The 449,313-nt window shown below is 65.9% G+C and carries 424 protein-coding genes, 4 tRNA genes, 6 pseudogenes, 1 riboswitch and 1 other annotated feature (2 of these 436 only partly in view); of the genes and pseudogenes, 206 read left to right on the top strand and 228 right to left on the bottom strand.

The window, feature by feature from the left end:
• Both ACTDI4_RS07210 and ACTDI4_RS07205 read right to left on the bottom strand, forming a co-directional pair.
• On the bottom strand, window positions 1-992 hold the 5' portion of the coding sequence (locus ACTDI4_RS07210) for a carbohydrate ABC transporter permease (protein WP_442840498.1). 22 nt of this gene lie to the left of the window's left edge; 992 of the gene's 1,014 nt are visible here — the first part of the coding sequence; its start codon is at window positions 990-992; its stop codon lies beyond the left edge, outside the window.
• A 114-nt stretch (window positions 993-1,106) separates the two neighbouring features.
• Window positions 1,107-2,462, bottom strand: coding sequence for an ABC transporter substrate-binding protein (locus ACTDI4_RS07205; RefSeq protein WP_442840497.1), 1,356 nt, complete (start codon window positions 2,460-2,462; stop codon window positions 1,107-1,109).
• A 414-nt stretch (window positions 2,463-2,876) separates the two neighbouring features.
• On the opposite strand from ACTDI4_RS07205, the gene ACTDI4_RS07200 reads away from it, so the two are divergent.
• The 7 genes from ACTDI4_RS07200 (at window position 2,877) to ACTDI4_RS07170 (ending at window position 9,795) form a co-directional block, all read left to right on the top strand.
• Complete coding sequence (locus tag ACTDI4_RS07200; RefSeq protein WP_442840496.1) at window positions 2,877-3,896, top strand: substrate-binding domain-containing protein; 1,020 nt, start codon at window positions 2,877-2,879, stop codon at window positions 3,894-3,896.
• A gap of 235 nt (window positions 3,897-4,131) precedes the next feature.
• The gene (locus tag ACTDI4_RS07195; protein ID WP_442843287.1) at window positions 4,132-5,286 is read left to right on the top strand and encodes a PA0069 family radical SAM protein; all 1,155 of its coding nucleotides are present in this window, start codon (window positions 4,132-4,134) and stop codon (window positions 5,284-5,286) included.
• A gap of 248 nt (window positions 5,287-5,534) precedes the next feature.
• Complete coding sequence (locus tag ACTDI4_RS07190) at window positions 5,535-6,209, top strand: ribonuclease HII (protein WP_442840495.1); 675 nt, start codon at window positions 5,535-5,537, stop codon at window positions 6,207-6,209.
• Window positions 6,210-6,287: 78 nt separating this feature from the next.
• The gene (locus ACTDI4_RS07185; protein ID WP_442840494.1) at window positions 6,288-6,548 is read left to right on the top strand and encodes a hypothetical protein; all 261 of its coding nucleotides are present in this window, start codon (window positions 6,288-6,290) and stop codon (window positions 6,546-6,548) included.
• Between the two features lie 32 nt (window positions 6,549-6,580).
• Window positions 6,581-7,327, top strand: a complete 747-nt coding sequence (locus tag ACTDI4_RS07180; protein ID WP_442843286.1) for a 16S rRNA (uracil(1498)-N(3))-methyltransferase — start codon at window positions 6,581-6,583, stop codon at window positions 7,325-7,327.
• A 201-nt stretch (window positions 7,328-7,528) separates the two neighbouring features.
• Window positions 7,529-8,902, top strand: coding sequence for a glutamate--cysteine ligase (locus ACTDI4_RS07175; RefSeq protein WP_442840493.1), 1,374 nt, complete (start codon window positions 7,529-7,531; stop codon window positions 8,900-8,902).
• Between the two features lie 89 nt (window positions 8,903-8,991).
• Window positions 8,992-9,795, top strand: coding sequence for a DUF937 domain-containing protein (locus tag ACTDI4_RS07170; RefSeq protein ID WP_442840492.1), 804 nt, complete (start codon window positions 8,992-8,994; stop codon window positions 9,793-9,795).
• 298 nt (window positions 9,796-10,093) lie between these two features.
• On the opposite strand, the gene ACTDI4_RS07165 is transcribed toward ACTDI4_RS07170, so the two are convergent.
• Window positions 10,094-10,381, bottom strand: a complete 288-nt coding sequence (locus ACTDI4_RS07165; protein ID WP_442840491.1) for a DUF1127 domain-containing protein — start codon at window positions 10,379-10,381, stop codon at window positions 10,094-10,096.
• A gap of 179 nt (window positions 10,382-10,560) precedes the next feature.
• Between ACTDI4_RS07165 and ACTDI4_RS07160 the strand changes: the two genes are divergently transcribed.
• Window positions 10,561-11,517, top strand: coding sequence for a LysR substrate-binding domain-containing protein (locus tag ACTDI4_RS07160; RefSeq protein ID WP_442840490.1), 957 nt, complete (start codon window positions 10,561-10,563; stop codon window positions 11,515-11,517).
• Here the strand turns inward: ACTDI4_RS07160 and ACTDI4_RS07155 are convergent.
• Window positions 11,466-12,473 (bottom strand): DMT family transporter, encoded by a 1,008-nt coding sequence (locus ACTDI4_RS07155; protein WP_442840489.1) that lies wholly within the window; start codon window positions 12,471-12,473, stop codon window positions 11,466-11,468. The two genes, ACTDI4_RS07160 and ACTDI4_RS07155, sit on opposite strands and share 52 nt — an antisense overlap.
• Before the next feature lie 150 nt (window positions 12,474-12,623).
• Between ACTDI4_RS07155 and xseA the strand changes: the two genes are divergently transcribed.
• Entirely contained in the window at window positions 12,624-14,273 is a 1,650-nt protein-coding gene (gene xseA, locus ACTDI4_RS07150) for an exodeoxyribonuclease VII large subunit (protein WP_442840488.1), read from the top strand.
• Window positions 14,274-14,402: 129 nt separating this feature from the next.
• On the opposite strand, the gene ACTDI4_RS07145 is transcribed toward xseA, so the two are convergent.
• The 3 genes from ACTDI4_RS07145 to ACTDI4_RS07135 form a co-directional block, all read right to left on the bottom strand.
• Window positions 14,403-14,675 carry a hypothetical protein gene (locus tag ACTDI4_RS07145; RefSeq protein ID WP_442840487.1) on the bottom strand — a complete coding sequence of 91 codons (273 nt, stop codon included), beginning with the start codon at window positions 14,673-14,675 and terminating at the stop codon, window positions 14,403-14,405.
• A 194-nt stretch (window positions 14,676-14,869) separates the two neighbouring features.
• A tRNA-His gene (locus ACTDI4_RS07140) sits at window positions 14,870-14,946 on the bottom strand.
• A 379-nt stretch (window positions 14,947-15,325) separates the two neighbouring features.
• Window positions 15,326-15,784, bottom strand: coding sequence for a phasin (locus ACTDI4_RS07135; protein ID WP_442840486.1), 459 nt, complete (start codon window positions 15,782-15,784; stop codon window positions 15,326-15,328).
• Window positions 15,785-16,041: 257 nt separating this feature from the next.
• Here ACTDI4_RS07135 and ACTDI4_RS07130 point away from each other — a divergent pair, with 257 nt between their 5' ends.
• A complete protein-coding gene (locus ACTDI4_RS07130; RefSeq protein ID WP_442840485.1) occupies window positions 16,042-19,437 on the top strand; it encodes a histidine kinase dimerization/phospho-acceptor domain-containing protein in 3,396 nt (1,131 codons plus the stop codon).
• 263 nt (window positions 19,438-19,700) lie between these two features.
• Here ACTDI4_RS07130 and ACTDI4_RS07125 read toward each other — a convergent pair whose 3' ends face one another.
• Window positions 19,701-21,659 (bottom strand): acetoacetate--CoA ligase, encoded by a 1,959-nt coding sequence (locus ACTDI4_RS07125; protein WP_442840484.1) that lies wholly within the window; start codon window positions 21,657-21,659, stop codon window positions 19,701-19,703.
• 191 nt (window positions 21,660-21,850) lie between these two features.
• Here ACTDI4_RS07125 and ACTDI4_RS07120 point away from each other — a divergent pair, with 191 nt between their 5' ends.
• Entirely contained in the window at window positions 21,851-23,758 is a 1,908-nt protein-coding gene (locus ACTDI4_RS07120; protein WP_442840483.1) for an AsmA family protein, read from the top strand.
• A 108-nt stretch (window positions 23,759-23,866) separates the two neighbouring features.
• On the opposite strand, the gene ACTDI4_RS07115 is transcribed toward ACTDI4_RS07120, so the two are convergent.
• The 5 genes from ACTDI4_RS07115 to ACTDI4_RS07095 all read right to left on the bottom strand — a co-directional run bounded on the left by ACTDI4_RS07115 (window position 23,867) and on the right by ACTDI4_RS07095 (window position 29,246).
• On the bottom strand, window positions 23,867-24,685 hold the full coding sequence (locus ACTDI4_RS07115) for an ABC transporter permease (protein ID WP_442840482.1): 819 nt from the start codon (window positions 24,683-24,685) through the stop codon (window positions 23,867-23,869).
• Window positions 24,686-24,695: 10 nt separating this feature from the next.
• The gene (locus ACTDI4_RS07110; protein WP_442840481.1) at window positions 24,696-25,664 is read right to left on the bottom strand and encodes an ABC transporter permease subunit; all 969 of its coding nucleotides are present in this window, start codon (window positions 25,662-25,664) and stop codon (window positions 24,696-24,698) included.
• Between the two features lie 8 nt (window positions 25,665-25,672).
• The gene (locus tag ACTDI4_RS07105; RefSeq protein WP_442840480.1) at window positions 25,673-26,812 is read right to left on the bottom strand and encodes an ABC transporter ATP-binding protein; all 1,140 of its coding nucleotides are present in this window, start codon (window positions 26,810-26,812) and stop codon (window positions 25,673-25,675) included.
• A 74-nt stretch (window positions 26,813-26,886) separates the two neighbouring features.
• Window positions 26,887-27,984: a polyamine ABC transporter substrate-binding protein gene (locus ACTDI4_RS07100; protein ID WP_442840479.1), complete on the bottom strand. Its 1,098-nt coding sequence runs from the start codon at window positions 27,982-27,984 to the stop codon at window positions 26,887-26,889.
• A 305-nt stretch (window positions 27,985-28,289) separates the two neighbouring features.
• Window positions 28,290-29,246: a DMT family transporter gene (locus ACTDI4_RS07095; RefSeq protein ID WP_442840478.1), complete on the bottom strand. Its 957-nt coding sequence runs from the start codon at window positions 29,244-29,246 to the stop codon at window positions 28,290-28,292.
• 235 nt (window positions 29,247-29,481) lie between these two features.
• Between ACTDI4_RS07095 and ACTDI4_RS07090 the strand changes: the two genes are divergently transcribed.
• The gene (locus tag ACTDI4_RS07090) at window positions 29,482-30,420 is read left to right on the top strand and encodes a fatty acid desaturase family protein (protein WP_442840477.1); all 939 of its coding nucleotides are present in this window, start codon (window positions 29,482-29,484) and stop codon (window positions 30,418-30,420) included.
• On the opposite strand, the gene ACTDI4_RS07085 is transcribed toward ACTDI4_RS07090, so the two are convergent.
• Window positions 30,414-31,850 (bottom strand): helix-turn-helix domain-containing protein, encoded by a 1,437-nt coding sequence (locus ACTDI4_RS07085; RefSeq protein ID WP_442840476.1) that lies wholly within the window; start codon window positions 31,848-31,850, stop codon window positions 30,414-30,416. The two genes, ACTDI4_RS07090 and ACTDI4_RS07085, sit on opposite strands and share 7 nt — an antisense overlap.
• Before the next feature lie 238 nt (window positions 31,851-32,088).
• On the opposite strand from ACTDI4_RS07085, the gene aceA reads away from it, so the two are divergent.
• From aceA to ACTDI4_RS07070, 3 genes are all read left to right on the top strand, one after another.
• Window positions 32,089-33,396 (top strand): isocitrate lyase, encoded by a 1,308-nt coding sequence (gene aceA / locus ACTDI4_RS07080; protein ID WP_442840475.1) that lies wholly within the window; start codon window positions 32,089-32,091, stop codon window positions 33,394-33,396.
• A gap of 39 nt (window positions 33,397-33,435) precedes the next feature.
• Entirely contained in the window at window positions 33,436-33,678 is a 243-nt protein-coding gene (locus ACTDI4_RS07075; RefSeq protein WP_442840474.1) for an SMc00767 family acetate metabolism repressor, read from the top strand.
• 330 nt (window positions 33,679-34,008) lie between these two features.
• Entirely contained in the window at window positions 34,009-34,407 is a 399-nt protein-coding gene (locus ACTDI4_RS07070; protein WP_442840473.1) for a response regulator, read from the top strand.
• Window positions 34,408-34,428: 21 nt separating this feature from the next.
• Here ACTDI4_RS07070 and ACTDI4_RS07065 read toward each other — a convergent pair whose 3' ends face one another.
• Window positions 34,429-35,133 carry an HAD family hydrolase gene (locus ACTDI4_RS07065; protein WP_442840472.1) on the bottom strand — a complete coding sequence of 235 codons (705 nt, stop codon included), beginning with the start codon at window positions 35,131-35,133 and terminating at the stop codon, window positions 34,429-34,431.
• A gap of 134 nt (window positions 35,134-35,267) precedes the next feature.
• Here ACTDI4_RS07065 and ACTDI4_RS07060 point away from each other — a divergent pair, with 134 nt between their 5' ends.
• From ACTDI4_RS07060 to ACTDI4_RS07050, 3 genes are all read left to right on the top strand, one after another.
• The gene (locus ACTDI4_RS07060) at window positions 35,268-36,689 is read left to right on the top strand and encodes a glutamine synthetase family protein (protein WP_442840471.1); all 1,422 of its coding nucleotides are present in this window, start codon (window positions 35,268-35,270) and stop codon (window positions 36,687-36,689) included.
• Window positions 36,690-36,832: 143 nt separating this feature from the next.
• Window positions 36,833-38,119 (top strand): NAD(P)/FAD-dependent oxidoreductase, encoded by a 1,287-nt coding sequence (locus tag ACTDI4_RS07055; RefSeq protein WP_442840470.1) that lies wholly within the window; start codon window positions 36,833-36,835, stop codon window positions 38,117-38,119.
• A gap of 222 nt (window positions 38,120-38,341) precedes the next feature.
• Window positions 38,342-39,145 (top strand): SH3 domain-containing protein, encoded by an 804-nt coding sequence (locus ACTDI4_RS07050; RefSeq protein ID WP_442840469.1) that lies wholly within the window; start codon window positions 38,342-38,344, stop codon window positions 39,143-39,145.
• A gap of 67 nt (window positions 39,146-39,212) precedes the next feature.
• On the opposite strand, the gene ACTDI4_RS07045 is transcribed toward ACTDI4_RS07050, so the two are convergent.
• From ACTDI4_RS07045 to ACTDI4_RS07030, 4 genes are read right to left on the bottom strand one after another with little or no spacing between them, the layout of a single operon-like run.
• Window positions 39,213-39,962: an SDR family oxidoreductase gene (locus ACTDI4_RS07045; protein ID WP_442840468.1), complete on the bottom strand. Its 750-nt coding sequence runs from the start codon at window positions 39,960-39,962 to the stop codon at window positions 39,213-39,215.
• Window positions 39,950-40,285 (bottom strand): HepT-like ribonuclease domain-containing protein, encoded by a 336-nt coding sequence (locus ACTDI4_RS07040; RefSeq protein ID WP_442840467.1) that lies wholly within the window; start codon window positions 40,283-40,285, stop codon window positions 39,950-39,952. The genes ACTDI4_RS07045 and ACTDI4_RS07040 overlap by 13 nt, the downstream gene beginning before the upstream one ends.
• A 16-nt stretch (window positions 40,286-40,301) precedes the next feature.
• Window positions 40,302-40,598: a nucleotidyltransferase family protein gene (locus tag ACTDI4_RS07035; RefSeq protein WP_442843285.1), complete on the bottom strand. Its 297-nt coding sequence runs from the start codon at window positions 40,596-40,598 to the stop codon at window positions 40,302-40,304.
• A gap of 56 nt (window positions 40,599-40,654) precedes the next feature.
• Entirely contained in the window at window positions 40,655-42,130 is a 1,476-nt protein-coding gene (locus tag ACTDI4_RS07030) for an aldehyde dehydrogenase family protein (RefSeq protein ID WP_442840466.1), read from the bottom strand.
• A 217-nt stretch (window positions 42,131-42,347) separates the two neighbouring features.
• Between ACTDI4_RS07030 and zwf the strand changes: the two genes are divergently transcribed.
• The 3 genes from zwf to edd all read left to right on the top strand — a co-directional run bounded on the left by zwf (window position 42,348) and on the right by edd (window position 46,427).
• On the top strand, window positions 42,348-43,820 hold the full coding sequence (zwf, locus tag ACTDI4_RS07025; RefSeq protein ID WP_442840465.1) for a glucose-6-phosphate dehydrogenase: 1,473 nt from the start codon (window positions 42,348-42,350) through the stop codon (window positions 43,818-43,820).
• 2 nt (window positions 43,821-43,822) lie between these two features.
• Window positions 43,823-44,536: a 6-phosphogluconolactonase gene (gene pgl / locus ACTDI4_RS07020; protein WP_442840464.1), complete on the top strand. Its 714-nt coding sequence runs from the start codon at window positions 43,823-43,825 to the stop codon at window positions 44,534-44,536.
• A gap of 70 nt (window positions 44,537-44,606) precedes the next feature.
• On the top strand, window positions 44,607-46,427 hold the full coding sequence (edd, locus tag ACTDI4_RS07015; protein WP_442840463.1) for a phosphogluconate dehydratase: 1,821 nt from the start codon (window positions 44,607-44,609) through the stop codon (window positions 46,425-46,427).
• Window positions 46,428-46,602: 175 nt separating this feature from the next.
• On the opposite strand, the gene ACTDI4_RS07010 is transcribed toward edd, so the two are convergent.
• From ACTDI4_RS07010 to ACTDI4_RS06965, 10 genes are all read right to left on the bottom strand, one after another.
• On the bottom strand, window positions 46,603-47,094 hold the full coding sequence (locus ACTDI4_RS07010) for a F0F1 ATP synthase subunit B (RefSeq protein WP_442840462.1): 492 nt from the start codon (window positions 47,092-47,094) through the stop codon (window positions 46,603-46,605).
• A gap of 10 nt (window positions 47,095-47,104) precedes the next feature.
• Window positions 47,105-47,695, bottom strand: a complete 591-nt coding sequence (locus ACTDI4_RS07005; protein ID WP_442840461.1) for a F0F1 ATP synthase subunit B — start codon at window positions 47,693-47,695, stop codon at window positions 47,105-47,107.
• A gap of 58 nt (window positions 47,696-47,753) precedes the next feature.
• Entirely contained in the window at window positions 47,754-47,978 is a 225-nt protein-coding gene (locus ACTDI4_RS07000) for a F0F1 ATP synthase subunit C (protein ID WP_442840460.1), read from the bottom strand.
• A 64-nt stretch (window positions 47,979-48,042) separates the two neighbouring features.
• Window positions 48,043-48,801: a F0F1 ATP synthase subunit A gene (locus ACTDI4_RS06995; protein ID WP_442840459.1), complete on the bottom strand. Its 759-nt coding sequence runs from the start codon at window positions 48,799-48,801 to the stop codon at window positions 48,043-48,045.
• A 66-nt stretch (window positions 48,802-48,867) separates the two neighbouring features.
• Window positions 48,868-49,269: an AtpZ/AtpI family protein gene (locus tag ACTDI4_RS06990; RefSeq protein WP_442840458.1), complete on the bottom strand. Its 402-nt coding sequence runs from the start codon at window positions 49,267-49,269 to the stop codon at window positions 48,868-48,870.
• A 244-nt stretch (window positions 49,270-49,513) separates the two neighbouring features.
• Window positions 49,514-50,701, bottom strand: coding sequence for a cell wall hydrolase (locus tag ACTDI4_RS06985; RefSeq protein WP_442840457.1), 1,188 nt, complete (start codon window positions 50,699-50,701; stop codon window positions 49,514-49,516).
• A 176-nt stretch (window positions 50,702-50,877) separates the two neighbouring features.
• Window positions 50,878-52,314 (bottom strand): ribosome biogenesis GTPase Der, encoded by a 1,437-nt coding sequence (gene der, locus ACTDI4_RS06980; RefSeq protein ID WP_442840456.1) that lies wholly within the window; start codon window positions 52,312-52,314, stop codon window positions 50,878-50,880.
• Window positions 52,315-52,320: 6 nt separating this feature from the next.
• Window positions 52,321-53,001 carry a tetratricopeptide repeat protein gene (locus ACTDI4_RS06975; RefSeq protein ID WP_442840455.1) on the bottom strand — a complete coding sequence of 227 codons (681 nt, stop codon included), beginning with the start codon at window positions 52,999-53,001 and terminating at the stop codon, window positions 52,321-52,323.
• Between the two features lie 133 nt (window positions 53,002-53,134).
• Window positions 53,135-54,388: a peptide antibiotic transporter SbmA gene (gene sbmA, locus ACTDI4_RS06970; protein WP_442840454.1), complete on the bottom strand. Its 1,254-nt coding sequence runs from the start codon at window positions 54,386-54,388 to the stop codon at window positions 53,135-53,137.
• 155 nt (window positions 54,389-54,543) lie between these two features.
• Window positions 54,544-55,713 (bottom strand): YbfB/YjiJ family MFS transporter, encoded by a 1,170-nt coding sequence (locus ACTDI4_RS06965; protein ID WP_442840453.1) that lies wholly within the window; start codon window positions 55,711-55,713, stop codon window positions 54,544-54,546.
• Here ACTDI4_RS06965 and ACTDI4_RS06960 point away from each other — a divergent pair.
• From ACTDI4_RS06960 to ACTDI4_RS06950, 3 genes are read left to right on the top strand one after another with little or no spacing between them, the layout of a single operon-like run.
• Complete coding sequence (locus tag ACTDI4_RS06960; RefSeq protein WP_442843440.1) at window positions 55,640-55,894, top strand: hypothetical protein; 255 nt, start codon at window positions 55,640-55,642, stop codon at window positions 55,892-55,894. The two genes, ACTDI4_RS06965 and ACTDI4_RS06960, sit on opposite strands and share 74 nt — an antisense overlap.
• A complete protein-coding gene (locus tag ACTDI4_RS06955) occupies window positions 55,891-57,147 on the top strand; it encodes an aminopeptidase (protein ID WP_442840452.1) in 1,257 nt (418 codons plus the stop codon). The genes ACTDI4_RS06960 and ACTDI4_RS06955 overlap by 4 nt, the downstream gene beginning before the upstream one ends.
• A gap of 37 nt (window positions 57,148-57,184) precedes the next feature.
• Window positions 57,185-57,541 carry a DUF488 domain-containing protein gene (locus ACTDI4_RS06950; RefSeq protein WP_442840451.1) on the top strand — a complete coding sequence of 119 codons (357 nt, stop codon included), beginning with the start codon at window positions 57,185-57,187 and terminating at the stop codon, window positions 57,539-57,541.
• Between the two features lie 61 nt (window positions 57,542-57,602).
• Here the strand turns inward: ACTDI4_RS06950 and ACTDI4_RS06945 are convergent, their stop codons facing one another.
• Entirely contained in the window at window positions 57,603-57,956 is a 354-nt protein-coding gene (locus ACTDI4_RS06945) for an ArsC family reductase (protein ID WP_442840450.1), read from the bottom strand.
• 56 nt (window positions 57,957-58,012) lie between these two features.
• Window positions 58,013-58,645, bottom strand: a complete 633-nt coding sequence (locus ACTDI4_RS06940; protein ID WP_442840449.1) for a DNA-3-methyladenine glycosylase I — start codon at window positions 58,643-58,645, stop codon at window positions 58,013-58,015.
• 217 nt (window positions 58,646-58,862) lie between these two features.
• Between ACTDI4_RS06940 and ACTDI4_RS06935 the strand changes: the two genes are divergently transcribed.
• Window positions 58,863-59,618 (top strand): L,D-transpeptidase, encoded by a 756-nt coding sequence (locus tag ACTDI4_RS06935; protein WP_442840448.1) that lies wholly within the window; start codon window positions 58,863-58,865, stop codon window positions 59,616-59,618.
• A 92-nt stretch (window positions 59,619-59,710) separates the two neighbouring features.
• On the opposite strand, the gene glcF is transcribed toward ACTDI4_RS06935, so the two are convergent.
• The 6 genes from glcF to ACTDI4_RS06905 form a co-directional block, all read right to left on the bottom strand.
• The gene (glcF, locus tag ACTDI4_RS06930; RefSeq protein ID WP_442840447.1) at window positions 59,711-61,015 is read right to left on the bottom strand and encodes a glycolate oxidase subunit GlcF; all 1,305 of its coding nucleotides are present in this window, start codon (window positions 61,013-61,015) and stop codon (window positions 59,711-59,713) included.
• 9 nt (window positions 61,016-61,024) lie between these two features.
• Window positions 61,025-61,411, bottom strand: coding sequence for a DUF4870 family protein (locus tag ACTDI4_RS06925; protein ID WP_442840446.1), 387 nt, complete (start codon window positions 61,409-61,411; stop codon window positions 61,025-61,027).
• Entirely contained in the window at window positions 61,408-62,667 is a 1,260-nt protein-coding gene (glcE, locus tag ACTDI4_RS06920) for a glycolate oxidase subunit GlcE (protein WP_442840445.1), read from the bottom strand. Before glcE ends, ACTDI4_RS06925 begins: the two co-directional genes overlap by 4 nt.
• Window positions 62,668-62,845: 178 nt before the next feature.
• On the bottom strand, window positions 62,846-63,277 hold the full coding sequence (locus ACTDI4_RS06915; RefSeq protein ID WP_442840444.1) for an endonuclease domain-containing protein: 432 nt from the start codon (window positions 63,275-63,277) through the stop codon (window positions 62,846-62,848).
• Window positions 63,278-63,426: 149 nt separating this feature from the next.
• On the bottom strand, window positions 63,427-64,923 hold the full coding sequence (locus ACTDI4_RS06910) for an FAD-linked oxidase C-terminal domain-containing protein (RefSeq protein ID WP_442840443.1): 1,497 nt from the start codon (window positions 64,921-64,923) through the stop codon (window positions 63,427-63,429).
• Between the two features lie 129 nt (window positions 64,924-65,052).
• The gene (locus ACTDI4_RS06905; RefSeq protein WP_442840442.1) at window positions 65,053-66,378 is read right to left on the bottom strand and encodes a DUF3422 family protein; all 1,326 of its coding nucleotides are present in this window, start codon (window positions 66,376-66,378) and stop codon (window positions 65,053-65,055) included.
• 211 nt (window positions 66,379-66,589) lie between these two features.
• Between ACTDI4_RS06905 and ACTDI4_RS06900 the strand changes: the two genes are divergently transcribed.
• The gene (locus tag ACTDI4_RS06900) at window positions 66,590-67,393 is read left to right on the top strand and encodes a FadR/GntR family transcriptional regulator (RefSeq protein ID WP_442840441.1); all 804 of its coding nucleotides are present in this window, start codon (window positions 66,590-66,592) and stop codon (window positions 67,391-67,393) included.
• A 38-nt stretch (window positions 67,394-67,431) separates the two neighbouring features.
• Entirely contained in the window at window positions 67,432-68,589 is a 1,158-nt protein-coding gene (locus ACTDI4_RS06895) for an alpha-hydroxy acid oxidase (RefSeq protein WP_442840440.1), read from the top strand.
• Window positions 68,590-68,632: 43 nt separating this feature from the next.
• On the opposite strand, the gene ACTDI4_RS06890 is transcribed toward ACTDI4_RS06895, so the two are convergent.
• Window positions 68,633-68,764: a hypothetical protein gene (locus ACTDI4_RS06890; RefSeq protein ID WP_442843439.1), complete on the bottom strand. Its 132-nt coding sequence runs from the start codon at window positions 68,762-68,764 to the stop codon at window positions 68,633-68,635.
• Between the two features lie 285 nt (window positions 68,765-69,049).
• Window positions 69,050-69,748: a type 1 glutamine amidotransferase gene (locus tag ACTDI4_RS06885; protein WP_442840439.1), complete on the bottom strand. Its 699-nt coding sequence runs from the start codon at window positions 69,746-69,748 to the stop codon at window positions 69,050-69,052.
• Window positions 69,749-69,840: 92 nt separating this feature from the next.
• On the opposite strand from ACTDI4_RS06885, the gene ACTDI4_RS06880 reads away from it, so the two are divergent.
• Entirely contained in the window at window positions 69,841-70,488 is a 648-nt protein-coding gene (locus tag ACTDI4_RS06880) for a hypothetical protein (RefSeq protein ID WP_442840438.1), read from the top strand.
• A gap of 31 nt (window positions 70,489-70,519) precedes the next feature.
• On the opposite strand, the gene ACTDI4_RS06875 is transcribed toward ACTDI4_RS06880, so the two are convergent.
• Window positions 70,520-71,482: a GlxA family transcriptional regulator gene (locus tag ACTDI4_RS06875; protein WP_442840437.1), complete on the bottom strand. Its 963-nt coding sequence runs from the start codon at window positions 71,480-71,482 to the stop codon at window positions 70,520-70,522.
• Between the two features lie 65 nt (window positions 71,483-71,547).
• The gene (gene folD, locus ACTDI4_RS06870; RefSeq protein WP_442840436.1) at window positions 71,548-72,447 is read right to left on the bottom strand and encodes a bifunctional methylenetetrahydrofolate dehydrogenase/methenyltetrahydrofolate cyclohydrolase FolD; all 900 of its coding nucleotides are present in this window, start codon (window positions 72,445-72,447) and stop codon (window positions 71,548-71,550) included.
• 299 nt (window positions 72,448-72,746) lie between these two features.
• On the opposite strand from folD, the gene ACTDI4_RS06865 reads away from it, so the two are divergent.
• From ACTDI4_RS06865 to ACTDI4_RS06850, 4 genes are all read left to right on the top strand, one after another.
• The gene (locus ACTDI4_RS06865; protein ID WP_442840435.1) at window positions 72,747-73,037 is read left to right on the top strand and encodes a hypothetical protein; all 291 of its coding nucleotides are present in this window, start codon (window positions 72,747-72,749) and stop codon (window positions 73,035-73,037) included.
• A 192-nt stretch (window positions 73,038-73,229) separates the two neighbouring features.
• Window positions 73,230-74,045 carry a pyrroline-5-carboxylate reductase gene (proC, locus tag ACTDI4_RS06860; protein ID WP_442840434.1) on the top strand — a complete coding sequence of 272 codons (816 nt, stop codon included), beginning with the start codon at window positions 73,230-73,232 and terminating at the stop codon, window positions 74,043-74,045.
• Window positions 74,046-74,351: 306 nt separating this feature from the next.
• Complete coding sequence (nspC, locus tag ACTDI4_RS06855; RefSeq protein ID WP_442840433.1) at window positions 74,352-75,449, top strand: carboxynorspermidine decarboxylase; 1,098 nt, start codon at window positions 74,352-74,354, stop codon at window positions 75,447-75,449.
• Between the two features lie 48 nt (window positions 75,450-75,497).
• On the top strand, window positions 75,498-76,781 hold the full coding sequence (locus tag ACTDI4_RS06850) for a saccharopine dehydrogenase family protein (RefSeq protein WP_442840432.1): 1,284 nt from the start codon (window positions 75,498-75,500) through the stop codon (window positions 76,779-76,781).
• 59 nt (window positions 76,782-76,840) lie between these two features.
• Here the strand turns inward: ACTDI4_RS06850 and ACTDI4_RS06845 are convergent, their stop codons facing one another.
• Entirely contained in the window at window positions 76,841-77,338 is a 498-nt protein-coding gene (locus tag ACTDI4_RS06845) for an NUDIX hydrolase (RefSeq protein ID WP_442840431.1), read from the bottom strand.
• A 510-nt stretch (window positions 77,339-77,848) separates the two neighbouring features.
• Between ACTDI4_RS06845 and ACTDI4_RS06840 the strand changes: the two genes are divergently transcribed.
• Window positions 77,849-78,298 (top strand): universal stress protein, encoded by a 450-nt coding sequence (locus tag ACTDI4_RS06840; protein ID WP_442840430.1) that lies wholly within the window; start codon window positions 77,849-77,851, stop codon window positions 78,296-78,298.
• Window positions 78,299-78,340: 42 nt separating this feature from the next.
• Here the strand turns inward: ACTDI4_RS06840 and ACTDI4_RS06835 are convergent, their stop codons facing one another.
• Both ACTDI4_RS06835 and ACTDI4_RS06830 read right to left on the bottom strand, forming a co-directional pair.
• A complete protein-coding gene (locus ACTDI4_RS06835; RefSeq protein ID WP_442840429.1) occupies window positions 78,341-78,478 on the bottom strand; it encodes a hypothetical protein in 138 nt (45 codons plus the stop codon).
• Between the two features lie 38 nt (window positions 78,479-78,516).
• The gene (locus ACTDI4_RS06830; RefSeq protein WP_442840428.1) at window positions 78,517-78,852 is read right to left on the bottom strand and encodes a metal-sulfur cluster assembly factor; all 336 of its coding nucleotides are present in this window, start codon (window positions 78,850-78,852) and stop codon (window positions 78,517-78,519) included.
• 211 nt (window positions 78,853-79,063) lie between these two features.
• On the opposite strand from ACTDI4_RS06830, the gene ACTDI4_RS06825 reads away from it, so the two are divergent.
• Window positions 79,064-79,492: an Rrf2 family transcriptional regulator gene (locus ACTDI4_RS06825; protein ID WP_442840427.1), complete on the top strand. Its 429-nt coding sequence runs from the start codon at window positions 79,064-79,066 to the stop codon at window positions 79,490-79,492.
• 2 nt (window positions 79,493-79,494) lie between these two features.
• Here the strand turns inward: ACTDI4_RS06825 and ACTDI4_RS06820 are convergent, their stop codons facing one another.
• Entirely contained in the window at window positions 79,495-80,907 is a 1,413-nt protein-coding gene (locus ACTDI4_RS06820; RefSeq protein ID WP_442840426.1) for a helix-turn-helix domain-containing protein, read from the bottom strand.
• A gap of 177 nt (window positions 80,908-81,084) precedes the next feature.
• On the opposite strand from ACTDI4_RS06820, the gene ACTDI4_RS06815 reads away from it, so the two are divergent.
• The 6 genes from ACTDI4_RS06815 (at window position 81,085) to ACTDI4_RS06790 (ending at window position 91,074) form a co-directional block, all read left to right on the top strand.
• A complete protein-coding gene (locus ACTDI4_RS06815) occupies window positions 81,085-82,617 on the top strand; it encodes an acyl-CoA carboxylase subunit beta (protein WP_442840425.1) in 1,533 nt (510 codons plus the stop codon).
• Between the two features lie 137 nt (window positions 82,618-82,754).
• The gene (locus ACTDI4_RS06810) at window positions 82,755-84,758 is read left to right on the top strand and encodes an acetyl-CoA carboxylase biotin carboxylase subunit (RefSeq protein ID WP_442840424.1); all 2,004 of its coding nucleotides are present in this window, start codon (window positions 82,755-82,757) and stop codon (window positions 84,756-84,758) included.
• Between the two features lie 197 nt (window positions 84,759-84,955).
• Window positions 84,956-87,094, top strand: coding sequence for a methylmalonyl-CoA mutase (gene scpA, locus ACTDI4_RS06805; protein WP_442840423.1), 2,139 nt, complete (start codon window positions 84,956-84,958; stop codon window positions 87,092-87,094).
• 230 nt (window positions 87,095-87,324) lie between these two features.
• A complete protein-coding gene (locus ACTDI4_RS06800; RefSeq protein WP_442840422.1) occupies window positions 87,325-88,659 on the top strand; it encodes a glutamine synthetase family protein in 1,335 nt (444 codons plus the stop codon).
• Window positions 88,660-88,784: 125 nt separating this feature from the next.
• Entirely contained in the window at window positions 88,785-90,008 is a 1,224-nt protein-coding gene (locus ACTDI4_RS06795) for a carboxylate--amine ligase (RefSeq protein ID WP_442840421.1), read from the top strand.
• Between the two features lie 16 nt (window positions 90,009-90,024).
• Entirely contained in the window at window positions 90,025-91,074 is a 1,050-nt protein-coding gene (locus tag ACTDI4_RS06790; RefSeq protein WP_442840420.1) for a polysaccharide deacetylase family protein, read from the top strand.
• A gap of 62 nt (window positions 91,075-91,136) precedes the next feature.
• Here ACTDI4_RS06790 and ACTDI4_RS06785 read toward each other — a convergent pair whose 3' ends face one another.
• The 7 genes from ACTDI4_RS06785 to ACTDI4_RS06755 all read right to left on the bottom strand — a co-directional run bounded on the left by ACTDI4_RS06785 (window position 91,137) and on the right by ACTDI4_RS06755 (window position 97,982).
• Window positions 91,137-91,424, bottom strand: a complete 288-nt coding sequence (locus ACTDI4_RS06785; RefSeq protein WP_442840419.1) for a DUF1330 domain-containing protein — start codon at window positions 91,422-91,424, stop codon at window positions 91,137-91,139.
• A gap of 33 nt (window positions 91,425-91,457) precedes the next feature.
• Window positions 91,458-92,204, bottom strand: a complete 747-nt coding sequence (gene pyrF, locus ACTDI4_RS06780) for an orotidine-5'-phosphate decarboxylase (protein ID WP_442840418.1) — start codon at window positions 92,202-92,204, stop codon at window positions 91,458-91,460.
• A complete protein-coding gene (locus tag ACTDI4_RS06775; RefSeq protein WP_442840417.1) occupies window positions 92,150-92,746 on the bottom strand; it encodes an NADPH-dependent FMN reductase in 597 nt (198 codons plus the stop codon). The genes pyrF and ACTDI4_RS06775 overlap by 55 nt, the downstream gene beginning before the upstream one ends.
• 60 nt (window positions 92,747-92,806) lie before the next feature.
• The gene (gene pmtA, locus ACTDI4_RS06770) at window positions 92,807-93,415 is read right to left on the bottom strand and encodes a phospholipid N-methyltransferase PmtA (protein ID WP_442840416.1); all 609 of its coding nucleotides are present in this window, start codon (window positions 93,413-93,415) and stop codon (window positions 92,807-92,809) included.
• Window positions 93,416-93,519: 104 nt separating this feature from the next.
• Window positions 93,520-94,653, bottom strand: a complete 1,134-nt coding sequence (dnaJ, locus tag ACTDI4_RS06765; protein WP_442840415.1) for a molecular chaperone DnaJ — start codon at window positions 94,651-94,653, stop codon at window positions 93,520-93,522.
• 214 nt (window positions 94,654-94,867) lie between these two features.
• Window positions 94,868-96,784: a molecular chaperone DnaK gene (gene dnaK, locus ACTDI4_RS06760; RefSeq protein WP_442840414.1), complete on the bottom strand. Its 1,917-nt coding sequence runs from the start codon at window positions 96,782-96,784 to the stop codon at window positions 94,868-94,870.
• A gap of 211 nt (window positions 96,785-96,995) precedes the next feature.
• The gene (locus ACTDI4_RS06755; RefSeq protein ID WP_442840413.1) at window positions 96,996-97,982 is read right to left on the bottom strand and encodes a Gfo/Idh/MocA family protein; all 987 of its coding nucleotides are present in this window, start codon (window positions 97,980-97,982) and stop codon (window positions 96,996-96,998) included.
• A gap of 137 nt (window positions 97,983-98,119) precedes the next feature.
• On the opposite strand from ACTDI4_RS06755, the gene ACTDI4_RS06750 reads away from it, so the two are divergent.
• A complete protein-coding gene (locus ACTDI4_RS06750; RefSeq protein WP_442840412.1) occupies window positions 98,120-99,115 on the top strand; it encodes an aldo/keto reductase in 996 nt (331 codons plus the stop codon).
• A gap of 13 nt (window positions 99,116-99,128) precedes the next feature.
• Here the strand turns inward: ACTDI4_RS06750 and pheT are convergent, their stop codons facing one another.
• The 9 genes from pheT to infC form a co-directional block, all read right to left on the bottom strand.
• Window positions 99,129-101,534, bottom strand: coding sequence for a phenylalanine--tRNA ligase subunit beta (gene pheT / locus ACTDI4_RS06745; RefSeq protein WP_442840411.1), 2,406 nt, complete (start codon window positions 101,532-101,534; stop codon window positions 99,129-99,131).
• Window positions 101,531-101,962 carry a GFA family protein gene (locus ACTDI4_RS06740; protein WP_442840410.1) on the bottom strand — a complete coding sequence of 144 codons (432 nt, stop codon included), beginning with the start codon at window positions 101,960-101,962 and terminating at the stop codon, window positions 101,531-101,533. Before ACTDI4_RS06740 ends, pheT begins: the two co-directional genes overlap by 4 nt.
• Before the next feature lie 34 nt (window positions 101,963-101,996).
• Window positions 101,997-102,275: a DUF2442 domain-containing protein gene (locus tag ACTDI4_RS06735; RefSeq protein WP_442840409.1), complete on the bottom strand. Its 279-nt coding sequence runs from the start codon at window positions 102,273-102,275 to the stop codon at window positions 101,997-101,999.
• Window positions 102,276-102,329: 54 nt separating this feature from the next.
• The gene (locus ACTDI4_RS06730; protein WP_442840408.1) at window positions 102,330-102,491 is read right to left on the bottom strand and encodes a DUF4160 domain-containing protein; all 162 of its coding nucleotides are present in this window, start codon (window positions 102,489-102,491) and stop codon (window positions 102,330-102,332) included.
• Between the two features lie 14 nt (window positions 102,492-102,505).
• Window positions 102,506-103,603 (bottom strand): phenylalanine--tRNA ligase subunit alpha, encoded by a 1,098-nt coding sequence (gene pheS, locus ACTDI4_RS06725; protein ID WP_442840407.1) that lies wholly within the window; start codon window positions 103,601-103,603, stop codon window positions 102,506-102,508.
• A 148-nt stretch (window positions 103,604-103,751) separates the two neighbouring features.
• A complete protein-coding gene (gene rplT, locus ACTDI4_RS06720) occupies window positions 103,752-104,150 on the bottom strand; it encodes a 50S ribosomal protein L20 (RefSeq protein ID WP_442840406.1) in 399 nt (132 codons plus the stop codon).
• 32 nt (window positions 104,151-104,182) lie between these two features.
• Window positions 104,183-104,392, bottom strand: a complete 210-nt coding sequence (gene rpmI, locus ACTDI4_RS06715) for a 50S ribosomal protein L35 (RefSeq protein ID WP_442840405.1) — start codon at window positions 104,390-104,392, stop codon at window positions 104,183-104,185.
• A 161-nt stretch (window positions 104,393-104,553) separates the two neighbouring features.
• Entirely contained in the window at window positions 104,554-105,195 is a 642-nt protein-coding gene (locus ACTDI4_RS06710; protein ID WP_442840404.1) for a methyltransferase family protein, read from the bottom strand.
• Window positions 105,196-105,378: 183 nt separating this feature from the next.
• Window positions 105,379-105,915, bottom strand: coding sequence for a translation initiation factor IF-3 (gene infC, locus ACTDI4_RS06705; RefSeq protein ID WP_442843284.1), 537 nt, complete (start codon window positions 105,913-105,915; stop codon window positions 105,379-105,381).
• A 241-nt stretch (window positions 105,916-106,156) separates the two neighbouring features.
• Between infC and ACTDI4_RS06700 the strand changes: the two genes are divergently transcribed.
• The 4 genes from ACTDI4_RS06700 to ACTDI4_RS06685 all read left to right on the top strand — a co-directional run bounded on the left by ACTDI4_RS06700 (window position 106,157) and on the right by ACTDI4_RS06685 (window position 109,489).
• Window positions 106,157-106,927 carry an alpha/beta hydrolase gene (locus ACTDI4_RS06700; protein WP_442840403.1) on the top strand — a complete coding sequence of 257 codons (771 nt, stop codon included), beginning with the start codon at window positions 106,157-106,159 and terminating at the stop codon, window positions 106,925-106,927.
• A 6-nt stretch (window positions 106,928-106,933) separates the two neighbouring features.
• Window positions 106,934-108,076 (top strand): benzoate/H(+) symporter BenE family transporter, encoded by a 1,143-nt coding sequence (locus tag ACTDI4_RS06695; RefSeq protein WP_442840402.1) that lies wholly within the window; start codon window positions 106,934-106,936, stop codon window positions 108,074-108,076.
• A 117-nt stretch (window positions 108,077-108,193) separates the two neighbouring features.
• Window positions 108,194-108,634 (top strand): DUF2852 domain-containing protein, encoded by a 441-nt coding sequence (locus tag ACTDI4_RS06690; protein WP_442840401.1) that lies wholly within the window; start codon window positions 108,194-108,196, stop codon window positions 108,632-108,634.
• Window positions 108,635-108,730: 96 nt separating this feature from the next.
• Window positions 108,731-109,489: a M48 family metallopeptidase gene (locus ACTDI4_RS06685; RefSeq protein WP_442840400.1), complete on the top strand. Its 759-nt coding sequence runs from the start codon at window positions 108,731-108,733 to the stop codon at window positions 109,487-109,489.
• Window positions 109,490-109,537: 48 nt separating this feature from the next.
• Here the strand turns inward: ACTDI4_RS06685 and ACTDI4_RS06680 are convergent, their stop codons facing one another.
• Complete coding sequence (locus tag ACTDI4_RS06680; RefSeq protein ID WP_442840399.1) at window positions 109,538-109,756, bottom strand: hypothetical protein; 219 nt, start codon at window positions 109,754-109,756, stop codon at window positions 109,538-109,540.
• A 117-nt stretch (window positions 109,757-109,873) separates the two neighbouring features.
• Here ACTDI4_RS06680 and ACTDI4_RS06675 point away from each other — a divergent pair, with 117 nt between their 5' ends.
• The 5 genes from ACTDI4_RS06675 to ACTDI4_RS06655 are packed head-to-tail and all read left to right on the top strand — an operon-like array spanning window position 109,874 to window position 114,961.
• The gene (locus ACTDI4_RS06675; RefSeq protein ID WP_442840398.1) at window positions 109,874-110,536 is read left to right on the top strand and encodes a phosphoribosylanthranilate isomerase; all 663 of its coding nucleotides are present in this window, start codon (window positions 109,874-109,876) and stop codon (window positions 110,534-110,536) included.
• A gap of 31 nt (window positions 110,537-110,567) precedes the next feature.
• Window positions 110,568-111,788: a tryptophan synthase subunit beta gene (gene trpB, locus ACTDI4_RS06670; RefSeq protein ID WP_442840397.1), complete on the top strand. Its 1,221-nt coding sequence runs from the start codon at window positions 110,568-110,570 to the stop codon at window positions 111,786-111,788.
• Window position 111,789: 1 nt separating this feature from the next.
• Window positions 111,790-112,632: a tryptophan synthase subunit alpha gene (gene trpA, locus ACTDI4_RS06665; RefSeq protein WP_442840396.1), complete on the top strand. Its 843-nt coding sequence runs from the start codon at window positions 111,790-111,792 to the stop codon at window positions 112,630-112,632.
• Window positions 112,633-112,668: 36 nt separating this feature from the next.
• The gene (accD, locus tag ACTDI4_RS06660; RefSeq protein ID WP_442840395.1) at window positions 112,669-113,592 is read left to right on the top strand and encodes an acetyl-CoA carboxylase, carboxyltransferase subunit beta; all 924 of its coding nucleotides are present in this window, start codon (window positions 112,669-112,671) and stop codon (window positions 113,590-113,592) included.
• A 37-nt stretch (window positions 113,593-113,629) separates the two neighbouring features.
• Window positions 113,630-114,961: a bifunctional folylpolyglutamate synthase/dihydrofolate synthase gene (locus ACTDI4_RS06655; protein ID WP_442840394.1), complete on the top strand. Its 1,332-nt coding sequence runs from the start codon at window positions 113,630-113,632 to the stop codon at window positions 114,959-114,961.
• A 3-nt stretch (window positions 114,962-114,964) separates the two neighbouring features.
• On the opposite strand, the gene ACTDI4_RS06650 is transcribed toward ACTDI4_RS06655, so the two are convergent.
• The 14 genes from ACTDI4_RS06650 to ACTDI4_RS06585 all read right to left on the bottom strand — a co-directional run bounded on the left by ACTDI4_RS06650 (window position 114,965) and on the right by ACTDI4_RS06585 (window position 133,801).
• Window positions 114,965-115,723, bottom strand: coding sequence for a TSUP family transporter (locus ACTDI4_RS06650; RefSeq protein WP_442840393.1), 759 nt, complete (start codon window positions 115,721-115,723; stop codon window positions 114,965-114,967).
• A 91-nt stretch (window positions 115,724-115,814) separates the two neighbouring features.
• Window positions 115,815-116,096 (bottom strand): cupin domain-containing protein, encoded by a 282-nt coding sequence (locus ACTDI4_RS06645; protein ID WP_442840392.1) that lies wholly within the window; start codon window positions 116,094-116,096, stop codon window positions 115,815-115,817.
• Window positions 116,097-116,267: 171 nt separating this feature from the next.
• The gene (gene trxA, locus ACTDI4_RS06640; protein WP_442840391.1) at window positions 116,268-116,591 is read right to left on the bottom strand and encodes a thioredoxin; all 324 of its coding nucleotides are present in this window, start codon (window positions 116,589-116,591) and stop codon (window positions 116,268-116,270) included.
• 77 nt (window positions 116,592-116,668) lie between these two features.
• Window positions 116,669-120,184, bottom strand: a complete 3,516-nt coding sequence (gene addA, locus ACTDI4_RS06635; protein ID WP_442840390.1) for a double-strand break repair helicase AddA — start codon at window positions 120,182-120,184, stop codon at window positions 116,669-116,671.
• Window positions 120,181-123,312, bottom strand: a complete 3,132-nt coding sequence (gene addB, locus ACTDI4_RS06630) for a double-strand break repair protein AddB (protein WP_442840389.1) — start codon at window positions 123,310-123,312, stop codon at window positions 120,181-120,183. The genes addA and addB overlap by 4 nt, the downstream gene beginning before the upstream one ends.
• A complete protein-coding gene (locus ACTDI4_RS06625) occupies window positions 123,309-124,013 on the bottom strand; it encodes a nucleotidyltransferase family protein (RefSeq protein WP_442843283.1) in 705 nt (234 codons plus the stop codon). The genes addB and ACTDI4_RS06625 overlap by 4 nt, the downstream gene beginning before the upstream one ends.
• Window positions 124,014-124,045: 32 nt before the next feature.
• Complete coding sequence (tsaE, locus tag ACTDI4_RS06620; RefSeq protein ID WP_442840388.1) at window positions 124,046-125,554, bottom strand: tRNA (adenosine(37)-N6)-threonylcarbamoyltransferase complex ATPase subunit type 1 TsaE; 1,509 nt, start codon at window positions 125,552-125,554, stop codon at window positions 124,046-124,048.
• 6 nt (window positions 125,555-125,560) lie between these two features.
• Window positions 125,561-128,083: an ATP-binding protein gene (locus tag ACTDI4_RS06615; protein WP_442840387.1), complete on the bottom strand. Its 2,523-nt coding sequence runs from the start codon at window positions 128,081-128,083 to the stop codon at window positions 125,561-125,563.
• Window positions 128,084-128,369: 286 nt separating this feature from the next.
• Complete coding sequence (ahcY, locus tag ACTDI4_RS06610; RefSeq protein ID WP_442840386.1) at window positions 128,370-129,770, bottom strand: adenosylhomocysteinase; 1,401 nt, start codon at window positions 129,768-129,770, stop codon at window positions 128,370-128,372.
• A gap of 171 nt (window positions 129,771-129,941) precedes the next feature.
• A complete protein-coding gene (locus ACTDI4_RS06605; RefSeq protein WP_442840385.1) occupies window positions 129,942-130,238 on the bottom strand; it encodes an HPr family phosphocarrier protein in 297 nt (98 codons plus the stop codon).
• Window positions 130,235-130,636 (bottom strand): PTS sugar transporter subunit IIA, encoded by a 402-nt coding sequence (locus ACTDI4_RS06600; protein WP_442840384.1) that lies wholly within the window; start codon window positions 130,634-130,636, stop codon window positions 130,235-130,237. Before ACTDI4_RS06600 ends, ACTDI4_RS06605 begins: the two co-directional genes overlap by 4 nt.
• Window positions 130,637-130,803: 167 nt before the next feature.
• Window positions 130,804-131,265, bottom strand: coding sequence for an HPr kinase/phosphorylase (locus ACTDI4_RS06595; protein WP_442840383.1), 462 nt, complete (start codon window positions 131,263-131,265; stop codon window positions 130,804-130,806).
• Window positions 131,265-133,049, bottom strand: a complete 1,785-nt coding sequence (locus ACTDI4_RS06590) for a stimulus-sensing domain-containing protein (protein WP_442840382.1) — start codon at window positions 133,047-133,049, stop codon at window positions 131,265-131,267. Before ACTDI4_RS06590 ends, ACTDI4_RS06595 begins: the two co-directional genes overlap by 1 nt.
• Before the next feature lie 50 nt (window positions 133,050-133,099).
• Complete coding sequence (locus tag ACTDI4_RS06585; RefSeq protein WP_442840381.1) at window positions 133,100-133,801, bottom strand: response regulator transcription factor; 702 nt, start codon at window positions 133,799-133,801, stop codon at window positions 133,100-133,102.
• 346 nt (window positions 133,802-134,147) lie between these two features.
• On the opposite strand from ACTDI4_RS06585, the gene ACTDI4_RS06580 reads away from it, so the two are divergent.
• From ACTDI4_RS06580 to ACTDI4_RS06555, 6 genes are all read left to right on the top strand, one after another.
• Window positions 134,148-135,758, top strand: a complete 1,611-nt coding sequence (locus tag ACTDI4_RS06580; protein WP_442840380.1) for a phosphoenolpyruvate carboxykinase — start codon at window positions 134,148-134,150, stop codon at window positions 135,756-135,758.
• A gap of 84 nt (window positions 135,759-135,842) precedes the next feature.
• Window positions 135,843-136,280 (top strand): alternative ribosome rescue aminoacyl-tRNA hydrolase ArfB, encoded by a 438-nt coding sequence (gene arfB, locus ACTDI4_RS06575; RefSeq protein ID WP_442840379.1) that lies wholly within the window; start codon window positions 135,843-135,845, stop codon window positions 136,278-136,280.
• A 67-nt stretch (window positions 136,281-136,347) separates the two neighbouring features.
• Window positions 136,348-136,809, top strand: a complete 462-nt coding sequence (gene lysM / locus ACTDI4_RS06570; RefSeq protein WP_442840378.1) for a peptidoglycan-binding protein LysM — start codon at window positions 136,348-136,350, stop codon at window positions 136,807-136,809.
• A 115-nt stretch (window positions 136,810-136,924) separates the two neighbouring features.
• On the top strand, window positions 136,925-137,551 hold the full coding sequence (locus tag ACTDI4_RS06565) for an alpha-ketoglutarate-dependent dioxygenase AlkB family protein (RefSeq protein ID WP_442840377.1): 627 nt from the start codon (window positions 136,925-136,927) through the stop codon (window positions 137,549-137,551).
• A gap of 65 nt (window positions 137,552-137,616) precedes the next feature.
• On the top strand, window positions 137,617-138,729 hold the full coding sequence (locus tag ACTDI4_RS06560) for a phosphatase PAP2 family protein (protein WP_442840376.1): 1,113 nt from the start codon (window positions 137,617-137,619) through the stop codon (window positions 138,727-138,729).
• Between the two features lie 19 nt (window positions 138,730-138,748).
• On the top strand, window positions 138,749-139,201 hold the full coding sequence (locus tag ACTDI4_RS06555; protein WP_442840375.1) for an RbsD/FucU family protein: 453 nt from the start codon (window positions 138,749-138,751) through the stop codon (window positions 139,199-139,201).
• A gap of 43 nt (window positions 139,202-139,244) precedes the next feature.
• Here the strand turns inward: ACTDI4_RS06555 and galE are convergent, their stop codons facing one another.
• Both galE and ACTDI4_RS06545 read right to left on the bottom strand, forming a co-directional pair.
• A complete protein-coding gene (gene galE / locus ACTDI4_RS06550) occupies window positions 139,245-140,243 on the bottom strand; it encodes a UDP-glucose 4-epimerase GalE (protein WP_442840374.1) in 999 nt (332 codons plus the stop codon).
• Between the two features lie 78 nt (window positions 140,244-140,321).
• Window positions 140,322-140,960, bottom strand: a complete 639-nt coding sequence (locus tag ACTDI4_RS06545) for an isochorismatase family protein (protein WP_442840373.1) — start codon at window positions 140,958-140,960, stop codon at window positions 140,322-140,324.
• Between the two features lie 275 nt (window positions 140,961-141,235).
• On the opposite strand from ACTDI4_RS06545, the gene hemA reads away from it, so the two are divergent.
• Window positions 141,236-142,513: a 5-aminolevulinate synthase gene (gene hemA, locus ACTDI4_RS06540; RefSeq protein ID WP_442843282.1), complete on the top strand. Its 1,278-nt coding sequence runs from the start codon at window positions 141,236-141,238 to the stop codon at window positions 142,511-142,513.
• Window positions 142,514-142,537: 24 nt separating this feature from the next.
• Here hemA and ACTDI4_RS06535 read toward each other — a convergent pair whose 3' ends face one another.
• Window positions 142,538-143,704 (bottom strand): pyridoxal phosphate-dependent aminotransferase, encoded by a 1,167-nt coding sequence (locus tag ACTDI4_RS06535; RefSeq protein ID WP_442840372.1) that lies wholly within the window; start codon window positions 143,702-143,704, stop codon window positions 142,538-142,540.
• 101 nt (window positions 143,705-143,805) lie between these two features.
• Window positions 143,806-144,228, bottom strand: a complete 423-nt coding sequence (gene mscL / locus ACTDI4_RS06530) for a large conductance mechanosensitive channel protein MscL (RefSeq protein ID WP_442840371.1) — start codon at window positions 144,226-144,228, stop codon at window positions 143,806-143,808.
• A gap of 224 nt (window positions 144,229-144,452) precedes the next feature.
• Here mscL and ACTDI4_RS06525 point away from each other — a divergent pair, with 224 nt between their 5' ends.
• Window positions 144,453-148,016, top strand: a complete 3,564-nt coding sequence (locus ACTDI4_RS06525) for a PAS-domain containing protein (RefSeq protein ID WP_442840370.1) — start codon at window positions 144,453-144,455, stop codon at window positions 148,014-148,016.
• 17 nt (window positions 148,017-148,033) lie between these two features.
• Here ACTDI4_RS06525 and ACTDI4_RS06520 read toward each other — a convergent pair whose 3' ends face one another.
• Window positions 148,034-148,693: a response regulator transcription factor gene (locus ACTDI4_RS06520; RefSeq protein ID WP_442840369.1), complete on the bottom strand. Its 660-nt coding sequence runs from the start codon at window positions 148,691-148,693 to the stop codon at window positions 148,034-148,036.
• A 130-nt stretch (window positions 148,694-148,823) separates the two neighbouring features.
• A complete protein-coding gene (locus ACTDI4_RS06515; protein WP_442840368.1) occupies window positions 148,824-149,264 on the bottom strand; it encodes a hypothetical protein in 441 nt (146 codons plus the stop codon).
• Window positions 149,265-149,373: 109 nt separating this feature from the next.
• Here ACTDI4_RS06515 and ACTDI4_RS06510 point away from each other — a divergent pair, with 109 nt between their 5' ends.
• Window positions 149,374-149,724 carry a DUF952 domain-containing protein gene (locus ACTDI4_RS06510; RefSeq protein WP_442840367.1) on the top strand — a complete coding sequence of 117 codons (351 nt, stop codon included), beginning with the start codon at window positions 149,374-149,376 and terminating at the stop codon, window positions 149,722-149,724.
• Window positions 149,721-150,797: a quinone-dependent dihydroorotate dehydrogenase gene (locus ACTDI4_RS06505; RefSeq protein WP_442840366.1), complete on the top strand. Its 1,077-nt coding sequence runs from the start codon at window positions 149,721-149,723 to the stop codon at window positions 150,795-150,797. Before ACTDI4_RS06510 ends, ACTDI4_RS06505 begins: the two co-directional genes overlap by 4 nt.
• Before the next feature lie 95 nt (window positions 150,798-150,892).
• On the opposite strand, the gene ACTDI4_RS06500 is transcribed toward ACTDI4_RS06505, so the two are convergent.
• Genes ACTDI4_RS06500 through tsaD form a run of 5 tightly spaced genes read right to left on the bottom strand, consistent with a single transcriptional unit; the run spans window position 150,893 to window position 154,403 of the window.
• Window positions 150,893-151,543 carry a class I SAM-dependent methyltransferase gene (locus ACTDI4_RS06500; RefSeq protein ID WP_442840365.1) on the bottom strand — a complete coding sequence of 217 codons (651 nt, stop codon included), beginning with the start codon at window positions 151,541-151,543 and terminating at the stop codon, window positions 150,893-150,895.
• On the bottom strand, window positions 151,540-151,965 hold the full coding sequence (locus ACTDI4_RS06495) for an EVE domain-containing protein (RefSeq protein WP_442840364.1): 426 nt from the start codon (window positions 151,963-151,965) through the stop codon (window positions 151,540-151,542). Before ACTDI4_RS06495 ends, ACTDI4_RS06500 begins: the two co-directional genes overlap by 4 nt.
• Before the next feature lie 17 nt (window positions 151,966-151,982).
• Window positions 151,983-152,279, bottom strand: a complete 297-nt coding sequence (locus tag ACTDI4_RS06490; protein WP_442840363.1) for a YciI-like protein — start codon at window positions 152,277-152,279, stop codon at window positions 151,983-151,985.
• 10 nt (window positions 152,280-152,289) lie between these two features.
• Window positions 152,290-153,318: an NAD(P)H-dependent glycerol-3-phosphate dehydrogenase gene (locus ACTDI4_RS06485; RefSeq protein ID WP_442840362.1), complete on the bottom strand. Its 1,029-nt coding sequence runs from the start codon at window positions 153,316-153,318 to the stop codon at window positions 152,290-152,292.
• Window positions 153,315-154,403: a tRNA (adenosine(37)-N6)-threonylcarbamoyltransferase complex transferase subunit TsaD gene (gene tsaD, locus ACTDI4_RS06480; protein ID WP_442840361.1), complete on the bottom strand. Its 1,089-nt coding sequence runs from the start codon at window positions 154,401-154,403 to the stop codon at window positions 153,315-153,317. The genes ACTDI4_RS06485 and tsaD overlap by 4 nt, the downstream gene beginning before the upstream one ends.
• A gap of 92 nt (window positions 154,404-154,495) precedes the next feature.
• On the opposite strand from tsaD, the gene hemC reads away from it, so the two are divergent.
• The 6 genes from hemC to ACTDI4_RS06450 all read left to right on the top strand — a co-directional run bounded on the left by hemC (window position 154,496) and on the right by ACTDI4_RS06450 (window position 160,502).
• The gene (gene hemC, locus ACTDI4_RS06475; protein ID WP_442840360.1) at window positions 154,496-155,422 is read left to right on the top strand and encodes a hydroxymethylbilane synthase; all 927 of its coding nucleotides are present in this window, start codon (window positions 154,496-154,498) and stop codon (window positions 155,420-155,422) included.
• Window positions 155,423-156,136, top strand: coding sequence for a uroporphyrinogen-III synthase (locus ACTDI4_RS06470; RefSeq protein WP_442840359.1), 714 nt, complete (start codon window positions 155,423-155,425; stop codon window positions 156,134-156,136).
• Window positions 156,137-156,247: 111 nt separating this feature from the next.
• Entirely contained in the window at window positions 156,248-157,630 is a 1,383-nt protein-coding gene (locus ACTDI4_RS06465; protein WP_442840358.1) for a COG4223 family protein, read from the top strand.
• A gap of 6 nt (window positions 157,631-157,636) precedes the next feature.
• Window positions 157,637-159,235, top strand: coding sequence for a heme biosynthesis protein HemY (locus tag ACTDI4_RS06460; protein ID WP_442840357.1), 1,599 nt, complete (start codon window positions 157,637-157,639; stop codon window positions 159,233-159,235).
• Window positions 159,236-159,274: 39 nt separating this feature from the next.
• Complete coding sequence (locus ACTDI4_RS06455) at window positions 159,275-159,766, top strand: TerB family tellurite resistance protein (RefSeq protein WP_442840356.1); 492 nt, start codon at window positions 159,275-159,277, stop codon at window positions 159,764-159,766.
• A 25-nt stretch (window positions 159,767-159,791) separates the two neighbouring features.
• Window positions 159,792-160,502 (top strand): glutamine amidotransferase, encoded by a 711-nt coding sequence (locus ACTDI4_RS06450; protein WP_442840355.1) that lies wholly within the window; start codon window positions 159,792-159,794, stop codon window positions 160,500-160,502.
• Between the two features lie 176 nt (window positions 160,503-160,678).
• Here ACTDI4_RS06450 and ACTDI4_RS06445 read toward each other — a convergent pair whose 3' ends face one another.
• Window positions 160,679-162,166: an ATP-binding protein gene (locus ACTDI4_RS06445; RefSeq protein ID WP_442840354.1), complete on the bottom strand. Its 1,488-nt coding sequence runs from the start codon at window positions 162,164-162,166 to the stop codon at window positions 160,679-160,681.
• 269 nt (window positions 162,167-162,435) lie between these two features.
• Here ACTDI4_RS06445 and rpmH point away from each other — a divergent pair, with 269 nt between their 5' ends.
• From rpmH to yihA, 5 genes are all read left to right on the top strand, one after another.
• Window positions 162,436-162,570, top strand: coding sequence for a 50S ribosomal protein L34 (gene rpmH, locus ACTDI4_RS06440; protein WP_274630349.1), 135 nt, complete (start codon window positions 162,436-162,438; stop codon window positions 162,568-162,570).
• Between the two features lie 26 nt (window positions 162,571-162,596).
• The gene (rnpA, locus tag ACTDI4_RS06435; protein WP_442840353.1) at window positions 162,597-162,935 is read left to right on the top strand and encodes a ribonuclease P protein component; all 339 of its coding nucleotides are present in this window, start codon (window positions 162,597-162,599) and stop codon (window positions 162,933-162,935) included.
• Window positions 162,936-162,956: 21 nt separating this feature from the next.
• Complete coding sequence (gene yidC / locus ACTDI4_RS06430; RefSeq protein ID WP_442840352.1) at window positions 162,957-164,762, top strand: membrane protein insertase YidC; 1,806 nt, start codon at window positions 162,957-162,959, stop codon at window positions 164,760-164,762.
• Window positions 164,763-164,828: 66 nt separating this feature from the next.
• Window positions 164,829-165,281 (top strand): nuclear transport factor 2 family protein, encoded by a 453-nt coding sequence (locus tag ACTDI4_RS06425; RefSeq protein ID WP_442840351.1) that lies wholly within the window; start codon window positions 164,829-164,831, stop codon window positions 165,279-165,281.
• Between the two features lie 85 nt (window positions 165,282-165,366).
• Window positions 165,367-166,011 carry a ribosome biogenesis GTP-binding protein YihA/YsxC gene (gene yihA / locus ACTDI4_RS06420; RefSeq protein WP_442840350.1) on the top strand — a complete coding sequence of 215 codons (645 nt, stop codon included), beginning with the start codon at window positions 165,367-165,369 and terminating at the stop codon, window positions 166,009-166,011.
• Window positions 166,012-166,056: 45 nt separating this feature from the next.
• Here yihA and msrB read toward each other — a convergent pair whose 3' ends face one another.
• Window positions 166,057-166,557, bottom strand: coding sequence for a peptide-methionine (R)-S-oxide reductase MsrB (gene msrB / locus ACTDI4_RS06415; protein ID WP_442840349.1), 501 nt, complete (start codon window positions 166,555-166,557; stop codon window positions 166,057-166,059).
• A 159-nt stretch (window positions 166,558-166,716) separates the two neighbouring features.
• Between msrB and argB the strand changes: the two genes are divergently transcribed.
• The gene (argB, locus tag ACTDI4_RS06410) at window positions 166,717-167,610 is read left to right on the top strand and encodes an acetylglutamate kinase (protein ID WP_442840348.1); all 894 of its coding nucleotides are present in this window, start codon (window positions 166,717-166,719) and stop codon (window positions 167,608-167,610) included.
• 8 nt (window positions 167,611-167,618) lie between these two features.
• On the opposite strand, the gene ACTDI4_RS06405 is transcribed toward argB, so the two are convergent.
• A complete protein-coding gene (locus ACTDI4_RS06405) occupies window positions 167,619-168,095 on the bottom strand; it encodes an Lrp/AsnC family transcriptional regulator (protein ID WP_442840347.1) in 477 nt (158 codons plus the stop codon).
• A gap of 134 nt (window positions 168,096-168,229) precedes the next feature.
• Here ACTDI4_RS06405 and phhA point away from each other — a divergent pair, with 134 nt between their 5' ends.
• Complete coding sequence (phhA, locus tag ACTDI4_RS06400) at window positions 168,230-169,063, top strand: phenylalanine 4-monooxygenase (protein ID WP_442840346.1); 834 nt, start codon at window positions 168,230-168,232, stop codon at window positions 169,061-169,063.
• 9 nt (window positions 169,064-169,072) lie between these two features.
• Here phhA and ACTDI4_RS06395 read toward each other — a convergent pair whose 3' ends face one another.
• The 3 genes from ACTDI4_RS06395 to ACTDI4_RS06385 form a co-directional block, all read right to left on the bottom strand.
• Window positions 169,073-169,918: an aldo/keto reductase gene (locus ACTDI4_RS06395; protein WP_442840345.1), complete on the bottom strand. Its 846-nt coding sequence runs from the start codon at window positions 169,916-169,918 to the stop codon at window positions 169,073-169,075.
• 185 nt (window positions 169,919-170,103) lie between these two features.
• Window positions 170,104-170,496, bottom strand: a complete 393-nt coding sequence (locus ACTDI4_RS06390; RefSeq protein WP_442840344.1) for a DUF305 domain-containing protein — start codon at window positions 170,494-170,496, stop codon at window positions 170,104-170,106.
• Window positions 170,497-170,540: 44 nt separating this feature from the next.
• Window positions 170,541-173,057 carry a heavy metal translocating P-type ATPase gene (locus ACTDI4_RS06385; RefSeq protein WP_442840343.1) on the bottom strand — a complete coding sequence of 839 codons (2,517 nt, stop codon included), beginning with the start codon at window positions 173,055-173,057 and terminating at the stop codon, window positions 170,541-170,543.
• Between the two features lie 153 nt (window positions 173,058-173,210).
• On the opposite strand from ACTDI4_RS06385, the gene ACTDI4_RS06380 reads away from it, so the two are divergent.
• Window positions 173,211-176,009, top strand: coding sequence for a [protein-PII] uridylyltransferase (locus tag ACTDI4_RS06380; protein WP_442840342.1), 2,799 nt, complete (start codon window positions 173,211-173,213; stop codon window positions 176,007-176,009).
• A gap of 88 nt (window positions 176,010-176,097) precedes the next feature.
• Window positions 176,098-177,693 carry a murein biosynthesis integral membrane protein MurJ gene (gene murJ, locus ACTDI4_RS06375; RefSeq protein ID WP_442840341.1) on the top strand — a complete coding sequence of 532 codons (1,596 nt, stop codon included), beginning with the start codon at window positions 176,098-176,100 and terminating at the stop codon, window positions 177,691-177,693.
• Here the strand turns inward: murJ and ACTDI4_RS06370 are convergent.
• Both ACTDI4_RS06370 and ACTDI4_RS06365 read right to left on the bottom strand, forming a co-directional pair.
• Window positions 177,668-178,072: a type II toxin-antitoxin system VapC family toxin gene (locus tag ACTDI4_RS06370; protein WP_442840340.1), complete on the bottom strand. Its 405-nt coding sequence runs from the start codon at window positions 178,070-178,072 to the stop codon at window positions 177,668-177,670. The two genes, murJ and ACTDI4_RS06370, sit on opposite strands and share 26 nt — an antisense overlap.
• Window positions 178,072-178,317: a type II toxin-antitoxin system VapB family antitoxin gene (locus tag ACTDI4_RS06365; RefSeq protein ID WP_442840339.1), complete on the bottom strand. Its 246-nt coding sequence runs from the start codon at window positions 178,315-178,317 to the stop codon at window positions 178,072-178,074. The genes ACTDI4_RS06370 and ACTDI4_RS06365 overlap by 1 nt, the downstream gene beginning before the upstream one ends.
• A 161-nt stretch (window positions 178,318-178,478) precedes the next feature.
• Between ACTDI4_RS06365 and trpS the strand changes: the two genes are divergently transcribed.
• From trpS to ACTDI4_RS06350, 3 genes are all read left to right on the top strand, one after another.
• A complete protein-coding gene (gene trpS / locus ACTDI4_RS06360) occupies window positions 178,479-179,546 on the top strand; it encodes a tryptophan--tRNA ligase (RefSeq protein ID WP_442840338.1) in 1,068 nt (355 codons plus the stop codon).
• Window positions 179,547-179,642: 96 nt separating this feature from the next.
• The gene (locus ACTDI4_RS06355) at window positions 179,643-180,134 is read left to right on the top strand and encodes a universal stress protein (protein ID WP_442840337.1); all 492 of its coding nucleotides are present in this window, start codon (window positions 179,643-179,645) and stop codon (window positions 180,132-180,134) included.
• A 129-nt stretch (window positions 180,135-180,263) separates the two neighbouring features.
• Window positions 180,264-180,833: a NifU family protein gene (locus ACTDI4_RS06350; protein ID WP_442840336.1), complete on the top strand. Its 570-nt coding sequence runs from the start codon at window positions 180,264-180,266 to the stop codon at window positions 180,831-180,833.
• Window positions 180,834-180,943: 110 nt separating this feature from the next.
• Here the strand turns inward: ACTDI4_RS06350 and ACTDI4_RS06345 are convergent, their stop codons facing one another.
• Complete coding sequence (locus ACTDI4_RS06345) at window positions 180,944-181,558, bottom strand: L,D-transpeptidase (protein ID WP_442840335.1); 615 nt, start codon at window positions 181,556-181,558, stop codon at window positions 180,944-180,946.
• A gap of 221 nt (window positions 181,559-181,779) precedes the next feature.
• On the opposite strand from ACTDI4_RS06345, the gene cueR reads away from it, so the two are divergent.
• A complete protein-coding gene (cueR, locus tag ACTDI4_RS06340; protein WP_442840334.1) occupies window positions 181,780-182,178 on the top strand; it encodes a Cu(I)-responsive transcriptional regulator in 399 nt (132 codons plus the stop codon).
• Window positions 182,179-182,192: 14 nt separating this feature from the next.
• Here cueR and ACTDI4_RS06335 read toward each other — a convergent pair whose 3' ends face one another.
• The 5 genes from ACTDI4_RS06335 to hslV all read right to left on the bottom strand — a co-directional run bounded on the left by ACTDI4_RS06335 (window position 182,193) and on the right by hslV (window position 186,118).
• Window positions 182,193-182,414: a DUF3329 domain-containing protein gene (locus tag ACTDI4_RS06335; RefSeq protein WP_442840333.1), complete on the bottom strand. Its 222-nt coding sequence runs from the start codon at window positions 182,412-182,414 to the stop codon at window positions 182,193-182,195.
• A 115-nt stretch (window positions 182,415-182,529) separates the two neighbouring features.
• Complete coding sequence (locus tag ACTDI4_RS06330; protein ID WP_442840332.1) at window positions 182,530-183,489, bottom strand: DUF1402 family protein; 960 nt, start codon at window positions 183,487-183,489, stop codon at window positions 182,530-182,532.
• A 162-nt stretch (window positions 183,490-183,651) separates the two neighbouring features.
• Entirely contained in the window at window positions 183,652-184,962 is a 1,311-nt protein-coding gene (gene hslU / locus ACTDI4_RS06325; RefSeq protein ID WP_442840331.1) for an ATP-dependent protease ATPase subunit HslU, read from the bottom strand.
• Window positions 184,963-184,977: 15 nt separating this feature from the next.
• Window positions 184,978-185,577, bottom strand: coding sequence for a DUF2585 domain-containing protein (locus ACTDI4_RS06320; RefSeq protein WP_442840330.1), 600 nt, complete (start codon window positions 185,575-185,577; stop codon window positions 184,978-184,980).
• Entirely contained in the window at window positions 185,567-186,118 is a 552-nt protein-coding gene (gene hslV, locus ACTDI4_RS06315; RefSeq protein ID WP_442840329.1) for an ATP-dependent protease subunit HslV, read from the bottom strand. The genes ACTDI4_RS06320 and hslV overlap by 11 nt, the downstream gene beginning before the upstream one ends.
• Window positions 186,119-186,299: 181 nt before the next feature.
• Between hslV and hisB the strand changes: the two genes are divergently transcribed.
• The 9 genes from hisB to coaA are packed head-to-tail and all read left to right on the top strand — an operon-like array spanning window position 186,300 to window position 191,805.
• On the top strand, window positions 186,300-186,899 hold the full coding sequence (gene hisB, locus ACTDI4_RS06310; RefSeq protein WP_442840328.1) for an imidazoleglycerol-phosphate dehydratase HisB: 600 nt from the start codon (window positions 186,300-186,302) through the stop codon (window positions 186,897-186,899).
• A 2-nt stretch (window positions 186,900-186,901) separates the two neighbouring features.
• Complete coding sequence (locus ACTDI4_RS06305) at window positions 186,902-187,378, top strand: DUF2628 domain-containing protein (protein WP_442840327.1); 477 nt, start codon at window positions 186,902-186,904, stop codon at window positions 187,376-187,378.
• Between the two features lies 1 nt (window position 187,379).
• Entirely contained in the window at window positions 187,380-188,030 is a 651-nt protein-coding gene (hisH, locus tag ACTDI4_RS06300; RefSeq protein ID WP_442840326.1) for an imidazole glycerol phosphate synthase subunit HisH, read from the top strand.
• Window position 188,031: 1 nt separating this feature from the next.
• Window positions 188,032-188,328, top strand: coding sequence for a DUF1330 domain-containing protein (locus tag ACTDI4_RS06295; RefSeq protein ID WP_442840325.1), 297 nt, complete (start codon window positions 188,032-188,034; stop codon window positions 188,326-188,328).
• Between the two features lie 4 nt (window positions 188,329-188,332).
• A complete protein-coding gene (gene hisA, locus ACTDI4_RS06290) occupies window positions 188,333-189,088 on the top strand; it encodes a 1-(5-phosphoribosyl)-5-[(5-phosphoribosylamino)methylideneamino]imidazole-4-carboxamide isomerase (RefSeq protein ID WP_442840324.1) in 756 nt (251 codons plus the stop codon).
• Between the two features lie 4 nt (window positions 189,089-189,092).
• The gene (locus ACTDI4_RS06285; RefSeq protein WP_442840323.1) at window positions 189,093-189,656 is read left to right on the top strand and encodes a Uma2 family endonuclease; all 564 of its coding nucleotides are present in this window, start codon (window positions 189,093-189,095) and stop codon (window positions 189,654-189,656) included.
• 34 nt (window positions 189,657-189,690) lie between these two features.
• Window positions 189,691-190,485, top strand: a complete 795-nt coding sequence (gene hisF, locus ACTDI4_RS06280) for an imidazole glycerol phosphate synthase subunit HisF (RefSeq protein WP_442840322.1) — start codon at window positions 189,691-189,693, stop codon at window positions 190,483-190,485.
• A gap of 9 nt (window positions 190,486-190,494) precedes the next feature.
• Window positions 190,495-190,821, top strand: coding sequence for a phosphoribosyl-ATP diphosphatase (locus tag ACTDI4_RS06275; protein WP_442840321.1), 327 nt, complete (start codon window positions 190,495-190,497; stop codon window positions 190,819-190,821).
• A 24-nt stretch (window positions 190,822-190,845) separates the two neighbouring features.
• Window positions 190,846-191,805: a type I pantothenate kinase gene (coaA, locus tag ACTDI4_RS06270; protein WP_442840320.1), complete on the top strand. Its 960-nt coding sequence runs from the start codon at window positions 190,846-190,848 to the stop codon at window positions 191,803-191,805.
• A 21-nt stretch (window positions 191,806-191,826) separates the two neighbouring features.
• Here the strand turns inward: coaA and ACTDI4_RS06265 are convergent, their stop codons facing one another.
• From ACTDI4_RS06265 to ACTDI4_RS06155, 23 genes are all read right to left on the bottom strand, one after another.
• Complete coding sequence (locus ACTDI4_RS06265) at window positions 191,827-192,606, bottom strand: SDR family oxidoreductase (protein WP_442840319.1); 780 nt, start codon at window positions 192,604-192,606, stop codon at window positions 191,827-191,829.
• Complete coding sequence (locus ACTDI4_RS06260; protein ID WP_442840318.1) at window positions 192,599-193,480, bottom strand: SMP-30/gluconolactonase/LRE family protein; 882 nt, start codon at window positions 193,478-193,480, stop codon at window positions 192,599-192,601. The genes ACTDI4_RS06265 and ACTDI4_RS06260 overlap by 8 nt, the downstream gene beginning before the upstream one ends.
• Window positions 193,477-194,694 (bottom strand): aminotransferase class V-fold PLP-dependent enzyme, encoded by a 1,218-nt coding sequence (locus ACTDI4_RS06255; RefSeq protein WP_442840317.1) that lies wholly within the window; start codon window positions 194,692-194,694, stop codon window positions 193,477-193,479. The genes ACTDI4_RS06260 and ACTDI4_RS06255 overlap by 4 nt, the downstream gene beginning before the upstream one ends.
• Window positions 194,695-194,724: 30 nt before the next feature.
• Window positions 194,725-195,489, bottom strand: coding sequence for an SDR family NAD(P)-dependent oxidoreductase (locus ACTDI4_RS06250; RefSeq protein WP_442840316.1), 765 nt, complete (start codon window positions 195,487-195,489; stop codon window positions 194,725-194,727).
• Window positions 195,489-196,484, bottom strand: a complete 996-nt coding sequence (locus ACTDI4_RS06245; RefSeq protein WP_442840315.1) for an ABC transporter permease — start codon at window positions 196,482-196,484, stop codon at window positions 195,489-195,491. Before ACTDI4_RS06245 ends, ACTDI4_RS06250 begins: the two co-directional genes overlap by 1 nt.
• 100 nt (window positions 196,485-196,584) lie before the next feature.
• Window positions 196,585-197,574, bottom strand: coding sequence for a sugar ABC transporter substrate-binding protein (locus ACTDI4_RS06240; RefSeq protein ID WP_442840314.1), 990 nt, complete (start codon window positions 197,572-197,574; stop codon window positions 196,585-196,587).
• A gap of 83 nt (window positions 197,575-197,657) precedes the next feature.
• The gene (locus ACTDI4_RS06235; protein ID WP_442840313.1) at window positions 197,658-198,440 is read right to left on the bottom strand and encodes an ATP-binding cassette domain-containing protein; all 783 of its coding nucleotides are present in this window, start codon (window positions 198,438-198,440) and stop codon (window positions 197,658-197,660) included.
• On the bottom strand, window positions 198,437-199,621 hold the full coding sequence (locus tag ACTDI4_RS06230; protein WP_442840312.1) for an ROK family transcriptional regulator: 1,185 nt from the start codon (window positions 199,619-199,621) through the stop codon (window positions 198,437-198,439). Before ACTDI4_RS06230 ends, ACTDI4_RS06235 begins: the two co-directional genes overlap by 4 nt.
• A gap of 307 nt (window positions 199,622-199,928) precedes the next feature.
• On the bottom strand, window positions 199,929-201,866 hold the full coding sequence (gene ftsH, locus ACTDI4_RS06225) for an ATP-dependent zinc metalloprotease FtsH (protein ID WP_442840311.1): 1,938 nt from the start codon (window positions 201,864-201,866) through the stop codon (window positions 199,929-199,931).
• 107 nt (window positions 201,867-201,973) lie between these two features.
• Window positions 201,974-203,344 (bottom strand): tRNA lysidine(34) synthetase TilS, encoded by a 1,371-nt coding sequence (gene tilS / locus ACTDI4_RS06220; RefSeq protein ID WP_442840310.1) that lies wholly within the window; start codon window positions 203,342-203,344, stop codon window positions 201,974-201,976.
• Window positions 203,338-204,384, bottom strand: coding sequence for a tol-pal system protein YbgF (gene ybgF, locus ACTDI4_RS06215; protein WP_442840309.1), 1,047 nt, complete (start codon window positions 204,382-204,384; stop codon window positions 203,338-203,340). Before ybgF ends, tilS begins: the two co-directional genes overlap by 7 nt.
• Before the next feature lie 230 nt (window positions 204,385-204,614).
• Window positions 204,615-205,124, bottom strand: a complete 510-nt coding sequence (pal, locus tag ACTDI4_RS06210; protein WP_442840308.1) for a peptidoglycan-associated lipoprotein Pal — start codon at window positions 205,122-205,124, stop codon at window positions 204,615-204,617.
• 237 nt (window positions 205,125-205,361) lie between these two features.
• Entirely contained in the window at window positions 205,362-206,654 is a 1,293-nt protein-coding gene (gene tolB / locus ACTDI4_RS06205; RefSeq protein WP_442843281.1) for a Tol-Pal system beta propeller repeat protein TolB, read from the bottom strand.
• A gap of 52 nt (window positions 206,655-206,706) precedes the next feature.
• Window positions 206,707-207,864 (bottom strand): hypothetical protein, encoded by a 1,158-nt coding sequence (locus ACTDI4_RS06200; RefSeq protein ID WP_442840307.1) that lies wholly within the window; start codon window positions 207,862-207,864, stop codon window positions 206,707-206,709.
• Window positions 207,865-207,866: 2 nt separating this feature from the next.
• Window positions 207,867-208,325, bottom strand: a complete 459-nt coding sequence (gene tolR / locus ACTDI4_RS06195; RefSeq protein WP_442840306.1) for a protein TolR — start codon at window positions 208,323-208,325, stop codon at window positions 207,867-207,869.
• Window positions 208,326-208,334: 9 nt separating this feature from the next.
• Entirely contained in the window at window positions 208,335-209,048 is a 714-nt protein-coding gene (gene tolQ / locus ACTDI4_RS06190) for a protein TolQ (protein WP_442840305.1), read from the bottom strand.
• Window positions 209,049-209,345: 297 nt separating this feature from the next.
• Complete coding sequence (locus ACTDI4_RS06185; protein WP_442843280.1) at window positions 209,346-209,978, bottom strand: YceH family protein; 633 nt, start codon at window positions 209,976-209,978, stop codon at window positions 209,346-209,348.
• Window positions 209,979-210,037: 59 nt separating this feature from the next.
• Complete coding sequence (locus tag ACTDI4_RS06180) at window positions 210,038-210,817, bottom strand: succinate dehydrogenase iron-sulfur subunit (RefSeq protein ID WP_442840304.1); 780 nt, start codon at window positions 210,815-210,817, stop codon at window positions 210,038-210,040.
• A 13-nt stretch (window positions 210,818-210,830) separates the two neighbouring features.
• Window positions 210,831-212,666, bottom strand: a complete 1,836-nt coding sequence (gene sdhA, locus ACTDI4_RS06175; protein WP_442840303.1) for a succinate dehydrogenase flavoprotein subunit — start codon at window positions 212,664-212,666, stop codon at window positions 210,831-210,833.
• A gap of 3 nt (window positions 212,667-212,669) precedes the next feature.
• Complete coding sequence (sdhD, locus tag ACTDI4_RS06170) at window positions 212,670-213,065, bottom strand: succinate dehydrogenase, hydrophobic membrane anchor protein (protein WP_442840302.1); 396 nt, start codon at window positions 213,063-213,065, stop codon at window positions 212,670-212,672.
• Between the two features lies 1 nt (window position 213,066).
• Window positions 213,067-213,471, bottom strand: a complete 405-nt coding sequence (sdhC, locus tag ACTDI4_RS06165; RefSeq protein ID WP_442840301.1) for a succinate dehydrogenase, cytochrome b556 subunit — start codon at window positions 213,469-213,471, stop codon at window positions 213,067-213,069.
• Between the two features lie 359 nt (window positions 213,472-213,830).
• Window positions 213,831-214,742, bottom strand: coding sequence for an RNA polymerase sigma factor RpoH (gene rpoH / locus ACTDI4_RS06160; RefSeq protein WP_442840300.1), 912 nt, complete (start codon window positions 214,740-214,742; stop codon window positions 213,831-213,833).
• 185 nt (window positions 214,743-214,927) lie between these two features.
• On the bottom strand, window positions 214,928-215,920 hold the full coding sequence (locus tag ACTDI4_RS06155; RefSeq protein ID WP_442843279.1) for an RluA family pseudouridine synthase: 993 nt from the start codon (window positions 215,918-215,920) through the stop codon (window positions 214,928-214,930).
• 104 nt (window positions 215,921-216,024) lie between these two features.
• On the opposite strand from ACTDI4_RS06155, the gene ACTDI4_RS06150 reads away from it, so the two are divergent.
• The 4 genes from ACTDI4_RS06150 (at window position 216,025) to ACTDI4_RS06135 (ending at window position 219,664) form a co-directional block, all read left to right on the top strand.
• Window positions 216,025-216,408, top strand: coding sequence for a fimbrial protein (locus ACTDI4_RS06150; protein ID WP_442840299.1), 384 nt, complete (start codon window positions 216,025-216,027; stop codon window positions 216,406-216,408).
• A gap of 288 nt (window positions 216,409-216,696) precedes the next feature.
• Window positions 216,697-216,771, top strand: a tRNA-Glu gene (locus tag ACTDI4_RS06145).
• Window positions 216,772-217,220: 449 nt separating this feature from the next.
• Window positions 217,221-219,485, top strand: coding sequence for a hypothetical protein (locus ACTDI4_RS06140; RefSeq protein WP_442840298.1), 2,265 nt, complete (start codon window positions 217,221-217,223; stop codon window positions 219,483-219,485).
• Window positions 219,482-219,664 carry a hypothetical protein gene (locus ACTDI4_RS06135; protein ID WP_442840297.1) on the top strand — a complete coding sequence of 61 codons (183 nt, stop codon included), beginning with the start codon at window positions 219,482-219,484 and terminating at the stop codon, window positions 219,662-219,664. Before ACTDI4_RS06140 ends, ACTDI4_RS06135 begins: the two co-directional genes overlap by 4 nt.
• 235 nt (window positions 219,665-219,899) lie before the next feature.
• Here the strand turns inward: ACTDI4_RS06135 and ACTDI4_RS06130 are convergent.
• Window positions 219,900-221,128, bottom strand: a protein-coding gene (locus ACTDI4_RS06130; RefSeq protein ID WP_442843242.1) for an IS3 family transposase whose coding sequence is annotated in 2 segments (ribosomal slippage) — window positions 219,900-220,840 and window positions 220,840-221,128 — 1,230 coding nt in all. Because the reading frame shifts where the segments join, the coding sequence is not laid out codon by codon here.
• Window positions 220,731-220,847, bottom strand: a sequence feature (AL1L pseudoknot). Its footprint overlaps the gene before it by 117 nt.
• 475 nt (window positions 221,129-221,603) lie before the next feature.
• Between ACTDI4_RS06130 and ACTDI4_RS06125 the strand changes: the two genes are divergently transcribed.
• Complete coding sequence (locus ACTDI4_RS06125) at window positions 221,604-221,852, top strand: hypothetical protein (RefSeq protein WP_442840296.1); 249 nt, start codon at window positions 221,604-221,606, stop codon at window positions 221,850-221,852.
• 223 nt (window positions 221,853-222,075) lie between these two features.
• Window positions 222,076-222,681: a glutathione transferase GstA gene (gstA, locus tag ACTDI4_RS06120; RefSeq protein ID WP_442840295.1), complete on the top strand. Its 606-nt coding sequence runs from the start codon at window positions 222,076-222,078 to the stop codon at window positions 222,679-222,681.
• A 175-nt stretch (window positions 222,682-222,856) separates the two neighbouring features.
• Here gstA and ACTDI4_RS06115 read toward each other — a convergent pair whose 3' ends face one another.
• Both ACTDI4_RS06115 and ACTDI4_RS06110 read right to left on the bottom strand, forming a co-directional pair.
• Window positions 222,857-223,090, bottom strand: coding sequence for a hypothetical protein (locus ACTDI4_RS06115; protein WP_442840294.1), 234 nt, complete (start codon window positions 223,088-223,090; stop codon window positions 222,857-222,859).
• 114 nt (window positions 223,091-223,204) lie between these two features.
• Window positions 223,205-223,414 (bottom strand): cold-shock protein, encoded by a 210-nt coding sequence (locus tag ACTDI4_RS06110; RefSeq protein ID WP_442840293.1) that lies wholly within the window; start codon window positions 223,412-223,414, stop codon window positions 223,205-223,207.
• Between the two features lie 324 nt (window positions 223,415-223,738).
• Between ACTDI4_RS06110 and ACTDI4_RS06105 the strand changes: the two genes are divergently transcribed.
• From ACTDI4_RS06105 to ACTDI4_RS06095, 3 genes are all read left to right on the top strand, one after another.
• The gene (locus ACTDI4_RS06105; RefSeq protein WP_442840292.1) at window positions 223,739-224,077 is read left to right on the top strand and encodes a hypothetical protein; all 339 of its coding nucleotides are present in this window, start codon (window positions 223,739-223,741) and stop codon (window positions 224,075-224,077) included.
• Window positions 224,078-224,088: 11 nt separating this feature from the next.
• The gene (locus tag ACTDI4_RS06100) at window positions 224,089-224,277 is read left to right on the top strand and encodes a hypothetical protein (protein WP_442840291.1); all 189 of its coding nucleotides are present in this window, start codon (window positions 224,089-224,091) and stop codon (window positions 224,275-224,277) included.
• A gap of 95 nt (window positions 224,278-224,372) precedes the next feature.
• Entirely contained in the window at window positions 224,373-224,594 is a 222-nt protein-coding gene (locus ACTDI4_RS06095; protein ID WP_442840290.1) for a DUF1488 family protein, read from the top strand.
• 515 nt (window positions 224,595-225,109) lie between these two features.
• On the opposite strand, the gene istB (ACTDI4_RS06090) is transcribed toward ACTDI4_RS06095, so the two are convergent.
• The 11 genes from istB (ACTDI4_RS06090) to ACTDI4_RS06040 all read right to left on the bottom strand — a co-directional run bounded on the left by istB (ACTDI4_RS06090) (window position 225,110) and on the right by ACTDI4_RS06040 (window position 239,193).
• Window positions 225,110-225,811, bottom strand: a complete 702-nt coding sequence (gene istB, locus ACTDI4_RS06090; protein WP_442840289.1) for an IS21-like element helper ATPase IstB — start codon at window positions 225,809-225,811, stop codon at window positions 225,110-225,112.
• A 46-nt stretch (window positions 225,812-225,857) separates the two neighbouring features.
• Window positions 225,858-227,026 (bottom strand): IS3 family transposase gene (locus tag ACTDI4_RS06085; RefSeq protein ID WP_442839846.1). Its coding sequence is split into 2 segments (ribosomal slippage): window positions 225,858-226,765 and window positions 226,765-227,026, totalling 1,170 coding nucleotides; the frame shifts between segments, so codons are not numbered across the junction.
• A 276-nt stretch (window positions 227,027-227,302) separates the two neighbouring features.
• The gene (locus tag ACTDI4_RS06080) at window positions 227,303-228,277 is read right to left on the bottom strand and encodes a branched-chain amino acid ABC transporter permease (RefSeq protein ID WP_442840288.1); all 975 of its coding nucleotides are present in this window, start codon (window positions 228,275-228,277) and stop codon (window positions 227,303-227,305) included.
• Window positions 228,277-229,164 carry a branched-chain amino acid ABC transporter permease gene (locus ACTDI4_RS06075; protein ID WP_442840287.1) on the bottom strand — a complete coding sequence of 296 codons (888 nt, stop codon included), beginning with the start codon at window positions 229,162-229,164 and terminating at the stop codon, window positions 228,277-228,279. Before ACTDI4_RS06075 ends, ACTDI4_RS06080 begins: the two co-directional genes overlap by 1 nt.
• 7 nt (window positions 229,165-229,171) lie before the next feature.
• On the bottom strand, window positions 229,172-229,885 hold the full coding sequence (locus ACTDI4_RS06070) for an ABC transporter ATP-binding protein (protein WP_442840286.1): 714 nt from the start codon (window positions 229,883-229,885) through the stop codon (window positions 229,172-229,174).
• Complete coding sequence (locus ACTDI4_RS06065) at window positions 229,885-230,649, bottom strand: ABC transporter ATP-binding protein (RefSeq protein WP_442840285.1); 765 nt, start codon at window positions 230,647-230,649, stop codon at window positions 229,885-229,887. Before ACTDI4_RS06065 ends, ACTDI4_RS06070 begins: the two co-directional genes overlap by 1 nt.
• A 32-nt stretch (window positions 230,650-230,681) precedes the next feature.
• The gene (locus tag ACTDI4_RS06060; RefSeq protein ID WP_442840284.1) at window positions 230,682-231,887 is read right to left on the bottom strand and encodes an ABC transporter substrate-binding protein; all 1,206 of its coding nucleotides are present in this window, start codon (window positions 231,885-231,887) and stop codon (window positions 230,682-230,684) included.
• A gap of 391 nt (window positions 231,888-232,278) precedes the next feature.
• The gene (locus ACTDI4_RS06055; RefSeq protein ID WP_442840283.1) at window positions 232,279-233,598 is read right to left on the bottom strand and encodes a hypothetical protein; all 1,320 of its coding nucleotides are present in this window, start codon (window positions 233,596-233,598) and stop codon (window positions 232,279-232,281) included.
• 223 nt (window positions 233,599-233,821) lie between these two features.
• Window positions 233,822-236,839 (bottom strand): aminotransferase class III-fold pyridoxal phosphate-dependent enzyme, encoded by a 3,018-nt coding sequence (locus tag ACTDI4_RS06050; RefSeq protein ID WP_442840282.1) that lies wholly within the window; start codon window positions 236,837-236,839, stop codon window positions 233,822-233,824.
• Between the two features lie 132 nt (window positions 236,840-236,971).
• Window positions 236,972-237,916 (bottom strand): helix-turn-helix transcriptional regulator, encoded by a 945-nt coding sequence (locus ACTDI4_RS06045; RefSeq protein WP_442840281.1) that lies wholly within the window; start codon window positions 237,914-237,916, stop codon window positions 236,972-236,974.
• 11 nt (window positions 237,917-237,927) lie between these two features.
• On the bottom strand, window positions 237,928-239,193 hold the full coding sequence (locus ACTDI4_RS06040) for a cysteine desulfurase-like protein (protein WP_442840280.1): 1,266 nt from the start codon (window positions 239,191-239,193) through the stop codon (window positions 237,928-237,930).
• Between the two features lie 182 nt (window positions 239,194-239,375).
• Here ACTDI4_RS06040 and ACTDI4_RS06035 point away from each other — a divergent pair, with 182 nt between their 5' ends.
• The 18 genes from ACTDI4_RS06035 (at window position 239,376) to ACTDI4_RS05950 (ending at window position 256,557) form a co-directional block, all read left to right on the top strand.
• The gene (locus ACTDI4_RS06035; RefSeq protein ID WP_442840279.1) at window positions 239,376-240,455 is read left to right on the top strand and encodes a LacI family DNA-binding transcriptional regulator; all 1,080 of its coding nucleotides are present in this window, start codon (window positions 239,376-239,378) and stop codon (window positions 240,453-240,455) included.
• A 2-nt stretch (window positions 240,456-240,457) separates the two neighbouring features.
• The gene (locus ACTDI4_RS06030; RefSeq protein WP_442840278.1) at window positions 240,458-241,222 is read left to right on the top strand and encodes a glucosamine-6-phosphate deaminase; all 765 of its coding nucleotides are present in this window, start codon (window positions 240,458-240,460) and stop codon (window positions 241,220-241,222) included.
• 30 nt (window positions 241,223-241,252) lie between these two features.
• Complete coding sequence (locus ACTDI4_RS06025) at window positions 241,253-242,440, top strand: extracellular solute-binding protein (protein WP_442840277.1); 1,188 nt, start codon at window positions 241,253-241,255, stop codon at window positions 242,438-242,440.
• 189 nt (window positions 242,441-242,629) lie between these two features.
• Window positions 242,630-243,466 (top strand): UDP-2,3-diacylglucosamine diphosphatase, encoded by an 837-nt coding sequence (locus ACTDI4_RS06020; protein WP_442840276.1) that lies wholly within the window; start codon window positions 242,630-242,632, stop codon window positions 243,464-243,466.
• Window positions 243,467-243,476: 10 nt separating this feature from the next.
• Window positions 243,477-244,502 (top strand): glycosyltransferase family 4 protein, encoded by a 1,026-nt coding sequence (locus ACTDI4_RS06015; RefSeq protein WP_442840275.1) that lies wholly within the window; start codon window positions 243,477-243,479, stop codon window positions 244,500-244,502.
• Window positions 244,499-245,758 (top strand): DUF3419 family protein, encoded by a 1,260-nt coding sequence (locus ACTDI4_RS06010; RefSeq protein ID WP_442840274.1) that lies wholly within the window; start codon window positions 244,499-244,501, stop codon window positions 245,756-245,758. Before ACTDI4_RS06015 ends, ACTDI4_RS06010 begins: the two co-directional genes overlap by 4 nt.
• Window positions 245,755-246,420, top strand: a complete 666-nt coding sequence (locus ACTDI4_RS06005) for a class I SAM-dependent methyltransferase (protein ID WP_442840273.1) — start codon at window positions 245,755-245,757, stop codon at window positions 246,418-246,420. The genes ACTDI4_RS06010 and ACTDI4_RS06005 overlap by 4 nt, the downstream gene beginning before the upstream one ends.
• A 343-nt stretch (window positions 246,421-246,763) precedes the next feature.
• Window positions 246,764-247,564, top strand: coding sequence for an IclR family transcriptional regulator domain-containing protein (locus tag ACTDI4_RS06000; RefSeq protein WP_442840272.1), 801 nt, complete (start codon window positions 246,764-246,766; stop codon window positions 247,562-247,564).
• A gap of 255 nt (window positions 247,565-247,819) precedes the next feature.
• Entirely contained in the window at window positions 247,820-248,383 is a 564-nt protein-coding gene (locus tag ACTDI4_RS05995) for an NADPH-dependent FMN reductase (RefSeq protein ID WP_442840271.1), read from the top strand.
• 21 nt (window positions 248,384-248,404) lie between these two features.
• Window positions 248,405-249,217, top strand: a complete 813-nt coding sequence (locus tag ACTDI4_RS05990) for a citryl-CoA lyase (RefSeq protein WP_442840270.1) — start codon at window positions 248,405-248,407, stop codon at window positions 249,215-249,217.
• Window positions 249,218-249,233: 16 nt separating this feature from the next.
• The gene (locus ACTDI4_RS05985; protein ID WP_442840269.1) at window positions 249,234-250,424 is read left to right on the top strand and encodes a CaiB/BaiF CoA transferase family protein; all 1,191 of its coding nucleotides are present in this window, start codon (window positions 249,234-249,236) and stop codon (window positions 250,422-250,424) included.
• 33 nt (window positions 250,425-250,457) lie between these two features.
• Entirely contained in the window at window positions 250,458-251,318 is an 861-nt protein-coding gene (locus ACTDI4_RS05980) for an extradiol ring-cleavage dioxygenase (RefSeq protein WP_442840268.1), read from the top strand.
• Window positions 251,315-251,680 (top strand): hypothetical protein, encoded by a 366-nt coding sequence (locus tag ACTDI4_RS05975; RefSeq protein ID WP_442840267.1) that lies wholly within the window; start codon window positions 251,315-251,317, stop codon window positions 251,678-251,680. Before ACTDI4_RS05980 ends, ACTDI4_RS05975 begins: the two co-directional genes overlap by 4 nt.
• Window positions 251,681-251,856: 176 nt before the next feature.
• Window positions 251,857-252,645 carry an ABC transporter ATP-binding protein gene (locus ACTDI4_RS05970; RefSeq protein WP_442840266.1) on the top strand — a complete coding sequence of 263 codons (789 nt, stop codon included), beginning with the start codon at window positions 251,857-251,859 and terminating at the stop codon, window positions 252,643-252,645.
• A 44-nt stretch (window positions 252,646-252,689) separates the two neighbouring features.
• Complete coding sequence (locus ACTDI4_RS05965; RefSeq protein ID WP_442840265.1) at window positions 252,690-253,550, top strand: ABC transporter permease; 861 nt, start codon at window positions 252,690-252,692, stop codon at window positions 253,548-253,550.
• A gap of 95 nt (window positions 253,551-253,645) precedes the next feature.
• Window positions 253,646-254,692: an ABC transporter substrate-binding protein gene (locus ACTDI4_RS05960; protein WP_442840264.1), complete on the top strand. Its 1,047-nt coding sequence runs from the start codon at window positions 253,646-253,648 to the stop codon at window positions 254,690-254,692.
• Window positions 254,693-254,797: 105 nt separating this feature from the next.
• Window positions 254,798-256,195, top strand: coding sequence for an amidohydrolase family protein (locus ACTDI4_RS05955; protein WP_442840263.1), 1,398 nt, complete (start codon window positions 254,798-254,800; stop codon window positions 256,193-256,195).
• 41 nt (window positions 256,196-256,236) lie between these two features.
• Window positions 256,237-256,557: a DoxX family protein gene (locus ACTDI4_RS05950; RefSeq protein ID WP_442840262.1), complete on the top strand. Its 321-nt coding sequence runs from the start codon at window positions 256,237-256,239 to the stop codon at window positions 256,555-256,557.
• A gap of 145 nt (window positions 256,558-256,702) precedes the next feature.
• Here ACTDI4_RS05950 and ACTDI4_RS05945 read toward each other — a convergent pair whose 3' ends face one another.
• The 3 genes from ACTDI4_RS05945 to ACTDI4_RS05935 form a co-directional block, all read right to left on the bottom strand.
• Window positions 256,703-257,740: an NAD(P)-dependent alcohol dehydrogenase gene (locus ACTDI4_RS05945; RefSeq protein ID WP_442840261.1), complete on the bottom strand. Its 1,038-nt coding sequence runs from the start codon at window positions 257,738-257,740 to the stop codon at window positions 256,703-256,705.
• Between the two features lie 65 nt (window positions 257,741-257,805).
• Window positions 257,806-258,675, bottom strand: coding sequence for a carbon-nitrogen hydrolase family protein (locus ACTDI4_RS05940; RefSeq protein ID WP_442840260.1), 870 nt, complete (start codon window positions 258,673-258,675; stop codon window positions 257,806-257,808).
• Window positions 258,669-259,262 carry a GNAT family N-acetyltransferase gene (locus tag ACTDI4_RS05935; protein WP_442840259.1) on the bottom strand — a complete coding sequence of 198 codons (594 nt, stop codon included), beginning with the start codon at window positions 259,260-259,262 and terminating at the stop codon, window positions 258,669-258,671. Before ACTDI4_RS05935 ends, ACTDI4_RS05940 begins: the two co-directional genes overlap by 7 nt.
• Before the next feature lie 87 nt (window positions 259,263-259,349).
• On the opposite strand from ACTDI4_RS05935, the gene ACTDI4_RS05930 reads away from it, so the two are divergent.
• Together ACTDI4_RS05930 and ACTDI4_RS05925 are read left to right on the top strand one after the other, a co-directional pair.
• Complete coding sequence (locus ACTDI4_RS05930) at window positions 259,350-259,751, top strand: ketosteroid isomerase-related protein (protein WP_442840258.1); 402 nt, start codon at window positions 259,350-259,352, stop codon at window positions 259,749-259,751.
• Window positions 259,752-259,843: 92 nt separating this feature from the next.
• Window positions 259,844-260,902: a D-TA family PLP-dependent enzyme gene (locus tag ACTDI4_RS05925; RefSeq protein WP_442840257.1), complete on the top strand. Its 1,059-nt coding sequence runs from the start codon at window positions 259,844-259,846 to the stop codon at window positions 260,900-260,902.
• Between the two features lie 37 nt (window positions 260,903-260,939).
• On the opposite strand, the gene ACTDI4_RS05920 is transcribed toward ACTDI4_RS05925, so the two are convergent.
• Window positions 260,940-263,042, bottom strand: coding sequence for a bifunctional rhamnulose-1-phosphate aldolase/short-chain dehydrogenase (locus ACTDI4_RS05920; protein WP_442840256.1), 2,103 nt, complete (start codon window positions 263,040-263,042; stop codon window positions 260,940-260,942).
• Window positions 263,043-263,275: 233 nt separating this feature from the next.
• On the opposite strand from ACTDI4_RS05920, the gene ACTDI4_RS05915 reads away from it, so the two are divergent.
• The 11 genes from ACTDI4_RS05915 (at window position 263,276) to ACTDI4_RS05865 (ending at window position 275,470) form a co-directional block, all read left to right on the top strand.
• Complete coding sequence (locus ACTDI4_RS05915; RefSeq protein WP_442840255.1) at window positions 263,276-264,055, top strand: DeoR/GlpR family DNA-binding transcription regulator; 780 nt, start codon at window positions 263,276-263,278, stop codon at window positions 264,053-264,055.
• Window positions 264,052-265,461 (top strand): FGGY-family carbohydrate kinase, encoded by a 1,410-nt coding sequence (locus ACTDI4_RS05910; RefSeq protein ID WP_442840254.1) that lies wholly within the window; start codon window positions 264,052-264,054, stop codon window positions 265,459-265,461. The genes ACTDI4_RS05915 and ACTDI4_RS05910 overlap by 4 nt, the downstream gene beginning before the upstream one ends.
• Complete coding sequence (locus tag ACTDI4_RS05905; RefSeq protein ID WP_442840253.1) at window positions 265,458-266,972, top strand: sugar ABC transporter ATP-binding protein; 1,515 nt, start codon at window positions 265,458-265,460, stop codon at window positions 266,970-266,972. Before ACTDI4_RS05910 ends, ACTDI4_RS05905 begins: the two co-directional genes overlap by 4 nt.
• The gene (locus tag ACTDI4_RS05900; RefSeq protein WP_442843278.1) at window positions 266,972-267,976 is read left to right on the top strand and encodes an ABC transporter permease; all 1,005 of its coding nucleotides are present in this window, start codon (window positions 266,972-266,974) and stop codon (window positions 267,974-267,976) included. Before ACTDI4_RS05905 ends, ACTDI4_RS05900 begins: the two co-directional genes overlap by 1 nt.
• 10 nt (window positions 267,977-267,986) lie before the next feature.
• A complete protein-coding gene (locus ACTDI4_RS05895; RefSeq protein WP_442840252.1) occupies window positions 267,987-268,931 on the top strand; it encodes an ABC transporter permease in 945 nt (314 codons plus the stop codon).
• A gap of 63 nt (window positions 268,932-268,994) precedes the next feature.
• Window positions 268,995-270,101 carry an autoinducer 2 ABC transporter substrate-binding protein gene (locus ACTDI4_RS05890; protein WP_442840251.1) on the top strand — a complete coding sequence of 369 codons (1,107 nt, stop codon included), beginning with the start codon at window positions 268,995-268,997 and terminating at the stop codon, window positions 270,099-270,101.
• Between the two features lie 85 nt (window positions 270,102-270,186).
• A complete protein-coding gene (locus tag ACTDI4_RS05885) occupies window positions 270,187-271,266 on the top strand; it encodes a class II aldolase/adducin family protein (protein WP_442840250.1) in 1,080 nt (359 codons plus the stop codon).
• Between the two features lie 28 nt (window positions 271,267-271,294).
• Entirely contained in the window at window positions 271,295-272,575 is a 1,281-nt protein-coding gene (locus ACTDI4_RS05880; protein ID WP_442840249.1) for an FGGY-family carbohydrate kinase, read from the top strand.
• Window positions 272,576-272,604: 29 nt separating this feature from the next.
• Complete coding sequence (locus ACTDI4_RS05875; protein WP_442843277.1) at window positions 272,605-273,417, top strand: TIGR01459 family HAD-type hydrolase; 813 nt, start codon at window positions 272,605-272,607, stop codon at window positions 273,415-273,417.
• A 16-nt stretch (window positions 273,418-273,433) separates the two neighbouring features.
• A complete protein-coding gene (gene rhaI, locus ACTDI4_RS05870) occupies window positions 273,434-274,723 on the top strand; it encodes an L-rhamnose catabolism isomerase (RefSeq protein ID WP_442840248.1) in 1,290 nt (429 codons plus the stop codon).
• A gap of 90 nt (window positions 274,724-274,813) precedes the next feature.
• Window positions 274,814-275,470 (top strand): class II aldolase/adducin family protein, encoded by a 657-nt coding sequence (locus ACTDI4_RS05865; RefSeq protein WP_442843276.1) that lies wholly within the window; start codon window positions 274,814-274,816, stop codon window positions 275,468-275,470.
• A 15-nt stretch (window positions 275,471-275,485) separates the two neighbouring features.
• On the opposite strand, the gene ACTDI4_RS05860 is transcribed toward ACTDI4_RS05865, so the two are convergent.
• The 8 genes from ACTDI4_RS05860 to ACTDI4_RS05825 form a co-directional block, all read right to left on the bottom strand.
• The gene (locus ACTDI4_RS05860; protein WP_442840247.1) at window positions 275,486-277,294 is read right to left on the bottom strand and encodes an ABC transporter ATP-binding protein; all 1,809 of its coding nucleotides are present in this window, start codon (window positions 277,292-277,294) and stop codon (window positions 275,486-275,488) included.
• Window positions 277,291-278,235: an acetamidase/formamidase family protein gene (locus tag ACTDI4_RS05855; RefSeq protein WP_442840246.1), complete on the bottom strand. Its 945-nt coding sequence runs from the start codon at window positions 278,233-278,235 to the stop codon at window positions 277,291-277,293. Before ACTDI4_RS05855 ends, ACTDI4_RS05860 begins: the two co-directional genes overlap by 4 nt.
• Complete coding sequence (locus tag ACTDI4_RS05850; RefSeq protein ID WP_442843275.1) at window positions 278,225-279,865, bottom strand: ABC transporter substrate-binding protein; 1,641 nt, start codon at window positions 279,863-279,865, stop codon at window positions 278,225-278,227. The genes ACTDI4_RS05855 and ACTDI4_RS05850 overlap by 11 nt, the downstream gene beginning before the upstream one ends.
• Before the next feature lie 25 nt (window positions 279,866-279,890).
• On the bottom strand, window positions 279,891-280,811 hold the full coding sequence (locus ACTDI4_RS05845) for an ABC transporter permease (RefSeq protein WP_442840245.1): 921 nt from the start codon (window positions 280,809-280,811) through the stop codon (window positions 279,891-279,893).
• On the bottom strand, window positions 280,808-281,713 hold the full coding sequence (locus ACTDI4_RS05840; RefSeq protein WP_442840244.1) for an ABC transporter permease: 906 nt from the start codon (window positions 281,711-281,713) through the stop codon (window positions 280,808-280,810). The genes ACTDI4_RS05845 and ACTDI4_RS05840 overlap by 4 nt, the downstream gene beginning before the upstream one ends.
• The gene (locus ACTDI4_RS05835) at window positions 281,691-282,296 is read right to left on the bottom strand and encodes an ANTAR domain-containing response regulator (RefSeq protein ID WP_442840243.1); all 606 of its coding nucleotides are present in this window, start codon (window positions 282,294-282,296) and stop codon (window positions 281,691-281,693) included. Before ACTDI4_RS05835 ends, ACTDI4_RS05840 begins: the two co-directional genes overlap by 23 nt.
• A complete protein-coding gene (locus tag ACTDI4_RS05830) occupies window positions 282,293-283,402 on the bottom strand; it encodes a transporter substrate-binding protein (RefSeq protein ID WP_442840242.1) in 1,110 nt (369 codons plus the stop codon). The genes ACTDI4_RS05835 and ACTDI4_RS05830 overlap by 4 nt, the downstream gene beginning before the upstream one ends.
• 204 nt (window positions 283,403-283,606) lie before the next feature.
• Window positions 283,607-285,286: a DUF882 domain-containing protein gene (locus ACTDI4_RS05825; protein WP_442840241.1), complete on the bottom strand. Its 1,680-nt coding sequence runs from the start codon at window positions 285,284-285,286 to the stop codon at window positions 283,607-283,609.
• 174 nt (window positions 285,287-285,460) lie between these two features.
• Between ACTDI4_RS05825 and blh the strand changes: the two genes are divergently transcribed.
• The 4 genes from blh (at window position 285,461) to ACTDI4_RS05805 (ending at window position 288,092) form a co-directional block, all read left to right on the top strand.
• Entirely contained in the window at window positions 285,461-286,756 is a 1,296-nt protein-coding gene (gene blh / locus ACTDI4_RS05820; protein WP_442840240.1) for a bifunctional sulfur transferase/dioxygenase Blh, read from the top strand.
• Between the two features lie 97 nt (window positions 286,757-286,853).
• Window positions 286,854-286,927, top strand: a tRNA-Gly gene (locus tag ACTDI4_RS05815).
• Window positions 286,928-287,122: 195 nt separating this feature from the next.
• Window positions 287,123-287,683: a tyrosine-type recombinase/integrase gene (locus ACTDI4_RS05810; RefSeq protein WP_442840239.1), complete on the top strand. Its 561-nt coding sequence runs from the start codon at window positions 287,123-287,125 to the stop codon at window positions 287,681-287,683.
• Window positions 287,586-288,092 carry a tyrosine-type recombinase/integrase gene (locus tag ACTDI4_RS05805; protein WP_442843438.1) on the top strand — a complete coding sequence of 169 codons (507 nt, stop codon included), beginning with the start codon at window positions 287,586-287,588 and terminating at the stop codon, window positions 288,090-288,092. The genes ACTDI4_RS05810 and ACTDI4_RS05805 overlap by 98 nt, the downstream gene beginning before the upstream one ends.
• Before the next feature lie 86 nt (window positions 288,093-288,178).
• Here the strand turns inward: ACTDI4_RS05805 and istB (ACTDI4_RS05800) are convergent, their stop codons facing one another.
• Both istB (ACTDI4_RS05800) and istA read right to left on the bottom strand, forming a co-directional pair.
• Complete coding sequence (istB, locus tag ACTDI4_RS05800; protein ID WP_442839287.1) at window positions 288,179-288,913, bottom strand: IS21-like element helper ATPase IstB; 735 nt, start codon at window positions 288,911-288,913, stop codon at window positions 288,179-288,181.
• Complete coding sequence (gene istA, locus ACTDI4_RS05795; RefSeq protein ID WP_442840238.1) at window positions 288,846-290,369, bottom strand: IS21 family transposase; 1,524 nt, start codon at window positions 290,367-290,369, stop codon at window positions 288,846-288,848. The genes istB (ACTDI4_RS05800) and istA overlap by 68 nt, the downstream gene beginning before the upstream one ends.
• Here istA and ACTDI4_RS05790 point away from each other — a divergent pair.
• The 3 genes from ACTDI4_RS05790 to ACTDI4_RS05780 all read left to right on the top strand — a co-directional run bounded on the left by ACTDI4_RS05790 (window position 290,259) and on the right by ACTDI4_RS05780 (window position 295,261).
• Window positions 290,259-292,664, top strand: a complete 2,406-nt coding sequence (locus tag ACTDI4_RS05790; RefSeq protein WP_442840237.1) for a PriCT-2 domain-containing protein — start codon at window positions 290,259-290,261, stop codon at window positions 292,662-292,664. The genes istA and ACTDI4_RS05790 overlap by 111 nt on opposite strands.
• Before the next feature lie 596 nt (window positions 292,665-293,260).
• Window positions 293,261-294,207, top strand: a protein-coding gene (locus tag ACTDI4_RS05785; protein ID WP_442839650.1) for an IS630 family transposase whose coding sequence is annotated in 2 segments (ribosomal slippage) — window positions 293,261-293,597 and window positions 293,597-294,207 — 948 coding nt in all. Because the reading frame shifts where the segments join, the coding sequence is not laid out codon by codon here.
• 107 nt (window positions 294,208-294,314) lie between these two features.
• Window positions 294,315-295,261, top strand: a protein-coding gene (locus ACTDI4_RS05780) for an IS630 family transposase (protein WP_442839650.1) whose coding sequence is annotated in 2 segments (ribosomal slippage) — window positions 294,315-294,651 and window positions 294,651-295,261 — 948 coding nt in all. Because the reading frame shifts where the segments join, the coding sequence is not laid out codon by codon here.
• 486 nt (window positions 295,262-295,747) lie between these two features.
• Here the strand turns inward: ACTDI4_RS05780 and ACTDI4_RS05775 are convergent.
• Window positions 295,748-295,840, bottom strand: a pseudogene (locus ACTDI4_RS05775) (transposase domain-containing protein); the annotation flags it as partial.
• Between ACTDI4_RS05775 and ACTDI4_RS05770 the strand changes: the two are divergent.
• A pseudogene (locus ACTDI4_RS05770) lies at window positions 295,800-296,327 on the top strand (tyrosine-type recombinase/integrase); the annotation flags it as partial. The pseudogenes ACTDI4_RS05775 and ACTDI4_RS05770 overlap by 41 nt on opposite strands.
• Window positions 296,328-296,420: 93 nt before the next feature.
• Window positions 296,421-296,672, top strand: a pseudogene (locus ACTDI4_RS05765) (transposase zinc-binding domain-containing protein); the annotation flags it as partial.
• Between the two features lie 27 nt (window positions 296,673-296,699).
• On the opposite strand, the gene ACTDI4_RS05760 reads toward ACTDI4_RS05765, so the two are convergent.
• The 6 genes and pseudogenes from ACTDI4_RS05760 to ACTDI4_RS05735 form a co-directional block, all read right to left on the bottom strand.
• A protein-coding gene (locus ACTDI4_RS05760; RefSeq protein ID WP_442839650.1) for an IS630 family transposase occupies window positions 296,700-297,646 on the bottom strand; the annotation gives its coding sequence in 2 pieces (ribosomal slippage) (window positions 296,700-297,310 and window positions 297,310-297,646; 948 coding nt in all).
• Between the two features lie 214 nt (window positions 297,647-297,860).
• Window positions 297,861-298,041, bottom strand: a pseudogene (locus ACTDI4_RS05755) (transposase); the annotation flags it as partial.
• A gap of 99 nt (window positions 298,042-298,140) precedes the next feature.
• On the bottom strand, window positions 298,141-299,217 hold the full coding sequence (locus tag ACTDI4_RS05750; RefSeq protein WP_442840236.1) for a C4-dicarboxylate ABC transporter: 1,077 nt from the start codon (window positions 299,215-299,217) through the stop codon (window positions 298,141-298,143).
• Window positions 299,218-299,242: 25 nt separating this feature from the next.
• Window positions 299,243-300,574 carry a TRAP transporter large permease gene (locus ACTDI4_RS05745; protein ID WP_442840235.1) on the bottom strand — a complete coding sequence of 444 codons (1,332 nt, stop codon included), beginning with the start codon at window positions 300,572-300,574 and terminating at the stop codon, window positions 299,243-299,245.
• Entirely contained in the window at window positions 300,571-301,050 is a 480-nt protein-coding gene (locus ACTDI4_RS05740) for a TRAP transporter small permease subunit (RefSeq protein WP_442840234.1), read from the bottom strand. The genes ACTDI4_RS05745 and ACTDI4_RS05740 overlap by 4 nt, the downstream gene beginning before the upstream one ends.
• Before the next feature lie 63 nt (window positions 301,051-301,113).
• The gene (locus ACTDI4_RS05735; protein ID WP_442840233.1) at window positions 301,114-301,878 is read right to left on the bottom strand and encodes a DeoR/GlpR family DNA-binding transcription regulator; all 765 of its coding nucleotides are present in this window, start codon (window positions 301,876-301,878) and stop codon (window positions 301,114-301,116) included.
• Window positions 301,879-302,026: 148 nt separating this feature from the next.
• On the opposite strand from ACTDI4_RS05735, the gene ACTDI4_RS05730 reads away from it, so the two are divergent.
• The 3 genes from ACTDI4_RS05730 to ACTDI4_RS05720 are packed head-to-tail and all read left to right on the top strand — an operon-like array spanning window position 302,027 to window position 306,023.
• Window positions 302,027-303,415: an NAD(P)/FAD-dependent oxidoreductase gene (locus tag ACTDI4_RS05730; protein WP_442840232.1), complete on the top strand. Its 1,389-nt coding sequence runs from the start codon at window positions 302,027-302,029 to the stop codon at window positions 303,413-303,415.
• Entirely contained in the window at window positions 303,412-304,620 is a 1,209-nt protein-coding gene (locus ACTDI4_RS05725; RefSeq protein WP_442840231.1) for an NAD(P)/FAD-dependent oxidoreductase, read from the top strand. The genes ACTDI4_RS05730 and ACTDI4_RS05725 overlap by 4 nt, the downstream gene beginning before the upstream one ends.
• Window positions 304,620-306,023 (top strand): FGGY family carbohydrate kinase, encoded by a 1,404-nt coding sequence (locus ACTDI4_RS05720; RefSeq protein WP_442840230.1) that lies wholly within the window; start codon window positions 304,620-304,622, stop codon window positions 306,021-306,023. The genes ACTDI4_RS05725 and ACTDI4_RS05720 overlap by 1 nt, the downstream gene beginning before the upstream one ends.
• 28 nt (window positions 306,024-306,051) lie before the next feature.
• On the opposite strand, the pseudogene ACTDI4_RS05715 reads toward ACTDI4_RS05720, so the two are convergent.
• From ACTDI4_RS05715 to ACTDI4_RS05670, 10 genes and pseudogenes are all read right to left on the bottom strand, one after another.
• Window positions 306,052-306,234, bottom strand: a pseudogene (locus ACTDI4_RS05715) (transaldolase family protein); the annotation flags it as partial.
• A 236-nt stretch (window positions 306,235-306,470) separates the two neighbouring features.
• Entirely contained in the window at window positions 306,471-307,685 is a 1,215-nt protein-coding gene (locus ACTDI4_RS05710) for a M24 family metallopeptidase (RefSeq protein ID WP_442839374.1), read from the bottom strand.
• A gap of 29 nt (window positions 307,686-307,714) precedes the next feature.
• On the bottom strand, window positions 307,715-308,476 hold the full coding sequence (locus ACTDI4_RS05705; RefSeq protein ID WP_442840229.1) for a BtpA/SgcQ family protein: 762 nt from the start codon (window positions 308,474-308,476) through the stop codon (window positions 307,715-307,717).
• A 100-nt stretch (window positions 308,477-308,576) separates the two neighbouring features.
• Window positions 308,577-309,659: an ABC transporter ATP-binding protein gene (locus ACTDI4_RS05700; RefSeq protein WP_442840228.1), complete on the bottom strand. Its 1,083-nt coding sequence runs from the start codon at window positions 309,657-309,659 to the stop codon at window positions 308,577-308,579.
• On the bottom strand, window positions 309,656-310,201 hold the full coding sequence (locus tag ACTDI4_RS05695) for an ureidoglycolate lyase (RefSeq protein ID WP_442840227.1): 546 nt from the start codon (window positions 310,199-310,201) through the stop codon (window positions 309,656-309,658). The genes ACTDI4_RS05700 and ACTDI4_RS05695 overlap by 4 nt, the downstream gene beginning before the upstream one ends.
• Complete coding sequence (rbsD, locus tag ACTDI4_RS05690) at window positions 310,198-310,635, bottom strand: D-ribose pyranase (protein ID WP_442840226.1); 438 nt, start codon at window positions 310,633-310,635, stop codon at window positions 310,198-310,200. Before rbsD ends, ACTDI4_RS05695 begins: the two co-directional genes overlap by 4 nt.
• Before the next feature lie 47 nt (window positions 310,636-310,682).
• Entirely contained in the window at window positions 310,683-311,465 is a 783-nt protein-coding gene (locus ACTDI4_RS05685) for an ABC transporter permease (RefSeq protein ID WP_442840225.1), read from the bottom strand.
• A 35-nt stretch (window positions 311,466-311,500) separates the two neighbouring features.
• Window positions 311,501-312,730 (bottom strand): ABC transporter permease, encoded by a 1,230-nt coding sequence (locus tag ACTDI4_RS05680; protein WP_442840224.1) that lies wholly within the window; start codon window positions 312,728-312,730, stop codon window positions 311,501-311,503.
• Between the two features lie 67 nt (window positions 312,731-312,797).
• Complete coding sequence (locus tag ACTDI4_RS05675) at window positions 312,798-313,913, bottom strand: extracellular solute-binding protein (protein WP_442840223.1); 1,116 nt, start codon at window positions 313,911-313,913, stop codon at window positions 312,798-312,800.
• A 43-nt stretch (window positions 313,914-313,956) separates the two neighbouring features.
• Window positions 313,957-314,925: a carbohydrate kinase family protein gene (locus ACTDI4_RS05670; protein ID WP_442840222.1), complete on the bottom strand. Its 969-nt coding sequence runs from the start codon at window positions 314,923-314,925 to the stop codon at window positions 313,957-313,959.
• A 294-nt stretch (window positions 314,926-315,219) separates the two neighbouring features.
• On the opposite strand from ACTDI4_RS05670, the gene ACTDI4_RS05665 reads away from it, so the two are divergent.
• Complete coding sequence (locus ACTDI4_RS05665) at window positions 315,220-316,128, top strand: LysR substrate-binding domain-containing protein (RefSeq protein ID WP_442840221.1); 909 nt, start codon at window positions 315,220-315,222, stop codon at window positions 316,126-316,128.
• Window positions 316,129-316,666: 538 nt separating this feature from the next.
• On the top strand, window positions 316,667-317,989 hold the full coding sequence (locus ACTDI4_RS05660) for an acetamidase/formamidase family protein (RefSeq protein ID WP_442840220.1): 1,323 nt from the start codon (window positions 316,667-316,669) through the stop codon (window positions 317,987-317,989).
• 78 nt (window positions 317,990-318,067) lie between these two features.
• Here ACTDI4_RS05660 and ACTDI4_RS05655 read toward each other — a convergent pair whose 3' ends face one another.
• The gene (locus ACTDI4_RS05655; protein WP_442843274.1) at window positions 318,068-319,051 is read right to left on the bottom strand and encodes a LysR family transcriptional regulator; all 984 of its coding nucleotides are present in this window, start codon (window positions 319,049-319,051) and stop codon (window positions 318,068-318,070) included.
• Window positions 319,052-319,321: 270 nt separating this feature from the next.
• Here ACTDI4_RS05655 and chvE point away from each other — a divergent pair, with 270 nt between their 5' ends.
• From chvE to araD1, 4 genes are all read left to right on the top strand, one after another.
• Window positions 319,322-320,383, top strand: a complete 1,062-nt coding sequence (chvE, locus tag ACTDI4_RS05650) for a multiple monosaccharide ABC transporter substrate-binding protein (protein WP_442840219.1) — start codon at window positions 319,322-319,324, stop codon at window positions 320,381-320,383.
• A gap of 127 nt (window positions 320,384-320,510) precedes the next feature.
• A complete protein-coding gene (mmsA, locus tag ACTDI4_RS05645) occupies window positions 320,511-322,046 on the top strand; it encodes a multiple monosaccharide ABC transporter ATP-binding protein (protein ID WP_442840218.1) in 1,536 nt (511 codons plus the stop codon).
• Entirely contained in the window at window positions 322,043-323,257 is a 1,215-nt protein-coding gene (mmsB, locus tag ACTDI4_RS05640) for a multiple monosaccharide ABC transporter permease (protein WP_442840217.1), read from the top strand. The genes mmsA and mmsB overlap by 4 nt, the downstream gene beginning before the upstream one ends.
• Before the next feature lie 137 nt (window positions 323,258-323,394).
• Window positions 323,395-324,390: an AraD1 family protein gene (gene araD1 / locus ACTDI4_RS05635; protein WP_442840216.1), complete on the top strand. Its 996-nt coding sequence runs from the start codon at window positions 323,395-323,397 to the stop codon at window positions 324,388-324,390.
• Between the two features lie 43 nt (window positions 324,391-324,433).
• On the opposite strand, the gene ACTDI4_RS05630 is transcribed toward araD1, so the two are convergent.
• Together ACTDI4_RS05630 and ACTDI4_RS05625 are read right to left on the bottom strand one after the other, a co-directional pair.
• Complete coding sequence (locus ACTDI4_RS05630) at window positions 324,434-325,207, bottom strand: transporter substrate-binding domain-containing protein (protein ID WP_442840215.1); 774 nt, start codon at window positions 325,205-325,207, stop codon at window positions 324,434-324,436.
• Between the two features lie 81 nt (window positions 325,208-325,288).
• Window positions 325,289-326,386, bottom strand: a complete 1,098-nt coding sequence (locus ACTDI4_RS05625; RefSeq protein WP_442840214.1) for a 2'-deoxycytidine 5'-triphosphate deaminase — start codon at window positions 326,384-326,386, stop codon at window positions 325,289-325,291.
• An 86-nt stretch (window positions 326,387-326,472) separates the two neighbouring features.
• A riboswitch (SAM riboswitch) is annotated at window positions 326,473-326,550 on the top strand.
• A gap of 58 nt (window positions 326,551-326,608) precedes the next feature.
• On the opposite strand from ACTDI4_RS05625, the gene ACTDI4_RS05620 reads away from it, so the two are divergent.
• Together ACTDI4_RS05620 and apaG are read left to right on the top strand one after the other, a co-directional pair.
• Window positions 326,609-327,802: an O-succinylhomoserine sulfhydrylase gene (locus ACTDI4_RS05620; RefSeq protein ID WP_442840213.1), complete on the top strand. Its 1,194-nt coding sequence runs from the start codon at window positions 326,609-326,611 to the stop codon at window positions 327,800-327,802.
• A gap of 68 nt (window positions 327,803-327,870) precedes the next feature.
• Window positions 327,871-328,263, top strand: a complete 393-nt coding sequence (gene apaG / locus ACTDI4_RS05615; RefSeq protein ID WP_442840212.1) for a Co2+/Mg2+ efflux protein ApaG — start codon at window positions 327,871-327,873, stop codon at window positions 328,261-328,263.
• A 317-nt stretch (window positions 328,264-328,580) separates the two neighbouring features.
• On the opposite strand, the gene ACTDI4_RS05610 is transcribed toward apaG, so the two are convergent.
• The 3 genes from ACTDI4_RS05610 to ACTDI4_RS05600 form a co-directional block, all read right to left on the bottom strand.
• Complete coding sequence (locus ACTDI4_RS05610; protein ID WP_442840211.1) at window positions 328,581-329,579, bottom strand: Hsp33 family molecular chaperone; 999 nt, start codon at window positions 329,577-329,579, stop codon at window positions 328,581-328,583.
• A 107-nt stretch (window positions 329,580-329,686) separates the two neighbouring features.
• Window positions 329,687-330,595 (bottom strand): ornithine carbamoyltransferase, encoded by a 909-nt coding sequence (gene argF / locus ACTDI4_RS05605; RefSeq protein ID WP_442840210.1) that lies wholly within the window; start codon window positions 330,593-330,595, stop codon window positions 329,687-329,689.
• 9 nt (window positions 330,596-330,604) lie between these two features.
• Window positions 330,605-331,801, bottom strand: a complete 1,197-nt coding sequence (locus ACTDI4_RS05600) for an aspartate aminotransferase family protein (RefSeq protein ID WP_442840209.1) — start codon at window positions 331,799-331,801, stop codon at window positions 330,605-330,607.
• A gap of 360 nt (window positions 331,802-332,161) precedes the next feature.
• Here ACTDI4_RS05600 and ACTDI4_RS05595 point away from each other — a divergent pair, with 360 nt between their 5' ends.
• The gene (locus ACTDI4_RS05595) at window positions 332,162-332,680 is read left to right on the top strand and encodes a GcrA family cell cycle regulator (RefSeq protein ID WP_442840208.1); all 519 of its coding nucleotides are present in this window, start codon (window positions 332,162-332,164) and stop codon (window positions 332,678-332,680) included.
• Window positions 332,681-332,762: 82 nt separating this feature from the next.
• Here ACTDI4_RS05595 and phoU read toward each other — a convergent pair whose 3' ends face one another.
• Window positions 332,763-333,485 carry a phosphate signaling complex protein PhoU gene (gene phoU / locus ACTDI4_RS05590; protein ID WP_442840207.1) on the bottom strand — a complete coding sequence of 241 codons (723 nt, stop codon included), beginning with the start codon at window positions 333,483-333,485 and terminating at the stop codon, window positions 332,763-332,765.
• Window positions 333,486-333,664: 179 nt separating this feature from the next.
• Window positions 333,665-334,930: a sensor histidine kinase gene (locus ACTDI4_RS05585; RefSeq protein WP_442840206.1), complete on the bottom strand. Its 1,266-nt coding sequence runs from the start codon at window positions 334,928-334,930 to the stop codon at window positions 333,665-333,667.
• A gap of 113 nt (window positions 334,931-335,043) precedes the next feature.
• Here ACTDI4_RS05585 and ppk2 point away from each other — a divergent pair, with 113 nt between their 5' ends.
• Entirely contained in the window at window positions 335,044-335,988 is a 945-nt protein-coding gene (gene ppk2, locus ACTDI4_RS05580; protein WP_442840205.1) for a polyphosphate kinase 2, read from the top strand.
• A gap of 64 nt (window positions 335,989-336,052) precedes the next feature.
• Here ppk2 and ACTDI4_RS05575 read toward each other — a convergent pair whose 3' ends face one another.
• The gene (locus ACTDI4_RS05575) at window positions 336,053-336,610 is read right to left on the bottom strand and encodes a hypothetical protein (RefSeq protein ID WP_442840204.1); all 558 of its coding nucleotides are present in this window, start codon (window positions 336,608-336,610) and stop codon (window positions 336,053-336,055) included.
• A gap of 121 nt (window positions 336,611-336,731) precedes the next feature.
• On the opposite strand from ACTDI4_RS05575, the gene ACTDI4_RS05570 reads away from it, so the two are divergent.
• From ACTDI4_RS05570 to ACTDI4_RS05480, 19 genes are all read left to right on the top strand, one after another.
• Window positions 336,732-338,021, top strand: a complete 1,290-nt coding sequence (locus tag ACTDI4_RS05570) for a tyrosine-type recombinase/integrase (protein WP_442840203.1) — start codon at window positions 336,732-336,734, stop codon at window positions 338,019-338,021.
• A 99-nt stretch (window positions 338,022-338,120) separates the two neighbouring features.
• Window positions 338,121-338,945, top strand: a complete 825-nt coding sequence (locus ACTDI4_RS05565) for a hypothetical protein (protein WP_442840202.1) — start codon at window positions 338,121-338,123, stop codon at window positions 338,943-338,945.
• Window positions 338,946-339,074: 129 nt separating this feature from the next.
• Window positions 339,075-339,302, top strand: coding sequence for a helix-turn-helix domain-containing protein (locus ACTDI4_RS05560; protein WP_442840201.1), 228 nt, complete (start codon window positions 339,075-339,077; stop codon window positions 339,300-339,302).
• Between the two features lie 210 nt (window positions 339,303-339,512).
• Entirely contained in the window at window positions 339,513-340,319 is an 807-nt protein-coding gene (locus ACTDI4_RS05555) for a ParB/RepB/Spo0J family partition protein (RefSeq protein WP_442840200.1), read from the top strand.
• Window positions 340,319-340,900 (top strand): hypothetical protein, encoded by a 582-nt coding sequence (locus ACTDI4_RS05550; protein ID WP_442840199.1) that lies wholly within the window; start codon window positions 340,319-340,321, stop codon window positions 340,898-340,900. The genes ACTDI4_RS05555 and ACTDI4_RS05550 overlap by 1 nt, the downstream gene beginning before the upstream one ends.
• The gene (locus tag ACTDI4_RS05545; protein ID WP_442840198.1) at window positions 340,897-342,384 is read left to right on the top strand and encodes a DEAD/DEAH box helicase; all 1,488 of its coding nucleotides are present in this window, start codon (window positions 340,897-340,899) and stop codon (window positions 342,382-342,384) included. The genes ACTDI4_RS05550 and ACTDI4_RS05545 overlap by 4 nt, the downstream gene beginning before the upstream one ends.
• On the top strand, window positions 342,374-343,330 hold the full coding sequence (locus ACTDI4_RS05540) for a DUF7146 domain-containing protein (RefSeq protein WP_442840197.1): 957 nt from the start codon (window positions 342,374-342,376) through the stop codon (window positions 343,328-343,330). The genes ACTDI4_RS05545 and ACTDI4_RS05540 overlap by 11 nt, the downstream gene beginning before the upstream one ends.
• A gap of 75 nt (window positions 343,331-343,405) precedes the next feature.
• A complete protein-coding gene (locus ACTDI4_RS05535) occupies window positions 343,406-343,978 on the top strand; it encodes a hypothetical protein (protein WP_442840196.1) in 573 nt (190 codons plus the stop codon).
• Between the two features lie 90 nt (window positions 343,979-344,068).
• Entirely contained in the window at window positions 344,069-344,209 is a 141-nt protein-coding gene (locus ACTDI4_RS05530; protein WP_442840195.1) for a hypothetical protein, read from the top strand.
• Between the two features lie 244 nt (window positions 344,210-344,453).
• Window positions 344,454-344,801 carry a hypothetical protein gene (locus ACTDI4_RS05525; RefSeq protein ID WP_442840194.1) on the top strand — a complete coding sequence of 116 codons (348 nt, stop codon included), beginning with the start codon at window positions 344,454-344,456 and terminating at the stop codon, window positions 344,799-344,801.
• Between the two features lie 307 nt (window positions 344,802-345,108).
• A complete protein-coding gene (locus ACTDI4_RS05520) occupies window positions 345,109-345,348 on the top strand; it encodes a hypothetical protein (RefSeq protein ID WP_442840193.1) in 240 nt (79 codons plus the stop codon).
• A gap of 251 nt (window positions 345,349-345,599) precedes the next feature.
• Window positions 345,600-345,755 (top strand): plasmid mobilization protein, encoded by a 156-nt coding sequence (locus tag ACTDI4_RS05515; RefSeq protein ID WP_442840192.1) that lies wholly within the window; start codon window positions 345,600-345,602, stop codon window positions 345,753-345,755.
• The gene (locus ACTDI4_RS05510) at window positions 345,752-345,952 is read left to right on the top strand and encodes a hypothetical protein (RefSeq protein ID WP_442840191.1); all 201 of its coding nucleotides are present in this window, start codon (window positions 345,752-345,754) and stop codon (window positions 345,950-345,952) included. Before ACTDI4_RS05515 ends, ACTDI4_RS05510 begins: the two co-directional genes overlap by 4 nt.
• Window positions 345,949-348,138, top strand: coding sequence for a hypothetical protein (locus tag ACTDI4_RS05505; protein WP_442840190.1), 2,190 nt, complete (start codon window positions 345,949-345,951; stop codon window positions 348,136-348,138). Before ACTDI4_RS05510 ends, ACTDI4_RS05505 begins: the two co-directional genes overlap by 4 nt.
• Window positions 348,135-350,225, top strand: a complete 2,091-nt coding sequence (locus ACTDI4_RS05500) for a hypothetical protein (protein WP_442840189.1) — start codon at window positions 348,135-348,137, stop codon at window positions 350,223-350,225. Before ACTDI4_RS05505 ends, ACTDI4_RS05500 begins: the two co-directional genes overlap by 4 nt.
• A 117-nt stretch (window positions 350,226-350,342) precedes the next feature.
• Complete coding sequence (locus ACTDI4_RS05495; RefSeq protein WP_442840188.1) at window positions 350,343-351,041, top strand: hypothetical protein; 699 nt, start codon at window positions 350,343-350,345, stop codon at window positions 351,039-351,041.
• 10 nt (window positions 351,042-351,051) lie between these two features.
• The gene (locus ACTDI4_RS05490; RefSeq protein WP_442840187.1) at window positions 351,052-351,507 is read left to right on the top strand and encodes an HGGxSTG domain-containing protein; all 456 of its coding nucleotides are present in this window, start codon (window positions 351,052-351,054) and stop codon (window positions 351,505-351,507) included.
• A gap of 193 nt (window positions 351,508-351,700) precedes the next feature.
• Window positions 351,701-351,928 (top strand): hypothetical protein, encoded by a 228-nt coding sequence (locus ACTDI4_RS05485; protein WP_442840186.1) that lies wholly within the window; start codon window positions 351,701-351,703, stop codon window positions 351,926-351,928.
• Between the two features lie 872 nt (window positions 351,929-352,800).
• Window positions 352,801-353,244, top strand: coding sequence for a universal stress protein (locus tag ACTDI4_RS05480; RefSeq protein WP_442840185.1), 444 nt, complete (start codon window positions 352,801-352,803; stop codon window positions 353,242-353,244).
• Between the two features lie 502 nt (window positions 353,245-353,746).
• Here the strand turns inward: ACTDI4_RS05480 and ACTDI4_RS05475 are convergent.
• The gene (locus ACTDI4_RS05475; RefSeq protein WP_442840184.1) at window positions 353,747-353,983 is read right to left on the bottom strand and encodes a hypothetical protein; all 237 of its coding nucleotides are present in this window, start codon (window positions 353,981-353,983) and stop codon (window positions 353,747-353,749) included.
• Window positions 353,984-354,057: 74 nt separating this feature from the next.
• Between ACTDI4_RS05475 and ACTDI4_RS05470 the strand changes: the two genes are divergently transcribed.
• Window positions 354,058-354,255 (top strand): hypothetical protein, encoded by a 198-nt coding sequence (locus tag ACTDI4_RS05470; protein WP_442840183.1) that lies wholly within the window; start codon window positions 354,058-354,060, stop codon window positions 354,253-354,255.
• 269 nt (window positions 354,256-354,524) lie between these two features.
• On the opposite strand, the gene ACTDI4_RS05465 is transcribed toward ACTDI4_RS05470, so the two are convergent.
• The 3 genes and pseudogenes from ACTDI4_RS05465 to ACTDI4_RS05455 form a co-directional block, all read right to left on the bottom strand.
• Window positions 354,525-354,827: a hypothetical protein gene (locus ACTDI4_RS05465; protein ID WP_442840182.1), complete on the bottom strand. Its 303-nt coding sequence runs from the start codon at window positions 354,825-354,827 to the stop codon at window positions 354,525-354,527.
• 39 nt (window positions 354,828-354,866) lie between these two features.
• Window positions 354,867-355,214, bottom strand: coding sequence for a hypothetical protein (locus ACTDI4_RS05460; protein WP_442840181.1), 348 nt, complete (start codon window positions 355,212-355,214; stop codon window positions 354,867-354,869).
• Window positions 355,215-355,862: 648 nt separating this feature from the next.
• A pseudogene (locus ACTDI4_RS05455) lies at window positions 355,863-356,090 on the bottom strand (helix-turn-helix domain-containing protein); the annotation flags it as partial.
• A 90-nt stretch (window positions 356,091-356,180) separates the two neighbouring features.
• Between ACTDI4_RS05455 and ACTDI4_RS05450 the strand changes: the two are divergent.
• From ACTDI4_RS05450 to ACTDI4_RS05430, 5 genes are read left to right on the top strand one after another with little or no spacing between them, the layout of a single operon-like run.
• On the top strand, window positions 356,181-356,489 hold the full coding sequence (locus ACTDI4_RS05450; RefSeq protein WP_442840180.1) for a hypothetical protein: 309 nt from the start codon (window positions 356,181-356,183) through the stop codon (window positions 356,487-356,489).
• 12 nt (window positions 356,490-356,501) lie between these two features.
• On the top strand, window positions 356,502-356,963 hold the full coding sequence (locus ACTDI4_RS05445; protein WP_442840179.1) for a hypothetical protein: 462 nt from the start codon (window positions 356,502-356,504) through the stop codon (window positions 356,961-356,963).
• A complete protein-coding gene (locus ACTDI4_RS05440; protein ID WP_442840178.1) occupies window positions 356,963-357,355 on the top strand; it encodes a hypothetical protein in 393 nt (130 codons plus the stop codon). Before ACTDI4_RS05445 ends, ACTDI4_RS05440 begins: the two co-directional genes overlap by 1 nt.
• 26 nt (window positions 357,356-357,381) lie before the next feature.
• Window positions 357,382-357,933: a hypothetical protein gene (locus tag ACTDI4_RS05435; protein WP_442840177.1), complete on the top strand. Its 552-nt coding sequence runs from the start codon at window positions 357,382-357,384 to the stop codon at window positions 357,931-357,933.
• Between the two features lie 49 nt (window positions 357,934-357,982).
• A complete protein-coding gene (locus tag ACTDI4_RS05430) occupies window positions 357,983-358,285 on the top strand; it encodes a hypothetical protein (RefSeq protein ID WP_442840176.1) in 303 nt (100 codons plus the stop codon).
• Between the two features lie 415 nt (window positions 358,286-358,700).
• Here ACTDI4_RS05430 and ACTDI4_RS05425 read toward each other — a convergent pair whose 3' ends face one another.
• Window positions 358,701-360,245: a glycosyltransferase gene (locus tag ACTDI4_RS05425; protein WP_442840175.1), complete on the bottom strand. Its 1,545-nt coding sequence runs from the start codon at window positions 360,243-360,245 to the stop codon at window positions 358,701-358,703.
• Window positions 360,246-360,686: 441 nt separating this feature from the next.
• On the opposite strand from ACTDI4_RS05425, the gene ACTDI4_RS05420 reads away from it, so the two are divergent.
• Entirely contained in the window at window positions 360,687-361,520 is an 834-nt protein-coding gene (locus tag ACTDI4_RS05420; RefSeq protein WP_442843273.1) for a transporter substrate-binding domain-containing protein, read from the top strand.
• A gap of 119 nt (window positions 361,521-361,639) precedes the next feature.
• Window positions 361,640-363,295 (top strand): lysine--tRNA ligase, encoded by a 1,656-nt coding sequence (locus tag ACTDI4_RS05415; RefSeq protein ID WP_442840174.1) that lies wholly within the window; start codon window positions 361,640-361,642, stop codon window positions 363,293-363,295.
• Here ACTDI4_RS05415 and ACTDI4_RS05410 read toward each other — a convergent pair.
• The 11 genes from ACTDI4_RS05410 to ACTDI4_RS05360 all read right to left on the bottom strand — a co-directional run bounded on the left by ACTDI4_RS05410 (window position 363,255) and on the right by ACTDI4_RS05360 (window position 375,297).
• Entirely contained in the window at window positions 363,255-364,205 is a 951-nt protein-coding gene (locus ACTDI4_RS05410; protein ID WP_442840173.1) for a thermonuclease family protein, read from the bottom strand. The genes ACTDI4_RS05415 and ACTDI4_RS05410 overlap by 41 nt on opposite strands.
• Before the next feature lie 10 nt (window positions 364,206-364,215).
• A complete protein-coding gene (locus ACTDI4_RS05405; protein WP_442840172.1) occupies window positions 364,216-364,863 on the bottom strand; it encodes a S24 family peptidase in 648 nt (215 codons plus the stop codon).
• Window positions 364,864-364,941: 78 nt separating this feature from the next.
• Window positions 364,942-365,253, bottom strand: a complete 312-nt coding sequence (locus ACTDI4_RS05400; protein WP_442840171.1) for a type II toxin-antitoxin system RelE/ParE family toxin — start codon at window positions 365,251-365,253, stop codon at window positions 364,942-364,944.
• Entirely contained in the window at window positions 365,243-365,449 is a 207-nt protein-coding gene (locus ACTDI4_RS05395) for a hypothetical protein (RefSeq protein WP_442840170.1), read from the bottom strand. Before ACTDI4_RS05395 ends, ACTDI4_RS05400 begins: the two co-directional genes overlap by 11 nt.
• Before the next feature lie 83 nt (window positions 365,450-365,532).
• Window positions 365,533-367,752 (bottom strand): 3-hydroxyacyl-CoA dehydrogenase NAD-binding domain-containing protein, encoded by a 2,220-nt coding sequence (locus ACTDI4_RS05390; RefSeq protein WP_442840169.1) that lies wholly within the window; start codon window positions 367,750-367,752, stop codon window positions 365,533-365,535.
• Window positions 367,753-367,762: 10 nt separating this feature from the next.
• Window positions 367,763-368,971: an acetyl-CoA C-acetyltransferase gene (locus ACTDI4_RS05385; RefSeq protein ID WP_442840168.1), complete on the bottom strand. Its 1,209-nt coding sequence runs from the start codon at window positions 368,969-368,971 to the stop codon at window positions 367,763-367,765.
• Between the two features lie 30 nt (window positions 368,972-369,001).
• Window positions 369,002-370,171 carry an acyl-CoA dehydrogenase family protein gene (locus tag ACTDI4_RS05380; protein ID WP_442840167.1) on the bottom strand — a complete coding sequence of 390 codons (1,170 nt, stop codon included), beginning with the start codon at window positions 370,169-370,171 and terminating at the stop codon, window positions 369,002-369,004.
• Window positions 370,168-370,524, bottom strand: a complete 357-nt coding sequence (locus tag ACTDI4_RS05375) for an endonuclease domain-containing protein (RefSeq protein ID WP_442840166.1) — start codon at window positions 370,522-370,524, stop codon at window positions 370,168-370,170. The genes ACTDI4_RS05380 and ACTDI4_RS05375 overlap by 4 nt, the downstream gene beginning before the upstream one ends.
• Before the next feature lie 199 nt (window positions 370,525-370,723).
• On the bottom strand, window positions 370,724-372,520 hold the full coding sequence (locus tag ACTDI4_RS05370; protein WP_442840165.1) for an acyl-CoA dehydrogenase C-terminal domain-containing protein: 1,797 nt from the start codon (window positions 372,518-372,520) through the stop codon (window positions 370,724-370,726).
• A 246-nt stretch (window positions 372,521-372,766) separates the two neighbouring features.
• Complete coding sequence (gene rpe, locus ACTDI4_RS05365) at window positions 372,767-373,444, bottom strand: ribulose-phosphate 3-epimerase (protein ID WP_442840164.1); 678 nt, start codon at window positions 373,442-373,444, stop codon at window positions 372,767-372,769.
• A 71-nt stretch (window positions 373,445-373,515) separates the two neighbouring features.
• Complete coding sequence (locus tag ACTDI4_RS05360; protein ID WP_442843272.1) at window positions 373,516-375,297, bottom strand: SLC13 family permease; 1,782 nt, start codon at window positions 375,295-375,297, stop codon at window positions 373,516-373,518.
• 212 nt (window positions 375,298-375,509) lie between these two features.
• Between ACTDI4_RS05360 and ACTDI4_RS05355 the strand changes: the two genes are divergently transcribed.
• Entirely contained in the window at window positions 375,510-375,848 is a 339-nt protein-coding gene (locus ACTDI4_RS05355; RefSeq protein ID WP_442840163.1) for a hypothetical protein, read from the top strand.
• 2 nt (window positions 375,849-375,850) lie between these two features.
• Here ACTDI4_RS05355 and ACTDI4_RS05350 read toward each other — a convergent pair whose 3' ends face one another.
• From ACTDI4_RS05350 to ACTDI4_RS05320, 7 genes are all read right to left on the bottom strand, one after another.
• Window positions 375,851-376,792: a 2-hydroxyacid dehydrogenase gene (locus ACTDI4_RS05350; RefSeq protein ID WP_442840162.1), complete on the bottom strand. Its 942-nt coding sequence runs from the start codon at window positions 376,790-376,792 to the stop codon at window positions 375,851-375,853.
• A gap of 37 nt (window positions 376,793-376,829) precedes the next feature.
• Complete coding sequence (locus tag ACTDI4_RS05345; protein ID WP_442840161.1) at window positions 376,830-378,461, bottom strand: ABC transporter ATP-binding protein; 1,632 nt, start codon at window positions 378,459-378,461, stop codon at window positions 376,830-376,832.
• The gene (locus ACTDI4_RS05340; RefSeq protein ID WP_442840160.1) at window positions 378,458-379,612 is read right to left on the bottom strand and encodes an ABC transporter permease; all 1,155 of its coding nucleotides are present in this window, start codon (window positions 379,610-379,612) and stop codon (window positions 378,458-378,460) included. The genes ACTDI4_RS05345 and ACTDI4_RS05340 overlap by 4 nt, the downstream gene beginning before the upstream one ends.
• Window positions 379,612-380,718 (bottom strand): microcin C ABC transporter permease YejB, encoded by a 1,107-nt coding sequence (locus ACTDI4_RS05335; RefSeq protein WP_442840159.1) that lies wholly within the window; start codon window positions 380,716-380,718, stop codon window positions 379,612-379,614. Before ACTDI4_RS05335 ends, ACTDI4_RS05340 begins: the two co-directional genes overlap by 1 nt.
• Window positions 380,719-380,742: 24 nt before the next feature.
• Window positions 380,743-382,611, bottom strand: coding sequence for an extracellular solute-binding protein (locus ACTDI4_RS05330; RefSeq protein ID WP_442840158.1), 1,869 nt, complete (start codon window positions 382,609-382,611; stop codon window positions 380,743-380,745).
• Window positions 382,612-382,663: 52 nt separating this feature from the next.
• Window positions 382,664-384,559: an extracellular solute-binding protein gene (locus ACTDI4_RS05325; protein WP_442840157.1), complete on the bottom strand. Its 1,896-nt coding sequence runs from the start codon at window positions 384,557-384,559 to the stop codon at window positions 382,664-382,666.
• A gap of 132 nt (window positions 384,560-384,691) precedes the next feature.
• The gene (locus ACTDI4_RS05320; protein WP_442840156.1) at window positions 384,692-385,465 is read right to left on the bottom strand and encodes a c-type cytochrome; all 774 of its coding nucleotides are present in this window, start codon (window positions 385,463-385,465) and stop codon (window positions 384,692-384,694) included.
• A 194-nt stretch (window positions 385,466-385,659) separates the two neighbouring features.
• Between ACTDI4_RS05320 and ACTDI4_RS05315 the strand changes: the two genes are divergently transcribed.
• The 3 genes from ACTDI4_RS05315 to ACTDI4_RS05305 all read left to right on the top strand — a co-directional run bounded on the left by ACTDI4_RS05315 (window position 385,660) and on the right by ACTDI4_RS05305 (window position 387,868).
• Entirely contained in the window at window positions 385,660-386,400 is a 741-nt protein-coding gene (locus ACTDI4_RS05315; RefSeq protein WP_442840155.1) for a 3-deoxy-manno-octulosonate cytidylyltransferase, read from the top strand.
• Window positions 386,401-386,402: 2 nt separating this feature from the next.
• On the top strand, window positions 386,403-387,269 hold the full coding sequence (locus tag ACTDI4_RS05310; RefSeq protein WP_442840154.1) for a prephenate dehydratase: 867 nt from the start codon (window positions 386,403-386,405) through the stop codon (window positions 387,267-387,269).
• Window positions 387,270-387,658: 389 nt separating this feature from the next.
• Window positions 387,659-387,868 (top strand): hypothetical protein, encoded by a 210-nt coding sequence (locus ACTDI4_RS05305; protein ID WP_442840153.1) that lies wholly within the window; start codon window positions 387,659-387,661, stop codon window positions 387,866-387,868.
• A 42-nt stretch (window positions 387,869-387,910) separates the two neighbouring features.
• Here ACTDI4_RS05305 and ACTDI4_RS05300 read toward each other — a convergent pair.
• Window positions 387,911-387,986: transfer RNA gene (locus ACTDI4_RS05300), tRNA-Thr, on the bottom strand.
• A gap of 254 nt (window positions 387,987-388,240) precedes the next feature.
• Here ACTDI4_RS05300 and ACTDI4_RS05295 point away from each other — a divergent pair.
• Window positions 388,241-389,356, top strand: coding sequence for a hypothetical protein (locus ACTDI4_RS05295; RefSeq protein ID WP_442840152.1), 1,116 nt, complete (start codon window positions 388,241-388,243; stop codon window positions 389,354-389,356).
• A 468-nt stretch (window positions 389,357-389,824) separates the two neighbouring features.
• Window positions 389,825-390,751: an IS110 family transposase gene (locus ACTDI4_RS05290; RefSeq protein ID WP_442840151.1), complete on the top strand. Its 927-nt coding sequence runs from the start codon at window positions 389,825-389,827 to the stop codon at window positions 390,749-390,751.
• A gap of 66 nt (window positions 390,752-390,817) precedes the next feature.
• On the opposite strand, the gene ACTDI4_RS05285 is transcribed toward ACTDI4_RS05290, so the two are convergent.
• Together ACTDI4_RS05285 and ACTDI4_RS05280 are read right to left on the bottom strand one after the other, a co-directional pair.
• Complete coding sequence (locus ACTDI4_RS05285; protein ID WP_442840150.1) at window positions 390,818-392,422, bottom strand: cisplatin damage response ATP-dependent DNA ligase; 1,605 nt, start codon at window positions 392,420-392,422, stop codon at window positions 390,818-390,820.
• Window positions 392,423-392,558: 136 nt separating this feature from the next.
• Window positions 392,559-393,569 carry a ligase-associated DNA damage response exonuclease gene (locus ACTDI4_RS05280; RefSeq protein ID WP_442840149.1) on the bottom strand — a complete coding sequence of 337 codons (1,011 nt, stop codon included), beginning with the start codon at window positions 393,567-393,569 and terminating at the stop codon, window positions 392,559-392,561.
• Between the two features lie 144 nt (window positions 393,570-393,713).
• Between ACTDI4_RS05280 and ACTDI4_RS05275 the strand changes: the two genes are divergently transcribed.
• Both ACTDI4_RS05275 and pdeM read left to right on the top strand, forming a co-directional pair.
• On the top strand, window positions 393,714-396,251 hold the full coding sequence (locus ACTDI4_RS05275; RefSeq protein WP_442840148.1) for a ligase-associated DNA damage response DEXH box helicase: 2,538 nt from the start codon (window positions 393,714-393,716) through the stop codon (window positions 396,249-396,251).
• Entirely contained in the window at window positions 396,248-396,964 is a 717-nt protein-coding gene (pdeM, locus tag ACTDI4_RS05270) for a ligase-associated DNA damage response endonuclease PdeM (RefSeq protein WP_442840147.1), read from the top strand. Before ACTDI4_RS05275 ends, pdeM begins: the two co-directional genes overlap by 4 nt.
• Window positions 396,965-396,972: 8 nt before the next feature.
• On the opposite strand, the gene ACTDI4_RS05265 is transcribed toward pdeM, so the two are convergent.
• From ACTDI4_RS05265 to ACTDI4_RS05255, 3 genes are all read right to left on the bottom strand, one after another.
• Complete coding sequence (locus ACTDI4_RS05265; protein ID WP_442840146.1) at window positions 396,973-397,767, bottom strand: TIGR02186 family protein; 795 nt, start codon at window positions 397,765-397,767, stop codon at window positions 396,973-396,975.
• Window positions 397,764-398,687: a sulfite exporter TauE/SafE family protein gene (locus tag ACTDI4_RS05260; RefSeq protein WP_442840145.1), complete on the bottom strand. Its 924-nt coding sequence runs from the start codon at window positions 398,685-398,687 to the stop codon at window positions 397,764-397,766. The genes ACTDI4_RS05265 and ACTDI4_RS05260 overlap by 4 nt, the downstream gene beginning before the upstream one ends.
• 187 nt (window positions 398,688-398,874) lie before the next feature.
• The gene (locus ACTDI4_RS05255) at window positions 398,875-402,669 is read right to left on the bottom strand and encodes a peptidoglycan-binding protein (protein ID WP_442840144.1); all 3,795 of its coding nucleotides are present in this window, start codon (window positions 402,667-402,669) and stop codon (window positions 398,875-398,877) included.
• Between the two features lie 423 nt (window positions 402,670-403,092).
• Between ACTDI4_RS05255 and ACTDI4_RS05250 the strand changes: the two genes are divergently transcribed.
• A complete protein-coding gene (locus ACTDI4_RS05250) occupies window positions 403,093-403,548 on the top strand; it encodes a MerR family transcriptional regulator (RefSeq protein WP_442840143.1) in 456 nt (151 codons plus the stop codon).
• Window positions 403,549-403,563: 15 nt separating this feature from the next.
• Here ACTDI4_RS05250 and nagA read toward each other — a convergent pair whose 3' ends face one another.
• The 4 genes from nagA to ACTDI4_RS05230 are packed head-to-tail and all read right to left on the bottom strand — an operon-like array spanning window position 403,564 to window position 407,412.
• Window positions 403,564-404,727 carry an N-acetylglucosamine-6-phosphate deacetylase gene (nagA, locus tag ACTDI4_RS05245; RefSeq protein WP_442840142.1) on the bottom strand — a complete coding sequence of 388 codons (1,164 nt, stop codon included), beginning with the start codon at window positions 404,725-404,727 and terminating at the stop codon, window positions 403,564-403,566.
• Complete coding sequence (locus tag ACTDI4_RS05240) at window positions 404,724-405,749, bottom strand: SIS domain-containing protein (RefSeq protein WP_442840141.1); 1,026 nt, start codon at window positions 405,747-405,749, stop codon at window positions 404,724-404,726. The genes nagA and ACTDI4_RS05240 overlap by 4 nt, the downstream gene beginning before the upstream one ends.
• Window positions 405,746-406,534: a GntR family transcriptional regulator gene (locus ACTDI4_RS05235; protein WP_442840140.1), complete on the bottom strand. Its 789-nt coding sequence runs from the start codon at window positions 406,532-406,534 to the stop codon at window positions 405,746-405,748. The genes ACTDI4_RS05240 and ACTDI4_RS05235 overlap by 4 nt, the downstream gene beginning before the upstream one ends.
• Window positions 406,531-407,412 (bottom strand): BadF/BadG/BcrA/BcrD ATPase family protein, encoded by an 882-nt coding sequence (locus ACTDI4_RS05230; protein ID WP_442840139.1) that lies wholly within the window; start codon window positions 407,410-407,412, stop codon window positions 406,531-406,533. The genes ACTDI4_RS05235 and ACTDI4_RS05230 overlap by 4 nt, the downstream gene beginning before the upstream one ends.
• 404 nt (window positions 407,413-407,816) lie before the next feature.
• Between ACTDI4_RS05230 and ACTDI4_RS05225 the strand changes: the two genes are divergently transcribed.
• The 5 genes from ACTDI4_RS05225 to ACTDI4_RS05205 all read left to right on the top strand — a co-directional run bounded on the left by ACTDI4_RS05225 (window position 407,817) and on the right by ACTDI4_RS05205 (window position 413,225).
• Window positions 407,817-409,070 (top strand): ABC transporter substrate-binding protein, encoded by a 1,254-nt coding sequence (locus ACTDI4_RS05225; RefSeq protein ID WP_442840138.1) that lies wholly within the window; start codon window positions 407,817-407,819, stop codon window positions 409,068-409,070.
• A gap of 229 nt (window positions 409,071-409,299) precedes the next feature.
• Window positions 409,300-410,229: a carbohydrate ABC transporter permease gene (locus ACTDI4_RS05220; protein WP_442840137.1), complete on the top strand. Its 930-nt coding sequence runs from the start codon at window positions 409,300-409,302 to the stop codon at window positions 410,227-410,229.
• An 11-nt stretch (window positions 410,230-410,240) separates the two neighbouring features.
• Entirely contained in the window at window positions 410,241-411,080 is an 840-nt protein-coding gene (locus ACTDI4_RS05215; RefSeq protein ID WP_442840136.1) for a carbohydrate ABC transporter permease, read from the top strand.
• Window positions 411,077-412,138 (top strand): Gfo/Idh/MocA family protein, encoded by a 1,062-nt coding sequence (locus tag ACTDI4_RS05210; protein ID WP_442840135.1) that lies wholly within the window; start codon window positions 411,077-411,079, stop codon window positions 412,136-412,138. Before ACTDI4_RS05215 ends, ACTDI4_RS05210 begins: the two co-directional genes overlap by 4 nt.
• An 88-nt stretch (window positions 412,139-412,226) precedes the next feature.
• A complete protein-coding gene (locus ACTDI4_RS05205) occupies window positions 412,227-413,225 on the top strand; it encodes an ABC transporter ATP-binding protein (protein WP_442840134.1) in 999 nt (332 codons plus the stop codon).
• Between the two features lie 2 nt (window positions 413,226-413,227).
• Here the strand turns inward: ACTDI4_RS05205 and ACTDI4_RS05200 are convergent, their stop codons facing one another.
• A complete protein-coding gene (locus tag ACTDI4_RS05200) occupies window positions 413,228-414,049 on the bottom strand; it encodes a ferredoxin--NADP reductase (RefSeq protein WP_442840133.1) in 822 nt (273 codons plus the stop codon).
• A gap of 474 nt (window positions 414,050-414,523) precedes the next feature.
• Between ACTDI4_RS05200 and pncA the strand changes: the two genes are divergently transcribed.
• Together pncA and ACTDI4_RS05190 are read left to right on the top strand one after the other, a co-directional pair.
• Entirely contained in the window at window positions 414,524-415,123 is a 600-nt protein-coding gene (pncA, locus tag ACTDI4_RS05195) for a bifunctional nicotinamidase/pyrazinamidase (protein WP_442840132.1), read from the top strand.
• Between the two features lie 124 nt (window positions 415,124-415,247).
• Window positions 415,248-416,660 carry a sodium:proton antiporter gene (locus ACTDI4_RS05190; RefSeq protein WP_442843271.1) on the top strand — a complete coding sequence of 471 codons (1,413 nt, stop codon included), beginning with the start codon at window positions 415,248-415,250 and terminating at the stop codon, window positions 416,658-416,660.
• 69 nt (window positions 416,661-416,729) lie between these two features.
• Here the strand turns inward: ACTDI4_RS05190 and pncB are convergent, their stop codons facing one another.
• The 3 genes from pncB to ACTDI4_RS05175 form a co-directional block, all read right to left on the bottom strand.
• Window positions 416,730-418,034 (bottom strand): nicotinate phosphoribosyltransferase, encoded by a 1,305-nt coding sequence (gene pncB, locus ACTDI4_RS05185; RefSeq protein ID WP_442840131.1) that lies wholly within the window; start codon window positions 418,032-418,034, stop codon window positions 416,730-416,732.
• A gap of 119 nt (window positions 418,035-418,153) precedes the next feature.
• Window positions 418,154-419,425 (bottom strand): polyhydroxyalkanoate depolymerase, encoded by a 1,272-nt coding sequence (locus ACTDI4_RS05180; protein WP_442840130.1) that lies wholly within the window; start codon window positions 419,423-419,425, stop codon window positions 418,154-418,156.
• Window positions 419,426-419,682: 257 nt separating this feature from the next.
• On the bottom strand, window positions 419,683-420,084 hold the full coding sequence (locus tag ACTDI4_RS05175; protein WP_442840129.1) for a GFA family protein: 402 nt from the start codon (window positions 420,082-420,084) through the stop codon (window positions 419,683-419,685).
• Between the two features lie 131 nt (window positions 420,085-420,215).
• On the opposite strand from ACTDI4_RS05175, the gene ACTDI4_RS05170 reads away from it, so the two are divergent.
• Window positions 420,216-420,338 (top strand): hypothetical protein, encoded by a 123-nt coding sequence (locus tag ACTDI4_RS05170; protein ID WP_442840128.1) that lies wholly within the window; start codon window positions 420,216-420,218, stop codon window positions 420,336-420,338.
• A gap of 162 nt (window positions 420,339-420,500) precedes the next feature.
• Window positions 420,501-420,815 (top strand): quaternary ammonium compound efflux SMR transporter SugE, encoded by a 315-nt coding sequence (sugE, locus tag ACTDI4_RS05165; protein WP_442840127.1) that lies wholly within the window; start codon window positions 420,501-420,503, stop codon window positions 420,813-420,815.
• A 102-nt stretch (window positions 420,816-420,917) separates the two neighbouring features.
• On the opposite strand, the gene ACTDI4_RS05160 is transcribed toward sugE, so the two are convergent.
• Window positions 420,918-421,346, bottom strand: a complete 429-nt coding sequence (locus ACTDI4_RS05160) for a DUF6481 family protein (protein WP_442840126.1) — start codon at window positions 421,344-421,346, stop codon at window positions 420,918-420,920.
• A gap of 217 nt (window positions 421,347-421,563) precedes the next feature.
• Between ACTDI4_RS05160 and ACTDI4_RS05155 the strand changes: the two genes are divergently transcribed.
• A complete protein-coding gene (locus ACTDI4_RS05155) occupies window positions 421,564-422,622 on the top strand; it encodes an LLM class flavin-dependent oxidoreductase (RefSeq protein WP_442840125.1) in 1,059 nt (352 codons plus the stop codon).
• Window positions 422,623-422,641: 19 nt separating this feature from the next.
• On the opposite strand, the gene ACTDI4_RS05150 is transcribed toward ACTDI4_RS05155, so the two are convergent.
• The 3 genes from ACTDI4_RS05150 to ACTDI4_RS05140 are packed head-to-tail and all read right to left on the bottom strand — an operon-like array spanning window position 422,642 to window position 427,850.
• Complete coding sequence (locus ACTDI4_RS05150; RefSeq protein ID WP_442840124.1) at window positions 422,642-425,737, bottom strand: efflux RND transporter permease subunit; 3,096 nt, start codon at window positions 425,735-425,737, stop codon at window positions 422,642-422,644.
• The gene (locus ACTDI4_RS05145; RefSeq protein WP_442840123.1) at window positions 425,734-426,813 is read right to left on the bottom strand and encodes an efflux RND transporter periplasmic adaptor subunit; all 1,080 of its coding nucleotides are present in this window, start codon (window positions 426,811-426,813) and stop codon (window positions 425,734-425,736) included. The genes ACTDI4_RS05150 and ACTDI4_RS05145 overlap by 4 nt, the downstream gene beginning before the upstream one ends.
• On the bottom strand, window positions 426,810-427,850 hold the full coding sequence (locus tag ACTDI4_RS05140) for an efflux RND transporter periplasmic adaptor subunit (protein ID WP_442843270.1): 1,041 nt from the start codon (window positions 427,848-427,850) through the stop codon (window positions 426,810-426,812). The genes ACTDI4_RS05145 and ACTDI4_RS05140 overlap by 4 nt, the downstream gene beginning before the upstream one ends.
• 328 nt (window positions 427,851-428,178) lie before the next feature.
• Here ACTDI4_RS05140 and ACTDI4_RS05135 point away from each other — a divergent pair, with 328 nt between their 5' ends.
• Entirely contained in the window at window positions 428,179-429,456 is a 1,278-nt protein-coding gene (locus tag ACTDI4_RS05135; RefSeq protein WP_442840122.1) for a 4-aminobutyrate--2-oxoglutarate transaminase, read from the top strand.
• Between the two features lie 39 nt (window positions 429,457-429,495).
• Here ACTDI4_RS05135 and ACTDI4_RS05130 read toward each other — a convergent pair whose 3' ends face one another.
• The gene (locus ACTDI4_RS05130) at window positions 429,496-430,749 is read right to left on the bottom strand and encodes an NAD(P)/FAD-dependent oxidoreductase (protein ID WP_442840121.1); all 1,254 of its coding nucleotides are present in this window, start codon (window positions 430,747-430,749) and stop codon (window positions 429,496-429,498) included.
• 420 nt (window positions 430,750-431,169) lie between these two features.
• Here ACTDI4_RS05130 and ACTDI4_RS05125 point away from each other — a divergent pair, with 420 nt between their 5' ends.
• The 7 genes from ACTDI4_RS05125 (at window position 431,170) to ACTDI4_RS05095 (ending at window position 437,638) form a co-directional block, all read left to right on the top strand.
• Window positions 431,170-432,447 (top strand): imelysin family protein, encoded by a 1,278-nt coding sequence (locus ACTDI4_RS05125; RefSeq protein ID WP_442843269.1) that lies wholly within the window; start codon window positions 431,170-431,172, stop codon window positions 432,445-432,447.
• 81 nt (window positions 432,448-432,528) lie between these two features.
• Window positions 432,529-432,840 (top strand): (2Fe-2S)-binding protein, encoded by a 312-nt coding sequence (locus tag ACTDI4_RS05120; RefSeq protein ID WP_442840120.1) that lies wholly within the window; start codon window positions 432,529-432,531, stop codon window positions 432,838-432,840.
• A complete protein-coding gene (gene bfr / locus ACTDI4_RS05115; RefSeq protein ID WP_442840119.1) occupies window positions 432,806-433,291 on the top strand; it encodes a bacterioferritin in 486 nt (161 codons plus the stop codon). Before ACTDI4_RS05120 ends, bfr begins: the two co-directional genes overlap by 35 nt.
• Window positions 433,292-433,306: 15 nt before the next feature.
• Window positions 433,307-434,890: a di-heme oxidoreductase family protein gene (locus ACTDI4_RS05110; protein WP_442840118.1), complete on the top strand. Its 1,584-nt coding sequence runs from the start codon at window positions 433,307-433,309 to the stop codon at window positions 434,888-434,890.
• The gene (locus ACTDI4_RS05105) at window positions 434,891-435,964 is read left to right on the top strand and encodes an imelysin family protein (RefSeq protein ID WP_442840117.1); all 1,074 of its coding nucleotides are present in this window, start codon (window positions 434,891-434,893) and stop codon (window positions 435,962-435,964) included.
• A gap of 11 nt (window positions 435,965-435,975) precedes the next feature.
• Window positions 435,976-437,085, top strand: coding sequence for a DUF1513 domain-containing protein (locus tag ACTDI4_RS05100; RefSeq protein WP_442840116.1), 1,110 nt, complete (start codon window positions 435,976-435,978; stop codon window positions 437,083-437,085).
• Window positions 437,086-437,137: 52 nt separating this feature from the next.
• Entirely contained in the window at window positions 437,138-437,638 is a 501-nt protein-coding gene (locus tag ACTDI4_RS05095) for an MmcB family DNA repair protein (RefSeq protein WP_442840115.1), read from the top strand.
• 37 nt (window positions 437,639-437,675) lie between these two features.
• Here the strand turns inward: ACTDI4_RS05095 and ACTDI4_RS05090 are convergent, their stop codons facing one another.
• Together ACTDI4_RS05090 and ACTDI4_RS05085 are read right to left on the bottom strand one after the other, a co-directional pair.
• Window positions 437,676-438,239 (bottom strand): ActR/PrrA/RegA family redox response regulator transcription factor, encoded by a 564-nt coding sequence (locus tag ACTDI4_RS05090; RefSeq protein WP_442840114.1) that lies wholly within the window; start codon window positions 438,237-438,239, stop codon window positions 437,676-437,678.
• Window positions 438,240-438,313: 74 nt separating this feature from the next.
• Entirely contained in the window at window positions 438,314-439,639 is a 1,326-nt protein-coding gene (locus tag ACTDI4_RS05085) for an ActS/PrrB/RegB family redox-sensitive histidine kinase (protein WP_442840113.1), read from the bottom strand.
• Window positions 439,640-439,822: 183 nt separating this feature from the next.
• Between ACTDI4_RS05085 and rfbC the strand changes: the two genes are divergently transcribed.
• Together rfbC and rfbD are read left to right on the top strand one after the other, a co-directional pair.
• Entirely contained in the window at window positions 439,823-440,368 is a 546-nt protein-coding gene (gene rfbC, locus ACTDI4_RS05080; RefSeq protein WP_442840112.1) for a dTDP-4-dehydrorhamnose 3,5-epimerase, read from the top strand.
• A complete protein-coding gene (rfbD, locus tag ACTDI4_RS05075) occupies window positions 440,365-441,285 on the top strand; it encodes a dTDP-4-dehydrorhamnose reductase (RefSeq protein ID WP_442840111.1) in 921 nt (306 codons plus the stop codon). The genes rfbC and rfbD overlap by 4 nt, the downstream gene beginning before the upstream one ends.
• A gap of 23 nt (window positions 441,286-441,308) precedes the next feature.
• On the opposite strand, the gene ACTDI4_RS05070 is transcribed toward rfbD, so the two are convergent.
• The 6 genes in view from ACTDI4_RS05070 to wecB are tightly spaced (at most 32 nt apart) and all read right to left on the bottom strand, a layout consistent with a single transcriptional unit that may run on beyond the window.
• Window positions 441,309-443,681, bottom strand: a complete 2,373-nt coding sequence (locus tag ACTDI4_RS05070; protein ID WP_442840110.1) for a GumC family protein — start codon at window positions 443,679-443,681, stop codon at window positions 441,309-441,311.
• Window positions 443,682-443,713: 32 nt separating this feature from the next.
• Window positions 443,714-444,490 (bottom strand): polysaccharide biosynthesis/export family protein, encoded by a 777-nt coding sequence (locus ACTDI4_RS05065; protein ID WP_442840109.1) that lies wholly within the window; start codon window positions 444,488-444,490, stop codon window positions 443,714-443,716.
• An 8-nt stretch (window positions 444,491-444,498) separates the two neighbouring features.
• Window positions 444,499-445,836 (bottom strand): nucleotide sugar dehydrogenase, encoded by a 1,338-nt coding sequence (locus tag ACTDI4_RS05060; protein ID WP_442843268.1) that lies wholly within the window; start codon window positions 445,834-445,836, stop codon window positions 444,499-444,501.
• Window positions 445,837-445,863: 27 nt separating this feature from the next.
• Window positions 445,864-447,129: a glycosyltransferase family 4 protein gene (locus ACTDI4_RS05055; RefSeq protein WP_442840108.1), complete on the bottom strand. Its 1,266-nt coding sequence runs from the start codon at window positions 447,127-447,129 to the stop codon at window positions 445,864-445,866.
• Entirely contained in the window at window positions 447,129-448,769 is a 1,641-nt protein-coding gene (locus ACTDI4_RS05050; RefSeq protein WP_442840107.1) for a heparinase II/III family protein, read from the bottom strand. Before ACTDI4_RS05050 ends, ACTDI4_RS05055 begins: the two co-directional genes overlap by 1 nt.
• Window positions 448,766-449,313: the 3' portion of a non-hydrolyzing UDP-N-acetylglucosamine 2-epimerase gene (gene wecB, locus ACTDI4_RS05045; RefSeq protein ID WP_442840106.1), read on the bottom strand. 565 nt of this gene lie beyond the right edge of the window; the window shows 548 of its 1,113 coding nt (coding positions 566-1,113); its start codon lies off the right edge, out of view; the stop codon is at window positions 448,766-448,768. The genes ACTDI4_RS05050 and wecB overlap by 4 nt, the downstream gene beginning before the upstream one ends.

The following is a 449,313-nucleotide window of genomic DNA, read 5'->3' as shown; positions in this document are numbered from 1 at the left end:
TTGGCCTGGCGGATGTTCCAGACCATGATGGGGATGACGGCCAGCATGATGACGATGGCGATGGTGGCGCCGCGGCCGAAATCGCCGCCGCCGCGGAACATCCAGTCGAACATCAAATTGGCCAGCACCTGGCTGTTCCACTGGCCGTTGGTCATGGTCAGCACGATGTCGAACACCTTCAGCACCAGAATGGTGATGGTGGTCCACACCACCGCGATGGTGCCCCAGATCTGCGGGATCATGATCTTCCAGAAGATCTGGAACGGATTGGCGCCATCGATGACGGCCGCCTCGATCGTCTCTTCCGGAATGCCGCGCAGGGCCGAAGACAGGATGACCATGGCAAAGCCGGTCTGGATCCAGACCAGGATGACCATGAGGAAGAAATTGTTCCAGAAGGGCAGCGAGATCCACACCTGCGGCGTGCCGCCGAAATATTGCACGATGGCGTTGAGAATGCCGATCTGGGTCTGGCCGGCACCCTTGTATTCGTAGATGAACTTCCAGATGACGCTGGCGCCGACGAAGGAGATGGCCAGCGGCAGGAAGATCAGGCTCTTGGCGACGGTGCCCCACCAGATGCGGTCGGTGAGCACGGCGATCACCAAACCGAGGAAGGTGCAGGCCGCCGGCACCACGGCCAGCCACAGCACGTTGTTGAGGATGGAGTTGCGGAACTCGCGGTCGCCGAGCGCCCACTGGTAGTTGGCGAAGCCGACGAAGGCGGTGCCGCCACGGTCCATGAAGGACAGCCGCAGCGTCTCAACCACCGGATAGATCAGGTAGATGACGAGGATGAGAAGCGCCGGGCCGACGAACAGCCAGGGCCGGATCATGCCCTGCCGGCGCAGATTGTCCACCGCAGCCATGCCGGAGACGCCGCGGGCGGGAAAGACGAGGTCGAGCAGCCGGTTGGCGCCCCAGAAATAGGCGACGCAGCCGCCGACCCCCACGACGATGACGAGAATGGCCGAGAAAATCTGGGCTGCCATGGCGTTCCCCGTTCGATCGATGACCCTTCCAAAGTTTCTATCGTGCGTCCTTCGAGCCTCGAAGGACGCACGGCAGTGAGACGGCGACAGGCCGGGCGGGGCCTCCCGGCCCCCCTATTTGATCGCGTCCCAGCTCTTCTGGATGTCGGCGGCCACCGCTTCCGGCGACTTGCCGCCGACGAGGTCGACCATGCCGGTCCAGAAAGCGCCCGCGCCGATCTTGCCCGGCATCATGTCGGAGCCGTCGAAGCGGAAGGTGGTGGCGGTGGTGAGGATCTCGCCCTGCTTCTTCAGCGCGTCGTTGGCGTAGGCGTCCTGGTTGACCGTCTTCAGCGGGGTCAGCAGACCCGACTGCGCCATCCATATCTCATGCGCCAGCGGCATCTCCAGGAAGTTGATGAATTCGCGCGCGGCCTTGGAGTCCTTGGTGATCATGGCGAAGGTGCCGGCGCCCAGCACCGGCTTGCCGAGATCGGGCTTGGAGGCCATGGCCGGGAGGTAGAAGAAATCGGCGTCGGTGCCCAGCTTCGTGCCCTCGGGGAAGAAGGAGGAGATGAAGGACGCCTGCCGGTGCATGTAGCATTTGGGCGGAACCGTGAAGAGGCCCTTGGGGCTGTCGCGGAAGTCGGTGGCCGCCACGGCCGCGTGGCCGCCGTCGACATATTTGTCGTTGGTGGCGATGTCCGCGAACACCTTCAGCGCGCCCACCACGGCCGGGTCGTCGAAGGCGATCTCGTTGGTCACCCATTTGTCATAGACGTCCGGGGCCTGGGTGCGCAGCATGATGTCTTCCACCCAGTCGGTGGCCGGCCAGCCGGTGGCGCCGCCCGAGCCCAGCCCGATGCACCAGGGCGTGCCGCCATCGGCGACGATCCGGTCCGACAGCTTCATCATGTCTTCCCAGGTCGTCGGCACCTCGTAGCCGGCCTCCTCGAAATTGTCGGGCGAATACCACACCAGCGACTTCAGGTCGGCCTTGTAGGGAAAGGCGAAGAACTGCTTCTTGCCGTCCTTGTCCGTATAGGTGCCGAGGTCGACCCAGGACTGGCCGGCGCCGTAGTTCTCCTTCACGTAGGCAGCGACGTCGTCGCCCAGCGGCGTGAGCAGGCCTTTCGTCGCCAGGTCCTGGATCAGGCCGGGCTGCGGCAGGATGGCCACGTTGGGCGGGCTGCCGGCCTGCGTGTCGATGACGATCTGCTGCTCGTAGTTCTCGGAAGAGGAATATTTGATCTCGGCGCCGGTGGCCTCCTGGAAATATTCCAGCACGGTGCGCACCAGCGCCTCGTCCTCGCCGCGCCACGGCCCGAAAATCGACAGCGTCTCGCCCTTCAGGTCGACCTTTTTGAGCGCCTCGTAATTGTCCCAGTGGAAGCGGGCGTCCTCGCCCGGCTTGAACTTCAGCTCCGCCTGCGCGGGCACGCCGAGCGTCAGGGCGGCAATGGCTGCGCCCAGCAAAAGCATCTTCTTCATTCGCGTCCTCCCGATGATGGCTCCCCCCCGGGACCGCTTTTCGGATCGTTCCCCGGACGGAACTTCGCTTGACGGAACCTCCATTCCGCCGCCGGCATCGCCCCGGCCCTGCCCCGGCACCGATCCTGCCCCGGCAAGGCGAAATCCGCAACATTGCGCGGATATCTTCAAAGCGCTTTGGCCGTACGCATCTCGCCATCGTCTCCCGAAAGAGTCAAGAGGGCCACATATAAATCGATTGAAATCAGCAATGGACCTTTGCGGACGTGCATTGCAGCAAGGATTTTTGGCAACGCAGCAGAATCCGGGACTTCAAAGCGGCGCCGGCCCCGCCTATCCTGCCATGGGAACGCCGCGCCGCGGCCAAGGTTGCGGGTGGAGATTTGAAAGCGCTTTGGAAGCCTGGAGGCCGCATTGAACCTCAAGCAGCTCTCGCGCATGCTGGAGCTTTCGCAGACCACCGTGAGCCGGGCCCTGAACGGCTATCCGGAGGTGAGCGAGGAGACGCGCCGGCGCGTGGTGGACGCCGCCAAGCGCCATGGTTACCGGCCCAACCCGAGCGCGCGGCGACTGGCGACGGGCAAGTCCGGCATGATCGGCTATGTGCTGCCGACCGGGGCGGCGGTCGACATCGACCCGCATTTCGTGGAGTTCCTTTCCGGGCTCGGCGACTATGCCCGCGGCCACGAGTTGGACCTGGTGCTTTCGCCCGCCGACGCGGACGACCAGGAGACCACCTATCGCCGCATCGTCGCCAACCGGCAGGTGGATGCCGTCTACATCTCCTCGCCGCGCCCCAGCGACCGGCGCGTGGCGCTGCTGGCCGCGCTCGGCCTGCCCTTCATCGTGCACGGGCGCAGCGAAGGGCTGGATCTCGACTATCCCTTCATCGACATCGACAATGAAGGCGCCTTCCACGAGGCGACGCGGCTTCTGGTGCAGCTCGGCCACCGCCGCATCGGTCTCATCAACGGCGACACGCGCGAGACCTTCGCCATCCATCGCGAGCGCGGCATGCGCCGGGCGCTGACGGGCGCCGGGCTGGCGCTGGAGGCGCGCCACGCCGCCTCCGCCGCCATGACTGAGGAGAACGGCTACCGCGCGGCCCGGCAGTTGCTGGAGGGCGAGGCCGCGCCCACCGCCATCCTGTGCTCCAGCCTCATCATGTCGCTGGGCGTGGTGCGGGCGGTGCGCGAACTCGGCCTTTCCGTACCCGGCGACCTGTCGCTGATCGCCCATGACGACGTCTTTCCATGGCTGAAGCCCGAAAGCTTCCCGGTGCCCCTTTCCACCACGCGCTCCTCGATCCGGCTGGCCGGCGCGCGCGTGGCCGAGCGGCTGGCGGCGCGCATCGCCGGGCTGGAGGACGGCGCGCGCGGCGAGGTCTGGCCGGTCGACCTGGTGGTGCGCGGCTCCATCGCCGGAGTGAAATAAAGCGTGAAATAGACGTAGCGGGGCCGCGAAAGGCACGGCTCGCTCCGCTCGCTTTTTCCACCTCCGCTCTCCAGCGATTCCGGTGCCCATGCTCTTCCCTTTCGAGCCGGAGAGGGGCAGGCAGCGCCGCCCTCCCGACAAAAAGTTCTTGCTTTGTTCCAGAGAACAAAATAGGAATAATTTCATGGGAACAGCGATTCGACAGCCTGCGGACAGCCCCTTCGAGAGGGCCAAGATGGAGCAGATCGTGCGTGCGGACATCGCCGCCTTCGGCGCCGGGCGCGCCGAGATGGCCAATGCCATGATCGAGCAGAGCGGCGTGCGGGTGCGGCCCGAGCGCAACCGCGGCCGCTCGGCCGGCATCAATCCCTCCGGCCGCTTCGAGCCGGTGACGCGGCATGCCTTCGACGACGGCTGGGATTCCATCGAGGACCTGCCGCCCTTCCGCACCGAGGTGCAGGTGGAGAAGCCGCGCACCATCATCACCCGCAACGATTCGCCCGACATCTCCTTCGACCGCTCGATCAACCCCTATCGCGGCTGCGAGCATGGCTGCGTCTACTGCTTCGCGCGGCCGAGCCACAGCTACATGGGCCTGTCGCCGGGGCTGGATTTCGAATCGAAGCTGTTCGCCAAGCCGGACGCCGCCCGCCTGCTGGACAAGGAACTGTCGAAGCCGGGCTACCAGCCGCGCACCATCGCCATCGGCACCAACACCGATCCCTACCAGCCGGTGGAGCGGCAATGGCACATCATGCGCGAGATCCTGGAGGTGCTGGAGGCGCGCGGCCATCCGGTCGGCATCGTCACCAAGTCGGCGCTGGTGGTGCGCGACATCGACATATTGGCGCGCATGGCCGAGCGGGGGCTGGCCAAGGTGGCGCTTTCGGTGACGACGATCGACCGCATGCTGGCACGCACCATGGAGCCGCGCGCCTCCACCCCGGCGAAGCGGCTGGAGGCGATCCGGCAATTGTCGGAAGCCGGCATCCCCGCCTCGGTGATGGTGGCGCCGATCGTGCCGGGGCTGAACGACCAGGAGATGGAGCGCATCCTCGATTCGGCCAGCGCGGCCGGTGCGCGCGAGGCCGGCTACGTGCTGCTGCGCCTGCCGCTGGAGGTGGCGCCCATCTTCAAGGACTGGCTGCTGCGGCACTATCCCGACCGCTACCGGCACGTCATGTCGCTGATCCGCTCCATGCGCGACGGCAAGGACTACGATTCGGAATGGGGCAAGCGCATGAAGGGCAGCGGCCCCTATGCCTGGCAGATCGGCCGGCGCTTCGAGATCGCGGCCAAGCGGCTCGGCCTCAACACCGTGCGGCGCCGGCTGCGGACCGACCATTTCGTCCCGGCCGCGCGCCAGTATGAGCAGTTGACGCTGCTTTAGAGCAATTCCAGCAGAAGTGCGAAGCGGTTTTGCGTTCGGAATTGCATCAAAACAAAGGGTTGGGGCAGTTCCGCGATTCGGAGAAAGCGGAAATGCCGCAAACCGGTCATGCGGCCGCCCGGGCCGAGTGAAACCTTCAAGACCCCGTCCGGCCCTCGTCCCCCGGCCGTCGACGGCGCCCGCGACCCGACGCCCCACCGGCTCGCCGGGCCTTGCGGAGAATCGGGGCCGGTGCGAATCTCGCCGCCATGGTTCGCGCCCGCTCCGATTCTCCGCTCCTCTTCGAGATCGTCGAAAAGCCCGACTTCTCCGTCGAGACGAAGGCCATGGCCGCCGGGCAATGGCCGGTGGCCGGCATGGACGAGGCCGGGCGCGGGCCGCTGGCCGGGCCGGTCACCGCGGCCGCCGTGGTGCTGGACCCCGAAAACATCCCCGAGGGGCTGGACGATTCGAAGCGGCTGACTTTCGAGCAGCGCGAAGCGCTGTTCGACAGGATACTCGCCAGCGCGCTCGGCGTGTCCATGGCTTCGATCTCGGCCGAGGGCATCGACGCCTCCAACATCCTGCGCGCCAGCCTGGAAGCGATGCGGCGGGCGCTGTGCGGCCTGCCGCTGCGGCCGAAACTGGCGCTGGCCGACGGCCGCGACGTGCCGCCGGGCCTGCCCTGCGAGGGCCGCGCGCTGGTCAGGGGCGACCAGCGCTCGCAGTCGATCGCCGCCGCCTCGATCGTGGCCAAGGTCATGCGCGACCGCATGATGGCCGATTGCGGCCGCCGCCACGTCCATTACGGCTTCGAACTGCATATGGGCTACGCCACCGCACGCCACCGCACGGCCATCGAGATCCACGGCCCGGTGGCGCGGCTGCACCGCACCTCCTTCGCGCCCTTCCGGCTGGGCGTGGTCGAGGTGGTGGAGGACTGAGCGCACCGGCTCGGTTTCCAAGGCCGGATATCAAGCCGTGCGGGCAGCGGCACAGTCCGGCCCTCAGGCCGGAAACGGATGGCGGACGGCAACCTTTCAAGCTCAACTGATCGCCTGTGTCCCTTTGGCCGCGGAGTGATCCCGATGCACGCATTGCTGCTTTTCAACGCCCTTTGCGCGTCGCGCGGAGACGGGCTTCTGCCCGAACTGGTCGCGTTGCTGGAACGTCCCCCCGCCAGCGTCGAGGCAAGCCGGGACGTCGCCGAGTTGATCCACGAGCATGCCGCCCGCGGGCGCGAATGCCCCTCTGCGTCCCGGCAGCGCCTTCCCGCATCTTGACGCCGTGCCCTGCCGTGCCGCATTGCTCGGCGATGCGCGCCAACTACAAGATGCAGCGGCTGTTCGTGCCGCACGCCCTCGCCGCCGATGCGGAGATCGAGGCCGACCCGCAGCAGAGCCATTACCTGACCCATGTGCTGCGGCTTGCCGAGGGCGCGCGGGTGCTCGTCTTCAACGGCCGCGACGGCGAATGGTCGGCGGCCATCTCGGCACGCGGGAAGAAAGCGGTACGGCTGGCGGTGCTGGAACTGCAGCGGCCGCAGCCGCCCCTGCCAGACCTGATCTATTGCTTCGCGCCGCTGAAGCAGGGCCGGCTCGACTATATGGTGCAGAAGGCGGTGGAGATGGGTGCCGGCGTGCTGCAGCCGGTCGTCACCCGGCACACGCAGGTGGCGAAGCCCGGCCTCGAGCGCCTTCGCGCCAATGCGGTCGAGGCGGCCGAGCAGTGCGGCATCCTGGCCGTGCCGGAATTGCGCGAGGCGCAGAAGCTCGACCGGCTGCTGGCCGGCTGGAAGCGGGACCGGCGGCTGGTGTTCTGCGACGAGGACGCGTCCACCGACAACCCGCTGCCGGGGCTTCTGGCGATCGCCGAGAGGAAACTTGCCCTGCTGGTCGGGCCGGAAGGCGGCTTTTCCGACGACGAGCGTGCCATGCTGCGGGCGCTGCCCTTCGTCACCGCCATTCCGCTGGGGCCGCGCATCCTGCGCGCCGACACGGCGGCCGTGGCGGCGCTGGCCGTGATGCAGGCCACCATCGGCGACTGGTCGCGCCACGCATAGATATTCGCAAGGCACGGCCCCTGCGCCCCGCTTCCCGAGGTCTTCGACAATGGCCAGACGGGATGAAAACCGGGCGTGGCGCGGAAGAGGCGCGGCCGTTTAACATTCGCTGATGGCCTGGTCAGGATTTTTTGCTTGATCGGACCAACCCATATGTCCAAGTAGCGCGGCAATTTTCCGGCCCATCGACAAGGGGTTCACATGGCACGCGACACGACGGACTTCCGCCCCATCGAGGGCATCGACGAGCTTGTCGCGTGGCTGGCCGAAGGCAACAAGCCGCGCGGGAAATGGCGCATCGGCACCGAGCACGAGAAATTCCCCTTCTATGTCGACGGGCACGGGCCTGTGCCCTATGGCGGCGAGCGCGGCATCCGCGCCATCCTGGAAGGCATGCAGGAAAAGCTCGGCTGGGACCCGATCATCGACGACGGCCGCATCATCGGCCTGGTGGAGCCGACCGGCCAGGGCGCGATCAGCCTGGAGCCGGGCGGGCAGTTCGAGCTTTCGGGTGCGCCGGTGGAAACCATCCACCAGACCTGCCGCGAGGGCAACGCGCATCTGGCGCAGGTGCGCGAGATCGCCGAGCCGCTCGGCATCCGCTTTCTCGGCCTCGGCGGCAGCCCGAAATGGACGCTGGCCGAAACGCCGAAGATGCCGAAATCGCGCTACGAGATCATGACGCGCTACATGCCCAAGGTCGGCGCCAAGGGCCTCGACATGATGTACCGCACCTGCACCATCCAGGTGAATCTCGACTTCGAGAGCGAGGCGGACATGCGCCGCAAGATGCAGGTTTCGCTGAAGCTGCAGCCGCTGGCCACCGCGCTGTTCGCCAATTCGCCCTTCACCGACGGGCGGCCGAACGGCTTCCAGAGCTGGCGCGGCGACATCTGGCGCGACACCGACAACCAGCGCTCCGGCCTGCTCGAATTCTGCTTCTCGCCCGAATTCGGCTTTGCCGACTATGTCGAATGGGCGCTGGACGTGCCGATGTATTTCGTCATCCGCGACGGCCGCTACCACGACATGACGCATATCACCTTCCGCCAGTTCATGGCGGGGGCGGCGCGCAACGAGGTGCCCGACGGCATGCCGACGATCGGCGACTGGGCCAATCACCTGTCCACGCTGTTTCCCGACGTGCGGCTGAAGCGCTTCCTGGAGATGCGCGGCGCCGACGGCGGCCCGTGGCGGCGCATCTGCGCGCTGCCGGCCTTCTGGGTGGGGCTGCTTTACGACGAAGCCGCGCTCGCCGATGCCGAGACGCTGACGGCCGACTGGACCTATGCGGAGGTTCTGGCCATGCGCGACGCCGTGCCCGAGCAGGCGATCGCAACCCCCTTCCGCACCACCGCGCTGCGCGAGGTGGCGCGCGAGGTGCTGGCGATCTCGCGCCAGGGGCTGAAGCGGCGCGCCAGGTTGAACCGCGACGGCTACGACGAGACCTCCTTCCTCAACACGCTGGACGAGGTGGTGGCGCGCGGCACCACCAGCGCGGAGGAGATGCTTTCGGCCTATCACACGCGCTGGGGCGGCTCGATCGAGCCGGTGTTCATGGAGTATGCCTACTAAGAAGCCTGCGCGAGGGCACGAAAAGCGGCTTCTATCGGCGGTGGAAAGGTTTTAGGCTCGTGGCAACGAGTTTTCGAGGAGGAGAAAAGATGCTTCCCTTGTTCGACATGCTGGCCCAGGCCCAGAACGGCCAGGGCATCGAGGCGCTGGCCAGGCAGTTCAACTTGTCCCAGCAGCAGGCGCAGGCGGCGGTGGAGGCGCTGCTGCCGGCCTTTTCGCAGGGGTTGAAGCGCAACACCGCCGACCCCTACGGCATCGGCGCCTTCATGAGCGCGATCGCGAGCGGCAACCACGCCGGATATTTCGAGGACGCCGCCCGGGCCTTCGCCCCGCAGGGCGTGGACGAGGGCAACGGCATTCTCGGCCACCTGTTCGGCTCCAAGGATGTGTCGCGGGCCGTGGCCGCGCAGGCCGCCCAGGCCACCGGCCTCGGCCAGCAATTGTTGCAGCAGATGCTGCCGGTGATCGCCTCCATGCTCATGGGCGGGCTGGCGAAACAGGCCACCGGCCAGTCTCCCCGCCAGTCCGCCGGCGCGCCGGGCCAGGCGACGGGCGGCTTCGGCGCCGACAATCCGTTCGGCCAGATCCTGGCGGAGATGATGAAACAGGCCGGTGGCGCTGCGGCGGGCGCACCGCAACGGCAGCCGCAGAATCCGTTGGGCGACAATCCGTGGGGCAAGATGCTCGAGCAGATGCTGGGCGGCGGCCAGCAGGCGGACGACGCGCCGCCCGCCGGGCCGCAGCCGAGCCCCGGCAAGCCGGCGGCGAAGAACCCTTACGACGATTTCTTCGGCAAGATGTTCGAGACCGGCCGCCAGCAGCGCGACGACTACCAGAAGGGCGTGGAATCCATCTTCGACCAGTTCATCAAGGGCATGGACCGCAGCCGCTAGGCGGCACTGCCGGCAAGCTCGTTCTGCCGGCATGACGGAAACCCTCGCCGCATCTCATCCACGGCCTGCCGGACCCGCATATAATCGCAAGCCTGTTGCCGCCATCGACGAGGCCGAAAGAAATGTCGGACAGACTTGAATATCCGGTCATCAGCGGACCGCTATCCACAGAGGACGGCGGGGGATTTTCCGAACAAAAAGCCCGGCCCCCGAAGGGACCGGGCAGGAATGCAGGCGGCCGGTGGGAAGCCGGCTGGGGTGGGGGGAGCCTGCAGTTGAACCCGTGCGGCGCCGCTGCTCAGCACGTCCTGGCGGGTACGCCGACGCCGCAGCGCATGCGTTCGGCGGCGATCGCGCCCAGCCTTTGCGTCGGATCGGCGCCAAAGGGCAGCGCGGCGAAGCTCAGGTCGGCGCGGGTGAGCCCGATGTCGGCAAGCTGGGCGTCGGTCATCTCGCCGAGGCAGTTGAAGGCGCGGCGATTCTTCCAGTTGCGGTAGAAACCGGCGGCCGCGGCAAGCACGCGCGTCGCAACGGCCGGGCGCAGGGTGATGCGGGGGCTTCCGGAAGCGAGATTGCAGGTGGCCATTGTCCGTCTCCTCGTCGTGGTGAAGCGCGGACACGGCACGGCCGCCGCCGGGAACGCGGCGGGTTTTCGGCTCGTGTCTGCCGGCTTCATGTGGACGGGGCGGTTTTGGCACCGGCGGATTGATTAATCCAACGAATGTTTCTAATCTTTGACATCAAAACTGATGATGGATTGCGGCGATGAAGGCTCCCCTCGACCTCGACCAGTTGCAAACATTCGTCTCGATCGCCGATACCGGTTCGTTCACCCGCGCGGCCGAGGAGGTGCACCGCACCCAGTCGGCGGTTTCCATGCAGATGCGGCGGCTGGAAGAGCGCATCGGCAAGCCGCTGTTCGAAAAGGACGGCCGGCTGAACAAGCTGACCGAAGAGGGCGAGCGGCTGCTCTCCTACGCGCGGCGGCTGCTCTACCTCAACCGCGAGACGCTGGCCGCCTTCGACGACAACCGGCTGGAAGGCACCATCCGCATCGGCACGCCCGACGACTATGCCGATCGCTTCCTGCCCGAGATCATGGCGCGTTTCGCCCGCTCCAACCCGCGGGTGGAACTCACCGTCATCTGCGAGCCGACGCCGGGCCTGGTCGAGCACATCAAGCGCGGCAACCTCGACATCGCGCTGGTCACCCACAACGACGCGCGGGCGCAATCGGAGGTGGTGCGGCGCGAGCCGCTCCTGTGGGTCTCCTCGCAGAACCACGCCACCCACGAGGAGGCGGTGCTGCCCATGGCCTTCGGCCGCCCGAATTGCGTGTGGCGGCGCGCCGCCTGCGACGTGCTGGACCGCCAGAACCGCGACTACCGGGTGCTGTTCTCGTCCTTCTCGGCCACGGTGATCGCGGCGGCCGTTCTTTCGGGGCTTGCCATCTCGGTGCTGCCCGAATGCGCGCTGCGGCCCGGCATGCGGGTGCTGGGCGAGGCCGACGGCTTCGGCCCCCTGCCCGACTGCCGCATCGGCATCATGCGCGGCCAGACAAGCCAGCCGGAACTGGTGGACGCGCTGGCCCGCCACATCTGCGAGAGCCTGGACAACATCACCGTGCCGGCTTCGGAGGAAGGCGGCAGCTTCGACTTCGCCGGACTGGCCTATGCACGCATGAAGCGCACCAGGCCGAGCCAGATCATGCCCGGCTGGTGAAACCCGCCTGGCGTTGTTACGGTTTGCCGGCGCGGATGACCAGCACGTTGCCGATGGCCACGAAGACAAGCCCAGCGAGGGCGAAGGTGGTCCACTGGTAGCCCTCCAGCGCGGTCGAGAGCAGAAGCGCGAAGATGGGGAACAGCACCGTCGCGTAGCCGGCGCGCGCCGGGCCGATGCGTGAAAGCAGCGTCAGGTAGGCCGAGAACGCGACGACCGGCCAGGAACAGCAGCGAGCCGAGATAGGAAATCGTCGGCTCGATGATGAACGGCCGCCCGAGCAGCACGGCGAGCAGCGCCGACCACAACGTCCCATAGACCATGCCCCAGGCGCTCATCGGAATCAGCGGCAGCCCCTTGCGCAGGCCGGCGGCGGAAATCTGGTTGCCGAGGCAGAAGCACAGCGTTCCGGCAACGCACAGGGCCAGCCCGATCATGGTGCCGCCCGACAGGCCGTGCGCGGTGATCTCGGGCGCGAACATCAGGGCGATGCCGCAAAAGCCGAGGATGCCGCCGGCGAGCACCCGCGGCGACGGCCGCTCGCGCAGGACAAGTGCCGCAAGCATGATGTTGACCACCGAAGCCAGCGAAAACACCACCGACAGCAGCCCGCTGACCAGATAGCCGGCGCCATAGTAGAAGAACAGGAAGTTGGACGAGAACATCAGGACGCCAAGCGCGGCGAAGCGGATGTGATCCCTGAGGGGAAAGCGGATGCGCCGCTTCGAAACGACCACCCAGGCCAGCATCAACACCGTGGCGATGGCGAAGCGCCAGACCAGGTTGACCTCGTTGGGCACTGTGCCGACCTGCAGCCGGATCGCGAACCACGACGCGCTCCAGGCAATCACCGTCAGCGCATAAAGCCCGTAGTCGCGCGGCCCGAAGGCGTGATCGGCGGGCCGTGACGCCTGTCGCTGAAAGGCGGCAGGCTCTGTGGAGGATTGGACGCTCATGCAAAGAACCTCGGTTGCGGCAAACACGTAGGCCGGGGCACCCCGCCAGTCCATCGCATTGTTGTGATCCATCGATCGAATGCGGAGATGGATCGCATCGTGCGGCAGGCATGTCTTGACCCGGGCGCCCGAAAGCGCCCCTATCGGCCCATGAGCGACATGGTTTCCGAATCACGCAGCAACGCCGCCGAATATACGGTGAGCGAGATTTCCGGCGCGCTGAAGCGCACGGTGGAGGACGTGTTCGGCCATGTGCGGGTGCGCGGCGAGATTTCCGGCTATCGCGGGCCGCATTCGTCGGGCCATGCCTATTTCGCGCTGAAGGACGACCGCGCCCGGCTGGAGGCGGTGATCTGGAAAGGCGTCATGGGCCGCCTGAAATTCCGGCCCGAAGAAGGCATGGAGGTGATCGCCACCGGCAAGCTCACCACCTATCCGGGCTCGTCCAAATACCAGATCGTCATCGACAACCTGGAGCCAGCGGGCGCCGGCGCGCTGATGGCGCTTCTGGAGGAGCGCAAGCGCAGGCTGTCGGCGGAGGGCATTTTCGATCCGGCGCGCAAGCAGTTGCTGCCCTACATGCCGCGCGTCATCGGCGTCGTCACCTCGCCGACCGGGGCGGTGATCCGCGATATCCTGCACCGCATCGCCGATCGCTTCCCGCTGCATGTGGTGCTGTGGCCGGTGCGGGTGCAGGGCGAGACGGCAGGTGCGGAAGTGACCGCGGCCGTGAACGGCTTCAACGCGCTGCCTGCGGACGGCGCGATCCCGCGCCCGGACGTCGTCATCGTGGCGCGCGGCGGCGGCAGCCTGGAGGATTTGTGGGGCTTCAACGACGAAGGCCTGGCGCGCGCGGTTGCCGCTTCCGACATCCCGGTGATCTCGGCAGTGGGCCACGAGACCGACTGGACGCTGATCGACCTTGCCGCCGACGTGCGGGCGCCGACGCCGACGGGCGCGGCCGAGATCGCGGTGCCGGTGAAGGCCGAACTGGAGGCCACGCTGGCCAGCCTCGCGGCGCGGCTCAGGGCCTGCGTGTCGCGCGGGCTCGACCGCCGGCGCCAAGCCGCGCGCTCCGCCGCGCGCGCCATCCCCTCGCCCGACCAGTTGCTGGCGGTGCCGCGCCGCCGCTTCGACGAGGCGACCGGGCGGCTTGGCCGCGCGCTGTCGGTTGCCGTGGAGCGCAAGCGGGCGCGTTTCGACCAGGCAAGGCTTTCGCCGGCGACGCTATCGCGCCGCATCGAGGAAAGCCGCAGGCTCACCGACCGCGATCTCTTGCGCGCGCAAGCGGCGCTTCGTGCGATTGCGGGGGCGCGCCGCGCCGAGTTCAGGCGCGCGTCCGAACAATTGCCGAAATGCGTGCGAGCGGCACTGGCGCGCAAGCGCCATCTCTTCGAGTCCGCGCAGGCGCGCATCAGCCTGCGGCCGCTACAGCGGGCCGGGCAGACGGCACGCGAGCGCCTTGCCCATGCCGGACGCAGGCATGAGCAGGCGATCGCCGCGGCGCTGGACCGGGCGCGGGCACGGCTTACCCAGGCCGACCGGCTGCTTTCGACACTGAAGCTGTCGGAACAGGCGATCCTGGAGCGCGGCTACGCGCTGGTGCTGGACGGTGCCGGCGAACTCGTGCGGCGCGCGGCGGACGTGCGGACGGGCGAGGTGCTGGAACTGCGTTTCGCCGACGGCGCCGCCCATGCGCTCGCCACCGGCGATTCAGCCGGCAGACCGGCTGCAAAGCCGGCGGCGAAGACGAAGGCCACGGCGTCGAAGCCCCCGGGCGGCCAGGGCTCGCTGTTTTGAAGATTCCGAGCATGGTTCCGAACAATCGCAGCGAAGTGGCGATTCAACGAATCACCTCGTTCGGGAATCATCTCGTTTGAAGAAAAGGTCGAGCGGTCCGGGACCGGATGAAACCGCTCCCGGCCGGCTTCAGGGCTTGCGCAGCGGCACCACCGATGCGGCCGGCTTGTCCTCGGCCGCCTGCTCGGCTTCGGCGGCATCCTCGAGCTTGGCGGCGATCAGTTCCTGAATGTCGCCGACCTCATCCTGAAGGTCTTCCAGCGGAATGCCGGCCTGGGCCGCTTCGGCGGCGCATTCACGGGCCAGCGCCTCGGCCTGCTTGTCGATCTTCGCCGGCTGCGAGGGGGCCTGGCAGTTCTCGTCGATCCATTCCTGCAGAAATTCGATCGCCTGTGCACTCATTGCGGATAACCCGTTGCCATCCCCGTTTCCGTATAGGCCCGTGCCGCTGTTTTCAACGCGCGGTCCGGCAGGTCGTTGCCTGCCGCCACTCAACCCGAGTCGGTATATCGCGGCAAGGCCGTACGGCCCGAACCGCGAATTGGTCCACGATGCGCTCGTTCGTCACGCTATCCAAATCCGTTCATGCTGGGAGGTGGTACCGTTGCCTGGGGTCGAACCAGGGACCTCCGGATCCACAATCCGGCGCTCTAACCAGCTGAGCTACAACGGCACAGGTGCCCGACGATGATCGAAACGAAAGGCTCACTCTTTGTCAGCCGCGCTCCTTCATTCGGCGAAGCGTCCTTACGGGCAATCGGAACTTAATTCAAGGCTTTTGACGAGGCAAAATCCGTTACGCCCCCGTTGTGTCACCACTCCCCATGTGGGGATCATGCGAAAAAAAGAAAAGGCCGGCGGGAGGAGGTGCCGGCCTTTCCAGTTCCGAGCCGGCGGGAGGAGGTGCCGGCTGGTCACCCAGGCAGCAAAGGGAGGAGGTTTTGCTGCCGGGTATCTCGTGGGTGCTCATATATCGCCGACATCCGGCACAAGGAATGCGGCGTCTTGCCTCGCCCCACCCTACCGGCGTTCGGCCGATGGAGCAGGACGCCTCAGGCGGCCTTGAAGTTCTGGAAGGTCTTCTCGACCACGCCCTTCAGCGGACGGGAGACTTCCTCGGCGGCCTTGGTGGCGATGGCCTGGAAGTCCTTGGCCTGGGCGACGCCCAACTCGACGCGGTTGCGCAGGAAGGAGGTCTGAAGCTCGACGACTTCCGACAGGGAACGTGCGCCGACCAGGGCCTCCAGATGCGCGAAATTGGCCTCGGTATTGGCGCGGAACGCGGCAATGGTCTTCAGCGAAAGCTCGCTGGAAGCGGCGCGGGCGCTCTTGTAGCTGGTCTCGAAAGCCTTCTGGGTCTCTTCGGCGCTGGACTTCAGCTTGGCATAGGCCTCTTTCGACTGCTCGACGCCCTTCTCGGCGAAGGTGCGGAACTGGTCGGTTGCCTTGGAAGCGTCGAAGCTCGGAAACTCGACATTCCCGATGGTCTCGGTAGTCTTGGTCTTGGACATCTGCGATCCTTTCACGGCTGGCTGGCGGTTGCGGCGGCACGCTGCATCGCTGCTGATGGGCATCATATAGAGCAGTTTATTGTGCATTGCAATATTTTGTTGCAATGCAACATAGTCCGGCTTTGGCGGACCTGCGGCGTTAACCACGCGCCCAGATTCCGGCGGCTGCACGCTCTGGCTTGTGGACCTTCGCCGCGCCGGGTTTTATTAACTTGTTAACAAAGCCTTAATCACCATCCGGAGGTTCGCCCGAGCGCATGCCGTCCGCCAGCTACTCGTTCCTCGATGTCGCCGTGCTCGACGATGTACGTTCGCGCTTTGCCGCGGGCGACGCCATCGTGATCCTGTCGGCCGACCTCGAACAGGTCCTGTGGGCCAACGGGCCGGGCGCAGCCGTGTTCGGCTATCCCGACATCGATGCCATCATCGGCGCCTCCGACACGCTGCCGCCGGTGGCGCGGCGGCAGATCGAAGCAGCGAGCGGCTTTCCCGACATTGCGCGCGACCATGCACTGACGCTGAGACTGGCGGCCGGCATGGCCAGCCGCGCGGTCAGTTTCCTGGCCAGTTCCATCGTCATGCCGGATGGCGAGAAGGCGATCCTGCTCAGCGTGCCGATGACGCTGGCCACATCGCGCAGCGCCGCCGAGATCGCAGAACGCGCCATCAGCGGCTTCACGGAAGACGGCCAGTTCCTCGCCTTCCTGGACGCCGAGGGCCATGTGGAAGCGGCTTCGGCGGGTTTGGCCGCGCTCGGCATCGCGCCCGAGACGCTGGCCGCGCTGGCGGCGGAGGTGGCCGACCAGCCCGACCGCATCGTCAAGCGCATGGTGGTGACGGCGGACAATTCGCTGCCCGCCGGGCTGGCGAGGCTGACGGACGATCCGGCGCGACACCTGCTGGTGGTGATCGACGAAGGCAGCGACGGGATGGAAGCGCCCGAACAGGCGCCGGAAACGGCCGCTCCCGCACATACCGCCCCGGCGCAGACCGGCAATACGGAAGCGCCCGCCCCCGCACCGGCCGAACCGCAGCAGCACGACCACTGGTATTTCACCGGCGAGCATGGGTCCGACCGAAGAGAGCCCGTGGAAGGCGCGCCTTCCGCACAGGCCGAAGCGCCGCAAGGCGAGCGCGATCCGGCCCCTGCCCGCTTCGTGTGGCGCACGGACGCCGATGGCTCCTTCAGCGCCATCTCCCCGGAATTCGCCGGGGCGGTGGGCGAGCCGGCCGCAGACGTCGTCGGCCGCCGCTTCCGCGATGTGGCGATGATCTTCGGCTTCGACCCGTCGGGCGAGATCGCCGGCCTGCTGGAAAGGCGCGACACCTGGTCCGGGCGCACGGTTTTGTGGCCGGTGACCGGCACGGCGCTGCGGGTTCCGGTCGACCTGGCGGCGCTGCCCGTCTACGACCGCAACCGCGTCTTCGAAGGGTTCCGCGGCTTCGGCGTGGTGCGCACGGCCGATGCCGTGGCGGACCCTGAAGGCATCGGGCTGGTGCTGGCCTCGGGCGGCGAAGGCAGGGGCGCGAACGCTCCCGCGCAGGCGGCCGCCGCCGGCGACGCGCCGGAAGAACCGATCGCCGAGGAGACGACCACCAAGGAGACGATCGCCAACGAGACACTGGCCGAGCCGTCCCTCGACCCGTTCCGGGGCGAGGTGCCGGCGCTGACGATCGCGCCGAAGCCCGACCGGCGTTTCTCCGACAAGGTGATCCGGCTGGCCGAGCACCGGCCCCCGCAACCGGCTCCGGAAAAGGGGCTGTCGGTGGTGGAACGCAGCGCTTTCCGCGAAATCGGCGAGCGGCTGAAGAAGGACGGTTTTGTCGAGGCCGGCACGGGTGAGGCCGAAGCCCCGCCGCCGTCCTCCAACGACAAGCCTGCCGGCTCCCTGCTCGATCTCGCCGGGCGCGAGGCCGAGCATCCTTCGGGCGCGGAGGGCGACGACAGTATGGCGGCCGCCGATTTCGCCGACGCGCGCGACGACGAGACCTTGCCGGCGACCGGGCAACCGGAAGCGCCCGCCTTGCCCGAGGAGACGGGACCGGCCGCCGAAAGCCGGTCCGACGAGCCGGCGCCGGAAGCGTCCACCGCCCGGCAGCCCGAAGCGGATCATGAGGTTGACGACGAAGGTGTCGTCCCGGCAGCCTTCGCCACCGCCGCCAACCGGGACCCGGACACCTCGATCCTGGCCAAGCTGCCGGTGCCGCTGCTGATCCACTCCGGCGACGTGCTGCACTACGCCAATGAGGAATTCCTGGCGCTGACCGGCTATGCCGACCTTGCCGCGCTGGAGGAAGCGGGCGGGCTGGGCGCACTGTTTGCCGCCTCCTATCCGGACCATGAGACCAACGGAGCCGACCGGGCTTTGCGGCTGCGCACGGCCGAGGGCGCGGAATTTCCGGCCGAGGCCATCCTGCGCGCGGTGCCGTGGCACGATCGCAAGGCGCTGATGCTGGTGATCCGCCGCACCGGCCAGGACGACGCGCCGGCGGCCGAGCAACCGGCAGCCACGACACAACCCGACATTTCGGAACTCAAGGCGCGCATCGCCGAGATGCGCACCATCATCGACACGGCCACCGACGGGGTGGTGCTGATCGGCCCCGACGGCGACATCCGCTCCATCAGCCGCCCGGCCGAGGCGCTGTTTTCCTTCGACAGCGACGAGGTGGCGGGCAAGCCCTTCACCTCGCTGTTCGCCATCGAGAGCCAGCGCGCCGCGCAGGACTATCTCGCCGGACTGGCCGAGCACGGCGTGGCCAGCGTGCTCAATGACGGGCGCGAGGTGATCGGCCGCGAGGCGCAGGGGCGCTTCATCCCGCTGTTCATGACCATCGGCCGCCTGCCCAACGACAGCGGCTATTGCGCGGTGATGCGCGACATCACCCAATGGAAGCGGGCCGAGGAGGACCTGACCCAGGCGCGCGCGCTGGCCGAGCGGGCGTCCTCGCAGAAGACCGATTTCCTGGCGCGTATCAGCCACGAGATCCGCACGCCGCTGAACGCCATCATCGGCTTTTCCGAACTGATGGTGGACGAGAAGTTCGGGCCGGTCGCCAACGACCGCTACCGCGACTATCTGCGCGACATCAACCGCTCCGGCAACCACGTGCTCGACCTGGTCAACGACCTGCTCGACATCTCCAAGATCGAAGCCGGCCAGCAGGAGATGGATTACGAAGCGGTGTCGCTCAACGACACGCTGGCCGAGACCGTGGCCATGATGCAGCCGCAGGCCAACCGCGAGCGCGTCATCATCCGTTCCAGCTTCGCCTCGCGCCTGCCGGAGGTGGTGGCGGACCTGCGCTCCATCCGCCAGGTGGCGCTCAACATATTGTCGAACGCCATCCGCTACACCCAGGCCGGCGGCCAGGTGATCGTGTCCACCGCCTACGAGGCGTCCGGCGACGTGGTGATGCGGGTGCGCGACACCGGCGTCGGCATGACGCAGGCCGAAATCGAACAGGCATTGAAGCCGTTCAAGCAGATCAATGCGCTCAAGCGCGGACGCGGCGACGGCACCGGGCTCGGGCTGCCGCTGACCAAGGCGATGGTGGAAGCCAATCGCGCCCGCTTCACCATCACCTCCACGTCGGGCGAAGGGACGCTGGTGGAGATCGCCTTCCCGTCGACGCGGGTGCTCGCGGAATAGCGCGGCCGGAGTGGGCCCAAAAAGAAAGGCGCCGGTCGGGCGCCTTGAAAAGAATGGGTTTTCGTCGTCACAACGGGCTTGAAGCAGGTCGGCTCCCCGCCGGCAAGAAGCGGGACGTCTTCCTCAAGTTGAGACCGACTATCGGCATGGCCCGTTAACAAATCCTTACCGCGGCCCGGCGAACTTTACCAAAGTGTACCACTCCTGAAATCGAGGTAAATTCGGGCGTTACCTTATGTTAACCATGGCCGCGCCCGCCGCCTTCACGATGCCAGTTGCGGCAGGTCCCGGAACAGGTCGAGCGCTTCGGGATTTGCCAGCGCCTCCTGGTTCTTGACGGGCCGGCCATGGACGACGTCGCGCACGGCAAGCTCGGTGATCTTGCCGGATTTGGTCCGCGGGATGTCGGCCACCGCCACGATGCGGGCCGGCACGTGGCGCGGGCTGGCGCCGGTGCGGATCTTCGTGCGGATGCGCTTTTCGAGGTCCTCGTCCAGTTCGACACCAGGCGCCAGCCGCACGAACAGCACTACGCGCACGTCGTCGTCGAAATCCTGGCCGATGCAGATCGCCTCGGCGATCTCCGGCATCTGCTCGACCTGGTTGTAGATCTCGGCCGTGCCGATGCGCACGCCGCCCGGGTTCAGCGTGGCGTCCGAGCGCCCGTGGATGACGATGCCGCCATGGACCGTCCACTCGGCGAAATCGCCGTGGCACCAGACATTGTCGAAGCGCTCGAAATAGGCGGCGCGGTATTTCTTCCCGTCCGCATCGTTCCAGAAGCCGATCGGCATGCATGGGAAGGCCCTGGTGCAGACCAATTCGCCCTTGCCGCTGGCGAGCGGCCTTCCCTCGTCGTCCCACACATCCATCGCCATGCCGAGCCCCGGGCCCTGGATCTCGCCCTGCCAGACCGGCTCGGTCGGCACGCCGAGCACGAAGCAGGAGACGATGTCGGTGCCGCCGGAGATGGAGGCCAGGTGCACATCGCGCTTGATGCCCTCGTAGACGAAGCGGAAATCCTGCGGCGACAGCGGCGAACCGGTGGAGGAAATGGTGCGCACCGTGGAAAGATCATGCGTGGAGATCGGCCGCAGCCCTGCCTTGCGGACCGAATCGATGAACTTCGCCGAGGTGCCGAAATAGGTCATCTTCTCCGCGTCGGCGAAATCGAACAGCGCGTTGCCGTCCGGATAGAAGGGCGAGCCGTCATAGAGCAGCAGCGTGGCGCCCGAGGCGAGGCCCGTCACCAGCCAGTTCCACATCATCCAGCCGCATGTGGTGAAGTAGAAGAAGCGGTCGCCCGCTTCGAGCCCGGCATGCAGCCGGTGCTCCTTCAGGTGCTGGAGCAGCGTGCCGCCGGCCGAATGCACGATGCACTTCGGAATGCCGGTGGTGCCGGAGGAGAACAATATGTAGAGCGGGTGCGCAAACGGCAGCCGCTCGAAGGTCACCGGCCGCACCGGGAACGGCGCCAGCGCCTCGGCAAGCGCGTCGGCCTTGCCCATGGTGGCGGCGACATCGGCCGAAGTGCCAAGATAATCGACCACCAGCACCTTCTTCACGCTTGGCAGCTTCGCCGCCACGGCGCCAACCTTCTCCGCCACCTCGATGGCCTTGCCGTTGTACCAATAGCCGTCGGGCACGATGAAGACCACGGGCTCGATCTGGCCGAAGCGGTCGAGCACGCCCTGTTCGCCGAAATCGGGCGAGCAGGAAGAGAACACCGCGCCCAGCGAGGCGGTCGCCAGCATCGCGGCGACGGTCTCGGGCATGTTGGGCATCATGGCGGCAACGCGGTCGCCCTGCTTCACCCCGAGCGAGACGAAAAGCTGCTGCAGTTGCGAAACCAGTCCGGCAAGCTCGCTCCAGGTGAGCCGCCGCTCCACCTTGTTCTCGCCCTTGAAGACGATCGCCTCGCCCGGCCCCGCCTTCTGCAACAGATTTTCGGCGAAGTTCAGCCTTGCGTCGGGGAAGAAGGCCGCACCCGGCATCTTGTCGCCGTCGGCCAGGATGCGCGCGCCCTTGTCGCCGACCACGCCGCAGAAGTCCCACACCAGGTTCCAGAACGCCTCGCGCTGCTCTACCGACCAGCGATGCAGCTCCGCATAGGACGACAACGGCCGCCCCGCCTGCTCGGCCGCCTTGGCGGCAAAAGCCGTCAGGGGCGCGGATGCGACGCGCTCCGCGGCGGGAACCCACAATGGTGCTTGGTCTGGCATCGGCGCTCCTCCTGCTTCGGCCCGCTTATGCCCACGCCACCGCGCGAGTGCAAGACATCGTTAAAACAGCGGCACGGCTATGCGCAAAAACCACTTTGCGGCCACAAAGACATTCCCATAAAGGCTTGCAATGCACAGGCCAGGCACTACACCTTTGCGCGCTTGGGCAGAACGCGAGCAAATGGGGCGAGATGCCATCACCTTTGATCTGGCGGCTTGTTTGGACGATGGTGGCGATCGTCCTGGTCGTGACGTTGAGCGTCGCCGCCCTGCCCTACATCGCCTCCACCCGTATCGTGCGCGACCGCATCGCCTGGGAGATGAGCGCCTGGAGCGGCTTCAGGGTGGCCATTGACGGCGATCCGCAGATTCAGGTCTGGCCCAAATTCAGCGCGGTACTGACGGACGTCACGCTCTCCAAATGGACCGAGACCAACGAGCCGCCGGTCGTCGAGGCGGAGCGGGTGGAGATCGACCTTTCCGCGCTGGCGGCGCTGCGCGGCGACGTCGTGTTTTCCGCCGTGCGGCTGATACGGCCCACGGTCAGGGCCGAGCCGGGCGCCAGCGGCCTGCTGCTGCCGGCAGCCCCCACCGGCGGCCGGATCGCGCGCGCCGTCGACGCAGCGCGGGCGCTCGTGCAGGCCAAGCCGGCGGACCCGGACGTCTCCAAGCTTCCCGCCGACGAGTTCGGCACGGTGGAGTTCCGCGACGGGCGCATCGTCACCCTTGTCAACGGCGCCGAGACGGATGTGGTGACCAGCCTGACGGGCCAGGCGTCATGGGCGGCGCTCAATGCCGGCGCCACGCTTTCGGCCACGGGCATCTGGCACGGCGAAAACGTCGCCGTCGATCTTTCCTCGGCCAGGCCGCTGCTTCTGTTTGCCGGCGGCACGGCGCCGGTGACCGCGTCGCTGAAGGCGGCGCCGGCCAGTTTCACCTTCAACGGCAATGCCAGCATTTCGAACAACACCTTCGTGGACGGCCAGGCCAAGTTCGCCGCGCCCTCGCTGCGCCGGGCGCTGGAATGGACCGGCGCGGGCATCGCGCCGGGAGCCGCCGTCGGCGCTGTATCGGTCTCGGCCAAGGTCAATGGCGGCGCGGGCCGGATCAAGTTCGACAATGCGGAGATCACCGTCGACAAGAACCCCGGCATGGGCGTGCTGGACCTGTCCTTCGCCGATGCGCTGCCGGCGGTCTCGGGCACGCTCGCCTTCGACACGCTGGACCTGAGCGCCTTTCTGTCGGCCTTTACGCCGCTGGCCGCCAACGGACAGGTGGCGAACGATATCGCCCCCGGCTTCGCCGATCGGCTCAACCTCGACCTCCGGCTTTCGGCCACCCACGCCACCGCCGGCTCGATCAAGCTTGCCAACGTCGCAGCCACGGCCCAGGTCAAGAACGGACTCGCCGTGTTCGACATTTCCGATGCCTCCGCCTTCGGCGGCAACATCCAGACCAGCCTGCGCCTCGACCGCCGGCCGGAAGGCACCCAGGTGGAGATGAAGTTGCTGGCCTCCGACATCAACGGCGCCGCCGTCGGCGACGCCGCCGGCATGACGCGGCTGATGCCGACCGGCAAGGGCACGGTCTCGCTCATCCTCAAGGGACCCGGCAAGGCGTGGGATTCGGTGCTGGAGAATGCCGACGGCTCGTTCTCGGCGACGTTCGGCGCCGGCAACCTGACCGGCTTCAACCTGCCCGCCTTCCTCAAGCACAACGAGCAGGGCGGGTTCTTCCCCCTCGACGAGGTCTCAGGCGGCACGCTGCCGATCGAGGGCGCGGAACTGAAGGCCACCATCTCGCGCGGCGTGGCGCGCCTCGACAAGGCCGACGTGCGATCGGGCCGCACACGCATCTGGCTGACCGGCATCGTGCCCTATGCAGGGCGCGGGCTCGCGCTCACCGGCGGCGTGACGCAGACGGACGAGCCGCCCAAGCCGGCCAGCGGCCAGGCCGGCGCGCAGGCCCAGGCCCAGCCCGGCAACCAGGAGCCATCGCCGCCTCCCGCGCCATCGCCGCCGCTCGCCTCGTTCTTCGTCGGCGGAAGCTGGACGACGCCCTTCATCTCGCCGATCAGCCCCCGCCCCTCCGAGGAATAGACTCCCGGGGCATGATCCTGTCCGAAAAGTCTGCAACTTTTCGGGATCATATTTCCGTCCCGACGCATGATCCTGTCCGAAAAGTCTGCAACTTTTCGGGATCATGCGTTACGCCCTCTGCGCAGCCTGCTCGTCGCGCTGGCGCTGCACCTCGCGGCGCTTGTTGACGACGGAGGCCGCGATCACGCCGACCGCCACGATGGCGATGAGGATGGTGCACGCGGCGTTGATCTCCGGCGTCACGCCCAGCCGCACCTGGCTGTAGATCTTCATCGGCAGCGTGGTGGCGCCGGGCCCGGAGGTGAAGGAGGCGATGACCAGGTCGTCAAGCGACAGGGTGAACGCCAGCATCCAGCCCGAGATCACCGCCGGCAGGATGACCGGCAGCGTGATGTGGAAGAAGGTGCGCACCGGCGGCGCGCCGAGGTCCATGGCGGCCTCTTCCAGCGAACGGTCGAAGGTGAGCAGGCGCGACTGCACCACCACCGCCACGAAGCACATGGTGAAGGTGATGTGGGCCAGCGTGACGGTGAGGAAGCCGCGGTCGAGGCCGACGGCCACGAACAGCAGCAGCAGCGACAGGCCGGTGATCACCTCCGGCATGACCAGCGGGGCAAACACCATGCCGGTGAACAGCACCCGGCCCTTGAAGCGGGTGTAGCGCGTCAGCGTGAGAGCGGCCAGCGTGCCGAGCACGGTGGCGACCGTGGCCGAGATCAGGCCGACGCGGATCGTCACCCAGGCCGCGTTCATCAGACCGCTGTTGGAGAACAGCGAGACATACCACTTGGTCGAGAAGCCGGCCCAGACGGTGACGAGCTTGGACTCGTTGAAGGAGAAGATCACCAGCAGCACGATCGGCAGATAGAGGAAGGCGAAGCCCAGCACGATCGAGGTGATGTTGAAGCGGTTCCAGTTCGGATTCATCGTGCGCGCCTCACCTGCCCGCTTCCTGCGAACGCGCCTGCGTGTGCTGGAAGAACATGATCGGCACCACCAGCACCAGAAGCAGGATGGTGGCCACGGCCGAGGCGACCGGCCAGTCGCGGTTGTTGAAGAACTCGTTCCACAGCGTGCGGCCGATCATCAGCGTCTGCGAGCCGCCGAGCAGGTCGGGGATGACGAATTCGCCGACCGCGGGAATGAACACCAGCAGGCAGCCGGCGATGACGCCGGGCAGCGACAACGGGAAGGTGATCTTCCAGAAGGCGCCGATGGGCCGGCAGCCCAGGTCGTTGGCCGCCTCGATCAGCGAGTTGTCCATCTTCTCCAGCGTCGAATAGAGCGGCAGCACCATGAAGGGCAGGTAGGAATAGACGATGCCGATGAAGATGGCGGTGTAGGTATTGAGGATGACCAGCGGCTCGCTGATGACGCCGATGCCGAGCAGGAACTGGTTGAGCAGCCCCTCGGGCTTGAGGATGCCGATCCAGGCGTAGACGCGGATCAGGAACGAGGTCCAGAAGGGCAGGATCACCAGCATCAGCAGCGTCGGCCGCAGCGAAGCCGGCGCACGCGCCATGCCGTAGGCGACCGGGTAGCCGACCAGCAGGGTCAGAACCGTGGAAATGCCGGCGATGACGACGCTGGAGACATAGGCGTTGAAATAGAGCGCGTCCTGGGTGAGCCACAGATAGTTGTCGAAGCTCAGTTCCCTCAACGGAGCGAAGAAGGCAGCGATGCCGTCGGCGACATCGAACACCGGCGTATAGGGCGGCATGGCGATCGCCGACTGCGACAGCGATATCTTGAAGACGATGGCGAACGGGACGAGGAAGAAGAAAAGCAGCCACAGATAGGGGACGATGATGACCAGGCGGTTCACCAGCCCCGCCGCCAGCCGTAGCGGCAGGGGCGACCGGTCAGCGTTCCGGGCGGCGTTTGCGGAGATCGCGGCATCGGCCATCGCGGCACCTATCTGGTCAGCACGACACCGGCGTCGGGCCGGAAGGACACCCAGGCACGGTCGTTCCAGGTGAGCGGATTCTCCGAGATGCGGGCGGCGTTCATAGAAGAGGCGCGCACGATCTTCCCGTCGTCGAGGCGCACGTGATAGACGGTCATGTCGCCCAGATAGGCGATGTCGTAGATCTCGCCCTCGATGGCGTTGACCGCATCGGCCGGCCGGGCGGGCGAGACCCTGATCTTCTCGGGCCGGATGGCGAAGGCGACGTCGGCGCCGGCGGCGGCGCCACCCGCATTCTCGGCGCGGATGGTGATGCCGTTGCCCGCTTCGATGCGGGCCGCCCCGTCGGCACGGTCGGCGACGCGACCCTCGAACATGTTCACATTGCCGACGAAGTTGGCCACGAAGCGCGAGGCGGGCGCCTCGTAGACCTCGGCGGGCGTGGCCACCTGCATGACCTCGCCCTTGTCCATGATGGCGATGCGGTCGGCCATGGTCATCGCCTCCTCCTGGTCGTGGGTGACGACGACGAAGGTGAGGCCGAGTTCCTGTTGCAGGTCCATCAGCTCGAATTGCGTTTCCTCGCGCAGCTTCTTGTCGAGCGCGCCCAGCGGCTCGTCCAGCAGCAGCACCTTGGGCCGCTTGGCGACGGAGCGGGCGAGCGCGACGCGCTGGCGCTGGCCGCCCGAAAGCTGGTGCGGCTTGCGCTTGGAGAACTGCTCCAGCTTCACCAGCTTCAGCATCTCGGCCACGCGCCTGGCGATCTCGGCCTTCGGCATGCCTTCCTGCTTGAGCCCGAAGGCGATGTTGGCCTCCACGGTCATGTGCGGGAACAGCGCGTAGGACTGGAACATCATGTTGACGGGCCGCCGGTAAGGCGGAATGCCGGCAAGGTCCTGCCCGTCGAGAAGGATACGGCCGGAGGTGGGCTCCTCGAAGCCGGCCAGCATGCGCAGCAGCGTGGACTTGCCGCAGCCCGAGGCGCCGAGCAGGGCGAAGAACTCGCGCTCGAAGATGGTCAGCGACAGGTTGTCGACCGCGGTGAAGTCACCGAACCGCTTGGTTACCTTGTCGAAGTGGATGTAGGGCCTGGCGCCGGGATCGCTCCACGGCGCAAAATCCCTGCGGATGCTGCCCAGCGATTTCATGTTCCGCTCCGTGCTTGCATGGGGCTGGACCGCAGGGCGGCCCCGGCCGGTCGCCGGGGCCGCCGCCGCATGCCTTACTGGCCGGTGACGATCCTGGTCCAGGTGCGGGTGAACAGGCGCTGCGTCTTAGGGTCGAGCGCCGTGTTGACGAACAGCTTGGCCAGGGTTTCATCATTCGGATAGATGGCCGGATCGTTCAGCACTTCCGGATCGATGAACTCCTGCGAGGCCTTGTTGCCGTTGGCGTAGTGGACGTAGTCGGTGGACTTGGCGATCACTTCCGGCCGCATCATGTAGTTCAGGAACTCGTGCGCTTCCTCCACATGCGGCGCATCGGCGGGGATAGCCATCTGGTCGAACCACATCTGCGTGCCTTCCTTCGGGATCACATAGGCCAGTTCGACGCCGTTGTTCGCCTCCTCGGCGCGGTCGCGCGCCTGGAAGACGTCGCCCGACCAGCCGACGGCGGCGCAGATGTCGCCATTGGCGAGGCCGTTGATGAACTCGGAGGAATGGAACTTGCGCACGCTCGGCCGCACCTTGAGCAGCGTCTCCTGCACCTTCTCGACATCGGCAGCTTCATGGCTGTCGGGGTTGAGCCCGAGATAGGCCAGCGTGACCGGGATCATGTCGGTGGGGGAATCGAGGAAGTTGATGCCGCAATCCTTCAGCTTCGCCGCCTGTTCCGGATCGAACACCGCCGCCCAACTGTCGAGCTTGTCGACGCCGAGGATCTCCTTGATCTTCTTGGCGTTGTAGCCGATGCCGATGGTGCCCCACATGTAGTTGATGGAGTATTCGTTGCCCGGGTCGAAGACCTGGGTGCGCTCCGTCACCATGTCCCACATGTTCTTCAGGTTGGGCAGCTTCGACTTGTCGAGCTTCTGGTAGACACCGGCCGTGATCTGCCGCTGCAGGAAGGAGCTGGTGGGCACCACCACGTCGTAACCCGTGCCGCCTGCAAGCAGCTTGGTTTCCAGGATCTCGTTGGAATCGTAGACGTCGTAGACGACCTTGATGCCGGTTTCCTTGGTGAAGTCGTCAAGGATCGAGGAATCGATGTAGTCGGACCAGTTGTAGACGTTGACGACACGCTCCTGTGCCTGAGCGCCCAGCGCAAACAAGGCCACGAGAGCGGTGGTCGCGGAAAGCCAGATCGCTTTTCGGGTCATGCAGTTCTCCTTCGATGAGTGTTCCCTGGGCGGTTCCGCCACGCCGGCGGACCGCGATCTTGTTCAGACTATTGAGCTTCCCGATGGGGGACAAGCGGCAATCGGCCGGCCGGGCCAGTCGTCAGGGGAATCGACTGCGAACCTTTGCCGCAGGACTGGCAGATACGCGAGAGCGGAACCCCGCCCAGGCCGCGAGCCGGAAAAAATGGGCAATTACGAGCCTGCCTTGTTGTTGCCTCATTCGCAGCCTGCCCGCTTCCCGGCTGACTTGTCAATGGCAAAGCTGCGGCCGCAGCCAGGCGCATTCAGTTGGGCGAAGGGATGCCGGTAACGCCCGGCCGCTCGGGGCGCGACTGGCGCGCCGCCTCCAGCGCGATATGGACGAGCAGCGCCGCAAACACGATGGCGCCGCCGGCAAGCGTGCGGCCGGACGGCACTTCCGAATGCACCAGCCACACCCAGATCGGCCCGAGCAGCGGCTCGAACGTGCCGAGCAGGGCCGCGATCGCAGCCGGCACCAGCCGCGCGCCCATGGCAAAGCAGGCCAGGCCGAGGCCGAGATTGACGACCCCGAAGGCGAACAGGAAGACCATGTCCGGCGCGGACACGCCGAAGGCCTGCGCCTGGAGCGCGGCAAAGGCCGCGGCGAAGATGGTGCCGAGGCAGGTGGCCGGGGTCATGCGCACATGCGAGAAGCGGCGGGTGATGACGGTGGCGATCGAAAACACGACGGCGATCAGCAGCGCCAGCCCGTCGCCGACGGGCGAGACGGCGCCGCCGAGCGATTCCGACACCATGACCGCCACGCCCGCAATGACGGCGGCGATGGCGAGCCATGTGGCCAGGGACACCTTCTCGCCGAGGAAGACCCAGGCAAACAGCGCCGCCAGCAGCGGCACGCCCGCCTGCATCAGCAGGATATTGGCGACGGTGGTGTAGGCCAGCGCGACGACAAAGGCGGTGGAGGCGGTGGCGAAGCACACCGCCACGGCCAGCCCCGGCAGGCCCATGTCGCGGAATAGCCGCAGCATGCCGCGCCAGCCGTCACGCCAGACCATGAAGCAGACAAGGAAGGCGGCCGCCCAGACGGAGCGCCAGAACACCACGGTCCAACTGTCGCCGTTTTCGATGAAGCGCGCGATCGTGCCGCCGAAGCTCCACAGCAGCGCGGACAGGAAGACCAGCAGGTAGCCGAGGCGCTCGTCGCGACGGGCGGCGGCCGAACCGGCGAATGGCGGAGGTGTCGCGGCGGCGTCTGTCATGGCATGGTCACCAGGCTGGCGGCACAATAAGCTCGCCTAACGCAAACCGGGAGAGGCGGCGTGAGCCAGCCGGCAAGGGTGGTTGTGGCACGGCGCGCCGCCCATGCCATTGGCGCTGAAACCGTGCGGCCGGACATGGCTGACGCACGCCGGTAAAGCCGCCCCCGGCCTTGCGATCGGATGCGCGGTTCACTACGGTCGGCGGCGCTGCGGGGCGGGGGCTGAACTGCAAATCATGAACACCTACGATGCCAAGATTTCCTCCCGGAAGATCAAGGAGCTTTCGGTGCTGCAGCCGTGGCGGAGCGCGGCAGCGATCGTCTTCGACTGGGCGGTGATCGCCGCCGCCATAGCCGCCAGCGAATTCTCGGGCAGTTGGTGGGTCTATCTGGCCTGCATCGCCCTGATCGCCGGCCGCATGCACGGCTTCGGCGTGCTCATGCACGAAGGCGCACATTACCGTATCTTCAGGGACAAGCGGCTGAACGACTGGGTCACGGACATTTTCGCCGCATGGCCTATCCTTGCCAACGTCCATGGCTACCGCCAGAACCACCTGGCGCACCACCAGCACACCAACACCGACAAGGACCCGGACTGGACGGCCAAGCTGGGCGACGGCGCCTTTGCCTTTCCCAAGAAGGCCTGGCAGGCTGCGGTGCAGCTCCTGGGCTATCTGGTTGCGATCAATTCCGCCCGCGACCTGGTGCGCATGGCGCCACGCGCCGTCAGCAGCCGGGCAACGCGCCGCTACAAGCTGTTGCGTTTCGGATATTATCTGGCATGGGCCGCCCTGTTCACGGTGCTGGGCATCTGGAAGGGCGTGCTGCTCTACTGGATCGTGCCCTATGCGACGCTGCTGTTCCTCATTCTGCATGTTCGCAGCGTCGCCGAGCATTTCGGCAGCATGGACTATGATGAAGAGCTCGGCAGCACCCGCACGGTGCTGCCTCATCTGTGGGAGCGCCTGTTCTTTGCGCCGCACAACGTCAATTACCACCTGGAACACCATCTCTATCCGGGCGTCCCGTTCTACAACCTGCCGAAGCTGCACGAGGCGCTCATGCATGACGAGGAATACCGCACCAAGGCGCATCTGACGCGCGGCTATTCCACCGGACTGCTGCGCGAATGCCTGTCGGCGCCGGCGGCCGCGCCGAACTCGGCCTATTGAAAGTCGAAGGCGCTCAGGCCGGTCACCATCTCGTCCAACCCGAGCGGACGCGTCACCGGCGGCTCGGCGCGCGACAGGCAGCCGGGGCGCTCGCATAGCCGGCAGGCTGGCCCGACCGGCGTGGCCACCACCGCGCCCGGCTTGCCGGGCGCCGGCACCAGCGCCGCGCCGTAGACGATCTCGTCCCTGAAGCCAATGTCGCAGCCCAGCAGCAGCGCCGTGCGGCGCGGCCGTTCGCCGAACGTGCCCTGCGGACCTTCCAGCGTGCGGGCAAAGGTCAGGAATTCCGCGCCGTCGGGCATTTCCACCGCCTCCACGAAGATCTGGCCCGGCTGGGTGAAGGCGGAATGCACGGCCAGCCGGGGGCAGCCGCCGCCGAAGCGGCTGTGCGGAAACCCTTGCGCACCCGCCCGGCGGAAGCGATTGCCGGCGTGGTCCACCTCCAGCATGAAGAAGGGCACGCCCGAAGCGCCGGGCCGCTGCAGCGTGGTCAGCCGGTTGGCCGCCTGCTCGAACGACACGGAAAAGCGCGAACGCAGCACGTCGACGTCGTAGCGTGCGCGAAGCGCCGCCGACTGGAATGCCTGATAAGGCATCATCAGCGCATGCGCCGCATAGCGGCCCAGCTCGAAGCGGGCCAGCCGGCGCGCCTCGTCGGAGCCGAGCTTAAGGGCCTGGATCCCGGCCGCCACCGCCACCGACATGCGCATCAGGCAGGCCTCCATGGCCACCTCGCGCAACTGGTCGTAGGGCGACAGCCGCTCCGACAGGAACAGCCGCTGCGAATGCCGGTCGTAGCGGCGGCGCCAGTTGGGCATGGTGGCCACCGGCAGCACCTTCACCACGATGCCGTATTCGCGCTTCAGCCACGCCTTCAGAGCGCCGAACAGATCGTCGCCCGGATCGAGCACGGCGGCGAAGGCTTCCGTCTCCTCCTCCAGCGCGGCGAAATGGTTGGGCCGGCGCTCGAACATTTCGCGCACCTCGTCCACGGGCAGCCGCGCGCCCGAGATCGCCGTGCCGCGACCCTCGCGCGCCAGCAATTCGTTGAGGTCCGACAGGCGCTCGGCCTGCTCGCGGTAGGCGCGGAACAGCTTTATCACCGCCGCCGCCGCGTTGGGCGCCGCCTCGGCCACCTCGACCAGCTCCTGGTCGCCGGGCAGTTCGCCGGCCAGCAGCGGATCGGAAAACACCTCGCGCAGGGCGGCGATCGAACCGCCCGCCTCGCCATGCAGTTCCTCCGGCTCGACCTTGTAGATCGAGGCGAGCTTGAGGATGAGCTGCACGGTCAGCGGCCGCTGGTTGCGCTCGATCAGGTTGAGATAGGAGGGCGAGATGCCCAGCCCCTCCGCCATCGCGGTCTGGGTCAGCCCCCGGGCGGAGCGGATGCGGCGGATGCGCGGCCCGGCGAATATCTTCTGTTCGGCCATCTCGGATATTTACACGATCTTTACACCCGCGGCCCGGCGCAGGCCGGCCTGCAGGCTTTTACATTCTTGACAACTTTACAAGGCCACCTCGTCAAACACAACACAAGTTTTCCCTTATCTTTGGCGGAAAACCCCGGTTTTTCTAGCCTTCTTTGCACTGCAATGTAAATGAAGTCGTCAGCAGACGGCGCGAGAGGCGGCGTTTGGAGAGCAACGCGAGACACATCCGGAGCAGACAATGACCGATTTTTACAACCTCGTCCCATCCGCCCCCGAAGGCCGCTTCGACGGCATCGAGCGGCCCTATGATGCCGAGACGGTGAAGCGGCTGCGCGGCTCCGTGCAGATCAGGTATTCGCTGGCCGAGAACGGCGCCAACCGCCTGTGGAAGCTCATCCACGAGGAGGATTTCGTCAACGCGCTCGGCGCGCTCTCCGGCAACCAGGCCATGCAGATGGTGCGTGCCGGGCTGAAGGCGATCTACCTTTCCGGCTGGCAGGTCGCCGCCGACGCCAACACGGCGTCCGCCATGTATCCCGACCAGTCGCTCTACCCGGCCAATGCCGCGCCCGAGCTTGCCAAGCGCATCAACCGCACGCTGCAGCGCGCCGACCAGATCGAGACCGCCGAGGGCAACGGGCTTTCGGTCGACACCTGGTTCGCCCCCATCGTCGCCGATGCGGAAGCCGGCTTCGGCGGCCCGCTCAACGCCTTCGAGATCATGAAGGCCTTCATCGAGGCGGGTGCAGCCGGCGTCCATTTCGAGGACCAGCTCGCGTCCGAGAAGAAGTGCGGCCATCTGGGCGGCAAGGTGCTGATCCCCACCGCCGCGCATATCCGCAACCTCAACGCGGCGCGACTGGCCGCCGACGTCATGGGCGTGCCGACGCTGATCGTCGCCCGCACCGACGCCGAAGCCGCCAAGCTGCTGACCTCCGACATCGACGAGCGCGACCAGCCCTTCGTCGATCACGATGCCGGCCGCACCGTGGAAGGCTTCTATCAGGTTCGCAACGGCATCGAGCCCTGCATCGCGCGCGCCATCTCCTATGCGCCGCATTGCGACCTGATCTGGATGGAGACGTCGAAGCCCGACCTCGGCCAGGCGCGCAAGTTCGCCGAAGCCGTGCACAAGGCGCATCCGGGCAAGAAGCTGGCCTATAACTGCTCGCCCTCGTTCAACTGGAAGAAGAACCTGGACGACGCCACCATCGCCAAGTTCCAGCGCGAGCTGGGTGCGATGGGCTACAAGTTCCAGTTCATCACGCTGGCCGGCTTCCACCAGCTCAACCACGGCATGTTCGAGCTGGCGCGCGGCTACAAGGACCGCCAGATGGCGGCCTATTCGGAGCTGCAGGAGGCCGAGTTCGCCTCCGAGGCCGACGGCTACACCGCCACCAAGCATCAGCGCGAGGTCGGCACCGGCTATTTCGACGCCGTGTCGCTGGCGATCACCGGCGGCAAGTCGTCGACCACGGCCATGCATGAATCGACCGAGCAGGCCCAGTTCACCCAACCCGCCGAGTTCAGGCCGGCGGCAGAATAGACGAAAGCGCCCGCGGGCGACGCAGCAAGGAGAAGACCCATGGCATCGATCAGTCGCGTCAAGGAACGGGCCGAGGAACAGTCCTCCGCCATGAATCCCGACCAGCAGGCCGCCATCCGCATGCTGGCCAACGACCTGCACCGGCTCAACCAGTCGGTCATGAAGGCGGTGGAAGCGGGCGTGTCGATCGAGCTGGTGCGCTCGGCCCGCCACCATGGCGGAGAGGGCAACTGGGGCGACCTGCTGATCCCGGTGGTCGTCACCAACCAGCACCCCGGCTGACCGGCTCCGCCAACCCCGACAGCCCGAAAACAGCGCGCCCGCACGGCCTTCGTGCGGGCGCCTTGCTTTGGGGCGGGCAGGCATTCAGCTAGGGTCATGACCTAGCCGCTTGACACTTGCCGCGATCTCACCAATCCTCAGGCCGCTTCAACTTGGAGCATCGGACCGGAAAGTGGTTTCCGTCTTTCGGAGAATCCGATGCTCGAACAAAGGGTAGACCGCCCATATGCGTTCGAACGCGGGACGGTCTAGCATTGAAGCGGGGGTGAACGGCGCATCATGCATCCATCGGACAGCAGGATCGACACGCCTGACGGCGCGGTCGACAGCATGCCAGTCGCAGACTTTTCCAGGGTGCTCGTGGTCGGCAGATCGCCGGTCAATCGCATCGTGGTTTCCAAGATCGTCGAACGCTCGGGCCTGAAGCCCATTGCCGAGGCGCCCGAGACCGCCGCCGCGATGCTGCATTCGTGCCTTCCGGGCACCGTGGTGCTGGACGGCGGCCCCGACAATGCGGAGTGCGACGCCTTGTTGCCGGACATCGTCGCCATGCGCCGGCGCACGGGCAGGCTCGTGCCCTGCGTCATCCTGCTTTCCACCCGCAACGGCATGCCCGATCAGGCCGCGCTGTCGGGGGTGGTGGACGCCGTCGTGGCCAAGCCGATCACGCCCGAGCGGCTGCAGCCCCTGATCGACCAGCTCATCCGCCGCCTTCATCACCGGAGATAGCCCTGCACAAGACTTTCGGCCTCAGCCGATCGTGTCGAGCAGCGCCGGCAGTTCCCCCAGATTCGCGATGCAGCGGAAGCGCGGCGCGGCCACCGGTGCCTCGACATGTTCCAGCACCCAGGTGAGTTCGTGCGGCACATGCACGCCCCAGCTTCCAGCCTCGATGGCCGGCACGACGTCGGATTTCAGCGAATTGCCGATCATCATGCTTCTGCGCGGGCCGTCGCCGTGCCGGGCAAAGATGCGCGCATAAGCGGCGGCGGACTTGTCCGAGACGATCTCGACCGCGTCGAACAGCCCTTCCAGCCCCGATTGCGCCAGCTTGCGCTCCTGGTCGAACAGGTCGCCCTTGGTGACCAGCACCAGCCGGTAGGCGCCCGCAAGCCGCTCCAGCGTCTCGCGCGCATGCGGCAGGATCTCGATCGGATGCGACAGCATCTCGCGCCCGGCAGCGAGGATCTCGGCAATGACCGACGCCGGCACGCGGCCGCCGCTGACCTGCGTCGCCGTCTCGATCATGGACAGGGTGAAGCCCTTGATGCCGAAGCCGTAGAGGGAAAGGTTGCGCTTCTCGGCCTCCAGCAGGAGGGCCTCGATGTCCTGTCCCTCGGCATGGTCGGACATAAGCTCGACGAAACGCCTTTCGGTGGTGCGGAAGAACTGCTCGTTCTGCCAGAGCGTGTCATCGGCGTCGAAGCCGATCGTGGTCAGGCCGGTGGCTGGCATCTTGTGGTGCCCATGCGTTTCAGGTGTCCCTACGGTAGCGCCAAAATGCAGCCTGTGCGAGGCGGGACGGCTCCCCTTCCCTTCCCGCGAGCGGCATGTCTATAGTGGAACGACCGCAATAAAAATGGTGAAGAATGCCGCCGGAAAAAAGGGAAGCCCGCCCCAAACGCGCCAGGGTGCCCGCTTTCGTCAAGAAGCTGCGCGGGGTCAGAAACTGGAAAGAGGTAAGCGCCTGGCTCGAATGGCGCGGCATCGAAGACATAGAGTGCATCACCCCCGACCAGGCGGGTGTCGCCCGCGGCAAGATGATGCCATCCAGCAAATTCACCTCCAACACCTCGCTGGCGCTGCCTTCGGCGGTGTTCATGGCCACCATTTCCGGCCGCTACCCGGAGGACGGCAACGGCTTCGTCTACCCCGAGGACGACGGGGACCTCAAGCTGGTCCCGGATCTGTCGACGCTGACCATGGTGCCGTGGGAGGACGACCCGACCGCCGCCGTGATCTGCGACCTTGTGCACCAGGACGGCCGCTCGGTGGAATTCACGCCGCGCAATGTGCTCAAGCGCGTTCTGGCCGCCTATGACAAGCGCGGGCTGAAGGCCGTGGTGGCGCCGGAGATCGAGTTCTACCTCGTCAACAAGAACCCCGACCCGGACTATCCGCTGACGCCGCCCGTCGGCCGTTCCGGCCGGGCCATCGGCGGCGGCGCCGGCTATTCCATCGCCGGCGTCAACGAGTTCGACGAGCTGATCGACGACATCTACCATTTCTCCGAAAGCCAGGGGCTGGAGATCGACACGCTGATCCATGAAGAGGGCGCGGGGCAGCTCGAGATCAACCTGCGCCACGGCGATCCGGTCGAGCTGGCGGACCAGGTGTTCATGTTCAAGCGCACGATCCGCGAGGCGGCGCTGAAGCACGACACCTACGCCACCTTCATGGCCAAGCCCATCCAGGGCCAGCCTGGCTCGGCCATGCATATCCACCAGTCCATCATCGACAAGAAGACGGGCAGGAACATCTTTTCCGCCGAGGACGGTTCGGAGACGGAGGCCTTCTTCCACTTCATCGGCGGCATGCAGAAGCACATGCCGAGCGCGCTGGTGATGTTTGCGCCCTACGTCAACTCCTATCGGCGGCTGACACAGGCGGCCTCCGCCCCGGTCAACAACAAATGGGGCTACGACAACCGCACCACCGCCTTCCGCGTGCCGCGTTCGGACCCGGCGGCGCGGCGCGTGGAAAACCGCATCCCCTCCTCCGACGCCAACCCCTATCTGGCGCTCGCCGCCTCGCTCGCCTGCGGGCTGATCGGCCTGGTCGAAAAGCTGTCGGCCGAGCCGCCCGTGGTGACCACCGCCAACGAGGACGAGATCGACCTGCCCCGCGGCCTGCTGGAGGCGGTGGAGCTGTTCGAGAACGACCAGGCGCTGCGCAAGGTGCTGGGCGAGCCCTTCGTGACCACCTACGCCGCGATCAAGAAGGCGGAATTCGAGACCTTCATGGAAGTCATCAGCCCGTGGGAGCGGGAGTATCTGCTGCTGAATGTGTGAATGGTGAATGGTGAATGGTGAATGGTGAATGGTGAATGGTTGAGATGAATCTGGTTTTCGCGTTTGGCAAGCGTCGTGGATCCCGCAAAGCACCGCCCCTGTGCTTGGCCATTCGCCATTCACCATTCACCATTCGCTGACCGATGCCCTACCAGTCCCCCATCTCCCCCGGCCGCTCGTGGTATGAGGACACCGCCGGCGAGCGGCCGGCCTATCCCGCCCTCGACGGCGACCGGAGCTGCGACGTCGCCATCATCGGCGGCGGCTTCACCGGCCTGTCCGCGGCCGCGCATCTGGCCAAGGCCGGCGCCGACGTGGTGCTGATCGAGGCGCACCGCTTCGGCGATGGCGCATCCGGGCGCAATGGCGGCCAGCTCGGCACCGGCCAGCGCGCCTGGGCGGAGGAGATGGAGGCCGAATACGGGCTTTCCCGCGCCAGGGCGCTGTTCGAGCTTGCCGAGGAGGCGAAGGCCCACCTGCTGGAATTTTCGGCGGCGAACGGCATCGAGATCGACTACCGGCCCGGCCAGATGTCGGTGGCGCACAAGCAACGCTATGTCGACGACTACCGCCGGCATGCCGACATCATGGCCGAGCGCTTCGGCTATCCGCATCTGTCGTTCATGGACGCGGCAGAGACGGCGCAGCGACTGGGGTCGACCGCCTATTTCGGCGGCACGCGCGATACCGGGACCGGCCATATCCATCCGCTGAAGCTGGTGATCGGCACGGCGCGCGTGGCGGCCGCAGCCGGCGCGCACCTGTTCGAGCAAACGCCGGCCACCGGCATCGCCTCCGGCGGCGGCAAGGTGCGGGTGACGACGCCGAAGGGCACGATCACGGCGCAGAAATGCCTGGTCGCGGTCAACGCCTATGGCGGCGCGCTGGAGCCGGTGAGCGCCGCGCATGTCATGCCGATCGGCTCCTTCATCGGCGCCACCGTGCCGCTGGGCGCCGGCAGCCCGGTGATTCCCGGCGGCGAGGCGGTCGACGATTCGCGCTTCGTGGTGCGCTATTTCCGCAAGTCGCCGGACGGGCGGCTGCTGTTCGGCGGGCGTGAGATCTACGCCGTCAGCGACCCCAAGGACATCCATGTCGGCATCCGCAGGCAGATCGCCGAGATCTATCCGGCACTGAAGGACGTGGAGATCACCCATGGCTGGGGCGGCTATGTCGGCATCACCATGCCGCGCAAGCCGTTCGTGCGCGAGGTCATGCCCAACGTCATCTCGGCCGGCGGCTATTCGGGCCACGGCGTCATGCTGGCCAATTTCGTCGGCCGGCTCTACGCCGAGACGGTGGCCGGCAACCGCGACCGGTTGAAGCTGCTGGAAGACCTGAAGATCGCGCCCTTCCCCGGCGGCCGGAGCCTGCGCGCGCCGCTGCTCTTCCTCGCGCTCAACTGGTTCGCGCTGCGCGACAGGATTTAGCCAAGAAGTTTCCTTGCGGCGCTTGTCGATTTTTTCGTGATGGCGCATAGATGCCACAATCGCCTGTAAACAGTTTGTTAGTGGGTGAACAAGGCAGCCCGATCTGCCGATCCGCCCGCCCGTGATTCGCATTCGACAGTTTCGCATTCGATACCGGGACCGACGCCGGCCTTGCGGCCGAACATTCAGCAAGAACGTCGGCCCTGTTTGGAGGTGGCAGGAGTGAAGGGGTTTTCCGGTTTCGGCGCGCCGAAACAGCGCCGGTCCATGCAGTTCGGCTATGATTCCCGCCCGTCGTTCTGGCATGGGGTCAAGTGCAACGCCCATCTGGTCATTGCCGGCGTCGGCACCGCTGCGTTGCTTTCCGTCGCCGGTGTGGCGTTGTGGCTGGCCATGCCCGCGAGCGAGCGCCAGGCTTTCGCCGAACCGAGGCACACGGCCGTGACGGCGGAAGCCGACGCGAAGGCCGCGCCGGAAAAGGCCGTACCGGGCGTCGACGCGGCGGCGGTCCAGGTCGCCGCGCAGGACACCGAACCTGCGGTGCTTTCCACAGGCGATCCGCGATGGAGCGCGCCCAAGTCGCAGAACAAGGGCGCGGGAACTGCCACGCAGCAGGCGCAATCCGGCTCGCAGCAGCCGCAGATGGCTTTCGCCCAGCCGCAGTCGCCGGCGGCCGTTGCCGCGGCGGCCAAGGCCATCGTGGCGGATGACCCGAAGGGCGATGGCGAGGTTCCGGACGCGCCGACGACGAACGCCATCCCCACCGCCAAGCCGGAGCAGGCGGCGGCCCGACCGGACGACGCCGGCGAGGACGCGGCCGCAACTGCGGCCCAAGCCGGCGGAACGCCGGGCCATATCCGCAGCGCCGTGACCATGCGCGCCGCACCGAAAAAGGGGGCCGCGGCCCTCGGCACCTTGCAGGCCAAGACCGCCGTCAAGGTGATCTCCTGCACAAAGTGGTGCCAGATCGTGGTCAAGGGCAAGACCGGCTGGGTGTACAATACCTATCTGGACCGCGACGGCTGATTCTCAGCCTGCCGCGACCTTAACGGCACCGCCGCCGGCAGGCGGAATCCGCTGAGCCCGAGCCCGCTCAGATGCAGCGGCCGCCATCGACCTCCAGCGCCACGCCGGTGATGAAGGCGGCTTCGTCGGAGGCCAGCCACAGCGCCGCGTTGGCGATGTCGAGCGGCGTCGACAGGCGCCCGAGCGGCACCGAAGCGCGGAATTTCTCGCGGATTTCGGGGGTGTCGGCGCCCATGAACCGCTCCAGCATGCCGGTCTCGCCGGCCACCGGGCACAGGCAGTTGACGCGGATGTTCTTCGGCGCAAGCTCCACCGCCATCGACTTGGTGGCGGTGATCGCCCAGCCCTTCGAAGCGTTGTACCAGGTCAGGCCCGGCCGCGGCCTGATGCCGGCCGTGGAGGCGGTGGTGATGATGACGCCGCCGCCCTGTTTGTCCATCACCGGCACCACGGCCCGCGCCGCGTGATAGATCGCCTTCATGTTGACGGCGGTGATGAGATCGAACGTTTCCTCGTCCACCTTCAACATGTCGCCGTTGCGGTGAGTGTAACCGGCATTGTTGACCATGATGTCGATGCGGCCGAAGGCATCCAGCGCCGCACCGACCATTTCGTCGAACTCGGCCGCCTGCGATACGTCCGTCTGCGTCCAGATCGCCGCCTTGCCGATCTCGCCCGCGACACGCTCGGCACCCTTGGCGTTCATGTCGGCGACGACGACTTTCGCGCCCTCCTGCGCGAAGCGCCGCACCATGCCGGCGCCGAATCCCGACGCCGCGCCGGTGACGACGGCCACCTTGTCTTTCAGTCGATCCATGAATCCCCTCCCGACCGCTCGCTTTCCGAACGAACGGCATTTTCCAGCGGTTGCAGATGGTCGCGCACCGTATCCCACAGGATGCTTGCCAGCACATCCTCATAGTCATGCCGATAGATGTTTCCCGCACCGGCGATCCGCTTCCACGGAACATCCGGGTGGCGCAATTTCAAGTCTTCGGGCAGGCGACGCACGGCCTCCGAAACAATCTCCAGACAGCGCGTCACCGCATAGAGCGTGCGCTCATCCCCGGCGAAGGCTTCATAGGCCATGCCCTCGATGAACCGGCGCGCAAGTGCAATGTTGTGGGCGATGGCGCTCAAGACGCGCGCCGGATCTTCAGAAGGCATAGACGATGTCGTTCAACGCGGCCGGCCTCACGTAAGGCTTCAGGCCGGCCCGGTTGACGACATCGACGCGCGTCTCGAAAAGCCCGGCGATATAGTCCTTCAGGCCGACATAGTCGAAAACGCTCAGATGAGCCCCGGGATCGAGGTCGATCAGTATATCGATGTCGCTGTCAGGCCGCGCCTCGCCACGCGCGACCGACCCGAACAGCGCGAGATGAGCCACGCCTTGCCGCTGCAGCTCGTCCTTGTGCCGCCTCAAGGTCGCTATGACGTCCTGCCGATCCATGGCATTCAAGATAACGCCTGTCTCACCATTGTTCAATTTGGCGCCTTTTGCGCCGTTCACCCATGATTGAACACGACCGTCTTGGTCGCCGACATGTCGTAGAGCGCCTCGAATCCCTTCTCGCGGCCGTGGCCGGAGCGTTTGAAGCCGCCGAAGGGCAGTTCGATGCCGCCGCCCGCGCCATAGCCGTTGACGAAGACCTGGCCGGCGCGGACGCGCTTGGCCACGCGGTGCTGGCGGCCGCCATCGGCCGTCCAGACACCGGCGACCAGACCGTATTCCGTGCCGTTGGCCAGCCGGACCGCCTCCTCCTCGCCATCGAAGGCAAACAGCGCCAGCACCGGGCCGAACACTTCCTCCCGCGCGATGGCGGAGGCGGGATCGACGGCGCCGAACAGCGTCGGCACGTGATACCAGCCGCCCTGCGGCGCATCCTTGTGGATGGCGCCGCGCGCCAGCACCTTCGCCCCGGCTTCCTCGGCCTCGGCCACCATGGCGGCAACGCGCGCCCGCTGCTTCGGGTTGATGAGCGCGCCGAGGTCGAGGTCGGCGTCGTGCGGGCCGGCGACGAGCTTTGAGAAGCGCTCGGCAAGCGCGGCCGACACCTTATCGTAGACGGGACGTTCGATCAGCACGCGGCTGCCGGCCGAGCAGGTCTGGCCGCCATTCTGGATGATGGCGTTGACCAGCACCGGCAGCGCCTTGTCGAGATCGGCGTCGGCGAAGACGATCTGCGGCGACTTGCCACCCAGTTCCATGGTGACGCCGCGGTTGTTGACGGCCGCCGCCTGCTGGATCGCCGTGCCGGTGGCGGGCGAGCCGGTGAAGGTGACGTAGTCGACGTCCGGATGGGCGGAAAGGGCGGCGCCCGCATCGCGGCCGTAACCGGTGACGACGTTGAACACGCCCGCCGGAAAGCCGGCCTCCAGCGCCAGTTCCGCCACGCGGATCGCGGTCAGCGAGGCGTCTTCCGCCGGCTTGACCACCAGCGTGTTGCCCATGGCAAGCGCAGCACCGGCCACGCGGCCGAGGATCTGCAGCGGATAGTTCCATGGAATGACACCGGCAACGACGCCATGCGGCTCGCGCAGGGTCAGCGCGGTGTAGCCGTCGAGGAACGGAATGGTGTCGCCATGGATCTTGTCGCAGGCGCCGCCGTAGAACTCGTAGTAGCGCGCCGCGCCGGCGACATCCGCCCTGCCCTGCCTGGCCGGCTTGCCGGTGTCGCGCGATTCCAGCGCGGCCAGTTCGTCGGCGTTCTTTTCGATCAGTCGCGACAGGCGGGCAAGCAGGCGTCCACGCTCCACCGCCGGCATCCGGGCCCACGGCCCCTCCTCGAAGGCGCGCCGCGCCGCCTGGACCGCCAGGTCCACATCCTGCACGCCGGAGGCTGGAATCGACGCGAAAACCTTGCCGTCCGAAGGACAGGCGACATCTATGCGTTGGCCGGAAATCGCAGCGACCGCCTTGCCGTCGATGACCTGCATGAAGGCGCGGCCCTCGGCGACCGTCGTCAAAAGATGCTGACCCATGATCGAATACTCCTTTGGCCGGCGCAGCGGCCGTGCCTGTCGCAGCATTGGCAAATTCTTCTGCGACTATGGCGCGGCAACGCGGCAATGGGGTTGGACCAGTAACAGGACGACAACTGTGTCACCATGGCACTGGATTGATTAAATCGATTAGATTATATGTCCGGCGCCGCCATGCATGATACCGGCCGCGAGACCGGAAACGAACGGACAGACCATGACCAGCCAGATCATCCCCGTCGATCCCTTCGACTTCATCATCTTCGGCGGCACCGGCGACCTGTCGGAGCGCAAGCTTTTGCCGGCGCTCTACTATCGCCAGCGCGACCACCAGTTCAGCGAGCCGACCCGCATCATCGGCACCTCGCGCGCCAAGCTGTCCGACCAGGAATTCCAGGAATTCGCGCGCAAGGCGATCCGCGACCATGTCAAGGCGTCCGACATCGACGCCGGGGAGTTGGACAGGTTCGTGGCCCGGTTCTCCTACGTGGCGGCCGACGCCACCACGGGCGCCGGTTTCGACCGGCTGAAGGAAGCGATTGGCGAGACCGACCGCATCCGCGCCTTCTATCTGGCCGTTTCGCCCGGCCTGTTCGGCGACATTTCCGACAAGCTCAAGCAGCACAAGCTGATCACGCCGAACTCGCGCATCGTCGTGGAAAAGCCGATCGGCCGCGACCTCGCCTCGGCGCGGGCGCTGAACGATCTCGTCGGCGACGACTTCAAGGAAAGCCAGATCTTCCGCATCGACCACTATCTGGGCAAGGAGACGGTGCAGAACCTGATGGCGCTGCGCTTCGCCAACGCGCTCTACGAGCCTTTGTGGAACTCGGCCCATATCGACCATGTGCAGATCACCGTGGCCGAGACGGTGGGGCTGGAAGACCGCGTCACCTATTACGACAAGGCCGGCGCGCTGCGCGACATGGTGCAGAATCACATGCTGCAACTGCTCTGCCTCGTGGCGATGGAGGTACCGTCTTCCATGGACGCCGACGCGGTGCGCGACGAGAAGCTCAAGGTCCTGCGGGCGCTGAAGCGCATCAACGGCAACGACGCTCCCAAGCAAACGGTGCGCGGCCAGTACCGCGCCGGCGCCTCGGCCGGCGGGCCGGTGAAGGGCTATGTCGAGGAACTCGGCCACGGCAGCGACACCGAGACCTTCGTGGCGATCAAGGCCGAGATCGCCAACTGGCGCTGGGCGGGCGTGCCCTTCTACCTGCGGACCGGCAAGCGGCTGGCCACGCGCGTGTCCGAGATCGTCATCGAGTTCAAGCCGATCCCGCATTCGATCTTCGGCGGCGACAATGCGGGGCCGATCTTCGCCAATCAGCTCGTCATCCGCCTGCAGCCGGACGAGGGCGTCAAGCAATATATCATGATCAAGGACCCCGGCCCCGGCGGCATGCGGCTGCGCCAGATCTCGCTCGACATGAGCTTCGCGCAATCCTTCGCCAGCCGTGCGCCCGACGCCTACGAGCGGCTGGTGATGGACGTGGTGCGCGGCAACCAGACGCTGTTCATGCGCCGCGACGAGGTGGAGGCCGCCTGGCAGTGGATCGACCCGATCCAGCATGCCTGGGAAAGCGCGCGGCAGGAGGTGCAGGGCTACACCGCCGGCACCTGGGGTCCCTCGGCCTCGATCGCGCTGATCGAGCGCGACGGCAGAACCTGGCACGAAAGCAACTGACCATGGCCCGACAGAACTATCGCTGGAACGAATTTTCCGACCGCGGCGCGCTGGCGGCCGCCCTTGCCGGCAGGATCGCCGCCGAACTGGCCGGCGCGACCGAACGGCGCGGGCAGGCGCTGATGGCCGTTTCCGGCGGCACGACGCCGAAGATGCTGTTCCAGACATTGTCGCGCCGGAAACTGGGCTGGGACGAGGTGGTCATAACCCTGGTGGACGAGCGCTTCGTGCCGGCCTCCTCGCCGCGCTCCAACGCCGCGCTGGTGGCCGAAAGCCTGCTGCAGGACGAAGCGGCCGCCGCCCGCTTCGTGCCGCTCTACCGGGAAAGCCTCACGCTGGAAGCGGCCGCACAGGCCGACAGCGCCGACATGAAGCTTCTGTCCTGGCCGCTGGACGTTGCCATCCTCGGCATGGGCACGGACGGCCATACGGCTTCCTTCTTCCCCGATGCCGACGCTCTCAAGGCCCTGCTGGAGCCTGCCTCCGACCGCATCGTGCTGCCGGTGCATGCGCCGAGCGCCGGCGAGCCGCGGCTCACCCTTTCGGCGGCACGCCTCGTCGAGGCCGGGTTTCTGGCCCTGCATATCGAGGGGGCCGACAAGCGCGCCTCCTTCGAGGCGGCCATGGGCCAGGCGCCGGGAACCGGCGCGAAAAAGCCGGTCCGTGCCGTGATCGAGGGCTCCCCGAAGCCCGTCGAGGTCTTCTGGGCGCCCTGACCGCCGCACGACATCCATGCCGGAGCGAAGGGAGGCGTTCCGGGAATTTCGGCTCCAAGGAGCAACCGCCATGACTGCCAGATCAGACATCGAAGCCATCACCAACCGCATTCGCGAGCGCTCCCGCGCCGGCCGCGAGGCCTATCTCGGCCGGCTCGACGCAGCCGCGGCGCGCGGCGTCAACCGGGCCGTGCTGTCCTGCGGCAATCTCGCCCACGGCTTTGCCGTGTGCAGCCCTTCGGAAAAGGCCGCGCTGGGTGGCGACCGGGTGCCGAACCTCGGCATCATCACCTCCTATAACGACATGCTGTCGGCGCATCAGCCCTTCGAGACTTTCCCCGCCCTGATCAAGCAGGCCGCGAAGGAAGCCGGCGGCATCGCCCAGGTGGCGGGCGGCGTGCCGGCCATGTGCGACGGCGTGACCCAGGGCCAGCCGGGCATGGAACTTTCCTTGTTCTCGCGCGACGTGATCGCCATGGCGACGGCGATCGGCCTGTCGCACAACATGTTCGACGCCGCCGTCTATCTCGGCGTCTGCGACAAGATCGTGCCGGGACTCTTCATCGCCGCGCTCACCTTCGGCCACCTGCCGGCGGTGTTCGTTCCGGCCGGGCCGATGACGACGGGACTTCCCAACGACGAGAAGGCGAAGGTGCGCCAGCTCTATGCCGAGGGCAAATGCGGCCGCGCCGAGCTTCTGGAAGCGGAGTCGAAATCCTATCACGGGCCCGGCACCTGCACCTTCTACGGCACCGCCAATTCCAACCAGATGCTGATGGAGATCATGGGCCTGCACCTGCCCGGCGCCTCCTTCGTCAATCCGGGCACGAAGCTGCGCGACGCGCTGACGAAGGAAGCCGCGAAGCGGGCGCTGGCCATAACCGCGCTCGGCAACGCCTACACGCCGGTCGGGCGCATGATCGACGAGCGCGCCATCGTCAACGGCGTGATCGGCCTGCACGCCACCGGCGGCTCCACCAACCACACCATCCACCTGATCGCCATGGCGGCCGCCGCCGGCATCCGCCTGACCTGGCAGGACATTTCGGAGCTTTCCGACGCCGTGCCGCTGCTGGCGCGGGTCTACCCGAACGGGCTGGCCGACGTGAACCATTTCGCCGCCGCCGGCGGCATGGGCTTCCTCATCCGCGAGTTGCTCGACGCCGGGCTGCTGCACGAGGACGTGCGCACGGTCTGGGGCGAGGGCCTGCGGCCTTATGCGGTGGAAGCCAGGCTCGGGGCCGACGGCTCCGTGCTGCGCGAGCCGGCACCTGCCGAAAGCGGCGACGAGAAGGTCCTCGCCCCATTCGCCAAAGCGTTCCAGCCGAGCGGTGGGCTGAAGGTTCTGGCCGGCAATCTCGGCCATGCCGTCATCAAGACCTCGGCGGTGAAACCCGAGCGCCGCGTCGTCGAGGCGCCGGCAAAGGTGTTCCACGGCCAGCAGGAGCTGAACGACGCCTTCAAGGCGGGCGAACTTACGGGCGATTTCATCGCCGTGGTGCGCTTCCAGGGGCCGAAGGCCAACGGCATGCCCGAACTGCACAGGCTGACCACTGTGCTCGGCATTCTGCAGGACCGGGGCCAGCGGGTGGCGCTGGTGACGGACGGACGCATGTCGGGCGCCTCGGGCAAGGTGCCCGCGGCCATCCATGTGACACCGGAGGCGCTGGAGGACGGACCGATCGGCCGCGTGCGCGACGGCGACGTCATCCGGCTCGACGCCGAAGCGGGCACGCTGGAGGTGCTGGTGCCGGCCGGCGAACTGGCGCTGCGCCCGACCGCGACGGCCGACCTTGCGGTCAACGAGTTCGGCATGGGCCGCGAGCTTTTCGCCGGCCTGCGCCGCATGGCCGGCCGTGCCGACACCGGTGCCAGCGCGTTCGGCATGTAAGTACAGGCCCATGAGGCGACGCTCCGCCGCCGCCCAGCGGACCATCTCCACCCGGGTCTGGCGGGCGATCCCGCCCGACCCGCCCGGAACGGCGCAGGCATTCGCGCCAAGGAAAAGGGCCGCCGGTTTTGCCGGCGGCCCTTGAAGGTCTTGAAGCGATGCGCGATCGGGCGGCTCAGTTGAGCTTGGCCTTCACTTCCTGCAGAGAAGCCTTGAACAGCTCCGCGCCGCCCTTGGCGTCCACCTTGACGGCCAGCACCTGGCGGGCAGCCTCGACGGCGAGATCCACGGCGCTGGAGCGAACCTCGGCGATCGCCTCGCGCTCGGCCTGGCCGATCTTCTGCTCGGCAAGCGCGGTGCGGCGCACGACATAGTCCTCGGTGCGCTTGTGCGCCTCCTCGGCCAGCGCGGCGGCTTCACGCTTGGCCGCCTCGACGATTTCGGCGGCCTCCTGCTCGGCTTCCTTGCGCTTCTTCTGGTAGTCGGCCAGCAGAGCCTGCGCGTCTTCGCGCAGGCGGCGGGCGTCGTCCAGCTCGCCACGGATGCGGTCGGCGCGCCCGTCGAGCGACTTCGACACCATCGCCGGCACCTTGATGTAGAGCATGATGCCGACGAAGATCAGCAGCGCGACTGTCGCCCAGACTGTTGCGAGGGAGGTTGCGTCCATGGCGGTCTCCTCAGCGATTCGCCGCCACGGCAGCAGCGACCGCAGCCTTGTCGGCCTTGCCGACGAGCTGTTCGACGATGGCTGTTGCCGTGCTCTCGGCGATGGCGCCGACATCCTTCATCGCATCGGCCTTGATGCGCGCAATGCGCGATTCGGCTTCTGCGAGCTTCTCGTCCAGTCCGGCCTCGACCGACTTGCGTGCGGCTTCCGCCTCGGCCTTCGCCGCGTCGCGCGCCTGCTGGCCGATGGCGTTGGCATTGGCCTTGGCTTCGGCAAGCGCCTGCTCGTAGGCGGCAACCGCGGCGTCCGCCTCGCCCTTCAGCTTCGCAGCCTGGTCGAGGTCCTGAGCGATGCGGCTGGAGCGCACCTCCAGGATGTTGCCCAGACGCGGCAGAACCGCCCGTTTCAGGAACAGGTAGAACAGGCCGAAGGTGATGGCCAGCCAAAGGATCTGCGACGGGAACGTCGACGGATCGAAGGGCGGAAACAGCCCGCCTTCGTGGCCTACGTCGGCTGGCACTTGCGTGCCGGCCTGCGCGCCCTCGGCGCCGGCGCCCGTGGCAGGCGCGGCCTCTTGCCCATAGGCAGGTGTGACGAACATCACGTCGTTCCTATCGTTCAGGCCGGCCGCAAAGCGGCACGGCCCCCAGCCGGAAAGATCAGCCGAACAGCGCCAGCAGCGCGATGAGCAGCGAGAAGATGCCCATGGCTTCCGTCACGGCGAAGCCGAAAATCAGGCGGCCGAACTGGCCGTCGGCTGCCGACGGGTTGCGCAGCGCGCCCGAGAGGTAGTTGCCGAAAATCGTGCCGAGGCCAATGCCCGCGCCACCCATGCCGAGGCACGCGATGCCGGCGCCGATGTACTTTGCTGCTTCAGCTTCCATTGTTCAACTCCTTTGAAATCCGGGAAGGCTTGGATGCGATCCGGCGTAACCCGCCGGCAGGTTTCTAGTGCGACGGATGCAGGGCGTCGTTGAGATACATGCAGGTGAGGATGGCGAAGACATAGGCCTGCAGCGCAGCCACCAGCACTTCCAGCGCCGTAATCGCCACGGCCATGACCAGGGGAAGGATCGCGCCGGCAATGCCCACCGCGCCGAGGGCGCCGAGCGAGACGACGAAACCCGCGAAGACCTTGAGCGTGATGTGGCCGGCCAGCATGTTGGCGAAAAGACGGACGGAGAGGCTGACGGGCCGCGACAGGAACGAGATCACCTCGATCGACACCACCAGCGGCATGAGGATGACGGGAACGCCGCTCGGCACGAACAGCTTGAAGAAGCCCAGCCCGTGCTTGGCGATGCCGTATACGACCACGGTGCCGACGATCAGCAGCGAAAGCGCGAAGGTGACGATGATGTGGCTGGTGACCGTGAAGAAATAGGGGAACAGGCCAAGCAGGTTGGCCACCATCACGAACATGAAGATCGTGAAGACGAAGGGGAAGAACCGCATGCCCTGGTTGCCGGCCGCGTCGCGCAGCATGGAGGCGACGAATTCGTAGGTCATCTCCGAAATCGACTGCATGCGCGTCGGCACCAGCGCCCGCCCCGCCGTCGAGAACATCAGGAAGCCGGAGGCGAGCACCACCACGACGACCATGAACAGCGCGGAATTGGTGAAGGACAGGTCGTAGCCGCCGACATGGATCGGCACGATCGTGTTGATATGGAACTGGTGGATCGGATCGACCTTGTCAGCAGCCACTTTTCAATCCCCTTGAGGGCCGCCGGCCCTCTCAATCGGTCCATCGCCGCGACGCGGCGCCTCAATTCACTTATCCGGGCCGGAGCGCAGCTTGCGCGCCCGCTCCGACATGCCGATCAGCCCTGCCGAACGCAGGACATTCAGGATGCCGGCCCCGAAACCGAGCAACAGGAAGATCATCAGCCCCCAGGGCGACGTTCCCGCCAGACGGTCGACCACCCAGCCCAGTCCCACACCGACCGCGATGCCGGCAATGAACTCGCTGGACAGCTTGAACGCCTGGCCATACCCGACGGCAGACCCGGCCTTCGCTGCATCTTCCTCCTCGAGCCGGTCCGGTACCCTCGAAGCAAGCGATGCCTCGAGATCGCGCCGGCGGCGCTCAAGATCCTCGTCGCGGGCGTTTGCGCCATTCTGTCCGGCAGGTCCGGTGCTTCCGGTTCCGGCTGGCCTTCCGTCTTTGGCCATCGCAACCTCCCTGCCCGGCCCGAACGCCATCGCTCGCCGCTTCAAGTCGCGGGCAACATAGTTAGAGCCCCCCTTCGCGTCAAGCCGAGGCCCAAGCTTTACCGGAAAGTATTTTGTCGTTTTAAATCAGCATCTTAATATAGTGCGACATCGTGCCCGCCGCATGCGGCGCCATTCGGCACGGGAATCCCCCCCGCCGGAGGGAAATCCGGCGTGCCTTCGGGACGCCTCGAAACGGCCATCATCAGCTCCAGCCGCCGCCATAAGTGCGGTAGAAGATGTGCAGGCCGATGCGGGTCATCTTCTTCATGTAGCGCGCCCAGCCGGGGCTGACATAGGCGGCGTAGTAGTGGGTGGAGGAACCGACCTCGGGCAGGAAGATCTTGCCGGCGGTGACGGCCATGGCGATGTCCTGCGCGGTCTTGTAATATTTGGGCTCGGTCACGCGGTGCTTGCGGCCGTCGCAGGCGAAGGAGAACTGGCAGGCATTGAGCCAGTGGCTGTTCTGATAGACGACGCCGCAGATCGAAGCGGGATAGGCCGGATTGCGCACGCGGTTGAGCACGACCTGGGCGACCGCCGCCTGGCCGCGCAGCGATTCGGAACGCGCCTCGAAATAGATGGCCTCGGCCAGGCAGGCCTGTTCCTTCTTGGAAAAGGTACTCTCCGGCAGCGGGTTCTGCAGCCACCAGTGGTCGCCCTTGGCCATGGGCGGGATGAAGCGCCCGTCGTCGGGCTCGGCGTCCTTCAGCAGCGCCTCGAAGGGCGAGGTCCTGGCATAGTCGGGCGCAGCCGGCGCATAGGCGGTGGCCAGCACGTCGGCCTTGTCGCTGGTGACCAGCGAGGCCAGCATGGCCGGCACGCCCGGCTCGGACTTCTTGGTGCCGCGCAGATGGAAGGAGGAGGCGATCTGAACCTCCTTGCCCTTGATGTCGGGCTTGGCGAAGGCAAGCTTCAGGTCGCTGTCCATGGACGGGCGCAGCAGCGAGGAGGTGCGCTCGAAGATCGAGCCCGCGGAGAAGTTCTTCGGCGGCGCCACCGGAGCGACCTGGATGATGCGGTCCTTCTTCTCGGTGCGGGTGATGCGGTCCTCGTCCGGGATCTCGCCGGCCATGCCGCTCTTGCCCATGAAGGCGACGGCGCCGATGCCGGGCAGTTCGACCCCCGCTCCCGAGATGGAGCCGGTGACGGCGTCGCCGTCGGCAAAGGGCATCTCGGCCGCATGGACCGAGCCGGCCACCGATTTCTCGACATAGGCGTTCCAGCGCGCGGTCGGCGCTTCGAGGCCGGAGACGAGGCTGGTCATGTCCTGATAGGCGGCAACGGTCGGGAAGCCGACCCAGATGCCCAGGCCAAGAAGCAGGGGGGCGAGGCGCGAGCGCCTTTCTTGGACGGCGGCGGCCCTCGGCCGCTTCGGACGACGTCGATGCACGGAAACTCTCCAGGACGCTACTGAACCCCACTTGCGGATCACAATGGCGCGTTAACCTTGATGGAGGGTTAATTCGGGAGAGCTTTACGGGCCGGATTCGTCAACGAAATCTTAACCATAGGCATAGGCACCGGCCGGTTACCGGTGCAGCGTGCGGGGGGGCGGAAGCGGAAAGATCAGGCCTTCTTGCGGGCCCGGCCGGCAAAGGGATTTTCGGAGGTGCGCAGGGCAACGCGGATCGGCACGCCAGGCATGTCGAAGGCGTCGCGCAGGCTGTTGACCAGATAGCGCACATAGGATTGCGGCATGGCGTCGGGCCGCGAGCAGGACACGACGAAGCCCGGCGGCCGCGTCTTGGCCTGGGTGACGTAGCGCACCTTGAGGCGGCGGCCGGCCACCGCCGGCGGCGGATGGTGGGCCAGAATGCCTTCCAGCCAGCGGTTGAGCTTGCCGGTCGAGACGCGGCTGTTCCAGATCCTGTGGGTGCGCACCACCGCTTCCATGAGCTTGTCGAGACCGCGCCCGGTCTCGGCCGAGACGGGCACCGCCTGGATGCCGCGCACCTGCGGCAGAAGCCGCTCGGTCTTTTCGCGCAGTTCGGCCAGAAGCTGCTGGGGATTGTCGATCAGGTCCCATTTGTTGAAGGCGATCACCGGCGCGCGGCCCTCGCGGATGACGAGGTCGGCGATCTGCAGGTCCTGCTTCTCGAAGGGGATGGTGGCGTCGAGCATGATGATCACCACCTCGGCGAAGCGCACGGCGCGCAGGCCGTCGGCGACGGAGAGCTTTTCGAGCTTTTCCTGCACCCTGGCCTTGCGGCGCATGCCGGCGGTGTCGAACAGCTTTATCCGGCGCCCGCGCCAGTCCCAGTCGACGGAGATGGAATCGCGCGTGATGCCGGCTTCCGGGCCGGTCAGCAGCCGCTCCTCGCCGATCAGCGCGTTGATGAGCGTGGACTTGCCGGCATTGGGCCGCCCCACCACCGCGATGCGCAGCGGCTTGGTCTCGTCATAGGCCGGGGCCTCCTCGGCATCCGGGTCGGCGATGTCCTCGCCGATCAGCACCTCGTCGGCCGCGATCTCGTCATGCGCGTCCTCGTCCTCGCCGAAGGCGCGCGCTTCGCCCAGCGCGTCTATGACGGCGTCGCGCAGATCGGGCAGGCCCTGGCCGTGCTCGGCCGAGATCGGGATCGGCTCGCCGAGGCCCAGTTCCCACGCCTCCAGCATGCCGCCCTGCGCGCCGCGCGCCTCGGCCTTGTTGGCCACCAGCACCACCGGCTTGGCCGAGCGGCGCACCACTTCGGCGAATGTGCGGTCGTCGGGGATCAGCCCGGCCTTGGCGTCCATCAGGAAGAAGATCAGGTCTGCTTCCTGGATGGCGATCTCGGTCTGGGCGCGCATGCGGCCCGGCAGGCTGGAAGCGGGCGCGTCCTCGAAGCCGGCCGTGTCGATGACGTCGAAGGTCAGGTCGTAGAGCTTGGCGGGGTGGATGCGGCGGTCGCGGGTGACGCCCGGCGTATCGTCGACAAGCGCCAGCTTGCGGCCGGCAAGGCGGTTGAAAAGCGTAGACTTGCCGACGTTAGGCCGGCCGATGATAGCGACCTTGAAGCTCATGGCCCGTCACGATCCGCTGTCCGGCTTCACGTTGCCGGAGCCGCGGATCAGTTCGGCCATCAGCGTGGCCCGCTGGCGTGCATTGCGGGGCGCGCCTTCGTCGGCGGCGATCTGCTCGAACAGCTTCAGCGCGTCCTGCGCCTTGCCTTCCTTCCAGGCGGCGAGGCCGAGCGCTTCGCGCGCGGTGCTGCGCAGCGGGTTGTTGTCGTCGGTGAGCTGCTCCACACGGGCAGAGACATCGGCATAGGAGCCGTGGTCGACCAGCAGGAGCCCCGCCCGCAGCCGCGCCATGTCGCGCAGCGAGGCCGGGATGGCGTTGTCCACGGCGACGGCGTCGAAATCCTTGACCGCCCCGTCTATGTCGCCCTTGTCGGCCTTGACCGTGGCCGCGCGCATGCGCGCCAGGATCGGATAGGCGCCGTAGCCGTCCTTTTCCAGTTGCTGGAAAGCGGCCAGCGCCTCGTCGGCCTTGCCCTCATTGGCCAGAAGCAGCGCCTGCGAGAAGGCGTCGCCCGAGGCGTTGGCCCGCGTCTCGTCCCAGTAGCGGTAGCCGACATAGGCGGCCGTGCCCAGCACCACCAGCACGGCGGCAGCGACCAGCGCCGGGCCGAAGCGGTTCCACAGCGCCTTTGCCTGCTCCTTGCGAAGCTCTTCATTGACCTCGCGGATGAAACTGTCGTCGGACATGCTCTAAACCGTTGCCGCCCTCAAAAGGGCCCTTGTCGAGCCTGCCTTGTAGCGGAAATTCACCGTCATGGAAGGGGGCGGCCGGGAAATTCGGCGCGAACGGCCCCTTCCCTGCCGGGCCCGCCGGCCCGGCTCAGGCGAAATCCTCCACGCGGCCGCTTTCGTGGAACTCGCGGTCGATGGTCGACAGCGGCTCGCCCTCCAGCGTCGCCTCGAAGGCATGCAGGCGCTTGTAGATCGACAGCAGCTCCACGATCGTCGGCCACGCATTGACCAGATACTGGAAGGAGGAGGACACCTGGCTGAAGGCCGTGGAGATCTGCTGCCAGATGCCCATGGTGATGGCGCCGGCCGCGATGGTGGGGATGAGGATCAGGCTGGAGAAGATGGCGTCGGCCTGCAGGAAGCCGGAGCGGAAGACGTTGAAATAGGCATAGTGGAAGTAGAGCGTGAAATAGTTGCGCCGCACATGGGAGAACAGCTCCTTCACGGTCGGCGGCTGGGCGCGGGCGTCGTCGTCCTCGCCATAGACCAGTTCCTTGCGGTAGGCCGCTTCCACACGCTGGTTCTTGAACTCCAGGCCCGGCAGCTTGATGCCGGCCACCATGAGCAGCGCGGTGCCAAAGATCGACCAGCCGAGCGCGGCGATCACCAGCGAATAAGGGATCGACCCGACCAGCGGAAGAGCGGTCACATGGGCCGACAGATGCGCCAGCAGGGGCAGGAAGGCGATCAGCGTCATGGCCGAATCGACCAGCGCGACGCCAAGCCCTTCCATGGTGGTGGAAAAGCGCATCGTGTCTTCCTGTATGCGCTGCGAGGCGCCTTCGATGTGGCGCAGCCTTTCCCAGTTGGCGATGTAGTAGTCGTTCATCGCCGTGCGCCAGCGGAAGATGTAGTGGCTGACGAAGAAGCGCGTGATGACGAACAGCATCATGGCGCACATCCCGATCCATGCGTAGATCCAGAACATGGAATAGAGTTCGTTCGGATCGACACCGCCGTTCAGGGCCTTCTGGAACAGGTCGAAGAACGGGCCGCGCCAATTGTTGATCGCGACATACATCTGCACGCCGAGATAGGTGGAGAACAGGATCAGCGCCGAGCCGAGGATCGACCAGTTCTGCCAGGGATGGTTCGCGTAGGCGCGCCAGAACAGGTAGAAGGCGCCGACCATGACGGCGAAATAGATGTAGAACCACAGGAAAGGCGCGGTCCAGAACATCGGCACGCCCAGCACCGGCGGCGCGTTGGCCGGCGCGGGCGGCAGGCCGAAGACGCCGCCCAGTTCCTCGCCGCCGAAGAACCAGAACAGGATGCCGACAAGGGCCCAGAGAACGGCCGAGCTGAAGAACAGCTTCGGCTTGGGGAAGAAGGATACGAACACGGGGCTATCCCTTGCTGGCGCGCACGGAAACGGGTTGCACGGCGGTGGCGATTGCCCGGCATAAAGTCACAGTTTTTGCGGCAAAGAAATGGTCCGCGCACGCTGGAGTCCATTACATTGTTGTCATCTGCGGCCGCCTTGCCCGGTCCGCCGCGTCAGGCGGACCGCTTCGCCGACCAGACGATCAGTCCCGAGGCAAGCAGCACGATGGCCGCCGCAAGCGAGGGCAGGACGAAGCTGCCCGAATGTTCGGCCAGCATGCCGGCAGCGATCGGGCCCAGGATCTGTCCGGCGCCGAAGGAGGCCGTCATCAACGCCAGCACCCGGCGTGGCGAGCGCGGCGCGAGCTGACGCCCGGCCTGGAGGCCGAGAGCCGTGATCGCGACGAAGGTCAGTCCCAGCAGCGCGCCGCCCAGCAGCGGCCCGATCGCGCCGCCCACGGACACGCTGGCGGCAACGCCCGCCGCCTCGGCCACGCAGGCCGCGAGATAGGCGCCGGCAAGCCCGGCGCGCCGGGCAAAGCCCTGCCACAGCCACAGCGAGGGCAACACCGCGATGCCGGTTGCCAGCCACACCATGGCCTCGAACACGCGGCCGCCGCCGCCTTGCCGCACGATGGCGATGAGGAAGGTGGCGGTGACGACGTAGCCGATGCCGAAAAGACCGTAGCCGACGGTCACCTTGACCAGCGGCGCGCCCCAGGCCAAGGCGGGCTCGCGGCCGGTTCCGCTCCCCTGTCCGGCCGACGCGGCCGGCCCCCGATCGATCAGCATGGCGACCGGCACGAAGCCCAGCGCGGAGATGGCGGCCGACACGAACCAGCCGGCCCGCCAGTCGGAATGATAGGTGACGAGCGCGGCCATGAGCGCCGACGAGGCGGCGATGCCCAGCCCCACGCCGGTGAAATGCACCGTCTGCAGGCCCGGACGGCCGACGGCCGCCATATGGCCCATGACGATGCTGGACAGGAAGATCATGACGAAGGCGCTGGCCACGCCGGCAAGGAAGCGGATAACGAGGAAGGCCGGCATCCAGTCGGTCGCCCCCATCAGGCCGGCAAGCACGGCGCTGGCGCCAAGGCTGGCCAGCATCACCATGCGCTCGTGCCCGTGCGCCCAGCCGCCGGAAGCGGCCAGTGCGCCGGCCAGATAGCCGAGATAGTTCGCCGAGGCGATCCAGCCGGCGCCGGCCGCGGTGAGACCCAATTCGTCCATCATGCCCGGCAGGATCGGGGTGTAGACGAAACGCCCGATGCCCATGGCGACCGCCATCGCGACGATGCCGCCGACGGCGAAACGAAACGGGGATGGCGAGGCGGATTTCATTGCACCGCACAATAGAAGCCCCCTTTGCCGAGGCAATCCGGGTTTTTCCGCGATCGCACTGTTTCGATTGTGCCAGCGCCGGGATCAGGCGCCGATCCTGCCGATGACGGTGGAAAGCAGCGCCGGCGGGGTCTATGTAGAAGGAGAAAGTCAATCAGCATCGCAACAGGCAGGCCCATGACCACCCACGAACGCGACTTTTCCGCTTCCATCGACCCGGTGAAGCTCGACAGGCTGGCCGAGGTGGTGGTCAAGGTGGGGCTGCAATTGCAGCCGGGCCAGGATCTGGTGCTGACCTCGTCGATCCCGGCGCTGCCGCTGACGCGCAGGATCGTGGAGCAGGCCTACAAGGCCGGCGCCGGGCTGGTGACGCCGATCTTCTCCGACGACGAGATCACGCTCGCCCGCTTCCGCCACGGCTCGGACGCTTCCTTCGACCGCGCCGCCGGCTGGCTCTACGAGGGCATGGCCAAGGCGTTCTCGCAGAACGCGGCGCGCCTTGCCGTGCGCGGCGACAATCCCTCCCTGCTTTCGGGGCAGGACCCGGCCAAGGTGGCGCGCGCCAACAAGGCCATGTCCACCGCCTATCAGCCGGCGCTGGAAAAGATCACCAATTTCGACATCAACTGGAACATCGTCGCCTATCCCGAACTGGCCTGGGCCAGGCAGGTGTTCCCGAACGAGACCGACGACGCCGCAGTGGCCAGGCTGGCGGACGCGATCTTCGCCGCCAGCCGCGTGGACGGCGACGATCCGATCGGCGCCTGGGCCGCGCACAACGCCGCGCTGAAGGAGCGGACCATATGGCTGAACGGCCACCGGTTCCACGCGCTGCACTTCACCGGGCCGGGCACCGACCTGACGGTGGGGCTGGCCGACGGGCACGAATGGATGGGAGGCGCGGCGCCCGCCAAGAACGGTGTCGTTTGCAATCCCAACATCCCGACCGAGGAGGTGTTCACCACCCCCCATGCGCGCCGCGTGTCGGGCCACGTCTCCTCGACCAAGCCGCTGTCCTACCAGGGCACGCTGATCGACGACATTTCGGTGCGCTTCGAGGAAGGCCGCATCGTGGAGGCCAGAGCCTCGAAGGGCGAGGACGTGCTGGCCAAGGTGCTCGACACCGACGAGGGCGCGCGCCGGCTCGGCGAAGTGGCGCTGGTGCCGAACTCCTCGCCGATCTCGGCCAGCGGCATCCTGTTCTACAACACGCTGTTCGACGAGAACGCCTCGTGCCACATCGCGCTGGGCCAGTGCTATTCCAAGTGCTTCGTCGACGGTGCCAGCCTGAGCCCCGACGAAGTCGCCGCGCGCGGCGGCAACAAGAGCCTCATCCATATCGACTGGATGATCGGCTCCGGCCAGGTGGACATAGACGGCGTGCATGAGGACGGGCGCCGGGTGCCGGTGATGCGCAAGGGCGAGTGGGCCTGAACGTCTTTCCAGCCGGCCGGCGCCAGGGAGGGCGGCGATGGCCTATGACATTGCAGTGAAGCGGGTCTACGAGCCCGCGGCAAGGGCGGACGGCCAGCGCGTGCTGATCGACCGGGTCTGGCCGCGCGGCATCACCAAGGACAAGGCGGCGCTGACACTGTGGCTGAAGGACATCGCTCCCAGCACCGAACTGCGCAAATGGTTCGGCCACGAGCCGGAGCGCTGGGAGGAGTTCCGCAAGCGCTACCGCGAAGAGCTTGCGGACAAGCAGGAGCCCTTGCGCGAACTGGCCAGCCTGCTGGAGCACGGCCGCGTGACGCTGCTCTACGGCGCACATGAGGAACGCTACAACAACGCCGTCGCGCTGGCGGATTATCTCAACGAGATGAAGTAGACCGCCTCTCCCCTCGTCATCCCAGGGCGGAGCCGAGCGGAGCGAGGATGAGGAAGGTCATCTACGCCTTTTCCAGTGCCGCGGCATAGGCATCCGCCTTGAAGCCGACCAGCAGGCGGTCGCCGAGGTCGAGCACCGGCCGCTTGACCATCGTGGGGTTGGCCAGCATCAGCGCCTTCGCCTTGGCCGCATCCAGTTCCTGCTTGTCGGCATCGGAGAGCGCGCGGAACGTGGCGCTCGACTTGTTCAGGAGCACTTCCCAGCCGAGGCTTTCCACCCAGCCGTCCAGCCTTGCGGCCTCCAGTCCCTGCTCCCGGTAATTGTGGAAGGCGTAGTCCACGCCATGACCCTCCAGCCATGTGCGCGCCTTCTTGATCGTGTCGCAATTGGGAATGCCGTACATCGTAATCGTCAAGGTGCGGTCCTCATCTCGTTCATGCCCGCCGGAGGTATCCGATTCGACCCGGCGGGTCAGGCCGGCCTCTTGAAGGACCGGCGCTCGGCCTCCACCTCGGCGCGGCACACGCAGCCCTCGAGATGGTCGTTGACCAGCCCCATGGCCTGCATGAAGGCATAGACCGTGGTGGGCCCGACGAAGCTCCAGCCGCGCTTCTTCAGATCCTTCGACAGCCTGACCGAGACCGCCGTGGTCGGGTTGGCGCGCAAATGGGCAAGGTCCACCACATCCGGCCGCTGGTCCGGTCCTGGCTCGTAACTCCAGAAGAAGGCGGCCAGCGAGCCGGCCTCGTCGGCCAGTTCGCGCGCACGTTTGGCATTGTTGATGGTGGAGGCGATCTTGCCGCGATGGCGCACGATGCCGGCATTGGCAAGCAGGCGCTCCACATCGGCTTCGCCGAAGCAGGCGACGCGCTCGAAGTCGAAACCCTCGAAGGCCTCGCGGAAATTCTCGCGCTTGCGCAGGATGGTCAGCCACGACAGGCCGGACTGGAACCCTTCCAGGCAGATCTTCTCGAACAGGCGGCGATCGTCGGCCACCGGCCGGCCCCATTCATGGTCGTGATAGTGAAGGTAGTCGGGCAGGTTGGCGTGCCAGAAGCAGCGGGTGGCTCCGTCGGGGCCGGCGATTAGGCCGTCGTGGCTCATCTCGTTTCCTTCGTTAACGCCCGCAGGCCCTGCTTTACCGCGGCTTTACCAGATTCCTGAACCGCACGATAACCACACCGAAAGCTTTCCGCCAAAGACGGCATTTTACGTATCCGCGATTCACGATTCGGTTGCCGCTGCGCGCGAACCTGCACGCCGAAGCCGGAAGCGCCACCCGTTTCCGGCGCGTGACGATCAAGCGTGAGAGTGCGTTGCGATGAAACCTTTCTTCTTCCCCCTGCTCGGCGCGGCGGTGCTCGCGGCAACCGCCTCCGCCGCCGCCAACGACCGCTATGCCGAGCGCCCGCCGGTTCTGGTGAGCCCGGACCTTTCCGCCCCCTGGGTGTTGCAGCTCGGCGGCGCTCCCGATGCGCCGCGCCGCGTGAGCCGGCAGGTGCAGGCGCCCCCGTCCGTGGGCCGGGCGATGGCGGCGCCGCAGCGCCAGGCCCTGCCGGACCGCACACGCACGGCGGCGGTCGCCCGGCCGGCGGCCAAGCAGCAGGCCCGCCGGCAGATCGATCCGATCTACCTGCCGCAGGAAGTGGCCTATGACGGCCCGCAGAAACCGGGCACCATCGTCATCGATACGCGGCAGAACTTCCTCTATCTGGTGGAGGAAAACGGCAAGGCGCGGCGCTACGGCGTCGGCACCGGCAAGCCGGGCTTCGAATGGGCCGGCACCCACAAGGTTTCCTCCAAGCGCGAATGGCCCGACTGGCGCCCGCCGGCCGAGATGATCGCGCGGGAAAAGGCCAAGGGCAAATACCTGCCCGCCTATGTTGCCGGGGGCATGGACAATCCGCTCGGTGCGCGCGCCCTCTATCTCGGCTCGACGCTCTACCGCATTCACGGCACCAACCAGCCCTGGACAATCGGCGGCGCCGTGTCCTCCGGCTGCATCCGCATGCGCAACGAGGACGTGGTGGACCTCTACGAGCGCGTGGCAGTTGGCACCACGGTGGAGGTGATATAATCTGCGCCGGCGATTCCCGAGAACAACGGGGGACGGGCCGTGTTGGGACATGGCCGGTCGCGAAAGGGCAGCCAAGGGCTGCCCTTTCTGCTTTATCGAGCGCTTTTCGGCAGCCCTTCCGGCCGTTCCCCGCCATAGGCCCAGTCGAGCAGCTTGACCGTGTGCACCACCGGCAGCTTCGCGGCGGATGCGATCTGGGTGATGCAGCCGATATTGCCGGTGGCGACGATGTCCGCCCCGGTCGCCTCGATGTTCTTCACCTTGCGGTCGCGCAACTGCGCCGAAATCTCCGGCTGGAGGATGTTGTAGGTGCCGGCCGAGCCACAGCACAGATGCCCCTCGCGCGGCTCCTTCACCACGAAGCCGGCGCGCGCCAGTAGCTCCTTCGGCTGGCGGGTGATCTTCTGGCCGTGCTGCATGGAGCAGGCCGAGTGATAGGCCACCACCGTGCCGGGTGCGCGCGCCGGCGCGGGCATGTCGAGCGTGAAAAGATACTCGGTGATATCCTTGGCCAGCACCGACACCTTCGCCGCCTTTTGTGCGTAGGCGGGGTCGAGCCGCAGCATGAAGCCGTAATCCTTGACGGTGGTGCCGCAGCCCGAGGCGGTGATGATGATGGCATCCAGCCCGCCCTGCTCGATCTCGCGCGTCCAGGCATCGACATTGCGGCGGGCGAAGGCAAGGGCTTCCTCCTCGCGGCCCATATGGTGGACCAGTGCGCCGCAGCAGCCTTCGCCTTGCGGCAGCACCACCTCGACGCCGAGGCGCGAAAGCAGGGAGACGGTGGCCTCGTTGGTGCCGGGGTCCAGCACCGACTGCGCGCAGCCGGTGAGCAGGGCCACGCGGCCTTTTTGCGTTGCCTGCGCGGCGCGGCCGGCAGGCTTGGCCACCACCGGCACCGATTTAGGCGCCAGCTTCAGCATCGTGGCAACCGGCCTCAGCGCCGGCATCTTTTCCATCAGGCCAGCGAAGGGGCGGCCGAGCTTCGCCAGCTTCAACGCCGCGCGGAAACGCGCCGGATAGGGCAGCACGAAGGCCAGCATGGTGCGGACCAGCCGGTCCGGCAGGGGCCGGCGATACGTCTGCTCGATATGGGCGCGGGCGTGGTCGACCAGATGCATGTAGTGCACGCCCGAGGGGCATGTGGTCATGCAGGCCAGGCACGACAGGCAGCGGTCGATATGGGTGACCGTTTCCTTGTCGGCGGCGCGGCCGTTCTCCAGCATGTCCTTGATGAGGTAGATGCGCCCGCGCGGGCTGTCCAGTTCGTTGCCCAGCGTCACATAGGTCGGGCAGGTGGCGGTGCAGAAGCCGCAATGCACGCATTTGCGCAGGATCTTTTCCGATTCCGCAACATGCGGGTCGGCGAGCTGGGCGGGCGTGAAATTGGTCTGCACGGCTGTTCCCTAACGACCCAGAAGCCAGCTTTGCGGGTTTGCGATCGGCTCGCCGCGCGAAACCGTCTGCAGGCCGACGATGCAACGGGCGATGACCCACACGACCGTCACGAACACCAGCAGAAACCCGATGGCGACCAGCATCAGCAGGCAGGAAATGAGGCCGTAGAGCAGCCCGATCCAGAACGTGCGAATCAGGAAGGTGTAGTGGGTGTCCACCCAGGCCTCGGACTTGCCCCGGTTGATATAGGCCATCACCAGCCCGATCAGGCTGCTTATGCCGATCACGAAGCCGGCAAGATAAAGAATGTAGACAAGTTGCGCGTTCGTACGCCCGGGCGAAAGCCAGCGATCGGTCTCGCGCGGCACGATCGGGCCATTGTTGATGTCGCTCATGATATCCCCCCAAAGGTTTCGACGAGCGGCAAACTAGCAGATGCCGAAGCCGGCGCCAGACGCCCAGGATTGAGAATGTTCCTGGGGTCGAATTCCGCCTTGAGCCGTGCGGAAAGCGCGGCGAGCGCCGGCGGCTGCGGCTCGAAGGGCGATACGGCGGCGCGCTGCTCGGCGCCGGCGCGCACCAGCGTGGCATGGCCGCCGCCGAATTTCTTCACCAACGCGCGCAGCAGCTCGGCCTCCGGCTCGCCGCCTTCCATCGAAAGCCAGGCCAGCCCGCCCTGCCAGTCGTAGAAGGTCGAGACCGGCGCCTGCATGCGCAGCGCCATTACCATGTGGTGCGCCTGCGAAGGGGCCATGGAAACCCGCCAGAGCGGCTTGTCGCCCCCGCCGGCAAACGGCACGCAGTCACGCAGCTCGCGCCATAGCTGCCGCGAGGCATCGCCGGAAATCTCTTCCAGCGAACCCGCATTCTTCAGCAGGCCTCTCAACGTCTGAAGGCGCGCGGCGACGGACGGACCGAAACCTTCCACGCGCAGCAGCGTCGCCGGCCTGTTGCCGAGGCTGCCGCCCGCCAGCTTCGCCACCGCCGGATAAGGCAGGTGCGCGGCGCTCGACACTTCGGCGCTGGAGCCGAGGGCCAGGCTCATCGCCGCCACTGCCAGGTCGTCGAGCAGGTCGCGCACGGCCAGCGTGGTCTCGGTCTCGGCCGCCGGCAGCACCTTGAAGGTCACGTCGGTGACGACCGCCAACGTGCCCCAGGAGCCGGCCATGACCTTGGAGAGATCGTAGCCGGTGACGTTCTTGACCACGCGCCCGCCAGACTTGAACGCCTCGCCCCGGCCCGACACGGCATGGATGCCGAGGATATGGTCGCGCGCCGCGCCCGCCTTCAACCGGCGCGGGCCGGAGAGGTTGGCGGCAAGTGCGCCACCGATGCTGCCGCGCCCCGGCGCCTGGCCGAACAGAGGGCCGTGGTCCATCGGCTCGAAAGCGAGTTGCTGGCCGTGTTCGGCAAGCAGCGCCTCGATCTCGGCCAGCGGCGTGCCGGCCCGCGCCGACAGCACCAGTTCGGCCGGCTCGTAAAGCGTCACGCCGGAAAGGTGCGACAGGTCGAGCGTGTGGGCGGCCTGCACGGGACAGCCGACGCCACGCCGCGAGCCGTGGCCGATCGTTTCCAGCGGCTCTTCCTGCGCCACGGCCCATTGCACGGCGGCAAGAACCTCCTCGGCGGTAGCGGGGGTGAAAATGGTCATGGGCATACAGCCGCGCAAAGCGCCCCCTCTCCGCCTCGCTGCGCTCGGCACCTCTCCCCCGCTTCGCAGGGGCGAGGAACCTGCACTCGCCAAAGTCGCGGCTTTTCAAAACTTGGGTTCTTCGCCCCCATGAAAATGGGGGAGAGGTGCCGAGCGCAGCGAGGCGGAGAGGGGGCGATCATTCGGGGCTGCCTTCACTCTTTTCGTGCGCTTTGGCAAAAACGAACCGCAAATCCAAGGCAAGCGTATCTTCACGCAGTTCCCCGTCGAGGGCAGCGAGGATGGTTTCACAAACACCCGCAATATCCTTCGAAAGGTCGGCGCTCCAAAACCTTATGACGGAGTACCCTTGGGCGCGCATGATTTCGTCGCGTCGCCTGTCGTAGGCGCTGTCGGCGTGCTGACTACCGTCCAATTCGACGACGAGCTTCCGACTGCGGCAAACAAAATCTGCAAAATATGGCCCTATGGGCATCTGGCGCACAAATTTATATCCGCCCAGCCTTTTGGCCTTCAGTTCATTCCACAGGATGGCTTCCGCCATGTTGTCGCCCTGTCGCAGCGAGCGCGCCCGTTCATTGATCCCCTTCTCCCGCTTTCGTGTCTTCATCCCCTCTCCGCCTCGCTGCGCTCGGCACCTCTCCCCAGAGGGGAGAGGAAACGCGGCCGCAGCGCCGCGTTCTTCCAGCTTGGGTTCCTCTCCCTTCAGGGGAGAGATGCCGAGCGAAGCGAGGCGGTGAGAGGTATCTGCAACCATTCTCAAAACCTCGGAATGTCCGGGAACGCCACCTGCCCGCGATGCACATGCATGCGGCCGAGTTCCGCGCAGCGGCGCAGTTGCGGGAACATCTTGCCGGGGTTGAGCAGATGGTTGGGATCGAAGGCGCATTTGACCCGCATCTGCTGGTCGAGGTCGATCTCGTTGAACATTTCCGGCATCAGGTCGCGCTTTTCCACGCCCACGCCGTGCTCGCCGGTCAGCACGCCGCCCACCTTGACGCACAGCCGCAAAATGTCGGCGCCGAAGGCTTCCGCCTTGTCCAGTTGGCCCGGAATGTTGGCGTCGTAGAGGATGAGGGGGTGCAGGTTGCCGTCGCCGGCGTGGAAGACGTTGGCGACGCCGAGCCCGTATTTCTCCGACAGCTCGCGCATGCCATGCAGCACCTTCGGCAGTTCCTTGCGCGGAATGGTGCCGTCCATGCAGTAATAGTCGGGCGAGATGCGCCCCACCGCCGGGAACGCCGCCTTGCGCCCGGCCCAGAAGACGAGCCGCTCCTCCTCGCTCGCCGAGATGCGGCAGGTGGTGGAGCCGTTGCGGATGGCGATGGCCTCCACCTGGCCGATGAGGTGGTCGACCTCCACCGCCGGGCCGTCCAGCTCGACGATCAGCAGCGCCTCGCAGTCCAGCGGATAGCCGGCGCGGACAAAATCCTCGGCGGCGCGGATGGCGGGGCCGTCCATCATCTCCATGCCGCCGGGGATGATGCCGGCGCCGATGATGTCGGCCACGCACTGGCCGGCCTGCTCGCTGGTCGGGAAGCCGATCAGGAGCGCGCGCGCCGTCTCGGGCTTCTTCAAGATTCGCACCGTGACCTCGGTGACGACACCCAGCAGCCCTTCCGAGCCGGTCATGACGCCCAGCAGGTCATAGCCTTCCGCGTCCAGATGCTTGCCGCCTAGGCGCACCACCTCGCCGTTCATCAGCACCATCTCGATGCCCAGCACATTGTTTGTGGTGAGCCCGTATTTCAGGCAGTGCACGCCGCCGGAATTCTCCGCCACGTTGCCGCCGATGGAACAGGCGATCTGCGACGACGGGTCTGGCGCGTAGTAAAAACCCTCCTCTTCCACGGCATTGGTGATGCCGAGATTGGTGACGCCCGGCTGGGCCACGACCACCCGGTTGGGAAAATCGATCTCGAGGATGCGGTTGAAGCGGCTCATCACCAGCAGCACCGCGTCTTCCAGCGGCAGCGCCCCGCCGGACAAGGATGTGCCCGAGCCACGCGGCACGACGCGGATGCCGTGGTCGTCGCAATATTTCAGGATTTTCGCGACCTGCGCCACGGTCTGCGGCAGCACCACGACCAGCGGCAACTGGCGATAGGCGGTGAGCCCGTCGCTCTCGAAGGCGCGCATTTCGGTGACCGCGTTGACCACGCCCTCGCCGGGCACGATGGCGCGCAGCGCCGCGACGATCTCCTGACGGCGCGCCAGGGTCCGCTCATCGGGCTTGGGCATGACGAGACCGGACATGGGCGCCTCCCGTTTTTGAAACTGGTAAAAAGCATTTACCAGTTGCCCGCGGGTCTTGTAAATGCCGCTTCGGCGGCAGGCGAGCCGCCGCGCCCGCGCCCCATACGCAGCGGCAATGTGACGCTGCGGCTACTCTCCCGCCGGCTTGCCGGGTTCGGCGTGCTGGCGGCGCACCCGGCGCACGCCCCACCAGACCAGAAGCACGGCCACCGGCACCGCGGCGGCGGTCGCCGTTTCCGGGGCGATTGCGTGGCCGAACACGGCCGCACCCTTGGCGAGATAGCCGACCAGGCCGACGACATAGTAGGATACGGCGGCGACCGACAGCCCCTCAACCGTCTGCTGCAGCCGCAATTGCAAGCGGGCGCGGTTGTTCATGGAGGCGAGCAGGTCGCGGTTCTGCTTCTCCACCTCGACATCGACCCAGGTGCGCAGCAGCGTGGTGGCCCGGGTGAGCTTTCGCGACAGATTGGCCTGGCGCTCCTCCACCGAGCGGCAGGTGCGCATGGCAGGGGCAACGCGCCGCTGCAGGAAGCCGGACCAGGTGTCGTAGCCCGGCACCGCCTCCTCGCCGAGCGCTTCCAGACGCTCGCCGACGATGCCGTCATAGGCGCGGCTGGCGCCGAAGCGGTAGAGGCTGGCGGCGGCGTCCGCCTCCAGCTCGGCGGCAAGCTCGGTGAGGTCGGCAAGCAGCGTCTGGCTGTCGCGGGTTTCCACCGCCTTCATCTCGCGGGTGATGGCGGCCAGCCGGTCCTCGATGCGGCGCACCCGGCCCGACAGCGACAGCGCCAGCGGCAGTCCGAGCATAGCCAGCGTGCGATAGGTCTCGATGTCGACGAGGCGCTGCGACAGCGCGCCGGTGCGGGCCGGCGTCAGCCCGCGGTCGAGGATCAGCATGCGCGTCAGGCCGTCGCCGTCCTGGCGGAAATCGGTGACGATGGCCGCATTACCGTGCTCGACCAGCGAATAGCACAGGCTGGTAGGGTCGAAGCCCGCAATCTGCCGTTCGGTCGCCGGGCTCCATTTGCGGATTTCCAGCCGGATGCCGGAAATGACCGTTCCGGGTGGCGAGAAGCCATTGCCAAATGGCGAATCCTCCGGCATGCCGCCGCGTTCCTCGGCCAGCGGCCCTTCCCACAGATAGGTGGAGAATTCGGTGTGGCGCTCCCAGCGTAGCGAGCCGTTGCCCCACTTCATGGCGTGATGGCGCGCCTGCCTGTCGGGCGCGGCGATGCCGAGCCGCATCGACAACTCGGTCAGCACGGCCTGGTCGACGCCGGAGCCGCCCTCGGTCATGAAGGAAAGCTGGATCAGCGCCCGCGGCGCCGCCACCAGCGGATGCGGCCGGGCATGGACTTCGCCGAGCGCGCCAGGTCGGCCGTCATGCGCCGGAAAGCCCATGACCGCGCCGGTGGCGCGGGGCCGGAATTCGAGGCTGGACGGATCGTCCGACACGGTTTTTCCCCGGCTTTGCTTGCCTGCAGCGCAGTGCTCTAGGGCCGATCGGGGCGAGACGCAAACGGGAAGTGCGGCGTCGACCGCCGCCGCCGCCGGGCGGGACGCGGGGAAATCCCTTCAAAACTGGATAATTAATTTGACCAGTTGTCCGGAAAGCCATTATTCTGTCCGGCAATATCCTGCATTCGAGCCACTTTCGGGCACTCCGTTGAACGACATCTTCTCCAGGATCGATCATTCGCGCACGGCCGACGAGGTGGTCGGGCAGATCGAGAGCCTGATCCTGGAGGGCGTGCTGCGCACCGGCGACCGTCTTCCCGGCGAGCGGGAGTTGTCGCGGCAGTTCGAGGTGTCGCGGCCGATCCTGCGCGACGCGCTGAAGGTGCTGGAGACGCGCGGCCTGCTGGTGACGCGCCACGGTGGCGGCAGCCATGTCGCCGACGTGATCGGCCAGGTCTTCTCCAGGCCGGTGATGGAGCTGATTTCCCGCCACCGCAAGGCGGCGAGCGACTATCTGGAATACCGCCGCGAGATCGAGGGCGTGGCCGCCGAATATGCCGCGCGCCGCGCCACCGCCGACGACCTCGCTTTGCTCGACGGCATCATGGAGCGCATGGACGCCGCGCACCGCAGCGGCGACTTCGAGGCCGAGGCCGAGATCGACGTCGAGTTCCACCATGCGGTGGGCGAGTGCGCGCACAACATCATCCTTTTGCACACGCTGCGCTCCTGCTACAGGCTGCTTTCCGAAGGTGTGTTCCAGAACAGGCTGCTGGTCTTCGCGCTGCCCGGCGCGCGCGAAGAGCTGCTTGCCCAGCACCGCGCCATCCATGCGGCGGTGAAGGCCGGCGACGCGGAAGCGGCACGCAAGGCGGCCATGGACCACATCACCTATGTCGAGCGCTCCATGGCGGAAGCCGAGCGCACCGGCGACTGGCAGCGCGTCTCGCGGCTTCGGCTCAGGCAGCGTGGCGGCAAGGAACCGGCACCCGCAAACAAAGGCAACGAATAGGCCGCGAGATGACGGCCGGCAAACCAGGAACAGCGCACATGGGCATGCTTCTCACCATCGACGACCTCAAGCAGCAGGCGCGCCGCCGCGTGCCCAAGATGTTCTTCGAGTATGCCGATTCCGGCGCGCTGACGGAAAGCACCTACCGCGCCAACGAGGAGGACTTTTCCGCGATCAAGCTGCGCCAGCGGGTGATGGTGGACATGACCAACCGCTCGCTCGCCTCGACCATGATCGGCGAGAAGGTGGCGATGCCGGTGGCGCTGGCGCCGACCGGCTCGACCGGCATGCAGCATGCCGACGGCGAGATGCTGGCGGCGCAGGCGGCCGAGGAGTTCGGCGTGCCGTTCACGCTGTCGACCATGAGCATCTGTTCGATCGAGGACGTGGCCTCGGTGACGAAGAAGCCGTTCTGGTTCCAGCTCTACGTCATGCGCGACAAGGATTTCGTCATCAACCTCATCGACCGCGCCAAGGCGGCCAAATGCTCGGCGCTGGTGCTGACGCTCGACCTGCAGATCCTGGCCCAGCGCCACAAGGACGTGCGCAACGGCCTGTCGGCGCCGCCGAAACTGACGCTGCCCAACATCCTCGACATGGCGATCCGCCCGCGCTGGTGCATGGGCATGCTGGGCACGCAGCGCCGCACCTTCCGCAACATCGTCGGCCACGCCAAGGGCGTCGGCGACCTCGCCTCGCTGTCGTCCTGGACCAACGAGCAGTTCGACCCGCAGCTTTCCTGGAAGGACGTGGAGTGGATCAAGGAGCGCTGGGGCGGCAAGCTGATCCTGAAGGGCATCCTCGACAAGGAGGATGCCGAGATGGCGGCCAGGACCGGCGCAGACGCCATCATCGTCTCCAACCATGGCGGTCGCCAGCTCGACGGCGCGCCTTCCTCCATCTCGGTGCTGGAACGGATCGCCGATGCGGTGGGCGACCGCATCGAAGTGCACATGGACGGCGGCATCCGCTCCGGCCAGGACGTGCTCCGGGCGCTGTGCCTGGGCGCCAAGGGCACCTATATCGGCCGGCCCTTCCTCTACGGCCTCGGCGCGGGCGGCAAGGCCGGCGTGACCAAGGCGCTGGAGATCATCCGCAAGGAGCTGGACATCACGCTGGCGCTGTGCGGCAAGCGCGACATCACCCAGGTTAGCAAGGACATGCTGCACCGGCCGCAGGAAGCGCAGCCGGCGTGAATTTCAGCCAGGCACGGTAAGGTCGGGCGGTGGGTGGCGCGGATCAGCGCAGCGAAGAGGTGACGCCGTAGCCGTCGACGGCATTGTGGTCGTTGGCGGCGTCGGCCGAATAGATGCCCGTGCCCCACAGCACGATGGCGGCCAGCATGGCGAAGGACAGAAGTGCTGCTTTCACGAAGGTCATCTCGGGTTGGTCTGCTCACTATGCACGGGCACGGTTACCAATGCGTTGAAACGAACAAGTCGCGACAAAGTTTCGGCTTCGCGCTTCTACCTGCGCTTCGTATCGGTCCTGTGTCGCGCAGCCGCGAAAACGGGCGGATCCTGTTGCATTGCCGATGCGAAGCCGGCGCCTTCTAGGGCAAGGCACGGACACAATCCAAGACCGAAAACGGCGTCCACAGGAGGTTCCGCGGCAGCGTGCCAAATCTGCCACGGTGGCGGTCGCAGAACGGCGATTTCAGACGGCCGCCACCCAGGCGCGCGCGATGGCCAGGCCCGCGGCATCCGCCTCTTCGCCATGGCGGGCCGCCTCGGCCTCCAGCCTGTCGCTCCAGTCGGGATGGCGCGCCCCGATCATCGCCGCGAAGGAGACGCTCCACCCCCGCACCAGCGGCTGGTCGGCCTCGAAATGGAACTGGAAGCCATAGGCGGCACGGCCGACGCGGAAGGCCTGATTCTCGGCCACCGGACTGGAGGCCAGCCGCACCGCCTGCGGCGGCAGCGAATAGGTGTCGTCGTGCCACTGGAAGATGGGAAAGCGCTGCGGCAGCGCCCCCAGCACCGGGTCGGCCTTCGCCGCCTCGGTGAGCGACACCGCGTGCCAGCCGAATTCGGTGGCGCCGCCGACCCTGTTTTCGCCGCCGAAGGCGCGGGCCAGCAACTGGCTGCCGAGGCAGATGCCCAGCACAGCCTTGTCGGCCGCCGTGAAGTCGCGCGCCAGGTCCAGCAGCGCCGGGAAATAGGGATATTCGTCGTCGGCCAGCGCGTTCTGGCCGCCGCCCAGCATGACCAGCGCGTCGTGGCCGGACGGGTCCGCGGGCAGTTCCGCGCCGAGATCGGCGCGGCGCAGGTCGATCTCGGCCTGCGCCTCCGCGAGCGCCGTGCCGATCTGGCCCAGGTCGGTATTCTTGTAGTTCTGGACGACCAGCACCCGCATCTGCATCCTGCCGTGAAATGAACCCCGCCGCAGCGGTAGCAGAAGCCGGCATGTCGGCCAAGATCGCGGGCACCGGCCAAGGGAAAATCGCCATGCCTCTTCAGAACCGGGTCGATCCGTTCGGCGCCATCCATGCGGTGCCCGAACGCGGGCTGTTCACCGGCAACCGCGGCGTCATCCACGATCCCGACACCCGGACGCTGCTGAAAAGGCGTTGGACGCTGCCGGCCTGGATCATCTGCCAATGCGAGTTCCAGGGGCGAAAGCGCGAGCCGATGGGCCGCAACGGACCGGGCGGGAAAGCCGGCTGGACCGAGCTTTTCTTCCTCGACGAGGTGACGGCGCTGGCCGCCGGGCACCGGCCCTGCTTCTTCTGCCGGCGCGAGCGCGCCCGCGATTTCGTCGGCCGCTTCGGCGCCGCCTTCGCCATCGAGACGCCGCGCGCGCCGATGCTGGACGCGCGGCTGCACAAGGAGCGGGCGGCATCCGGCGGGCAGGCTGCCGAAATCACCGCCGCCGATCTTCCAGGCCTGCCCGACGGCGCCATGGTCGCCGACGGCCGCGAAACCTACGCCCTTCGCGCCGGCACGGCGCTGCCATGGTCGTTTGCCGGCTACGGCGCGCCTCTCGGTTTCGAGGCGTTTTCCGGTCGTCCGCTACGGCTGCTCACGCCCGCCACGACGCTTGCCGTGCTCGGCCAGGGCTATGCGCCCGTGTGGCATTCCTCGGCCGGGACGTGATCCTTCCCCCGCCGGCTCGACCGGGCTTGCGTCAATAAGTCGTTCGCCGCTCCTCCGAGGGCGGGCGGCCGAATTGCAGGCGGTAGCTCTGCGCGAAATAGGAGTGCGAGGTGAAGCCGGTGGCGATCGCCACGTCGAGGATCGGCATGTTGGTCTGGCGCAGCAGCTCGCGCGCCCGCTCCAGCCGAAGTCGCATGTAGTAGCGGCCGGGCGTCACGCCCAGATGCCGCAGGAAAAGCCGCTCCACCTGGCGCACGGACAGGCCGGCCGACCTGGCGAACTGCGCTGCCGCCAGCGGCTCGTCCAGGTGATCGGCCATCAGCTCGACGATCTTGCGCAGTTTTTCCGACTTGCCGGTCAGGTCGCGCTCGGGGCCGACGCGCTGGCGGTCGCCGGCGGAACGGATGCGCTCGTGCTGGAACTGGTTGGCGACGGCATTGGCGATGCCGGGGCCGAAATCGCCGCGCACGATCTCCAGCATCAGGTCGATCGAGGTCGTGCCGCCGGCACAGGTATAGCGCTTGCGGTCGATCTCGAAGACGTTGCCGGTGCATTCGATGTTGGGGAAGCGCTCGATGAAGCCGGCGCGGTTCTCCCAGTGGATGGTGCAGCGGTGGCCTTCGAGCTGGCCGGCCTCGGCCAGCAGATAGGAGCCGGCCGACAGAGCGCCCAGCGACCCGCCGCGCCGCCCCCAGCTCCTGAGCGCGGAAATCACCTTGCTCTTGCCGGGAAACTCGGTGGTGAGGCCGACCGCGACGAACAAAATGTCGACGGGCGGGATAGCGCCCGCCGCATGGTCCGTCGTGATGGACAGGCCGTTGGAGGCCTTCGTCGCGCCGCCGTCGGCCGAGATGGTCGTCCAGCCATAGAATTCACGTCCGGCCAGGCGGTTGGCCGAGCGCACGGTGTCGATCGCCGCAGCGAGCGAGAACATCGGAAACTTGTCGGCCAGCAGGAAACCGAACTGGCGCCCACCCTGAACCAGATCCATCATGGGCGCCTTTTCTACAGTAACGGCAGGCGCCCGCAAGCGGCGGGCGTGCATACCGCGATTGCGCTTCAGAAGCCCGGGCGCTGCAGGCCGGCAGCGAGGAATGCCGAAACCACGGTGTTGGCCATCAGCATGGCGATCGTCATCGGCCCGACCCCGCCCGGCACCGGGGTGATGGCGCCGGCGATCTTCTCGGCTTCGGCGTAGGCGACGTCGCCGACCAGCCGCGACTTGCCCTCGCCCTTCTCCGGCGCAGGGATGCGGTTGATACCGACGTCGATGACGGTGGCGCCGGGCTTGATCCAGTCGCCCCGGACCATTTCGGGCCGGCCCACGGCAGCGACCAGTATGTCGGCGGTGCGGGCGAGCGCCGGCAGGTCTTTCGTGCGGCTGTGGGCGATGGTGACGGTGCAGTTGGCCGCCAGAAGCAGGTTGGCCATCGGCTTGCCGACGATGTTGGAACGGCCGAGCACCACGGCGCTGAGCCCGGACAGGTCCTTGCCGCGCACCCGTTCGATCAGCAGCATGGAGCCGGCCGGCGTGCAGGGCACGAAGGCGGTCTCCAGCTCGCCGGTGCCGAGCTTGCCGACATTGACGAAGTGGAAGCCGTCGACGTCCTTCTCCGGCGCGATCGCCTGGATGACCTTGCCCGCGTCGACATGCTTCGGCAGCGGAAGCTGCACCAGAATGCCGTGGATGGCGGGATCGGCGTTGAGACCGGCGATCAGTTTGAGCAGGTCGGCCTCCCGGGTCTCGGCCGGCAGCGTGTGCTGCACCGAATGGAAGCCGCACTCCTTGGCCGTGCGCGACTTGGAGGCAACATAGACTTGGCTGGCGGGGTCCTCGCCCACGATCACCACGGCAAGGCCCGGCTTCGTGCCGCCCTTCGCGGTCAGGTCGGCGACCAGGGTCTTGACCCTTGCCACCACATCCGCCGCCACGCTCTTTCCGTCGATCACTTCGGCCACGATCTGTCCTCGCAATGCTGTTTTCATCGAAGCGGCATTTTCACGAAATCTGCGCCGCGCAATCCCGCCATTGCGCCGTCCAATGCCGTAATCCCGAAACCGGGACCGGGTCGGCGCACAGAAATAGCGGCGTCGGGTGCGGTTGTCAGCCACGTCGCGCAGTCCGTCGCCATATTGTGCGGACCGGGCGGGCGAACGGCCGGCGTAAACTGCGCCTCACCTTCTTTTGAGCGGATTTTCCGGCAGCCTCCCCTATTTCCGCCTGCTGGACGCTACGGCGTACATAACGGAGAAATCTCATGTTCAGGACAATAGCAATAGCAAGCATCCTCGCGCTGGGCCTTTCCGGCGCGGCGATGGCCCAGCATGGCGGACGGTCCGAAGGACACGGACATCATGGGCACCACGCGCGCGACAACGGCGAAGTGTTCGCGCCCGACCAGACCATAACGGGCAGCATCTTTGCCCCGGACGAGGAATATACGGGCCCGGCACGGCCCACACCACTCGGCCCCTGCGCGTATGAGCAACATATGGGCCAGGGCGCCTATCAGGCCCCGACCGTGAACGACCACTACTGCGGCAAGTGACAGGCGGTTCCGTCCTCCCCCGATGGCCGGCTTGTGCCGGCAGCCGTCCGGCATGACCCCCGGCCGGGCCACAAGGCTGGGAACCGCTTCAGACAGGTGCGCGCCCACAAAAGAGCTTCCCGCTCTTCGTGAACGGGCTTTCCGGCCGCCGCGCAACGGTCTATGCAGGGCCGGTTCTGCGGAGGCTATACCATGTCGATCGAACTCGTCCTCGCCGGTTGCGGCAATATGGGTCATGCCATGCTCGCCGGCTGGCTGAATTCCGGCAAGCTGGCCGCCGGCAGCGTCTTCGTGGTGGAACCCAACGACGCCTTGCGGACGCGCGCGCAGGCGCTGGGCTGCCAGACGGGCACGAGCGCGGCCGACATCGCAGCCGACGCCGCCCCGAAGCTGGTGGTGATCGCGGTCAAGCCGCAGGTGATCCGCGAGGTGACGCAGCAGTACCAGCGCTTCGGCGACGGCCGTACCACCTTCGTCAGCATCGCCGCCGGCACCCCGGTGGCGACCTTTGCACAGATATTGGGACCGCGTGCGCCGATCCTGCGCTGCATGCCCAACACGCCGGCAGCGATCGGCAAGGGCATGATGGTGGTGTTTTCCAACCCGCTGGTGTCTACCGAGACGCAAGTGCGCGTGCTCGACCTGCTTTCGGCGAGCGGCGCCGTGGCCACCATCGAGGACGAAAGCCTGATGGATGCGGTCACCGCCGTCTCCGGCTCGGGGCCGGCCTACGTCTTCCACTTCATCGAGTGCCTGACCGCGGCAGCCGAGAAAGCGGGCCTGCCCGCCGAGACCGCGAAGCTCCTGGCCATGCAGACCGTCTATGGCGCCGGCGCGCTGGCGGCGAAGAGCGGCGAGGAGCCGGGCGAACTGCGCCGGCAGGTGACGAGCCCCAACGGCACCACGGCTGCCGCCCTTTCGGTGCTGATGGGCGAGGACCGGCTGAAGACCCTGCTGACGGACGCGGTGGAAGCCGCGCGCCTGCGCTCGATCGAACTGGGCAAGTAGACGCGCGGCACAAAGCGGCCGCCAGACGGGTGCAGGCGGGGCTGGCAATTGGTCGCTGCCCGCCCGACTTGACTTGCGCGGCATCGACCTTACCCTAAGGGACATGATGAAGGTGTATGCACTCAGGCGGCTGGAGCCTCGCTGCTCCAGGTTGCGGTCGTTCGAGCCGAGCTTCTAGCCGGCCGAATCGGTTTTGCGTCACGGCCGGAAGGCCCCTGTCATCTTCCGCAAGGCGGATCGCCGCAAGACGGCCTGTCACATTTCCGCATCCATCTTTTCCATCCCCTCGTTTCCGACGGCATGCGCATGATCCCGACGCCCTATTACCTCATCGACAAGGCGAAGCTCCTCCGCAACATGGAGAAGATCGCCGCCGTGCGGGAACAGTCGGGGGCAAAGGCGCTGCTGGCGCTGAAATGCTTCGCCACCTGGTCCGTGTTCGACCTGATGGGCCAGTACATGGACGGCACCACCTCCTCCTCGCTCTACGAGGTGCGGCTCGGGCGCGAGAAATTCGGCGGCGAAACGCACGCCTATTCGGTCGCCTATGCCGACGACGAGATCGACGAGGTGGTCTCACATGCCGACAAGATCATCTTCAACTCGATCGGCCAGCTCGAGCGCTTCGAGAACCGGGCGGGCGGCATCGCGCGCGGCCTGCGCCTGAACCCCGGCGTCTCCTCCTCCACCTTCGATCTCGCCGATCCGGCCCGCCCGTTCTCCCGGCTGGGCGAATGGGACGCGGCGAAGGTGGAAAGGGTCATGGACCGCATCAGCGGCTTCATGATCCACAACAATTGCGAGAATGCCGATTTCGGCCTGTTCGACCGGATGCTTTCCCAGATTGAGGAGAAATTCGGTGCGTTGCTGAAGCGCGCGGACTGGGTGAGCCTGGGCGGCGGCATCCATTTCACCGGCGAGGACTATCCGCTCGACGCCTTCTGCGAGCGCCTCAAGGCGTTTTCCGGCCGCTTCGGCGTGCAGGTCTATCTGGAGCCCGGCGAAGCCTCGATCACCAACAGCACCACGCTGGAAGTGAGCGTGCTCGACACTCTCACCAACGGCAAGCAACTGGCCATCGTGGATTCCTCCATCGAGGCGCACATGCTGGACCTTCTGATCTACCGCGAGAGCGCCAAGGTGGCGCCAAACCAGGGTCCGCACCGCTACATGGTGTGCGGCAAGTCGTGCCTGGCCGGCGACGTGTTCGGAGAGTTCGATTTTCCGAACGAGCTGAAGGTCGGCGACAGAATCTCCATCCAGGACGCGGCCGGTTATACAATGGTCAAAAAGAACTGGTTCAACGGCGTGAAGATGCCGGCCATCGCGATCCGCGAGACCGACGGATCGATCAAGGTCGTCCGCGAGTTCGGCTTCGCGGACTATGAGCAGAGCCTGTCCTAGCGACAGGCTCGTCCATTAACTCCAACCATTAAGGAAACATCCCCCGGAATGAAGAAGAACGTGCTCATTATCGGCGCCGGTGGCGTGGCGCAGGTCGTGGCGCATAAGTGCGCGCAGAACAACGATGTGCTCGGCGACATCCATATCGCCTCGCGCACCCTTGCGAAGTGCCAGAGGATGGTGGAATCCGTCCGGGAGAAGAAGAGCCTCAAGGCGGCAGGCACCATCGAGGCGCACGAGCTCGACGCTTTTGATGTGGCGGCGACCAAGGCGCTGATCGAGAAGACGGGCGCGAAGATCGTCATCAATGTCGGCTCGGCTTTCCTCAACATGTCGGTGATGACGGCCTGCATCGAGACCGGTGCAGCCTATATCGACACCGCCATCCATGAGGATCCGGCCAAGATCTGCGAGGCGCCGCCATGGTATGCCAACTACGAATGGAAGCGGCGCGAGGAGGCCGAGAAGGCCGGAGCCACTGTCATCCTCGGCGCCGGCTTCGACCCGGGCGTGGTGAACGCCTATGCCCGGCTCGCCGTCGATGACTATTTCGACCGTGTCGACGAGATCGACATCATCGACATCAATGCCGGCAGCCACGGCCGCTATTTCGCGACCAATTTCGACCCGGAGATCAACTTCCGCGAGTTCACCGGCCGCGTCTGGACCTGGCAGGACAGCAAGTGGGTCGAGAACAAGATGTTCGAGGTCCGCAAGGACTGGGACCTGCCAGTGGTGGGCAAGAGCCAGAGCTATCTCACCGGCCATGATGAGATCCATTCGATCTCGCAGAATCTCGGCATTCCCAACGTCCGCTTCTGGATGGGCTTCGGCGACCATTACATCAACGTCTTCACCGTGCTGAACAGCCTCGGCCTGCTGTCCGAGAAGCCGGTGACGACGGCCGAGGGGCTGGAAGTGGTGCCGCTCAAGGTGGTCAAGGCCGTGCTGCCCGACCCGGCCTCGCTGGCGCCGGACTACACCGGCAAGACCTGCATCGGTGACCTGGTCAAGGGCGTGAAGGACGGCAAGCCGCGCGAAGTCTTCATCTACAACGTAGCCGACCACAAGCAGGCCTACGAGGAGGTCGGCTCGCAGGGCATCTCCTACACGGCCGGCGTACCGGCGGTGGCTGCGGCCATGCTGGTCGCCACCGGCGAGTGGGACGTCAAGAAGATGGCCAATGTGGAGGAGTTGCCGCCGCGCCCGTTCCTGGCGGTGCTGGACCGCATCGGCCTGCCCACCTGGGTGCGCGAGGGCGAGCGCGACGAGCGCCTCGACTTCGGCCATGCACAGGCTGCCGGAAAGGTTATGGAGGCCTCACAGGCCTGACGCGGAAAGACGAAATGCGGCGGGCATCGGCTTCGATGCCCGCCCTTTTCATGGTCTGTTCAGGGCTTGCCGCCCGCGGACCGCTTCAGCCGGGACTGCCAGGCCTCCACAAGCCGCGACAGGTCCGGCTCGGCGATGACGTCCGGCGCCTCGTCGGCCGCATACCAGCGCCGCTGGCGCTGTTCCTTCTCACGCCAGTTGATGAGCGTGCCCTGCACGTGCAGGCTGAAAAGGGTGACGCGGCAGGGCTCGGCGGAGCCGTCCTCGCCGAACTTCATGTAGACATAGTCACCGATCGGCGCCGGATAGGCGCGGCCGATGACGCCTGCCTCCTCGAACGCCTCGCGAGCGGCCGACTGGGCCGGCGACCGGCCCTTGACCAGCCAGCCCTTGGGCACGATCCAGCGGCCTCGCCGCCGCGAGGTGATGAGCAGCACCTCGATGCCCTTGCGGCCGAGGCGCCATGGCAGGGCGCCATATTGCTGCTGTGTGATCTCGCCCGCGCTGTCTCGGGCGGCAACGCGCTCCATCAGGTCGCTCATCGGCAGCTCACTCATCGGCTGGCCCGCCCCTGGCGCGACAGGCCAATATGCGGCCGCGGCTGAGCGGGCCAGTCCAGCGACGGCGGAACCACGATCGGCGTCTTGCACCAGGGGCAGCGCAACGCCGCGCGGGGAAGGCCGCGGTGGCAGGAAGTGCAGGAAAGAGGGGAACGGAAATGCATGTCGGATACGCTCCATCAACGCGGCGCAAGCGCCGTCTGAAAATGAACCGCAATGTCTGGAAAATGCGCCCCGGAGCGGAATTCAGGTGCGGGAACCGGGGTCAGGACGACCGCTCCGGGAAAAGCATCCTGCTTCCCCGGCGAGCCTCGACATCCTGACGAAGGTTTCCATACACATAGTACCAACCTAGTCAGCAATTGTTGCAATTCAAGGGCAGGACGGCGGCCACAAGATGGGGCGGCGGCAATTCAGCCCGCCGGTTTTGCGCTGGGACAAATATTGCCGCGCAACCCGGTGATAGGCATAGTCGCGAAGCGGTAACCGCACACGAAAGAGGGCATCATGTACGACCACATCCTCCTCCCCACCGACGGCTCGGATCTCGCGCACCACGGAGTCCAGCAAGGGCTTTCACTGGCGAAGGCTCTTGGCAGCAAGGTGACGATCATCGCCGTGACAGAGCCTTTCCCGATCCAGGCAACGGCGACCGCAGCCGGCTGGGTCGCCTCGCCCGACGATTTCGCCAGCTATGACGCCGCCCAGAAGAAGTTCGCCGAAGACATACTGGCGGCAACCAAGGCGGAGGCCGCGAATGCCGGCGTCGAGGCCGACACGCTGCATGTGCCGGACGGCTGGGCCGCTTCGGTGATCGTGGAGACTGCAAAGCACCGCGGATGCGGGCTCATCGTCATGGCCTCGCACGGGCGCCGCGGCTTCAAGCGCCTGCTGCTCGGCAGCCAGACGGCGGAGGTGCTGGCGACCGCGACGGTTCCGGTGCTCGTGGTGCGCTGACGACGGCGGCCGCGCGAAGGCAGGAAGGGCGCGGCGACCGGATCAGACCAGCACGGCGACCACGACCATGCCGATGACGATCAGCGCCAGACCGCCGATCAGCATCGGCAGAAGCGAGCTTTCGGATGCGGCGTCGGACTGGCCGGCACCCGGCTTCCTGTCTTGTTCAGCGATGTTCATGTCTGTCGTCTCCGCTAACTTCGCGCACGCCATGGCACTCACCAGTCGCCATCGCCGCCGATGCCGAGATGCTGCTTGGCCTCTTCGCTCATCATGCGCGGCGTCCATGGCGGCTCGTAGGTGAGGCTGACGTTGACGAATTCCACGCCCGGAACGCTCCAGGCGGCGTCACGGGCGCCTTCCTTCAGGTAGTTGGTGGCAGGGCAGCCACGCGTCGTCGTCGTCATCATGATCTGGACGACGCCGCCATCCGAGACCGAAACTTCGTAGACCAGGCCGAGATCGATGATGTTGTAACCGAGCTCCGGGTCGATGACGAGGCGCAACGCTTCCCTGACCTCGTCGTCCGAAAGGGTCGTCGCCTCCACAGCCATGTTCCGGCCTCCTGTCCTGCACCGGCCGCATGCCTTCCGGCACGCCCTGCGATCGGCCCGATAGTCGATCCAAAAAGATACATAGTCAATATATCTTATAGAAAAAGACGCGCATCGGCCGCGACAAATGCGCCGGAGCTTGCAAAAGATACCTGCAATAGGCATGTTTAGGCGAACCATGACGCCGCCAGGCGGCGCCGAAGGATTTCGAATGAGACTGACAGATTTTTCCGATTATTCGCTGCGGCTTCTGATGTATGCCGCAACCCAGGCCGACCGGCTGATCACCATCGAGGAGACCGCGGAGGTCTATGGCATCTCGCGCGCCCATCTGATGAAGGTTGCCAACCAGCTCACCCGCGCCGGCTTCCTGAAGGCGGTGCGCGGCCGCTCGGGCGGGCTTTCGCTGGCCAGGCGGCCGGAGGCGATCCGCCTCGGCGACGTGCTGCGCGCCACCGAACCCGACTTTGCCCTGGTGGAGTGCTTCCGCAGCGGCAACAAGTGCTTGATCACGCCGCGATGCCGCCTGCGCGGCGTGCTGAAGGAGGCGCTGGCTGCCTTTTCCGGCACGCTCGATCGCTACACGCTGGCGGACCTCTTGCTGGCGCCCGAGGATTTCGGCATCCAGCCGGCGGCCTGACCCTACAGGATCGAATACGGCAGGATGGCGCGGCTGTCGTGGTCGACGGCCAGCCGGCGCTTGAGCGGCGGCACCGCGCGCTGCACGCAGTCCACCCGCTCGCAGATGCGACAGGAGATGCCGATCGGGTCGAAGGCGGCGCGACTGGTGAGATCGAGCCCGTCGCCATAGACGAAGTCGCCGGCATGCGCCACCTCGCAGCCCAGCGCGATGGCGTAGCGGCGATGCGGGGCGTTGAAGCCGCCGCCGCCCTTGGCGATCTCGGTGGCCACGCACAGGTAGCGCACGCCGTCCGGCGTCTCGGCAAGCTGGCGGATGATGCGGCCCGGCGTCTCGAACGCCTGGTGGGCGTTCCACAACGGGCAGGCCGCGCCGTAGCGCGCGAACTGCAGGCGGGCGGCGCTGTGGCGCTTGGTGATGTTGCCGGCGCGGTCGATGCGGGCGAAGAACACCGGCACCCCCTTCAGCCCCGGGCGCTGCAACGTGGAGAGGCGGTGCGCCACCTGCTCCAGGCTGGCGCCGAAGCGCGCCGCCATCAACTCGAGATCGTGGCGCAGTTCCTTCGCCGCCGCCAGGAACGGCCGGTAGGGCAGCATCAGCGCGCCGGCGAAATAGTTCATCAGCCCGATGCGGCAGATCTCGGCGGCCTCCGCGGTGCGGAAGCCTGCCCGCAGCACGATTGCGCCAATCTCCTCCTCCTGCTCCAGCCCGGCAAGCTGGAAAGCCATCTGGAAGCTGCGGGTGGCGGCCGGCGAATAGGGATTGAGGAACAGCGCCCGCGCCGCCGGATCGTAGCGCCGCAGGATGGTCTCGCCGGGGCTCGCGCGCAGGATGCGCACCCCGTGCCGCCGCTCCAGATGCTCGGCGAACGCCGCGCCCGGCTCGCGCTCGGGAACCTGAAGCGCCGCCGCCAGCCTTTCGGCGGCAAGGTCCAGTTCATGGATGTAGTTGTCGACGAAGTGGAAGAAATCGCGCACTTCCTCGTAGGGCGCCGGTTCGGCGAAGGCGTCGGCCCGCACCATGCGGTCGTCGAAGCTGGCAAGCTGCTCGCTGTTCCTGCGATAGGCCTGATGGCAGGCAATCAGCGCATGCGCGAAGGCTGGCGCGTTCTGAACGACGAGCTTCAGTTCCTGCAGGCCCGGCGAATGCACGTCGAAGACCGGATCGGCCAGCGCCTCGCGCAGTGCCGACAGCAGCCGGTCGCCATCGCTGCCGGAGATGGAGGCGATGTCGATCTGGAAATTTTCCGCCAGCGCCAGCAGCACAGTGGCCGAGACCGGCCGCTGGTTGTTCTCGATCTGGTTGAGATAGGAGGTGGAGATGCCCAGCCGCTCGGCAAAGGCGGCCTGGGTGGCCTTGCCGGCTTCGCGCAGTTCGCGCACGCGTCTTCCGATGAACAGTTTGCCAGGCGCCATTCGCAAATTCGCAATATTGAGTTTGCATTTTTATACATTACACAATCGCGCCCCTTCAACGGTTTTCTCGCCCCACGCCCACGTCTACACGCCGCCATCTGCGACATCATGCCGAACCGGAGGCGGGGCGATGACTGGAATTCACAAAGCCGCAGCTTGCGCGAAGGGCAGCGCCTGATGCGCGCCGTTCTGGAACAATTGGAGGCGCGCCGCGCCGAGGCCCGCCTCGGCGGCGGGCACAAACGCATCGACGCCCAGCATGCCAAGGGCAAGCTGACGGCGCGCGAGCGCCTCGAAGTGCTCCTCGACGAGGGCTCCTTCGAGGAATACGACATGTTCGTCACCCACCGCGCCACCGAATTCGGCATGGCCGCCCAGAAGGTGGCGGGCGACGGCGTGGTGACGGGCTGGGGCACGATCAACGGCCGCATGGTCTATGTATTTTCCCAGGACTTCACCGTGCTCGGCGGCTCGCTGTCGGAAACGCATGCGCAGAAGATCTGCAAGATCATGGACATGGCCGTGAAGAACGGCGCGCCGGTCATCGGCCTCAACGATTCCGGCGGCGCACGCATCCAGGAGGGCGTGGCCTCGCTCGCCGGCTATGCCGACGTGTTCAAGCGCAATGTCGACGCCTCCGGCGTGGTGCCGCAGATTTCGGTCATCATGGGGCCTTGCGCGGGCGGCGCGGTCTATTCGCCGGCCATGACCGACTTCATCTTCATGGTGCGCGACTCTTCCTACATGTTCGTGACCGGACCCGATGTGGTCAAGACCGTCACCAACGAGGTGGTGACTGCCGAGGAACTGGGCGGCGCGCGCACCCACACGCAAAAGTCGTCGGTCGCCGACGGCGCCTTCGAAAACGACATCGAGGCGCTGGAAGGGGTGCGGCGGCTGTTCGACTTCCTGCCGCTGAACAACCGGCAGGCGCCCCCGGCGCGGCCTTTCCACGACGACCCTGCGCGCGTCGACATGCGGCTCGACACGCTGGTGCCCGACAGCGCGACCAAGCCCTACGACATGAAGGAGCTGATCCTGGCGCTGGCCGACGAGGGCGATTTCTACGAAATCCAGGAAGCGTTCGCAAAGAACATCATCACCGGCTTCCTGCGCATGGAAGGCCAGACGGTGGGGGTCGTCGCCAACCAGCCGATGGTGCTGGCCGGCTGCCTCGACATCGATTCTTCGCGCAAGGCGGCGCGCTTCGTGCGCTTCTGCGACGCGTTCTCCATTCCGCTTCTGACGCTGGTGGACGTTCCGGGCTTCCTGCCCGGCACGGCGCAGGAATATGGCGGCGTCATCAAGCATGGGGCGAAACTGCTGTTCGCCTATTCCCAAGCGACAGTGCCGATGGTGACGCTGATCACCAGAAAAGCCTATGGCGGCGCCTATGACGTCATGGCGTCGAAGCATATCGGCGCCGACGTCAACTACGCCTGGCCGACGGCCGAGATCGCGGTGATGGGCGCCAAGGGCGCCACGGAAATCCTCTACCGTTCGGAGCTTGGCGACCCGGAAAAGATCGCAGCGCGCACGAAGGAATATGAGGAGCGCTTCGCCAATCCGTTCGTGGCGGCCGAGCGCGGCTTCATCGACGAGGTGATCATGCCGCATTCGTCGCGCCGGCGCATCGCCCGCGCCTTCGCCGCGCTGCGCAACAAGCGGGCCGAAAGCCCGTGGCGCAAGCACGACACCATGCCGCTTTAGACCATGATGCTGAAAAGTGTGAAGCGGTTTCCGGACGACATCATGGTCTATCCAGTTGATGTTGCCGCATGTTTGCGACGCCAAGTGATCCCGCTTGGCTGCAGCATGCTCTAAGCCGCGCTGCGAGGAAACGACAGATGTTCAAGAAGATCCTCATCGCCAATCGCGGCGAAATCGCCTGCCGCGTCATCAGGACGGCGGAAAAGCTCGGCATCGCGACCGTCGCCGTCTATTCCGACGCCGACCGCGACGCGCTGCATGTGAAGATGGCCGACGAGGCCGTGCATATCGGCCCGGCGCCGTCCTCGCAGTCCTACATCGTCATCGACCGGATTCTCGACGCCATCCGCAAGACCGGAGCCGATGCCGTGCATCCCGGCTACGGCTTCCTGTCGGAGAACGCGCATTTCGCCGAGGCGCTGAAGGCCGAGCGCGTGGCCTTCATCGGCCCCCCGCCGGTGGCCATCGAGGCGATGGGCGACAAGATCACCTCCAAGAAGATCGCGGCCGCGGCCGGCGTTTCCACCGTGCCCGGCCATATGGGGCTTATCGAGACGGCCGAGGAGGCGGCGCGCATCGCGCATGCCATCGGTTACCCGGTGATGATCAAGGCTTCCGCCGGCGGCGGCGGCAAGGGCATGCGCATCGCCTGGAACGATGCCGAGGCACGCGAAGGCTTCCAGTCCTCGAAGAACGAGGCGAAGTCCTCCTTCGGCGACGACCGCATCTTCATCGAGAAATTCATCACCCAGCCGCGCCACATCGAGATCCAGGTTCTGGGCGACCAGCACGGCAACATCGTCTATCTGGGCGAACGGGAATGCTCGATCCAGCGCCGCAACCAGAAGGTCATCGAGGAAGCCCCCTCGCCCTTCCTCGACGCCACCACGCGCAAGGCCATGGGCGAGCAGGCCGTGGCTCTGGCCAAGGCGGTCGGCTACCATTCGGCCGGCACGGTGGAGTTCATCGTCGACGGCGAGAAGAACTTCTATTTCCTGGAAATGAACACCCGCCTGCAGGTGGAGCATCCGGTGACGGAGCTCATCACCGGCCTCGACCTGGTCGAGGAGATGATCCGCGTGGCCGCCGGCGAGAGGCTCTCCTTCGGCCAGGACGACGTGAGGCTGGACGGCTGGGCCATCGAAAGCCGGCTCTATGCCGAGGACCCCTACCGCAACTTCCTGCCCTCCATCGGCCGCCTGACCCGCTACCGCCCGCCGGCCGAAGGCAGGCAGCCCGACGGAACCGTCCTGCGCAACGATACCGGCGTCTTCGAAGGCGGTGAGATTTCCATGTACTACGACCCGATGATCGCCAAGTTGTGCAGTTGGGCTCCCGATCGCGCCGGCGCGATCGAGGCGATGGGCCGCGCGCTGGACGATTTCGAGGTCGAGGGCATCGGCCACAACCTGCCCTTCCTGTCGGCGGTGATGGATCAGCAGCGGTTCCGTGCGGGCCGGCTGACCACGGCCTATATCGCCGAGGAGTTTCCCGACGGGTTTTCCGGCGTGGCTGCAAGCGAGGATCAGGCGCGCCTGCTGGCCGCGGTGGCGACCTTCATCTATCTGGCGCTTGCCCGGCGCGGAGCGCAGGTTTCCGGCGCGTTGGCGAACCATCCGCGCGCCATCGGCGCCGACTGGGTGGCGAGCCTTGCCGGCCACGAGTTCGCGCTGCGCGTCGCACAGGACGAGGAACGGATCGCGATCGCCTTTGCTGACGGAAAAAACCTTTCCGTTGCCAGCGACTGGCTGCCGGGCGCCTCCCATGCCGTCTTCGAGGTGGAGGGGCACCGGCTGGGCGTGAAGACCACGCTGGCCGGCTCGGGCATCCGCCTGCGCTGGCGCGGCATCGACGCCACCGCCTTCGTGCGCTCGCCGCGGGTGGCCGAGCTTGCCCGGCTGATGCCGGTGAAGCTGCCGCCCGACACCTCGAGGATGCTCCTGTGCCCGATGCCCGGCGTTCTCACCTCGCTCGCCGTGCAGGAAGGCGACACGGTCGAGGCCGGGCAGGCGTTGGCCACGGTGGAAGCCATGAAGATGGAAAACGTGCTGCGCGCCGAAAGGCGGGGCACCGTCAGGCGCGTTGCAGCGCAGGCCGGCGCAAGCCTGGCCGTTGACGAACTGATCATGGAGTTCGAGTGATGGCTTACGGGGCTACCCCACCCCTTACCCCTCCCCACAAGGGGGAGGGGGATTCGGGATCGTAGAGCTTGAAGCAAACGTTCCCGTAGCAGACGGGATACCAAGGTCCCCCTTCCCCTTGTGGGGAGGGGTAAGGGGTGGGGGTATGGGACGGTGGCTGCAAACCCCATGCCCTGCCGATGCAATCGGAGCTTGTCATGACCAATTCCAACCTTGAAAAATGGCGGGCGGCCGCCGAGAAGGAAACCAAGGCCGATCCCGACGCGCTGGTGTGGGAAACGCCCGAAGGCATCGCGGTCAAGCCGCTCTACACGGCGGCCGACCTGGAAGGCGTGACCCATCTGGACAGCCTGCCGGGACAGAAGCCGTTCCTGCGCGGGCCGCGAGCGACGATGTACACGGGCCGGCCGTGGACGATCCGCCAATATGCCGGCTTCTCGACGGCGGAGGCTTCGAACGCCTTCTACCGCAAGGCGCTGGCCGCCGGGCAGCAGGGCGTGTCGGTGGCCTTCGACCTGGCCACCCATCGCGGCTATGACAGCGACCACCCGCGCGTCGAGGGCGACGTCGGCAAGGCCGGCGTGGCGATCGATTCGGTCGAGGACATGAAGATCCTGTTCGACGGCATCCCGCTCGACAAGGTTTCGGTGTCGATGACCATGAACGGCGCCGTGATCCCGATCCTGGCCTCCTTCATCGTCGCGGGCGAGGAGCAGGGCGTGCCGCGCGCGCACCTTTCCGGCACCATCCAGAACGACATCCTCAAGGAGTTCATGGTCCGCAACACCTACATCTACCCGCCCGAGCCCTCGATGCGCATCGTCGCCGACATCATCGAGTACACGGCGGGCGAGATGCCGAAGTTCAATTCCATCTCGATCTCCGGCTACCACATGCAGGAGGCAGGGGCGACGCTGGTGCAGGAACTGGCCTTCACGCTGGCCGACGGGCGCGAATATGTGCGCGCGGCGCTGAAGAAGGGGCTCGACGTCGACGCGTTCGCCGGGCGGCTGTCCTTCTTCTTCGCCATCGGCATGAACTTCTTCATGGAAGCCGCCAAGCTGCGCGCCGCGCGGCTTTTGTGGAGCCGCATCATGGAGGAATTCGAGCCGAAGAAGGCATCCTCGCTGATGCTGCGCACGCATTGCCAGACGTCGGGTGTCTCGCTGCAGGAGCAAGATCCCTACAACAACATCGTGCGCACGGCCTATGAGGCGCTGGCCGCCGCGCTGGGCGGCACCCAGAGCCTGCACACCAACTCGTTCGACGAGGCGATCGCGCTGCCGACCGAGTTCTCGGCCCGCATCGCGCGCAACACGCAGCTCATCCTCCAGCACGAGACCGGCGTGACCAAGGTGGTCGACCCGCTGGCCGGTTCCTACTATGTCGAGAGCCTGACCAACGAGCTGGCCGAGAAGGCCTGGGCGCTGATCGGGGAGGTCGAGGCCATGGGCGGCATGACGCAGGCGGTGGCCTCGGGCCTGCCCAAGCGGCTGATCGAACAGGCCGCCACGCGCCGCCAGGCGGCGGTCGACCAGGGCCACGACGTCATCGTCGGCGTCAACAGGTACCGGCTGGAGGAAGAGGACCAGATCGACATCCTCGACATCGACAACGCGGCCGTGCGCGAAGCGCAGATCGCGCGGCTGGAACGCATGAAGCGCCAGCGCGACCCGGGCAAGGTGGAGGAGACGCTGGCTGCATTGTCCGGGGTGGCCCGCACCGGACAGGGCAACATCCTCCAAGCGGCGGTGGAAGCCGCGCGGGCGCGCGCCACGCTGGGCGAGATTTCGGATGCGCTGCGCGTGGCCTTCGGCGACCATTCGGCCGTGCCGAAAGTGGTGCGCAAGGTCTACGGCCCCGCCCACGAAGGCGAACCGGAATACGAGAACCTGGTCGAGCGGCTGGAGGAATTCGCCAAGGCGCTCGGCGCCCGGCCGCGCGTGCTGGTGGCCAAGCTCGGCCAGGACGGCCACGACCGCGGGGCCAAGGTGATCGCCTCGGCTTTCGGCGACATGGGCTTCGACGTCATCGCCGGGCCGCTGTTCCAGACCCCGGAAGAGGCGGCCGATCTCGCGGTGGAATCGAAGGTTCACGTCGTGGGCATGTCGTCGCTGGCGGCGGGCCACAAGACGCTGGCGCCCCAGCTCGTCGAGGCGCTGAAGGCCAAAGGCGCCGGCGACGTCATCGTCGTGGTCGGCGGCGTGGTGCCGCGCCAGGACTACCAGTTCCTGCTCGATCACGGCGTAGCCGCCGTGTTCGGCCCCGGCACCAATGTGCTCGATGCGGCGCGCGCCGTGCTCGACCTGATGGAAGGCAAGCGGCGCAACATATAGCGCCGCCTGCCTCGCCGGCATCGGCATGATGTGGCGAGCTTGGCAAGCGCGCGCCCGCCCGATATGCTGTCAAAGGATCGTGCAACCCATTTTCAGGCAGCGGCCCCAAAATTAAGGCCATCTGGAACAAACATCTCCAAGCATATTTCCCGGCCGTTCCGGCCGCGCGGGATCGCGCGTTCCTTGTGCAATCAACAGGGAGGTAGGAATTGTCGGATGCCGTGTCGTACATGTTGGAATGGCTTGACGAGCGAAGGGACATCCAGAGCCTGAGGGCTGCTGTCTGCGACCTCAACGGCGTCATGCGCGGCAAGCGCATCCCGGTCGAGCAGGCGCGCAAGGCGCTGGAAGGCAAGCTGCGCATGCCGTTCTCGCTCATCGGGCTGGACATCTGGGGCGAGGATATCGTGGGCGACCCGCTGGTCTATTCCACCGGCGACGCCGACGGCCTGTGCGAGTGGACGGGGCGCGCCATCCTGCCCGTGAACTGGACCGCACACCCCACCGGGCTGCTGCCGCTTTGGCTGCGCGACGAGGGCGGCGCGCCGTATCTAGCCGATCCGCGCCGGGCGCTGGCAGCGGTGCTGGAGCGCTACCGCAAGCTGGGCCTCACCCCGGTGACGGCGACCGAACTGGAATTCTACCTCGTGGACCCGGAATCGCAGCGGCCGATCGGCCCGGTCTCGCCGGTGACGGGGCGGCGGCTGGATTCGGACGCGGCCCTTTCCATCGACGAACTCGACGATTTCGAGGCCTTCATCTACGACGTCTACGAAGCCTGCCGCAGCCAGAACATTCCCGTCGACACGGCGATTGCCGAGAACGGCATCGGACAGTTCGAGATCAACCTCAACCACGTGTCCGACGCGCTGCGCGCGGCCGACGACGCCGTCTTCTTCAAGCGCACGGTCAAGGGCATCGCCCGCAAGCACGGCTTCGTCGCCTCCTTCATGGCCAAGCCCTATGGCGAGCGCGCCGGCAACGGCCTGCACGTGCATTTCAGCCTGGTCGACGCCGAAGGCCGCAACGTCTTCGACGACGGCACCGACCAGGGCTCGGACATGATGCGGCACGCCGTCGGCGGGCTGCTTTCGGCAATGGCCGAAAGCACGCTGGTGTTTGCCCCGCACGCCAATTCCTATCGGCGGCTGCGGCCCAAGTCGCATGCGCCGACCACGGTAGGCTGGGGCTACGAAAACCGCATGGTCGCCATCCGCATCCCCGGCGGGCCATCGGCCGCGCGGCGCATCGAGCACCGCGTCTCCGGCGCCGACGCCAACCCCTATCTGGTGATGGCCGCGATCCTGGGGGCGGCTCTGATCGGCATCGAGCGCGAGCTTTCGCCGGGCGAGCCCTCGGCCATCGACGCCTATGAGCGCAAGCTGCCCAAGCTGCCGCCCGACTGGGCCTCCGCCACGGCGCTGTTCGAGAGCGGCACGCTGATGCACGACATATTGCCAGCACCGCTGCGCCAGTCGCTGATCGCCTGCAAGCGCCAGGAACTGGAGACCTTCGCCCTCCAGGTCAGCGATTTCGAGCTGGAGACCTATCTGGAAAGCGTCTGATGCTTGCGCGGGCCGACGGCCGAGCAGTTTGTTAACCGGACAACTGCTAGGCTTTCGCCGATCAATCCAATCGGCCGGCCATGCCGCACTTAAGCTTCGAGGAGTGCCGATTGCCGGAGCCGGCCATGCCCTCCGACATTCGGCACCAGACAGACCGCCCTGCAGCCGCCGCGCTGCCTGATGGCATTCCCGGCGTGGTCATCCTTGGCGGCGCGCACGGCACATTGGCGCTTGCGCGCAGCCTGGGCGCGCGCAAGGTGCCTGTCTGGCTGGTCTCCAACGACACGCCGCTGCCCGGCTGGTCGCGCCATGTCCGCGCAAGATTCGCCTGGCCCGGTCCTGGGGCCGCGGGGGCCGTGGACTTCCTCCGGGAGCTTGCCGACACGCGCGGACTGCGCGGCGCCCTGCTGGTGGCCGGCGGCGACGCCGAGGTGCGCATGGCAGCACAGGCGGCTGAGGTCCTGGCGCAGACCTATCGGATGACGCTGCCGCCGTGGGAGCGGCTGAAATGGGTGTGCGAGAAGCCGCTGCTCTACCGCCGCGCGGCCGAACTGGGCCTGCGCATTCCGCTCACCTACGAATTCGCCTCGCTGGAGCAGGCGGCAGCCGCCGACCTGACGTTTCCGGTGGTGCTGAAGCCGAATATGGGCGGCGGCGGCAGCCGCTTCTCGCAGGCCAAGGTGGTGCGCGCCGACGACCGCGCTGCCTTCCTTTCCGCCTATGCGGACGCAGCCGGCCAGATCGGCGCCGACAACGTGGTGGTGCAGCAGCTCATTCCCGGCGGCGGCGAATGCCAATTCTCCTACGCCGCGCTGTGGGACCAGGGCGAGCCGGTGGCCGAGTTCGCCGCGCGCCGCACGCGGCAATATCCGATCGATTTCGGCTACACCTCCACTTTCGTGGAGGTGGCGGAGGTACCCGAGGCGATGGAGGCGGCGCGGCTTCTGCTGCGCGCAATCGGCCATCACGGGCTGGTGGAGATCGAGTTCAAGCGCGACCCTCGCGACGGGCTACTGCGGGTGCTCGACGTCAACCCGCGGCCGTGGTCGTGGTTCGGGCTCGCCGCGGCGGCCGGCGTCGACCTGGGCGGCATGATCTGGGACGTAGCCAACGGTCGCCCCGCCCCACCCGCCACGGCCCAGGCGGGAACGGCGTGGATGTATCTGGTGCGCGACATGGTGGCGGCCGTCCGCCTCGGCTCCAAAGGCCGCCGCGCCACCGGCGGCTACACGCGCTCGCTGGGTTCGGTGCGGGCCTGGGCGGCCTTTGCCGGCGACGACCCGCTGCCCGGACTGATGGACGTGCCGCTGACCGCCTGGCGCGTTCTGACCCGGCGCATCCTGCGCTGACCGCGTTCGAGCCGGCATGTTCCTCAAAGCCAAGGCCAAAAGACTGCTCAAACATGCCGGCATCCGCGCCGGGCTGGAAACGGTGGCGCTGACGCGGGCCGATGCGCTGTGGCCTTCCGCCGGCGGGCGCGGCGTCATCTTCACGCTGCACCACGTACGGCCGGCCGAGACCAGAACACACGACCCGAACGCGCTGCTTTCGGTGACGCCGCAATTCCTGGACGAGGCGATCCGCGCCTGCGCGGAGGCAGGGCTGGTGCCGGTGGCGCTGGAGGACCTGCCGCGCCTGCTGGCCGACGCTTCGGACCGCCGCCGCTTCGTGGCCTTCACCCTGGACGACGGCTACCGCAACAATGCCGAGCATGCCGCGCCGGTGTTCCGCCGGCATGGGGTGCCCTACACGATCTTTATCACCAAGGGTTTTGTCGAGCGCAGCCGCTCGGCATGGTGGGAGACGGCGGAAGCCCTCACCACCAGGCTCGACATGGCGGAATTCGACTTCGGACAGGGTCTCGAGCAACTGGACATGCGCAGGCCGGCCCAGAAACGCGCCGCCTTCGACCGTTTCAGCGCTTTCGTGCAGACCGCCGGGGACGAGGACGAGACGATCGCGCGGCTCGACCGGCTGGCACGCGCGCATGGACTCGACCCGCTCGCCATCGTCGACCGGCTGGTGATGGATGCCGACGAGTTGCGCGCGCTGGCGCGCGATCCGCTGGCCCGCTTCGGGGCTCACACGCTCACCCATGTCAACCTGCGCCGGGCCGGCGCGAGCCGGCTGCGCGACGAGCTTGCCGGATCGGCCGAGGCGGTGGCGACCTATGTGGGCCGCGCGCCGCGCACCTTCGCCTATCCGTACGGCTATGCCGAGGCGGTCGGCGAGCGCGAGGTGCAGGCGGCGGCCGATGCGGGCTTTGCGATTGCAGTGACCACGCAGCCCGGCATGCTGGGCCCGTGGAACCTCGCCCGCCCCACCGCTTTCGGCCGCGTGTCGCTGAACGGGCTCTACCAGAAGAAGCGGCTGGTCAAGGCACTGATCTCAGGCATTCCGTTCAAATTGATGTAGCGGGCAATCGGCCAAGGCCTTACCCCCACCCCTAACCCGTCGCGGCGCGACGACGAAACGCTTCAATTTCCCTCGACCAGCACGATCTCGCCATCGGCCACCTTCTGGCGGATGGCGGCGGCGCGCTGGTATTCGGGCGAGTGGTAGCAGTCGTGCGCGGTGGCAAGCGAATCGAACTCGATGATGACGTTGCGGCCACGACCCGGCCCCTCGGCCGCCTCATGCGCACCGCCGCGCGCCAGGAACTTCGCTCCGAACCGGTCGAAGGCCAGCTTCGCGGCCGCGACATAGTCCTTGTAGCCTTCCGGGTCGCGCACGTCGACGCGGGCGATCCAATATCCCTTCGGCATTTCCTGTCCTTCCCCGTTGCAGCCGCCAGGCGGTCAGGCCGAGCGCATTTCCTCCAGAATAGCTTCGGCCGCGGCCCGCCTGTCAACCGCTGCGACGATCGGCCGGCCGACGACGAGATGGCTGGCGCCGTCGCGGATGGCGGCGGCCGGGCTCACCACGCGCTTCTGGTCGCCATGGGCCGCACCCGCGGGGCGGATGCCCGGCGTGACCAGTGCAAGGTCCGGCCCGACGATGGCGCGCACCGCAGCCGCCTCCTCGGCCGAGCAGACGATGCCGCCCATGCCCGCGTCCAGCGCCTGGCCGGCGCGGCGCAGCACCAGCGCGCGCGGATCGTCGTCGCGGTAGCCGGCGTCGGCGAGGTCCCGCCCGTCCATCGACGTCAGCACGGTGACGGCCAGCAGGATGAGATCGCTGCCGCGGGCGGCTTCCACGGCCGCCTTCATGGCCTTGGGATAGGCATGCAGGGTGAGCATGGCCATGCCCATCTTCGCGATGTTCTCGACGCCCCTGGCCACCGTGTTGTCGATGTCGAGCAGCTTCATGTCGAGGAACACCTTCTTGCCCCCAGCCGCCAGCTCTCGCGCGAAATCCAGGCCGCCGGCGAAGGCGAGCTGATAGCCGACCTTGTAGAAGGAGACGGCATCGCCCAGTTCGTCCACCACCTTGCCGGCCTCGGCCACCGTCGGCACGTCGAGCGCGACGATGAGGCGGTCGCGCATCGCCGTCACGGCTCCAACCGTCTCGACAGCAAGGATGCGGTTTCCATCAGCGTGCGGCATAGGTGCTCCATGGCTCGTTTCTGTCTCTCGTCGCGGAATTCGCCGTCCTCGGCAAAGGCGTCAGCGCCCGCCGGCACCGAACATTCTGGCGTGACGACTTCCATGCGGCAGCGCACCAGCACCGCGCGCAAGTGGTTTATGGCGCGGATGCCGGCGAACTGGCCGGCCGAGGACGAGCACAGCCCCACCGGCTTGCCCGTCATCGGCGCGAAGGCGTGACCGCCGTCCCGGCGCACGCGGCTTACCCAGTCGATCGCGTTTTTCAGCAGCGGCGGGATCGAGCCGTTATATTCGGGCGTGGCGATGAGGACGCCGTCATGGGCGCCGATCTGGCGGGCGAGCAGCAGCGCGTTCTGGGGAATGCCCGCCTCGCGCTCCAGATCCTCGTCCATGATGGGCAACGGATAGTCGGCCAGCGAGATGCGGGTGACCTCCGCGCCCAGCACGGCAAGCGCCTTCTGGGCGGCGTCCGCGGTGCGGCCGCTATAGGCGCCCATGCGGACGGAACCCGCGAAGACGAGAATTCTTGGCGTTACAGGCATCTGCGCTCCCTGTCGTTGCCGGCACCTATAGGCCAAGCGCCGGGCGAATCAACCGGAGCGTCAGTTGTGCCGGCCGCGCCGGTAGATCCAGAGCTGGGTGGGCGGGATGTTGCGCACCACGAAATGGAAGTGCTCGACCCTGTAGTCGCCGCGGCCGGGAGGGATGGGCGACAGCGGCCCGTAGGTAAGCTGCACGACCGGGCGGCCCGGCGGGATGCGGTCGAGCAGGGTTTCCAGATAGGCGATGCGGCGGGCGACCGGGAAATTGAGCAGCGGCACGCCGGAGATCACCGAATCGAACGTCAGGTCCCTGTTGTCGCCCAGCGCCGCCGAAAGATTGAAGGCGTCGCCCTCGATGACGTTGACGGCGGGATAGAGCCGGCGCAGGTGCCGCACGAATTCGGGGGAATATTCCACCGCATAGAGGTTTTCCGGCCGCACCCCGCGGGCCAGTATGGCGCGGGTGATGACCCCGGTGCCGGGGCCGATCTCCAGCACCGGCAGGCCCGAGCCCGTGTCGATGACGGAGGCCATCTCGCGCGCCGTGATGCTGCTGGTGGGGATGATGGAACCGACGGCCTTGGGCCTTCGCACCCAGCCCTGGAAGAACTTCAGCTCGTCGTCAAACCTCTGCGCGAGCGCCTTCTTCAGACCGGGACCACGTGCCATGCAAGTTCCTCCTGACCGTTCCCCCGGATGGGTACTTAGCAATTGCGTGGCTCACCGCAAGATGCAACTTGGCCCAACAGGCCGCCAATGCGGGAAAAATTTGCTCAGCGCTCGCCGAAGGATTCGAAGAAGTCCTTCATGCGGGAAAAGAAGCCGCTCGACTGCGGGGAATTTTCCTGGCTGGAGATCTTCTCGAACTCCTCCAGCAGTTCGCGCTGGCGCCGGGTGAGGTTTTGCGGCGTTTCCACCGCGACCTGGATGTAGAGGTCGCCGAGCTGAGGCTGGCGCAGCACCGGCATGCCCTTGCCCTTGAGGCGGAACTGGCGGCCGTTCTGAGTGCCTTCGGGCACCTTCACGCGCGTCTGCGTGCCGTCCAGCGTGGCCACCTCGAAGGAGCCGCCGAGCGCGGCGGTGGTCATGGAGATGGGCACCTTGCAATAGAGGTCGGCGCCATCGCGCTGGAAGAACTCGTGCGGCTTCACCGACAGGAAGATGTAGAGGTCGCCGGCCGGGCCGCCGCGCAGGCCGGCCTCGCCCTCGCCGGCAAGGCGGATACGGGTCCCGTCCTCGATTCCGGCCGGAATGTTGACCGACAGCGAGCGCTCCTCCGTCACCCGGCCCTGGCCCGCACATTTCGGGCAGGGGTCCTTGATGGTCTGGCCGCGGCCCTGGCACTGCGGACAGGTGCGCTCGACGGAGAAGAAACCCTGGCTCGCGCGCACCTTGCCGTGGCCGCCGCACATGGAGCAGGTGACCGGCTGCGTGCCGGGTTTGGCCCCGGTGCCGGTGCATTCGGTGCAGGAGACGGAAGCCGGAACGTGAATCTGCGCGGTCTTGCCGGCAAACGCCTCCTCCAGCGAAATCTCCATATTGTAGCGCAGGTCGGCGCCGCGTTCGCGCCCGCCGGAGGAGCGGCGGCGGCCGCCGCCCATCATCTCGCCGAAAATATCCTCGAAGATGTCGGCAAAGCCGCCGGCGGCGAAGCCGTGGGCGGCACCGTTCATGCCGCCGCCATTCTCGAAGGCGGCGTGGCCGAAGCGATCATAGGCGGCGCGTTTCTGTGGGTCCTTGAGGCACTCGTAGGCCTCGTTGATTTCCTTGAACTTGTGCTCGCAGGCATGGTCGCCGGGATTGCGATCGGGATGAAACTGCATCGCCAGCTTGCGGAACGCTGCCTTCAGTTCCTTCTCGTCTGCCCCCTTCGCCACACCGAGCGTTTCGTAGAAATCAGCTTTCATCTGGAGCCCATCTTGGTCCCGCACCCGATGGCCCCCGAAACGGCGGCATCATCTTCGCGCATTACCCGGCCGATCATTACCGCAGGCCGGTCTTCGATTTAGGTGTTTCCCGGTCCCGATGCCAGAGCCGGCAAGAGAACCGCTGCGATTTTACATCGCAAGTTGCAAAAAAGCCCGGCCGGAACCGGGCTCCTTTGCATGTCCGCCTTCGCGATCAGGCAGACTTCTTCTTGTCGTCGTCTTCGTCGATCTCCTCGAAGTCGGCATCGACCACGTCCGAATCCTTGGCGGCATCCGCCTTGGCGTCGGCCTCGGCCGCTTCCTTCTGGGAGGCTTCGTACATGGCCTGGCCGAGTTTCATCGACACCTCGGCCAAGGTCTGGGTCTTGGCCTCGATCTCGGCCACGTCGTCGCCCTCGGCGGCCGTCTTCAGCGCGGCGATGGCGTCCGAGATCGCGGTGCGATCTGCCTCGGAAACCTTGTCGCCATAGTCCTTGAGCGACTTCTCGGACGAATGCGCAAGCGACTCGGCCTGGTTGCGGGCCTCGACCAGCGCCCTGCGCTGCTTGTCGGCCTCGGCATTGGCTTCGGCATCCTTGACCATCTTCTCGATGTCGGCGTCGGAAAGACCGCCGGACGCCTGGATGCGGATCTGATGCTCCTTGCCGGTGCCCTTGTCCTTGGCCGAGACGTTGACGATGCCGTTGGCGTCGATGTCGAAGGTCACCTCGATCTGCGGCACGCCGCGCGGTGCCGGCGGGATGCCGACAAGGTCGAACTGGCCGAGCAGCTTGTTGTCGGCCGCCATCTCGCGCTCGCCCTGGAAGACCCGGATCGTCACCGCGGACTGCGAGTCCTCGGCGGTGGAGAAGGTCTGGCTCTTCTTGGTCGGGATCGTGGTGTTGCGCTCGATGAGGCGCGTGAACACGCCGCCCAGCGTCTCGATGCCCAGCGACAGCGGCGTCACGTCCAGCAGCAGAACGTCCTTGACGTCGCCCTGCAGCACGCCCGCCTGGATGGCCGCGCCCATGGCGACGACCTCATCGGGGTTGACGCCCTTGTGCGGCTCCTTGCCGAAAAACTGCTTCACCACTTCCTGGATCTTGGGCATGCGGGTCATGCCGCCGACCAGCACCACCTCGTCGATCTCGCCGGCCTTGAGGCCCGCATCCTTCAGAGCCGCCTTGCAGGGCTCGATGGTGCGCTGGACGAAATCCTCCACGAGGCTCTCGAACTTGGCGCGGGTGAGCTTCATGGTCAGGTGCTTCGGACCGGTCTGATCAGCCGTGATGAAAGGCAGGTTGATCTCGGTCTGCGAGGCCGAGGACAGTTCGATCTTGGCCTTCTCCGCGGCTTCCTTCAGACGCTGCAGGGCAAGCTTGTCGGCGCGCAGGTCGATGCCCTGCTCCTTCTTGAACTCGTCGGCCAGGTACTCGACCAGGCGCATGTCGAAATCCTCGCCGCCGAGGAAGGTGTCGCCGTTGGTCGACTTCACCTCGAACACGCCGTCGCCGATCTCCAGCACGGAAATGTCGAAGGTGCCGCCGCCAAGGTCATAGACGGCGATCGTCTTGCCTTCGCGCTTGTCGAGGCCGTAGGCGAGCGCGGCCGCGGTCGGCTCGTTGATGATGCGCAGCACCTCAAGGCCGGCAATCTTGCCGGCGTCCTTGGTGGCCTGGCGCTGGGCGTCGTTGAAATAGGCAGGAACGGTGATGACGGCCTTCTCGACCTTCTCGCCGAGATAGCTCTCGGCCGTCTCCTTCATCTTCTGCAGGATCATGGCCGAAATCTGGGAGGGCGACTGCTTCTTGCCGCCGGCTTCCACCCAGGCATCGCCATTGTCGCCCTTGACGATGTGATAGGGGACGAGCTTCTTGTCCTTCTCCGTCACCGGGTCGTCATAGCGGCGGCCGATCAGGCGCTTGACCGCAAAGATGGTGTTTTCGGGATTGGTGACGGCCTGCCGCTTCGCCGGCTGGCCGACGAGGCGCTCGCCATCCGAGGTGAAGGCCACGATGGAGGGCGTGGTGCGCGCGCCTTCCGCATTTTCGATGACCTTGGCGTCCTTGCCGTCCATGACGGCGACGCAGGAATTGGTCGTTCCGAGGTCGATGCCGATTACTTTAGCCATTGTTCCAGTCTCTCCTTCAAGCAGGCTTTCAAGGACCCTGTCAGGCGTTCCGGCGAAAGCCCCTGTTCTCCAAGAATTCCGCAAGAAACCGCGCCGTGGCGCGGTCTCCGTGGTGGTGCGGCGTATATAAGAACACCCTGTCGCGGGCGCAAGCATCTGCGCCCGGCATCCACCAATGTCGTAGATCGAAGCGCCGTCTTGCCGGCTACGGTCACACCGGCTCCCAGCCGTCCTTGCCGCCGGCACGGAAGATGGCGTCGATGACCTTCTGGTTGAGCACCGATTCTTCCAGCGAAAAGAGCCGCCCCTCCCCGCCCGCGGCCACGCGCGCGAACGCCTCCACCTGCAACCGGTACTGCTGCGCGCCGGGGAAGCGGAAAACCTGCGTTTCGGTGTGGTCCTGGTTGTGCAGTTCGATGCGGTGGTGGTCATAGAGGCCGGCGTTGAAGGGGGAGGCCACCTCGACGAAGCCCTTGTCGCCATGGAAGACCATGGACTGCCGCGCCGCCATCTGCGTGGACAGGTAGAAGGACAATTCGAAATAGCCGAAATCGGCCCGCACCGAGGAATAGATATCGGTTCCGAACGTCTTGTCGCGCTCGATGCTCGCCTGCACGCGAAGCGGCTCCCTTGCCGTCACGAAGCGGGTGGTGACGGTGGGATAGACGCCGATGTCGGGCAACGCGCCGCCGCCGAGATCGAGCCGGTTGCGCATGTTTGCCGGATCGACATTGTAGTAGGAGAAGGCGCCCTGCACATGGCGCAGCCGGCCGATGGCGCCGCCGGCGACCAGTTCCTTCACCTTGATCCATTGCGGGTGGTGGGTGACCATGAAGGCTTCCGCCACCACCACCTTGTGCCTGTCGCGCAGCGCGATCAGCGGCGCGATGTCGCCCGCGTTCAGCGCCAGCGGCTTTTCCACCAGCACGTGCTTGCCGGCTTCGATGGCCTTGGCCGTCCATTCGACATGCTGGGAGGTGGGCAGCGGGATATAGACGCCGTCCACCGTGTCGGAAGCCAGCAGGTCCTCGTAGGAGCCGAAGGCATGAGCCGCGCCGAATCGCTCGGCCAGGGCGCGCGCCATGCCAAGGTCGCGGCTGGCCACCGCAGCCAGCACGCCGTTCTCCGCCTCCACGATCGCCGGCAGCACCTGCTCGCGCGCGATCTTGGCGGTCGACAATACACCCCAGCGAAACATCGGCCTTGCTCCCTTCATTGTGACGCGGCAAGCTTTGCTCGAAAAGACGGACTGTGCCAAGGTCGCAGGCACGCGAAACAGTCTCCTCCGGGCTCCCCACGGAGCAGATTGCGCCATCCCCCTCGAAAGGAACCGACATGAAACTGCGTCAGCTTGGAACGGAACTCGCCGTTTTTCCCGTCGGACTGGGATGCATGGGCATGAGCCACGGCTATGGCGGCCAGGAGGAATCGGAGGCGATCAGGACGCTCCATCACGCCGTGGACATCGGCGTCACCTTCTTCGACACGGCCGAGGTCTATGGTCCCTTCGCCAACGAAATCCTGGTCGGCAAGGCGCTGCGCGAGGTGCGCGACCGGGTGAAGATCGCCACCAAATTCGGCTTCAACATCGAAGAGACGGCGAATGGACCCAGGCAGCGGCCCGGCCTGAACAGCAAGCCCGGGCATGCGCGCGCCGTCGCGGAGGCGTCGCTGAAGAGGCTCGGCACCGAGGTGATCGACCTGTTCTACCAACATCGGGTCGATCCGGACATTCCGATCGAGGAGACGGTCGGCGAGATGGCGGAACTGGTGCGGGAGGGCAAGGTGCGGGCGCTCGGCCTTTCCGAGGTCGGTGTCGCCACCCTGCGCAGGGCGCATGCGGTGCATCCGATCGCGGCGGTGCAAAGCGAATACTCGCTGTGGACCCGCGACCCCGAGGCCGGGATTCTCGCCACGTGCAGGGAACTTGGCATCGGCTTCGTGCCGTTCAGTCCGCTCGGGCGCGGCTTTCTCGCCGGCGCGGTCCGGTCGACTGACCAGTTCGGCGAGCGCGACTTCCGCCGGACCCTGCCGAGGTTCGAGGCCGAAAATATCGCCAGAAACCTCGCGGTCGTCGACCAACTGGAGAAGCTGGCGGCGGACAAGGGCTACAGCGCCGCGCAACTGGCGCTGGCCTGGGTGCTGCATCAGGGCGATTTCATCGTGCCCATCCCAGGCTCGCGAAAGATCGCCAACCTGGAGCAGAACGTCGCCGCGGCAGCGATTTCACTGACCCCGGCGGAACTCGCCGAGATCGGCGATCTGGTTTCGCCGGAAAAGATCGCGGGTCCGCGCTATGGCGAGGCCGCCATGGCGCAGACGAACCGGTAGGCGGACAGGCCGCCTACCCGCGCAGCACGCCGCCGGTCTGCTTGCCGACATTTTCGACGATTCGCCTGGCCAGCGCCTCGAAGTCCTCGTCGGTCAGCGTCTTTTCCTGCGGCTGGATCGACACCTCGATGGCGATGGACTTCTTGCCTTCGCCAAGCGCGGCTCCCTCGAACACGTCGAAGACGGACACGCCGGTGATGAACTTCCTGTCGGCGGCAAGCGCCGCACGCGTCAACGCCCCGGCCTCGACCTGCCGGTCGACCACGAAGGCGAAATCGCGCTTCACGGCCTGGAACGGCGACAGTTCGAGCTTCGGCTTGGTGCGCGTGGGCCTGGCTTTGGGCTCGGGAATGACGTCCAGGAACACCTCGAACCCGCAGAGCGGGCCGGACACGTCCAGCCCTTCCAGCGTCCTGGGGTGGAATTCCCCGAAATGGCCGAGGACAACCTTCGGCCCGAGCTTTATCAGCCCGGACCGGCCGGGATGATACCAGCCGGGCGCACCCTGCTCGATCTGCAGCCGGTCCACCGGCGCGCCGGCAGCCTCAAGCGCCGCGAAAGCGTCGGCCTTGGCGTCGAATACACCGACATTCCCGGCATTGCCGTTCCAGTGGCGGCCGGCGCCGTCGAGCCCGGCCGTGCCGCGCCTTATGCCGGCTGCGACCCGGCGCTGCGCCTGCGGCGTGTCGCCTTCGTAGGTGCCCGATACCTCGAACAGCGCGACGTCGGCGAAACCGCGATCGGCATTGCGCTGGGCGGCCGAAATCAGGCCCGGCAGCAGCGACGGCCGCATGTCGGACATGTCGGCCGCGATCGGGTTGGCAAGCTTCAACGCCGCCTGCCCGCCGCCGAACAGTTCGGCGTGGCCGGCCGGGATGAAGGACCAGGTGACGGCCTCCATCATGCCGCGCACGGCGAGCGCACGGCGGGCGGCGCGGGTGCGTACCTGCAGCGTGGTCAGGATCTTGCCGTTGACCGCGTCATGGCTGGAGAGTGGCAGCGGGGCGATCTCGTCGACGCCGTGGATGCGCATCACCTCCTCGACCAGGTCGGCCTTGCCGTCGATGTCGGGACGCCAGGAGGGCACGGCGACGTCCACCACCTCGCCGTCGCCCTGCGGCACGAAGCCGAGGCGGTTCAATATGTCGAGGCTCTCGGCGCTCGGAACGTCGAGCCCGGTCAGCCGCTTCACCTCGGAAAGCGGAAAGGACACGACCTTCGGCTCGTGGCCGGCATAGCCGACGACCTCGGCTTGCGTCGGCTCGCCGCCGCACAGGTCCATTACCATCCGCGTCGCCAGTTCCAGCCCCGGCACCATGAATTCGGGGTCGACGCCGCGCTCGAAACGGTAGCGCGCATCGGTGATGATGCCGAGCGTGCGGCCGGTGCGGGCGGTGGCCATCGGGTCCCAGAGCGCCGACTCGATCAGCACGTCGGTCGTGTTCTCATCGCAGCCCGAATGCTCGCCGCCCATCACGCCGGCGATGGATTCAACGCCGTTCTCGTCGGCGATCACGCACATGTCCGGCTTCAGCGCATATTCACGCCCGTCCAGCGCCAGCACCTTCTCGCCGTCCCGGGCCCGGCGCACGGCGAGATTGCCGGCGACCTTTGCCGCGTCGAAGACGTGCAGAGGCCGGCCTCGGTCAAAAGTGACGTAATTGGTGATGTCGACCAGCGCATTGATGGGGCGCAGGCCGATGGCGATGAGCCGTTGCTGCATCCATTTCGGCGATGGCTCGTTCCTGACGCCGCGCACCAGGCGCAGGGCAAAGCCGGGGCACAGGTCCGGCGCCTCGATCGCCACCTTGACCGGGCACGCGTCCTTGCCGGCGACAGGCTCGACCGGCGTTGTCTTCAATCTGCCGAGGCCGGAGGCGGCAAGGTCACGCGCAATGCCGTGAACGCTGGTGGCGTCGGGCCGGTTCGGCGTCAGGTTGATCTCGATGACCGGGTCGTCGAGATGGGCCCAGGCGGCAAAGCTCGTTCCCACCGGCGCATCCTGGGCCAGGTCGATGATGCCGTCATGCTCGTCCGAAAGCTGCAATTCGCGCTCGGAGCACATCATGCCGTGGCTTTCCACGCCGCGGATCTTGCCGACCGACAGCGTGACGTCGATGCCGGGCACATAGGTGCCGGGCGCGGCGAAGGCGCCGACCAGACCGGCGCGCGCGTTAGGAGCGCCGCAGACCACCTGAACGGGCACACCCGAGCCGGTATCCACCGTGAGCACGCGCAAACGGTCGGCATCCGGATGCTGCACCGCCGTCAGCACCTTGGCGATGACGAAGGGCTTCAGCGCGGCCTTGTCGTCCACATGCTCGACCTCCAGGCCGATGGCCGTCAGCCGCTCGACGATCTCGTCGAGCGTGGCGTCGGTTTCGAGGTGATCCTTGAGCCAGGAAAGCGTGAATTTCATTGGTCGGTTCCGTCTTCTGGTCTTGGGACGCTGCTCTTGAGGTGCCTGGGCAGGCCGTCCGGCATGTGGAGGAAGGGAAGCTGCTCGCGCACATAGGCATGCTGCGTCGGCCTGAAATAGGCCGGCATGTCGAAGGCGCCGAGCATGAAATAAAGGCGGTCGGGCAGCCGCCGGTCGGAATAGGCGATGGGCGAGCCGCAGGTGCCGCAGAAGGAGCGCTCGGCCGGCCCGTTGGAAAAGCTCTTCAGCGCCTTGCCCTCCAGCGACACCTCGCCGGCCCTGAAGCCGACGAAGGCAGAGACCGGCGCGCCGGTGGCGCGGCGGCAGTCGGCGCAATGGCAATAGGAGATATGGTGCGGCTCGGCATGGGCCTGGAAGCGCACGGCACCGCAACGGCAGCCGCCGGTGTGAAGGATGGGATCGTCCATTTTCTGCCTTTTCGGTTGCGCCCCATGCCCTCGATCATTCGGCCGCCACGGACGGCTCGACGGCGCCGGGAGCCTTGCGGCCCAGCAACATGCTCTTGACCGAAATGCCTTCGTCCATAACTGGCCACCATACGCCTTCGAACATCAACTCGACTTCCGCCCGGTCCTTCGCGGACGCCTTGTACAGGAAGGGATACCACCAGAGCGGCGCCCTGATCTCGCGCCCGTCGGCAAGGGTGACATAGACAAACGCCTCATCGCACCGCGCGGCCACGGGGCGCATGTCTTCCGTCTCAAAATCCGAAGAATTCATTCCACGATCTGATCCAGGCATCCCGGTTCTCCGCCACGACGGCCAAGAGTTCCTTCATTCACGTTCATTGTAGCCGTGCTGATACTCCACGTCCAAATTTCGCAGCCACACCTTGGCCGACCTGCCGTCCTTTGCGATATGCACATGCGGCGGCTCTTCCATGTCGGAGGCATAGAAGCGGAACTTGTAGCCCCGCCAGATCAGCAGCGTCGGCATTTCCGGCCACCGGCCTAGCTGCTCAGCCCTCCGAACAGGGTCGGCATGTCGAGCGGGCGGAAGCCGTAATGGGCCAGCCAGCGCACGTCGGCGTCGAAGAAGGCGCGCAGGTCCGGCATGCCGTATTTCAGCATGGCGATGCGGTCGATGCCCATGCCCCAGGCGAAGCCCTGATATTCCTGCGGGTCCAGTCCGCCGGCGCGCAGCACATTGGGATGCACCATGCCGCAGCCCAGGATCTCCATCCAGTCCGAGCCCTCGCCGAAGCGCACCTCGCCCGGGCGCGAGCGGTCGCACTGGATGTCGACCTCCAGGCTGGGTTCCGTGAACGGGAAGAAAGACGGGCGGAAGCGCATCTTGACGGACGGCACCTCGAAGAACGCCTTGCAGAACTCCTCCAGCACCCACTTCATGTTGGCGACGTTGGCGGTCTTGTCGATGACCAGGCCCTCGACCTGATGGAACATCGGCGAATGGGTGGCGTCGCTGTCCTGGCGGTAGGTCTTGCCGGGAATGACGATGCGGATCGGCGGCTTCTGCATTTCCATGGTGCGGATCTGCACCGGGGAGGTGTGGGTGCGCAGGAGCTTTCTCTCCCCCTTCTCGTCAGGGCGGAAGAAGAAGGTGTCGTGCATCTCGCGCGCCGGGTGGCCTTCGGGGAAGTTGAGCGCGGTGAAATTGTAGTGGTCGGTCTCGATGTCCGGCCCCTCGGCGATGGCGAAGCCCAGATCGCCGAAGATCGCCGCGATCTCGTCGATGACCTGGCTGATGGGGTGGATGCGGCCGCGCTCGGCCGGGCTCTGGCGCACCGGCAGCGTCACGTCCACCTTCTCGGCGGCAAGGCGCGCGGCGATCGCGGCGTCCTTCAGTTCGCCCTTGCGGACGGCCAGCGCCTCGGTGATGCGCGCCTTCAGCCCGTTGATGGCCGGGCCTTTCACCTGGCGTTCCTCAGGCGTCATGGAGCCGAGCGTCTTGAGCAGTTCCGAGATGGAACCCTTCTTGCCGAGGGCGGCGACGCGGACGGCTTCGATGGCCTGCTCGTCGGCGGCCGAGGAAATCTCGGCAAGCAGGGCACTTTCCAGGGCTTCAAGGTTTCCGGCTGCGGCGTTCACGGCGAAACTCTTTCCGATAGGAGCGACAGTCAACAGGCAGTTGAAAAGTCACCTTTGGTTGATTTCCGGGCAAAAGAAAAACCCGCGCCAGCCCTGCCAGCGCGGGTTTCCCAAATCAAGTATCCAAGAATGCTTGGGAAGCGCTGGCTTAGGCTACAGCGCTTTCAAAAGCGTTCGGCGTGGTGTCCTTCAGGTACTCCAGCGAGACCTTGGCCTTGGCCACCAGAGCGGCGAAAGCCTGCGGCTCGTGAATGGCCATGTCGGACAGCACCTTGCGGTCGATCTCGATGCCGGCCTTGTTGAGGCCGTCGATCAGGCGGCCATAGGTCAGGCCGTGCTCGCGGGCGGCGGCGTTGATGCGCTGGATCCACAGGGCGCGGAAATTGCGCTTGCGGTTCTTGCGGTCGCGGTAGGCGTACTGCAGCGACTTCTCCACCGCCTGCTTGGCGATGCGGATGGTGTTCTTGCGACGGCCATAAAAGCCCTTGGCGGCCTTGAGCACCTTCTTGTGCTTGGCGTGGCCGACCGTGCCTCTTTTTACGCGCATGTCATGATCTCCTTAGTATCGCTTCAACCGGCTCAGATGCCGCCGCCGTTAGGCAGGAAATTCTTGATGACCTTCTTGCCGTCCGGCTCTGCGAGAACCATGGTGCCGCGGGCATCGCGAATGAACTTGTTGGAGCGCTTGATCATGCCGTGGCGCTTGCCTGCGGCAGCCGACAGGACCTTGCCGGTCCCGGTGATCTTGAACCGCTTCTTGGCGGCCGATTTGGTCTTCATCTTGGGCATTTTGCTTACTCCTTGCCGGGGCCCGAAAACCCCCGTTGATTGTCTCCGGACCGACCAAAGCCCGGAAAGCAAATGAAACCGCCACGGCATGCCCTGCCGGGCGGTTTTTCTTGGACCGCGGCCCTATACTGCAAAGTGCAGCGGCGCGCAACACCCGCCGGCTACGGCAGGCGGAACAGCACCGGAAGCGCGCCGGACATCTGGCCGGCATCGATCAGCTCGAAGGCCGGCATGGCCACCAGGAACACCAGCCCGTCCAGCAGCGTGTTGAGCAGCAGCCGCGGCCTGAAGGAGCCGGTGTCGCCTTCCTCATAAAGCGAAAGGTCGGGCAGGAAGCGCGGCACGCGCGCCATGTAGGCGCGATAGGGCGCGCCCATCGCATCGGCGAGGAAGCGCTCCTCGCGCAGGATCACCACATGGAAGGCGGCCGCGCAAAGCAGGCCGAAGCCGATCATGGCGACGATCGAGCCCATCTGCGCGCCGACGCCGCAGGCCGCCAACGTCGAGAACAGATAGAGTGGGTTGCGGGTGATCGAATAGGGGCCGCCGGTGACGATCTGCTGGGACTTGCGCCCGCCTATATAGAGCGTGGACCACAGCCGCCCGACGATGCCCAGGAAGATCAGCAGCACGCCGAACATCTCGATGGTCTCGTGGACCACGGTATCCGGCGCGAACATGGATTGCCCGAACAGAAGCGCCGCAAACAGCGCCACGACGAGTATGGCAAGCACCAGGCGGCGCATGCGCTGATAGCCGGCAAGCGCCCGCCTGGCCTTCCGATCTGCGATTTCGCTGTTCATGCCAAGCCCGATCCTCGCCGCAGCACCGCCGTTCGGATGTGGAACCACGGCCATGGGGCAACAAAAAGGCACTCTCCCCGAAGCCATCCGACATCGCGGTTTCCGGGCAAAGTGCATCGTCCTGTCGTGCAGCCGCCGATTCCCTGCAACCGGGGCCTTGCCTTGCGGTTAGGCGCGCGCCGTTCAGCGCGGCGCCAGCACCATCATCATCTGACGGCCTTCGAGCTTCGGCTCGGCCTCCACCTTGGCGATGGTCGCCGTTTCCTCGCGCACCTTGTTGAGGAGCTGCATGCCGAGTTCCATATGCGCCATCTCGCGGCCACGGAAGCGCAGGGTGAGCTTGACCTTGTCACCCTCCTCGAAGAAGCGGCGCACGGCGCGCATCTTCACGTCGTAGTCGTGGTCATCGATGTTCGGGCGCATCTTGATCTCCTTGATCTCGATGACCTTCTGGTTCTTGCGCGCCTCGGCCGCCTTCTTCTGGTTCGCGTATTTCAGCTTGCCGAGATCGAGGATCTTGGCCACCGGCGGATTGGCATTGGGGGAAATTTCGACGAGATCGAGCCCGGCCTCTTCGGCGAGCAGCAATGCATCGTTGATGGAAACGTCGCCGCGGTTCTGACCGTCGGCGTCAATGAGTTGGACCCGGGGAACCCGGATGTCTCGGTTTGCGCGGGGGCCGTCCTTGGTGGGCGCCGCTGCCTTGAAAGGTCTGCGAATGGTCGTGATCTCCTCGAGCCGTTTGCGTTCAGGGGTGTGATGGTTGATATGCAGACGCGCAATGTGGGAACTGCGCAATCCGAGTCAATAGCATAGTCAAGACAAGAAATCACCTGTGTCGGATGCCGCACCGCGCCGAACAAAGCCCAAGCAAAGAAAAAGGCGGGGAGGCTTTCCGCGTCGTCGCGACCATGCCAAAAAAGGCGCGCCCGCAGGCGCCGGGCCCCGAAGGAGCCGTGCCATGACATCCACCGACCCCGAATTCCTCGACGTCGACGGCGTGCCGATCGCGCTGCGGCGCCAGGCGGGAGCGGCGCCGGGCGTGGTCTGGCTGGGCGGCTACAAGTCCGACATGCTGGGCACCAAGGCCGAGACACTGGCCGGCTGGGCTGCGCGCGAAGGACGCGCCTTCCTGCGGCACGACTATTCCGGCCATGGCGAGTCGGGTGGCGCGTTCGTCGAAGGCACCATCTCCAAATGGCTGGCGCAAAGCCTTGCCGTGTTGCGCACCCACGCAAAGGGCAGGCAGATCCTGGTCGGCTCCTCCATGGGGGCCTGGATCGCGCTGCGCATGACGCAGGAACTGCGCAAGGCCGGTGACGACCGCGTCGCCGGCCTGGTGCTGCTGGCGCCGGCGCCCGATTTCACCGCCGAACTGGTGGAGCCCGCGCTGACCGACGCCCGGAAGAAGGACCTGGCGGAAAAAGGCTATTTCGAGGAGCCGTCCGAATATTCCGACGAGCCCAACATCTACACCCGCGCCCTGATCGAGGACGGCCGCGCCAACCTGGTCATGACCGGCCGCATCGACACCCATTGCCCGGTGCACATTCTTCAGGGACTGGCCGATCCGGACGTTCCCCATAGCCATGCGCTGAAGCTGACCAGCCTGCTGCCGGCCGACGACGTGACGCTGTCGCTCATCCCGGACGGCGACCACCGGCTGTCGCGGCCGCAGGACCTCGACATGCTGATCGAGGCGGTGGCGGCGATCGTCGCGCGGGCGGGCTGACGCCTTATGCGCCTGTCCATCCCCGTTTCCGCTTTCGTGGCAGCGATCGTCGGCTTCGGCGGCACGCTGGCCATCATCATCGCGGCAGCCGACGCCGTCGGCGCCACGCAGCTCCAGACCGCGAGCTGGGTCACCGCGATCTGCCTTGCCATGGCGGCGGAAAGCCTGTGGCTATCGTGGCGCACGAAAATGCCGGTCATCACGGCCTGGTCGACGCCGGGAGCGGCGCTGATCGCCGCTTCCAGCGGCTTTTCCATGGCCGAGGCGGTCGGCGCCTTCGTCGTCACCGCAGTGCTGCTGATCGTCACCGGCCTGCTCAAGCCGCTGACCAGGCTGATCGCGAAGATTCCCGGATCGGTGGCGTCCGGCATGCTGGCCGGCATCGTCGTGACCTTCGCGGTGAATGCGGTCAAAACGGTTCCCGCCGATCCGTGGCTCATCCTGCCGCTGGTCGCGGCGTTCTTCGTCATCCGCCTTTTCAATCCCGCGCTCTCGGTACTGGCGGTGCTGCTCGGCGGTGGCGTCGCCGCCTTCCTGACCGGCCGCGTCGGCGGCCTGCCCGCGCCCGAACTTTCGACGCTGACCACCATTGCGCCGGAATTCACCCTGTCGGCGACGATCGGCCTGGCACTGCCGCTTTACCTCGTCACCATGGCCTCGCAGAACCTGTCCGGCCTCGCCGTGCTGAGGGCTTCCGGCTACGACCCCGCCCCGGGACCGCTGATCGGCGTCACCGGCCTGTTCTCGCTTCTGACCGCGCCGTTCGGCGCCTCCACCACCAATCTGGCGGCGATCTCGGCGGCCATCTGTACCGGACCCGACGTGCATCCCGATCCCGCCGAGCGCTGGAAGACGGGCCCGTTCTATGCGCTGGCCTATCTGATTTTCGCCGCCTTCGGCGCTTCGCTCGTGGCGATCTTCGCCGTGCTGCCGCAAAGCCTGATCGTGCTGGTCGCGGGGCTGGCGCTGACGGCGCCGCTGGCCAATGCGCTGACCATCGCGCTGAAGGACGAGCACGAGCGCATGGCCGCCACCGTCACCTTCGCGGTCACCGCATCCGGGCTGACGCTGGCCGGCATCGGCTCGGCCTTCTGGGGGCTGGTGGCGGGGGTCATCGTGATCGGCCTCGATCGCATCAAAAAAAACTAGTCGCCGCAAGCGGTTGTTCGGTTTCGGCCGGCGCCGTCTTGAATTGCCGTTTTCGCCTTCCCATGTCGATTTCAAGCAGCCGAAAGCGGCTGTCTACAACCGAAGGAACCGGAGAACATGAACACTTCTGCATTGATCCGTCCGGCCTGGACGCCGGCGACCATCGCGCTGATGGTGATCGGCTTCATGGTGTTCTGGCCGCTGGGGCTTGCCATGCTGGCCTACATCATCTGGGGCGACCGGCTCGACGGCTTCAAGCGCGACGTCAACAAGGCCACGGACGGCTTCTTCGCCGGCTGTCGCGGCCGCCACCGTCATCGCGGCTTTGCCCGCACCGGCAACGTCGCCTTCGACGACTGGCGCGAGAAGGAACTGGAGCGGCTGGACGAGGAGCGCCGCAAGCTCAACGAGTTGCGCGACGAGTTCGACGACTATGCCCGCGAGTTGCGCCGCGCCAAGGACCAGGAAGAGTTCGACCGCTTCATGGCGAACCGCAACAAGCCCACGGCGCCCACCAAGCCGAACAACGACATCGGGCCGCAAACGTCCGATCACTGAGCCGTCTCAAGGAGCACCGAATGCGGCGCCGCGCCTCGCGGCGCCGTTTCTTTTTTGTTCTTCCCGCCCGCCCCGAATCGCTTATCGTCCGGCGCCATGTCCATCGGCTTCTTCCGCATTCCCGCAAAACCGCGCCCCGCTCCGGTGGTGGAACGCGAACATTGCGTTGCCGGGCGCACCCTGCCGCTGAGGATCGTGGAGAACGAGCGCGCAAGGCGGCTGACGCTGAGGATCGACGCCGGCGGCCAGGGCCTGCGCATCACCGTGCCGCCGGGCCTGCGCCGCGGGGAGGTCGAAAAGTTCCTGGACCGCCATCAGGGCTGGCTGGAGGAACGGCTGGCCAAGGTGCCGGACCGGCCGCAAGTGCGGCCCGGCATCAAGCTGCCGATACGCGGCGTGCCGCACACCATCGTGCACGAGCCCGGCAAGCGCGGCTCTGCCGCGCTGGGACGAGACGATACCGGGCCGGTGCTGGTGGTGCACGGCGACCGGCTGCATCTGCCGCGCCGCGTCGCCGACTTCCTGAAGCGGGAAGCAAAGCGCGAGATCGAGGCGCTGGTGGCCATGCACACACAAGCCATCGGCCGGCGCGCCAAGGCAATCCGCTTCAAGGACACGACCAGCCGCTGGGGTTCCTGCACGTCGGAAGGCAACCTTTCCTTTTCGTGGCGCATCATGATGGCGCCCCAGCCGGTGATAAACTACCTCGTGGCGCATGAAGTGGCGCATCTGAAGGAGATGAACCACGGCCGGGATTTCTGGAGGCTGTGCAAGGAACTGTGCCCCGACACCGAGCGCTGCAAGGCGTGGCTGAAGCGGAACGGCAACGCGCTGCAGGCGATAAGGTTCGAGTAGCGCAGCAGGGGCACGATCGCCGCAGGCCCGGCTGCGCAATGCCCTTCTTCAGTCGTCGTTGGCCGCGTTGAGCTGGTCCGGCCGCAGGCCCTCACCCCCAGGGCGCGGCCACGGCAGGAAATTCCTGTCGAAGGAAGGGCCCGCGAAATAGTCTCGTGCGCGATGTGCTTCGGCCCCGTTCACGGCGGCCTTGTCCAGAAGATGGGCGATCACCTCGCGCGCCTGCGCCAGCTTCGCCTCAAGCTCCGCGATCGTATGTTCCCGCATGGCCCTTCCCCCTGATGCGATGCAATACCAAGTAGTGCGGTGGCGGCCGCAAGCAACGAACGCTTTTCCTCGACTCTTTCGGCATTTCGTGCCAAGCCGGCCCGCATGGCGCCCGACATGACCACGCTCGACATCAAGATATGCGGCCTGAAGACCGACGAAGCGCTCGATGCCGCGCTCGCCGGCGGGGCCAGCCATGTCGGCTTCATCTTCTTCCCCAAGAGCCCCCGTCATATCGAGCCAGTTGAAGCCGGTCGGCTGCGGCGGGCCGCGCTGGGCCGGGCCAAGGCCGTGGCCGTGACGGTCGATGCCGACGACGCGTTGCTGGACGCGATCGTGGACGCCATGGCGCCCGACATGCTGCAACTACACGGGACCGAAACCCCGGCGCGACTGGCCGGTGTCAAGGCCCGCTATGGCCTGCCGGTGATGAAGGCGCTGTCGGTGCGCGAAGCGGCCGACATCGAGGCCGCGCGCGCCTATGCCGGCGTGGCCGACCGGCTGCTGTTCGACGCCAAGCCGCCGAAAGGCTCGGAGCTGCCGGGCGGCAACGGCGTCGCCTTCGACTGGCGCCTGCTTGCGCGGACCGAACCCAGCCTCGACTACCTGCTTTCCGGCGGCCTGAACGCCGCCAATATCGGCACGGCCTTGTCGCTCGCCCGCCCGTCGGGCATAGACGTCTCGTCCGGCGTGGAAAGCGCGCCGGGCGTCAAGGACCCTGCCCTGATCGCCGCGTTCTTCCGCGCCGTTGCCGCGGCCCGCGGCAGGGACGCCGCCTGACGCCACCAGACTGTTTCCAAGGAGATCGGCGATGAACAAGCCGGCCATGCCAAATTCATTCCGCACCGGACCCGACGAACAGGGGATGTTCGGCATCTTCGGCGGCCGCTTCGTGGCCGAGACGCTGATGCCGCTGATCCTGGAGCTGGAGCATCACTGGAACGAGGCCAAGGACGATCCGGAATTCAAGGCCGAGCTTTCCGCGCTCTCCACCTTCTATGCCGGCCGTCCCTCCAAGCTCTACTTCGCCGAAGGGCTGACCCGGCATCTCGGCGGCGCCAAGATCTACTTCAAGCGCGAGGACCTCAACCATACCGGCTCGCACAAGATCAACAACTGCCTCGGCCAGATCCTGCTGGCCAAGCGCATGGGCAAGAAGCGCATCATCGCCGAAACGGGCGCCGGCCAGCATGGCGTGGCCTCGGCCACCGTCTCCGCGCGCTTCGGCTACCCCTGCGTGGTCTATATGGGCGCCACCGACGTGGAGCGGCAGAAGCCCAACGTCTTCCGCATGAAGCTTCTGGGCGCTGAGGTGAAGGCCGTCGCCTCCGGCCACGGCACGCTGAAGGATGCCATGAACGAAGCCCTGCGCGACTGGGTGACCAATGTCGAGGACACCTATTACCTGATCGGCACCGCCGCAGGCCCGCATCCCTATCCCGAACTGGTGCGCGACTTCCAGTCGGTGATCGGCACGGAAGCGCGCGCGCAGATGCTGGAGCAGGAAGGCCGCCTGCCCGACGTCATCGTCGCGGCCGTCGGCGGCGGCTCCAACGCCATCGGCCTGTTTCATCCTTTCCTCGACGACAAGGACGTGCGCATCGTCGGCGTCGAGGCCGGCGGACGCGGGCTCGACGGGCTGGAGCATTGCGCCTCGATGAATGCCGGCCGGCCCGGCGTGCTGCACGGCAACCGCACCTATCTGCTGCAGAACGAGGACGGCCAGATCCTCGACGGCCATTCGATCTCGGCCGGGCTGGACTATCCCGGCGTCGGCCCGGAGCATTCCTGGCTGCGCGATACGGGCCGGGTCGACTATGTGCCCATCCTCGACGACGAGGCGCTGGAGGCCTTCCAGCTCACCACCAGGGTGGAAGGCATCATCCCGGCACTGGAATCGGCGCATGCTATCGCCCAGGCCATGAAGATGGCGCCGCAAATGGGCAAGGACGAGATCATGATCGTCAACCTGTCCGGCCGTGGCGACAAGGACGTGCATACGGTGGCCAAGATGATGGGCATGGAGATCTGAGATGACTGAAAGCCGCATCGACCGCCGCATGGCGAAGCTGAAGGAAGAAGGGCGCCCGGCGCTCGTCACCTATTTCATGGGCGGCGACCCGGACTACGACACCTCTCTGTCGATCATGCAGGCGCTGCCGAAGGCAGGCGCCGACATCATCGAACTCGGCATGCCCTTTTCCGACCCGATGGCCGACGGTCCGGCAATCCAGGCGGCCGGCCTGCGCGCGCTGAAGGCCGGACAGACGCTGGCCAGGACGCTCGGCATGGCAGCCGATTTCCGCAAGGGCGACGATGACACGCCGATCGTGCTGATGGGCTATTACAACCCGATCTACATCTACGGCGTGGACCGCTTCCTGGCCGACGCCAAGGCCGCCGGCATCGACGGGCTGATCGTCGTCGACCTGCCCCCGGAGATGGACGAGGAGCTGTGCATCCCGGCGCTGAAGGCAGGCGTCAACTTCATCCGGCTTGCCACGCCCACCACCGACGACAAGCGCCTGCCCAAGGTGCTGCAGAACACCTCCGGCTTCGTCTACTACGTGTCGATGACCGGGATCACCGGCTCGGCGCTGGCCGATACCGAAAAGGTCGCGGCCGCGGTGAAGCGCATCAAGGCGCACACCGACCTGCCCGTCTGCGTCGGTTTCGGCGTCAAGACCGCCGAGCAGGCGCGCGCCATCGGCGCCTCCGCCGACGGGGTGGTGGTGGGCACGGCCCTCGTCAACGCGGTGGCCAATGTTCTGGGGCCGAACGGCACCACGACCGCCGACCCGGCGCAGGCCGTGGCGACGCTGGTCACCGGCCTGGCGCAGGGCGTGCGCGCCGCCCGCCTTGCTGCGGCCGAATAGTTTTCCTACCTCTTTGCCAGAGACAGGAGTTCAGACATGAACTGGATCACCAATTTCGTCCGCCCGAAGATCAATTCGATGTTCGGACGTCGCGAGATGCCCGAAAATCTGTGGGTGAAGGACCCCGAAACCGGGGAGATGGTCTTCCACAAGGACCTGGAGGAGAACCAGTTCGTCATCCCGTCTTCCGGCTATCACATGAAGATCGCGGCCAAGGAGCGGCTGAAGTTCTTCTTCGACGACGGCAAGTACGAGGTGATCGAGAACCCCAAGGTTGCGATCGACCCGCTGAAGTTCCGCGACGAGAAGCGCTACACCGACCGCCTCAAGGAAGCCAGGGCCAAGACCGGTCAGGAGGACGCCATCCTCAACGCGGCCGGCGCGATCGACGGTCTGCCCGTGGTGGTGACGGTGCAGGATTTCGCCTTCATGGGCGGCTCGCTCGGCATGGCCGCGGGCGACGCGATCGTGCACGCCTTCGAGACGGCGCTGCAGCGCAAGCGGCCGCTGATCCTGTTCGCGGCCTCGGGCGGCGCACGCATGCAGGAAGGTATTTTGTCGCTGATGCAGTTGCCGCGCACCACGGTCGGCGTCGACCGCCTCAAGGAAGCAGGCCTGCCCTATATCGTGGTGCTGACCAACCCCACCACCGGCGGCGTCACCGCCTCCTATGCCATGCTGGGCGACGTGCATATCGCCGAGCCCGGCGCGCTGATCGGCTTCGCCGGCCCGCGCGTCATCGAGCAGACCATCCGCGAGAAGCTGCCCGACGGCTTCCAGCGCGCCGAATACCTGATGCAGCACGGCATGGTCGACATGGTGGTGTCGCGGCTGGAGATGAAGAAGACCATCGCCAACCTGCTCAAGCTGCTGCTCAAGCTGCCGGAGAACGCCAGGACGGCCGAACCGGAAATCCTGCCGCCAGCGGCGGCCAAGCCGGAAGCGCGGCCGCAAGCCTGACCTTTCCTGCGCGTTTGCCTGTTCCGGTACTATTGTCATGACCATGCTTGCCGCCGACCGCGAAATCGAGCGCCTTATGGCGCTTCATCCGAAGGGCTTCGACCTGTCGCTGGACCGCATCCGGCGGCTGCTGGAGCGGCTGGGCAACCCGCATGAGCGGCTGCCGCCGGTAATCCACATCGCCGGCACCAACGGCAAGGGTTCCTGCGCCGCCTTCTCGCGCGCGCTGCTGGAGGCCGCCGGCCATACGGTGCATGTGCACACCTCGCCGCATCTGGTGAACTGGAACGAGCGCTACAGGATCGGCGCCGAAGGCGGCGGCAGGCTGGTCGGCGACGCCGTGTTCGCAGACGCCATCGCTCGCGTGGCAGCGGCCAACCGCGGCGAGACGATCACCGTCTTCGAGATCCTCACCGCCGTCGGCTTCGTGCTGTTTTCCGAACATCCGGCCGATGCCGTCGTGCTGGAAGTGGGACTGGGCGGCCGCTTCGACGCCACCAATGTCATCCGCCGACCTGCCGTGTCGGTCGTGATGCCGGTCTCCATGGACCACGAAGCCTATCTCGGCGACCGAGTCGAACTGATCGCGGCCGAGAAGGCCGGCATCATCAAGCCCGGCTGCCCGGCGGTGATCGGCGCGCAGGAGCACGAGGCCGCGCTCGACGTGCTGGTGGAAACGGCGCAACGGCTGGGCGCGCCGGTCTCCGTCTATGGACAGGACTTCCTGGCCCACGGCGAACATGGCCGCATGGTCTACCAGGACGAAGGCGGGCTGATGGACCTGACGCCGCCGCGCCTGCCCGGCCGCCACCAGTTCACCAATGCGGCGGCGGCCATCGCGGCGGTCAAGGCGGCGGGCTTCGACATCACCCAGCAGACCGCCGACCGCGCCATGGCCGAGGTGTCGTGGCCGGGACGCATGCAGAAGCTGACGCAAGGGCGGCTGGTCGAGCTTGCGCCGCCGGGCGCCGAGATCTGGCTGGACGGCGGCCACAATCCCGGCGCGGGCCTTGTCGTGGCCGAGGCGCTGGCCGAGCAGGAAGAGAAGACCCCGCGGCCGCTTTTCCTGATCGCCGGCATGATCAACACCAAGGACCAGTCCGGCTATTTCCGCGCCTTCAAGGGGCTGGCCCGGCATGTCTACACCGTGCCGGTGCGCTTCAGCGACGCGGCCGTTCCCAACGACGAACTGGCCGCACGGGCCGCCGAGGCCGGGCTGTCGGCCGAACCGGTCAATTCGGTGGCGGACGCGCTGATGCTGCTTGCCGCCACCTGGCACGGTTCGGAGGCGCCGCCGCGCATCCTGATCTGCGGCTCGCTCTATCTCGCCGGCGCAGTGCTTGCCGACAACGACACGCCGCCGCAGTAGCCCTCACGCCGCCAGCAGCGACGGCAGGGCCAGCGACAGCCCCGACAGGAACAGCAGGACGAAGACGACCGCCTTCTGCATCCGCGCCGACAGCGGCAGCGGCCAGCGGCGGGCCGCATAGGTCATGCCCATGACCACGGGAACGGCGGCAATGCCGGCAAAGGTCGAGAGCGGCGGCACATTTCCCGTGCCGACGACGAGGGAAAGCCGCACCACCTGCGCCGCGCCGAATGCGGCGACAAGCGTCTCGCGAATCTGCGCGGCTGGCAGGGGCTGGCGATAGAGATGATAGACCAGCGGCGGCCCGCTGGTCGAAAACAACCCGCCCATGAGACCCGACACGATGCCGAAGCCGATGAAGCTGCGCCCCGGCGAGCGCCGGCGCAGCGCCCGGCGCTGAACCGCCAATTGCAGGCTGGACAGGATGATGACCAGCCCCAGCACGAGCTTCAACAGGTCGGCGCGCGTGTCGGCCAGCCACTCCAGCAGGAAGAAGCCGGCCACCACCGAAGGCAGGCTGGCGCAGAGGATGAGGCAGAGTTCGCGGCGCACCACATGGTGCCAGCCGCCATGCAGCATCATCTGCCCGGCATTCACCAGCGTCAGCACCCCCACCATCACCGCCGCATCCGGCAGGGGCATCAGGCGGGTGAGCGCCAGCGCGCCCATCATGACCAGCCCGAAGGCGAAGCCGGTCATCGTCTGCACATAGGCGGCGACGCCGGCGATCGCCAGGAACAAGACAAGCGAGGTCGGCCCCATCAGGCACGGCCGGGATGGGCAGGCGCGGCCGGAAACGCTGCGGCGGACGCCGTCGTCCTCCGCGGGATGCGACAGGCGTCCGAATTCACGTCTACTTCAGCTCGATCTCGATGAAGGCATATTCGCCGTCGGTGGCGTTGACGACATCGTGCTCGACGCCCTCGCCGCGGAAATAGGGGGCGCCCTTCTTCATGTCGGCGAAGGTCTCGCCTTCCTTGGTCACCAGCTTCAGCCGCCCGTCCATCAGCGGCACCACGACATAGTCGTGGCCATGGCGGTGCCAGCCGGTGTTGGCGCCCGGCGCGAAACGCCATTCGGTGACGACAACGCGCTCGTTGTCGATGAGGGTGGTAGGCTTTGCGCTTCCGTCCATCGTCATCCTCCTGTGCGGGTCAGGAAAACAGTCATGCCGATATTCCGGCAAGCGCCAATAAGGCGGCACCGTTCGGGCCAGATCGCCCGCATGCGCCCTGGCGCAAAAAAGCCCGGCCACTCACGCAGATTGCCGGCGGCCGGGCTTTCGGTGGAAGCAGAGGAGGAAATATCAGGCGACGGCGCCGTTGATCCAGTGCGACAGCGCGGTCTTGGGTGCCGCGCCCACCTTGATGTCGGCCACTTCGCCGCCCTTGAAGATCATCAGCGTGGGGATGGAGCGCACGCCGTACTGTGCGGCCAGTTCCGGGTTCTCGTCGATGTTGAGCTTGGCGACCTTGACCTTGGAACCCAGTTCGGCGGCGATCTCGTCCAGCGCCGGCGCGATCATCTTGCACGGACCGCACCATTCCGCCCAGAAATCGACCACGACCGGCTCCTTCGCTTCGATCACGTCGGTGCGGAAATTGTTCTTGTCGACCTTGACGGTGGCCATAGGGGAAAATCCTTTCGGGGGTTGATTGCCGCACCAAATGTGGTGGTTTCTATCGCTTCGTTCAAGCAGAGCTTGTGTCACGACGCTCCGAGTCGGGCAAGGGCGGCATCGAGCAGCTCCGCCGGAAGCTCAATCAGGCGCGGCGCCTCGGTGAACAGAAGCGCGGCCGAAACCGTATGCCCCGGATAGAGCGGCCGAAGCAGGGCGCGGTAGAGCGCAAGCTGCAGGGCATAGGCTTCCGGCACCTCGGCGAGCGAGGCAGGCGCCGGCCGGTTAGTCTTATAGTCCACGATCAGCACCTTGTCCGGCATCACCGCCAGCCGGTCGATCTTGCCCGAGATGGCGCGCACCTTGCCGCGCACGGCCAGGCTGCCCACGACCGACACCTCGGCGCGCGAGCCGGGAGAAAATAGCGGCGAAAAGCGCGCGTCGGCCAGGATGGCCGCCACGGCCCGCAACGCGCCGCGCCTTTCAGCTTCCGGCCAATCCGCGCCGGCGCGCGCCAGATAGCGCTCCGCCGCCGCCTGCCGCTCCGCCTCGGCTATGTCCGGCAGCATCTGCAGCAGCTTGTGCAGGGCAAGCCCGCGCCGGATGGCGAAGACGGGTTCGTCTTCGGCATCCAACACCGGCGAGCGGCTATCGACGACAGGCTCCCTGGCGTCGTCGACCAGCGCGGCGGCGCCGGAGGGCGACAAGGGGCGCGGCAGGTCCTCCACCTCCTGCAAGGGCAGGAAAAGACTTTGCGGCATCGGTCCGAAATCCGGCTGCGCCTCATCCGGCTTCGCCTCACGCGCCAGCGGCGGCAGGTCCAGGACGCGGAAGCGATGCACCGGCTCGCGGGTCACCGCATGCGCGGTTTCCACCGTCTCCGGCCCCCCGACCAGCGCGCGCGACACCAGCGAGTGCCAGGTGGTTTGCGCCGGGGCGCGCTTGCCGTGATAGCCGCAGACGATGAGCCGGTCCTCGGCGCGCGTCATGCCCACATACAGCAGGCGGCGATACTCGTCGTCGGCCAGTTCGCGCGCACGCGCCGCGACCTGCTGCGAAAAACCGTTGGCGACTTCGCTGCCCGCGCGCCACAGATAGCCGTTGCCGCGCCAATGCGCACCGGAAGCGACGAACGGCATCAGGCGCGGCAGGTGCTGGTCGGAAAAGGGCGCGGCGCCGCTGTCGACCAGGAACACCACGGGCGCCTCAAGCCCCTTGGCGGCATGCACGGTCATGATGCGCACCTCGTCGCGCGTCTGGTCCATCTCGCGCTTGATCTCAGGCCCGGCATTTTCCAGCGTGGACAGGAAGGCACCCAGCCCCGGCAGGCCGGTGCGCTCCTCGGCCAGCGCGAAGTTGAGGAACTCGTCCAGTATGTCGCCGGCTTCCGGCCCCAGCCGCGCGATCATCTTCTTGCGCACGCCGTCGCGGGCGAGCAGCGCGGCGTAGAACTCGAAGACGGGCTTGAACGCAGCCTCGTTCGTCCAGGCTTCCAACTGGCCGGCCACGACGGCCAGCGCCGCATCGTCCCTTGCCTTCTGCCGCAGCGAGGCGATGAGCGAGACGCCGCGCTCGCGCCCTGCGGCGAGCGCAAACAGCGCCTCTTCCGAAACGTCGAAGATCGGCGATCGCAGCACGGCGGCGAGCGACAGGTCGTCCTCGGGCTGGGTGAGGAAGCGGCCGAGGGCGGCAAGGTCCTTCACCGCGATATGGCCGGGCAGGCTGAGCCGGTCGGCCCCGGCCACCGGAATGTTCCTGTCCTTGAGCGCACGCGACAGCGCATGCACGAAGCGGTCGCGCTTGCGCACCAGCACCACCACGTCGCCGGCCTTGAGCGCCCGGCCCTTGCCCTCGATGATCTCGCCGGATTTCAGCCAGCCTTCGACCGTGCCGGCGATGGTCTCGGCCAGCCGCACGGCGGGCGCGCTGGCATGGTTGACCGGCAGCGTCCAGTCGTCCGGCTCCTCCACCTGCTCGGCGCCGATCGACGGCCACACCTCGACATAGCCCGGCGCGTCGCTGCGGATCGCCTTGTGGTCGAGCGGATCGGGGTCGTGGCTGATGCCGCGCCGCGTTTGCGGATCGGAAAACACCCGGTCGACGGCGGCCAGCACGTCGGCGGTGGAGCGGAACGACCAGGTGAGCTTGAGGTCGGCGAAGCCGGCTTCGGCCCCGCGCACACGCGCGGCGAATTCCTGCCGGCTTTCGTGGAAGGAATCCGGTGCGGCGCCCTGGAAGGAATAGATGGACTGCTTCTCGTCGCCCACGGCGAAGACCGTGCGGGACACGCCGTCGCGCGCGCCGAAGCCGGAGAAGAAATCCTCCGCCAGTCTCTTCACCACCTCCCACTGGTCGGGGCTGGTATCCTGCGCCTCGTCGAGCAGGATGTGGTCGATGCCCTGGTCCAGCTTGAAGCGCACCCACGGCCCTGCATCCGCGCGCGCCAGAAGGTTGACGGTGCGGGTGATGAGATCGTTGAAGTCGAGGAAGCCGCGCCCGCGCTTCAACTGCTCGTAGCGGGCGATCAGCCAGTCGGCGACGGTCAGCGCCGCGCGCGTGCCTTCCAGCATGGAAAAGAGCGCCAGCCGGTCGGAAGCGGCCGTCACCGCCTGCGCCGCCGCCAGATAGCGGTCGGGCAGGTCCGGCAGGGCCGAGACCAGCGCCTTGGCAAACAGCCAGCCCGGCTTGTAGGGCTCGCCCTTGGTGCCGAGGAACGCCTTCTTCAGCAGCGCGAGCCGGCGCAACGGATCTGGCTCGGCATAGGCGGGCCCGGCTTCCAGGACGAAATAGTCCTGCGCGCGGGCGGCCCCCAGCCGCAGGCAGGCGTCGCGCATCGCCGCGAAATAGGCGGGATCGAAGCCGGGCGGCGGCCCTGCGGCGGCGGCGATCGTGTCGGCCGTCTCGTCCGCGCCGAAGCCGAACTCCTCGAACAGCACGCGAAAGCCAGTGCCGTCGCCGCCGGTGGCGTCGATGAAGGCGCGCAGGCCGTCGCGCTTGCGCATGATCTCGACCAGGAGGTCGTCCAGCCCCTTCTCGCCGCCGCGCTCCAGCACCGTGGCGAAGGCCTCCGCCAGTTCGGGGCCGTCGGCGCCGGCGCCGGTGATCATGTCGCGCCGGGCATCCGCCAGCAGGGCCTGCTCCATCTGCGTGTCGAGCATCTGGAAATGGGCGGCGATGTTGGCCTCCAGCGGGAACTGGTGCAGCACGGATTCGCAGAAGGCGTGGATGGTCTGGATCTTCAGCCCGCCGGGCGTCTCCAGCGCCTCGGCGAACAGGCGCCGGGCGCGGCGCATGGTGGCGGGATCGGGCCGGCGCCCGTCCAGTTCGGCTACGCGCCCGGCCAGCGTCTGGTCGTCCAGCGCGGTCCATTCCGACAGGGTGGAAAAGACGCGGTTGGACATGTTGGCGGCGGCCGCGCGCGTATAGGTCAGGCACAGGATCTTGGCCGGATCGGTGCCGCGCAGCAGCAGCCGGATGACGCGCTGCGCCAGAACATGCGTCTTGCCGGAGCCGGCATTGGCCGAGACCCAGGCCGAATTGGCGGGGTCCGACGCGCGCGCCTGGTTGGCGATCGTGTCGGTGGGGATGGAATAGGCCTTCTTCACCCCTCCCCTCCTTCATCCGCCCCTTCGCCGCCCGCCGACCATTCGAGCACGCGTGCGAGATGGTCGTAGTCGCCGTCGGCCTCGCCCTCGCGGAAGGGCAGCGCCCGCGAGAGATAGCCGGTGTTCGGGTCGTGATAGTGGAAAAGCAGCTTCTCCAGCCGCGCCCATGCCTCCTCAGACAGATCGTCGGCGCTGCGCGGCTTGCGGTTGTAGTCGAGGATGGATTCCTCGAACACCTCGCCGTTCGGCTTCAGGCGCACGAAGGCGAGATCCGCGGGCTCGCGCGCGCCGAGATCGCGGAAGGCGCCGCGCTTCAGAAGAGCGCCTTCCAGCGCGAGCTGCGGGACCAGCAGCGTGTGCGCCTGCGCCTTGGACGGCGAGGAGCCGGTCTTGTAGTCGAGGATGTCGGCCATGCCGCCGGCCAGCAGGTCGACGCGGTCGGCATAGCCCGACAGCGTGACGCCGGTGCCGCCCACCATTGTCTTTTGCGCGCGCGCCTCGGCGTGGCGGCGGGCGACGCCGGCGGCGCGTCCGCGCTCCCATTCGATGATGCCGGCGGCGAGCTTTTCGAAGCGCGGCCACCACACCGCCTCGACATCCGGCGGCAGCGCGGCCTCGGCGAAGCATTGCCGGCCGGCTGCCAGGAGAGCCTCCAGCGCCTCCGGCGCGCGCGGATCGGCCACGGCTGTGGAGAAGCGATGCAGGATCTCATGGAACAGCGTGCCGCGCTCGGCCGCGCCCGGATCGCGGATCAGCGGCTCCAGCGGCATCAGGCCGAGGACGCGGCGGGCGTAGATCGCATAAGGGTCGCGCCGCAGGGTCTCGATCTCGGTGACGGAGAAATGCCGCGGGCGCACGGCCAGCGGCGGCGCCGGCCGTGGGCGCGGCGCGAAATCGCGCTTCTCGCCGGCATCCAGCGCGCGGCCCCAGGCGAGCAGACGATCGCCGCGACGGCGCAAACCGTCGGCTTCCTGCTTGCCGACGAAGGTCAGCAGGCGCTGCAGCCAGCGCGAGGGCACGGCCGGCGCATCGCCCGAACGGGCGGCGCGCGCCAGCACCACGTCGGCCGTTCCCATCGCCATCTGGAAATCATGCGCGGCAAGGCCGATGCGCCGCTCGGGCGGCTCCAGCGCGATGCCGGCCTTCATCAGCCGCGACATGAAGCGGTCGCCCTCGGGCTTGCGCGGCCAGGTGCCCTCGTTGAGACCGCCGATGACGAGGGTGTCGACATGTTGGAGCCGCGCCTCCAGCGCGCCCCAGATGGAAATGGCGCGGTCGGCGCCGCGCGCCGGCTTCACCGTCTCGGGCGCGACCAGCGCCTCCATGACGGCCGGCCATTCCCGAGGCTCGACGGCGAAGGAAGCGGAGGCCGAGACGAGACCGCGCAGCAGTTCCGCCAGCTTCTCGCCGGCATCGCCCTCGTAGAGCCGGGCAAGCGCGCCATCGTCCGCGCGGCCGAGATTTTCCAGCGCCTCCACGCTTGCCCTTGCGAGCGCGGCGAACTCCGCCTCGCCGGCGTCGCGCAGGGCGGTGAGCGGCGCCAGCGCCTCGGCCAGACACGAAAGCAGCATCTGCGCTTCCTCGATACGGCGGGCCGACAGGCGCGGCAGCCAGAAGGGCGGGCGGGAATCGGCGCTTTCCTCGGCAAGCCGCGCGTCGAACAGCTCCCCCAGCGTGGCGACGTCGGGACGCCCGGTGCCGCCGCGCAACGCCACCAGTTCCACTGCCTCGGCGGCGCGGCGCACCAGCGGCCGCTCCAGGCCGAGGCCGAGCAGCGGATGCTTGACCAGCGAAAGAAGGGCAACGGGATCGCCCGGGCGGAAGGCAACCTCCAGCGCCAGCCTGAGCAGGGCGGCGGGCGCCGTGGCGGCGAGCGGCATGCCGCCGGAATCGTCGGCCTGCACGCCGAAGCGCAGCAACTCGGCCGAGACGCGCCGCGCCAGCGCGCGGTCGCCGGTCACCAGCGCCGCGGTGCGGCCGGGCTCGGCCACCGCCTGCTTCAACGCGACGGCGATCGCGGCGGCCTCGTCACGCTCGTTGGCGGCCTCCACCAGGGCGACGCCGGCAAGCGCTTCCCCGATCGCGCCGGGCTCGAACCGCGCGCGCGCATCGGCCCACAATTCGGTAGTGTCGGCAGGGCGCAGCGCCTCGGCCACCAGCGCCGCCCGCAGCGCCAGCGGCCTTTGGGCCGCGCCGATCTCCTCCACCTCCCGGCGCTGGATGCCGATGCGGCCGATGAGCCTGGCCAGGCCGTATTGCGGATGTCCGAGCAGGGAAGGACGCAGGTCCGGCGCGGCAATGGCGGCAAAGGAGGCTTCGTCCATGGCCCTGTCGAAGCCCGGCAACACCACCGCGCCGCTGGGCAGGGCCGCGATCGCCGCCAGCAGCTCGGCGGTGGCCGGAATGGAGCCGGTGGAGCCGGCCGCCACCACCGGGCCGGCGGGCGGATTGCGCTTCAGCCTCGCGGCCTCCAGCCGGATCAGCGCGCTGCGATGCGCGGCCGGATTGGAGCGGTCGCGCTCGGCAAGCAGGGCCGGCCAGTTCTCGGTGACGATCCTGAGGAAATCCAGCGTCACCTGCCACCAGCCGGCAAGGTTGCCGTCCACCAGCCCGGCGAGCCTGGCCCAATCCGAGCCTTCCGTCTCCACCTCGTCCATCAGCTCGGCCAGGTCGCGCGCCAGCCATATGGCGTCGGCGGAGGAAGCCGGCACCACCACCTCTTCCGTGAAAAGCGCGGCGACATGCGCCGGCAGGCGGCGCTTCCAGGCCCCCACCAGCGGCGCCAGCAGCAGAAGGCGTTCAATGGCGGCGATGGGCGGGGCGAGTTGCAGGGCGGCGGCGCTTTCGGCTGTGTCGGCGTCAAAAGCGGCCTCGTCCTCATCGAACTCGCCGAGCGGGCGGATGACGGGCAGGATGGCCGAGCCGCCGCCGAGCCGGTCGGCGAACACGCCGCGCAGCGCGCGTGCGGCACGCCGGGTGGGCACGTAGATGGTGGCGGCGGCCAGCGCCAGCGGATCGCCGTCGTGGCGGAAGCCGGGCACCAGCGCGCCGTCGAGCAGGGCCTCGGCCAGCGTCGGCAGGAAGGGCACGCCGGGAGGGATGGACAGGACGCGGCGCGGGCCGCTCATGGCTCTTGCGAAAGGGCGCGGGCGACCGCCGCCTCTGCCAGCGGCAGCGCGTCCGGCGTGCCCACGGTGATCCAGCGGCCGAGCATCTTCACGCCATGCAGCCGGCCGGCGGCGATGGCCCGGTCGAAATAGAGGTTGAGCGAATGCGGCGCGGCCTCGGCACCCGCGAAGACGCGCGGATGCACGATCGCCGCGCCGGCATAGATCAGCCCGGCCGGGTCGCCTGCCGCACGGCGCAGGGTGCCGTCCGGCCCAAGGACAAAATCCGTGCCGCCGCTGTGCCCGGTCGCCGATTCGCCATCCGCAAGCATGAGGAGAATATCCATGCGCGCGTCGTCCCAGGCAAGAGCCAGCCGTTCCAGCCCAGGCGTCCCGGCGTCGATCCAGAAGGTATCGGAGTTGAGCACGTAGAAGGGTTCGGCACCCAATTGCGGCAGCGCCCGGACGATGCCGCCAGCGGAATCCAGCAGGGCGGCGCTTTCGTCCGAAACCACGATTTGCGGCGCGGTACGCTTCGCGACATGGGCGACGATCTGGTCGGGCAGATAGTGCACGTTGACCACGGCCTTTTCCACGCCGGCGCGGGCGAGGCTGTCCAGCCCCCAGTCGAGCAGCGTCCTGCCGGACACCTTCACCAGTGGCTTGGGAAGCGTGTCGGTGAGAGGCCGCATGCGCTTGCCCAGGCCGGCGGCCAGCACCATCGCCGTTTTCGGGGCGGTCTTCGGACCCTTCGTCACAGGATGCGCTCCTCCAGAAGGCCGTGCGCCTCGTACAGCGTGCGCAGGCCGGCAAGGGAAGGATGGGCCAGCGCGCGGCGCAGATAGTCGCGAATGCGCGGCAGGTGCTTCAGATAGCCGGGCTTGCCGTCGCGGCGATCGAGCCGCACGAAGATGCCGAGGATCTTGGAATTGCGCTGCGCCGCCATGATGGCATAGGCTTCCCGGAACGCCTGCTCGTCGAACGGACCGGCGGCGTGCCGCGCGGCGATATAGGCTTCCGCCGTCGCCTGCTCGATGGCGGGCGGCACGGTGACGCGCGCGTCGAACGCCAGCGAGGCGACGTCGTAGGCCGGCGGGCCGACCAGCGCGTCCTGGAAGTCGATGATGCCGAGCCGGCCGAAGCCGGAACGTTGCCCGCGCCAGATTATGTTGGGCGAATGGAAGTCGCGCTGCATCAGCGTGGTCTCGCCGCCTTCCAGCCGGGCAAACAGCGCGCGCCATTCGCGATGGTATCCGGCGCGCAGTTCCTCGCCGGCAGGTGCGCCGGTGACGGCCGGCACGTACCAGTCGAGCAGCAGGTCGACCTCGATCTCCATGGCGTCGGGGTCGAAGGGCGGCACTTCGTGGAACAGGCCGGGCGCGGCCTCCAGCCGCCAGGCCCATTCCTGTCCGTGCATCATGGCCAGCAGTTCGGCGGCCGCGACGTAGCGCTCGACGACCGGCTTGCCGTCGATGAGGAAGCCTTCCTTGCCCAGATGCTCCATGAGCAGGAAGCCCTGGTCGAGGTCCTGGGCGTAAATCTCCGGTACGCTGACGCCGCCGGCCTTCATGGCGCGGTCGACGGCCACGAAGGCGGCGACGTTGCGCGCCGTGTGCGCGATCTCGGCATAGGCCTTGCCGTCCCGCACCGGGGGACCCAGCACCAGCGGCGGCGCGTTCATGGCGATGCGGTCGTCGGCGCCGTCCAGCGAGACGGTCTCGTAGGCGCGCGCGGAGGCATCCCCGGTCAAATGCCGGCGGCGCGCGTCGCCCCAGCCGGCGGTTTCGAGGAAGTCGCGCAGCGAAAGCGACCGCGCCATGCGGGCGAAGGCCTCCCCTGCCCCCGAAAGCCGCGCCAGCCGGCCCGCCCCCTGATGAACGAGTTCCAGCGTGACCGTGCCCGGCGGCATGAGGTCCGCGGCGCGCTCCGGCCATTCGACGAGCGCTGCCCCGTCGGCAAGCATCTCGTCGAAGCCGAGTTCGTCCAGCTCATGCGGCGAGGACAGGCGGTAGAGGTCGAAATGATGGACCGGCAGCCGCCCCTCGTAGGTCTGCACCAGCGTGAAGGTGGGGCTCGGCACCTCCAGGGCGGCATCGTCGGCCAGCGTCCGGATCAGCGCGCGCGCCAGCGTGGACTTGCCCGCGCCGAGGTCGCCCGACAGCGCCAGCACGTCGCTGGGCCGGAGCGCCATGGCAAGATCCTCGCCCAGCCGCGCCGTCGCCGCCTCTTCGGGCAGGAAACGCTCGATCGCCTGATCGGCCATGCGCCCCTACTCGGCCGCCGCCCGCATGCCTGACGGAACCGTGGGGAAGGTGCAGATCACCGTGGTGCCCATGTTCTCGCCGGTCTCGATGCGCACCGTGCCGCCGTGCAGTTCCACGAAGCTCTTGACGACCGACAGGCCGAGCCCCGCGCCGCGCCGCCGGCCGCCATTGACGTGCGGCTCGAAGCGGCGGAACACCGTTTCCAGCACGTCCGGCGGCATGCCGGGTCCGTCGTCATGCACGGAAAACTCCACGCCTTCCGGCACCTGGCGACAGACGAGGCGGATGACGCTGCCTTCCGGCGCGTAGTTGGCGGCATTGCTGAGCAGATTGTAGAGGATCTGGCGCACGCGGGTCTCGTCGCCATGGAAGCTCCGGGGCGCAGCGGCGGAATCGATGCCCAGCCGGATCGAATGCTCCTCAAGCCTGTCGGCCACCAGTTCGGCGGCGGCGATCAGGGTGCGCTTGACCTCCACTTCGGAAATATCGAGTTGCATGATGCCGGCGTCGACCGTCGCGAGGTCGAGGATGTCGTTGACGATGGTGAGCAGCACCGAGGAGGACGAGCCGATATGCTCGACATATTCCTGCTGCTTCCGGGACAGCGGGCCGGTGGCCGGCAGCGACAACAGTTCGGTGAAGCCGATGATGTTGGTGAGCGGCGAGCGCAGCTCGTAGGACACGTGCTGGACGAACTCGTTCTTCAACTGGTCGGCCTTCAGCAACGCCTCGTTCTTCTCCTTCAGCGCGCGTTCGACATTGACGCTGTCGCTGACGTCCACGAAGGTCAGCATCACCTGCCCGTTCGGCAGGTTTATGACGGCATAGCGAAGCACATCGCCATTATCGAGTTCGGTCTGGCCGCGGCGGTCGCGGCGTTCCTCGTCGAAGCCGGTGACGGCGGCGACGAAGCCGGCCCAGGGGCTGTCCTTGGCGTGCGGATCGCACAACTCACGGATCGCCGACACATGCACGTCGGGTGCCACCGCGGCTTCATCCAGCCCCCACAGATTGGCGAAGGCCGGATTGGACAGGCGCAGCCTGCCGTCCGGGCCGAACACGGCTACCCCTTCGACCAGATTGTCGAGCGTCTCGCCCTGCACGCGCACAGCGGTGCGATAGCGGCTTTCCAGATCGATCTTCTCGGTCAGGTTCTCGAACACCCAGGTCACGCCGCCCTTGGGCTGCGGGTTGGCCACCACGCGGATGGTCTTGCCGTCTGGCAGGTACCACCAGTGTTCCTGCGGCTCCACCGCGCGATAGGCGCCGAGCAGGTTCTCCTTCCAGCGGCGCCACTCCGGCTGCTCGGCGACCTTGCCCTCGGTGCGCAGCCGGTCGAGCAGCAGCGCATTGTCGGGCGCGCTGTGCAGGAAGGCCGCATCCAGCCCCCACAGCTTCTGGAAGGCCTGGTTGAAGAAGCGCAGCTTCTCCGCCTCGTCGAAGATGGCGACGGCGGTGTTGAGCTGGTCCAGCGTGTCGGCATGGCTACGCACGGTGCGCTCGTATTCGGCGCGCACCGTCTCTATGGCGCTGACATCGCAGGCAAGTCCGGCAGACCCTTCGGCACCGGCGTAGTCCACCACCGAAAACATGCGCCGATCGCCCTCGATGACGGTGGACAGCGTCTGTTCGAACACCGCACGCGAGCCATGGCTGGCGGCGATCGCCTCGCGCGCCTGGCTGCCGAGGAATTCCTTGCCTTCATGCAGCGCGGCGTCCGCGTCGGGCGTCTCCACCGCGGCGGCATAGGCACGGTTGACCCATTTCAGCCGGCCGTCGGCGGCGCGCAGCCACACGGGCATCTTCACCGCATCGAGCAGGCCGCGCAGCGTATCGTGCTCTTGGGCCAGCCGCCGGTTCTCCAGCTTCAGCCGCGCTTCCGAGCGCAGCGCCTCCGACAACGACACGAAGCGGACCACCGCATGCGCGGCGCTTTTGCGGCCATGGACCTCTATCGGCGCGCCCACGATCGTCTCGGCAACGAGGTCGAAGGGGGCGCCCTTCTCGCGCAGCGCCGCCACGGCGTGCTCGAGCGCTGCCGCAGAGCGCGGCCTCAGCCAGCGGCCGAAGGCCAGGAAGGCGGCTCGCTCTTCCGGCGCGCCCGTCTCGATCGGCAGGGCGCCCACCACCTCCGGCTTCCTGTTCTCCTTCTCGGCCGCCCACACCACCACGCGCTGGTCGCGCAGGTTGAGCAACGCCTCCGAGCGTTGCAGCGCGGCGTTGACGTCGGCGATGCGCCCCCTGAGGTCGGCATTTTCCGCCGCCGTGCGGGCGCGCTCGCGGATGAGGACGATGGCGGAGATCAGCGCCGACGCCATGACGCCCACCGTGACGGCGAGCTGGATGACGTCCATCGTGCTGACGGACGGCCCGGCGATCGAGCCGGCAGCCGCCTCGGCGCTGCCGGGAACGAGCACCGCCGCGCCGCACAGCAGCGGCGCGAGGCGCCGCCGCAAGCAGACGGCCTTCGAATCTCTATGGCCGCCGGCAACGGCCTGTCCCGCCCGAAGCGGGTCTTCCCCCGGCATGTGTTGGTCCTCTCCGCCGCCAGAACCTGAGTGCGCGACCGCGCCGGCTGTCCCCGAATCCACAGCACTGCGCCGCCCCGGATACGCAAAGGACGCTCCGATACCGGGACTCCGACGCACCGCCTCGAACCTGTCGGGTTGCGTGGACGCGCCGGCTGGAAACTTCGCGAATCACCTCAACATACAGGCTTGCCGAATCGGCGTGAAGAAGGGCGCCGGCCAAAAATAAGGCCGGGCGAAAAGTCAATCGCCCAGCCTCAACATCTTGTAGCAATCTACGTTATGGTTAATAGCGGTAGTGTTCCGGCTTGAACGGGCCCTGCGGCGTTACGCCGATATAGGCGGCCTGTTCGTTCGAAAGCTCGGTCAGCCTGGCGCCGAGCTTGGCCAGGTGCAGGCGGGCAACCTTCTCGTCCAGGTGCTTGGGCAGCACGTAGACCTCGTTCTTGTACTGGCCGCCCTTGGTGAACAGCTCGATCTGCGCCAGCACCTGATTGGTGAAGGAGGCCGACATGACGAAGCTCGGATGGCCAGTGGCGTTGCCGAGATTGAGCAGGCGGCCTTCCGACAAGAGGATCATGCGCTTGCCGTCCGGGAAGGTGACCATGTCCACCTGCGGCTTGACGTTGGTCCATTTCAGGTTGCGCAGCGAGGCGACCTGGATCTCGTTGTCGAAGTGGCCGATATTGCCGACGATGACCATGTCCTTCATCGCCCGCATATGGTCGAGGGTGACCACGTCCTTGTTTCCGGTGGTGGTGATGACGATGTCCGCAGTCGGGGCGGCGTCTTCCAGCGTGACCACCTCGAAGCCGTCCATGGCCGCCTGCAGGGCGCAGATCGGATCGACCTCGGTGACCTTGACGCGCGCGCCGGCGCCCTTGAGCGATGCGGCCGAACCCTTGCCGACGTCGCCATAGCCGCAGACCACGGCGACCTTGCCGGCCATCATGACGTCGGTGCCGCGGCGGATGCCGTCGACCAGCGATTCCTTGCAGCCGTATTTGTTGTCGAACTTGGACTTGGTGACCGAGTCGTTGACGTTGATCGCCGGAAAGGGCAGCAGGCCCTTCTTCTGGAGCTGGTAGAGGCGGTTGACGCCGGTGGTCGTCTCCTCGGTGACGCCGCGGATCGCCTCGCGCTGCTTCGTGAAGAAGCCGGGCGTGGCGGCCATGCGCTTCCTGATCTGGGCGAACAGGATCTCTTCCTCCTCGCTGCCGGGATTGACCAGCACGTCCTCGCCGGCTTCGGCGCGAGCGCCGAGCAGGATGTACATGGTGGCGTCGCCGCCATCATCGAGGATCATGTTGGAGACGCCGCCGTCGCTCCACTGGAAGATCCGGTCGGTATAGGTCCAGTATTCCTCCAGGCTCTCGCCCTTCACCGCGAAGACCGGGATGCCCACCTCGGCGATGGCCGCGGCGGCATGGTCCTGGGTGGAGAAGATGTTGCAGGAGGCCCAGCGGATGTCGGCGCCGAGCACCTTCAGCGTCTCAATCAGCACCGCGGTCTGGATGGTCATGTGGAGCGAGCCGCTGATGCGCGCGCCCGTCAGCGGCTTCTTGGAGCCGAATTCCTCGCGGCAGGCCATCAGGCCGGGCATCTCGGTTTCGGCGATCTCGATTTCCTTGCGGCCCCAGCCGGCAAGCGAGAGATCGGCGACCACATAGTCCTTGCTAGCCGTCATGGCGGTGCTCCAGTGCATCTTGTCTACAGGAAGCGCCCACGCCTCAGGCGCAATCGGGGCGCGTTTCGGGCCGACTGCCTAGCAGATCGCGCACGCTGCGACAATGGGACATAAAGAAATCTTTATCCGTGCATGTCGACCTGACCAGACGGCAGGCCGGAACGCGGCGGATCAGATCTCCTCGCCGAAGCGGGAGGCGACCAGTTCCTCCAGCGCGGCCAGCACCTCCTGGGCTTCCGGGCCGGAAGCCCCGACCCGGATGGAGCAGCCGGGACTGGCGGCGAGCATCATGAGCCCCATGATGGAGGTGCCGCCGACCTTGACGCCGTCCTTTTCCACATCGATCGTGGCATCGAAGCTCGAGGCGACCTGCACGAACTTGGCCGAAGCCCGCGCATGCAGGCCGCGCTGGTTGACGATGACGAATTCGCGCACGATGCGCCCGGGCCTGGAGGAGACTTCGTTCATTTGCTGCTCAGCAACTGGCTGGCCACGTTGATGTATTTGCGGCCGGCGGTCTGCGCTTCGACCAGCGCGAGCGCCATGTCGTCGCCCTTGCGCACGCTGGAGAGCTTGATGAGCATCGGCAGGTTCATGCCGGCGATGACCTCGACGCGGCCGGCCTCCATGACGGAAATGGCGAGGTTGGAGGGCGTGCCCCCGAACATGTCGGTCAGGACGATGACGCCCGCGCCGGTATCGACCGCCGCCACCGCATCCAATATGTCGCGCCGGCGCTGCTCCATGTCGTCGTCGGCGCCGATCGCCACCGTCTCGAAATTTTCCTGCGGTCCCACAACATGCTCCACCGCGTGGCGGAACTCGTTGGCCAACTGACCGTGCGTCACGAGCACGAGTCCGATCATTATGAGGCGGCTCCCGTCATTTCAGTAGGCGAAGTCATGGCCCCTTCACAGGCGCATTTTATGCTTGCCGGCCCTTCGGGGCGGCGGGAAGCGCTATCTTGTCGAGACGCGCCTCGTTGACAAGCCCAAATCTGCGCCGGACCAAGCCATTTTGACGCATTGCAGCATCAAAACGCCCCGGTTTTGCCGAAAGGCGGAAGCCCGAGGCGCGCCGCAACGGCCGACAGCGCCGAAAAGGCGTCCCGCGCGGACAGGTCGAGGCGCGGCACGACGCAGCCGGCGATCGTTTCGGTCGCATCCTCCTGGAACCGGTGCATCCGTGCCGCCGGCACGAGGCGCACGACGAGGTCGATCACGGCGGCGGGCTCGAAGGCCAGCTTTTGCGGGCCGGTGCCGTACACTTCGGCAAGGCCGGCAATGGTGCCCGGCGCCCGGCAGACCAGACGCGCGCCGTGCCCGGCGACGAAGATCTGGTCGTCGCCCACCAGCCGGCAGAACAGGCTCTGCGCGGAAAAGCGCGAAACCAGCGCCAGGGCGAGCGCGGTCTTGCCCGCGCCCGACGGCCCGGTGACGAGCACGCCGCGGTCGCCGAGCAGGACGGCGGTGCCGTGAATGTTGCAGGGGGGCATCAGCCCTCGGCCGGCAGGGTGACGACGAAGCGCGCGCCCCTGATCTCGCCGGGCTTGCCGCCGGGGATGTTCTCCGCCGTCAGCGTGCCGCCATGGGCTTCCACGATCTGGCGGCTGATGGACAGGCCGAGACCGGAATTCTGGCCGAACGCCTCGCTGGAGGGACGATCGGTATAGAAACGCTCGAAGATGCGCTCGATGGTCTCGGCGCGGATGCCCGGCCCGTTGTCGTCGACGGTGAGGACGTTGAACTTGCCGGCACGCGCCAGCGAGATGGCGATGCGGCCATGTTCGTCCGGCACGAAGGAGCGGGCGTTCTCGATCAGGTTGGTGATGACCTGGCCCAGGCGCAGATCGTGCCCCTGGACGAAATAGCCCTTCACGCCCTGCGGCGGCTTGGCCACTTTCAGCTCGATGTCGACCTTCTTCTTGTGGTGCGAGGCTTCGCGCGAGACCGACACCAGATCGGAGACGAACCTGGCAAGGTCCACCCGCCCGGCGTCTTCGCGCGCCAGTTCCGCATCCAGGCGCGAGGCGTCCGAAATGTCGGTGATGAGGCGGTCGAGCCGCTTCACGTCGTGCTGGATCACCTCCATCAGCCGGTTGCGGGACGCCTCGTTGCGGGCCAGCGGCAAGGTCTCCACCGCACTGCGCAGCGAGGTCAGCGGGTTCTTCAGCTCATGGCTGACGTCGGCGGCGAAGCTCTCGATCGCGTCGATGCGGGCGTAGAGCGCGTTGGTCATGTCGCGCACGGCGATCGACAGGTTGCCGATCTCGTCCTGGCGGTCGGAGAAGTCGGGAATCTCCTCGCGGTTCTTGACCCCGCGCCGCACGCGCACCGCCGCTGCCGATAGGCGGCGCAGCGGATTGGCGATGGTGGAGGCCAGAAGTAGAGACAGGATGGCGGTGACGAGGGCGGCGACGCCGAAGACGCGCAGGATGGCCTTGCGCTCGGCGGCCACGATCTTGTCGATGTCGCCGCCTTCGGTGGACAAAAGCAGCACGCCCAGCACCGCCCGGAAGCGCTGGATCGGCACCGCGACGGAGACGATCTGCTCGCCCTTCTCGCTGACGCGCACGATGGTGGAGGGGCTGCCGGTCAGCGCCTTGATGACCTCCGGATAGGCCGCGCCGTTGCCGCCGGGCTGCTCCTTGTAGACGGGCAGTTCCCTGTTGCGGAACAGGTCGAAGACGAATTTCTGCACGCGCTCCAGGAAATCCGGCTCCTCTTCCTCCACCGGCGGCAGGTCGTAGCGCAGGATCTGGCCGCGCGAATAGAGGTGGCGCGAATCCAGCAGCAGGTTGGCGTCGCGGTCGTAGATGCGCGCGCGGGTCCGCGTGGGCGAGATCAGCCGCCGCAGCACCGGGGCCACGCGCTCCGGATTGATGGGGAAGTCGAGATTGTCGAGCTGGTCGCTGGCGGGGCCGATGCTTTCGCCAGCTTGAAGCTCCAGCAGCTTTTCGGGGTCGATCGAGATGGAATCCGTCTCGACCGTGGCCGAGGCGGCGATGGCGCCGGCGATGATCTCGCCCTGCGTCATCAGGCTTTCCACGCGCGCGTCGATCAGCCCGTCGCGGAAGGTGTTGAGGTAGAGGATGCCGATGACCAGCACGGCCAGCCCGGCAAGGTTGAGGAACAGGATGCGGCGGGTGAGGCTGGAGAAGATGTGGTGGCCGAGGAAGCGGCGCAGGGGTACCGTCACCTTGGAAAAGAAGGACGGAAGGGCGCGAGGCGCCCGCCGCTTGGCGCTCACCGGCCTGCTGTGCTCGACTTCCACCGCCATCCGATCAGAGATCCGTTCCGCGATCCGATCAAAATCGGAACGCGCCGATCCTACGCCTCACGGAACCGATACCCAACCCCGTATAGCGTCTCGATCATCTCGAAGTCGTCATCGACGGCCTTGAACTTCTTGCGCAACCGCTTGATGTGGCTGTCGATGGTGCGGTCGTCGACATAGACCTGCTCGTCATAGGCCGAATCCATCAGCGCATCGCGGCTTTTCACCACGCCGGGGCGCTGGGCCAGCGAATGCAGGATCAGGAACTCGGTGACGGTCAGCGTCACCGGCTCGCCCTTCCAGGTGCAGGTGTGGCGTTCCTGGTCCATGACGAGCTGCCCGCGCTCCAGCGACCGCGACTGCTGGGCCGGCTGCTTAGCGGCGGCCTCGCGCGCGCTTGCCCGGCGCAGCACCGCCTTGACCCGCTCCACCAGAAGCCGCTGCGAGAAGGGTTTGCGGATGAAGTCGTCCGCGCCCATCTTGAGGCCGAACAATTCGTCGATCTCGTCGTCCTTGGAGGTCAGGAAGATGACCGGCAGGTCGGTCTTCTGGCGCAGGCGGCGCAGCAGCTCCATGCCGTCCATGCGCGGCATCTTGATGTCCAGTATGGCCAGGTTCGGCGGGCGCGCCGTCAGCCCCTCGAGCGCGGAGGCGCCGTCCGTGTAGGTCTCGACGCGGTAGCCTTCCGACTCCAGGGCGATCGAGACCGACGTCAGGATATTGCGGTCGTCATCGACAAGCGCGACTGTTGCCATTTCAAGCGGCTCCCTCATCAGCGAGCGTCCCTTCATGCTTCGAGAAGGGGCTTCTGCAGGACAAATTGGGTACAAAATGTGGCATGGCGCATGCCTCTCCTACAGTGGCAGGCCGCGTGTGTCCACAACCGGCTGCCCTGCATCCGTGCGACAGACCCGCGCGCCGATCCGCCTGAGCTTCGCGGGAACTGTGCCATCTAAACGATTTAAACAACTTTCAAAAATTTTAAATCGATTAATTATTTGATATTGCTTTTCTTTTCTGGTTCTGAGCGCGCGAACGTTTCATAATGGAATGATGGCTGGTGCCTGCCGGCCATGCGGCAAACCGAAAAAAGGGACTTCCATGTCGGAGCTTGGCAAACGCAACCCCGCCTGCGGGATCGACACCATTGGCCTGAAGACCACGGGTACGGTGCGTTACAACTTCGGCGCGGCGGCGCTGGCGGAGGAAGCCCTCTGCCGCGGCGAAGCGCGGCTGACAGCCCACGGCGCGCTGGTGGCCGAGACCGGCCAGCACACCGGCCGTTCGCCCAAGGACAAGTTTGTGGTCCGCGACGCCGCCACCGAGGACAAGGTCTGGTGGGGCAACAACAAGGCAATTACGCCGGCCCAGTTCGAAGCTCTGCTAGCCGATTTCCTCGCCCATGCCGCGGACAAGGATCTCTTCGTGCAGGACCTGGTCGGCGGCGCCGATCGCGAGCTTTGCCTGCCCACGCGCGTAGTGACCGAGTATGCTTGGCATTCGATGTTCATCCGCAACCTGCTGATCCGCCCGGAGGCGGCGGAACTGACCGGTTTCGTGCCGAAGATGACGATCATCGACCTGCCCTCCTTCCGTGCCGACCCGGCCCGCCACGGCACACGCGGCGAGACGGTGATCGCACTCGACCTGTCGCGCATGATCGTGCTGATCGGCGGCACCTCCTATGCGGGCGAGATGAAGAAGTCGGTGTTCACCGCGCTGAACTACCTGCTGCCCGAACAGGGCGTCATGCCCATGCACTGCTCGGCCAACGAGGGTCCCGACGGCGACGCGGCCATCTTCTTCGGCCTTTCCGGCACCGGCAAGACGACACTGTCGGCAGACCCCTCGCGCACGCTGATCGGCGACGACGAGCACGGCTGGGGGCCGCATGGCGTGTTCAACTTCGAGGGCGGCTGCTACGCCAAGACGATCCGGCTCTCGGCCGAGGCCGAGCCGGAGATTTTCGCCACCACCCAGCGCTTCGGCACCGTGCTGGAGAACGTGGTGCTCGACGAGCATCGCGTGCCCGACTTCGACAACGGCAGCCTGACGGAGAACACGCGCTGCGCCTATCCGCTGCATTTCATTCCCAATGCCAGCGCGACGGGCCGCGCCGCGCATCCCAAGAACATCATCATGCTGACGGCCGACGCCTTCGGCGTGATGCCGCCGATCGCGCGGCTGACGCCGGCGCAGGCCATGTATCACTTCCTGTCGGGCTACACCGCCAAGGTGGCCGGCACCGAAAAGGGCGTGACCGAGCCGGAAGCGACGTTCTCGACCTGCTTCGGCGCGCCCTTCATGCCGCGCCATCCGTCCGAATACGGCAATCTGCTGCGCGACCTGATCGCGCGCCACGGCGCCACCTGCTGGCTGGTCAACACCGGCTGGACCGACGGCGCTTATGGGGTCGGCCGCCGCATGCCGATCAAGGCGACGCGGGCGCTGCTCTCGGCCGCCCTCGACGGCTCGCTGAACGCGGCCGAATTCCGCACCGACGCCAATTTCGGCTTCGAGGTGCCGGTGGCCGTTCCGGGCGTCGACGCCGCCATACTGGACCCGCGCTCGACCTGGGCGGACACCGCCGCCTACGACCGCCAGGCCTCGCGTCTGGTCTCCATGTTCATCGACAATTTCGGCAAGTTCGAAGACCATGTCGATGCCATCGTGCTGGGAGCCGCGCCGCAGGTGCGGCAGGCCGCCGAATAGCGGCACGCACTTCCTTCGATGCACAAAGGCCCGGTCCCCGATCGGGTCTTTTCTTTTTCTCCCCGCCGCGCGATGACTGGCGCCATGAACGCCGACGACAGGATCATCGTGGCCGCCGATGCCGTCATCCACCCGGACGACCTTGAGGAGAGCTTCATCCGCGCCTCCGGGCCGGGCGGGCAGAACGTCAACAAGGTGGCGACCGCCGTGCAGCTTCGCTTCGACGCCGCCAATGCGGCGGGGCTTTCGGAGCGCGTGCGCGAACGGGTGATAAGATTCGCCGGCCAGCGCGCCACCAAGGACGGCGTCATCGTCATCGAGGCCGCCCGCTTCCGCACCCAGGAGCAGAACCGCGCCGACGCCCGCGCAAGGCTGGCCGCGCTGGTGGCGCGGGCTGCCGAGCCGCCGCCCCCGCCGCGCAAGAAGACGAAGCCGACGAAAGGCTCGGTCGAGCGGCGGCTGAAGGCGAAGGCGGGGCGTTCCACGGTGAAGAAGATGCGCGGCAGGGTGGAGCGCGACTGATCGTTCGGCTTCCAATTGCGGCTGCCGGATGCCAGACTTGCCCGCGTGAAATGGCAAGGAGGCCAAGATGGGCATTTTCGATTTCGTGAAAGGCGTAGGCAAGAAGCTGGGGATAGGCGAGGACGAAACGCCGCCGAACGCCGAGACCCTCAAGAAGGAGCTGGATTCCCACGAGCTCGGCACCGACGGTGTTCAGGTGGAGATCAAAGGCGACACGGCCGTCCTCAAGGGCAAGGTCGAGGACCAGTCCATCTTCGAGAAAGCCGTCATCGCCGTCGGCAACACGCTCGGCGTCTCCAAGGTGCAGGCCGACGAGTTGAAGGTTGGGGAGGCGGCCGCCGCCAAGCAGCCGGTCTTCTACACGGTCAAGAAGGGCGACAATTTGTGGAAGATCGCCGAGGCCAACTACGGCAAGGGCAAGGGCGCCAAGAACACGATCATCTTCGAGGCCAACAAGCCGATGCTGACTCATCCCGACAAGATCTATCCCGGGCAGGTGCTGCGCATTCCCGACATCGCGGCGAACTGAGAACATTTTTCCGCGACAACGAGGAACGGCGGCTTTCGGGTCGCCGTTTCGCGTTCGTCATGGCATTCAAGCCGTTTGCGCCGCCGAAGTCGCGGCGACGAACTGGGAGAAGACGATGACTGCCTTGCCCGAAGGGGTGCGCCATCTGCCCGGCTATCTGGACCGCGGCGCGCAGGAAGCGCTGCTGGAGGACATCCGTGCGGTTGTGGCCGATGCGCCGCTCTACGTGCCGGCCATGCCGCGCACCGGCAAGGAGATGAGCGTGCGCATGACCAATTGCGGCCCGCTCGGCTGGGTCACCGACAAGGAAAGCGGCTACCGCTACCAGGCGACGCATCCGGCGACCGGCAGGCCGTGGCCACCTATCCCCGAGGCGCTGGTGCGGATCTGGCGCGATGTGGCCAGCTATCCGCTGGCGCCCGAGGCCTGCCTGGTCAACTTCTATACGGCCGAGGCGAAGATGGGCCAGCACCAGGACCGCGACGAGGCCGATTTCACCGCGCCCGTGGTTTCGGTCTCGCTGGGCGACGACTGCCAGTTCCGGCTCGGCGGCACGCGGCGGCAGGACAAGACGATGCCGCTGCGGCTGCAAAGCGGCGACGTGCTGGTGATGGGCGGGACAAGCAGGCTGGCCTTCCACGGGGTCGACCGCATCTATCCCGACACCTCGACGCTGCTGAAGAACGGCGGCCGCATCAACCTGACATTGAGACGGGTGACGGGGGCGAACAAACTGCCGTAACGGAATCTGAACGAAGGCTCCGTAACGATGGTCTTTCGTCCTCGAGCGACGGTCAGGCCTTCATCATGCGCAGAATCCTCCCGTTCCTGAACGATCTGCTTTTCCGCACCGCACGGCTGGTACGCTTCGACACGCCATTCTATCTCTTCATCGCCGTCTACACGATCGCCAGCCTGCTGTTCCTCTATCTCGTCGGCGCGTCCGACAAGGCGGCTTTCGCCGCCTATCTGTGGCGCTGGCCGTTCATGTTCGGATTTTTCCTGCCGGCGATCGCACTTGGCGCCGATGCCGCGCTGCTTGCAACGCGTTTCCGCAGACGGCCGAAGCTGGCGGCAAAGCGCCTGTTTTCGCCTTCGCGGATGGCATATTTGCTCTCGGGTCTGGTATTGCTGATGGCCTTTGGCGTCTTCCAAGGCGATTTCACCTCGGTCAAGAACGGGCTGCCCGTATGGCGAGGCGGCTTTGTCTACGATACTGCCCAGGCAGATCTCGATGCCCTCCTTCATTTCGGCTCGGACCCGTGGCATTTCCTTCACCGGATCGGGGGCTTCGACATTGTCAGGACGGTGGTGGAGTGGAACTACAACATCCTGTGGTTCCTGATCTGCTTCGGCGCACTGTTCTTCGTGGCGACATCGCCGATGGCCGCCCATATACGGTCGCGTTACCTGATCTGCTTTGCCGCGATCTGGGTGGTGATCGGCAACATATTCGCAGGCGTGTTCCTGTCGGCCGGGCCCGCGTTTTATGGGTTTGTCACGGGAGACGCCGCACGCTTTGGCGAGCAACTGGCCTTTCTCGCCCACGGCGGCACCAACCCCAATTCCGCCGCCGCCTACCAGAACTATCTGTGGACGCTTTACGATCAGGGGCAGGCCGGCTTTGCATCCGGCATCTCCGCCTTTCCGAGCGTTCACGTGGCCCTCATCACCTTGAACGCGCTGTTCATCTACGAACATCACCGCAAATTGGGTCTCGCGGCGTTTGGCTATGTGCTTTTCGTCGCCGCAAGCTCCGTCTATCTGGCCTGGCACTACGCCATCGACGGCTACGCCGCCATGGTCATCACGGCCGCGATCTATTTCGCCGTCAGGAAATGGCGAGCGCTGGCGGGCTTCCGGCAAGAGGGCGTACACTCCCGGCCGGCGCCAGACACCGTGCGTGTCAGTGTGCCCTGAAGGCAACGAAAGGAACATCATGCTCAAAGGCATCAATCCCCTGCTGAACGCCGACGTGCTGCAAGCGCTGCGCGCCATGGGCCACGGCGACGACCTCATCATCGCCGACACCAATTTCCCGGCCGACTCCGTGGCGCGCCAGACCGCGCTCGGCCGGCTGCTGCGCATCGACGCGCCCGCGGCGGCGGTGGTGGAGGCGGTGCTATCGCTTTATCCGCTCGACACCTTCGTGCACGATGCGGCCGCGCGCATGGAGGTCGTCGGCTCTCCCGACGAGATCCCGGCCGTGCAGCAAGAGGTGCAGGAAAAGATCGACGCCGCCGAAGGCCGCGCCTGGCCGCTGAAGCCGGTCGAGCGCTATGCCTTCTACGAGCGGGCCAAGCAGGCCTATTGCGTGATCCAGACCGGCGAGCGCCGCTTCTACGGCTGCTTCGCCCTGCGCAAGGGCGTCATCCCACCCGACGCGGCATAGGCGCGGCCCGGGGACGCGGCGCAGGGACGCGGGCCAAGCGCGCTCAGCCGGCGCGCGGGGAGTTCTTGGCGGACAGGATGCGCTCCCAGGCCAGCGCATGCCGTACGATGAGGTCGAGATCGTCTCGGGCGGGCGCCCAGCCGAGTTCGGCGCGGGCGAGGTCGGAATTGGCCACCACGGCGGCGGCGTCGCCGGCCCGGCGCGGGCCCGTCTCCACGGCGAAGTCGCGCCCGAACACGCGGCGCACCGCCTCGATCACCTCCAGCACCGAATAGCCGTGGCCGTAGCCGCAATTGGCCACGAGGCTGTCGCCGCCCGCGCGCAGCCGCTGCAGGGCGAGCCGGTGGGCGGCCACGAGATCGGAGACGTGGATGTAGTCGCGCACGCAGGTGCCGTCGGCGGTAGGGTAGTCGGTGCCGTAGACCTGCATGGCGGCGCGCTTGCCCAGCGCCGTCTCGCAGGCGACCTTGATGAGATGGGTGGCGCCGGGCGTCGACTGTCCGGTGCGCCCCTTCGGATCGGCGCCGGCGACGTTGAAGTAGCGCAGCGCCGCATAGCGCAGCCCATGGGCGGAGGCGGCATCGCGCAGCATCCATTCGCTCATCAGTTTGGACAGGCCATAGGGCGATTCGGGCGCCAGGCGCGCATCCTCGCGTACCGGCTCGCTGCCCGCGCCGCCATAGACGGCGGCGGTGGAGGAGAAAATGAAGTTCGGCACGCCCGCCCGCACCGCCGTTTCGATCAGCGCACGGGTCTTGCAGGTGTTGTTTGCGTAATAGGCGAGCGGGTCGGCAACCGATTCTGGCACCACGATGGAGCCGGCAAAATGGATGATCGCATTCACCTCATGGTCGCGGATCAGGCCGGCGACAAGCTCCGTATCGGCGATATCGCCGACCACCAGGTTCGCCTCCGGCGCCACGGCCCAGGCAAAGCCGGTGGACAGCCGGTCGAGCACCACCACCTCCTCGCCGGCGTCGAGCAGTTCCCACACCATGTGGCTGCCGATATAGCCCGCGCCACCCGTCACCAGAACCGCCATGTCAGCCTCTTCGATTGTTGCAAATGAAATCGGAAACGGCCGCATTCGGCCGCCTTGCTCCCGTCCCCGTCTTTCGGGTCAGGCCGTCAGCCCGGCCGGGAGGGCATCGAAATGCCCGATCGCCTCGGCGGCCGTCACAAGGTCCGCATATTTCTGCCCCATGTCGAAGATGTTGGCGCGATGCGGCTCCAGCGCCCTGTCGCCGACGCAGTCGGTCACGACCACCGGGCGGAAATTGTAGCTGATGGCGTCGATCACCGTGGCGCGCACGCAGCCGCTGGTGGTGGCGCCGGTGACCACCAGCGTGTCCACGCCCGCCGCCACCAGCCAGCCCGGCAGATGCGTGCCGAAAAAGGCGGATGCCTGTGTCTTGCGGACGATCAGTTCGCCGGCCCTCGGCTTCAGGTCATCGACGACATGGCTGGCTGGGGCCGCCTCGGTCAGTTCGCGCAGGCGGGGCGCCTTCCGGCACCAGACACCGGCGTCGGCGCCGTCGTCGGCGTAGACGATGCGCGTGAAAGCCACCGGAAGGCCGCGCCGGCGCGCAGCTTCGAGCAACGGCACGGTCGCGCGCACGGCGTCGGGAATGTTGCCGCCGCCGAAGATTTCGGGATCGACGAAGCCGTTGACGAAATCGACGACAAGCAGGGCGGGCCGCTTGCCGAAGCCCAGTGGCTGGCCGAACTTCTGCTTCTCATAGACGCTCAGTTCATCCATTCCGATCCTCCCTGGCGTTGCCGGCATCGCGAAAGACTTAGCCCGAAGATGCCGGCTGCGCCACCTGCATCCGCGCAAAGCGGCCGCGACAGGGACGGCGCCAGGCGGCATCGTCTTGAAACAGACTTGATCCACATCAACGCGCCAGGCCTGCCGCCGCGCTTCTTGAGGCCGCGCGGTCAGGTCGGTTCGGGCGTGGCATTTTGACCGCGCAAGCACGATAGACGATGGGTAAGGCAATGATTATGATCCCGCGCAAAACCTGGGACGACACCATGAACTACCGCCGATTCTTCGAGGAAGCGATCGATCAGCTCCACGCGGAGCGGCGTTATCGGGTCTTCGCCGACCTCGAACGCATCGTGGGCAAGTTCCCCAAGGCGCTCTGGCGTGCCAACGGCCGGATGCAGGAGATCACCGTCTGGTGCTCCAACGACTATCTGGGCATGGGCCAGCACCCGGACGTGGTGGCGGCCATGCAGAAGGCGGCGGGCGGCATCGGCACCGGCGCCGGCGGCACGCGCAACATCTCCGGCAACAACCACCCGCTGGTCGAACTGGAAGCCGAGCTGGCCGACCTGCACGGCAAGGAGGCCGGGCTGGTGTTCACCTCGGGCTTCGTCTCCAACGAAGCGTCGATCTCGACCATCGCGCGGCTGCTGCCCAACTGCCTGATCCTGTCCGACGAACTGAACCACGCCTCGATGATCGAGGGCGTGCGCCGTTCGGGCGCCGAGAAGAAGATTTTCCGCCACAACGACGTGGCCCATCTGGAAAGCCTGCTGCAGACGGCGGGCCGCGAACGCGCCAAGCTGATCGTGTTCGAAAGCGTCTATTCGATGGACGGCGACATCGCCCCGATCGAGGAGATCGCCAACCTCGCCGAAAAATACAACGCCATGACCTATATCGACGAGGTCCATGCGGTGGGCATGTACGGCCCGCGCGGCGGCGGTATCACCGAGCGCGAGGGGCTGGCCCACCGCATCGACGTCATCGAGGGCACGCTGGCCAAGGCGTTCGGCACGCTGGGCGGCTACATCACCGGCACCAGCGCCGTGATCGACGCCGTGCGCTCCTATGCGCCGGGCTTCATCTTCACCACGGCGCTGCCGCCGGCCATCGCTGCGGCCGCCGCCACCTCCATCCGCCATCTCAAGGCCTCGCAGGCCGAGCGCGATGCGCAGCAGCGGCAGGCGGCGCGCACCAAGCAGGTGCTGGCCGAAGCCGGCCTGCCGGTGATGGAATCGGCCACCCACATCGTGCCGGTGCTGGTAGGCGATCCGGAACTGTGCAAGATGGCGACCGACCGGCTGCTGGGCGTGCACGGCATCTATATCCAGCCGATCAACTACCCGACCGTGCCGCGCGGCACCGAGCGGCTGCGCATCACGCCGACGCCGTTCCATTCGGATGCGCTGATCGACACGCTGAAGGATGCGCTGATCGAGACCTGGGACGCGCTGGGCATACCCTACGGCAAGGCCGGCCAGCCTGCCGTCGCCGCCAGCGAACGCATCATCCCGCTTCTGGTGCCGAAGTCCGGCGGCTGACGCCGCCGGAAATTTCGAAGCAGATCAAACCGTCTCGATCCACCGCGCGAGCCGCTGCGCGGCCTCCTCGACCTGGTCGAGACGGCGGTGGAAGCACAGCCTGAAGAACGGGTTCCAGCCCTCGCCGAAAGCCGTTCCCGGCGCCAGGCCGACATTGGCGTGGTCGACGATGTCGAACGCGGCCTGGCGGGAATCGGCAATGCCGTCGATGGTAAAGAACAGATAGAAGGCGCCCTGCGGCACGGCGAAGCGGGCACGGCCGGTCCGGCTCAGTATGTTGCAAACCAGATCCCTCGCCTGCCTTGCCCGTTCCACCTGCTCGGCGATGAAGGCATCGCCCTCGTCCAGCGCGGCAATTGCACCTCGCTGCATGAACTGCGCGACGCCCGACGTGGAATACTGGATCAGGTTCTCGAACACCTGCTGAAGCGAGGGATGGACTTTCAGCCAGCCGATGCGCCAGCCGGTCATGGCCCAGTTCTTGGAGAAGCTGTTGACGTAGAGGATGCGGTCGTCCTCCGCCGCCACGTCGAGAAAGGAGGGAGCGCGCGCGCCGCCATAATAGAACAGCGCATAGATCTCGTCGGCGATGATCCACAGGCCCTTGTCGCGGGCAAGCTGCAGGATGGCGCGCAGCGTGTCATGGTCGGCGGTCCAGCCGGTCGGGTTGGACGGGCTGTTGACGAAGATCGCCCGCGTGGCTGGCGTGATTGCCGCCTCGATCCGGCCCACGTCGCAGGACCAGCCATTGTCCGAATAGTCGAGCGGCACGGCGACCGGCCGGGCGCCGGCCACGCCGGCCGCGGCGGCGAGGTTCGGCCATGCCGGCGACAGATGGATGATCTCGTCGCCCTTGCCGGCCACCGCGTCGATGGCAAGTTGTATGGCGTGCATGCCCGACCCGGTGACGATGAATTCCTCCTGGTCGAAGGCGCGCCCGAAATGGCGCAGGTAGTAGGCAGCCAGCGCCTGCCGCAGCTCCACAATGCCCTTTTGCCAGGTGTAGAAGGTCTCGCCCCCCGCCAGCGCCCGGGAAGCCGCGTCGGCGATGAAGGCGGGCGTCGGCAGGTCGCCCTCGCCCGCCCAGAGCGGGATCAGGCCCTCGCGGGCACGGCCGTGGTTCATGACGGCGACGATGCCGCTTTCGGGCGCGGCCAGCGCTTCCGCGCGAAGAGTGTCGAGTAGGGTCATTGCAAGGTCCATATTTCGATTTCGGCACGTCTTACATCACGCGCAAGAAAAAAGCCCCGGCCGCAACCGGCCGGGGCCTTGGTCCAGCGCAGGGCCGCAGGCTACTTCTTGGCCAGCAGGTCCCGGATCTCGGTCAGCAGCGCCACGTCGGCCGGCGGTGCGGCGGGTGCCGGCGCGGGCTTCTCCCCCTCCAGACGCCGGCGCAGGTTGTTCACCATCTTGACCATGAGGAAGATAATGAAGGCCAGGATGATGAAGTTCAGCACCACGGTGAGGAAGCTGCCGTAGGCGAAGACGGCGCCCTGCGCCTTGGCGGCGGCGAGCGTCGGGGCGTTTACCGCGGAAGAAAGCGGCAGGTAGTAGTTGTTGAAATCCAGCCCGCCGAAGAGCGCGCCGATGATCGGCATGATGATGTCGTTGACCAGCGAATCGACGATCTTGCCGAAGGCCGCGCCGATGATGACGCCGACCGCCAGGTCCATGACGTTGCCTCTAGAGATAAACTCCTGGAATTCCTTGAGCATCCGGTCCTCCTAGTGACGACGGGCGACAATGTCGCCTCCGGCCTCCGATTCTGTCGCCGGCGCGCCACAATAGCAAAAACCTGCGGTTGAAAAACTGGAAAACAAACGTGCCGGCAATCGTCGTCGCGCCCTGGGCCCGTTCGATCCCTTAGGCCAACGTCGTGGTGGACGCGGCCGCGAAGCTGTGATTGCCTCGAAGCCGTGGTCAGGGAGGAGCACACAGCGTGCAGGGCTGGTCCATCGTCATCGTGGCGCTCGCCTATGTGACGTTCCTGTTCGCCGTCGCCAGTCTCGGCGACCGGCGCGCGACGGCTCACGGCCCCGGCCGGCCGAGGCCTTTCATCTATGCGCTCAGCCTGGCCATCTACTGCACCTCCTGGACCTTTTTCGGCTCGGTCGGGCTGGCTTCCGAGCGCGGGCCGGAGTTCCTGGGCATCTATATCGGCCCGGTCCTGCTGTTCGTGTTCGGCTTTCCGCTGCTGCGCCGCATCGTGCGGCTGGCCAAGGCCGAGAAGATCACCTCCGTGGCCGACTTCCTGGGCGCGCGCTACGGCAAGAGCTTCACCGTGGCCGCGATCGCCACGCTGATCGCCACCATCGGCACGGTGCCCTACATGGCGCTGCAGCTCAAATCGATTTCCGGCTCGGTCAGCCTCATGATCGAGCATTATTCCGGCGCACCGCCTTCCTTCGATCCGTTCGTCAGCGACATCTCTCTGATCGTGGCGATGCTGCTGGCGCTGTTTTCGGTGCTGTTCGGCACCCGGCACGCCGACGCCACCGAGCATCAGGACGGGCTGGTGCTGGCGGTGGCGGTGGAATCGGTGGTCAAGCTCGCCGCCTTCCTGGCCATCGGCCTTGCCGTGACGTTCGTGATCTTCGACGGCCCCCGAGCGCTGGTCGACACGCTGGCGAGCGAGCCGCGCGTGCGGGAATCCATCGGCTACGGCACTTCGCTCGCCTCCTGGCTGGTGCTGACCGGGCTGAGCGCCTTCGCCATACTGATGCTGCCGCGGCAGTTCTACGTCACGGTGGTCGAGAACCGCAGCGAAACCGAGCTGCGCACGGCCGCCTGGGTGTTCCCGGCCTATCTGGTGGCCATCAACCTGTTCGTGCTGCCCATCGCGCTTGCCGGGCTCGTCACCGTGGGCGGCCGCACCGGCAGCGACCTCTACGTGCTGGCGCTGCCGCTGCTCACCGGCCACGACCTGCTGGCCTACATCGCCTTCGTGGGCGGCTTCTCCGCGGCCACCGCGATGGTCATCGTGGAGACGGTGGCGCTGTCGATCATGATCTCCAACGACCTGGTCATTCCGCTGTTCGTGCGGCGGCTGATGAGGACCGCCCGTTCGGAGAACGAGAACTGGTCCAGCCTCATCCTGAACGTGCGGCGGGCGGCGATCTTCGTCATGCTGTTCGTCGCCTTCCTCTACTATCGCGCCTCCACCGACAGCGCCCGCCTTTCCTCCATCGGGCTGATGTCGTTCGCGGCCATCGCCCAGTTCGCGCCGGCCATGATCGGGGGCCTGATCTGGCGCGGCGCCAACGGCAGGGGCGCGGCGCTGGGCATGGCGGCGGGCATCTTGGTTTGGGCCTATACGCTGCTGTTCCCCTCGCTGGCGGCCGCTGACAACGCCATCGTCGCCGGCGGCCTGTTCGGCCTGGAGGCGCTGAAACCGCAGCAACTGTTCGGCACGGTGGCCGAGCCGCTGAACCACGGCGTGATGTGGAGCCTTTCGGTCAACACGCTGTTCTTCGTGCTGGGCTCGCTGTCGCGCGCATCAGTGCCGCTGGAGCGCATCCAGGCCGCGATCTTCGTGCCGCGCGAGGCCAGCCCCATGCCCAACCTGAGGCGCTTCCGCACCTCCACCACCATCAACGACCTCAAGGACACCATCTCGCGCTATCTCGGCGTGGAACGCACCGAGCGTTCCTTCCAGTCCTTCGAGGCGTCCAACGCCACAACCCTGCACGGCCACGAGCCGGCCTCGATGGAGGTCATCCGCTTCTCCGAGCAATTGCTGGCCAGCGCCGTCGGCTCCTCCTCGGCGCGTCTGATCCTGTCGCTGCTGTTCCGCCGCAACGATCCCGGCTCGCGCGATGCGCTGCGGCTGCTCGACGACGCCACGGAGGCCCTGCAGCACAATCGCGACCTCCTGCAGATCGCACTCGACCAGATGGAGCAGGGCATCACCGTCTTCGACAAGGATTTCCGGCTGATCTGCTGGAACCGCCAGTACCGCGCGCTGTTTTCCCTGCCGGACGACATGGGACAGGTGGGGGTTTCGCTCGACCGCATCCTGCGCCACCTCGCCGAGCGCGGCGACATCGCCCCCGACAGCCAGGTGACCATGCTCAACCGGCTGACCAGCTTCGACGGACCCTGGCAGGTGGAGCTGGAAACCAGCGGGCGCATACTGGAGCTGCGTTCGGCGCCGATGCCGGACGGCGGCCTTGTGGCCACCTATGCCGACATCTCCGCCCAGGTGGCCGCGGACCTGGCATTGAAGCGTGCCAACGAATCGCTGGAGCAGCGCGTGAGAAGCCGCACGGCGGAGCTGACCCGGGTCAACGAGGAACTGGCGCAGGCGCAGATGCTGGCCGAGGAGGCCAACCTTTCCAAGACCCGCTTCCTTGCCGGGGCCGGCCACGACATCCTGCAGCCGCTCAACGCGGCGCGGCTCTATTGCGCCTCGCTGATCGAGAAGGCCGGCAAGGGGCCGGCCGGCGAGGCCGCCATGAACATCGAATCCTCGCTGGAATCGGTGGAGACCATCCTCGGCGCCGTGCTCGACATCTCCCGGCTCGACGCGGGCGCCCTGAAGCCGGTGGAAACCGTCTTCCGCCTCGACGGCCTGCTGCGCCAGATCAGCACCGACTTCCAGCCCATGGCGGCGGCCAAGGGGCTCGAACTGGTCATCGTTCCGTCGTCCCTGTGGACCAGCACGGACCGCAACCTGTTGCGCCGGCTGGTCCAGAACCTGGTCTCCAACGCCGTGAAATACACGCGGCAGGGCCGCATCCTGGTCGGCGTGCGCCGCCGCGGCGAGCTGGCCGAGCTGCAGGTCATGGACACCGGCATCGGCATCGCGCCGGCCAAGCTCAACACCGTCTTCCGCGAATTCACCCGGCTGGAGGAAGGCGCGCGCGAGGCGCACGGGCTCGGCCTGGGGCTGTCCATCGTCGACCGCATCGCCCGCGTGCTGCGGCTGGAGATCCGCATCGCCTCCGACCTCGGCCGGGGCACGCGCTTTTCCGTGCTGATGCCGGTGCGGCAAGGCCAGCGGACGCCGCGGCAGGCAGCGAACCGGGCACCCCTGCGCGCGACGGCTGCGGGACTGGCGGTGGCCTGTATCGACAATGACAGGCGCATCCTGGAAGGCATGCGGCTTCTGCTGGAAGGCTGGGGCTGCGCGGTGGAAACCTATGCCGGCTCCGCCGACATCGAGGCCGGGGCGGCCGCTGCACCGCGCCCCGACATCATCCTGGCCGACTACCATCTCGACGGCGAAACCGGGCTGGATGCGATCGTCGGCATGCGGGCGCTGCATGGCGAGGGCATCCCGGCCGTGCTGGTCACCGCCGACCGCACCGCGGAGGTGCGCGCCGCTGCGGCCGCGCTCGACGTGCCGGTCGTCAACAAGCCGCTGAAGCCGGCCGCCCTGCGCTCGATCCTGGCGCGGCTGAAGCCATTTGGCGCGCCCCCCGAACAGCAAGGCCCCGGGCAACCGACCCCGGGACAAGCCGACGCGGAGCAGAAAGACGCAGAGCAGCCTGCAGCGGAATGAACGGAAGGCGGCCGCTTTCAGCCCATCGCCGGCAACGGGTCGTCGCCGATCCGGGAAAGCCGGATCACCGCCTGGGTGCGGCTGTCGACGCCGAGCTTCTGCAGAACGGCCGAGACATGCGCCTTGATCGTGGCTTCCGAGACGCCCAGCTCATAGGCGATCTGCTTGTTGAGCAGCCCTTCCGCCAGCATGCCCAGCACGCGCGTCTGCTGCGGCGTCAGCGTCTGCAGGCGGCAGATAAGGTCGGAAATCTCCGGGTCCCGCTCCACGCCCAGGTCCATGCCGACCGGTGCGGCGATGTCGCCGGCCAGCACGGCGCTGACCGCGCCACGGATGTCGTCCATGCTCGCCGACTTGGAGATGAAACCGGAAGCGCCGAGATCGAGCGCGCGGCGGATCGTCACCGGATCGTCATGCGCCGAGACCACCACCACGGGCACGGTCGGATGGATGCCGCGCAACGAAATCAGGCCGGAAAGCCCGCTGGCGCCGGGCATCGACAGGTCGAGCAGCACGAGATCGACGTCCTCGTTGGCGAGCAGCAGCGCCTTGGCGCTCTCGAAATCGCCCGCCTCATGGATCGCGGCGACATCGCCGATGCCGGCCAGCGCCTCCTTCAAGGCACCACGAAACAGGGGATGGTCGTCGGCGATGACGAAGCTGTGGCCTGCCGGCAAATGGTCCTCCCCGACCCCGTCGTCTGTTCTTATGGGCTCAGCTCGCCGCGATTATGCGGTGCACGGCGGCATTTTCAAGCGCGCAACGGAGCCAGGAGCGGTTTTCCCCACACCGAGACGCTGCCGCGCCTCATGTGCGGTCGGGGGCAGGCTTGGCCGCATTGTCGTCCTCGCGGCTGAAATCCTTGACGATGTTGAGGAACGTGCGGAAGAAACGCTCCATATAGCCCATCGTCTTCTCGAACTCCTGCTCGGTCGGCAGGTTGGATTCCAGGCGCGCGGAAGGCGTGTTCTCCAGCCGGGTGACCCGCTCCTCCAGCGCCTTCACCGAACCTTCCAGGCGGCCGATCTCGTCCTGCAGGGCCGTGCGCTCGTCGGCGGCCATGCGGCAGATGAGCTGGCCCGATTTTTCCTCGCATAGCGACATGGCGCCGGTCTGCGTGTCCATACGCACATAACCCTCGGCGGACTTCTCCAGCCTGTAGCGATCGGCAGGAGCTTCGCCTGCATGCGCCGGCAGGGCGGGCAGCACGGCCAGGACTGCGAAAATGGCGGCGTTTGTCGGGCGCATCTTTTTCTCCTTGCGAGGGTCGCCCAGATTGGCGCGGCTTTATGCCGGAAATGGGGACGACCTGCGCCGCGCCCTTTCCCAGCGGCTACATTCGGATTATAGCGCGGCCATGTCACGCTTCATCTACAAGATCGCGCCCGAGGCGCTGTGGCGCGAGGCGGAAAGGGCCGGCCGCTTCGCCGGTGCGCCGGTCGACCTCGCCGACGGCTTCATCCACTTTTCCACGGCCGGGCAGGTGGCGGAAACGGCGGCGAAGCATTTTGCCGGCCAGGCCGGCCTGCTGCTGGTGGCGATCGACGAGGAAAAGCTCGGCCCCGCGCTGAAATACGAACCGTCGCGCGGCGGCGCGCTGTTTCCGCATCTGTTTACGGCGCTGGATCTTTCGGCCGTCGCCTGGGTGCGGCCGCTGCCGCTCGGTGCCGACGGCCGGCATGAATTTCCGCCGCTGGAGGAAGAATGAGCCTTATCGACCGGCTGGGCCGGCGCGTCCTCTTTTCCTTCGATCCCGAGACGGCGCACGGCATGTCGATCGCGGCGCTGCGCTGCGGCCTGCCCACGGCCGGCACCGCCCCGCGCGACCCGCGGCTGAAGGTTCGCCTGTGCGGACTGGACTTTCCGAACCCGCTCGGCATGGCGGCCGGCTTCGACAAGAACGCCGAGGTGCCGGACGCGCTGCTGCGTCTCGGCTTCGGCTTTGCCGAGGCGGGCACCGTCACGCCGGAGCCCCAGCCGGGCAACCCCAAGCCGCGCATCTTCCGGCTCGTCGAGGACGAGGCGGTCATCAACCGGCTGGGCTTCAACAACGAAGGCCACGAGGCGGCGGCCCGGCGGCTTGCCGCGCGTCAGGGCCGGCCGGGGATCGTCGGCGTCAATGTCGGCGCCAACAAGGACAGCGCCGACCGCATCGCCGACTATGAGAAAGGCGTGGCCCGCTTCGCCGCGCTCGCCTCCTACCTCACCGTCAACATCTCCTCGCCCAACACGCCCGGCCTGCGCAACATGCAGGCGCGCGCCCAGCTTGCCGAACTGCTGGCGCGGGTGGTGGCGGCGCGCAATGCCGGCTCGGCCAGGCCGCCGGTCTTCCTCAAGATCGCGCCCGACCTCGCCGAGGCCGAACTGGAGGACATCGCCGCCGAAGTGACCGAAAAGGGCATCGACGGCGTGATCGTCTCCAACACCACGATCTCGCGGCCGCGCCTGCGGACGCCGGCCTTTGCGAGCGAAGCCGGCGGGCTTTCGGGCAAGCCACTATTCGAGCGCTCGACCATCGCGCTGGCCAAGATGCGCAAGCTGCTCGGGCCGCAGCGTGCACTGATCGGCGTCGGCGGCGTCGACGGCGCGGAGACAGCAATGGAAAAGATCCGCGCCGGGGCCGACCTAGTGCAGCTTTACACCGGCATGATCTATGCCGGCCCGGGGCTGCCGTGCCGTATCGTGCAAGACATGCTCCGCACGGTGGAGCGGGAACGGCTTGGCTCGATCCGCGACCTGCGCGACTCCCGGCTGGAAGCCTGGGCCGCAAAGCCGCTTTAGATCGCCGTGCATCCCAACGGACGCAATCTGGCGATCTAACTCTTTGTTTGAGCATCGGATTTTCCGAAAACCGATTCCACTTTTCGGTCCTGACCCTAGAACCGCCACACCGTCGTGCGCTTGACCTCGGCATCCTCCAGCGCGCGCGTCACCGGCACCTCGTAGACGGCAAGCTTCTCCAGCCCCGTCTTCGGCAGATAGGCCCGGCCCGGATCGCCGATCAGGATTTCGGCGCCCCGCGCCTTCAAGGCGGCGAACCAGGGCACAAGCCGGTCGGCGAAGGGCTTTTCGTAGAATACGTCGCCGGCCAGCACCACCTGCCAGCCGTCGTCCGTGCCGATGCAATCGGCGCCGAGAAAGCGCACCGCGACGTCGTTGGCTTCCGCGTTGAGCCGGATGGCGGCCTCGCAGAACGGGTCGATGTCGGCGGCGACCGCCTCGACCGCGCCCGCCTTCATGGCGGCGATGGCGACCAGCCCTGAGCCGGAGGCGAAGTCCAGCACGCGGCGGCCGCGCACCGTCTCGGGATGGTCGAGGACATGGCGCGCCAGCCCCTGCCCGCCGGCCCAGGCGAAGGCCCAGAAGGGCGGCGGCAGGCCGATCTCGGCCAGTTCCTCCTCGGTGCGCTGCCACAGCGCATGCGCCTCGTCGGCGAGATGCAGACGTAGCTGCGGCACATGCGGCGGCGCCGTCAGCGCCGTGTTGGAGCGGATGAAGCGTTCGGCGTCGGCGATGCCCAGCGTCACGGCGCCGGGTCGAGGCCGCCCATGCGGCAGACCTCCCGCCACTCGTCCGGGGTCACCGGCTGCACGGAAAGACGGCCGAGCCGCACCAGCGCCATTTCGGACAATTTCGGGTTGGCCTTGATTTCGGCCAGCGTCGGCGGGTTCGGCACATCGCGCACCGCACGGATGTCCACGCACTCCCAGCGCGGATCCTCGGTGGTGGTGTCGGGATGGGCGAGCGCGCAGACCTCGACGATGCCGACCACGTTGAGGCCTTCGTTGGAGTGGTAGAAGAAGCCGAGATCGCCGATCTGCATGGCGCGCATATTGTTGCGAGCGGCGTAGTTGCGCACGCCGTCCCATTGCTCGCCGGCCTTGCCCTTCTTCTTGAGATCGTCAAAGGAAAACTTGAACGGCTCGGATTTGAACAGCCAGTGGTTCATCGCCTCCTCCCCTTTTCTCAGGCGCCCGCCGGCTTGTTGAACACCCAGTTCCACGGCCGTATCTCGACGCTCTCGAACAGGCCGGCCTTGGCATAGGGATCGTCCGCCGCGATCGCTTCCGCGGATGGCCTGTCGGCGGCGGATATCACGACGAGGCTGCCGTCCGGGCTGCCCTGGCCATCATGGAACGGTCCGGCGAACATCAGGGCGCCGCGATCGTTGAGCGCGTTGAGGTAGGCGACATGCGCGGGCCGCGTGTCCTGCCTGGTCTGGAGATGGCCGGGCTTGTCCCTGCAGATGAGCGCAAACAGCATTTTCTTGTCCCTATTCCTCGGTTTCGGTCTTCAGCGGCCGCGTCATCAGCGCCATCACCGCCTCGCCGATGGTGATGCTGCCTTCCAGGATGGCGGCGACGGCCGAGATGATCGGCGCATCGATGGCGCGTTCGGCGGCGATGCGGGCGGCGATCGCGGCCGTGGGCACGCCTTCCGCCAGCGGCCGGCCGGCAAGCTCCTCGCCGCGGCCGAGCGCCAGCCCGTAGCCGAAATTGCGCGACTGCACCGACGAGCACGACAAAAGCAGATCGCCAAGGCCGGAAAGGCCCATCAGCGTCTCCGGCCGCGCGCCGAAGGCGGCGCCGATGCGCCGCAGCTCCACGAAGCCGCGCGTGACCATGGCCGCCTGCGCGCTGGCGCCGAGCGCGGCCCCCGTGACCGCGCCGGCGGCGATGGCGAAGACGTTCTTCAGCGCGCCGCCGATCTCCACGCCGACGAGGTCGTCGCTGGAATAGCAGCGCAGATTGTCGGCGGAGAACTCGGCGGCCAGCAAGGCGGCCAGCGCCTCGTCGCGGGCGGCCACGACAACCGCCGTCGGCAGGCCGCGGGCGACGTTGACGGCGAAGCTCGGGCCCGACAGCGCCGCAATCGGATTGCCGGGGAGCATGTCCTCCACGATGCCCGACATCAGTTCTCCCGTGTCGCGCTCGATGCCCTTGGCGCACAGCACCAGCGGCGCGCCTGCCGGCATATGCGCTGCGGCTTCGCCCAGCACGGCGCGCAGCGACTGCGCCGGCGTCACCGCCAGCACCCGCTCGGCGCCGGACAGCGCTGCCTCCAGGTCCGTCGTCGCCTCGATGCCGGCGCCGAAGGAGATGCCGGGCAGGTAGCGCGGGTTCTCGCCGCGTCGGATCGCATCGACCATCCCCGCGTCTCGCGCCCACAGGGCCACCGCATGGCCGGCGCGCAGCATGGCCAGCGCCAGCGCCGTGCCCCATGCGCCGCCGCCCAGCACGGCGATGCGACGCCTTGTCTGCTTCGCGCTCATGCCCCGGCCGCTCATGCCCTGTCCGCTCATGCTTTGGCCCCTCGCCTGCCGGAGCCGACCACCGGCGCCGACACCTGATCCAGCGGCCAGCGCGAACGCGGCACGAAGCCGAAAGCGTCCTGATGCGGCAGGCCGGCGCGCAGCCGCTCGATCCCTGCCCAGGCGATCATGGCGGCATTGTCGGTGCACAGCTTCAAGGGCGGCGCCACGAAGCGGAAGCCGGCCTGCCGGCACAGGCCCTCCAGCGTCGCCTTCACGGCGCGGTTGGCCGCCACCCCGCCGGCCACCACCAGCACCGGCTCGGCCGCATCGGGAAATTCCGTGCGGAACCGCTCCAGCGCGCGGCGCACCCGGTCGGCCAGCGCATCGGCCACCGCCGCCTGAAAGGAGGCGCAGATGTCGGCCACGTCCTGGTCGGTGAGCGGCGCGACCGCCTCGGCCGCCTGCCGCACCGCCGTCTTGAGCCCGGAAAAGGAAAAATCGGGCTGGGCGGAGCCCTTCATCGGCCGCGGGAACGGGAAGCGGGCGGCATCGCCGCTTGCGGCCGCCTTCTCGACGTTGGGGCCGCCCGGATAGGGCAGGCCCAGCATCTTGGCGGTCTTGTCGAAGGCCTCGCCGAGCGCATCGTCGATGGTGGTGGCCCAGCGCCGGTAGTCACCCACCCCGCGCACCAGCAGGATCTGGGTGTGGCCGCCGGAGACCAGCAGGAGCAGATAGGGAAACGCCACGCCGTCGGTGAGGCGGGCGGTGAGCGCATGGCCTTCCAGATGATTGACGGCCAGCAGCGGCTTGCCGCTCGCCGCGGCGATGGCTTTCGCCGTCATCAGCCCCACGATCAGCCCGCCGACGAGCCCCGGCCCCGCCGTGGCGGCCACGGCGTCGATATCGGCCAGCGACGTGCCGGAATCGGCCAGCGCCGCCTCCACGATGCCGTCCAGCGCCTCGACATGGGCGCGCGCGGCGATCTCCGGCACCACGCCGCCGAAGGCGGCATGCTCCTCGATCTGGCTCAGCACCACATTGGACAGGATCTGCGGCGCGCCGTCGCCGGCCAGCGCCACGACGCTCGCCGCAGTCTCGTCGCAACTCGTCTCTATGCCCAGCACCCGGACCATTTGCCGCCAGCCTCGAACGTTGCCCACCCGGCCGTTCCCCGCTAGGAGAGGGCCGGCGGATTTGCCGCTTCGGGTATCACGGACCGCACGCCATGCAAACAGTCTTGAAGATCGGAACACGCGCCAGCCAACTGGCGATGGCACAGGCACACGAAGCGCGCGCCCGACTGATGGCCGCGCATGGCTTGCCCGAGGAAGCCTTCGAGATCGTGCCCATCACCACCACGGGCGACCGCATCCAGAACCGGCCGCTCTCCGAGGCGGGCGGCAAGGGCCTGTTCACCAAGGAACTGGAGGAGGCGCTCTACGGGCTGGACATCGACATCGCCGTGCATTCCTCCAAGGACATGCCGACGGAGACCCCGGAGGGACTGGTGCTTTCGGCCTTCCTGCCGCGCGAGGATGTGCGCGACGTCTTCATCGGCCGTTCGGTGAAGGCCATCGCCGACCTGCCGCAGGGCGCCAGGCTCGGTTCCTCCTCGCTGCGCCGCCAGGCGCTGATCCGCCGCATGCGCCCCGACCTCGAGGTGGTAATGTTCCGCGGCAACGTGCAGACGCGCCTGCGCAAGCTGGAGGAAGGCGTGGCGGAGGGCACCATGCTGGCGCTCGCCGGCCTCAGGCGGCTCGGCATGGAGCATGTGGCCGGCGAGATCATGGCGCTGGACATTTTCCCGCCCGCACCCGGGCAAGGCGCGATCTGCATCGAGAGCCGCGCCGCCGATTCGGCGGTTTCCGAGATGGTCGCGGCGATCAACCACGCCGACACGGAGCATGCGCTGACCTGCGAGCGCGCCTTCCTGGCCGCGCTCGACGGTTCCTGCCGCACGCCGATCGCCGGACACGCCGTGATCGCGGACGGACGAATCGCCTTCAAGGGCGTGATCCTCAGGCCGGACGGCAGCGAATGGCACGAGATCGCGGCCGAAGGCGACATGGCCGACGCTGCCCGCATCGGCCACGATGCCGGCATGGAGGTGCGGGGCCGGGCGGGCGAAGGCTTCTTCGCGGGCTGGAGCTGAATGCTGCGCGTGCTGGTGACGCGGCCGGAGCCCGGCGCCGCCCGCACGGCCAAGGCGCTGGAAGCCATGGGGCATCGGCCGATCCTGCTGCCGCTTTCCGAAACCCGGCCGCTGCCGGCAGAAGAGAACGCCCTGCCGACGCGGATCGACGCCGTGGCCGCCACCAGCGCCAATGCGCTGCGCTTCGCACCGGCGGCGCTCGTGGCCCGGCTGGCCACCCTGCCCTGCCATGCCGTGGGCACCAGGACCGCGCAGGCGGCACGCGCGGCCGGCTTTCTCCGCGTCGAGGAAGGGCCGGGCGATGCCGAGGCTCTGGCGGCCAGCATCGGCGAAGGCCTGTCGGCCAGGACCCTTCTTTACCTGTGCGGGCGCGTGCGGCTTCGGCTTTTCGAGGAACGCCTGGCCCGGGCCGGCGTTCATGTCCGGCCTGTGGAAACATACGACACCGTGACGATCGAACCATCGAGCGAAACCGTGACCGCCCGGCTCGGCGCCGGTGCCGATGCCGTGCTGCTCTATTCGGCCAAGGCGGCAGAGGCGGCCGGCCGGCTTGCGGCGCGCCCCGCGCTTGCCCCATTGTTCACGCATGCGCACATGCTGGCGCTGTCGGGCCGCGTCGCGGCGGCGTTCGGGCCGGAGGCGGGCGGCGGCATGCATGTCGCTTCTGCACCGACCGAGGAGGCGCTGCTGGAGCTGTTGCGCGAGCTGGATTGAACGGATGCCGTCATGCCGCCCCTTTTCACGGGTGGGAGGTGTGATAGACCCTTGTCTCTATCCTGCATGCCGCCTTGCGGCCGAGACGAAGCGAGAAAGCGGAGCCGAAGCATGGTCAAGACGCCGAAGACGCGGCACTCGAAAAGCCGGCGCGAGCCGATGACGATCGAGCTGGAGCCCGGCGCGGTATCGCGTATCGGCGACGAACCGGCAGCGACCGAGCCGAACGCCGAGGCGGCGGCCGAGCAGATGGAGCAGGTATCGCAGCCTGACATGACCGAAGACAGACCGGCCGCCGAGGCCGCTGCGGAAACTTCCCCCGAAGAACAGCCGCCGGCCGCCGATGCGCCGGACGAACCGGCGGCACAGACCACCGGCTACGGTTTCGACGCGCCGCCGCCGGCAGGCAAAGCCGGCGATGAAGGCCTTGCCCGCGGCGAGGCCGCCGGACCGCGACGCGGCGGCGGCATGAATGCCGTGGCAGCCGGCCTCGTCGGCGCGGTCATCGCGCTGGCCGGGGCGGGCGCATTGCAATATGGCGGTGTGCTCGGCACGCCGGGCGGCTCATTCGCGCAGGTCAACAGCGAGATCGCCGCGCTGAAGGGCGAGCTTGCCGCGGCCAGGCAGGGCAACTCCGCCAGCAACGACGCGCTGGCACGGCTGAACGACTTCTCGGCCGCGCTCGACAAGCTGCGTGCCGACCTTGCCGCGGTGCAGAAGACCGTCCAGGCAGCGGGCGGCGGCAACGACACGGCCGCGCTCGAGGCGCTCGGCGACAAGGTGGCCGCGCTGGAGACCGAGCTTTCCAGCCTGAAGCAGGCCGGCAGCCAGCAGCAGCCGGTCGACCTCGGCCCTCTCAACGAGAGGCTCGATGCGCTCGATACCGAGGTGAAGTCCGCCACGGAGGCCGCAACGACGGAAAACGGGCGCGTCGCGGCGCTGGAGCAGTCGGTGTCGCAGCTTTCCGGCAAGGTCGAGGCGCAGGCCTCGCAGCCGAAGATCGCGCTGGCGATCGCGGCCTCGGCGCTGAAGTCGGCCCTCGACAGGGGGGCGCCGTTCGCCTCGGAACTGGACACGTTCGCGGCGATCGCCCCGGACGCTCCCCAGGTCGCCGCGCTGCGCCCCTATGCCGAAAAGGGCGTGGCGAGCCGCGCCGACATCGCCGCCGGCATGGATGCCGCCGCCAATGCCATGGTGGCCGCCGGCCAGCCGGTCGATGAGAACGCAAGCCTTGCCGAGCGGTTGTTCTCCAGCGCGAAATCGCTGGTGAAGGTCAGGCCGATCGGTGCCGTTGAAGGGCCGGGCGTGCCGGAAACCGTGGCGCGCATGGAGGCGGCGGTGAAGCAGGGAGACTACGCCAGGGCGCTCGCCGAATACGACACGCTGCCGGAGGCCGCCAAGGCGGCGGGCGCCGAATATGCCGCCGAGATAAAGGCGCGCATGGATGCCGAGGCGCAGGTCGACGCGCTCGTCTCCGACGCCATGAAGGCATAAGCCCAGATGATCCGAGCCCTTTTCTTCCTTCTCGTCGTCTTCGCCCTCGGCCTGGGTTTTTCCTGGCTGGCCGACCGCCCCGGCGACATGGTGATGACCCTCGGCGGTTACCAGTACCAGGTCAGCCTGATGGTGGCGGCGGTGGCCGTGGTGGCCGCGGTCGCCGCGGTGATGATCGCCTGGTGGCTGGTCAGGTCGATCTGGAACAGCCCCTATGCCATCGCCCGCCATTTCCGGGTGCGCCGCCGCGACCGCGGCTATCAGGCGCTGTCCACCGGCATGATCGCTGCCGGCGCCGGCGACGGCGCGCTGGCGCGGCGCAAGAGCAAGGAGGCGGCCAAGCTGATCAGCTCCGACCAGGAGCCGCTGATCCATCTGCTGGACGCGCAGGCGGCCCTGCTGGAAGGCGACCACGAGAGCGCCCGCAAGAAGTTCGAGGCCATGCTGGACGATCCGGAGATGCGGCTGCTCGGCCTGCGCGGCCTCTATCTGGAGGCCGAGAGGCTGGGCGACCGCAACGCCGCTCGGCACTATGCCGGACGCGCGGCCGCCGCGGCGCCGCAGCTTGGCTGGGCAGCGGAATCCACCATGGAGGAGCTGGTCGCGCGCGGCGATTTCGACGCCGCGCTCAAGATCGCCGACGCGCAGAAGGGAACCCTCGAACGGGCGGCCTCCGACCGGCGCCGCGCCGTGCTGCTGACGGCCAAGGCCGAGGCGCTGGCCGATACCGCCCCCGACGCCGCGCGCGCCGCCGCGCTGGAGGCCAACCGCCTGCAGCCGCATTTCGCGCCGGCGGCGCTGCTGGCCGCCGGCGCCCTGTTCCGGCAGAACGACGTGCGCCGGGGCTCGAAGATCCTGGAGGCTTCCTGGCGGGCCGAGCCGCACCCCGACGTCGCCGACCTCTATATCCACGCGCGGCCGGGCGACGCCGCGCTCGACCGTCTCGGCCGGGCCAGGAAATTGCAGGAGATGAAGAAGAACCATCCCGAATCCTCGCTGGCGGTCGCCCGTGCCGCGCTCGACGCGCACGACTTCGCCACCGCCCGCAGCGAGGCCGAGGCCGCCATCCGCATGGACCGGCGCGAAGGCGCCTATCTGTTGCTGGCCGACATCGAGGAAGCCGAGACCGGCGACGAGGGCAAGGTGCGCCAGCTCCTGGCCAAGGCCGTGAAGGCGCCGCAGGACCCGGCCTGGATCGCCGACGGCGTGGTTTCGGAAAAATGGGCGCCCGCCTCGCCGGTGACCGGCAGGATCGATGCCTTCGAATGGCGCGCACCGGCCGAAAGGCTCGGGCGGCTGATCGAAAGCGAGGAGGAGGAAGCCGTCCCGGTCCTGCCTTCGCCGGCTCCGGTCCCCCCGGTTGTGGCCCCCTCGGTTGTGGCTAGCCCGGCCGCCCAGGAAGCCACGGACAAAAAACCAGCCGCCGAGGCCGAACCCGAAGGCAGGGAAGAAGCGCGGCCGCCGGTTCCCGCAGACGCTCCGGCACCCGCCTATGCCGAGGCGGAAGCGGCGGAGGCCGTGCCGCAGCGCCTGCCGGATGACCCGGGCGTCGAGCCGGAGGACGACGAGACGGAGCAGCCGGCCGGCCGCTTCCGACTGTTCTGACCGCCCTGACCCGAACGAGCCTTCCGACGGAACCCGCCGATGTTCGATCGCATGCTTTCCTTCCTGAAAGACCTGCCGGCCAGAGCCGGCCGGCACGCCGGCCACGAGGATGATCCGCGCGTCGCCGCCGCAGCACTGCTCTATCACGTCATGACCGCGGACGGCGTGCGTCAGGACGCCGAGTGGGAACGCTTGAAGGCGTTGCTGGCCAGCGCCTATTCGGTACAGGGCGCGGAACTGGATGCACTGGCCAAAGCGGGCAAGGAGGCGGACAACGAGGCCATCGACCTCTATACCTTCACCAGCGTGCTGAACCGGCATCTTGACGCCGAGGCGCGAAAGGCTTTCATCGAGCTGATGTGGGAGATCGTCTATGCCGACGGCGAGTTGCACGAACTGGAGGACAACGTCGTGTGGCGAGTCGCCGAGCTGATCGGCGTGGAGACCCGCGACAGGGTCGAAGCGCGCCGCAGGGTGGCCGCGCGCACCGCGAACGTTTCGGATTCCAAAAGCGGTTCGAACGAAAAATAGACCATCACTCCGCAGACTTGCCTTCATGCCGGAACGCTCCAAGCCCAAGATCCTGATCGTGCTGCACCAGGAAAGCTCCAGTCCCGGTCGGGTCGGCCACGTGCTGGCGGAGGAGGGTTTTGCCCTCGACATACGCCGCCCGCCGCTGGGGGATGCGCTGCCCGAAACGTTGGACGGCCATGCCGGCGCAGTGGTGTTCGGCGGGCCGATGAGCGCCAACGACCAGGACGAGTTCGTGCGGCGCGAGACCGACTGGCTGGCCGTGCCGCTGAAGGAGAACCGGCCGCTGCTGGGCATCTGCCTGGGCGCGCAGATGCTGGTCAACCATCTCGGCGGCAAGGTCGAAGGCCATGGCGAGGGGCTGGTGGAGATCGGCTGGTATCCGCTCAAGCCGACGGACGAGGGCCGGAAGCTGATGCATTGGCCCGAGATGGTCTACCAGTTCCATCGCGAAGGCTTCTCGCTGCCGAAGGACGCCACGCTGCTGGCCACCGCCGAAACCTATCCCAACCAGGCGTTCCGCTATGGCGACAATGCCTGGGGCATACAGTTCCACGCCGAACTGACGCGAATGATGATGCAGCGCTGGGTGGTGCGCGGCGCGCACCGCTTCGAACTGCCGGGCGCCCAGCCGGGCCGCGACCATCTCGGCGGCCGGCTGATCTGGGACATGCACCTGAAACGCTGGCTCGGCGAATTCCTGGCCGCGGTGTTCGGCAGGCCGGAGCCGCGATAGGGTCCTTCCGACTTTCCCGAATGGCGGATACGCCGCGTCTTGCTCTTGCGCAATTCTTGGGCAATTCCGGACGGAAAACCGGTTTCCACTTTTCCTGGAATTGCTCCGGCTTCTTGTTCTTGGGCAATTCCGGACGGAAAACCGGTTTCCACTTTTCCTGGAATTGCCCTGCCGGATCAGGCCGGCCGGCGCAGGCCCCGGGCGTGATCGAGCCGCACCGGCTGGTCGGGGATCGTCACCGAAAAGACCGTGCGGCCGCCCACGCTCTCCACCAGTTCCACCCCGCCGCCATGGGCGCGGGCAAGCTCCTGGGCGATGGCCAGGCCCAGCCCGGTTCCGCCGCTGCGGGCCGAGCCGCGGAAGGCCGCGAACAGGTTCTCGCGCGCCTTGGGCGGCAGGCCAGGGCCGGTATCGGTCACCAAGATGCGGCAGACGCTGCCCGCGCGTTCGGCAGAGATGGTGAGACGCCGCACCACCGCGCTCTCGGTATCGCCGGCCATGGCCTGCACGGCGTTGCGGCTGAGATTGGTCAGCACCCGGAAGAGCTGATCGGCATCCGCATCGATTTCGAAGCCGGGCTCGACCGCGTTGACGAACTCTATGCCCTGCTGGGAATCGAGCAGGCCCTGCACCTCGTCCACCAGGAGCCGGAGCCGGAGCCGGCGTCGCGCTGGCGGCGGTTCCTGGGTCCGTCCATAGGCGAGCACGCCCTCGGAATAGGCCACCGCCCGGTCCAGCGTGCGCAGCAGCTTGGGCGCGAAGGCCTGCACCGTGGGGTCCTTCACCTGTTGCAGCCGGTCGGAGATGAGCTGCGCCGAAGCCAGTATGTTGCGCATGTCGTGATTGATCTTGGAAACGGCAAGGCCGAGATCGGCCAGGCGCTTCTGCTCGGCCAGCATCTTGTGGAGCCGCTCCTGCATCTGCGACAGCTCGCGCTCGGCCACGCCGATCTCGTCGGAACGGGCCGCCGGCTCGATGATGCGCGCCGGATCGTCGGGGGCGTCGGAGAAGGCCAGCATGGAGCGCGTCATGGCGCGCACCGGTCCGATCATGATCCTATCTATGGCGATGTAGACGAGCATGGCCGAGAACAGCGAGATCAGCAGCGAGACGACCGCGATGTTGCGCGAATAGGCCAGCATGGCGCTGCGCAGATGGTAGTCGGGCATCACCAGCTCGAATTCCTTGTCGCCGCTGTCGCCGACCGGCCCATACACGCGCAGCATGCGCTGGCCGCCGAAGAACAGCGTGTCCAGCGCGCCTTCCATCTGGGCCAATCGGCCCGTATTGGCGATGTCGATGTGCTCGTCGACCTTCGGCGGCATGGCAGCCACCGCCAGCAGCCTGGAGATGCCGCCGTCGCGCACGGCGATGGCCTTGGCGCCGATCGCCATCAGCACGTTGTCCTGCGCCGCGCGCGACAGCGAGCCGGGATCGCCCTGCACCAGCACGATGGATACCGCCGCCGCCGTGCTCAGCCTTTCCTTCAGCCAGTTCAGGCGGAACGTGCCGATCGCGGGCAGGAAGAACAGCACCTCCACCATCAGCACGAAGGCGATGGTCAGCAACAGCAGCTTGGTCGACAGCCCGCGCGCCAGCGGCACCTTTCGGGCAGGCGGTGCGCCATGCTCGGCCCTGTTGTCGGTGGGTGCGGTTTCGCTCATGGGCGAGGTGCCGTTGCTCCAATCCCTACAAGATTATGTGATCGGCGCCGATTTGCCAATTTCACCGCCCGAAAAGACCGGGCCCCAAAAAGACCGGACATCGCGCCAGGCCGGCCGGATTGACTTCCAGGGGGCTTCTACCTATAAGCCCGCTCACGCTCGGGCCATCCGTCCCGGCGCGGTTTTGGCCGTGCCGAAGACAGCCGGGTAAAGCTCCTGTTACCACGTGACAGAACCAAGAAGGGCCGCACTCCGCGGTATTAAAACAAATGAAGCGTACCTACCAACCCTCCAAGCTCGTCCGCAAGCGCCGGCACGGCTTCCGTGCACGCATGGCCACCAAGGGTGGACGCGGCGTCATCGCCGCCCGTCGCAACCGTGGCCGCCAGCGGCTGAGCGCCTGACAGGCGCCTGGGCGGAAACGAGATCATTGCCCGCAGCAAAGGCTCCACAACGGCTCCTGAAGCGCGCGGAATTCCTGGCCGTCCGGCGCGGCGAAAAGCGCCGCGGGCGGCTTTTTCTCGTTGAAGTGCTGGACCGCGGCGACGGCGGCACGCCGCGCGTCGGCTACACCGTCACCAAGAAGGTCGGCAACGCTGTGGTGCGCAACCGGGTGCGGCGCCGGCTGAAGGAAGCCGTGCGCACGGGTGCCGCAGTTGGAATGGCCCCTGGCCACGACTATGTCATCGTCGGGCGCCACGATGTGCTGGCCGCGCCGTTCGACCAGTTGCGGGCAGAACTTGCCCGCCGCATTCACGGAACAAGATAGGTCCAGAGGCCGAGCTTCCCGATGGAAAACAACCGCAACTTCTTCATCACCATCGCGCTGTCGGTGCTGGTCCTGACCTTGTGGCAGGTGTTCTACATGAACCCGCGCATCGAGGCGCAGCGCGAGACCGCCCGGATCGAGGCGAGCCGCGAGGGCGAGCAGAAGCCGGCCGCCGAAGGCGCTGCGCCCGCGACGACGGCCCAGCAGCCGGGAGCCGTGCCGAACCTGCCGGGCACGGACGGCTCGACGCCTGCCGGGCGCGAACAGGCCTTGGCCGCCACCGGGCGCGTGGCGATCGACACGCCGAGCCTGCAGGGCTCCATCAACCTGACCGGCGCCCGCCTCGACGACCTGCAGCTCAAGCACTACCATCTGACCGTCGACAAGGATTCCCCGGAGATCGAGCTGCTCAACCCGGCTGCGCTGCCGAGCGGCTACTTCGCCGAGATCGGCTTTGTCGGCAATGCCGAGACGGGCACGGTGCCCGGCCCCGACACGGTGTGGAGCGTGGAAGGCAACCCGACGCTGACGCCGTCCACCCCGGTCACGCTCACCTACACCAACGACAAGGGCCTGACCTTCAAGCGCACCATCTCGGTCGACGACCAGTACATGTTCACCGTGTCCGACACGGTCGAGAACGAGGGCTCTGCGCCCGTGACCTTGTCCAACTACGGCCGCGTCACCCGCTTCGACAAGCCGACGGTGGCTTCCACCTACGTGCTGCACGAGGGCCTGATCGGCGTGACCGGCGAGGAAGGGCTGCAGGAGCACAAATATTCCGACATCGAGAAGAACAAGCAGTACACGCCCGGCAAATCGACCGACGGCTGGCTCGGCATCACCGACAAATATTGGGCCGTGACGCTGGTGCCGACCGAAAAGCAGCCGTTCCAGCCGCGTTTCGCCTATTTCGAGGACGGCCGCCACCGCTACCAGTCCGACTACCTGAGCGATCCCATCACCGTCGCCGCCGGCCAGTCGGATACGATCCAGACGTTGGTCTTTGCCGGCGCCAAGGAAGTGGCGACCATCAACGCCTACGAGAAGGATCGCGACATCCGCCGCTTCGACCTGCTGATCGACTGGGGCTGGTTCCACTTCATCACCAAGCCGATGTTCTGGCTGATCGACACGCTCTACAAATTCTTCGGCAATTTCGGCGTGGCGATCCTGGCCACCACCGTCATCGTCAAGGCCATCTTCTTCCCGCTCGCCAACAAGTCCTACAAGTCGATGGCGAACATGAAGAAGGTCCAGCCCAAGATGATGGAGATCCGCGAGAAATACGCGGACGACAAGATGAAGCAGCAGCAGGCCATGATGGAGCTGTACAAGACCGAGAAGATCAACCCGATCGCGGGTTGCTGGCCGGTGCTGCTGCAGATTCCCGTCTTCTTCGCGCTCTACAAGGTGCTCTACATCACCATCGAGATGCGCCATGCGCCGTTCTTCGGTTGGATCCACGACCTGGCGGCGCCCGACCCGACCTCGCTGTTCAACCTGTTCGGCCTGCTGCCCTTCGCGGCGCCCGCCTTCCTGCATATCGGCATATGGCCGATCATCATGGGCATCACCATGTTCCTGCAGATGCGCATGAACCCGACGCCGCCGGACCCGACCCAGGCCGCGATTTTCACTTGGATGCCGGTGGTCTTCACGTTCATGATGGCTGGTTTCCCGGCGGGTCTGGTCGTCTACTGGGCCTGGAACAACCTGCTCTCCATCATCCAGCAGGGCGTCATCATGAAGCGCCAGGGGGCCAAGATCGAGCTGTGGGACAATCTGGCCGCCTTGTTCAGGAAGAAACCGTCGCCGGCGGAGTAGCCGGCCGTTCCATCGCAGCTCGCGTCGATCTAGGATCGTTCCCGGCCGCAACCGGGGACGATCGAAATGACACAGAACCACCAGCACGACGCCGAGGCCGTCAGGCAAGTTGTCGCAAGGCAGTTCGCCCGCCTCAGTTGGAACGAGGACCGGCCGGCGGACTGGGACGGCTTCAGCGCCGACTTCCTGCCGGGCGCCACGCTTTTTCCCGCCGCACGCCCGGTTGCCGGTCGGACCGTTCCCGAATTCGTGGCCCGGATGAAACATCTGTCCGGCACCAGGCTCTCCTCGCTTGAAGAGGAGGTGCGCGGCCTGCACGTGATGGTGTTCGGCAATGTCGCAGTGGCCACGGTGGCATGCGCCATGACCGAGAACGCGAGCCGGATCGAGGAAACCGTCGAGATGATGCTGCTGGTGAAAAGCGAAGGCAGGTGGCGCATCGCCGCGCAGGCATGGGACAAGGCGAGCGCCCACAACCCGATCCCGGCATCGCTTCTGGGGTCGCAGGACTTCGAATGACAGCAGATGGATTTTGCATGACATCACCCGGCCCCCATCCCGACACCGTCTTCGGCACCGATCGTCCTGCCCGGGAGGCAGCGAAGTGAGCCAGACGACAGCCGATCTTTTCGCGCGCCCCTGGGTCTTCATCCGCGGCGTGCCGGCCATGAAATTCCTGCCGCCGGAAGGGCCGCCGGAGATCGCCTTTGCCGGCCGCTCCAATGTCGGCAAATCCTCGCTCATCAACGCGCTGGTGGGCCGCAAGGGCCTGGCGCGCACCTCCAACACGCCGGGCCGCACGCAGGAGCTGAACTATTTCGTGCCGGACGGCTTTTCCGGCGAAGGCGGCGACCTGCCGCCGATGGCGCTGGTGGACATGCCCGGCTACGGCTACGCCAAGGCGCCGAAGGAGCAGGTCGACCAGTGGACGAAGCTGGTGTTCGACTATCTCAAGGGCCGCGTCACGCTGAAGCGCGTTTATGTGCTGATCGACGCCCGCCACGGCATCAAGGCCAATGACGAGGAGGTGCTCGGCCTGCTCGACAAGGCCGCCGTCTCCTACCAGATCGTGCTGACCAAGACCGACAAGATCAAGGTGGCCGGCGTGCCGCGCCTGATCGAGGCGACGCTGGAAAAAATCAGGAAGCGCCCGGCCGCTTTCCCGGCGGTGCTCTCCACCTCCTCGGAAAAGGGCGATGGGCTCGAGGAGTTGCGCGCCGCCATCGCACTCGCCGCCAGCGGCGGTTAGAACCTTTCATGGCTACACGGAACCATGGAAGGCTCTGGCAAAGGCTCAGGCGGTTGCCGGCGCAAAGGTCAGCGCCACGCCGTTGATGCAGTGGCGCTTGCCGGTGGGCGGCGGACCGTCGTCGAAAATGTGGCCGAGATGACCGCCGCAACGGCGGCAATGGCATTCCACGCGGACCATGCCGAGCGAGGTGTCCTGGCGCGTGCCGACGGCATCGGGCAGCGATTCCCAGAAGCTCGGCCAGCCGGTGCCGGACTCGAATTTCGTCTCGGAGGAATAGACCGGGAGCTGGCAGCCGGCGCAGGCAAAGGTGCCCTTGCGATGCTCGTTCAGAAGCGGGCTGGTGCCGGGATATTCCGTGCCTTCCTGGCGCAGCACCGAATATTGCTCCGGCGTCAGTTGCGCCTTCCATTCGGCATCGGTCCTGGTGATCTCGAATGTCTCGGCACGCGCGGGTGCCGGGCGGCCGATGCGGCCAAACACCGCGACGGCCGCCGCAAAGCCGGCGGCCGCGGTTCCGCTCATGAGAAGCTCGCGACGGGTCATTGCAATCATCCTCCTGGTGCGGTGTGGCAGCCTGGCGCTTCAATGGGAAATCAATTGCCGGTGAGAGGGGCGGCCGACAGCGCCGAAGCCATTTGCCCGTCGGCGAAAATGCCGCTAAGAGGCGGCGATCCTCGCCAGCCTCGAAGGGAGAGCCCGCCGATGACGGACGTCGCCGCCAACGCCGAAATGCAGGCCGCGCTGCTGTCGCGCGCGCTGCCCTACATGCAGCGCTACGAGAACAAGACCGTGGTGGTGAAATATGGCGGCCACGCCATGGGCGACGAGGCGCTGGGCAAGGCGTTCGCGCGCGACATCGCCTTGCTCAAGCAGTCCGGCGTCAACCCCATCGTGGTGCATGGCGGCGGGCCGCAGATCGGCGCCATGCTCAACAAGATGGGCATCGAATCCAAGTTCGAGGGCGGCCTGCGCGTCACCGACCAGAAGACGGTGGAAATCGTGGAGATGGTGCTGGCCGGCTCCATCAACAAGGAGATCGTCGCCCTCATCAACGCCGAGGGCGAGTGGGCGATCGGCCTGTGCGGCAAGGATGGCAACATGGTCTTCGCCGAAAAGGCCCGGAAGACCATGATCGACCCGGATTCCAACATCGAGCGCGTGCTCGACCTGGGCTTCGTGGGCGAGCCGGTGGAGGTGGACCGCACTCTGCTCGACCTTCTGGCGCGCTCCGAGATGATTCCGGTGATCGCACCCGTGGCCCCGGGGCGCGACGGCCACACCTACAACATCAACGCCGACACCTTCGCCGGCGCCATCGCCGGCGCGCTCGGCGCCAAGCGCCTGCTGTTCCTCACCGACGTGCCGGGCGTGCTGGGCAAGGACGGCAAGCTGATCGACGAATTGTCGGTGGCCGAGGCGAAGGCGCTGATCAAGGACGGCACGATCTCCGGCGGCATGATCCCCAAGGTGGAGACCTGCATCGAGGCGATAGAGCGGGGCGTGGAAGGCGTCGTCATCCTGAACGGCAAGACGCCGCATTCGGTGCTGCTGGAACTTTTCACCGAGCACGGGGCAGGCACGTTGATCGTGCGCTGAGCCGCGCGCTACCGCCGCAGATGGCCCAGCGGCACATGGCCCGGGCCCTTGATGTTCTGCAGTACCAGTTGGGTGTGAACATCGCGCACACCCTTCAGCCGCATCAGGCGGTGCATGACGAAGTCGTTGAGGTCGTCCACCGACGGCACCATCACGTGCAGCAGGAAGTCATGGTCGCCGGTCATCGTCCAGCAGGACGAAACCTCGTCCATGCGCTGCACCGCGGCGATGAAGGTTTCCGGCGAATCGTCGCTGTGGCTCGCCAGCCGCACCTGGATGAACACCTCTACCATAAGCCCGAGCGCGCGGCGGCTGAGCTGGGCCGAGAACCCCTTTATGACGCCGGTCTCGCGCAGCCCCTCGAACCGCCGGGCGCAGGGGGTGGCCGACAGCCCGATTTCCTCGGCCAGTTCCGTCACGGGCTTGCGCCCGTCGCGCTGGAGGATATCGAGCATCCTGATCTCGAAATCGTCAAGCTGTGGCATATCCACTCCATATCTGGCTATTTTGGGTGAACTCTACCACGAAATCCGCTTAATGGCCATAAATCAGGCCGATTTCGTTTCCTCTCGCACGTAGAATGGAAGCGCGGAACCATGCGCATCGCAGGGAGGAAAGCATGACCATCAGCGTTGCCGACTATGCCCGCGAATGCGCGGCGCAAGGCTTGCGCGGGAACTACTCGATCTGCCGGCCCGACTTCACCGTGGCGCAGGACTACGACTACAGCGAGGCCGAGCAGAAGGTCTGGCGCACGCTGTGCGACCGCCAGACGAAGCTGACCCGCAGGCTTGCCCACCGCTCGTATCTGGACGGCATCGACGCGCTCGGCCTGCTGGAGCGCATCCCCGATTTCGGCGAGGTGAGCGACAGGCTGCGCAAGCTGACCGGCTGGGAGATCGTGGCTGTGCCCGGCCTGATCCCGGCCCAGCCCTTCTTCGAGCATCTGGCCGCGCGGCGCTTCCCCGTCACCAACTGGCTGCGCACCGAACGGGAGCTGGACTACATCGTCGAGCCCGACATGTTCCATGACTTCTTCGGCCATGTGCCGATCCTGACCCAGCCGGTGTTTGCCGACTTCATGCAGGCATATGGCGCACGGGCGGCCGAGGCGATCGCGCTGGGCGGCGATCAGATGATAACCCGGCTCTACTGGTACACGGCCGAATACGGGCTGATGCAGGAGCCGGGGCAGGAGTTGAAGGCGTTCGGCGCCGGGCTGATGTCGTCCTTCACCGAATTGCAGTTCGCGGTCGAAAGCAGGGACGCGCACCACGTGCCCTTCGACCTGGAGACGGTGATGCGCACCAGCTACGAGATCGACAAGTTCCAGCGCGCCTATTTCGTGCTGCCGTCCTTCGACGCGCTGCGCGACGCCTTCCGGTCGGCCGACCTCGGCGCCATCATCCCGCACTGGAGGGACCAGCCCCCACTCGACCCGGCCACCGTCTGAGCCGCCGGCTCAGATCATTTCCAGCGGCCGCGGGCGCGTCGGCGGCGCAAAGGCGCGGTCAAGCTCGGCAAGGTCTTCCGCCGCGAGCACGATATCGGCAGCGGCGGCATTCTCGCGCACATGCTCGGGCCGGCTCGCCTTGGGGATGGCGACGACGCCATCGTGGCGGATCGTCCAGGCCAGCGCCACCTGCGCCGGCGTGGCGCCGTGGCGACCAGCGATCCGGGCCAGCACCGCATTGTCGGCAAGCTCGCCCTGCTCCACCGGCGAATAGGCCATCAGCGGAATGCCGCGCTGCCGACACCATGGCACCAGGTCGAATTCGACGCCGCGCCGCGTGAGGTTGTAGAGCACCTGGTTCGTCTGCACGCCCGCGCCCGCCGCCAAGGCTTCCAGTTCCTCCATGTCGTCGACGTCGAAATTGGAAACGCCCCAGCGGCGGATCTTGCCGGCCCGCACCAGCGCCTCGAACGCTTCCACCGTCTCGGCCAGCGGCACGCCGCCGCGCCAATGCAACAGATAAAGGTCGATGCGGTCGGTGCCGAGATGCTTCAGGCTGCGCTCGCAGGCCTTGACGACGCCGGCGCGCGAGGCGTTGGAGGGCAGCGCCTTGCTGACGAGAAAGACCTCCTCGCGGCGGCCGGCGATGGCGTGCGCCACCACCTCTTCGGCCCCGCCGTTGCCATACATCTCCGCGGTGTCGATGAGCGTCAGGCCGAGATCGAGCCCCAGGCGCAACGCCGCTGCTTCCTCCGCCTTCGGACGGCGGCCCTCGCCCATGCGCCAGGTGCCCTGCCCCAGTACCGGCACGGCCTGGCCGCACGGCAGGAGCGTGGTTCTGATCGCAGACGGCATGGCTGGCTCCCGGTTGGCGGTCGTGGATGATCGCATCATGTCCGAAAGGGAAAGTCCAGTTTGCGAGCCAGGGCAATTCCAGCAAAAGTGCGAAGCGGTTTTGCGTTCGGAATTGCGTCAAAACAAAGGGTTAGAGCGTTTCCGCGATTCGGAGAAAAGCGGAAACGCTCTAGGGTCAGGACCTGCTAATTCGCCGGATGCGTGGCCAGCCAGTTCTCCATCTCGTCGATTTCCTTGGTCTGGGTGGTGATGATATTTTGCGCCATCTTGCGCAGTTGCGGATCCTTGCCGTAGTCGAGCAGGACCATTGCCATATCGATCGCCGCCCGATTGTTCGGGACCGCGACATGGACGAAATCGACATCGGCATTACCGGTATAGTGCATCGCGACCAGTTCGCCGCGCATCTTGTTCAGCGCCGCCTGATAGCCGGCGGAAGCGGGATCGTCGGCTTGCGTAGGCGCGGCTTCCATCTTGTGCTTCGCTTGGGCGGACTGTGCCGGCAGGCTTTCCACGAGGGTGGTGGCGAGCATGGCCACAGCCGTCGCCGCAAGCAGAATCTTCTTCAGCGTGCTCATGGGTGCGTCTCCTGCGGAATCAGAAACTTATCTGGAATGGCAGGTCACAGTTTCAACGTCCGCAGCCGTAACGCATTTGCGATCACCGAAACCGAGGAAAGGCTCATCGCCGCGGCGGCCAGCATCGGCGAAAGAAGCATGCCGAAAACGGGATAGAGCACGCCCGCCGCCACCGGCACGCCGAGCGCGTTGTAGAGGAAGGCAAAGGCAAGATTCTGCCGGATATTGGCAAGCGTCGCCGTCGCCAACCGCCGAGCCCTGACGATGCCGGTGAGGTCGCCCTTGACCAGGGTGATCCCCGCGCTTTCCAGCGCAACGTCCGCGCCGGTGCCCATGGCAATGCCGACATCCGCGGCGGCCAGGGCGGGCGCGTCGTTGACACCGTCGCCGGCCATGGCCACCACCGCGCCCCGCTTGCGGAATTCCTCGATCATGGCGCTCTTCTGCTCCGGCAACAGCCCCGCCCGCAACCGGTCGATGCCGAGCTTGCCGGCGACGGCGCGAGCCGTGCGCTCATTGTCGCCGGTGGCGAGCACGATGGTGATGTCCATGGCGCGCAGCGCGGCCAGCGCCTCGGCGGCGGTGGTCTTGATCGGGTCGGAGACGGCGACCAGGCCGGCCGCCTTGCCGTCCACCGCCACGAACATCGCGGTCTTGCCTTCGCTCTGGAGCGCTTCCGCCTGCAAGGCCAGCGTATCGGCATCGATGCCGAGATCGGACAGCATCGCCGCATTGCCGAGCGCCACCTTTCGGCCGGAAACGGTGCCGGCAACGCCCTTGCCGGTCACGGCTTCGAAATCGGATGCGGCCGGTATGGAAAGGTCGCGCTCCCGCGCCCCGGGCACGATGGCCTCGGCGAGCGGATGCTCCGAGCCCTGTTCCAGCCCTGCCGCCAGGACGAGAAGTTCGTCCTCGGAAACATCGTCCGCAACCACCACGTCGGTCAGCTTCGGCCGGCCCTCGGTCAGCGTTCCGGTCTTGTCCACCACCAGCATGTTGACGGCGGCCAGCCGCTCCAGCGCGGCGGCATCCTTCACCAGAACGCCGGCATGGGCGCCACGGCCGGTGGCCGTCATGATCGACATCGGCGTCGCCAGCCCGAGCGCACAGGGACAGGCGATGATGAGCACCGACACCGCCGCCACGATGGCGTAGACGAGGCTGGGCTCGGGCCCGAACAGCGCCCAGGCGAAGAAGGCGATGACGGCGACGGCCACCACCGTGGGAACGAAGTAGAAGGAGACCCGGTCGGCCAGGCTCTGGATCGGCGCGCGGCTGCGCTGCGCCTTGGCCACGAGCTGCACGATCTGCGCCAGCGTGGTCTCGGCGCCAACCTTCTCGGCGCGCATGACCAGCGTGCCGTTGCCGTTCATCGTGCCACCCGTCACCGCGTCGCCCTCGGCTTTTTCGGCCGGAACGGGCTCGCCTGTAATCATGGACTCATCCACGAAGGAGCGGCCTTCCAGCACCGTGCCGTCCACCGGCACGGAGTCACCCGGCCGGACACGCAGCCGGTCGCCCGTCTTCACTTCGTCCAGCGGCACGTCATGCTCCGAACCGTCCTCGCTCAGGCGGCGCGCCGTCTTGGGCGCGAGATCGAGCAGGGCACGGATGGCCGAACCGGTCTTCTCGCGCGCCTTCAGCTCCAGCACCTGGCCGAGGAAGACCAGCGCCACGATCACCGCGGATGCCTCGAAATAGACCGCCACGGTACCGTCATGGCCGCGGAACTGATGCGGGAAAAGGCCGGGGAACAAGGCGGCCGCGACACTGTAGACATAGGCCGCGCCGACGCCGAGGGAGATCAGCGTCCACATGTTGGGGCTGCGGTTGAGGATCGAGGCCCAGCCGCGCTTGAAGAAAGGCAGCGCCGCCCAGAGCACGACCGGCGTGGCCAGCACAAGCTCGATCCACACGGCCGCGCGTTCGCCGATCCAGTCGCGGAAGGGCAGGCCCGCCATCGGCCCCATGGCCAGCACGAAAAGCGGCAGCGCAAGGGCCGCGCTCACCCAGAAGCGCCTGGTGAAATCGACCAGTTCCGGATTCGGGCCTTCCTCGCCGGTCGGCACGCCCATGGGCTCCAGCGCCATGCCGCAGATCGGGCAGTCGCCGGGCTTGTCGCGCACGATCTCGGGATGCATGGGGCAGGTGTATTGCGTGCCTTCCGGCATCGGCTCGGGCGCAGGCCGGCCCGCGAGGAATTTCTCCGGCTCGGCCTCGAACTTCGCCTTGCAGCCGGCCGAGCAGAAATAGAACTTCTCGCCCGCGTGGCGCAGGAAGTGGCGGGCGGAGGCGCGGTCCACCTTCATGCCGCAAACGGGATCGGTCGCGGTCACGAAATCCTGCGGCGCCGCCTCGAATTTCCTGCCGCAGCCTTCGCTGCAGAAATGATAGCTGCGCCCGCCGAACTCGACCGTCGGCTTGCCGGCCGCGGGATCGACCGTCATGCCGCAGACGGGATCGCGAGCCACCGCTTCCGCAGTCGCTGCCGCCGCCCCGTGGCCGGAACAGCAGGAGCCGCCGCCGGCGTGAGCGTGATGATCGTGATTCGAATGATCCATGGCGAAACCTCTGTGTCTCGACCCCAGATAGGGGTTCCAGCAACTGGAAGGTCAAGAGGCGATTTGCGCGGCATTGGGGCTCGGCTGCCGAAGCGATACACAGCGCCGAAAAGATAGGCTATAGACGCCGCTGACAAGGCGAATGCGGCAAGCATGGCGAGAATCCCGCTCAGGCTCGATGAACTGGTCGACAGTGCGGCGCTGCGGCACGATCTTTCGGCGCTGACCAAAGCCACCCACGGCGACGGTGCCGATCCGGCCGTCCGGGCGGCGGTGCTGCGGCTGCTGAAGGAACGGCTGGCGCATGGGCGCCGGGTGGCCGAAGCCCTGCTCATGGAAGACGGCGGCGGCCGGGCCTGCGCGGCGCGGCTTTCGCATCTCATGGACGAGATCATCCGCGCGCTGCACGATTTCGCCGTCACCCATGTCTACCGCGCACGCAATCCTTCCGCGGCCGAACGCATGGCCGTGGTGGCCGTGGGCGGCTACGGCCGCGGCACGCTGGCGCCGGGCTCCGACATCGACCTGCTTTTCCTGCTGCCCTACAAGCAGACGCCCTGGGGCGAGCAGGTGGTGGAATACATGCTCTACATGCTGTGGGACATGGGTCTGAAGGTCGGCCACGCCACCCGCAACATCGACGAATGCCTGCGCCTGGCGCGCGCCGACCTCACCATCGCCACCGCCATCCTGGAAGCGCGCTTCGTGTGGGGCGAAAAGAGCCTGAGCGACGAACTGATCCACCGTTTCGACGACCAGGTGGTACGCCTGACCGGGCCGCAATACGTGCAGGCCAAGCTCGCCGAACGCGACGCCCGCCACGCCAAGGCCGGCGAAAGCCGCTACGTGGTGGAGCCCAACGTCAAGGACGGCAAGGGCGGCATGCGCGACCTGCACACGCTGTTCTGGATCGGCAAATATTACTACCGCGTGCGCACCGGCGCCGAGTTGGTGGACAAGGGCGTGTGCACCCGCGCCGAATACAATCAGTTCCTGAAGGCCGAGGATTTCCTGTGGGCGGTGCGCTGCCACATGCATTTCCTGACCGGCAAGGCCGAGGAGCGGCTGCATTTCGACATCCAGCGCGACATCGCCGAACGGCTGGGCTACACCACGCATCCCGGCCTGTCGGCCGTCGAGCGCTTCATGAAGCACTATTTCCTCATCGCCAAGAATGTCGGCGACCTCACCCGCATCTTCTGCGCGGCGCTGGAGGAGGAGCAGGCCAAGCATGTGCCCGGCTTCAACCGCATCCTGCCCACCTTCTCGCGGCGCAAGCGCAAGCTGGCCGGCACCTCCGATTTCATCGTCGACAACCACCGCATCAATGTCGCCGATCAGCAGGTGTTCGCGCGCGATCCGGTAAACATGCTGCGGCTGTTCTGGTTCGCCGACAAGCATGGGCTGGAATACCATCCCGACGCGCTGAAGCTGCTCACCCGCTCGCTCGGCCTAGTCGACCGCAATTTGCGTCGCGACCGGGAAGCAAACCGGCTGTTCCTCGACATCCTCACCTCCGACCGCAACGCCGAACTCAACCTGCGGCGCATGAACGAGGCCGGGCTTCTGGGCAGGCTGATCCCGGAATTCGGCAAGATCGTCGCCATGATGCAGTTCTCCATGTATCACCATTACACGGTGGACGAACATTTGATCCGCTGCATCGGCGTGCTGGCCGAGATCGAGCGCGGCGACGGCGCCAAGATCCATCCGCTGACCCACTCGCTGATGCCGGGCCTCAAGAAGAGCCGCGTGCCGCTCTATGTGGCCGTGCTGCTGCACGACATCGCCAAGGGACGGCCGGAGGACCATTCCGTGGCGGGCGCCCGCATCGCGCGGCGCATCTGCCCGCATATGGGCCTTTCCGCCGCCGACACCGAAACGGTGGCCTGGCTGGTGGAGAACCATCTCGTCATGTCGATGACGGCGCAGACCCGCGACCTCAACGACCGCAAGACCATCGAGGATTTCGCCGCGATCGTGCAGTCGGTGGAACGGCTGAAGCTGCTGCTCATCCTGACCGTGTGCGACATACGCGGCGTCGGCCCCGGCGTGTGGAACGGCTGGAAGGGCCAGCTCCTGCGCACGCTCTATTTCGAGACCGAACTGCTCCTGACCGGCGGCTTTTCCGAACTGTCGCGCGCCGAGCGGAGCGCGGCGGCCCGCGCCGAGCTTGGACGCGCGCTGGCCGACTGGCCGGCCGCCGATCGCGACCGCATCGTGGCGCTGCACTACGAGAACTACCTGCTCACCGTCGACCTCGCCGACCAGTTGCGCAATGCGCATTTCATCCGCGAGGCGGACGCCGCCGGCCGGCAGCTCGCCACCATGGTGCGCACGCTGGAGTTCGAGGCCGTCACCGAGATCACCGTGCTGGCGCCCGACCATCCGCGCCTTCTGTCGGTCATCGCCGGCGCCTGCGCGGCCGCGGGCGGCAACATCGTCGACGCGCAGATATTCACCACAGCGGACGGGCGCGCGCTGGACATCATCCTCATCAGCCGCGAATTCGACCGCGACGAGGACGAGCGCCGCCGTGCCGAGCGCGTCGGCAAGCTGATCGAGGACGTGCTGGCCGGCCACGCCTGGCTGCCCGAGATGATCGAGAAGCGCACGAGGCCGCGGCGCGGCGCCAGGACCTTCCGCATCACCCCGCGCGCGGAGATTCGCAACACGCTGTCCAACCGCTTTTCGGTCATCGAGGTGGAGGGACTGGACCGCCCGGGCCTGCTTTCGGAAATCACCGGCACGCTCTCGGACCTGTCGCTCGACATCGCCTCGGCCCATATCACCACTTTCGGCGAGAAGGTCATCGACACGTTCTACGTCACCGATCTCACCGGCCAGAAGATCGAGAACCCGGCGCGCGAGAAGGCCATCCGCGAGCGGCTGATCGCAGCGCTGGAGGGCGGTGCCCCCGAGCGCGGCAAGGCGAAGGCGGCAGCGGAATGAGCGGCCACGCGACCGCCCGGCTCGACATGAGCAACGCGCCGCGCTTCGCCGCGGCCCCCCTCCCCCCAAGGGGCAGGGAAGGAGAAGCATGAGCCTCGTCAAGAAATTCGCCACCGTGGCCTCCGGCACGCTGATGAGCCGCATCTTCGGCTTCACGCGCGAGATGCTGATGGCCGCGGCCCTGGGCACCGGGCCGATCGCGGACGCCTTCAACGCCGCCTTCCAGTTTCCCAACACCTTCCGCCGCCTGTTCGCCGAAGGCGCCTTCAACGCCGCCTTCGTGCCGCTGTTTTCCAAGGAGATCGAGGCCAACGGCACGGAAGGCGCCAAGCGCTTCTCCGAAGAAGTGTTCGGCGTGCTGTTCACCACGCTGCTGGCGCTCACCATCGTCATGGAACTGGCGATGCCGCTGATCGTGCGCTACGCGGTGGCGCCGGGCTTCGCCGATACGCCGGGCAAGTTCGACATCACGGTGCGGCTTGCCACCATCATGTTCCCCTATCTCATCTGCATGTCGCTGGCGGCGATGATGGCCGGCATGCTGAACTCGCTGCGCCGCTATTTCGCGGCGGCCATCGCGCCCGTTTTCCTGAACCTCATCCTCATCGCCGTGCTGGCCTATGCCTGGTATACACACCAGGATGCCCAATATGTCGGCTACGGCCTGGCCTGGGGCGTTCTGGCCGCAGGCGTGGTGCAACTCGCCATCGTCTGGATCGCCGTGCGGCATGCCGGCATCCGCATCGGCCTGCGCCGGCCGCGCCTGACTGCGAATGTGAAGCGGCTGCTGGTGCTGGCGCTGCCGGCGGCGATCACCGGCGGCATCACCCAGATCAACCAGCTCATCGGCACGGCCATCGCTTCGGGCCAGAACAGCGCCGTGTCGTCGCTCGCCTATGCCGACCGCATCTACCAGCTTCCGCTCGGCGTGGTCGGCGTGGCGGTGGCCATCGTGCTCCTGCCGGAACTGTCGCGGGCGCTGAAGGCGGGCAACATGGTGGAGGCCGCGCATCTGCAGAACCGCTCGGTGGAGTTCACCCTGTTCATCACGCTGCCGGCGGCGGCCGCACTGCTGACGATCTCCGAGCCGATCGTGAGGCTGCTCTACGAGCGCGGCGCCTTCGCCGCCAACAACTCGACGCCGACGGTGGCCGCGATCCTGGCGATATTCGGCCTCGGCCTTCCCGCCTTCGTGCTCATCAAGGCCTTCACCCCCGGCTACTTCGCCCGCGAGGACACCCGCACGCCGATGGTCTTCGCAGCCATCTCGGTGGCGGTGAATGTCGGCACCGCGCTCACGCTGTTTCCCTCCATGGGCGCGCCGGGCATCGCGGTGGCGTCGGCGATAGCGGGCTGGACGAACGCGCTGATGCTGCTGGCGGTGCTGATCCGGCGCGGCCACTGGGGGCGCGACGCGCCGCTGCTGAAGCGCATTCCGCGCCTGGTGCTGTCGTCGGCGCTGATGGCGGCCTTTCTCCACTATGGCGCCATCTGGTGCGCGCCATGGCTCGCCTCCGCGGCACCGCTGCTGACCAAGGCGGCGGCGCTGGCCGGACTTTCCACCGCCGGCGCGGCTTTCTACTTCGCGCTGGCCTTCGCCACCGGCGGCGCCGATGCGGGCATGGTGCGAAGGAACATCAGGCGGGGTGGGGCGCCGGCTACGGCACGGTCTCCAGATCTGTAAGCCGGAATTCGTCGGCCGTTGACAGCATCGGCACGCCATAATGACGTGCGCAGGCGTAGTGGAAGCAATCTGCAAGATTGAGGCGAACGGTGTTGTTGCGGAACCGGGCGGCCGCCTCGACGGAGAGTGCCGCAGCCTCCGACGCAGGCGGCAAATCGCGCAGTGCTATCGCCCGCTCGTCGATGAAACGCGTGACCAGCGCCGCACTGACCTGCACGGGCAGACCCAGTTTCTCAGAGCGGGCAAGCGCCATCGCCGTTTCCCACACGGCAATGGCGGAGGTAAACGGATCGGCTGCCGCCGCAATCGCTCCCGAACAGCGCGCGGCTTCCGGCTCGTCGCTCAGGATCGCGACAAGCGCGGCCGCATCGACGAACATCAACTCTCCCCCGACAATTCGTCATAGACACCGCGCGGCAGCGGTTCTCTGGCGCTCTCGCTCAGCTTGACGCCGAATTCCGCCCTCAGTCGCGCTGCCGTCTCGACCGGGCTCTCCGAGTTCCTGCGGCGCGCCAATGCCTCCTTCACAGCGATGACGACCGCTTCGGTGAGCCCGACGCCTTCCATCTGCGCCAGCGTCCGCGTCAACCTGTCGGCATCCTTGTTGGTGATGTTGATCGTCATGTTGATCCTCTGCATTCACATAATCAATCTACATGAAAATATCAACATGAGCCCATGGCCGCTCGGTTCCCTCTTGATCCGTATCCCGGCCTCGTCCATAAGCGCGCGTCCGAACTTTCGCCGCGCGCGAAACGGCCCTCCACAAGCCAAGGAACCCCGCCATGTCCGCCTTCAAGCCCCTCGTCTTCTCCGGCGTCCAGCCCACCGGCAACCTGCATCTCGGAAACTATCTCGGCGCCATCAAGAAATTCGTCGCCCTGCAGGAAACGTCCGACTGCATCTATTGCGTGGTCGACCTCCATTCGCTGACGGCACAGCTCGTCCACGACGACCTCAAGGACCAGACGCGCTCCATCACCGCCGCCTTCCTGGCCTCCGGCATCGACCCCAAGAAGCATATCGTCTTCAACCAGAGCCGGGTCATGCAGCATGCGGAACTGGCCTGGATCTTCAACTGCGTGGCGCGCATCGGCTGGATGAACCGCATGACGCAGTTCAAGGACAAGGCCGGCAAGGACCGCGAGAACGCCTCGCTCGGCCTGCTTGCCTATCCGAGCCTGATGGCGGCCGACATCCTGGTCTACCGCGCCACCCATGTGCCGGTGGGCGACGACCAGAAGCAGCATCTCGAACTGACCCGCGACATCGCACAGAAGTTCAACAACGACTTCTCGAACCGCATCGCCGAACTGGGTGTCGGCGTGGAGATGAAGGTGGGCGACGAGACGGTCAACGGCTTCTTCCCGCTCACCGAACCAGTGATCGGAGGGCCGGCGGCACGCATCATGAGCCTGCGCGACGGCTCCAAGAAGATGTCGAAGTCGGACCCTTCGGACCTGTCGCGCATCAATCTCACCGACGACGCCGACGCCATCGCCAGGAAGATCAAGAAAGCCAAGACCGATCCGGAAGCGCTGCCGAGCGAGCTCGACGGTCTCGCCGGGCGCCCCGAAGCGGAGAACCTCGTCGGCATCTATGCCGGCCTTGCCGAGACCTCCAAGGAGGCGGTGCTGAAGGAATTCGGCGGCCAGCAATTCTCCATCTTCAAGCCGGCCCTGGCGGACCTCGCCGTCGACAAGCTTGCGCCGGTCGCCGCCGAAATGCGCCGTATCTCGGCCGACCGTGCCTATGTCGACGCCGTGCTGAAGGATGGCGGCGAGCGGGCTGGCGCGCTGGCGGAAGCCACGATGCGGAGCGTGCGCGACATCATCGGGCTGCTGCAGGACTGAGCGCGCGACACCCAATCGCGGCCCGTTTCGCCAACGGGCTGCTTGCCGCCGCCCCGCGCGGGTGGCAGATTGCGAGCGAAAAACGGACAGGCAGACATGGTCTCCAAACGTCTCAGCCGCGAAGCGGGCCACCGCCGCAAGTTCCTGGCGATCATCGACGCCACGCCCGAATGCGAGCGCGCGGTCGCCTATGCCTCCAAGCGGGCGCAGAACACCGGCGGGGTGCTGGTGCTGCTCTACGTGATCGAGCCAGACGACTTCCAGCACTGGCTGGGCGTGGAGAAGATCATGCGCGAGGAGGCGAACGCCACCGCCCATGCAGCCCTGGACTCCTACGCCACCAAGGTGCGCCAGAAGGTGGGCATCGAACCCGAACTGGTGGTGCGCGAGGGCAAGCCGGTGGAGGAAATCCACAAACTGATCGAGGTCGACCAGGATATCGCCATCCTAGTGCTGGCCGCGGGTGCCGGCAAGGAAGGGCCCGGCCCGCTGGTGGCCTCGATCGCCGGCAAGGGCGCGGCCTTCCCCATCCCCGTGACCGTGGTGCCGCAGAACCTGTCGGACGACGAGATCGAGAGCCTCGCCTGAGCACCTTTGCCCAGGCTTCGGCTTGACCTGTAACCGGGCGGCGCCCATCGTCGCTTTTGCTTGAACAAGCCGCCGATCGAGCTTATTTAGAATTATTCCAGATTATCGCCTTCGGGCCCGGAGACTGCCATGTTCATCCAGACGGAAGCCACCCCAAATCCGGCGACGCTGAAGTTCTTGCCAGGCCGGGAGGTGCTGGTGGAAGGCACGGCCGACTTCCGCGACGCCGATACTGCCCGCACTGCCTCGCCGCTGGCTGCGCGGTTGTTCGACGTGCCCGGCGTCACCGGCGTGTTCTTCGGCTACGATTTCATCACCGTGACCAAGGACGACTCCGACTGGCAGCACCTGAAGCCGGCCATTCTCGGCGCCATCATGGAGCATTTCATGTCCGGCCAGCCGGTGATGGCCGAGGCCGGCCCGATATCCGAGCATGCCGAGGGCGAGGAATTCTACGACAAGGAAGACGAGGAGATCGTCATCACCATCAAGGAATTGCTCGACACCCGCGTGCGCCCGGCCGTGGCCCAGGACGGCGGAGACATCACCTTCCGCGGCTACGAGAACGGCGTGGTGTTCCTGCACATGAAGGGCGCCTGCGCCGGCTGCCCCTCTTCCACCGCCACGCTGAAGCACGGCATCCAGAACCTTCTGCGGCATTTCGTGCCGGAAGTGCAGCAGGTCGAGCAGGTCGCCTGACCCGAAGCCGCACGTTCCATCGCCGAAAAACAAAAAACCGGGCCATGGTGCCCGGTTTTCTGCGTGGGACGTCCGTGTTGCCTGGACGGTCCGCCTGAAAACGACAACGGTCACATGACGATGACCTTCGCGCCCACATCGGCGCGGTTGTAGAGGTCGATGATGTCCTGGTTCATCAAACGAATGCAGCCCGACGACATCGCCTTGCCGATCGAGGCCCATTCGGGCGTGCCGTGCAGCCGGTAGCCGGAATCGCCGCCTTTGTTGAAGAGATAAAGCGCCCGCGCGCCGAGCGGGTTGCTCAGCCCCGGACCCATGCCGCCGGCATATCTGGCGAGCTCCGGCTGGCGCTTGATCATGGCGGATGGCGGCGTCCAGGTCGGCCATTCGCGCTTCAGCGCGACGCGCGCAGTGCCGCGCCATTCGAAACCCTCGCGGCCGACGCCGATGCCGTAGCGCACGGCCTTGCCGTCTGGCATCACGTAGTAGAGGAATTTCTCCGACGTATCGACGATGATGGTGCCGGGCTTTTCCTTGGTGTCATAGCGCACGATCTGGCGGTGATATTTCGCCGGCACTTTGGAGATCGGAATGCGCGGCACCTGATAGCCGGAGTCGGACACCGGACCGTAGCTGTCGGAGAAGAAGCGGGTACCGTCGACAGTGCTGCACCCGGCCAGCGCCGCCGCCATAACCGCTGCAAGCAAGACCGATTTCATCCGCATGAAGGCCGTTCCTCGCCTGTTACCTACGCAACCCACGCCCGAGCCGCATTTTCGCCACTATTCATGGTGGCATTTGCTTTGCTTGCCAAGCACAGGATGCCTATATCCTTTTGCGCGAATGCGCTAAGCGGCCCGCTATTGCATTTCGGCAACAGCAGCCATGGAATAATGAAGCAAAATCAACGCAGACAGCCGCCCCTCGGGGCGATGCGGAGGCGAGCATGAATGTCGGAGATGCGGCCCGGTATTCCGGACTTCCGGCCAAGACCATACGCTACTACGAGGAAATCGGCCTGATAGCCCCGAATCGCGCCGGCAACGGATATCGCGACTATTCGGACGACGATATCCATCGGCTGACCTTCCTCAGGCGCGCACGCACCCTCGGCTTCTCCATCGACGATTGCCGGCAGTTGATGGCGCTGTACCAGGACCGCACCCGCGCCAGCCAGGACGTGCGCGCCATCGCCTCGGCCCATGTCGCAGCTATCGAGGAGAAGATCCGCGAGTTGCAATCGATGCGCGGAACGCTCCAGAAGCTCATCCACGCCTGCCATGGCGACAAGCGGCCGGATTGCCCGATCCTGGAAGAGATGGCCGGCAGCGAGACAGTGAACTGATCGCGAAAAAGAGGTCAGCCCGTTTTGTCGTCAGACGCGCCGGGGCCATCGTCGGCCCCGCCGGAGCCATAGAGATAAAGATATTGCCAGGCGCCGTAGCCGCCCATGGCAAGCGCGATCATGCCCCACATGGGAGAGCCGCTCGCGAGTTCCAGCGCCGCCCAGACGAAACAGACCGCTACGAGCGCCACGCGCCGCCACAAGGGGCGCAGGAAGGGATGGTCACGGTCTTTCATCTTCTTTTCAGCCTCCGCCAAGCGGAGCCTGCATTCCACCCCGCGGTCCGCTTATGCCGCTTCGCGGGCGCGAATGGCAAGCCGTCTCCCGGCCCCGGGATAAGAAGCGGGGTCCTCAGAACAGGGCCTTCAGTTCGGCCAGCTTTTCGTTGACCAGCCAGCCGTAATAATTCTCCTGCGGCAGCTTCTCCGGCTCGCCGGCGGCCCGGCGGCCGTCGTTTTCGCGTTTCAGCGCCCTGGCGCGCACTTCCGGATCGCCGATATTATAGAGCGTGGCGGTAAGGCCGGGGTTGCCGGAAATGTCGAAGCCGGCAATGTCACGATAGGCGTCGATGGATTTGCGGATGGTCGCGGCCACGTAGGGCAATGTCAGGTCGGGGTCCATGATGGTCTTGTAGACCGCGCCCGGGTCCGACACGTCGAGCCTGGGCAGACCGGAAATCTTGTGCACCATGTCGCTCATCTGCAGCGCGGTGAGCGGGTTGAGCTGCCCCAGCCCGAAGGTCTGGCCGGCGTAGTAGGGCTGGAAGAAAACGGCCCCGAAGCGGTTGTCGGGGAAACCCGTGCCGTCGACAGTCCGCCCGCGGAAATCGCGGTTCCACACCTTCTCGCGGCATTCCCACAGGTCGTAACTGTCCTTTTCGCCCCGGCAGCCGGCGAATTGCGGCCGCTGGACGAAATCCGACACGCTCTCGCCCTTGTAGGCGAAGGTCAGCCGGCTGGTCAGATAGGCGATCGCCTTGACATAGTAGGTCTGGAGCCGGTCGTAGGCGTCGACATTGTAGGTGTGCTCGCCGACGATGGCGCCCACCATGTGGATAGGGTCGATATGGTAGGCGGCGGCCGTCTGCCTGATCTTGGCGCGCAGGCGGGCGTCGTTCTGGAACAGCGCATAGATCTTGCGGTACTTGGCCTGGAAGGTGGTGTTGGTGGCCTGGGTGCGCCGCGACGAGGCACCGGGAATGGGCGGCTGCTCGGCGTTGCGATTGCCGGGCGGCACGGGCGTGACGGCCCCGGCAGGCAGAGCCGTCGCCGCCAGCACGAGGCAGACCATGATGAGGAACCGATTCTTCATGCGCCGCCGCATGCCCGCAGAGTTTTCAACGCCGCGCAACCTAGGGAAAGCGCGGGGCCAAGTCGAGCACTTCGTTGCACTGCGATACCAAAGACGGGGCAAAAGGCGCGCAAATGCTTCCATTCCGCCACATCTGCCCCGCCAATGGAGGTCGACGCCCCGCTAGAGGATGAAACGCGACAGATCCGTGTTCCGCGACAGGTCGCCGACATGCTTCTGCACATAGGCGGCGTCGACGGTGATGGTGGAGCCGTTGCGGTCGGGCGCCTCGTATGAAATTTCGTCCAGAACGCGCTCCATCACCGTCTGCAGGCGTCGCGCGCCGATGTTCTCGACGCTTGCGTTGAGGTCCACGGCGATGCCGGCAAGCGAATCGATGGCGTCGTCGGTGAATTCCAGCGTCACGCCTTCGGTCGCCATCAGCGCCACATATTGCTTGATGAGGCTGGCTTCGGTCTCGGTCAGGATGCGGACGAAATCCTCCTTCTCCAGCGCGCGCAACTCCACGCGGATCGGCAGGCGGCCCTGCAATTCCGGCAGCAGGTCGGACGGCTTGGACACATGGAACGCGCCTGAGGCGATGAACAGGATGTGGTCCGTCTTCACCGGCCCGTATTTGGTCGCCACCGTCGTGCCTTCCACCAGCGGCAGCAGGTCGCGCTGCACGCCCTCGCGCGAGGGGCCGCCGGAAATGTCGGAGCGGGCGGCGATCTTGTCGATCTCGTCGAGGAAGACGATGCCGTCGTCGGCCGCCGATTCCAGCGCGCGCCGCACCACCTCGTCCTGGTCGAGCAGCTTGTCGGATTCGTCGGCGATCAACAGGTCGTAGGATTCCTTCACCGTCGTCTTGCGCATCTTGGTGCGCTTGCCGCCCATGGCCTTTTGCAGCATGTCGTTGATGTTGAGCACGCCGATATTGGCGCCGGGCATGCCGGGAATCTCGAAGCCGGGCATGCCGCCGCTGCCGGTGTCGGCCACCTCGACCTCGATTTCCTTGTCGTCCAGTTCACCGTCGCGCAACTTCTTGCGGAACGAGTCGCGCGTGGCGGGGCTGGCCGTCTTGCCCACGAGCGCCTCCAGCACCCGCTCCTCGGCGTTGAGATGGGCGCGCGCCTTCACGTCCTCGCGCATCTTCTCGCGCACGAGCACGATGGCCACCTCGACCAGGTCGCGCACGATCTGCTCGACATCGCGGCCGACATAGCCGACCTCGGTGAACTTGGTGGCCTCGACCTTCACGAAAGGCGCCTGGGCGAGCTTGGCCAGGCGTCGCGAAATCTCGGTCTTGCCGACGCCGGTGGGGCCGATCATCAGGATGTTCTTCGGCATCACCTCCTCGCGCATCTGGCCGTCGAGCTGCTGGCGGCGCCAGCGGTTGCGCAGCGCAATCGCCACGGCGCGCTTGGCGTCCTTCTGGCCGATGATGAAGCGGTCGAGTTCGGAAACGATCTCGCGGGGGGAAAAATTGCTCATATCACCAAAATCCACTTACTGAATTGCGCCCTGCCACTGCCGGATGGATTCGAACGGATGCAGCAGCATGATCACGTTGAGGGTCAGATTGTCCCGGATGACGATGCCGGTACCGATTTCGAAGACGATGGCGAGCGCTGCCGTTGCCCATATAGGAAGCCTGCGCGCCATCACAAAGCCCAGCACCATGGCCAGCGTGTCCGACACCGAATTGATGATGGAATCGCCGTAATAGTCGAGCGAGATGGTGCCGGCGCGGTAGCGCTCGATGATGAAGGGGCTGTTCTCCAGGATCTCCCAGCCGCCCTCGATCAGCATGGCGAAGGCGAGCCGGAACCAGACCGACCGGCGCGGAAAAAGCCACCACCCGAGCGCGTAGAACAGGAAGCCGTGGATGATGTGGGAGGGCGTATACCAGTCGGCGATGTGCTGGGAATTCTCCGAGCTCTGCACCACGCCCTGCCATAGCTTTACGTAGCCGCAGGTGCAGATCGGCGGATGGCCCTGCATGTAGAGCACCAGCGCCTGCACCGCCAGCAGCGCGACGACGATCGCCAGCCCGCCGCGCCATGTCAGGCGCCTCGCCGGTGCCACGGCCGCGCCGTCAGGCGGCATCGATGGTTTCGACCACGAAATTGTGGTTGGTGTAGACGCAGATGTCGGCGGCGATCTCCATCGCCTTGCGGGCGATCTCCTCGGCGTCCTTGTCGGTGTCCATCAGGGCGCGCGCTGCGGCCAGCGCATAGTTGCCGCCGGAGCCGATCGCCATCACGCCGTGTTCCGGCTCCAATACGTCGCCGGTACCGGTCAGCGCCAGTGAAACGGACTTGTCGGCCACCAGCATCATGGCCTCCAGCCGTCGCAGATAGCGGTCGGTGCGCCAGTCCTTGGCCAGTTCCACGCAGGCGCGGGTCAACTGGTCGGGATATTGCTCCAGCTTGGCCTCCAGCCGCTCCAGCAGCGTGAAGGCGTCCGCCGTAGCGCCGGCGAAACCGGCGATCACGCTGCCCCCCTTGCCGATGCGGCGAACCTTCCTGGCATTGCCCTTCATGATTGTCTGGCCGAGGCTGACCTGTCCGTCGCCGGCGATGACGACCTTGCCGCCCTTGCGCACGGTCACGATGGTGGTGGCATGCATGGTCAATTCATTGGACATATATCGCTCCGATATCGCGCCGTCCCCATCAGGCAACAGGCGCTTTACGAGTTGTGCTGGAGGCATATGTATGCCGCGGCGGCGCGATTGCAAACGGCGGATCGCAACTGGCAATCGCCCCATCATGCTGCTAGAAGGCAGCGGTTTTCAAAGCCGAGTCCGAGGGAGTGAGAAACAGGCCATGGCAGAGCGTTCCGCCGAGGTGAGCCGCAAGACCAACGAGACGGACATTTCGGTTTCCGTTCATGTCGACGGCACCGGCAAGTCGGACATCGCCACCGGCGTCGGCTTCTTCGACCACATGCTCGACCAGCTTTCGCGCCATTCCCTGATCGACATGACTGTGCGCGCCAAGGGCGACCTGCACATCGACGACCATCACACCGTGGAGGATACCGGCATCGTGCTCGGCCAGGCGCTCGCCAGGGCGCTGGGCGAGCGGCGCGGCATCATGCGCTACGCCTCGCTGGACCTGGCCATGGACGAGACGCTGACGCGCGCGGCAATCGACGTGTCCGGGCGGCCCTTCCTGGTCTGGGACGTCGCCTTCACGGCGCCGAAGATCGGCACCTTCGACACCGAGCTGGTGCGCGAATTCTTCCAGGCATTCTCGCAGCATGCCGGCATCACGCTGCACGTGACCAACCACTACGGCGCCAACAGCCACCATATCGCCGAGACCTGCTTCAAGGCGGTGGCGCGCGCCTTGCGCACAGCCGTCGAGCGCGACCCGCGCCAGCCGGATGCCGTGCCGTCCACCAAGGGCTCCCTGAAGGGGTAGAAATGGCCGCCTACGTCGTCATGCAACCGCCGGGCGCCGCCCATTCGACAGGCGAGGCCGTGCTGGTTCGCGACGCCTTCTCGTGGCTGGCCTTCCTGGTGCCGCCGCTCTGGCTTTTGTGGCACAGGCTGTGGCTCGCTGCCGCGGCAGCCGCGATCCTGCTTGGCGCGCTTTCGCTGCTCGGCGAGACCGTCGGCTTCGGCCTGACCGCGCCGCTGGCCTCTCTGGCCGTCGCGCTCTGGTTCGGGCTGGAGGGCCAGGGGCTTAGGATCGCCGCCCTGCGCCGCCGCGGCTGGCGCGAATGGGGCGTTGTGCAGGCCGAAAACCGCGACGAGGCCGAGTTGCGCTACGGGCTGGAGGCCGAGCCTGCCACCCCGCAAACCCCGGCCCCGCATCGAATCGTCCCCGATCCCGCGCACGCCCGACCCTCGCCGGCGGGCCTCGTGCTCGGCCTGCCGCCGCTTTCCGGAAAGCACTGACATGCGCGTCGCCCTCATCGACTACGGTTCCGGCAATCTGCGCTCGGCCGTGAAGGCCTTCGAACGCGCGGCGCGCGAGGCCGGCATCGGCGCCGAGATCGAACTGACGGCCGATGCGGAACGCGTCGCCAGTGCAGACCGCATCGTGCTGCCCGGCGTCGGCGCCTATGCCGACTGCGCCGCCGGGCTGCACGCCGTCGACGGCATGTGGGAAGCGGTGGAGGACGCCGCCATCGCGAGAGGCCGCCCCTTTCTCGGCATCTGCGTCGGCATGCAGCTCATGTCCGAGCGCGGGCTGGAAAAGACCGTGACGAAGGGCTTCGGCTGGATTGGCGGCGACGTGAAGGAGATCACGCCGGCCGACCCATCGCTGAAGGTGCCGCAGATCGGCTGGAACACCATTAACCTCGAGCGCGAGCACCCGCTGTTTGCCGGCATCCCGACCGGTCCGGATGGCCTGCACGCCTATTTCGTCCATTCCTACCATCTCGACGCTCGCCGTCCGGACGAGGTGCTGGCCATGACCGACTATGGCGGGCCGGTGACGGCCGCCGTGGCGCGGGACAATCTTGCCGGCACGCAGTTCCACCCCGAAAAGAGCCAGGCGCTGGGACTGGCGCTCATCGCCAATTTTTTGAGATGGAAGCCGTGACATGAGCGGGACGAAAAAAGGCTACTGGATGGCGATGGTCGATGTGCGCGATCCGGACGCCTACCGGAAATATATCGAGCTGAACGGCGCTGCCTTCTCCAAATATGGCGCGAAGTTCCTGGTGCGCGCCGGCCGCTTCGAAAACCCCGAGGGGCCGACCGGCAACCGCCATGTCGTCATCGAGTTCCCTTCCTACGAGACGGCGCTGGCCTGCTACGGCTCGCCCGAATACCAGGAAGCTTTGAAGCACCGGCTGGCCGCCTCGACCGGCCATGTCGTCATCGTGGAAGGCGCCTGACAGCATGATCCTTTTCCCCGCCATCGACCTCAAGGACGGCAGGTGCGTGCGCCTCAAGCTCGGCGACATGGCCACCGCCACCGTCTACAACGACGATCCGGCCGCCCAGGCGCGCGCCTTCGAGGAACAGGGCTTCTCCTGGCTGCATGTCGTGGACCTCAACGGCGCCTTCGAGGGCCAAAGCGTCAACGGCACGGCGGTGGAGACCATCCTCAAGGCGACGAGGAACCCGGTGCAGCTCGGCGGCGGCATCCGCACGCTGGCCCATATCGAAAGCTGGCTGGAGAAGGGGCTGGCGCGCGTCATTCTCGGCACCGTGGCGGTGCGCGACCCCGGACTGGTCAGACAGGCCTGCAGGCTCTTCCCCGGCAAGGTCGCCGTGGGCATCGACGCCAGGGGCGGCAAGGTGGCGGTGGAAGGCTGGGCGGAAGCTTCGGAACTCGGCGTGATCGAGCTGGCGCAGAAATTCGAGGGCGCCGGCGTGGCCGCCATCATCTACACCGACATCGACCGCGACGGCGTGCTTTCCGGCATCAACTGGGAATCGACCATCGAGCTGGCCGATGCCGTCTCCATTCCCGTCATCGCCTCCGGCGGGCTGGCCTCGGTGGCCGACATCGTGCGCATGACCATGCCCGACGCGGCAAAGCTCGAAGGCGCCATCTCCGGCCGCGCGCTCTATGACGGGCGCATCGACCCGGCCGAGGCGCTGGCGATCCTGCGCGGCGTTTCAAAACCGCCGCGCGGCATGCTAGACTAGGTTCATGAACCTGCAGACGAAATATCCGACCACGGCGGACGAATTCCTGCGCTGGAACGAAGGGCGGGAAGGAAAGTGCGACTTCGTTGCCGGGAGGGTCATGGATATGATGGTGCGGGTCTCGAAATGTCACGCGATCCTGTCGGGCAACCTCCTGGCTCTGCTAAAGGCCCGGCTTCCCATGCCGCCCTATGTGGTGACCTCTGCCGATTTCGGCGTGAAGACCGCTGCGAGCGTGCGTTACCCGGACGTGATGGTGGACGGCGCGCCCGGCGAGGGCCAGGATCTCGCCGCCACCGCGCCGGTTCTGATCGCGGAGATATTGTCACCTTCGACGATGGCGATCGATTTCGGACCGAAGGCCGACGAGTACCGAACGATCGATACGCTGCGGCACTATCTCGTTCTGGCGCAGGACGAGCCGCGCGTCTGGCTGTGGTCGAGAAACGCAGACGGAAGCTGGAGCAGCCCGCAGATGATCGCCGAACCCGGCGAGACGCTGATCCTGCCGGGACTGGATATTGCGATCCCGCTCGCCGATCTCTATGCCGGCATCGTCCGGTCCTGACATCCTGTCCATACCCTAGCAAAAGAAGCTGCAATTGACCCTGAAAGCTCGCGTCATTCCCTGCCTCGACGTAAAAGGCGGCCGCGTCGTCAAGGGCGTCAACTTCGTCGACCTGGTCGATGCCGGCGATCCGGTCGAGGCCGCGCGCGCCTATGACGCCGCCGGCGCCGACGAATTGTGCTTCCTCGACATCACCGCCTCCTCCGACAACCGCGAGACCATCTTCGACGTGGTGGCGCGCACCGCCGAGCAGTGCTTCATGCCGCTGACCGTAGGCGGCGGGGTGCGCCAGGTGTCCGACATCCGCAAGCTGCTTCTGGCCGGCGCCGACAAGGTGTCGATCAACACGGCCGCGGTGAAGAACCCGGATTTCGTGGCCGAGGCGGCGGACAAGTTCGGCAACCAGTGCATCGTAGTGGCCATCGACGCCAAGAAGGTCTCGCAGGCCGGCGAGGCCGACCGCTGGGAGATATTCACCCATGGCGGGCGCGAGAAGACCGGCATCGACGCGGTGGAGTTCGCGCAACGCGTGGTCTCCCTCGGCGCGGGCGAGATCCTGCTCACTTCGATGGACCGCGACGGCACCAAGGCCGGCTACGACATCGCGCTGACGCGCGCGGTGGCGGACGCCGTGCGCGCGCCGGTGATCGCCTCTGGCGGCGTCGGCACGCTCGACCATCTCGTCGAAGGCATTCGCGACGGCCACGCCGCGGCGGTGCTTGCCGCCTCCATCTTCCATTTCGGCACCTATTCGATTGCCGAAGCCAAACGGTATATGGCGCAGGCCGGGCTGCCGATGCGACTCGACAGCGGGCCGCAACGGCCGTAAACGGCGCAAATGAGCACATTTTCCCTTTCCGATCTGGAGGCCACCATCGCCGAGCGCGCCCGTTCGGGCGATCCTGGCTCGTGGACGGCGAAGCTGTTTTCGCGCGGAATCGACAAGGCGGCGCAAAAGCTCGGCGAAGAAGCGGTCGAAACCGTCATCGCCGCGGTGCACGGCGACCGCCAGGCGCTGATTTCCGAGAGCGCCGATCTTGTCTACCATTGGCTGGTGGTGCTCGCCATTTCCGGCGTGCCGCTGGCCGAGGTTCTGGGCGAACTGGAACGCCGCACGACACAGTCGGGCATCGCGGAAAAGGCTTCGCGGCAAACGCCCGCCTGAGCCGGGCGCAGGAGAGGAAACTCGATGGATCAGCTCGCTCCCGCCGAGAAGTATTCCCCCTATCTGTTCTTTTCGGCCGACGAATGGGCGCAATTCCGCGCCGATACGCCGATGACGCTGGCCGAAAACGAAATCGACCGGTTGCGCTCGCTTAACGACCCGGTCGACCTGGAAGAGGTCACGCGCATCTATCTCTCCATGTCGCGCCTGCTTTCCGCCCATGTGGAATCCAGCCAGTTGCTGTTTCGGCAGCGGCAGGCCTTCTTCAAGAAGGAGCGCGTGGTCAAGACGCCCTATATCATAGGCATCGCCGGGTCGGTCGCGGTCGGCAAGTTGACCACGGCGCGCGTTTTGAAGGAACTGCTCGCGCGCTGGCCCTCCACTCCCAAGGTGGATCTGGTGACAACGGACGGCTTCCTGCTGCCCAACGAGATTCTGCGCCGTGAAAACCTGATGGAACGCAAGGGCTTCCCCGACAGCTACGATGTCGGCGCGCTGCTGCGCTTCCTGTCCGGCATCAAGTCAGGCGAGCGCGACGTGCGCGCGCCGCTCTACTCCCACCTGACCTACGACGTCATGCCGGGCGAATTCGTGACCATCGATCGGCCGGACATCCTCATCTTCGAGGGGCTCAACGTGCTGCAGCCGCGCAACCTGCCGGCCGACGGCAAGTTCGTGCCCTTCCTGTCCGACTTCTTCGACTTCTCCATCTATATCGACGCCGACGAGAAGCTCATCCACGACTGGTACATCGCCCGCTTCATGCGCCTGCGCGAGACCGCCTTCCGCAACCCGGACTCCTTCTTCCACCGCTACTCCCAGCTTTCCGAGGCGGCCGCCATCGCCATCGCCGAGGGACTGTGGACCAACATCAACCTGAAGAACCTGCGCGAGAACATCCTGCCGACGCGGCCTCGCGCCGACCTTATCCTGCGCAAGGGCGCCGACCATCTGGTCGAGGAAGTCGCGCTGCGGAAGCTGTAGCGCGGCGGGCAGCGGGCGCCGCTATTGGCGCCCCGGATCGTGGATCGCCAGGCGTCCCAGGATCGGGTATTGCTCGACGTCGACCACCTGCCCGGTGATCGGCGCACTCTCCGGGGACAGCCAGAAGATCGCGTGGCGAGCAACCTCCTGCGGCTTCAATATGTCGCCGGACGGCGCCTGGAGCGCATTCAGGCGCGAGCGCCAGTCGGCGGGCTGGCCCTCCGCGAGTTGAATCCGGTGTTCGTTCTCGCTCGCCGTCCAGCCGACGTTCAACTGGTTGACCCGCACGCGCCGGGACGACAAGGCATCGCCGAGATTGCGGGTCGCCGTCATCAGGCCGCCCTTCGAGACCGAATAGCTCAGGATCTTCGTTGCGCCGCACCAGGCGTTGACCGAGCCGATATTGACCACGCTGCCGCCCGTCTCCTGCCGCTCCATATGGGGCAGCGCGGCATTTATCAGCAGCAGCGGTGCCCGCAGGTTGACTGCGATGATGTCGTCGAACAAGCCGATATCCAGGCTGTCGATCGTGTCGCGATCGAGCATGGCCGCGTTGTTGACCAGCCCGTCGATGCGGCCGAATGCGCCAACGGTCTCGGCCACGATGCGGGCCGGCGCATCCGGCTCCTTCAGGTCGGCGACGATGGCCGCGGCCCCGATCTCCGCCGCGGCCTTGCGCGTCGCGGCGGCATCGAGGCCGTGAAGGGCGACCCGGGCGCCTTTTTCCCGGCAAAGCCGGGCTATGGCCAGGCCGATGCCGCTGGTGGCGCCCGTGACGAGGATGGCGAGGTTTTCAAGCATGGCTGGTGCCGCCGAAAGGCGTTTCCGACAGCCCCCTTGCCCCCGGCCGGCAGGCAAAAAGGTCGCCGGCTTGCGGCTCCGCCGCGATGGGGCCGTCTTCCGTACCCTGCTGCGCCGAGGTGACGAACAGCGTCTCCAGCCGCTCGCCGCCGAAGGCCAGCGATGTGGGGCGCGAAACGGGCATGGCGATCTCCTGAAGCAGCGTGCCGTCGGCAGCATAGCGCGCAATGGCCCAGCCGTCCCAGCGGGCGTTCCACAGGCAGCCTTCGGCGTCGACCGTCATGCCGTCGGGATAGCCTTCGCCCTTCTTCAGCCGCACGAAGGGTTCCGGCTTGCCGACCGCTCCGGTCTCGGGATCGTAGGTAGCCGTTTCGATCACCTGCGTCGGCGTGTCGGCAAAATAGATGCGATCGCCGGCCGGGCTGAAGGCCGGGCCGTTGAAAATGCCGATCGGCCCGAAATCGGTGACCTTCTTGCCGTCATAGGAAAGCTTCCGGCCGATCCTGTCCGCCTCCGCAAGGTCCTTCGAGCCGAAGACCAGCCGGCCCTGGCGGTCGCATTTGCCGTCGTTGGTCAGCGTTCCTTCCGGCGAAATGGTGTCCAGCCCCATGCCGACCAGCGCCCCCGTTTCCGGCACCATGCGGCAGAGGCCCCTTTCCGCGGCCACGACGAAGCCGCCGTCGCGATCGAGCACGATGCAGGTGACCCTCCTGTCCATCGCCCGCCGCGCCAGCCCGCGTGTCGCATGCCAGGTCAGCACTTCCCGCTTCAATATGTCGACGAAAACCAGCTCTTCCCGCTCGGCAATCCAGAGCGGCCCTTCTCCCAGCCGGCAGCGACTGGCGGCGAGATGCGTGACGATGGTGCCGGTCATGGCCTTGAAACCTCCAGTCTTGCAAGCGCGGCGGAAAGCGCCGCCGCAACATAGCCGATGTCGGGTCCCCGCAGACATTGCGGATTGACGGCAAGCCTGCCGCGGAAGGCAAGGCTCTGGTCGAGATGGACGGGCGGATCGAGCGACAGCAGATGCCGAACCACATCCATGGCCTCGGCCGCGGTGGCAAAGGCGAGTTCCACCCTGGGCACCACCCGATCATCGTCATGGCCGGAAATGCGCGCCCGCCGGGCGTTGCCCGGACCGATCCCGTCAAGGATTTCGCGGCAGCAGGAAAGCCAGCGCGCATGGCGCGCGGCATCGCCTTCGGCCACGAAATGCTCCAGCGCCACGAGAAGACCGATGACGTCCTGCCTAGACACCTTGAAGCCGCGGCCGAGGCCGTGACGCGGCAGGCCGGAAAGCAGCGCCTTGTCGATCAGCCTCTGGGGCGGGTCCCACAGGTCCCGGTCAACGTCCATGTCCAGCATCTGCAACAGCGCCGACATGATGAGCCGCCTGCGCCCCAGAAGAAGCCCGGTGCCGCCCGGCCCGCCCAGCGCCTTGCCGCCGGAGAAGACGACGAGATCGGCGCCCAGCGCGATGAAGCGGCGCAAATTCTGCTGCGGCGGCAATTGCGCCGCCGCGTCGACGACGACCGGCACGCCGTGGCGACGCGCCACCTGCACGACCTCGGCGAGGTCCGGCCGGGTCCAGCGGTCGGCGACATAGAGGATGGCGGCGGTGCGCTCCGTGACCGCATCGGCATAATCGGATGGCTCGGTATCGCGGCCGCCGGCGCCGGACTGCAATTCGGGCAGCCCCACCTCGACCAGCCTGGCGCCCGCCGCCCGGACCGAATGGTCGTAGCCGTTGCGCTGGCTGCGTGCGACGATCACCTCGTTCTTCATGCCGCGCGTATGCGGCAGCCGCGCCATCAGCGCGGGCTCCAGCCCGGCGATGCAGGCGGACGTCGCCAGCGTCAGGCCGGCAGCGGCTCCCGACGTCACGCATCCCGCCTCGGCCCCGGTGATGGCGGCGACCACGTCGCTGGCGTGGGCCTGCAGGTGCGCCATGTCCACGGCAGCACTTCCGGCCGCGACCATCGCCTCGGCCACGCCCGGCGCCAGCGGCGCGCCGGAAAGCCGCGTCAGCGTGCCGGCCGCATTGACAACGACCGGGATGCCGCGCCGGGAAAAGATGTTTTCCGTCATGTCCCTGCCTGAAGCCGCCGGAACCGCCCGTCAATCCGGGTTTATGCGGAAATCGCTGCCTTCGGGCAATATCTGCCCGCCGTCGACCACTATGGTGGTGCCGGTGATGTAGGAGGCTTCCTCCGAGGCCAGGAACAGGAAGGCGTTGGCCACGTCGCGCGGCGTGCCCATGCGGCCGAGCGGAATGGCCTCTTCCATGGAGCGGATGAACTCGGCGCTGCGGTGCGCCTTCATGCCTTCGGTCAGGATATTGCCAGGCTCCACGCCGTTCACCGTGATGCCGTATGAGGAAAATTCCAGAGCGGCGGCCCGGATAAAGCCGTTTATGCCGGCCTTGCTCGCCGAATAGTGGCCGTGTCCCGGGCTCGTGACATGTGGGCCGGTGATGGACGAGGTGAAGAGCAGGCGTCCGTGGCGCTGCGCCTTCATGTGGGGAAGCGCGGCACGGGCGCACAGAAAGGCGCCCTTGAGGTTCACCGCCAGCACCGCGTCCCACTCCTCGGGCTCGGTCTTTTCGATCAGCGTCCAGGGATAGATCCCGGCATTCTGCACCAGGATGTCGATGCGGCCGTAAGCTTCCACCGTTGCGGCGACCGCGTTTTGCGCCTGCTGCCAGTCGGATATGTCGGCTTCCACGAAACGTCCGTCCAGCCTTTGCGCCGTCTGCCTTCCGGCCGAGGCTTCCACATCGGCGATGACGATATCGGCCCCCTCCTCGCGGAAGCGCTCGGCGATGGCGGCGCCGATGCCGCGCGCGGCCCCGACGACGAGTGCGGCCTGACCTTTGAGTCTCATTACAGAAGCCTCTCCCGGATTCTCAACTTGACGGTATCGAGCAGCACGGCGGCCAGCACCAGAACGCCTAGGATCATCTGGGTGTAGTGGGCGGGCAGGCCCATCAGGTTGATCGCCGTGTGGATGGAATAGAGCAGCAGCACGCCGGCATAGACGCCCGGCAACTGGCCGATGCCGCCCTTCAGGCTGACGCCGCCGATGACCACGGCAGCGAAGGCGTTGAACAGCATGCCGGTGCCCAAGTTCGCCGTCGCGCCCGAGGTGCGGATGGCGAGCAGCCAGCCTGCCACGCCGGCCAGAAGGCCGGCCAGCACGAAGCTCAGCCACATGATCTTCTTGCTGTTGATGCCCGCCCTGAAGGTCGCGACCTGGTTGCCGCCCACCAGCGTGACGTAGCGGCCGAACGGCGTCTTGGCCATGATGAGGGAAAAGACGACGAAGAAGGCGATGGCGATCCAGGCCAGAAGCGGCATCCCGAACAGGCTTTCGGTGCCGATGAAACGGATGGAGGGCGCCAGATTCTGGGCCGAGCGGCCGCCCGAAATGGCCACGACAAGGCCGCGCACCCAGATGAAGGACGCCAGCGTGACGATGAAGGCCGAGATGCCCAGCTTCACCACGAAGAACCCGTTCAGCAGGCCGATCGCCACGCCCACCGCCATGGCCAGCAGCAGCGATATCGGCAGGATCAGCCATTCGGGCGTGAAGGTGATGCCCATGCCGATACCATGGGTGGCGAACAGCATTCCGGTGACCATGGCGCTGAGCGCGGCGATGGATTCGACCGACAGGTCGAGTTCGCCGGCGATGATGACGATGGCCAGCCCGATCGCCATCACGCCCACGAAGGTGGATTGTTCCAGGATGTTGGCGAAGATGCCGACCTGAAAGAAATTCGGGACCGTCAGCGAAAAGACGACCAGAACGGCGATCAGCATCAGCCAGACGAGATTGTCGAGCGTGAATTCGAGAATGGCGCGGCGCTTGGGGGACATCGCAATACCTTGTGGCCGGATGACGGATGGTCGTCGGAGGTGCGGGGCAGGCGATTGCCCGCCCCGCTGCGATGCTCGCTCTCCGAACTGGCGAGGGGTCCTACTTCACCGGCTCGATCGGACCTTCCGGCGCTTTCAGATTGCCCCAGAAGCGCGGATCATCGACGTTTTCCGGCGTGATTGCCGCACCCGGGATACGCAGGTTCGGCCCCCATGCCTCGTTGGTCAGGGTCGATTCCAGGCCAAGCACGCTGTAGGTGCCTTCCTTGATCTCCTCCTTCGCCACGACCTTGTCGGCGAACATGGCGATCGCGGCAGCCTGCGCATAGAGCGGCTGCTCGACCTCCACCTGTTCCCAGCCCTGGCGGATCAGGTCGAGGCCCACGGGCGCGCCGTTGGACGAGACAAGCATGACGTCGCCCGGCTTCTTGCCGGCGGCCTCGAGCGCCGCCGACGCGGCGACCGCAAGGTGCGCCGCGTGCACGAAGACGAGGTCGATGTCAGGATTGGCCAGCAACTGGTCCGAGACGATGGAGCCGGCGTTCGATGCTTCCCACTGCATGGCGGGCAGCGAGATGATCTTCAGGTCCGGGAACTCCGCCATCTTCTCCTCGAAACCCTTCTGGATGTCGAGCGTGTAGGGGTCGCCGGGATCGCCCAGCACCTGCAGGACCTTGCCGGACACGCTGCCCTTCTTGTCCTTCAGGAGACGCTGGATCTCGCCCGCCGCCACATGGCCGATCTCGACCGTGCCGGCCACGGAGGTGAAATCCACCTTCGTGGAGGTGATCTGCCGGTCGAAGATCATGACCGGCACACCTGCTTCGCGGGCGCGCTCGATGGACGGCATCAGCGCGTTGAAGTCCACCGCCGCCAGCACGATCGCCGAGGGCTTGAGCAGGATGGTGTCGTTCATCTGGCTTTGCTGCACGTCGGTCTTGTTGTCGGCGTTCAGCGTCACCGTCTTGTAGCCCACCTGGCCGAGGAAATTCTCGATCGCGCTGACCGACTCGGTCTGGAACTCGTCGAGCAGCGTCGGCACCAGGTAGTAGATCGTGCCCTTTTCCTGCGCGGCGGCATAGCTTGCCATGCCTAGACTTAAGACGGCTGCGCATAGCGTAGCCTTCAGCATGCGTATCATATGTTTTCCTCCCTTTGGCCCGGGCGTACGCGTCAAGCCCCTTTGTGTCTGTCCGGGCCCGTACCGGACAGCGGTATCCCGGTGATCGTGGAGACCACCTGATCGGGGTTGGTTTGAGATGTCTTGGCGTCGGCTGCCACCACTCCATGGCGGATCACGACGATCCTGTCGGCCACCTGGAAGGCCTGCGCCATGATGTGGGTGATGATGACCACGCCGATGCCGCGTTCCGCAACCTGGCGGATCATCTCCAGGCCGCGCCGCGTCTGCTCCACGCCGAGCGCCGCGAACGGCTCGTCCAGCAGCACCAGCTTACCGCCCCAATGCACGAAACGGTTCAGCTCGATCGCCTGGCGCTGGCCTCCGGAGAGGCGCTCGACCTTGGTGCGCAGCGACGGGATCTTCGTGCCCGCGTCGGCCAGCGCCTTGCCGGCGACCTCCTCCATCGCCTTTTCCTGCAGGATCGGAATGCCGAAAAAGCGTTTGGTTATCTCCCGGCCCATGAAGAAGTTGGCCACCACGTCGGCGTTGGTGCACAGCGACAGGTCCTGATAGACCGTCTCGATGCCGGCCGCCTTGGCTTCCGACGGCGCCGCGAAGTGGCGCTCCTCGCCTTCGAAGAAGATCCGCCCCGAGCTTGGCCGCAGTCCGCCCGATATGATCTTGACCAGCGTGGACTTGCCCGCGCCGTTATCTCCCAGAAGGGCCACGACCTCGCCGCGGTTGATCTCCAGATCGATCCCCCGCAAGGCCTCGATCGCGCCGAACTTCTTGGTGATGCCTTCCAGCTTCAGCAGTGGCTTGGCTTGGCTCATGCGCTTTCCTGCCCGTCTATGTCGTTCATGAGGGGATCGGCGACCGGCGCGTTTCCGGCTGAGTTGAACAGAATGCTGGCCTGCGGCGACAGGGTGCCGGACACGGCAAGAGCCGCGGCACCCAGCAGCACCGCATCGGCCCCGACCTCGGAAACGACAAGCCGCTCGGCTGTCCTGTCGCGCCGCGCGGCCACCGAATTGGGCAGTTCGTCGGCAATGGCCCGCAGCTTGCGGTTGAGGCCGGGAGAACCTATGCCGCCCAGGATGATCGTCTCGGGATCGAACAGGTTCTCGATGGTGACGATGGTGGAACGAAAGATCGGCGCGATCTCCTCCAGCCAGGCCGCCTCGCCCACCTCCGGCACGAGCCGTTCGTAGGCCTCCAGCGAAATATAGCGCTCCAGGCATCCCTGGTTGCCGCAGGGGCATCTGTCGCCGCCCGGCACCAGAGGCACATGGCCGAGTTCGCCGGCATTGCCCCAGCCGCCGCGCACCGGCAGGCCCTTGTGGACGGCGCAGCCGCCCAGCCCGACGCCGAGATAGAGATAGTAGAAGGAGGCGTAGTCGCCCCCGGCGCCATAGAGGCATTCGCCATGCGCGGCCGCAACGTTGTCGGTCTCGATGAAGGCGGGCAGCCCCGTGGCCGCCCGCAACCGCTCGTGCAGCGATACGCCTTCCCAGCCCTGCATGGTGGTGGGGCCGACGAAGCTCATGGAATCGACTTCGAACGGCCCCGGCATGGACATGCCGACGCCGAGCATCCGGCCGCCGGGACGCGCCTTGCGCAGCCGCTTCAGAAGCCTGGCGATGTGGGCGAAGGCGTCGTCGGGCGAAAGCTGGGGGGTATCGACCGTCTCCCGGGCCACGATCTCGCCGGCCATGTTGACCAGGCCGGCATCGATCCCGCGCGGCGTGACGTAAAGGCCGCAGGCATAGCCGCCGTCGGGATTGACCTGCAGCTTCGGCGCAGGAAAGCCGCGCCCGCGCGGCGGCTCGCGGCGCAGCACGAGAAATCCCTGCTCCAGAAGCTCGGCCGTGATGGTGGAAACCGTCTGCAGGCTGAGGCCGACCTGCTTGGCCAGTTCGGCGCGCGTGACGGGGCCCTGGAGGCGGATGGCCTCCAATATGATGCGCCGGTTATACGGCCGCCCCGATTCCTGGTTCGCTCCCCTCAGCGCCACCGCGATCTCCTCCCTGAGGGAAATGTAGGCACCAAAAGAAGATTAAGTCAAACGGTTTGAGTTAATAGCGCGACGGGCGGCCATGACGGTACGACGGGTTGGCCCGGATGCGGCGCGGCCCCGCTGCGGAAACGGCCGGCGATGCCGGTTGATGCATTTTCCAAGACGCAAAAAAATGGAGCGGCGCGCGTGCGGCCGCTCCTCTTCGATCCGATGTCTCCCGCCCCTCCGCTATGGCTTCGGGCGTTCAAAGCCGCCATGATGCCACCGGCACCATGGCTTTCGCGCAAAGCGCGAAACCGGCTCCTCACCCCTGCGGCTGGGGCTCCATGCCGCCTTCCGGCTCGGGACCCTTCTTCTTGCCGCGCGTGGCGCCGCCGGCCTTCGGCACGGCCGAGCCGCGCGAGGGCGGGGTGTCGTCGCCGAGATCGCGCGCCGGCTTGCTGCCTGCCAGAAGCTGCTTGATCTCGTCGCCCGACAAGGTCTCGTATTCGAGCAGGCCCTCGGCCAGCGCGATCCAGTCCTTCTTCTTCTTGGTCAGGATGGACTTCGCCGTGGAATAGGCCTCTTCGATCAGGCGGCGCACTTCGGCGTCGATGATCTGGGCGGTCTCCTCCGAGACATTCTGCTGGCGTGCCACCGAATGGCCCAGGAACACCTCCTCCTGGTTCTCGCCATAGGCGACCTGCCCGAGCTTGTCGGAAAAGCCCCAGCGCGTCACCATGGCGCGCGCCAGCTTGGTGGCCTGGTCGATGTCGGACGAGGCGCCGGAGGTTATGTTCTCCTTGCCGAACTTCAGTTCCTCGGCCACACGACCGCCCATCATGATGGCCAGCCGCGAGATCATGTACTTGTAGCTCATGGAGTAGCGGTCGCCTTCCGGCAACTGCATGACCATGCCGAGCGCGCGGCCGCGCGGAATGATGGTGGCCTTGTGCAGCGGGTCCGCCGCCGGCACGTTGAGCGCCAGGATGGCGTGGCCCGCCTCGTGATAGGCGGTCAGTTCCTTCTCGGCCTGGGTCATGGCGGAGGAGCGGCGCTCCGCGCCCATCATGATCTTGTCCTTGGCGTCCTCGAACTCCGCCATGGTGACGAGGCGCTTGTTGCGCCGCGCCGCCATCAGCGCAGCCTCGTTGACGAGGTTCATCAGGTCCGCGCCGGAGAAGCCGGGCGTGCCGCGCGCCACCACCTTGAGGTTGACGTTCGGCGCCAGCGGCACGTTGCGCACATGCACCTTCAGGATTTTTTCGCGGCCGACGATGTCCGGGTTCGGCACCACGACCTGGCGGTCGAAGCGGCCGGGCCGCAGCAGCGCCGGGTCGAGCACGTCCGGGCGGTTGGTGGCGGCGATGAGGATGATCGATTCATTGGCCTCGAAACCATCCATCTCGACCAGAAGCTGGTTCAGCGTCTGCTCGCGCTCGTCATTGCCGCCGCCAAGGCCGGCACCGCGATGGCGGCCGACCGCGTCGATCTCGTCGATGAAGATGATGCAGGGCGAGTTCTTCTTGGCCTGCTCGAACATGTCGCGCACCCGGCTGGCGCCGACGCCGACGAACATCTCGACGAAGTCCGAGCCCGAAATGGTGAAGAAGGGCACGTTCGCCTCGCCGGCGATGGCGCGCGCAAGCAGCGTCTTGCCGGTGCCGGGAGGACCTACCAGAAGGACGCCGCGCGGGATCTTACCGCCGAGCCGCTGGAACTTCTGCGGGTCGCGCAGGAATTCCACGATCTCCTCAAGGTCCTGCTTGGCTTCATCCACACCGGCCACGTCCTGGAAGGTGATCCGGCCATGCGCCTCGGTGAGCAGCTTGGCCTTGGACTTGCCGAAACCCATCGCCCGGCCCGAGCCCGACTGCATCTGGCGCATGAAGAAAATCCACACGCCGAGGATGAGGATCATCGGCAGCCACGAGATCAGATAGCCGAACAGCGTGTTGGAACCGTCCGTCTCCGGCCGCGCGTTGATGACGACGTTCTTCTGCTCCAGCCGCGACACCAGCGACGTATCGCCCGGCGAATAGGTCTGGAAGCCGTTGGCGTTGTCGGAATAGCTGCCGCTGATGCGGTCGCCCGAAATCGTCACCGTCTTGACCCGGCCCGAGGCGACGTCCTGCAGGAACTGGGAATAGGGGATGTCGGTCGAAGCGCCGCGCGTCTGCGGGGTCTGGAACAGATTGAAGAGCGCGATGAGCAGGACAGCGATGATCGCCCAGAGCGCAAGATTGCGATAATTCGGATTCATTTATCGTTCCGTTTGCGCCCGTGCGTGGGCGCGCGTGTCAATGAGTGAGGCTCCCCGCTAACATAGGGAGAGCGCAGTTGCTTGCCAAGCGCAACCGCGCGTGTCGGTTAAGCTTCCGCGCATGGCCGCGGCCCGAAATGCCCGCGCAAAGGCGGCGGGGGAATGGCGGCGGCCCCGATCAGCGCGGCGACGGCCCCGGCAGGCGCCAGATCGAGACAGGACAGGAAATGCAAGAACGGCGCCGCGACTGGCAAGGCCGCGAATCCCGCAATGGTTTCAAGGCCGGAAGGCGCCGGGCCGGGGGCCCCGCGGGGCACCGGCTCGGCTGCAAGTGCGCGGCGCACAAGGCTCCGCGCTATGCCGGCCACTTCGGCAGTCGAGGCAGCGGCCGCTGCCGCGCCGAGCGGGGCGATCACCGCGCTCGCGACCGCATCACCGAAAGTGATGCGCCGGCGTCCGTCCCAGATACTTCCGCCGCTCACCCTGGAAGCCGGCGGCAGGCCGCGCCCCTCCCGATGCAGAAAGATGCCGCTGCGGCGCGAGTCCGCGACGGCCCGCGACAATGTGGCGCGAACCGGCCCGGCACCGATCCCTTCCAGCAGCGCTGTCGCCGCCCGCTGGTCCGGCAGGAAACGGGTTCCGCCGGCCGTGGCAAGCAGGATGCGCAGAGCATAGATCGCCGCTTCCCGATCCGGCACGGCGGCGAAGGCCGGCGCGAGCCGCATCAGGCCGGCGCAGGGCAGACCGGCATTGGCGCGGATGAGCGCCGCCGCGCGCAGGCCGAGATCGAGGCGCGCCCGGGCCGACGATTCGGCAAGCGCCAGCGCGGCGTGAAGCTTGCCCTCGTCTGCGGCGAGCGCGGCGCGCGTTCGCGGCCGCTCAAATGTCTTGTCCACATTGGTCGGGTCTTCCGCCCAGGCGATGCCCTCACCCCGCAGCATGGCGCGCAGCGCTGCGCGCCGGACGCCGAGCAGCGGCCGCACGATCCAGATCCTGCCGTCATAGAGCGTGGCGGGCGCCATGCCGGCAAGGCCGCGACCGTCGCCGCCTCCGCGCGCCTGTCGCATCAGCACCGTCTCGGCCTGGTCGTCGGCGGTGTGGCCGGTGGCGATGGCGGCAATGCCGGATTGGGCCGCGGCCTCGGCCAGCAGGCGATAGCGAGCCTCGCGCGCGGCGGCTGGCAGGCCCTGCGCCGGCTTTTCGCCGCGCCAGACCATGATGCGATGGGGAATGCCTCTCGCCGCGCAGAAGGCGGCCACGCCCGCTGCTTCGGCGCCCGAGCCCGGCCGCAAGGCGTGATCGACCGTCACCGCCAGCAGCGGGGCGGCGGGAAAGGCACGGTCGAGATGGTGTTTGAGGAGAACAAGCAGCGCGATCGAATCGCTGCCGCCCGATACGGCAGCTACGGCGCCGCCGGAAAAATCGATATGCTGGAAAAAGGCTTCGGCCAGGCCGGGCCCGGCGCCGGGGGTCAGCACGCGGCGAGCGACCGTTCCTGCTTCACGCGCTCCTTGAGGGCGGCCGAGGCGTCGGGATAGCGCTTGCCGATCTCGCTGAAGGTGGCGCAGGCCACGTCGCGCTGGTTGAGGCCGACCAGCGAGATGCCGAGCTTGAGCAGCATGTCGGGCGCCTTCTTGGCCTTGGGATAGTCCTTCGAGGCGGCGAGGAAGACTTCCGCGGCATCACGGTACTTCTGCTGGCCCAGCAGCGCCTCGCCCAGCCAGTAATGGGCGTCCGCCGCCTTCGCATCCTTCGGATAGCGGGAGATGTGGTCGCGGAAACCCTGCTCGGCAGTGCCATAGTCGCCCGACAGGATGAACTGGTAGGAGTTGCGGTAAAGCTCCTCCGCATTCTGCGCCGGCGGCAGGGAAGCCACCACCGAGCCCTTGCCGCCATCGCTGCGGGAGCCCGAGGCGGCCGGCGCCGACGGCTCGGCGCTGATGACGTTGCCGTTCTTGTCCACCGTGATGGCGCCCAGACCCTTGGGCGGCGCGCCATGGACCAGCTTGCCCGGATCGCCATTGCCGGAATCGATGATGATGTCGCCGATGGTCTGGTCGGTAGAGGACGTTGCAGATCCCTCCGACGGCGCGGCGGCGGGCGGCGCCTGCACCACCGACCGCCCGCTGTCGCCGGAGGCGGCGTCGGACTTCTTCTGCGAGCCGCCGCCGGAACCCTGCTCGAGCTGCTGGAACCGGAACTCGTTGTCCTCCTGGGTCTTGCGGATCTGCTCCTGCATCTGGAGAATCTGGAAGTTGAGTTCCTCGATCTTGCCGTTCAGGCTGCGGATCTCGTCTGCCAGGGCGTTTGCGTCGCTGGCCTGCGCAACGCGAATCTGGCCCTGGCCCGCCGCGCCCGCAGTCTTGCCGCCGAAGACGCCCGGCAGCTCGAATTTCGGCAAGTGAAGTGAGAAGCCGCCGTCTGCCGGTTGCGCGGGTGTCGCGCCGCTGGCCAGCGACACCCCCGCGGTTGCAAGCAGCACGGCCAGCGTGCCGCTCAGGATCAATCTGAAATGCATAGGTCTCTCGCCATCGAAATCAAAAATGCCTCTCGCGCCCCGACCGGCGGCTGCGCATGGCGCGGCGCCGGCCCGAGCCTCCGCCTATTAGCAGGGCGCGAGACTTCGGCCAAATTTTGTTTCGATCCGCGCCGCATGAAAAAGGCGGCCCTGCGGCCGCCTTTTCGCAATGAGGTGTTGCATCCGTGCCGATTAGAGCCTTCCATGGCTACACGGAGCCATGGAAGGCTCTAGGAACCGGCGCCGGAAAGCGTGGTGACGGCGCGGCGGTTCTGCGACCAGCAGGAAATGTCGTCGCACACGGCCACCGGGCGCTCCTTGCCGTAGGAGATGGTCTTCAGCCGGGAGCCGGCCACACCCTTGGAGATCAGGTAGTCGCGCGCGGCGGCCGCACGGCGGGCGCCCAGCGCCAGGTTGTACTCGCGCGTGCCGCGCTCGTCGGCGTGGCCTTCCACGACGATGTTGTACTGGCGGTACTGGTTCAGCCACTGTGCCTGGCGGGACAGCGTCTGCTGCGCATCGGCACGGATCGAGGAGGAATCGGTGTCGAAGAAGATGCGGTCGCCGATATTGACGGTGAAGTCCTGCGCCGAACCCGGCGTGGCCGCGCCCGCACCTGCGCCGAGGCCGAGGTCGGCGGCGCTGTTGGGCGTCTTCTTCGAGGCGCAACCCGCGACGGCCAGCGCAGCGAACAGCGCGATCATTGCCGGGTTCCTGGTAAGTGCTGCGATACGGCGCATGCCGCCTCTCCTTCGCAATTCGAGTGAATTCCTTGATCCGTCAGTAACCACGTTTGGGTTAACCGGCGCTCAACGAACACGGTTAAAATTCGGTAGCGGCCGCCGTCCACGCCGCATGCACACGCGTCACATTGGGCCGGGACACTAGGCGCAAATACGGCCAAAACGCGGCCAGCCCATGAAAAACGGGGCCTTTCAGCCCCGTTTCCTCGCGATCCGAACCGATCTGCAACAAGGTCAGTCCAGCAGCGGCGACCAGGCGGGATCGGAAGCGAAGTCCTTGGTCAGGATCGGCTGCTCGTTGCGGCCGGTCAGGTCGACCGAATAGAGCTTCGGCCCGCCCGCGCCGGGCGTGTCGCGGAAGAACATCAGCACCCGGCCGTTGGGCGCCCAGGTCGGTCCCTCCTGCTGGAAGCCGGTGGACAAAATGCGCTCGCCCGAGCCGTCCGTCTTCATGACGCCGATCTGGAACTGGCCGCCCGACTGCTTGGTGAAGGCGATGAGGTCGCCGCGCGGCGACCACACGGGCGTGGAATAGATACCGTCGCCGAAGGAGATGCGGGTCTGGCCCGAACCGTCGGCGCCCATGACGTAGATCTGCGCGCGCCCGCCGCGATCCGAGGTGAACACGATCCTGGAGCCGTCCGGCGAATAGGAGGGCGAGGTGTCGATGGCCGCCGAATTGGTCAGTCGCGTGGTGGAGCGGCTTCTCAGGTCCATGGCGAAGATGTTGGAATTGCCGTCGTCGCGCAGCAGGCTCATGATGACGCGCTGGCCGTCCGGCGAGAAGCGCGGAGCAAAGGTCATGCCGGGAAAATTGCCGACAAGCTCGCGCTGGCCGGTCTCGATCTGGAGCAGGTAGACCCTCGGCTGCCCGCTCTCGTAGGACATGTAGGTGATCTCCTGCCTGTTCGGCGAGAAGCGCGGCGTCATGACGATCGACGAGCCGTTGGACAGGTAGCGGATGTTGGCACCGTCCTGGTCCATGATGGCGAGGCGCTTCTTGCGGGCGTTCTTGGCGCCCGACTCGTCGATGAAGACCACACGCGTGTCGAAATAGCCCTTCTCGCCCGTCAGCCGCTCGTAGATGGCGTCCGCGATGATATGGCCGATGCGCCGGGTGTTGGCATTGTTGGAGAAGAACTGCTCGCCCGAAAGCTGCTGGCCGGCGAACGTGTCCCACAGCCGGTACTCGGCACGGATGCGGCCGTCGGCTTCCCTGCTGACGCGCCCGGTCACCAGCGCCTGCGCGTTGATGACCTTCCAGTCGTCGAAGCGCGGCGCCACGTCGGGATTGGAGATCTTCTCGATGAAGGCGCTCCGGTCGATCGGCGCGAACAGGCCCGATCGCTTGAGGTCGGCGGTAACGATGCCGGAAATCTCGGCGCCCAGCGCATCCCCGGCCAGGAAGTCGGTGATGGCGATCGGCAGCGGCTCGATATTGCCCTTGTTGACGTCGATTTCCACCAGGGCGCGCGCCGGCAGCGTCGCGACCGCGCTCAGCCCCGTTGCGAGCGCGCCGATCATCATGAGCGTGGAGAGAAATTTCTTCATGCGTTCAGCCTCGTGGATCTTTTGGCAGTCAGAACATGTCGCTGGGGTCGAAATTGACCACCACTTCAGACCAACTGTCGTATTTGTCTGCGGGAAGATTGTATGGAGAACAGCGTGCCACGGCCCGCCGCGCGGATTCCGCCGCCGCGCGCTGAACGCCGTTTGCCCCTCCTCCGGAAACGATGTCGATCGGCCCCTCGACAGCGCCCGACCGGTCCAGCCTGAACTTGACCGAGACCTTGAGGCTCCCGCCGTCTTCGGCGCCGGCGGGAATGTTCCAGCACTTCTCCACCTGCCCGCGCAGCGCGTCCATCTCGTTCTGCGACAGGTTGTTGCCGCCGGTGTTCTTCTGACCGCCGAGCGAAGCCTGCTGCGTGGAACGCTTGGCGCCGCCGCCGGAGGGCTTGCGCTTGTCGAGCAGGGCCGCGATCTCGTCGGCGTTGAAGGACTTCTCGTCCGACTTCGGCCGGGAGGAAGCCTCCTTCACCGGCTTGTCGGCGTCCTTGCGGTCGGGCGCCTTGGCGGTCTCGGCCTGGGCCGGCCGCGGCTTCGCCTCGGGCGCCGGGGCGGCGCTGGGAAGTTGCACGGCCTCGCTGGGCTTGTCGGCGGCAATCGCTTCGGCCACCGGATCGGGCGTGGAAAGAGCCTGCTCGGCGGCGGCCGTCTTCTGCTCGGGCTGCTTGGGCGCGGGTGTCGGCTCCTTCACCGGCTCGGGCTTCGGCTCCGGCTGCTTGACCGGGTCGGGCTTGACCTCTTCCCGGGGCTGCGGAGTCGGGGCCACCTCTGTCGCCGGCGTCGGCTTCGGCGCCTCCTTCGGCTTGGGCGCATCCTCGGGCTTCGGCCGCTCGGCGGGCATCGGCGAAGGCGGCGGGGAATCGTTCGCCTGCACCGGGGTGGGCTTGGCGTCCGGGGTCGCCGGCTTGTCGGTGTCGACGCTGTTTTCGCCGACCTTCTGGGCATCGGCCACGTCGTCGGGGCGCTGGGTGGGCGTGGGCGCGGGCTTGTCGCGCATCGTCGCCTTCTTGTCGCCCTCCTGGATCTGGGTGATCGACTCCACCGGCACGATGTCGACGGGCAGCGCCTCGACGTCGGTCACCTCGAAGGCGGCCGGCGCGCGCAGCGTGAGCAGGCCGAAGCCGAGCAGCGCCGCATGCATGAGCACCGATGTGGTGAGGCCGGCCCGCAAGATTACTGATCCTGTTCCTGCAGGGTGACGAGGCCGAGGTTCTTGTAGCCGGCCGCCGAGATGCGGGCCATGACCTTCATGACCGTGCCGTAGTCGGCGGTCTTGTCGCCGCGCACATAGATGCGCTCGTCATAACCCGTCTTGGAAATGGCCTCGAGCTTCGACACCACCTCGTCGATGGGGATTTCCGTCTCCTGCAAAAAGACCTTGCCTTGCTCGTCGATCGACACGGTGATGGGCTGCGTGTCGGAGTTCATGGCCTTGGCCTGCGTCTCCGGCAGGTCGATCGGCACGCCGACGGTCAGAAGCGGGGCAGCCACCATGAAGATGATGAGCAGCACCAGCATGACGTCGACCATCGGGGTGACGTTGATCTCGGACATCAGGCCATGATGGCGGCCGCGCCGCCGGTGGCCGCGTCCGCCGCGGCCGGAGCCGCCTGCGCTTACGGACATTCCCATGGCTCGACCTCAGGCTGCCTTCTGCATGACTTTTTCATCGATTTGCCGCGAGAGTATGGCGGAGAACTCGTCTGCGAAGCCCTCCATCCGCACGCCCAGCCTGCCGGCGTCCGATGACAGCTTGTTGTAGGCGATGACGGCAGGAATGGCCGCCAGCAGGCCGATGGCCGTGGCCAGAAGCGCCTCGGCAATGCCCGGCGCCACGACCGACAGATTGGTGTTCTTCGAAGCCGCGATCGCCTGGAAGGACGTCATGATGCCGATAACCGTGCCGAACAGGCCGATGAAGGGCGCGGCCGAGCCGGTGGTGGCGAGGAAGCCGAGGCGCCCCTCCAGCCGCTCCATCTCGCGCGTCAGCGCCAGGTCCATGGCCTTGTCGATGCGGTTCTGCAGCCCGAGCGGCGACTTGGCGCCCTTTTCGAAGCTCTTTTTCCATTCGCGCATGGCGGCCACGAAGATCGCCCCCATGCCGGTCGTCTTGCGGTCGGCGAGCGTGCGGTAAAGCTCTTCCAGCGATTGGCCGGACCAGAACACCTGCTCGAAGCGGTTGAGCGACACGCGCATGCGCGCAAAGGCCACCAGCTTGTCCACGATGATCGCCCAGGTCCAGATCGAGGCGGCGAGCAGCCCGAGCATGACCAGCTTGACGACCCAGCCCGCCTGCAGGAACAGAGCCCAAATCGACAATTGCGCGCCCGGTTCGGCGAGTGCGATAGTTTCCATCATCCATTCCTTAAAGTGCCCGGGCGTGGCTTGCGGCTAGCCCCTGCGCATTTCCCGGCGATCCATCCACCAACTTCCGGAAATACCCCAAAATGCGCCTTTGGCGGCCTTTCTTAGGGCAAATGTTGGTGAAACGAAGGCACTCGGATTCCTCCAATTCTCACCGATATGTTCATGAACCGTTATGGTTAAGGATGAGTTAGGGCGGCCTCGGAACCAAAAGATCCGAAGAACAGGCAGACAAATAGCTTTGGAAACAGCGTTTTGCGGCCGGCCGGGGAAAGCGCCGCGAGGCCGTCAGCCGCCCAGCGCGTCGAGACGGGCGCGGAGCGCGCTCACTTCCTCTTCGAGCGCCAGCAGCCGGATCTCGAGGTCGGATGCAGGCATCGCGGCCTGCGGCCGCTGCGCCGCCGCTGCCGACACGTCCACCGGGCCGGAAAGAAGATGCGCATAGCGGTCCTCGCGCTGGCCGGGACCGCGGCCGATCTCCTGCACCAGCGCGGGGCGCTTGCCGATCAGCATGTCCAGTTCGCCGCGCAAATCCTCGATCGAGGAAAAGCGAGCCATGCGCTCGCTGCGCGCCATCAATTCGCCGGCTGTCTGCGGCCCCCGCAGAAGCAGCAGGCCCAGAATGGCGATCTGCGGCGACGTCAGAGAGAAGCGCTGGGCGGCCAGATGTTCGTAGCGCTCGACGCGGGAGGCGAAGATCTGCCGCACGAGGCCCTTCTGCTCAAGCAGCTTGAGCGCGCGATGCACTTCCATCTGCTCCAGCGCCATCACCGGCTCGCGCGCGGTCTTCTGGTTCGCGGCGGCCTGCGCGGCGTTGAGGGTGAGAGGATAGACGTCCGGCGTCAGTTCCTTCTTCTCGATCAGGCAGCCGAGCACGCGGGCCTCGGCCGGCGTGAGGGTGGGCAGGTCGGTATCGGTCATCATGGCCCACTCGTCTTGGTGCCGTCGGCGCGCCCTTTCGCAGGGGCGCATCGGTCGGATCACACGCGCCGTTCCACCATCATCTTCTTGATCTCGGCGATCGCCTTGGCCGGGTTGAGACCCTTGGGGCAGGTCTGCGTGCAGTTCATGATGGTATGGCAGCGATAGAGCCGGAAGGGGTCTTCCAGATTGTCGAGCCGTTCGCCGGTCGCCTCGTCGCGGCTGTCGATCAGCCAACGATAGGCCTGCAGCAGCACCGCCGGGCCGAGATAGCGATCGCCGTTCCACCAGTAGCTCGGGCAGGCGGTGGAGCAGCAGGCGCACAGGATGCATTCGTAGAGCCCGTCGAGCTTCTGCCGGTCCTCATGGCTCTGCAGCCATTCCTTGGCCGGCTCCGGCGACACGGTCTGCAGCCAGGGCTGGATCGAGGCATGCTGGGCGTAGAAATTCGTCAGGTCGGGCACCAGATCCTTCACCACCGGCATATGCGGCAGCGGATAGATCTTCACCGGACCCGAAATGTCGTCGGCGCCCTTGGTGCAGGCCAGCGTGTTGGAGCCGTCGATGTTCATGGCGCAGGAGCCGCAGATGCCCTCGCGGCAGGAGCGGCGCAGCGTCAGCGTCGGATCGATCTTGTTCTTGATCCACAAAAGCGCGTCGAGAACCATCGGGCCGCAATCGTCCATGTCGACGAAATAGGTGTCGATGCGCGGGTTCTCGCCGTCGTCCGGCGACCAGCGATAGATGCGGTATTCGCGCAGGTTCGTGGCGCCTTCCGGCTTGGGCCAGGTTTTTCCTTCCCGCATCTGGGAATTCTTGGGGAGTGCGAGTTCGACCATGACCGTGCGATCCTCAATACACCCGCGCCTTGGGCGCGATCTTTGCCGGGTCGATGCCGCCTTCGGAGACCGGCAGCATCGTTTCGGTGTGCACCGGCCGGTAGGACAGCGTCACCTTGCCGTCAGGCGCCACGTGGGCAAGCGTATGCTTGCGCCAGTTGACATCGTCGCGGCTGGAAAAATCCTCCCGCGCATGGGCGCCGCGGCTTTCCTTGCGGGCTTCCGCGCCGTGGACGGTGGCAATCGCGTTTGCCATCAGGTTTTCCAGCTCCAGCGTCTCCACCAGATCGGAATTCCAGATCATCGAGCGGTCGGTGACCTTGAGGTCCTTCAGTTCGCCCCAGATCTCGGAGATGCGGCGGCAGCCTTCCTCCAGCGTTTCCTGGGTGCGGAACACGGCCGCGTCCTCCTGCATCGCCCTTTGCATCTTTTCGCGCATGGCGGCCGTCGGGGTCGGCCCGTTGGCGTGGCGCAGGCGGTCGAAGCGGTCCATGATCCGTTCCAGGCACGCCTGGTTGGGGGCCGGCACCGCCGCATCGCGGTCGACGACCTCGGCGGCGCGCAGCGCGGCGGCACGACCGAACACGACCAAGTCGATCAGCGAATTGGAGCCCAGCCGGTTGGCGCCGTGCACGGAAGCGCACCCGGCCTCGCCCACCGCCATCAGGCCGGGAGAAACGCGGTCGGGATTGTCCGGCGTCGGATTCAGCACCTCGCCCCAATAATTGGTGGGGACGCCGCCCATATTGTAGTGCACCGTCGGCAGCACCGGGATCGGCTCGCGGGTCACGTCGACGCCGGCGAAGATCTTGGCCGATTCGGAGATGCCGGGCAGCCGCTCGTGCAGCACCGCCGGATCGAGATGGTCGAGATGCAGGAAGATATGATCCTTGTTCCGGCCGACGCCCCGGCCCTCGCGGATTTCCAAGGTCATGCAGCGCGAAACCACGTCGCGCGAGGCTAGGTCCTTGGCCGAGGGCGCATAGCGCTCCATGAAGCGCTCGCCCTCGGAATTGACCAGATAGCCGCCCTCGCCGCGCGCGCCCTCGGTGATCAGGCAGCCGGCACCGTAGATGCCGGTAGGGTGGAACTGCACGAACTCCATGTCCTGGAGCGGCAGTCCGGCTCGCACGGCCATGCCGCCGCCGTCGCCGGTGCAGGTGTGCGCGCTGGTGGCGGAGAAATAGGCGCGGCCGTAGCCGCCGGTGGCCAGCACCACCATCTTGGCCGAGAAGCGGTGGATGGTGCCGTCATCGAGGTTCCAGGCGACGACGCCGGTGCAGGTGCCGTCGTCGTCCATGATCAGGTCGAGCGCGAAATACTCGATGAAGAACTGCGCGTTGTGCTTCAGCGACTGACCGTAGAGCGTGTGCAGGATGGCATGGCCCGTGCGGTCGGCCGCCGCGCAGGTGCGCTGCACCGGCGGGCCGTCGCCATAGTTCATCATGTGGCCGCCGAAGGGCCGCTGATAGATCTTGCCTTCCTCGGTGCGCGAGAAGGGCACGCCGTAGTGCTCCAGCTCGTAGACGGCGGCAGGCGCCTGCTGGACCATGTATTCCATGGCGTCCACGTCGCCCAGCCAGTCGGAGCCCTTGACGGTGTCGTAGAGATGCCACTGCCAGCTATCGGGCCCCATGTTCTGCAGCGAGGCGGCGATGCCGCCCTGGGCCGCGACCGTGTGCGAGCGGGTGGGGAAGACCTTGGTGATGCAGGCCGTCTTGAGGCCCTGCTCGGCCATGCCGAGCGTGGCGCGCAGGCCGGCGCCGCCGGCCCCGACAACGACCACGTCGAACTTGTGGTCGACGAACGTGTAGGCGGAACCCGCCTTGCTCCTGGTTTCGCTGGCCACGGCTCAGCCTCCGAACGACAGCTTGAGCAGGGCGAAGATCGAGGCCGCGCCGACCGCTACGATGAAGAAAGTATTGAGGATGAAGAGCGTGAGCTTGGCGCCCTCGCCATGGACGTAGTCCTCGATGATGACCTGCATGCCGAGCCGCATGTGGTAGAGCCCGGACACGAGCATCACGATCATGACCAGCGCCACCAGCGGATGCGCGAGGGCTGAGCGCAGTTCGGCATAGCCCGCCCCGTTCATCGCGACCAGGAAGCCGACGAAGAACAGCGTCAGCGGGACGAGGGCCACCCCGGTCAGCCGCTGCCGCCAGAAATGAAGCGTGCCTTCGCGCGCGGAGCCGAGGCCCCGCACCCTGGCCATCGGGGTGCGCATGTCTTTGTTGCCGCCGCTCATGTCAGGCTCCCCGCACGTAGTAGCCGGCGATCCAGATCGCCAGCGTCAGCAGAACGGAACCGACCAGAGTTACCCAGGCGATTTTCGAGGCTGTGTGCTTTTCCAGGCCGGCACCTGTGTCCCAGATGAAATGCCGCACGCCGCCCAGCATGTGCAGCATCAGCGCCCAGGTGTAGCCGAGCAGGACCAGCCGGCCGAACCAGGAGCCAAATATGCCGTTGACGAAGTCGAAATAGCCCTGCGGGCCGGCCGCCGCGGTGAGCCACCAGGCAACAAGCAGCGTGCCGAAATAAAGCGCTCCGCCGGTGATGCGGTGCAATATCGACGTCGTCATGGTGATAGGCGGCCTGTAGATCGTCAGATGCGGCGACAGGGGCCTGTTGTGGGTGGCTGGTGATCTCGTCATGGCTCCCCCGGCTTCGGCACCCTTCGGAGCGATGCGGAATGCGACATCGCCGCGTGCCGGTGCGACTTCGGACAGCGGCCTTCTAGAACTCTTTTCGCAGCGCGTCAAAGCCGGAAAACCGTTCCGCTAACGTCATTTAGTCTGATAAATGAGCCAATTCGCACTTCAAACGATTTGGAGTGTCCATCGTCCAGGACGGAAGCAGGCCGGCAACCCGCACCCGGATCGTGCAAGGCGCACGCAAAACGAATCGCCGGCACAGGTGCCGTCGAGCTGAAAATGCACGATGGCGGCGCCGAACAAGGCCGGCGCCGCCATCGCTGTTCACTGGCAAGGCCCGCATTTCACGGGCCCGATGACTATTGCGCAGGCTGCGCTTCGATAGTGCGCAACGCTTGCGCCTGGCGCTTGGCGGCGGCCTTCACCGCATCCTGCACCTTCTCGAAGGCGCGCACCTCGATCTGGCGGACGCGCTCGCGGCTGATGTCGAACTCGCCGGAAAGCTCTTCCAGCGTCAGCGGCTCCTCGGCCAGGCGGCGCGCCTCGAAGATGCGGCGCTCGCGATCGTTCAGCACCGACATGGCTCCCGACAGCATCTTGCGCCGGTTGTCCAGTTCGTCCTGCTCGATCAGCATCTCCTCCTGGCTGTCCTGGTCATCCACCAGCCAGTCCTGCCACTCGCCGGATTCGCCTTCCGTGGCGCGGATCGGCGCATTCAGCGAGGCGTCGCCCGAAAGGCGGCGGTTCATGGACACCACCTCCTCCTCGGACACATTGAGCCGCGTGGCGATCTCGCTGACCTGCTCCGGCCTGAGGTCGCCATCGTCGAGGGCCTGGATCTTGCCCTTCACCTTCCTGAGGTTGAAGAACAGCCGTTTCTGATTGGCCGTGGTGCCCATCTTCACCAGGCTCCAGGAGCGCAGGATATATTCCTGGATCGAAGCCTTGATCCACCACATGGCATAGGTGGCAAGCCGGAAGCCGCGCTCCGGCTCGAATTTCTTCACGGCCTGCATGAGGCCGACATTGCCTTCCGAGATCACTTCGCCGATCGGCAGGCCGTAGCCACGATAGCCCATGGCGATCTTGGCCACGAGACGCAGATGGCTGGTGACGAGCTTGTGGGCGGCGCTGGTGTCGTCATGCTCCTGATACCGCTTGGCGAGCATGTACTCTTCCTGCGGCTGAAGCATGGGAAAGCGGCGGATTTCCTCCAGGTAGCGGGCAAGTCCGCCTTCCCCGGAAACGATGCTGGGTAGTGTCTGGGCCATAAAGCACCCTCCTCTCTTCGAGCAATGCCCCCGAAACGCGGCGGGCATATGACGCTGACGCCAAAGCGCACGTCTGCATAACCGGCTTATACAGGAACAAAACCGGAAAAGACAGCTTTTGTTCAATCCGAAACAGTGTGTCACGTCGAAGTGAACGAAGGCGGTCGGTTCTGTCTGCGGGAAGTTCAAAGTGCGCGGAACGCCTCGACGAGTTCTCCCATGTCCGGCGGCGGCGGCGCTTCGAATCTCATGGTGAGATGGGTATCCGGGTGCCGGAATTCAAGCAGGCGGGCGTGCAGCGCCTGCCGGGGAAAGGCTTGCACCGATGCGCGCAGCGGCTCGGGCAGCCGGTTGGCCTTGGTGCGGAAGGCCGTGCCGTAGTCTCGATCGCCGATCAGCGGATGTCCTATATGGGCCATATGGACGCGGATCTGGTGGGTGCGGCCGGTCTCCAGCCGGCATTCGACCAGGCTCGCCATAGCATCCCTTTCCCCATGCCTGCCGAAACGTTCCAGCACCGCATAATGGGTGACCGCGTGGCGCGCGTCGTCGCGGGCGGCCGGGACCACCGCGCGGCGCAGGCGGTCGGACGCACGGCCGAGCGGTGCGTCGACCGTGCCGGCGGCCGGCACGGGAACGCCCCAGACCAGGGCGACATAGGCGCGGCGCAGATCGCCGGTGCGGCCATGGTCGGCGAAGGCTTCCGACAGCGCGCGGTGGGCGCGGTCGGTCTTGGCCGCGACGATGACGCCGCTGGTGTCCTTGTCCAGCCGGTGCACGATGCCCGGCCGCCGCACGCCGCCGATGCCGGAAAGGCTTTCCCCGCAATGGTGGATCAGCGCGTTGACCAGCGTGCCGGTCCAGTTTCCGGCACCGGGGTGCACCACCAGACCGGCCGGCTTGTTGACGACGATCAGCGCATCGTCCTCGTAGAGGATGTCGAGCGGGATCGGCTCGCCCTGCGGCGCAGCGGGTTCCGGCTCGGGCAGCTCGATCTCCACCCATTCGCCCGGCAGCAGCTTGCGCTTGGGGGAATCTGCCACCCGGCCGCCGACCCGGACCGCGCCCTGCCTGATCAGCGCCTGCACGCGGCCGCGCGACAGGCCGGGCGCCAGCTTGGCCGCCAGCCACTGGTCGAGCCGCTGGCCCGCGGCATCGGCGCCGGCCTCCAGCGACATTTCCCGCGGCAGGGGCTGCCCGGCCACCGTCGCGCCTTCCCCTAGGAATTGTCCGGACGCTTCGCTATCAGGTGCGCTCATCGAAACCGTTCCGGAAGTTTGCCATGACCCGGCCCCAAGCCGACGACAAGGAAGAAAAGCCGCTCGACCCCGCAGTGGAGAATGTGCGCAGGAAGCTGGTGCGCTTCATGGCTGTCAATCTCGGCCTGCTGTTCCTGGCCCTTATGGTCGCGGTGGCGGCGATTGTCTACAAATCCCGATCGAGAGCGCCGGTCGAGCCGGTGGCCGCCAGCGACATCCCGACGCCGGCCGGCGCTGCGCAGACGGGCGATATCGTGCTGCCGGTCGGCGCCAGGATCGTGTCGCAGTCGCTGTCCGGCAACCGCATCGCCATCGACACCGAACTTGCCGACGGCGGCCGCGAGATCTTCGTCTACGACATGGCAGCCCAGCGCATCGTCGGCCGCTACGCGGTGCGCAACCGATAGGTGCCACCGCCGCGCGGCAGCGAGCGCCGGGACGCCCGGCTTTCCGCCGGACATCTTCGCCTCGCGTGCCGGACGGCCGGCCTGGCCTCCACGCCCAGCCCCGCCGGCTGCACCATACCATGCTCCGCCTCGCCCGTTGCGCCACAAAGGCGCTTCTTGCGGCCGCATTGCTGCCCCGCGCCAGCCCTGGATTACATGGTTTTCCACAGCCGACCGACACCCATTGCCGCGGATGATTTCAGGCTGTTGCATTTTCCGATTCTGCGGCCTATATGGCCCATCTCGGCTGCGCCCATCGTCTAGCGGTCAGGACGGCGCCCTCTCACGGCGCAAACAGGGGTTCGATTCCCCTTGGGCGTGCCAATAAAATCAATAGCTTAGCTACCTCTCATCAAATCCGTCGAATATTCGTCGAATATACGCCTGTGGACATCGGTGAACCGAAGAGGGTTGATCGAGCAGAAGTCCACCGGACGGATTGAGTGCGACAAAATAGCACACATTCAATTTATTTTCGCCTTTTCCGGCCGCGTAGTCGTCGAACGGCTCCAAGACGATGTTCATGGGAGTACAACATTGTGCGCCCTTGAACAGGTATTCTCCTTTTCGCTCAATAGGTTAGTCCCTTGACAAGGTGAGCTATGTTAGCGTAAAAACGGCCCTATTCTCACTAGCATAGGTGACGTGCGGCCGCATTGCCGGCTCGCTTTCCCGGCTCCTTAGCCGACCCGCAACTTCACATTCATGGACGGTCTCAGGCCGAGCGGCATTCCGCTTGGCGGTTTTGGCTCGTCCAAATTTTGAGGACACCAATGGCCCGGACACTAATCGGCCAACTCATCCTTCGGCTTAGGGCCGAAGGTTTGGGTGAGGCCAAAAACGTCGTCACGACGATGAAGGACATCGAAAACGCGGCCCGCAACATAGGGCGCACCGGCGTCGGCTCGTGGGGCGTCGGATTTCAAAAGCAGCTCGACGGATTGAAGCTTGCGCGGAACGATATCGACGCCGTGCAGCGGTCGTGGGGAACCCTGCACGAAAGCATGAAGATCCGGAACCTTGCCAAGGCTCTGAAGTCCGCCGAGATTTCGCACTGGAAGACCTCCACACTCTCCCATCTGGCGGCAGTTCGGGCGGCAGCGGAAGCGACCGAGCGGCGCGCCATAGCCATGAATCGCGCGCTCGGCTTCGGGGTCAAGCCTCTTATGGTGATGGGGGGCGGTTACACTATGGGGTACATGGGCGGCATAATGGGCCGCGAGGCCCTAATAGCCGCCTCAAATGAGCGGCGGGTACAGGCGGAAGCGAAGTACGCCGGCCTCAGCCTCGACGAGCGCGGCAAGATCGACACGCGCGCCGACGAGCTTGCCACGCGCTACCGCCTCGCAAAGTCGCAAATCTATGACGTGATGAAGGAGGCCTCGCTATCGATGCCCTCCACCGACGCGGCAATCATCGTTTCCGACGAGATGGCGCGGGCCTATCTGGTGCTGTCGAACATGATGGGACCGGAGGGCGCCCTGGCTGGCCTCCGGCAATTCAACAAGGCGCTGGACAACATCGAAAGGGTTACCCCGGAGGAATATCGGTACGGGCTCGAAAATTACATGAAAGCGCAGCAGGTGATCGGGCGCGACATCGATCCCGCCGCCTTCGCCGAGGCGATCAAATTCGCGCGCGCCGGCGGCAAGGTGTTCGGCGACGAGTTTCTGTTTCAGTGGTTGCCGATGCTGATTGCTGAGAGTGGCGGCAGTGACAGTGGCACCCAGCTTCGCGCCGCCTTCGATCAGTTCATCGTTGGCCGAGCTTCCAAGGAGGCCATCGCGGCACAGGATGAGTACGGCATCCGCGAAGGAGTGGTGCGCAACAAGAATGGCAAGATTGTCGACAAGGGCCGGCTGCTCAACCAGCAGAAATTCACCGACAACCCGCTGACGTGGATGTGGGATACGCTGCTTCCCAAGCTGCGCGAGAAGGGCGTCGACCTCGATGACACCACGGAACTGGCGCGCATTGTCGGCCAGCTTACGAACAATCGACTATCATCCGACCTGATCTTGCGGGCAATCCTGTCAATGCAGCAATATCGTCGGCTGGTCGAAGAGCGGCTGCCCAACGCCGCTGGCCTCGACGCCGCGGACAGCATTCAAACCGACAATCCTTTTGCAGCCTGGGCGGGTTTCAAAGATAGTCTGGAAAATCTGTCTGCGGCGGTCCTGCCGATGGGCCACGTCAGCACGGCTCTGAACACATTGGCCGACGGCATCAACACGCTAACCGCCGCGGCTCGGGAGAACCCGGCGCTTACTGCCCTGGGCATGGGCGCCGCCGGCGTCGGCGCGTTTAAAGGCGGCAAAGGCATTTATGACCTCCTTTCCGGCGGCTTCGGCCTCAAGTCATCGGCCATCGCACTCGACGGCTCCGCTGCCGCGCTGACCCGCGCCGCTGCGGCGTTGGGCGGCCAAAGCGCACTCGACGGCGGCATTTTGCCGGATGGCAAGCCCGGTAACAAACCCGGCGGCGGAGGTGGGCTCTGGGGCTGGATGGCCGGACTTGTGGCTGCCGCTCCGGGGACTTTGGCAGCCATCATCGCCGGGAGCACCAACCTCGGCCAATCCGACCTTGTGAAAACGGACGAGGAAAAAGCAAGGTGGGACGACGTCAAAACCCGCATTGCTGAGCATTTCCGTCAAAAGGAAGAGGAAGCCGCTTCGCAGCGCTCCCGAGCCGAAGCACGGCCCAGCGAACAGGACACCGTTGAGGCAGATCGCGAGCGGTCGCTGGATGCTTATCTTGACGGGCCGTCTCGGCCTACAGGTCCGGTTCCGCTTATGCTCGACCTGGAGACCGCGCGAGCGGACGCGCAGCGCGCCGCGTCCGACCTGTCATCGGCACTGTCGATCAAGGGGACGGCCGACATCGACTCGTCTGCGATCGATACGGCCATTCGTAAAGCTCAAGTGCTGCTGGACACGCTCCGGCAAGCCGGAAGCGCTGTCTTGGCGGCCGGTTCATCCACCGACAACCTAAACGCAGAATTGCGCCGCAGCATGTCAGATTTCCAGGTGGCGCCGTGATTATCCTCGATACGATCGCGACCTTTGCAGCGGCGTTGATGCTCAAAGGCATTCTGGCTCCATCTTCACCGCTATGGGAACGGGGCGGCATGGGCGCCCTGGTCGACGGCCTTTCCGCCGGAAGCCTCGCATGGCTGCTCATTCGGCTCTGGGCGGATTATGCGGGGTTGGCGCCGTGACCCGTCGCAAGTCCATCCTCCCGGATGAAGTGTCCACGGATCAACTTGCGGAACTGCTGGGCTTCTCGGAGCGCAGCGTTCGCGAGTGGGCCAGCCGCGGTGTGATAGTTCGCGGCGAAAAACCCGGCCGATATCGAACGCTCGAGAGCGGGATTCTTACACTCGATGAGCTTGACAATGCTTGGGCGCAGTTCAGTGAACCGCCCCGGGTTTGCCGGAGGCCTTCTGGTTTAAGTTATGCCGCGATGGCCGGTTCTTCCAGCATGGCGTAGTAGCGTTCCTCGGCTTCGGCCGGCGGGATGTTGCCGATGGGTTCCAGCAGCCGGCGATTGTTGAACCAGTCGACCCAGGTCAGCGTGGCGAACTCGACCGCCTCGAAGCTTCGCCATGGTCCCCGGCGATGGATGACCTCGGCCTTGTGGAGGCCGTTGATCGTCTCGGCCAGTGCGTTGTCGTAGCTGTCGCCGACACTGCCCACAGACGGTTCGATGCCGGCTTCGGCGAGACGCTCGGTGTAGCGGATGCTGACATATTGCGATCCGCGGTCCGAATGATGAACCAGACCACCGCGATGAACGGGTCGGCGTTCGTGCAAGGCCTGTTCGAGAGCGTCGAGCACAAAGCTCGCATGGGCGGTCCTGCTCACCCGCCAGCCGACAATACGACGGGCGTAGGCGTCGATGACGAAGGCCACGTAAACGAAGCCCGACCAGGTGCTGACATAGGTGAAATCCGAAAGCCAGAGCATGTTCGGGGCCGGCGCGTGGAAGACCCGGTTCACGCGGTCAAGCGGGCACGGCGCGGCCTTGTCCTGCACCGTGGTGCGGATCGGCTTGCCGCGAATGACGCCGTGAAGGCCGAGGTCGGCCATCAACCGCTCGACCGTGCAGCGCGCGACATCAAAGCCCTCGCGCAGCATCTGCCGCCAGACCTTCCTCGCGCCGTAGACCTCGAAGTTCTCGGCGAAGACGCGCTCGATCTCCGGCTTCAGCGCGAGGTCCCGCTTCGCCCGCGTCGACAGCTTCTCGGGATCGGCGCGCTTGGCGACATGATCGTGGTAGGTCGACGGGGCGACCGGCAGCACCCTGCAGATCGGCTCGACCCCATGCGCCTCGCGGTGATCGTCGATGAACGCGATCATCGTTTGAATGGGCGGTCGAGCTCCGCCTGGGCAAAATAAGCGCTCGCCTTGCGCAGTATCTCGTTGGCCTGCCGAAGCTCCCGGTTCTCCCGCTCAAGAGCCTTCATCTTCTCGGCCATGTCTGTCGGAACGCCGGCTCGCTTGCCAGCATTAATCTCGGCCTTCTTCACCCAATCCAGCAGCGTGTGCGCCGAGCAGCCGATCTTTGCCGCTATCGACTGGCAGGCAGTCCAGCGCGAAGAATGATCAGCCTCGTGATCGAATACCAACCGCACCGCACGCTCGCGCACCTCAGGGGAAAACTTGTTCGTCGTTTTGCTCATCATGGCTCCATCCTATTGGGAAGTTGGAGCCTCCGGCAAACCCGGGGCGGTTCAGGCTCGACGCAGGCGGTCGTGCTCATCGGAAAAGGTACTTGATGAGCGCTGCCGCTCCAAGGATGAGCACGACGAGAACAAGCAGCCAAACGAGGCCCGCGCCCCACATCATCGCGCCGTCGCCGTACATCATAGCTTATGCCTTTCATTCCCTCTTTCAGATAAGCACGGTTGCCCGGCGAGAGAAGGATGGCAGGTGGGCGCAGAAAATGCTGCCCCGACAGCCGGGGCGGGCGACATAGTCGTTGTCCGCGGCCGACTTCGTGGCGTGATACCAGCCACGCCGGCTTGACGCCATCCGCACAGGACGGCGGCAAAGCCACTTTCCGAACCTCACCCCATTGTGAGCGGAATTCCCAGTCGCTCCCCCTATATCCTCCCCCGCTGCATGCTGCAGCGCACAAATATATGGAGATATCTCATGTTCAGAACGATCTTGGTCGCAAGCGTGCTGGCGCTGGGTCTTTCCGGCGCGGCCATGGCCCATGGCGGCCATTTCGGCGGGCACGGACATGGGGAACACGCCGGACATCACGGAGATCGGGGAGGCAGCAATGACGCGTTGCCAACGCCCGACCAAACCGTCACCGGCAGCATTTCTGCGCTCGATGAGGCAATAACGGGCCTTTTCCAGCCCTCGCCGCCTAGCCTCTATGGAAATCAGCGCTGATGTCGATGCCGCTTACCTGAGGCATGTCCAAATACAAAAACCCGCCCCGGGCGAACCGGAGCGGGCTTGCTGTCCGTGGTGGATAGGGAAGCGATTGCAAGGCGCAGTTGCGGTGGGGTTCTTATTTCGGCTTCCGTGAACGATCTGTTCGCCAGTTTGGCGATTGAGGGCACTTCGGCTGTGTGGCAGGTCACGGTCGCAAATCCTTCCGGAGTGACCGTTCATGAAACTGTACTACGCCCCCGGCGCCTGCTCGCTAGCTTCTCATATCGTCGCCAACGAGGCTGGTATCGACATAGATCTCGTCAAGGTCGATCTCGCCAGCAAGAAGACCGAAAATGGCGACGACTTTCTGGAGGTAAATCCAAACGGCTACGTCCCGACGCTTGTCGCGAATGCCGCCGAGCCAGTCACCGAAGCATCGGTGGTGGTGCAGTATCTCGCAGACCAGAAGCCGGAAGCCGGCCTCATGCCCAGGTCCGGCGATCCCGCCCGATATCGTGTCCAGCAATGGTTGGCCTTCATCTCGACCGAGCTGCATAAAACGTTCAGCCCGTTCTTCAAGCCGGCCACTCCCGACGAGACGAAAGCGGCAAACCGCGCGCTGCTTTCAAAGCGCCTGGGCTATGTGAACGCCAAACTGGCGGACGGCCCGTACTTGACGGGAAGCAGTTTCACGGCGGCCGACGCCTATCTCTGGACGATCCTCGGATGGGCAAAGGTCGTCAATTTCGACCTTTCTGCCTTTCCAAACATTCAACGCTTCATGGCCATGGTCGCATCCCGGCCCGCTGTCCAGAAGGCACTTCGGGAAGAAGGTCTCGCATAAAGCGAGCATCCGTCTCTGCGAATTCAGCCCGCCGCGCGCGGGCTTTTTGCAGCGCCATCGCCTGCCGGGCCCGGACCTCGTCTGCCATTTCCGCTGACGATTTCACGGCAGGCTTGATGCGCTCCATGTCGACATCGAGATTTCCTGGGCGGCCGGTACCGAGATTGCCCGCACGCTACCTCCGCGAGGTGCCGGGGGCGCGGGCGGCCTTCCGTTTCGCGGGAGCCGGCTGAGCAGCCTCGTCCACCTCTTTCGTCAACCTGGCAAGCCGCAGCCTTTCGGTCTTGGCCTCGCGCTCCCGCCGCTCGGCATCAATAATCTGCTGGGCCGCCCTGGTGGTCGCATCGCTTTTCTTTTCGCTGCCGGTGGGCTTCGGCTTGAAAACGCCTTCGGGTATCTCTTTCAACATAGTGCGTATCCTTTCAGAAACGAAAAAAGGCCGGGGTTTACCCCGACCTTCTCCTGTTCGCCTCGATGGCCAGTGCCAGTACATCCGTGGTCAAAGACCAGAGGCGAAAATCCGTTAGGCAGCCTGAAGGTTTTCGGCCGCGCTCTTGCCGTTGCGGTTGTCCTTGACGATATCGAAGCTGACCTTCTGCCCCTCGACAAGCGTACGCATGCCGGCGCGCTCGACGGCCGAGACATGGACGAACACGTCCGGCTGGCCATTGCCAATTTCGATAAAGCCGAAACCCTTGGCGCTATTGAAGAACTTTACAGTTCCAGTGTTCATGACGATTTCCTTTCAACCGACATAGAAATTCGCCGCCTGGCCGAATGCCAAACGCCGCAGTCTTCGAAATTGAGAGGAAGATCGATTAGGCGCCGAGGCGCGGAAACAAGCTAACATCCAAGATCGATTTGCTTCATGTAGCCCTTATTTGTGTTCGTTACAAGGCAGCGGCCGCCGAATATCAAGCAGGTCGGTTCGCTCATCGGCGCTTCCCGTTTGCCTTATGCCGCCCGAGGGCGTACGGTTCGACCGTCGGCAGCTTCTGACAAGGGCGCTGCCGGGTAAGGGCCTGGCAATCCTTAGCCCCGACCAAAGGAGGACATGATGTCTTCCACCTACCTCACACACGCCGATATGCGCATGATCGAACGGGTCCTGGGCGAAGTACCTGGTACGCCCAGTGGTTTCGAGCGCGAGGCGGCCGCACGCTTTCTCATCAGCAATTTCGAGAGGAAGAAAACGGCCGAGGCAGATCTGCGCCTGTTGCTGGCGGCGCGCATCAAGGTCCTGGACAGCATGTCCCGCGCCATATCCCGCTGGGAGAATGAGGGCGGCGCGCAGGGCAGGCTCCCGCGCACAGAGGCCCAGCGCCGTATCGACAACGATACCGACGGCACGCGACGGCGCGCGACAGAGACGGAGCGGCGCAATCGTCTGATCTAGGAAGCCCCGCGTTGACGGATCGGTCCTATGAAGATGACGAAATCGGCGTGATCTGCGCCGCCTGTTCCCACGAGGTGAAAAAGACCGTCGGCTGGCTGCGCAAGCATATCCAGTTGGAATGCCCGAACTGCGGGGCCATGGTCGATATCGAAAGCAGGAACTTCCGTCCGGCCGCTTCCTCCGGCCAGAAAAGGCAATAGCGTGACAAGGATACCAAGTAGAGACACCGCCGGAGGCGCGCCATGGCCCTCGATTTTCCGAACCGCAGCCGCGCTTCGACGCCGTGCGGAGGGTCGTGCGCTTCAGCGGTTACGACGGCATGTTCCAAGTACCGTTTCTGATCGAGGCGCCAGCACTTGCCAGTTTGCAGGGGAATAGCGCCGAAACGCTAGCGTCGGAGGCGGAATGTCTTGTTGCATTCGACGCGATGCGCGGGGTGATTCACGGCATCGCGCGCACGATCTACGCCAACGGCCGCAGCCCTATTTATACGCTCACGGTCAAAGATTGCCGATAACCGCTCGCCTGGATGCCGCCTGAAACAAACGGGCCGCCAACGGGCGTTTAGGGGTGATCGGATGCGCTACGGGCCGGACGGGACATGGGTGCTCGTCTGCCGTTTCGTTGGCCAGGAAGAGAAACCAGGAAAAAGACTTTCTGTCCGCCGGACCGTCGTGCCCGGTGGATACAACTGCTGTTGGCGCAAGGCGAAGCGGTAGCCCGAAGGATCTAGCCGCGATTTATTGCGAGATACGCGCCCCGTTCCTATCGTTTTCTCTGGGGCGGGCGTTCGAAGAGGTGACGGGATGCATCCTGGCGTGACCTCGTTTGTGGGCGTGGCGTTGGCCATGCTGTCCATGTCGAGTGGTGTCGTGGCGGGTTCCGCCGAAGCTGTCAAACGGCTTGCAAAACTGACCCCCTATCGGCGTCCAATTTTGACCCCCCGTGTGTAGCGCGCGGCGGTCAGCGCTCGCCGGGCGAAGTGGGTCAGGGTTGCGCAGCCCGGCGAGTGCGGATCGGTTTGATGGGTGATCAGGCGCGGTTCTTGAAGCGCCAGGATTCGTTTCCGGTCTCGATGATCTCGCAGTGATGGGTGAGGCGGTCGAGCAGTGCTGTCGTCATCTTGGCGTCGCCGAACACGGCCGGCCATTCTCCGAAGGCCAGGTTGGTGGTGACGATGATTGAAGTTCGCTCGTAGAGCTTGCTGATCAGGTGGAAGAGCAATTGCCCGCCGGCTTGCGCGAACGGGAGATAGCCGAGTTCATCGAGCACGACGAAGTCAAGCCGGGTGAGGTAATCGGCGATGCGGCCCTGCTTGCCGCCGCGGTGCTCGGTCTCGAGACGGTTGACGAGATCGACGACGTTGAAGAAGCGGCCGCGCGAGCCGTTGCGTATCAGGGATCGGGCAATGGCGATTGCCAGATGCGACTTGCCGGTTCCGGTGCCGCCGATGAGAACGGCGTTGCGCTGGTCGGCAACGAAGGTTCCGTTGGCGAGGTCTCGGATCAGCGCCTCGTTGACCGGCGTGCCGTCGAAGTCGAACTCCTCGATATCCTTGGCCAGCGGCAGCTTGGCAACGGTGAGCTGGTATTTGATGGAGCGCGCCTGCTTCTCGGCGATCTCGGCCGAGAGAAGGTCGCCGACGATCCGCGGCGGCTCGTGCTGGCGCTTGATGCCCGTCGCCATCACCTCGTCATAGGCGCCGCGCATGCCGTAGAGCTTCAACGTGCCCATCAGATCCAGAACTGGCCTGACCCCATAAGGTGGTCCGGTTTCAGTCTTAGTGCATGATCGGCTTTTCGGCTATTGCCTGGGCAGATGGTGGTGCCGATCCGCGCGGCGGCGCAGGCCAGATAATAGCCTCCGGTGCCGGGGGTCTATATCCAAGCGATGAGTGCGGCCGCTCAGTGTTGTAGTAGCGTCTCCATGCCTCGATGATGACCTTTGCCTCAGCGAGGCTGTAGAATATCTCCCCGTTGAGCAGTTCGTCACGCAGCTTCGAGTTGAAGCTCTCGCAATAGCCGTTCTCCCATGGGCTACCCGGCTCGATGAACGCGGTCTTTGCGCCGACGGCCACGATCCACTCTCGCACCGCCTTGGCAATGAACTCCGGGCCGTTGTCAGAACGAACATAGCCGGGCACACCCCGCAGGATGAACAGGTCCGACAGGGCGTCGATGACGTCGGTCGAGTTGAGCTTGCGATCGATGCGGATCGCCAGGCACTCCCGGGTGAACTCGTCGATGATATTGAGCATGCGGAACTTCCTGCCATTGTGGATCCGGCCCTCGACGAAGTCATAGGACCAGACATGATTTGGGTGCTCGGGCCGAAGCCGGATGCACGATCCGTCAGTCAGCCAGAGCCTGCCTTTCTTCGGTTGTTTCTGGGGAACCTTCAGCCCCTCCCGTCGCCAGATGCGCTCGACGCGTTTGGCATTCACCGTCCAGCCCTCGGACCGCAGCATCGCCGTGATCCGGCGATAGCCATAGCGGCCGTAGCGCGAGGCCAGTCGGACGATGTCGGCGATCAACGCCTCTTCATCAGGCCGGCCATGTGGCTTTTTGCGATGGGTCGAACGGTGCTGGCCGAGAACCTTGCAGGCAAAGCGTTCCGAGACGGACAGCTTCGCCACGACATGATCGACACAGCGCCGACGGCGGGCGGGGCTCAGAAGTTTCCCGCTGCAGCCTCTTTCAGGATCAGCTTTTCCAGCGTCAGATCCGACACCGCCTTGCGCAGCCGGTCGTTCTCTTTCTCGAGCTCTTTCAGGCGCTTCACCTGGTCGCCCTTCAGGCCACCAAACTCCTTGCGCCAGCGGTAATACGTAAACTGCGTCACGCCGATTGTACGAACCGCTTCTCCGACCGAGCGGCCTTGTGACAACAGAATATCGACCTGGCGTAGCTTTGCGACGATCTCTTCGGGCTTGTGCTTCTTCTGGGGCATTCCAACGTCCTCTCTCAGGCTCAATAGCCTACTTCAAAGAGGACCACTTTTCAGGGGGCAGACCAGTGATGCAGAAGAATTCTGCAAGTTTCGGATCGTCGATGCTCCGACCATCGCGGGCTTAAAGCGTGATGTGCTCGACGGACAGACCCTTGCCGCGCATAAGGCACGCAACCTTTCTGCGGCTCAGCCGGGCGGCGACATGGGCGATCGTCCACGATCGCGCCAGCCCTGGAACAATCTCAATAGGTCGGGCATGGCGCAGGGGCTCGTCATTCACCCGGCATCGGGGGCCGAACGCGTCAGGAACGCATGGACCTCGCCAACGATGCCCCTGCGGAAAACCAGCACGCAGACCATGAAGATGATGCCGGTGGCGATCGTCACCGGGAAGCCGGAGGTGGCCAGCGTGTTCTCCAGTCCGACCACCAGGCCCGCGCCGACGATCGGCCCGACCATGGTGCCGATGCCGCCGAGCAGCGTCATCAGGATCACCTCGCCCGACATCTGCCAGGCCACGTCGGTCAGCGTCGCGAACTGGAAGACGACCGCCTTGACCGCGCCGGCGAGCCCGGCAAGTGCGGCCGACATGACGAAGGCGGCCAGCTTGTAGCTGGCGATCGAATAGCCGAGCGAGATCGCCCGGTTCTCGTTCTCGCGGATCGAGCGCAGGATCATGCCGAAAGGCGAATTGACGATGCGCCAGACGGCGAACACACCGATCAGGAACACCGCCAGCACGAAATAGTAGATGTTCAGCGGCTGGTTCAGGTCGATCAGGCCTAACAGGTGGCCGCGCGGCACGCCCTGGATGCCGTCCTCTCCCCGCGTGAAGGGCGCCTGCACGCAGAAGAAGAAGAACATCTGCGCCAGGGCCAGCGTGATCATGGCGAAATAGATGCCCTGGCGGCGGATGGCGAAGAAGCCCATGACGAGGCCGAGCAGGGCCGCGCCCGCCATGCCCAGCAGGATACCGGCTTCCGGCGGCCAGCCCCACACCTTCACCGCATGCGCGCAGAAATAGGCCGCGCCGCCGAAGAATGTGGCATGGCCGAAGGACAGCAGCCCGGTATAGCCGAGCAGCAGGTTGAAGGCGCAGGCAAACAGCGCAAAGCACAGCATCTTCATCAGCAGGATCGGATAGACGAAGAACGGCGCGGCCAGCAGCGCCAGCAGGCCCAGAACCACCAGAGCCTGTTCGAGGCGGGCCGTGCCGCCGGCCGACGTCTTGCGGAGTGCCGTGCCGGCCATCAGCCATCCCTTCCGAACAGGCCCGCCGGCCGCACCAGCAGCACCAGAGCCATGATGACGAACACCACGATGTTGGAGGCTTCCGGATAGAAGACCTTGGTCAGTCCTTCCGCCAGCCCCAGCACGTAGCCGGTGACGATGGCGCCGAGGATCGAGCCCATGCCGCCCACCACCACCACGGCGAAGACGACGATGATGATGTCCGACCCCATCAGCGGACTGACCTGATAGACCGGTGCGGCAAGGATGCCGGCCAGCCCGGCAAGGCCGGAGCCGAGCCCGTAGGTAAGCGTGAGCAGCAGCGGCACGTTGACGCCGAACGCCTGCACGAGGCGTGGATTTTCCGTCGCCGCGCGCAGGTAGGAACCGAGCCGCGTCCTTTCGATCAGCGCCCAGGTGCCGAAGCAGACGACCAGCGAGGCGACCACCACCCAGCCGCGATAGTTGGGCAGGAACATGAAGCCGAGATTGGTGCCGCCCGAAAGCAGCGGCGGCGGCGCATAGGGCTGGCCCGACACGCCGTAATAATAACGGAAGACGCCTTCGATGACCAAGGCGAGGCCGAAGGTGAACAGCAGGCCGTAGAGCTGGTCGACGCCATAGAGCCGCGAGAGCGCGAACCGCTCGACCGCCATGCCGAACAGGCCGACGATCAGCGGCACCAGGACCAGCGCCGGCCAGTAGCCGATTCCCAGATCGGCGAGCAGGAGATAGCCGATGAAGGCGCCGAGCATGTACTGCGCGCCATGCGCGAAATTGATGATGCGCAACAGGCCGAAGATGATGGCAAGCCCCAGGCTGAGCATGGCGTAGAACGAGCCGTTGATGAGGCCGACGAGCAATTGCCCGAGAAAGGCCTGGATGGGGATACCGAAGATCATGGTCATGGCTGCATCAAACCCCCAGCACTTCGTGGAGCCGCGTCATGCGGGAGGGCAGTTCGCCGATCGGAAATTCCCCCACCACCTTGCCATGTTCCATCAGGTAGAAGCGGTCGGCGACGCGGCTTGCAAAGCGAAAGTTCTGCTCCACCAGAAGGATGGTCATGCCGCGTGCCTTGAGCGTCGCCAGAAGCTCGCCGATGCGCTGCACGATGACGGGCGCCAGCCCCTCGGTCGGCTCGTCCAGCAGCAGCAGGCTGACGCCGGTGCGCAGCATGCGCGCGATCGCCAGCATCTGCTGCTCGCCTCCCGACAACCTGGTGCCGGGGCTGTTGCGCCGCATCTTCAGGTTGGGGAAGAGGTCGAAAATCTCCTCCACGCTCATGCCACCCTCGGCCACGACCGGCGGCAGGATCAGGTTCTCGTCCACCGTCAGCGTGGCGAAGATGCCGCGCTCCTCGGGCACGAAGCCGATGCCCGCATGCGCCGTGCGGTGCAACGGCAGGTGCATCAGGTCGCGACCGTCGAAGGTGATGGTGCCGGTGCGCTTGCGGATCAGCCCCATGATGGCGCGCAGCGTCGTGGTCTTGCCGACGCCGTTGCGGCCCAGCAGCGTCACCGTCTCACCCCGGCATACGTCCAGATCGACACCGTGCAGGGCGTGGCTTTCGCCATACCAGGCGTTGAGGCCGCGCACGGCAAGCAGGGGCACCGGCGCATCGCCCATTACGCGTCCTCCGTGCCCATATAGGCGACCCTCACGCGCTCGTCCGAGCTGATCGTCCGATAGTCGCCGGCGGCCAGTATCTCGCCGCGCTGCAGCACCGTGATCCAGTCGCAGAGATCGGCCACCACCGGCAGATTGTGCTCCACCATCAGCACGGCCCGGTCGCGCGCGACCGCACGGATGATGCCGGAAACCGTTCCCACGTCCTCGTGCCCCATGCCGGCCATCGGCTCGTCCAGCAACAGCACCTTCGGGTCGAGCGCCAGGGTCGTGGCGATCTCCAGAACCCGCTTGCGGCCGTAGGAAAGGTCGCCGGCCAGCCGGTCGCGGGCATCGATCAGGCCGACGCTTTCCAGCAGCTCGTCGGCGCGCGGCGTGAGTCGGTCGAGCGCGGAGAGCGAGCGCCAGAATTGGGTGCTGAGCCCGCCCGGGCGCTGCAGGGCGACGCGCACATTGTCGAGCACGGTCAGATGCGGAAACACCGCCGAGATCTGGAAGGAGCGGACCAGCCCCATGCGGGCGACCCGCGCCGCCGGCGTGCGGGTGATGTCGCGGCCAAGCAGCTCGATCGTGCCGCTCGTCGGCTCCAGGAATTTGGTGAGAAGGTTGAAGACCGTCGTCTTGCCGGCCCCGTTGGGCCCGATCAGCGCATGGATCCTGCGATGATGCACATCGAAGTCGACATTGTTGACCGCGACGAAGCCGGCGAAGTCACGTCTCAGGCCACGGGCGCTAAGCACCGCCCGCGGCTCGGTTTCCTTCATCTCCGGCTCCCCGTTCACGGCGGCCTTCACAGTCACTTGACGAGCGGGCAACCGCTTTCAGCGGCCTTGATATAGGCCTGATCGCCGGGGATGGTGGCGAGATAGGTGTAGTAGTCCCAATCCCTCTTGCTCTCTTCCGGCTTCTTGACCTGGTAGAGATACATGTCATGCACCATGGAACCGTCGGCCTGGACCTTGCCGTTGGCGGTGAAGGCGTCGTTGACCGGCATTTCATGAAGCGCCTTGGCAACCGCCTCGGTCTCGTCGGTGCCGGCCTTGTCGATCGCCTTCAGATATTGCAGGACGGCCGAATAGGTGCCGGCCTGGATCATGTTGGGCATGCGGCCGGTGCGCTTGAAGAAGCGCTCGCCGAACTCGCGGCTCTTGTCGTCGCGGTCCCAGTAATAGCCTTCCGTCAGCACCACGCCCTGTGCGGCCTGGAGGCCGAGGCCATGCACCTCCGCCAGCGTGAACAGCAGCGCGGCAAGCCGCTGGCCGCCGGCGACGATGCCGAATTCCGCGGCCTGCTTGATCGAATTCGAGGTATCGAGGCCGGCATTGGCGAGGCCGACGATCTTGGCCCCGGACGACTGCGCCTGCAGCAGGAAGGACGAATAGTCGGTCGCGCCGAGCGGGTAGCGCACCTCGCCCAGCACCTTGCCGCCATGGGCCTTGACGAATTCGGCGGTCTGCTCTTCCAGCGAATAGCCGAAAGCATAGTCGACGGTGATGAAATACCAGGTGTCGCCGCCCTGCTCCACCAGCGCGCCGCCGGTGCCGACTGCCTGGCTATGCGTGTCATAGGCCCAGTGGAAACCGTAGGGCGAGCACTGCTTGCCGGTGAGATCGGTGGACGCCGCCCCGGTTACGATGTCGATCTTCTTTTTTTCGTTGGAGATGCCCTGCACGGCCAGCGCCACGGAAGACGTCGTCAGTTCCATGATGGCATCGACCTGTTCGGTATCGTACCATTGCCGCGCGATGTTGGAGGCGATGTCGGGCTTGTTCTGGTGGTCCGCGTCGATCACCTCGATCGGAGCGCCCTGCACCTTGCCGCCGAAATCCTCGACCGCCATCTTGGCCGCTTCCACCGACCACTTGCCGCCGAAATCGGCATAGACGCCGGACTGGTCGTTGAGGATGCCGATCTTGACCTTGCCGTCCGATATCCCGGCTGCAGATGCCGGGACTGTCATGGCTGCAAGGATCGCGGCGGATGCCAGATAGGATTTGCGCATTCTTAGGCCCTCCCTATGGCCGTGTTGCCTGTCCGTTACGGAATGCGCCCGTATCTTCACGCTGGCGCTCCCGGGAAGCGATGCACGACGGCAAGCGTGCAGGGACACGAAAGGCCAAAACCGTAACACCGGCCTTTTTCCGCGAAAACCGCTATTTTCGTCGAATAGAAGCTGGTGGGCGCCACGGCTTTTTCTTTGCGGGCGGCCGGTCGGGGACGTGCGCCAACCGCTCCGGGGCGGCAGGTTGCGTGCGTTCATGGGCACGCCGACAGGACGTTCCGGTTTCTTCACCGGACGACGAAATCCTGCGCCTGCGGTATTTTTCGAGCGGGAAAGTCCGCGCGCGCCAAAGCGCGCGGCTCCGGGGCGGGCGGCTCCGGCAGGGGATCCGTCAGAGATTGGAGGTCGGCGCGCCGACGTGTTTCTCGCGACGCCCGGCGGCCCGGTCGCCGCCGCCCTTCACGTGGCTTCCGACGGCTATGGCCTTGCTCTTCTTCGACGACCGCTCGCGCCGGTAGGGCAAGCCTGCGATCACCGTCGCTTCCATCGGGATCTGCGGCTTGCCATTCCTCGACGGCTCGATATCGGCCCGCGCCTTCCTTTCGGCCGACTGCGCTTCCGCCACGCTCGCCGCCGCCAGCGCCTCGCCGAGCTGCTGCTTCAGCGCCGCGATCTCGTCACCATCGGCCGCGTTCTTCCTGACGGCGGTATCGAGCTTGGCGCGCATGACCTCGGTCTCGGCCCTGAAGCGCTCGTTCGCCGCATGGTGACGATCCCTCAGTTCATCGAGATCGGCTTCCAGGGTCATGACGCGTTCCTGGGTTTCGGCCAGCCTCACCTGCGAGAGTTCGGATTGCTTTTGCAGGCGCCTGCACTCCTTTTCGGTATTCTCGTAGCGCGCGCGCAAATCCGCCATCTCGGACATCTCGGCCTTGCGAATGGCGGATACCTCATCGAGTTTCAGGCCGAGTTCGGAATTGCGCTGCTCCAGCCCCGCATGGCTGATCTGCTGGTTCACGCATTTCTGCCGGAGAAGCTCGTTTTCGCGCGTGAGGCGGTCGGCCGTGGTCGTCCTCGTTGCCAGTTGATAGATGAGCGACGTCTTTTCGGCCTCCGCTTCCGCCAGGGTTTCGCGCAAGTCGATCGCTTCGACCTGGGTCCGCCCGAGCGCGATCTTCACCTCCTCGAAATCCTTGATCAAAAGCTCGATCCGCCGCCGGTCGGCTTCGGAGGCGCTTTCCTGCTGGCTCAGCACATGCTTCGCCTGTTCCAATTGTTCCGACAGGTGGCGTCTTTCGGTCGAGAGCGCCAGGTTCGCGTCTTCGATGCCGTTTGCCCTAAGGACGCCCGTGCGCAGGCTGCCGACGAGGCGGTTTGCCGTTTCGTGCGCGGCGCCGATGGTGGCCATTGTCGCTTCCAGGACCTCAAGGCCCGCGGCAGCGTCGCGCATTTCGTTTTCGAATGCGGCCAGCGTCGCCAGACTGGCCTGGGTGGCGGAAGATTGCTTGTTGGCAGGCACGGCCGCCGGCGGATTTTCGGCACCGGCTCCGCCTTCCTGGCCGGGAACGTCGCCCGAGGGTTCCGGCGGCCCCTCGGCTCCGGCCAGTGCGAGCGCCTCCTCCAGTTCGTCTTCGAAGCCGGGGATATCCATTTCCGCCGTCTCGGAAATCGTCTGGGATACCGGGGCTTTGGACTTCGAGATGCCGAACATGAGGCTGCCTCCACTCCGCCGACCGTCATCGGACGCTACACACCTGTCGACCTATTCTGTTGTGTAAAGTATGCGGCCGCCTGCCGACAGGGGCGGCATTGCCCGATCGCCTCGACTTTATGGGGTACGCAGCGCAATCTATTTGTATGAAGCGCAAAACTGTTTGCGAGCGCCACGGAAATACCGGGCTCGCTTTTGGCAAACTTGGAGATGAGCTGCTCCGTCAGCCGGCCGCCCTTGCCGCCATGCCCGCTTCGGTCAGGCAGAGATCCAGCTTTTCGAGCATCATGTCGATATCGTCGGCTTCGACGGTAAGGGGCGGGCGGATCTTCAGCACGTTGTCGGCCGGCCCTTCCCGGCCGATCAGGATGCGCATTTCGCGCAGCCGGTTCATGACATAGTCCGCAGCCAGGGTCGCGGGCGCGCGGCTGTCGCGATCGGTGACCAGATCGACGCCGACAAACAGGCCGAAGCCGCGCACGTCGCCTACCAGCGCGTGCTTGTCCGCCAGCGCGTGCAATCCGGCGAAGAGACGCTCGCCCATGGCTTTCGCATTGGCCTGGAGACCTTCGTCCTCGACGATGTCGAGCACTTCGGCGGCGATCCGGCACGACAGGTTGGAGCCGCCGAAGGTCGAGAAATATTCCGGTCCCTCGGCGAAGCGCTCTGCGATGGCGCGTGTGGTGATGACGGCGCCGACGGGATGGCCGTTGCCCAGCGGCTTGCCAAGCACCACGATGTCGGGACGCACGCCTTGCTGTTCGAAGCCGAAATAGAAATCGCCGAGGCGGCCGAGCCCCGTCTGCACCTCGTCGGCGATGCAGATGCCGCCGGCCGCGCGGATGCGCGCGTAGACCTGCGCCAGATAGCCGGGAGGCGGGATGATCTGGCCGCCGACGCTGGGAAAGGTTTCGGCGATGAAGCCGGCCAGCCTGCCGCCGCGCTCCTCGATCGCCGCCAGCGCCTCATCGACCTGTCCGGCATAGCGCTGCGCCCTGTCGGCATCGGACCGGCGGAAGCGGCCGCGATAATCGTCGGCCACGTCGACCAGATGCACCCAGGGCTTGCGGCCGCCCATGCCCGGCTTGTTGAACTTGTAGGCCGAAATGTCGATCGCACCGGTCGTGTTGCCGTGATAGCCGTGATCCGGCGTGACGATGTCGTAGCCGCCGCTGGCCGCGCGCGCCAGCCGCAGCGCCAGTTCGTTGGCCTCCGAACCGGAGTTGACGAAGAAGCAGACCTCGAGTTCCTGCGGCAGCCTGGCAGTGAGGCGCTGGGCGAGCGCCACCTGCGAGGGATGGAGATAGCGCGTGTTCGCGTTCATGCGGGCAAGCTGATCCGCCGCCACGGTACGGATGCGCGGATGCGCATGCCCGACATGCGGGACGTTGTTGTAGGCGTCCAGATAAGGCCTGCCCATCTCGTCGAAGAGATGGTGCCGCCAGCCACGCAGGAAGGTCACCGGGCGCCGGTAGCTGAGCCTGAGATTGGGCCCGAAGCGCGCCTGGCGTTGCGCCAGCAGCGCGCCTGTGTCGAGCGGCCGGCAGGCCACCCTGCCGTCGGGCAGGTTCAGCAGTGCTGCCGGATTGGGGCAGAGTGCCTGCCAGAGCGTCCAGGCGTCAGGATCGGCGACGCCCGGCCAGTCATGGCCCATGCCTTCCAGCGTCAGCGCCAACTGGAAATGCAGGTGTGGCTGCCAGCCGCCATTTTCCTGCGGCCGCCCCAGAGACGCGAAGGCAGCGCCTGCCGCCACCTCGTCGCCGACCCGCAGGCTTGCGCACACGGCCGGGTCGAGATGGCCATAAAGCGTATGGAAGGCGTCGCCTTCGTCCGTGCCGTGCTCGAGGATGACGACGCCGCCATAGTCGAGCGGGTCCGCGCGGTTCTCGATCATGGCCACGCGGCCGGCCAGCGGCGCATGCACCGCCCTTCCGGCGGGTGCGAAGATGTCGACGCCCATATGCACGGTGCGGCGGTTCGAGGCGCGCCACGGGCCCTTGGCGAAGGCGCTGCCGGTATAGATCAGGCGCGGCTCGCCGTACCGCCCCAGGCACAGCCTGTCGTCCGGATAACCGGTCAGACGCCGGGCTTCGTCCGGGAGCAGATGAAACGGGTTTTCCGGCACGATGCCGGTTTCGACCGACAGGTCGGCCACATCCGCGCCCTCTAGCCCGGCTTCGATCACCGGAGCGAAGCTTCCCCGCCTGCGGTCGAGCCATGCCCGCACCCGGTCGGCGCCCTCGCAGACCGGCAGGCCGCAGGCAACGCGCAGCTCTGCCCGCACCAGCCCCGCGTCGATCGTGTGGTTTTCCAGAAGCCGCCAGGCCGGGGCCTGCGAGATGGTGACATAGGCATCGCCGGGCCGGCCGGCCGCCTCGATCGTGGAATTGACCACGCTGACGGCCAGCCGCATGCGCAGGAGCGGCCAGACCAGATCGACCTCCGCCGCGACCAGCGGGCTTACGCCATGATAGCCGGCCGTCAAGGCCGCGAGTGCGCCCGTCGGTGCCTCGTGATCCAGGAGCGCGTAGGCGCCCAGGATCGCAAGCTCGCACACGCGCGGCCCGACCGTCATGTCGCCGAAATCGATCAGTCCGCTGATGCGGGCCGGCCCGGTCAGGCTGGGCACGACCAGGATGTTGAAATCGTTGAGGTCGTTGTGGAGCGACTGGACCGGAAGAGCGCGCAGCGCCGGAAGCACTGCCTCGTAGTCGGCGATGACGGCTTCGACCAGACGACGGCGCGCGCCATCGCCGAGCACGTCGAGATGCGCGCCGATCCAGCCGGCTTTGGTCAAATCCCATTTCGAGGCATCGGTGGCCGGCATCTGCTCGAAGCCGGCGAGCGCGCGATCGAGGCGCCCCGCCAGCGCGCCAAGCTGAAAGAGCAGGTCGAGCGGCTGCGGCCCCGCCTCGCCCATCGCGATGCCCTGGAGCGCACGCTGCGCCCAGACCACCCGGCGGTGACCGCATTGGTCGAGCGCGTACTGCCAGACGCGGCCATCGGCCGTCGGCAGCACTTCGGGCAATGGCAGCCCGGCGTCTGCGGCACGCGCCCAGGCGATGGCCGCGCACTGCCGCTCGACGAAGCCGGAACCGCCATGCCTGCGCATCGCCTTCAGGATGACGTCGCCGTCGCTGCCCGCGGCGCGGAAGTTCAGGTCGTGCTCGCCGCCGAGTTGCCGCAAGGGGCCGTCGATCCCGAACCGCCCGGCGATGGCGCTCAACCAGTCATCTTGCATCTTGAAACTCCTGGACTTCTTCTCGAGCCGAGCGGGCAGGCGCGCACTATTCCAGTTTCCGCGCGGGCGGTGCTATCCCCCCAGGGGAGGATGGCGGCGTCGCTTCGCGGCACTGCGCCGGCTACCGGCGCGTCAATGCGCGGCCACCTGTCCGTCGCCATTTGGCTCCGCTGGGGTTTCCGGTTTCTGCAGCGACATGAGAAAGAGCGAGAACAGCTCCTGCTGGGTGGACAGGCCGAGCTTGGCGTAAAGGTTCTGGCGGTGGGTCTTCACCGTGGTGATGGAGATGCCGAGATTGCGACCGATCGATTCGCTCGAATGGCCCTTGAGGATCATATGGGCGACCTCGCGCTCGCGGGGGCTGAGCTTGCCCTTGCCGAAGTCGCCGAGCAGCAGGTCGAATGTCTGCGAGCGCGTGTCGCGCCTGCTGTCCTTCCTGCGATATTGCCATATGCGCCGGTAGATCGCGCCGATCAGCGGCTCTACAATCCGCAGGCGGGCGCAGTCGGCATCGCTGAAGCCACCCAGGCTTGCCTGCCGATAGAGGCTGATTTCGGCCAGTTCGTCATTTGGCAGCTCGATGACGACCACCAGTTCCTCCATGCCGGCCGGCCAGCCATGGGTGCGGTAACCGAGCTCCTCGTCCGCCTGCTGCTGCACCTTGAAATGGCGATAGTGGCCGGATGAGAAATAATTGTCCGGCGCCAGTTCGCGCAGCCGGTAAACCCCGCCCTCCAGCCCGGCGAGATAGGCGTTATAGACGGGATTGAGCAGGTAGGTGCTTTCTATGTAAAGCTCCAGCGCCCGCTTTCCCTTGCGGTCGGCGAAGGTGTCGGCGACATAGACTGGCGTGGAGCCTCGCCGGTAGACCACCGACATGGCGAGCTTGAAGGGCAAGATGCGCGCGACCGCGTCGAACAGCGTGTAGGGGCTGCCGGCGCGGTCCGGCCGGTCGATCGCACGCGAGGCATCCGCGCTGAAGGCGGCGATGCTTTCTGCCAGATCCTCCGAACTCAAAGCATTCCGGCCCGAAAATCCATCCGCCGCACGCGTCTCGACCGTCGCGGCAAAGCCCATTTCGGCGCTGCCTACGCCTTGCCGACGATCTCGGTCAAAGCAAGGAGGGCGCGCGCGATCTCGTCTGTCGTATTGTAGTGCGCGATGCCGAGCCTGACAACGCCTTCGCCCTCGTCGAGGCCAAGGTGGCGGGCCGGCTCAAACGCGTAGTTGTGCCCGGACCAGGCATAGATCCCCCTCTCGGCCAGGGCCTCGGCGATGGCATGGGTGGACAGGCTTGCGTGGGTGAAGGAAACCGTCGGCACCCGATGAGCGAAGGCGGCCGGATCGGTGATGCCGTGGATGCGCACGCCCGGGAGCGCCGCCAGACCTTCGATCAGTTGTCGCGTCAGCGCGTTCTCATAGGCTTCGAAGCTGCGATAGGCCCCGGCGAGCTTTTCGCGCCGCGTGCCGCCGTGGCCGTTGGCCTCGCCTAGCCATTCGAGATAGTCCACGGTCGCGGCGAGGCCGGCGAGAAGCTCGGTCTGCGGCGTGCCCGTCTCGAAGCGTTCCGGCAAGGCATCGCTGGCGCAGCGCAACTTGTAGGGCTCCAGGTCGGCCAGCAAGGGTTCGCGCCCCCACACCATGCCCAGATGAGGGCCGAAGAACTTGTAGGACGAGCAGGCCAGGAAATCGCAGCCGAGCGCCTGCACGTCGGGCAAGCGATGCGGCACCAGTTGGACGGCATCGACATAGACCAGCGCACCGGCCTTTGCCGCAAGGCCGGCGAGCGCGGCGACATCGTTGACCGAACCGGTCATGTTGCTGGAATAGTTGAGCGCGAGCAGCTTGGTGCGCCCACTCAAAAGCGGCTCCAGATCCCGCGGCTCGATGCGCCAGCTCTCGCGGTCGAAGGGCAGCCATTTCACCGTGAGGCCGAGGTCGCGCGCCAGCAGCAACCAGGGCGAGACGTTGCCCTCATGGTCCATGCGGGTGACGATGATCTCGTCGCCGGGCCTGAAGTTCCTGCCGATCGAGCGGGACAGGTGCAAGGTCAGCGTGGTCATATTCTGGGCGATGACGATCTCGCGCTCCGATGCTGCGCCGAGCAGGGCGGCCGCCGCGCGATGCGCCTCCAGCCAGATGGCTTCCGCGCGCCTGGAGCCTTCGAAGAAGCCGCCGAGGTTGCTGCTGGCGCGGGCCATGGCGTCGGCCACGGCATCGATCACCTGCTGCGGCACCAGCGTGCCGGCCGGATTGTCGAGATAGACCGGCAAGTCACCGGCGCCCGACAGCGCCGGGAACCGGCTGCGCACGGCACCGATCGGGAACGTCAGGGACGGATCATGCTTGCTCATGGGTGTAGCCTCGGGTCTGGAGCGGCGGCCTGCTTGCACGCTTCCATCTGCTTAGCCCATCCGGCCGCCGCCGCGCCATCATCCCGAAGGGGGATGTGAATGCGACGTTCCCCTCGGACCGGTCTTGACTCCTGCTCATGCAACCGCTTTCATGAAAGCGGTTGCAGAACTGATGGAACCAGATGCCGGGACGCAAGCGCGACAAGTCGTTTTCATTGCCGACGATCAGCCAGGTTGCCGCCGAGGCGCAGGTGTCGGCGGCGACGGTTTCACGCGCCTTCAGCCATCCGGAACTTCTCAACCGCAAAACCGTCGAACTCGTCCGCTCGGTGGCCAAACGCCTCGGCTATGTCCCCAACCATGCGGCCAGGGCCCTGAGCACAGGCCGGGCCGGAAATATCGCGCTCATCGTTCCCGACATCACAAACCCCTTCTTTGCCGCGCTGATGCGCGGCGGACAGGCGGCGGCACGGGAAAGAGGCTACGCCACCTTCATCGGCGATTCCGACGAAACGCCGGAACTGGAGGACATGCTGCTCACCAAGCTTTCCGCCCAGGTCGAAGGCTTCATCATCGCCTCTTCCCGCCTGCGCGGCAGCCGCATCACCGAACTGGCCCACAGACGACCCTGCGTGCTCGTCAATCGCGACATTCCCAACCTGCCGCGGCTTCTGGTCGACAGCGGACCGAGCTATTCGCAGGCGGTCGAGCATCTGGCTTCGCTCGGCCACCGCTCGATCGCCTATATAGCGGGTCCGTCTTTTTCATGGTCCGACCGCCAGCGCTACGGCGCCGTGACGAAGACCGCCTCAGCACTTGGGATCAAGATCGTGCGGGTGCCGACCTCGCGCCCGAGCTTCGAAGCCGGCCAGGCCTGCGTCGATGAGCTTCTGCGCACCCAGGCCAGCGCCGCGCTCGCCTTCGACGACGTGATGGCGCAGGGCATCATGGCCGGGCTGGGCGCGCGGGGGTTGAGCGTGCCCCACGACCTCAGCATCGTCGGCTGCGACGGCATTCTGGCGCCGACGCTCTATCCGCCGCTGACCTCGATCGAGACTCATTGCGCGCAGGCCGGCAAGCAGGCCGTCGAAATCCTTCTTGCCGCCCTGGAAGGCGGCAATCTCCCGAGCCGGCGCATCAGCCTCGCCACCGAACTCGTCGTGCGGGCAACGACAGCACCGCCGCCCGATGGCCTTCCGGCATCGGCGCCGGGCAAAAGCCGGCGGCCCGGACATATCCGCACTGCAACCACGCTGGAGTAGACATGTTGCAAATTCACGTCGAACCCGACAAGACCGCACTGGGCGAGACCGCAGCCAGGCTTGGCGCCGAAGCGATCCGCGCAGCCCTCGCAGAGCGCGGGCATGCCAACATCGTCGTGGCCACCGGCGCGAGCCAGTTCGAGATGCTTGCCGCGCTGGTGCGGCAGGAAGGCATCGACTGGTCGCGCGTGACGGGCTTCCACCTCGACGAATATGTCTCGATGGCACAGACCCACCCGGCAAGCTTCCGGCGTTACCTCAAGGAGCGTTTCCTGACGCAGCTTCCCGGTCTCGGGGCCTTCCATTTCATCGAAGGCGATGCCCCCGATACGGCCAGGGAACTGGATCGCATCAATGCGCTGATCGCCCGCCATCCCATCGATGTGGTTTTTGCCGGCATAGGCGAGAATGCGCATCTGGCGTTCAACGACCCGCCGGCCGATTTCGAGACCGCAGCGCCGTTTCACCTGGTGCGACTGGACGAGCGATGCCGCCGCCAGCAGTTCGGCGAAGGCTGGTTTCCGACGCTCGACGACGTGCCGCACGAAGCGATCTCGATGACCATCGGTCAGATCCTGAAGGCTGGCCTCGTCGTCCTGGCCGTGCCCGACAGCCGCAAGGCCGAGGCCGTGCGGGATACGATCGAGGGGCCGGTCACGCCGATGGTGCCGGCCAGCATCCTGCGCAGGCATCCGAACTGCCACCTCTATCTCGACCCGCAATCGGCGGCGCTGCTGCGCGACACGCCGCAGGCGGTGGGGGAATAAACAAGCAACCGTGCAATGGGAGGAGAAAAAATGACGACACGACGCAACACCCTGAAGGCCGTGCTGGCCGCCGGCATCGCCGCCTTGGCGATGCCGGTTCTGGCGCAGGCCAAGGATTTTCCAAAGCCCAAGGAGCCTCTCGTCATCAACGTGGTGGACGTGGCGGGCGACCTGCAATTGAGCCAGCCGGCGCTGGAGAAGTTCGCCGCGACCCATCCGGACCTGGTCTCCAAATTCGTCTTCACGCAAGCCCCGGCACCGGAACTGGCCGCGAAGCTGAAGGCCCAACAGGCGGCGGGCCGCCTCGATATCGATTTCGTGCTGACCGGCAACGATGCGCTGGCAGCCGGCATCGAACAAGGGCTGTGGACGCAGATCCTGCCGGATTATGAGGACATGTTTCCCAATCTGGAGGAACTCTACCTGCCCGGCGCCTACGACATGCAGAAAATGGCCAGGGGCCAGGGCTTCGTCGATAGCTGGTATCCCTCGGGGCCGCTGCTCGAATATGCACCGGACCGCGTAAAGGATATGCCCGACACCGCCGAGGCATTGCTCGAATGGTGCAAGGCCAATCCCGGCAAGTTCATGTATGCACGACCGGCCAATTCGGGCCCGGGACGCACCTTCGTGATGGGGCTTCCCTATCTGCTCGGCGACAAGGACCCGCAGGATCCGATCAATGGCTGGGACAAGACCTGGGCCTATCTCAAGGAACTCAACAGTTGCATCGACTACTATCCGTCGGGCACGACCGTGACCATGAAGGAACTGGGCAACGGCACGCGCGACATCATCGCCACCACAACCGGCTGGGACATCAACCCGCGCTATCTCGGCATCGTGCCGGAAGAGTACAAGGTGGCGACGCTGAAGGGTTTTCACTGGGTCAGCGATGCCAATTACGTCGCGGTTCCCAAGGGTGTGTCGGAGGAAAAGCTCGGCGTTCTGCTGCAGTTGATCGCCTTCATTCTGGAGCCCGAACAGCAGGCCTTCATGTATGACCATGGCTACATGTACCCCGGCCCGTCGATCAAGGGCGTGCCGCTGGAGATGGCGCCGCAGGAAAGCCAGGACACGATCAATCGTTACGGCCGGCCCGAATATGCGGCCATGATCGCCGACAACCCGATCGACCCGCCGCTCGATGCCAAGCCGCTGGTCGCCATGTTCGACAAATGGGACCGCGAGATCGGCGGCTCGAAGCCGGCTCAATAAACCCGGCGGCTCAACGAACCGCCTCCCCGTTCTGGGCGAGGCCAAAGCACAACAACAGCGGCCGGCATTCCTTGCCGGCCGCTTTGCTATCGAGGCGTAGCGGCATATATGCAGCGGCTCCGCTGCGAACCTGCGGTTTGCGGCGGACCTGTCATCGGCATGTCACGACTTGCTGGTGAAACGCGCGCCATGACACATCTTCGCCCGCATGATTCCGATCCGGTCGTCCGCCCGCTGCGCTGCCGCAGCCTGTTCATCTCCGACCTGCACCTCGGCACCAGGGGCGCGAAGGCCGAAGCCCTGCTGGAATTCCTGCGCGCGCACGAGGCCGATACGATCTATCTCGTCGGCGACATCGTCGACGGCTGGCGGCTGCGCTCGTCGTGGTACTGGCCGCAATCGCACAACGACGTCGTCCAGAAGCTGCTGCGCAGAGCGCGCAAGGGAGCGCGCATCGTCTACGTGCCCGGCAACCACGACGAGTTCCTGCGCGAGTTCTGCGACACGCATTTCGGCGCCATAGAGGTGCGCGACAGCATCGTGCACGAGGCGGCCGACGGGCGGCGCTATCTGATCATCCATGGCGACGCCTTCGACATGGTGGTGCGCAACGCGCGCTGGCTCGCCTTTCTCGGCGACTGGGCCTATGTGATCGCGCTGGCGCTTTCCACCCACATCAGCGCGGTGCGGCGGCGCATGGGCTTTCCCTACTGGTCGCTGTCGGCCTGGGCCAAGGCCAAGGTCAAGAACGCGGTCAACTATATCGGCCGCTTCGAGGAGACGCTTGCCGCGGAAGCCGCGCGCCAGGGCGTGGACGGTGTCATCTGCGGCCACATCCACACCGCCGCCATCCGCGACTTCGGCGCCTTCCGCTACATCAATACCGGCGACTGGGTGGAAAGCTGCACCGCGGTCGTCGAGCACACGGACGGCCGCATGGAGCTGATCCGCTGGCAAGCCTTCAGCGCCGCGCTCAATGGCGGCCGGAACCCGGCCGTGCCACTGGCCACGCGCCGCGCAGCCTGAGGCGGAAGCCGTGCGGCTGCTTGTGGTGACCGATGCCTGGAAGCCGCAGGTGAACGGCGTGGTCCACACACTTGAAAAGCTCGCCGAGTCGCTGGCGGCGACAGGCGTGACGGCCGAGTTCCTGACCCCGCAAGGCTTCCGCACCTTGCCGCTGCCCGGCTACGGCGAGATTCGCCTGGCTGTCGCCACACCGGGCTCCGTGGCGCGTCAAATCATGCAGGCGAGCCCCGACCACATCCACATCGCGACGGAGGGTCCGCTCGGCCTGCTGGCCCGGCGTTTCTGCCTGCGTCGAGGCCAGCCCTTCACGACCGGTTACCACACGCGCTTTCCCGAATTCCTGCGCGCGCGCCTGCCGATACCGGAAGACTGGAGCTACGGCTGGCTGCGCCGTTTCCACAATGCCGGCAACGGCACGCTGGTCGCCACACCTTCCCTTGTCCGGGAACTCGAAGCACGCGGTTTCACCAATCTCCGGCTTTGGTCGCGCGGGGTGGACATGGCCCTGTTCAACCCGGCCCGGCACACCGAACTCGGCCTGCCCGGCCCGATATTCCTGTGCGTGGGTCGGGTGGCGGTGGAAAAGAACCTGCCTGCCTTCCTCGACCTGGACCTGCCCGGCACCAAGCTGGTGGTGGGCGACGGGCCGGAACTGCCCCGCCTGAAGGCGCGCTATCCGCATGCCGTCTTCATGGGTACGCGCAGGGGCGAGGAGTTGGCCGCGATCTATGCCTCGGCCGACGTGTTCGTCTTTCCCAGCCGCACCGACACGTTCGGCAATGTGATCCTGGAAGCGCTGGCAAGCGGCACGCCGGTGGCGGCCTTTCCCGTCACCGGCCCGCTCGACATCGTCGGCGACGGCGAAGGCGGCGTCCTTTCGCAAGACCTCGGCCAGGCCGCGCTCGCCGCGCTTTCGGTTCCGCGCGAAGCGGCGGTGGCCAAGGCCGGGCACTACGACTGGCAGGCATGCGCACGCCAGTTCCTCGACCATGTCCACGCCGCCCACCACACCGATGCAGGAGAAAAGGCCGCATGAGCACGTCGCTCGCATCCACAGGCACAAATCCCGGCCGCAGGCTTCGCGAGGCCGTCCGCCGCCATTCCTCCCTTTCGGCGGCGGGTCTTTCGGAGCATGTCTTCGCCGGCCTCTTCCGCAAGCTCGTCTACGCGCAGATCTGGGAAGATCCGGACGTCGACATGGAGGCGCTGGCGATCGCGTCGGGCCACACCATCGTCGCCATCGCCTCGGGCGGTTGCAACGCGCTCTCCTATCTGGTCGCCGACCCGGGCCGGGTCGAGACCGTCGACCTCAACCCCGCCCATATCGCCTTCAACCGGCTGAAGCTGACGGCGCTGCAGGCGCTGCCCGACCACGAGGCGTTTCACCGCTTCTACGGCCGGGCCGACGACGCGCGCAACATCGAAGCCTACAGGCGCCATGTCCGCCCCGCTCTCGATGCCGACACGCGGGCTTATTGGGAGGGGCGCACGCTTTGGGGCCGCCGGCGCATCTCCATGTTCCGCCGCCATCTCTACCGGCACGGCCTGCTCGGCCATTTCATCGGCTGGGGCCATCGCGTGGCGCGCCTCTACGGGGTCGACCCGCGCGATCTGCTCAAGACGGGGTCGATCGAGGAGCAGCGCCGGTTCTTCGACGAATCCATCGCGCCGCTGTTCGAGAAGCGGCTGGTGCGCTGGGCCACGAACCGCAAGGCCTCGCTGTTCGGGCTCGGCATTCCGCCGCAGCAATATGAGGCGCTGGCGGGCGCCGACGGCCGGCACAAGAGCATGGCGGGCGTGCTGCGCGGCCGGCTGGAGAAGCTGGCCTGCGGGTTTCCCCTTTCGGAGAACTACTTTGCCTGGCAAGCCTTCGGGCGCGGCTACGGCAGCGAACCGCACGCGCCGCTGCCGCCCTATCTGTTGAAGCGCAACTACGAGGCGGTGCGGGCGCGCGCCGGCCGCGTCTCGATCGAGAACATCTCCATCACCGAATTGCTGGCCGCCAAGCCGGCGCAATCCGTCGACCGCGTCGTGCTGCTCGACGCACAGGACTGGATGTCGGATTCCCAGCTCAACGCGCTATGGCGCGAGATCACGCGCGCAGCCGCACCCGGCGCACGCGTCATCTTCCGCACGGCAGGCGAGGAAAATCTGCTGACGGGACGGGTGGACGAAACCCTTCTTTCCCGCTGGGACTATCGGCAGGAGGAGTCGCGCGCGCTGCATGGGCGCGACCGTTCGTCGATCTATGGCGGCTTCCATCTCATGGTGCTGCGGGAATTGCCGCAATGACGGATACGCTCGACCACGGCGCGCTGATGGATCGGGTCTATCGGCTCCAGCGCCGCTTCGGTTTTTACGACGCCACCCGCAAATACTATCTGCTGGCACGCGACCCGATGATCGCAGGGCTGCGGCCCCCGCCCGGCGGCACGGTGCTGGAAATCGGCTGCGGCACAGGCCGCAATCTCGTCCATGCCGCGCGGCACCATCCGCAGGTCCGCTTCCACGGCATCGACATCTCGCGCGAGATGCTGTCGGCGGCGGGCGCCACGGTGGCCCGCTCCGGCCTGCAGAACAGGATAAGGCTGGCGCTGGCCGACGCGGCAGCCTTCGACCCGGCAAAGACCTTCGGCAGCGCCGGCTACGACCGCATCTTCGTTTCCTATGCGGTGTCGATGATCCCCCAATGGCGCATGGTCGTGGCCGATGCCGCGCGCCGGCTCCTGCCCGGCGGCGAGTTGCATGTCGCCGACTTCGGCGACATGGCCGGCTTCCCCTCATGGTTCAAGACTTCCATGCATGCCTGGCTGCGCTGGCATCACGTCACGCCGCGGCCGGACCTGTTCGAGGCCGCCGCGGAAATCGCCGCATCGCTTTCCGGCGCGAGCCAGGCGCATCGGCTGCACCGCGACTTTTCCTGGATCGCCATCGTCCGAAAGCCCGCCGCGTAGCCGCGGGCTCGCCCACGCGAACCACAAGCTGCGACGGTGCTCCGACAAGGAGCCTGACCAGCATTTCATCCTTGCCCATCGGCCAGAGCCGCTGCACGGCCAGGCCAGACGGCGGACGAGGCAGGTTCCCGTCAGCGCCGTGCCAGGAGCGACGCTCAATCGACAGACCGGCAAATGGCCGCTAGACCGGAGGTCGGACGACGGATGACAACGTCCGCACGAGTTAGGGGATTGCATTCGCTAGGCGAAATATTATTCAATTGAATATGGCGCGAAGCAAGCCGGCGCCCGATTCTCGCCTGGGAGGATATTTCCCGGCTAACAGGAAAGACACCGGAACCGCATGGACGAGGAAAAGAGCGGCGAATATGTCGAGGCGCTGGCGCGCGGGCTGGCCGTGATCGAAGCCTTCGACGACCAGACCCCGGAAATGACGCTGACGGAACTGGCGCGCAAGGTGGACATGTCGCCCGCCACGGTTCGGCGCAACCTGCACACGCTGGAAGCACTGGGCTTCGTGCGGCGCAACAACAAGCATTTCCTGCTGGCGCCGCGCATCCTGACGCTCGGCTCGGCCTATCTCAAGGCCGTGCGCGTCGACGAGGCGATCATGCCCGAACTCTATCGCATAACGGCGCTGTTCGGCGATGCGGCCAATGTCGGCGTGCTCGACGGGCCGAACGTGCTCTACATCGCGCATCTTTCGGAGGCGCGCGCGGCCCGCCGCATGGCCAGCGTCGGCGTGACCTACCCTGCCTATGCGACTTCCATGGGACGCGTGCTGCTGGCCTGCCTGCCGGCCGAGGAGATCGAGAACTATTTCCGCAACGCCGAGTTGCGTCAGCTCACCGACGTGACCGTCACCGACACGAAGGCGCTGCGTGCCATCCTGGGCGAGGTGCGGACGAACGGCTATTCGATCACCGTCGACCAGCTCGACTACGGCATCACCGCGCTGGCGGTTCCGATCAAGGACAGCACCGGCAGGGTGGTCGCAGCCGTCAACACTTCAGGCTACTCGCCCCGCCTGAAGCCGGACGACCTTCTGGAGCAGCGGCTGGCCGAAATGCAGATCGCCGCCGCGCGCATCTCCAACCTGCTGATGCGCTTTCCGGCCCTGCTGCACTCGCTCATCCCTCACTGATCCTTTTTTCTTCCCTTGCGGCTTCCTGCGCTTCGGCCTCCGTCGAGCGCGAAAAACCGTTCCCATGGGCGGGCAGAATTTGCGAAAGCGCCGCGGCGGGCGCTTGACAAGCTGAACGCTCAACGTTCATACTACGAAAATAAATTCGCTGAGCGAATTATTAAGAACAAAAAAGGCTGTGGCTTCCGGAATATCGACCCCGGATCGCGACAGCGGGCACGGTCAGGAGGAGGACCTGCGGTGAGGAGTTTGCGCGTGGCCGTGCTGGTTGGCAGCGCGAGGCCCGGTTCCCTGAACCGGAGCCTGGCGAAGGCCCTGACGGGCCTGGCCGACGCCGAGTTCTCCTTCGTCTTTTCCCGCCTCGACGACCTGCCTCTGTTCGACCAGGACGTTCTGGCGGCCGGCTTCCCGCCCACGGTCGCCCGCTTCCACGGCGAAATCGACGCGGCCCATGGCGTGCTCATCGTCACCCCGGAACACAACCGCTCGATCACCGCCATGCTGAAGAACGCGCTGGACTGGCTGTCGCGGCCGGCCGGCGCCAATGCCTGGACGGGCAAGCCGGTGGCGATCGCCGGCGCATCCGCCGGGCGGCTGGGCACGGTCGCGGCGCAGCAGCATCTGCGCGCCATACTGGGCTATCTCGACATGCCGACCATGGGCCAGCCGGAAGTCTATCTCTCCCTCACGCCCGGCCTCATCTCGCCGGAAGGCGAGATCGCCGACGAGGGCACCAAAGCCTTCCTGCAGGGCTACATGCAGAAGTTCCATCGATGGATCGCACGTCACAGCGACGCCGGCGCCCCGGCGCGCGCGTGACGGAAGGAAAAGAGAAGAAGCATGAAAATCGGCAAGCAGGATGCTCCTTTCCAGGCCATCTGCACCTCGAACCCCGAAACCATCATCGTGCGCGGCCATGACCTGGCCGAGGAGTTGATGGGATCGATCTCGTTCACGGACCACATCTGGCTGCTGATTGCCGGCGCCATGCCGACCGACGCGCAGCGCCGCATGCTGGACGCCACGCTGGTGGCGATCGCCGAGCACGGCCTGGTGCCGAGCGTGCAGGCGGCGCGCATGACCCTGGCCGCCGCGCCGGAGGCGCTGCAGGGCGCCGTGGCGGCTGGGCTGCTCGGCTGCGGCTCGGTCATCCTCGGCGCCTCGGAAGCGGCCGGCCGGCTGCTTCAGGAGATCGTCGACGAAGAGGCAGCCTCGCAGGCCGGCATGGATGCGGCGGCAACCACCGTCGTCACGCGCTACCGCGCCGAAAGACGCGCCATTCCCGGCTTCGGCCATCCGCTGCACAAGGGCCGCGACCCGCGCGCCGAAAGGCTGGTGGCGATTGCGGGCGGGCTGGGCATCGCCGGCATCTACACGCAGGCGGCGCAGGCGGTGGAACGCTGCGTGCCAGGCATCGTCGGCAAGCCTCTGATGATGAACGTGTCGGGGGCCATTCCCTGCACGCTGCTGGATGCCGGCTTCCCGCTCAAGGCGCTCAAGGGCGTGCCGCTGCTTGCCCGCACCGCCAGCCTCGTGGCGCACCTGCTGGAAGAGCAGACGCGCTCCATCGGCTTCATCCTGTCGCGTGGCGCGGCCGAGACCATAAGCTATGACGGACCGGCGCCTGCTGGCTTCGTTCCCAACGAGAACTGAAGAGCCGGGACATTCCATGACACGGGTACTTGACGGAATCCGCATCGTCGAACAGGGCACTTTCATCACCGGACCGTGCGCGGCCATGATGCTGGCCGATCTCGGCGCCGACGTCATCAAAGTCGAGGCCAAGGGCAACGGCGACCCCTACAGAAGCTTCAGGAAGGGCTTCTACAGCGCGCATTTCCAAGCCTACAACCGCAACAAGCGCGCTATCGGGCTGGACCTGAAGGACAGGGCCGACCGCGACGTGTTCTACGCGCTGGTGGCGCAATCGGACGTCTACATCCAGAATTTCCGGCCCGGGGCTGCGGCACGCATCGGCGCCGATTTCGACACGCTGATCGGCATCAACCCCAAGCTCGTCTACTGCTCGATCAGCGGATTCGGGCCGGACGGCCCCTATGCGCAGCGGCCGGTCTACGATTCGGTGGCGCAAGCCGTCAGCGGTTTCCTGAGCGTGGCCATCGACCCGCAGCAGCCGCGCTTCATCGGACCGGCGCTGGCCGATGCGATCACCGGCATCTATGCCTCGCTCGGCATCTCGGCCGCGCTTTTGGAGCGCGCCCGCACCGGCAGGGGCAAGCGTATCGACATTTCCATGCTGGAAGCCATGATGCATTTCGCGGTGGAGCCGTTCATGGGCTATTTCGCGCTGGGAGAAGAGCCCAGCGGCACCGACCGGCCACGGCTGGCGCAGGCCTACATCATGCGCTGCCGCGACGGCAAGCTGTTCGCCTTCCACCTGTCGTCGATCGACAAGTTCTGGACCGCGCTGGTGGAAGCGATCGAGGCTCCGCACCTGGCCGAGGACCCACGCTTTTCGACGCGGCTCGCCCGCATCGACAATTACGACGCCCTCAACGCCGCGCTCAACGCCATCTTCGCCACGCGCGACCGTTGGGAATGGAACGAGCGCTTCTCCGGCTTCGACGTGCCGTTCGCTCCGATCAATTCCATCGCCGACGCCGTGGCGGATCCGCAGGCGACACATATGGGCATGATCGTGCCGGTGGCGGGCCGCGTCGAGGGCGCGCAGCGTTCAGTGCGCCCGGCCCATGCCTTCGACGGGGTGCGCGCCAGCGAGGTCGGCGCCGCCCCGGTGCTCGATCAGCATGGCGCCGCGATCCGCGCCGCGCTGGCACGGGCCCCGGACGCCTGGCCGCGAAGGGAAGCAGAGATGGTGCCGTCCGCGCAGACGGCCTAGCCGGCGCGGCGCACACAGGGAGGAGACGAACATATGGCGAAACTGGCAGCGGTGCTCGCGACGACGCACCACCCGTTTTATCTCAAGGCCACCACCGCACCTGTCGAGCAGCAGATCCCGCAGGCGGCCGAGTGGAAGCGCAAGGTGGAAGCCTACCGGGAGACGCTGACGAAAGCCGAGCCGGAAATACTGGTGATGGTCGGAGCCGACCATTTCCACCAGTTCTTCCTGGACAACTACCCGCAGTTCCTGATCGGCAAGGCGCCGCGCTACGACGCCACCTTCTACAATGAGGAACGCGAATTCGGCATTCCGAAATACGTGCTGGAAGGCCATGAGGACCTGTCGCGCTTCATGCACAGGGGGCTGCTGGACCGCGGGTTCGACTTCGCCTTCTCCAACGAACTCAAGCTCGATCACTCCATCATCTGCCCCATCATCACCACCCGCCCGCAGGCCGATCTGCCGGTGGTGCCGATCTACACCAACATCTTCGCCCCGCCCCTGCCCTCGCCCAAGCGCTTCTGGGACCTCGGCCGCGCCATCCGCGAGATCATCGACGAATATCCGTCCGACAAGCGCATCGCGGCCATCGGCAGCGGGCACCTGTCGCTGGAACTGGGCGGGCCGCGCCAGTTCCGGGAAACCGGCCCCGACCCGGAATTCGACCGCCAGGCGATCGAGTGGCTCTCCACCGGCAACATCGAGGCCATCCTGGCCAACGTCACCCACGAGAGCATGGCCAGGAGCGGCAACGCCACGCACGGTTTCATGGACCTGATCCTGATGATGGGCATCGCCGGGCCCATTCCCGCGGCCTATTCCGACAGCCTCAGCCTTTTCCACACGATGGAAGCCTACATCACCTGGTATCCTGAAGGAGCGGCGCAATGAGCAGGTACTACGTCAACAAGTTCCTCTTCACCGTCGACCGCGATCCCGAACTGCTGCGCCGCTACAAGGACGACCCGCGCTCCCTGCTCGCCGCCTGGGAACAATCCATCGGGCCGCAGCTCAACAGCGTGGAATTCTCCACCGTCAACGGTTTTACCGACGCCGAGCGCGAGGCGCTCGTCAACCACGACATCGTAGCCCTGTTCGAGATGGGTGCGCACTTCTTCCTGTCGCTCACCATCTTCATCGCCATCTACGACGAGGACTGGACGGCAAGACACGGTCCCCTCTCCTTCCAGCGCGATTTCGCCAAGCGCCTGGCGCACTGGGAAGGCCGCGACTATCCGCCGGTGGGCGAATAGGCCGGACGAAGAGGTTGAACAATAAAGCCGTTTGGCGAAAAAAATTTCGTTGAACGAAAAATAGGGAAGTGATATGAGTGTTATAATGGGAGGAGAATATTGTCGGAGCAGAAGCGCATGCGCTTCGCCGTCTCGACCGCGCCTTCCCTGTTCCCAGTTGGAAGGATGAACGGCCGATGGACAGCGCGAGACTCCAGATTTCCGGCCTTCACTGCGGCTATGTCACCCGCGACCGCGGCGTCGTCTCGGCAGTCGACGGCATCGATCTCCTGCTGAAGAGCAACGAGTTCGTGTCGATCATCGGTCCGAGCGGCTGCGGCAAATCCACCCTGTTCAACGTCATTGCCGGCTTGCTGGCGCCGCATTCGGGTGAAGTGATGCTCGACGGCAGGCAGATCGTCGGGCAGCCCGGCCATGTCGCCTACATGATGCAGCGCGACCTGCTCCTGCCGTGGCGCACCGTGCTCGACAATGTCGTGCTCGGCCCCGAGCTTGCGGGGCGCCCGATGGCAGAGGTGCGCAACCGCGCGCTGGCGCTGCTGCGCCGCTTCGGGCTGGAAGGCTACGAGAACTCCTATCCCTCGGCCCTGTCGGGCGGCATGCGCCAGCGCGCGGCGCTGCTGCGCACCATCCTGTGCGACCGTTCCGTGGTGCTCCTGGACGAGCCGTTCGGCGCGCTCGACGCGCTGACACGGGCGACGATGCACGAATGGCTGCTCGGCATCCAGCGCGAGTTCCGCCAGACCATGATCCTCATCACCCACGACCCTGACGAGGCCGTCTATCTGTCGGACCGCGTCTATGTCGCGACGCCCAGGCCGATGCGTTTCGCGGGCGTCGTGCCGATCCACCTGCCTTACGACCGGACCAGCGACGTGACGCTCACGCCGGAATTCGCGCATCACAAGAGGCAGGTCCTGGCTCTGCTGCGCGGAGACAAGCAAATGCCCACGGCGCTGCACTGAAGCCGCCAAGCAACCGGCCCGGAGCCAAAGAAGAAAGCGTTGCCATGACACTTCGAACAGCAAGCCAGGCTACCGTACTTTCCCGCCTCGGCGATGCGGCGCTGCCGCTCGGCATCATGTTCTCGCTCCTGCTGGTGTGGGAGGCGCTTGTCCACCTCATCGGCATCAAGGCCTATGTGCTGCCTGCACCCACCGCCATCGTCGGGGAACTGGTGGCCAGCGGCCCCAAGGTCATCCTGCCGCAGCTCAAGGCCACGCTGTTCGAAACGCTGGCAGGCTATGCGCTTGCCGTGGCCGTGGCGGCGGTGCTCAGCGTGCTGATCCTCTATTCCTCGGCATTCCGGCGCGGCGTGCTGCCGCTCATCGTGGCCTCGCAGACCGTGCCGGTCATCACCATGGCGCCGGTTCTGGTCATCTGGTTCGGCTACAATAGCCTGCCGCGCATCATCATCACCGCCATCGTGGCCTTCTTCCCGCTGACCATCGCCACGGTCACGGGGTTGCGGAGCCTGGAGCCGCAATTCGTGGACTTCTTCCGCTCGCTGAACGCCACGCCGGCTCAGATCTTCTTCAAGCTCAGGCTGCCGGTGGCGCTGCCGAACATCTTCGGCGGCCTGAAGGTCGCCGCCACGCTGGCCGTGATCGGCGCCACCATCTCCGAATGGGTCGGCGCCAGCCAGGGCATCGGCTACCTCATCGCCCAGGATACCGCGCAATTGAACACCACCCGCGTGTTCGCCTCGCTGACCGTGCTAGGCATTTCCGGCATGGCGCTGTTCGGACTGGTCGGCCTCGTGGAGCGGCTGAGCATGCCCTGGCTGCACAAGCGCCCGAGCCTCGCCTGGCTGCGCAATCCGCGTGGCAACGGCAGCGCCACCGGAGCGCTTTTCCGCTCCCAGTCATGACAGATGCCGCCGGCCTGCGCAGGTAGGCGCCGGCCGGCGCAATGGAAAACCATAACAACGACGCCGCGAGCGTCCAATCACAGGGGAAGCACATCATGATTGCCTTGCATGGACTGAAATCCACGGGACTGAAGCCGCTGGCCCGCGCGGCCGTCGTGGCGCTTACCTCGACGCTGGCGCTCTCAAGTTCGGCACTGTCGGCCGAGCTGACCAAGTTCCGCTATGCGCTCATCGCCAATCCCGGCATCTGGGACGCTGCCGTCATCAACGCGATGGATCGCGATTTCTTCGCCGACGAGGGGCTGGAGGTGGAGCTGATCTCGCCCAACTCGCCCGCGGACGGTTTGAAGCTCGTGGCGTCGGGAGGCGCCGAACTTGCCACCGCCCACTCGACCGACGTGATCATTGCGCGCAGCAAGGACCTGCCGGTCGTCTCGATCGCCACGAACCATCAGATGGGCACGACCGGCGTGCTGGTGCCGGCCGAATCCGGCGTCAAGGACCTGAAGGAACTGGAGGGCAAGAATGTCGGCGTCACCGGCATCCCCTTCAACAAGGTGATGCTGGAACACAGCCTCCAGACGGCCGGCGCCGACCTTTCCAAGGTCAACATCGTCACGGTCGGCTTCACCCAGATGCCGCTGCTGCTTTCCAAGCGCATCGACGCTCTGGGCGACGCCATCAGTTGGGACGAGCCGCCGATCTACAACACCCAGATCCAGAAGCCGGCCGACGACAAGTCGACCTATACCTATTTCACCTTCACCGACTACGGCGTGCCGCGCTTCTACACCTTCGGCCTGGTGGGCGAGGAAGAAGCGCTGAAGAAGAATCCCGATCTCTACCGCGCCTTCCTGCGCGCCTGGCGCAAGGGCGTGGAGTGGATGATGGCCAACCCGGCAGAGGCTGCCGACGGCGTCATCAAGCATGTTCCCTCCATCAGCAAGGAGGAGGGCGTGGTCTCCCTCAAGGAGATCGCACGGATCTCGGTGAGCCCGGAAACCGAGGCCAACGGCATTGGCTGGCAGGATGCCGGCGTCTGGGAGAAGCAGGAGAAGTTCATGCTAGAGAACGGTCTGATCTCGACCGATATCGATGTCAGCAAAGCCGTCACGAATGACTACCTGAAGCCGGCTCCCTGACCTGCGGCGCCAGCCATCGGCACGGTCGGCGGCTTCGGCATCCGACCGTGCCCTTTTTCCCGTGCCGCCGGCAGGCGCGGGCATTCACTTCATGAGGATCAATCGATGTCGAGCATCATCCAGCAGCCGAAGGGCAGCTATCTCATCCGCGGCGGCGCCGTCATCACCGTGGACCGTGCAATCGGAACCCTGCCCAGAGCGGACGTGCTGGTGCGGAACGGTCGCGTCGAGAAGGTCGCCGACGGTATCGAGGCCGACGGCGTCGAGGTGATCGACGCCACCGACATGATCGTCATGCCGGGCCTGATCGACACCCACTACCACATGTGGAGCACGGTGGGCCGCAGTTTCGTGTCCGACGGCGGCTACGAGTATTTCCAGGCCAAGGGGGCCACGGCGGCGCTCTACGAGCCCGAGGATTTCCACAACAGCGTCCGGCTCGGCCTGGCCGAACTTGCCAATTCCGGCGTGACCACCGTTCACAACTGGTCGCACAACAACCGCTCGCCGGCCCATGTCGACGCCGAACTGAGGGCGCACCGCGATTCCGGCCTCAGGGCGCGCTACGCCATGGGGCACATCGACAAGATGCCGGTCGACCAGGTCAACCGCTACGAGGACCTGCCGCGCGTGCAGGAAGAGTGGTTCGCAGATCCTTCGCGCCTGCAGGGGCTGGTCCATCTCGGCGTCAATCTACGGGGCGCGATCCAGAGCAACGTCGAGGTTTTCTACCAGGAAATGGAGATGATGCTGAAGCTCGGCCTTCCGGTGGCGATCCATGCCAGCCAGGCCGAACCCAACAGCGACGACGCGGCCGACTACGAGCGCCGCGGCTTCCTCGGGCCGAACTTTCTGTTCTGCCACTATGTTACCGCCAGGCAGAGCGACCGCGAGGCCATGGCGCGCACCGGTACGCCGCTGAGCTTCTCCACCCTGTCGGAATTCCGGCTCGGCGAGACCGGCGACGCGCGACGCGCCCTGATGAAGATGCGGGAGGCCGGTGTCATGGTCTCGCTGTCGTGCGACGCCACGTCGCTGGTGCCGCCCAACATGCTGGAGAACATGCGCGTGACCTGGAACATGGGCGTGCCCTGGCAGGGCACCGACACGGAACATCTTCCTCCCATCGGCCTGCACGAGGTGATCGAGATGGCCACCATCAACGGCGCCAGGGCGCTGGGCCTCGGCGACATGACCGGCTCGCTGACGCCGGGCAAGCAGGCCGACATCATCCTCATCCGCACCAACGACCTCAACACCGCCCCGCTCGCCAATGTCGAGACGACCGTGGTGATGGCGGCGACCGCGGCCAATGTCGATACCGTGATGGTGGACGGCCGCATCATCAAGCGCGGCGGCCGGCTGGTGGACTGCGACGTGGCACAGGTGGTCGACGGCGCCCGGCGCTCGGCCATGCGCATCCGCACCGCCGCGGGCGGCATATTGGCGCCCCAATGCGCCGGCTGCGCCGGCAACGCCGTCTTCCGCGCCACCGCCTGCTGAACGAACGCACCACCGCCTGTCGCGATGAACCGGAGAGAACCATGAACCCGCTCGAGCAGATCGTCATATGGTCGCTGGCCGCCATCTTCCTGTGGTCGGCCGGCCTCAACCTGACCGGTCCGGATTTCGTGCGCGAGGAGTTCGAGAAGTGGAACTATCCCTCCTGGCTGCGCTTCGTGGTCGCCGCCATGGAGGTCGCGGCGGCGGTGCTGCTGGTCATGTCGGGCACGCGGAATTTCGGCGCGCTGCTGGCGCTCGCCATTCTCGCCGCCGTGATATTTTCCCTCGGCCGGACCCGGGAATGGCTGCGCATGCAGTTCCCGCTCCTGATGGGTGTCCTGTGCCTCGGCCTGCTCGTATGAACCTGGCCGGTATCCGCCCGGCAGCCATTTTGGACCGACCGTCCGGAGCCATCGGGACCGAAAAGCGTATTCGGTTTTCGGTTATTGCGATGCTCAATCAAAGTGTTAGAGCACCCTTCGCGCGTCCGAAAGGACGCGCGGCGATTCAGTCCGCCACGCGGATCTGCAGCTTGACGTCCGGCGGCAGTCCCTTGGCGGCGCGCTCGAAGGCGGCAATGGCGTCGGCGAAACCGAACGTGTCCGTGATCAGCGGCTTCAGGTCCACCTTGCCGGATGCGATCAGGTTCAGCGCGCGGTCGAAATTGTTGGCGTAGCGGAACACGGTTTCGATGCGCGCTTCCTTGGAAATCGCGGCCGGGACATCGAGGGCGGCCGGCTCGACCGGAAGGCCGACCAGCACCAGCGCCCCGCCGGGCCGCACCAGTTCGAAGATGCCGCGATAGGCCTTGGGGCTGCCGCTGGCTTCGAACACCACGTCGGCGCCCCAGCCGCCCGTCGCCTCCGCAACCATTTCGACCAGCGAGTGCCGGGTGATGTCGACCGGCACGATGCCGGCATATTGCGCCGCGATCTCCAGTTTCGGCGCGCTCAGGTCGGAAACGAACACGCGCGCGCAGCCGCCCGCCAACGCGGCCAGCGCGGTCACGATGCCGATGGGGCCGCAGCCAATGACGACCGCGACGTCTCCCGGCGTGATGCGCGCGCGCGTGGCCGCATGAAGGCCGACCGCGAAGGGCTCCACCATCGCGCCTTCGGCAAAGCTGACATTGTCCGGCAGCTTGCAGGTGAAGGCGGCCGGATGCACCACCTCGGGCGCAAGCACGCCGTGGACCGGCGGCGTCGCCCAGAAGCGCACGTCGGGATCGACATTGTAGATGCCCAGCTTGGCCGCCCGCGAGGACAGGTTCGGCACGCCCGGCTCCATGCAGACGCGATCGCCGACCTTGAGGCCTGCGACCCTTGCGCCCACTTCCACCACCGTTCCGGCGGCCTCGTGGCCGAGAACCATCGGCTCGCGCACGACGAAGGGGCCGATGGCGCCATGGGTGTAATAATGCACGTCGCTGCCGCAGACGCCGACCGTGTGGATGGCGATCTTGACGTCGTCGGGGCCCACCGTGACCGGCAGGTCGATGTCGCGGAGCGAGAGTTCACCTTTGCGTTCGAGCACGAGTGCGAGCATGATCCGGCTCCTGTCTCCTTTCACACGCCCCCTCTCGCGCAGCTTGCAGCCGCCGGTCCCGCGCGTCAAACGGCGAATTGCTCGGGCCAGTCGCGATAAAGCGCCACCTGGCCTTCGCGGCGCAGCGCCGCCACGCGCGCGAGGTCGATCTCGCCGAAGAGCCAGCAACTGGCCGCCCTGAATACTTCTTCGCTCTGGGCGTACACGCCGTCCGGCGGCATGCCGTAGTCGGCCGGAACGTAGAGCCCGGCGCGGCCGAAATTCTCGTCCACGGCGGACGACCAGGGTGCCCGGCCGGCGGTCGGCGACACCAGCACGGCAAACTGGTTCTCCAGCGCCCGCGCCTGGGCGCCGATACGCACGCGGTGATAGCCGGCCTCCGTATCGGTGCAGCTCGGCGCCAGCACCAGATCGACCCCTTCCTCCGCTAGCCGGCGGGCCAGCATCGGGAACTCGTTGTCGTAGCAGATCAGGATGCCCAGCCGGCCGAAAGGCGTTTCGAACGTGCGCAACCCCTCCCTTCCTGCCGCGATGAACCATTGCTCCCGCTCGAAGCGGGTCATGATGATCTTGTCCTGGTGGCCGAGCGCGCCGTCGGGCCCGAACAGAAAGGCGCGGTTGCGGAATTTGCCGTCGGCGTCGAGCACCGGCGCCGAGCCGGGACAGAACCATACGCCGTGGCGGCGCGCGATCGTCTCGCAAAGGTCGAGCCAGCGCGGGATCAGCGGCTGGATACCGGCAATGGATTTGTGCAGGTCGCCGCGCTCGGCCTGCGGCAGCAGGCCGGTCAGGGCCATGGCCGAATATTCCGGCAGGAGCAGCAGTTGCGCGCCCTGGGCGGCAGCTTCGGCGGCCAGGCTTTCCTGATCCTCCGCGTAGGCGGCCCAATCGTCGAACAGCGCGATGGCATACTGGCAGGCGGCGAATTTCACCATCGGTCCATATCCTTCATCCAGAACGACATCGGCTTGGCCGTTTCCTCGCCCTCGCCGATGTCGCGCCAGGAGAACTCGGTGCGCAGTTCCGGCCGGTGGACGTAGCCGCGCCGGTTCCAGAAGCCGGCGAGCGGCACATAGTCCACGGGGCGCAGCGGATGGTCTTGCGGCCGTTCCACGGCACAGAAGCAGCAATGGTCGAAGCGGCCGGCGCGGCGCGCATGGGCCTCGCGCTCCTCGAAGAAGCGCACGCCGATGCCGCGCCCCCGCCAGGCCGGCAGCAGCACGGATTCGCCGAAATAGAAGATGCGCTCCGGGTTCCAGCCGCCGTTGCGGAAAGGCGCCTTGAAGGCGTCCGTCTCCTCGCTCATCGGCACGCCGGTGGCCGCACCCACCACGGCCCCGCCGTCGAAGGCCAGCACGAACAGGCTTTCGGCCGAGCGGGCATAGGTGGCGAGGTAGGTTTGCTCGTAGTCCAGCGAGCCTTCGTAGAGATAGGGAAAGGCGCGGAACACCTCGATGCGCAGGCGCGCCAGATCGTCGATGAAAGGGCCTATTGCCTGGCCCTGCCGGACCTCGATGCGCATTCCTCGTCCTCGGCTTCCAAAACCGTCGGGCGCTGCTATAGGAAATCCCCGTGCAGTTGGCCACGCATTTCGCGCAGAGGAGAGACCATGAGCGCCGGACAGACCATTCGAGCCTATTACGACGCCTTCAACCGGGGCGACATGGCGGCCTTTCTCGATCTGCTCGCCGAAGACGTGGCGCACGACATCAACCAGGGCGAGCGGCAGGTCGGCAAGCAGGCGTTCCGCACCTTCATGGACCATATGAACCGCTGCTACCGGGAAAGGCTGACCGACATCGTCGTCATGGAAAGCGTTGACGGTACGCGCGGCGCGGCCGAATTCGTCGTCAACGGCGAATATCTGGCCAGCGACCCCGGCCTGCCCGAGGCGAAGGGCCAGAAATATGTGCTGCCGGCCGGGGCTTTCTTCGAGATCCGCGACGGCAAGGTCGCGCGCATCAGCAACCATTACAACCTCAACGACTGGATCGCCCAGGTCGACGCCTGACCAGCGCCCTTGCGGACGGCACCCGATCGGCCTTATCTGTCGGGCCGCCGGAGGAATGGCCTTCGGCGCTCGATGCGGAGGATGAGCGGGGCATGTTCGACGAAATCCAGACACCGGCCGTGCTGGTGGATATCGATGTGGCAAGGCGCAACATCGAGCGCTTCCAGGCCTACGCCGGCAGTCACGGCCTCAAGGTGCGCCCGCACATCAAGACGCACAAGCTGCCGGCGATCGCCGAGATGCAGCTCGACGCGGGCGCGGTCGGCATTACCTGCCAGAAGATCTCGGAGGCCGAGGCCATGGTCGCCGGCAGCGACCGCCTCACCGACGTGCTCATCACCTACAACATTCTCGGCAACGACAAGCTCGCCGCTCTCCTGGCGCTGGCGCGCAGGGTGCGGCTGTCGGTCGTGGCCGACAACGCCGCCGTGGTGGACGGCCTTTCCGCGGCCTTCGCTGCAGCGGGCGCGCCGCTGACCGTCCTGGTCGAATGCAACACCGGCGCCGACCGCTGCGGGGTGGAAACGCCGCAGGAGGCGGCCGACCTTGCCGCCCGCATCGCCGCCGCGCCGGGCCTCGCCTTCGGCGGACTGATGACCTATCCGCCGGCAGGCGGCGCCGCGCGGGTGCAGGCATTCCTGGCCGAGGCCAGGGCGCTGATCGAGGCGCGCGGCATCGCCGTTCCCGTCGTCTCTTCCGGCGGCTCGCCCGACATGATGTCGGCACATCTGGTGCCTGCGGCGACCGAACACCGCCCCGGCACCTATGTCTACAACGACCGCTCCCTGGTGGCGCGCGGCGCATGCAGCTGGGAGGACTGCGCGCTGACGGTGCTGGCCACCGTCGTTTCCGTTCCCACGGCCAACCGCGCCATCATCGACGCCGGCTCCAAGACGTTGACCTCGGACCTGCTCGGGCTCACCGGCCACGGCCATGTGCTGGGCCGGCCCGACATCTCCATCGACCAGCTTTCGGAGGAGCATGGGCGCCTGCGCAGCGAGGGCGACATCGCCCTCAAGGTCGGCCAGCGCCTGCGCATCGTGCCGAACCATGCCTGCGTGGTGACCAATATGGTCGACGCCGTGCATATTGTCGGCACCGGGCGGCAGCCGGAAATGTGGCCGGTGCCGGCGCGCGGCAAGATCATCTGAGGTTCAGGGCTGACGCGCTTGCCGGCGGCCGCCAGGGTCAGCGCGTAAAGCTCTGGGCGTTACCGGCATCGACGTTGACGATGTTGCCGGTCGACTTGGAGGACATGTCGGAGGCCAGGAAATAGACCGCCTCGGCGATGTCCTCGGGAAACACCGAGCGCTTCAGCAATGAGCGCTTGCGATAGTGCTCCTCCAGATCGTCCGGCTGCATGGCATAGGCGGCGGCGCGCTGCTCGCGCCATTCGCCGGTCCAGATCTTGGAGCCGCGCAGCACCGCGTCGGGGTTGACCGTGTTGACTCGGATCTGGTGCTCGGCGCCCTCCAGCGCCAGGCAACGGGCGAGGTGGATCTCGGCCGCCTTGGCCGTGCAGTAGGCGGAGGCGTTGGGCGAAGCGGCCAGCCCGTTCTTCGAGGCGATGAAGACGATGTTGCCGCCGATCTTCTGCGCCTTGAAGCAGCGGAACGCGGCGCGCGAAACCAGGAAATAGCCTTTCGCCAGGATGTCCATGTTGCGGTTCCAGAGCGAAAGCTCGGTGTCCTCGATCGGCGCAGCGGACGAAATGCCGGCATTGGAAACCAGAATGTCGAGCCCGCCGAACGCCACCGCGCAATCGGCATAGGCGGCAGCCACACCGGCCTCGTCGGTGACGTCGAGCCTGACCGGCCGCACGAAATCTTTGCCGAAGGCCTGCGCCAGTTCGCCGTCGGCGGCGGCGAGCGCCGCTTCGTCGATGTCGGCCAGCACGACGCAGGCACCTTCGCGCAGCAGCCGGATGGCTGTGGCCTTGCCGATGCCCCCTGCCCCGCCGGTGACGAAGGCGACCTTGCCGGCCAGCGACTTCGGCTTCGGCATGCGCTGCAGCTTGGCCTCTTCCAGAAGCCAGTATTCGATGTCGAACGCCTCCTGTTCGGGCAAGCCGGCATAGGTGGACACGGCGGACGCGCCGCGCATGACGTTGATGGCGTTGACGTAGAACTCGGCAGAGATGCGGGCGGTGGCCTTGTCGGCCGCGAAGGTGAACATGCCCACCCCCGGCATCAGGTAGACGACCGCATTGGCGTCGCGCATTGCCGGCGAATCCGGACGCCGGCAACGCTCGTAGTAGGCACGATAGCCGGCGCGGTAGTCTTCCAGCGCGGCCGGAAGGTTCGCCGCCAGAGCCTCGACATCGGGTTGGGCGGGGTCGAAGTCGAGCACCAGCGGCCTGATCTTGGTGCGCAGGAAATGGTCCGGACAGGAGGTGCCGAGCGGCGCCAGTTCGCCGAAACGTCGGGAGCCGACGAAATCGAGCACGGTTTGGGAATCGTCGAAATGGCCGACCTTGCGCGGGCCGTCTTGCGAGATCATCCCGCGGATCACCGGCATGAGGCGTGCGGCAATGGCCCGCCGCTCCGCAGCGGGCAGCGGCTGCGCCACAGCCCCGCCGAAAGCAGGCTTCCCCTCCTGCTGGCCGGCGAACCAGTCGATCGCCCGGTTGATGGTGTCGATGGTGGTGGCGTAGCAATCCTTCTGCGTGTCGCCCCAGGTGAACAGGCCGTGGCTGCCGAGGATGACGCCCCGGGCGCCCGGGTTTTCGGCGCAGAATTTCTCCAGCCACAGGCCCAGTTCGAAGCCCGGCCGCTTCCACGGCAGCCAGCCGATGTCGTCGCCGAAGATCTCCCTCGTCAACGCCTGGGAGTCCGTCGCCGCGGCGATGGCGATGATGGCGTCGGGGTGCATGTGGTCGACATGCGGCCGCGGCACGAAGGCGTGCAGCGGCGTGTCAATGGAGGCCGCGCGCGGATTGAGGTTGAAGGTGCAGTGCGGCAGGTAGCCGACCATCTCGTCCTCGTGCTCCACCCCGCGATAGAGCCCTTTCAGCGCCTCGAGCTTGTCCATGTAGAGCGTGGCGAAACCGTCGAGCCGGATGGAGGCATTGTCGCCGCCCGAGCCCTTGACCCACAGCACCTGCACCGGCTCGCCGGTCAACGGGTCCTTCTGCCGGATCTTGGAGGAGGTGTTGCCGCCGCCGTAATTGGTCACCCGCTTGTCGGACCCCAGAAGGTTGGAGCGGTAGACGAGCAGTTCCGGCTCGCTCAGCGTGGCCGCCCTGGCGTCGTCCCACAGGTTGGCCAGCCGCGAAGAATTTTGCTCGGACATCTGGAAATCCTCCCGGCGCGCACGATCCGGCGCCGTCTCGATGGGCGTCAATTCTCGCCATGGGTTGCGTTTTGTCAATCGTCAAAAGATTGAACTTGCTCATTGTGCATCGCAATGCAATCTCGACGCAACGCAATATGAGTATAGTTTCTCACATTTGCCTTGCATGACTGGCATATTTGCGTAAGTTAACTCATGAGAGCAGGGTAACTGCGCTCCGGGAGGATTGGGCGTTGAACGATTTGGTCCGCCAGCGGCAGATCGTCGAACTCTTGCGGGATCGGCCCTTCGCATCGGTTCGCGAGTTGCAGGAACGTCTCGGCGTCTCGGCCGCGACCGTACGGCGCGACATCGACAAGATCGACGGCACCGGCGCGGCGCGCAAGGTCTATGGCGGCATCTCGGCGCTGGACGGCGCCGCCCACAAGGCGCCGGCCTTTGCCCGGCCCTATGACGAGAACCGCGACCTTGCCGTGGAGGCCAAGCGCCAGATCGCCGAACTGGCCGCGACCATGGTGGCCGACGGCGATTCCATCATCGTCAATGGCGGCTCGACCTGCTTCCATCTCGGGGTGAAGCTGGCGGACCGCAACATCCGCCTGTTCACCAATTCGATGCCGCTGGCCTCCTATCTGGGCGACCACGGCAAATGCAGCCTCACCATCGCCGGCGGCGACCTGCACCGCGAGCCGCGCGTGGTCTATGCGCCGTCGCAGCCGCTTGCCTTCTATGCCTCGAAATTCTTCCTCGGCGCCCAGGGCATCAGCGCCGACGGGCTGATGGAATCGCACCCGCTGATGGTGCGCTCCATCCAGGAATTCAGCCGCAACGCCGACCAGATCGTGGTGCTGGCCGACAGCCGCAAATTCGCCATCCAGGCCCGCGACGTTTCGCTGCCCCTGTCGCGCATCGGCACACTGATCACCGACGACGGCCTGTCCGACCATCACGCCAGAATGCTGGAGGACGCGGGCGTTTCGCTGCGCATCGTCTCGGGCGGGAGCGTGACATGAGCGGCGCGCTGGCCGTCTTCGACCTGGGCAAGACGAACTCCAAGCTGTTCGTCTTCGCCCCCGACGGCCGGCTTCTCGACGAACGGCGAACCCGGCCGGTCTGGACGCAGTTCCGCGGCCGCAGCGTGCTCGACGACGAAGCGCTCTTTGCCTGGATGAGCGCGGGCCTTGCCGAGGCCGTCACGAGGCAGGGCGTGGAGCGCATGATGGTGTCCGCCCATGGCTGCGCCTTCGCGCTGGTGAACGGCAAACGGCTCCTTCACCCGATCCTCGACTATGAGCAGGAGATTCCCGACGCGGTGGCCGCCGTGATCGACCCGATGCTGCCGCCGTTCTCCGAGACCTTCACGCCGCATCTGCCGCTGGGCTTTTCCATCGCCCGGCATCTCTACTGGCTGGAGACTGCCGAGCCCGAACTGTTCTCGGCGGCCGATGCGATCCTGTTCTATCCGCAATACTGGGTCTGGCGCTTCAGCGGGCGCCTGCTGACGGAAGCTTCCTATCTCGGCGCGCACAACCAGTTCTGGGCGCCACTGAAACGCGACTTCTCCTCGCTGGTGGACCGGCTCGGCTGGCGGTCGAAGTTCCCGCCGCTGGCCCCCGCCGGTTCCATGGTCGGCCAGACGCAGGTACGGCTTGCCGGCGGCGACACGCGCAGCGTGGCCGTGCACAACGGCGTGCACGATTCCAACGCCGCGCTGGCCTACTACCGCATGACCGGCCTTGCCGGCTTCACGCTGGTGTCGACCGGCACATGGGTGATCATCATCAATCTCGATTGTCCGCTCGATGCTCTGGAGGAAGGGCGAGACATGATCGCCAACGTCACCGTCAAGGGCGAGCCGGCACCGTCGCTGCGCTTCATGGGCGGGCGCGAGTTCGACCTCATCAGCGAAAACTGGAACGGGCCGATCTCGCAGGCGGCGATCGAGGCGGTGGTTGCGCGCGGCGTCTTCGCCCTACCCTCATGGGCGGCGGGCGGGCCGTTCCCCGACAATGAAGGGCACATCGCCGGCGGCGTGGTTGCCGGCGAGGAGCGCGCCGCGGTCGCCGCCCTCTATGTGGCGATGATGACGGACCTGTCGCTGGACCTGATCCGTTCCGACAATCTGCTGGTGGTGGACGGCGGCCTTGCCCGCATCGATCTCTTTCCCGCCATGCTCGGCCAGTTGCGCCCCGGTCAGAAGGTGGTGCGCTCGACCATGAGCGAGGGCTCAGCCACGGGCGCGGCAGCGCTCGCCTTCGAAGCCGTGGGGCTGCGGCCGTTCAGGGACGAGACCGTTCCGGTGGCGGCCAGCGCGATTTCCGGGCTCGACGCCTACCGCGCCCGCTGGCGCGAGTTGGCGGAAGCCGAGCGCCTTGCAGTGCGCGGCAGGCAGGCAGCAGCTCGGGAGGCTGGCCGATGAGCGGAACCGCCCCCTATATAAGCCTGTCGGGCATGTCGAAGTCCTTTGTCGGCGTGAAGGTGCTCAAGGACGTCTCCTTCGACGTGCGCCCGGGCGAGGTGCATGCGCTGCTGGGCGAGAACGGCGCCGGCAAGTCCACGCTCATCAAGATCATGTCGGGCCTGTATATGCCCGATGCCGGGACGATCGAGATCGAGGGCAGGCCGGCGCAGTTTTCCTCGCCGCGCGACGCGACGTCAGCCGGCATCGCCACCGTCTACCAGGAACTGCTGCTGTTTCCCGAACTGACGGTGGCCGAGAACGTCTTCCTCGGCAACTATCCGCGCACGACGGCCGGGCTGATCGACTGGGCGCAGGTGCGGGCGCGCACCCGCGACCTCCTCGACCAGCTCGACACCTGGGACCTCGACGTGGATGCAAGGGTGCTCACCCTTTCGGTGGCGCAGCGCCAGCGCGTGGAGATTGCCAAGGCTCTGTCGAAGAACGCGCGCGTGCTCATCATGGACGAGCCCACCGCCGCCCTGGTCGAATCCGACGTGCAGCGGCTGATGGCGGTGGTGCGGCAATTGCGCGAGCGCGGCGTCGGCATCGTCTATGTCAGCCACCGCCTGCCGGAGATCTTCGCGCTGGCCGACCGCGTCACCGTGCTGCGCGACGGCGCCCATGTCGCCACGCGCAATGTCGACGAGGTGGACGAGCAGGCGCTGGTGTCGATGATGGTGGGACGGCCGATCGACAGCCTGTTCCCCAAGGCCGAGGCCGTCATTGGCGAGACGGTTCTGGAGGTGAGGAACATCAATCACGGCCGGCATGTGCGCGACATCTCCTTCTCGCTGCGGCGCGGTGAGATTCTCGGCGTGGCCGGCCTCGTCGGCAGCGGCCGCACAGAGCTGGCGCTGACGCTGTTCGGCATGACGCCGGCGACCTCGGGCGAGATCAGCGTGGAAGGCAGGGCGGTGCGCATCGCCTCGCCCCGCCAGGCGCGCGACCTCGGCATCGCCTACGTGCCGGAAGACCGTGGCCTGCAGGGCCTGGTCAAGCCCATGGCCATCCGCAAGAACGTATCGATGGCCGTATTGGAGCAGATGTCGCCGCGGCTGTTCATCGAGGCCGGGCGCGAGGCACAACGGGCCCTGGAGGCGGTGAAGCGGCTCGCCATACGCTGCCGCGGCATCGGCCAGCCCGTGGGCGAGCTTTCAGGCGGCAACCAGCAGAAGGTGGTCATCGCCAAGTGGCTGGAGACCAAGCCCAGGGTGCTGATCCTCGACGAGCCGACGCGCGGCGTCGATGTCGGCGCAAAGGCCGAAATCCACACCATCATGGGCGAACTGGTGAGGCAGGGCGTGGCCATATTGATGATATCCAGCGAGTTGCCCGAGGTTCTGGGCATGAGCGACCGCGTGCTGGTAATGAGCGGCGGACGCATCGTCGACGTCATCGGGCGAAGCGAGGCGACGCCCGAGCGCGTCGGCGCGGCCATGACCGCGCATATGGCGGAAAGGGCGGCGTGATGGAGGCGACCGCCGTGGAACTGCCGCCCGTGCGACCGCGAGCAGGCGTACAACGCAAAGGCTGGCTGAGAAGGCTGTTTGCCGACTACGGTCAGGAGATCGTCGTGCTGGCGGCGATCGTCGTGCTGTTCGTGGTGGTGACGGCGGTGAACCCCCGCTTCGTCTCCGCCAACAACCTGACCACGATCTTTTCCGGCAACGCCTATATCGCCGTGGCGGCCATCGGCATGGCCATGGTCATCATCACCGGCAACATCGACGTCTCCGTGGGCGCGCTGATCGGCGTGCTCGCCACCATTTCCGGCACGCTCGCCGTCGCCGGCTATCCGGTTTGGGTGGCCTGGCTGGCGCCCGTTCTGGTCGGCATGGCCATCAACTCGGTGATCGGAGTGCTGGTGGCCTATGCGCGCATCCCCTCCATCGTGGTCACGCTGGGGGCGCTGTCGATCCTGCGCGGCGGGCTCATCAGCGCCACCGGCGGCACCTGGATCTCGGACCTGCCGCCCGCCTTCCTGCTGGCGCAGAAGAAGCTTCTGGGCCTGCCGGTGCCGCTGGTGATCATGGTGGTGCTGACGCTGCTGGCGGCGGCATGGATGCGCTATTCTGCCTTCGGCCGCTCGCTCTACGCCGTCGGCGGCAACCCGGAGGCTGCGCTGGCCACGGGCATCCCGCTGGAGCGGCGCATTGTCGCCGTCTTCGCCATCCACGGCGCCTTCGCCGGCCTGGCCACCATCCTGTTCGCCACCCAGCTCCAGGTGATCCAGTCCACCGTGCCGCCCAATCTGGAACTGACGGTGATCACCGCGGCCGTCATCGGCGGCGTCTCCATCCTCGGGGGCACCGGCACGGTGATCGGCTCGACCCTTGCCACCATCCTGTTCGCCACGATCGGCTCGGCGCTCATCTTCGTCAACGTCTCGGCCTATTGGCTGCGCGCCGTGATCGGCCTTCTGATCCTGGCGACGGTGCTGGTCGACATGCTGCGCCGGCACCGCAGGACATGAGGAGGGCAAGATGACGCTGCGATCGCTCCTGCGCCATGAAACCTTCCTGGCCCTGCTGCTGGTGGCGGCGCTGGTGGTGCTGTCGTTCCAGTCCGACCGCTTCTTCACCGTCTCCAATCTGCTGAACCAGGGCCGGCTGATGACCGAGATCGGGCTCATCGCCATCATCATGACCTTCGTCATCGCCACCGGCGGCATCGACCTGTCGGTGGGCTCCATCCTCGGCATGTCGGCCATCCTGACCGGCGTGTTCTGGCAGAATGTCGGCCTGCCGCTGCCGCTGGCCGCACTGGGCGCGATCGCCGCCGGCACCCTGGCCGGCTTCGGCAACGGGCTCATCATCACGCGCTTCCGCGTGCCGCCGCTGATCGCGACGCTGGCCACGCTCGCCCTCTACCGGGGATTGGCGGAGGGCATCAGCCAGGCGCGCTCCGTGCGCGGCTATCCCGACTGGTTCTACGTGCTGGGACAGGGCGAGGTGCTGGGCGTGCCGACGCAGCTCTGGCTGCTGGCTGCAACCGCCGTCGGCGCCGCCGTCGTGCTTGCCTATACGCGCTGGGGCCGCACCATCTACGCCATCGGCGCCAACGAGGTGGCGAGCCGCTTCTCCGGCCTCTCCGTCGAGGGCACCAAGCTTGCCGTCTACACCGCTTCCGGCTTCGCCGCGGCGGTGGCTGCGGTGATCTTCGTATCGCGCGTGTCCACCACGCGTTCCGACATGGGCAGCGGCATCGAGTTGGACGCCATCACCGCCGTGGTGCTGGGCGGCACCTCCATCTTCGGCGGGCGCGGCACCATCCTGGGCACCGTCATCGGCCTGTGCCTGATCCAGGCGCTCAAGAATGGCCTGTCGCTGGCCGGCATCAAGGGTGACGGCACCATCATGCTGATCGGCGTGGTCCTCATTCTGGCGATCCTCGCCAGCAACCTCTTCGAGAGGAGCGGCACTCGATGACTAGGGAGAAGAAGCGTCCATCACTGCCGCTCATAAGTGTCCGGACGACCTTTGGAGGAGAAAATGCGTAAGATCCTGTTGCCTGCACTGCTGGCATTGTCGGTCTCGACCAGCCTCGGCCATGCCGCCTCGGCCTGGACGGGCGGCGACGACCTGCCGACCAACCCGCTCGCCTGCGACGCCACGCCGGCGACGGCCGAGGCCAAGCCATATGACGGCGGCCAGCCGACCAACGCGCCCGACCGCAAGGGCAAGACGCTGACGGTGGTGGACGTGCCGAAGCTGGTCGGCATCGGCTATTTCAACGCCACGTCGAAGGGCATCGCCGACGCGGCCAAGGAAATGGGCACGATGAACGCCAAGACCGACGGTCCGAGCAAGGCGAACATCGACGACCAGATCACGCTGATCGACAACTACATCACCAGCGGCGTCGACGGCATCCTGTTTGCCGCCAACGACCCGGTCGCCATCGCGCCCGTGCTGAAGAAGGCGCTGGCCGCCGGCATCAACGTCGTCGGCTACGACGCCAACTCCGAGCCCGACGCCCGCGAATGGTTCGTCAACCAGGCCGAGTTCAACGGCATCGCCAAGGCGATGGTGGATTCCATGGCCGCCGAGATCGGCGAGGACGGCGCCTTCGCCATCGTCACCTCGACCTTCACCACGCCGAACCAGGCGCGCTGGATTTCCGAGATGGCGGCCTATCAGGAAAAGTGCCATCCGAAGATGAAGTGGCTGGAAACGGTGGAAGCGCAGGAAGACAACATCCTGTCCTTCAACCAGTCCAACACGCTCATCAACAAATATGGCGACGAGCTGAAGGGCATCTTCGGTATGACCAGCGTGGCGACGCCCGCCGCGGCCGACGCCGTCACCCAGGCCAACAAATGCGGCAGCGTCGCCGTCGTCGGACTGGCCACGCCGAACGCCATGAAGCCCTACGTCAATGCCGGCTGCGTGAAATCCGTGGTGCTGTGGAACCCGGTGGACCTCGGCTATGCCGCAGCCTACGTGCTGCGGGCCGTGGCGGACGGCGAACTGAAGCCGGGCGCGACCTCGGTGAAGGCCGGCAAGCTCGGCGAGCTTTCGGTCATCAACGGTTCGGAGATCCTGCTCGGGGCGCCGACCGTCTTCACCAAAGACAACGTCAACGAATTCGACTTCTGACGCCGAAGCGGGGAGGCGCGGCGCGCCGCGCCTCCCCGCAGCCCGCGCCTGCGCGGGGTCGAAATGAACTGAAAGGACGACGACCATGCCGAAGGGCGGCGAAGGAGGCGACCGGCAAGGCGAACTTGCCGCGCTGCGGGCCCTCTCGGCCCGGATCGGGTCGGACCCGCTCCTTACCCAGGGCGCCGGCGGCAACACCTCGCTCAAGACCGACGGCACGCTGTGGGTCAAGGCTTCCGGCACCTGGCTGGCCCATGCGGCCGACCGCGACATCATGGTGCCCGTCGAGATTGCGCCGCTGGTCGAGGCGGTGGCCCGCGCCGATCCCGCCGCAGAACAGGCGCGCCGCTTCATGGTGGCCGGGGGTTCCGCGCCGGATTTGCGGCCATCGATCGAAACCAGCCTGCATGCGTTGCTGCCGCAACGCGTCGTGCTGCATGTGCATTGCGTCGACGCAATCGCCTTCGCGGTGCGTACCGATTGCCGGGCCGAGCTGGAGCCGAGGCTCAACGGCCTGAACTGGGTGCTCGTTCCCTATGCCCGGCCGGGCCTGCCGCTGGCGCTCGCCGTCGCCCGGCATCTCGAACGCCGGCCCGATGTGCTGGTGCTGGCCAACCACGGACTGATCGTCGCCGCCGACACGGTGGAGGCCGCCGCTGCGCTGCTGCACGAGGTGAAGGTGAGGCTGCGCACGGCGGCACGCACCGCTCCCGAAGCCGCGCGCGAAAAGCTGCCGGAGCGCGCCGGCGGCGCCGGCTACCGCATGCCGGCGTCGGATGCCGCGCATGCCGTGGCCACCGATACCGCGAGCACGGCGATCGCCGGCCGAGGCAGCCTCTATCCCGACCATGTCGTGTTCCTCGGCCCGGGTTCGGTCATCGCGCAGCCGGGCGAGGACGCCGCTGCAGTCGTCGCCCGCCTAGGCTTCGCGCCCGCCATGATGCTTTTCCCCGGCGAGGGCGTGCTGATGCGCGCCGACGCCACGCCCGGAGCGGAAGCCATGGCGCGTTGCCTCGCCGATGTGACCGCGCGCATTCCGGCCGATGCGCCGCTGTGCGTGCTGAGCGAAGAGGAACACGCCCAGCTAATCGGCTGGGACGCGGAAAAGTACCGGCAGGATCTGGCCCGCAAGGCGGCCGTGACTGCCGGCGCGAGGGCCGGATGACGATGTCCAGTCTTGCGGAGACGGTGCGGTGAGCGCGCCGCTGGCCCTCGGCATCGACCTCGGCACGTCCGGCGCGCGCGCCGTGGCGATGACGCCCGGCTTCGACATCGTGGCGCAGGGCCATGCCGCGCTTTCCGATTTCGGGAGCGATCCGCGCGACCCGCGCATCTGGTGGCAGGCGGTGGAGGCCGCGATCGACCGGGCGCTGGCGGCAGTGGAGCCGGGCCGCGTGCGGGCGATCGCCGTGGACGCCACCTCCGGCACGGTTCTGGCCGTCGATGCGGCTGGCAGGCCGCTGGCCGCGCCGCTGATGTACAACGACAGGGTCGAAGATGCCGCTCTCGTCGCCCGCATCGCCGCGGCAGCGCCGGCCGACAGCGCCGCCCATGGCCCGACCTCGGGGCTTGCCAAGGCGCTTGCGCTGCAAGCGCTGCCTGGGATTTCGCGCATCCTGCACCAGGCCGACTGGATCGCCGGGCGGCTGTGCGGCCATTTCGGCACCAGCGACGAGAACAATGCGCTCAAGACCGGCTACGACCCGGTCGAGCGCTGCTGGCCCGGCTGGATCGCCGAAACCGGCATGCGCACCGGGCTTCTGCCGCGCGTGGTCGCGCCGGGCGCGCCGATCGAGACGCTGGCGCCGGAGACCGCAAGGCGGTTCGGCCTTGCCGGGGACGTGACGGTGGTGGCCGGCACCACCGACGGCTGCGCTTCCTTCCTGGCAACGGGCGCGCAGCAGGCCGGCGATGCGGTGACCGCGCTCGGCTCCACGCTGACGCTGAAGCTTTTGTGCCCCCGGCCGGTGTTCGCGCCCGCATACGGCATCTACAGCCACCGCATCAGCGGCATGTGGCTTGCCGGCGGTGCCTCCAACAGCGGCGGCCGAGCGCTGGCCAGCGTGTTCGACGCCGCCACCATCGCCCGCCTGTCCGCAGCTATAGACCCGTCCGTTCCGAGCGGCCTCGATCTCTATCCGCTGGCGGGGCCGGGCGAGCGTTTCCCGGTGATGGACCCGGCCTGGCCGCCGCGCATGAGCCCGCGGCCGGCCGACGACGCCGAATTCCTCAAGGCCATGCTGGAGGGCATCGCGGCCATCGAACGGCGCGGCTACGACCGCCTCACCGAGCTTGGCGCGCCGGGCCTTCGCACCATGCGCAGCGTCGGCGGCGGCGCCGCCAATGCGGCATGGACCGCGATCCGGCAACGCATGCTGTCCGTGCCGTTCCTGCCCGCCTTGTCCGACGAGGCGGCGGCCGGCGCGGCACGTCTGGCGCTCGGCGGCCTGCAGGCGACGGGAGAATTGCCGTGACGCAGGCAACGATCCCGATCCTGGCCGGCATGCGCGAGCTCGCGGCGCGGTTCGACGTCTTCATCCTCGACCAGTTCGGCCTGCTGCATGACGGCACCGCCCCCTATCCGGGCGCAGTCGAGGCGTTGCAAAGGTTGCAGCAAGCCGGCAAGACCCTCCTTCTTTTGTCCAATTCCGGAAAGCGCTCGGCGCCCAACGAGGAGCGGCTGGTGAAACTCGGCTTCCTGCCGGGGAGCTGGAGCCATTTTCTGTCCTCGGGCGAGATGGCCTGGGAGATGCTGGAAAACACGCTCGTCGACCGGAGCGGGCCGCTGCGCTGCCTGCTAATCGCCCGCGACGGCGACCGCTCCGCCGTTTCGGGCCTGCCGCTGGTGATGACCGAAAGCGGTGCGGATGCCGACATCGTGCTGCTTTCGGCCTCGGAGGGCGACCGCCACGGTCTTGGCCACTATCGCCGGCTGCTGGAGCCGGCGGCGGCGCGCGGCATCGAATGCCTGTGTACCAATCCGGACAAGATCATGCTGACGGCGGCCGGCCCGCGCTTCGGCGCCGGCCGCATCGCCGAGCTTTATGCCGAGCTGGGCGGGCCGGTGCGCTGGATCGGCAAGCCTTTCCCCGAAATCTACAGCCGGGCGATGGACATGCTGGGCCGGCCCGATCCGGCACGGGTGGTCTGCATCGGCGACAGCATCGAGCACGACATTGCCGGCGGCCGGGCGGCCGGCATGGCGACGGCGCTGGCGGCCACCGGCATCCAGGAAACCACCAGCGCGGCAGATCGCGAGCGGCAATTCGAAGAACTGGCCGCGCCGGATTTCCTGCTGCCGGCATTCCGCTGGTAAGAACGAGGAGAAGACGATGGAAACGATGATCCCGGCGGATGTGGTGGCGGCAAGCAATGCCGAACGCGAGGCAGCGCTGCGCACCGACTATGCCGCGCTGGGCGAGCGGCTTTCCCGGCGCGGCATCGCCATCGACGACATGGTGGCCCGCGTCGCGCGCTTCGGCGTGGCCATCCCCTCCTGGGGCGTCGGCACCGGCGGCACGCGGTTTGCCCGCTTTCCGTGCCCCGGCGAGCCGCGCGACGTGTTCGACAAGATCGAGGACTGCGCCGTGATCCAGCAACTCACGCGCGCCACGCCCACCGTGTCGCTGCACATCCCCTGGGACAAGGCCGATCCCCAGCGCCTCAAGCAGGCGGCGGCGCGCTTCGGCCTCGGCTTCGACGCCATGAACTCCAACACCTTCTCCGATGCGAAGGACCAGAAGCTTTCCTACAAGTTCGGCTCGCTCAGCCATGCCGACGCTGCCGTGCGCCGGCAGGCGGTGGAGCACAACCTCGAATGCATCGAGATCGGCAGCACGCTGGGCTCCAAGGCGCTGACCGTGTGGATCGGCGACGGGTCCAACTTCCCCGGCCAGGTCAATTTCGCCCGCGCCTTCGAGCGCTATCTGGAGTCCATGCGCGAAGTCTATGCGGCGCTGCCGGACGACTGGCGCCTGTTCAGCGAGCACAAGATGTATGAGCCGGCCTTCTATTCGACGGTCGTGCAGGACTGGGGCACCAACTACATCATCGCGAAGGAACTGGGCGAGCGCGCTTTCTGCCTGGTCGACCTCGGCCACCACGCGCCGAACGTCAACATCGAGATGATCGTGTCGCGGCTCATTCAGTTCGGCAAGCTGGGCGGCTTCCATTTCAACGATTCGAAATATGGCGACGACGATCTCGATGCCGGCTCGATCGATCCGTACCGGCTCTTCCTCGTCTTCAACGAACTGGTCGACGCGGAGCTTTCGGGCGCCCGTGATTTCAGCCCCGCGCATATGCTGGACCAGAGCCACAACGTGACCGACCCGATCGAGAGCCTGATGCTTTCGGCGGCCGAGGTGCAGCGCGCCTATGCGCAGGCACTGCTGGTCGACCGCAAGGCGCTGGAAGGCTTTCAGGAAGACAACGACGCGCTCATGGCCACGCAGACGCTGAAGACGGCCTATCGCACCGACGTGGAGCCGATCCTGGCCATGGCGCGCCTGCAGGGCGGCGGGGCGATCGACCCGGTTGCCGCCTATCGCGCCTCGCACTATCGCGCGAAGGTGGCGGCCGAACGCCCGGCGGCAGCCGCTGGCGGCGGCGGCATCGTATAGAATCCCCTCGGGATGCAGGCTCAAATCCGCCCAGTCGCGGCGACAGATCGAAAGGCAGGAAAAGTGAAAGACAAGGTTCTGCGCGAGGAGATGGTGGCGATCTGCCGCCGCATGAACGCCAGCGGCATCAACCAGGGCACGGCCGGCAACCTGTCCATCCGCACGAAGGACGGCTTCCTCATCACGCCGTCGAGCATGCCCTATGACGCGATGACGCCACAGGATATCGTGGAGATGGGTTTCGACGGCACCTATGTCGGCCGCAGGCCTTCGTCGGAATGGCGCTTCCACCGCGACATCCTCAAGCGGCGCGACGATATCGACGTGGTGCTGCACTGCCACTCGCTCTACGCCACCACGCTGGCCTGCCACTACAAGCCCATCCCGGCATTCCACTACATGGTGGGCGTGGCGGGCGGCGCCACCATACGCTGCGCCGACTACGCCACCTTCGGCACGCAGGCGCTCTCCGACCACGCGCTGACGGCGCTTGAGGGACGGCTAGCCTGTCTTCTGGGCCAGCACGGCCAGATTTCGCTCGGCAAGACCGCCGAGGCGGCGCTATGGCTGGCGATTGAGGTCGAGACGCTTTCGCGCATGTATGTGCAGGCGCTGACGCTCGGCGAGCCGCCGATCCTCTCCGACGAAGAAATGGAGCGTGTGATCGGGCAGATGCGTAGGATGAGCTACGGCCTGGCCCCCGACGCCGAGGACATCAACGACGTCGCCCGTCCCCGGCAGGCCTGAAGCCGGGGACCTGTTTCAGGCCGGATCGGCGACGAGGTGCCCCTGACCCACGTCGCGCAACACGAGGCGCGCGGGTTCGTCGCCCACCTTGCGCGTCGGGCTCGGGATTTCGCCGTCGAGGCGGGAAAAGCGCTGCCGACGCCGACCCGGGTCCGGCACAGGCACGGCCTCGATCAGCCTTTTCGTATAGGGATGGCGGGGGTTCGAAAACACCTGGTCGCGCGTGCCCATCTCCACGATCTGGCCAAGATACATCACCGCGACGCGGTCGGAGATGTTCTCCACCACGGCCATGTCGTGCGAGATGAACAGATAGGCGATGCCGAATTCCTCCTGCAGTTCGCGCAGCAGTTCCAGCACCCGCGCCTGCACCGACACGTCGAGCGCCGACACGCTCTCGTCGGCGATGACCAGCTTGGGCTGCAGGGCGAGCGCGCGGGCGATACAGATGCGCTGGCGCTGGCCGCCGGAGAATTCATGCGGATAGCGATCCATGCTCTCGGCCGGCAGGCCGACGCGCTCGAACAGCGCCGCCGCGCGCTCCTCGCGCTCGCGCCGGGAGGCGAGGCCATGGATGAGCAGCGGCTCGGCCACGAGGTCACCCACCTTCATGCGCGGGTCGAGCGAGGCGAAGGGGTCCTGGAACACCATCTGCACATCGCGGCGGACGGCCTTGCGTTCGCCGCCTTTCAGGCCGGCGAGGTTGCGCCCGCCTACCACGATGTCGCCGGAAAACGGCACCAGCCCCGCCAGCGCCTTGGCCGTGGTGGACTTGCCGCAGCCGGATTCGCCCACCAGCGCCAGCGTCTCGTTCGGCCGGATGTCGAAGGAAACGCCTTCGACGGCGTGGACGCGCCGCTGCACGGTGCCGAACAGGCCGCCGCGCAGGTCGAAACGGACCTGGAGGTCCCGGAGGGTGGCCACGGGCTGCGGCGCGGCGGACAGGACCGCGTCCCTGGTGGCCAGGCGGCCGGCGCCGGAGCCGATGCGCGGCACCGCGGCCAGAAGCTCGCGCGTATAGCCGGCCTTGGGCGCGTCGAAAATGTCCTCGACCCTGCCTTCCTCGACCACCCGGCCATGGCGCATGACGATGACCCGGTCGGCCATTTCGGCCACCACGCCCATGTCGTGGGTGATCAGGATGACGCTGGTGCCGCGTTCGCGCTGCAGGTCGCGCAGCAGCTCCAGCACCTCGCCCTGCACGGTCACGTCGAGCGCGGTGGTCGGTTCGTCGGCGATCAGCACGTCCGGCTCCAGGGCCAGCGCCATGGCGATCATGACACGCTGGCGCATGCCGCCGGAAAGCTCGTGCGGAAACTGCTTCATGCGGCTTTCGGCCTCGGAGATGCGCACCGCCTTGAGCGCCTCCACGGCGTGCCGGCGCGCCTCGGCGCGCGACTTGCCGGTATGGACCTCGATCGATTCCACGATCTGACGGCCGATCGTCAGCACCGGGTTCAGCGAAGTCATCGGCTCCTGGAAGATCATGGCGACGCGGTTGCCGCGCACCTGCCGCATGCGCCCCTCGCCGAGGGTGGCCAGATCGAGGTCGCCCAGCCGGATCGAGCCCGAGGCGATGCGGGCCGCCGGCTCGGGCAGCAGCCGCATGATGGCCAGCGACGTCATCGACTTGCCGGAGCCGGACTCGCCGGCGATGCACAGCGTCTCGCCGCGCGCCAGCGAAAACGAAAGGTCGGAGACGACCTCGCGCTCGCCGTCCTCGCCGCGCACCGCGACCGTGAGGCCGGCGACGTCGAGCACGGCGGGCGCCCGATCGGCGGGGGCCGGAGCCCCCGTCCGGTGTTGGGGTTGCGCCGTCGTCATTCGAAGACGCAGCGCGGGAAGTAGAACGACACCACCCAGTTCGGCATGTTGACGATCTCGCTGATCCTGAGGTCGCCGCAAACCGACACCAGCATGTAGGCGTTGACCGGGTCCAGGTTGTAACGGCCGGCGAGCAGGTTGACCATCTGGGCGACGGCGCTCTTGGCGCCCTCCATCAGGTCGGGGCCGATGCCGGTCGTCACCTCGTAGCCCTTGGCGTCGAGATGCCGGGTCACCGGGCCGGGCGTGGTGAAACGCGGGGTCTTCAGGTTCGCGCCCTTCACCAGGTCCAGCGTCAGCACCACGTCCATCGGGCTTTCGATGGCCGTGCCGCAGACCTCGCCGTCGCCCTGGGCGGCATGGGTGTCGCCCACCGAGAACAGCGCGCCCGCCACCTCCACCGGCAGGTAGAGCGTGGTGCCGGCGGCAAGGTCGCGGATGTCGAGATTGCCGCCGACGCGGCGCGGCGGCACCACCGAATGCAGCCCCTGCTCGGCCGGCGCGTTGCCGATCGTGCCGGCGAAGGGCTTCAGCGGCACGCGTCCGTGCTTGCCGAACAGGGCCGGTTCCAGCGAGGACGGATCATATTTCCAGACCGTCAGCGCCGGTTCCTTGAAGTCGTCGGCCAGCAGGCCGAAGCCCGGAATGTTCGCCGTCCAGCCGAAGCCGGACGGCTTGAACTGCTCGATGGTGACCTTGAGCGCGTCACCGGGCTCGGCGCCGTCGACGAAGATCGGCCCCGTGACCGGGTTGATCTTGCCGAAGTCGAGAGCGGCGATGTCGGCGACCGTGCTGTCGGGCGTCAGTTGCCCGCCCGAGGAATCCAGGCACTCGAAGTGGATCGTCGAACCGGGAGCCACCTTCTCGGCCGGGACAAACGAGTTGTCCCAGCCGAAGTGATGGTGGCGTCCGTGGATGGTGTAGTTGCAGTTACTGCACATCTTTCACATACACATGGTCATAGTTGACGGGGATATGGACCGGGTCGACATAGAGGTTGTCGGCACCGCCCATGCGCGCGGACTTCAGCGTGAAGCGCTGCTCGTTGAACACCGGCGCCCACGGGGCGTCTTCCATGATCTTGATGTAGATCTCGCCCCACAGCTTGTTGCGCTCTTCCGCCTTGGCCGGATCGACGATGGAGTCGGCCTGGTCGGCGAGCTTGTCCAGGTCCTTGTTGCAGTACCACGACCAGTTCCAGCCGCCCGGAACCGCGCCGCCGCAGCCCAGGATCGGCCCGTAGAAGTTGGACGGATCGGGGAAGTCGGCGATCCAGGCCATGCCGCCCGACCAGATCATCGGCGCGCCGTCCTTCTCGCCGCCGGCGGCGATGACGTTGGCCTGGGCCAGCGCCTGGATATTGGCCTTGATGCCGATGGCCGCCAGATCCTGCTGGATTCCTTGCGCGATGCGCGGATTGGGGTCGGTGTTCATGACATAGAGCTCGGTCTCGAAGCCGTCTCCCTGGCCTGCCTCGGCCAACAGCTCCTTGGCCTTGGCCGGATCGTAGGCGTAGCCCTTGTAGTCGTTGTCGTAGCCCGGCATCGACGGCGGCAGCGGCTGGTTGGCCGGCACCGCGCGGTTGTTGATGAGCTGGACGATGCGGTCCTTGTTGATGGCCATGTTGACCGCCTGCCGCACCTTGACGTTGTCGAAGGGCGGGATGTTGACGTTCATGGTGACGTAGCCGGTGTGGAGCTGGCCGCCCTCGACCACGCGCGCCTTCTGCTCCGGGTCGTTCATCACTTCCTGGAACTTGGCCGGCGGGATGCCGTCGCCGGGCACGTCGATCTCGCCCTTCTGCAGGCGCAGCAGCGCCACGATCGGCTCCTGGCCGATCTCGAAGGTGATCTTGTCGAGATAGGGCAGCCCCTTGTTCCAGTAGTCGGGGTTCTTCTCGAACACGACGCGCTGGCCGAGCGTCCATTCACCGAGCTTGAACGCGCCGGTGCCGACGGGATGCTTGCCGAAATCGGCGCCGTATTTCTCGACCTCTTCCTTCGGCACGACATGGCTGAAGTTGATCGCCATGACGTGCAGGAAGGTGGCGTCGGGCCGGGTCAGCTCGAACTTGATGGTGTAGGGGTCCACCACGGTGATGCCGGACAGGCCGTCGGCCTTGCCTTCGGCGGCCTCGTCATAGCCCTTGATGGTGGCGAAGAAGCCCTGCCCCGGGCTCTGGGTCTTCGGGTCCACCACGCGGTCGATCGAGTACTTCACGTCCTCGGCCGTCATCTCCCGGCCATTGTGGAACTTGACGCCCTGGCGCAGCTTGAAGGTGAAGGTCTGGCCGTCTTCCGAGATTTCGTAGCTCTCGGCAAGGTCGGGGCGAAGCTTGGTGGTGCCGGCCTCGTAGTCCATCAGGCCGTCGAACAGGCTCTTGATCATCGACCAGTTCTGCCAGTCGTAGCCGATGGCCGGGTCCAGCGTGGCGACGTCGTCCTTGTAGGTGATGATGATGTCGCCGCCGGGCTTGGCGTTCGGGTCCAGCTCTTCGGCGACGGCGTTGCCGCCGGCGAGCATCAGCGCGAGCGCGGAAGCCGCCACGGTGGTGGTCAGAAGTCTTTTTATCATCTCGATTTCCCTTTCCCTCTGGTTATCTGAGCTTGATACGTGGATCGATGAAGGGCGCGACGACGTCGGCCAGGAAGTTCCCGAGCACGATGGCGAAGGCCGAGACGAGCGTGACACCCATGATGATGGGGATGTCGACGCGCTGGATCGCCTGCCAGACGAGCTGGCCGATGCCGGGCCAGCCGAACACGCTTTCCACCACGACGATGCCGCCCATGAGGATGCCGATGTCGATGCCGACCATGGCGATGATGGGCAGGATGGCGTTGGGCAGCGCGTGGCGGATCAGCACGGTCATCCGGGCCAGCCCCTTGGCGCGCGCGGTACGGATATAGTCCTGGCGCAGAACGTCGATCATGGACGAGCGCATCATGCGCGCATACCAGCCGGAACTCATCACCGCGACGGTGAGCGAGGGCAGTACGAGATGCGAGAAGGTGCCGTAGCCGCCGATGGGGAACCAGCTCAGGCGCACCGCGAACACGTAGAGCAGCAGCAGCCCGACCACGAATTGCGGCGCCGACACCCCGATGAAGGAGGCGACCATCAGCGACTGGTCGGTCTTGGTGCCGCGCCGCACGGCCGCCACCACGCCCATGGTGAGCCCGATCAGCAATTCGCAGACGATGGCGCCGAGCATGAGAAGCAGCGTGGCCGGGAGGCGGGCCACGATAAGCTGCGCCACTTCCGAGCGCTGGATGTAGGAGCGGCCAAGGTCGCCCTGCAGCAGGTTCCACAGGTAGCGCCCGTATTGCACCAGGAAGGGCTGGTCGAGGCCGAGCTGGCGGCGGATGCTTTCCACGGTGGCCGGCGTGGCGCTGCGGCCGGCGATCTGGCGCACCGGATCTGCCGGAAGCAGATAGAGCAGCGCGAAGGTGATGAGCGAGATGCCCAGAAGGATCAGCGCGGACTGGATGAGGCGGCGGCCCAGATAGGCGATCATGACCGGCCCCGCTGCGTCGGATCGAGGATGTCGCGCAGGGCGTCGCCGATCAGGTTGAAGGCGAGCGCCAGCGCCAGAATGGCGATGCCGGGGAAGAACACCAGCCAGGGCGCCGCCTGGAAATAGGTCTGGTTCTCGAAGATGATGTTGCCCCAGGACGGCGTGGGCGGCTGCACGCCGATGCCGAGATAGGACAGCGTCGCCTCCAGCAGCACGGTGGTGGAGATGCCCAGCGTGCCCCAGACGAGGATGGTCGGCACCAGATGCGGCAGGATGTGCCTGAACAGGATGCGCGCGCTGCCTGCGCCGATGGTGCGCTCGGCATCGATGAACTCGCGCTCCGCCAGCGAGGAGGTCTGCGTGAACATGACGCGCGCGGTCTGCACCCAGTTCACCAGTGCGATGACCAGGGCCACGATCCACAGGCTGGGCTGGAACACGGCCGCCAGGCAGATCGCCAGAAGCAGCGCGGGAAACGCCATCATCAGGTCGGTGAAGCGCATCAGCACGCCGCCCAGCCAGCCGCGATAATAGCCGGCGACCACGCCCACCAGCGTGCCGATGAGAAGCGCTATGCCGTTTGCCACGATGCCGATGATGAGCGAGGTGCGCGCGCCATAGAGGATGCGCGTGAGCAGATCGCGCCCGAGCAGGTCGGTGCCGAGCCAGAAGGTGGAATTGGGCGGCAGCGGCTCGCCAGACAGGGTCAGGCCGTCGAACATCTGCTCGTCCGGCCCGAAATGCGTCAACCATGGTGCCAGCAGCGCGCCGCCGACGACGAGCACGACGATGACCAGTCCGACCAGGGCCAGCGGGCGCTGTGCCAGCTTGCGCAGCACGCCGGGCCGCGGACGGACCACGGGGCCGCTATCGCGAACCTCAGGCGCGGCGGGACTGCTCATCCGAACCCTCCCCGTCCGCCATGGCCACGACGCGGCGCGCGGCTTCCTCGACGCTGATCTGCCAGTTCATCGCAAGCGAACGCAATTGCGCGTAGCCGCGCTCGTGCTCGCCGCCGCGGGCGAGCGCGGCCACGGCCCGCACGATGGTGTGCCGCTCGGCCACGCGCGCCTCCAGGGAGGCGATCTCCGCAGCCAGGCGCCTGCGCGCCTCGAAGCTCTGGCGCGCGATCAGCAGCGAGGAATAGACGCCGGAATTTCCGACGGGCTTCATCAGATGCGCGTCCGCCCTGTGTGAAAACAGCGCCCATTCGATGCGGCCCGGCGCTTCGGAACCGACCAGCGCGATCAGCGGCATGGGCGCCTCGCCCGGCTTCCACGGAAACTGCTCGTCGAAGCCGAGGTCGACGTCGAAGAAGACGAAGTCCGCGGAAAGGACGGCGGGCGGAAGCTCCGGCCAGCAATCCGTCACCTCCAGCCCGATGGCCGACAATTGCCGGGTAACGGCCTGCACGGTGGGATGCGGGCGATGCAGCACGAAGGCCGAAGCGCCGCCGAGATTGGGGATGCGCGCAGACTTGGTCATGGCACGACCCTCAGGCGCGGCTGCGGGAAGACGCGGGCGCGGTCGTAGCGCGACAGATAGGGGTCCGGTGCCACGCCCTCCTGACGGCTGATCGTGCGGAAGCCGGCGCCGTCGATCTCGCCGATCACCACCGGCAGCGTCGCATGCTGGGTCTGCGGATCGATGGCGGTGGCGCCGAAGGGCGTGGCGAAGGTGCGGTCGGCGAAGGCCGCCGGCAGATCCGACCATCGGATGTCCGCATCGGTCGCCAATATGTCGGCAAGCACCCGCACCGAAGCGTAGGCCGCCGCCTCGAAGGAGGAGGCGGGCTTGCGCCTGCCCGCGGCGTCGGCGGGATCATGGAAATAGGGACCGGCCGACAAATGGCCGCGCCCGGCTTCTCCGATCGCCGGCAATTCGCATTCGGTGAGGTTGCAGGAGACTACCGGGCAGCGTTGCGGCGAAAAATGCGGATCCTGCCGGCCGAGTTCGGCATAGGCCTGGAGGAAGGCATAGGAGGACGAGCCGATCAGGTTGTTGAGCACGAAATCCGGCCGCGTGGCGCGGATTTCCTCGACAAGCCGCGAAACGTCGGTTTCGCCCAGCGGCAGGTAGCGCTCGCCCCGCACCTCGCCGCCGGCATCGGCGATCAGGTCGCGCGCGACGCGGTTGGTTTCCCAGCCCCATATGTAGTTGGAACCGAGCAGGAAGCCGTTGACGCCGAAGCGTGGCACGACATGCGCAAACAGCGGCACGAGCTGCTGGTTCGGGCAGGCATGCATGTAGACGACATGGTCGTTGGCCTCGAAGCCCTCGTAGGGACAGGCATACCAGAGCGTGCCGCCGCCCCGCTCCAATACTGGAATGGCTTCCTTGCGGCTCCAGGAGGTGACGCAGCCGACGATGTGCCGGGCGGAACTGTCGCGCAGGATCTCGGCGCAGCCGGCGGCGTAGCGATCGGCATTGCCCGCGGGATCGCGTTCCACCGGCACGAATTCGAGAGGCCCCGCCGGGTCGGCGTTGACGTCGGCAATCGCCGTCAGCGCGCCGGTCCGGCAGGCCTCGGAAACCAGCCGGTAATTGCCGGATCTGGAATAAAGGATGCCGATCTCGATACGCCGCTTCAAACGTGTCCCCAAAAACACAATGCCCCGCAGCCGCCGCCGTTCGGGCGGGGCATACGAGGCATTCTTGCCGTCCGGCGCTCAAGACCGGTATTTTGTCCCTACCCTAGAGGAGAGTTTCCCGCAGTCAAGCCGGAAAACGGCCGCCGGTCGGCGTGTCCACGCGGTTCACGGCAGATGCCGGAAACGGCACCGGCGACGACGGCGTCACCTGAAGCTCGCCAGCGGCAGGAAATTGACGGCGGACCCGGTGAAGCGGTGATGCTCGGCCTGCGCGCGGTCGCGGCGGAAGCCTTCGACATAGACCTGCTGCGGGGCCTGGCGGATGAAGCTGGCGGCAAGGCGCACCGGCGGCTGGTCCGCCGAAACCGGCACGGCCTGCGAGCCGACACGCAACGGCCAGGCGGACGCGCCCGGCTGCACCGGCACCGCGACCGACTTCGGCGCGGCCTTGCTGTCGCGCAGGGCGGGGCGAGGCTGCTTGTCGGCGCTGGCAGCCGCCGCCACAATTTCGGGAACCGGCACCGTGGCAACCGCAGGCTCGCCGCGCAGGCCGGGTACCGGCGCCTTTTCGGGAATGGCGAAGGCGACCTCCACGAGCGGCGTCGAAACAGTCTCGACCGCCGCACTTTCGAGAAGGCGCTTTATCCCGTCCTCGCGGGCATCGCCGCCGCGGGTCTCCTCTCCATGGGAGACCATGGCCAGAAGGGTGCTTTCGCCGGGCGCCGATGGCGCAGCCTCCGGCCGCCAGGTCGGCAGCGGGATATGGGCCGGAACCATGGCCGCGACTTCGGGGGCGGCAACAGGTTCCGGCGCGGCGGCTTCGGAGAAGGGAAGCGTTTCGGGCACCTCGGCGGCCAGCCCGATGCTGGGGCGCGGCGCAAGCCGCGGCACCGGAACCTCGCGCTGCGGCAGGGCGGCGACGATGGTCTCGGCGGGCGCAGCCGGCGCCGGCCGCGGGATTTCAAGCCGCTGCGCCTGGTCCGGAGGCACGACGGCGATGGCCGGTGCAATGGCGGGAGCAGCAGCAGCCGGGGCCGCAGGCCTGGCCACCGGCGCCTGCGCGGCCGGCCTGGCCGGCTTCTGCGGGGCGGGTGCGGCGCTTGCCACATCGGCGACGTCGTCGGCCTCGTCCGCGCCGCCGCCGCCGAAGAACGCCGCCAGCAGCCCGCCGGACTTGCGCTTGCTGGGGCCGGCCACGCTGGCCAGCTCGATGTTGGGCGTGCCGGTGGCCTTGCGCCCCTTATAGGCGGCCAGCGCCTGCTCGTAGCCGGGCAGCGGCTTGCCGTCGGAAGGCACATGCAGCGTCTTGCCGTTCGGGAACACCTGGGCCAGCTCCTGCCGGCTGATGCCGGGCCAGTGGCGCACATTGCCGACGTCCATATGCACGAAGGGCGAGCCGGAGGTCGGATAATAGCCCACGCCGCCGCCCTGCATCCTGAGGCCGATATCGCGAAGCTTCTTCAGCGGCACGCCGGGGATGAAGAAGTCCATCGCCTTGCCGAGCATGTGCTGGCTTTTCTGGGCCACGCCTTTCGAGCGGCTGCGCAGCATGGCGTTGGTGGCCGGCGCGCGGTAGCCGCTGACCACGTTGATGTAGGCGTTCGATCCGGTCTGGCGGTAGGCTTCCCACACCAGGTCGAGCAGGCGCGGGTCCATCCTGATGGGCTCGTTGCGGCGCCAGTCGCGCAGGATGTAGTTGATCTGCTTCAGTCCCTCCGGCAGGTAGCGGCCGTTGCGCTTGTAGGCGATCTCGGCCTTCTCGCGCGTGTGCAGGTGATGGAGCTTGAGCGTACGTGTCTCGGCCAGCGCATCCGCCGCGAAGGTGCACAGCACCGCCACGGCGGTGGCGACGAGCGCGAAGGACGATCGGACGTTACGGTGCATCTTTGTTCCTCGCTGGGCCCGGTCGTGCCCATCGTGCAAAGTGGCGACGAGGCCGCCCTTCCATAGCTTTGTGTCAAGATCAATAGCATCTTGGTTAAAGAAGGGTATCCGGGCAGACATTCCCCCTCGCGACAATATGCGCAACGGTATATTGGTGTCCGACAGGAGGCCGTGATGAAAATCGTCAAGATCAACGAGCGCCTCTCGGTTGCCGCGCAGCCGCAGATGGACGACATCGCAGGGCTGCCCGACCGGGGCTTTGCGAACCTCATCAACGCGCGGCCGGACGGCGAGCAGCCTGGACAGCCCGGCTCGGCGGCCGAGCGGCAGGCTGCCGAGAGCGCCGGGCTCGGCTACGATTTCGTGCCCGTCACCGGCGCCACGATCACCGAGGCCGATGTGCGCAGCTTCGGACAGGCGCTGGCCGCAGCCAAGGGTCCGGCCCTTGCCCATTGCCAGGGCGGCACCCGGGCGCTGACGCTGTTTGCCCTGAGCGAGGTGCTGGAAGGCCGCATGTCCGCGCAGGAGCTTCCCGCCTTCGGCAGGAGCCACGGTTTTGACCTGTCGGCCGGCCTGCACTGGCTGGAACGCCACATGGCGCAATGCCCGGTGGTGACGGGCTTCTACGAGCCCCGCACGGGCAGCGTGCAATATGTCGTGGCCGATCCCGCCACGAAAAAATGCGCCGTCATCGACCCGGTCCTGGACTATGACGAGAAGTCCGGCAGCACCGGAACCGCCAGCGCCGACGCGCTTCTCGCGCATGTGGCCGGGCATGGCCTGGAGGTGGAATGGGTGCTCGACACCCATCCGCACGCCGACCATTTTTCGGCCGCGCATTATCTCAAGGGCAAGACCGGCGCCCCGACGGCGATCGGCGAGCGCATCGTCGACGTGCAGCGGCTGTGGAAGGACATCTACAACTGGCCGGGGCTGCGCGACGACGGTTCGCAATGGGACAGGCTGTTCGCGCATGGCGAGCGCTTCAAGGTGGGCGGCATCGAGGCCCGGGTGCTGTTTTCTCCCGGCCACACGCTGGCCTCGGTCACCTATGTGATCGGCGACGCCGCCTTCGTGCACGACACGCTGTTCATGCCCGACGGCGGCACGGCGCGGGCCGACTTTCCCGGCGGCAGCGCGCGCGCGCTATGGCACTCGCTGCAAGGCATCCTCGCCCTGCCGGACGAAACGCGCCTGCTCACCGGGCATGACTACCGGCCGAACGGGCGCGCGGCGCGCTGGGAGAGCACGGTGGCCGAGCAGAAGCGCGCCAACCCGCATGTCGCCGGGCAGGACGAGGAAAGCTTCGTGCGGCTGCGCGAGGCGCGCGACCGCACGCTGCCCATGCCGAAGCTCATCCTGCATGCGCTTCAGGTCAACATCCGCGGCGGGCGCCTGCCGGAACCCGAAGACAACGGGCGGCGCTACCTCAAGATCCCGCTCGACGCGCTTTCCGGCTCGGCCTGGTGACGAAGGCCGCGGGGAAAGAAGCCGCCCGCCAGGATCACGCCATGCGCCTTCTTTGCGATTGCGAAAGGCGCGGCTTGCGTGCTAACCAGACGCCCGCGCGGGTATGATGTAATGGTAGCCTGTCAGCTTCCCAAGCTGAACGCGCGGGTTCGATTCCCGCTACCCGCTCCAGCCACACTTCCCATAGTGTTTACGCTTGTCCCATACCGTCCGGTAAGGTACTGTATTCCAATGATAATTTCCGTTTTGGCTATTTTGCCTGTCCGGTCCTGTCTCAATATGTCCCACCCAAGCCCACTGAAAATGCAGTAGGATTTGCATACCCCTACTGCTTCCAAGATAGGTCCTACTGCATGGGAGATGGCGATGGCGCTGACGGACGTTGCAGTTCGAAAGGTGAAACCCGGCGAGAAAAACGCCCGCTTGAGCGACGAAAAGAGTCTCTACCTGCTCGTCCAGGTTAACGGCAGCAAGCCTTGGTGCTTCGACTACAAGCTGAATGGGCGGCGCAATACGATGTCGTTTGGCTCCTACCCGGATGTGTCACTTGCTCAAGCCCGGGAGCGCCGGGAGCAATGCTGTGAGAAAATCGCTAAGGGCATCGATCCGGTGCAAGCGACGAGGCAGGAAAAGGTTGAACGGGAGCTTGTTGAAGCAGACACGTTCGGCCGGGCCAGCGAGGACCACATCCAGTCGCTCCGGGACAAAAACCGTGCGGGGGCGACAATCAAAAAACACGAGTGGCTTTTGCAAGACCTCGCTCGCCCCCTCGCGAAGATGGGCATCCGGGACATAACAGCGGCAGACATTCTCCCGCTCCTGAAGAAGATTGAAGCTCGTGGGAACCGGGACACCGCACATACCCTCCGGGCAACCCTCGGCTCGGTGTTCCGCTTTTGCGTCTACAACCTACGGCGCCGACAATGACCCCACCTATGCGCTTCGGGGAGCCCTCCTACCCGTCGAAGAACAGCACCACGCCGCGATCACCGACGAGAAGGAATTCGGGGGTCTTCTGCGGACGATCGACGAGTTTAACGGCTGGCTTACGCTGAAGGCGGCGCTGCAAATCATGGCGCTCTGCTACCCTCGGCCGGTCGAACTCCGCCACGCCGAATGGGGCCATTTCGATTTCAAAGAGAAGGTCTGGACGATCCCCGAGCACCTGGCCAAGATGCGCCGCCCCCACGACATCCCCTTGTCGCCGAAGGCGCTGACGATCATCCAAGGGTTGAAGCCGATCAGTGGTGATAGCCAGTACGTGTTTCCGTTGTCAATGACCGTGGAATCGGGACCCTGTATTTTCGTGCAAAAGGGACCCCGGTTTTGGGGTTGATGAAGGGCACGGCGGTTAGCGCCCGATCAGGCGAAGCTGGTCGGGGTTGCACAGCCTGATCGGGTGCGGTTCGTTGGTTTTTGGCTTTAGCTTTGAGAGCGGCTCTTGAAGCGCCAGGATTCGTTTCCGGTCTCGACGATCTCGCAGTGATGCGTCAGGCGATCGAGCAGCGCAGTGGTCATCTTGGCGTCGCCGAAGACGGTGGGCCATTCGCCGAACGCCAGATTGGTGGTGATGATGACGCTGGTGCGCTCGTAGAGTTTCGAGACGAGATGGAAGAGCAACTGCCCGCCGGCCTGGGCGAAGGGCAGATAGCCCAGTTCATCGAGCACGACGAAGTCGAGCCGGGTCAGGTGATCGGCAATGCGCCCCTGGCGGCCGGCACGGGTCTCGGTCTCCAGCCTGTTGACCAGGTCGACGACATTGAAGAAGCGGCCGCGCGCGCCGTTGCGGATAAGCGCCCGGGCAATGGCGATGGCTAGATGGGATTTGCCCGTGCCGGTGCCGCCGACCAGGACGACGTTACGCTGATCGGCGACAAAGGCTCCGCCGGCAAGATCGCGGATCAGGCTCTCGTTGACGGGCGTGCCGGTGAAGTCGAAGTCATCGACGTCCTTGGCCAATGGCAGCTTGGCGACGGTGAGCTGGTATTTGATGGAGCGGGCCTGCTTCTCCGATATCTCGGCCTGCAGCAGATCGCCGACGATCTTCGGAGGTTCGTGCTGCCGCTTGATGGCGACGCCCATGATCTCGTCATAGGCTGATCGCATCCCGTAGAGCTTCAGCGTGCCCATCAGTTCCAGAACCTCGGTGCGTTCCATGATTATCTGCTCTCCTTAGACGGTCATAGCGGGCGCAGTCGGCGATCGGCTCGTGAGCCAGCTTCAGCGCCTGGGGAATGGAAAGGATCGTGCCCGGCGCCGGGTCGCGGCGGCGGGCCAGGATGTTGAGGATCACCGCCGCCGACGAGACGCCGTGATCGAGCGCCTCCTGACAGGCCGCCTCGACCGCGTTCAATCCGTCGCTCAGCACACAGGTGAGGATCGACACCATCTGCCGGTCGCCGTCATCGGCGGCCTTGAGCTTGCGGCGCACCTTCTCCATGGCCGACGGCAGAACCCAATTCTTGAACGGTGCGCCGTTGCGCAGTCCACCGGGCTTGCGGGCCAGCACCGGGACGTAATGCCAAGGGTCGTAGATCACCTCGTTGCGGCCGAAGCAGCGGGCATGTTCGCCCACGACCACGCCGTCCTGGCGGATGACGATCCGATCGGCATAGGCATGGATCTCGACCGGCCGGCCGACGGCGCTCGACAGCACCGAGTATTTGTTGTTGTCGAAGCGCACCGTGCAGGTCTTCGACACCGAGGCGGGAATGCAGTGGAAGCCGTCGAAGCGCCCGGCATAGGGGATGAAGCTGCCGCGCTCCTCCTCGAACACCTCCCAGATCGTGCGGCCGTCCTGTTCGGGGTGCCGGTGCGCCTTGGCGTAGGAGACGCATTTGTCGGCCAGCCAGCCGTTCAGGTCCTCCAGCGTCTTGAAGCGCAGCCGCGGCGTGAAGAAGCGCTCGCGCACCAGCCCGACCTGGTTCTCGACCTGGCCCTTCTCCCAACCCGACGCCGGCGTGCAAGCTTCCGGTTCGACAAGGTAATGTCCGCACATCTGCGCGAAGCGGCGGTTGTAGCGGCGATCCTTGCCGATGAAGATCGCGTCCACCGCCGTCTTCATGTTGTCGTAGATGCCGCGCGTGCAGGTTCCGCGGAAGAAGGCGAAGGCCCGATCATGGGCGTCGAACACCATCTCCTGCGTCTCGCGCGGATACGCCCGAACAAAGAACATGCGGCTATGACAGAGCCGCATGTGCGCCACCTTCACCGTAACCGTCACGCCGTCCAGCAGGACGACCTCGTGACTCCAGTCGAACTGATAGGCTTCGCCGGGCGCAAAGCTCAGCGGGATATAGGCCTCGGCCGCGGCGCTGCCGCGTTGCTCTTCCCAATCCTGCGCATGCCGCCACACTGAGCTGTAGCTGCCGTCATAGCCGAGGCCGCGAAGCTCCTCGAAGATCCGGATCAGCGTCAGCCGTTCCCGCTGCGGCTTCGCTGCATTCGCCGACAGGAGCCCGTCCAGCTTCTCGCGCCAGGCCCCCATGCGAGGATAGGACTGATGCTTGCGCTCGTACCGGAACTCCGTCTCGTCCGAGCGCAGCACCTTGCGGACCACTTTCCGCGAGATCTTCAGCTCCCGGCAGATCGCCTTGATCGACTTCCCCTGCACCAGCGACAGCCGGCGTATCTTTGCAATCGTCTCCACAACCAACATCCAAAACACAAATGCCTCCGATCAAACCGGAGGCACTTTGATGACCCCACGTTAAGGGGTCCCGTTTGGACGAAAATTACCCCTCAAACAGGGTCCTCATTCCACGAAAAATCACAGTCAAAGGTCGACCGCAAATTCCTCCACGTCATCGATCTCGATATCAGGGTTGGCAAGGAGGCCGATGACGCCGAGGCTGAGCTTGAGAAGCTATTTCCCGGCATCGACATCTGGAAATTCCCGCGCGTCAAATCGGGCTCGGGAGGCGCGTCCCGCCACATCTACTTCGTCACCGATGAGCCGTTCCAGTCCAAGAAGCTGGCCCATAGCGGCAACAAGATCACGGGCAAGGACGGCAAGCAGCATTGGTCATGGGAGATCGAGCTTTTCGGCACCGGCAAACAGGTCGCCATTCCGCCGAGCATTCATCCCGACACCGGCCGGGAATATGTGTGGGAGCGCGAGTTCGACGAGGATGCGAAGCTCCCCCACGTCGATGCCGACCTAGTGGCTGATCTGGTTTTTGCCGAGGACGAGGACGCCGAGGAACACGATAACTCGGTCCTCGATCTGGACTACGAGGAAGCCCGCGATCTGGTGGCATCGCTCGACAAGTCTCATGCCTTCGATCGCGAGGCGTGGCGCAACGTCGGCATGGCCCTGTCGCATGAGTTCGGTCGATCGTCGAAGGCGGCCTTTGACATATGGGTCGAGTTCTCGCGCCGTGCCCCGGACAAGTTCGTCAGCGTGCGCGACTGCAAAGAGCAGTGGGACAGCTTCAGGAACAAGACCGAGCGCCCCATCACCATGCGCAGCGTGATAGAGACCGTCAACGAGCGGCGGCGCGCGGAAGAATGGGAGAATATCCCCGACGAGTTCGAAGACGATGAGCACGACATCGCCAAGGAATTCGAGGACATCGCTCCCGGCCCCGATGACCGGCCGCGGCTGAAGGGCATTCCAAAGCACCTTCTGTCGATACCCGGCGTCTTGCAAGAGATGGTCCGCTATTACAACGACACCGCATGGAAGCCGCAGCCGCAGTTCGCGGTGCAAGCTGCTCTCGCATTCGGCTCCGTCGTCCTCGGGCGCAACTGGCGTACCGACATGAACAACTACCCGTCCGTCTATCTGGTGAACCTGGCGCCGACCGCTGGTGGCAAGGAGCACGCCAAGACGGTAGTGGAAGCAACGCTTGAGAGTGCGAGCCTCGGCGAACTCATCGGCCCCAAATCCTACACGTCGGACGCCGGCCTTATGTCTGCTCTCCTGATGCGCCCCCGCCATATCAGCATCGCCGACGAGTTCGGCCGCTACCTGACCTCCGCACGGGCCTCGGGCGATGCCAACCGTCATGAGGCTCAATCGGCCCTGATGGAGGTTGCAGCACGCCTCGGCGGCACGCACCGTGAGAAGGGCTACAGCACGCACGGCATGAGCAAGGAGCAGGCCGAGGCCGTCAAGAACCGGAAGGTCGAGCGGCCAGCGCTGACGCTCCTGGGCATGTCCACTCCGTCGACGTTCTACGAAGCCCTTGGCATGGCCGACGTGACGAGCGGCTTCCTAAACCGCATTCTCGTGGTCAGTTCTCCGCTCGCCCGTCAAAAGAGCCGGCGCGTCAAACTGAAGTCGCCACCGAAGCGCATCATAGATTGGGCGAAGGAACACGCCTGGCCCGATCCAGATGAAGAAGACCTTGGTGGCGTTCGGTCGCGCGCCGAGCCAGCATGGGCGCCGGAACCGATCGAGATCCCGTTCACGCCAGAGGCATACGAAATTATCGATGCGATGGAAGAACAGGTCATCGCGGAGATGGATCGCCTTGAACAATTCGGCATGGCTGATCTGTTCGGCCGAACCGCTGAATTGGCGCAACGCATTTCCCTCATCGTGGCGCTGAGCGATCGTTCCTCGCGCGTCCGAGCCAAGCATATCGAATGGGCTCGGGACTATGTTTTCTTCTATCATCGCCAAACCGCAGAAGAAGCGATGCGGCGCCTCGGCCAAACGCCGATGCAATCAGTCACGGACGCTGTTTTCGAGATTGTTCAGCGCGCAGGTAGGAACGGGGCTACAGAGCGTGAAATCGTTCGCCACTGCCGCGGCTTCCGTAACCTCAATCGTCGGGATCGCGATGAAGTCCTTTCGCGCCTAAAGACCGATCACGGCGTTCGCTTCAGAGAAATCGCAAAGCCAAAGAACGGACCTGGGCGACCTCGAAAAGCTTATGTCGCGTCAAAATCCGACGACTAACGCAAACCCCGCTTCGGCGGGGTTTTTGATTCACGACGGCGGTTTGTCTGCGGAAATGACGACGGTTAAAACCCTTACGCCACAAGGGTTTGACGAATATTCGTCAACGTCGACGGGGGTACTCCCTCTTTGGTCCGAGTTGGCAAAAATAAGAGAGAAGGGGGGTGGGCGTCTGCGTTGACGAAAATTAAATAAGAATAAAAATTATTATTATGAATCAATATCTTATCTCCTTACAATTCCGTCGTCATTTCCGCAGACGCCCGTCTGCGTAATTCATTTCCCATGCTGTCCCACGATAAAATCCGAAAAAATTCTGAAATGACTCACGGAACGCGCTCAGCGCCCCCCGCGACCGAGATTCCCGGCAGGAAGGACCCGGAGCGACGGGACAGCATGGGACACGCCTTGCCTGCGCCAATGAGCGCTCCAGCTTGCACCCTGTCACACTGACAACGCGTCCCATTGCGTCCCGGCATGTCTGACTAGGTGTCACGGCGTCTAGAGCGGATTTCGACCGTTATGAATCGAGAGTGGATTCCCTCGGAGCGTAATTTCTGATTCAGGATCCGTGCTGGTGATGGAGGCCGGCATGGATGGGCCAACCTCTTTCGATGGATTTGCGTTCGCGGCTTCTGGCGGCGGTTGATGATGGTATGAGCTGCCGTGCGGCAGCCGCTCGCTTTGGCGTTGCACCATCGACGGCGATCCGCTGGCAGGCGCAGCGCCGGGAAACTGGCGACTTTTCTCCCAAACCACAGGGCGGCGATATGCGGTCACGCCGGATCGAGGAGCGTGGGGCGGACATCCTGGCGATTTGGGAAGCGCGCAGGGACACCTCGCTTGAGGAACTGCGCCTGGCGCTGATCGAGATCGGCTTGCACGTCTCGATCGCCGGGCTCCACCGCTTCTTCGCGCGCCGTGGCATGACGCGCAAAAAAAGACTGGCCATGCCGTCGAGCAAGACCGTCCCGATATCCTGAAGCAGCGCCGGGCCTGGTTCGACGGCCAGATCGATCTGGAACCGGAGCGTCTTGTGTTCATCGACGAAACATGGACCACCACCAACATGACCCGCAGCCATGGACGCTGCCCAAAAGGCGAGCGGCTGCGGATGGGCTTCCCGCATGGCCACCGCAAGACCACCACGCTCGTGGCCGGGCTGCGCATGAGTGGCATGGTCGCACCGATGGTGCTGGATCGGCCGATCAACGGCGACTGGTTTGAAGCCTATGTCACTCAGGTTCTCGTGCCGGAACTGCGCCCCGGTGACGTTGTCGTCATGGATAATCTGTCGAGCCACAAGCGGGCCTCGGTGCGCGAACACATCCAGGCAGCGGGCGCGACACTGCGCTTCCTTCCGCCCTACAGCCCGGACTTCAACCCCATTGAGAAAGCCTTCTCCCGCCTCAAGGCCATGCTGCGCAAGGCGGGAGAGCGAACCGTCGGCGGCCTCTGGAGCCTGATCGGCAAGCTCGTCGATATCTTCCAGCCTAACGAATGCGCCAACTACTTCACTTCATGTGGTTATGAGCCAGACTGATCGAAAACCGCTCTAGAGCGGATTTCGACCGTTATGAATCGAGAGTGGATTCCCTCGGAGCGTAATTTCTGATTCAGGATCCGTGCTGGTGATGGAGGCCGGCATGGATGGGCCAACCTCTTTCGATGGATTTGCGTTCGCGGCTTCTGGCGGCGGTTGATGATGGTATGAGCTGCCGTGCGGCAGCCGCTCGCTTTGGCGTTGCACCATCGACGGCGATCCGCTGGCAGGCGCAGCGCCGGGAAACTGGCGACTTTTCTCCCAAACCACAGGGCGGCGATATGCGGTCACGCCGGATCGAGGAGCGTGGGGCGGACATCCTGGCGATTTGGGAAGCGCGCAGGGACACCTCGCTTGAGGAACTGCGCCTGGCGCTGATCGAGATCGGCTTGCACGTCTCGATCGCCGGGCTCCACCGCTTCTTCGCGCGCCGTGGCATGACGCGCAAAAAAAGACTGGCCATGCCGTCGAGCAAGACCGTCCCGATATCCTGAAGCAGCGCCGGGCCTGGTTCGACGGCCAGATCGATCTGGAACCGGAGCGTCTTGTGTTCATCGACGAAACATGGACCACCACCAACATGACCCGCAGCCATGGACGCTGCCCAAAAGGCGAGCGGCTGCGGATGGGCTTCCCGCATGGCCACCGCAAGACCACCACGCTCGTGGCCGGGCTGCGCATGAGTGGCATGGTCGCACCGATGGTGCTGGATCGGCCGATCAACGGCGACTGGTTTGAAGCCTATGTCACTCAGGTTCTCGTGCCGGAACTGCGCCCCGGTGACGTTGTCGTCATGGATAATCTGTCGAGCCACAAGCGGGCCTCGGTGCGCGAACACATCCAGGCAGCGGGCGCGACACTGCGCTTCCTTCCGCCCTACAGCCCGGACTTCAACCCCATTGAGAAAGCCTTCTCCCGCCTCAAGGCCATGCTGCGCAAGGCGGGAGAGCGAACCGTCGGCGGCCTCTGGAGCCTGATCGGCAAGCTCGTCGATATCTTCCAGCCTAACGAATGCGCCAACTACTTCACTTCATGTGGTTATGAGCCAGACTGATCGAAAACCGCTCTAATCCTGTCCCATGCAGTCCCACAGCGTCCGCTAGGCACGGCCAGGGCGCTGCAATCACCGATGAAAATTAACCATATTAGATCAACGCATTAGTTCAGGACTCCAAAACGGTTTCGAAACGTCGCAACCAGATCGACCTATATTTAATATATGAATATGAGAACCCGCGGAGTGTTTGGATTTTTCTTGGCTCTGGCCATCCTCTTTCACGGGATTGACGCTGCGAGCGTCGTAATTGGCATTATACTCTATTGGCTACTGTCAAAGTACCTCTAGACGAAACGCCAGGAGCATCACTTTCGCTGCCATGCACCCGCCAATGCCAACAGGTGCTACCTCGAGACGTGCTGGAGAGTGATCTAGCGCCACACATCGGCGGGCAGCTTGGGGGCCGAAGAACGAACCCGCGGCGCGGGAGGGCATAGCCGCATAACCGCTGTTCTGAGGCGACGACCTTGAGTGGGCGGGGGCATAGACCCAGGGCAGGAGATCATCGATCAGGTTTTGCGGGTGGCCGTCGACGATGCAGGTGATGACGTCGGCAAGGTATACCTGCGGGTCTCCGCGCACGCTGCCGGTGGCGCTGAGTGCCGACGAGGTCGTCCGGTTCCTGGAGGCGGTGCCGAGCCTGAAGACGCGTACGGCACTGACGACGGCCAATGCTGCTGGCTTTCGTGCTTCGGAGACCGTCGGGCTGAAGGTTGGCGACATCGACAGCGAACGCGGCGTGATCCGGGTCGAGCACGGCAAGGGCGGCAAGGATCGCACCGTGATGCTATCGGCGCAGCTTGTGCGCATCCTGCGGGTCTACTGGCGTCTGGCGAAGCCGCATGCCTGGCTGTTTCCCGGCCGGAATGCAACCCGTCCCATCGACGTGCAGGTGCTGTATTCGGCCTGCCGCTCGGCGCGCGCCGCCGCCGGCATCGACAAGCGGGTGACGGTGCACACACTCAGGCACAGCTTCGCCACGCATCTGCTCGAGAACGGCACCGACATTCGCATCATCCAGGTGCTGCTTGGCCACAACAATCTGTCCTCGACGGCGCGCTACACCAAAGTCTCGAACGGTCTCATTCGGCGGACGGAAAGCCCGCTCGATCGGCTGAACATCGAGGTGGTGCCGCCGGGCCGACCGGCTCCGCCCATGCCGGCGAGACTGGAGGTGGCGGATATCTTGCGCCGCCATGGCGAGGCGTATCGGCAGGTTCATGAAGGCCATCTCGGACGCGTCGAGCGCCGCGTGATGAGCGCCATCGAACTGTGCCGGACCGCTGAACTCGGCGGCCATGCCGAGGGCTGTCGGTCCTGCGGGGTGATCCGCGTGGCCTACAATTCCTGCCGCAACCGGCATTGCCCGAAGTGCCAGGGGCAGGCCTGCCGGGAATGGCTCGCCGCCGGCTGGGCTTCTTAGAGCGGTTTTCGATCAGTCTGGCTCATAACCACATGAAGTGAAGTAGTTGGCGCATTCGTTAGGCTGGAAGATATCGACGAGCTTGCCGATCAGGCTCCAGAGGCCGCCGACGGTTCGCTCTCCCGCCTTGCGCAGCATGGCCTTGAGGCGGGAGAAGGCTTTCTCAATGGGGTTGAAGTCCGGGCTGTAGGGCGGAAGGAAGCGCAGTGTCGCGCCCGCTGCCTGGATGTGTTCGCGCACCGAGGCCCGCTTGTGGCTCGACAGATTATCCATGACGACAACGTCACCGGGGCGCAGTTCCGGCACGAGAACCTGAGTGACATAGGCTTCAAACCAGTCGCCGTTGATCGGCCGATCCAGCACCATCGGTGCGACCATGCCACTCATGCGCAGCCCGGCCACGAGCGTGGTGGTCTTGCGGTGGCCATGCGGGAAGCCCATCCGCAGCCGCTCGCCTTTTGGGCAGCGTCCATGGCTGCGGGTCATGTTGGTGGTGGTCCATGTTTCGTCGATGAACACAAGACGCTCCGGTTCCAGATCGATCTGGCCGTCGAACCAGGCCCGGCGCTGCTTCAGGATATCGGGACGGTCTTGCTCGACGGCATGGCCAGTCTTTTTTTGCGCGTCATGCCACGGCGCGCGAAGAAGCGGTGGAGCCCGGCGATCGAGACGTGCAAGCCGATCTCGATCAGCGCCAGGCGCAGTTCCTCAAGCGAGGTGTCCCTGCGCGCTTCCCAAATCGCCAGGATGTCCGCCCCACGCTCCTCGATCCGGCGTGACCGCATATCGCCGCCCTGTGGTTTGGGAGAAAAGTCGCCAGTTTCCCGGCGCTGCGCCTGCCAGCGGATCGCCGTCGATGGTGCAACGCCAAAGCGAGCGGCTGCCGCACGGCAGCTCATACCATCATCAACCGCCGCCAGAAGCCGCGAACGCAAATCCATCGAAAGAGGTTGGCCCATCCATGCCGGCCTCCATCACCAGCACGGATCCTGAATCAGAAATTACGCTCCGAGGGAATCCACTCTCGATTCATAACGGTCGAAATCCGCTCTAATAGAGGACGTTGGAATGCCTCAGAAGAGGCACAAGCCCGAAGAGATTGCCGCGAAGCTGCGCCAGGTCGATGTTCTACTGCCGCAAGGCAAATCGGTTCGCACGGCCGGGGTGACGCAGTTCGCCGAAAATCTCGGGCAGATCACGCCAGGCGAACCCGTCCGCACGATCCATAGCACCGCTTCTATAACAGACGGTTGTGACGGCCCGATGAGCCTCGCGTGCGCTCATCGCCAATGATGTGCGGTGACATCCGCTGCCACTCATCATCCCCAAGAATCAGACGGTCCAGAACTCCCATGGCTGTCTCCAAAAGACAGCCTTGAATCTGATTTGCTCAGTCTCTTCGCGGCGGCGGATTGCAAGGGAAGGAGGGCTTCCCCCTCCTTCCCGGTTCATCTTAGCGGTACGGATAGCCGGCTTTCTCCATATCGCCAGAGTATTTTTTGAAGATTTCCACGACGCGCGCCGCCCGCGGGCTCTCGCCTGCGACTTCGTCCCAGAAGCTTTCGGCGTCTTTGACGACCTGCTTCCATTCCTCGGTGGGAATCGAGGTCAGTTCCATTTTCTCGCCCTCGACGCGGAGCTTCGCCTCACCGCCCCAGTACCAGATCATGCGGTAATAGTGCGACTGATCGATGGTCGTGCGGTAGAGCTGCTGCAGATGCGGCGGCACTTTCTGCCAGCTTGGGGTGTTGACGTAATAGGAGCCGAACCAGGCACCGGTAATGGAGTTGGAGAGGGCGTACTTGCAGATATCGGCCCAGCCCATCTCGTACATTTCAGTGAAACCGGACCACAGCACGCCGTCCAGATCGCCCGTGCGCAAGGCCACTTCGACATCGTCCCACGGCACGGTTACCGGAATGAGCCCATAACGTGACAGGAAGCGGCCGGCAGTCGGAACGCCGAAGACGCGCAATCCTTTGAGATCGGCAAGCGAGCGAACCGGCTTGTTGACCGTAAAGACGTGCAACGGATCCCAGGCGCCGGTCGAGAGATAGGTGACATTCTCGACTTCAGAGTAGGCTTCCTGCCAGATCTCATCGAGTCCGTAATACATGAACAGGGATCCGATATCGGGACTGTAGCGCGTGGCGAACGGGAAGTAGCCGCCGAACACCGCGATGTCGACGGGCGCGGCCATGGTTGCCTCATCCGACTGGATGGCGTCGAGCGTGCCGTTTTGCAGGGCACGGAAGAGCTCGGAAGTGGGCACGAGCTGGTCGGCATAGTAGAGCTCGATCTCCATCTCGCCATTCGCTGCGGCGTTGAATGCATCGACCTGCCGCTTGATCACGTGCTCGCCGAGCGACGGGCCGGCATAGGTCTGCAGCCGCCAACGGATCGGCGCCTGGGCGCGGACAATGGCCGGCGCTGCGAGAACCGCAGGCGCTGCAAGCCCGGCGGCAGCGAGAAACTTACGCCGGCTGGCGAGAATCCTTTCGGATGGGGAAGGCTTGCTGCTGTCTGTCATTTCTGTCCTCCTGGGGTTAACGGCATTAGCCTCGGAAATAGCTGGGCAGCCAGGTTGCGATCTGCGGGAAAAGCATGATCAAGGCGATGGAAAGTCCCATCATGATCACGAACGGAATGATGGAACGGTAGATGTCGATGAGAGTGATCTCTTTCGGCGCCATGCCGCGCATCAGGAACAGATTGTAGCCGAACGGCGGCGTGACATAGGCGATCTGGCAGGTCATCGTATAAAGGATGCCGAACCACACCATCTGGTGATCGATGCCGAGATCAAGCCGCTGCACCAGCGGGATATAGAGCGGCGCGACGATCACCAGCATTGCCGTGTCGTCCAGGAACATGCCCATCAGGATGAAGCTGAGCTGCATAAGGATGATGACCATCCAGGGCGACAGCTCCCAGTTGTGGATGAAAACGTTTTCGATGGCGCGAACCGCGCCGATGCCGTCGAAGACGGAGGAAAAAGCGAGCGCGGCGAGCACGATCCACATGAACATGGCCGTCACCGTCATGGTCTCGCGCGCCGTCTCGATCAGCAGCCCGATGCTCAATCGCCGCTTCCACGCCGCCGCCACGGTCGCCGACGTAGCGCCTACGGCCGAGCTCTCGAGCAGGTTGGTGTAGCCAGTCACGAACAGCCCGATCATGAGCAGGAAGATGACGACCGGAGCGATGCCGGCGCGCAGGAGAAGGACCTTCTCCCGCAGCGGCATCGCCAGTTCCTCTTCGCTGAGTTCCGGCGCCAGTTTAGGGTTTATCTTGACCCGCACGTAAACATAGAGGGCGAAGATGCCCGCCATCATCAGGCCCGGAAAAACCCCCGCGAGCCAAAGATCCGATACCGGCTGACGGGCGATGACGGCGAAAAGCACCATGACGACCGATGGCGGCAAGAGAATGCCGAGCGTCGATCCGCCCTGAACGACACCGGTGATCAGAACCTTGTCGTAACCACGCCGCAGCATTTCCGGCAGCGCAATGGCGGAGCCGATCGCCAATCCGGCGACCGACAGGCCGTTGATGGCGCTGATGATCACCATCAGGAAGATGGTGCCCATGGCAAGGCCGCCGGGCAGCCTGCCACACCAGACATGCATCATCTTATACAGATCTTCGGCGATGCCCGACTTCGCCATCATGTGGCCCATGTAGACGAAGAGCGGCAGGGTCAGCAGCGCGTACCAGGAAAACAGCTTGAAGACGGCGTTGAAGGGAAGCTCGGCCGACGAGTTTCCGTAGAGCGCAAGCGCGGATGCCGCCGCGACTGCGCCGATCATGGCAAAGACGCGCTGACCCGTCAGCATGAGCAGGATCATGCCGGCGAACATGATAAGCGCAACGGCTTCATAGCTCATCGCGCATCCCCCTCAGTGATGCGCAGGACGTCGCGAAAAAAGATCGCAATGCATTGCAGGATCATGAGCAGCACACAGACGTTCATGAGGATCTTGATGGGCACCAGAGAGGGCGCCCAGAGCGAAGGAAGGCGCTGATGGGTGACCCATGAATAATGCAGCGAGGAGATGCCGCCCCACAGCAAAACGGCCAAGTAGAAGATCACCAGCCAGATCGTGATCGAATCTATGATCGCCCGGCCACGCATGCCGAGGCGTTCATAGATCAGGTCGAGGCGGACATGGCCTTCGTCCTTCAGAGTCTTCGGGCCGGCAAGGAAATAGAAGGCTGCCAGGGTGAACTGAGCCATTTCCAAGGTCCAATTCTGGACGATGCCTAGCACTTTGTCCGAAAAGACGTCGTACAACAGCACCAAGATCATGAAATAGATCAGAAACATGGCGAACCAGCCGATCAGATCCGCCATACCGTCCATGAACCGTACATATCTTTTAGCTAACGAAGACATTGATCTTTCTCGCTTCCGCCTGCCTTCCCGCTAGATGAGCTTGACCTTGGCCGTGTCGAGCGCGGCCTGGAACGCCTCGCCCGGCGCCTTGTCGCTGACGATCGTGTCCACATCCTCCAGGCGGCACACCCGATGCAGGGCGCGCTTGCCGTATTTGGCCGAGCCTGCGACCACAATGATCTTTGACGCGTGCGCGCACATCGCGCGTGCGATCGCCGCCTCCTCGAAATTCGCGTCCATGGGGCCCGCCTCTAGATCCAGCGCCGCAGCGCCGATCACGGCATAGTCGGCGCGGAACTGCGCGATCTGCGCCAGCGCTATCGGACCGACGGTCTCGTCGTTGTCGGCTGCAAAATTCCCCCCCAACAGGAATACCCGCCCCTGCCCGGCACCCATCAAGCGCGCGATATGCAGGGAATTGGTGATGACCGTAAGCTCCGGCACATCCGCTATCGCCTGCGCGCAGACCAGCGTTGTCGTTCCGGTATCTATGAAACAAGTGTCGCCGGGAGAAACCAGGCCGCGCAGCTTCTGGGCGATGATCGCCTTTTCGGCGGCCTGTTCGGATATGCGCTCCTCGAAGCTGCTCTCCACATGCAGGCGGACGCGGCGGGCGCCGCCATGCACTTTTTGCAGCGCCCCGGTCGCGGCCAGATGAGCGAGATCCCGGCGGATGGTCTCGGCGGACACCTCGAAGCGCGCCGCCAGATCCAGCACCGACACTTCGCCGTCCCTTTCGACGCACAATAGGATTTCTGCCTGTCGGTCGCCCGGCTTCAATGCCCATCCCCCCATAGACGGCTTACCGTGCCCCAAGATTTTTGACTATGTCAACAGTAAATCAGGCAAAAAATGTCTTTTTTGGCAATTTTGACCCGAACTAATTGACTACTTGGTCATTTTCAGGAAGATCGCTGCCAGTCAACGAGGACCAGGAATTCCAGTGAAAGGGCCGGCTCAAGCTCTGACAGGGCGCTTCGACGTGGCGATCATCGGCGCCGGCGTCGTGGGCTGCGCCATTGCCCGGCGGTTCTCCCTCGCGGGTGCGCGCGTCGCCGTCATCGAAAAGGCGGCGGACATTCTCGACGGTGCTTCCAAAGGCAATTCCGCCATCCTGCACACCGGCTTCGATGCACCGCCGGAATCGCTGGAGCAGGCCTGTATCCAGGCGGGCTACCAGGAATATCTCGCCATTCACAACCGGCTCGGCTTGCCGGTTCTGCGCTGCGGCGCACTGGTCATCGCGTGGACCGAGGAGCAGGAAGCGGCCCTGCCGGCGCTGATGGAAAAGGCGCGCGAGAACGGCGTAACGGATATCGAGCCCTACAGCCGGGCGCGATTGCGCGAAGCCGAGCCGGCTCTCGGTTCGGCGGCATGCGCCGCGTTCCGGGTTCCTGGCGAATATATCATCGACCCATGGGCAGCGCCCTTCGCCTACCTGCTGCAGGCGGTCGAGAACGGCGCAGAGGTGCTGCGCGGCGCAGAGCTTACGGGGGCGCGGCGGGAGGGCGACTGGCTGCTCGAGACGACGCGCGGCGAGGTGTGCGCCGGGCTGGTGGTCAATGCGGCGGGAAATTTCGGCGATCTGGTCGACGAGATGCTGATCGGGCGACGCGATTTCAACATCAGGCCGCGCAAGGGCCAGTTCGTCGTCTATGACAAGCCGGCCGCCGCGCTCGTGCGACACATATTGCTGCCCGTCCCGACTGCCATCACCAAAGGCGTCGTCGTCTGCCGCACAGCCTTCGGCAACCTGCTGGTAGGACCGACCGCTGAAGACCAGGATGACCGACAGCATGCCGGGCTCGACCCCGACAAGCTCGCCGCTTTGATGCGCCGTGGAGAGGAGATCGTACCTGCACTGAAGAACCACGAGGTCACGGCAATCTATGCCGGCCTACGCCCCGCTACCGAGCGCAAGGATTATTGCATCACCGCGCATGAGGGACTCTCCTGCATCACGGTCGGCGGCATCCGTTCGACCGGCCTGTCGGGGGCACTCGGCATTGCTCAGCATGTCGAGCGCCTGGCGGCCCTCGCGCTCGCGCCTCCTGCCAATCCTGTCTGGCCGAGCGTCCGCAACATTTCGGAGTTCCAGCCGCGCGACTGGGAGAGGCCCCATCATGGCGGCGTCGTCTGCCATTGCGAGTTGGTCACCCGGCGCGAAATCATGGATGCGCTCTCGGGCCCCTTACCAGCGCGTTCGCTGGCCGGGTTGAAGCGCCGCACCCGGGCCACCATGGGGCGCTGCCAGGGCTTTTACTGCTCGGCAGAACTATCACGCCTGACACGGGACTGTTTCGATCAACCGATGGCGGAGAAGGTGGAATGAAGCCCCCCGCCGAAGTCGATGTTCTGATCATCGGGGCTGGTCCCGCCGGGCTTGCGGCCGCGACGGAACTCGCCGGCCACTGGAACGTCCTGGTTGTAGACCGAGAGGGCGCTCCGGGCGGCATTCCACGCCATTGCGGCCACTACCCCTTCGGCATGCGTGAATTTCACCGCCTGATGAGAGGTTCGGACTACGCGAAAGCGCTGGCAGAACGCGCCGAGGCCGCAGGCGCGCAATTGGCGCTGAATGTCAACGTGATCGCTCTCCATTCCGGCCCATCGGTCACGGTCACGGCCGACGGGGGCGTTTCGACAATCACGGCCAGACGCGTGCTACTCGCCACCGGAGTCCGGGAAAGTTCCCGCGCCCAGCGGCTGATCGGCGGCACGAAGCCGGGCGGCATTCTGTCAACGGGGGCGCTGCAGGGTTTGGTCTATCTGGAGGGCGGTAGACCCTTCCACCACCCGATTATTCTCGGCACAGAGCTCGTCTCCTTTTCGGCGATCATGACTTGCGCCCATGCCGGCATTCACCCGGTTGCCATGATCGAGCCAAATATGGCGCCCACGGCGCGTTGGCCCGTGCCACTCTATCCACGCCTCAAGGGAATTCCGCTGCACCTGTCCACGCGACTTCTCGCCATTGAAGGCCGCGACCGGGTGGAAGGCGTGGTCATCGAAGGCCCCGCCGGAAAGCAGCATGTCGAAACGGATGGCGTGATTATCAGCGGCGGATTCCGGCCCGAGGCGACTTTGCTTGCCAATGGGCCTGTGGCGCGCGATCCGGCGAGCGGCGGCCCTATCATTGACGCCATGGGCCGCTGTTCCGACCCAAAATACTATGCCGCCGGCAATATGCTGCGCCCGGTGGAAACCGCCGGCTGGTGCTGGGCCGAAGGGCAGGCGGTGGCCCGGGCGATATTCGCCGACCTGAAGGGCAACGCGCCAGCGCAGCATCCGCCGCAGCGCCAGCCGGTGACCCTTTCCGGGGATGAGCTTTCCTGGGTCGTACCGCAATTCCTGAGTGGGGACCGCGCCCTCGACCATCTGCAACTGCGCGTCAACCAGCCGGTCAAGGGGCGTCTGTCCATGCGCGTGAATGGTCGCGAGGTTGTATCGCGCCGGATCCGTAGCCGCCCTGAGCGGCGTATCCTCTTACCGATGCCGTCGCAGGATGGTGCCGTCACGATCGCCCTGGAACAGTGATGAGAGCTCTAGCCATCGATCAGGGAACGACTTCCACCCGCGCCTTCGTAGTCGATGAATCAGGAATCCGTCCTGTTCACGCGGTTGAGCATCGGCAATATTACCCGCATTCCGGCCATGTCGAACATGATCCGGAGGAATTGTTGTCGAGTATCCGTGCCTGTCTCGACGCCGCGCCGGATGTCGATTGCGTCGGCATCGACAATCAGGGTGAGAGTTGCCTCGCCTGGGATGCGCATTCCAAACAGGCAATCACCCCGGTCATTGTCTGGCAGGATGATCGGACGGCGAACGTCTGCGAGCAGCTCCAGCAGCAGGGCTTCGAACCGATAGTGCGCGAACGGGCCGGCCTGCCGCTTGATCCCTATTTCTCAGCCTCAAAGCTTGGCTGGATCCTGCAACATGTCTCTGAAGCAAAGGAGCTCGCCCGGCTGGGACGGCTGCGGCTCGGCACGACGGACGCATTCTTTCGTGACCGGCTTGCCGATAATTTCGCCACCGATCCGACGACGGCATCACGCACTTCGCTGATGAACCTACGCACGCGCGAATGGGACCCGGAGCTTTGCCGCATCTTCGGCGTGCCAATGGAGGCCCTGCCGCCGATCCGTCCAACGTCCGGGTGTCTTGGCGGGCTGCCAAATGGAGCGCCGCTGACGGCGAGTATTGTCGACCAGCAAGCGGCGCTGTTCGGCCACGGCGCGCGCCTTCCAGGCCATGCAAAGATTACTTTCGGAACCGGCGCTTTCGCCTTGGTGCTGACCGACGAGCTTCAGGACGGCGGCATGCTTCTGCCGACAATTGCCTGGGCCGAGAGCGGCGTTGAGCCGATGCACGCGCTCGATGGAGGCGTCTATGCCGCATCTTCCGCCGTCAACTGGTCGCGCAATCTCGGGCTTTTTGACGAATGGTCGCAGATCGACCAGTTTGCCTGTGAGCCCGCCATTTCGCGCGGCCTGGTCTTCGTACCCGCGCTTGCCGGCCTTGCTGCGCCACATTGGGATCGGTCGGCGCGAGGCGCATGGTTCGGCCTCGGTCTCGACACGACCCGCATCGACATGGTGCAGGCCGTCTTGGAGGGCATAGCCTTCCGCGTCACCGAAGTGCTTGCCGAGATGGAGAAGCGGGTGGCGATCCTGGCGCCTATCAGTATTGATGGCGGGATGAGCCGTAACCCCTGGTTTTGCCAGTTCATCGCCGACGTTCTCGGCCGCCAGATCAGCGTCTCCGGCGAGGTAGAACTCACGGCGCTTGGCTGCGGTCAGCTCGCAGCGCGGGGAGCAGGAGGTGAACTGCCCTATAGGCCTGCAGCCAGGATCATCGATCCACGGCCGATCCCGGCAACCTGGGCGGAAACCTTCCGCGCCGCGCGCGAGGCGGCACAACAATTCGGCAGACGCTGAAGCGGTTGGCAATCCACGACGCACATTCTAGCGACCTGAGAGAAGCGTGCGCCCGCTCGAAGTCGTAACTGTCGTAGATCTGCCGGATTTCTGCGATGGCATCTATGCCGTCGATGCCGATATCGTCCATGCGGGCGACGCAGGGCGGGATGAAGGTGGCGCAGGCCTTGGCGCCAAGCAGCGCCTGGTTGGCCGAGAAGCACAGAGTGACCTCTCGCCTCGGCGATCTTTCGGCAGCACCTCGGCCTTGCGCCCGCCGCCCGGCCCTGAAGCGCGTCCCGGCATTGGAAGGCGCTTTATCGTCGCGGCAACGGTGCGCGCGACGAAGGAAAGAAGATGTGCCGCGCCCCGGGCCGGCGGCGGAGAATGGTGGACGGACGGGTCGTCCGTCCACGGGTGCGGCCAGTCGTGGGGGATATGGAAGCCCACAAGGACCCTCCCGCCCGGTCAGTTCCTGATGACGTTGTGCTCCGGGCCGAAGGGGAAGCCGGTGATGTTTTCGGCGCCGTCCTCCTTGACGATCAGGATGTCGTGCTCGCGATAGCCGCCGGCGCCCGGCATGCCCTGCGGCAGCATCACCATCGGCTCCATCGACACCACCATGCCGGGCTCCAGCACGGTGTCGATGTCCTCGCGCAGTTCGACGCCCGCCTCGCGGCCGTAATAGTGGCACAGCACGCCGAAGGAGTGGCCGTAGCCGAAGGAGCGGTATTTCAGCAGGCCCCACTGGCGGTACATGTCGTTCAGTTCGATGGCGATGTCCTTGCAGCGGGCGCCCGGCTTGATCAGCTCCAGGCCACGGCGATGGACCGCCACGTTCTTCTCCCAGATGTCGAGGCTGGCGTCGTCGACATGGTCGCAGAACAGCGTGCGCTCGAGCGCGGTGTAATAGCCGAAGATCATCGGGAAGGTGTTGAGCGACAGGATGTCGCCCGGCTGCACGATGCGGTTGGTGACGGGATTGTGGGCGCCGTCGGTGTTGATGCCCGACTGGAACCAGGTCCAGGTGTCCATCAATTCGACGAAGGGGAACGACCTGGCGATTTCGCGGACCATGGCGTTGGTGGTGGCGATGGCCACCTCGTGCTCGGGCACGCCGGCCTTGACCGCCGCCACGCAGGCGGCGCCGCCGACGTCGCAGACGCGGGCGCCTTCGCGGATCAGCTTGTGCTCCTCGGCCGACTTGACGGTGCGCATCCACATGGAGGGCTGGCCGACATCGATGAACTCGACACCGGGAAGCGCGGCTTCGAGCTGCCGGCGGAAGTCGAGCGAGACGTGGTCGAACTCGATGCCGATGCGCTTGGCGCCCGGCGTCAGCTGGCGCACGGCCTGGTAGAAGTTGTCGCGGCGCCAGTCGGTGTAGGTGACGTTGTCGCCATAGCTGCGGCGCCAGGGCTGGCCGCCGTCGATGCCGGCGGAGATGGTGGTGGCATTGTCGTGGTCGATGACCATGCCGTATTTGCGGCCGAAATAGCAGTAGAGCCAGCCGGAATAATAGGTGATGCAATGGTAGGACGTGAACAGCGCGGCATCGACATTGTTCTTCGCCATCCAGCCGCGCACGTCGTTCTGGCGGCGTGCCATTTCGGCATCGGAAAACGGCGAGAAGCTCTTATCGCCATTATGCCATTTCATCACATGAAGCATGTCGTCCGTCATTTCGTTCACTACCTTTGACAACGCGGTTCTTAGATTTCAGCGATGACTTCGCCTTGCCGGCGCACAAAGGCCATCAGCCGTTCGAGCTTGGCCGGGTCGAAATTATGAAAATCGCCGTCGCGGTTGATCCCGGTCCCAATGATGAAACAGTCGACCAACGCAGCAAATATGTGCGCATTCTCAGGCGTCAGGCCGGAGGCAAGCGCCAAAGGCGCATCGCCGGTCCCCCGCCGGAATGTCTCGATTTTGCTCAGCTCGGGCGCGTGACCCGTGGCGATACCCGAGGTCGTGACCACGTCCATCCACGAAGCAGCAATCCTGGCCGACACCCCGTAATGCTCCGGCGCGATTTCCCGCTGCTTCTTGAAGCAGGTACCGCCGAAATAGAGACCGTCCCACCCCGACATGCGGCGGATTTGCGCGATAGCGGCAGCCTCTTCCTGCCGGTCGACACCGCTGGCTTCGTCGATACGCGCATCGTCCGCCCAATAGGCATCGACGTGCACTCCCTCCCGCTGCAGATCGCCGAGGACCGGAAAGGCATCCTTGCCGGTCACTGCCAGGAAATTGACACCGATCCAGAGGGAGGGGAACCGTCTACGGATTGCGCGGATGACCGGCACAAACGCCTCGACGGTGATGTCATGATTGATCAGCAACACCCCAGGTGCACCCTGATGCATGGCGATGCGCACATTCCGCTCGGTCTGCGCGCAGTCCAGCACATGGATAACCGGCAGTACGACCGGGCCTGGTGATTTGAAGAGTTTGTGAAATTCCACTCGATTCATCGTAAAATCCGTCTGTCTGAACTTGTTAAGTGGGCGAGCGGCGCCCGACCGCCGGAACACGCCGGCAGCGCATGCACGTTTCCTGTCCTGTTTCGATCTGTTAGGCCGGCACGACTTGCGGGGCTTGGCTGCTCCAGCCGACCTCGATCTCCTCGGCGGGTCGAGGGGGCCCGGCATCGCCGAAGAAGTTCTGCTTGGCTGTGAAATTCGGATTGCCTGCCAGCTCAAACCGCAACCGCGTATGGTCACCGAGGAAGATCGCATCCGCAACCTTGGTGGAATACCGGTTCTCGCAATTGGCCGCGGCAGGGCCGACCAGGACCCGCTCGGGGCGCAGGTAGACCAACACCTTGACGCCGGCCTTCAGCTCGGGTTTTGCACTGGCCCGGATGGTGAGGCCGGTGTCGGTCGTGATCGTACAGGAGACCGCATCCCTTGCCGCGACCTGGCCGGACAGGCGGTTGTTTTCGCCGACGAACTCGGCAACGAAGGCGCTTTCCGGATGGTCATAGAGATCTTTCGGCGACGCGCATTGCAGCAACATGCCATCGTTGAACACCGCGACACGGTCGGACATGGTCATCGCCTCGCCCTGATCGTGCGTGACGTAGACCATGGTGACACCGGTCTCGCGATGCAGTTGCTTGAGCTCAAGCTGCATGCTCTCGCGCAGTTGCCGGTCGAGTGCACCGAGCGGCTCATCCAGAAGCACGACACTGGGACCGAACACCAGCGCACGGGCCAGCGCGACACGCTGCTGCTGCCCGCCAGACAGCTCCGTGGGACGGCGCTCGCCTAGCGCCTGAAGCTGGACCATCTCGAGACCGCGCTTCACTCGCTTGCCGATATCCTCTTTTGCCATGCGCCGCGCCTTCAACGGATAGGCGAGGTTCTCTGCCACCGTCATGTGCGGAAACAGTGCGTAGTTCTGGAACACGACGCCGATGTTGCGCCGATGGGGAGGAATGCCTTCGATCGGCACATTTTCGAGCAGGATATGTCCGCTGGTCGGCGACTGCAGCCCGGCCAACATCATCAGCGTCGTCGTCTTGCCGGAACCGGAGGGCCCGAGAAGCGACAGAAACTCCCCTCGCCTGATGTCGAGATTCAGGTCCTTGACGACCGCATGGACGCCATACGACTTCGATACGTTCTGGTAGCGGCTGATGATATCGTCGCTCACGTCGCCACCTCCTTGGTTTGCGCCGCGGTGCCTTCGAGGCAAGGGCGCAGCAACAGTTCGCCCGCCAACTTGACCCATCCACCCCGGCCTTCGCTGTCTTCAGCCTTGCGCCGTTCAGCGATATAGAAGTACGCGGCCCCGCCATTCAGGCCGAAGGCGGCGGCATGCCAGAGCCCGGCTGGCATCACCAGTGCGGTGCCCGGTTTCATCATGAACGCACGCGCGCTTCGACCGTCGGGCCGTTCGACACCTGCGGCGTCACGCGTGCCGTTCGCCACCAACTGAACGAGTTCGCCTTCAACCGGGATGATGATTTCGGTGCCTGGTTCGCGTTCCATCTCGCCCACCAAAGGCATCGCGGCGTCGGAGCGCACGAAGCCCACCCACTGGCGGCCAGCGCTCAGTTGCGCACAGCCTTCCCAGCAGCGCCACCATTCGCCACGGCTGGTCGCCTCAAGCGTGTCGAAGGTCAAGGCCATGCCGAACCCGGCCGCGGCGGCAGCGGTCAGCGGCTCGATGGCGATTTCCTGTAAAACACTCATCGCCGCTGGCCCTTAGGTTCGAAGGCAAGGCCGGCGACGATCACGAGATTGCAATAGGGAATGCACTCACCGGTGCGGACGATTCCCTTCACCGTCTTGGCATGCTCCTTGAATGTGACATGCGGTTCGTGGTCGACGGCAATCGCCTCCTGCTGCGCCTCGGCAGTCGCTGCGATAATGCGCTCGACTTCGGCGTAGACTTCCGGCCCGTGCGAGCGCATCTCGGAGTCGATGATGACGCGCTCAATCGACAGTTCCTCGGCCACGACAGAAAACACATCGGTCAGACGTGGAATTCCGTGGGTGAGGCAAAGATCGTAGCGAAGCTCCTTTTGGATCGGCCAGCCGGCATCGACGATCATGATCTTGTCCGAGTGGCCGAGATCCCCGATCAGTGCTGTAAGCGGGCCGTTGAGCAATGCACCGTTGCGCATAGTTTGTCTTTCCGTTTCTGGGCGCGGATGTCGCGTTTCTTTTGAAATCAATCCGTCTTGCGGGTGTATGTCTCGCCGCGCCTGCGCATGATTTCACTGAACACCAGGATCAGCGCCGCAAAGCACACCAGCAACGTAGCTACGGCCAAGATCGCAGGGCTGAGATGCTCGCGCAGGCCGATCAGCATCTGGCGCGGAATGGTCATCTGGTCGTAGGCGCCGATGAACTGGATCACGACGACTTCGTCCAGCGACGTGGCAAAAGAGAAGATCGCGCCGGCAATCACCGCGGGTTTGATCAGAGGAAAAGTGACGTCCCTGAAAGTTGCAAACGGCCCTGCACCCAAGGTCGCCGATGCCGCAACCAGCCCCCAGTCGAACCGTTCAAGACTGGCCCTGATCGTGATCACGGCGACCGGCGCTGCCAGCACGGTATGCGCTATTATCACACCGGTATACGTTCCGATCAGCTTCAGATCGGAAAAAGCCGAGTAGAGTCCGCCGGCGGTCACCACGATCGGCACGATCTGCGGCAGCAGGATGAGCGCTGTCCACAAGCCCTTCGCCGGCGTTCCCGCACGCGACAGGCCAAGTGCCGCCAATGTGGCGAGCACGGTCGACAGCAAGGCCGCAGAAAGCCCGATGAACAGGCTGTTCTTGACTGCCAGGATCCACTCGCGGTCGTGCAGGACCTGCCAGTACCATTTCGCGGAATAGCCCGCGGGATCGAGCGACAGCATTTCCGGGGTGTAGAACAGATACTGGCCGGAGGTGAACGACAGCGGAATGATTATGAAGAGCGGCATGGCAAGGAAGACCAGCCCGGCCACGACCCAGATCCTGACGAGAAATCTCATTGCCGGCCCTACCTTTTCTGGGCCTGTTGCGGGGAGACGGCGCGCAGCAGAAGAGCGGCCGCCGCTATGACCAGCAGAAGCATCGTCGACAGCGCGCCGGCCAAGCCCCAGTTCAGCGATTTGGAGAAATTGTACGCAATCATATTACCGATCAGGCTGCCGCTCGGCCCGCCGACCAATTCGGGCGTGAGATAGAAACCGAAGGACAGCACGAAGATGAGAATGCCCCCGGCAAGCACGCCCGGCAGCGTCTGCGGCAGGTAGACGGTGAAGAACGCGCGCAGCGGGCTGGCGCCGAGGGTCAGCGCAGCACTGAAAAGGGTCGGCTGCACGCGGTTCATTACGGCGTAGGTGGGCAGCACTGCATAGGGCAGAAGCACATAGGACATCACCAGCACTGTCGCGAAGAGGTTGTTCAGCAATTGCGGGCGATGAGCTGCGTCAATGAGCCCGCTGGCGACCAGTACGCTGTTGATGACGCCGTTGGATTCCAGGAGCACCACCCAGCTTGCGATACGGGCGAGAAGAGGCGTCCAGAAAGGCAGCAGCACAAGACCCATCGTGAGGATGAAGGCCACGCCGCGCGCTTTCGACAGGTAGTAGGCGATGGGGTAGCCGATCAGCGTGCACACGCTGACCACGAACAGCGCGACCGCGACGGTACGCAGCCATAGCCGCACGAAGATGCGTTGCCCCTCCGGCTTGGCCTCGACGCCGAACGGCGAAGTCGGGTCGGCGGTGCGCAGGTCGAGCGCGTTGAGATAGTACTCCGCAATGACCGGCTTCGTTGCAAGACGAATAGCACGCCAAGTCTTCTGGTCGTCCCAGCGCTTGTCCAGGGCGACGAAACCGGCCCGGCTGGGTTCGGCCTCGGCGAGTTGGCTCGCCGTCTTGCGCACAAGACTGTTCATGCCGCTCTGAAAGAAATTGAGCCTTGCGCCGAGCTTCGCGACATTCTCACGATCGCGCCCGAGATCGCGGCTCAATGCCGCAAAGACCGCATCGCCCGGGATGTCGGCATCTGGCGTTTCCTGTAACGCCCGGGCGGTCTCGGTCAGCGCGCGTGCCACATCGAAGTTGTCGACGCTGAGCATAACGAAGCGCGCCAGCGGGACGACAAGAAACAGCACGACAAGCAGAACCAGCGGCGCAATCAGGCAAAGGCCAATCGGCGGACGCTGAAAGCGGCGTCTCGACGGCATTCGCTTGGGAACTGCTGGTGAGGATATGGCGGCCATCTGATCAGGTTTCTTGTGGTGGTTGCCGGCGGGCGCTGGGCGTTCCAAGGCCCGCCGAAGAATGATTTCAGAGCCCCGCCTTCCAGGCGCTCCAGCGCTCGTTGACCTCGTCCTGGTGGTTTTGCCAGTAGTCAGAGCCCATCTCGACGTAGTTCTTCATGTTGTCCGGATAGGTGGACAGGTGCGGACCAACGGCAGTCTTGCCGTCTTCCGACCATGGTTCGTTCGCGAGAATCTTGTCGAGGGCCGACTTGCGCCAAGGTGCGTAGGGAATATAGCGAACGGTTTCGGCGATGTTGTCGGTTGCAGTGGCAAATTTGAGGAACTCCTTAGCCGCATCGAGATGCGGAGCCCCCTTGAGAACGACGAAATTCTGGAAGTCCATGATCTGGCCGTCCCAGACCTGCTTGATCGGGGCATTCTCCTTCACAACCGCGTCGTAGAAGCGGCCGCTCCAGCCGGTGGACATCACCACCTCGCCCTTGGCCAGCAGTTCCGGCGGCTCGGCGCCACCATTCCAGAACACGAGGCCACCGTTCGGATCGTCGTTCAAGGCTTTGAGCTTGGCAAGTGCGCGGTCGATCGCCTCCTCACCGTTATCTTCGAGATATTGATAGATCTCCTGCAGAGCGACGCCGTCTGCCATCAAGGCCAGTTCGATCGCCTGCGTGGGGCTGCTCCATACGCCGCGCTTGCCGGGGAACCGCTTCGTGTCGAAATAGTCCGCCACTTTGGATGGCTGCTCGCCTGAGAAGGTCTTGTCGTTGAAGGCGAACGTCCAGGAATAGATAACCGTGCCGATCGCACAGTCGTTGGGGCGTTTGATGAGGTAATCGTCGACGGTCGCACCGTTCGGGGCTTTTTCCGTAACCTCGGCCAGATCGATCTTTTCGAAAATGCCTTCGGCGCAACCGATGTTGGAGTCGGCATTGTTCATATCGACAACGTCCCAAATGACGTTGCCGGACTCGACTTGCGTGCGCACTTCACCAAGGCCGCCCGAATAGACGTTCCAGTTGATTTTGTTGCCAAGCTTCTGGTAAGCCTTGCCGTAGCCAAGCTCCTGACTGCGTTGATATGCGCCGCCGATCGATGTGACGTTGACCTCGGATCCTTGGGCGATGCCGGTGGCGCTGATCAATGCTCCGGCAGTACCGGCGATCAGCCATGATCTCATTTTCATGCACTTCCCCTTTCTTGTTTAAAGTTGCAGAGTGGTTCTTTGCCTAGGCTGGAGCCACGGCGCCGGTTTCACGCTCCACGTCCTGCAGGAACGCCTCGACAGTCGCGACGGACGCGCGCCCGCTACGCGGACCTATCATTGTCGTGGAGCGCGCCGCGGCGGCATTGGCGAAGCGGGCCGATCGTTCGATCGACCAATTGTTCAACCGCCCAAAGAGATAACTGGAATTGAATGTGTCGCCAGCACCGAGCGGGTCGACGGCAGCCACATGGAGACCGGAAACCCGAACGGTGGAAACTGGCGTCGCAATTTCGCAGCCATCCTTGCCGAGTGTGGTGATCACCTCGCCACGGGTCGCGGCAAGGATACTTGCGATGGCGGCATGCGCCGGTTTCGTACCACAGAATTTGCCCAGACTTTCCTCGTTGAACGATAGGAAGTCGGCGCTCGAGAACGCCCACCAGTCCTCCTCGGCCGAGCGAAACGATTCGGCCTCGACGTCGATGAACAGCTTTGTCCCGTTGCTGCGCGCTTCGGCAACTACGGTCTCGATGTCGGCGATGCGCGTCAGATGCGCGATGGTCGAGTAGATGTATTTTGCCCTGCTGAAAATGGCCCGCTCCGATGGCGTCAGGTCGAACGAATAGCCGGGATCGACGATGATCAGCGTTTTTTCGTTAGCATTGGCCTCACTGAGGAAATTGTAGGCGTAGGAGTTCTGGAACTCGGACGATCTGCGGATCTGGCGGGTGTCGATGGCCGCGTTCGCCAGTTCCTCCAAGATCGGTTCGGCATCCTCGTTGTCTTCAAGCGGTCCCATCAACAGCGGAGGCAATCCATAGCCCGCAAAAATCGAAGCAGCGTTGGGGATCATGCCGCCATAGACGCGCCCGACCGGCTGGGCGTTGATCTTCTGGCCTTCGGCGGGCCAGCAGGCGCAACGCAGATAGTAGTCCACGGCATGGCTGCCGAAGAACACGACAGTGCCGTCACTGATGGCCACGTTGGTCATCGAACCCCCGTCTGACGATTTGCTGAGAGCACCTGCGCAGTTTGCGGCACTTTGGTGCGATTTCGTACCTTATCCATCGTCGAAAAAAATGGCGACAACAAGCGCAAAGACTTAACGGTTGCCGTAAGCAGGCCTTACGGCACTCTGAAATCGCACCACCCGCATCCGGGTCAGGAATGGGGATGCGCCCTTGGGTTGCAATGAAAAGACAGCTCGTTCGGAGGCGGGATGATTGATGAATCCGGCAAGACCAGTTAGGTCAATTTACTGGACGGCCATCGACAGGAGATCGGCATGCCGCTCACCCATTTCTCCCTTCCCGCCCTGCGCACCTTCGAGGTCGCTTCCCGCTACCTGAGCTTCACCAAGGCAGCGGACGAGCTTTTCCTGACCCGCAGCGCCGTCAGCCAGCAGGTCAGCCAGCTTGAAAGCCAACTTGGCGTACAATTGTTTCACCGGATGAACAGCAAGCTTGTGCTGTCGCGCGAAGGCAATGTCCTTGCCAACGCAGTGCGCAGTTCGCTGCTGCACATCGAAGGCGCACTCGACAGCATTTGCTCCAGCGATGTTTCCGGCAGGCTGGTGATCGGCTCATTGCCGTCATTCGGCGCCAAATGGCTTGCGCCCCGTCTCAAGCAGTTCGTCGACCTCCACCCCAAAGTGGAAATCAGTCTCTTGTCATATGTGAGCCTGGACGATGTCATCGCCAACGGCGTCGACATCGCCGTCAGCTTCGCGCGCGAGCGGCAACCTGGCATCTGCCAGGAGATACTCTTTCAGGACGAAATCTGGCCGGTTTGCGCACCCTCCTTGCTGCGGGAGGATAAGCCCATCAAGACGGTCGCCGACCTGTCCGCCTACCCCATTCTACACACGACCCTTGAAAGTCTGGACTTTGGAGCCAGTTGGGAGGAATGGCTTGCCCATGTCAATCAGCCTGCCTTTGCCTCGCATCGCTCATTGTCGTTCTCCCGCGCCTATATGATGATCGAAGCCGCCATCCTGGCCCAGGGCATTGGCATCGCCCAGCGTTCATTGGTCGAGCAGTATATCCGGAGCGGCCAGTTGGCCCGGCTTTTCGACTTCGATTGCCCTTCAAACAAATTGATTGCTTTGTTCTATCATGAAGCTGCAGAGAACCGTCCCGCGATAAAGGCCCTGAGCAACTGGATGCATGCGCAAATAAAATCCGAGAGTTTGTGATGCAGAAGAATTCTGCAAGTTCAGATTCCACTGAGCAAGTATCCTTCGTATGCGACACATGAACGTCCTTGAATCACTCTTGGGATGCCTTGCATATTTTCCGATCGGAGAAGACCGTTATAGCGTCTCACCTGGTGGCATTTGTTCCGCACATCGCCTCGTGATAAAATAACTTTAAGCCCATAAACATTCGCATATCTGTCTTCAGCGGCGTACTAGCGCGTGGTCAAGCTGCCCATAGTGTAGTCCTCACTTTCGGGGCATCGATGGTCATCCTGATAATTGTGTCGAGGCCGAGATATAGCCGCGTTACGACGTGGCCAGCCTGATGGACGGCGACGCGATGCCGCAGCGGCGGCGATATGTCGGGCTTCCCACCTGAGATGCGGGATGCCGGGACGTTGACCCTGGCCGGAAACAAGCGAGCCGGCAACCCGCAGGGCCGCTTGCTGGCCTTCCCCGCCGTCCTGGCGTAGCATCCCCTTCGGGATCGCGGTGGCAATGCCAGCCCGACCGACAGACGGGAGCGAGCAACGACATGAACAAGCAACCCGAACTCTCCACAACTCCGCGGCGCAGCGTCGTCGTCCACGGCTTCACCAACAGTGTGCTCGACCCGGCCGCCCCGATGCTGGGCCCGGTCGAGAACGGCGGCACCATCATCGCCAACACGGCGCCGGGGTGCTGGGGGCCGATGATCACCCCGCGCCTGCGCGGCGGCCACGAGGTCACCCAGCCCGTCTATGTCGACGGTGCCGAGCCGGGCGACGGCATCGCAATCCGCATCCGCGACATTACCGTCACGTCCATCGCCACCGCTTCCGGCCACGATTCGTCGCCGGCGGGCTTCTGCCTCGGCGACCCTTATGTCGCCGCCCGTTGCCCGACCTGCGACGAGGTGTGGCCCGAGACCCATGTCGAGGGCATCGGGCAGGACGCGGTGAAATGCGACAAGTGCGGCAATGCGGTGAAGCCGTTCGAGATCGTCCACGGCTACACGGTCGTCTTCGACGAGACGCGCCATGTCGGCGTCACCGTGCCGAAGGCCGCCGCCGAGACCATCGCGCGCGACGCGCACCACTATGCGGCGCTGCCGGACGAATCGGTGCAGCACCCGATCCTCACCTTCGCGCCGGCCGACATGCCCGGCGTCATGGTGCGCATGCGCCCGTTCCTGGGCCAACTCGGCACCACGCCATCCCATTCCATGCCGGATTCGCACAATGCCGGCGATTTCGGCGCCTTCCTGGTCGGCGCGCCGCATGCCTACGCGCTGACCGCCGAGGAACTCGCCGCGCACAAGACCGACGGCCACATGGACATCGATGCGGTGCGGCCGGGGGCCATCCTGATCGCGCCCGTGAAGGTGAAGGGCGCCGGGGTCTATATGGGCGACATGCACGCCGCCCAGGGCGACGGCGAGATCGCAGGCCACACGATGGATGTCGCCGGCAGCGTCACGCTGCAGGTCGAAGTGGTGAAGGACTATCCGATCGACGGACCGGTGCTGTTCCCGCTGCCGGAGGATCTGCCGCCGCTTGCCCGGCCCTTCTCGGCCGGCGAGCGCGCGCGGGCCGAGCGGCTTGCCAGAACATGGGGCATGGACAGCGTGGAGGAACTGGCGCCGATCTCCGTGGTCGGCACCGCCGCCAACATGAACGCGGCCATCGACAACGGCTTGCAAAGGGCGGCCACGCTGCTCGGCATGAGCGTTCCGGAGGTGCGCAACCGCGCCACGGTGAACGGGGCGATCGAGATCGGCCGCGCGCCGGGCGTGATCCAGGTCACTTTCCTGGCGCCGCTGGCCAGGCTGGATGCCGTGGGACTGGGCGGCTACGCGCGCGAGCAGTACAATCTGTGACCGCCGCCGCCCCGCCGGATCATGTTCGCGAAAGCGGTGAAGCCCTTCGGGAGAAGGACCGAACCCCGATCCGGAGCGTCAGCTCACCTCGCGCAGGATGAAGTCGTAGAGCATGCGGGCGGCCGGCGACAGCGCCCGGTGCCGTACCGTGATCAGGCTGTAGGGCCGGACCTCGATGTCGATCTCCGTCGGAACGACGTCGATGGCGCCGGCAAGCCCTTCCGGGCCCTGGATGAAGCGTGCGACCTGGATCGACACCGGCGCGATGGCGTCGGACTGCGCCACCATCACCAGCGTCAGAAGCAGCGACGAGGTGTTGAGGATGCGCTCGGGCAGCGGGATGTCGCGGTTGAGGAAGTTCGCCTCCATGGCCTGGCGCAGCGGCGAACCGCCCGACTGGAACACCCAGTCGTAGCCGGCCGTCTCCTCCAGCCGCACCGGGCGGCCGCCGGCCAGCCTATGGCCGCGGCGCACGATCAGGCATGCTTTCTCCACGCCGATGACGCGGCTGTCGAACAGGCGCGGGTTGAGGTCGTCCGGCACGCGGGCGATGATGAAGTCGTGGCGCGAGGCGATCAACTCGCGCGCCAGCACGTTGGAGGTCTCCACCTGCATGGTGATTTCGATGCGCGGATGAAGCCGTCTGATCTCGCGGATCGCCGGAACGGCAAGCTCGATCGCCGGCGCGGTGACCGCGCCGAGGAACACCGAACCGCCCCGGCCCGCCTTCAACTCCGCGATTTCCCGGTCGGCTTCGCGCATCTCCAGCAGGATCGATCGCGCGCGCCTTGCCAGCGCCTTGCCGTAGGGCGTGAGCGCAATACCGCGCGGCAGCCGCTCGCATAGCTGGGCACCCAGCACCACCTCCATCTCGGCGATCATGCGCGAGGCCGCCGGCTGGGAGATGTTCATGACCTGGGCGGCGGCGCTGACGCGGCCGTGGTCGTCCAGCGCCACGATCATGCGCATGTGCCGCAGGCTGAGGCCGCTGCGCTGCAGCGGCGAGCCGTCGCCGGCCGCCACGCCCGGCTCCACCTTCGGTGCGCCGCCCCTGTCACGCATCGCCGTCATGGCCCCCTCCCCGTTACCGGAACAACTATACCGGATTTGGTATAGCAACCACCACAAATCGCATTTGACAGTTATACGAAAGCGCCACACCTTTCGCCGACCCTGGGGGAGACAGGTGCCGGCCGCAAGATCGCATCGATCGGAGGCGGAGCCTCAGGGCAGATCGGGAGGCGTCTCAAAACCGTGCGGAACAGGCGGCGCAATCTGCCACCGGCGGGGTCTTGCGGGCCGGACCGTCAACCAGGGAGAGAAAAAGTGAAGATGTTGAAGACGTTAGTCGCCGCATTGTCGGTCGGCCTCGCTGCCATGACCTATTCGGCGAACGCCCAGGACAAGGGCACCATCGGCATCGCCATGCCGACCAAGTCCTCGCTGCGCTGGATCAGCGACGGCAACGAGCTGGTCAAGGCCCTGGAGGAGAAGGGCTACAAGACCGACCTGCAATATGCCGAAGACGACATTCCGAACCAGCTCGCGCAGATCGAGAACATGGTGACGAAGGAGCCGAAGGCCCTCATCATCGCCTCGATCGACGGCACCACGCTGAGCGACGTGCTGCAGAAGGCGGCCGACAAGGGCGTCAAGGTGGTTGCCTACGACCGGCTCATCCGCCAGAGCCCGAATGTCGACTACTACACCACTTTCGACAACTTCCAGGTGGGCGTCCTGCAGGCCAATTCGCTGCTGAAGGGGCTCGGCTATCCGGAGAAGAAGGGACCGTTCAACATCGAGCTGTTCGGCGGGTCGCCCGACGACAACAACGCCTTCTTCTTCTACGACGGCGCCATGAGCGTGCTGCAGCCGCTGATCGACAAGGGCGACTTCGTGGTCAAGTCCGGCCAGACGGGCATGGACAAGGTGGGCACGCTGCGCTGGGACGGCGCGGTGGCGCAGGCGCGCATGGACAACCTGCTTTCGGCCAACTACTCCGACGGCAGCCGGGTGGACGCGGTGCTCTCGCCCTATGACGGGCTTTCGCGCGGCATCATCTCCTCGCTGCGCGGCGTCGGCTACGGCACGGAAGACCAGCCCTGGCCGATCGTCTCGGGCCAGGACGCCGAGGTGCCCTCGGTGAAGGCGATCATCGCCGGCGAGCAGTATTCGACGGTCTACAAGGACACGCGCGAGCTGGCCAAGGTGACGGCGGAACTGGTGGACGACGTGCTTTCCGGCAAGGAGCCCAAGGTCAACGACACCAAGACCTACGAGAACGGCGTCAAGGTGGTGCCCTCGCAGTTGCTGACCCCCTACGAGGTCGACAAGTCGAACTACGAGAAGCTGGTGGTCGATTCCGGCTACATCAAGAAGGAAGACCTGCAGTAAGGCTGCGGGCCGCCCGCGCCCGATCTCCGCGATCGGGCGCGGGAGCTTTCATCGCCGTCCACTTAATGTAGCATGAGGGCCCGCGGCCGGTCGCAGACGCCGCCGCCCACGCCAACCGGATTCCACGATGGAAAAGACCATTCTGGAGATGCGCGGCATCACCAAGACCTTTCCAGGCGTCAAGGCCCTGCAGGACGTCAACCTGGACATCCGCGAGAGCGAGATCCATGCCGTGGTCGGTGAGAACGGCGCCGGCAAGTCGACGCTGATGAAGGTGCTTTCAGGCGTCTATCCCCACGGCACCTATTCGGGCGACATCCGCTTCATGGGGCAGGAGTGCCGCTTTTCCGGCATCCACGACAGCGAGCGCGTCGGCATCGTCATCATCCACCAGGAACTGGCGCTGGTGCCGCTGCTTTCCATCGCCGAGAACATCTTCCTCGGCAACGAGCAGGCGAAGTGGGGGATCATCGACTGGAACCTGGCGCGCAGCCGCGCCGCCAAGCTGCTCCAGCGCGTGGGCCTCAAGGAAGACCCGGACACGCTCATCACCAATATCGGCGTCGGCAAGCAGCAGCTCGTGGAGATCGCCAAGGCGCTGTCGAAGGAGGTGAAGCTGCTCATCCTCGACGAGCCGACCGCCTCCTTGAGCGAGAAGGACAGCGACGCGCTGCTTTCCCTGCTGGTCGATTTCAAGCAGAGGGGCATCTCTTCCATCCTCATCTCGCACAAGCTCAACGAGGTGGCCAAGGTGGCCGACCGCATCACCATCCTGCGCGACGGCCGCACCATCGAGACCCTCGATGCGCATGCGACCGACGAGGCCCGCATCATCACCTCCATGGTGGGGCGGCCGCTGGACGACCGCTTCCCGCCGCGCTCGCCCAACATCGGCGAGACCATATTCGAGGTGAAGAACTGGGTGGTGCACCATCCGCAACATGCCGACCGGCAGGTGGTGAAGGGCATCGACATCGCCGTGCGCAAGGGCGAGGTGGTGGGCATCGCCGGGCTGATGGGCGCCGGGCGCACCGAATTCGCCATGAGCGTGTTCGGCAGGAGCTACGGCCAGGGCATCAGCGGCGATGTCTTCCTCCACGGCAAGAAGATCGACACGTCCAGCGTCGACCGGGCCGTGGCGCACGGCATCGCCTACGCCACCGAAGACCGCAAGACCTTCGGCCTCAACCTGATCGATCACATCAAGCACAACATCACCGCCGCCAATCTGCGCGCCGTCTCCTCCGCCGGCGTGCTGGACGACATGCGCGAACTGAACGTCGCCAACGACTACCGCCGGAAGACCAACATCCGCTCCTCCAGCGTCTACCAGATCACCGGCAACCTTTCGGGCGGCAACCAGCAGAAGGTGGTGCTGTCGAAATGGCTCTTCGCCAACCCGGACATGCTTATTCTGGACGAGCCGACGCGCGGCATCGACGTGGGCGCCAAGTATGAAATCTACACGATCATCAACAAGCTGGCCGAGGAGGGCAAGGGCATCCTCGTCATCTCGTCCGAAATGCCCGAGCTTCTGGGCATCTGCGACCGCATCTATGTCATGAACGAGGGCAGGATCGTGGGTGAGATGGCCGGCAGCGAAGCCTCGCAGGAGAAGATCATGCGCGCCATCGTCGGCACCGGGGAGAAAGCAGCGTCATGAGCACCGAAACCCTTTCCAACGCCGAGCGCAACGCGCGGGCCTCAGCCAGGGCCGTGCTGAAGGAAAACATCCGCGACTACGGGCTGGTGATCGCGCTGATCCTGATCATGCTGTTCTTCCAGTATTTCACCGGCGGCGTGCTGTTCAAGCCGGTGAACCTGACCAACATCGTGCTGCAGAACAGCTACATCATCATCATGGCACTGGGCATGCTGCTGGTCATCGTGGCCGGCCATATCGATCTTTCGGTCGGCTCGGTATCGGGCTTCATCGGCGCCATCGCCGCCGTTCTGATGGTCCAGTACCACATGAACCCGTTCCTGGCCGCGCTGCTGTGCCTGATCGCCGGCGGCGTCATCGGCGCCTCCCAGGGCTACTGGATCGCCTATATGAAGATCCCGTCCTTCATCGTGACGCTGGCGGGCATGCTGGTGTTCAAGGGGCTGGCGCTGTGGCTGCTGGGCGGCATGTCGGTGGGGCCGTTCCCGCGCGAGTTCCAGCTCCTTTCGGCCGGCTTCATCCCCGACCCGCTCGGCCCGGTGACGCTGTTCGGCGCGCCCATGCACGCCACCACGCTGGCCATCGGGCTGCTCATCGTGGCCAGCATGCTCTACTTCAACCTCCGCAGCCGCCGCGGCCGCGAGAGCCACGGCTACGAGGCGGAACCTTTCGCGCTGTTCGTGGTCAAGAACGTGGTGATCTCGGCGATCGTGCTGTTCCTCATCTACATGATGGCCTCCTACAAGGGCCTGCCCAACGTGCTGATCGTCATGGGCGTGCTGATCGCCCTGTTCGTCTTCATCACCAAGCGCACGACAATGGGCCGCCGCATCTACGCCATGGGCGGCAACGTCAAGGCGGCGGCGCTGTCGGGCATCAAGACCGAGCGGCTGACCTTCACGGTATTCATCATCATGGGCGTGCTTTCCGCGCTGGCCGGGCTGATCTTCGCCGCCCGGCTGAACACGGCCACGCCCAAGGCGGGCCTCGGCTTCGAGCTGGACGTGATCGCGGCCGTGTTCATCGGCGGCGCCTCCATGGCCGGCGGCGCAGGACAGGTGGCGGGCGCGGTGATAGGCGCCTTCATCATGGGCGTGATGAACAACGGCATGTCGATCATGGGCGTCAACATCGACTGGCAGCAGGTCATCAAGGGCCTGGTGCTGCTCGGTGCGGTGGTCTTCGACGTCTACAACAAGAACAAGAGCTGAGGCGCGGCCCACCGGCGCGCCCGGAAGGAACTTCGATCTGGAGGACACCGGCCCGTCGCGCGGAGGCACCGCGCGGCGCTGGTAAGGGTTTTGCCCGATGTCCGCCAGCCTGAAACGGCACGGAAAGGATTGCTCCCATGCTGATCTCGCAGATCCTGGACGACGGCGACACCATCCGCGTGGTCGCCCGCAACGGCAGCGGGAAGGCGCGCATCGTCAACGGCGCGCGCAGCGTCTATTCGCTGGCCACCGAAGCCGCCCGCACCGGCGGGAGCCTTGCGGCGCTGATCGAGCGCAAGGGCTATGGCGAGACGGTCGACCTGGAGGCGGCCTATCGCAAGGGCCGGCTGCTTTCGCCGATCAATCATCCCGATCCGGCACATCTGCACCTCACCGGCACGGGGCTCACCCATCTGGGCTCGGCCGCCACGCGCGATTCCATGCACAAGAAGCTCGACGCCGAAGGAGAGGAGCAGCTCACCGATTCCATGAAGATGTTCCGCATGGGGCTCGAGGACGGCAAGCCGGCCCGGGGCCATGTCGGCGTGCAGCCGGAATGGTTCTACAAGGGCAACGGCACCATGGCGGTGGCGCCGGGCGCGCCGCTGGTCTCGCCCGCTTTCGCCGCCGACGCCGGCGAGGAGCCGGAGATCGCCGGCATCTATGTGATCGGCGACGACCGCCAGCCCTTCCGCATCGGCTTCACCCTCTCCAACGAGTTCTCCGACCATGTCACCGAGCGCGTGAACTATCTCTGGCTCGCCCATTCCAAGCTGCGCAACGCCTCCTTCGGGCCGGAAATCCTGCTCGGCGACCTGCCGGCAGACATCCACGGCACCTCGCGCATCCTGCGTGCCGGCGCTCCGCTATGGGAAAAGCCGTTCCTCTCCGGCGAGACGAACATGTCCCACTCGATCGCCAACCTGGAACATCACCATTTCAAATATGCGCTATTCCGCCAGCCGGGGGACGTGCACGTGCACATGTTCGGCACGGCCACTCTCTCCTTCGCCGACGGCATCAAGGCCGAGGCCGGCGACGTGTTCGAGATCGAGGCGCCCGATTTCGGCCTGCCGCTGCGCAACCCGCTGGAGATCGGCAAACCCGCGAAGGTGCAGGTGAAGGCGCTGTGAGCGGGACGAAGCCGGGCTGTGAAAAGAGACCGGCAGGCCTTCCTCAATAGATGTCGAAGTCGAAATATTTGCCCTGGATCTTCTTGTAGGTGCCATCAGCCAGGATAGCATCGAGCGCAGCACCGAGCCGGTCGCGCAGCGCCGTGTCCTCCAGCCGCACGGCGATGCCCGCCTGGCTCTCGGAATCCTTGAGCGTGCCGACGATCTCGCAGCAGTCGCGCCCGCTCTTGCTCATCCAGTCCACCAGCGCGAACCTGTCGGAGATGGCGGCGTCCAGCCGGCCGTTGACCAGGTCGATCAGCGCCTCGTCCACGCTCGGATAGAGTTTCACGTCGGCGCCGGCCCTGCCGTAGACGCTCTGGGCGTAGTCGGCATGAACGCTCGCGGCCTGGGCGCCGAGCGCCCTTCCCGCCATGGCCGCCGGCTCGGTTCCGGCAAGGCCGCTGTCCTTGCGCGCCACGAGGGCCAGCGGCGTGGAGTAATATTTGTGCGTGAAAGCGACCTGCTTGCGGCGTTCGGCGGTGATGGTCATGGAGGCGACGATGGCGTCGTATTTTCCGGCCTGGAGCCCTGGGATCAGCCCATCCCAGTCTTGCGTGACGATCTCGCACGCCATCTTCATATGCCCGCACAGCGCATTGGCGATGTCGACGTCGAAGCCCTGCACCTCGCCGCCGGCAGTGATGTCGGAGAATGGCGGGAACGCGCCTTCCGTGGCGATCCTGAGCGTCGCGGCATCCCTGGCAGGCGCGGCGGCGCAAGTCATCAGCAACGCGGCGAAAGCCGGCACGAGCAGCTTTGAAGGGATCACGACCATCTCCGGGCGTGTGGCAATGAATCTGGGCAGGAACGCGGCATGCCGCGAGCAACGGCGCCGCCGCAGCGGCGCGATGATTGCCTAGCGGCCCGGCGGACGGAAATGCTTGGACAGCTTCAGCCCCTGCGCCTGGTAGTTGGAGCCCAGATCCGTGCCGTAGAGCGCCCTGGGGCGCTTGAGCATATGCTCATAGACCAGCCGGCCGACGATCTGGCCATGGTCGAGGATGAAGGGCACCTCGTGGCTGCGCACCTCCAGCACCGCGCGGCTGCCCGCACCACCGGCGCTGGAATGGCCGAAGCCGGGATCGAAGAAGCCGGCATAGTGGACGCGGAACTCGCCCACCAGCGGATCGAAGGGCGTCATTTCGGCTGCATAGAGCGGCGGCACATGAACGGCCTCGCGGCTGACGAGGATGTAGAACTCGTCAGGATCGAGCACCAGTTCGCCGGCGCCGCTTCTGTAGAGCGGCTCCCAGAAGTCGGCCACGTCCTGGGCGGCGCGCTTGTCGACATCCACCAGCCCGGTGTGATGCTTGCCGCGATAGCCCACCAGCCCGTCCTTGTCGCCGGCCAGGTCGATGGACAGCGCAATGCCCCCGCCGGAAATGTTGGGCGGGTCGGTCGCCACCAGCATCTCGGCCGCATGGAGCGCGCGCAATTCGTCTTCCGACAGAACCGCATTGCCGGTGCGGAAGCGGACCTGCGACAGGCGCGAGCCCGCACGCACGACGATTGGAAAAGTGCGCGGGCTGACCTCCAGATAGAGCGGCCCATGGTAGCCAGGCGCGATCTTGTCGAACTCCTGGCCATGGTCGGTCATGACGCGGGTGAAGATGTCCAGCCGCCCGGTGGAACTTTTCGGATTGGCCGAGGCGGAGACATGCGCCGGCAGGGCCAGGCTCTCCATCAGGGGCACGATGTAGACGCAACCCGTCTCCAGGACGGCGCCGCGCGAAAGATCGATCTCGTGCAGCTTCAGCCGGTCGAGCTTGGCGGCAACCGCGTGGTCCGGGCCGGGCAGGAAGGAAGCGCGCACGCGAAAGGCGCGCTCGCCGAGGCGCAGGTCGAGGCTGGCCGGCTGGATCTGGTCGGCGTCCAGGGCACGCGGCGCGGCAAGCGCGCCTGACTGGAACAGCCCAGCAATATCCTGGTCGGGAAGAATGCCTGTCTGCCGCAAGGGTCGCTCCGAAGGCCGGCATGGCCGGAAAAGATTGTCTTAGCCCAGCCGCCGATTGACGCAAGCGGGACACGGGTCTAAAGGAGGCGTTATCCCGTGGTGATTTGGCCGGTCGGCTTGCAGCCACGTTAAACAAGTCGCTAAAGGACCGTCGGGCCCTTGGGGCCGTGTGGACCGGTTGCGGCTTTCGCGGCCGGTTTTTTTCGTTGTTGGAACACAACCATGACGCACGACACCCGCAGATGGAAACCCGCCACCCAGCTTGTCCACGCCGGGACATTGCGCTCCGGCTTCGGCGAGATGTCGGAGGCGATGTTCCTGACGCAAGGCTACATCTACGATACGGCCGAGCGCGCCGAGGCACGCTTCAAGGGCGAGGAGCCCGGCTTCATCTATTCCCGCTACGCCAACCCCACCGTTGACATGTTCGAAAAGCGCATGTGCGCGCTGGAGGGGGCGGAAGACGCCCGCGCCACCGCCTCCGGCATGGCGGCCGTGGCGGCTGCCGTTCTGTGCGGCCTGAAGGCGGGCGACCACATCGTGGCGGCCCGTGCCCTGTTCGGCTCCTGCCGCTGGATCGTGGAGACCCTGGCGCCGCGCTACGGGATCGAGGCGACGCTGGTGGACGGACGCGACATCGCCAACTGGGAAGCTGCCGTGGGGCCGAACACGAAGCTGTTCTTTCTCGAAAGCCCGACCAATCCCACGCTGGAGGTGGTCGACATCGGCGCGGTCGCCTCGCTCGCCAACTCGATCGGCGCGCGGCTGGTGGTGGACAACGTCTTCGCCACGCCGTTGCAGCAGAAACCGTTGCAGCTTGGCGCGCATGTCGTGGTCTATTCCGCCACCAAGCATATCGACGGCCAGGGCCGCTGCCTCGGCGGCATCGTGCTCTCCGACAAGGAGTGGATCGACGAGAACCTGCACGACTATTTCCGCCATACCGGCCCCTCCATGTCGCCCTTCAACGCCTGGGTTCTGCTCAAGGGGCTGGAAACGCTGCCGCTGCGCGTGGCGCAGCAGACGGCCTCGGCCGTCCGCGTCGCCGACTTCTTCGCCGCCCATCCCCGGATCGGCCGCGTGATCTATCCCGGCCGCCCCGATCATCCGCAGGCGGACATCGTCAGAAAGCAGATGTCGGGCGGCTCGACGCTGATCTGCCTGGATGTGAAAGGCGGCAAGCAGGCCGCCTTCGCGTTCCAGAACGCGCTCGACATCGTCAAGATCTCCAACAATCTGGGCGACGCCAAGAGCCTGATCACGCATCCGGCGACCACGACCCACAAGAACCTGAGCGACGAAGCCCGCGCCGAGCTCGGCATCGGGCCCGGCACGCTCCGGCTCTCGCTCGGCCTGGAAGATGCCGACGACCTGCTTGCCGACATCGAGCAGGCGCTGGCGAAGGCCCAGTGCTGAGGAGCGGGTTCATCGTTGACCTCGGCGCGCAGCGGGCCGATGCTTGCGTCGGATCAGGAGGCCGTGGAATGTATCGCGCAACCACGCGCAACATCGATGTCGAGGTCGAGCCGTTCTATCTGGAGGAGCGATCGAACCCCGAGACATCCCAATATGTCTGGGCCTACCGGGTGACGATCGAGAACCATTCGCAACAGTTCGTGCAGCTTCTGTCGCGCTATTGGCAAATCACCGACGGCGCCGGCAGGGTCGAGGAAGTGCGCGGCGCGGGCGTGGTGGGCGAACAGCCGGGTCTCGATCCGGGCGACAGCTATCAATATACTTCGGGCTGCCCGCTTTCGACCCCATCGGGCTTCATGGTGGGGTTCTACACCATGCGCAATGCCGGGGGAGAACTGTTCGACGTAGCCATTCCCGCCTTTTCCCTCGATCTGCCGGGAACGAAGCGGACGGTGAACTGAGGGCCGGAGCGGAGCCACCCGGCCTCCGCTTCGGAGACCGGGCGCAGGAATTAGGGTCAGGACCTGTTAATTTGGCTGGGATGGTCGGAGCGGATTTGTGCGGATGCGCGAAGCAGGGCCGCAGGAAGGCTTGAGCCTTTCAAGGCCTTGCGACAAAGCAGCCCGTGCAAATCCGCCCGATCCGAAGGACGATCGAGCTGGCGTCGATCTGCCGCGTCAAAGTCCTCGACCGGGGGAACCACCCCGCTCTTCGGACTTTTCCTCGCATCTCTTGCCATCTCGAACGCCATTCCAGCCAAATTAACAGGTCCTTGACCCTAGCCGGTGGCGAACTCGGCCGGGTCGAACGCGTATTCGGTCGAACAGAATTCACAGGCGACCTTGATCGCGCCGTCCTCGGTGCTCTCCTTGATTTCCTGCGACGTGAAGCCTGACAGGATACCGTGGATCTTGCCGCGCGAGCAGGAGCACCGGTCGGCAACCTCCACGCCGCCGAAGACACGCACGCCATGCTCGTGGAACAGGCGGTAGAGCAGCCGCTCGGCGCCCACCAGGGGGTCGATGAGTTCCACCGGCTCGACCGTGGCCAGCAGCGCCAGCAATTCCTGCCATGCGTTGTCGTCCGGCTCCTGCGCGGTTTCGGCCGGATCGCCGTCGCCGCCGGGAAGATCGGGCAAGCGCATGCGCTCGGGCGCCTCGGGCAGGAATTGCGCCAGAAGTCCGCCGGCGCGCCACTGTTCGCGCCCGCCGGGCATGACCAGCTTGGCCACGCCGAGGCGCAGGTCCGTGGGAATCTGCTCCGACTGGCGGAAATAGACCCGCGCGGCCTCCTCCAGCGAGATGCCGTCGAGCTGGACGATACCCTGGTATCGCTGCATGTGCTCGCCCTGGTCGATGGTCAGCGCCAGCACGCCCGTGCCCAGCAAGGCCTCGGCCGGAGTGTCGCCGGTCGCCGTCAGCGCAGCGAGACGCTCGGGGTCGAAGCGCGCATAGGCGCGCAGCGCATGCGGGGTGGTGAAATCGGCCACCAGCATGTCCACCGGGCCGTCGGTGCGGGTCTGCAGTATGAACTTGCCCTGGAACTTGAGCGACGTGCCGAGCAGCACCGTCAACACGCAAGCCTGCGCCAGAAGGCGTGCCACCGGCTCGGGATAGTCGTGGCGCGACAGGATGGCGTCGAGCATCGGGCCGAGTTGCACGGCGCGGCCGCGCACGTCGAGCGGGCCGACCTCGAAGGGCACGACGTGATCGTCGCCGGCATGGCCGAATTCGCCGAGCTTGGGTTCGCGTTCAGTCAATCGAAGTGCTTCCAGCATGACAGGTCTCCGGCCGGCCTGGCCGCTTCAAGCGGCGGCCGCCATGGGTCGGTTTTTCGGGTGACGCGCCGGAGATAGGCATCACCCCTGCCCGCTTCAAGCGAATGTCACGCGCCCAGGCACCAGGCCAGAACCGCCTTCTGGGCATGCAGCCGGTTCTCGGCCTCGTCGAACACCACCGAATGGGGCCCGTCGATGATCTCGTCGGTCACCTCCTCGCCGCGATGGGCAGGCAGACAGTGCATGAACAGCGCATCGGGCCTGGCCTTGGCCATGAGCGCCGCGTTGACCTGATAGGGCAGGAAGACATTGTGGCCGCGCGCGCGATGCTCCTGGCCCATCGACACCCAGCAGTCGGTGACCACGCAGTCGGCGCCGGCAACGGCCTCCTCGGCCGAACGGGTGAAGAAGAGCTTGCCGCCATTGGCCTTCGACCAGTCGACGAACTTCTGCACCGGCTCGCTGCCCTCGGGCACGGCCACGTTGACGTTGAAGCGGAAACGGGCGGAAGCCTCCAGCAGCGAATGCAACACGTTGTTGCCGTCGCCGGTCCAGGCGAAAGTCTTGCCGGCCACGGGGCCGCGGTGTTCCTCGAAAGTGAGGATGTCGGCCATGATCTGGCAAGGATGGGTGTCGTCGGTCAGGCCGTTGATGACCGGCACGGAAGCGTTCTCGGTCAGTTCCAGCAGACGGTCATGCGAGGTCGTGCGGATCATGATGGCATCGACATAGCGCGACAGCACCTTGGCCGTGTCGGCGATGGTCTCGGAGCGGCCGAGCTGCATCTCGGTGCCGGTCAGCATGATGGTCTCGCCGCCGAGCTGGCGCATGCCGACGTCGAACGACACGCGCGTACGGGTGGACGGCTTGTCGAAGATCATCGCCAGCACCTTGCCGTCGAGCGGCCGGGAGCGGTCACCGGCCTTCAGCCGCGCCTTGCGGGCGGCTGCGTCGTCCAGCATGGCGCGAAGCTCGGTCTCGGAAAGCGCGGAGAGGTCTGTGAAGTGACGCATCATGCAGTTCCGCTACTTCGCCGCTGCCGCGACCGCGTCCGCCAACCCCTGGGCAGCGGCGCGGATGCGCCTCAGCGCCTCGCCGATGTCCTCGTCGGCGACATTGAGCGGCGGCAGCAGGCGGATGACGTTTTCGCCGGCGGGCACGGCCAGCAAGTGCTGGTCGCGCAGCGCCTGGTTGACCTTGGCGTTGGGCATGGCGCATTTCAGCCCGAGCATGAGGCCGGCGCCGCGGATTTCCTCGATCACCTGCGGGAATTCGTCGGCGATCGCCGCCAGCCCCTGCTTGAAGAGCAGCGCCTTGCGCCCGACCTCGTCGAGGAAGCCTTCCTCCAGGACCACGTCGAGCACGGCGTTGCCCACCGCCATGGCCAGAGGGTTGCCGCCGAAGGTGGTGCCGTGCACGCCGGCGGTCATGCCCTCGGCAGCCGCATCGGTGGCTAGGCAGGCGCCCATGGGGAAGCCCCCGCCAATGCCCTTGGCGATCGCCATCAGGTCCGGGCTGACGCCCGCCCATTCATACGCGAACAGCCGGCCGGTGCGTCCCACCCCGCACTGCACCTCGTCGAGGATGAGAAGCAGGCCATGCTTGTCGCACAGTTGCCTGAGCCGCTTCAGGGCCTGCACCGACAGGGGGCGGATGCCGCCCTCGCCCTGCACGGGCTCCACCAGAATGGCGGCGGTTTCGGGCGTGATCGCCCTTTCGGCGGCGTCCACGTCGCCGAAGGGAACCTGGTCGAAGCCCTCGACCTTGGGACCGAACCCTTCCAGATATTTCTGCTGGCCGCCGGCAGCGATGGTGGCCAGCGTGCGCCCGTGAAAGGCGCCTTCGAAAGTGACGATGCGATAGCGCTCCGGATGACCGTTGACATACTGGTAGCGCCGGGCAGTCTTGATGGCGCATTCCAACGCCTCGGCGCCCGAATTGGTGAAGAAGACCTTGTCGGCGAAGGTCGCCGCCGCCAGCCGCTCGCCCAGGCGCCGCTGGCCGGGAATTTCGTAGAGGTTGGAGACGTGCCAGAGCTTGCCGGCCTGCTCGGCCAGCGCCGCCACCAGATGGGGATGGCCATGGCCGAGCGAATTGACGGCGATGCCTGCGGCAAAGTCGAGATATCGCTCGCCCGTGTCAGTGACGAGCCAAGCACCCTCCCCGTGATCGAAGGCCAGGGGGATGCGGGCGAAGGTCTCGTAAAGCGCCGAACCGCTCATTATATGCGTCTCCGGAACCGGAAAAATCAAAAAGCCGCCGAAACGGCGGCTTTTGGTGGCTTATCGTGGTTTTCGGATGCGAAGTCAACGAAAACGTCGAGCGCATGACAACCGCCGGCATCCTTCCCTGACGGAAGCATCTTCCGGGTACGGTCGGCAAGTTGGGGAAAACTGAAAAAACCGAATCGTGTTGCCGCCGGGACTCTTGTCACCGAGTCAACGCATAAGGTATTTGTGGGCTTGAAATAGCTAGATTTCGTGCGGCGGATCTAATCACCTCGGTATATGTGGTGCCTGCCCGGCGCGAGCCGGAACGGGAATGGATTCCGAACGCCGTACGGTTCAAAGGAGCGCAGTCTCATGAACTGGACTGACGAACGCGTCGAACTCCTGAGGAAACTGTGGTCGGAGGGTCTGAGCGCAAGCCAGATCGCCGCACAGCTTGGGGGCGTCAGCCGCAACGCGGTTATCGGCAAGGTACACAGGCTGAAGCTGTCCAGCCGCGGGCGTGCGACGGCCGCTCCCGCGCGACAGAAGAAGGTCGTGACGCAGGCGGCAACCGCCGGCAAGACGGTGGCGCGGGTGGCCGCGCAACGCCACACCACCGTCTCGATCGGGGCTACTGCCCTGCAGGCGCAGTTCGAGGCCGAACCGGTGGCGCGCCAGTTCATCCGCCCGGTCGAGAATGTGGTGGTGCCGATCTCGCGCCGCCTGCAACTGACGGAACTGACCGAGCGCACGTGCAAATGGCCGAACGGGGACCCGCTGGCCGAGGACTTTCACTTCTGCGGCAACGACGCGGCGGAAACCGGCCCCTATTGCACCTATCATTCCCGCATCGCCTTCCAGCCGGCTTCCGAGCGGCGCCGCGTGCGCTGATCCAGCCGCGAATAGCGGACGGTCGCGCGCAGCAGATCGTCCGCCATGCGCCCTCCTCAGGGAGCCCGCATCCCGAAATCCGTCATTTCGACAGGTCGGGACCGATCACCACGCGGTCGGTCTTGTCTTCCTTCGGCCGGTCGGCGGGCATCTGCTCGCCGGTAATCATGTAATAGATCGCCTCGACGATGTTGGTGGCGTGGTCGCCTATGCGCTCGATGTTCTTGGCGCAGAACAGCAGATGCGTGCAGGGCGTGATGTTGCGGGGATCTTCCATCATATAGGTCAGAAGCTCGCGGAACAGCGAAGTGTACATGGCGTCGATCTGCTCGTCGCGGTCGCGCACGAAGCCGATGTGCTCGACCGAGCGCGAGGCGTAGACGTCCAGCACTTCCTTGAGTTGCGTCAGCGCCAGCGTGGCCAGCGCCTCGATGCCCCGGAACAGGGCGGTCGGCTGGCCGGCGTCGGCCACGGCAACCGCACGTTTGGCCACGTTCTTGCCGAGATCGCCGATCCGCTCCAGATCGGCAGCGATGCGGATGGCGCCGATGATCTCACGCAGGTCCGTGGCCATGGGTTGGCGCCGGGCAATGACGACGATGGCCTTGTCATCGATCTCGCGCTGGGCCTCGTCCAGCAACGCATCGTCGGCCACGACCTTGCGCGCAAGCTCCGCGTCGCCGCTCACCAATGCTGCCACGGCCTGCTCCACCATGCGCTCGGCATGGCCGCCCATGGCCGCGATGCGCCTGGCCAGATAGTTCAGCTCTTCCTCATAGGCGCTGACGATATGCATCGACCGCATGATTGCCCAACCTTCCGGACCGGCCCTGCCCGTGCAGCCGCTCCATGCTTCCAAGACGCATTTGCCGCGGCACCGCCCGATTCCGCATGGCCGCACAATACCCTAGGCCCACCATGTAACAGGCTTGCGAAACGTCAGCCAGACGGAACGCCGGCAAACGGACGAAACCGCCGCCGGCCTTAATTTACCGGCAAATGGACGGTGAAGGCCGTGCCCTTGCCCAGTTCGGACCTGATGGACAGACGCCCGTTGTGACGGGTGAGTATGTGCTTGACGATGGCCAGGCCGAGGCCGGTGCCCTTCTGCGCGCGGCTCGCCTCTGCGTCGATCCGGTAGAAGCGTTCGGTCACGCGCGGAATATGCTCCTCGGCAATGCCTGGCCCGAAATCCCTGACCATGACGTCTATGGCCGGCTCCGGCATTTCCGCGCCGGATGCGGCCGTCACCACCACGCGCCCGCCGGAGCGGCCGTATTTGCAGGCGTTCTCCAAAAGGTTTTCGAACACCTGGAACAATTCGTCCCGGTCGCCCGGCACCTCCAGCCGGCCGGCGGAAAAATCCCGCTCCACGACGATGCCATTGTCGCGCGCCAGCGGCGCCAGCGAATCGATGACGCTTTCGAGCACCTCGCGCAAGTCCACCTTCGCGCCCGACCGGCGCAGCGGCCGCATTTCCAGCCGCGACAGCGAAAGCAGGTCGTCGATCAGCCGCGACATGCGCGCCGTCTGGTTCTGCATGATTTCCAGGAACTGGGCGCGCGCAGCCGGGTCATCGCGCGCGGCCCCGCGCAGCGTCTCGATGAAGCCGGCGATGGAGGCGAGCGGCGTGCGCATCTCATGGCTGGCATTGGCGATGAAGTCGGCGCGCATGCGGTCGATGCGGCGGGCCTCGCTCTGGTCCTTGAACATCAGCACGAACAGGCCCGTATCGTGGCCGACCGCAGCGGCGGTGACGCGATAGACGCTCTCCACCGGCAGTTTTTCGACAAGGTCGATCGCGGCGGAGGCGACCGCGCCGGACAGGATTTCGTCCAGCAGCACCTGCATTTCCGGCGCGCGGAACTTCAAGGGCAGCGAAAGGCCCTGCGCCAGCGGCCCGAATGTGGCCGCGGCCGCCGCATTGGCATAGACAATGGCTGCGCTCCGGTCGAAGACGATGAGCGGATCCGGGACCGCCGCCGCCAGATACTCGCCGTTCAACCGGCGCAGTTCGGGGACTTCGGCTGTGCCGGCGCCGGACACCCCCACCGGCGCGGGGCGGTCCGGGACGAGCGCCGCAGCCACCAACAAGAGCAGCGCCGGCGGCAGGATGTAGACGGCGTGATCCGCAAACGCATAGACGGCGATCACCCCCGCAACGCCGGCCAGAAGCAGCCACCGCCCGCGCCGCAAACGCTCGGCGACGCCGGACGCGGCGCGCCGCCCCTGCCCGCTCGTTTCAACCATGCGCGCTCCCTGCGCCTTGACAGACCGGCCGCAATCCTGGCGCGAACTTGGTGCTGGACGCGGCCGGAGCCCCCAAATAGCATGAGTTTCCCCAGGAAGAAGGCCCCGCACGCATGAAAAAGGATGGAGATAATGCCGACACCGCCCCGCCGCATGTGGCCGGGTCGGCCCCGCCCCTTCCCGACACGCCGATCGAGCCTCTCAACATCAAGGTGAACGGCAAGGAGCGCGTGTTCGACGTCGACGCTCCGGAACTTCCCGCCTGGATCGAGCAGAAGAAGCTCTCGGCGGGCGGCTACCCCTACGACAAGAAGCTGAAGGCCGGCGACTACGACGAGACGCTGCAGATGCTCCAGGTCGAGTTGGTGAAGGCGCAGAAGTGGCTGCAGATTTCGGGACAGCGGGTGCTGGCGCTTTTCGAAGGACGCGACGCCGCCGGCAAGGGCGGCACCATTTTCGTGCTGCACCAGTATCTCAACCCGCGCAGCGCCCGCAACGTTGCCCTCGGCAAGCCGACGGAAACCGAGCGCGGACAATGGTACTTCCAGCGCTACGTGACGCATTTTCCCGCGGCCGGCGAACTGGTGAGCTTCGACCGCTCCTGGTACAACCGCGCGGGCGTGGAACCGGTGATGGGCTTCTGCACGCGCGCCGAGCATGAGCAGTTCCTGAAGGAAGTTCCGAATTTCGAGCGCATGATCCGCGCCGACGGCATCCATTTCTTCAAGTTCTGGCTGGACATCGGCCAGGAAACCCAGCTCGACCGTTTCTACGACCGCCGCCACAGTCCGCTCAAGAACTGGAAGTTCTCGCCCATCGACGTCGCCGGCCTGACCCGCTGGGACGACTATACCGGGGCGCGCGACGAGATGTTGAAGCGTAGCCATTCGAAGCACGCGCCGTGGATCGTGGTGCGCGCCAACGACAAGCGCCGGGCGCGGCTGGCAGTCATACGCCGCATCCTGCTCTCGCTGCCCTATGACGGGCGCGACCGCGATGCCATCGGCGAGGAAGACGACAAGATCATCGGCGAGGGGCCGTCCTTCGTTTCCGTGTAAGGCCCCCGCGCCCCGGACTACGCGGTCGATGTGCGCAGGCTCTTTCGCCGACCGGGCCGCGCGGTCAGGCGGGTGCGAGCGGCGGTGCCGTGCGGTGCCGGCCGAAGCCGGGTCTTCGCCGCTCCGCTGTGGAATACAGCGGCTGCCCGACCCACCGGCCTGTCCACAAGGCGTCCGGTTCGTGCGGCGTCTTCTCCCAAAGGTGCGGCCGCCGCCACAATTGCCATATCGCGCGCCAGCCCGCCCAGGACATCATCGCCCAATAGGGCGGCGTGAGCAGCACCGTCTTCCAGAAGCCCGCCCGCTCGGCCCGCGTCAGCGTCTGCCAGCCCAGCAGGAGGAACGACAGGTAGCCGCAGACGATGTTGACCGTGTCGACGGCGAGCAGAACCGAGCCTGCCGTACCGCCGAATTCGCCCGACAGCAGGCCGGCAAGCAGGAGCAGGAAGGTGGCCAGGAGCAGCGGATGCAGCAGGACCGAACCGAGCATGCCGGCGAAAAGCACCTGGGCAACCAGGAAGGAGCCCGCCCCGAGATCCCCGGCCAAACGGACGGGGTCGCGCATGTGGACGAGCCAGGTCTGCGACCAGCCCTTGAACCAGTGTTCGCTATCATTCGTCATTGTCCGGCTCGCACTGATTTTCCTGCATAAAATCAATGGTTATTTTCCGTGGTCGTTCACCATCGTGCGTGGGCTTCCGGCAAAAATGTTGCTATAGTGTTGCTATGGAATCGGTTTGCCGTTGGCGACGGGCAGTGAGGCGATGAGGAAAAGGCTGACAGCCGTAGTGCTGGGGGCGCTTCGCCCCAGGGCAAACGGCTACTATGTCTCGGACGATCAGCAGGCAGGTTTGCGGGTGCGTGTCGCCCCTTCCGGGGCGCTGACATGGAATGTCGCTTACCGGATCAAGGGGGAGGATAAAACCAGGAGCGTCTCGCTTGGACCATGCGACCCTGCCGGAAAGAATGGCCTTGGCCTTGGAGAGGCGCGCGAGCGAACCGCCGATGTCCTCAAGGCTGCCCGCCAGGGGCGCGACCTCCTCGAAGAGGAAAACCAAGCCCGGCAGGCCAAGCAGGAGCTATTGACCGTCGAACAGTTGATCGAACGCTACGGGAAGAACATCAAAAGCCCCCACCGCAAGGGCGGCGCACTTCGCACCGCCGATGATATCGAGCGCCGGTTGAAACGCGCACTCCGCCCCCAGATGCAGACGGCAGCGGAAGATATAAAGAGAAGCCACATCAGCAGCCTTCTCGATCCGGTAGCGAACGGACGGCCCCGCGAAGCTGAAAAGCGCCGGCAGGCCATAGGCGCCATGTTTCGGTGGGGCGTGTCCAAGGGCTATGTGACCACTGACCCTACCGCAGGGGCGGAAACCTACGGCATGGGCGATCCTTGTGACAGGGTGCTTTCGGCCGAAGAGATCAAGGCAGTTTGGACGTGGCTGGATGCTGGCGCCGATAGAATGCCGCCTGACTGCATCGCCGTGCTGCGGTTGCAACTTTGCACCGGGGCCAGAGTTGGTGAACTGGCGGGAATGGACGCGTCGGAAGTCCAGACCGATGGCGACCGGTTGGTCTGGACCCTCCCCGCCTCTCGCTCCAAGAACAAAAATGAGCGGTTAACTCCACTGGTGGGCCGCGCAAGGGAGATAGTCGAGACGGCGCTGGAGATACGAAAGAGAGGCCCCCTATTTCGCGCTTCGACTGTAGACCGGGCTTTGAGATCTACCGATTTGGGGCACGCACTGAAACATCGCAAACTACCCTGTGCTCATTTCACCACGCATGATCTGCGCCGCACCGTCGTCACCGCCATGGACGAAATGGGAATCTCCTTGGACTCGATAGCCGCTGTTGTCGGCCATCAGCGCGGGACGAAAGACACAAGGATATTGATCCGGCACTACAGCCGGCCTCGACTGGACGAACGCGTCGAATCGGCGCTGACCTCCTGGGATGCGCGATTGCGCACCATCATTGATAGCCAGGCCGGGCAGCCTGACGGAAACGTTGTGCGGCTGCACGGATGACGAACCCGCAGGGATAGGGCGACGGCCCGACAAGCCGGGACAGCACCACCCGGTTTCCCTGCGGCCACCTTGGTGCGTTTCGTGAGGTGCACGAGATCCATGTTCTTCAAAATCTTTGATGAATCGACTTGGCCGCTCGACAATCAAGATGAAATCTCCATTGGACGCGCGTTCCAAATTGTAGGCAGGTGGAAATTTGGGGAAAAATGGGATGAGATTGTGGAAATCGCCTCAGCCCCATTCATCTCGGCCCTGCCTTCGCAGGAAAACGCAAAGCCAGCGGACCGTGAAAGGGCATGGTCGCTGCTGCCTGAATCTAAATCGCGGGAGCCTCCTACCTTCGCAACATCGCGTGGAATCAGCGGCATCTACTTGTCGCCTCAGGACTGGCAGAGAGCCGCCGACGCTCTCAGCCCGGGGATCACGGCCCAACAAGATGCATACAAATGCCTTGGCGCCGCCAGATTGGCGATCAGAGACGCGTGTTTAAGTGGCGCTCTCAATGCATATGCCCAAATCTACAATGGGAAGACGTTGTTAATTAAGCAGCATCTTTGGAAGACGGAGAGATTTCTGCGCTGGTTCAGCACGGGTCGCGCTTCTCTTCTGGAAGTGTCGGATGATCCATATAGCAGCGACGAACCGACGCTGTGGGTTTTCTTCAACTCGGCTCAGATTAACCGAGCGTTCCCGCCCACGTCGGCAAGGCGGATCACCAAGAACGTTTCCGAAGAAAAGATCGACGCAGAATTGGATCAGATTTTCAAGGCCGTCGAGAATGGCGAGATTTTTCCTCGGCCCGATCGGGATGGCGTAGTCAAACTGGTGAGAGACCGCCTACCCACCGCCAAAGTGGATACCATCAAGCACCGCTTTGCCCAAAAACGCCCCGCGTGGTGGAAGCCCGGCCCCCAATCCGGCTAAACTGTCAATATCCTGCCGCGAAAGCTGCCAGCAATCCGCCGCAAGCCGGCCGAAATAGTGCCGAAAATACTGCCAGAAAAATGCCCGGCAGTTTTTGTATCAATTGAATCAGTGCCTTAGCCTTTGCCCATGCTCACCGCGTCCATTGGTGAACAATGGCAAAGGAAAGGACACATGACCGCAATCTCTTTCACGATCAAAGACGCGTGCGCGGCTTGCGGCCTCGGTCCCACCAAGCTCTACGAGCTTATCAAGGCGGGAAAGATCGAGGCTCGGAAGGAAGGGCGTCGTACGCTGGTACTAGCAGACAGCCTCCGTCGCCATGTGGAGTCGCTGCCCTCGGCTGCGGAGGTGTAATATGCACCTCCATAACGAAGCTGCCGCCCCGATGGGCTCAATCATCGGGAGCGGCGGCCAAGTAGCCTCGAAAGCTGTAGCAGCCAAGGACTACCAGACCCCCACCCTCTCCGCAACGGAAATCGCCGTCTCGATTATCGCAGCCCGCTACCACCTCTCGGCGCGGAGGGCTCGGCTCGTTTGCCACCTGGCCGGTATCGGAGGTGTGGCATGATGGAGATCAAGCACCTCCCCGTCGAAGTGATCAAATACCGCGCCGATGCCCGCCATCGCAGCGACGACGCGGTGGCAGACCTCGCAGACTCCATTGACAGTGTCGGCCTCATCAACCCCATCCGCGTCCGCGCCGTTGGTGATGTATACGAGGTTGTTACCGGCGCCCACCGCCTCCAGGCGCTCGATCTGCTGGGCTGGCGGGAAATCCCCTGCATCATTGCAAGTGACGACGACCTAGCCGCCAGAATGGCGATGATCGCCGAAAATCTGCACCGCGCCGAACTGTCGGCCCTGGAGCGCGACGAGCAGGTCGCTCTTTGGGTGAAGCTGAATGCGGAGAAGGTGTCGCAACTTGCGACACCTGGTGCTGAACAACCAACCTTCAAGGGAGTTCGTGCCGCCGAACGCGAGCTCGGCATCAAGCGCGACGACGCATCCCGCGCCGTCAAGGTGGCCGCGCTCTCCGACGAAGCGAAAGCCGCCGCCCGCGAAGCCGGCCTCGACAACAACCGTTCCGCGCTTCTCGCCGCCGCTCGCCATAGCGATCCGCAAGAGCAGGTCGCAGTTCTCCAGCAACGCAAGACGGGTGGGATTGCCGCCCGTTTCGCTCCGGTGGAGGCTGCGCCAGCGCCCGAAACGCCGACGAAGGTCTTCGAACGGTTTGTCGCCCTGGTCGATGAAATCGAGGCGCTGCCTATCCCCGAATTGCTCCACGCCGCCGGCCGCCAGCGCTCCGTCCTCGGACAGCGGGCATCCGGGCTTGCCGACCGCATGAGCAGGATCATGGAGGCTCTGGACTGATGAGCCACTATCGCAAGATCGATGTCCGCATTTGGAACGATGCGAAATTCCAGGCGCTGAGCGATACCGCAAAGCTCTGCTTTTTCCTGCTTCTGACCCATCCCAACATGACCGCTCTTGGCGCCATGAGGGGCACGCCCGAAGGGCTGTCGGCCGAGCTGAAAGACTTCCGGGAAGCCTTCCCGGATGCCTTTCGGGAAGTCTTGTCGAAAGGCATGGCGGACTACGACGCGGAGGCCCGCCTGATCGCCCTCCCGAACTTCGTGAGGTACAACCCGCCCACCTCGCCCAACGTGGTCAAGGCGTGGGTCGGAGCCCTCGAATATCTCCCCGAGAGCCCGCTAAAAGCCCTTGTTGTTCAACGTGTTGTTGCCTTTGCGGAAGGCATGTCGAAAGGCTTTCGGCAAGCCATACCGCAAGCCTTGCGGGATGCCATGCGGTATCCATTAAGCACTGAGCATAGAGATTATCTTATCCAAGGAGGAGAGTTTTCAGAACTAGGTACAGCAGGGGAAGGAGGGGGCCGGCCGGCGCTGGCGGTCGTCAACGGCAGCATGATCGGCAGGGAGGACGAGCTATGAAGTTCACCCTCCTTGCGCATCAGGTGCGAGCGCTGGACATGCTCCGCCACTCTCTTGCCTCGGGCAAGCGCCGCCCGATGCTCCAGGCGCCGACCGGGGCAGGCAAAACGGTTTTGGGCGCGGCCATCGTTGAAGGCGCCTTGCGGAAGGGCAACCCGGTGCTGTTCACGGTGCCCTTCCTGTCGCTGGTCAGCCAGACCGTCGAGCGGTTTGCCGAACAGGGCATCAACAGCGTTGGCGTCATGCAGGGCTTTCATCCGGCAACCGACGCGGACCAGCCGGTGCAGGTGGCGAGCATTCAGACGCTCATGCGCCGCAAGTTGCCACGCGCCAGCATCGTCATGATCGATGAGGCGCACCGCTGGTTCGACTTCTACGGCAAGTGGATGGCGATGCCCGAGTGGCAGAACGTTCCCTTTGTCGGGCTGTCGGCGACACCTTGGGCAAAGGGGCTCGGCAAGCACTACGATGATTTGCTGATCCCGACGACGACGAAGGCGCTTATCGCGGAGGGCTTCCTCTCGCCGTTCCGCGTCTTCGCTCCGGCTCACCCGGACCTGACGAACGTGCGCACTGTGGCTGGCGACTATCACGAGGGGCAACTTTCGGATGCCATGAGCCAGCCCGTTTTGATCGCGGATACGGTCGCCACATGGCTCAGGCTGGGCGAGGATCGCCCGACGCTCTGCTTTGCGGTGGACCGCGCCCATGCCCGCAAGCTTGCCGACCAGTTCGAAGCGGCAGGCGTGGCTACCGGCTATGTGGACATGGATACGCCACCCGACGAGCGCCAGCTGATCGGCGAACGCCTGAAGCATGGTCAGATCAAGGTCGTGTGTAACGTCTATACGCTCACGACCGGCGTTGACTGGGACGTGCGCTGCATCATCCTGGCGCGCCCGACCAAGTCGGAAACGCTGTTCACGCAGATCATCGGTCGCGGACTGCGCACGGCGCCTGGCAAGGCCGACTGCCTGATCCTCGACCACAGCGACACGACCCTTCGCCTCGGTTTTGTGGATGATATCCACCACGATCACCTCGACATGGGCCCGCATCAGAAGAGCAACGGCTCCCGCAAGGACCGCGAAACGCCCTTGCCCAAGGAATGCCCTGCATGCTCGCGATTGAAACCAGCCGGCATCAGGAAGTGCCCTTCCTGCGGTTTCGAGCCTGAACGGCAATCCGCCATCGAGGAGCGGCACGGAGAACTCATCGCACTCAAGGGCAGGCGAAAAGACAAACGCGAGGCTACCCACGACGAAAAGCAGCGGTTCTATTCGATGCTCCTCTGGCTCCAGCAGGATCGCGGATACGCACCTGGCTACGTGGCGCACAAGTTTAAGGACAGGTTCGGCATCTGGCCCCACGGCATGATGGAGCATTCCGTGGAGCCCGACGCCACGTTCCTCAACTGGATCAAATCGAGGCAGATCGCGTGGGCGAAGCAAAAGAAAAAGCAGGAGGCGGCTCATGCAGCGTGAACCGATTTGGGAACGTGCACGCGGACGCTGGTCCGGTATCCTCGCCGCTATCGGCGTCCCGTCGAAGGCTCTCAGGAACAAACATGGCCCTTGCCCCATGTGCGCGGGCAAGGATCGGTTCCGCTTCGATGATAAGGGCGGCAACGGCACCTGGATCTGTAATCAGTGCGGGGCGGGTAACGGCGTCCAGCTCGTGCAGCTATTCATGCGGACGGATTTCAAGGGCGCTGCCCAGGAGATCGAAAAGCACTTGGACGCTGCGCCGGTGCTTCCCACGCGCGACGGACAGCGCCAGGACGACGGCAAGACACGCGAGGCCATGACGGCATTGTGGAAGCGCGCCAGGCCAATCACACTCGGCGATGCCGCCGGCCGATACCTGAACCACCGCCTCGGCCTATCGGCATTCCCACCGGCTCTGCGCCAGGTGGCGGATGAACGGTATATCGAGTCGGGGCAGCGGCCTTCATGGCATCCCGCAATGATCGCCCGTGTCGATCCGAGCGACGAAGCGCGGGCGGCAGGGGAGCGTGCGGCCCTTCACCGGACATTTCTGACCCCGGACGGATTCAAGGCGGACGTGTCTTCGCCCCGCAAGATGATGGGGGCGATGCCGACCGGAGCGGCGGTGCGGCTGACGGAGCACGACGACGTTCTCGGCATTGCCGAAGGCATCGAAACGGCATTCGCAGCATCGGAAATTTTCGGTGTTCCAGTGTGGGCGGCGCTCACTGCCGATCTGCTCCAAAGCTGGGAGCCGCCCACGTCGGTGCGCACCGTGATGATTTTCGGCGACAACGATGTGAGCCTGACCGGGCAGGCGGCGGCGTTCGGCCTCGGTCGGCGCCTTCGTGCCAAGGGAATTACGGTGTTGGTAGAAATACCAGTCCGAGTAGGAACGGACTGGAACGATGTCTTGAGCGATCGAAAAGGGCGTGCAGCATGACGGTTCACTATGCGTCCATTTTGGCAATCAAGAAATTCCGCAAGGTTTATTCGCTGGTGACAGGCTTGACCGAAGGTGCAGGGCGGTAGCAGCGGGGGGCCGGTCAATTTCCTCGAAGGATCCGATGACTGGCTGGCGGCTGCGAAAACCGCTTTACCCCTTAATGACAAAATTGACAGAAATGACAGAAATGCCCCGGAGCGAATAAAGTCAATTTCGTCAATTTTGTCAGAAGGGGGTAACCCCTCTTTCCGGCAGGCGGAAATTCATCCAGGCCCGCCTACGCCGCGCAATGAGGCGCCCGCCGCCATCCTGGAATGCGATGCTGGCCTGTCGCGCGAGGAAGCGGAGCGGCAGGCGGCCGGGTCGGCTTTGTCTCCCGTGGGAGACATTTCCAAGCGCACTGCCATCGCGGCGAAAGGCGATCTGCGCCGCGACGTGAAGTTCGCTCCGGTTGTCCAGCCGGACGATCCCGAAACCTATGTCGAAGCGCTGCGGGTCCACGGCCCCATGACCTACGGCATGGCGATGCGCGTTCTCGGCTGGGGCGGCACCCGGGCAGGACAGGCCGAGACGGCATTGCGCGCCGCCGGCCGCATCACCCTCAACAATCACGGCAGGGCCGTTCTGACAGGAGCCCAATCATGAGCACCTTCACCGTCACCGTTGCAGACTTGCGGGCCGCAGCAGCCCTTATCGCCGCCGACCGCAACGACCAGCACGAAACTCTCCGCGCGCGTGTCAACGCTGATCTGGCCGCTGCTGCCCGGGGACAAGTCGGGCATGGCGGACGGGTATTGGAAGCCCGCCCACGCCGCCCGGCTAGAGGCCCTGGCTGCAAACGCGGTGCTGGCCGCACTGGTGGAGGCAGAAGAATGACCATGGATCAGAAAAGCCTGGCCCCAGCAGCGGGGCCGGCTGCGCCTCGGCACCCACCTGCATTCCGGTCGATCTGGATCACGCTCATTCTCCGTTGCTAACGGAAGCAGATGCGAGGCGTTGGCGGAGCCTCGCCCTGCCCATGCCGCACTCGATTTATTCCCGGGCTGTTGAATAAGATGATATGATGATTTCTCTCGTGCACGATCAGGTGCACTTGTCCTGACAAAGATCGGACATCATCATGACAACCCGACAATGGTTTGAACCGGCCGTATACGGCGCGGCCGTAGGGGCCGTGGCGCTTGCAATCGTGGGCTTCACATGGGGCGGCTGGGTCACTGGCGGCTCCGCTCGGAAGATGGCAGAAGATGCCAGCGTCAGTGCGGTTGTCGCCGTCATGACGCCCTACTGCGTCGCCCAATCGAAGACCGCACCCAACTCAGCAGAGGTGCTGGCAGCGCTGAAAACGGCAACATCTTATGATCGCCGCGGGATTATCGAAAAATCCGGCTGGGCAACTCCGCTTGGCGCAAATGATCCCAATAAAGCTCTAGCGGTGTCTTGCAGTACGGCACTTGCCGCCAACTAGCCAGTGCCGAGGAACGACGATGCCCGGACATACAGAATATGAGACCGGCGCCCGCCATCCCGTCGAGAAGAAACACCCCGACGCCAACGAAGAGTTCTCCCAGGATGCCGCCGCCAATAAACGACCGCCACCGGAGGCTGGCGCTTCGGAAACCCCGAGACCGAAACCGGCTGGCCCTCATCCACGGGATGTCAGAGAAGACCCCTCACCAAATCCGAATAAGGGGAGCAGCAAAAACCCCGCCTGACGTAGGCGGGGCTCTAGGTCCGGTTGAGAGTGTCGGCATTTGTGGGGTGGAGCAACGGGAATGAACAACGTAGTGACGCTCCATGGCGACAAGCGATGGAAAGCCGTAATCGAGTATCTGACCGACGACGGGAAGGCGTCGGTCGAATACTTCTTTGAAGAAATCTCGGACCTCCACCCGATCATTGAGCACGGCCCGGATTGGAATCTCTTGATCCGCTGCACAGTCACCTTGAACCGACAAGATGATGACAGCGCGCAAAATTGTGAACGGGTAGCAAGGCTCCTCGAACGCAGTTGACGGTCTCCCAACCTGCCGGCCGCTTGGTATGGTGCCGGCCATGGCTGCCGCAAGCATTCCAACCAGGCTGGGCAAGCTCGCTGGGCGGGCCTTTGCTACGCCCTCTCTCCCTCCCGACTAATGCGGACACTGGCGGACATTTACGAACACTGGCGGAAACGCCACAACACATTGTTTCTTTCTGACATTTTGTCATTACGTTGCGCTCCATTTTGTGGTAACATAATACCGCTTATTTGGAGATTGCCGCAATGCGATTTGCCGAACGAATGGACGACCTCATTCGGGTGCGCGTGGGCCGGGACGAAAAGCGCAGCCTGATCGAAACAGCCCGCAAGCGCGGGATGACCCTTTCCGACTTCCTGCGGGAAACGGCGGTGAAAGCGGCCCGGGGAGCCGCTGCATGATCGTCTCCGCCCCGCCCATCACGCTCATGCAGTTCTGGCGCCTCTACCGGGGCGAATGCCGAGGCATCGGTTCCATTGTGGCGGATGCCCGCGCCGGTCGCCTGTCAGGCGTCGAACCGCTTCCCTCCGGCCATGGATTTGCAGTCGTGGACCGCGATGCCGCGTTCGCGATGATGAGAAAGGATCGTGCACTATGACCCAGCCCACAACCGGAGGCCTTGGCGGCCTCGGCGGATATCTCAGCTCTCCCGGCTTCGGCAATCTGTTGCAAGCGGCGGGCATGTCCTTGATGTCCAGCCCTCGGAACAACCCGTTGCAGGATTTCGGCAAGTTCTACGGCGGGCTTCAAACTCAGCAGATGAAGCAGGACGAGATAGACCAGCAGCGAGCCTCCCTGGCATCGGTGCTGAAGGCTGCCGGCTTTTCGGACGACGAAGCGATGCAACTGTCTGCCAACCCAACGGCGGCAAAGATTGCAATCGAGCAACGGCAAGCCCAGGAGCAAAAGGCCGCCGACGACAGGTTCTTTTCCAGCATGCCCAAATTCGGCAGCCTGGGGGATCTCGGCGGCGCGGCTGATGGTCCAAGCGCGGCCAGCACCGGCAATTACAGCTACCCGGCCATGTCCGACGCCTCTGCGCCCGATATCGCGCCCAAGGCCTCGTCCGCCCCCACGCAGACGCAATTCGGCCTGCATGGTGTGGCGCAGCTTGATCCGTACAATTTCAACCTCGGACAGACGCCGCCCGATGACCGCGCGCTTGAGCCCGTCGCGAATATTCCGCAGGAAATGCCGGTGGCTCAGTTTCCTATCCCACCAGGGACGGTTCATGGGAAATCCCCTCCCGGCTTGCCCGCCACTGCCCAACGCGGCGCCATCATGCGCGGTTCGGACGGGAAGAACTATCAGTACATCCAGCTTTCGGGCGGGACTGACGGCAACGGCGAATGGGGCTGGGGAGAAGTAAATCTTGACGGACCCGGCGGACAGCTTTCGCCGGACCAGTCCTCAGGCAACAAGACGGTTGACTGGCTGAAGGCAAACGACCCGGAAGCCGCTCAGCTTCTGGATCAAGGCTTTTCTGTTCGCGATGTCTTCGGCATCGCGCAGATTCGGCGCCAGGGCCAGAAACAGGCAGATGAGACCCAGGCCAAACTCGACCAACTCTACCGCCATCGCGATCAGTACGCGGAATGGGCTTCGACGGCGCGGAACGACAAAACCTACACCGTCGCCAAGCGCAGCCTCGACAATCTCGACAACCAGATTGCCCGGCTGGAGAAGCAGCAGACAAAGTATGCGCCTCCTGATGGCTTTCGTGCGCTGGAGTTGCGGGCGGAAGCGGCGGGATTGCAGCCGGGAACGCCGGAATATCAGCGGTTCATGGCCAGCGGCGGGGGAGACACCAACGGCAATTTCAAGGTTGTCGGCAATCGCATGCTGCGCGTTGGCCCCGATGATCAGGTCACCGATGTCACGCCGCCGTCAACCGCGCAGGTCGGTAGCGGCATATACAATCTGGACTCCCTGCCGGTTGTACCGCTCGGGGACAGCGGAGCGCCCGACCCGTATGTACAGCAGGAATTCCTTTCCCAGCTTGAACCGGCCACGGCAAATCTCGTGAAGGGCGTTGCCGACTATCGCATCCCGATTGAGAAGGTCACTTCCATGCGGGGCGGCGAAAGGCAGGAGCTTGCCAAGCTCGTTTCACAGTACGACCCGACCTTCGACATGTCGCAGTACCCGGCGCGAGCGGCCATGCGGAAGTCGATCACCAGCGGCAACTATTCGCAGTCCCTGAACTCCGCGAACCTGGTGATCCAGCATCTGGACGCCCTGCAGAAGGCGGCCGGAGAGTTGGACAATACCGGGTATCCCTCGATCAATTGGGCGGTCAATACCGGAAAGCAGCAGTTGGGCAAACCGTCGATCACGGCGTTCAACACTGCGGCCGATGCCCTCGCGTCCGAGCTTGCCAAGGTCTTCAAGGGTGCCGGGGCCTCCTCGCTGGAGGAAATCCGCACCTGGCGAAGCAACCTGAGCCCCAACGCCTCGCCGGAGCAGATCAAGGCATCGGCGCAGATGGTCATGGAACTGCTCAAATCGCGCATCGACACGATCAACAGCCAATATACGGCGGCCATGGGCAAGCCGGCCGAATTCACCTTCCTGACCCCGCATTCGCGTGAAGTGCTGCAAGACCTCGGATTTGACCCGGCCCAGCTCGACCCGCTCGCTGCGGGCGATGAGGGCAGTCGCGGTGCCGGCGGCGAGGGCGGGAGGTCGCGCATCAACAACCCGGCCGGCGCCCGGCGGGCGGTCAACCCGCAGACGGGTGAGGCCATCGAATGGGACGGCAGCCAATGGAGGCCCTTGCAATGAACCAGCAAATCCCCCCGCCGCCGCCCGGCTTCGTTCTGGTGGACGGTCCCGACGATGAGGCTATTCCGCCGCCCCCGCCTGGCTTCGTGCTTGTATCGCCTGGGCAGACCTCCGAACCGCGCGTAGACCCTGCCACGAACCAGCCGCCCGGCGTGCCTGAATACCGGCCGCCCGGGGTGGCGGGCTACAATCCGCAGACGGGGGAGGTTCTGCCGAAAGTCGATCCCATCGGGCAGGATATCGCACTGTTCACGGGCGGCCTCGACCTGCCGGTTGTCGGTCCGGCGCTGAAAACCGCGCCCGCAGCCGCAGCGGCGGCGCTGGTCTCTCCGTTCTCGGATAAGTCCTACGGGGACATCTACGGCGATATGCGCGGCCGGCAGGAAACGGCCATGGCGGAAAACCCGGGCTTTGCCCTGACCGGCCAGCTTGCGGGAACGATTGGGGCCATGGCACCCGTCGCGGCAACGAAGCTTGGCGCACAGGCGCTGGGCATCGCCGGGAAGAACATCGGCACCCGCATGGCCGCGTCGGGCGCCACGAATGCCGCGATCAGCGCGGCGGATACCGTTGCTCGTGGTGGTGATATGGAAGACGCCGTGGGTAGAGGGCTTGTCCACGGTACGATTGGCGCAGCTATCCCCGGCCTTGGTGCCGGCGTAAATGCCGCAGCCCGCGCCGTTGGCAATCGGGCAGGCGCGGCCATCAACACCCTGCGCGATCCGGCCAGGGAAGCAGCCCGTCGTGTCGGGATCGCCATGGAGCGTGACACAACGGCAAATCCGGCCGCCCTTATGAACCCGGCCGATGAAGCCGCTGCCCGCGCCGCCAACATCCCGCTCATGAACATCGACCGGGGCGGCGAGACAGTTCGTGCCCTCGGACGATCCGTCGCAAACCAGTCGCCGGAAGCTCGCGCGGTGATGGACAACATGGCCAGCGACCGCTTTGCGGGGCAAGGCGCGCGGGCCGCCGAGTTCGTCAAGCGCCTGACCGGCGGCAATGTCGATGACATTGGCTTCCAGCAGGCAGTTCGCGAGACGGCGCGGCATTTCAACAAGCCGGCCTATGAGCGGGCATTTTCTCAGCCTGGCGCTCAGCAGATGTTCAGCCCGGAATTGCAGGAACTGATGCAATCGCCGGCCATGCAGCGCGCGGCGGCGGGGGCGACCACCCGCAGCGCCAACCGGGGCGCGGTCGAAGGTTTCAAGGCGGTGGAGAACCCATTCCACCGGGCTCCTGACGGCACGATGAAACTGCGCCAGACGGCAGACGGGCGCCTTGTGGCACCGACGCTGCGCTTCTGGGATCAGGTCAAGCGCAATCTGGACAGTGAAATCGGCAAGGCGCAGCGTGCCGGGGATCGCACCTATGCCGGCGACCTAACGGCCCTCAAGAACAAACTGGTCTCCTCGCTCGACGGCGCAGTGCCCGAGTATCAGGCTGCACGGCAGGGGGCAGCCGGCTTCTTCCAGGCAGAGGACGCGCTGGAGGCGGGCCGGAAGTTCGCCAACAGCCCGCGCTCGATCCCGGAAGCCAGGCAGGCGTTCGCGAAGTTCAGCAAGACTGAAAAGGACGGCTTTGCCGCCGGCTATGCCTCCGAACTGATCGACCGCATCAAGGCTGCCGGCGACAGGACGAACGTCATCAATTCCACGTTCAAATCGCAGGCGGCGCGCGAGCAAATGCAGATGGTGTTCGGCCCGCAGAAGATGAAAGAAATCGAGGCTTACGTTCGCGCCGAGGACATTGCTGACAGACTGCGCGGTGCGCTCGGCAACTCGACCACCGTGCGCCAGCTTGTCGAACTCGGCATTGGCGGGACCGGGGGCTATCTAACCACAGGCGATTGGAAGGGCGCTGCGGCGGGCGCGCTGGTTGCTCGCGGCGGCAGGATGATTGCCAACAAAGCCGAGGCCAACGTCATGCAGCAGATGGCGTCGATCCTGACCCATGACAGCCCCGGGGCGCTGAAATCGGCCGTACATCTCGCCAAGGCCAATCCGAAGTACATGCAGGCGCTGGAGCGGCTAGGCGACTTCCTCGCCATCCCGGCAAGGGCTGGCGCCATTGCGGGAGGTCAGTAGAGCAACCCGCCAAACGAGAGGACGAAACGGCCGATCTGCTTTGAAAAATTGGCGTCTAGCCACCACCCCACGGGGAGAAGGATGGCGGCTGCGAACAGGTAGCAAAGGACGGAGAGCGTGTCCGGCTTATTCATCAATTTCTTTCTGGCTGATGTGGATCCCATAGTGATTGAGAATTCGGTTGACCCGGACTTCCAGCGCATGAAGTTGGAAAATCACTGCGTGGCCGACAAGAACGATGATGGCTGCCGCAACTCCACCGTCTCGCCAAGCAACCCAACCCAACAGCGCTGCACTTATCGCGATCAATGTTTTGGTTTTCATTGGGCGCGCCCCGCTCAAAGCCTGCGAAACCCTAACCGAAAACAGTCGGGCGGGAAAGCCAGCGTTCATGCACCAGATGGAGACACCACCATGTTGAAGAAAGCCGCAGGAATGGTCGCGCTTCGTGACCTTGTCGCGGAGATGGAGGCGTACAACGACCTCGCCGTGGACGCCCTGTTCTCGGAGGAGGCCGCCGCGCAGTTTCAGGAGTGCGTCAAGGAGCTGAAGGACTGGCAGCCGGACGACAGCGACCTGACCTTCGATACATTGTGCAATGGCGTCTTCGGGATGATCGCCGGGGCTCATGCCCTGCACAACACCGCCGTAATGCAAGAGGCGGGCGGAAATGCCGATGCGGCGGCAAACATGTTCGCGGACGCCCAGGAGTGCCTTCGCAAGGCGGTCGTGGCGCTGCAAAAGAGCGTCGAGTTCGCGGCCGGCATCACCCGGGAGGCGGCAACGGCTCCTCGGGCGGACCAGACTTTGCATTGAGGATCGTGGCATGCGTGGCGATTGCAATTTCAGGACGGCGGCGGAACTGAAGGCGTGGCGTGCCGCTGCCGGCTGGTCTCAACGTGATCTGGCGCACGCCGCCGAGGTCCACGTCAACACGGTCAAATACCACGAGGGCCTGCCCGGCATCATCGGTGGGTGGGCCGTGGACAGGTTCCGCACGGCGTTTGAGATGGCTCGCGTCCTGCCTCCCAAGAGCCCGTGGGCGGCCCGATTTTTACCGGAGGATAACGGCGCAGCCGAGCACGAGCAGAAACTGTGCGGGGCCAAGACCCGGAAAGGCGGCTCCTGCCGACAGAAGGCGCTCCCCGGCCGCACCCGCTGCAAGTTCCACGGAGGCATGTCTACGGGGCCGAGGACAGCCAAGGGGCGCCAGCGCATCGCGGAAGGCCAGCGCAGGCGGTGGCAGCAATATCGGGAGGCCCAGGCGTCGGCAGCGCCGTGAGCGCGGCCCCGACCGCCTACGCCTTGCCGCTGCCTTTTCCCCTCATTGAGCGAGTGACAAAAAGCGAAATGCTCGCTTTCCCCTGTCCAAAGCCGAACGCGCGCTGTTCACGGTTCGCCGGAAGCAGGCTTATGAGGCGCTGTACCCGGAGACGAAGCACGGTGGAGATAGGGCAAGTCGCCAACTTGGCGACTTGAAAGACGCCGACCGCTTCACCGCCGACACCGCCGCTAAGACCGGGCAGTCGGAACGCGCTGTGCAGCGTGACGCCGAGCGCGGGACGAAGATCAGCGAGCGCGTCTTGTCGATGCTCAAAGGCACACCGCTGGGGGCGATCAGAAACCCCGCATTTCGCTTTTTTTCAGTCGGTCCCCGGCGGCTTTCAATTTGGCCCGGATTGTCGCCGCACCGATTTATCTGAAGTCATTACGCGAGCGCGAACCCCTGCCCGCATGAAAGATGCGAGCAAATTTGCTCACGTCTCAGCACCGACTTTTCCGCACAGGAAAGGGGAAAGGCAGGGCAACGGACGGACCTCGTTCCCGAAGAGAACAAGGTTCCCACCGCCGAAGAAATCGGCCTCACTCGCAAGCAAATTCATGAAGCCCGGCAAATCCGCGATGCCGAAAAGGCAGAGCCGGGCACCTGGCGGCTGCCTCCCGTTTGTCAACAAATGTCAACATTTCGAACGACGGGAATGCTGCTCGAATGAAGACAAATGAAGACATTCGCCGCCACGTTGAGGAACTGGTGAGCAGGGGGGGGGGGGGGGGGGGGGTGATCGGTCTTCCACCATTGGTGGAAACCTAGACAGCCTCGGCCGGCAACATAGCGGCCCGGTCAGCTTGTCGCGCGTGGCGTGATTGTCCGTCCTCAATTTGAGGATGAACAAGCCGGCGCTCGCCACGAAAGCGGATTTCCGCCGTGTCGATTTCTGCCCAATAGCCTGTAGGCGGCCCAATTTCACCAGACACCCCCAAGGGGTTACCAATTTTCTCCACATCACCACGCGCGCGGGGGAAATCCGTAGGGCAACACCCTATGAGCGGCATCATTTTGGCAGGCCGAAAAAGGGGACGCTTCCGTAAGACCCCGAGGGGTACAGTTTTCAGACGCTGTAAAAAAAGGGGTACCGAAATTCCGGCAGGCCGTCGCCGTATCCAGGGGCAGGCCCACAAGGTGGCCTCTGGTGCCTTGACCCGGCATACGCGGCAAACGAAGCGCGCGTCCTTGTCGGTCGGCGGCATGTGTGCCTCCTTCCGGTCGAATGCTTAACTCGCTCCCGAGGCTACGATGTACACGCATATCCTGATCTCGACCGATGGCTCGGAACTCGCGCAAAATGGCGTTGACCACGGCCTTTCCCTGGCGAAAGCGCTTGGCAGCAAGGTCACGATCATTACGGCTACGGAAGCATTTCCAATTCCGACAGGGGTAGCCGCTTGGGGCGTCACTCCCGGCGATATAGCCCGCTACGCTGCGGACTGTGAGAAGGCGACCGAAACGCTGCTTGCTTCGGTAAAAGCGACGGCAGAAGGTATGGGCATCGAGGCTCGCACGGTCCATGTACCTGACGCCAGAGCCGCTGCGGCCATTCTGGAAACAGCGCAGCGGGACGGGTGCAATCTGATTGTGATGGCATCCCATGGTCGACGCGGCGTCAAACGGTTGCTGCTCGGGAGCCAGACGGCGGAAGTCCTGGCGAACAGCTCAATACCTGTGCTTGTTGTGCGCTGACTAGCCGCTGGCTATGTGCGTGCGAGCCTTGAGAAGTTGGCGAACCCTTGTGCCGTCGCCATTCCCCCAGCTTGGCACTGGCATCGTCCGCCTGTCAGCCTTGCTTCCCCGCGCCCCCTCTGGTTTCACCGGAAGCACGTAGGGTAGGGCAAGTACCTTTCGCGCCTGCGCCCCCCAATTCAGGCGCTCCCCCGCGAATCAGAATCATAATGGCCAAGAGGCGGCGGCGCATGCCCCGTTCGGGCTACATCTCACATGGAATAACGCCCGGCCGCCGGTCTTTTGCGACTGAGGATGACCAGCGACCGGGCGGCTGCCGACGGGGTGGGTCAACAGCGCGGGCACCGTAGCCGCGCCGTAGAGTGCGGACAATACGCAAAGTTCTTGCAGTACCCGGCCGCCAGCTAGGGGGATCGGAGAGGGTGGAGACGACCAGGTTGCTGCTTGAGGCAGCTTCTGACGATACGCGGTCTCCGAGCGGCGCACAACGCACTCGAAAGGGTTACGGCGCCCCGGCGACGCACTGCCCGAGCAGCGTCAAATCCTCTGCCGACAGCGTGATGGCGTAGCGGTATTTCGCGCCGTCCCGGTATCTGGTTTTCGGATAAAGACCGCCAGCATCGACAGAAAATGTGACCCCCGCGAGCCCATTCTTGGTGATGTTGCCGTTCAGGAGACCTTCGTCGAAAATGGCAATGGAGTTGCCCACGCGCTTTGCAGGCCCAACGATGATGCGCATCTGTGTGCTCCTTAAAGAGTCACTAGGCGCGCTTTGGGCGCGGCATTCAACCCTAAATCGCAAAGGACATCATCATGACCAACGCGCCCACCGGTGCGGTGACCGCTGCTGCGTGTGACAAATACTATGTGTACCGGCCTATGCTCGATCTGATCGGCAAGTCAGAGGGGACCGACAAGGGCAGGGGCTACAACGAGATGTTGGCCTCTGGGGCCCACGCCAGCAGCGCCGTCGATCAGATCGACGCGCTCCAGAGGACATGGCTACGCTGAAGGACCGGTCGCGGGTGCCGGGAGACCAACGCGGCAAGTAGGTCGCGCCCGCCGCCGTAGTGTAGGACAATTACGGGCGTGCTTTGGCGGCTTTGCTCAAGGCACCTCCGCTAAAGCTGGTTGCTCCAGGTGAAGCCAAAAAGAACGGAGTACACGATAAACGCAATCGCGGCTGTGACCGCCAAGACGCCTAGGAGGCGCCCGTAATTCGCCATATGGGCCTGGCTGGGCATGAAGCTTTTCATGGGAATGCTCCCGGTAAATTACCGCTATTCTGCGCGGGTCAAGGCCGTCGAGGTTCCACCATCTTTCACGAGGGCCGCCTCAAGATCCGCATGATCTATCTGCAGCACCTGCCGGGTCATTGTTCGGGTGTGTATCGCAGGCAGGTGAATGAAGGTCGCGACGCGCCGATAGGCAGTCCAGGACGCCCCTTCAATCACTTCGTCGTCTTGGTCGACGTAATATTCACCTGCCGGTAGCGGTGCATCGAGCCCGTACAGCAAAAACGGCGCGGAAAAGCGAACGATGGATCGAGTGGTGCGCATGGGTTTTTCCAATACCGCGGTCACGGCAAGCTGACCTGTATTCAGGCAGCTTTGACTGGCCGGCTAAACCAGTCTGTTACGGCTGTATGTTTCTTTGGCCCGTCGCCGCGCGCCGTCGGTATCGTTGTCGATACGGCGCTGGGCCTCTGTGCGGGGAAGCTTGCCGGGTGCGCCCCCCTCATCGTCCCACCTGGAAATCCCGCGGGCCAAGGACTCAAGCACCTTGATCCGTGCCGCCAGCAATCCACGGAGGTCGACCTCAGTCGTTCTCTTCCTCTGGAAGTTGTCGATGAGAAAACGACCTGCCGCCGTTTCGCGATCGAAATCGCGACAGGCGCCAGGTTCGCGAACTTCAGCGAGAAGCCGCTCGATCATGCGCATGTCAATATCTGTGAGATAAGTGGAAGACATGATGTCCTCCTTGGTCGGGGCAAGGGCACGATGGCCGCCCTCAATTGGCAGCGCCCGTGTCAGAAGCTGCCGATGTCCCACGTTACGCCTTTAGGTGGAAGATAGCAAACGGAGACTGCGGAGAGGGTGCAGCAGCCGGCCCGGCCGAAGCCGGAATAGCCGATGCGGCCTCCCTTGAATTTATCCTTGCAGAGAACTCACGTCGCCAGCGCGGATTAAAACGATAACGGATAGCCGGCCCCTCCCGTGGGGACCGGCCTTTATCTTTTTGCTCATTCGCCCACGATGCCGGTTCCCTGCCTCACCGACGCGAGCGATTTTTCGTTCGGCGCTTCTTGCTGAAGAAAGCTCCTGGCACATAGCGCCGTTTACCGGATTTGCGAATTTGTGATGGCGGATGGCAATGCCTCGGTCGCCCGTGACAGCCAGCGCGATCAACGGCGCCAGGAGTGGCTGCGGCTGGCCCGGCAATTAGAAACGAGCCCAGAGCGGCTATCAGTGATCTACGTGTAATCATGTCCCCCTCCACCTCCACGATCAAACCGCCTCAACCGGTGAAAGGCAAGGTTAGAGGTTTTGTCGGTTAAGTCAGTTTTGTCGGGAAGGGGTAAGCGGCCTCGGCTTCTATTGGCCGCCGCCTGCCACGCCCTTGCGAAGCCTCACGCCTGGCCCGCCGCCATTCTCGGGAATGAACTCGACGCCGCCAGCTTCAAGGGCGGCTCGTATGTCTGACAGCGTTCGGTCATACGGCGTCCGCCTATTGGCTTCAAAGTTTGCAATGGTCGCCTTTGCCACCTTGGAACTAAGCGCAAGCTGGTCCTGAGACCACGCGATCAATGCGCGAGCGGCGCGACACTGGGCCGATGTGATTGCCACAATACACTAACCTTACATTAAAAGTGTTGACTGTACGCACGAAATAAGCTTATATCAAAAATATAAGGAAATCGCAATCGGAGCAACCCAATGCCGAACACCCCTGTTCCGGCCGCCGGCGAAGCTATGCCCCGGCCCAGCTACAACCGCGCGGAAATCATGAAGGCCGCGCACCGCTACGCCCAGATGTATCGGGGCCGCGACTGGTCCTATGCCTACCTGCTGAAACACGGCCTCAAGAATGCCTGGGCCGTGGCGAAGGAGGGGCTGAGCCCGGCGCAGCGCCGGGCCGAGGCGATCAAGGCTGAAATCGCGGCGCTGATCTACAAGCCGGCCCGCTACGACGTCATCCCGATGCGTCGGCGCCTTGAGGCCGAGCTTTCGGCGCTGGCAGCGTAGGGGGAGGCGGGAATGGAAAAGCTCACCCGTCGCGGCGATATCGGCAAGTTCATCGAAGCATTGATGGCGCCGCCCGTTGATGCCGGCACCAATACGGCCTTCAACGCCGAAATGCGCAAAGGCCGCATGGAAGTGTGGATGCGGGTGTGGTGCAAGCGGGAGTTCTATCGGGCGCTGTTCGGAGCCCTGCTCTACACGTCCCGCTCGCATGCCAACCGCGTGGAGGTGACATTTGCACTGCCGCCTCTCGATCAGGTCGAAAGGCTCTACAAGGAAGCGTTCGCTGAGCAACTGCTCACGCCGGCGCCATCCAAAGATGCCTTGGCGTGGAAGCTTCGGTACATGAAAACGACGGGCTGGGGTCTCCGCATCACAAGGGAGGAAGCCAAAGCGGCTATTGCTGCGGATGAAGAATTCCTCGCCGCGCATCCAGTGCGCAGGCGGAAGGCCACTGGCGGGAAGGGGAGGGTGTGATGGACAAGATCAATCGCCGTTCCGCCCTTGCCGTCACCGGCGCTGGACTGACCGCTGCCCTTGCTGGTGTGAGCGCCAGCGTGGCCGCTACCGCCGAACCGCAGCCCAGCCCGATCATGGGACTGTTCCGCGAATGGGAGGCCAAATACGCGCAGACCAGCGACCCGGCCCCATCTGATGAAGAAGTGGACCGTATTCTCGATGAATGCCGGGAGCTTGAAAGGCGGATGCTCGCTATCCCGGCTTCGAGCGCCGGGGACTTCGCCGCCAAGCTGCTCGCCATAACCAGCTATGGGCAATACTCGCTTGAGGACGACGCGGGCGGCAGCTTTATGGCGGAAGCTCGCGCGCTGGCCGGCGTGGAGGCGGCGGCGGAAAGACTGAACACCTGACCATCTAAACCCACTGGAGACTGACCATGCCGAACAACACTGTTCGCGCAGACGGGGAAGCTATACCCGCTGCCAACCAGATGAACCGCCGCACCATTCTGCAGTCCGCGTCTGCGGCTGGACTGGCCGCCATTATTCCCAGCGCCGTCGCGGCGAGGGAATACGGGCCTCGTGATCCGAACCACCCGTGGAACCGGGCTCGCCACCATGCACGGATGCTGTCTGATGCTTTGGCCGAGATAGCTGACGGGGCGACCTACGCAGAGGTCTACCCTCGCGGCTACGAATTGCCGATCCGGTTTGGTGATATCAGCTACCTGGAAGACTACCGACAGACAGAAATTCGGGCGCTGTTCGACCAGTGGAAGGCCATTGTGGAAGATGGCTGTCGGCACCTGACAGATGCGCAGTTGGACGAACGCTACCAACGATATTCTGCCCTGCAAGACCAAATCGCGGCCCTGAAACCGCGCACCGCCACAGAGTTTGCGATGCAGTTCTATGTGGCCACCGACAGGGGCGAGAGCCACTACCCCGACGAATTCATGTCCGCCGTCAAGGCGCTGATCGGTGTCTGACGCCCGATTGATTTTCCCACACCCCTGATTGTCCACAACAGGTGCAGATATGAGCGATGCAACTCTTTTGAGGCTCGAAGCCAAATTCATGGAAGCGAATGACCAGTGGGACGCGGCCACCGCCAGGACGGCCGCAGCGGAGAAGGAGGAGGAGCGAACCGCTGCTGAGGTCAGCAAACTTTTCGATAGCATCATGAAAACGCGGGCCACGACGCTTGCCGGCCTTCTTGTGAAAATGAGGGTCCGGGAGCGGTGGAACACGGACGAGGAGGCCAGCGAACTCGTAATCCTCAAAAGCCTGATCGCCGACATGAAGGCGATGACCAAGCCGGATAAGGCGGCGCAGAGATGACCGGCGCCAATCCCTCCCTTCATACTCACCGAGCGCGGCCTTTTGATGAGGGCGAGCTTCGCGCCCTTTGGGACAATGCAACGCCGGAGGCACGGGCCGAGGCGTTGGGCATTCTCCGAGCCGCCGAGGCCGCACGCAAAGCCGGGGCGCGATGAACAGCGCAGCCTTGCGCCTGCCAGTCGCAGCACCGCGCGTTGACGGGGCCCGCGAGTTCATAGAGAACTGTGGGTGGCAAATTCGGAATTATTCCGCTTTTGCCATAGCGGTCGGCAATGAGGCAAACCCCGAGCCAGCCCGGTAATTTGCCGAAACCGCTCCTCGTGGTGCCCAGGGGGTGCCCCGCGCCGTTGCTGCCTGGCCGCCATTCCCGCCCCCAAAGGTCACCGCGAGGAGCCTGCTCGGCGCACATTTGTTGCTATGGTGTTGCTATGTGATGAAATTCCGACTGACAATAAACAAAATTATGCATATTTTTCCGATTGATAGTTGATTTTACACAAGGGCGGGACCAGCCCTTGAACCAGCGCGTGCGTTGCGGCAGCCATATGTCGAGCCGTGTCGGAGCGGGCTCGTAGGTCGGGCATGATATGGTCTCGGCCCGATAGCCGAAGCGGGCCAGCCGCATGCCGAGATCTGCATCCTCGGTGACGTTGTAGGGGTCCCAGCCACCCACCTCTTCCAGCGCAGCGCGGCGGAAATGATTGGAGGTGCCGCCCAGCGGCAGCATCAGCCTTCGCTGAGACAGCCAGGGCAGAAGGCCCCGGAACAGCCCGGCATATTCGAAGGCGAACATGCGCGCGATGGCGCTCTCGTGCCGGTTCGAGATTTCCAACGGCGCCTGCACGACCGCAAGATCCGGCCCGCCATCGCGGAAGCGCTGCCAGGCCTCGGCAAGCTGCAGGGGATGAGGTCGGTCCTCGGCGTCGTAGAGGGCGACGAAGTCGCCGCCGGTCATGGGAAGCGCGTAGGCCAGCGCCTTGGGCTTGGTGCGCGGCTCGCCGGGCGGCACCTCCACCACCTCGATATGCGCGGGCAAGCGCCGCGCCCGCAGCGCCGCCAGCGTGCCCGCGTCGTCGGCCTCGCAGACCAGCTTGATCTCGAGGCGGTGGCGCGGCCACACGATGCCGTCCAGCGCCGCCAGCAAGCCGGGCACGATTGCCGCCTCCTTGTAGAGCGCGACCAGCACGGTGAAGACCGGTACGTCGCCCTCCGGCAGCGGCACCTGCGCCACGGGCTGTCCCGGCCGGATCGAAGCCACCGCCGCGAAGCGCAGCACCACGCAGGCGAAGAAGAAGAGCGTGATCAGCACGTGGAGCGCCATCAGCACCGCTCTGGGCTCAAGCAGAATGCCCACCGGGAGCGCGGTGAGCAGGATGCCGACCATGGTGCCCTGCCAGGCATTGGCGACGATGCGCGCGGACATGGCCGGAAACTTCTCGAATAGGCCGCCCACGGCCGTCCTGGCCAGCAACGGGGCAGCACGGCGCAACATTGCGGCGCGCATGATCTGCGGGTCGACCAGCTTCATGCGGGCGGCAAGGCCGGGACTGGACCGCAGGCGCGCGCGCACAAGCCCGAGCCCGATACGATCCAGCGCGATGAGGAAGGAGATGCTGCCGTCCTTTTCCACGAGTTTCACCGGCAGGTGGCCATCGCGCCGCCGCAGCAGCGCGATCACATGCGCGTCGCTCACCAGCAGCCTGCGCGGGTCGACCGCATCGGCCACTGCGATGCCGATATCGTGCGCCACCGCATCGAGCAGCGCAGGGGAGCAGACAACGCCGGCGGTCACGAGCCCCGCCGCGAAGTCGCCGCCTTCCGCCCGGGCCTGAGCGGCCACCTGCGCCGCCACCTCCAGCGGCACGCCCAGCCGCTCCAGCACCGGAAGCCATTCAACCAGTTCGGGAAAGAAAGCACCGGCGACGCGCGCGCCGCCGGCACCGAATTCCATCCGCCACATGCTCCCCTCCGATTCCGCTGCAACGCACGTTCCGGCCCCGGCGCGCGCCCGGACCTTCGTTCACCGGTATTTTTTTGGATCAGTCGCTTCTATTCGGCCGGTATCGCAAGGCCAGGCCGCCCCGCCTTCAGATGCAAGATGTCACGCCGCCCGACCGGCGGAAATGACGCCGCCCCCTGGCCCCTATCGGAAATATTGTGCCTGTAACCGAAACGAATCATTGCAACATCCACCCATGTCGCATTTCGATGCACGGTAGGGGACGTCACATATGTGCCAATCTGCAGTCTCGACGCACATCCCCTGTTGCGTCACGTCCGCCGGCATTTCCTAATTTTCCAACAATAGCCTCAATTCCGGATGTTTGAACTAAAAATCATTGTGACAGCGATAATTTCATTCCAAAGTACAATCGCCCGATGGAAGGAATATTTCGTGACATTGCGCCAGCTCGCCCTCGTACTGGTTGCGATCCTGTCGGCGACGGCGCCTGTGCGGGCTGCCGAGCCCCAGCCGCCCCTGTTGTGGGACACCGGCGAGCGCCTGGCGAAACCCGATCTTTCGGCTCTGCCCCGGCTGCGCTTTTTGACCGGCACAGACTTCCCGCCGTTCAACTTCCTCGATCAGGCGGGGCGGCTGTCGGGCTTTCACATCGACCTGGCGCGCGCCATCTGCGCCGAGCTTGCGCTGGCCGACCGCTGCCAGATTCAGGCGCTGCCCTGGGACGAGTTGAATGCGGCCCTCGAAAAGGGCGAGGGCGAGGCCATCATAGCCGGCATCGCCGCCACGCCGGACACGCGGCTGAAATACGCCTTCTCGCGCAGCTACCTGCAATTTCCCGCCCGCTTCATCGCCGCAAGGTCCGCGGCGTTCGCCGAACCGCTCGACAAGGCATTGCGCGGCAAGCGCGTCGGCGTGCTTTCCGGCTCGGCCCATGAACGCATGCTCGCCGACTATTTCGGCACCGCGACGAGCGTCGGCTACACCAAGCCCGACGACCTCTACACAGACCTGAAGGCCGGCAAGATCGATGCCGTGTTCGGCGACGGCATGCGGCTGGCCTTCTGGCTGGCAGGCGGGGAAGCGGCCGGATGCTGCCGCTTCGTCGGCGGCCCCTATCTGGCGCCGGAATATCTGGGCACGGGCCTCGCCATCGCGGCAAGACCGGGCGACACCAAGCTGACCGAGGCCTTCGACTACGCACTCCAGCAGATTTCCGCCAGGGGCATCTTCGCCGAACTCTACCTGAGATATTTCCCCGTCAGCTTCTACTGAGCGACCGCCGGATATCCATGCGATGTCCGGAAAAAGGCGTGCAATCGTTGACGCTCCGGCCCTTGCCGCATAGAGCGGAGCGGCCGGCAGCGTGCCGGCGCAACCGCAGGACGCTCGACATGGCTGGACTTCCCCCGCTCGATCTCAACCCGGACCTCATCGCCGCGGCCGCCGAAAGCAAAGCGTGGCCGTTCGAGGAAGCCAGGAAGATCATCGCGCGCTACGCCAAAACCGGGTTTCCCGAGACCGTGCTGTTCGAGACCGGCTACGGCCCCTCCGGCCTGCCGCATATCGGCACCTTCGGCGAGGTGGCACGCACGACGATGGTGCGCCATGCTTTCCGCATCCTGACGCAGGACAAGGTCAAGACGCGGCTGCTGTGCTTCTCCGACGACATGGACGGCATGCGCAAGATTCCCGACAACGTGCCCGACCGCGCCGCGCTCGAACCCTATCTGCACATGCCGCTGACGGCGGTGCCCAATCCCTTCGGCGGCGACTACGAGAGCTTCGGCCACCACAACAATGCGATGCTGCGGCGCTTCCTCGACACGTTCGGGTTCGACTACGAATTCGCCAGCGCGACCGATTATTACAAGTCGGGCCGCTTCGACGAGGTGCTTTTGCGCGCCGTCGGGTGCTACGACAAGATCATGGCCGTGATGCTGCCGACCCTGGGCGAGGAGCGGCAGGCCACCTACAGCCCCTTCCTGCCGATCTCGCCCAAGACCGGCCGTGTGCTCTACGTGCCGATGAAGCATGTCGACGCCGGGGCCGGCACCATCACCTTCGACGACGAGGACGGAACCGAAACCACGCTGCCGGTAACCGGCGGCAAGGTGAAGCTGCAGTGGAAGCCGGATTTCGGCATGCGCTGGGCGGCCCTCGGCGTCGATTTCGAGATGTTCGGCAAGGACCACCAGACAAATGCGGCGATCTACGACCGCATCTGCAACATATTGGGCGGACGCGCGCCGGAGCATTTCGTCTACGAACTGTTCCTCGACGACAAGGGCCAGAAGATATCCAAGTCGAAGGGCAACGGCCTGAGCATCGACGAGTGGCTGACATACGCTCCGACCGAAAGCCTCGGCCTCTACATGTTCCAGAAGCCGCGCGTGGCCAAGAAGCTCTATTTCGACGTCATCCCGCGCGCCGTGGACGAATATTACCAGTTCCTGTCCGCCTATCCGAAGCAGGACTGGAAGAACCGCCTCGGCAATCCCGTCTGGCACCTGCACAACGGCAACCCGCCGCCGATCGACCTGCCCGTTCCGTTCGCGCTGCTGCTCAACCTCGTCAGCGCTTCCAATGCGCAGAACAAGGACGTACTGTGGGGCTTCATCTCGCGCTATGCGCCGGGCGTGACGCCGGCCACGCACCCTGAACTGGACAAGCTGACCGAATACGCCATCCGCTACTTCGACGACTTCGTGAAGCCGACCAAGCAGTTCCGCGCCCCGGACGAGGTGGAGCGGGAGGCGCTCGCCAAGCTTTCAGAGGCGCTTTCGGCGCTGCCGGCCGGTGCCGATGGCGAGGCGATCCAGACCGCCGCGCTGAACGTGGCGCGCCGGATCGAACGCTACCAGGACCATTCCAAGCAGGCGCCTGAAGGCGGCCCCGGCGTTTCGGTCGCCTTCTTCCAGATGATCTACCAGGTGCTGATCGGCCAGGAGCGGGGCCCGCGCTTCGGCTCCTTCGCCGCGCTCTATGGGGTGGCGGAGACCGTGGACCTCATCGGCCAGGCGCTGGCGGGAAAACTTGCAGCGGCGTAGGCGCACTTCCGGCCGGCGGCGTGGCCGCCGTGCCTGAAAGATCGAGGATGGACGACGGCTGGTCCGGACCCGGCAGCGGCGCAACACTGATCGACGGCTCCGGCGGCAGGTCCGACACATCCGGCGCGGGCCCGAAAATGCCTTTCCCGGCCGCGCGCGCCTGTTCGCCCGCTTCCGCATAAGGACCACCAGCGGCGGCGCGCACCCAGCCGTTCTCCACCAGCCACAGGCCGATGTCCTGGTTGCCGATGTGGCACTGGGCCGTGACCGGCCGGTTGCCGGTCTCCGGCTCGGCACAGATCACGGCGCGGTTGCGCAGGAAGGCGCGGAAGGCCGTGCGCGCCCGCATCCCGCACGCCCACTGGGTGCCGGCATCGTCGGTGCAGGTCTCGTCGGGCTGCGTCACCTCGATACCCGAAATGGCAATGGAAATACCCTTCGAACCGACCTCGCCGGCGGCGGGCGCAACCGGCTGGAACAGCGGCTCGCCTTTCCATTCCTGCGGCACCGGAGCAACGTCCGGCTGCCCTGGCTTGCCGCGCGGCGCCTCCGGTTTCGGCGGCCCGGCGAGCGCCAACTCGCTCAGCGGCGCACGAGGCGCGACACGCTCCAGCGCGCCGGTCCCGGGGGATGGTGAAACGACCTCCGGATCGATCGCCCGCCACGGCGCGGGCGCGGCCGGCGCCTTCACATCGCCGGCTTCGTGCGCAGCATCAACCTCGGGTGCCGGTGCCAGGGCATCGGGTTCAGCCACCTCGCTCTCGGGCGTCAACGCCTCGGGCGGCAGATCCTCGGGCATGTCGATCTCTATGGCGGCCTCGCTGACGGCAAGCCGATGCCCGCCCGCCGAGATGGCGAAAGCCGCTACGAGCAGGCCTGCAGCCGCGATCGCTGCATGGGCGGCGCGCATGGCGGGCGTCCTACTGGCTCGCCCACACGATCCGCGCCATCCACTCGATCTCGGATAGAGGAATGTCGCGGGCCGGATGGGCCGGATTGAGCGAGACCAGCAGCACGGAGCCGGCAGAGTGCCGCTCCAGCACCTTGGCCATTACCTCGCCGCCTCCGGTCTTGACCACGACGCGGTCGCCCTTGCGCACCGCCGCACCGGGCTCGACGATCAGCACGTCGCCATTGCGGTAGAGCGGCAGCATGGAATCGCCCTGCACCTTCAGCGCATAGGCGCCTTCGGCCGACTGCGCCGGCAATTCGACGAGGTCCCAGCCCTGGCCGACCGGAAAACCGGCATCGTCGAAGAAGCCGCCGGCGCCGGCCTGCGCGAAGCCGACAAGCGGCACGGCGCGCCCCGCGCGCGAGTTGGCCCGGGCGGACGCTGTCTTGTCGTCCAGCAGGGCCAGCAATTCGGCCAGCGAGGCGCCGGTGGCCTCCATCACCTTGGCCAGCGATTCCGTGGACGGCCAGCGCGGCCGCCCGTCGGACGACCGGCGCTTGGACTTGTTGAAGGCGGTGGAATCGAGGCCGGCGCGCCGGGCCAGCCCCGAGGCCGACAGCGAAGACCGCTCGGCCAGGGCGTCGATGGCAGCCCATACGCGCTCATGCGAGAGCAATGTTCGCGCTCCTTCGGACAGGAAAAAATGCCTTTCCTCCTTTAGTGCAGGAGGCCCTGACTGTCCAGCTTGCAACGCTCACAACGGCAGGCCCGGCATCTGCTGCCGTGCCATATCCATGGAGGAGTGGATCACACGCACGATAGCGAGTTTGCCGTCGCGGGGAACATAGAAGACAACATAGGGAGAAATGCTGAACTTGCGCAGCGTTTCGTCAGCGAAGCCCGCTGCAACGGCCCCGATAAACGGTCGCTCGCACAGGAGACGCAGAGCCTTGTCTATTCGTCCCTGCAGTGCTTGCGCGGCGGCTGGATTGTCGGCGGCAATATAGGCTAGGATTTCCTCTACATCTCGGCGCGCGCGCCGGGTAGCGACCAGTTCAAGCGCCATAGCGCGCTTTGAGATCCGCCAGAAGGGTTTCTCCGTCCACGACATCGCCGGCGTCAAGCTCGCGCAGGCCTTCGTCAAGCAAATCCCGAAGGGTGAGATATTTATCTATGTAGTGCAGGAGATCGTCGCCCAATTGCTCCTGCATGCCCTCGGGCAATTTGGCGGCCCGTTCCAAAGCGAGTTCAAGCTTGGTCATAGTCACACCTTTTGGAACAGGATAACGCAAAGCCGAGCCTTTAAAAAGACAAAGGCCCGGCATCTGCTGCCGTGCCCGATGCCTCAGGCCGCTTCCTTCGTCTCCCGCTTTCCGTACGGATCGAAGCGCTGGTAGAAGGTCTCGCCCTTCTCGGCCATGTCGGAAAGCAGCCTGGGCGCCTTGAATTCGGCACCGTATTTCTTCTGCAAGCCCTTGGCCATCTTGACGAACGCCTTGGCACCGATGCCGTCGATGTAGGACAGCGCCCCGCCCGTATAGGGCGCGAAGCCGAAGGCCAGGATGGAGCCCACATCGGCCTCGCGCGGGTCGGTGACGATGCCTTCCTCCATCACGCGGGCGGCCTCCAGCGCGATGATGGCGAGGAAGCGCTGCTTCAGTTCCTCGTAGTCGACATCCTCCGGCTCCTTCTGGGGGTAGAGGTCCTTGAGGCCCGGCCACAGGCTCTTCTTGGCCGGCTTGGCGGGATAGTCGTAGAAGCCCTTGCCGTTCTTGCGGCCCTTGCGGTCGAATTTGTCGACCATGGTGTCGATCAGGTCCATCTGCCTGGGGTCGACGGCCTTGTCGCCCAGATCGCGCATGGTCTGCTTCATGATCTTCTGGGCAAGGTCGACGGCCGTCTCGTCGGTCAGCGCCAGCGGGCCCACCGGCATGCCGGCCGCCCTGGCGGCATTCTCGATCATCGGCGCCGGCACGCCCTCGATCAGCATCTTGTAGGCTTCCGACATGTAGCGCAGCACGCAGCGGTTGACATAGAAGCCGCGCGTGTCGTTGACCACGATCGGCGTCTTCTTGATGGCGCGGACATAGTCCATGGCCACCGCCAACGCCTTGTCGCCGGTCTTCTTGCCGAGGATGATCTCCACCAGCATCATCCTGTCCACCGGCGAGAAGAAGTGGATGCCGACGAAATTCTTCGGCCGGACGGAGTTCTTCGCCAGCGAGGTGATGGGAATGGTGGAGGTGTTGGAGGCAAAGACCGACGAAGACTTCAGCACGGCCTCTGCCTTCTCGGTCGCCGCCTTCTTGACCGCCGAATCCTCGAACACTGCCTCTACGACGAGATCGCAGCCTTCGAGCGCGGCATAGTCGGCCGTCGGCGTGATGAGAGACAGCAGTCTGTCCTTTTCGTCCGGCGTGGCGCGGCCCTTCCTGACGAGGCCGTCCATCAGCCCGGCGGAATGCGCCTTGCCCTTTTCGGCCGACTCCAGATCGCGGTCCAGCAGCGCCACGGGAATGCCGGCTTTCGCCGTGACATAGGCGATGCCTGCGCCCATGAAGCCGGCGCCGAGCACCCCGATCTTCCTGAATTTGGTGGGAGCGATGCCCTCGGGCCGGCGTGCGCCCTTGTTCAATTCCTGCAGGGAGACGAACAGCGAGCGGATCATAGCCGCCGCCTCGCGGGTCTGCATGATCTCGGTGAAATAGCGCTGCTCGATCCTCAGTGCCGTGTCGAAGGGCACCAGCAGGCCTTCATAGACGCATTTCAGAATGGCGGCTGCCGCCGGATAATTGCCATAGGTCTCGCGGCGCAGGATGGCGATGGCCGGCGGCCACAGATTGGCGCCGGCGGCCGAATAGATCGGCCCCCCCGGCAGCTTGAAACCCTTCTCGTCCCAGGGCTGCACCGGCTTCAGGCCGGCGGCGATCATGGCCTTGGCCGCCTCGACCAACTTGCCCGGCTCCACGACATCGTGGACGAGCCCCATGGATTTGGCCTTCTGCGGAGAGAGATTCTGCCCGGAGGTCAGCATCTGCAACGCCTGCTGCTGGTCGGTCAGGCGCGGCACGCGCTGGGTGCCGCCGGCACCGGGGAAGATGCCGACCTTCACCTCCGGCAGCGCCATGCGGACCTTTTCGGAACCGGCGGCGAGCCGCCCGTGGCAGGCCAGCGAAAGCTCGAAGGCGCCGCCCATGCAGGTGCCGTTGATGGCCGAGACCCAAGGCTTGCCGCAGGTCTCCAGCTTGCGGAACAGATGGCTCATGTAGCCGGCCGTCTCGAACAGTTTCCTCGTCGCCGCCGCGCGGTCCTTGCGGCTCTCGGCGGCGAAGGTGGCCAGCATCTTCTGCAGCATGGCGAGATCGGCGCCGCCGGAGAAGGTCTCCTTGCCGGAGGTGATGACCGCGCCCTTGATCGCCGCGTCGGAGGCCACCTTGTCGATGATGGCGTCCAGTTCGCGCATCACCTCCTCGGTGAAGACGTTCATGGAGCGGTCGGGCATGTCCCAGGTGACGAGGGCGATGCCGTCGGCGTCGATGTCGAGGGTGAAATTGATGTAGGTCATTTTTGCCCCCTTAAACGCGTTCGATGATCGTGGCGGTGCCCATGCCGGCGCCGATGCACAGCGTCACCAGCGCGGTGTTGAGGTCGCGCCGCTCCAGTTCGTCCAGCACGGTGCCGAAGATCATGGCGCCCGTCGCACCCAGCGGATGGCCCATGGCGATCGCCCCGCCATTGACGTTGATCCTGTTGTGCGGAATGTCGAACGCCTGGCAGTAGCGCAGCACGACGGAAGCGAAGGCTTCGTTCAGCTCGAACAGGTCGATGTCGGAGATCTTCATCTTCGCCCGTTTCAACAGCTTTTCGGTGACGTCCACCGGCCCGGTCAGCATCAGCACCGGTTCGGACCCGATATTGGCAAAGGCGCGGATGCGGGCGCGCGCCTTCAGGCCCATGGCCTTGCCGGCCTTCTTCGAGCCGAGCAGCACGGCTGCCGCACCGTTGACGATGCCGGAGGAATTGCCGGCATGGTGCACGTGGTTGACCGCCTCGACTTCCGGGTGCTTCTGCACGGCTACGGCGTCGAAGCCGCCCATCTCGCCCGGCATGACGAAGGACGGATTGAGAGCCGCCAATGCCTGCATGTCGGTGGCCGGGCGCATATGCTCGTCATGGTCGAGGATGGTCAGGCCGTTCTGGTCTTTGACCGGAATGACCGACTTCTTGAACCAGCCCTTCTCCCATGCCTTGGCCGCGCGCTTCTGGCTCTCCACCGCATAGGCATCGACGTCGTCGCGCGAAAAGCCGTATTTCGTGGCGATCAGATCGGCCGAGATGCCCTGCGGCACGAACCAGGCAGGCAAGCCGACCGAGGGGTCCATGAACCAGGCGCCGCCGGACATGCCCATGCCGACGCGGCTCATCGATTCCACGCCGCCGGCGATGACGATGTCGTCGGCGCCCTGAGCGATCTTGGCCGCGCCGAGATTGATGGAGTCGAGCCCGCTGGCACAGAAGCGCGAGATCTGCATGCCGGGCGCCTTGTCATGATAGCCCGCCTCGAAGGCGGCCGCGCGCGGAATGACCGAGCCTGCCTCGCCGACCGGATCGACACAGCCGAAGATGATGTCGTCCACCTGCGCCGTATCGAGCCCGTTGCGGTCACGGATCGCCTCAAGCGTGCGGGCCCCCAGCCGCACCGCCGGCACCTCGTGCAGAGAGCCGTCCTTCTTGCCGCGCCCGCGCGGGGTGCGCACGGCGTCGTAGACATAAGCTTCAGCCATTTTTCTTCTCCTCGGGCAAGATCGCTGCGCCTAGAGCGTGCGCGCGATCAGCAGCTTCATGATCTCGTTGGTGCCGCCGTAGATGCGCTGCACACGGGCGTCGCGCCACATGCGTGCAATGGGATATTCATTCATGTAGCCATAGCCGCCGAACAGTTGCAGGCATTCATCCACCACCTTGCCCTGCAGGTCGGACAGCCAGTATTTAGCCATGGAGGCGGTGGCAGCATCGAGCCCGCCGGCAATATGGCGGGCGACGCAGTCATTGTAGAAGACGCGGCCGATGGTGATCTCCGTCTTCAGTTCCGCCAGCTTGAACTGGGTGTTCTGGAAGTCGAGGATCGGCTTGCCGAAGGCCTTGCGCTCCTTCACATAGTCGACGGTCGCCGCCAGCGCGCGCTCGGCCATGGCTATGGCCTGGCCGCCGATCAGCAGCCGCTCCTGCGGCAATTGCTGCATGAGTTGGACAAAGCCCTGCCCTTCCTCCGCTCCCAAAAGATTGGCCGTGGGCACGGACAGGTCGTTGAAGAACAGTTCGGAGGTGTCGTTGGCCTTGAGCCCGATCTTGTCGAGGTTGCGGCCGCGCTCGAAACCATCCGCATCCTCGGTCTCGACCACGATCAGCGAGGTGCCCTTTGCCCCCTTCGCCGGATCGGTCTTGGTGACGACGATGACGAGATTGGCGTTCTGGCCGTTGGTGATGAAGGTCTTGGAGCCGTTGATGCGATAGCGGTTCCCGTCCTTCTCGGCCCGGGTCTTGACGCCCTGCAGGTCGGAGCCTGCGCCCGGCTCGGTCATGGCGATGGCGCCGATCAACTCGCCTGTCGCCAGTTTCGGCAGCCATTTTGCGCGCTGCTCCTCCGAGCCATAGTGGAGGATGTAGGGCGCCACGATGGCATTGTGCAGCACGATGCCGAACCCGTCGACGCCGACATGGCCGATGGCGTCGATGATGGCAGCCTCATGCGCATAGGTTCCGCCGGCCCCGCCATAGTCTTCCGGCATGGAAGCGCACAGAAGGCCGGCCGCGCCCGCCTTCTCCCAGGCCGAGCAGTCGACGATCTCATTCTTCTCGTAGGCGTCGTAATGCGGCGCGATCTCGTCTTCCATGAAGCGGCGCGCCATGTCGTAGAGCATGGTGACGTCTTCGGTGGCCCAGGCGGGTTTCGGCAGGGACAGAACTTCGGCGGGATCGGTCATGTCTGTTCTCCAGCGTTCCCCTCTCCCTTGAGGGGAGGGTGGCCGCGAAGCGGTCGGGAGGGGTCGCCGATGAGATGCTCAGCCTTTTCCTTCACCATCTGCGCAACATGCCAGGCACTGTGCGTCACATCCGGCTCGTCGATCCGCAGAACCACATAGCCAAGTGAGTTGAGATACGCATCGCGATTGGCGTCATGGCGCTTGCCCGGCCCGGTTTCGTGGAGGTCCCCATCGACCTCGACGACCAGCCGTACTGAAGGGCACAGGAAATCGACAATATAAGGCCCGATCGGCGCCTGACGCCGGAACTTCAGGCCATGGGTCCGCAATTCACGCAGTTCGTACCAGAGCAAGGCTTCCGCCTTTGTGGCATGCACCCTCAGCTTGCGCGCCTTTTGACGCATTTCAAAGCTGACACGTGTTCGGGGCACAGCGGCAATTCTCCCAACCGACGTTCCGGGGCCGGAGGTCGGCGCACGGCCGCCAGAACCCCTCCCGGCCCTTCGGGCCACCCTCCCCTCAAGGGGGAAGGAGACGCCGCCGCCCAGCATCCTAAAACGCCTCCGCCGGCAGCGCCATCATGGCGTCGGCGCCGGACGAGACGCGGGCGAGATGCGCCGCGGTTTCCGGCATCGCGCGCTCCACGAAGAAGCGGCCGGTGACCAGCTTGGCCTCGTAGAACGCCATGTCCTCGCCGGCGCCTTCGGCCAGCTTTTCCTGCGCGACCTTCGCCATGCGGCCCCACATGTAGCCCAGCGCCACCAGGCCGAAGAGATGCAGGTAGTCGGTCGAGGCCGCGCCGGCATTGTCCGGCTTTTGCAGGGCGTTCTGCATCAGCCACATGGTGGCCGCCTGAAGATCGTTGAGGCCCTTCTTCAGCGCCTTGGTGAAAGGCGCCAGCTTCTCGTCGGCGCGGTGCGTCTCGCAGAAGCCGCCGACCTCCTTGAAGAAGGCCTGCACGGCACGGCCGCCGTTCATGGCCAGCTTGCGGCCGACGAGGTCGAGCGCCTGGATGCCGTTGGCACCCTCGTAGATCATGGCTATGCGGGCATCGCGCACGAACTGGCTCATGCCGTGCTCTTCGATATAGCCGTGGCCGCCGAACACCTGCTGCGCCATCACCGCATGCTCGAAGCCCTTGTCGGTCAGCACGCCCTTCACCACCGGCGTCATCAGCCCCATGTGGTCGTCCGCCGCCTGCTGTTCCTCCTTGTCGCCGGAGCGATGCGCCACGTCCGACTCCAGCGCCGTCCACAGCACCAGCGCGCGGCCGGCCTCGTTGAAGGCGCGCATGGTCATCAGCGTGCGGCGAATGTCGGGATGCACGATGATCGGATCGGCGGGCTTGTCGGGCGCCTTCGGCCCCGACAGCGCGCGGCCCTGCAGGCGCTCCTTCGCATAGGCGACGGCGTTCTGGCTGGCCACCTCGCCCATCGACAGGCCCTGCAGGCCGACGCCGAGGCGGGCCTCGTTCATCATGGTGAACATGGCGCGCAGCCCGCCATTCTCCTGTCCCAGCAGATAGCCTTCGGCCTCATCATAGTTCATGACGCAGGTGGCGTTGCCGTGGATGCCCATCTTTTCCTCGATGGAACCGCAGGAAACGCCGTTTCGTGTCGCCGGATTGCCTTCGGCATCCAGCTTGAACTTGGGCACGATGAACAGGGAAATACCCTTGGTGCCGGCCGGCGCGCCCTCGATGCGGGCCAGCACCAGATGGACGATGTTGTCGGCCATGTCGTGCTCGCCGGCCGAGATGAAGATCTTCTGGCCGGAGATGCGGTAGCTGCCGCCGCCTGCCGGCACGGCCTTGGTGCGCAGCAAGCCGAGATCAGTGCCGCAATGCGGTTCCGTCAGGTTCATGGTGCCGGTCCAGACGCCCTCCACCATCTTCGGCAGCCAGGTCTGCTTCTGCTCCTCGCTGCCATGGGCGAGGATGGCGGCGACGGCGCCTTGCGTCAGGCCGGCATACATCATCAGCGCCATGTTGGCGGAGGACAGATATTCACCTACCGCCGTGTGGACGACATAGGGCAGGCCCTGCCCGCCATATTCGGCCGGCACGGCCAGCCCCATCCAGCCGCCGGCGCGATACTGGTCGAACGCTTCCCTGAAGCCCTGCGGCGTCGTCACCGAGCCATCGTCGCGGCGGATGCAGCCTTCCATGTCGCCGACGCGGTTGAGCGGCTGCATGACGTTCTCGGCCAGCCTGGCGCCCTCGGCCAGGATCGCCTCCAGCACGTCGGCGGAGGCGTCGGAGAAACCGGGAAGATTGGCGTGACGCTCATAGCCCAGCACTTCGTTGAGCACGAACAGCGTGTCCCGAACGGGCGCTGTATAGATCGGCATCGCGTCTTCCTCCAGCCTGCGAAAAGATCGCGGCCGTCACCGTGGACGAGGCGCCGGCCGATGTCGAGATGCGACATAGCAAATATTGACGTTTCCGTAAACGTCAATCTGATGCCGACGCAGGGTTTCGGGAAAAGCCGATCGCCGGGCCGGCGGCGAGCTGTCACGGAGCAAGCGCAAACGCGGTCACCCTGCAGCGAACAGGAAGAAAAATGGACAAAAACGCGCCGCAAGCGGCGGCGCGGATCAGGGTCGCGCCGCGTCGGCAGCAGCGCGGATGGCCTCGATGTTGGCCCGATAGGCCTCCACGCTGCCACCTTTGAAGACGGCGGCGCCGGCCACCAGAACGTCGGCCCCGGCCGCCGTCACCAGCGGTGCGGTTTCGGGCGAAACGCCGCCGTCGATCTCGATACGGATGGGGCGGTCGCCGATCAGCGCCTTGACGCGCTTCACCTTTTCCACGACGGCCGGAATGAAGGCCTGCCCGCCGAAGCCGGGGTTCACCGTCATGAGCAGGACGAGGTCGAGCCGGTCGAGCACATATTCGATGGCGCTTTCGGGCGTACCAGGATTGAGCGACACGCCGGCCTTCCTGCCGAGGTTCCTGATCGTCTGGAGCGAGCGGTCGAGATGCGGGCCAGCCTCGGCATGGACGGTGATGCCGTCGCAGCCGGCATCGGCGAATGCGGCCAGATACGGGTCGGCGGGCGCGATCATCAGGTGGCAGTCGAAGAAGATGTCGGTGCGGTCGCGGATCGCCTTGATGACGGGCGCGCCGAAGGTGATGTTCGGCACGAAATGGCCGTCCATCACGTCGAGATGAATCCAGTCGGCGCCGGCCGCAGCCACCGCCTCGACCTCGTCGCCAAGCCTGGAGAAGTCCGACGCCAGCACCGAGGGTGCAATCAGGGTTTTCTTGGCCATGTCCGCTTTCCGTTCCTGCGATTTCCCCTGCCCCTAAACGTCCGTCCGCCGCTTGTCGACAGGAAAAGCCTTCACCGGCCGATGGGCCATACCAGCAGCAGCATCGGCACGGCCACCAGCACGATCAGCACGGACAGCGGCAGCCCCAGGCGCGGATAGTCCGAAAAGCGGTAGCCGCCCGGTCCCATCACCAGCGTGTTGCACTGGTGGCCGATGGGAGTAAGGAAATCGCAGCCGGCGCCGATCGCCACCGCCATCAGGAAAGCGTCCGGCCGATAGCCGAGATTCTGGGCGAAGCCGGCGGCGATCGGCGCCATCACCAGCACGGTGGCGGCGTTGTTGAGGAAGGGCGTGACGGCCATGGCCGCCACCAGCATCAGCGTCAGCGCCCCGTAGCCGGGCAGGCCTTGGCCGAGATCGGCCAGAGCGGCGGCGATCACGTCCGTGGCGCCGGTGCGGTGCAGCGAATCGCTGACCGGGATCAGCGCCGCTAGCATGACCAGGATCGGCCCGTCGAGAGCGGCGTAGACTTCGCGCAGAGGGATGACGCGCAGCAGCACCATGGCCACCGCCGCCGCGAAGAACGCCACCTGCACCGGCAGCGCGCCGAGGGCCGTGGAGCCCATGGCGGCCGCCAGGATCAGCACGGGCACGATGCCGCGCCGCGCGCTGCCCAGCAGCAGCGCCCGCTCCGCCAGCGGCAGGAGGCCGAACTCGCGCAGGAATTCCGGCAATGTCCGCTGGTTTCCCTGTACCACGACCACGTCGCCGAGCCGCAGCGTGATCATACCCAGCCGCTGGTCCAGGCGCTCGCCCTTGCGGCTTACCGCCAGCAGGTTGACGTTGAAGCGGTCGTAGAGAAGCAGACGCCGCGCCGACCAGCCGATCAGGCTGGACCGCTCGCCGATGACTGCCTCCACAGCGGCCGTATCCGTGCCGGCGCCGGCGCCCTTCGGCGGTTTCGGCCCCTCGCCGAGGCTCAGCCTCGCCTGGGCCACCAGGCGGTCCAGCGCCTCGTGGCTGCCCTCGATCAGCACGATGTCGCCTTCCCGCAGGACGGCATCGGGCAAGGGCGCGATGCGCAGTCCGCCGGCCCGCAGGATCGAGGTGATGGCGGCCTCGCCGGCCGAGATCTTCAGCAAGTTGGCAAGCGGCTGGTCCACCACGGCCGATTCGGACGTCACCCGGGCCTCGGCCATGTAGTTCTTGATGTCGAGGGCCTCGTGCAGGGCGGCGTCCTTGCGCTCGCGCTGCGGCACCAGCCAGTAGAACAGGATCAGGAAGACCGCGCCCGCAACAGTCAGGGCCAGCCCCACCGGCGTGAAGTCGAACATCGAAAACGGCACGCCTTCCAGTTCGCCGCGCAGGCGGGAAACCACGATGTTGGGCGAGGTGCCCACCTGCGTCATCAGCCCGCCCAGCAGGGAAGCGAAGGCCATCGGCATCAGGAAGGTGGAGGGCGAGACGTTCGAGCGCCGCGCGAACTGGAAGGCGATCGGGATCATGATCGCCAGCGCTCCGATGTTCTTCACGAAGGCCGACAGCACCGCCACAGTGACCACCAGCAGCGCGAGTTGCGCCCGCACAGTGGACACGTTCGGAGCAAAGCGCTGCACGGCATGTTCCATGATGCCGCTGCGCGCCACGCCGGCGCTGACCAGCAGCGCGGAACCGACAATGATGACGATATCGTCGCTGAAGCCGCTGAAGGCACGGTCCAGCGGCACCACGCCCACGGCAAGAGCCACCAGCAGCGAACAGGCGGCGACAATGTCGTAGCGGTAGCGGCCCCAGACGAAGGCCGCCATCATCAGCACGATCACCGTGAAGGAAAGGAGCTGCGGCAGAGTGATCATGGACGCGCAGGGGGCAGGTCGGCGAAAACACCTGCGTCGCGGTTTCGCCGCAGGTCATAAAAGGCCGCGGTACCGGCGACCGGCGGGCGGGCAGCGCCAAAGCGGACCCGCATGCAGGCGGCAGGCCGGGGTTTTTGCCCCGATGCCTCGACAAAGCCCGATTCTCCTGACTGATAGGGCAACAGGCCGAGTGGCCTGGAGAAGCTTCGATGCGCATGTGCGCCGCCTTCGCCCTGTGCCTGCTGGCCGCCGGTTGCGGCGCCAACTCGCTGGCCTCGGACGAGGACAGGGAGGTGCAGTCCTCGCTGCAATACGACAAGGTGGACTGCGCCCGGCTTGCCGCACAGCGCGATGCGCTGGCGCAGCGCTACGGCCTGGCCCGCAACGCCAAGCCGACCTTCACCAACCTGCCGACGGGGTTCGGGGTCGTGGCTCCGGACCTGCGCCCGGCCGCCGAGCGCGATGCCCAGGACGCGGCCGGCGCGATCGACGCCATGAACCGTTCGCTCACGCGCCGCCGCTGCCCCGGCGCGCCGAAACCGGACTGAACTCAATAGCCCGCCTCGCGGCTCACCACATGGTCCAGCTTCTCGCCGCGCTCGAAGGCTTCCATCTGGCGAAGCATCACCGGCACGAGATGATTGGGGTCGGACGTCGCCGCCGCATGCGGGGTCACGAACACCTTCGGGTGGCTCCATAGCGGGCTGGTCTTGGGCAGCGGCTCGACCTCGAACACGTCGAGGCTCGCCTCCTTCAGCGTGCCGTCATCGAGCGCGCGCACGATGTCGGCGTCCTTCTGCAGGCGCCCGCGCCCCGCATTGATCAGCACGGCTCCGCCGAGGGCGTTGCGGCGGCGCAATTGCTTCAGCAGGCCGTAATTGAGGATGCCCCGGGTGGCCGGCGTCAGCGGCAGGAGCACCACGAGGATATCGGTGGCGTTGAGGAACGGAACGAGACCCTCCTCGCCGGCGAAACTTGTCACGCCATCCATGCCGTGCCCGCTGCGGGACCAGCCGTTGACACGGAAGCCCAGCGGCAAAAGTGCCGCCGCCGCCGCACGGCCAAGGCTGCCGAAGCCCATGATGCCGACGGCCACGTCCTCGGCGGTGCGCTGCGGCGGGTCGTGCCAGATCTTCCTGGCTTTCTGGGCACGGTAGAGCGCGCCCTGGCGATGATGGTCGAGGACGCGCCAGACCACATATTCGGTCATGTGCCGGGTGAGGTTGTCGGCCACCACCTTGACGATCGGCACGTCGGGAATGGTCGGGTCGGCGAAGATATGGTCGACACCGGCGCCGATCGAGAAGATGACCTTCAGATTCGGAAGATGCGAAAGCAGGTTGGGCCGCTGCTTCCACACCACCGCATAGGTGATGGAGGGGTCTGCCGGGCCGTCCGGCTCGGTCACCACATCGCGCTCGGCCGAAAGCAGTTCGTGCCAGCGCTGCGGATGGAAACCGGTAACAGCGAGCAGAACGCGACCCTTGTCCATGGCAGGCATTTTTCCTCGATAGCTCTCAGGACCGTGTTCAATCGCCGACCACGCCGGCCTGCGCCGTCTCGATGCGGAAGGCGGCCGAGATCAAGGCCCTTGTATAGTCGGTTTGGGGGTTTTCGAAAATCTGCCTGGCAGGGCCGGCCTCCACCACCTTGCCGTTGCGCATGACGATGACGTCGTTGGCCAGCGCGCGGACGACCTTGAGGTCGTGGCTGATGAACAGATAGGCCAGATCGTGCCGCGCCTGCAGATCGCGCAACAGATCCACGACCTGCGCCTGCACGCTCATGTCAAGCGCCGAGGTCGGCTCGTCCAGCATCACGAAGCGCGGCTTCAGCACCATGGCGCGCGCAATGGCCACGCGCTGGCGCTGGCCGCCGGAAAATTCGTGCGGATAGCGGAAGCGGGTGGCGGGATCGAGCCCCACTTCCTTCAGCACATCCACCACGCGCCGGTCGCGCGCGTCGGCATCGAGCTTCGGCTCGTGGATCTTCAGCCCCTCCTCGATGATCTCGGCGATCGACATGCGCGGGGAGAGCGAGCCGAACGGGTCCTGGAACACGATCTGCAGGTCGCTGCGCAGCGGCCGCATCTGGCTGAAGGAAAGTTCGTTGATGTCCCTGCTCTCGAACTTGATCCGGCCGGTGGAGGAGATCATGCGCGCCAGCGCCAGCCCCAGCGTGGTCTTGCCCGAGCCGGATTCACCCACGACGCCGAGTGTCTGCCCGGCGCGCACGGTGACGTCGATGCCGTCCACCGCCTTCACATGGTCGACCACGCGGCGGAAGAACCCCTGCTTGATCGGGAACCAGACCTTGATGTCCTCGCCGCGCATCACCGGCTTCGCCTGCGGGTCGGCGGCGGGCGGCTTGCCCTTCGGCTCGGCGGCGAGCAGGTGCTTCGTGTAGGCGTGCTGCGGCTCGGCGAAGATGCGCTCGGTCGGGCCGGTCTCGACGATCCTGCCCTTGGTCATCACGCAGACGCGGTCGGCGATCTTGCGCACGATACCCAGGTCATGGGTGATGAACAGCATCGACATGCCGTTCCTTTCCTTGAGCCGTGCCAAAAGCTCGAGGATCTGGGCCTGCACCGTGACGTCGAGGGCCGTGGTGGGCTCGTCGGCGATCAGCAGTTCCGGTTCGTTGGCGAGCGCCATGGCGATCATGACGCGCTGGCGCTGGCCTCCGGAAAGCTGGTGGGGATAGGCCGAAAGCCGCTTGGCCGGATCACGGATGCCGACCTCTTCCAGCAGTTCCAGCGTGCGCTTGCGGGCCTGACCCTCGCGCATGCCCCGATGCAAGGCGAGGATCTCGCCGATCTGCTGTTCGATCGTGTGCAGCGGGTTGAGCGACGTCATCGGCTCCTGGAAGATCATGGTGATCTTGTTGCCGCGCACGGCACGCAGTTCCTTCTCGCCGAGACCCAGCAGGTCCTGCCCGCCGAACAATATCTGCCCCGAGGGATGGCTTGCCGGCGGATAGGGCAGCAGTTTCAGCACCGAAAGCGCCGAGACCGACTTGCCCGAGCCGGATTCGCCGACCAGCGCCACCGTCTCGCCCTTGCCGATCTCGAAGGAGACGTGATCGACGGCAAGCGAGGTGGAACCGCCCTGCGCGAAGGCCACCGAGAGATCGCGGACAGAAAGCAGGGGAGAGTTGCTCACTTGAACGTCTTCCTCGGATCGAAGGCGTCGCGGGTGGCCTCGCCGATGAAGATCAGCAGCGACAGCATGACCGAAAGCGTGACGAAGCCGGCTATGCCCAGCCACGGCGCGTTGAGGTTGCGCTGGCCCTGTTTCAGCAATTCGCCCAGCGATGCGGAGCCCGGCGGCAGGCCGAAGCCGAGGAAGTCGAGCGAGGTCAGCGTGGAGATCGAGCCGTTGAGGATGAAGGGCAGGAAGGTCAGCGTCGCCACCATGGCATTGGGCAGCAGATGCCGGAAGATGATGGTGCGGTTGGGCACCCCGAGCGCGCGCGCGGCGTTGACATATTCGAAGTTGCGGGCGCGCAGGAATTCCGCCCGCACCACGCCGACGAAGGCCACCCAGGAAAACAGAAGCATGAGGCCCAGCAGGATGAAAAAGCCGGGCGGCAGCACGGCGGCCACGATCAAAAGCAGGTAAAGTACGGGGATGGCCGACCAGATCTCGATGAAGCGCTGGAACAGGAGATCGACCCAGCCGCCGAAATAGCCCTGCATGGCGCCCGCCGACACGCCGATGAGCGCCGAGCCGATGGTCAGCGTCAGGCCGAACAGCACGGAGATGCGAAACCCGTAGATGACGCGCGCCATCACGTCGCGCGCCTGGTCGTCGGTGCCCAGCCAGTTCCAGTTGCCGAGATTGCAATCGGGATCGGCCGCGCCTTGCGCATATTGCGCGCAGCGCGTCTCGACGCCGTATTCCCATGAGGGCTTTGCCGGCGCCGCCTCGGGAACGGCGTTGTTCACGGTGCGATAGGAGTAGCGGATCGGCGGCCAGATCATCCAGCCATGGGCCTCGATCTCGTCGCGGATGACCGGATCGCGGTAGTCGGTGACGGCGTAGAAGCCCCCGAATTTCTCTTCCGGATAGGCGACCAGAACGGGGAAAAGAATCTCGCCCTTGTAGGAGGCGATGATCGGCTTGTCGTTGGCGACGAATTCGGCAAACAGCGACAGCACGAACAGGACGAGGAAGATCCACAACGACCAGTAGCCGCGCCGGTTGGCCTTGAAATTGGCCCAGCGGCGTCGGTTGAGCGGCGAAAGCCATGGCCGCGCCCGGCGCTCCTCGATTTCGGTTTCCACCGCCGCCTTCAACTGGATGTCCGACATCAGACATCCCTCCGCTCGAAGTCGATGCGCGGGTCGATCCAGGTGTAGGTGAGGTCGGAGATGAGGCTGATGAACAGGCCGATCAGCGAGAAGATGTAGAGGTTGGCGAAGACGACCGGATAGTCGCGGTCCACCACCGACTTGAAGCCGAGCAGGCCGAGCCCGTCGAGGGAAAAGATGTTCTCGATCAGCAGCGAGCCGGTGAAGAAGGCCGAGATGAAGGCGCCGGGAAAGCCGGCGATGACGATCAGCATGGCATTGCGGAAGACATGGCCGTAGAGCACCTGCCGCTCCGACAGGCCCTTGGCGCGCGCCGTCACCACATATTGCTTGCGGATCTCCTCCAGGAAGGAATTCTTCGTCAGAAGCGTCGTGGTCGCGAAGGCCGACAACACCATGGCCGTCAGCGGCAGCGTCAAGTGCCAGAAATAGTCGAGAATGCGCTCTGGCCAGGAAAGCTCCCACCAATTGTCGGAGATTAGCCCCCGCAGCGGGAACCAGTCGTAGAACGAGCCGCCGGCGAACAGGATCATCAGCAGGATGGCGAACAGGAAGCCGGGAATGGCGTAGCCGACAATGACGATGGCGCTGGTCCAGGTGTCGAAGGTCGAGCCGTCCTTCACCGCCTTGCGGATGCCGAGCGGGATCGAGATCAAATAGGAGAGCAGCGTGATCCACAGCCCCAGCGAGATGGAAACGGGCATTTTCTCCAGGATCAGGCGCACCACCGAGATGTCGCGGAAATAGCTGTCGCCGAAATCGAAGCGGGCGTAGTTCCACAGCATCAGGCCGAAGCGCTCGAGCGGCGGCTTGTCGAAGCCGAACTGCTTTTCCAGCCTGGCTATGAATTCGGGGTCCAGCCCCTGGGCGCCGCGGTATTTCGAGCTGGCCGCGCCGGCTGCGTCGAAGCCGGCGTTGCCCATGGTGTCGCCGCCCCCGCCACCCCCAAGGCGGTCGCTGGAATCGCCGCCCTGGCTGGTCAGCCGGGCGATGACCTGCTCCACCGGGCCGCCCGGCGCGAACTGGATCACCACGAATGAGATCGCCATGATGCCGAGCAGCGTCGGAATCATCAAAAGGATGCGGCGGAGAATGTAGGCGCCCATCAGAACCCTATGCCAACCGGATTGTCAGGCTTTGCCAATCTTCGCCGCCTTGTCCTTGTCGAACCACCACAATGTCTCGACCGGGAAACCGTAATCGGGCTTCGGCTCCCTGAAGCCGAACATGTCCCAGTAGGCCACCCGGTGATTCGCCAGATAGTATGTTGGAATCCAGTCCAGCCGTGCGCGCAAGACCCGGTCGAGCGCGCGCAGCGCCGTCACCAGTTCCTCGCGGCTTTGCGCCTTGCCGGCGGCCGCCACCAGCGCGTCTATCGCCGGACTTTCCGTGCCGGGGTAGTTGCGGGTTCCCGGCCGGCCGGCGGCCCGGGAGGAATAGATCGTTTCGAGCCCATCGACGGTCGGCGTCGCGCCGATGGAGATCGCCGCCATGTTCATGTCGAAGTCGAAGTCGTTCTGGCGCGCGGCATATTGGGCTGAATCGACCATGCGCACGGACGCCTCGATGCCGATCGCCTGCATGTTTTCGGTCCAGGGCAGCAAGATGCGCGCCAGTCCGTCTTCGTTGCACATGATCTCGGCCTTGAGCCGTTCGCACCTGGCGTTTACGACGAAGTCGCCCGTCCGCTTCCAGCCGGCCTCGGCCAGCAGCTTGACGGCCTGGCCGAGCAACTTGCGGTCGCGCCCCGAGCCGTCGGAGACGGGCTGCATGACCGCCTCGCCGAAGGTTTCCGGCGGCAGTTCATCCCGGAACGGCTCCAGCAGAGCCAGTTCGGCGGGCGAGGGCATGCCGTCGGCGCGGAAATCCGATCTCTCGAAATTGGACTGGGAACGTTCATAGGAGCCGGCGAACAACGTGCGCTTCGTCCATTCGAAATCGAAGCACAGGCCGATCGCCCGCCGCACCCTGACATCGCGGAACTGCTCCCGGCGCTGGTTCAGCGCCACCGCCTGCATGGACGGCCATTTCTCTCCCGGAAACTCGCGCTTCACCACCTTGCCCTGGGCAATGGCGGGAAAATCGTAGTCGCTGACCCAGACGCGGGCCGTGAATTCCTCGCGGAAATGCGTATCGCCCTTCTTGAACGCCTCGAAGGCCGCCTGCCGGTCGCTGTAGAAATCGATGCGCAGGCGCTCGAAATTGTGTTGGCCGCGATTTACGGCCAGGTCCCTGCCCCAATAATCCGCCACGCGCTCATATTCGATGAACTGTCCCGCCGAGACACGGCCGACCTTGTAGGAGCCGGAACCGAGCGGCGGCGTCATGCGCCCGGCCTCGAAATCGTTGTCGCTGTAATATGCCCTGGACACGATCGGCATGGTCGCAATGGTGAGCAGCGTCTGCGACGACTGCCGGCCGGAAAATCTGAGCCTCACGGTGCCGGCGTCGAGCGCCCTGGCTTCGTCCAGCTCCGTCAGCGGCAGCAGCAGGTCCGGGTGGCCCTTTTCCTTGTAGAGCGTGAGCGAAAAGGCCACGTCCTGCGCCGTCAGCGGCGTTCCGTCGTGCCAGCGCGCCTGCGGCCGCAGTGCAAAATCGAAGCTGTTGCGGTCTTCAGAGATCGTGACGCTTTCGGCCAAAAGCCCGTAGATGGCGTCCGGCTCGTCCAGCGCCCGCGCCATCAGCGCGTCGAAGCACAGTTCCATGCGCGGCGGCGCGTCGCCCTTCAGCGTGAAGGAATTCAGCGTGTTGAAGGTGAACGGGCTCTGGTTGTAGGCCCAGTTCGGCGGCGGGAAATTGAAGGCGCCGCCCTTGGGCGCGTCCGGGTTCACGTAGTCGAACTGCTTGAAATCAGGCGGATATTTCAGGTCGCCGAACACCGACAGCCCATGCAGCCCGGTGCCGGTGGGGCTGGCGGAGAACGCGGCGCCGGGCAGAAGGGCCGCGGCGCCGGCGGCCGCGCCAAGGGCGAGAAAGTCACGGCGGGGCAAGCTTTTCAAATTCCCGACCTCCGGAGGGCGAAACTCCCCTTGCCGGCTCGCTGCGACTGCATCAGTCCGTGCTCTTGTACTTGGCGGCCAACGCCTTTTCCTTGTCCTGGTCGATCCACCAGGAATCGATGTCCGGCCCCAGATAGGTCGGCTGCTTGTCGGGGATGCCGAACTTGTTCCAGTAGGCCAGCCAGACATCGGGCCGGGTGAACTGCGGCACCACATAATAGTTCCACAACAGCACCCGGTCGAGCGCATGGGTGGCAGCCAGCAGATCGTCGCGGTCCTTGGCGAAGATCACCCGATCGACCAGCGCGTCCACGACAGGGCTCCTGATGCCGGAATAGTTGCGCGAACCGGGCGTGCCGGCCGCCTTCGAACTCCAGAAATCACGCTGTTCGTTGCCGGGGGAATCCGATTGCGGCAGCACCGCGGTGATCATGTCGAAGTCGAAATTGTTGACCCGGTTGACGTACTGGGTGTCGTCGATGACGCGCAGCGTGGCACCGACGCCGATCTTGCGCAGATTGGCGATGTAGGGGTTGATCGTCGGCTCGGCGCCCTGACGGAAGTCCAGTATCTCGAAGGAGAAGGGCTGGCCGGTCTGGGCATTGACCATCTTGCCGTCCTTGATCACCCAGCCGGCCTGGGCGAACAGGTCGACCGCCGCCTTCAGGTTCTTCCGTTCGGCCTGCGGCGTATCGTAGACGGGCAACTTGAATTCCTGTGTGAACAACTCCGGCGGCAGTTGGTCCTTGTACTGGTCGAGGATTTCCAGTTCCTCGCCCTGTGGCAGGCCGCTGGAGGCAAGGTCGCTGCCCATGAAATAGCTGGTGATGCGTGTGTTCAGCCCGAAGGACTGGGTGCGGTTGATGGTGTCGAAATCGAAGGCATAGCTGAGTGCCTCGCGCACGCGCCTGTCCTGGAACAAAGGCCGGCGCGTGTTTATCGCGAAGCCCTGCATATTCGCGCGCGAGTTCGCCTTGAATTCCTTCTTGATGACGTCGCCCGCCTGCAGGGCAGGAAAATTATAGACGGTCATCCAGCGGCGGGCGCTGTTTTCCGAGTTGATGTCCTCGAACCCGCCCTTGACGAAAGCGAGCCATGCGGCGCTGTCGTCCAGGAAATAGGTGTAGCGGCGCGTGTCGAAATTCTCGCGGCCGATCTTCACCGGCAGCTTCGCTCCCCAATAGTCGGGCACGCGCTCCCAGATGATTTCGGCGCCCGGCTTGAAGCTTTTGATCCTGTAGGCGGCGGAGCCGAGCGGGGGCTCCAGCGTCGGCCGGGTGATGTCGCGCTTCCGGCCGTTCTTGTCGGTGCCTTCCCACCAGTGCTTGGGCAGCACCACGAGGTCGCCGAGGATCTTGGGCAGTTCGCGATTGCCCTTCTGGTTGAAACGGAATTCGATCTCGCGGTCGGACAGCGCCACCGCCTCCGTGACGTTTTCGAAATAGCGGTTGTACATCGGACTGTTGGCCTTCAGCACGTTGAAGGACCACACCACGTCGTCCACGGTGATCGGCTGGCCGTCATGCCATGTCGCGTCGGGGTTGAGCCGATAGGTGGCGGAGGAAAAGTCGTCCGGATATTTGTAGGCCTCGGCGACCAGCGGATGGCTGACGCTGCCCTCGTCGATCGCCTGCTCCATCAGCGTGTCGTAGAGCAGGCCGCCGCCGAACTGCGCGAAGCCGGCCGCGGGCGCACCCTGGACGATGTAGGGGTTGAAGCTGTCGAAGGTGCCCAGCACCGTGGAGTTCAGCGTGCCGCCCTTGGGCGCATCCGGGTTGACGTAGTCGTAGCGCTGGAAATTGTCGCCATATTTGGAATCGCCCAGCAGGGACGACGTGGTGCGCCATTCGTCTGCGTGCGCCGTTGCGGAAGCGACAGCAAAGCTGCAGGTTGCGACCACGGCCGCGATCAGGAGCTTCGACCCCGTCCCCACCCGAAAAGACCGCATTCGAACTCCTTCGCCTTGATGCGCGCACGCAATCTACCGCATTCCACGGCCCGGGGAACCGGGCAGCCATGCCGAAAAGGAAAAAGCCGGGCAGAACCCGGCTTTTTCATGAATGTCGGCGGCAAAAAAACGTTACTGCGCCGGAGCCGGCTCTGCGCCCTCGGCCGGCTTGTTCTCTGCCGGCGCGGCGGGCTGCGCTTCCGCGGGCTTCGCACCTTCCGCGGGCTGGGCACCTTCGGCGGGCTGGGCACCTTCGGCGGGCTGGGCGCCTTCGGCCGGCTTGGCTTCCGCCGGTGCGGCGCCTTCGGCGGGCTTGGCGGCTCCCGAGGCGTCGCTTGCGGCGGCGGCCGCGCCTGCTTCCGGCAGCGGCTTGGGGCTATCCGAAAGCGTACGCAGATAGGCGATGATGTCGGCGCGGTCCTGGTCCTTGGACAGGCCGGCGAAGCCCATGGCCGTGCCCTTCACGAATTTCTTGGGAGAGGTGAGGAAGTGGTTGAGGTTGTCGTAGGTCCACTTCTCCTCGCCGCCCTTGGAGAAGTCCTTCATGCCGGCAGAATAGGAAAAGCCCTCATGCTCGGCCACCGGGCGGTCGACAATGTCCCACAGATCGGGGCCGACCTTGTTGGGGCCGCCCTTTTCGCCGGAATGGCAGGCCTGGCACTTCTTGAACACGGCCTCGCCGGCCTTGGCGTCGGCATGGGCGAGCAATTCGGCGATCGGCTTGGCCTCGGCGGCGGCCTTCTCTCCACCACCGCCGGCCTCGGGCTCGGCGGCCTCGATGGCGAAGCCCGGCTTCTCGGGTGCCGGCGTCGCGAACAGGCTGTCGGAGACGATACCCACCGAGAATACCACGAAGACGGTTCCGAGCAGCCCGCCGAGCACCTTGTTGATTTCAAAAGAGTCCATACACCCCTGCTCCCTGTTCCGGCGGACCGACCCGTCCCCTCGAACCGACGGCATCGCTACCCGCTCCCGTGGGGGAGCAGGCCAAATCGGGCGGGAAACTAGGTCTTTTGCTCTTTCGTTGCAACACTTATAAGGACGCTTCCTGTGAGACGTTTTGCCACTTTTTCTTCGCTCAGCCCATTGCCGCGCCATTCATGTCCACACTGATCCTCATTCCCGCCCGCATGGCCTCCATGCGCCTGCCCGGCAAGCCCCTGGCCGAGATCGCCGGCGCGCCCATGATCGTGCACGTGGCGCGCCGCGCTGCCGAAAGCGGGCTCGGCCGCGTCGTGGTGGCGACCGACACCGCTGACGTTGCCGAAGCCGTGCGCGCCGCCGGCTTCGAGGCGGCGATGACGCGGTCCGACCACGAATCGGGCTCCGACCGTATCTTCGAGGCGCTGACGGCGCTCGACCCCGGCGGCAAGGTGGAAACGATCGTCAACGTGCAGGGCGACCTGCCGACCATCGAGCCCGCCGTCATCGGCGCCGCGCTGCGGCCGTTCGAGGACGGCGCGGTCGACATCGCCACGCTCGGCGTCGAGATCGTGCACGATGCGGAAAAGACGAACCCCAACGTGGTCAAGATCGTCGGCTCGCCGCGCTCGACCACGCGGCTGAGGGCACTCTATTTCACCCGCGCCACCGCGCCGTGGGGCGACGGGCCGCTCTACCACCATATCGGGCTCTACGCCTACCGCCGGGCGGCGCTGGAGCGCTTCGTCTCGCTGAAGCCTTCCGCGCTGGAGAAGCGCGAGCGGCTGGAGCAGTTGCGCGCGCTGGAGGCGGGCATGGTCATCGACGTCGAGATCGTCCGCTCCGTGCCGCTCGGCGTCGACACGCCGCACGACCTGGAGCGGGCGCGCGAAATTCTTGAAAAGCAGGACAAGGCTTGAGCATGGCTGACAAGACCAACAGAATCGCCTTCCAGGGCGAACCGGGGGCGAATTCCGATACCGCCTGCCGCAACGTCCATCCCTCGATGGAGCCCCTGCCCTGCCCGACTTTCGAGGACGCCTTCAACGCGGTGGAAAGCGGCAAGGCGGATCTGGCCATGATCCCGATCGAGAACACGATCGCCGGGCGCGTGGCCGACATCCACTATCTGCTGCCGGAATCGAAGCTGCATATCGTGGGCGAATATTTCCTGCCGATCCATTTCCAGCTCATGGTGCTGCCCGGCGTGAAGCGCGAGGAGATCAGAAGCGTCCACAGCCATATCCACGCGCTTGGCCAGTGCCGCAAATACATCCGCAAGAACGGCTGGAAGCCGATGGTGGCAGGCGACACGGCGGGTGCGGCCAAGCTGGTGTCCGAGAGGCAGGACCGCTCCATGGCGGCACTTGCGCCGGAACTGGCGTCCTCGCTCTACCATCTCGACATCATCGAGCGGGACGTGGAGGACACGGAAGACAACATCACCCGCTTCGTCGTCCTGTCCAAGGGCAAGAAGTGGGCCGAGCGCGCCGACCCGGCGGTGAAGATGATGACCACCTTCGTCTTCCGTGTGCGCAACGTGCCCGCCGCGCTCTACAAGGCCATGGGCGGCTTCGCCACCAACGGGGTGAACATGACCAAGCTGGAGAGCTATCAGCTCGGCGGCGAGTTCACCGCCACGCAATTCTATGCCGACGTGGAGGGCCACCCCGACGACGCACCCGTGGCGCGCGCACTGGAGGAGCTGCGCTTCTTCTCGCGCGAGGTGCGCATCCTGGGCGTGTACGAGGCGAGCGATTTCCGCGCCTCGCGGACGAACGGGGCATGACGCCCCGCGCTTGACATGGCGGCGAGGGCGATGGGGCACCGGCGCCTGCGACGATGACCTTGTCCCGTCGACCCTTACCCTTCTATGGCCATCGCTCAATGGAGGCCAAACGTTGACAATGGCGGCTGTCGATAAGGGGGCGGCGCTCCCGAAGGAGCATTGCCTGGTGCCGCCCCGCCGCTCGCCCGAAGGTCCGCCGCGCCCCATTGCTCGCATTCGTTGTGGAGGGGCGCCAATAACAATTTGCGACGCGGCGTCACGATCGGCACCGCCGCCGGCAGGCGGGCACAGGCGAATCCGGCATCGCAGGCATTTGAATAAAAGGCGTCTGTGGATGTTTTCACTCCGTTTGTCCGCGCATGTCAGAGCGATTGGCGGGCGGCACCACGATGGAGACAGCATTGCACAGCGATTTTTCGGCCGTCCGGCTGCATCTCGACAGGGCTTATGACCATCTGCGCGGGAACGATGAAACCAGCCGCAAGGCGCGCGCGGCGCTTGACCTGCTCATAGAGGTCATCACCACGGCGGAATATGCACGCCCGCGCGGCGAGGTCGTCCCGTTCCCCCGGCAAGCGGGGCACCGGCACCAGCCCTGACAGGCTGTTCGCGACGTGACCGGGTGACGGCAGGAAGAAAAGTGGTGCCGCTTGCGTGACTCGAACACGCGACCCCATCATTACGAATGATGTGCTCTACCAACTGAGCTAAAGCGGCCGGCCGGCTTTCGCCGCCAAGATGTGGGCGTGATAGACGCAAGCCGGCACGAATTCAAGATGCTTTGTCCATGATTTGCATAGATGACGCCATAGGCACCAGGGCGGCCGCGGCCGCCCTGCGCGGCAGCGGGCACGCCAGAAAACATCCCGGCCGGCGCCGCCACATGCCGAATGACGGCGCTGCCCCGTTGATTGACGGCCGGGCTGCGGCTAACCATCTTGCACGATGACCGCGCAATGAGGACGCCCAGCTTGGACGCCATCGAAAAAGCGATCCGCAACGCCTTCGAAAAGGGCAACGTGGACGACCGCGCCTTCCGCGAGAAAGTCTACCGTTCGGCCTTCGCCGCGCTGGACCGGGCGCTGATGGCCAATCCCGGCGTCACCGTCGAGGCCGCCATCAGGCGCCGCAAGGCCATGCAGGCCAAGATCGCCGAGATCGAATCCGAGTTCCTGCCCGCAGTGGCGCCGGCATTCCCGGAGGCCCCGTCCGCTTCGGCCGGAACGCCGGCCGCGGAAGCGCCTGCCGTCGAAGCCGTCTCCGCGCCCATGCCGGAACCGGAGGGGCGGCTGGAGCCAACGCTCGGGGCGACCCCCGGGGCGACCTCCGGCACGCTGTCCGCGATTCCCGATATCACCTCCGAGCGGGCACCTCCGGGCCTCGGTTCCGGCGGCGATGACGAAGTCGCCCCCGACCGCGACGAGCGGCGCATTCATGGCCGCAGGCTGCCGCTGGGAGCCATCTTCTTCGGCGTCGTCATCCTCGCCGCCATCGGCTTCGGCATGTGGTGGGCCACCCAGACCGGGCTGTTCAGGACGCTCGAGGGGCGCGGCCAGACCCAGACATCCGCGCCGATGGAGGGAGAGGAGGACTATTCGCCCGAGCCTCAGGCCGCCGCCCCGCGCAAGCCCGGCGAGGCCGACCAGGATCGCGGCTGGATCGAGGTGTTTTCGCCCGCCGATCCCACGCAGGTCAGCGCGCCGTCGGACGCCAGGGCCGAAGTGATGCAGGACGACAGCGGCACCTTCCTGCGCATCCGCTCCGGCAGCACGGGCTCGGCCGTCAGCTTCGACGTCGGTCAGGGCGTGCTGGACCGGCTGGCGGGCAAGCACGCCGTCTTCGACATCGTCGCCCGCGCCGAGGACGGCAAGGACACCCAGATGTCGGTGGATTGCAATTTCGGCGAACTCGGCGACTGCGGCCGCAAACGCTACGGAGTGGGGCACGAACGCAACGAGTATCTGTTCGAGGTCGAGTTCCCCGCCAAGCAGCCAGGAGCGGCCGGCACCATCGCCATCAACTCCGACTTCGAGCGTCAGGGCCGGGCGGTGGACATCTACGCAATCCGCGTCTCGACGGCGCAATAGAGCCTTTCATGATTACACGGGACCATTCTGTTTCTCGGTTGGCGAGCCGATCCACCAGGAAGGGCGCGAAGGTCGATGTGGTGCATCGGCCGAGCGGCCTGACGCCGTGGGCGGCCGCCAAACGGAAACCCGAAGGGCCGGGCCGCTTCGGGCCAAATCCTTCGGGCTTCGGCAGCGGCCGATGCACCACATCGACCTCGCCGAATCCCTCGACCTTGGCCCAAACCTGCTCCGGTAGAATGGTTCCGTGTAACCATGAAAGGCTTGTCTTATGACTTTTGCTGCCGAACGGGCGAAGAAGGGACCGCCGGGAGGGGTAGCAGCCCCTCGTCGGCGGCGAGGGTCGGATCGTTGAAATGCTGACCGTTGACGGGTCGAGCTAGAGTGTGATCGCCCTCGTCTTTCTCTTGAGGCCTGAACGGATACCCGCAGTTCGGCTGCGGACGACAAGCACAGGACAAGCGAAAGATGATGAACGATACCATCGGCGTCGACATCTCGAAAGACCATCTCGACGCCCACCGCATGAGCGATGGCAAAAGCCGCCGCTTTGGCAACGACAAGGCCGGCCATAGAGCATTCCTGGCGTGGCTGGCACAGCCTGACACCCGCATCGTCTACGAACCGACCGGTCCTTATCACCGAGCCTTCGAGCGGAGGCTGGCGGATGGCGGCTTCGCCCTTGTCAAGGTCAATCCGCGTCAGGCAAGGCGCTTCGCCGAGGCCACCGGCCGGCTTGCCAAGACCGACCGGCTCGACGCCGCCATGCTGGCGCGCATGGGGATGTTGCTCGACCTCGAGGCCCGACCGACGCGCGGCCCGCTCCTTAATGATCTCAAGGATCTCTCCATGGCCCGCGAGGCGCTGGTGAAAAACCGCACGGCGGCGAAGAACAGAGCAAAGAACCTGACCTTACCCATCCTCAAGCGTCACAATGGCGAGCAACTCAGGCAGATCGAGCGCCAGCTCGCCGCGATCGAAGTCGAGATCATGAAGCTCATCAAGGCCGATCCTGACCTAGCCAACCGCTTCGACATCCTTGTATCGATCCCCGGCGTCTCGGCCATCACCGCCTTCGCGCTGATCATCGACATGCCCGAACTCGGCACCCTCGAAAACACCCAGGCTGCATCGCTCGCTGGCCTCGCCCCGGTCGCACGCCAGTCTGGAAAATGGACAGGCCGCGCCTTCATCAGAGGCGGTCGGGCCAACGTTCGCCAGGCCCTCTACATGCCGGCCCTCGTCGCCACGCGCTTCAATCCAGACCTCAAGGCAAACTACGATGGGCTCAAGGCCGCCGGCAAAGCCTCCAAGGTCGCCATCACCGCCATCATGCGAAAGCTGATCGTCCTCGCAAACGCACTGCTCAGGGACCACCGCAAATGGGCCCCATAACTTCCTTGACCAAAACGGATACTCTAGGCAGCGCGGCAGCCGCGGCTGCGATCCGGGAGACGCCTCTCAGCGGTCCAGCAGCGCCTTCAGCGTCTCGATGCGGTCGGCCTCGGCGGCCGGCTTGTCCCAGCGCAGCCGGGAAATGCGCGGAAAGCGCATGGCGACGCCCGACTTGTGGCGGCTGGAGCGGTTCAGCCCTTCGAAGGCCACTTCCAGCACCAGGCCGTTGCGGCGGTCGGCGCGCACCGAGCGCACCGGGCCGAAGCGCTCGATGGTGTTGTCGCGCACATATTTGTCTATTCTGAGCAGTTCCTCGTCGGTGAAGCCGAAATAGGCCTTCCCCACCGGCACCAGCTCTTCCGCGTCTTCCGGGCCCGACCAGACGCCGAACGTGTAGTCGGAATAGAAGGAAGACCGCTTGCCGTGGCCGCGCTGGGCATACATCAGCACGGCGTCGATCGTATGCGGGTCGCGCTTCCACTTGAACCAGGGGCCCTTCGGCCGCCCGGCCAGATAGGGTGAATCCCAGCGCTTCAGCATCACGCCCTCGATGATCGGGTGCGGCGGGCTGCTGCGCGAAGCCTCCAGTTCCTCCCAGCGGTCGAAGCCGACCAGCGGCGACAGGTCGAAGCGCGCCGGATCCAGCGTGGCGACCAGCGTTTCCAGCCGCATGCGCCGCTCGCGGAACGGCAGGGCGCGCAGGTCCTCGGCACCGACCTGCAGCAAGTCGTAGCAGCGCACGAAGGCAGGATAACGTTCCTGCATCCGGGCCGATACGGTCTTGCGATTCAGCCGCTGCTGCAGATCGGAGAAGGTGCCGGTGACGGAAGGCGAGCCGACCAGCAATTCGCCATCCAGCACCGCTTCGAAGCCGAGCGCTTCGAAAAGATCGGGAAAGGCGCCGGAAACGTCGTCGCCGGTGCGGGAGTAAAGCCGGCGCGCGCCGGCCTCGGAGGCCACCTGCACGCGGATGCCGTCCCATTTCCATTCGGCGGCGTAGTCGGCCGGATCCAGCTTTTCGAGATCGCCGTCGCCGATCGGATTGGCCAGCATCACCGGCCTGAAAAGCGCCTTGGCCGCCCGCTCCGGCTTCGGCGCGCGACCCTCCAGCCAGGCGAACAGCCCGGCGTAAGGCGGCTGCAACCCGTGCCAAAGCTCCTCGATCTCGGAAACGTCGACCGGGCCGAGATCGGCCACGGCCTGCTTGGCCAACCGGGCGGAGACGCCGATGCGCAGGCCGCCGGTGACCAGCTTTATGATGGCGAAGCGAGCCGGGATGTCGGAGCCGGCGAGCAGGCCGGCCAGCACCTTCGGCCCGTCGGAGCGGCTGGCACCCTGCAATCTTGCCACCACCTCGGCCAGGGTGATCTGGTGGTCGAAAGCATTTTCCGGTTCGCCGGGGGCCGGCCACACCAGCGACACGGTCTCGGCCAGGTCGCCGACATAGTCGTAGGAAAAACCGAACAGCACCGGATCCACGCGCTCGGCAACCAGCGCGCGCAGCATGGCGGGCTTGACCGCCGCGATGGCCAGATCGCCGGTGATGGCGGCCAGCGCAAGCCCGCGGTCGGGGTCCTCCGTCTCGCGCAAATAGCCGGTCAGCAACCGCAGCTTGCCATTGCGCGAAGGGGTCAGCACAAGGCGATCGAGCAATTCGGCAAAGCGGTTCATGGAATTCGCCTCGCGTGCGAGGATGCCGGCTCATCCATGCGCGTCACGGCCGCCCGGCCCCGGATGGAGAGAGGATGGCCGAGCGAAGCGGGAACCGGATAAGGGAACGGAGACGGGAAACCGGACAAGTGAAACGTCAATCCCCCTCGTCCTCATAGCCGACCAGATGCAGCGGCTTGGCCTTGATGCCGGCAAGCTCGCACCAGCGCACCAGGGCTTCCTCCCGCCCATGCGTCACCCAGACCTCGCCTGCGCCGGTTTCCGATATGGTCGCGGTCAGCTCGTCCCAGTCGCTGTGGTCTGAAATGATCAGCGGCAGCTCCACGCCGCGCTGCCGCGCGCGCTGGCGTATGCGCATCCAGCCGGAAGCGAAGCAGGCCACGGGATCGGGGAAGCGCCGCGCCCAACGGTCGGAAAAGGCCGCCGGCGGGCCGATCACCACCGTGCCGGCGAAGTCTGCCCGGGCGCCGTTGTCGACGGTCGCCGGCTCCAGTTCGCCGAGGTCGATGCCGCGCTGCTGGTAATAAGTGCTCAGCTTCGCCAGCGCGCCATGGATGAAGATCGGCCGGTCGTAGCCGGCCTGGCGCAGCAGCTTCATTACGCGCTGCGCCTTGCCCAGCGCATAGGCGCCGACCAGATGCGTGCGCTCGGGAAACTGCGCCAGCGATTTCAGCAGCCGCGCGATCTCTTCCTGCGGCGGCGGATGGCGGAACACCGGCAGGGCGAAGGTGGCCTCGGTGATGAAGACGTCGCAGGGCACAACTTCAAAAGGGGCGCAGGTTGCGTCCGCCGCACGCTTGTAGTCGCCGGAAGCGACGATGCGCAGCCCGCCATGCTCCACGCAGATCTGCGCCGAGCCCAGCACATGTCCGGCCGGATGGAAGGTGACGGACACGCCGCCGAGATCCAGCGTCTCTCCCGGCCGTGCCGCCTGGATAGCGCCGGCAAAGCCCTCGCCATAGCGCAGCGCCATGATGTCGAGCGTCTCGCGCGTGGCCAGCACCCTGGCGTGGCCGGAACGCGCATGGTCGGAATGGCCGTGGGTTATCAGCGCGCGCGCCACCGGCCGCACCGGGTCGATGAAGAAATCGCCGGGCGGGCAGTAAAGGCCTTCGGGCCTGGGACAGAGGAGTTCGCCTGCGCGCATGGGCCTAAAGATAGGTGTTTTGGGCGCGCCGTGAAGCCCGACGCGATATCGGTCACGCCGTCTCCTGACGCGAAGACCCGACCCGATCCCCTTTTGTTCCAGATTCGGCTTGGCGATCCGGCGCCGTCGCGCTACCTCTGGCGCGTGACCGCGAAGCCCCGCCCCGTCGGCGAGACCGATACCGCCGAGACAGCCGCCGCCCTGCTGCCCGAACCGTTCCTGAAATGGTTCGCCGAGAAAGGCTGGGCGCCGCGCCCCCACCAGATCGAATTGCTTGCCCGCGCGCAGGCCGGAGGATCGACGCTGCTGATCGCGCCGACCGGCGCGGGCAAGACGCTGGCCGGCTTCCTGCCCGCGCTGACGGAACTGGCGCAAAGGCCGAAGCGCGGGCCCGGCCGGGCGCGGCGCGGCATCCACACGCTCTACATCTCGCCGCTGAAGGCGCTGGCCGTGGACATCGAGCGCAATCTCGGCAAGCCGGTCGCCGAGATCGGCCTGTCCATTGCGATCGAGACCCGCACCGGCGACACGCCCGCCCACAAGCGCCAGCGCCAGAAACTGGCGCCGCCCGACATATTGCTGACCACGCCCGAGCAGCTGGCGCTGCTGATCGCCGGCACGGATGCGAAGCGGTTCTTCGAGGATCTGCGCTACGTGATCTTCGACGAATTGCATTCGCTGGTCACCTCCAAGCGCGGCCACCTGCTTTCGCTCGGCCTTGCGCGGCTGCGCAGCTTCGTGCCGGACCTGCGCGCCATCGGGCTTTCCGCCACGGTGGCCGAGCCGGACGATCTGCGCCGTTGGCTGGTGGCGCAGAAACCGCCGGGCCACATGGCAGGGCTCGTCACCGTGGCGGGCGGCGCCAGGCCCGACATCTCCATCCTGGACTCTGAGGAGCACGTGCCCTGGGCAGGGCATTCGGCGCGCTACGCCATTCCCGAGATCTACGAGGAGATCAGGAGGCATCGCACCACGCTGCTGTTCGTCAACACCCGCAGCCAGGCCGAGATGCTGTTCCAGGAATTATGGCGGGCGAACGAGCATTCGCTGCCCATCGCGCTGCATCACGGCTCGCTCGACGTCGGCCAGCGCCGCCGGGTGGAGCAGGCCATGGCCGACAATGCGCTGCGCGCCGTGGTGGCCACCTCCACGCTCGACCTCGGCATCGACTGGGGCGACGTCGATCTGGTCGTGCATGTCGGCGCGCCCAAGGGCGCCAGCCGCCTGGCCCAGCGCATCGGCCGCGCCAACCACCGCATGGACGAGCCGTCCAAGGCCATCCTTATCCCCGCCAACCGCTTCGAGGTGCTGGAATGCCGCGCCGCGCTCGACGCCAACTATATCGGCGCGCAGGACACGCCGCCGCTGCTTTCCGGCGCCATCGACGTTCTGGCCCAGCATGTGCTCGGCACCGCCTGCGCCGCGCCCTTCGATGCAGACCGGCTGTTCGCGGAGATCCGCAGCGCGGCGCCCTATGCGGAGCTTGCGCGAAGCACCTTCGACCGGGTGGTCGAATTCGTGGCCACCGGCGGCTATGCGCTGCAGAACTACGAGCGCTACGCCCGCATCCGCAGGACGAAGGACGGGCTTTGGCGGGTGAGCCATCCGCGCATCGCCCAGCAATACCGGCTCAATGTCGGCACCATCGTGGAAATGCCGGAACTCAACGTGCGCTACGTGCGGCAGGGTCGCGGCCTGTCCGGCCAGGGCGGCCGGGTGCTGGGCAAGGTGGAGGAATATTTCGCCGAGACCCTGCGCCCCGGCGACAATTTCCTGTTCGCCGGAAAGGTGCTGCGCTTCGAGGGCATCCGCGAGAATGAATGCATCGTCTCGGCCGGCGGCGGACGGGCGCAGGTCATCGTGCCGAGCTACGCCGGCGGCAAATTCCCGCTCTCCACCTATCTCGCCGACCAGGTGCGCGCCATGCTGGCCGATCCGGAGCGTTGGCAGGCGCTGCCCGAGCAGGTGGCCGACTGGCTGCGGCTGCAGAAGCAAAAATCCGTGCTGCCGAAGCGCGGCGATCTTCTGGTGGAAACCTTCCCGCGCGGCGACCGGCACTACATGGTCTGCTACCCCTTCGAGGGACGGCTGGCGCACCAGACGCTGGGCATGCTCCTGACACGCAGGCTGGAGCGGGCGAATGCGCGCCCTCTCGGTTTCGTTGCCACCGACTATTCGCTGGCGGTGTGGGCGCTGGACGACATGGGCGCGCTGTTCAAGGCCCAAGAACCGTCGCTGGCGGCGCTGTTTGACGAGGACATGCTGGGCGACGATCTCGAAGCGTGGCTCAACGATTCCTGGATGCTGAAGCGCATGTTCCGCACCTGCGCGGTGATCGCCGGGCTGATCGAGAAGCGCTTTCCGGGCCAGGAGAAGACCGGCCGGCAGGTGACGGTGTCAGCCGACCTGATCTACGACGTGCTGCGCAGCCACGAGCCCGATCACGTGCTCTTGCAGGCGACGCGGGCGGACGCCGCCGCCGGCCTTCTCGATGTCAGCAGGCTTGCCGACATGCTCTCGCGGATACGCGGGCGAATCGTGCATAAGCATCTGGAGCAGATTTCGCCGCTGGCCGTGCCGGTGATGCTGGAGATCGGCAAGGAGCAGGTCAATGGCGGCGCCAACGAGAGCCTTTTGATGGAAGCCGCCGACCTGGTGGAGGAAGCGATGGGGACCAGATGAACTTCTCGCCTGCCCGAACGGCGACCGCGCCGGATGCCGAGCCCGTCGGCATCGCCGGCGAGCGCGCGCTGTGCGACCCGCGCGGGGTTCTGTATTTCCCGGAGTTCCGGCTGCTCGCCGTGTCGGACCTGCATCTGGAAAAGGGCTCTTCGCTTGCCCGTCGCCGCGGCACGCTTATCCCGCCCTACGACACGGCCGCCACGCTTGCGCGGCTGGAGGCGGCGATCGACGCCTATGCGCCGCGCATCGTGGTGAGCCTGGGCGATTCCTTCCATGACGGCGACGGCGCGGCGCGGCTGCACCCGCATTTCCGCGAGCGGCTGGAGCGGATGATGGCCGGGCGCGACTGGTTCTGGGTCGCCGGCAACCACGACCCGGAAGCGCCCGCCGACCTTCCAGGCGAGACGGTCCAGGAACTGGCCGTCGGCGCGCTGGTCTTCCGTCACGAGCCCTCACGGGCGGTGGTCGAGGGCGAAATCTCCGGCCACCTGCACCCGTGCGCGCGCATCGTGCAGCGCGGCCGCTCGGTCAGGCGCCGCTGTTTCGCCGCCGACGGCGCGCGCATGATCATGCCGGCCTTCGGCGCCTATACCGGCTCGCTCAACGTGCTCGACCGCGCCTATGCCGGCCTGTTCCGCAGCGACAGCCTGATGGCCTACATGCTGGGCGCAGCGCGCGTCTTCGCCATTTCGGGGGCGATGCTGCGGCCCTGAGGGCAGGATCAATCCTTGCGGAAGACGACGCGGCCGACCCAGCCGGTCACCATGGCCAGGCCCACCGCCAGGAAGCCGTAGAACAGCCCGTGCCGGTGGGCCGTGCGGTAGATGGCCTGCTCGAAGCCGGACTTGCGGATCTCGAGCTGGGCCGAGTTCTCCTTGAGGAACATGCCGTTCTTGAACAGGAAGGCGCGCGCCTTGTGCGTGCCCACCGGCACGTCGGGCGCCAGCCGTACCGTGGCGCGGAACAGGTTCTGCGACAGGAACTGCACCCCGCCGACATTTTCGCTGTAGAGGCCGGTGGCGGCCTTGCGCTGGCGCAGGGCGGCGGTGAACTCGGCGATGGTGGCGGGGCGCTGGTCCGCCTCGGCCGGCTGCATGTAGATGTTGCCGACGCCGAGCGAAAGCCGCTTGTAGCTGGCCGGGTCGGTGATGTCCTGGAAGGGCCGGGTGGTGGCGACCGAATAGGAGACCGGCACGTTCTCGAACGCTTCCGATTCCATGTTGATCCACATGCCGAGCACCCGGTCCTTGCGCCGCACCACGACGGGGCGCGCCGGGCCTTCCAGCACGACCACGACATCGTAGCGCCCCTGCCGGGCGACGAGCGGATCGGCATCCTCCAGCGCGCCGAAGATGGTCAGGTCCGCGCCGGAGAAGCCGGCGGTAATGGCGATGCTGTCGGTGGAAAGGCCGATCTGGATGCCTTCCTCATGCGCGGCCTGCGCATGGGCAAGCGATGCCGCGCTGAGCGACAGCGCAAGCAGCAAGCCCCCATATGCGCCCGCCCGCGGCATCATCCCAGCCCCTCCAGCGACAGCGAGTAGCGGTCCGGCGGCGTGATGAACAGGTCGATGGCGAGCCGGATGGCCACCGCCAGCACCAGCAGGGCCAGCAGCGCGCGCAACTGCTCGCCGCGCAGCTTCTGGCCCGCCTTGGCGCCATATTGCGCACCTGCCACCCCGCCCACCATCAGAAGGAAGGCCAGCATGATGTCCACGGTGTAGTTGGTGCTGGCATGCACCAGCGTGGTGTAGGCCGAGGTGAAGATAATCTGGAACAGCGATGTGCCGATGACCACGTTGGTGGGCACGCGCAGCAGGTAGATCAGCGCCGGCACCATGATGAAGCCGCCGCCGACGCCCATGATGGAGGACAGGAAGCCGATCGCCGCACCCAGCGCCACCACCGGGATGACGCTGACGAACAGCTTGGAGGCGCGGAAGCGAACCTTGAACGGCAGGCGATGGATCCAATTGTGCTGGCCGGACTTCTTGAGCGCGGGCGCTGCGCCGCTGCGGGCGGCGCGCAGCGCGTTGACGCTTTCATACAGCATCAGCCCGCCGACGGAGCCCAGCAGCACCACGTAGAGCAGCGAGATGAAGAGGTCGAGCTGGCCGAGGGCGCGCAGCAGCGCAAACACGTAGATGCCGGCGGTGGAGCCCACCACGCCTCCCGCCAGCAGCACGAAACCGAGCTTGAAGTCGAGCGTGCCGCGCTTCATATGCGACAGCGCCCCCGAGAAAGACGAGGCGATGACCTGGTTGGCGCCGGTGGCCACCGCAATGGCAGGCGGAATGTTGTAGAAGATCAGGAGCGGCGTGATGAGGAAGCCGCCGCCGACGCCGAACATGCCCGACAGGAAGCCGACCGCCGCGCCCATGAACAGGATGACGAAGACATTGACCGAAATTTCCGCGATCGGAAGATAAATGCCCACCCGTCTGGTCCCGACCTTCTTTGCCGCAAAGGCGAATGCCACTACGGCCTATATCATCGAAATGCTAACTCGCGGTTGCGACGAAGCCCCCGCCGGCCCGAGCCGCGGAGGCAGCGAAACAAAAAACAACTCAATCAGTTAAGGGGCAAATCTGTGGCAGGCGCCGCCGAAAGCGACGCCTGCGGCGTCATTTGCGCGCCAAAAGCGCCTTCACCAGCCGGTCGTCCACCTCGCCGGTGGCGTCCAGCCCGTTGTCTGCCTGGAAGGCCATGATCGCCTTCCTGGTCTTGTCGCCCATGAGGCCATCGGCGCCGCCGGCGGTGTAGCCGTTCTTGTTGAGGATGTGCTGGATGTTCTGCACGGCCCTCTTCATGTCGGCGCTGGCGATGGTGGTGGGCGCGTCCTGCCATGCTGCCGGCACGTTGACATCGTTGGCGACCCGGTCGAGCGGCTTGGCCTTCCATAGCTCCGTCACCGCACGCGCACGCTCCAGTTGCTCAGGGCGCAGCGCCTTGGCGACCTCGTCGCGCTTGTCGGCCGCGTCCTTGTCGCCGGCCTTGGCCACCAGCGCGAACCACTTGTAGGATTCCACCAGGTCCTGCGGCATGCCGGCACCCTTGGCTGCCAGAATGCCGAGGTTGAACTGGCTGTCCTTGACGCCCAGTTCCGCCGCCTTCTGGAACCAGTGCGCGGCGGATTGATTGTTGGCGGTGCCGTCGGCGGCCATGGCAAACAGCACCGCCAGATTGTGCATGGCGCTGGCGTTGCCCTGCTCCGCGGCGAGCCGATACCAGTTCTTGGCCTTGTCGAGATCGCGGGCAACCCCGATGCCCTTCTCATAGAAATTGCCGATGCGGTATTCCGCGGGCGCCAGCCCCTGACCGGCCGCCTTCTCGTACCATTGCGCGGCCGCTTCCATGTCCTCCTTGACCCCGCGCCCTTCGGCAAAGCGCGAGCCGATCTCGAACATCGCATTGGCATCGCCGGCAGCGGCCGCGTCGCGCAGTGCGGCCGGGACCGCGGATTCGACGCCGGCATCGGCCGTGGCAGCATCCGCCGCAAGCGGAGTCGCACCGGCGGCGGCCACCGACGCGGTGTGCTCGACCGGATCGATATCGGCCTGCGCCGCCTCGTGCGGCGCTTCGGCGGAAGTTGCCGCTGCTGCCGCATCGGCGGCCTGCACCGCAGCGGCCGCCGGCAGGAATTCGGCTGACCCGGTTTCGACCGGCATGGGTTCGGCCGGCATGGCTTCGGCCGGCCGGCTTTCTTCCGCCAGGCGCACAGGCGCCGCCGGCGCGACGGCTTCCGCCTTCTCGGCAGGAGCCGTGACGGCGGAGACATCGGCGGCCTGCTCCACGACGGGTGTCGCGTCGTTGGCCGCGCTGCGCTGCGGATCGGCCATGAAGGCCTTGCCCAGTTGCAGCCCCGCCAGCGCCAGCATGATCGCGGCCGCCGCCATCAGGATCGGCTTGCGTCGCGCCTTGAGCAGGTCTCCGAAGCGCAGCGCCTTGACCGGGCCGGAGACCGTGGACTGCTTCTTCAGCATTTCGGCTTCGGCGGCGGCGGCCTGCGCCGCCCGGCGCGCGGCCGCGATGAAGTCCGCCTTCGAGGCGTCCCCTTCCCCCTGCCGCGCCGATGGGCCCCGCTCGTCGCGCACGCGCTTCATGATCGCATTGAGGTCCGGCGCGCCCGAGCCGGGCTCCAGCGGGCGGTTGATGAACTTGGGTTCCAGCGGCTGGTCGAGATCGACCGCCGGCACGTCGAGCGCCGGTTCTGCCTGCTCGGGTTGCGGCTGCGATGCGGCCTTGCGGCCAAGGCTGCGCGCGAGCCCCCCCAGGAAACTCTTGCGGCCCGCCGGCTTTTCCTCGCCGGCCACAGTTTCCGCCCCCAGCGCCGCTGCGGCTGCAGCGGCGGCGGCCTCCGCGGGCGTGCGCTGGGCGCGCGCAACTGCCGCGCTCCGGCCATGGCCGGGCGCCGGCGTGAGCGGCAGCGGCTCGTCGAGGGCGATCGTCGGGGCGTCGGCCACGCTGATCTTGACCGGGCGAGCCTCAGGTCCGGCCGCAGGCGCCTGCGTGGTGCCTTCGAGCGAGCCGAGCCGGTCGACGATCTTCAGCAGCGTATCGTGGATCGCCTCGAAAGTGCGGGCGTTGCGCTCGTCGGAGCGGCGCGTCAGCGCCTCCAGCGTCTTGAGGTCCTGTGCCAGGCCGGCGACGGCCGGCGCATCCGCACTGGCGGGGCCGAGCGAGCGCACGGCGCTCTCGGCCGCCTGTTGCGCCGCCTCAAGGATGGAATCGCGATTTCCGGCCAGCGATTGCTCGATGCGCTCGATGCGCGGCGCGATGTCCTCGAATTCGGGCAGCGGCGCGCCGGGCCGGGAAAGATGTTCCGACAGGCCGGCCACCTGCGCCTCCAGGCTGCGGATCAGGTCCGGATCGATGCCTGCGACCTGCGCGGCGGACGTATCGAGCCGGTGCGAGATGTCGTCCAGCCGGCTTTCCAGGCCGCGCAGCGCCGCCTCTGCGGCCGGGTCGGAAGCGCGCATGTCGAGGCTCTGCGCCAGTGCGCTGAAACGGGCGTCGATCGCCTCCATGATGCCGATGCTGTCGAAGGTGGACGCCGGCGGGCGCCGGTCGAGCCGGTCGGCGACCTCGTCCAGGCGCTGCTCGAGGTCGCGGAACAACAAGTGGCTCTGTTCGAGCGCATCGCCCTGGCGGCGTTCGATCATGCCGGACAGCACGTCGAAGCGCTGTTCCAGTTCCTGCATTAGCCGGTCGGTGTCGGGCAAGGCCGGCGCGCGGTCGATGCGATCGGCAATCAGTTCGATCTGGCGACCGAGCCGCTCGATGGCCTGTTCCGGCAGGTCTGCACGGCCGGCGAGTTCGTCGACCCGGCGCGACAGGAGGTCGAGGTGGTCCAGCATCCGCTCGGCGGGACGGTCCTGCGCAACCTCCTCGATCTGGCGGGCCAGGTCATCCATGCGCTGCTCGATGCGCTCGAACGAGGCCGGATCAAGGGCGCTGGCCTGCGCGGCGACCGTGGAAGCCACGATGGCACGGGAGATTTCGTCCAGCCGCTCGTCGATCAGGGCGAAGGTGTCGCCGGCATGACCGCCCTGGTTGGCGAAATGGTCCACGGCGCCCGCCAGCGTGCGCACCTTCTCTTCCAGCGAGCGCAGCGAAAGCGATTCGGGCAGGTTGTTGACGGCCTCGCCGATCTGCTCCAGCCGCTGGGTCAGCACCGCCAGCGCCCGATCGTCGCCATGGTGGCCGGCATTCTCGCCGAAACGGGTCTCGAAGGCGCTCCAGCGGCGGTCGAAGTCATCCCAGCGCCGATCCACGGCGCGCACGCTCTCCTCGCGGGCCAGCGAATCGAGCGCGGAGCGCACCTGCTCCAGTTCCAGCCGCAGCAGCTTCACGCCTTTGTCGTCGCTCTTTTCGGCCAGTTCCTGGATGGCGCCGGAAAGCCGTTCGAACTCCATGCCGAGCGCGGCGCTGTCGCGCGCGGAAGGCGCGCTGCGGGAGGCTCGGTCGATGTCGCGGCGCAACGTCTCGAATTCGCGGTGCAGGTCCGCGGTCATCTGGTGGCGCAGTTCCTCGCGCAGGCCACGCAGTTCGCCGGCGATCCTGCCGACCATGGCCACGCCGTCCTCCTGGCCGCGCAGACGCTCGATATCGCGGGCGAGCGACTGGTAGCTCTGCTCGAAGGAAGAAGCGGCTTCGCGCGGGGGCCGCGCTGCGTAGGCAGGCTCGCGCTGCGCGCGCGGGGCCTCGACCGGCCGCTGCTGCCGATAGGGGTCGACGCGGGGATAGCGCGGATCGGCGGATGCGGATGCCTCCCGAAAGGTACGGCCCGTGGCCTCCTCGCGGCTCTGCTCCAGCCGCTGTTCCAGCGTCTCCAGCGAGCGGTTGAGTTGCTCCAGCGTGGTGTGTGGCCTGCGCTGCCTGCCGGCGTTGAGAGTGTCGAGATAGGACCGCTTGTTCATCGAGACGCCCGTCCCCAAAATGACCGGCCTGCGCCGGCTTCCCGTCAAAATCCGCGCCGGACGCGAAGGCGGCCCTGCGGCATGCAGCGGCGGAAGACACGCTTCCCGGGCTTTCGCCCGCGCTCCGACAAACCGTGAGAAATTCGTTACAGGATCAACACGGGAAACCGACAGGCGCACCATTCACCCATCATGGTAAACAACGCGTTAACCAACCTTAATCGCGTGCAACCATTGCGGGCGGAAACGGTTTTCAGGAACCGGCCTTGCCCAACGGCAGGCGCCCCTGTATATCGTTTACGTAAACGTAAGATAATGCCGCCGCGCAGGGCTGCTCCGCTTACCCGTATCGAACAAAGCAGGAAGCGGCCGAAGCCTCATAGGAGGCTGGCACTGCCGCGCCGCAGCACCCGGATGATGAGCATGACGACGACCGTGACCGCCGCTGAAACCGCAGCCGCCCCGACGAACCTGCCACAAGGAGCCGATGGAGAGTTTCTCCGCATCGGCGAGATGGCCCGGACCTTCGGGGTGACGCTGCGCGCCCTGCGCTTCTATGAGGACAAGGGCCTGCTCCAGCCGCAACGCGACGGCACCACCCGCCTCTACACGCGCAGCGACCGCGTGCGGCTCAAGCTGATCCTGCTCGGCCGCAAGGTTGGTTTTTCGCTGCGCGAGGTCAAGCAGATGATGGATCTCTACGATCCCACCGGCGCCAACACCCGCCAGCTCAGGCTGGCCCTGGAGAAATCCGAGAAGCAGCTCCTCCGGCTGCAGAAGCAGCGCGCTCTGGTCGATGACGCCATCGCGGAATTGGAGCGCGCCATGGCGGCGGTCCGCATCAAGCTGGCCGAACACATGCCGGCGGCCAGGGCCTGACGGCGGATCGCCCGCTCAGGCCCTGGCGAAGACCTTGCTGCCGCCGATCCATACGGCGCTGACGTCCAGCCCCTCGGACAACGCCACCATGTCCGCGGCCATGCCGGCGGCAAGCCGGCCGCGCCGATGCCCCTGCCCCGCCGCATCGGCCGGATAGAGGCTGGCCATGCGCAGCGCCTCGGCCAGGTCGAGGCCGACGACGCGGTGCATGAAGCGCACGGCCGAAATCATGTCGAGATCGGCGCCGGCCAGCGTGCCGTCGGCCAGCCGCAGGCTGCCGTCCTTGCGGTAGACGGTGCGGCCGTTCAGCGTGAACGAGGTCATGTCCGTGCCGATCGTGGCCATGGCGTCGGTGACCAGGAAGATGTGGCCCGGCCCCCGCTTGGCGCGCAAAGCGGTCGCCATCGTGGCCGAATGGACGTGAATGCCGTCGGCGATCAGCCCCGCCGAGAAGCCGCCGCCGTCGATTGCCGCGCCGGCAAGGCCCGGCTCGCGGTTGCCGATCTGGCTCATGGCATTAAAGAGATGCGTCGCCATGGTGGCGCCCGCCCCTGCATAGGCCATCGCGACGTCATAGCCGGCATCGGAATGGCCGAGGCTGACGATCACGCCCGCCCCGGCCAGCGCCGTGACGCGCCAGGCCTCCACCGATTCCGGCGCCAGGGTGGTCAGCAGCACCGGCATTTTCGTCCTGGCGGCCACGAGCCCCGCCTGGTCGGCGTCGGTCATCGGCCGGATCAGCTTCGGGTCGTGCGCGCCCTTGCGGGCGAGCGACAGATGCGGCCCTTCCAGATGCAGCCCGAGGAAGCCCGGCACTTCGGCTGCGGCCGCTTCCTCGCCGGCGGCGACCGCGGCCTCGGTGATCTGCGGCGTATCGGTGATCAGCGTCGGCAGCAGTGCGGTGGTGCCATAGCGCGCATGCGCGGCGCAGATGGTGCGGATCGCTTCCACCGACGGCGCGTCGTTCAGCATCACGCCGCCGCCGCCATTGACCTGGAGGTCGATGAAGCCCGGCACCAGCATGCCGCCGCCCAGGTTGACCGTCTGCGCAGCGGCCGGAACGTCGGCGCGCGCGACGATGGCTTCGATCAGCCCGCCGTCCACCACCACGGCCGCGTCGTCATGCCAGCGGTCGCCGTCGAAGATGCGGGCGCCGGTGAGGGTCTGGCGCGTGCTCATAGCGTCTCCGTCACCTTCTTCAGGTTGGGGGGCGCATCGGGGTCCACGCCGCGCCGGCGCGCGAACGCCTCCACGAAGGCGTAGAAGGACACGACAAGCGCCAGCGGGTCGGTGAGCGGATGGCCGGTTTCCGCATGCGGCAGGCTGCGGGCAGCCTTGACCAGCGCCGAAGTGGCGAAGGCGGCCGCGCCCTTGCCGGCCAGGCTGTCGGCGGCGGCGGCGAGCGACGGCTCGGCGGCATCGCGCGCGGCCAGCGCCAGCACCGGGAAGCCAGGCCCCACCATGGCCATCGGCCCATGCATGACCTCCGCCCCGCTATAGGCCTCGGCATGATAGGCGCAGGTTTCCTTGAGCTTCAGCGCCGCCTCGGAAGCAATGGCGAGCGACGGCCCCCGGCCAAGTATGAACATGGAGCCATGACCCTCCAGCGCGCCCGCCAGGCCCATCCAGTCGCAGGCAATGGCCTCGCGGAATTTTTCGGGCAATCCGCGCAGCGCCGAAAGCAGGCCCTCGTCGCCCGTGCAATGCGCCATCAGCGCCAGGCCGGCCACAGCCGAATTGACGAAGCTCTTGGTGGCGGCGACGCTGCGCTCCGGCCCGGCCATAATGTCGATGGCGTAGTCGGATGCCAGCGCCAGCGGCGAGCCGGCGGTGTTGGTCAGCGCCACCGTCAGCGCGCCGCGGCGGCGGGCGCTTTCGACCATGGCCACGATGTCGGGGCTCTTGCCCGATTGCGAGATCGCCAGGCAGGCCGAGCCGTCCAGCCGCAGCCGGGCGCCATAGATGGAAGCGACGGAAGGGCCGACCGAGGCGACGGCCAGCCCGGCGGTCAGTTCCACCGCATATTTCATGAAGGTAGCGGCATGATCGGAGGAGCCGCGCGCCACCGTGACGACGAAATGCGGGTCGCGGGCATTGATGCCGCGCCCTGCCTCGACGAGGGCCGGGCCGGAACGGTCGAGCAGGCGCGCCACCGCCTCCGGAATCTCCTCGATCTCGCGGCGCATATGGGTCTTCGTCATGCGCGACCTCCCGCGTCTCCATCGGCCAGGCCCAGGCGCAGTTCCGCCACGAAGTCGTAGGCATCGCCGCGATAGACCGAGCGGGTGAATTCGACCACCTTGCCGCTGGCCAGATAGGAAATGCGCTCGATGCGCAGGCTGGCGGAGCCCGGCGCCACGCCCAGCAGATGCGCATCAGTCTGGCCCAGATTTATGGCCGATATGCGTTGCACCGCACGAACCGGCCGGTTGGCGGTCCGTTGCAGCGCGGCATAGAGCGAGGCACCGATGCCGGCCGGGTCCGGCAGCACGCGGGCCGAGAGCGAGGCGCGCTCGATGGCCAGCGGCGTGTCGTCGGCGATGCGCAGGCGCTCCACCCGCGCCACCTGCTCGCCCGACCCGAGGCCCAGCACCATGATCTCTTCCGGCGAAGGCGCATAGAGGCCGCGCTCCAGCCATTGCGAGCGCACCGTCATGCCGCGGCGGGCCATGTCCTCCGTGAAGGAGGTGAGCTGCGACAGCGACTGTTCCACCCGCTCGGGGCGCGAGGCCACGAAGGTGCCGGAGCCGTGGCGCTGTACCAATATGCCGTCCTTGACCAGGTCCTGCACCGCCTTGCGCACGGTGACGCGCGATATGTCGGCCATCGCGGCGATGTCGCGCTCGGACGGCAGGGCGTCGCCCGGCCCGATCAGGCCGCTGCGCACCGCCTCCTCGATACCGCGGCGAAGCTGCAGATAAAGCGGCATGCCACCGCGCGGCGACTGCCGCAGCGTCGAAAAGATGGCGTCGGCGCCGTCGCTCATGTCGCCGCCCCCGCCGGCCCGCCGAAAATGCGGGCCGCCATGCGCACCGCCCCGCCCAGCGCATCGTCCAGCGGCAGCCTGACCAGCGCGCGATAGCCGGCCGAAAGGCGCGGCTCGTAGAGCTGCGCCAGCCCGCCAAGCAGGCACAGCGTGTCGCCTGCGCCGAGGCCGAGCACGCCGAGGGCCGCCTCCACGTCGGCCACGGCCCTGCCGATGATCCATGCGGCCACGGTATCGCCCGCTGCGGCATGTTCGAACACCTTGGGCGCAAAGCCGCCGAAATCGCCCGGCGTGGCCTTGGTGGTGAATTCGACCACGTCCTGAGGGTCGTTGCGGAACACGGCCAGCATCTCGGCCGTCAGCGGCGAGCCTTCGCGAATGCCGTCATAGGCCAGCAGCGTCTGCTCAAGCAGGTCGCGCCCGATGCGCGCGCCGCTGCCCTGGTCGCCCACCTGGAAGCCCCAGCCGCCGACGGCGCGCGAGGCGCCGCCCCGGCGCACCATATAGGCCGTGCCGGTGCCGAGGATGGCGATCGCCCCGTCGCCGGCGCCGACCGCCCCTTCCAGCGCGATCTCGGCATCGGTCTCGACGCGGCTTTCTGCGAAGGGCAGGATCGCTGCGAGCTGCTGGCGGTAAGTGCCGACATTGGCGCCCGCCAAGCCGAGCACGGCCGGCGTGCGCGACGCCAGCGCCGGGTCGAGGCCGGCGGCGAGGAACGCCTGCCGGGCCGCGTCCGCGATGTTGGCGCGCGCGCCGGTGAGGTCGGTGCGGATATTGGCCGCCCCGCTCCGGGCGCGGGCCAGCACGGTGCCGTCCGCCGCGGCCACAGCCGCCCGGCAACTGGTGCCGCCGCCATCTATGCCGAGCACGAATTCCACGCTTGGGGCCTCCTCGCGATTGATGATACCAATAAAATACCATTAGCCAAGGGATTAATTTCCCTTGCGGAAAAGTTAAGCTCTTTTCGTAGGTATTTTAAGGGCATACCGCCCCAATGGCAGCAAAACAGCACAAATTCCTTAACCACCCCGCCAATCCCCGTAGACAAGTGGTATTTTTTTGGTATCGTCATGAAAGCGGAGGAGACAGGATGGCGCAAAGGCGCGGCCAGAAGCAGCATCGCGACGCGGAGACAGCCGGGCAGCCGGCTTTCGTGGCCATTCCCCATTCCTTGCCGAAACCGCAGGCATCCGATACGCGGCCGCTCCCGCGCGAAGCGGAAGGGCAACAGCCCCCGCTCCGATCAGGACCGATGCCGACAAGGTCAACAGGGAGACTGAACATGAAAACGAAATTGCTGATTGCGCTTCTCATGGGCTCCAGCATGCTCGCCGGCGCCGCACGGGCCGACGACGTGACGCTGAACATCGAAAGCTGGCGCAACGACGACCTCGCCATCTGGCAGGAAAAGCTGATCCCCGCCTTCGAGGCCAAGAACCCGGGCATCAAGGTGACCTTCTCGCCCGCGGCACCGACCGAGTACGACGCCGCGCTGGGCGCCAAGCTGCAGGCCGGCTCGGCGGGCGACCTCATCACCTGCCGCCCCTTCGACAAGTCGCTGGAGCTTTACAACAAGGGCAACCTCGCCGACCTCACCACGCTGCAGGGCATGGAGAACTTCTCCGACGTGGCCAAGGCGGCCTGGACCACCGACGACGGCAAGGCCACCTTCTGCGTGCCGATGGCCTCCGTCATCCACGGCTTCATCTACAACAAGGACGCCTTCGACCAGCTCGGAATCAAGGCGCCGGAGACCCGCGACGAGTTCTTCGCAGCGCTCGACAAGATCAAGGAAGACGGCACCTACATTCCCATGGCCATGGGCACCAAGGACCTGTGGGAAGCCGCGACCATGGGCTACCAGAACATCGGCCCCAACTACTGGCACGGCGAGGAAGGCCGGCTGGCGCTCATCAAGGGCGAGCAGAAGCTGACCGACCCGCAGTGGGTGGCGCCGTTCGAGGAACTGGCCAAGTGGAAGCCCTATCTGGGCGACGGCTTCGAGGCGCAGACCTATCCCGACAGCCAGAACCTGTTCACCCTCGGGCGCGCGGCCATCTACCCGGCCGGTTCGTGGGAAATCTCGGTCTTCAACGCGCAGGCGCAGTTCAAGATGGGCGCCTTCCCGCCGCCGGTCGAGAAAGCGGGCGACACCTGCTACATCTCCGACCACAACGACATCGGCATAGGCCTCAACGCCAAGAGCAAGAACCCGGACGCGGCCAAGACATTCCTGACCTGGGTGGCCTCGCCCGAGTTCGCCGAGATCTATGCCAACGCGCTTCCCGGCTTCTTCAGCCTGAACTCCACGCCGGTGGAGATGAAGGACCCGCTGGCGCAGGAATTCGTCTCCTGGCGCAACAAGTGCAAGTCGACCATCCGCTCGACCTATCAAATCCTGTCGCGCGGCACGCCGAACCTGGAGAACGAGACCTGGGTGGAGTCGGCCAACGTCATCAACGGCACCGACACGCCCGAGCAGGCGGCCAAGAAGCTGCAGGACGGGCTGGATAGCTGGTACAAGCCGGCGAAGTGAGGTCATTCTCTTCCACCCCTTCCCACGTTGGAGGGGGGCGGGGAGAAAGCCGCGCTTGCGAGGTTTTTGACGCGGGGTGGAGGTCGGCCCTTTTGGAGTTGACCCCCACCCCGTCTCGCAAACTACACTGAAGCCCGCCTGCCTGCCCTTCCCGCAGGGTGGGAACAGGCACCGGCCGGCGCCGACACTCTGTATCCCGGCCAAAGCCAAGCCGACGGGAGCCGCGTCCATGACGGCAGAAGCAGCACCGAAACGACCGTTCCGCCGGCACATCGGCGTGTTCCTGGCGCCGGCGGTGATCGTCTACACGGCAGTGATGATCCTGCCGTTGTTCGGAACGCTGCAACTGGCGCTGTTCCGCAGCATCGGCAACGTGCAGAGCTTCGTCGGCTTCGACAATTTCCGCACGCTGTTCGGCGACCCGAACTGGTCGGCCGGCTTCTGGAACGCGCTGCGCAACAATGTCTGGTTCTTCATCATCCACATGCTGGTGCAGAACCCGATCGGCGTGATGCTGGCCGCGCTGCTTTCCAGCCCGCGCCTGCGGCTGGCCGCGTTCTACCGCACCGCCATCTTCGTGCCGACGGTGCTGTCCTTCGTCATCGTCGGCTTCAGCTGGAAGCTGATCCTGTCGCCGCTATGGGGAGTGGCGCCCAACCTGCTCGATCTGGTGGGCCTCAAAAGCCTGTTCACGCCCTGGCTCGGCAAGGAGGCCTATGCGCTTACCGCGCTCAGCCTGATCTCGGTATGGCAGTTCGTCGGCATCCCGATGATGCTGATCTATGCCGCGCTGCTTTCCATCCCCGACGAGGTGATCGAGGCGGCCGAATGCGACGGCATCACCGGCTGGGCGCAGTTCTGGAAGATCAAGCTGCCGCTGATCCTGCCCGCCATCGGCATCATCTCCATCCTCACCTTCGTGGGCAACTTCAACGCCTTCGACCTGATCTATACGGCACAAGGGGCACTGGCCGGGCCGAACTATTCCACCGACATCCTCGGCACCTTCCTCTACCGCGCCTTCTTCGGCTTCCAGCTCCAGGTGGGCGACCCCAACATGGGGGCTGCCATCGCCACCATGATGTTCCTCATCATCCTGGCGGGCGTCTGCGTCTACCTGTTCCTGATCCAGACGCGCCTGCGCCGCTACCAGTTCTGAGGAGTGCCGAGATGAGCCGCGCCACCCACTCCCTGCCACGCACGATAGGCGCGCACGCCATCCTCATCGCCTATACGGTGATCGCGCTGTTCCCGGTCATCCTGGTCATCGTCAATTCCTTCAAGTCGCGACAGGCCATCTTCCGCGAACCGCTGATGCCGCCGACGGCAAGCACCTTCGACCTGATCGGCTACGTCACCGTCATGAAGCAGGGCGATTTCCTGCTCTATTTCCAGAACAGCCTGATCGTCACCGTGGCCTCGCTGTTCTTCGTGCTGCTGTTCGGTGCCATGGCCGCCTTTGCGCTGGCCGAATACCGCTTCCGCGGCAACACGCTGATGGGCCTCTACCTCGCGCTCGGCATCATGATCCCGATCCGGCTGGCAACCGTGGCGATCCTGCAGCTCATGGTGGCCTCCGGCCTGGTCAACACGCTGACGGCGCTGGTGCTGGTCTACACCGCGCAAGGGCTGCCGCTGGCCATCTTCATCCTGGCCGAGTTCATGAAGGGCGTGTCCGACGACCTGAAGAATGCCGGGCGCATCGACGGGCTGTCGGAATATCGCATCTTCTTCCGCCTGGTGCTGCCATTGGTGCGGCCGGCCATGGCGACGGTGGCGGTCTTCACCATGATCCCGATCTGGAACGACCTTTGGTTCCCGCTGATCCTGGCTCCCTCGGAGAGCACCAAGACGGTGACGCTGGGCGCCCAGCTCTTCCTCGGCCAGTATGTCACCAACTGGAACGCGGTGCTGGCGGCGCTTTCGCTGGCCATCCTGCCGGTGCTCATCCTCTATGTCATCTTCTCGCGGCAACTGATCCGCGGCATCACCTCGGGAGCCGTCAAGTGAACACGCCCACCCCCATCCGCGTCGTCGTCGCGGGCCTCGGCAATATGGGCCGCAGCCATGCGCTGGCCTATGCGAGGAACCCCGGCTTCGAGATCGCGGCACTGGTCAACCGCTCGGACGTGGCGCTGCCGGCCGAGCTTGCCGGCCACCCGATCCGCCGCTCCTTCGAACAGGCGCTGGTCGACGAAAAGCCGGACGCGGTCGCCATTGCCACCTATTCCGACAGCCATGCCGACTATGCGGTGGCTGCGCTGGAGGCAGGCTGCCACGTCTTCGTGGAGAAGCCGCTGGCGACCACGGTGGCGGACGCGCAGCGTGTGGTGGACGCAGCCAGGGCCAATGGGAAGAAACTCGTGGTCGGCTACATTTTGCGCCACCACCCGTCCTGGATGCTGCTGATTTCCGAAGCCCGCAAGCTGGGCGGACCTTTCGTGTTCCGCATGAACCTCAACCAGCAATCCTCCGGCCATAGCTGGGAAACGCACAAGCAGCTCATGAAAACCACCTCGCCCATCGTCGACTGCGGCGTGCATTATCTCGACGTGATGTGCCAGATCACCGACGCGAAGCCAGTGGAGGTGCGCGGCATGGGCCTCAGGCTCACGGAAGAGATCGACCCCGCCATGTACAATTACGGCCATTTGCAGGTGCTGTTCGAGGACGGCTCGGTGGGCTGGTACGAGGCCGGCTGGGGGCCGATGATCTCCGAGACCGCCTTCTTCGTGAAGGACGTCATTTCTCCCAACGGCTGCGTGTCCATCGTCATGGCCGAAGGCGCGAAGTCCGACGACATCGACACCCACACGAAGACCTCGACCATCCGTCTGCATTCGGCCGCCATCGGGCCGGACGGCAGGTTCGCCAGGCCCGACGAACTGCTGTCGATGCAGGGCGAGCCCGGCCACCAGGAGCTTTGCGAGCTGGAGCAGGCCTTCTTCCTGCGCGCCATACGCGAGGATCTCGACCTTTCGCGCCACATGGACGACGCCGTGAAGTCGCTGGCCGTCTGCCTGGCCGCCGACGAAAGCGTGCGCACCGGCAAGGCAGTGCGGCTGTGAGGAAACGATTGCACCGCACAGCGATCGACGAAGCCAATATCGCAAATCCGGCCGTGTCAGCGGCACCGTACCGAACCGGAGGCATCCCGTGGGTTCGCTGAACATCGAGAACGTGACAAAATCCTTCGGTCAGGTGGAGGTGCTGAAGGGCATCGACCTCGAAGTCTCGGACGGCGAGTTCGTCGTCTTTGTCGGCCCGTCGGGCTGCGGCAAGTCCACGCTGCTGCGCGTCATCGCCGGGCTGGAGGACCCGACATCGGGCAAAGTGCTGATCGACGGCACGAACGTCACCTCGACCCCGCCGGCAAAGCGCGGCATCGCCATGGTGTTCCAGACCTATGCGCTCTATCCGCATCTTTCCGTACGCGACAATATGGGGCTCGGCCTGAAGCAGGCCGGCACGCCGGCGGCCGAGATCGACAAGCGCATCGCCGCGGCGTCCGCCATGCTGTCGCTGGAGCCCTACCTCAAGCGGCGCCCGGCAGAACTTTCCGGCGGCCAGCGCCAGCGCGTGGCCATCGGCCGCGCCGTGGTGCGCGAGCCGAAACTGTTCCTGTTCGACGAACCGCTGTCGAACCTGGATGCAGCGCTGCGCGTCAACACGCGCCTGGAAATCGCCCAGCTCCATCGCCGGCTGAAGGCGACCATGGTCTATGTCACCCACGACCAGGTCGAGGCGATGACGCTGGCCGACAAGATCGTGGTGCTGAATGCCGGCAACATCGAGCAGGTCGGCGCACCGATGGAACTCTACAATTCACCGGCAAACGAATTCGTAGCCGGCTTCATCGGCTCGCCCAAGATGAACTTCATCGAAGGCGCGCGACTGGGCGAAAGCGTCAAGACGATAGGCGTGCGGCCCGAGCACATCTCGGTCGATGCGCACAAGGGCGACTGGAAAGGCACGGTGGTGCATGCCGAGCATCTGGGCGCCGACACCAACCTCTATCTCGACTGCGAAAAGGCCGGGCTCATCACGGTGCGCATTTTCGGCATCTACAATGCCGAGCCCGGCGCGGTGCTCTATGCCACGCCGCAGCCGGACAGGATCTACCGCTTCGACGCCGACGGACGCGCGCTCGGGTAGCGTCAGCCGACGAAGGCGCGCTCCACCACGAAGCTGGCGGGATTGGCCAGCGAACCCTCGACGAAGCCGAGGCTTTCGACCAGTTCCTTGACGTCCTTCAGCATCTGCATGGAGCCGCAGATCATCACCCGGTCGGTTTCCGGGTTCAGCGGATCGATGCCGAGGTCTGAATAGAACTTGCCCGAGCCGATCAGCGCGGTGATGCGGCCCATGCAGGGCGAGGTCTCGCGCGTGGTGGAATTGTAGAGCGTCACGCGGCCGGCCGCGAACTCGCCGATCAGCGGGTCCTGCGACAGCGACGCGACCAGTTCCTTGCCGTAGGCCAGTTCGGCCACGTCGCGGCAGGTATGGGTAAGGTAGGCGTGCTCGAACTTCTCGTAGGTATCGGGATCGCGCAGCAGGCTGGCGAAAGGCGCGATGCCGGTTCCCGTCGAGATCATGAACAGGCGCTTGGCGGGCGTCAGCGCGTCCAGCACCAGCGTGCCGGTCGGCTTGGGGCGCATCAGCACGGTGTCGCCCGGCTGGATCTTCTGCAGGTGCTGCGTCAGCGGGCCGTCGGGCACCTTGATGGAGAAGAACTCCAGTTCGTCGTCCCAGGCGGGGCTGGCTACGGAATAGGCGCGGAACACCGGCTTCTCGGCATTGGGCAGGCCGATCATGACGAATTCGCCGGAGCGGAAGCGCAGCGATTGCGGCCGCGTGATGCGGAAGGAAAACAGCCGGTCGGTATAGTGCTTCACCGAAACCACTGTCTCGGCATGGACATTGGCCGGAATCGGGAACGTCTGCGGGGCGACCGTGTTCTGTGCCGAAGCGGTGCTCATCAAGCCATCCTGTCCTGCTGCGGGACCGTCCCGCCGGTCCGTTCGATATGCTGCCGGGTGAACCTTTTTCGGCGAAGCGCCACCAAGCGACGTCAAGTCGCCGAATGACAAGTCTATTAGTGTAAAAGCGACATTTGCGTCAACGTTACCGGGGAAAACGCGGTTCCAAACTGAGCCAGATCAATAGGCGAAAATTTTCCGTCCGGCAGAGATGGCGGAAGATTTCGGCACAACCCTTCCCGGCAACCCGTTGAAACGACGCGACCCTTGCGGAAACCTCGAATGTGAACAACGGCCAGGCAGCGACAAAACCGGGCGCGGTGCCGGCGAAGCCAAGCCGTGCAGCAAAGCGCCGCGATAAACCACCCGCGCATCCGTTTTGCGCCCTGGAAAGGTTGACGCGCCGCGCCATCTGGTGAAGGTTCTGCCCCCCGGCCGGTTCGGCCGGCGAAAGACATGCACAGGAAAGAACTCATGGCCGAGGAAGCCCTGATCGTCATCGACATGCAGAACGACTTCTGCCCCGGCGGCGCGCTGGCGGTCGAAGGCGGCGACGAGATCGTGCCGCTGGTCAACGATCTGATCCGCCATGCCGACCATGTGGTGATGACGCAGGACTGGCATCCCACCGGCCATTCGAGCTTCGCCTCCAGCCATCCGGGCAAAAAGCCGTTCGAGCATGTGGACATGCCCTACGGCCCACAGACGCTGTGGCCGGACCATTGCATCCAGGCAAGCAAGGGCGCCGATTTCCACTCCGGCCTTGCCTGGAGCAAGGCCGAACTGGTCATCCGCAAGGGATTCCGGCCCGCGATCGACAGCTACTCTGCCTTTTTCGAGAACGATCACACCACGCCGACCGGGCTGGCAGGCTACCTGCGCGAGCGCGGCATCGGCGCGCTCACGCTGGTGGGGCTGGCCACAGATTTCTGCGTGGCCTATTCGGCGCTCGACGCGGTCGGCCAGGGCTTTTCGGTAACGGTGCGGCTCGACGCCTGCCGCGGCATCGACCTCGGCGGTTCGCTGGAAACCATGCTGCAACGCATGCGCGAGGCCGGCGTTACGCTGGCCTAGACCGATCGACGGCGTCCCGGACCGGGGACGCTCAGCCAGAAACGAAAACAATAGCGGAGGCGGAGCCGGACAGGCCGGCAGCGCTGAAGGAAGGAAGATGACCGTGGAGTTTGCAAGGAAAGTGATGGCGGGCGGCTGCGTTCTCGCCGGCGTCATGGCCGCCGGGCCGGCCTTCGCGGCGGCGGAGGCGCATGGCCTGCCGGGCGCTGCCATGTCGCTGTGGTGGGCGCTGCCCTTTGCCGGACTGCTGCTTTCCATCGCCACCGGCCCGTTGTTCTTCCATCATGTCTGGGAACATCACTATGGCAAGATCACCATTGGCTGGTCGGCGCTGGCGGTGCTGCCGCTTGTGGCCGCGTTCGGCTTCCCGCTGGCCACGGAAGCGGTGCTGCACGCCCTGCTGACCGAATACATGTCCTTCATCATCCTGCTGTTCGCGCTGTTCACCATTTCCGGCGGCATATTGGTGGCGGGCAACATCCACGGCACGCCGCTGACCAATGCCGCGCTGCTGCTGATCGGGGCAGTGCTGGCCTCCGTGGTCGGCACCACCGGCGCCTCCATGATCATGATCCGCCCGATGATCCGCGCCAACGACAACCGGCCGTTCAACGCCCATGTGGTGGTGTTCTTCATATTCCTGGTATCCAACATCGGCGGTTCGCTTACGCCGCTGGGCGACCCGCCGCTGTTCGTCGGCTTCCTGCGCGGCGTCGACTTCTTCTGGACCACCGTGCACATCCTGCCCGACACGCTGTTCGTCGGCGGCGTGGTGCTGACCGCCTTCCTGGCGCTCGACATTTTCCTGCACAAGCGCGAGGGCGGCGCACCGAAGATCAAGGACCCGACGCCGGATTCCAAGGTGCGCATCCGGGGCCTGCCCAACATTCCGCTGCTGGCCGGCGTGATCGGCGCCATCCTGGTCTCGGCGATCTGGAAGCCGGGGGTGACGTTCACGGTCGGTGGGGTGGAGCTTGAGCTGCAGAACCTGGTGCGCGACGGCGTCATCCTGCTGCTCGCCTTCGTATCCCTCGCCGTTTCGCGCAAGGAATACCGCGTCGCCAACGGCTTCAACTGGGGGCCGATCGCGGAGGTGGCGAAGCTGTTTGCCGGCATCTTCATATGCATCGTGCCGGTGGTGGCGATCCTGCGGGCAGGCATGGACGGCGCGCTGGCGCCGCTGGTGGCGTTGGTCTCGACGCCGTCGGGTGCCCCCAACGACCTCGCCTATTTCTGGCTGACCGGCATCCTGTCTTCCTTCCTCGACAATGCGCCGACCTATCTGGTGTTCTTCGAGATGGCCGGCGGCGACCCGCAGCACCTGATGACGGAGTACGCCACAACGCTCGCCGCGATCTCGGCGGGCGCGGTGTTCATGGGCGCCAACACCTATATCGGCAATGCGCCGAACTTCATGGTCTATGCCATCGCCAGGAACCAGGGCGTCAAGATGCCGGGCTTCTTCGGCTACATGATATGGTCGGGCATCGTGCTGATCCCCACCTTCATCGTGGCCAGCCTGCTCTTCTTCGGGTGAGGCGGCGCGAACGCTCGGCCGCTTTCATCTGTTCCAGCGCCTTCTCCCGCAAGGGGGAAGGCCAGAGCATCAGACTTTCACCAATTGCCTGACGCGGTCCTGCTCGCCGAAGATGCGCAGATAGCGCCTGATCTCGGCCGGGTCGCCGGTGGCCTTCTCCGGATTGTCGGACAGCTTGACCGCCGGCCGGCCGTCGGCCTCGGTGACCTTGCACACCAGAGATATGGCGTTCAGCCGGTCGGTGGGGGTAGGCGCGCAGCCCTCGAAATCGTTGGTGAGGTTGGTGCCCCAGCCGAAGGACATGCGCACCTTGCTTTCGAAATGCCGATAGGTCTCGATGATGGTGTCGACCTCCAGCCCGTCCGAGAAGATCAGGAGCTTCTTTCGCGGATCCTTGCCCATCTTGCGCCACCACGAAATGATCTTCTCGCCGCCTTCGATGGGCGGAGCGCTGTCGGGGCGGAAGCCGGTCCAGTCGGCCACCCAGTCGGGCGCGTCGCGCAGGAAGGAGGCGGTGCCGAAGGCGTCCGGCAGCACGATCAGCAGATTGCCGCCATAATAGCGCTGCCAGTCCTGCAGCACCTTGTAGGGCGCCTTCTTCAGTTCGCCCTCGCTGTCTGCCAGCGCCGCCAGCACCATGGGCAACTCGTGCGCATTGGTGCCCAGCGCCTCCAGGTCGGTGTCCATGGCCAGAAGCACGTTGGAGGTGCCGGTGAAGGCCTCGCCGATGCCCTCCTTGAGCGCCTCCACGCACCAGCGCTGCCACAGGAAGGAATGGCGGCGGCGAGTGCCGAAATCCGAGATCAGGATGCCCGGCAGCTTCTTCAGCCGCTCGGTCTTGTCCCACATCTTGGCCTTGGCGCGGGCATAGAGCACGTCCAGGGCAAAGGGCCCGAAAGCCTTCATGGCCGAGCGCGAACGCATTTCGTTGATGATGGAAAGCGCCGGGATCTCCCACATGGTGGTGTACATCCACGGACCTGCGAAAGTCAGCTCATACTGGCCGTCGCGCTTCTCCAGTTCGTATTCGGGCAGGCGGAAATCCTCCAGCCAGGCAAGGAACTCCGGCTCGAATATCTGCTTGCGTCCATAGAAATTGTTGCCGCCCAGCCAGATCATCTCCTTCTTGGAGAGGCGCAGCGTGCGGGCATGGTCGAGCTGCTCGCGCAGTTCGCCCTCGTCGATCTCGTCGGCCAGGCGCACCGAGGTGGTGCGGTTGATCAGCGAGAAGGTGGCGTCGACCTTCGGATACATGCCCCAGATCATCTGGAGCATCAGAAGCTTGTAGAAATCCGTGTCGAGCAGGGAGCGGACGATGGGGTCCAGCTTCCAGGTGTGATTGTAGACGCGCCGGGCGATGTCCGTTCTTGCCATGACCGTGCTTTACTGCTTGTGCCGTTGCCGCGTGCCCTCTTAGCATCCAATCGCACACGACGTCGCCCGCTTTGCGGTGGGCCAGCGAAAAGAGTGCCGGGCGGCGATGATGCGCCGGTTCAGGCGGCGCCGGCCGACCGGGAAGGTTTCGCCCGGCCCCTGGTACGGCCGTGGCCGGCCATGAAATCGACGATGCGCGGTACGATCTGGGCGCGGAAGCGCGAGCCGTTGAAGACGCCATAATGGCCGACGGCCGGCTGCACGTAATGCGCCTTCCTGTCCGCCGGGATGCCGGAGCACAGGCCTTGCGCGGCCTCGGTCTGGCCGAGGCCGGAAATGTCGTCGTTCTCGCCCTCCACCGTGAACAGAGCCGTGTTGCGGATCGCGGCCGGATCGACCAGGGTGCCGCGATGCTTCATCCTGCCCTGCGGAAGATCGTGTCGGATGAAGACGGTCTCCACCGTCTGGAGGTAGAACTCCGCGGTGAGATCCATCACTGCCAGATATTCGTCGTAGAACTCGCGGTGCTTCTCGGCGCCGTCGCCGTCATGCTTCACCAGATGCATGAAGAAGTCCTTGTGGGCGATGATGTGCCGGTCGAGGTTCATGCTCATGAAGCCGGAAAGCTGCAAGAAGCCCGGATAGACGTCGCGGCCGAAGCCCGGCGCCGGCCAGGGCGCCTGCATGATGACGTTGTCGCGGAACCAGCCGATGTCCTTCTCCTCGGCCAGGAGGTTGACGGCGGTGGGGTTGCGGCGCGTATCGATCGGGCCGCCCATCAGCGTCATGGTGGCGGGCGCCAGCGCATCGCCGCGCGCCTCCATCAGCGCGACGGCCGCAAGAACGGGCACGGAAGGCTGGCACACGGCCATGACATGCGTATCCGGCCCCAGGGCGTGCAGCATGTCGATGACGTAGTCGATATAGTCGTCCAGGTCGAAGCGGCCCTCAGACAGCGGCACCATGCGCGCGTCCGTCCAGTCGGTGATGTGGACCTCGGCATGGGGCAGCATGGCCTCCACCGTGCCGCGCAGCAGCGTGGCGTAGTGACCCGACATGGGCGCCACGATCAGAAGCTTGGGATCGGAGCGCCGCCCGGCAGGGACGGCGCGCTCGAAATGGATCAGGTTGCAGAAGGGCCGTGACCAGACGATCCTTTCCTGCACGGGCACGCTGCGGCCTTCCACCACCGTCTCATGCAGCCCGAAGGCCGGCTTGCCGTAGCGGCGCGTGGTGCGCTCGAACAACTCGGCCATCGCCGCAACCGAACGGCCCCAGGTGGTGTGGGACAACGGATTGAGCGGATTGGAATAGAGCATGCGCACCGCGTCCGCGTAGGCGCGGGCCGGCTGCAACGCAGCGTGGTTCATTTCATAGAATTGGTAGAACATCGAGGAACCTCGCTGCTGCCTGACCCAAAAGGTCGACGGAGCCGCGCCGAGCCTTCAATATCCTGCAACGAAGTTATCAAGAAATTGTTGCGGCGCAATAGTTCATGCGGGGTGAGGTAGGTGGGATTTCAGGCCAATTCAACCGGAATTCGGCCGCTGGCGGCCGGATTCGGGGTCAAATCCTCCCGGCCCCGGCTACATGTTCCTCTCCCGGGGCCCGGCTTTCCGACTCAGGCAGGCGCGGAGCCGGCGGCCGCCTACTGCTTTTCGGCCGTCGCCAGCCCTTCGAACTCGGGCAGCCAGTGCAGCGCCGAACGGTGCCAGATCTGCCTGTGCGGCACCAGTTCCTGCCGCTGCCGGACCGTGCCGGTTCGGATGACGTAGACCTTGGGGCCGTCGCCGACCGAGGTGGAATAAAGGTGGGAGCCGCATTCGGGGCAGAAGGCCTGCGCGCGTGCGGCGCCGCTGTCGCCGGTCCTGACATAGATCTTCGGCGTGCCCGACATCTCGAACGCGTCTTCCGGGGCAGGCACCGACACGCGGAAGGCGGTGCCGGTAAGCTGCTGGCAATCGACGCAATGGCAGATCGAGGTCTTTTGCGGGTTGACCTCCGCCCGATAGGTGATGGCGCCGCAATGGCACCCGCCGTCTATGCGCATCTTCGTTACTCCCTTACCGAGGAACCGGCGCCAGTTTCCCACCGGATGCGACGCTTGTGAACCGTATTGTGTATTGAAGCCGCGCAAATCTCTTGCTTCAATCCGCGCCTCAGTCACCGGAGGACACCAGCATGGCCAAGGGGCAGATGAAAGCGGCGAAGGAACCGCGCAAGCCGAAGAAGGATGCCAAGAAACCCTCCGCGCCAGCCGTCAAGACGGCGCCGGTGCAGGCAACGCGAATCAAGGAAAAATAACAGGCAGCGCGCGAACCGGAGCGTCTTTTCCCGTCATCGTGCTCCGCGGCGACGGCCAGCGGCTATTGACCCGTAGGCGCGAAATTCCTACGGGTCGGGCGAGGACGACCTCGCATCGATTGCAACCCGGCCGGGACGACCCTGCCAACACAGGAGCGTCCCATGCCATGGATTTTGCTGTTCTTTGCCGGCCTTTTCGAGATCGGCTGGGCCATCGGCCTGAAATATACCGAAGGTTTTTCCAAGCCGCTGCCGACCACGTTGACGGTTCTGTCCATGGTCATCAGCATGGGCATGCTCGGGCTGGCGCTGAAGACGCTGCCGGTCGGCACCGCCTATGCGGTGTGGACCGGCATCGGCACCGTGGGCACGGCCTTGCTCGGCATCTGGCTGCTCGGCGAACCGGCGACCGCGATACGGCTCGCCTGCATCGCGCTGATCGTGTCCGGCATCATCGGGCTGAAATTGGTGGCGTGAAGGCGCGGGCGGTCGGCCTTTTTGCCTCAACGACGAAAGGGCCGCCCGCGAGGGCGGCCTGCCTGGGCAAGCCAGGCGCCAAATCCTGCCCGAGCAGCAAGCTCAGCGAGCGGTGAAGCCAGGAGGTGTGCGGCCGACACGCGACTTGCGGGCGGCGTAGCGGGCGTCGCGCTTGGCCTTGCGGGCGGCTTCATCGGCCAGCAGGCGGCTGATGCGCTCGTTTTCCTCGGCCTCGCGAATCTTGGCCTCTTCGGCAGCCTTGGTTTCCGCTTCCAGACGTGCGGCCGCTTCCGCGGCCTCGCGCACGGCCCGCTCGGCCGCTTCGCGCGCCAGCTTTTCCTGCCTCAGCCGCTGCTTTTCCGCCTCGCGCACGGCGCGGGCTTCCAGGATGGCCTTGCGTTCGGCCTGCCGCGCCAGGACCTGCGGGTCGTCTGCTGCCGGCCTTGCCTTGAAGCGCTCCAGGAGCGCCTTCTTCGCCTCGTTGGCGGCGTTGCGCCGCTCGAAGATGTCCTTTTCCCTATAGATAGCCAATTCCAGTTCCCTGAAGTCAATTTGCGTCGTTTACATACGCGCGAAAACCAGGAGTTCAAGCGCCAAAACGGTATGCCAGCCATGAAAATCCGGCTTGTTGCACTGCGAAGACACCTTTGGCCTCGAAATTCTGCATGCACCGTTCACCATCCGCGCCACTGGCGCAGGCAGTTACGAATGGTTACTTGAACCGCACCCGCAATCAGGAAGCGCTTCCATGGAACTCGGCCTCTACACTTTCGGCGACGTCAGCCCCGAACCGGGCCCCGGCGCCATCGGCCCGCACGAGCGGCTGCGCAACCTGATCGAAGAGATCGAACTGGCCGACCAGGTCGGGCTCGACGTGTTCGGTCTCGGCGAGCATCACCGACCCGACTATGCCTCGTCCGCGCCCGCGGTGGTGCTGGCGGCGGCGGCCGAGCGCACCAGGCGCATCAAGCTGACCAGCGCCGTCACCGTGCTTTCCTCCGACGATCCCGTGCGCGTCTTCCAGCAATTCGCCACGCTGGACCTGTTGTCCTCCGGCCGGGCCGAAATCATGGCGGGGCGCGGCTCCTTCATCGAGTCCTTCCCGCTGTTCGGCTACAATCTGGAAGATTACGACGAGCTGTTCGCCGAGAAGCTCGACCTTCTTCTGGCGATCCGCGACAATGTCGAGGTGACGTGGTCGGGGCGGCTGCGTGCGCCGATCAACGGCCGCGGCGTCTATCCGCGCCCCTTCCGGGATAGGCTGCCGATCTGGATCGCCATCGGCGGCACGCCGCAATCGGCGGCGCGCGCGGGCGCACTCGGCCTGCCACTGGCACTGGCAATCATCGGCGGCGAGCCGGCGCGCTTCGCACCGCTGTTTGGCCTGTATCGGGAAGCCGCACGCCGCGCCGGCCAGAATCCGGCCGGCCTTGCCACCAGCCTCAACGTACATGGTTTCGTCGGCGAGACTGCCGAGCAGGCGGCCGACGACTTTTACGGACCGCAGGCCGAAGTGATGAACCGCATCGGCCGCGAGCGCGGCTGGGGCCCGACCAGCCGGGCGCATTTCGACCAGGCGCGTGGTCCGCAGGGGGCGCTGTTCGTCGGCAATCCGGAGCAGGTGGCGGAAAAGATCGTCGCCCAGCACAGGCTGTTCGGCAACGACCGCTTCCTGCTGCAGATGGCCATCGGCATCGTGCCGCACGCCAGGATCATGAAGGCGATCGAGCTTTACGGCACCAGGGTGGCTCCGCTGGTGCGCAAGGAGCTTGCCGCTGCGCGACCCGCCGAGCCCGCGGCCCCGTAGGCCCGCAAGCGGGGCCTCGTCAGGGCGCGGCCGCCGGAGGCCGAGCAGCCGGCGCGACGCCGTGGTCGCCGCCCTCGCCCTCTGGCTCCCTGAGCCTGAACCAGGCGACGTAGAGCGCGGGCAGGAACAGCAGCGTGATCGCCGTGCCAGCGATGATGCCGCCCATCATGGCATAGGCCATCGGCCCCCAGAACACTTCGCGCGCGATCGGGATCAGCGCCAGCGAGGCGGCTGCCGCGGTGAGCGCGATGGGCCGCATGCGGTGCTCGGACGCCTCGATCACCGCCGTCCAGCGGTCGGCTCCGTCGCGCACATGGTCCTCGATCTGCACGATGAGGATGACCGAGTTGCGGATCAGGATGCCGATCAGCGCCAGCACTCCCAGAATGGCGACGAAGCCGAGCGGAGCGCCCGACGGCAGCAGCGCGGCCACCACGCCGATGAGCCCCAGCGGCGCCACCGCCACCACCAGGAACAGGCGCTGGAAGCTCTGGAGCTGGACCATGAGGATGGTTGCCATGACGAACAGCATCAGCGGCACCACGGCCGCGATCGGCCCCTGGCTCTTGGCGCTCTCCTCCGCCGAGCCGGCGGTGGCCACCGCATAGCCCGGCGGCAGGGTGGCCGCGAAGGCGTCGACCGAAGGCTTCAACTCGCGCACCACCGGGTCGGGCAGCGTGTCGCCCACCAGCCCCGCCCGCACGGTGATGGTGGGAATGCGGCCACGCCGCCACACCACGGGCTGCTCCAGCGCGTAGTCGAAATTGGCTACCGCCGCGAGCGGGATGGATTCGCCCGTGGGGGTGGGAAGCTGCATGTTCTTCAGCGTTTCGATGGAACCGCGCTCGGCCTCGCCGGAGCGCACCACGACATTGACCAGATAGGTGGCATCGCGCACCTGGGTGATGGTGACGCCCCCGACCACGCTGTTGAGCGCAGAGGCGATGTCCTGCGAGGTGATGCCGAGCTGGCGCGCCTTGTCCTGCAGGACATCGACCTTGAGCACGCGCGCCGGCTCGTTCCAGTCGAAGGTCGGGGCGTTGACCTTCGGATTCGCGGCGACGACGCCGGCCAGGCGCTGGGCAATGGTGCGCAGCGTCTGGATATCCGGCCCGCTGACCCGGTATTGCAACGGCCGCCCGACCGGCGGCCCCAGTTCCAGCGTCTTGACGAAGGTGTCGGTGCCGACGAACTGCTCGCGCAGGACCTTGCCGATCTGCGCCTTGACGCGATCGCGCGCCTCCACGTCCTTGGTGACGATGACCGTCTGGCCGAAATAGGGATTGGCCGCCTGCACGTCCAACGTCAGAACGAAGCGCACCGCGCCCTGGCCGATATAGGAACTCCAGTGATCGATATCGGGATTGCCGGCCAGCGTGCGCTCGAAGCGCTCCATCTGCTCCCTGGTCTCGGCGATCGAACTGTTCTGGGGCAGGTTCCAGTCCACGATCAGCTCCGGCCGGTCGGAAGACGGGAAGAACTGCTGCTGCACCAGCGTGATGCCGGCGAGCGACAGCAGGAACACCGCGACGGTCGTGCCGATGGTCAGCCAGCGCCGGCGTACCGCGCCCACGAGCACGCGACGGAACAGCGCGGTGAAGCGCCCGGGCCGGTCGTGGTGGGCCTGCATGGTCGCCGGCAGGAAGGTGACGCCGAGCAGCGGCGCAAACAGCACCGCCACGATCCACGACACGACGAGCGAGACGGCGATGACCACGAACAGCGTGAAGGTGTATTCGCCGGCCTGGCTGGAATTGAGGCCGATGGGGATGAAGCCGGCCACCGTCACCAGCGTGCCCGTCAGCATGGGAAAGGCGGTCGAGGTGTAGACATAGGTGGCCGCCTTGCGCAGCGGGTCTCCCGCCTCCAGCCGGGCCACCATCATCTCCACCGCGATCATGGCGTCGTCCACCAGCAGACCGAGCGCAATGATGAGCGCGCCGAGGGAAACGCGCTGCAGCGAGATGCCGAGATATTCCATCACCACGAAGGTTATGGCCAGCACCAGCGGGATCGACAGCGCCACCACGAAGCCGGCGCGCAGGCCGAGGCTGATGAAGGAGACGGCCAGTACGATGGCGACCGCCTCGAACAGCGCGCGCGTGAAGCCGGAGACCGCCTCCTTCACGATGACCGGCTGGTCGGCCACCTTGTGCACGCCCACCCCCACCGGCAGGTTGGCCGTCACCGCGTTCATCTTCGCGTCGAGCGCGGCGCCGAACTCCAGCAGGTTGGCATTCGGCTTCATGCCTATGGCAAGGCCGATGGCGTCCTGTCCGTCGAAGCGGAACAGCGAAGTGGGCGGGTTGACGTAGCCGCGCCTGATGGTGGCGACGTCGCTGAGCCGGAAGAAGCGGTCGTTGATGCGCAGATTGATGGCGCGCAGGCTGTCTTCGGAAGTGAACTGGCCGGTGACACGCACCGAGATGCGCTCCGGCCCCGACTGGATCACGCCGGAGGGCGCGATGGCGTTCTGCGCCTGGAGGCTGGCCACGATGGCCTGCTCGTTGATGCCCAGCGCCGCGATCTGGCGGGTGGAGAATTCGAGGTAGATGGCCTCGTCCTGCGCGCCGACGAGGTCCACCTTGCCGGCGTTCGGCACCGTCAGCACCTGCGTGCGCACATATTCCACATAGTCGCGTAGCTGGCGCAGGGTCAGGCCGTCGGCAGTGAAGGCATAGATGTTGCCGTAGACGTCGCCGAAACGGTCGTTGAAGAACGGGCCCTGCACCCCTTGGGGGAACTGATACCAGATGTCGCCGATCATGTTGCGCACCTGGAGCCAGGTGGGCGCCACGTCGCGCGCTTTGGTGTTGTCCTTCAGGTTGACGAAGACGATGGCGCGGCCGGCCGTGGTGATAGAGCGCGTGTAGTCGAGCGCGTCCAGTTCCTCCAGCTTCTTCTCGACGCGGTCGGTGACCTGGCGCACCGTCTCCTCCACCGAGGCGCCCGGCCAGTTCACCTGCACCAGCATGGTCTTGATGGTGAAGGAGGGATCTTCCTCGCGGCCGAGATTGAGGTAGGAAAAGACACCGGCCACGACGAAGACCAGCATGAAGTACCAGACCAGCGAGCGGTGCGACAGCGCCCAGTCGGAGAGGTTGAAGCCCTTCACTTCGCGCCTCCCCCGGGCAGCTTGACCTTCTGGCCTTCCTTCAGGCTGCGCACGCCGGCGGTGACGACCCGCATGCCCGCCTCCAGCCCGCCCGCGACGGTGAAGGTGCCCTCGTTGCGGGCCGCGACGTCGACGGTGCGCAGGGTCACGCTCGACGTCTGCGGATCGACGACCCAGACCTGGCTGGCGCCGTCCTTCTCCAGCAGCGCCGACAGCGGCAGCTCGATCGTCGCGGTCTGCGGCGTCGTGCGCGTCGCCGTCACGGTGGAACCCAGCCGGAAGGCGTCCGGCGGCTCGACCAGGGCCAGCCGCACCCGCCGCGTGCGCGTGGCGCTGTCGGCCTGCGGCGCAATTTCGCGCAGCCTGCCCCTCGCCTGCACCGACGGCAGCGATTGCAGCACCACTTCGAATTCGTCACCCTGCCTGAGGTCGCCCGTCAACTGGTCGGGAATGTCCACCACGGCCTCGCGGGCGTCGGAGCGGGCCACCGTCACCACGGTCTGGCCGGGAGAGACGGTCTGGCCGACCTCGGCCCCGACGGCGGTGACGATGCCGTCGAAATCGGAGAACAGGCGGGCATAGCCGAGCTGTTCCTCGGCTTTGGCAAGCGCTGCCCTGGCGCGCTCGACATTTGCGGCGGCCGCCTGACTGGCCTGGCGGGCGGCGTCGTAAACGGCCTGCGAGACATTGGCGGCGGCCAGGAGCTGGCGCTGCCGCTCCTCGCTGGCGGCGGCGTTGGAGGCCTGTGCCTCGGCGTTGGAAAGCTCCGCCCGCGCGCCCTGCACGGCAAGGTCGAGCGCGGTCGGGTCCAGTGCGGCGACGGTGACGCCGCGCTGCACGCGGTCGCCGACCTCGACGTCGCGCGAAACCACCCTGCCGAGCAGTCGGAAGGAGAGATTGGCGCTGAACTGCGGCTCCACCGTGCCGACGAAGCCCTGCATGCGGTTGGCCTGCGGCTCGACCAGGACCGACAGGACCGGCCGCACGGGCGCGGGCGGCTTTTCCGGCTCCGCCTGCGAGCAGGCCGCCAGCAGCGCCGCCGACAGAAGAATGCCTCCCCTCGCCGATCGCCTCATGGACTGGTCTCCGCGATCTCCACCGTCTCGCCGGGGATAAGCAACTGGCCGCCCGCAGTCACCACGCTCTGGCCGGGCTCGAGCCCCTCGTCGATGACGATGTTGCCGGATTCGTAGGCGAGCACCCCGACGGGCTGCACCGAAACCGCGCGGCTGGCGGGATCGACCACCCACACCGCCGGCCTGCCCTCGCTGGAAGTCAGCGCCTGCCACGGCAGGATGACGGCCTGCGCCGGGCGGGCACCGACCGTGCCGATCACGGCCGCGCCCAGCGGCATTTCCGCCGGCGTGCCGGGGATGGCCACCTTGACGCGGATGGAGCCGGAAGCCGGGTCGACCGCGGGGGAGACCTCGCGCACCTTGCCGGCCGCCTTGACCGCGGGGTCGGAAACCAGCGCGATCGTCACCGGCGGATCGGGCGGCGTCCTGACCACCAGCGTCTCCTGCACGTTGAACACGGCATCACGGTCGCCGTCCTCGGCGACGGTGAAGACGGTCTGCGCCGCCTGCACCACCTGGCCGGCTTCCACGGCGCGTGCGGTGATGACCCCGGGGGCGGCGGCCCGCAACTGCGTGAAGCCGAGGTTTTCCCTGGCATTGGCCAGCGCGCTCTGCGCCGCCTGCACGCCGCCCTGCGCCACCTTCAACCCCTGGTCGGCCTGGTCGTAGTCGCGCCGGGTGGTGAAGCCCTGCGCAAGCAGCGTCTTCTGCCGGTCGAAGGCGGCGGAGGCCTGGGTGAGCTGCGCCTGCGCGGCGTCGAGATCGGCCTGGGCCGAGCGCAGGTCGGATTCCTGTTCCTGCGGATCGATGCGGGCCAGCACGTCGCCCGTCTCGACATGCTGGCCGACGTCCACCAGCCGCTCGGCGACGCGGCCGCCGACGCGGAAGGCGAGGTTGTTCAGCGTGCGGGCCGCGATGACGCCGGTGAGCGAGGTTCTCGGCGCGTATACAGAAATCTCGACCTTGGCGACGGTCACCAGCACCGGCTGCCGGGCAGCCGCCGCCTCCTGCTTCTGGCAGCCGGCCAGCAGCGCCAGCGCCGCAGCGCCGAAGCAGGCAGCGCCGGCACGACGGAAAAACGCGTTCGGGAAAGGACGGGAAGCGGGTTTCGACGGCACTGATGGTCGCACTTTACCTGACCTGCTCGCTTTCCTCCGCATCGCCCCCTGCCTCCGCAATTTCCTCGAACAAGGCGAAACAGACGGGACTCAGGATACCGTCTCGCGCAAAAATTGAAACCGGCTTTTGCAGAGACGACAGGCCCAACCGTCTTGCCGCAGTGACGGCTTGAGCATTGCGCGAAATCGCGCGACAACCAACCGAAGGCCGCCGGAAACTGGGCAGGCAGGCCGGAGGAGAAGCACCGTGAAGAATTCCGCCATTTCCGAGCGCAAGAACCATGCGATCTCGCGCGGCGTCGGCATGACGACGCAGATCTACGCCGACCGCGCCGAGAATTCCGAGATCTGGGACGTCGAAGGGCGCCGCTACATCGACTTCGCCGGCGGCATCGCCGTCGTCAACACCGGCCACCGCCACCCAAAGGTGATCGAGGCGGTTAAGGCCCAGCTCGACCGCTTCACCCACACCTGCCACCAGGTCGTGCCCTATGAGAACTACGTGCATCTGGCCGAGCGTTTGAACGCCATGCTGCCGGGCAGGTTCGAGAAGAAGACCATCTTCGCCACCACCGGCGCGGAAGCGGTCGAGAACGCCGTCAAGATCGCCCGCCACGCCACCGGCCGCCAGGCCGTCATCGCCTTCACCGGCGCCTTCCACGGCCGCACCTTCATGGGCATGGCGCTGACCGGCAAGGTGCAGCCCTACAAGGCCGGCTTCGGCGCCATGCCGGGCGACGTCTTCCATGCGCCGTTCCCGGTCGAGTTGCACGGCGTGTCGGTGGCCGACTCGCTGGCGGCACTGGACAAGCTGTTCAAGGCCGACGTCGATCCGGCCCGCGTGGCGGCCATCATCCTGGAGCCGGTGCAGGGCGAAGGAGGCTTCTACGAGGCGCCGCGCGACTTCGTGTCGGCCTTGCGCAGGATCTGCGACCAGCACGGCATCCTGCTGATTGCCGACGAGGTGCAGACCGGCTTTGCCCGCACCGGCAAGATGTTCGCCATGGAGCATCACGACGTGGCGCCCGACATCACCACCATGGCCAAGAGCCTGGCGGGCGGTTTCCCGCTCTCGGCCGTCACCGGCCGCGCCGAGCTGATGGATTCGCCCAATCCGGGCGGGCTGGGCGGCACCTATGCCGGCAATCCGCTCGGCATCGCGGCCGCGCACGCCGTGCTCGATGTGATCGAGGAGGAGAAGCTGTGCGAGCGCGCCGAAACGCTCGGATCGCGGCTGAAGCAGCGGCTGGTGTCGCTGCGCGACGACGTGCCCGAGATCGTCGAAATCCGTGGCCCCGGCTTCATGAACGCGGTGGAGTTCAACGACGCCACGAAGAAGCTCCCCTCGCCCGAATTCGCCAACGCCGTGCGGCTGAAGGCGCTGGACAAGGGGCTGATCCTGCTCACCTGCGGCGTCTATGCCAATGTCATCCGCTTCCTGGCGCCCATCACCATCCAGGACAATGTCATGACCGAGGCGCTCGACATCCTCGAAGCCTCGATCCGCGAGGCGCGGACAGCCTGAGGCCGCAACGGTCCGGGCCGCGGCGCGGCCCGGCGCCGGTCACCCCGTCGCGGCGGCGGGATTGCCCTGCTGGAATTCGGCAAAGGCGGCCTTGAGCGCCTCGGGTCCGGCCACGGCCAGCCCGGGGGCGGGCGAGAACCCTGCCCCCAGCATCTTGCGGCCGAGCATGTGATCGCCAGGGCGGTTGACGGACTCGATCGCGATCAGCCTGTCGCCGGCATAGTGGTAGACGGAGAACCTGTTTTCCGCCGCATCGCCGGTCACGACATGGCGGTCGCCGCCGAGCGCCAATCCCACCATCTGCAGCTTCATGTCGCCTATGTCGGACCAGAACCAGGGCACCGCTGCATAGGTGTCCTCGTGGCCCAGGATGGTGCGCGCGGCTAGCCTGGCCTGATCGGTGGCGTTCTGCACCGATTCCAGGCGCACGTCCGCGCCGGTGAACCAGTGCCGGTAGTTCACCGCGTCGCCCACCGCCAATATCTGCTCGGCGGAGGTGCGCATCCGAGGGTCCACCTTGATGCCGTTCGCGACGGCCAGCCCGGCGGCCTGCGCCAATTCGACATTGGGCACCACGCCGATGCCGATGACGACGAGCTGGGCCGGCAGCCGCTCCCCCGAGGCCAGCACGGCGGCCGCAACATGACCGCCCTCCTCATCCAGCCGCGCCACGGTCGTGCCGGTCAGCACCTGCACGCCCATCGCCTCCAGGCGGCGATGCACATGGGCTGCGAGCACCGGCGCCACGGCGCGCCCGAGCAGGCGATCCGTAGCCTCGACCACGGTGACGTTGCGGCCGGCAGCGCGCAGCGTGGCCGCGATCTCAAGTCCGATGAAGCCGCCGCCGATGATGACGGCATCCTCGACCCTGCCGCTCACTTCACGGATGACGCGGGCATCGGCGAGCGAACGCAGCGACACGACCCCGGCAAGCCCGGCACCCGGCAGCGGCAAGGCGCGCGGCCGCGAGCCCGTGGCCAGCACCAGGCGGTCGAACGGCAGCGCGCCGCCGCCGGCAAGCTCCAGCCGCCGGGCTGCGAGGTCGATGCACTCGACAAGGGTTCCCGCCCGGAGGTCGATATTGTTTCCGGTGTAGAAGGCCTCGCCGCGCAAGGGTTGCGGCTTGGCTTCGGCGTCCTTGATGAAGGTCTTGGACAGCGGCGGCTTGTGATAGGGCAGCTCCGCCTCCTCGCCAAGCAGGATCACAGGGCCGTCATAGCCCTCTTCGCGCAGGCTGGCGGCGGCCTGCACCCCGCCATGGCCGGCTCCGACAATCACGACACCGTTCTTCATGGTCACCCGCTTTCAAGGCATTCCAGGGACTTGAACCTACCCCCGCCTGCGAAGTGGCGATTGCCCGGCTCCGCCGCAAGAGGGTTCACCCGGGTCGCATCCGAAACAGTTCCATGTCAATGCGCCAGCAGGGCCCGGCCTGCTTGTTCCATGGTGCGGCCCCAAGTCCGTGCGGCACGAGAATGACCGGAATAACCTGACTCCAATAGTTTAGAATTATTCTAAACTATTGTTTCGATTGCGTTTTCCTGACGAATTCAGTTGACTTTCCCAACCGCGCCCGCTTTATGGAATTCCTGCGCCATCGGGCGTTTTCCTTTAATGTCTGGGCCTTGAACCCTTTCGATTGGAGGCATTTCGGTGTTTCTTTCCGGCCATTCCCGCCTGACGACTTCTTGCCTGCGCCGCCGCCCCGTCCGGCTGAAAAGCAGGCTGGCCGCGCTGGCCGCCACCGCCGCGCTCACGGCGGCCGCCTTCGTGCTCCCGGCCAAGGCCGAGACAGACCCCAAGGCAGTGGTCAAGACCTACGCCGACATTGCCCTTGCCAAATACGAGGATTCACTGGCCACGGCCAAGGCGCTGGACGCCGCCGTGGACGCGCTGATCGCCAAGCCGTCGCAAGAGACGCTCGCAGCCGCCCGCGACGCCTGGAAGGCGGCGCGCATCCCCTACCAGCAGACCGAGGTCTACCGCTTCGGCAACCCGATCGTCGACGACTGGGAGGGCCGCGTGAACGCGTGGCCGCTGGACGAAGGCCTGATCGACTATGTCGATGCCGGCTACGGTACGGAATCGGAAGAGAATTCGCTCTACACGGCCAATGTCATCGCCAACAAGACGATCAAGATCGACGGCAAAGACATCGACGCCTCGAACCTTTCGCCCGAGTTCCTCTCCGGCACCTTGCAGGAAGCCGGCGACATCGAGGCCAATGTGGCCACCGGCTACCATGCCATCGAATTCCTGCTCTGGGGACAGGATCTCAACGGCACCGGCCCCGGAGCCGGCAACCGTCCCTATACGGACTACGACGCCGCCAACTGCACCGGCGGCAATTGCGACCGCCGCGCGCAATATCTGAAATCGGCCAGCGACCTTCTGGTTTCCGACCTCGAGGAAATGGTGGGCAACTGGCAGGAAGACGGCGCCGCGCGCAAGGTGCTGATGGACGAAGATGCCAAAGCCGGGATTTCGGCCATCCTCACCGGCATGGGCTCGCTCTCCTACGGCGAACTGGCCGGCGAGCGCATGAAGCTCGGCCTGCTGCTGCACGACCCCGAGGAGGAGCACGACTGCTTCTCCGACAACACCCACATGTCGCATCTGGAAGACGCGGTCGGCATCCGCGCCGCCTATCACGCCAGCTACAAGCGCCTTGACGGCACGGAAGTCTCGGGCCCGTCGCTGTCCGACATGGTCAAGGAAATCGATCCCGCGCTCGATCAGGAAATGGCGGCCAAGCTCGACGCCTCCGTGGCCAGGATGGAAGCCATCAAGGCGCGTGCCGATGCCGGCGAAGCCTACGACCAGCAGATCGGCGAGGGCAACGCGGAAGGCAACGCCACCGTGCAGGCTGCGATCGACGCGCTGGTCGACCAGACCAAGTCGATCGAGCGCGTGGTCGGCGCGCTGAAGCTCGACGCCATCGCCTTCGAGGGCTCCGACAGCCTCGATGCGCCCGGCGAGGTCTTCAAATAGGGGCCTTTTAAGCCCACCGGGAATGGGACCAGAAAGCCGGGCGGAGCCGGAGCGCGCGCCGCCAGCCATCCAGAGCACGACATGCTGATCTGCCACTGCAACATCATCACCGAAAAGGAAATCGAGCAGACGATCATCGGGCTGCTCGACGAGGATCCGTGGCAGCTCATCGTGCCTGCAAAGATTTATCATGCGATGAAGAAGCGCGGCCGCTGTTGCGGCTGCTTCCCAAATGTGGTGGAAACGATCATTCGGGTCACCGAGGAATATCACGTCCGTTCGCAGGCGGGTGGGACGGATATCGTTTTGCACCTCGATCGCGTCAGGTCCCTGCGCGATCAATTTGGGAGGAAGTTCAATGAAAGGCGAGCCACAGGTCATCGAGCGGCTTAACGAGGCCCTCTTCCTCGAACTTGGCGCCGTGAACCAGTACTGGGTGCATTACCGCCTGCTGGAAGACTGGGGATACGAGAAGCTGGCGAAGAAGGAGCGCGAGGAATCCATCGAGGAGATGCACCACGCGGACAAGCTGGTGGCCCGCATCATCTTCCTCGAAGGCCATCCGAACCTGCAATCGGTGGCGCCGCTGCGCATCGGCCAGAACGTCAAGGAAGTGCTGGAATCGGACCTGGCCGGCGAATATGACGCGCGCACGTCCTACAAGCGCTCGCGCGAGATCTGCAACGAACTGGGCGACTACGTCACCATGAAGCTGTTCGAGGAGCTGCTCGCCGACGAGGAAGGCCATATCGACTTCCTCGAGACGCAGCTCGACCTGCTCGCCTCCATCGGCGAGGAGAAATACGGCCAGCTCAACGCGGCGCCCGCCAACGAAGTGGACTGAGCGGGACATGCGGGCATGCGGCGCATTTTAAGGCATCTGCGCCGCGCGCATTCCGGCCGTCCCGGCACAAGAACATACCGGCTCGCAGCCCTTGCAGCCGTGCTGGCGCTGCTGCCGGCCCTTGCCCCGGCCGGCGACCTCGACACGCCGGGGCTGGCGACGAAACGCGGCGACCTCACGCCGAAGGACCTTGCCCGCGTCGAGGCAATCACCAGGCCCGCCTCAGATTTCGGCAGGGCCGAGCAGTTCGAGACCATGCAGGGCGGCGCCGGCACCTCGAAGAAGCGCGTCAACGCCGATTCCTTCTCGCAATCCTCGGCCAACATCACCTTCGAGGAAGAAGCGACCTTCAAGCTCGGCAACGCCATCTTCCGCAAGAACTGGGTGTCGTCGCCCTCCTCCACCCAGGCTTCCGACGGGCTGGGGCCATTGTTCAATGCGCGCGCCTGCCAGAGCTGCCACCTGAAGGACGGGCGCGGCCATCCGCCGGAAGACAGCGCGGACGCCACCTCCATGTTCCTGCGGCTGGCGCGCGAAGCGGCCACCGAGGAGGAGAAGACCGAGCTGGCCGAGCGCAAGGCGCTGAACTTCCCGGACCCCGTCTACGGCACGCAGTTGCAGGACCTCGCCGTGCCCGGCCTGGCCGGCGAAGGCCGGATGAAGATCGCCTATGAAGAAAAGCCCGTCACGCTGGGCGACGGCACCGTGGTCTCGCTGCGCCAGCCGACCTATTCGATCGATGACCTTGCCTATGGCCCGCTCGATCCGCGCATCACGTTGTCGCCGCGCGTCGCCAACCCCATGATCGGACTGGGCCTGGTCGAGCAGATCCATCCCGCCGACATACTGGCCCGTTCAGACCCCGACGACCGGGATGGCGACGGCATTTCCGGCCGTCCCAACATCGTGCGCGACCTCGAGACGGGGCAGTTGACGCTCGGCCGCTTCGGCTGGAAGGCGCAGCAGCCGTCGATCCGCCAGCAGTCGGCCGACGCGCTGGCGGGCGACATCGGCATCTCGTCGCCCGAGGCGCCGCGTCATTGGGGCGACTGCACGCCGGCCCAGGCGGCGTGCCTTGCCATGCCGACCGGCGTGCAAGAGCGGCTGGGCGACACCGAGGCGCCGCCGCCGGTGATGGATCTCGTCACCTTCTATTCGCAGAACCTGGCCGTGCCGGCCCGCCGCGGCGCCGACAAGCCGGACGTGCTGGCCGGCAAGAAGGTGTTTTACGAACTGGGCTGCGTTTCGTGCCACACACCGAAATTCGTCACCCGCCGCGACGCGCCCAACAAGGCGCAGTCCTTCCAGCTCATCTGGCCCTATTCAGACTTTTTGCTGCACGACATGGGCGAAGGCCTCGCCGACGGGCAGCCGGTGGGCGACGCCACGGGCAGCGAATGGCGCACGCCGCCGCTATGGGGCATCGGCCTGACCAGAACCGTCAACGGCCACACCTTCTTCCTGCATGACGGGCGCGCGCGCAACCTGACCGAGGCGATCCTGTGGCACGGCGGCGAGGCGCAAGCCGCGCGCGACCGCTTCGCCGCGGCGGATGCCGCCGAGCGCGCGGCGCTCGTCAAATTCCTGGAGTCGCTCTAGATGCTTCGCCGCCTTGTGCTTGCACTTGCCCTGCCGCTTGCCCTGGTCCAGCCGGCCCCGGCGGCGGTCAAGGCCTCCGACGTCATTGCGCGCGCCGTCGACGGCTTCGTGCGGCCGGCCTATGCCGGCCTGCGCGACCGCGCCGCCAGCATGTCGGGCGCCATGAAGAGCCTGTGCGAGGCCCCTTCGCCGGAACATGTCGAGACGGCGCGCGCGCGGTTTTCCGGGCTGGTGGAAGCCTGGTCGCGTGCGGAGATCATCCGCTTCGGCCCGATCACGCAGGACAACCGGCTGGATCGCCTGCTGTTCTGGCCGGACCGCAAGGGCATCGGCCTGCGCCAGGTGCAGGCTGTCATTGCCACGAAGGACGAAAGCGCGGCCGACGCAGCCGGTGTCGCGCGCAAAAGCGTGGCCATGCAGGGATTGGGCGCGCTGGAATTCGTGCTCTACGGCACCGGCGCCGACCAGTTGGCCGCCGCCGGCGATCCTTATCGCTGCGCTTACGGGCAGGCCGTGGCCGGCAACATCGAACGCATAGCCACCGAAGTCGCCCGGGAATGGGACGAGCCGGACGGCTTTGCCGCCACCTGGGCGACGCCCGGACCGGACAACGCCATCTACCGCGACGGCAACGAGGCGGTGACCGAACTGGTGGGGGCCTTCATCGAAGGGCTGGACATCGTCCGCGACGTGCGCGTGAAGGGCTTTCTCGGCAGGCAGGCCGATGCGGACAAGCCGCGGCTGGCGATCTACTGGCGCTCGGACAATACCGCCAGGTCTCTCGCTGCAAACCTTGCCGGCATGGACGCGCTGTTCCAGGCCTCGAAGCTGGGCGAGGCGCTGCCGGAGAAAGACCGCTGGATCGCGGAGTCCATCCACATCCAGCTCGTCAACGGCGCGGACACGGCCCGGCAGGCTGTCGGCCCGATCGAAGCGGTGCTGGGCAACCCCGAGCGCCGCGCGCTGCTCGAACATTTCTCGCTCATCACCAGCAGCCTGTCCAACCTGTTCGGCACGCGGCTTACCGCCGCGTTCGGCCTGACGGCGGGCTTCTCGTCGCTGGACGGAGACTGAGGCCGGAACCCATGGGCAGGACGCCGCTCATCGATCGCCGCGATTTCCTCAAGGCCGCCGGCGCCGGCTTCGCCGCTGCGATGGCACCTTCGGCCTGGGCGGCGGCTCTCGATGCCGATGCGGTCTTCGCCACCGCCTATGTGCGGCACGGCGGCGGCTATGGCGCGGCCGTGCTTTCCGAGGAAGGCAAGCTGCTCTACACGATAGACCTGCCCGACCGCGGCCACGACGTGACCTTCGATCCCGTGTCGCGGCGCGCGGTGGTGTTTCCGCGCAAGCCCGGCACCATCGCCGTCGCCTTCGACCACACGCGGCGCGAGCGCCCGGCCACCTTCGCCTGCCCTTCAGGGCGGCATTTCTACGGCCATGGCGTGTTCTCGCCCGACGGGGCGCTGCTCTACGCCACCGAGAACGATTTCGACAACGCAGCCGGCATGGTCGGCGTCTATGACGCCCGCGACGGCTTCCGCCGTGTCGGCGAATTTTCCACCCATGGCGTCGGCCCGCACGAATTGCTGCTGACCGGCGACGGCGCCACGCTGGCCATCGCCAACGGCGGCATCGAGACGCATCCGGACTTCGGCAAGGCCAAGCTCAATCTTTCCACCATGCGGCCCTCCTATGTGCTGGTCGACCGCATTTCCGGCGACCTGATGGAGAAGCACGAACTGCCGCCGAAGCTGCACCAGCTCTCGATCCGCCACATGGACGTGGACCGCGCCGACACGGTCTGGTTCAGCTGCCAATATGAGGGGGCTACCACCGACCGGCCACCGCTGGTGGGGCGCGCGGCGCGGGGCGGCGAACTGGAACTGCTCGACATGCCGGAAAAGGCTTTGAACAGCCTGCACAACTACATCGGCGCCATGGCCGCCAACCGCGAGGCCGGCACCATGGCGGTGTCCTCCCCGGCGGGCAACTCCTATGTCGTGTTCGACACGGCGAGCGGCAGGGTGATCTCCGCCACCGACCTCACCGAGGTATGCGGCATCGCACCCGACCGCGCCGGCTTCATGGCTACCAGCGGCGCCGGCGCCATCGCAAGGCCGGGCGCCCAGACCGTTTCGGCGCCCGGCTACGTCTGGGACAACCACCTGCTCAGGATCGGCGTGCCGGGGTGATTTCGTGGCAGACATGGGTTCAAACCGTGAACAAAATCTGCCATTGTGGGCCATGCCCATCATTTCGCCTCTCGCCACCAACCCGCTGATCGACGGCCGCCAGTCCGAACGCGCGCTCATGGTGCGGCGCGGCGTGCAGCGGCTTTTGTCCCAAATGGGCGCCCATGTGCTGCCGGAACTCTCGCTAGCCACCGGGCGCCGTGCGGACCTGGTGGCGCTGACGCGTCAGGGCGGCATCTGGATCATCGAGATCAAGTCGTCGGTCGAGGATTTCCGCGTCGACCGCAAATGGCCGGACTACCGCCTGCATTCCGACCGCTTCTTCTTTGCCACCCATCCCGGCGTGCCGGCGGAGATCTTCCCGCAGGAGTGCGGCTTCATCCTTTCCGACGGCTATGGCGCCGAAATCATGCGCGAGGCGCCCGAGCACCGCATGGCGGCCGCCACACGCAAGGCGCTGATGCTGCGGATCGCGCGCGCAGGCGCGGCACGCCTGCTGGCGGCCGAACTGGCCGGGGTGCCGGTGTCTCCGCTGGAGGGGGAGAGCGAGTAGGAAAGGCGGTTGGAACCGCCGTATCCGATCGCTCCAATCAGCGCGGGGCGCGCTTGGCGAGGATGCGCTGCAGGGTGCGGCGATGCATGTTGAGCCGGCGCGCGGTTTCCGAGACGTTGCGTTCGCACATCTCGTAGACGCGCTGAATATGCTCCCAGCGCACGCGGTCCGCCGACATGGGGTTTTCCGGCGGCGCGGCGCGCTCGCCGGTGGTGCGGGTCAGCGCCGCGAAGATGTCGTCGGCGTCGGCGGGCTTGGAAAGATAGTCGACCGCGCCGAGCTTCACCGCCGTCACCGCGGTGGCGATGTTGCCGTAGCCGGTCAGGATGACGGTGCGGGCGTCCGCCCGCTTCTCGCGGATGGCGGCGACCACGTCTAGCCCGTTGCCGTCGCCAAGCCGCATGTCAACCACGGCATAGGCCGGCGGGTGGGCGCGGGCCTTGCCCACCGCCTCCTCGACGCTCTCGGCCGTGTCGACCACGAAGCCGCGGGTTTCCATGGCGCGCGCCAGCCGGGTGAGAAAAGGCTTGTCGTCCTCGACGATCAGAAGCGAGGTGTCATCTCCCGTCACCATGCCGTTGCCGGCCTCTTCGCCGCTCATTTTCCCGAAATCCCTGCTCTTTGAACTATGATCCAGATATAGTCATTTGATCGCCTTGTGCAATTCGCCAGGGCTCAGGCGGTGTCGAAAGCCACCCCGGCGGCTGCCTCCGGATTGAGGAATATCTCGCGCTGCCAGGCGACCGCGACCACGGCGCCCTCGCCCGGCCCGCTGGAATTGCGGAACTCGATCGTGGCGCCGGAGCGCTCCAGCAAGGTCTTGGCGATGAACATGCCGAGCCCCAGGCCGCCGCCGCGCCCGGCATGCTGGCGCGTCGACATGTAGGGTTCTCCGATGCGGTCGAGTATCTCCGGCGGGAAGCCGGGGCCGTCGTCGCTGACGGTGAATGTGACGCGGTCGTCATTCCAGCTCCAGCGCACGGTCACCGCCGAGCGGGCGAAATCGACGGCGTTCTCGACCAGGTTGCCGAGCCCGTAGATGACGCCGGCATTGCGGCGCCCGACAGGCTCCGGCCCGATCCGCTCGCCGGCCTTCAACTCGATGCGGATGCCGAAATCGCGGTGCGGGGCGATCACCTCCTCCACCAGCGAGGTCAGCGGCAGGCGCGCCAGATGCGCCTCGCCCTCGGAGGACAGGCTGGTCAGGCGCTTCAGGATCTCGCGGCAGCGCTCGCTCTGGCTGCGCAGCAGGGTGACGTCGTCGCGGAATTTCGGATCGTCGCCCAGCGCCTTCTCCATCTCGCGCGCGACCAGAGTGATGGTGGCCAGCGGGGTGCCGAGCTCATGCGCGGCGGCCGCGGCCAGTCCGTCCAGCGCCGAAAGGTGCTGCTCGCGCTGCAGCACCAGTTCGGTCGCCGCCAGCGCGTTGGCCAGCAGCCGCGCTTCCTTGGCGACCCGGAAAGCGTAGATGCCGGTGAAGGCGATGGACGACAGCACCGCCATCCAGATGCCGCCGACATAGATGAAGGGCATGGCAAGCTCGTTGCCCTCATACCAGGGCAGCGGCAGGTGGAAGAAGGCCAGCAGCGAGGCGGCGGCCATCACCATCACGCCGAGCAGTGCGGTCAGCACCAGCGGCAGGGAGGTCGCCGAAATGACCACCGGCACGGTGAGCAGAAGCGAGAACGGATTGGTCAGGCCGCCCGTCATGTAGAGCAGGCCGGCAAGCTGGATGCTGTCGAACACCAGAATGCCCATCGCCGCCCAGGGCGTGAGCCGGTGCGCCGCAGGGTAGCGGAAAGCCAGGAGAAGATTCATCCAGGCCGAGCAGGCGATCAGCGCGAAGCACGGGCCGACAGGCAGCGGGAACCGCAGCCCGTAGGCCACCACCAGCACGGTGACGCTCTGGCCGATGATGGCGAGCCAGCGCAGACGGATCAGCGTGTTGAGCCGCAGCCGGTGGCTCTGCTGGACGTCGGGCGAACGCTGAAGGGCTATCATGGCACCAGCATTTAACGCGGCCGGCCGCATCGCGCCAGATGTCGTTTGCCCGGCCTGCCCGCTACCTACATCGAATGAGCCGCGATGGACGTGACAGGTCCCCCCGCCGCCGGATAACGTTGGCAGTGGGTGGCACAAGGGCCGCGACACGCCGGTCGCGCCCCGAATGGCCGAGGGTGGCGGATGGACTTCATCGAGACCGACATTGATGGGGTGATCGTCATCGCGCCGAAGCGGATCGGCGACGGCCGCGGCCATTTCGCCGAGACCTTCCGCCGCGACCTGTTCCGGGAAAAATGCGGCGCCTATGACTTCGTGCAGGACAACCAGTCGCTGTCCGTCGAGGCGGGCACCGTGCGCGGCCTGCATTTCCAGGTCGAGCCGAAGGCGCAGGGAAAGCTGGTAAGCTGCCTTGCCGGCGCGTTGCTCGACGTGGCGGTCGACATAAGGCCGGGGTCTCCAGGCTTCGGCCGCCATGTCGCCGTCGAGCTGAGTTCGGACAACGGCCTCCAGCTCTGGGTGCCGCCCGGTTTCGCGCATGGCTTCTGCACCCTCGCGCCATATACGCTCGTCGCCTACAAGGTGACGGACTATTACAGCAAGGAGCACGAACGCGGGATATCGTGGTGCGATCCAGGGCTCGGCATCTCCTGGCCGGTGGAGCCGGGCCGCGCCACCCTTTCCGACAAGGACAGGGCACTGCCGGAACTGTCCGGGCTGCCCGGATGACGCGCGCGCGCCGGCGCATCCTGGTGACGGGCCGCGACGGCCAGGTCGTCCGCTCGCTGCGCGAACGGGGCAGCCTGCGGAGCGAATTCGAGATCGTCGCCGCCGGACGGCCGGAACTCGACCTCGCCCGCCCCGACACGATCGCCTCCGTCATGGCCGGGTTGCGCCCCGACCTCGTCGTCTCTGCCGCGGCCTACACGGCGGTGGACCGCGCCGAGCAGGAGGAGGACGTGGCGACGCTGGTCAACGCGGCAGCGCCCGGCGAGGTCGCCAAAGCCGCCGCCGCCCTCGGGGTGCCTGTCATCCACCTGTCCACCGACTATGTCTTCGACGGCACGAAGCCGGCGCCCTACGTGGAGGGCGATGCGGCCGCGCCGCTCGGCGCCTACGGCCGCTCGAAACTGCTGGGCGAAGCGGCAGTCGCCCGGGAAACGGCGAACCATGCCATCCTGCGCACGGCGTGGTTGTATGGCCCGTTCGGGCACAATTTCCTCAAGACCATGCTGCGGCTGGCGCAGGACCGGGATGGCGTGCGCGTCGTCGGCGACCAGTACGGCAACCCGACCTCCACGCTCGACCTGGCCGACGCGATCCTGGCGATCGCACAAAATCTGATGGACGACAACGATCCCGCCATGCGCGGCGTCTTCCATGTGACCGCCGGCGGCAATGCGAGCTGGGCCGACTTCGCCGAGGAGATTTTCCGTTGCTCGCGGCTGTCGGGCGGGCCGTTTGCCATGGTGGAGCGCATCACCACCGCGCAATACCCGACACCCGCAGCCAGGCCGGCCAATTCCCGACTGGACTGCACGAAGGTGCTGGAACGGCACGGCGTGTGCCTGCCGCACTGGCGCGCATCCGTGCCGTCCGCTATCGAAGCGTGTCTCGGTGCCAGGACAGCAACCCGGTCCGAATGAAGGCGCCGACGGGCGCCGCTTCTTCAAGGTGCCGGCCTGATGCGATTGCTGATGCTGCGAAGATCGTCGACCATGCGGTCCGGCACCGAAACGAATGGCGATGCCCCGCCATGCGCCGACAGGACCGGATCGCGGGCCGTCTCCGACATGTCCCAAGCGTTCTCGCCATGGCCGGAATTGAGATATCTGTAGTCGTAGCCGGGCGCGTGGACCGGAAACCGGGTGAAGGCCGCGCCCGCCACATTCGCGCCGGCGGCCCTGACGCGCCTGAGCGCCGCACGCGCCGCCTTGCGCGGCACCTGGTGGAACGACACGACGAAAAGCGTGGCTTCGGCCAGCCGGGCGAGGATGGGAGCGTCCGGCAGGCCGCCGACGGGCGGGGAGTCGATCAGCACGATGTCGTAGCGCCGGGAGAGCCGCTGCAGCATCAACCCCATCCGGGGGGAAGACAACAGATCGGCGGGGCTGGGCGGAATCCTGCCGGCAGTCATGATATCCACATTCGCCCTTGCCGGCTTGATGAGCCTGGGCATGTCTACCCGCGTGACGGTTCTGGTCAGCACGTTGCTCAGACCGATGGTGTTGCCGACCCCGAAGGCGCGGTGCAGCGTCGGCTTGCGCAGATCCGCGTCGATCACCAGCACGCTGGCGCCGAGCGCGGCGAAGTCTTCCGCCAGCCTGAAGATGGTGGTCGACTTGCCTTCCGACGGCTCCGAACTCGTGACGAGCAGGATGCGCGGCGCGCCGTGTTCCCCGGAGAACTGGAGCGAGGTGCCGAGCGACCTGTAGGAATTCGACAATGCCGATTGCGGGTCCCTGGCGGCCTGGCCGAATTCGCCTTCCTCGATCGCCGGATGGATACCGAGGATCGGCAGCCGCAGTTCCTTTTCCACCTGCTCGGGGGTGGTGAAGGTATTGCCAAGCAGTTCAAGCAGGTAGATGGCTGCCGCGCCCGATAGCAGGGAAAGCGCCAGCCCGATGGCCAGGTTAAGCGGCAGCCAAGGCGAATAGGCCAGCAGGGGAAGCACGGCCGGATCGGCAATGGCCGCGTTCCGGCTCTTCAATTCCGAACCGACGGCCACTTCATTCAGCTTGGACACGAGGCTTTCATATTGCGCCCGGTTGGAATCGACCTCGCGCTTCAGGATGGTGTAGCGGATGTTCTTGTCCTGATAAGCTGCCTGCTCGACTTCCAGTTCCGACAGCTTCCGCTTCAGGTCTTCCACCTTGGCGACCGTCTCGCGGTGCTTGAGGCGGATCGAGCCGGTGATGGCCTGGACGCCCAGGTCCACCTGTTTTTCCAGTTCGCGCATCTGGGAGCGAAGCTGCTGCATTTCCGGGAACCCCGGCTTGAACAGGACCAGCTTCTGCCGATAGTCGGCATTTAGTTCGGCGAGCCTGCCGCGCAGCCTTTCAAGGCCCTCGCTCTCGAGCACCTGCTGCAGACCCGCTCCCTGGCCGGCGTCGATCTGCTGGACGAGGCGGCCATAGTCCAGGCTTTCCTGGATCGCCCCGGCAAGCGCCTTGTTGATGTCGGCAAGGTTTGCCGCGATCAGGGAATCGCCGCTTCCCGTCACCGCGATGCCCGCCTTCCTGGCATAGTCGAGTAGCGCCTCCTCGGAGCGTTGCAGGCGCTCCTTGACCTGCTCAACCTGCCCCTGCATGAACTTGCGCGCCTGTTCGGAGGTGTCGCCGGCACGGTCGACACGCTGGTCGATGAAGCCTTGCGCCATCTGGTTGGCGATGTCGCGGGCGTATTCGGGGCGCCGGTCCGCATAGGTGATGGAGAGCAGGCTGGTGCCCGGAATGAGGCTGACCGTCAGGTTCGCCAAAAGCCGGTCCACGGCCAGGCGCATGCGCTCCTGCGGGGAATAGGCGGCGACTTGCGTGCCGCCCCACCGGCCGACGACACGGACAACGATGTCGAAGGGAAGAAAGCCGGTGCCGGCGAACAGGAAATCCTCGCGGTCGCCGAGGCCCAGTTCGAGCACGACGCGGTGCGCCAGGGAGCGGCTCGTCAGCTTCTCCCGCGCCGTCAGGAAGGCGCGCAGGTCGCCGGTCTCGGAGGTGACCTCGATGTCCTGGAAGACGCGGGCGGAAGGAACCAGCACTTCCAGTTGCGCGGTGGCCCTGTATTTCGGGACCATCATCATGGTGACGGCAAGCGAGCCTGCCAGGCCCGCCGCCATCAGCATGACCAGAAGCCGGCGATAGCGGACCACATAGGCAAGCAGACGCAGGAGATCGCCACCCGCGTCCTGCGCGAGCGGTTCCCAGGCATGCTCCTGTGCGGGAAGCCGCGGTTCCTCATGCGCACCGGCCGGCACGGGCACGGTGCTCGCCCCATATCGTGCCGGGCTATGGCGATGATGGCCGATCATGCCCATGCCTCTCATTTCGGACCGCCTCGCGGGCCGCCGATCCGCCGCTATGGAGCGACGGCCAGACGGCTTGCATTGGCGGCGATGCCCACCGCTTCCTTGAGATTGTTGAAGGCCACCCGGCTTTGCGACGTGAACACCATGACGCTATCGCCGCCATAGATGCGGGGGTTGGGCGCCCTGCCGCTGCGGATGGCGCCGACATCGTAGTTGGCGACGAGCTTGACTGCGCCGACGTCGCGGAAGACGTAGACCTTCCGGGGATCGGCTATGTCGCGGAAGCCGCCGGCCATGGCGATGGTGTCGAGCAGCGTGGTGCGGGCCGTGACCGGATAGAGGCCTGCCCGCGCCACCTCGCCGTCCACCGTCACTCGCTGGCCCGCCGATTCCTTGAGAAAGATCGTCACGTCCGGAGATTGAAGATAGGAAGCGCCATAGGCCCGCTCGATCTCCCGCTCCAACCGGCGCGGGGTCTTTCCGGCCGCCTCGACCGTGCCGATGAGCGGCAGGGAAATGCGCCCGGCGGAATCGACCTGGACGGTGCGGCTCAGCGACGCGGCCTGGTAGACGCCGATCTCCAGCACGTCGTTCGGCATAAGCACCTGTTCGGCGCCCCCGCGCGTTTCCGGCGGGGCGGGAAGGCTGTGCACCAGCCGCAGGCTGCCGTCCGCCACCGGGGCGCCGCCCCGAGTCAAGACGTCGGAGGGCACGGCGCCCGTGTTGGCCGTGCCGGTGCAGCCAGCCGCAAGGCTCAGGCCTGCCAGCATGGCGAGGAGGACCACGCCCGCCACTGCTTCGCCGAGGTTGTACGCTCGTCGGGCCATAGCTTCGCCTATGCCTTCACGATCTTCGCGTCGCGATGGCCGCGGCGCCCGAAAGCATTGCGCGTGTCGACGATAAGCGGCGCATGGGTGAGGATCAGGCCATAGTCGACATCGTCGTGGTCGGTGGCGATCAGCACTGCGTCGAAGTCCGCGACCGCTTCCGGCGTCAGCCCGGTGGAACGCAGGCCCGCCAGGGCGGCGTGCTCGCGCGTCATCGGTAACTCGCCGATAAAGGGGTCGAAATAGGCGATGCTGGCCCCCTCCTCCCGCAGCAGCCCCAGCAGCCCGAGCGCGGGGCTTTCGCGGATGTCGGAGACGTTCTTCTTGTAGGCGAGCCCCACCACCAACACCGAGGACGCGGCAAGAGCCTTGCCGCGTCGCGCGGCCAGCGCCTGTTCCAGCCGGCGGATCACAAAATGCGGCATCGAGGCGTTGATCTCGCCGGCAAGCTCGATGAAACGCGTGCGAGCACCGAAGGCCCGCGCCTTCCAGGCAAGGTAGTGGGGATCGACCGGGATGCAGTGCCCGCCCGAGCCCGGACCGGGGTGGAAGGGCATGAAGCCGAACGGCTTGGTGGAGGCAGCCTCGATTACCTCCCAGACATCGATGCCCATGGCGTCGTAGACGAGCTTCAGTTCGTTGACGAGCGCAATGTTGACGGCGCGAAACACGTTCTCGGTGATCTTGACCGCCTCGGCCACCGCCGTCGAGGAACACACGACGACGCGTTCGACCACCGCGGCATAGAACGCTTCGGCCAGGGCGGAAGCCTCCATGCCGTCGCCGGCCATCACCTTGGGAATGTCGGCGGTGCGGAAGCGGTCGTTTCCGGGGTCCTCGCGCTCCGGCGAGAAAGCGAGGAAGAAGTCGCGGCCGCTGTCCAGCCCGCTTGCCTGCAGGACCGGTTTCAGCACCTCCTCGGTCGTACCCGGCCAGGTGGTGGATTCCAGCACCACGAGTTGCCCCCGGCGCAGGTGCCGCGCGACGGTGTGCGCCGTCTGCACCACGAAACCGAGATCGGGCTCGCGGCTTTTCGACAGCGGCGTCGGCACGCAGATCAGGATGACGTCGCAAGAGGCGAGTTCGGCGAAATCGTCGCTGGCGCGGAATTTCCCCTCGGCGACGAGGCCGGCAAGATCGCGCGAGGCGACGGCGCCGACATAGGACTCCCCGGCATTGAGCCGGCAAACCTTGCGCGGATCGATGTCGAAACCGATGGTCCGAAAGCCCGCGCGGGCGGACGCCGCGGCGATCGGCAGGCCGACATAGCCGAGCCCGATGACGCCGGTGACGGCGCAGCGGCTTTCGATCCTGGCGGCAGCCTCGCGGCAGGCGTCGGTTTCGATGCCGCCATATCTGTCCACGTGCTGCCCTCAGCCCCGTTCGTCCGCAGGCCGCAGGGAGTTGTGCCTGTGCTGCCAGGCACATTGCTCGACGAGGCCGAGCATGCGGGCCGCCAGATGCCGCCGGTCGTATCGTCCGGCCGCCCGGACCCCGTTGGCGCCGAGACGGCCGGCGAGTTGCCGGTCGCGCGAAAGCTCCACCAGCCGGTCGCGGAGCTGGCGGGCATTTTCCGGCTCGAAGGTGAGGCCTGCGCCTTCGCGCTCCACGATGTCGGCCGACTCGCCGCGCACGCCGTGCAGGACGGGAATGCCCATGGCCATGCTTTCGAACAGCTTGGACGGGATGACGGTGCTGAAAAGGTCGGCCTTGCGCAGATGGATGACGGAAGCGTCCAGCAGCGACCAGTAGCGGGCGACCTCCGATCTGGGGACGGTTTCGAGGAAGGTGACGTTGGGCAGGGCCATCTCCCGCGCACGGGCATGCAGCGCCGCCTTCCTGGCCCCGTTGCCGAGGAACAGAAGGTGGATATCGTCGCGGCCTTCGTCTCGCAGCAGCCGCGCCGCCTCAAGCAGGGTTTCCAGCCCATGCGCGAGACCATGGGTGCCGACATAGCCGGCGACGAATTTTCCGCCGAGGCCCAGTTGCCGCACCACCTGCGTGTCCCTGCTCCGAGGACGGAAGAGCCGAAGATCGGCACCGTTGGTGACGACATGGATCTTGGCCGGGTCGATGCCCCTGTCGGCGAGCCTGTGCTTGAAGGAATTCGTCACCGCCACGATCATGGCGGCCTTGCGGTACAGAAAGAGTTCCAGCTTCTCCAGGCCCGCGAGCAAGGGTTCCTGCCGCAGGGCGCCGACGGCGCGGATCGAATCCGGCCACAGGTCGCGCAACTCGAACACGAAGGGTACCCCGCGCAAGCGGCTGGCCAGATAGCCGGCGCAGGCGGTGAAGAACTGCGGGGAGGTGGCGATGACGATGTCCGGCCGGGGCACCGCGAGGCTGGCGGGCGTCGCCGCCGCCATGAAGCTCGCATAGTCGAGCGTGCGGCGCAGGAAGCCCTCATTGGCGCTGATGTAGCTCCAGACCCGCACCACCTCGATGCCGACCACAGTCTCGCGGGCAAACACGCGGTTGCGGTAGCCCTCGAACAGCTTTCCAGCCGGAAAGTTGGGCGCGGATGTGATGACGGTGACATCGTGACCGGCCGCCACCCATTCGCGGCAATGCTCGAAGGTGCGGCTTGCCGGCGCATTCACCTCCGGCGGGAAATTGTCGGTCAGGAACAGGATGCGCATCAGGCATCGCCCCATGAGAACGCGACGATGGCGGCACCGCCGGCGAGATCGACCGCGAGGCGTTGCGACGGGATCGCGATGCCGAATTCGGGGTGCCAGGTGGAAGGCTCGAGCCTTGCCGCTCCGCGCAGAACCTGCCAGCGCAACAGCGGCTCTTGCGCGAGCGCAAGCACGCCGGACGCACCATCCGCTTCGGCCGACGCGGCAAGCTCCGGATGAAAATGAAACAGCGCGGTTGCCCCGGCATGCCCGCCCCGCACCTCGTCGGCGACGGTGAGCCTGCCTCTGCCGAAGCGCCAGACCCGCCGATGACGCGGCTTTCCGGGCAGCCATCTGTAGCCGTCATGGGCGCAGGCGACGGCCTGCCCGTCGCCGTCCCGCGTCACTGAAAGTTCCCGCGGACGAGCCCGTCGTGCGACACGGAACCCCGACCAGACTTCCGAAGAATCCGCGCCGTCCACCGCCACGGTGTTGTGCGCTGCGGTGCCGCGCTGGCGCTGGCGTTCCGCCCCGCTGCCATAGAGGCTGGTGCCGGAATTGACGATGACGCGCCGGGCGCCCAGCGACAGTTCGAAGGACAGCGTATCCGCATGGGCATGGGCGGGAAGATGATCGGGACCGACGCGCCCCACGTCGAGCAGGGCGACCGCCTCTGCTTCGGCCATGCGGACATAGCCGCTGTCGCGCAACCAGCGGCACGACGGATCGCCGATACCGGGCGACGGAAAGCCCAGACGGTCCGCGTAGTCCCGCAGACCTGCCGGCGGCGGCGCGATGCCGATGGCCACATCGTTGAAGAAGGCGATCTCACCGTCGGGATGGCACATGGCATCGAGCCAGCCGCGCATGGCCGCGATCTTGCCGACCCATGGGTCCGGCACCGGCAGCCCGGCGCCACGCCTTGCATTGACGAGGTCCAGCATGTCTTCGAGCACCAGCGCGTGATACATCGGGCTCAGCTCGAAATGGCCGCCATCGGCAAGGATCTGCTCGGCAAGCTGGTCGCGCAGGAGAGCCATGCCGCGATCGGCCCAGGCGTCGGCCTCGGCGCTTTCGAAAAAGCAGCCGGCAAGGACCAGCGCCTTGGCGTTGCTGAACAGATGATTGCCCTGCAGGTGATGCTCCAGGCGCCGCGCCAGCCAGCGGGCCTGCACGGCCAGGCTGTGGACCGCCTGCGGGGAAAGCGCGTTTTCGGCACGCGCCCACTTGATCCAGTTCACCATGCGCAGCGACGTCGGATAGGGCTCCCAACCGGCGCCCATGCCGGGCGGATTTTCAGCGATCCAGCGCCTGATCAGGGCCCGGTGCCATTCGCCGCGTCGTTCCGCGCCCTCGGCATTGAGGTCGTCGAAATAGTGGAGATTGTAACGCCACAGCTTCGCGAGCGCCGGGTCGTCCCAGCCGTGCCGCGCCAGCGAGCGCGTCTCGTTGAGGAACCGGAACGTGTCGGGTCCGATCTGGCTCCGTCGCCTGCGGGCCGGTGGCACCCATGGCCCGGCCTGCTCCCGCAACGGCGGCGCGGGAGACGGATCGGGCAGCGGGCGCACGGCACGGAACCACAGCCGGCCATGGAGTTGAACCGGCCGCAGGTGACGCACGGTCTCCCAATAAAGGCGCAGGTCGGCAGGCCGCGGGCTCATGGCGGAACCAGCGCCTCCAGCGCTTCCGCGATGCGCCCGCCCGCCCGGCCGTCCCATCTTTCCGGGATGCCGCCGCGCTTCCAGCGGCCGGCAAACAAGCGCTCCAGCGCGCCATCGAGCGCGGCCGGATCGCAGCCGACGACCTCGTTGGTGCCGACGGTCACCGTCTCCGGACGCTCCGTGCCATCGCGCAGCGTCAGGCACGGCACGCCCATGACCGTGGTCTCCTCGCTCACGCCGCCGGAATCGGTGATGACGGCCTTGGCGTGGCGCACCAGATGGTTGAACTCCAGATAGGGCTGCGGCTCGACAGGATGGATCGTGCGCGACAGGCCGGCGATGGCGCCGAGCGTCGCCGCCGTGCGCGGATGCACCGGGAACACCACCGGCAGGCCGCGCGTAGCCCCGGCGATCGCCTCGAGCAGCCGGGCGAGGCAGGCGGCGGCATCGACATTGGCGGGCCGGTGCAGCGTCACCACGAAATAGGCGCCGGGAGACAGGTCCAGTTCGTGCCAGACGGGCGGCGGGCGCAGACGGTCGAGAT

The sequence above is a fragment of the Mesorhizobium sp. PUT5 genome (genome assembly GCF_052216645.1).
Taxonomy (GTDB): Bacteria; Pseudomonadota; Alphaproteobacteria; order Rhizobiales; family Rhizobiaceae; genus Mesorhizobium.
The sequence above is the reverse complement of the archived record's forward strand: the minus strand, read 5'-3'. Positions and strand labels throughout refer to the sequence as shown.

Excerpts from the sequence above, each read along its gene's own strand:
- ACTDI4_RS06650 (WP_442840393.1), bottom strand. The coding sequence starts at position 115,723 with ATGGGGCCGACCTCGCTTGTCTTGTTCCTGGCGATCGCCGGCGTCGCC.
- ACTDI4_RS06005 (WP_442840273.1), top strand. The coding sequence starts at position 245,755 with ATGACGGATACGCTCGACCACGGCGCGCTGATGGATCGGGTCTATCGG.
- ACTDI4_RS06250 (WP_442840316.1), bottom strand. The coding sequence starts at position 195,489 with ATGAGACTCAAAGGTCAGGCCGCACTCGTCGTCGGGGCCGCGCGCGGC.
- arfB (WP_442840379.1), top strand. The coding sequence starts at position 135,843 with ATGAACGCCGACGACAGGATCATCGTGGCCGCCGATGCCGTCATCCAC.
- ACTDI4_RS05860 (WP_442840247.1), bottom strand. The coding sequence starts at position 277,294 with ATGACGACGGCGCAACCCCAACACCGGACGGGGGCTCCGGCCCCCGCC.
- ACTDI4_RS05655 (WP_442843274.1), bottom strand. The coding sequence starts at position 319,051 with ATGCGTGACAGGGGCGGCGCACCGAAGGTGGAGCCGGGCGTGGCGGCC.
- ACTDI4_RS05235 (WP_442840140.1), bottom strand. The coding sequence starts at position 406,534 with ATGAGCGACGGCGCCGACGCCATCTTTTCGACGCTGCGGCAGTCGCCG.
- ACTDI4_RS05945 (WP_442840261.1), bottom strand. The coding sequence starts at position 257,740 with ATGCTCGCACTCGTGCTCGAACGCAAAGGTGAACTCTCGCTCCGCGAC.
- ACTDI4_RS06675 (WP_442840398.1), top strand. The coding sequence starts at position 109,874 with ATGACCACGCTCGACATCAAGATATGCGGCCTGAAGACCGACGAAGCG.
- ACTDI4_RS05290 (WP_442840151.1), top strand. The coding sequence starts at position 389,825 with ATGATGAACGATACCATCGGCGTCGACATCTCGAAAGACCATCTCGAC.
- ACTDI4_RS05350 (WP_442840162.1), bottom strand. The coding sequence starts at position 376,792 with ATGGACAAGGGTCGCGTTCTGCTCGCTGTTACCGGTTTCCATCCGCAG.
- ACTDI4_RS06465 (WP_442840358.1), top strand. The coding sequence starts at position 156,248 with ATGGTCAAGACGCCGAAGACGCGGCACTCGAAAAGCCGGCGCGAGCCG.
- ACTDI4_RS06275 (WP_442840321.1), top strand. The coding sequence starts at position 190,495 with ATGAGCACATTTTCCCTTTCCGATCTGGAGGCCACCATCGCCGAGCGC.
- ACTDI4_RS05840 (WP_442840244.1), bottom strand. The coding sequence starts at position 281,713 with ATGAGCAGTCCCGCCGCGCCTGAGGTTCGCGATAGCGGCCCCGTGGTC.
- tolQ (WP_442840305.1), bottom strand. The coding sequence starts at position 209,048 with ATGGAAACTATCGCACTCGCCGAACCGGGCGCGCAATTGTCGATTTGG.
- ACTDI4_RS06990 (WP_442840458.1), bottom strand. The coding sequence starts at position 49,269 with ATGGCCAAAGACGGAAGGCCAGCCGGAACCGGAAGCACCGGACCTGCC.
- ACTDI4_RS05960 (WP_442840264.1), top strand. The coding sequence starts at position 253,646 with ATGATTGCCTTGCATGGACTGAAATCCACGGGACTGAAGCCGCTGGCC.
- ACTDI4_RS07030 (WP_442840466.1), bottom strand. The coding sequence starts at position 42,130 with ATGGGTCAGCATCTTTTGACGACGGTCGCCGAGGGCCGCGCCTTCATG.
- ACTDI4_RS05475 (WP_442840184.1), bottom strand. The coding sequence starts at position 353,983 with ATGCGCATCATCGTTGGGCCTGCAAAGCGCGTGGGCAACTCCATTGCC.
- ACTDI4_RS07175 (WP_442840493.1), top strand. The coding sequence starts at position 7,529 with ATGGCACGCGACACGACGGACTTCCGCCCCATCGAGGGCATCGACGAG.
- ACTDI4_RS07165 (WP_442840491.1), bottom strand. The coding sequence starts at position 10,381 with ATGGCCACCTGCAATCTCGCTTCCGGAAGCCCCCGCATCACCCTGCGC.
- ACTDI4_RS05190 (WP_442843271.1), top strand. The coding sequence starts at position 415,248 with ATGGCGGGCGGCTGCGTTCTCGCCGGCGTCATGGCCGCCGGGCCGGCC.
- ACTDI4_RS05975 (WP_442840267.1), top strand. The coding sequence starts at position 251,315 with ATGAGCAGGTACTACGTCAACAAGTTCCTCTTCACCGTCGACCGCGAT.
- ACTDI4_RS05575 (WP_442840204.1), bottom strand. The coding sequence starts at position 336,610 with ATGACGAATGATAGCGAACACTGGTTCAAGGGCTGGTCGCAGACCTGG.
- rfbD (WP_442840111.1), top strand. The coding sequence starts at position 440,365 with ATGACGCGCGCGCGCCGGCGCATCCTGGTGACGGGCCGCGACGGCCAG.
- ACTDI4_RS05810 (WP_442840239.1), top strand. The coding sequence starts at position 287,123 with ATGGCGCTGACGGACGTTGCAGTTCGAAAGGTGAAACCCGGCGAGAAA.
- ACTDI4_RS06955 (WP_442840452.1), top strand. The coding sequence starts at position 55,891 with ATGACCACCCACGAACGCGACTTTTCCGCTTCCATCGACCCGGTGAAG.
- ACTDI4_RS05520 (WP_442840193.1), top strand. The coding sequence starts at position 345,109 with ATGAACAACGTAGTGACGCTCCATGGCGACAAGCGATGGAAAGCCGTA.
- ACTDI4_RS05105 (WP_442840117.1), top strand. The coding sequence starts at position 434,891 with ATGCTTCGCCGCCTTGTGCTTGCACTTGCCCTGCCGCTTGCCCTGGTC.
- ACTDI4_RS07135 (WP_442840486.1), bottom strand. The coding sequence starts at position 15,784 with ATGTCCAAGACCAAGACTACCGAGACCATCGGGAATGTCGAGTTTCCG.
- pdeM (WP_442840147.1), top strand. The coding sequence starts at position 396,248 with ATGAACTTCTCGCCTGCCCGAACGGCGACCGCGCCGGATGCCGAGCCC.
- ACTDI4_RS05410 (WP_442840173.1), bottom strand. The coding sequence starts at position 364,205 with ATGCGCGCCGCCCATGCAGCGATCGCGGCTGCAGGCCTGCTCGTAGCG.
- tolB (WP_442843281.1), bottom strand. The coding sequence starts at position 206,654 with ATGATGATCGGCGCGCTCGCAACGGGGCTGAGCGCGGTCGCGACGCTG.
- der (WP_442840456.1), bottom strand. The coding sequence starts at position 52,314 with ATGAGCTTCAAGGTCGCTATCATCGGCCGGCCTAACGTCGGCAAGTCT.
- ACTDI4_RS05335 (WP_442840159.1), bottom strand. The coding sequence starts at position 380,718 with ATGGGCGCCTACATTCTCCGCCGCATCCTTTTGATGATTCCGACGCTG.
- ACTDI4_RS05490 (WP_442840187.1), top strand. The coding sequence starts at position 351,052 with ATGCGTGGCGATTGCAATTTCAGGACGGCGGCGGAACTGAAGGCGTGG.
- ACTDI4_RS06370 (WP_442840340.1), bottom strand. The coding sequence starts at position 178,072 with ATGTTCGTCGATGCGGCCGCGCTTGTCGCGATCCTGAGCGACGAGCCG.
- ACTDI4_RS05500 (WP_442840189.1), top strand. The coding sequence starts at position 348,135 with ATGAACCAGCAAATCCCCCCGCCGCCGCCCGGCTTCGTTCTGGTGGAC.
- ACTDI4_RS05935 (WP_442840259.1), bottom strand. The coding sequence starts at position 259,262 with ATGCGCATCGAGGTCCGGCAGGGCCAGGCAATAGGCCCTTTCATCGAC.
- ACTDI4_RS07155 (WP_442840489.1), bottom strand. The coding sequence starts at position 12,473 with ATGAGCGTCCAATCCTCCACAGAGCCTGCCGCCTTTCAGCGACAGGCG.
- ACTDI4_RS06800 (WP_442840422.1), top strand. The coding sequence starts at position 87,325 with ATGTTGGAATGGCTTGACGAGCGAAGGGACATCCAGAGCCTGAGGGCT.
- ACTDI4_RS05215 (WP_442840136.1), top strand. The coding sequence starts at position 410,241 with ATGAGCCGCGCCACCCACTCCCTGCCACGCACGATAGGCGCGCACGCC.
- ACTDI4_RS06450 (WP_442840355.1), top strand. The coding sequence starts at position 159,792 with ATGCCGGAACGCTCCAAGCCCAAGATCCTGATCGTGCTGCACCAGGAA.
- ACTDI4_RS06330 (WP_442840332.1), bottom strand. The coding sequence starts at position 183,489 with ATGAAGAATCGGTTCCTCATCATGGTCTGCCTCGTGCTGGCGGCGACG.
- ACTDI4_RS06840 (WP_442840430.1), top strand. The coding sequence starts at position 77,849 with ATGTACGACCACATCCTCCTCCCCACCGACGGCTCGGATCTCGCGCAC.
- ACTDI4_RS06020 (WP_442840276.1), top strand. The coding sequence starts at position 242,630 with ATGACACATCTTCGCCCGCATGATTCCGATCCGGTCGTCCGCCCGCTG.
- ACTDI4_RS06895 (WP_442840440.1), top strand. The coding sequence starts at position 67,432 with ATGGGCATGCTTCTCACCATCGACGACCTCAAGCAGCAGGCGCGCCGC.
- edd (WP_442840463.1), top strand. The coding sequence starts at position 44,607 with ATGACTGCCAGATCAGACATCGAAGCCATCACCAACCGCATTCGCGAG.
- bfr (WP_442840119.1), top strand. The coding sequence starts at position 432,806 with ATGAAAGGCGAGCCACAGGTCATCGAGCGGCTTAACGAGGCCCTCTTC.
- ACTDI4_RS06565 (WP_442840377.1), top strand. The coding sequence starts at position 136,925 with ATGACTGCCTTGCCCGAAGGGGTGCGCCATCTGCCCGGCTATCTGGAC.
- msrB (WP_442840349.1), bottom strand. The coding sequence starts at position 166,557 with ATGACCCGTCGCGAGCTTCTCATGAGCGGAACCGCGGCCGCCGGCTTT.
- mmsB (WP_442840217.1), top strand. The coding sequence starts at position 322,043 with ATGAGCACCGAAACCCTTTCCAACGCCGAGCGCAACGCGCGGGCCTCA.
- ACTDI4_RS05735 (WP_442840233.1), bottom strand. The coding sequence starts at position 301,878 with ATGGGGGGATGGGCATTGAAGCCGGGCGACCGACAGGCAGAAATCCTA.
- ACTDI4_RS05900 (WP_442843278.1), top strand. The coding sequence starts at position 266,972 with ATGGAGGCGACCGCCGTGGAACTGCCGCCCGTGCGACCGCGAGCAGGC.
- ACTDI4_RS06700 (WP_442840403.1), top strand. The coding sequence starts at position 106,157 with ATGACATCCACCGACCCCGAATTCCTCGACGTCGACGGCGTGCCGATC.
- ACTDI4_RS05255 (WP_442840144.1), bottom strand. The coding sequence starts at position 402,669 with ATGAACAAGCGGTCCTATCTCGACACTCTCAACGCCGGCAGGCAGCGC.
- ACTDI4_RS06385 (WP_442840343.1), bottom strand. The coding sequence starts at position 173,057 with ATGGATCATTCGAATCACGATCATCACGCTCACGCCGGCGGCGGCTCC.
- ACTDI4_RS06180 (WP_442840304.1), bottom strand. The coding sequence starts at position 210,817 with ATGGTCGAACTCGCACTCCCCAAGAATTCCCAGATGCGGGAAGGAAAA.
- ACTDI4_RS07125 (WP_442840484.1), bottom strand. The coding sequence starts at position 21,659 with ATGCCAGACCAAGCACCATTGTGGGTTCCCGCCGCGGAGCGCGTCGCA.
- ACTDI4_RS06495 (WP_442840364.1), bottom strand. The coding sequence starts at position 151,965 with ATGAACCACTGGCTGTTCAAATCCGAGCCGTTCAAGTTTTCCTTTGAC.
- ACTDI4_RS06865 (WP_442840435.1), top strand. The coding sequence starts at position 72,747 with ATGTTCAGGACAATAGCAATAGCAAGCATCCTCGCGCTGGGCCTTTCC.
- ACTDI4_RS05985 (WP_442840269.1), top strand. The coding sequence starts at position 249,234 with ATGACACGGGTACTTGACGGAATCCGCATCGTCGAACAGGGCACTTTC.
- ACTDI4_RS05550 (WP_442840199.1), top strand. The coding sequence starts at position 340,319 with ATGAGCCACTATCGCAAGATCGATGTCCGCATTTGGAACGATGCGAAA.
- yidC (WP_442840352.1), top strand. The coding sequence starts at position 162,957 with ATGGAAAACAACCGCAACTTCTTCATCACCATCGCGCTGTCGGTGCTG.
- tolR (WP_442840306.1), bottom strand. The coding sequence starts at position 208,325 with ATGGGAATGTCCGTAAGCGCAGGCGGCTCCGGCCGCGGCGGACGCGGC.
- hslU (WP_442840331.1), bottom strand. The coding sequence starts at position 184,962 with ATGAGCAATTTTTCCCCCCGCGAGATCGTTTCCGAACTCGACCGCTTC.
- ACTDI4_RS05540 (WP_442840197.1), top strand. The coding sequence starts at position 342,374 with ATGCAGCGTGAACCGATTTGGGAACGTGCACGCGGACGCTGGTCCGGT.
- ACTDI4_RS06590 (WP_442840382.1), bottom strand. The coding sequence starts at position 133,049 with ATGGCGGTGGAAGTCGAGCACAGCAGGCCGGTGAGCGCCAAGCGGCGG.
- ACTDI4_RS06915 (WP_442840444.1), bottom strand. The coding sequence starts at position 63,277 with ATGAAGACACGAAAGCGGGAGAAGGGGATCAATGAACGGGCGCGCTCG.
- blh (WP_442840240.1), top strand. The coding sequence starts at position 285,461 with ATGAAAATCGTCAAGATCAACGAGCGCCTCTCGGTTGCCGCGCAGCCG.
- rpoH (WP_442840300.1), bottom strand. The coding sequence starts at position 214,742 with ATGGCCCAGACACTACCCAGCATCGTTTCCGGGGAAGGCGGACTTGCC.
- ACTDI4_RS05740 (WP_442840234.1), bottom strand. The coding sequence starts at position 301,050 with ATGGACGGTATGGCGGATCTGATCGGCTGGTTCGCCATGTTTCTGATC.
- ACTDI4_RS07095 (WP_442840478.1), bottom strand. The coding sequence starts at position 29,246 with ATGACAGACGCCGCCGCGACACCTCCGCCATTCGCCGGTTCGGCCGCC.
- ACTDI4_RS05560 (WP_442840201.1), top strand. The coding sequence starts at position 339,075 with ATGCTCACCGCGTCCATTGGTGAACAATGGCAAAGGAAAGGACACATG.
- ACTDI4_RS05675 (WP_442840223.1), bottom strand. The coding sequence starts at position 313,913 with ATGAAAATGAGATCATGGCTGATCGCCGGTACTGCCGGAGCATTGATC.
- ACTDI4_RS05825 (WP_442840241.1), bottom strand. The coding sequence starts at position 285,286 with ATGCACCGTAACGTCCGATCGTCCTTCGCGCTCGTCGCCACCGCCGTG.
- ACTDI4_RS06075 (WP_442840287.1), bottom strand. The coding sequence starts at position 229,164 with ATGACCATGATCTTCGGTATCCCCATCCAGGCCTTTCTCGGGCAATTG.
- ACTDI4_RS05610 (WP_442840211.1), bottom strand. The coding sequence starts at position 329,579 with ATGCTGGAAGCACTTCGATTGACTGAACGCGAACCCAAGCTCGGCGAA.
- hslV (WP_442840329.1), bottom strand. The coding sequence starts at position 186,118 with ATGTCCAATGAATTGACCATGCATGCCACCACCATCGTGACCGTGCGC.
- ftsH (WP_442840311.1), bottom strand. The coding sequence starts at position 201,866 with ATGAATCCGAATTATCGCAATCTTGCGCTCTGGGCGATCATCGCTGTC.
- ACTDI4_RS06035 (WP_442840279.1), top strand. The coding sequence starts at position 239,376 with ATGCCGGGACGCAAGCGCGACAAGTCGTTTTCATTGCCGACGATCAGC.
- ACTDI4_RS05220 (WP_442840137.1), top strand. The coding sequence starts at position 409,300 with ATGACGGCAGAAGCAGCACCGAAACGACCGTTCCGCCGGCACATCGGC.
- cueR (WP_442840334.1), top strand. The coding sequence starts at position 181,780 with ATGAATGTCGGAGATGCGGCCCGGTATTCCGGACTTCCGGCCAAGACC.
- ACTDI4_RS05515 (WP_442840192.1), top strand. The coding sequence starts at position 345,600 with ATGCGATTTGCCGAACGAATGGACGACCTCATTCGGGTGCGCGTGGGC.
- glcE (WP_442840445.1), bottom strand. The coding sequence starts at position 62,667 with ATGACCATTTTCACCCCCGCTACCGCCGAGGAGGTTCTTGCCGCCGTG.
- rpe (WP_442840164.1), bottom strand. The coding sequence starts at position 373,444 with ATGGCCAAGAAAACCCTGATTGCACCCTCGGTGCTGGCGTCGGACTTC.
- argF (WP_442840210.1), bottom strand. The coding sequence starts at position 330,595 with ATGATGCGTCACTTCACAGACCTCTCCGCGCTTTCCGAGACCGAGCTT.
- ACTDI4_RS05930 (WP_442840258.1), top strand. The coding sequence starts at position 259,350 with ATGAGCGCCGGACAGACCATTCGAGCCTATTACGACGCCTTCAACCGG.
- ACTDI4_RS06835 (WP_442840429.1), bottom strand. The coding sequence starts at position 78,478 with ATGAACATCGCTGAACAAGACAGGAAGCCGGGTGCCGGCCAGTCCGAC.
- ACTDI4_RS06595 (WP_442840383.1), bottom strand. The coding sequence starts at position 131,265 with ATGCCCCCCTGCAACATTCACGGCACCGCCGTCCTGCTCGGCGACCGC.
- ACTDI4_RS05695 (WP_442840227.1), bottom strand. The coding sequence starts at position 310,201 with ATGAGTGTTTTACAGGAAATCGCCATCGAGCCGCTGACCGCTGCCGCC.
- ACTDI4_RS06345 (WP_442840335.1), bottom strand. The coding sequence starts at position 181,558 with ATGCGGATGAAATCGGTCTTGCTTGCAGCGGTTATGGCGGCGGCGCTG.
- ACTDI4_RS06950 (WP_442840451.1), top strand. The coding sequence starts at position 57,185 with ATGGCCTATGACATTGCAGTGAAGCGGGTCTACGAGCCCGCGGCAAGG.
- pncA (WP_442840132.1), top strand. The coding sequence starts at position 414,524 with ATGGCCGAGGAAGCCCTGATCGTCATCGACATGCAGAACGACTTCTGC.
- ACTDI4_RS06285 (WP_442840323.1), top strand. The coding sequence starts at position 189,093 with ATGAACCTGCAGACGAAATATCCGACCACGGCGGACGAATTCCTGCGC.
- ACTDI4_RS07100 (WP_442840479.1), bottom strand. The coding sequence starts at position 27,984 with ATGACCCGAAAAGCGATCTGGCTTTCCGCGACCACCGCTCTCGTGGCC.
- trpA (WP_442840396.1), top strand. The coding sequence starts at position 111,790 with ATGACTGAAAGCCGCATCGACCGCCGCATGGCGAAGCTGAAGGAAGAA.
- ACTDI4_RS06355 (WP_442840337.1), top strand. The coding sequence starts at position 179,643 with ATGGTCTCCAAACGTCTCAGCCGCGAAGCGGGCCACCGCCGCAAGTTC.
- ACTDI4_RS05510 (WP_442840191.1), top strand. The coding sequence starts at position 345,752 with ATGATCGTCTCCGCCCCGCCCATCACGCTCATGCAGTTCTGGCGCCTC.
- sdhC (WP_442840301.1), bottom strand. The coding sequence starts at position 213,471 with ATGACGAGATCACCAGCCACCCACAACAGGCCCCTGTCGCCGCATCTG.
- ACTDI4_RS05225 (WP_442840138.1), top strand. The coding sequence starts at position 407,817 with ATGAAAACGAAATTGCTGATTGCGCTTCTCATGGGCTCCAGCATGCTC.
- nspC (WP_442840433.1), top strand. The coding sequence starts at position 74,352 with ATGATCCCGACGCCCTATTACCTCATCGACAAGGCGAAGCTCCTCCGC.
- ACTDI4_RS06815 (WP_442840425.1), top strand. The coding sequence starts at position 81,085 with ATGCGCGCCGTTCTGGAACAATTGGAGGCGCGCCGCGCCGAGGCCCGC.
- ACTDI4_RS06155 (WP_442843279.1), bottom strand. The coding sequence starts at position 215,920 with ATGTCGCTGGAGGCCGGCGCCGATGCCGCGGGCCAGCGGCTCGACCAG.
- ACTDI4_RS06685 (WP_442840400.1), top strand. The coding sequence starts at position 108,731 with ATGTCCATCGGCTTCTTCCGCATTCCCGCAAAACCGCGCCCCGCTCCG.
- ACTDI4_RS05845 (WP_442840245.1), bottom strand. The coding sequence starts at position 280,811 with ATGATCGCCTATCTGGGCCGCCGCCTCATCCAGTCCGCGCTGATCCTT.
- ACTDI4_RS05665 (WP_442840221.1), top strand. The coding sequence starts at position 315,220 with ATGCCGCTCACCCATTTCTCCCTTCCCGCCCTGCGCACCTTCGAGGTC.
- ACTDI4_RS05720 (WP_442840230.1), top strand. The coding sequence starts at position 304,620 with ATGAGAGCTCTAGCCATCGATCAGGGAACGACTTCCACCCGCGCCTTC.
- ahcY (WP_442840386.1), bottom strand. The coding sequence starts at position 129,770 with ATGACGGCTAGCAAGGACTATGTGGTCGCCGATCTCTCGCTTGCCGGC.
- ACTDI4_RS06790 (WP_442840420.1), top strand. The coding sequence starts at position 90,025 with ATGTTCCTCAAAGCCAAGGCCAAAAGACTGCTCAAACATGCCGGCATC.
- ACTDI4_RS05925 (WP_442840257.1), top strand. The coding sequence starts at position 259,844 with ATGTTCGACGAAATCCAGACACCGGCCGTGCTGGTGGATATCGATGTG.
- ACTDI4_RS07045 (WP_442840468.1), bottom strand. The coding sequence starts at position 39,962 with ATGGATCGACTGAAAGACAAGGTGGCCGTCGTCACCGGCGCGGCGTCG.
- ACTDI4_RS05145 (WP_442840123.1), bottom strand. The coding sequence starts at position 426,813 with ATGAGGCGATCGGCGAGGGGAGGCATTCTTCTGTCGGCGGCGCTGCTG.
- ACTDI4_RS07075 (WP_442840474.1), top strand. The coding sequence starts at position 33,436 with ATGGCATCGATCAGTCGCGTCAAGGAACGGGCCGAGGAACAGTCCTCC.
- ACTDI4_RS06045 (WP_442840281.1), bottom strand. The coding sequence starts at position 237,916 with ATGGGCTTTGCCGCGACGGTCGAGACGCGTGCGGCGGATGGATTTTCG.
- zwf (WP_442840465.1), top strand. The coding sequence starts at position 42,348 with ATGACCAGCCAGATCATCCCCGTCGATCCCTTCGACTTCATCATCTTC.
- ACTDI4_RS05370 (WP_442840165.1), bottom strand. The coding sequence starts at position 372,520 with ATGCCGATCTATACAGCGCCCGTTCGGGACACGCTGTTCGTGCTCAAC.
- ACTDI4_RS06125 (WP_442840296.1), top strand. The coding sequence starts at position 221,604 with ATGTTCAGAACGATCTTGGTCGCAAGCGTGCTGGCGCTGGGTCTTTCC.
- ACTDI4_RS05630 (WP_442840215.1), bottom strand. The coding sequence starts at position 325,207 with ATGGTCGTGATCCCTTCAAAGCTGCTCGTGCCGGCTTTCGCCGCGTTG.
- ACTDI4_RS06245 (WP_442840315.1), bottom strand. The coding sequence starts at position 196,484 with ATGTCCCCCAAGCGCCGCGCCATTCTCGAATTCACGCTCGACAATCTC.
- murJ (WP_442840341.1), top strand. The coding sequence starts at position 176,098 with ATGAGCCTCGTCAAGAAATTCGCCACCGTGGCCTCCGGCACGCTGATG.
- ybgF (WP_442840309.1), bottom strand. The coding sequence starts at position 204,384 with ATGCATTTCAGATTGATCCTGAGCGGCACGCTGGCCGTGCTGCTTGCA.
- ACTDI4_RS05120 (WP_442840120.1), top strand. The coding sequence starts at position 432,529 with ATGCTGATCTGCCACTGCAACATCATCACCGAAAAGGAAATCGAGCAG.
- ACTDI4_RS05425 (WP_442840175.1), bottom strand. The coding sequence starts at position 360,245 with ATGTGGCGGATGGAATTCGGTGCCGGCGGCGCGCGCGTCGCCGGTGCT.
- ACTDI4_RS07105 (WP_442840480.1), bottom strand. The coding sequence starts at position 26,812 with ATGAAATCGCTGGGCAGCATCCGCAGGGATTTTGCGCCGTGGAGCGAT.
- ACTDI4_RS06485 (WP_442840362.1), bottom strand. The coding sequence starts at position 153,318 with ATGAGCGGACAGGGCATGAGCGGCCGGGGCATGAGCGCGAAGCAGACA.
- ACTDI4_RS06240 (WP_442840314.1), bottom strand. The coding sequence starts at position 197,574 with ATGGCAAGCTATGCCGCCGCGCAGGAAAAGGGCACGATCTACTACCTG.
- ACTDI4_RS05280 (WP_442840149.1), bottom strand. The coding sequence starts at position 393,569 with ATGCGCGCAGGCGAACTCCTCTGTCCCAGGCCCGAAGGCCTTTACTGC.
- ACTDI4_RS06320 (WP_442840330.1), bottom strand. The coding sequence starts at position 185,577 with ATGCCGCCTGACGGCGCGGCCGTGGCACCGGCGAGGCGCCTGACATGG.
- ACTDI4_RS07060 (WP_442840471.1), top strand. The coding sequence starts at position 35,268 with ATGCCGCCGGAAAAAAGGGAAGCCCGCCCCAAACGCGCCAGGGTGCCC.
- hemC (WP_442840360.1), top strand. The coding sequence starts at position 154,496 with ATGCAAACAGTCTTGAAGATCGGAACACGCGCCAGCCAACTGGCGATG.
- ACTDI4_RS06645 (WP_442840392.1), bottom strand. The coding sequence starts at position 116,096 with ATGGACGGAAGCGCAAAGCCTACCACCCTCATCGACAACGAGCGCGTT.
- ACTDI4_RS05395 (WP_442840170.1), bottom strand. The coding sequence starts at position 365,449 with ATGACCAAGCTTGAACTCGCTTTGGAACGGGCCGCCAAATTGCCCGAG.
- lysM (WP_442840378.1), top strand. The coding sequence starts at position 136,348 with ATGGGCATTTTCGATTTCGTGAAAGGCGTAGGCAAGAAGCTGGGGATA.
- ACTDI4_RS06390 (WP_442840344.1), bottom strand. The coding sequence starts at position 170,496 with ATGAGCACGCTGAAGAAGATTCTGCTTGCGGCGACGGCTGTGGCCATG.
- trpB (WP_442840397.1), top strand. The coding sequence starts at position 110,568 with ATGAACAAGCCGGCCATGCCAAATTCATTCCGCACCGGACCCGACGAA.
- hisH (WP_442840326.1), top strand. The coding sequence starts at position 187,380 with ATGCGCGTCGCCCTCATCGACTACGGTTCCGGCAATCTGCGCTCGGCC.
- sdhD (WP_442840302.1), bottom strand. The coding sequence starts at position 213,065 with ATGAGCGGCGGCAACAAAGACATGCGCACCCCGATGGCCAGGGTGCGG.
- ACTDI4_RS05890 (WP_442840251.1), top strand. The coding sequence starts at position 268,995 with ATGCGTAAGATCCTGTTGCCTGCACTGCTGGCATTGTCGGTCTCGACC.
- ACTDI4_RS05480 (WP_442840185.1), top strand. The coding sequence starts at position 352,801 with ATGTACACGCATATCCTGATCTCGACCGATGGCTCGGAACTCGCGCAA.
- ACTDI4_RS07195 (WP_442843287.1), top strand. The coding sequence starts at position 4,132 with ATGGAGCAGATCGTGCGTGCGGACATCGCCGCCTTCGGCGCCGGGCGC.
- ACTDI4_RS06875 (WP_442840437.1), bottom strand. The coding sequence starts at position 71,482 with ATGATGGATCTGGTTCAGGGTGGGCGCCAGTTCGGTTTCCTGCTGGCC.
- ACTDI4_RS07130 (WP_442840485.1), top strand. The coding sequence starts at position 16,042 with ATGCCGTCCGCCAGCTACTCGTTCCTCGATGTCGCCGTGCTCGACGAT.
- ACTDI4_RS06825 (WP_442840427.1), top strand. The coding sequence starts at position 79,064 with ATGAGACTGACAGATTTTTCCGATTATTCGCTGCGGCTTCTGATGTAT.
- ACTDI4_RS05355 (WP_442840163.1), top strand. The coding sequence starts at position 375,510 with ATGCGCATGTGCGCCGCCTTCGCCCTGTGCCTGCTGGCCGCCGGTTGC.
- ACTDI4_RS05325 (WP_442840157.1), bottom strand. The coding sequence starts at position 384,559 with ATGCGGTCTTTTCGGGTGGGGACGGGGTCGAAGCTCCTGATCGCGGCC.
- ACTDI4_RS06935 (WP_442840448.1), top strand. The coding sequence starts at position 58,863 with ATGAAACCTTTCTTCTTCCCCCTGCTCGGCGCGGCGGTGCTCGCGGCA.
- ACTDI4_RS06255 (WP_442840317.1), bottom strand. The coding sequence starts at position 194,694 with ATGACGGAAAACATCTTTTCCCGGCGCGGCATCCCGGTCGTTGTCAAT.
- ACTDI4_RS06885 (WP_442840439.1), bottom strand. The coding sequence starts at position 69,748 with ATGCGGGTGCTGGTCGTCCAGAACTACAAGAATACCGACCTGGGCCAG.
- ACTDI4_RS06845 (WP_442840431.1), bottom strand. The coding sequence starts at position 77,338 with ATGAGTGAGCTGCCGATGAGCGACCTGATGGAGCGCGTTGCCGCCCGA.
- xseA (WP_442840488.1), top strand. The coding sequence starts at position 12,624 with ATGAGCGACATGGTTTCCGAATCACGCAGCAACGCCGCCGAATATACG.
- hisA (WP_442840324.1), top strand. The coding sequence starts at position 188,333 with ATGATCCTTTTCCCCGCCATCGACCTCAAGGACGGCAGGTGCGTGCGC.
- ACTDI4_RS05400 (WP_442840171.1), bottom strand. The coding sequence starts at position 365,253 with ATGGCGCTTGAACTGGTCGCTACCCGGCGCGCGCGCCGAGATGTAGAG.
- araD1 (WP_442840216.1), top strand. The coding sequence starts at position 323,395 with ATGCTGATCTCGCAGATCCTGGACGACGGCGACACCATCCGCGTGGTC.
- ACTDI4_RS05725 (WP_442840231.1), top strand. The coding sequence starts at position 303,412 with ATGAAGCCCCCCGCCGAAGTCGATGTTCTGATCATCGGGGCTGGTCCC.
- ACTDI4_RS05390 (WP_442840169.1), bottom strand. The coding sequence starts at position 367,752 with ATGACCTACATCAATTTCACCCTCGACATCGACGCCGACGGCATCGCC.
- ACTDI4_RS06425 (WP_442840351.1), top strand. The coding sequence starts at position 164,829 with ATGACACAGAACCACCAGCACGACGCCGAGGCCGTCAGGCAAGTTGTC.
- tsaE (WP_442840388.1), bottom strand. The coding sequence starts at position 125,554 with ATGGCCGATCAGGCGATCGAGCGTTTCCTGCCCGAAGAGGCGGCGACG.
- ACTDI4_RS05950 (WP_442840262.1), top strand. The coding sequence starts at position 256,237 with ATGAACCCGCTCGAGCAGATCGTCATATGGTCGCTGGCCGCCATCTTC.
- ACTDI4_RS06140 (WP_442840298.1), top strand. The coding sequence starts at position 217,221 with ATGGCCCGGACACTAATCGGCCAACTCATCCTTCGGCTTAGGGCCGAA.
- ACTDI4_RS05980 (WP_442840268.1), top strand. The coding sequence starts at position 250,458 with ATGGCGAAACTGGCAGCGGTGCTCGCGACGACGCACCACCCGTTTTAT.
- ACTDI4_RS06755 (WP_442840413.1), bottom strand. The coding sequence starts at position 97,982 with ATGTTTCGCTGGGGTGTATTGTCGACCGCCAAGATCGCGCGCGAGCAG.
- pheT (WP_442840411.1), bottom strand. The coding sequence starts at position 101,534 with ATGAAATTCACGCTTTCCTGGCTCAAGGATCACCTCGAAACCGACGCC.
- ACTDI4_RS07185 (WP_442840494.1), top strand. The coding sequence starts at position 6,288 with ATGGCGGACGGCAACCTTTCAAGCTCAACTGATCGCCTGTGTCCCTTT.
- chvE (WP_442840219.1), top strand. The coding sequence starts at position 319,322 with ATGTTGAAGACGTTAGTCGCCGCATTGTCGGTCGGCCTCGCTGCCATG.
- ACTDI4_RS05250 (WP_442840143.1), top strand. The coding sequence starts at position 403,093 with ATGACGACGACCGTGACCGCCGCTGAAACCGCAGCCGCCCCGACGAAC.
- ACTDI4_RS07055 (WP_442840470.1), top strand. The coding sequence starts at position 36,833 with ATGCCCTACCAGTCCCCCATCTCCCCCGGCCGCTCGTGGTATGAGGAC.
- hisB (WP_442840328.1), top strand. The coding sequence starts at position 186,300 with ATGGCAGAGCGTTCCGCCGAGGTGAGCCGCAAGACCAACGAGACGGAC.
- ACTDI4_RS06880 (WP_442840438.1), top strand. The coding sequence starts at position 69,841 with ATGCCTCTTCAGAACCGGGTCGATCCGTTCGGCGCCATCCATGCGGTG.
- ACTDI4_RS05450 (WP_442840180.1), top strand. The coding sequence starts at position 356,181 with ATGCCGAACACCCCTGTTCCGGCCGCCGGCGAAGCTATGCCCCGGCCC.
- ACTDI4_RS06065 (WP_442840285.1), bottom strand. The coding sequence starts at position 230,649 with ATGAAGGAAACCGAGCCGCGGGCGGTGCTTAGCGCCCGTGGCCTGAGA.
- scpA (WP_442840423.1), top strand. The coding sequence starts at position 84,956 with ATGACCAATTCCAACCTTGAAAAATGGCGGGCGGCCGCCGAGAAGGAA.
- ACTDI4_RS05970 (WP_442840266.1), top strand. The coding sequence starts at position 251,857 with ATGGACAGCGCGAGACTCCAGATTTCCGGCCTTCACTGCGGCTATGTC.
- ACTDI4_RS05545 (WP_442840198.1), top strand. The coding sequence starts at position 340,897 with ATGAAGTTCACCCTCCTTGCGCATCAGGTGCGAGCGCTGGACATGCTC.
- ACTDI4_RS05055 (WP_442840108.1), bottom strand. The coding sequence starts at position 447,129 with ATGCGCATCCTGTTCCTGACCGACAATTTCCCGCCGGAGGTGAATGCG.
- ACTDI4_RS06515 (WP_442840368.1), bottom strand. The coding sequence starts at position 149,264 with ATGCGCCCGACAAACGCCGCCATTTTCGCAGTCCTGGCCGTGCTGCCC.
- ACTDI4_RS07145 (WP_442840487.1), bottom strand. The coding sequence starts at position 14,675 with ATGAGTGCACAGGCGATCGAATTTCTGCAGGAATGGATCGACGAGAAC.
- ACTDI4_RS05585 (WP_442840206.1), bottom strand. The coding sequence starts at position 334,930 with ATGGTTGAAACGAGCGGGCAGGGGCGGCGCGCCGCGTCCGGCGTCGCC.
- ACTDI4_RS05415 (WP_442840174.1), top strand. The coding sequence starts at position 361,640 with ATGGCTGGACTTCCCCCGCTCGATCTCAACCCGGACCTCATCGCCGCG.
- dnaJ (WP_442840415.1), bottom strand. The coding sequence starts at position 94,653 with ATGAAAGCTGATTTCTACGAAACGCTCGGTGTGGCGAAGGGGGCAGAC.
- ACTDI4_RS05315 (WP_442840155.1), top strand. The coding sequence starts at position 385,660 with ATGTCCACACTGATCCTCATTCCCGCCCGCATGGCCTCCATGCGCCTG.
- ACTDI4_RS06380 (WP_442840342.1), top strand. The coding sequence starts at position 173,211 with ATGGCGAGAATCCCGCTCAGGCTCGATGAACTGGTCGACAGTGCGGCG.
- ACTDI4_RS05305 (WP_442840153.1), top strand. The coding sequence starts at position 387,659 with ATGGAGACAGCATTGCACAGCGATTTTTCGGCCGTCCGGCTGCATCTC.
- ACTDI4_RS05895 (WP_442840252.1), top strand. The coding sequence starts at position 267,987 with ATGACGCTGCGATCGCTCCTGCGCCATGAAACCTTCCTGGCCCTGCTG.
- ACTDI4_RS05380 (WP_442840167.1), bottom strand. The coding sequence starts at position 370,171 with ATGACCGATCCCGCCGAAGTTCTGTCCCTGCCGAAACCCGCCTGGGCC.
- ACTDI4_RS06505 (WP_442840366.1), top strand. The coding sequence starts at position 149,721 with ATGAGCCTTATCGACCGGCTGGGCCGGCGCGTCCTCTTTTCCTTCGAT.
- ACTDI4_RS05085 (WP_442840113.1), bottom strand. The coding sequence starts at position 439,639 with ATGATAGCCCTTCAGCGTTCGCCCGACGTCCAGCAGAGCCACCGGCTG.
- ACTDI4_RS06305 (WP_442840327.1), top strand. The coding sequence starts at position 186,902 with ATGGCCGCCTACGTCGTCATGCAACCGCCGGGCGCCGCCCATTCGACA.
- ACTDI4_RS06740 (WP_442840410.1), bottom strand. The coding sequence starts at position 101,962 with ATGGACGATCCCATCCTTCACACCGGCGGCTGCCGTTGCGGTGCCGTG.
- pyrF (WP_442840418.1), bottom strand. The coding sequence starts at position 92,204 with ATGCCGCACGCTGATGGAAACCGCATCCTTGCTGTCGAGACGGTTGGA.
- ACTDI4_RS07180 (WP_442843286.1), top strand. The coding sequence starts at position 6,581 with ATGCGCGCCAACTACAAGATGCAGCGGCTGTTCGTGCCGCACGCCCTC.
- ACTDI4_RS05910 (WP_442840254.1), top strand. The coding sequence starts at position 264,052 with ATGAGCGGCGCGCTGGCCGTCTTCGACCTGGGCAAGACGAACTCCAAG.
- rpmI (WP_442840405.1), bottom strand. The coding sequence starts at position 104,392 with ATGCCCAAGATGAAGACCAAATCGGCCGCCAAGAAGCGGTTCAAGATC.
- ACTDI4_RS06105 (WP_442840292.1), top strand. The coding sequence starts at position 223,739 with ATGTCTTCCACCTACCTCACACACGCCGATATGCGCATGATCGAACGG.
- ACTDI4_RS06535 (WP_442840372.1), bottom strand. The coding sequence starts at position 143,704 with ATGACCCTACTCGACACTCTTCGCGCGGAAGCGCTGGCCGCGCCCGAA.
- ACTDI4_RS06615 (WP_442840387.1), bottom strand. The coding sequence starts at position 128,083 with ATGCCGGGGGAAGACCCGCTTCGGGCGGGACAGGCCGTTGCCGGCGGC.
- ACTDI4_RS07120 (WP_442840483.1), top strand. The coding sequence starts at position 21,851 with ATGCCATCACCTTTGATCTGGCGGCTTGTTTGGACGATGGTGGCGATC.
- aceA (WP_442840475.1), top strand. The coding sequence starts at position 32,089 with ATGACCGATTTTTACAACCTCGTCCCATCCGCCCCCGAAGGCCGCTTC.
- tsaD (WP_442840361.1), bottom strand. The coding sequence starts at position 154,403 with ATGGTCCGGGTGCTGGGCATAGAGACGAGTTGCGACGAGACTGCGGCG.
- ACTDI4_RS05595 (WP_442840208.1), top strand. The coding sequence starts at position 332,162 with ATGAACTGGACTGACGAACGCGTCGAACTCCTGAGGAAACTGTGGTCG.
- ACTDI4_RS05905 (WP_442840253.1), top strand. The coding sequence starts at position 265,458 with ATGAGCGGAACCGCCCCCTATATAAGCCTGTCGGGCATGTCGAAGTCC.
- pgl (WP_442840464.1), top strand. The coding sequence starts at position 43,823 with ATGGCCCGACAGAACTATCGCTGGAACGAATTTTCCGACCGCGGCGCG.
- ACTDI4_RS06265 (WP_442840319.1), bottom strand. The coding sequence starts at position 192,606 with ATGCTTGAAAACCTCGCCATCCTCGTCACGGGCGCCACCAGCGGCATC.
- ACTDI4_RS06925 (WP_442840446.1), bottom strand. The coding sequence starts at position 61,411 with ATGAGCGACATCAACAATGGCCCGATCGTGCCGCGCGAGACCGATCGC.
- ACTDI4_RS05920 (WP_442840256.1), bottom strand. The coding sequence starts at position 263,042 with ATGTCCGAGCAAAATTCTTCGCGGCTGGCCAACCTGTGGGACGACGCC.
- ACTDI4_RS06810 (WP_442840424.1), top strand. The coding sequence starts at position 82,755 with ATGTTCAAGAAGATCCTCATCGCCAATCGCGGCGAAATCGCCTGCCGC.
- ACTDI4_RS05660 (WP_442840220.1), top strand. The coding sequence starts at position 316,667 with ATGAACAAGCAACCCGAACTCTCCACAACTCCGCGGCGCAGCGTCGTC.
- ACTDI4_RS05460 (WP_442840181.1), bottom strand. The coding sequence starts at position 355,214 with ATGTCTTCCACTTATCTCACAGATATTGACATGCGCATGATCGAGCGG.
- ACTDI4_RS05100 (WP_442840116.1), top strand. The coding sequence starts at position 435,976 with ATGGGCAGGACGCCGCTCATCGATCGCCGCGATTTCCTCAAGGCCGCC.
- ACTDI4_RS05620 (WP_442840213.1), top strand. The coding sequence starts at position 326,609 with ATGACGCACGACACCCGCAGATGGAAACCCGCCACCCAGCTTGTCCAC.
- ppk2 (WP_442840205.1), top strand. The coding sequence starts at position 335,044 with ATGAAAAAGGATGGAGATAATGCCGACACCGCCCCGCCGCATGTGGCC.
- trpS (WP_442840338.1), top strand. The coding sequence starts at position 178,479 with ATGTCCGCCTTCAAGCCCCTCGTCTTCTCCGGCGTCCAGCCCACCGGC.
- ACTDI4_RS06110 (WP_442840293.1), bottom strand. The coding sequence starts at position 223,414 with ATGAACACTGGAACTGTAAAGTTCTTCAATAGCGCCAAGGGTTTCGGC.
- pncB (WP_442840131.1), bottom strand. The coding sequence starts at position 418,034 with ATGGCAAGAACGGACATCGCCCGGCGCGTCTACAATCACACCTGGAAG.
- ACTDI4_RS06295 (WP_442840325.1), top strand. The coding sequence starts at position 188,032 with ATGAGCGGGACGAAAAAAGGCTACTGGATGGCGATGGTCGATGTGCGC.
- ACTDI4_RS07205 (WP_442840497.1), bottom strand. The coding sequence starts at position 2,462 with ATGAAGAAGATGCTTTTGCTGGGCGCAGCCATTGCCGCCCTGACGCTC.
- hemA (WP_442843282.1), top strand. The coding sequence starts at position 141,236 with ATGAACTACCGCCGATTCTTCGAGGAAGCGATCGATCAGCTCCACGCG.
- ACTDI4_RS05200 (WP_442840133.1), bottom strand. The coding sequence starts at position 414,049 with ATGAGCACCGCTTCGGCACAGAACACGGTCGCCCCGCAGACGTTCCCG.
- ACTDI4_RS05385 (WP_442840168.1), bottom strand. The coding sequence starts at position 368,971 with ATGGCTGAAGCTTATGTCTACGACGCCGTGCGCACCCCGCGCGGGCGC.
- ACTDI4_RS05070 (WP_442840110.1), bottom strand. The coding sequence starts at position 443,681 with ATGAGAGGCATGGGCATGATCGGCCATCATCGCCATAGCCCGGCACGA.
- ACTDI4_RS06545 (WP_442840373.1), bottom strand. The coding sequence starts at position 140,960 with ATGGATGAACTGAGCGTCTATGAGAAGCAGAAGTTCGGCCAGCCACTG.
- ACTDI4_RS07085 (WP_442840476.1), bottom strand. The coding sequence starts at position 31,850 with ATGGCCGAACAGAAGATATTCGCCGGGCCGCGCATCCGCCGCATCCGC.
- ACTDI4_RS05340 (WP_442840160.1), bottom strand. The coding sequence starts at position 379,612 with ATGTCGGACATCCAGTTGAAGGCGGCGGTGGAAACCGAAATCGAGGAG.
- argB (WP_442840348.1), top strand. The coding sequence starts at position 166,717 with ATGACGGACGTCGCCGCCAACGCCGAAATGCAGGCCGCGCTGCTGTCG.
- ACTDI4_RS06655 (WP_442840394.1), top strand. The coding sequence starts at position 113,630 with ATGACCATGCTTGCCGCCGACCGCGAAATCGAGCGCCTTATGGCGCTT.
- ACTDI4_RS05955 (WP_442840263.1), top strand. The coding sequence starts at position 254,798 with ATGTCGAGCATCATCCAGCAGCCGAAGGGCAGCTATCTCATCCGCGGC.
- pmtA (WP_442840416.1), bottom strand. The coding sequence starts at position 93,415 with ATGGCACGTGGTCCCGGTCTGAAGAAGGCGCTCGCGCAGAGGTTTGAC.
- pal (WP_442840308.1), bottom strand. The coding sequence starts at position 205,124 with ATGCGCCGTATCGCAGCACTTACCAGGAACCCGGCAATGATCGCGCTG.
- rhaI (WP_442840248.1), top strand. The coding sequence starts at position 273,434 with ATGGAAACGATGATCCCGGCGGATGTGGTGGCGGCAAGCAATGCCGAA.
- ACTDI4_RS07115 (WP_442840482.1), bottom strand. The coding sequence starts at position 24,685 with ATGAATCCGAACTGGAACCGCTTCAACATCACCTCGATCGTGCTGGGC.
- ACTDI4_RS06580 (WP_442840380.1), top strand. The coding sequence starts at position 134,148 with ATGTCGGAGCTTGGCAAACGCAACCCCGCCTGCGGGATCGACACCATT.
- ACTDI4_RS05090 (WP_442840114.1), bottom strand. The coding sequence starts at position 438,239 with ATGAGCGGCGAAGAGGCCGGCAACGGCATGGTGACGGGAGATGACACC.
- ACTDI4_RS06975 (WP_442840455.1), bottom strand. The coding sequence starts at position 53,001 with ATGTCCGACGACAGTTTCATCCGCGAGGTCAATGAAGAGCTTCGCAAG.
- ACTDI4_RS05130 (WP_442840121.1), bottom strand. The coding sequence starts at position 430,749 with ATGAAGAACGGTGTCGTGATTGTCGGAGCCGGCCATGGCGGGGTGCAG.
- ACTDI4_RS07110 (WP_442840481.1), bottom strand. The coding sequence starts at position 25,664 with ATGGCCGATGCCGCGATCTCCGCAAACGCCGCCCGGAACGCTGACCGG.
- mmsA (WP_442840218.1), top strand. The coding sequence starts at position 320,511 with ATGGAAAAGACCATTCTGGAGATGCGCGGCATCACCAAGACCTTTCCA.
- ACTDI4_RS05525 (WP_442840194.1), top strand. The coding sequence starts at position 344,454 with ATGACAACCCGACAATGGTTTGAACCGGCCGTATACGGCGCGGCCGTA.
- ACTDI4_RS06940 (WP_442840449.1), bottom strand. The coding sequence starts at position 58,645 with ATGAGCCACGACGGCCTAATCGCCGGCCCCGACGGAGCCACCCGCTGC.
- ACTDI4_RS05285 (WP_442840150.1), bottom strand. The coding sequence starts at position 392,422 with ATGAACCGCTTTGCCGAATTGCTCGATCGCCTTGTGCTGACCCCTTCG.
- ACTDI4_RS06040 (WP_442840280.1), bottom strand. The coding sequence starts at position 239,193 with ATGAGCAAGCATGATCCGTCCCTGACGTTCCCGATCGGTGCCGTGCGC.
- ACTDI4_RS05445 (WP_442840179.1), top strand. The coding sequence starts at position 356,502 with ATGGAAAAGCTCACCCGTCGCGGCGATATCGGCAAGTTCATCGAAGCA.
- ACTDI4_RS06115 (WP_442840294.1), bottom strand. The coding sequence starts at position 223,090 with ATGTTGAAAGAGATACCCGAAGGCGTTTTCAAGCCGAAGCCCACCGGC.
- ACTDI4_RS06060 (WP_442840284.1), bottom strand. The coding sequence starts at position 231,887 with ATGCGCAAATCCTATCTGGCATCCGCCGCGATCCTTGCAGCCATGACA.
- ACTDI4_RS06460 (WP_442840357.1), top strand. The coding sequence starts at position 157,637 with ATGATCCGAGCCCTTTTCTTCCTTCTCGTCGTCTTCGCCCTCGGCCTG.
- ACTDI4_RS06235 (WP_442840313.1), bottom strand. The coding sequence starts at position 198,440 with ATGAGCCAAGCCAAGCCACTGCTGAAGCTGGAAGGCATCACCAAGAAG.
- ACTDI4_RS05600 (WP_442840209.1), bottom strand. The coding sequence starts at position 331,801 with ATGAGCGGTTCGGCGCTTTACGAGACCTTCGCCCGCATCCCCCTGGCC.
- ACTDI4_RS06820 (WP_442840426.1), bottom strand. The coding sequence starts at position 80,907 with ATGGCGCCTGGCAAACTGTTCATCGGAAGACGCGTGCGCGAACTGCGC.
- ACTDI4_RS05855 (WP_442840246.1), bottom strand. The coding sequence starts at position 278,235 with ATGTGCAGTAACTGCAACTACACCATCCACGGACGCCACCATCACTTC.
- phoU (WP_442840207.1), bottom strand. The coding sequence starts at position 333,485 with ATGCGGTCGATGCATATCGTCAGCGCCTATGAGGAAGAGCTGAACTAT.
- rplT (WP_442840406.1), bottom strand. The coding sequence starts at position 104,150 with ATGCGCGTAAAAAGAGGCACGGTCGGCCACGCCAAGCACAAGAAGGTG.
- ACTDI4_RS05180 (WP_442840130.1), bottom strand. The coding sequence starts at position 419,425 with ATGTTCTACCAATTCTATGAAATGAACCACGCTGCGTTGCAGCCGGCC.
- ACTDI4_RS06910 (WP_442840443.1), bottom strand. The coding sequence starts at position 64,923 with ATGTCCGGTCTCGTCATGCCCAAGCCCGATGAGCGGACCCTGGCGCGC.
- ACTDI4_RS07070 (WP_442840473.1), top strand. The coding sequence starts at position 34,009 with ATGCCAGTCGCAGACTTTTCCAGGGTGCTCGTGGTCGGCAGATCGCCG.
- ACTDI4_RS07190 (WP_442840495.1), top strand. The coding sequence starts at position 5,535 with ATGGTTCGCGCCCGCTCCGATTCTCCGCTCCTCTTCGAGATCGTCGAA.
- nagA (WP_442840142.1), bottom strand. The coding sequence starts at position 404,727 with ATGAGCACGCGCCAGACCCTCACCGGCGCCCGCATCTTCGACGGCGAC.
- ACTDI4_RS05050 (WP_442840107.1), bottom strand. The coding sequence starts at position 448,769 with ATGAGCCCGCGGCCTGCCGACCTGCGCCTTTATTGGGAGACCGTGCGT.
- ACTDI4_RS06070 (WP_442840286.1), bottom strand. The coding sequence starts at position 229,885 with ATGGGCGATGCGCCGGTGCCCCTGCTTGCCGTGCGCGGCCTCAACGCC.
- proC (WP_442840434.1), top strand. The coding sequence starts at position 73,230 with ATGTCGATCGAACTCGTCCTCGCCGGTTGCGGCAATATGGGTCATGCC.
- ACTDI4_RS05320 (WP_442840156.1), bottom strand. The coding sequence starts at position 385,465 with ATGGACTCTTTTGAAATCAACAAGGTGCTCGGCGGGCTGCTCGGAACC.
- ACTDI4_RS06775 (WP_442840417.1), bottom strand. The coding sequence starts at position 92,746 with ATGCCTGTAACGCCAAGAATTCTCGTCTTCGCGGGTTCCGTCCGCATG.
- ACTDI4_RS05940 (WP_442840260.1), bottom strand. The coding sequence starts at position 258,675 with ATGGTGAAATTCGCCGCCTGCCAGTATGCCATCGCGCTGTTCGACGAT.
- ACTDI4_RS05750 (WP_442840236.1), bottom strand. The coding sequence starts at position 299,217 with ATGACAGACAGCAGCAAGCCTTCCCCATCCGAAAGGATTCTCGCCAGC.
- ACTDI4_RS06750 (WP_442840412.1), top strand. The coding sequence starts at position 98,120 with ATGAAACTGCGTCAGCTTGGAACGGAACTCGCCGTTTTTCCCGTCGGA.
- addB (WP_442840389.1), bottom strand. The coding sequence starts at position 123,312 with ATGAGCGGCCCGCGCCGCGTCCTGTCCATCCCTCCCGGCGTGCCCTTC.
- ACTDI4_RS06625 (WP_442843283.1), bottom strand. The coding sequence starts at position 124,013 with ATGGTGCTGGCCGCCGGCCTGGGCAAGCGCATGCGGCCTCTCACCGAC.
- phhA (WP_442840346.1), top strand. The coding sequence starts at position 168,230 with ATGACCATCAGCGTTGCCGACTATGCCCGCGAATGCGCGGCGCAAGGC.
- ACTDI4_RS06150 (WP_442840299.1), top strand. The coding sequence starts at position 216,025 with ATGACCCGGCCCCAAGCCGACGACAAGGAAGAAAAGCCGCTCGACCCC.
- coaA (WP_442840320.1), top strand. The coding sequence starts at position 190,846 with ATGGATCAGCTCGCTCCCGCCGAGAAGTATTCCCCCTATCTGTTCTTT.
- ACTDI4_RS05240 (WP_442840141.1), bottom strand. The coding sequence starts at position 405,749 with ATGACGAAGACCCATATGCGCCGCGAGATCGAGGAGATTCCGGAGGCG.
- ACTDI4_RS06690 (WP_442840401.1), top strand. The coding sequence starts at position 108,194 with ATGAACACTTCTGCATTGATCCGTCCGGCCTGGACGCCGGCGACCATC.
- ACTDI4_RS06785 (WP_442840419.1), bottom strand. The coding sequence starts at position 91,424 with ATGCCGAAGGGATATTGGATCGCCCGCGTCGACGTGCGCGACCCGGAA.
- ACTDI4_RS05565 (WP_442840202.1), top strand. The coding sequence starts at position 338,121 with ATGTTCTTCAAAATCTTTGATGAATCGACTTGGCCGCTCGACAATCAA.
- ACTDI4_RS06585 (WP_442840381.1), bottom strand. The coding sequence starts at position 133,801 with ATGGCAACAGTCGCGCTTGTCGATGACGACCGCAATATCCTGACGTCG.
- ACTDI4_RS05155 (WP_442840125.1), top strand. The coding sequence starts at position 421,564 with ATGGAACTCGGCCTCTACACTTTCGGCGACGTCAGCCCCGAACCGGGC.
- ACTDI4_RS05440 (WP_442840178.1), top strand. The coding sequence starts at position 356,963 with ATGGACAAGATCAATCGCCGTTCCGCCCTTGCCGTCACCGGCGCTGGA.
- ACTDI4_RS06260 (WP_442840318.1), bottom strand. The coding sequence starts at position 193,480 with ATGACCGGCACCATCGTCACGCATCTCGCCGCCAGTCGCTGCCGGCTG.
- sugE (WP_442840127.1), top strand. The coding sequence starts at position 420,501 with ATGCCATGGATTTTGCTGTTCTTTGCCGGCCTTTTCGAGATCGGCTGG.
- apaG (WP_442840212.1), top strand. The coding sequence starts at position 327,871 with ATGTATCGCGCAACCACGCGCAACATCGATGTCGAGGTCGAGCCGTTC.
- ACTDI4_RS05680 (WP_442840224.1), bottom strand. The coding sequence starts at position 312,730 with ATGGCCGCCATATCCTCACCAGCAGTTCCCAAGCGAATGCCGTCGAGA.
- ACTDI4_RS06050 (WP_442840282.1), bottom strand. The coding sequence starts at position 236,839 with ATGCAAGATGACTGGTTGAGCGCCATCGCCGGGCGGTTCGGGATCGAC.
- ACTDI4_RS07010 (WP_442840462.1), bottom strand. The coding sequence starts at position 47,094 with ATGGACGCAACCTCCCTCGCAACAGTCTGGGCGACAGTCGCGCTGCTG.
- ACTDI4_RS06960 (WP_442843440.1), top strand. The coding sequence starts at position 55,640 with ATGCCCATGGCGACCGCCATCGCGACGATGCCGCCGACGGCGAAACGA.
- ACTDI4_RS06405 (WP_442840347.1), bottom strand. The coding sequence starts at position 168,095 with ATGCCACAGCTTGACGATTTCGAGATCAGGATGCTCGATATCCTCCAG.
- ACTDI4_RS06000 (WP_442840272.1), top strand. The coding sequence starts at position 246,764 with ATGGACGAGGAAAAGAGCGGCGAATATGTCGAGGCGCTGGCGCGCGGG.
- gstA (WP_442840295.1), top strand. The coding sequence starts at position 222,076 with ATGAAACTGTACTACGCCCCCGGCGCCTGCTCGCTAGCTTCTCATATC.
- ACTDI4_RS05990 (WP_442840270.1), top strand. The coding sequence starts at position 248,405 with ATGAAAATCGGCAAGCAGGATGCTCCTTTCCAGGCCATCTGCACCTCG.
- ACTDI4_RS05835 (WP_442840243.1), bottom strand. The coding sequence starts at position 282,296 with ATGACCAAGTCTGCGCGCATCCCCAATCTCGGCGGCGCTTCGGCCTTC.
- rbsD (WP_442840226.1), bottom strand. The coding sequence starts at position 310,635 with ATGCGCAACGGTGCATTGCTCAACGGCCCGCTTACAGCACTGATCGGG.
- ACTDI4_RS06830 (WP_442840428.1), bottom strand. The coding sequence starts at position 78,852 with ATGGCTGTGGAGGCGACGACCCTTTCGGACGACGAGGTCAGGGAAGCG.
- ACTDI4_RS05670 (WP_442840222.1), bottom strand. The coding sequence starts at position 314,925 with ATGACCAACGTGGCCATCAGTGACGGCACTGTCGTGTTCTTCGGCAGC.
- ACTDI4_RS06735 (WP_442840409.1), bottom strand. The coding sequence starts at position 102,275 with ATGAATTCTTCGGATTTTGAGACGGAAGACATGCGCCCCGTGGCCGCG.
- ACTDI4_RS06510 (WP_442840367.1), top strand. The coding sequence starts at position 149,374 with ATGTCACGCTTCATCTACAAGATCGCGCCCGAGGCGCTGTGGCGCGAG.
- ACTDI4_RS06490 (WP_442840363.1), bottom strand. The coding sequence starts at position 152,279 with ATGCTGTTTGCGCTCATCTGCAGGGACAAGCCCGGCCATCTCCAGACC.
- ACTDI4_RS06055 (WP_442840283.1), bottom strand. The coding sequence starts at position 233,598 with ATGTTCGGCATCTCGAAGTCCAAAGCCCCGGTATCCCAGACGATTTCC.
- ACTDI4_RS07160 (WP_442840490.1), top strand. The coding sequence starts at position 10,561 with ATGAAGGCTCCCCTCGACCTCGACCAGTTGCAAACATTCGTCTCGATC.
- ACTDI4_RS06695 (WP_442840402.1), top strand. The coding sequence starts at position 106,934 with ATGCGCCTGTCCATCCCCGTTTCCGCTTTCGTGGCAGCGATCGTCGGC.
- istB (WP_442840289.1), bottom strand. The coding sequence starts at position 225,811 with ATGGGCACGTTGAAGCTCTACGGCATGCGCGGCGCCTATGACGAGGTG.
- ACTDI4_RS05175 (WP_442840129.1), bottom strand. The coding sequence starts at position 420,084 with ATGCGCATAGACGGCGGGTGCCATTGCGGCGCCATCACCTATCGGGCG.
- ACTDI4_RS05875 (WP_442843277.1), top strand. The coding sequence starts at position 272,605 with ATGCGCGAGCTCGCGGCGCGGTTCGACGTCTTCATCCTCGACCAGTTC.
- ACTDI4_RS06470 (WP_442840359.1), top strand. The coding sequence starts at position 155,423 with ATGCTGCGCGTGCTGGTGACGCGGCCGGAGCCCGGCGCCGCCCGCACG.
- ACTDI4_RS06680 (WP_442840399.1), bottom strand. The coding sequence starts at position 109,756 with ATGCGGGAACATACGATCGCGGAGCTTGAGGCGAAGCTGGCGCAGGCG.
- ACTDI4_RS05705 (WP_442840229.1), bottom strand. The coding sequence starts at position 308,476 with ATGAATCGAGTGGAATTTCACAAACTCTTCAAATCACCAGGCCCGGTC.
- accD (WP_442840395.1), top strand. The coding sequence starts at position 112,669 with ATGAACTGGATCACCAATTTCGTCCGCCCGAAGATCAATTCGATGTTC.
- ACTDI4_RS05265 (WP_442840146.1), bottom strand. The coding sequence starts at position 397,767 with ATGATGCCGCGGGCGGGCGCATATGGGGGCTTGCTGCTTGCGCTGTCG.
- ACTDI4_RS06335 (WP_442840333.1), bottom strand. The coding sequence starts at position 182,414 with ATGAAAGACCGTGACCATCCCTTCCTGCGCCCCTTGTGGCGGCGCGTG.
- dnaK (WP_442840414.1), bottom strand. The coding sequence starts at position 96,784 with ATGGCTAAAGTAATCGGCATCGACCTCGGAACGACCAATTCCTGCGTC.
- ACTDI4_RS06395 (WP_442840345.1), bottom strand. The coding sequence starts at position 169,918 with ATGCCGTCTGCGATCAGAACCACGCTCCTGCCGTGCGGCCAGGCCGTG.
- ACTDI4_RS05790 (WP_442840237.1), top strand. The coding sequence starts at position 290,259 with ATGCTTGCGCTCGTACCGGAACTCCGTCTCGTCCGAGCGCAGCACCTT.
- ACTDI4_RS05435 (WP_442840177.1), top strand. The coding sequence starts at position 357,382 with ATGCCGAACAACACTGTTCGCGCAGACGGGGAAGCTATACCCGCTGCC.
- ACTDI4_RS07035 (WP_442843285.1), bottom strand. The coding sequence starts at position 40,598 with ATGGATCGGCAGGACGTCATAGCGACCTTGAGGCGGCACAAGGACGAG.
- ACTDI4_RS06560 (WP_442840376.1), top strand. The coding sequence starts at position 137,617 with ATGCGCAGAATCCTCCCGTTCCTGAACGATCTGCTTTTCCGCACCGCA.
- galE (WP_442840374.1), bottom strand. The coding sequence starts at position 140,243 with ATGGCGGTTCTGGTGACGGGTGGCGCGGGCTATATCGGCAGCCACATG.
- ACTDI4_RS07170 (WP_442840492.1), top strand. The coding sequence starts at position 8,992 with ATGCTTCCCTTGTTCGACATGCTGGCCCAGGCCCAGAACGGCCAGGGC.
- ACTDI4_RS06185 (WP_442843280.1), bottom strand. The coding sequence starts at position 209,978 with ATGACCGATACCGACCTGCCCACCCTCACGCCGGCCGAGGCCCGCGTG.
- ACTDI4_RS06965 (WP_442840453.1), bottom strand. The coding sequence starts at position 55,713 with ATGAAATCCGCCTCGCCATCCCCGTTTCGTTTCGCCGTCGGCGGCATC.
- ACTDI4_RS06795 (WP_442840421.1), top strand. The coding sequence starts at position 88,785 with ATGCCCTCCGACATTCGGCACCAGACAGACCGCCCTGCAGCCGCCGCG.
- ACTDI4_RS06445 (WP_442840354.1), bottom strand. The coding sequence starts at position 162,166 with ATGAGCGAAACCGCACCCACCGACAACAGGGCCGAGCATGGCGCACCG.
- ACTDI4_RS05865 (WP_442843276.1), top strand. The coding sequence starts at position 274,814 with ATGGTGGCGATCTGCCGCCGCATGAACGCCAGCGGCATCAACCAGGGC.
- ACTDI4_RS05745 (WP_442840235.1), bottom strand. The coding sequence starts at position 300,574 with ATGAGCTATGAAGCCGTTGCGCTTATCATGTTCGCCGGCATGATCCTG.
- ACTDI4_RS06605 (WP_442840385.1), bottom strand. The coding sequence starts at position 130,238 with ATGAACGAAGTCTCCTCCAGGCCCGGGCGCATCGTGCGCGAATTCGTC.
- trxA (WP_442840391.1), bottom strand. The coding sequence starts at position 116,591 with ATGGCCACCGTCAAGGTCGACAAGAACAATTTCCGCACCGACGTGATC.
- ACTDI4_RS07000 (WP_442840460.1), bottom strand. The coding sequence starts at position 47,978 with ATGGAAGCTGAAGCAGCAAAGTACATCGGCGCCGGCATCGCGTGCCTC.
- ACTDI4_RS06600 (WP_442840384.1), bottom strand. The coding sequence starts at position 130,636 with ATGATCGGACTCGTGCTCGTGACGCACGGTCAGTTGGCCAACGAGTTC.
- ACTDI4_RS05965 (WP_442840265.1), top strand. The coding sequence starts at position 252,690 with ATGACACTTCGAACAGCAAGCCAGGCTACCGTACTTTCCCGCCTCGGC.
- ACTDI4_RS06850 (WP_442840432.1), top strand. The coding sequence starts at position 75,498 with ATGAAGAAGAACGTGCTCATTATCGGCGCCGGTGGCGTGGCGCAGGTC.
- ACTDI4_RS05095 (WP_442840115.1), top strand. The coding sequence starts at position 437,138 with ATGCCCATCATTTCGCCTCTCGCCACCAACCCGCTGATCGACGGCCGC.
- ACTDI4_RS06010 (WP_442840274.1), top strand. The coding sequence starts at position 244,499 with ATGAGCACGTCGCTCGCATCCACAGGCACAAATCCCGGCCGCAGGCTT.
- ACTDI4_RS06030 (WP_442840278.1), top strand. The coding sequence starts at position 240,458 with ATGTTGCAAATTCACGTCGAACCCGACAAGACCGCACTGGGCGAGACC.
- ACTDI4_RS05505 (WP_442840190.1), top strand. The coding sequence starts at position 345,949 with ATGACCCAGCCCACAACCGGAGGCCTTGGCGGCCTCGGCGGATATCTC.
- ACTDI4_RS06455 (WP_442840356.1), top strand. The coding sequence starts at position 159,275 with ATGTTCGATCGCATGCTTTCCTTCCTGAAAGACCTGCCGGCCAGAGCC.
- ACTDI4_RS05110 (WP_442840118.1), top strand. The coding sequence starts at position 433,307 with ATGCGGCGCATTTTAAGGCATCTGCGCCGCGCGCATTCCGGCCGTCCC.
- ACTDI4_RS06080 (WP_442840288.1), bottom strand. The coding sequence starts at position 228,277 with ATGGCCGGCACGGCACTCCGCAAGACGTCGGCCGGCGGCACGGCCCGC.
- ACTDI4_RS07090 (WP_442840477.1), top strand. The coding sequence starts at position 29,482 with ATGAACACCTACGATGCCAAGATTTCCTCCCGGAAGATCAAGGAGCTT.
- rfbC (WP_442840112.1), top strand. The coding sequence starts at position 439,823 with ATGGACTTCATCGAGACCGACATTGATGGGGTGATCGTCATCGCGCCG.
- ACTDI4_RS05555 (WP_442840200.1), top strand. The coding sequence starts at position 339,513 with ATGATGGAGATCAAGCACCTCCCCGTCGAAGTGATCAAATACCGCGCC.
- ACTDI4_RS05885 (WP_442840250.1), top strand. The coding sequence starts at position 270,187 with ATGCCGAAGGGCGGCGAAGGAGGCGACCGGCAAGGCGAACTTGCCGCG.
- ACTDI4_RS06555 (WP_442840375.1), top strand. The coding sequence starts at position 138,749 with ATGCTCAAAGGCATCAATCCCCTGCTGAACGCCGACGTGCTGCAAGCG.
- ACTDI4_RS06730 (WP_442840408.1), bottom strand. The coding sequence starts at position 102,491 with ATGCCGACGCTGCTGATCTGGCGGGGCTACAAGTTCCGCTTCTATGCC.
- ACTDI4_RS06365 (WP_442840339.1), bottom strand. The coding sequence starts at position 178,317 with ATGACGATCAACATCACCAACAAGGATGCCGACAGGTTGACGCGGACG.
- ACTDI4_RS05430 (WP_442840176.1), top strand. The coding sequence starts at position 357,983 with ATGAGCGATGCAACTCTTTTGAGGCTCGAAGCCAAATTCATGGAAGCG.
- ACTDI4_RS05710 (WP_442839374.1), bottom strand. The coding sequence starts at position 307,685 with ATGACGGACGACATGCTTCATGTGATGAAATGGCATAATGGCGATAAG.
- ACTDI4_RS06025 (WP_442840277.1), top strand. The coding sequence starts at position 241,253 with ATGACGACACGACGCAACACCCTGAAGGCCGTGCTGGCCGCCGGCATC.
- ACTDI4_RS06710 (WP_442840404.1), bottom strand. The coding sequence starts at position 105,195 with ATGAACAGCGAAATCGCAGATCGGAAGGCCAGGCGGGCGCTTGCCGGC.
- ACTDI4_RS07065 (WP_442840472.1), bottom strand. The coding sequence starts at position 35,133 with ATGCCAGCCACCGGCCTGACCACGATCGGCTTCGACGCCGATGACACG.
- ACTDI4_RS05310 (WP_442840154.1), top strand. The coding sequence starts at position 386,403 with ATGGCTGACAAGACCAACAGAATCGCCTTCCAGGGCGAACCGGGGGCG.
- mscL (WP_442840371.1), bottom strand. The coding sequence starts at position 144,228 with ATGCTCAAGGAATTCCAGGAGTTTATCTCTAGAGGCAACGTCATGGAC.
- ACTDI4_RS07005 (WP_442840461.1), bottom strand. The coding sequence starts at position 47,695 with ATGTTCGTCACACCTGCCTATGGGCAAGAGGCCGCGCCTGCCACGGGC.
- rpmH (WP_274630349.1), top strand. The coding sequence starts at position 162,436 with ATGAAGCGTACCTACCAACCCTCCAAGCTCGTCCGCAAGCGCCGGCAC.
- ACTDI4_RS05170 (WP_442840128.1), top strand. The coding sequence starts at position 420,216 with ATGGCCAAGGGGCAGATGAAAGCGGCGAAGGAACCGCGCAAGCCGAAG.
- ACTDI4_RS05065 (WP_442840109.1), bottom strand. The coding sequence starts at position 444,490 with ATGGCCCGACGAGCGTACAACCTCGGCGAAGCAGTGGCGGGCGTGGTC.
- ACTDI4_RS06350 (WP_442840336.1), top strand. The coding sequence starts at position 180,264 with ATGTTCATCCAGACGGAAGCCACCCCAAATCCGGCGACGCTGAAGTTC.
- ACTDI4_RS05470 (WP_442840183.1), top strand. The coding sequence starts at position 354,058 with ATGACCAACGCGCCCACCGGTGCGGTGACCGCTGCTGCGTGTGACAAA.
- istB (WP_442839287.1), bottom strand. The coding sequence starts at position 288,913 with ATGGAACGCACCGAGGTTCTGGAACTGATGGGCACGCTGAAGCTCTAC.